Origin of the sequence: Streptomyces roseirectus (genome assembly GCF_014489635.1) — a bacterium.
GTDB lineage: Bacteria > Actinomycetota > Actinomycetes > Streptomycetales > Streptomycetaceae > Streptomyces > Streptomyces roseirectus.
In genome coordinates, this window is sequence record NZ_CP060828.1 from 9,171,124 (window position 1) to 9,628,601 (window position 457,478).

Consider the following 457,478-nt stretch of genomic DNA (forward strand, 5'->3'; position numbering starts at 1 on the left):
AATCGGGTACCTCGTCGCCGAACTCGGCGTCGGGCGCGGGTCCTTGTCCGGCCAGCCAGGATCGTACGGACTCGGTGTCGGGTGCCCCCGGCAGTCGGGCCGACCAGGCGAGCAGCACCAGATCGTCGGGGAGCGCGGACGAAGGCCACGTGACGGGAGCCGGCGCAGGGGCCGTGGGCGCGGGGTCGGCCACGAGGAGATGCCCGTTGGTCCCCCCGAACCCGAACGCGGACACGCCTGCGACACGAGGACGCGACGCGTTGCGGGGCCATGGCCGCGGCGTATCGGGCACCCGCAGCCGCCCGAGCGGCCGCGCGGGCTCGTCGAAGTGCTGCTGGGCCGGGATCGCACCCCTGTCCAGAGCGAGCAGCACATGAACGACCGAGGCCGCCCCGGCCGCCCAACCAGCGTGTCCCACAAGGGACTTGGTAGCGGTGCACGCCCAGCCCGCGGCGGGTGACTCCGCGCTCAGAGCGCTGATCTCGGCGCCGTCCCCGGCCCGCGTCCCGGTGGCGTGGGCGACGACCCAATCGACGGCGTCCGGCGTGAGGCCCCGCTCCTGGCGCGCGCGACGCACGGCACGGGCCTGGCCGTGCGGGTTGGGCGCGGCCATGGAGCGGCCCCGCCCGTCGCCGGCCCCGCCGAACCCCGCCAGGACACCGAGGACCCGATCCCCGTCGGCCCGCGCGCGGGCCAGTGTCTTGACCGCGAGCAGCACGGCCGCGTCGCTGAACAAGGTGCCGTCGGCCGCCGCGTCCAGCGCCCGCAGCCGCCCGGTGGCGGACAGGCCGCCGATCGCCGAGAACAGCACCGACATGGTGGGCTCCAGGACCGACACCCCGCCGCACAGGGCGAGTTCGGACTGCCCGGTGCGCAGTTGCTTGGCGGCGAGATCGATGGCGTAGAGGGAGGAGGAGCAGGCGGTGTCGACGGTCCAGACGGTCGGCTCGGCGGAAAGGACAGGCGCGAGTGCCGCCCGTACGGCGTCGGGCGCTTCCAGGCATCCGGTACGTGCGTACGGCAGCACCTCCGCCAGCAGGCGACGCACCTCGGCCTCCTGGCCGGGCAGACGTCGGGCGACGCTGTCGAGCAGCACACTCTGCATGAGTGCCTGGCTGCCGCCCGGCCAGGCGCCGACGACACAGGACACGCGGGTCGCTCCCTCCACCCGTACACCGGCGGTCGCCTGCCGGGCGCAGTCACGCAGCCAGACGACTTCCAGAGGCTCGTCGCGTGCGGGCGGCACGCTGTCGTGGATGAAGCCCGCGACCCGGCTGTAGGTGCGGTCGGCTGTCCGGCGATCGGGGGAGTGGAAGTCGGCGAGGCGGTAGCGCGCGCCGGGTTCGCTGAAGGCGTCATGGGGACGGTTGAGCAGTTCCCAGAACGCCGACGTGTCCCGCGCGCCGGGCAGCCGCACCCCCATGCCGACGACGGCGATCGACCGCGCTGTCACGAGACCGGGACCGGTGCCGACAGGCGGGGCAGCGCCATCAGATGGTCGGCGATGTCCGGAAGCGTCTGGCGTCGCAGAGGGTCGCCGCTCCCGGAGGCGTCGAGTCCGTAGCGCGCGTACAGCGAGGCAAGCACCTCGGCCTGCCGCAGGGAGTCGATCCCGAGGTCCACCTCCAGATCGACGTCGTCGGTGACGACGTCCGGCGGGTAGCCCAGGCGCTCCGCGTAGTGGGCGCACAGGGCGGTGATCAACTCCGCGCGTGGCGGCAACGCCTCGGCCTCGACGGACTCCTCGGGGACGGCGGCCGCGGAGGGCACTTCGTCCCCTTGAGGTCGGCGCGGCGCGGGCACCGTCGCGGCGGAGGGGACCGGCGGGACAGCGGCAGGCACGGCCGCCCCGGCCAGGACCGTCCGCGCGGCCTGCGGCCCGCCCCTGCGCGCCATCGGCGCGAGGGTCCGCACTCCAGGCAGCACCTCGGCGGCGAGCCGGGTCACGATGTCCTTGGCCCCGCACTCCACGAACACCGTCACCTGGTCGCGCCGCAGGACGTGCAGCGCCGCGAGGAAGTCCACGGGCACCACCATGTGGCCGGCGCCGATGTCACGTACTCCGTCGGCTGTCGACACGTACGATCCGGAGATCGGCGAGTACACCCGCTGGGTCGGCACGCGCGCCCCTGACCGCTCCATCACCTCGCGGAACGTTTCGCCCGCCGCCCGCATCCAGGGGCTGTGGTAGGGATACGCGGCTTTGACCCGTACGGCTCGCACGCCCAGGGCGCTCGCCACGGCCTGAGCCTGGTCCAAGCCGGCCTCCGGCCCCGCGAGGACCGACTGCCCGGGCCCGTTGCTCACGGCGACCCCGAGACTCCACTCGTCGACCACCCCGGCGAGGTGCCTCGCCGTGTCCGGTCCGACGGCGACCGCGAGCAGCCCACCCGGCTCGATCCCGGCCTGCCGGCACACACGGTCGCGCTCACAGATGAGCCGGGCGGCCTCGACGGGGGTCCACACTCCGGCCAGCGTGAGCGCGGCCCACTCACCGAAGCTGTGCCCGACAAGGACATCGGCACGAACGCCTTCGGCCGCACAGACAGCGGCGCAGGCGAGCGACGCGGTGAAGATGCACAGGTGCAGCGCCTCGGGGTGCTCGGCGAGCAGGGTGTCGATCGGCGGCGCGCCGGTATCGAGCAGCAGCTCGGACACCGGGCGATGCCCGTACTCGGCGCAGACGCCGTCCACGTCTCGCAGCACCGGGCCGATCTGGGGATAGGGGTCAAGGAATCCGGTCAACAGGCCAGGCAGATAGGCACCTTGCCCCGGGAAGAGGAAAGCGATCCTGTCACGCATGAGCAGACACCTCACTACAGGTACGGACGAGTAGCGATGAACCGGACCATCGGCCGCGCTTCGATCATGGCCCGGGAACGCGAGCCGACACAGGGCGTGTTCGGCGCGGCCGGGAGCAGCGTGTACGCCCCGGCCGTTCGGCTACGCCCCGTCTGCCCCTGTGAGCTGGTCCGCACCGCGGTTCGCACCTCGCACCCCGGGAGATCCCGGAGGGGATCGAAGCAACCGGGAAGGAAGCGCCGATGGCGAAGGACGACGACCGCTACAGGCGCGGCCTGCACCGGATGGAAGAGATCGGTGGCGCTCGCGTCACGGCAGACTTCCTTGCCGCGCTGTCGGGTACCGCCCCCGATCTGGGCCGCTACGTCGCGGAGTTCATCTACGGGGATCTGTACTGCCGTCCCGGCCTGGCACTGCCCGAGCGACAGCTGGTCACGGTGGCGACCCTCGCCGCACTGGGGGGCTGCGAACGCCAACTGGCTCTCCACATCGGCGTCGCGCTCGACGCGGGGGTGACACCCGCGACCCTGGTCGAGGCGCTGATCCACCAGTGCGCGTACGCGGGCTTTCCGCGTGCCCTCAACGCCGTCGCCGTGGCTCGCGAGGTGTTCACCGAACGCGGTGTCCCTCTCCCGCCGCAGGCGAGGGAGACGGTACGAGGAGGCGACCGCGAGTGGCACGAGTGACACCTGACTCCTCTCCCACCTCACGCCCCGACCGTTGACCGACGCTGCCCCGCAGGGGGTTCTCCGACGGTCTCTCAAGAAGTCGCGTACCACCCCGATTTCGCGATCGCGGAGTTCGCGGATGCGAGCTGGGCCGCGGCAGTCCCGGTCGTCCACAACCAGCTGTGCCCCGGCGGCATCCTGGCCCCCGGCCGACGCGTCGACAGCCTCACCCTCGCCACGATCTGCGCCGAGGGTCGCCAGAACCCGCCAGGTCTGGCAGGCCACCTCTGGCGCGGTCACCACTTTTGGAGCGCCAAACCAATTTAGTTCAGCGATCCAAATGTGTCATGGTTGAGGCATGGCAACGAGGAATCCCCGCTCGGAGCGGCGCAACCAGGTGCTCTCCCGGGAACGGATCATCGAGACGGCGATCGAGCTGCTCGACGCGGGCGGTGAGGCCGCCATGACGACGCGGGCGCTCACCGAGCGCCTGTCCACCGGCTCGGGAGCGATCTACTACCGGGTGGGCAGCCGCGACGATCTGTTGGACGCGGCGACCGAGACGCTTGTCACCGCTGCGCTGGCCACCGACTCCGTGGTGGTCCCGTCCTCGCCCGAGGAAGAGATCCGCACCGTGGCGCTGGCGCTGTTCGACGCGATCACCGAGCACCCGTGGCTGGCGACGCGACTGACCCGGCACGTGGTCCGCAAGCCGTTCGGGACGGTGACGGTCGGCATCTTCGAGCGGATCGGCCGGCAGGTCGGCGCGCTGGGTGTGCCGCGAGCTTCGTGGTTCGACGCGGCGTCGACGCTGGTGCACTACATCCTCGGCGCCGTCAGCCAGAACACCCGGACGGAGGGCGACACGCCGGACGGTTCGCACGACCGTGACGCGTTCCTCGACGCGACCGCGGAGGCATGGCAGGACCTCGACGCCGAGGACCACCCGTTCATGCGCGCCGTCGTCTCCCAGATACACGCTCACGACGACCGCGAGCAGTTCCTCACCGGCATCGCCGTGATCACCGACGGCCTCACCCGGCTCGGCTGACCCGACCCGGTCGGCCCACCCCCCTGCGTTCCGGAAAGGAATCCCTCATGCGCGACGCGATCGCGGCTCTGTACGCCGTGCGGTTCGCCTACTCATTCGGCTGGCCCGGTGCGGACGGTTGCGGGCGGGAGTTGTTCGCGGGGTGCGCGGCGTCGGTGCCGAAGCGCGCACGGATGAGGTCGACGACCGTTTCGATGTGCCGTGCTTTGGTGTCGGCGGGGTCGAGGAGGAGCTGGTGGGGGGCTTGGCCGGCGGGGAGGAGGTTGTCGGCGCGGAGGGTGAGGGTGCGTACGCGGGCGCGTTGGAGGGCGAGGCGGTCGTGGAGGGCGCGGGTGTGGGTGGTCAGGGTGCGGGTGTGGGCGGTGGGTTCGGTGAGGGTGAGGGTGCGGGTGGTGGAGGAGCGGTCGGCGTAGCGGACGGTGAGGGTCAGGGCGCGGGCTGCCTGCGCGCCGGCGCGCAGCCGCAGGCCGAGGCGGTCGGTGAGACCGAGGAGGGCGGTGTGCTGCCGGTCGTGGTCCAGTTCGTCGTGGGGGAAGTCGTGGCGGACGGTGAGGGAGCGGGGCGGTGCGGCCGGGGTGACGGTGGTGGGGTCGAGGCCGCGGGCGGCGCTGTGGAGGCGGCGGCCGGCGGTGGCGCCGAGGATGCGCTGGAGCGTGCCGAGCGGGGTGGCGGCGATCTTGTCGATGCTGTCGAGGCCGTACGTGGCGAGGGTGCGGGCGGTGGCGGGGCCGACGCCGTGCAGCAGGGCGGGGTGCTTGCCGGCGAGGAACGCGGTGACGGCGTCGGGGTCGTCGGGCAGGGTGCGGACGGCGGACGGGGGGCCGTCGGCGGCGACCATCCGGGCCAGGAGCGGGTTGCCGGCGACGCCGATCGTGGCGGTGAGGCCGTGGAGCGCGGCGATCCGGGCGCGCAGGCGTTCGGCGAGCGCGGTGGCGTCGGTGCCGAAGTAGGCGAGTGCGCCGCTGACGTCGGCGAGGGCGGCGTCGGGCGGCAGGGCCTGCACGGTCGGGGTGTACTCGGCGATCAGGTCGAGGATCCGGTGGTGGAGGGGTTCGTCGGTGAGGTCGTGGCAGTGGACGTAGAGGATGCTCATCCCGCGCTCCCGGGGCTCTGATGCCAGAGTTTCCGCTGCTTGACCGGCTCGCCGGGAGGCTGGAGATCGGCCCAGGGATGCAGGGCGGACCCGGTCTCGGTGGTGAGGGTCCGCGCCGGTACGGGGGTGTGCGGCACCGGTGCGGCGAGGTGGTCGGCGACGGCGTTCAGGCCGCTGGTGCGGCGCAGTTCGGCGAGGTGGGTGAGGTCCCAGGCGGCGCTGCCGGTGACGGAGACGGCGGTGCCGCCGCCGGTGGTCCGGCGCTGGACGACGCCGCGCACGAGCAGGAGCCAGCTGTGGAAGACGGTGTGCGCGGCGGCGTCGTGGCTGTCCTCGAAGAACGCGCAGTCGACGACGCCGCTCGGGTCGTCGAGGGTCGTGAAGATGACGCGTTTCCCGGAGCGGATCGGCGGGGTCTGGACGGCGCTCTTCGCGCCGGCGACGAGGACGATCTGACCGTGCGGCAGGTCCTTGAGGCGGGTCGCGGGGACGACGCCGAGTTCGTCCAGGAGTTCCTGGTGGTCGGCCATGAGGTGGCGGGAGGCGTCGAGGCCGAGGGTGCCGAGTTCGGCGGCGAGCCGTTCGGCGTCGTCCATGTCGGGCAGCCTCAGGGGCGCGGCCCGGCCGTCGTCGGTGAGCGTCAACTGCCCGGGGGCGGCGCCGCGCCCGTGCCGGTAGAGCTCCGTGAGGTGCAGGAGGAGGTCGCGGCGGTTGTCGCCGAACCGGTCGAGGGCGCCGACCTGGACGAGGCGTTCGGCGACGGGGCGGGAGGGGCGGGCGCGGGTGATGAAGTCGTCGAGCGCGGCGTAGGGCCGTCCGGCGGTGATCCGTTCGGCCTCGGCGTCGCTCATGCCGCGGACGTCGCCGAGCGCGAGCCGCACCCCGTACACGTCATCGGACACCAGTTCGATCCGATAGGCGGTGTCGGAGGCGTTGACGTCGAGGGGGAGGAGGGGCACCCCGTGGCGGCGGGCGTCGGAGAGCAGCAGGCGTTTGGGGTACATGCCGGGGTCATGGGTGAGGACTCCGGCGTAGAAGGCGGCCGGGTGGTGCGTCTTGAGCCAGGCCGACTGGTACGACGGCACCGCGAACGCCACCGCGTGGGCCTTGCAGAACCCGAACCCGGCGTACGACGCGAGGAGTTCCCACACCCGGTCGACGGTCTCGGTGTCGTGGCCGCGTCCGCGTGCGGCCTGTTCGAACCAGTCGCGGATCTTCCCGGTGAGGTCGGGGTTGTTGAGGGCGCGGCGGGTGTGGTCGCCGAAGGCGAGGGTGCAGCCGGTCATGGCCGCGAGGATGCGGATGATCTGCTCGTGGAAGATCAGGACGCCGTGGGTCTCGCGCAGGACGGGTTCCAGGTCCCGGTGCAGGCGCCGCGGGGTCTCCTTTCCGCTGCGGGCTCTCAGCAGGGGCGTGACCATGTCGGCGGAGACGGGTCCCGGGCGGAAGAGGGAGATGTCGATCACGAGGTCGTGCAGGGACTCGGGCTTCAGCCGGGCCACCAGGTCGCGCTGGCCGGGTGATTCGGTCTGGAAGCAGCCGAGGGTGCGGGACGACTGGATCAGCCGGAACGTTTCCGCATCGTCCTCCGGGATCGTGTCGAGGTCGATGTGCCGACCGGAGACCCGCTCGATCTCGGCGAGGGTGTGCGCCATGGACGACTGCATGCGCACCCCGAGGATGTCGAGCTTCAGCAGCCCGGCGTCCTCGACGTCCTCCTTGTCGAACTGGGACATGGGGAACGCCTCGCCGGGGGTCGGGACGACCGGCGTGCGGCGCAGGAGGCCGGCGTCGGAGATGATCACGCCGCAGGGGTGCATGGCCATGCCCCGGGGGAGGCCGTCGAGGGCTTCGACGAGGTCCCACATGCGCGGCCCGTACGCGTCCGGGTCGATCGAGCGCAGCTCGGGCAGTTCCCGCAGCGCCGCGCGGGCGTCCTTCGCGCGGATGTGGGGGAACGCCTTGGCCAGCCGGTCGACGACGGCCGGGTCCAGGCCGAGGGCGAGACCGACGGAGCGCACCGCGTGCCGGACCCGGTAGGTCTCGGGCATCGCGACGGCGGCGACCCGCTCGGGGCCGAAGCGGCCGAGGATCGCGCGGTAGACCTCCAGGCGGCGTGCGGACTCGACGTCCACGTCGATGTCGGGCAGCTCGGTGCGGTCCTCGGACAGGAACCGTTCCATGAGGAGCCCGTGCTCGACGGGGTCGGCGGCAGCGATGTCCAGCAGGTGCACGGCCAGCGACCCGGCCGCCGACCCCCGCGCGGCGACCCGGATGCCGAGGGCGCGGGTGTCGCGGACGACCTGGTGCACCGTCAGGAAGAAGGTGGCGTACCCGAGTCGGCCGACGAGGCGCAGCTCGTCCTCCAGCCGCACCCGGTAGCGCTCGTCGCGGTCGTACCCGCGGCGCACGAGACCGGCCTCGCACACCTCGCGCAGCACCTGCTCCGGCGCGCGCTGCCCGGCGCCGACCAGGTGCGGCTCGGGGAAGAAGACCCGGCCGAGTCCCAGCTCCTCCGGGTCGACCCGGCACGACGCGGCGGTCTCCTCGGTGACCTCCAGCAGCCGGTGCGCCGTCCGCGGCCCGTACCCGGCGGCCTCGGCGACCCGCTGCGCGATCCGGAACATCTCCTGCGGCGGCTTGAGCCACCGCTCTCCGTTGTCGAGGACCCCGTGCCGGTCCACCGGTACGAGTCTGCGCGCGGAGTCCAGCACGTCCGCGACCGGCCCGAGCCCGGCGTCCGCGTACCGCACGGCGTTGGTCAGCACCGGCAGGATCCCCTGGTCGGCGGCGAACGCCAGTGAACGCGCGGCGTGCCGCACCGACCCGGCGCCGGTCCCGGCGGCGCCGTGGCACACGACCTCGATCCGCAGCGCCTCCCGCCCGAACCGCTCCCGCCACCGCGCGAGCAGCACACCGGCACGGTCCGGCCGCCCCGCCTCCAACGCCCGCCCGACATCGGAGTCCGGCCCGAGCAGTACGACGACGTGCTCCCCGGCCGCCTCCTCCCACGGCAGCAGCGCCTTCCCCTCCCGGTGCGCGGCACTCACCAGCCGGCACACCTCCGCCCACCCCCGGCCCCCGTCCCGCGCCAGGACCAGCGCGCGGGGCGCGGACTCGTCGACGAATGCCCCGCCCTTCACGGGCGTACGGGGACGACGACGTCCGGCGCCCCCGTCCGGCATCGCGACGGCGAGGTCCACGCCGAACAGCGGGCGCACGCCCGCCCGCGCGGCCGCCTTCGCGAACCGCACCGCCCCGCCGACGCCGTCCCGGTCGGTCAGCGCGACCGCGTCCATCCCCCGCTCCGCCGCGCGCTCCGCGAGCCGTTCCGGATGCGAGGCGCCGTACCGCAGCGAGTAGCCGGAGACCGCGCGCAGATGGGTAAACGCGCGCATACCGCACACCCCACCGCACTCATCTCCCTCACCCGACTCGGACGCCACACCGGCCACTCCGGCGCGCTGACCTCACCATAAGCCATGTTCGAATATGTGTGCGATTTGCGGGGTTGCCGGAGAGATGGGATCCGGCGTGCGTCGACGCCGGCCTCGTCCGCGACGGCGTACCCCTCGGCCACGCGGTGGTGTCGAACATGGCCGAGCACGCGCGCTACGGCGGCATCGTCCCGGAGATCGCCTCCCGCGCCCACCTGCACGTCCTGCGCCCCGTCGTACGCCAGCCCCTCGACGCGGCAGGATCGAGCCTCGGGGACGTCGGCGCCATCGCCGGCCCAGGGCTCTCCGGGGCGGGGGTCGCGGCGAACTCGCGCGTGCGCTCCCGTGCCGAGGAACGGTGCCGGGCTGCCGGGATCACCCTGCGGGTCCCGCCGTTGCGGCTGCGCACGGACAACGGCGTGATGACCGCGGCCGTCGGTGACCTCCTCGTTCGCGCCGCACCCGCTCCACTGGACGTCGCCGCACCCCTGGAGAACGCCGCCCTGCACCCGGTGGCGGTGGCCGCGTGAGCATCCGCCTCTTCACCGGCCCGCAGCTCCTCGCCCACGCCGACGCGTTGCGCTCGGTCTACGTGGACGCCTTCTGCGCCCCGCCGTGGGACGAGGACGAGGAGAAGTCCGCCGAGTTCGTGGGGAGGCTGGCCGCCGACGTCGAACGGCCCGGCTTCACCGCTGCCGCGGCCTTCACGGGCTCCGGGGACGTCGTCGGGTTCAGCACCGCGTGGACGACCACCGCTCCCTTTCCCACCGACCGCTGCTATCCGCAGGCCGCCGCGGGACTCGGCCCCGAGCGCACGGTGGAGTGGCTGTGCGGTGCGCGGGAGATCGACGAACTGGCCGTACGCTCGTCCGCGCGCGGCACGGGTCTCGCGGGCGACCTGCTCGCGGCCGTCACACTCGACGCGCCGCGCTCCTGGCTCCTCACCTCGGTCCGCTCGCCCCGCGTGCTGTCCTTCTACCGCCGTGAGGGCTGGACCCAGGCCACCCACCCGTCCTGCGACGGCAAGGGCATCACCGTCTTCCTGGGGCCCCGCCATCCGGCACGGACTCTTGCCGCCCGGCCCTTGTGAGAACAGGCGCGGACCCGTCAACCCACGCGCGGCGCGCGCTCGTTGAGTAGCCGTCGATACGCCGGACACCGCGCGAGGAGTTCGTCGTGTGGCCCGGAGTCGACGACGCGGCCCTCTTCGAGGAGGACGACGGTGTGAGCGGTGCGGAGGGTGGAGGGGCGGTGGGCGACGACGAGGGTGGTGCGGCCGGCGCGCGCGGTGCGCAGGGCGCGGACGATGGCGATGCGCTGGCGCTGGCAGCCGGAGAGGCGGGCGCCGCGTTCGCCCGCCGGGGTGTCGTAGCCGTCGGGAAGGTCGCTCACGATGAAGTCGTGGGCGTGGGCCGCGCCGGTCGGCGTCCTCCACCTCGCCTCCCCGTCCCCACCGAACCCGCCCTTCACCGACGACGGCGAACCCGTCGCCCACCTCGCCGCCGTGCGCGAACGGCTGTGGACGCGGGCCGCGCTCGCACCGCATCTCGACAGGGCTGGGTTCAAAGTGGTCGACGGTATTCCGGCTGTGCCCCGCGACGACGCGGCGGGGCGGGTGGACGCCGAGATCCTGGTACTGGCCGCCGTCGAGTAGACCCCGAGCGGAGCCGATCGGGACGAGGGCCTTTGTGCGGGGCCGCCTTGCGCGGATCCGGCCGGGGACGTATGCGGGGGAGAAGGGCCGTCATGGGGTTTCGGTGGGGGAGGGGGAAACGGCGGTGAGAGCGGTGTCGGCACGCGGCGGCTGTGTGCTCGGCGTCATCCACGGGCCGGGAGGTCCGGGCTGCGCGCTCGGCTGACGGTTCGGCTTCCGCCGGGGCAGCCGCACCCCGCCCGCCGCGGTCACGGCGAGCGCGCCGAGGAGGGCGAGGACGGCGGCCGGGGCGAGGACGGCCCACGGGGCGCGTTCGACGTACGGCTGGTTCTCGGCCAGCAGCAGGCCCCACTCGGGGGACGGCGGCTGGGAGCCGAGGCCGAGGAAGCCGAGCGCGGCCAGGCTCAGGGCGATGCCGGGCAGCCGGAGGAGCGCGTGGCGGACGACGGGTGGCAGGACGGCGGGGAACAGTTCGTGCCGGAGCAGGTACCAGCGGCCGGCACCGAGTGCGCGGGTCGCGGTCAGGTGGAGGGTGGCGCGTTCCTGCCGCAGGAGGGCGGAGGTGTGGGTGGCCAGCGGTGACCAGGCGACGACGGAGACCGCGAGGGCGGGGGTCCAGGGACCGCTGCCCGCGACGCCGGTGACGAGGAGGGCGGCCAGCACGGGCGGTACCGCGTTGACGGTGTCGACCAGGGGGCCGGACAGGCGGGGCAGCAAGCCCAGCAGGACGCCGGCCAGCAGGGCGGCGGCGCTCACCGCGAGGGCGGTGCCGAGGGTGTCGAGCGCGCCGTGCGCGACGCGGGCGAGGACGTCACGCCCGAGCGCGTCGGTGCCGAAGGGGTGTGCGGCGGAGGGGGCCTGGAGCTTGGCGGCCGTGTCCAGGGCGAGGGGGTCGCGGGGCAGACCGAGGCCGACGACGCCGGCGAGCACCAGCCCGTAGACGAGAGGGACGACGCGCGGGGCGGGCGGGGCGGGCCGGTGCAGGGAGTGCAGGGCGCCGTCGCGCAACGCGGGCCCGATCAGCCACCGCACGCCCAGCCGGGCCAGCACAGCCGCCGCTGCCGCGAGCGCGACGAGCGCCAGCGTGCCGGTCTGCAGGACGGGCAGGTCCTGGGCGAGCGCGGCACGCAGGGTGAGCCGGCCCAGCCCCGGGATGTCGAAGATCTGCTCGACGGCGACCGCGCCGCCGGTCAGGCCGACCACGAACAGCCCCAGGTTGGGCAGGAGTCCGGGCACGCAGCGGCGCAGTGCCTGCAGCGCGATGGAGCCCGGCGGTACTCCGCGTGCGGCGGTGGCCAGCGCCCACGGTTCGGCGAACGCGGCGGGCAGCAGGTCGTCCAGCATCCGCCCGAGGAGGGCACCGGCGGGCAGGCCGAGGGCGAGCGAGGGCAGGATCATCCACTGGGGGCCGTACCAGCCGAGGGCGGGCAGCCAGCCCAGTTGCACGCCGACGGCCGAGGCCAGCACGGAGGCGATGAGGAATTCGGGGAGCGCGGCCAGCACCGCCGACCCGGTACCACCGGGGCCGAGCCCGCCGAGCCGGCGGCGGGAGCCGAGCCACAGGGTGCGGGCGCACACCACCGCGACCGTGCCCAGGGCGACGACGATGGCCCCCGCCATCAGCAGCAGGGACGCGCCGAGGGCCTGTGCCACGGCGGGCAGCACCTCGGTGTCCGACACCCAGGACCGGCCCGCGTCCCCGCGCAGCAGACCGCCCAGCCAGCGGCCGAGCAGTGCCACGGGGCCGTCGCCCAGGCCGAGTTGGTCCCGGATGGCCCGCAGTGCCTCAGGGGTGGGGTCGCGCTCCGCCGAGCGGGCCTTGAGCACGGTCAGCGCGGGATCGGTGCGCGACAGCCACGGCAGCAGGCCGATCGCGCACACCAGCCCGCCCGTCAGCAGGGCCCGCCACAGCAGCGTGAGGCCGCCGCCCCGCGCGAGCGTGCGCAGGGCGGCGGGGAGGGATCCGGTCACAGGGTTCAGCGCCGGGTCCCGGTGCCGACGAGCTGCCGCTCGTAGGGGTCGAGTACGGCACCCTCGACGGACGTCCCGATCCCCAGGACGGCCTTCAGGTGTGCCAGGGGGATCACCGCGCCGGTGCCGAGGATCGCGGCTTCCGCCTTCATCGCCGCGTCCTGACGCTTGCCCGGGTCGGAGTCGGCCTGGGCGTCGGCGACCAGCTTGTCGACCGTCTTGTCGCACAGGAACGACAGGTTGTAGGAGCCGCCGCAGGTGTAGTCGCTGGCCAGGACGGTGACCGGGTCGCCGGTGTCGAGCATCATGTTGCGGGTGGAGACGACGGCGTCGAACTTCTTGGCCAGCAGGTCGCTTTCGAGGCGCGAGTAGGTGCGCACCTCCAGCTTCACCGTGAACCCCGCCTTCTGGAGCTGCTGTTGGAGCACCTGGGCGGTCTCGGGCAGTTCGGGCCGGTCGTTGTAGGTGGCGATGGTGATGCTCCGGCCCTTGGGGTCGGTGGCCCTCGCCCGGCCGGTCGGCTCGGTCCGCTTGCCGGCCGCCCAGGTCAGCGCGGGGCCGTAGAGGCCCTGGGCGGGCTCGGCGAACCCGTCGTACACGCCCTTGGCGACGGCTGAGGTGTCGATCGCCTCGCGTGCGGCGGCCCGCAGCCCCGCGTCCTTGAAGGCGCCCGCCTGGGTGTTGAGGAACAGGCTGGTGTTCCGCGCGGTGTTGATCTCGTGGACGGTGTCCTTGCTCAGGGAGGCGACCTGCGCGACGGGCACCGCCTCGGCGATGTCCACGTCCCCGGTGCGCAGGGCGTTCGCGCGGGCGGTGCCGTCGGAGACGAACTTCACGTCGATGCCGGACGCCTGGGCGCGCCCGCCCCAGTAGCCGTCGTAGCGGTCCAGGGTGGCGGCCGTGTCGCCGGTGATCCTGGTGAGCTCGAAGGGGCCGGTGGCGGTGCCGACCGGGTTGACCTTGCCGTCCGTGCCGTACGCCTTCGCGGAGAACACCGACAGGCTGGGGTTGGACAGCCGCAGCGGCAGCACCGGGTCGGCGGTGGCGGTGGTGACCTTGACCCGGTCTTCGCCGACGGCCTCGGCGGTGAGCTTCACACCGGAGATCGCGGGCGGCGCCGGGTCGGCCGCGGCGGCGTGGGTGAGCGCGGCGGCGACGGCCTTCGCGGTGACCTCGCCGCCGTCCTGGAACGTGGCGTCCCGCAGCGTGAACACCCAGCTCTTGCCGCCCTGTTCGCTGCTCCACGACTCGGCGAGCGCGGGGACCGCGGTGCCGTTGGCGTCCAGCCGGGTCAGCCCCTCGCTCACCCCCAGCCGGGACAGGACGAAGGCGTCCTGGACGCCGTACGGCGAGTAGTTCTCCGTCGGCTGGAAGGCGAGCGCCACACGCAGACGCGCGCCCGCACCCGAGCCGGAGGAGTCCGAGGACGAGCCGTCGTCGTTGGCGGCGAAGCAGCCGGAGAGCAGGGGAGCGAGCAGCAGGCCGGCTATCAGCTGACGGCGGGGAGATCTCATGGTCCTCGTTCTGTCTGTCCAGGGCCGGACGTGCCCGTACGGGTGGTGCGGCCGGCAACGACCGGCATCATATGAAAATCATTTCCATCGAGGCAAGAGGGTCCCGCGTCGCGCGATTCCGCTGCCGCCGCCGGGCGGGCGTGGGCGCGTGCGCAGGTGCATGGAGTGGCGGTCGCCGTCCGCTCGCGCGAAGTCCTGGGATGTTTCCTGGATCCTGCGCCCTGCGTCACGCCGCGATGACTGACGTCGCTACGTCGGTCCGGTCGCGGTGTGTCTTGGGGAGAGCGCCCTCCGCGCGCACGGATTGACAGCACATTGATCGCTTTACTGATCCGTCAGAGTCTGCCGTGTCAGATAACGTCGTCGCCGGAGATCACCCTGTCCCCACGCAGAAAGCGAAATCCCGTGACCAGCTTGCCCAGTCGACGACGTCTTCTCACCACCGGAGCGGGGGCCGCGCTCGGCCTCGGCGCACTCGGCGCCGCCACGTCCCCCGCCTCGGCCGCCCCCGCCAGGTCCGCGGCCGGCAGTGGCTCCGAGGAGACCAGGACCCTCGACGAGCTGTACCAGGACGCCCTCGCCGAGGGCGGCAAGCTCGTGGTCTACGCGGGCGGCGACCTCGCCGACTCCGGCAGCGGTGCGGGCGCGCGCACGGCCTTCCGCGCACGGTTCCCGGAGATGGACCTCCAGCTGATCGTGGACTACAGCAAGTACCACGACGTCCGGATCGACAACCAGTTCGCGACCGGCACCCTCGTCCCCGACGTCGTCCAGCTGCAGACGCTGCAGGACTTCACCCGCTGGAAGCGCGAGGGCCGGCTGCTGCACTACAAGCCCGCCGGCTTCGGCAGGCTCCACAAGAAGTTCCGGGACGCCGACGGCGCCTGGATCTCCGCGGCGGTCATCGCCTTCAGCTACGTCTACGACATCGCGGCGGCCGGCGCGGACGCGCCCCGGTCTCCGCTGGACCTGATCGACCCGCGCTGGAAGGGCAAGGTCGCCTCCTCCTACCCGCACGACGACGACGCGGTCCTCTACCTCTACGCCCTCTACGCGCAGAAGTACGGCTGGGACTGGATGGCGGCCCTCGCCGCCCAGCAGCCGCAGTTCGCCCGTGGATCGTTCTCACCCGGCACCGCGATCAACAACAGGACGGCGGTCGTCGGTCTCGGTACCGGAGCCGGCGCGACGGCCACCAGCGGGATCCGTATGGGCATGCCCGACGGGCACCCGTTCGTGGCCTGGGGCCAACGGCTGGCGATCTTCAAGCAGGCCGCCAGCCCGACCGCGGCGAAGCTCTTCCTGAACTGGCAGATCTCCACCGAGCGCCAGACTTCCAACAACTGGTCGGTGCGTACGGACATCGCCGCACCCACCGGCCTGCGGCCCGTCTGGGAGTACCCCGACGCCAACGTGGACGGTTTCCCCCGCTTCATGGAAGACCGCGCCGAGGTCGAGCGGCTGAAGCAGACGTTCGCCCTGTACTTCGGCGAGGTCAAGGGTGACCCGACACCCGGTTGGCTCGGTCTGCACCCGGGAGCCTGACCGCCGGGCCATGCCTGGTGCCGCACCGGAAGGCTCAGCAGCCTCAGGGTGCGGCATCTCCGTCACCCCCGCGGAGACGACAGCCGAGGGCGGACCTGGAGATCGTGCGCCGGAGCGGTCGCGCGATCGGCATCGACGAGTCGGGCCGGTGAGGTCGAAAACGGCGAGCCCGCCGGTCCCCGACGCCCGCCGCGTGATGATCGAGCCCGTACGAGCGGTCGCCGAAGAACTCGAACATCACGCGCCTCTCGCAACCGTGCCGTCGGAGTGCCCCGGCTGCTCTGCCAGGGGCGGGACGCCGGGGGCGGGCGCCGCCGGCGGGCGCTTCGGCGGTGCCGGACTCCTACCGCTTGTCGCTGCCCGCCGCCCGCAGGTCCGGTTCGTGTTCGCGGATCGCCGCGGCCCGCTGGATGTGCGCCGCCGTCAGCGAACCCGCCTTCTCCGCGTCTCCCTGGAGGACGGCCTTGAGGATGAGGTCGTGGTCGTTCCGGAGGGCGGCGGAGTGCTCGGCGGTCCAGATCGTGGCCGCCGGGGTGAAACGCACCCAGAGGGCTTCGATGTACTCGGCGACGAGCGGGGAGGACTGCCGGTACAGGGCGAAGTGGAATTCCCGGTTGAGGACGGAGAGTTCGGCGGCCGTCGCCCGGCCGCCCTGCTGCGCCTCGGTGAGCTGGGCGTGCCGTTCCTTCAGCAGTTCCAGTCCGGCCGGGGTCATGCGCTCGACGGCCATGACGGCCGCGGCCTGTTCGGCTGCCGCGCGCAGGCGGTAGAGGTCCCGGGCCGCGTCGGGGGAGAGCTGGCGGACGGAGGCGCCCTTGTGCGGGGAATAGCTGATCACGCCGTCGGCCTCGAGCATGCGCAGGGCTTCGCGTACAGGGGTCGGGCTGACGCCGTAACGCTTGGCCAGCACGGTCTGCTTGATGAGTTCACCGGGGCGGATCACGCCGTTCGCGACGTCGTCACGGATCCGGTCCGCGACGTAGGCGGTCCTGCTCACGGGCGGGGCGAAACCGCTGCCCTCCTGGCTCATCGGGCTCCTCGGGGTCGGGGCCGATCGCTACGGCGCTCTGGAGTGTGGAACTCAATAATGTACAGCGTGCAGAGAAGAAGGTGTCTGCACATCCTCTAGACAACACTCTATAGACTATGTAATCTCCGTCGCCGTGGGAGCGCGGAAGTGGCCCAGGTCACGTCATCGGCACCAGCCGCGCCCCTACCTCTCAGCGTCGAGGGCTTCGGAAGTCTGGAGACTGGCATGGCCACACAGGAACGACTCACCCGGGACGTCGCGGAATGGGCCGCCGGGCAGCGGCACGCCACGCTGCCCGCGGAACTCGACCGGCACGTACGGCGGATGATCCTCGATCACCTCGCCGGAGTCGTCGCCAGCTCGGTCGGCCCGGTCTCGGCCGCGGTCGCCGAGCACGCGGGGCGCATGTATCCCGGAGAGGCGGCCACGGCGATCGGCCACGGCCGGATGTCCGCCCTGGGAGCGGCGCTGGTCAACGGGACCAACGGGCACGGCATCGAGGCCGACGAGGGATACACCCCGGGCAGCATGCACCCCACGTCGGTCGTCCTGCCGGCCGTCTTCGCCGTGGCGCAGGAGCGCGGCATCGGCGTGGAGCGCGTCACGGTCGCGGCGGCCGTGGGGATGGAACTGGCCTGCCGGATCGCGGCGGCCGGACACCCGGCCACCCGCGACAACCACTTCCACAACACCCCCCTCGCGGGCGTGCTGGGCGCCGCCGCGGCCGTGAGCGTCCTGCTGGAACTGGACGCGGAGACCACCGCCCACGCGCTCGGCGTCGCGGCCTCGCACGCCGGCGGCCTCTTCGAGTTCCTCAGCGGCTCCGCCGAGGTCAAGCGGCTCCATCCCGGCAAGGCCGCCCGGGACGGCATAGCCGCCGCCGACCTCGCGCGGGCCGGACTCACCGGACCGGTCACCGCGCTGGAGGGCAAGGACGGCTACTTCGCCGCGTACGCCGGCACGGAGGGCCGCGACTGGCACGCCGCGACGGTCCGGGAGGGGCTCGGCGAGCGGTGGGTGCTCCTCGGCACCTACGTCAAGCCGTACCCCTGCTGCCGCCACCTCCACGGCGCGATCGACGCGGTGCTCGCGCTCGGCACGGCGCACACCATCGACCCCGAGCAGGTCGAGGAGATCCGCGTCGGAACGTTCGACATAGCCACCCGGCACGCAGGGAAGACCCTGGACACCGTGCTCCAGGCACAGCTCAGCCTCCCCTACACGGTGGCGACGGCACTGGTGCGCAAGGCCGTCACCCTCACCGACTTCGGCGAGGAGGCACGGGCCGACGCCCGGGTGCGGGCACTGGCCGACAAGGTCGTCGTCGAACGGGACGAGGCCGCCGACGCCGCCTACCCGAAGACCGGCCGGCCGGCGGACGTGACCGTTGTGCTGCGGGACGGGACACGGCTCAACCACCGGGTCCAGCACCCCTACGGCGAGCCCGCCAACCCCCTCTCCGACGCCGCGCTGGAGGACAAGGTCCGCGGTCTCGCCGTCCCCGTCATCGGTGCGGAACGGACCGACGCGCTCATCGCCGCCGCCTGGAGCCTGCGGTCCCTGGACTTCCTCGACGAACTCGACCAGGCCGTCCGCCCCGTCCGTGCCGCGCACGAGCGCGGGAACCCCGTCTGCGTCTGACCGGACCGACCGCGAGGAAGGGAGGAGTCCCACCATGAAGGTTGACGTACGCGGCCTCGAACTCGCCTACGGCGACTTCGTCGCCATCAGGAATCTCGACCTCACCATCGAGGACGGGGAGTCGGTGGTCCTGCTGGGGCAGTCCGGCTGCGGAAAGTCCAGCACCATGCGGTGCATCGCGGGCCTGGAGACGCCCACCCGGGGGACGATCTCGATCGGCGACACCACCGTCTTCGACGCGCGACACGGTCGAGCGGTGCCCGCCTACCGGCGCAATGTCGGCATGGTCTTCCAGTCCTACGCGGTGTGGCCGCACAAGACGGTGCTGGAGAACGTGGAGTTCCCGCTGCGGATGCAGGGCGTCGCCAAGGGCGACCGGCGCCGCAGGAGCCTGGAGGTGCTGGACACCGTCGGCCTGGCCCACCTCGCCGACCGGGGCGCGAGCATGCTCAGCGGCGGTCAGATGCAGCGCGTCGCACTGGCCCGTTCGATGGCGATGTCGCCCAGCGTGCTGCTGCTGGACGAACCCTTGTCGAACCTGGACGCCCGGCTCCGCGAGGACCTGCGCGTCGAACTCCGCCGTATCCAGGTCGAACAGGGCCTGACCAGCATGTACGTGACACACGATCAGCAGGAGGCGCTCGCCCTCGCCGACCGGATCGCCGTCATGCAGGACGGCCGTATCACCCAGCTGGGCACCCCGGAGGAGATCTACAAGCGCCCCGCCAGCGCGTCCATCGCGGCCTTCCTCGGCGTGACGAACGTCTTCGAGGCCAAGCGGGGGACATCGGAGCGGCTTGCCGAACTCGTCGGACACGGTCTGTCGTTGCACACCGCGCACGACATACCGAGCCGGTCGGCCAGCGTGTGCATCCGCCCCGAGGACGTCCGGGTCGACCTCGTCGACACCGCCGGGCCCGCGCCGGCCGCCGACGGCAGCGAGAACTCCTTCGCGGGCACCGTCGACGTCGCCGTCTTCCAGGGGTCGTCCATCCGGTGCAAGGTCACCACCGACGGCGGGCTCGGTCTGGAGGCCGTCTGCGCGCCCCCGGTGACCGGCCGGCTCGACCACGGCGCCCGGGTCACCGTCAGCGTCGCCCCCGGGAACGTGATGGTGCTGCCCGAGACCGTGCCCGAGCCCGCCGTGACGGCGGTGGCCGCATGAGCACGACCCTCGTGAAGCCGGAGGCGTCCACCGCCGAGCCGCGGCGCGGGACGCGGCGTCCCTTCCGCCGTGGCCCGGGGCGGTGGACCAGGCTGGTCGGGCTGCCGCTGCTGGCGGCCGTCGGCTTCCTCGTCCTGGTCCCGGCCGGGTTCATCGTGCTCGCCGCGTTCAGCGAGAAGGTTCCCCGGCCCGGCTCCATCGGCCTCGACCTCACTGTGGACAACTTTCGGGTGCTCGCCGATGCCGGTGTCCTCGAAGCGGCCGGCAACTCGGTCCTCATCGCGGTCTGCGCGACCGTGTCCGCCCTGGTCATCGGCGGCTTCCTGGCGTTCGTGACGGCCCGGACCGACATCCGGTGCAAGAGCTTCGTCTTCCTCATCGGGCTCATGCCGATGTTCCTGCCGTCCTATGTCGGCGCCCTGGCCTGGGCGATCCTCGGCAGCCCCGGCGCCGGGCTGATCAACACCGGCTTCCGTGACCTCGGCATGACCGGGCCCGTCGACATCTACTCCGTGCCGGGCGTCGTCATGGTCATGGCCCTGTACTACGCCCCGTACGCGTTCTTGATGATGCACAGCGCGATGTCGATGATGAACCCCGACCTGGAGGACGCGGCCGGCACGCACGGCGGCTCGACCTGGCGGACCGTCCGCTCGGTCACGCTGCCCCTCGCCCTGCCCGCCATCCTCGGCTCCGGTCTGCTGATCTTCGTCCTGATCTTCGAGAACTTCGCCGTCTCCCAGGTCCTGGCCTCGCCCGGCGGCATCAACACCCTGCCCACGTTCGTCTACACGCTGATGAACGCCACCCCCTCGCGCGGCAACGAGGCGGCGGCCGTGGCCGTCGTGCTGGTCGCCGCCGTCGTGGCCGTCACCCTCGCGCAGCGCCGCGTCCTCGCCAAGCGGTCCTTCACGACCGTCTCGGGCAAGGGCGTCAAGCCGCGTACCCTGCGGCTGGGCCGGCTGCGGACCCCGGCGCTGCTGGCGGCCCTGCTCTACTTCGTCCTGTCCATCGTCGCCCCGCTGCTCGGGCTGCTCCTCTCGGCCGTCCGCACCTCGCCGTACATGAGTTCCTTCGGCAGCCTCACCGAGCCGGGAGCGTTGAACATCACCTCGTTCGTCACGGCGGTGACGTCCGACGCCTTCGTCAAGGCCGCGGGCAACAGCGTTCTCGTCTCGCTGCTCGCCGCCCTCGGCGGAACGGTCCTGGCCTTCCTCGCCGGCTACGTCGTGTACCGCACCAAGGCCGTCGCACGCGGAGCCCTGGAGACCGTCTCCATGATCCCGCTCGCCATCCCGGCGGTCGTGCTCGGCATCGGCCTGCTGTGGACGTGGCTGGTCATGCCGGTGCCGGTGTACGGGACGCTGTGGGTGCTGATCATCGGCTTCGTGGCCGTGCAGATGCCCCAGGGGTTCCGCGGGATCGCGTCCGCCATCCAGTCCACCGACCGCGACCTGGAGGACAGCGCCGTGCTGCTCGGCGCCCCTCGCCTGCGGGCGATCTCCTTCGTCACGCTGCCACTGCTGCGCGTCGCCGTCTCCTCGACCTTCCTGCTGCTGCTCATGCTCAGCATGCGCGAGCTGACCGTCCCGCTCTTCCTCTACACCACCGACACCGAGACCCTGTCCATCGCCATCTACGACCAGTTCGAGAACGGCGGAGCGCTGCGCGAGGCATCGGCGACCGCGCTCGTCTACTGCCTGATCATGTTCGTCCTCAGCTACCTGCCGCGCCGCCTCGGCGCGAAGAAGGGGGCCCACGGTGCCTGAGCCCGTACGCCACCTGAACCGACGCGGGCTCCTCGCCGTGCTCGGGGCCGGCCTGCTCGGCACGGTCACCGCCTGCGGCGACCTCGAGGACACGAAGGCGCGGACGGCCGCGGAACTGCTCGCGAAGCCGGCCATCGACACGTCCGACGGACTGCGCGTCGACGGGGAGCTGATCGCCGACCAGAAGCTGTACCAGGCCGCGCGGAAGGACACCGCCGTCCTCTACTCCGGCACCGGGCAGGAGGCGGAGGAACTCACCGTGGCCCGGTTCGAGGCGGACACCGGCATCAGGGTCCGGCTCACCCGGCTCCCCACCAACAAACTCGCCGAGCGCGCGCTGTCGGAACAGGGCGCGGGCCGGCTCAAGGCCGGCGTCATCCGCATCACCGACCCCCTCGTGGCCCGCGAGTTCGCCGAGGCGGGGGTGTACGTCCCCTACCGCACGCCCTTCCACGACCGCCTGCCCCGAGGGACCGCGCTCACCAGCGACCGCTACTGGGCGGGCTACTACATCGTCAACGCGATGGGCTACAACTCCGCCGTCATCACCGACGACCCGCCCACCGGCTGGCAGGACCTCACCGACCCCCGCCACAAGGGGAAGCTCGGCGTCGTCGCCATCACGACCGGCGGCAGCGTCAAGGCCCTCGCGCGCTTCCAGATCGAGGAGTTCGGCGCCGGCTACCTGCGGGCCCAGGCGCGCAACCGGGCACGCGTCTTCGACTCCACCTCGACCGAGGTCGACGCCCTCGCCCGCGGCGAGATCGCGATCGCCTCCCTGAGCTTCAACAACGCCTTCGCCGCCCAGGCCGCGGGCGCTCCCATCAAGCTCGTCGTCCCCGAGGAAGGCGTCGCCGGCGCCCCCACACCGCTCGGCGTCACCGAGCAGGGACTGAAGAGCCCCGCCGCGCGGGTCTTCGCGAACTGGTCGGTGTCGCGGGAAGGACAGCGTTTCGCCGCCTCGCAGGGCTTCATCGCCGCGCGGACCGACATCGGCCGGACCAGGGCGGGCGCGTACCAGCTTCCCACGGCCGATTCGCCCCGCGCGCACCTGCTCACCGAGGACCAGATGGAACGCCACAGCAAAGCCGACGAGCGGGTCTGGCGCAAGGCGTTCGACCACCTCGGCTGAGCGGCCCCGCCCCGCACACACGACTCCAGCCGACGCACCCCACCCAGCCGAGCCAAGAGGACAGCACTCCCATGCCCGACACCACCGAACGCCAGGACCTCATCGCCTCGGTCCGCTCCTTCGCCTCCCGCCACCTCGCCGAGGGCGCACTCGCCCGCGCCCACGACCCGAACTACCCCTGGGACATCGCCCGCCTCCTCGCCGGCCAGGGACTGCTGGGCCTGACGATCTCCGCCGAGGACGGCGGACAGGGCGCCGGACTCGGCGACGCCGTCGCCGTCATCCAGGAGATCGCCCAGCACTGCCCGAAGAGCGCGGACGTCTTCCAGGCCGGCAACTTCGGCGCCATCCGCACCTTCGCCGAATTCGGCACCGACCCGCAGAAGAAGAAGTACCTCCCGGACCTGCTCGCCGGCCGGGCCCTGCTCTCCCTCGCCATGAGCGAGCCCGAAGCGGGCTCGGCCGCCACCGAGCTGACGACCACGGCCACCGAGGACGGCGGCGACGTCGTCCTGAACGGCACCAAGATCTGGGGCACCCACAGCGTCGACGCCACCCTCTTCCTCGTCTACGTCCGCTTCGGCCCCGGCACCCGGGGCATCGGCTCCGTCCTCGTCGAGCGCGGCACCCCCGGCTTCACCCTCGGCACGCCCTCGGCGTTCATGAGCGGCGAGACCTGGGCGCCGCTGTACTTCGAGGACTGCCGGGTGCCCAGGGAGAACATCCTGCTCGGCCCCGGCGGCTTCAAGAAGCAGATGAGCGGCTTCAACGTCGAGCGGATCGGCAACGCCTCCCGCGCCCTCGCCCTGGGCCGCCTCGCCTTCGACATCGCCAGGAAGCACCTCGGTACGCGCACCCAGTTCGGCCGCACACTCAGCGAATTCCAGGGTCTGCAGTGGAAGTTCGCCGAGGTGGCGGTGGCCCTGGACGCCGCCGACGCCCTCCTGGAACGCGCCGTGCGGGGCGCCGCCGCCGGGCTGCCGTCCGCCTACGAGACCTCCGTCGCCAAGTACGCCGCCAACGACGCGGGCTTCCGCGCGGCGAACGAGGCCATGCAGGCCATGGGCGCGCTCGGCTACAGCACCGACACACTCGTCGAGTACTGCGTGCGCCGCACCCGTGGCTGGATGATCGCCGGCGGTTCGACGGAGATGCTGAAGAACCGCATCGCCGAGGAGATCTTCGGCCGCCGCTTCAGCCAGCGCGCCGCGTGAGGGAGGGGCACACCATGACGCAGCAGCAGTGGGGGCCCGTCGCCCGCACCGACGAGCAGGACGTGGCCGTCCTCGTCATCGACCACCCGCCGGTCAACGCGAGCACCGCCGCGCTGCGGGCCGGGCTGCTCGCCGGCGTCGCGGCGGCGGCCCGCGACGAGCGCGTGACGGCCGTCGTCCTCATCGGCGCGGGCCGGCACTTCGTCTCGGGCTCGGACCTGCGCGAGTTCGAAGCCGGCACCCTGCCCGAACCGCAGCTCCCCGACGTCATCGCGGCGATCGAACGGTGTCCCAAACCGGTCGTCGCCGCGCTGGCGGGTGCCACCCTGGGCGGCGGTTTCGAACTGGCTCTGGGCTGCGACGGCCGGATCGCGCGGGCCGGGGGAGTCGTCGGCTTCCCCGAGGTGACGCTCGGGATGATCCCCGGCGCGGGCGGAACCCAGCGCACCCTGCGCCTGGTGACACCCTCCCGCGCCCTCGAACTGGCCACCTCCGGCGAGCGCCTTCCGGTGGAGCGGGCCCGGGACGAGGGTCTTGTCGACGAGGTGGTGGTCTCCTCGCTGCGCACGGAGGCGATCCGCTTCGCCCGCGCGCTGGAGGGCAAGCGGGTGCTGCGGGACCTTCCGGTGCGTACGCAGGAGCCGGGCGCGGTGGAGGACAGCGCGCGCCGGGCCATCGCCGCGGGGCGCGCCCGCCCCGCCGTCGTCGCGGCCGTGGGCGCGGTGCTCACCGGGACGGCCGTACCGGCGGCCCGTGCCCTCGCCCACGAGCGGGCCGAGTTCAACCGGCTGCGCACCGGGCGCGAGGCGGCGGCGCTGCGGCACCTCTTCTTCGCCAGGACCGCGGTGCGCAAGGCGAACAGGGCGGAGGCGCCCTGCGAACTCACCCACGTCGGTGTGGTCGGTGCCGGGACCATGGGGGCCGGGATCGCCCGAGCCTGCGCCGAGGCCGGGATCCGGGTCACCGTCGTGGACCAGGACCCCGCGGCGGCCCGCCGTGCCGTCGAATCCCTCGGCGGCACGTATCTGCGCATGGTCTCCGCCGGACGGCTGGGCGCGGGGGAGGCGGGCCGGCGCCTGGAACTGCTGTCGGCGGGGACGGATCTGTCCGACTTCAAGGACGTCGACCTCGCGATCGAGGCGGTCTTCGAGGACACCGCGGCCAAGGTGGGGGTCCTCAGGGAACTGGAGAGCGTCACCCAGCGGGGCACCACCTTGGCCACCAACACCTCCTACCTCGATGTCGACGAGCTGGCGGCGGCGCTGGACGACCCCTCCCGCCTCGTCGGCACGCACTTCTTCAACCCCGCGCACCGGGCGGCGGTACTGGAGATCGTGCGCGGTGCCCGCACGTCGGACGCGGCGATGGACATGGCGTTCACGGTCGCCCACGCGATGCGGAAGCTGCCCGTCGTCGCCGGCGTGTGCGACGGGTTCATCGGCAACCGGGTCTACAGCGCCTACCGCCGGCAGTGCGAGCTGATGGTCGAGGAGGGCGCCGCACCCGAGGAGATCGACTCCGCCCTGGAGGAGTTCGGCTTCGCCATGGGGCCGTTCGCCGTCGCCGACATGGCGGGCCTGGACATCGCCTGGCGGATGAGGCAGCGCCGCGCGCCCGGCAGGGACCCGCGCGAGCGCTACCCCGATGTCGCGGACCGGCTGTGCGAACGCGGCCGCTTGGGCCAGAAGACCGGCGACGGCTGGTACCACTATGAACCCGGGTCACGCACACCGGTCCCCGACCGTCAGGTGGCCCGGCTGATCGACGAGTCCCGCCGGCGCAAGGGGATCACGCCACGGGCCTTCACGGCGGACGAGATCGTGCGCCGGGCCCTGATGGCGATGGCGAACGAGAGTGCCCTCCTGCTCGACGAGGGCATCGCCGACCGGGCGGGCGACATCGACCTGATGCTGACCCTGGCGTACGGGTTTCCCGAGCACGTCGGCGGAGTCGCCTTCTGGGCGCGGGGCCAGGATCCGTCCGTGCTCGAAGCCGAGCAGCGGCGTCTGGGAGAGGTGACCGGGCAGGGCTTCAGGAGCGGGCGACTGGAACTGCTCACCGCTACGGCGTGGCCCGTGGCGGGTTCCCCGGGATGATCCCCTGCTGGACCACCGTCGCGGCCGGCACGCCGTCGGCCCGGTGGACGAGCCCGCGTGCCAGTGCCGTCCCGGCGGTGCTGTAGGGGCTGTCCTGCACGTACAGCAGCCGCTCGCCGGCGTGCACGTCGCTGTGGAACCACATGGTGTGGTCCACGCTCGGCACCGCGCGGTGGCCGTGTCCGTCCAGTTCGCCGCGGGTGTGGTGGACGACCGGGAGCGGCGAGCGGTCCGAGGCGAACGACAGGATCGCCCGCTGCGTGTTCTGGTCGCCCCGCGGTGTGGGCGCGGCGCGGAACCAGAAACAGCTCGGCGCGGGGTCCGCCAGGCGCGTCCCGTCGTTGGTGACGCGGTCGGCGTCGACGGTGCGGGCCGTGGCCAGCAGGGGCTGCGCGAGGAGGTGGCCGCCGAACACGCGCTGGTCGAAGCCGCGCGCCGGGGGAGGGTTCCTTCCGGCGTATCGAGCGGGGCCTGATAGACAACACTCTATAGACTATGTAACTATCCGAACCTGAACCCAACTGGCCGAGTGGACATGAGGAGTTGACCGGTATGGACGTACTGAGCCAGGCCCTGCTGAACCCGCGTAGCGTCGCCGTGGTGGGGGCGTCGGACAACCCGGCCAAGGCGACGGGCCGCCCGCAGCGCTTCCTGGCCCAGGCCGGCTACGAGGGCCGCGCCTATTTCGTCAACCCGCGCCGGGAGACCGTCCAGGGGGAGAAGGCATGGCCGAGCCTGACGGCGCTGCCCGAGGCGCCCGAGCACGTCTACATCATGACCGGCGCGGAAGCGGCCATCGAGGCCGTACGGGAGTGCGCCCGCACCGGCGTACGCGTCGCCACCATCCTCTCGGCCGGGTTCGGCGAGGACGGCGAGGCCGGGCGCGAGCGCGAGGACAGGCTGCGCGCGGCGGCAGCCGAAGGACAGGTGCGGCTCGTCGGGCCGAGCAGCCTCGGCGTCGTCAACCCACGGACGGGAGTGATGCTCACCGGCAACGCCGCCTTCGGCGAGCCCGACATCCCGCGAGGCGGCGTCTTCGTCGCCTCCCAGTCGGGCAGCGTCATCGGATCCCTGGTCAGCCGGGCCCGTGGACGCGGCATCGGCTTCGCCGGGCTCGTCTCCACCGGCGGTGAGGCCGACCTCTCCCTGGGCACCATCTGCCGGGCCGTCCTCGACGACCCGGGCGTCACCTCCTACGCCCTCTTCCTCGAATCCCTGCGGCACGCGGACGACCTCGCCGACTTCGCGGCCGCCGCCGACCGCGCGGGCAAACCCGTCGCCGTCTACAAGCTCGGACGCTCGCAGGAGGCCGCCGCGCTGACCGTCTCGCACACCGGCGCGCTCGCCGGCGAGGACAGCGAGTCCGAGGCGTTCTTCACCGCCTGCGGCTTCAGCCGCGTCACGCACTTCGAGTCCCTTCTCGAAGCCCCCGCACTGCTGCGCCGCCTCCCCGTCCCTGCCTGCCGCCGTGAAGCCCGCGTCGGCGTGATCACCACCACGGGCGGCGGCGGCGCGATCGTCGTCGACCAGCTCGCCGTGCGCGGCCTCACCGTCACCGCGCCCAGCGAACGGCTGCGCGCCGCCATGGCGGCGGCCGGCGTACCGGTCCCGCACAGCCTGATCGCCGACATCGGCCTCGAAGGAGCCCGCCACGACAGCGTCACCAGCGCGCTGCGCCTGATGCAGGACAGCGGCGAGTTCGACCTGATCGTCTTCGTCATCGGCTCCTCCGCCCGCCTCAACCCCGAACTCGCCGTCCACGCCATCGCGGAACGCGGCGGCCACCCGGTCCCCGTGGCCGCGTTCGCGCTCCCGGAGGCCGCCCAGGCCGCCGAACTGCTGCACGCCGCGGGCGTCCCGGCCTTCCGCACCCCCGAGTCCTGCGCCGACGTCGTCGCCGCGGCCTTCGCCCGGCAGCCCGCCACCATCGGCGACCGCGCACGCCCCGCCGTCGTCGTCGCCCCGGACACGGCGAGCGTCCTGGACGAACTCGCCTCCGCGGAACTGCTGCGCGGGCAGGGCGTCACGGCGGCGCCCGCCGTCGGCCTGGACCTCGCCGCCCTGCTGGACTCCAGCGGCCCCCTCGACCTGCCCTTCGACTACCCCGTCGTGGTGAAGGCCCTCTCCGGCGAGCTCCCGCACAAGAGCGACGCCGGCGGAGTCGTCCTGAACGTCCAGGACGCGGACGGGATCAGGGACGCCGCCCGTACCATCGCCGCCGCCGTCGCCGCCCACGATCCCGACATCGTCATCGACCGCGTCCTCGTGCAGCAGATGGTCGGCTCCGGAGTCGCCGAAGCGCTCGTCGGCTACCGGGTCAGCCAGGACGTCGGCCCCGTCGTCGTGCTCTCCACCGGCGGCGTGCTCGCCGAGCTCTTCGCCGACTCCGCCGTCCGCCTCGCCCCCGTCACCCGGGAGACCGCCCTGGAGATGATCCGCGAGGTCAAGGGGCTCGCCCCGCTCAGCGGACACCGGGGCGCCCCGGCCGGCGACATCGACGCCCTCGCCGACACCGTCGTCGGCATCTCCCGGCTGGCCGTCGACCACCCCGGCGTCCTGGAGGCCGAGGCCAACCCCGTCTCGGTCGGCCTCGAAGGCAAGGGCGTGACCGCGCTCGACGCGCTCGTGCGCCGGACGCCGGCCCGGCTCTGAGATGGTGCGGCGGAAGGTCGTCACCGAAGGCGACGTACAGATCGAGACGTTCAGCCAGGGGGAGGGGCCGGCCGTCGTCATCCTCCCCTCCCTCGGCCGGGGCGCGCGGGACTACGACGAGGTCGCGGCCCGGCTGGCCGCCGCGGGCTTTTGCGTCCTGCGCCCCCAACCGCGCGGCATCGGCCGCAGCACGGGGCCGATGCGGGGCCTGGACCTGCACGACTTCGCCGCCGACGTCGCGGCCGTCCTCGACGCGGAACGGACCGGCCCCGCCGTGATCGTCGGCCACGCCTGGGGCAGCCAGCCCGCCCGAACCCTGGCAGCCGACCGCCCCGACCTGGTCAGCGGCCTCGTCATGGCCGCCGCCTCGGCCGGAAAGCCGCCACCCGGCTCGACGGAGCGGCCCTACCGCAGAATGCGCGAGGCGATCGACGGCGCCGGTGACCTCGCGCTCCCCGAGGAGCGGCGTCTGCGCTACCTGGAACAGGCGTTCTTCGCCCCCGGCAACGACCCCCGGCCCTGGCTGACGGGCTGGTACCCCGAGACACACCGCGCCCAGGGACACGCGCGCGACACGACACCCGTGGACGACTACTTCAGCGGCGGCGGCACGGTCCCGCTCCTCGACCTGCAGGCGGAGCACGACGCGGTCGTCGTCCCGGGCGTGTTCCGTCCGCTGCTCGGCGAGCGGGTCACCGTCCGTGTCATCCGCGGCGCCGGACACGCCCTCGCCCCCGAACAGCCCGCCGCTCTGAGCGAGGCCGTCGCCACGTTCGCCCGCGCGGTCGACAGCCGCGGACCGAGAAAGGAGCACCGTGCGCGTGACAAGACCCGATCCTCGGAGCCGCGACGGCGATGACGACCGCGAGGTCGCCGAGCGGATCCGTGCACGGCGGGGCGGGCACCTCACCCCGCTGGACGAGACGCTGCTGCACAGCCCGCCCGTCGCCGACGGCTGGAACACGCTGCTCGGCGCGATCCGCACCCAGACCCTCCTGGACGCGGACATCCGCGAACTCGCCATCCTGCGCGTCGCCGCCCTCAACGGGGCGGCCTACGAGTGGGACGCGCACCAGCCGGTGGCGCTCCGCGCCGGGCTGAGCCGGCATCAGACCGACGCGCTGCGCGGGGCCGCCGAGGACGCGGCCCCGCTGCTCACCCCCGCCCAGCGCTGCGCCCTCGCCTACACCGACGCCATGACCCGCGCCGTCGACGTACCGGACGAGGTCTTCGACCGCCTGCGCAGCCACTTCGACGACCGGCGGATCGTCGAACTCACCGCCGTGATCGCCACCTACAACCTGGTCTCCCGCTTCCTGGTCGCGCTGCACGTCGGCAGCCCCGGAGGCCCGGCCGACGAGAACGGAGCACAGGCATGAACGGACGGCTGGCCGGCAAGGCCGCGATCGTCACCGGTGCGGGCAGCGCCGGGCCGGGCTGGGGCAACGGCCGCGCGACAGCGGCTGTTTTCGCTCGGGAGGGCGCCAGCGTCCTGCTCGTGGACCGGGACGCCGAAGCGCTGGAGCCGACCGCCAAGCTGATCGAGGAGGCAGGCGGCACCGTGGTGACGCACCTGTGCGACGTCACCGACTCCGACGCCGTGGCCGGCATGGTCGAGGCCGCCCGCACCGCCTTCGGCCGGGTCGACATCCTCGTCAACAACGTCGGCGGCTCCCGCCACGGCGGCCCCGTCGAACTGGACGAACCCACCTGGCGGCAGCAGCTCGACACCAACCTCGCCAGCGTCTACCTGGGCTGCAAGCACGTCATCCCGGTCATGCGGGAGCAGGGTGGCGGCGCCATCGTGAACATCGCCTCCACCTCCGGCCTGCGGTGGACCGGCTCCGCCCAGGTCGGATACGCCGCCGCGAAGGCCGGCGTCATCCAGCTCTCCCGCGTGGTCGCCGTGCAGCACGCGCCCGACGGCATCCGCGTCAACACCGTCGTCCCCGGACAACTGCACACGCCGATGGTCGAGGCGCGGCTGGCCGGGCAGCGCTCCGGCGGCGACGTCGACACCCTGCTCGTCCGGCGTCAGGCCCGCATCCCGCTCGGTTTCATGGGCGACGGCCGCGACACCGCCCACGCCGTGCTCTTCCTCGCCTCGCCGGAAGCACGCTTCGTCACCGGAACCGAACTCGTCGTGGACGGCGGTATGACGGCCCGCTGCGACTGACCACCGAGCGATCCGCCGGGAGGCACCCGTGTCCACCGCTGCGACCCCCTCGAACCCGGGCCCGCACCCGGCCCCGCACGCGCCCGCACTCACACTGCCCGACAACGCCTGTGACGCGCACTGCCACGTCTTCGGCCCCACCAGCCGATACCCCTACGCCCCCGACCGGACCTTCACCCCGCCCGAGGCTCCCCTCGCCGACCTGCGGAAGCTGCACGCCCTCCTGGGCATCCGCCGCGCCGTGATCGTCCAGTCGGCCGCGCACGGCGCCGACCACGCGTCGCTGGTGGCGGCACTGGAGGAAGGCGAGGGCCGCTACCGGGGCGTCGCGCTGATCCGACCGGACACCCCCGCCCGGGAGGTCGCCCGGCTGCACGCGGCCGGCGTACGCGGCACGCGCCTCCACTTCCTCCCGCACCTGGGGCCGGCCCCGACACCCCAGGCGATCGCGGCGATCACCGACCTCGTCCGCCCCTACGGCTGGCACCTCGCGCTGCACGTCACCGGCGCCGGCCTCGCCGAGCACGAGGACTTCATCCGCTCGATCCCCCTGCCGCTGGTCATCGACCACATGGGCCGCGTCGACCTGCGCCAGGGCCTCGGCTCTCCCGCCGTGACGGCCCTGCGCCGCCTCCTGGACACCGGCAGGACCTGGGTCAAACTCAGCGGAGCCGACCGCCTCGCCACCGCCCCGCCCGCCATGACCGACTCCGCCGCACTCGCCCGGCTCCTCACCCGCACCGCCCCGGAACGTGTCGTCTGGGGCACCGACTTCCCCCACCCCAACACCCACGGCTTCGTCCCCGACGACGGCGACCTCACCGACCTCCTCGCCGACATCGCACCCAGCGAGACGGCGCGGCACCGCCTGTTGGTGGACAACCCGACGGAGTGCTTCGACTTTCCCGGGTAGGGCGGGAGGGACAGCGAGGCGGACGGTGCGGCCGCAGGGCACGGACAACTCCCGGACAGTGCGCAACGGCTGATGCCTCTACACCCCACCGGGTACCCGCAGGGGCCGGGCGATGCCCTGAGGGGGGTGCTCCCCATCCCCGGAATACCCCCCCGGGTATTGCTGTTAGAGTGGGTGACCAATACCCCCGGGGGTACGTCGTCCGAGAGGATTCGTGAGCCGTGTTCTTCGTCGACACCATGGAGTTCGAGGGCCTGGGCAACCGCAGCTACCTGGCCGGCGGCCCCAGTGCCGCGGTGGTCATCGACCCGCCGCGCGACATCGACCAGGTGATCGCCACCGCCGCCAGGCGCGGGGTGCGCATCGCGTACGTGGCGGAGACTCACGTGCACAACGACTACGTCACCGGCGGCCTGGAGCTGGCCCGCGTCACCGGCGCCGCCTACCTGGTGCCGGCCGGGGCGCACGTGTCGTTCGCCCGCACCGCCGTCGCCGACGGCGACACCGTGGACGTGGACGAGGGCCTGGTCCTGCGCGCGATCGCCACCCCGGGGCACACCCCGCACCACACCTCCTATGCCCTGGCCGAGGACGGGCGGGGTGTGGCGGTGTTCACCGGCGGATCGCTGCTGGTCGGTACGGTGGGCCGCCCCGACCTGGTGGAGCCGCGGCTGACCGAGCGGCTGGCCCGCGCCCAGCATGCCTCCGCCCACCGGCTGGCCGACGAGCTGGACGACGAGGTGCCGGTGCTGCCCACCCACGGCTTCGGCAGCTTCTGCTCCTCCTCCCAGGCCGAGGGGGACGCGACCACGATCGGCGAGGAGCGCGAGACCAACGACGCGCTGACCCTGGACGTGGACACCTTCGTCGCCCGGATGCTCGCCGGACTGGAGGACGTGCCCGCCTACTACGCGCACATGGGACCGGCCAACGCCGCCGGCCCCGCGCCGGTCGACCTCACCCCGCCCCGGCGTGCGGACGCCGAGGAGATCACCTCCCGGCTGGCCGCGGGGGAGTGGGTGGTGGACCTGCGCAGCCGCATGGCCTTCGCCGAGGGGCACGTGGCCGGGTCGTTCAACTTCGAGGGCGAGGGCAAGCTCGCCACCTACCTGGCCTGGCTGATCCCGTGGGGCAAGCCCGTCACCCTGCTCGCCGACACCCCCGCGCAGATCGCCGACGCGCAGCGGGAACTCGCGAGGGTGGGCATCGACCGGCCGGCCGCCGCCACCACCGGTGATCCGGCCGCCTGGGTCCGTGACGGCGAGCAGCTCGCTTCGTTCCCGCGGGCCCGCTTCGCCGACCTCGCCCAGGTGCGTGAGCGCGGCGAGGAGGCGGTCGTCCTGGACGTGCGCCGGGACTCGGAACGCGCGGGCGGCCACCTCGACGGGTCCGTCCACATCCCGATCCACGAACTGCACGGCCGCATCGGCGAGGTGCCGGAGGGGACGGTGTGGGTGCACTGCGCGGGCGGGATGCGCGCGGCGATCGCCGCTTCCCTGCTGGACGCCGCCGGCCGTGACGTGGTCGCCGTCGACGACGGCTTCGACGCCGCGGCGAAGGCCGGGCTGTCGCTGACCTCCGGCTGAATTCCGGCCGTCCCCTCTCACCAGGTAAGGAAGCGTGTGATGTTCCCCTTTCGCCGGAACGGGCCCCGTGTCACGGTCGACGAGGCCCGCAGCCGTACCGGCGGCGACCGGCCTGACGCCGTCCTGCTGGACGTGCGTGAGAAGCCCGAATGGACCGCGGGCCACGCCCCGGGCGCCGTCCACGTACCGCTGACGAGACTGGTCGCCGGCGGCACCCTGCCCGCTGAAGCCGAGGGGCGCCCGCTGGTGGTGATCTGCCGCAGCGGTCACCGCTCCCGGCAGGCGGCGAAGATCCTCGCCGAACGCGGAGCGCGGGCGGTGGACGTCGAGGGCGGCATGAACGCGTGGGCCGCCGCAGGACATCCGGTCGTCGACGAACGCGGGAACAACGGCCGGATAGCGTGACCGTACTCGTTCTCGCCCTCATCGCCGGGGCCGTCATCGGTCTCGCCCTCGGAGCCCTCGGCGGCGGAGGCAGCGTCCTCGCCGTACCGGCGCTGATCTACCTGCTCGGCTTCACACCGGCCGCCGCCACCACCGCCGGCCTGATCATCGTCACCGCCACCTCCGCCACCGCCCTGTACGCCCACACCCGCGACGGGAACGTGGCATGGAGAACGGGGGCGCTGTTCGCCGCGGCGGGCATCGTCCCCGCCTTCCTCGCCGGGGCCGTCGCCGGGCGCCTGCCCGGACCGTTGCTGACAGCGGCGTTCGCCGTCATCGCCGCGCTGGCGGCCCTGCGCATGCTGCGTCCGTCCACGTCCGAGCCGCCGGACCGGATCCGTCCCGGCAAGGCGGCCGGCGCCGGTGCCGGACTCGGCGCCGTGACGGGCTTCCTGGGGGTCGGCGGGGGATTCCTCGCCGTGCCCGCCCTGGTGAGCGTCCTGGGACTGGCCATGCGCCGGGCGGTGGGCACCAGCCTGCTCGTCATCACGGTGAACTCACTCGCCGCGCTCACCGCCCGCACCGGCACCAGTGGCGGGCTCCACTGGGAGATCATCGGCCCCTTCACCGGATCCGCGATCCTCGGCGCCTGGGACGGCAAACGCCTCGCGACGAAGATCTCCGGCACCACCCTTCAGAAGATCTTCGCCGGCGTCCTGCTGGCAGTGGCGGCCTTCATGGTCGTCGACGTGATCGTCTGAACACGAGGGCCGCCGCCGGCTCGGACCAGGGACCAGGAGAGCTTCCCCCGCCCCACCGCGCATCTCGGGACCGCCTTCGGTCCGGCTCCCGTCAGATCAAGCTCAGCACACTCCGACACACAAGGACGACGTCTGCCATGACCACACCCACGGCCCTCGCCACCGACGAGGCGCGCACCCGCCTGCACGAACTGACCATCATCGACGTGCGCACCCCGGGCGAATACGCCGGCGGCCATCTCCCCGGCGCGCTCAACATCCCCCTCGACCAGATCCGGCGCGCGCTGCCCGACATCCGTCACGCCACCGGCCGCGGCGACGTCCTGGTCGTCTGCGCCTCGGGCGCCCGCTCCGCGAACGCCTGCAAGATCCTCGCGGAGAACGGCGTCACCGCCGCCACCCTGTCGGGAGGCACCGGCGCCTGGGCGGCCGACGGCCACGAGCTCCACCGCCCCCGGGGCGCCTCCCGTGCCACCTGGGCGATGGAGCGGCAGGTGAGGCTCACCGCAGGAGCGATCGTGCTGCTCGGCCTGGGGCTCGGGTTCGTCGTCCACCCCGCCTTCCAGCTCATCTCCGCCGGGATCGCGGGCGGTCTGGTCCTCTCCGCCCTGACCGACACCTGCGGCATGGCCGCCATGCTCGCCAAGCTCCCCCACAACCGCCCCCGCGCCGCCGACCTCGACAGCACGCTGGCCGCACTGCGCAACCGCTGAATCACACCACGAAGGGGAGGGACCCGGCTCCGGATCACAGCTCAGGCCAGAGAAAGGAACAGCTTCTCCAGCCGAGCACGCATCTGCTCCCGGTCGCCGGAAGCGGCCATGTCCGTATCGGTCAGGCAGTGCTGCAGCCCCGTGGCGATGATCGCGAAGCCGGCCTTGTCCAGAGCCCTGGACGCCGCGGCGAGCTGGGTGACGACGTCCTCGCAGTCCCGTCCCTCCTCGATCATCTTGATCACACCGGCGATCTGGCCCTGCGCCCGGCGCAGCCGGTTGACCACCGTCTTCAGTTCCTCGGCCGCCATCGTCAGTTCCACAACCCACGCTCCTTCGAGATACCCCCTTGGGTATCCTACCGAAGAGGTAACCTCGACCGGGCAGAGGAAAATCCCCGTCGCTCCATCACGGCGCCCCGGCTGAAGAAGGCGCTGCGGGTGCCCACTCCGGCCGACCGCAGTCCGGGCCGGCCGTGGCGGCTGGGCACCCCGCCGCCGACGCCGATCGGCCCGGACCCGCCGAGCGCGGACATCCGCATCGGGTACGCACGGTGCTCGATCCTCGGGCAGGAACTCGACTGCGGGCTCGACGCGCTCGGCGAGCACGGCGTCCCCCGCGGCAAAGTCTTCAGCGAGAGATCAGCAACCGGGCGCGGGTCCGTCCGAAGTCCGAGGAGGCACTGCGGGCGGCACGGGAGGTCAAGGTGCGCGCCCCGCGCTTTCTTCGCCGCGATGGCGGAGAACGGGCGGGAGAACATCCGCGAGTCGACGCTGGAAGGGCTCGACACCGCGGCCCGCAAGGGCAAGCACGGAGGCCGGTCACCGGTCATCACCGAGGACATGCTCCACACCGTGCTGCGGCGCCGGGCGAACGGGGAGTCGGTCGAGCAGATCCAGCCCGACCTGATCATCCCCACCGGCAAACGCAAGGACCAGAACCCACCCTGCGCCGGCATCTACCGGGCGCTGGCCGAACTGGCCAAGTTCGCGGCACTGCTCATCTCACTGCTCGGCACAACGGTCTCCCGCAAGGAGAAACTGGTCGCGGCCTGGCTCGGCCCGAAGGGATTCGCCTCGGTCGTCTACGGCCTGCTCGCCGTCTGCATCCGGCGGGAGACCGGAAGCGTTGTGGGGCACCACTCCGATTCCCCTCCCGCGCGCACCGGATGATGGCATACTGCAAATATGCGCCGCCGTTTCTCACCGGGCGGGGCTGGGGAGCCGGGAAGTCTGGTCGGCACAGGTGATCCGCCGACAGGAAGAAGAACCGGCCGTGCCCACCATCCAGGTCGCACTCCACCAGGCCATGCGGCTCGATGGAGCCCTCGGCGTCGCCGTCGTCGACTACGTCAGCCGTATGCCGCTGGGCTCCTTGAGCCACCGCAGAGATGTCGACATGACACTGCTCGCGCACGGCGGCACCGATCTCGTGCGCGCCCATCTCACGGCGCTCGACGCGATGGGCCACCGACCGGAAGACCTCGAAGACATTCTGATCACCCTGGGCGGCGAGTACCACCTGCTGCGCCCACTGAACCGCCGGGCCCACGAAGGGCTCTTCATCCTGCTGGTCCTGGACCGCCAGCGGGCCGAACCGGACGCCGCTCGCCGAGAGTTGCGCTGGATCGAGCGACTTCTGTGAGAAACGGGGGCGGCGCGTCCTGGGCGAAGGCATCGGGTTACGGGCGGCGGCGCCGTCCGAGGCGGGCGGGGCGAGCAGCGGGGAGACTGGTTCGGACACGCCCGCGCGGGCACGTGCCTCAACGGCGGCCGACTCCTGTCCGCCGGAACGAGGCGGTTCCGCCGCACCTCGCCGCGTTCTGCCCGCGAGCGGGAAAAGACGGGGCCCGGCCGAAGTCCTGCGACACAGCTGCCAAGTGCCCTTTACCCGGCGAAGGGTTGACGGAAGAGTCTCGTGCCGGGGGAACCTTTGCGTAATCTAAAGCTCGGCAAGGGGTGCAGGGGGCAGGGCGGGTCGACGTCCCGATGCCGTGCCACCGGGGGAGGACGTCATGACCGCGCGGGAGAAGGATTCCGGCTCCCGGATCTGCACTGGATGCCCGTGGCGGTGATGGCAGCGGTCGCGGTCATCGACGTCTCGGCCGGACCCGGGGGTGGGCTTCCTGCCGTTGGTGTCACTCGGGCCGGCGTTCGCGGACTCGTCGGGGGCCGGCGGCGCACCGCGCTCATCGGCGGTGGCGGAGGCGCGGATCGGCCGTCCTGGCCGAGCTCGGCTCCCCCGGTGAGGTGGTCTTCCTGAACTACGGTCATCCCGCCCCGATGATCGTGTGCCGCGACGGCGGCGTCGAGTTTCCCGAGCCGCCTTCCTGCGCGCTGCCGTTGGGGCTCGTGCTGCACGCCATGGGGCCGCCGCACGATGACGCGGCCGTGCTTCTGCTGCGCCATCACGGTCATGACATGGGAAAGTCTGTTCCCCATGGGCGAGTGGGCAGGTACTTCGGCGCGGTAAAAAGGTGCCATGCCGCACTACGAGACCCCCGAGGGGGCCATGGACGATGTCGACGAGGTCACCCGCGCGGTGATCACCGCGTCCCGCCTGCTGGTGGCGGTCTCCGCGCGCTCGCTCGCGGCGGTCGAGGAACGTGTCACCCTGCCGCAGTTCCGCATGCTGGTCGTGCTCTCGACGAGAGGGACCACCAAGCTGGTCACCCTCGCGGAACTCCTGCAGGTGGCGCCTTCGACAGCGATGCGCATGGTGGACCGGCTCATCGCGGCCGGCCTCGCCGACCGGAAGCCCAACCCCGACAACCGTCGCGAGACCGTGCTGCGCCTCACCGAAGAAGGGCAGCGCACGGTCGACGAGGTCACCTCCCGGCGCCGCGCCGAGGTCGCCACGATCGTGGCCCGGCTCCGTCCGACCCAGCGGCTGGCACTCGTCGAAGCCCTCGACGCTTTCAACCAGGCCGGCGGGGAACCGCCCGCTCCCCACTCGGACGACGCGGGGCCGCACCCGCTGGGCTGGGCGGCGGACCCCTCGGCGAACGCCCACGTCTGAACCAGCCCCTTCGGACCGGCTCAGGTGTGCTGCCCGGACCGGTTCACCACCACCGAGCGGACGACGGCCTCGAAGTGGCTCCCCGCGAGCCGGGCGGAGGACTGAACGGCCGCTGCAGACAGGCTGATCGCCGATTCGGGAACATCAGGCGTTGGTAAGCCTTTCCGGCGTTCGGGCGACCTCGGCGGGGTGGGACGCCGCCGTTGTCGGAAAGGTGAGCAGCCGCGTGCCGTGCCGCCTCCACAGCACCACGCAGGTGGCGAACGAGGCAACGGCCGGCCCGTACATTCCGGCCCGGGCGAGCACCGCCAGCGCCCCTCCGTATCCGGACGCGGCCTGCCCCTCAACCTTTCGCCGTTCGGGTCTGTGTCAATGGCTGCCGGAGAGTTCGCCGGTGAGCTTGCCGTGGAGGTCGGCGCTGGGGTCGTTCAGGCCGATGATCTCGACGGTCTTGCCGCGCTGCCTGTACTTGGTCTCGATGGCGTCGAGGGCGGCGACGGAGGAGGCGTCCCAGATGTGGGCGGCGGACAGGTCGACGATGACCTTGTCGGCGTCGGCGGCGTAGTCGAACTGGCCGACGAGGTCGTTGGAGGAGGCGAAGAACAGCTCGCCGGTCACGGTGTACAGGACGCTCGTGCCGCCAGGGGCGACGAGCCGGGTGACCTCGGCGAGATGGGCGACGCGCTTGGCGAAGATGACCATGGCGGTGACGGAGCCGACGACGACGCCGATGGCGAGGTTGTGGGTGGCGACGACCGCGGCGACGGTGAGGACCATGACGCCGATCTCACCGGCGGGCATCCGCCGAAGCGTCTTGGGCGCGATGGAGTGCCAGTCGAAGGTCGCGAACGACACCATGACCATGACGGCGACGAGGGCGGCCATGGGGATGTCGGAGACGACCGGGCCGAAGGCGATGCAGAGGACCATCAAAAGCGCGCCGGCGAGGAAGGTGGAGAGGCGGGTGCGGGCGCCGGAGACCTTCACGTTGATCATGGTCTGGCCGATCATGGCGCAGCCGCCCATGCCGCCGAAGAAGCCGGTGACGATGTTGGCGATGCCCTGGCCGATGGACTCGCGGGTCTTGTTGGAGTGGGTGTCGGTGATGTCGTCGACGAGCTTGGCGGTCATCAGCGACTCCATGAGGCCGACCAGCGCCATCGCGAAGGCGTAGGGGGCGATCGTCGTCAGGGTGTCGAGGGTGAAGGGCACGTCCGGCAGGCCGGGCACCGGCAGGGAGGAGGGCAGTGCGCCCTTGTCGCCGACGGTGGGCACGGCGATCCCGGCGGCGACGGTGATGGTGGTCAGGATGACGATGGAGACGAGCGGGGCGGGGATCACGGTGGTGATCTTCGGGAAGAACACCATCAGCGCCAGGCCGCCGATGATCAGCGGGTACACCGGCCACGGGACGTCGCGCATCTCGGGGACCTGGGCCATGAAGATCAGGATCGCGAGCGCGTTGACGAAGCCGACCATCACGCTGCGCGGGATGAACCGCATCAGCTTCGCCACACCGGCCGCGCCCAGGATCACCTGGAAGACGCCGGCGAGGATGACGGCGGCGACCAGGTGGCCGAAGCCGTACTCCCGGTTGAGCGGCGCGATCACCAGGGCCACGGCGCCGGTCGCGGCGGAGATCATCGCCCGTCGGCCGCCGACGATCGAGATGACGACGGCCATGGTGAAGGAGGCGAACAGGCCGATCGCGGGGTCGACACCGGCGATGATCGAGAACGAGATCGCCTCGGGAATCAGCGCCAGGGCGACGACCAGGCCCGCGAGGATCTCGGTGCGCCAGACCTTCGGGTTGTTCAGCCAGTCCGGCTTCAGGCCGCGCAGCCGCGCGGAGGGAGTCACAGCAGCAGAAGACAAAGGAGACGCGTACCTGTCGTGCTCGGGCACCCCCCTACGGCGGGCCGGGGCGTGCGGGAAGGACATGCGGGGAACCGGGCCGGCACCCCACGGGCGGCGGGCGGCGGAGTGGGGCCGGAAGTCGTGGAAGACAGACGCGAGACGGTGGCGTCCGCAGGCGCCCTGCGGCTCACGCCGGAGGGCGAAGGATCACGGCGGGCAGGCGGCGGCGATCGGCGTCAAGGACTCGCGCACGCTCTCTCCTGCAAGGATCGGATCTTCGCCGGAGGCGCCATCGGCCCCGGAAACGGCAGCAGCGGGGCAGCCGGGCCACCCTCACCTTTAACCCTACCCTAACGTTAGGGTAGGGATCGGTGGGGTTCCCGGACGCACCCCGCCACGAGGAGAAAGGCCAGGAATCAGGCGTGGACGGCAAGCACATGCAGATCGGCGAGGTCGCCGCGCGGACCGAGCTGTCTCTGCGCACCATCCGGCACTACGAGGAGACCGGCCTGGTCATCCCCTCCGCCCGCTCCCAGGGCGGCTTCCGTCTCTACACCGAGACCGACGTCGCCCGCCTCATGGTCATCCGCCGCATGAAACCGCTCGGCTTCACCCTGGACCAGATGCGCGACCTCCTGGACGCCACCGACCGCCTCGACGTCGGCGTCGAACTCGACGCCGACGAGCGCGATGCCCTGCTGGAGCGCGTACGGACCTACCAGCAGGCCGCCGCCGAGCAGGTGGAGAAGCTGCGCGTCCAGCTGTCCAGGGCTGAGGACTTCGCCGGCACCCTGGACGCTCGTCTGGAGCAGAACGCCGCGTCCGCCCGCGCATGACCAGGGCAAGGAAGCGGGGAGGCAGGCCAAGCACACCATGGTGCACGTTCCTTCGCCTGAGCCGACGAAATCACAGCCGAGCCAGTAGGGCGCTCATCGGAGGGCCGACAGTTCGCTCTGTGCGTGTTCCCGGCGGTGCGGGATGTCTGGCCGGTGCCCCGGTAGCCGCCGTTTGCGATCACGGCGGTGTGCCGACCGATCGCTCGGCTCCGGACAGTTCCCACGCCTTGCCGTCGTTGCGGTTGCCGTACAACGGCCGGCCGATCACGACGACGCGCCGGGTGTCGGCGTCGATGACGACCTGGTGGCTGGTGGAGCAGCGGTAGTTCTCATAGCTCATCGGTGAGCCTGAGTGCGTGAGCGCAAGGGCTGCCGAGCGAGGTGGAAGCCTGCCCCCCTTCCGGGAAGGGGCCCGATGCCTCCGCGGGGCTCTGCCTCGGGGTGCCCAGTCAACACACCGCGTGCCCGCTCACGGACATGTTTCGAGTCCTTACGGAGGTGTGACGCGGCATCGAAGTCACTCCCGTCACGCCGATCCCGCCCATCACACTGGCCAGGGCCGGTCGTCGGCGCACCTGGGACCGGACGAGTCGTCACGGTTCAAGCCGGTCCCCTTCTTTCCCCTCGGAACCACGGAGAAGTCCCATGCGACACAACACGCACAAACAATCGCGAAGGACGCGGCAGGCCATCGCAGCCACGGCCGGTCTGGCGGTGGCGGCGGGCGGGCTGGTCGCGTTCAACGTGTACGCCTCCGCCCACGAGAGCGGCGCTGCCGCGACGAAGCCCGCCCAGGTCCTGGCCGCCGGAGCGGCCAGCACGATCAGCTGTCCGGACGTCGGGGCCAGGCTTACCTCGGTCCCCGACCAGGCCAGGGCGCAGGTGGACAGGGAACTCGCGCTGCTCGACCAGCAGGTGTCCGAGGCGTACCAGCGGCTGCGGAGTTCGGCCAGGGCGATCCAGCAGGACAGCGACTTCGCCGACAACGCGATCATGGGCCCGTTGAAGGACAAGCGGTTCGCGGCCATCGACCGGATCGCGATCGCCATCGGCAGGTCGGGCACCAGGCCCCAGGGGCTTGAGGCCCTGGCCGCCTGCACGCTGCGGGTGGTCGGCAGCGGGCCCGGTCAGGGGCAGGGCAACGGTGCCGGACAGGGGGGTGACGCCGGGCAACGGGGCAACGGCCCGGTGGCGTCCGACTTCGTGGACATCACCGCCGTCCGGCCGAACGTGCGGAATCCGCCTCGGCTGCGTGGTGCTTCCCGGGGTCTCTTCACGACCCGTTGCGGCGTCAACAAGAACAAGCTGTACAACTCCGACAACATCATCGTCGCTCCGGGTGTGGCCAACGGCGCGCACCACACACACGACTACGTCGGCAACCAGGACAACGACGCGTTCACCACCAATGAGGAGTTCGCCGCCGCCGCGACCAGCTGCCGCAACCAGGGCGACAAGTCCACGTACTACTGGCCGGTGCTGCGCCTGCAGGACGGCACGCGGGAGTTCGACGCACAGCGGCTCGGCGGCGGTGCCGAGGGCAACACCGGACGGATCCTGACCGCCTCGGAGGTCACGCTGAACTTCGTCGGCAACCCGCGCGGCAAGGTCGTGGCGATGCCGAAGTTCCTGCGGATCATCACCGGTGACGCCAAGGCGTTCACCAACGGCACGGCCAACGCCAACGCCTCCTGGAGCTGCACGGGCTTCGAGAACCGCCAGCTGACGGACAAGTACCCGGTGTGCCCGCGCGGCAGCAGCCTGGTCCGCACGTCCAGGTTCCAGAGCTGCTGGGACGGACGCAGCGTCGACAGCGCCAACCACCGCGCGCACGTCGCGTTCGCCGACCCCCGGACCGGTGCCTGCCCGGCCGGCTTCAAGGCCGTCCCGCAACTGGTCCAGCGCCTGGTCTACGACGTCGCCCCGCCGAGCCTCGGCGACAACGGGAAGTCCAGCCCCTTCTACGCGGTGGACGGATTCCCCGAGCAGATGCACAAGCCGATCACGGACCACGGTGACTTCATCAACGTCTTCGACGAGCGTCTGATGCGACGGATGGTGAAGTGCATCAACACCGGCCAGAAGTGCCAGTGACACGCTGAGCCGGGCAGACACTGTGCTCCCGGCTGGGGCGGGGGCCGTTGGCCAGCTCGGCGAGCTGGCGGACCGGGGTGTTCCTGAAGGCGGTACGGATCTCGGCGATCACCGGGAAGATCTGGCCCTGGGGGACGCGCATGATGTCGGCGGACGTGTTGTCGAACTGCCGTCCGGACTCGGAGGGCGGCGTCGTCACGAACTGCTGCTGTGGGGCGGGCTGGTTGGGCAGGGGGATGTTCATCTCGGGCGTCGAACCTTTCTTCGGGCGGGCCGCAAGGAGTGTTGGCGATGATCCGAAAAGTCGGGTCGGCCCAGCACTGCCGGATGGGTCGGCCCCGGTGAGCGAGACGGGAAGGTACACGCTCCTGGCCGCACGCCGCCGCGCCATCGTCACCCCGTGAAGGTCTCGCGCCTTGAGCCCGTTCCGGCAGGCCGCGCTGGTGCCGCGCCGGTTCCGCCACGGCACCTGCATCCACTGCCCGGCCCGCGACACGGGCATCGCGCAGGCCACGGCCCACCGCCTGCGCACCCGCACGCCCCACGTGATCCTGGACGGCACTCCGATCAACTGCGACCGGCTCCGCCGGCACCACTCCACGGGGCAACGACCGGTGGTACTCCGGCAAAGGCCACCGCTTCGCCACTACGTGATGGGGAAATCGAAGTAGGTGTCCGGATAAGGTTCGCCGTTCAGTGTGTAGTGCCACCACTCGCACTCGTACGAGCTGAAACCGCAGCCTTCCATGAGGGAGCGCAGGTGTTCCCGGTTTCGCGCTTCGACTTGCCCGATCCCCGTTGTTCCATGATGGGAGAGGGAATCCATCAGGTCGTGACCACCACCCATGGAGGCGAGTTCGCCGGTATCCAGGTGATACAGCGTCATGTCCACGGTGCTGCCCCGACTGTGGCCCGACGTGGTGGCCACGTATCCCCTCTCGAACATGTCGGATCTGTCGATGTTCGGATAGTGCCGTGGCTTCGTTCGGCCGTCCTCCGGCTGTCGCGACCAGCGCACGAAGCAGTTCACGGCGCGTTGCGGGCGGTAGCCGTCCCAGAGCAGCAGACCGAAGCCGATGGACCGGGCCTTTTCCCGCGCCTTCTCCAGAGCCGCGCACAACGCCTTCGTGCCGACGATGCGATTCGCCAGGTAGCCGTCCACCGGCTTGCCGGTGAAATTGTCCCAGGTGGCGTACTTGGCGTCCCAGCTTATTCCGGGGACGAGCTCGTCCACGAAGGCGAAGTCCTCGTTCATCGGAGCTTCCCCGTCAGTGCCAGCGACACCAGCCGGTCGATCACTTCGGCGAGCGGCAGATCCGCGGCCGCCATCATCCTCGGATAACGGCTGTACGAGGTCATACCGGGAAAAGTATTGACCTCGTTGAGGACCACTTCGCCGTCCTCCTTGAGGAACATGTCCACTCGCGCCAGTCCCCGGCATCCCAGCGCGCGGTAGACGGCCTTCGCCTTCTCCTGGACGAGCGCTCGCGACTCTTTTGGAATGTCGGCGGGAACGATGGCCACGGAGTTGTCGGATCCGGTCTCGGGCCGGTCCTCCTGGTGGATCCTGAAGAAGCCGTGGGAGAGTGCGATGCGGTCCACCTGTCCCGCGATCAGTTCCAGCTCGTTCCCGAGGATGGCGCATCCGATCTCACTGCCGGCGACGGCCTCTTCGATCAGCACCTTGGAGTCGTACTGCCGGGCGGTTTCCACCGCACCGAGCAGTTCTTCCTTCCGGGAAACCTTGCTGACGCCGAAGGACGACCCCGAACGGGCCGGCTTCACGAAGACGGGATAGGTGATCCGGTCGGGATCGATGTTCTTGTCCGCCGTGACGGTCCAGAAATTCGGCGTGGCGATTCCCGCGCTTTTGGCGACGAGGTAGGCGAGGGACTTGTCCATGCACAGCGCGGAACTCTGGATGTCGCAGCCGACGTAGGGGATGCCGGAGAGCTCAAGGAGACCCTGTATCGCGCCGTCCTCGCCGAGCTTGCCGTGCAGCACCGGCAGCACGACATCCAGGGCGATCGTCTCGTACCGCCCCTGGTCCAGGACGAGCAGTCCGCGGACGCTCCGGTCCGGTGACAGCACGGCCGGGCGGCAGTCGCCCTTCTTCCAGTCCGCGTCAGGCCCGTCGCAGAGCCTCCAGTCACCGCCCTGCGTGATCCCGATGTAGAACGGCTCGTACTTCTCGACGTCGAGATTCCGCGCTACCTCGCGCGCGGACTTGACGGAGACAGGGTGCTCCTCGGAGCAGCCGCCGAAGATGATCCCGACCTTCAGCCTAGCCATGCTGATTCCTTCTTTCGAATGTCAGGCAGTTGGTGATGGAGTTTTCGACCGTGTCGCTCAGGGCGTGGTCCGTGTAATACGCGGTGTGCGGAGTGATGAGCACGTTCGGCATCTCCTGCAGTCGCAGCAACGCTTTGCTTTCGATGCGCCTGTTGCGGCAGTCGGCGTAGAAGATGCCTTCTTCTCCTTCGATCACATCCAGCGCCGCACCGCCCAATCGGCCGTTTTCCAGCGCCGAGACGAGGGCCCCGGTGTCGATGAGGGAACCGCGTCCGGTGTTGATGATGAAAGCGCCGAGTTTCATCTGCTCGATCCGTCGACGGTCAAGGAGATGATGCGTATCCGTGGTGAGCGGCGCGTGGAGCGTCACGATGTCGCTCAGCCGCAGCAACTCATCGAGAGAAACGTAGTCGGCAGCCGTCTTGGGGCGACGGTCGCAGGCAAGTATGCGACCGCCGAAACCCCGCAGCCTTTCCACGACCGCCGTGCCGATGCGTCCTGTTCCGACGACCCCGATGGTCAGATCGCGCAGTTCTTTTCCGCGCACCTCGTTCAGCCGGTAGTCGTGGCGGTCCGAGCGGCGCACAGTGACTTTCACGTTCCGTACCGCCATCAGCATCAGCATCAGTGTGTAGTCGGCCACACTGTCGGGTGAGTAAGCGACATTTTCGACGGATATTCCGACGCCGGCCGCGTATTCCACATCGATGTGGTTGCGGCCGATGCTCCGTGTGGAGATGTACGTGACGCCGGCTCGGCTGAGGGCGAGAAGCGCGGGATTGGTGATCCGGGTCTTATGACCTACGCTGATGCACCGATTTCCGGAGGCCAGTCCGGTATTGGCTTCGGATACCGCCGAATCCGTGATGGTGACTTTTACGCCGAAGCGGGGTGCCATCTCCCGGAACAGAGTGGCCTCGTCCTGCCCGCATCCGTAGACAGTGATACCCGTTGCCGGGCCAGCCGCCTTTCGGGCTGGTTCGCTGTAGGTCATGCCGACAGTCAAGGTGACGGGATGTCGCAGGAGCGTATGCGGTTTTCGATACGCCGACGATATGCGACAGGCCGGTAGCGTCGAGCACATGGCTATGTCGATCGTCCATCAGATTCCGCTTTTCCCGCACCCGTTCTCCGAGACCCGCGAGGTCTCGGCATGATCCCGCTCAGCCTCGGTGAGATCGCCGCGGTCGTCGACGGGACGATCTCGGGCGACGGCTCCGTGACGGTGACCGCGCCGGCCGTGCTCGACGGACGGCAGGCCGGACAGGGCGGCCTCTTCGTCGCCTTCGCCGGCGAGCACGTCGACGGCCACGACTACGCCGAGCAGGCAGGCCGGGCCGGCGCCGTGGCCGTGCTCGGCTCCCGGCCCACGCCGCTGCCCACCGTCGTCGTCGAGGACGCCCAGGCCGCACTTCAGGCGCTCGCCGCCCACGTCGTGGGCCGGCTGCGCGACAGGCTGACCGTGGTCGGGCTGACCGGTTCGCAGGGCAAGACCAGTACCAAGGACCTGCTGGCGGCCGTGTTGTCGAGCACAGGGCCGACGATCGCCACGGCCGGCTCGTTCAACAACGAGCTCGGTGTGCCGCTCACCATGCTGCGCGCCGACGAGGCCACCCGGTTCCTCGTACTCGAGATGGGAGCCCGCCACGTCGGCGACATCGCCGAACTCACCGGCCTGGTCGCGCCCGACATCGCCGTCGTCCTCAACGTCGGCCAGGCTCACCTCGGCGAGTTCGGCTCACGAGCGGCCATCGCCGAGACCAAGGGCGAACTGGTGCGGGGGCTGGCGCCCGGCGGCACCGCCGTACTCAACGCCGACGATCCCCGGGTGGTCGCGATGCGCTCGCTCACCGACGGTCCGGTGGTGACCTTCGGCCGGGCGTTCCACGCCGACGTGCGGGTGCACGGCCTGACTCTGGACCGGCTCGGCCGGCCGTCCTTCACACTGCGGACCGCCGACGCCTCGGCTCCCGTCGCACTGCCGCACGTGGGCGCCCACCAGGCGCTCAACGCGTCGGCCGCCGCGGCCGCGGGGCTGGCGGCCGGCGTACCCCTCGACACGGCCGCGGCGACGCAGGCCACCGCCTCGCTGTCGAGGTGGCGCATGGAGCCGCGCCACCTCGCCGGCGGCGCGACGCTGCTCAACGACTCCTACAACGCCAACCCCGACTCGACCCGCGCCGCCCTGGACGCGCTGGCCGCGATCGAGGGCGGGCGCCGCATCGCCGTCCTCGGCGAGATGCTCGAGCTCGGCGACGACAGCGAGGCCGAGCACCGCGCCGTCGGGGAGTACGCCGCCTCCCGGGCCGACGTGGTGGTCACGGTCGGCGAGGCCGCCCGGTCGGTCGCCGACGGTGCGGGGGAGCAGGCGGTGGTGGTGACCGGCAACGACGCGGCCGTCGACTGGCTGCGCGATCACCTGGCGGCCGGCGATGTGGTGCTCGTCAAGGCATCCCGCGGGGCGCGCCTCGACGAAGTGGCCGCCGCGCTCGCGTAGTTCGGGTTCATCGCCCGTGTCGCTTCATGTAGAGGTCGAAGGCCCGGTAGACCATCGGCCGCAGCGGCAGGTCCCATTCGCCGACGTACCGCACCGCCTGACCGCCGGTGCCGGCCTTGAACTGGATCAGCCCGACGTGCGGGTCGTCGGAGTCGAGGGTGGGGGTGATGCCGCGCAGGTCATAGACGTCGCAGCCAGCCGCCAGCGAGTCTCGGATCATCGCCCACTGGCAGGCGTTGGAGCCGCGCACCTCGCGCTTCTCGGTGGAGGAGGCACCGTAGGCGTACACCGCGTGGGCGCCGACGCGGACCAGGACGGCGGCGGCGACCAGGTCGCCCCGGTGGCGGGCCAGGTAGAGCCTGATCCGCTCAGGGGCCTCGGCATTCAGTGCCGCGAACATCGTCTCGAAGTAGCGCAGCGGCCGGGGCGTGAAGCGGTCGCGTTCGGCGGTGTGGACGTACAGGTCGTGGAACGCCTTCAGGTCCTCACCGACCGTGACCTCGACGCCCTCCTTGGCCGCCTTCTTGATGTTGCGGCGCCATTGCTGGTTCATGCCCCTGAGCAGGTCGTCCTCGGTCTTGCCGACCAGCGGAATCTCGTACTTGAACTGCGGATGCCCCACCCCGAAGCCGTCCTCGGGGCTCTGCGGCAGCCAGCCGGCGTCCTTGAGCCGGCCGGCCACGCGGGCGCCGACCGGGTCGGCCCGCCCGCTCGGCAGATCGGTGAGCCGCCTGATGCCCGGGTCGGCGATGCCCTCCTTGACCTGGGCGGCGCTCCAGGCGTCCGTGCACACCGGCGGGCCGAGCCGGATCGCGAACGCGCCGTGCTCCTTGAGACGGGCCGCCAGCGGGTCGAGCCACGCGTCGGTCTCGCCGGTCCAGTCGATGACCGGGCCCTCGGGCAGATAGGCCAGCGTGAAGCGGTCGAGCCGCGGCACCGGGCGGTGCAGAACGAGTCCGGCACCGACCAGCTGCCCGCCGTCGAACCAGCCGAAAGACTCGCTGCGCCACTCGGTTTTGACGCGGCCCCAAGCGGGAGTCTGCAGGAAGCTGACCGACCGCTGTGCCCGCACGAACGCCAAGTGCTCGGCGGCGCTGATCGGCGCGACGGTCGGCCTCAAGCCGGTTCGTGCCGGTTCGCTGGAGAACATGCCCTCCAGTCAAGGCGGCGCGGTGTTGCCGGCATGTATGCGTTTTTCGATAAGCCGACGATATGGGTCGGCTCGTAGCCTTGACGACATGCGCGTGTTGGTTGTCGAGGACGAGCCGTATCCGGCAGAGGCCATCCGCGACGGCCTGCGCCTGGAAGCGATCGCGGCCGACATCGCCGGTGACGGCGACACCGCTCTGGAAAGGCTGAGCATCAACACCTACGACATCGCCGTCCTCGACCGCGACATCCCCGGCCCCTCCGGCGACGAGATCGCCAAACGCATCGTCGCCTCCGCCGGCGGCATGCGGCTCAGGGTGCTCGACCGCAGGCGTGCGCACGCCAGGCCCCCCGTGCGGGAGATCGCGGGCCTGCGGCTGGATCCGTTCCGCCGCGAGGTCCACCGCGACGGACGCTACGTCGCGCTCACGCGGAAACAGTTCGCCGTGCTCGACGTCCTCGTCGCCGCGGAAGGCGGTGTCGTCAGCGCCGAAGAGCTGCTGGAGCGGGCATGGGACGAGAACGCCGACCCGTTCACCCGTCGCCGGGCACGGGGGTGGTGACCGTGGATAGGCGGCCCGGCTTGAGCGTCCGTCTCAAGCTCACCCTCAGCTACGCCGGATTCCTCATGCTCGCGGGTGCCTTGCTGCTCACCGCCATCGGAGTATTTCTCCTGCGACAGGGGTGGCTGCTCACCACCCCGGAGGGGGCATGGAGACAGACTCCGGGCGTCGACTTCGTGCGCGGTTTCGCCCCCATGGCAGCCGCGGTAATGGTGTTCCTCCTGGTGTTCGGCCTGCTGGGAGGATGGATCCTCGCCGGACGCATGCTCGCCCCCCTGGACCGCATCACCCACGCCACCCGTACGGCCGCAGCCGGATCGCTGTCCCACCGGATCCAACTGCGGGGCCGCAAGGACGAGTTCCGCGAACTCGCCGACGCCTTCGACACGATGCTCGCGCAGCTCGAAGCACACGTCGCCGAACAGCGGAGATTCGCAGCCAACGCCTCTCACGAGCTGCGCACCCCGCTGTCGGTCTCGAAGTCACTGCTCGACGTGGCCCGCGCCGACCCGAACCGCGCCACCGACCCACTCATCGACCGCCTCCACGCCGTCAACACCCGAGCCATCGACCTCACGGAAGCACTGCTCCTGCTCAGCCGCGCCGACCAGCGGTCCTTCACCCGCGAACACGTCGACCTGTCCCTCGTGGCGGAAGAAGCCACCGAAACGCTCCTCCCCCTCGCGGAAAAGCGTGGCGTCACCCTCGAGACCTTCGGCGACATCGCCCTCACGAGCGGATCGCCGGCGCTCCTGCTGCAGCTGACCATGAACCTCGTGCAGAACGCGATCGTCCACAACCTGCCTGAACAGGGCACCGTGTGGGTGAATACCAGCGTCCACCCCAAGACGGTGGTGCTCACTGTCGAGAACACCGGCGATCGGCTCTCCCCGCAGCTGGTCTCGACGCTCACCGAGCCGTTCCAGCGCGGCACCGAGCGCGTACACACCGACCAGGCGGGCGTCGGCCTCGGGCTGGCCATCGTCAAGACCATCACCCACGCACACGACGGAACACTCACCATCACCCCGCGCTCCGCCGGCGGGCTCCGCATCACCGTGGAACTGCCCACAGCGTCGCCGCACCATGGCAGCGGTGCGCCGCGACGACCGTGGCCGGCGCCCGGACCTGAGCGACGCAGGACATCCCCTCACGATTAACACAACGCCGCGGCGAGAACGTCCTGGACGCCTCAGCCGGATCGAAAAGCGCATACGCCACCGCGGCATCCCTCCGTATTCAGGACGCCTGATGGATGGGGCCCTCACTGACGGACAACCGCTTCCCGCTTCCGCTCTACCGCTCCGCGATGATCTCCGCCGGGTCTTCGCAGTTGAGCCTGGTTGAGGGGTAGCTCGTCGGGCGGCGTGGCGGAGGGGTGGAAGGCGTCAGGGCCCCGGAGGATCAGCGGCGACCAAGCTGCTTTTCCTGAAGGACCCTGACGGTTGACGCACGCGTGCCGTCGCCGTCTGCTCGGTGGTGTCCGCGGGCCGGTGAACTGTTCGGTGTCGAGGGCGCCACGTCCTCGACGTGACCACCCGCGACGAAGGCACGATCGTGCTCGATGTTGAGTCCGACGCCAATCTTGTCGGCTGCCCCGACTGCGGGGTGGTCGCGGTCGGCCACGGTCGTCGGGTCCAGGTCCTGCACGACGCGCCGTGCTTCGGCCGCCGGTGCGGGTCGAGCACCTCACCGAGTGTCTCCTTGCTCTGTTGCACGGTGCAACCTTGACCGAAAGGAGGGCACGGCGGCCCCCCTTTTTTTTTCCGGCTGGTTCCGGTCAATGCGGAATGTTCTTACGAGGTGACGACTGCCAGCGTGAACGCCGCAATGAAGCCGATTTCCGGATTTCCCTCTGACACCGGCCGCACGTCCGGGACGAGGTCCTGGCCGTTGTCGCTCTGATAGAGGTGGTCTTCGTCGTTCGCAAGGCGTTCGAGGGTGATGTGCCCGTCGTAGGGCGGCAGCGTCCCGACGATGTCGTTGACATCGTCGGGCATATGCAGCTGTCCGACGTACACCTCCCGGTCATCGACGTAATTCCACGCCCCCGCTCTCGTCGGTGTACTGACTGCCGCGCAAGAACCGCGACTCATCGGACGGCTCGATGTGGCTCAGCGCCTCCGATCCGGGGAAGGTATCGGGGTCATGGCTCAGGTAGCCGGAGTAGTAGCCGAACGCAAGGTCAGCGGAACGCCCTTCCGGTCCTCGGTGATGTCGCTCCGGAGCAGGCTCTGGTCGAACGAGAGATGGTAAGGGCCTTCGGTCGTCTTGGGCGTGGCCCCGGCAGGCCAGTCATCCGGGAGGACCGGCGAGACGGTGCTGGTCAATTCCTGGAGCGCGGGGTCCTCGAGGAGTGCCAGGACTTTGGCATTCTGCATTTCGGCGGTTATTACCGACGGTTTCGCACGATCGTTCATTGATACCTCCTTTGCTTTATCCGCTGACGGTGAGCCAGATGTACGGCCAACAGGGAACGAGGCAGGGGGAATTTTTGCGGTTATAGCGCGCACGTCGGCTCCGGTCGCGGTGCCGTACGGGCCAGCGGGTTTTCACCGAGGTGGTTGGGTCAGCCCTTGGCGTTCCACACCAACGGCGCCTTGCGAATCCAGGTGGCCTGCTCGATGGCGTCGAGAAGGAAGCCGGCGAGGTCGGCGCGGTTGATCCAGGAGCCGGGCTTGTCGCTGCCGGCATCGCCGGCCCGCAGCGGACCGCGGGCCGGTTTGTCGGTGAGGGCGACAGCCCGAACGAGCGTCCAGTCGGTGTCGGAAGCCCGCACGACCTGGTCGACGCCATGGTGGTCGGTGAAGCTGGCCTTGATGTTGGACAGATTGACGACGGCCTTGGCCAGGGGACTCATCCGGGCCCAGTCGTCTCCCGCGCCCTGCGTGGAGACGAGGACGATCCGGCGGATGTCCTGCTCGCCCATCGCGGTGAGGGTGTTGCGGGTGGCGTTGGTCATGAACATCGGCGGGCTGACGGGCTTGGCCCAGGGATTGTCCGAGGCCCGGGAGTTGTTCAGCGCGCTGATCACGGCCTCCGCGCCCTGAGCGGCCTTGCGGAGGTCGTCGATGCTGGTTGGGGTGCCCTGGAGGAGTTCGACCTCAGCCGGGGCCTGAACAGTGTCGGGGTTGCGCACCAGTGCACGAACCCGGTGACCGCGTGCGGCCGCCTGCGCGAGCACATGCGTCCCGGTGCGCCCACTGCCGCCGAGGACAAGCAGATCAGTCATGAGATTTCACCTATGGAGAAGTCAGGCAGCGGACGGAGTGCTGATGGTCGTGGCAAGACGGCGGACCTGGTCGTGGGCGTCGGCCAGGGATGCCTCGTGCAGCGGGATGAGCGAGGCCAGCGCCGGGGAGTGGGGCGCCATGGTCAGGTCGGCTGTCACCGCGGTCACGTCCAGGCCGAGGAGGTTGGGGTTGCCCAGGACCGCTTCCAGCGCGGGCACCACGTAGTCCAGGCCGTGATTGGGTGTGCCGGGCCCGTAGCCGCCGCCTCGGGCGGAGATCAGCACGGCCGGCCGTCCCTCGGCGGGAGAGGGACCGGCGTGGTTCAGGGTGCGGCCGTCGACGATGATCTGGTCCAGCCACGCCTTGAACACCGAGGGCATCGAGAGGTTGTACATCGGCACCGTGAACAGGTAGGCGTCGGCGTCGAGGAACTCCGCGATCAGCTCGTCCTGGAGTGCAGCCGCCTTCGCCTGCTCAGGGGTGTGCTGGGCCGGGTCGGTGATGCGGGCCGTGATGCCCGCGTCGCTCAGGTGGGGCACCGGCGAGACGGCGAGGTCGCGGTGGACGACCGGGCCCTGCCACTGGTCGCGGAAGGACTGGGCGACCTGGCGGGAGACGGAGGCTTCACCGAGCGAGGACGAGTCGATGTGCAGCAGATACGACAAGGTGGTGGTGCCTTTCAATGAGACGGGGGAATGGTGAGGGGTCAGGGACGGACCGGGACGGCGCAGCCGTCGGGGCCGCAGCCCGGGGCGTCGCCCGCGGGCGTGAGGGTGATGGGGTGGGATTCGTCCCAGGCCGTTTGCAGCAGGTCGAGCAGGGTGTCGCTGTCCTGCGCGCCGGGGACGCCGTAGCGGCCGTCGACGACGATGAACGGGGCGCCGGTGGCGCCCAGGCGCTGAGCGCCGCGGGCGTCGTCCTTCACCTGGGTGCGGTAGCGGCGGTCGGTGAGGACCTGGCGCGTCAGGTCGCGGTCGAGGCCCAGCTCGTCGGAGAGGTGGAGCAGGTCCTCCAGGGCGAAGACGGGCTCGGCCTTGCCGAAGTAGGTCCGGAAGATCGTGTCCCAGGCTTCGCGGTTCTTGCCCTCGGCGGAGGCGTGGGCCAGGAACTCGTGGGCCAGCTCGGTGTTGCCGACGACGTTGTCCAGCACCCGGTAGGGGCTCAGGCCCTCGGCGCCGGCGAGCGTCTCGATGTGCCGGGTCGCCGCCTCGGCCTGCGTGCCGCTGATGCCGTGCTTGCTCAGCAGGGCCTCGCGGACGGTGACCGTGCGGTCGGGGGGCAAGCCGCCATCCAGCGGGAAGGAGTGGTGGACCACGTCCACCTGGTCGCTGTGCTCGAAGCGCTCCACGGCCCGGTCCACACGGTGGCTGCCAAGCCCGCACCAGGGGCAGGTGACTTCGGCCCAGATCTGTACCTGCATAGCCCCGACCTCCAATTCCTCTTATTTGTTCGTAACGCCATGATGCGCCAGTATGGAAGGCGGTACAAAAGGCACATCGGTGTGCGTGACAGAGAGGAATGGGCGCCATGCAGGACAGCGCGGAGATCGGGATGGCGGCGGCGGTCGGGCCGTGCGCGAGCATCCCCGCCGATCACATGGCCTTCATCCGCCAGGTCCTCGACAGCGTGGGGGACAAGTGGAGCATGTTGATCATCGCCGTCCTGGAGGTCGGTCCGATGCGTTACACCGACTTGCAGCGCCAGATCCCGGGCATCTCCCAGCGGATGCTGACCCACACCCTGCGCCAGCTCACCGAGGACGGCCTGATCAGCCGCACCGCCTACGCCGAGGTGCCGCCGCGCGTCGAGTACGCCCTCACCCCGCTAGGCGGCGGTCTGAACGAGATCGTCAAGCAGCTGATCGGCTGGGCGGCCGACCACCATGACGAGATCCGCGCCAGCCGCTCCCGCCCGGGCGCCGCAGCTTCCCCGTCACGGTCCTGAACCGCGGCGCCCACCGCCTGGGCCGACTCGGCGTCAGCAGGCCGTGGCCGACGGGGCCACGCTCCAGCCGTTGCCACCGACGGCATCCGCAGGAGGAGGCCTTCAGGTGTGCCAGGTCTGCTTGATGCCGGGCTCGTCCTCGACCTCCGTCTCCCACGCGGTCTCGTCGAACCGCTGGGCATCGGTCGGGCAATACCACTGCTCCGGGCCGCTGTTGGCGCTGCTCACGGGTCCTCTCCCTCGGTCAGGCCGCTTCGGTGAAGCCGGTGCTGGTCAGGTCCTGCTCGTGCAGGGGAGCGAAGTCGACGTCGAGTCTCGGGTCGTACGCCTCCGGCTCGATGCCGAGTTCGTGGGTGGAGTACTCGCCGAACCGTTTGATGCGTTCGGTCAGGTACGGGGAGATGTGGGCCAGGTCCTCGGGGTCGATCTCCCATCCCTCCTCCAGCGGTTGGCGGACGATCTCGGCGATGTCCAGGGCGTTGTGGAAGATGACGGCGTTGGTCAACAAGGCGTTGAACTTCATCGCCTTCTCCTGCTCGACGGGGTCGTTGTCGGCGATGACGCCCCGGTTGCCGAAGCCGACCCACTGGGAGAACCGGTTGAACGACTCGACCTTGTTCGTCGCCGCCGTCACCCGCCGACGCAGCGGCGCGTCCGTCAGATACCGCAGCAGCTGCACGGTGCGGATCACACGCCCGACCTCGCGGAACGCGGTGTAGGTGGCGTTCTTGTGGGAGCCGGAGCGCAGCCGCTTCAGCAGCGTCGCCGATGAGATGACGCCCTCGCGGACGGAGACGGCCACCCGCATCGGGTGCCGGAACTGGGACTCGATCAGGTCTAAGTCGATGACGTTCTTGCCCGGCTCGCCGAACAGGGCGTCGATGTGCACGTACTCGGTGGTCTTGGACGGCCGGTAGAAGACCAGGCCCTTCCAGTTCCTGATCCTGGGCATCAGGTCGAAGCCCAGCAGGTGGGCGAGGGTGAAGACAGGCAGGGACTGGCCCTGCGTATCCGCGTGCACGGTGGTGGGCTTGACCTCGGAGGCGTTCTTGAGCAGACCCTCGATGATGTAGACGGCCTCCCACACCCCGCACGGGATGAAGTGCGTGAACAGCGCGATGTAGGTGTCCGAGATGTGGTGGTAGGCGATGCCGCCCGGCTTGCCGTACCGCACGGACGTCTCGGCGAGCAGGTTGTCGAGGTAGGTGTCCATGTGCGTGCCGTCGGCGGCCACCGCGGTGCCGTCGCCCCACGCTTGCGAGATGTCCAGGCGGGCATGGGCGTTGACCAGGTCGGCGATGGCCTCGTTGAGCAGCACGAGGGAGAAGTGCCGGTTCGCCACGTACGCCAGTTCGTGCCCGCTCACGCCCGGGATGTGCCGGGCCGCCTCGTACGGGCCCATGTTGGTGCCCTTCACGAAGGTGGTGAGCACGTACCGGCCGAACGGGTCGGCGAGCTTCGGGTCGTGGCCCGAGGGCGGGCCGAAGCGGCGCCACCACTCCACCCAGTACGCGGTCCGCGCACAGATGCCGATCAGCGTGCGCTCCGGCATCCGCGCCTTGACCTGCTGCTCCAGCCGCTTCGCCGACGGGCGTTGCCCCTCCGAGCGGTGCGCCTTGAGCGACGGGATGCCGGTGGACGGGTCGATCACCAGGCTCTCGTTGTCCGGGTACCCGGCGTCGGCCGCCGCCGCGGCGGCCCGCAGCCGGTCCTCCAGTTGACGGCGGAAGACCCCGGCGTCGAAGCCGGCGGCCTCGCCCTCGTCCTCGGCGAGCCCGATCTCCACCAGGTACGCGGGCAGCTCCTCCTCGACGCCCTTCCAGGCGAGCAGCTGCTTGGACCAGTCGCCGTACTCATCCGACCCGGCCACCGCCACATCACCGGTGCGCAGTTCCTCGGCGAGGTAGGTGAACACCATCGCCTCGAAGTGCCGGCGCACGAACTGCCCCGGCCGCGTCCGGTCGACCACGGCCTTCTGCCAGTTCTGCGTGGCGAAGGAGATGCCGACCGCACGGCCGTCCTCACCGAGCGCGCTGATGTACTCGCCGCGGGCCGCCTGGTGGCGGCGGGCGTGCGCGAGCGCGGCCAGCACGGTGCGGTCCTCCGAGGTCGCGGCGAACTCCAGCTTCCCGGCCAGGTCGAACATCAGGGCCCGGTCCCGGCCGATCTGCCCGTACAGCAGCACCTCCCAGAAGTTGCCGTGGTGGGCGGAGACCTTCTCGATCTGCTCGTACTCCCTGGCGAACCCGCCGAACCCCTCCACCGCCCGGGTCACCGTGCCCAGCCCTCCGGCCTGCACCGTCATCGCCTTCAGGAAGGCGGGCACCACCGGCGAGACCTTCCCCTCCAACCGCCGCGCGACCTCGTCAGCCGACGCCTGCTCGTCCAGGCCCTGAAGGGCGGTGACTGCCTCGGCGGTCATCGCGGCGGCCTTCGCCAGCGCCTCCTGGGCCGGGCCTCCGTCGTCGAGGTGCTTGAGCACCGTGCGGTAGTTGCCGATCAGCGTCTCGGTCATCTCCCGCTCGGCGAGCCGCAGCGCCTCCAGCTCCTCCTTCGCCCTCTTCGTCTTCGACCCGACCCTCTTGCAGAACATCAGCGCCAGCTCGTCCCGCACCCGCATCCGTGCCTTGTGCACAAGACACGCCACCAGCGCGACCCGCTTGACCGGCGTGTACGCCTTCAGCTCGGACGCGTCCGTCGCATCAGCCTCCCCGGCGAAGTCCGTGACCTTCCGCGGCGCCACCCCGTCCGTCCACACCCCGGAATCGCCCAGGGCGTCCAGCCACTCCAGCTGCGCGATCAGCCGCTTGAAGTGCGACCACGTCGGACTCTGCGCGAACTTCTTCAGCCGGTTGTCCTGCGTGGTGCCGTCCGCGTCGCGCTCCTCCAGGAGCCGCAGCAGCCCCGCCCGCTCCACCGCGCTCATCCGGTCGTGGATGCCCGCGCAGATCGACGCGTTGACCTCCTTGCGGACGGTCGAGGCCATCGCGTCCAGAGTGGAGAACGCCGGCAGCTCCAGCCCAGCCCCCACGACCTTCTCCAACGCGATGTTGATCAGATCCGCCGGGCGGTTCTTCGCCGCGGCCTCGCTGCGGATCGACGCCTCCGCGATCCTCCGGGCCTCGGCCTGGTCGTAGACCACGCCCACCCGCTGCCGCACCAGGCCCCGGTGGTTCTTCGCGGTCTTCACCGCCTGGTACAGCGGCAGCGTGCCCTCCGGCAGCGCCACCGCCCGCCGTGCGAAGTCCACCACCATCTCCGGGACGTCCTTCAGTCTGGGGAAACACCCCATGCGCTGGTAGGACTTCAACATCAGCAGCAGCGGCAGCAGATGCTCGTCGCCGTCCGTGACCCTTGACGCCCACGCGACCTCATCGCGTGTTGGAGAGAAGAACAGATGCAGCTCATGCGCGGTGATCAGCTGCTTGAACCGCGGGTACGCGGTCCGCTCGATCGAGGTCACAAGTCCCGCCCCGGCCCCAGACGACAAGCCCAACATCACACCAACGGGGCAGAGCGGAACAGGTGACGGGGTACGGCCTCAAGGAACCGAGATCATCCCGTGGCCCCGTTTGGGCTTACCTCGGCGATCCCCCGGAGGGATCGTCAGCAGGCCGGTCGACGTGTTCGAGTACGGAGGTGGCGACGCTGTCAGTGACGTAGCACGGCGAACGCGTCTGCGTGCCGTCACCGGTGACGCGCAGGGGAAGGCCCGCCAGCGCGTGGCACAGGAACTCGGGGACCACGCGGCCGTCGTCGGGGCACATCTGCGGGCCGTAGGTGTTGAAGATGCGGACGATGACGGCGTCGACGCCCTGACTCGCCCGGTACGCCGTGGGCACCGCCTCCGCGTACCGTTTGGCCTCGTTGTACACACTGCGCGGCCCGATGAGGTTGACGAGGTCGGCCAGGGGGCCTCGCGCAGCCATGGTTCGGGGACGGTCAGGTGCAGGTCGGCGAAGCCGGCTCGGATGGCGTCGGTGTTGATGCTGCTGGTGTCGACCAGGGCGCCGTCGAAGATCGGACACCATGGCCGCCGGGCGAAGCGCCGCCAGGAGCTCGCGGTCGTGCGCCGACGGCTCGGCGCGGGCAACGGAACGATTCATCGACGAGCTCCGCCGGGCTGCCGTACAGGGGCGAGCGCCTGACGCAGCGCGCGGGCGACGAGGGCGTGGACCTGGGCGGTGGTGGCGGTGAGGAACGGGCGAGGGCCGTACATGACCGGCAGGTCCGTCCAGATGCCCTCGTCGGTCTGGGCGTCGATGAGGAAGCGCGGGGCGTGCTCGACGGCGCCGTGGGGTGGGCCGGCGTGGTGGGCGGTGGCGGTGGGGCTGGAGTACGGCTCGCCGGGGACGCGGGGCCGGCAGCCGTCGGGGCGTTGGACGGCGAGCGGCGTATCGATGGTGGCGCGGGTGTGCCGGGGCCGTGGTGATGCCGGTCTCCGCGCTCACGCCGCGCCTCGTGCACCGGTTCGGCATGAAGGAGACCATGAGCACCGGTCTGTTCCTGCTGGCCGCCGGGCTGTTCGTCATCTCCCTGCTCGACGTCGGGTCCGGCTACCCGCCGTTCCTCGGCGGCCTCGTGCCGGCGGGCTTCGGCATCGGCCTGAGCGGAGCCGTCGGCACCTCGGCCATCACCGGCTCCCTCACACCCGCCCCGGCGTCGCAGCCGGCCACCTCACCGCGGCCGGTCCGCGTCTCTTCTTCCGGCCCGCTCAGTGCACGGGCTGTTCCGGGGGAGGGTGAGGGCGGTTGTGGGTGATGGCGGCCACGGACTTGCCTCCGTCGACGGGAAGCGTCACCCCGGTGATCCAGGAGGCGCGGGGGGACAGCAGGTAGGCGGCGGCGTGGGCGACGTCCTCGGTGTCGCCGGTGCGGCCCAGGGGATAGCTGGCGGCGATGGTGTCCTCGGGCAGTGAGGTGATCGCGTCCATGAAGCCGGTCCGGACGAACGCCGGGGCGAGGGCGTTGACGCGGACGCGCGGGGCGAGTTGGTCGGCGAGGTCTTCCGTGAGCCGGTGGAGGGCGGCCTTGGTGGCGCTGTAGGCGGGCATGCGGAACACGCCGGTGGAGGCGGCGCTCCCCATCATCAGGACGGATCCGCCGTGGTCCCTCATCCAGGCCCGCCAGGCCAGTTGGACGTAGCCGAGGGCGGCCACGACGTTGGTGTCGAACATCCGGCGGCAGCAGTCGAGGTCGAGATCGATCGCCGGGGTGTCGAGCGCGGGGTTGATGCCGGTGGTGTAGACGAGCAGGTCCAGGCGTCCGAAGGTGTCCATCACGGCGTCGACGGCGGCGCGCCGGTCGCCCTTCTCACGGCTGTGGGCGGTGAGAGGCAGCACGCGTGCGCCGGTGTCCTCCCGGATCGTCTTGGCGGCGGTGCGCAGGGCGTCCTCGTCCCGCGCGGTCAGTGCCACCGATGCGCCCTGCCGGGCCAGTTCGGCGGCGATGGCGTAGCCCATGCCGCGGCTGGCCGAGACCACGAGCGCCGTCTGCCCCTGGAAGAGTCGGTCGGTCACCGGTCGTCCCCGTCCGGAGCGGCGCTGTCCGCGCAGGTGGACATGTCATCGACGGCCCGGCGCCACAGCCGGGGGATCTCCTCGGCGCCGGGCAGCGCGTGGTCGATCTGGAAGGAGACGGCGGAGGTGTCGCCGTGGAGGAAGAGGGCCGCGGTGAGCGGGAATCCGTCGGGACAGCAGATGATCGGCACGACCCGGTCGACGGGGTCGCCGAGGTAGGCCAGGCGCTGCCGGATCCGGAAGATCGACGCGACGCAGGTGAGCCGGTCGGGCGACGCGGCGCGCGCGATCAACTGCTCGTACGTCGTTCTCGGTTCGTGCCGGGTGATGCGGTACAGGGTCTGCTTGTAGACCGGGTCCTTGAGCCGGGCGGTGGCGGGCACGGTGCGCCGCAGCCTGCGCGCCGCCGTCATGGCGCCGCCGGGCAGGGCGAGGCGGGCGAGGTGGAAGCGGTTGCCGGGCAGGCCGGTCTCCTCCGGGGTGCGGAGGTTGACGGGGAGCATGACCGGCAGGGAGCCGTCTGCCGTCTCCGGACGGTGTACCGCGGCCCATGCGACGACCGCGTGGGTGAGGGCGGCCAGATGGACGTCGTTGCTGGTGGCGTCGTAAGCACGGGCGGTCTCGCGCAGGAGACGGGTCGGGACCTCCTGCCACAGCACGTGACGGCGGCCGGACAGCGGCTCCCGGCCGGGGCCGTTCCACCGGCCGTGGGGGCTGGTGGCCCGCCAGATGTAGGCGCTGGTGTCGAGGAAGGCGCGGGGATGCGGCGAGGGGACCGGGCCCGGCGGGAACGCGGCGGCCGACAACTCCGCGGGGCCGTTCTCGGGACCGAGGAGCGTCTCGACGACGGTGACGAGGTTCGCGGCGTCCTGGACCTCGTGGTGGCTGAACAGGGCGAGGCAGTACGTCCGGGGGGCGTGTCCGGCCAGCAGGACCAGCCGCCAGGCCGGGACGTCGTCGGGCAGGGGCCGGTGCAGCAGACGGCGTACGGCGTCGTCGAGGCGGCCGGGGCCGGCGGTCACCCGGTGCTCGAAGACGTGCCGGTCGAGGTCGGGAGCGGACGGGACCCAGCGCGGGACGCCGCCCTCGGTGGTCAGGAGGTGGGTGAGGCAGGGCAGGCGGTGCAGCCGGGCCCGGACACGCTCGCGCAGCCGCGCCACGTCCGGTGCGTCGCCGGTCAGGTGGAGGACGACGCCCACGTCGGGAACGGCCTCGGGATGGGAGGCCGCCCGGCCGGCGGTGTGGAAGAGCAGGTCGACCGGTCCGGGGGCGGGCGGTGTGAGCACGGATGTGAGGACGGACATGTCAGGCACCTCCTGACAGAGTGGGGGACGTGGGGTGTACGGGGCCGGTTCGCGCGGGGACGTGAGCACCGTCCTGCTGTGACCGTTCGAGCCGCGCGGATGCCTCCTGCCGGACGGCACGCCGGCTGACCTTTCCGGTTCCGGTGGTGGGCAGGGAGGTGAAGACGAGGATGTGGCGCGGGCGTTGGTACGCGGCCAGAGCGTCGTGGCAGAAGGCGATGAGCAGTTCGGGGTCGAGCGGCTGCGCGGAGGCGGGGACGACGCACGCCACGGGACGGTCCAGGCCATCCGTGTCCGGGAGCGCCACGACACAGGCCGCGGCGACGGCGGGATGCTGGAGCAGGCGGTTCTCGACCTCGCCCGGAGCGACCCAGATACCGCCGCTCTTGATCATGTCGCCGGCGCGGCCGTGGCAGACGTAGAAGCCGTCCGCGTCCTGGGTGAACAGGTCCCCGGTGTCGAGCCACGGCCCCTGGAACACCGTGGCGGTGGCCTCGGGCCGGCACCAGTAGCCGCTCGCCGCCGACGGCGCGCGCACCCTCAGCACGCCGGGTTCACCGGGCGGTGCCTCGGTGCCGTCGCCGGTGTGGATGCGCAGTTCGTAGCCGGGGACCGGCTTGCCGAGGGTCCCGGGGCGGCAGTGGCCGGGGCGGTTGGAGAGGAAGATGTGCAACGCCTCCGTCGATCCCATCCCGTTGACCGGGTCGATCCCGAAACGGGCCCGGATCCTGTGGTGCAGTTCCTCGGGCAGGGGCTCCCCGGCCGAGACGGCCAGGCGTACGCCGTCGAAGGCGGTGTCGGGTACGGCGGGAGTGCGCAGGAGGGCGGCGTAGGAGGTGGGGACGCCGAAGTAGACGGTCGGTTCGTCCTCGGCCAGGCGGCGGGCGATGCTCGGCGGGGTCGGCGGGGCCGGGTCGAGGATCGCCGCGGCTCCGGCGGCGAGGGGCAGGAGACAGGAGTTGCCCAGGCCGTAGGCGAAGAAGAGCTTCGCGACCGAGAAGCAGCGGTCGTGCTCGTGCAGCCCCAGCACCTGGCGTCCGTAGTGTTCCGCGACGGTACGGATGCTGCCGTGCCGGTGCATGGCGGCTTTCGGGCTGCCGGTCGTGCCGGAGGTGTACAGCCACAGGGCCGGGGAGTCCTCGGTGGTGCGGTCCGGGGAGCGGTCGCCGGGCGGGGATGCCTCGCCTGCCGCCATCAGGTGCTCCCATCTGATGCGGATGACGGGGGGTGAGGGCCGCACGGCGGCGTCGTCCACCACGACGACGCCCACGAGATCCGGGAGGGCGTGGTCGCCGCGCAGTGCGTCGGCCACCCGGTCGCAGAACTCGGATCCGGCGAGCAGGAACCGGCAACGGCAGTCGGTGACGAGCGCGGCCAGCTCAGCGGCCGTGTTCATGGTGGAGACGGGGACGGGCACAGCCCCCATGCGCAGGAGCGAGAGCAGGGCGACGACCGTCTCGGGCCGGTCGGCCGCGTGGATCACCACCCGTTCCTCCGGACGCACCCCCAGCGCCCGCCATCCGGCGCTCGCCACGGCGACGCGTGCGGCGAGATCGGCGTACGTCAGTGTCGAGCGGGGACCGATGAGGGCGGGACGGTCGCCGAGACCTCGGGCGGCCTGGCGGTCGACCAGGTAAGCGGCGGCGTTGAAGGACACGCTCACAGGGGATCTCCCGGAAAAGTGAGGACCGGCTTGACGACCTTTCCTGCCCGCATGTCTTCGACCGCCCGTTGGTCCACCCGAAGGGGTGGAGCGAGATGAGCCGGCCGAAGGGGAGGAGCCCCTTGCGATGCAGGTCGAGGAGGCGGGGATGAAGAAGAGGGGGGCGGGGGTGGTTCGCCCGGTGGGCGACAGCGGCCGTGATCTTCACCGAAGTTCTCTCCGGATTCGGCGGACGGGGCGTCGGACGTGGGCTGCCGCGCCGGCCGCGTCAGGTCTGGCCCTTGCACATGCGCAGGAGTTCCAGGGCCAGCCGGGTTCCGTCAGGCCCGAGGCGGTGGTGGAAACGCTCGATCACCTCCCGCTCCCGCGCCGGGTCGGTGCGGGACAGCGAGCCCTCCTGCCGGGAGAGGCGAATGCCGTGGCTGACGCCTTCCCGGGCCGTGACCAGGCCCATCAGATCGTCGTCCAGGGCGTCGATCAGCGCCCGTTGCCGCACGATCTGCGAGGTCGTCCGGCGCCTGCCGCTGGGCCGCGCAGGTGGTGGCGAGGCATGTTCCCCGGATCCGCGCCGCCAGTCCTCGGCCGCTTCCAGCAGGGCGTCCACGTCCCTCGGCGTGTTGTAGAGGTGGCAGCTGACCCGGACACCTCCCACGCCGGAGACGAACCGCACGCTCACGGCGACGCCTGCCGCGAGCAGCCACCGCATCAGCGACTCGTCGGCGCGCGGGTTTCCGGTGCTGAAGGTGACGATCGCGGACCGGTGCCGGACGCCACGCGGGCCGACGACGGTGAGCTTCAGCCGGTCCAGCCCTTGGAGCAGGTGCTCCGTGAGGGTCAGGACGTGGCTCTCGATACGCTGCGGCCGCAGTTCGAGGAACAGGGACAGCGCCGCCGAAAGTCCCACGGCGCCCGGATAGTTGCCGGTCCCGCCCGTCTCCCACGCGTACGCGTCCTCGGTGAACTCGTAGTCCCGCAACGGCGTGAGGTCCGTGCGCAGAAACGCCTCGCCCCAGGTCGGGGCCGGCGGTATCGCCGCGAAGAAGCCCGCGACGGGCCGGCGCAACCGTGGTCTCGCCCTCGGCGCGAGATAGAGGAAACCGGTACCGAAAGGCGAGCACAGCCACTTGTGCCCACCGCACACCAGGATGTCGACGGGGGTGTCCCGGACGCTGAACGGGAGCGCACCCAGGTGCTGTGCCGCGTCGACGACGAGCCAGACGCCCCGCTGCCGGCACAGCTCCGAGAGGGCCGCGAGATCGGCCCGGAAGCCGTTGGTCCACTGCACCGAGCTGAGTGCCAGCACCTTCACGGCCGGGGTCAGTCTGTCCCGGACCGCGTCCACGGAGAAGGCACCCGAGGCGTCGTGCGGCACGGTCCGCGCCGTGACACCGCGTTCCTTCAGCTGCCGCCACGCCACTCCCATCTGGATGAACTCCAGGTCGGGGAAGAGGACTTCGTCCCCCGCTTCGAGCGGCAACGACTCCACCGCGATCTTGAGCCCGTGGGTCGCGCTCTCCACCAGCGCGATGTCACTCGGACGTGCCCCGATGAGCCGGGCCGCCAAGGGGCGTGCCGCCGCTCTCAGGTCGTTCAGCCGGCCGTGTGCGGCGGTTCCCGACTCGGCCGCGAGGTACTGCATGCCCTGCACCAGCTCCGTCACCGCCCGCAGCGCGCGCACGGGGGCCACGCCGATGCAGGCGCTGTCCAGATACACCTTGCGGGCGAGGGCTGGGAACTCCCGTTCCACACAGGTACGGAAGTCACATGAAACATGTTCGTAAGACATGTGAATCACCTCTTTAAAGTGATTTCGTCTCCTCGCCCGGGCACTCAAGTGCACCGGATGAATCCGGACCACCTCAAGGGCGTACGACGCGACGATCGGTGCGCGGGCCGGGCATGAGTGGCGCACATGTAGTCATGCGATGAAATGAATGAAGGATGCCCATGCACCCTCATGGCGTCCGCCGGTCGGGAAACGTTTTTCCGGTGAACGCGTACCGCCGTACGGGTGAGGGTGGTCGCCTCTCGCGCCAGGGTGTACGCCGTCCGCGTGATTCTGGGGTCATTCGTCCTCGTGCTCGTTCCCCCGGTTCAGGAGTCAGGCGTTGACCTACGGCACCCAGTTGCGCGAGCGGATCGCGCGCCCCGGCACCACTCCCCTCATCGGCGTGTACGACATGTACTCGGCGTCGATCACCGCGGAACACTACGACGGCATGTTCGTCTCGGGGTTCGGCTTCGCCGCCTCCCACTACGGGCTGCCCGACATCGGCTTCATCGCCTGGCCCGACATGATCGCCTTCGTCCAGCGCCTGCGCGGCGCGTTCCCCCGGCACGACCTGCTCGTCGACATCGACGACGGATACGTCGACCCCGAGGTCGCCTGCCACGTCGTCGAAGCCCTCGAACGGACCGGCGCCTCGGGCGTCGTCCTGGAGGACCAGAAGCGTCCGCGCCGGTGCGGGCACGCGGACGGCAAACAGGTGTTGCCGCTGGAGGAGTACCTGGCCAAGCTGGAGATGGTCCTGGCGACCCGCCGCGACCTGGTCGTCGTGGCCCGCACCGACGCCACCGACGAGGACGACATCCTGCACCGGGCGCGCCGGCTCGCGGCCACGGACGCCGACGTCGTCCTCGTCGACGGCGTGCGCAGCGTCGAGTGGATCCACCGCATCCGCGAGGCCGTCGGCGACAAACCGCTTCTCTTCAACCAGATCGCGGGCGGCAAGTCGCCCCGCCTCTCCCTGAACGAACTGAGTGACCTCGGCGTGCAGGTGGCCATCTACAGCACCCCCTGCCTGTTCGCCGCGCACGAGGCGATGCACTCCGCGCTCACCGGTCTCAAACAGACGGACGGCCGACTGCCCGAGGTCGACACCCGAAACGGCGTCGGCGTCCGCTCGGCCACCCGGTTGCTGGAGAGGAACGTCGCCCGGCTGCGTCGGTCTCCGGGCACCGTCACGCCACAGACTCCGGCGGGCCCGTACGGGTGAAGCCGGAAGAGGGGGAAGGGGCGTGCTGCGCCGGCGGCGTGCACCCCGGCCGTCGTACCCGGCGCACGCCGCATGTCGATCGACGGCCTCAGAGACGTTGCTGACCTGGGGGCGGGCCCGAGCGTCTGCACCCCGGCGGTGCCCCTGACCGTCGTCTTGCCGACGGCGGAGTCCGGCGAACTCGTCGCTCGTCTTCGTCGCCGAACCCGGCCTCGCGCATGGGGGAGCATACTCATGGACGACGCCGTGCTGACCGTGCTCCAGGAGTCCGCCGCAGCGGAGCCCGGCCGCCACCGCCACCGCCCGCAGGCCGGGCCATCTGCCCGGTGGCGGACGAGGTACCGAGCAGGAGCGTCTGGGACAGGTCGATGGCATGGATGTCCTGGGCGGCGAAGAGGCTGGCCTCCAGGGGCATCTCCGGACCGAAGCTGACCGCGCTCCGTGCGTGCCCACGGCCAGCGTCTGGGGGCACTCCACCGCCGTGACCCGTCGACCAGCTCGGCGATACGCCCGATCAGCGCGGCCGCCTTCAGCGTAAGCCGCACGGTGACCTTCGGTGAACCGGGCGACGGCGAGGTACCGCGCCATACCGAGGACATCGTGCCGTCGGCCACCTGGCGAACTGGTAACCGGACGCGCGCCACATGCCGCTCACCGCCGCCAGGGAGGCGGTGAGCACCTGCTCGCTGCCGTCGGCCGACACCTGCGCTCGTCCCTTCCGCCGCCTACGGCGGCGTCTTCGCCGGGGCCTGTTGCCCGCCCTGCGGATGCCCGTACAGCGCCGGCCAGAACGCCAGCACTCCGCCGACCCTCCGGCCCGGCCGCCGCAATCACGCGGTCTGCTGGACGACGAATCGCGAGCGGTACGCGGAACCTTGGCGATGTCCCGGTTCGCCAGGAGATCCACGTGGGGAATCCTGCGCGCTCGTCGGTTCGCGCACCGTCGGACGTGTCCCGACCGCAACCTTGCGTCGAGCCGTTGGAGCACAACTTGCTCAGCTGGGCGGGGTGTTGAGCGGGTGCGTGCTACGTTCCGGAAACCGGGACACTCCATCACGGGACGAGGATCCTGATGACGTACACCCCGCCTCTTTGGCCCGTGTCGGTGAAGGGCGTCGCTCTCGACGGCTGTGGCCGTGTTCTGCTGCTGAAGAACGAACGCGAGGAGTGGGAACTGCCGGGAGGCCGTCTGGAGACCGGTGCCCCGGACGGGAACGGCTCTCCCGATGCCGGCCCGGAGGCGGCCTTGGAGCGGGAGTTCCGGGAGGAGACCGGCTGGGAGGTGAAGGCCGGGCCGCTGGTCGAGGGAGGGGTGTGGATCTACGAGCCCGTCCCCGGCCGCAGAGTCCTCATCGTCACCTACGGCTGCACCATCCTCACTCCCGACAGTCCCCCGGTCGTAAGTCACGAGCACAAGGAGATCGGCCTGTTCACCGGGCAGGAGGTCGCGGGGCTCACCATGCCCGAGGGCTACAAGCGGTCGATCACCGCCTGGTTGGGCCGGATCCCTGCGAATCTCGACGACTACGAGCGGCTGTAGGGGAGCCGGTGAGGTGGGGAGCCGACCGCGTTCTGCCGTGTGATCAGCAGCGGGGACGCTCCGAGTGCGCCGACGGCGGCCCTCGCTCGGAGGACCGCCGTGGTGACCGGCTGTGTCAGATGGTGAGGCCCTGAACGAACGCTGCGAACGCGGGGCTGTCCACCAGGATCGCGGGCCCGTGCTCGACCTTCGAGCCGCGCAGATCCGTGTGCCCTGAGAGGGCAGCGATCTCAAGGCAGTTGCCGCTGCTCTGGTCCGAGCAGGTCGACCTGAGCCAGGCCCACTCCGGTGCCGTGATCGCCTAGGTGAGGATCTTGCTGGTGTGGTTGCCTGGACCACCGGGTTCACGTGAACTGCCCGGGCATCCCCGCTTCAGAGCGCGCCGGTGATGCCACCCTGTCGGAACGCTGCCCACTCGTCTGCGGTGTAGCGCAGCGGTTCCTTGAGCGGGTTCTTGGAGTCGCGGATGGCGACGCCGCCACTGGGGAGGTCGGTGATCTCGACGCATTGTTCGCCGCCGCTGCTGGCGGGGGACTTGCGCCATGTGGCGTGAGTCAGGTCAACGGCGTACAGGTCGGCTTTGGAGTCGGTGGTGCTCACTGGAGCCCTCTCTTGCAGTCGTCGGTGGCCATCAGTCGTATGTCAGCGCGGGAATCTGCCGGAGCCGGCAGCCTTCACGAAGGCCATCCACGATGAGTGAGGGACGGCAAGCGTGGCGCGCTCGGGAGACTTGGAGTCGCGGATCCTGACGGCAGCAGGGGAGAGAGCGGCTTCGACGTAACTCGGTCGCCGTGTCTGTGCGTTGGTCGGTCATGGGTGACCTCGCGTTTGGGGTTCTCCAGGGATGGGTGTGTGCGGTTGGGGTGTCATGCTCTGCTCGGTCGTGAACAGGCTCTTGGAGGTGCTTCCCGCTGACGCGGGGTCGAGCCGCACGGAGGGCACCGGTGCGGAACGGCGCCGGTCGCGCAATCGGTGCCGTCTCCACGCTCGGGCCTGTCGTGGATCGGCAGTGCACGGCAGGCGTCATGGGCGAGGGCCCGTCTTGCGCGTTCCGTGTGGGGAACGGCAGACGGGCCCTCGGGGGTGCGGGTGGCGTCAGGCGGTGAGGTCGTTCTGGCGCAGGGCGGTGATGAAGGTGGTCCAGGGGGCGGCGGTGACCACGAAGGCGGAGCCGTGGGGGAGTTTGGAGTCGCGGACGGCCATGGCGCTGGTCATCCTGCCGCCCTGGACGCACTCGCCGCCCTGGTTGTTGCTGTAGCTCGACGAGAACCAGTCGAGGGCCATCGCGCCGGTTATCCTTCCGCCCTGGACGCAGTTGCCGCCCTGGTTGTTGCTGTAGCTGGACGAGAACCAGTCGACGTTCAGGTCATCGGCTCGGATGGGCATCAAAACTCCTTGCTTGCTGCGTAGATCATGCTCAGGGACTCCTTGTACCCCGGAGCAAGTGCTTGGAGGTCGCTGAACGCGTCCCTGTACCTCTTCACGTCGTCCTCCCGCCGCGAGACACCTGCGCTGGCGAGATTTTCGAGGTACACGATCGGCTTGAGGGCGACTGCCTTGAACTTCAGGACTGCGAAGGCGCCGTTCATTCCGGGATGGACCCCGAGGGTGAACGGCACGACCTGGATCTTGACATTCGGTTTGGAGGAGGCGAGGTCGGCCATGTGGAGGAGCTGTTCCTTCATGACCTGGGCGCTGCCGACCTTCCGGCGGAGCACCGCCTCGTTGACGATTGCGGTGTACTTTAGGGCACCCGTTTCCCGGTGCAGTACGTCCTGACGTGTTATGCGGACCGAGACTTGCTTTTCGATCTGCTCGGCGGCCAGTCCGGTGTGCGCCTGTTCGTAGATGGCGCGCACGTAGGCGTCGGTCTGGAGCAGGCCAGGGACGTACTCGCTCTCGTAGTTCTCCAGTTCCTCGGCCGTAGCTTCAAGCCCAAGGAACGCCTTGAAGGTCGGTGAGATGACGTCCCGGATGCCCTGGACCTGCCACCAGTCCTTCTTGGTCTTGGTGACCTTCGCGTACCCGATGAGCGTGTCCCGTTCCGTCGGCGTCGCGTCGTAGATCTGGCACAGAGCGATCACGTCCGCCGGTTCGACGGTCCCGTTCTCCCCGGTCTCCAGCCGAGTGAGCTTCGACGGCGGCCACGTGAGTGCACGGCAGACCTCAGAACCCTTCCTTCCCGCCCTCAGCCGAAGTCGGCGCAGCTCGTTGCTGAGCTGGAGTCGGCACAACGCGGGTGTCGCTGACTCCAGGGCCGGCATCGCGGAGTCGAACATCTCTGCATCCTCCTGCATGGTCGTCCACAGTCTGACGGCGAACGTTCGACCCGCGCAACGTGCATTTCACGAAACCGAGGAACGTTCGAGGTGTTGCTTCAACTCATTTCCCTGTGCACTGCTTTTGCTGGCAAAACGGTACATCAGAATTCTCTGTTTTGGCTTCCAGGGTGCCTCATCCACTGCCATCCTGATGTTCCGGCAGGCACTTCCCGCCTCCGAACTCGCCTTCATCCACGCTGTCTTGCCGCGGATGACGGCTGCCCTCCGCACCCTCCACGAAGCCGAGGCACCGCAATGCGTCACAGCACAACTCCCCACCGGGGACGGACCGGTGTGAACCGAGAACCTGTCCGGGCCGCGACGAACCGCAGACTTCTGCGGGTGTGCTTCTATGCCCCGCAAGGGTCGTTGGCGGGGGTGCGGTCCTTCGCGGTGGTGCAGGGTTGGCGGGCGGGGGAGTGGTACACGGACGAGTACCCCTGGAGTACCTGTGCGGCCCGGCCGGGGTGGGGGTTGGTGCGGCAGGCGGTGAAGTCGGGGTGGGTGGACGGTGTTGTGGTGCCGGCGCGTTGCGTGGTGAGTCCCAGTTGGAGCGAGTACGCGGAGCAACTGGCGTGGTTCGAGGAGCGGTTGGCGTTCATCGCTGTGGTGGCGGAGGGGTTGCGGTGAGGGCGCGGATGCAGCCGGGTGCGGCTACCGGGCATGTGCTGGGGAAGTCCTTGATGTTCGTCGGGATGGTGGGGCTGGTTGCGGTGCGGCGGCGGGGCTTGCGGCGTGCTTCCGGCGGGGTGTTCGAGGTCGAGGTCGCGGCGGAGCGTGGGTGTGTGCCGGGTGTGCGCCGTGGGGTGCGTGAGTGGCTGGAGCGTGGCGGGGGTGGTGTCGCGGTGGGTGAACTGGAGGTGGTGGTCTCGGAGTTGGTGACCAATGCGGTGCTCTACAGCGGTGCGGGTTCGGTGGTGGTGGCGGGGCGGAGGTCGTGTGGGGTGGTGCGGTTGGAGGTGCGTGATGGGGGGCGGTTCGTGCCGCCGTGCGGTGAGCCGGATCTGCTGGCCACCGGTGGGCGGGGGCTGGTGCTGGTCGGTGCGCTGGTGGAGGGTTTGGGTGGGCGGTGGGGTTTCGTCGACGGGGTCGGTGTGTGGGTCGAGGTCCCCCTGTCTGCGGCTGCGGACGGCGTCAACTCCCTGCGTGGGGAGGGGTGATGAGGCGGCTGGTGTATCACCCGGCGGGGCACGACGACGCGTTGCGGGTCGCGCTGGTGGAACTGGGTGCCGGGCACTGGCGGGCGATGCGGGACCTGCTGCGGGCCACGGGGGAGCGGTGGGGGTTGCGGACGTCGCGCACGCAGGTGCTGGCGGTCGCGGCGGCGCGCTCCGACGTCACCGCGGTGTGGGTGGGGGAGGAGTCGGGGTGTTACGACGCGTGGCTGATGAGCGCGCGGGTGGCGGTCGAGCGGGCGTTGCGGGCGCGGCGTACGGGGCACCGGCAGGCGCTGACGCTGGAGGTCAGGGCCCGCACCGCGGTGTGGGAGGCGATCAGCCGGGGGCCGGGGGATCCGGTGGCGTGGGTGTGCCTGCTGGCGCTCGCGCAGCTCGATACGCGGCAGGTGCGGGAGGAACACCGGTCCCCGTCCGGTGAGTTGGGGCTGCCCGGCGGGCCGTGGGGGCTGCTGCGCGAGGTCGACCGGCGCGACCCCTGCAACCGCGAGGCGTACCACCGGGTGGTCCAGTTCCTTCTCGCGCGGGAGTGCGCGACGGGTGGTGAGTCGCTGGCGGCCGTGCACGACTTCGGCCGGCTCGTGGCCTCCCGGCAGCCTTGGGGGTCACCGGTGTTGCTGCTTCCCGCCTACGGGTACGTGGAGCGCAGGCGGCTGGGGCTCGCGGATGGCGCGTGGCGGTTCTACTGGGCGGACAGCCCGATGACCGGCTACACCCTCGACGCCTTCCACCACTGGTTCCGCCGAGTGCCGCCGGTGCAGCGGTCGGTGGCCGACCTGAGCATGCTCGCGTACGCACTGTGGGCCGGCGAACGCCGCGCGGAGGCGGCCGAGGTGTTGAGGGCGCTGGAGCCGTACGCGGCGCACGAGCCCTGGGCGACCGTCCACACCGGTTCCTCGCAGGCCGACCCCGGCGAAGCCATGCTGCTGCGCGCCCGCGCCGAATGCCTTCCGTCGGGGGCCGGATTCTGCCCCTGAACCACCTTCCGTGACCGGCGGACGGCATCAACCTGCCCATTGGTTTCCGTTATGTGAATTTTGGAGGTTTTCTATGGCTCGGTCGAGTCGCGAGACGGTTCCCCGGAAGTCCGATAACGCCTACCTGAGAGAGCTGGGTTATAAGCCCGTCCTCGCGCGGCGGATGGGCCCCTTCGGGAACTTCGCGATCAGCTTTAGCGTGATCAGCGTCTTGTCCGGCTGCATGACCTTGTACGGGTTCGGCATGAACACCGGCGGCCCCTCCGTGATGTTGTGGGGCTGGGTGCTGGTGGGTGCGATGGTGTTGTTCGTCGGCGCGGGGCTGGCGGAGGTGACCTCGGCGTACCCGACGTCGGGTGCGTTGTACTACCAGGCGGAACAGCTCGGCGGCCGCAAGTGGGGCTGGTACACGGGCTGGCTCAACTTGCTGGGGCTGTTAGGGGCGATCGCCGGGATCGACTACGGGTGCGCGCTCTTCACGGGGGCGTTCCTCAATCTCCAGTGGGGGATCACACCGACGCCGGAGCGGATCATGGTGATCTTCCTGTGCATCCTCGCCCTGCACCTCGTGTTGAACCTGCGCGGGGTGCGGCTGGTGAGCGTCCTCAACAGCGTCAGTGTGTGGTGGCACGTCGGCGGCGTCCTCGTCATCGTCGGCGCCTTGATCATCGTCCCGTCCCGCCATCAGCCCGCGTCCTTCGTGTTCGGTGAGTTCGTCAACAACACGGGCTGGAGCAGCCCGCTCTACGTCGGGGCGCTGGGCCTGTTGCTCGCCCAGTACACGTTCAGCGGGTACGACGCCTCCGCGCATCTGAGTGAGGAGACCACCGACGCCCAGGTCTCCGCGCCGCGCGGGATCATCCACGCGATCGGCTGGTCCTGGCTGGCCGGGTTCGCCCTGCTCGCGGGGCTGACCTTCGCGATCCAGGACTACGCCGGCACCGTCAACACCGCGACCGGAGTCCCGCCCGCGCAGATCTTCCTCGACGCCCTCGGCCTCACCGGGGCCAAGCTGCTGCTCCTAGTAGTGATCGTCGCGCAGTTTTTCTGCGGCAACGCCGAGACCGCGGCGGCCAGCCGGATGGTGTTCGCGTTCTCCCGCGACGGTGCCCTGCCGGGCTCGGCGCTGTGGCGGGACATCGACTCCCGGACCGGGACTCCGCGCAAGGCCGTCCTCCTCGCCGTCGTCTGCGCCGCCCTCCTCGCCCTGCCCAGCCTCTACAGCCCTGTCGCGTACGCGGCGATCACCAGCATCAACGTCATCGGCATCACCCCGGCGTACGCGATCCCCATCTTCCTGCGCATCAGGAACCGGGCCAGGTTCAGGCCCGGCCCGTGGAACCTCGGCAGCTGGGGCGTGATCGTCGGCGTCGTCGCGGTGGTCTGGGTGACTGCGGTGACCGTCCTGTTCTGCCTTCCCCAGAGCGCCCCGGTCTCCGTCGGCACCTTCAACTACGCGCCGGTCGCGTTGTTCGTCGTCCTGCTCCTGGCCTCGGTCTGGTGGCGCAAGCAGGGCAGCTCGTACCAGGTTCCGGCCTACAGCTCCGACCGGTCGGCGTCGGCTTACGAGAGGGAGGTCATCTGATGACGACGAGCGCGGTCGCCGACGAGGCCGAAGTGAACCTGGCCCCCGTGCACGCCTCGGCGGAAGAACGGCAAGCCCAGCAGCATCTTCCGTATGCGGCTCTGCGGACCCTGATCGAGGCCGGGGAGATCCGCACGGTGATGCTCGCGGTTCCGGATCTGCAGGGCAGGCTGAAGGGCAAGCGGTTCGAGGCCGGTCATTTCCTCAAGCGGATCGCGCGGCGCAGCGCCGATATGTGTGCGTATGTGCTGGCCACCGATGTGGACATGAGTCCGGCGGACGGTTTTGCCCTGACCTCGTGGGAGCAGGGCTATCAGGATCTGTCGGTGTGGCCCGATCTGAAGTCGACGCGGCTGGTGCCCTGGAGGGAGCGTACGGCCGTCGTCTTCGGTGATGCGGTGACGCACGACGGTGTGCGGGTGGAGGTCGCGCCCCGGGAGATCCTTCGCCGCCAGCTGAACCGCCTGGCGGAGTTCGGTCTGTATCCGATGACTGGGATCGAGACCGAGTTCTCCCTCTACCGGGGCACCGATACCGCAGTCGGGGAAGACGTACTCCAGGGTCTGCGCCCCCTGGCGGCGGGGAATCTGGACTACTCCCTGGACCACGGTCCCCGCTCGGACCGCTTCTTCAGCCGTCTCCAGGAGGCTCTGATGGGTGCGGGGTTACCGGTGGAGGCGGTGAAGTCCGAGGCCGGGCCGGGCCAGGTCGAGGTCACCTTCCGCTACGGTAACGCCGAGATGGCATGCGAGCGGCATCTGCTGTTCAAACATGCGGTGAGGGCACTCGCGGCCCGCGCGGGGCTGACGCCGACCTTCATGGCGGCCCCGGAAACCGGCCTCGCCAACGGGATGCACGTACACATCTCCCTGTGGTCCGGGACGGTGAGTGCGCTGGGCGACCCCGACGGCCGCCTCACCGAGACCGGACGGCACGCCATCGCCGGCCTGCTGACCGGGCTGCCGCGGCTGGCGCCCCTCTTCGCCCCGAACACGAATTCCTACAAACGCTTCGTTCGTGGGTCGTTCGTGCCGACGGCGTTCACCTGGGGGTACGACAACCGTACGTGCGCGGTGCGGGTCGTCGGCGAGGGCCGGGCGGGACTGCGTCTGGAAGTGCGTGTCGCGGGCGCGGACGCCAACCCTTACCTCGTCGTCGCCGCGGTCCTTGCCTCGATCACGCACGGTATCGAGCACCAGCTCCAGCCCGGTCCCGCCCACCGGGGCAACGCCTACAACGCACGCGGCGGCGTCCACCTGATGCCCGCGACGCTCTACGACGCCCTCGTCGACTTCGAGGACAGCGTCCTCGCGCGCGAGGCGTTCGGCCCGGCGGTGGTCGGGCACGTCGTGCGTCTGGCCGAGCTGGAACTCGACCACGCGCAGCGGGAAGTCACGGACGTCGAACGCCGCCGGTGGCTGGCGCACGCCTGACGGCCTCTCCGTGCACGGCACCCCCGTGGACTGCGGTCCGCCGTGCACGGACTCCGGGCCCCGCCGCCGCACCGCCCCGTATCCGGAGGCGGCGGCGGGGCCACCCCCTCTTTCGGAGAACGCATCGAGATGACAGAGACGATCGCAGTGTCGGATTTTGACTGGCCCTCCCGGAAGGACCCCCTCTTCGACGAGAAGAGGCAGGCGTGCCGGGCGGAGCTGAAGCGGCGGCACGAGGACGAGGGCACGTCCATAGGCGAACTGGCGTTGGCGTGCGGGCGTTCCTACGGGTTCGTCCGCCGGGAGCTGGCGGCGGCGGATGCCCGGATCTGGCCGCGGGGTTCGCGCGCCGCGCGCACGTTCAGCCGCAGACAGGTGCAGGTGGCGCGGCTTCTGGCGGCCGGGGCGACCCCGGAGAAGATCGCGGCCGAACTGGGCCTCGCGGTGGGGCCGGTGTACGTCCATCTGCTGAAGGTGCGGCGCAAGACCGGTGCGGGCAGCGGCCGTTGGGCCTACCCGGCCGTCCTGGAGGTCGCCTACACCACCGGGATGCTGCCGCCGCCCGTTCCCGCCACGGAACACGTCGATCTCCCCGCGCGGCAGACCGCCCTGATCCCTCTGCTGGCGCGGGGACTGTCCCCCGAGCGGATGGCGGCCGTGCTCCAACGCGATGTGCGCTACATACGACTGGACCTGGCGATGCTCCAACGGGACCTCGGCGCGCTGTCCCTCGCGCACGTGATCACGCGCGCCCGCCAGCTCGGATTGGCGACCTCGCCCACGCCGGCCTGCGGGGAGGAACGGTGAGCGTTTCCCTCCTCCCGGCGGAGCGCAGGGCCATCGCGCCGGCGGCGACAGACCGCTCCCACACCGAGGTCCTGACCCACCTGGTCCGCGAGGGCCTGCCGGTGCCGCCCGGCGGACTGGGCTCCCTGTGGTCGGCCGCCGCCGAAAAACTGGGCACCCGGCGCGTGGAGGGGAAGGGCCGGCAGCCGGAACTGGTGTACCTCGCCCACGTCCACGGCTGCCCGGACGCCCCGCTGCCGCGCGACCCCGGCCCGCTCCCGCCCGACGTCCTCGGGCTCCTGCGGGCGCCGGCCGACGGCAAGACGCTGAGCGGGTACGCGAAGGAACTGGGCGTGCGCAGAACGCAGACGCAGGCCCTGGCCCGGTACGCCCGGACCCTGCTCGGCGCCCCGACCCTGGCCTGCCTGGTCCACCGGGCGCTGCCACGACTGAGGCACGCCGGGCACACGGCACCGGCCGCCGCAGCACCGGTGACGGCGAGCCTGCAGACCGAGCTGCCCGGCGACGCGAGCGCGGTGACGGCGGCCCGGGGATGGGTCCGGGCCACGCACGCCTGGCTCCGGTGGACCGGCCCCGCCGCCCACGCCGCCGAAGCGGCAGGCCACCTGGTCGCCAACGCCGTCCTGCACGGCCTGCCCGAGGACACCTTCCACGGTCACCTCCTGCTGAAGGCGTCCGCCACCGAGGCCAGTGAACTCCTCCTCGACGTCACCGACCACAACCCCCGGTTCCCGCAGTTCGACAGGTCGACGGGACGAGCCGGCGCCGACCGCGGGCTGCGCCAGATCGCCTGGCTCGGCGCTCAGGTCACCTGGAGAACCGCCCCGAACGCCCTCGGGAAAACCGTCCGGGCAGCCTTTCCCCCGGCCCGCCCGCTGGAGGAACCCGCGTGAAAACCCCTGCGGTCGTCCCCTACATCACCGCCCGCACGGGCGAGGAACCCGCCCCGCTGTCCCACCTCCTCGCCCGTCCCGGCCACGGGCTCGCCTACCCCGACGAGACCGACGGCGACCGCGACGCGCACGGAGTCCTGTGGGCGCGCACCTCCCAGCCCCGCGACGGCGACCGGCTCGTGGGACGGCCCCGCTGGCGCGACGTCCACCCGGCCCGGCAGCGCGAGTGCATGGAAGGACTGCTGTGCCAGGTCTGCGCGCTCCCGGCGAGCAGGACCGAGGCCGGCTACCTCTTCCTGGCCTCCCCGCCCAACGGCAACCCCCTTGCGCGCTGGCCCGAGGGCCACCTCACCTCCCAGCCGCCGCTGTGCCTGCGCCACGCGCAGACCTCCGTCGACCAGTGCGGATACCTCGCGCGGACCGGGGCCGTCGCCCTGCGAGCCAAGGAACCCCGCCCGTACGGCGTGCTCGGCACGGTGTACGGACCCGGGCCCGGGGGACGACCGCAGGCCATCCGCTCGGACGACCCGGCGGGCTACCTCGTCCACCCCTACCGGCACCGGCACGTGACCGCGTGGCTCCTGGCCTCCCAACTCGTCTGCCGACTGCGCGCGGTCACCGTGATCGACCTCCCCGAGGAGATCGCGGCTGACGCGGCCAGGACGTCCGCCGAGCCCGAGTGACGAACACCAACTGCCCCACGCACCGCGACCTTCCACCACCCCACAGCCCCCGAAAGAGCACCGGCATGATCACACTGCTTCCCCGCCTCCCCGTGCCCGAGACGTTCATCGACTTCCTCGGCGAGCACTCCCACTGCGTACCCGGCCCCTGGCTGCACGGCAGTCGCCTGCGGGACGAGGTGACCGACGCCTACGAGGCCCTGCGCGCGGCCTCGCCCGAGGCCCAGGAGGTGACACGGCGCCTGCGCGACCTCCTCGACGACCCGTACGGGGAGGGCTGCGCCGTCCTCGGCCTGGCGCCCGTCCTCGACCACTACGGGCTGGGCTACGGCCAGAAAGCCGCGACGATCGTCCTGTCATGGCTCGGCACACCCCTGCGCCTCCGCGATCAGCAGCCCCTGTGGCACACCCAGAGCGTGGACCTGCTCCTCAGCCCGGTCCGCACCACCGCCCCCAGGCCCCTGCACCTCGACGCCGTGAGCGCGGTGCGCCCGCCGGACTACACCGCGTTTTTGTGCGTGCGCCCGGACCCGCGTGGCGGCGGCCACGTCCTTGTCTCCCAGACCCGCCGCGCGGTGAACCGCCTCGGCGAGGACGAACGCGCGTTGCTGGCCGAGACGGTCTTCCACCACGACGAACACACGGCGGTGACCGGTGTCGGCGGGGCCCTCGACGTCTTCCCGGTCCTCGACGGACTTTCGCCCCTTGACGGCTTCGTCCGTTTCCACCCGGACATGGCCGCCGACAGGGCACCTACCGACCTCCACACCAGTGCCCTGCATGCCCTGCACCGCGAACTGACCGTCGGGCAACGCCGTTTCCCCCTTACCCCCGGTGACCTCCTCATCGTCAACCAGCATCTCAGCGCCCACGGCCGCGACGCCCTGGGACACGGCCAGACCACCCTCCCCGAGGAACGTCGCCGCACGACGTGGCAGACCTACCTCCACACCGCCAACTCCCCGGCCTGAACCGCCCGTTGCCACCTCGACGGGAGCGACCGCAACCCATGGCGCGCCGCTCCGTGAGGCAACCGCCGACACCGCTGCAGAAAGGCCCACAGCACATGCAGTACCTCGTCCGCCAGGAAGCCGGCCCCGAATACGACGCACTCGGAAAACGTCTGGAGAAGATCGCGGCGGTGACCGCGCCGCTGGTCACCGCTGTCACAGGACTCCCGATGCCGGAGTCCGTGGTCATCCGCACCATGACGGTCCACGAATGGAAGCAGGCGCACCGGCGCAGCTCGGAGCACCTGCTGAGGACGGAAGCCCTCCAGCTCGGCGCCACCTCCCGGACCAAGGCCAGGCTGAGGCGCCGCATCCAGCTCGCGGTGATGAACAGGATGTGGCCCGTGGTGCTCGGCCAGTCCGTCCCGCTCGAACCCGGACACCCCGAACTGGTCATCCTGCCCGAGGCACTGAAGCACGCCGGCCGGCTCGACGACGATCCTGTCCTGCACAAGATTCTCGGGCACGAGATGACCCACCTGGCGCAGGACGCGGCCGGCGACGGCACGGTGTGGACGGCACAGGACACTTACTTCCCCGACCTGCGCGGCATCGCGGACCGCGACTACCACTTCCTGCTCGAAGGACACGCCTACTGGGCCGACCAGCAGATCACCACCCGCCTCTACGGCACCCCGGTGTGCACCGACAAACCGAGCCCGTACGCCTCCGCCCGCTACCTCAAGCTCTTCAACAGCCGCCTGCGCACCCAGATCGTCGAGGTACAGCGCCGGGCCACCGACAGCGTCGCCCGGATCATCGCCACCGAAGGACTCGACGCGTTCAACCGGGTCTGGACCACCCCGACCCTCGTCCCCCTGAAGTCCGAGACCAGCACACCGGAACTCTGGCGACGCCGCTTCGGCCCCCACCCCGCCGGCTGACCTCCCACCCCGACCAGCCCCACCCACACAGCCCGCGACAGCGGCCCACAGCCGAACCAAGGAAGATCCCGTTGAACACCCCGACGACCCGCTTCACCGTCCTCGACGAGACCCACCGCCACCCCGAACTGAGCGCACACCTCACCGCCATCCTCCACACCGTGGCCCCGATCGTGCGGGAGACCACCGGCCTTCCCCTCCCCGCCGAGGTGCGCTTCCGCCTGCTGACTCCCAGGGCATGGCGCGCGGCCGTCCGGCAGAACAACGAGCGCATCGTGGCCCGCGACATCGCCGATCTGGAACTGACGCCCACGGAGATCACCACACTGCGCTACGCCCTCAAGATCGCCGGGTTCATCCCGGTCCTCACCTGGCCCCTGATCGGCGCACAGATCATGGAAGCCGCCGACGGCCGGACCGAGGCCGTCCTGGCACCCCGCTCGCTCCAGCACAGCGGCTACCTCACCAACGAGCAGTGCCTGACCCAGATGGCCGCGCACGAACTCGTCCACCACGCGCAGTTCGCAGCCCGCGGCCCCATCGTGTGGGAAACCCTCCTCCACGAGCGCCGGGGACTCAGCCGCCACGGCGGCATGACCGTCCTGGAAGGACACGCCACCTGGGCCGACCGGCAGGTCACCACCCGCCTCTACGGCGCCCCCGTGAACCACACCGAGCAGGCCAAACGCTCCTGGCGCTACCGCCTCCACGCCAACATCCCCGGCATGAGCAAGCTCGGCCCGCGCCGCGCCTTCTACGAGCAGGGGGCCCAGCTCATCGCGCAGGCCGTCGACACGTACGGCATCGACGTGCTCAACCGGGTCTGGACCGACACCTCCCTGCTGCCCACCACCGAGGAGATCACCGCCCCCGACACCTGGGCCCGACGCCTTGCCGCCGCCGATCCCGACCTCGCGATCGACCCGGCCGAGCAGAGCTGACCGGCCTGCTCTCTCAAGCAGAGGATTCCCAGTGGCGATGCCGAACCTGAACGGTGACCTGCTGTCAGGCGCTCTGAGCGGTCCCGTGCGTGTTGATGACGGGCCGCAGGGCGTGTACCCGCTCGTGGAGGTCCGTGACTCCATCGGCGGTCGAGGCAGCCAGGGCGGCGTCGAGTTGCTTGAGACGCGAGCGGGTTGTGGAGCGGAGGCGCGCGGCGGGGACGCGGTCCAGGACGTCGAGGGCTCGCGCCGCGGCATCGCCCGGCAGGATCGGGGCCTCGGCCTGGGCGAGGGCCAGGGAGGCTGCCGCCCAGCCCGGCGTTCTTGGGACGCAGGCGTTCAGGGAGCCCTCGGCGGCGGTGACCGCCTTGTCCGTGCGGCCCAGGACCCGGAACGCCTCGGCCTGGTGGAGCTGGTGTTCGGCGGCATCGACTTCCAGAGCGCGTGCCGCGTCGGCAAGGGCGCGGTCGGCGTCCTGGGCCTGCCCGAGGGCGGCCAAGGAGGGCAGTTCGGCCCAGGCGTGGAGCTGGGCCGACGGCAGCCCGCGCGGGGCCAGGGCGAGTCCGCGTTCGGCGTGGGTGAGCGCGGCGGTGTGGTGGTCGGTGGCGCGGGCGACCATGGACAGCGCTCCGCAGGCCCAGGCCGCGAGCCGGGCGTCCCCGGTGCGTTCACCGAAGGCCACCGCCGCCGTCAGGTGGACGCGTGCGCCGGTGTGGTCGTCGAGGTGGTGTGCGGCGTTGCCCAGCAGGGCGCTGAGCCAGCCGATGCCGCGCCGGAGGTCCACCGCCACCGGTTCGGCGGTCCGTCCCGGTGCGAGCGCTTGGGCGAGGAGGCGGCGGGTGCGGTGGATCTCGTCGAACAGGACGGCCGGTGGGTGCTTGCTGTAGCCGAGGGCGTAGAACTCGACGGCCGCTTCGGTGGCGTCCACCACGGTCCGGCTGCCGTCCGGGTCCATCCGCAGGGCGAGGCTGAGCGATTCGCGGACGGCCGGGAGACCGGCGGCTGTGGTCATGCTCGTACTCGTACCTTTGAGGGGTCACGAAGTTTCAGGAAAACACCCTTGACGCTCACCACCTTGCTGAAGGTCTCGATGCTGTCTCGTTACGGACTGCTGACGCACCGGAAGGAGGTGTCGTTGTCTTGCATCGTGGCGTTCGCCGCGTTCCGTAAGGATGGTGCAGCCCTCTCGAACGGGCTGGTGAACGCTGAGCCCTTCAGTTCGTAGCGGCCGGCGACCTCCTCGGTGGAGCACCACTCCCAGGCGTTCCCGCACAGGTCGAACACTCCGTACGGGCTGACGCCGGACTGGTAGCGGGCCACTGGGGTCGTTTTCCCTATCTCGGCTTCCGCGACGTTGCACTTGGCCGCCGTGGGCTGGTCCCCCCACGGGTACACGCGCCCTTTCGTGCCGCGAGCAGCCTTCTCCCACTGCTGGGCGGTGGGGAGCCGCTTTCCGCACCAGCGGGCGTACGCTGTCGCGTCGTGCCACGTCACCCACACCACGGGATGGTCGACCAGGTCGTCGGGGCAGCGGCCGTTCGGCCAGTGTCGCGGCGGCCGGTGGCCGGTGGTGCGTACGAAGCGCTCGTAGTCGAGGTTGGTCGTCGGGTAGACATCGATGTGGAAGCCGTCCAGCCATGCCGGGGCGTTCCCAGGGCCGGCCAGGTAGATGCCCTCCTCGACCGGGACCATGGCCTTGCCGTCCACAGAGTGCTGGACGGCGCGCGGATCGCGGCGCAGAAGTTCCTCGGCGCGCTCGTCATGCTGGACGGCGGCTCGCTCGGTGAGGAGCGCGGCGAATCGCTGTTGGGTGGGAGCGCCGGCACGGGCGAGCAGAGTGTCCAGGGCTTCCTGATTGCCGGGGCGCAGGTTGATGGTCTCGCCCCGGCCTTCCCAGGTCACCAACTGGCGCTGGCTCACGGGAACCAGGGCCGCGAAGTCGCGCCCGGTCATCCGCATGGCCGTGCGCAGGAGCAGCACCTCGCGCCCGGTCCACCTGTTGACTCCCGTCATTCCGGTCTCCCTCTACAACTCCTCGCCCGGGACGGACAGGTACGTCTCGCGCAGCGCACTCAGCACCGGATGCTCGATCGTCATGGGTGTGTCATCGATGGCCGAGAGGGCGCGGACGCCGATGGAGGTGTTGGTGGCGAAGGCGACCGGCATGGCCTTGGCCTCGTCGAGGGTCACAGGGGTGACCTTGTGCTCGGTGCGTTCCTGGAGCAGAGCCGCAGTCACGCCGGGCAGCACCGGGCCCTCCGGCCAGATGATGGTGCCGTTCTCGTCGATGAAGCCCACATTCCATGTTCCGCCCTCGGTCACGTGGTTGTCGGGGCCGAAGAACAGGGCGTCGTCGAAACCCTTGAGCCGTGCCGTGCGGCGGGCGTGCAGCGCGCCGAAGAGGCCGCAGTGCTTGACCTGGGGGAGATCACGCTCGTACTGCACGCTCCAGGCGGCCAGCGGCGGAGGGGGCAGCGCGCCGGCGGGGCGCACGCTCACCATGATCTGCGGTTCGGTGGCTTCCTCAGGGTGGCCCATGTCCACCGTCGGGTCGAAGTGCGTGACACGGACGACGCAGGGTCCGTCCTGGCCGTCCAGGGCCTGGGCGACCAGATCGCGGACGCGGCTGGTGTCCACCGGCGCACCGAACACTATCCGGCTGTCCCGTACGAGCCGCTCCAGGTGCAGGGACAGTCCGCGGACGCGGCGATCGGCGTCGACGCGCATGGATGTGAAGTGCCCGTAGGACGTCAGGGCAAGGGGGAGCAAGTCTTCGGCCGTTGCGAGCTGTCTGTTCAGATGCGCCATGCCGTCCAGCATGTCAGCAGGGACCCGGTGCTCGGCACTCGAGAACTGGTTACTGACGGGTCAACTTCATCAGAACTTCATTCCCTTACCCTCGGCTCCCACTGTTCGATAGTGAGCATCCGGACACGCGTAGTGATCGCAGGGATGGCTAGGAGCGTGTAATCGGCCTTGCCGAAGGCCGCTTCGGCACACCCTCCATGCCTGTCTTACGGGAGACCGCACGATGAACTCGACAGCCAGAGCCTCAGCATCGGCCGCTCCAGTCACGAAGCGAGTCGCCGCGTCGGGCTTCGAGGTGTCCTTTGTGCCGGCGGACTTCCGTGTCGGTCTGATGCGGCGAATCACTACCGCCTACCTGCGCTGTTACGGCATGGCAGACCTCGTCGACAGCGCCGTGCTCGCGGTTTCGGAGCTGGTCACCAACGCGATTCGGCACGGCGGGGACGAGCCGGTCGGACTCCGCGTTGTCCCCTCTGCCGGCGCACTGCGCATCGAGGTCACCGATGGTTGTCCCACCCCCGCCGAAGCTCGGATCGCCGCAGTGGACGACGAGAGCGGCCGTGGCTGCTGCTCGTGTCCGCAGTGTCGAAGGAGTGGGGCGTAAGCGACGACGGCCTGATGACGTGGTGCTCCCTCACGACAACCAAGAGGAGTCGCTGATGGCCGGAATGCCGGTCGGCGTCGCCATGCAGATGCTGAGCCGCCGGACCGCCAACGACGAGGAGGCACTGAGCACGCTCCTCTGTTGCCTGCGGCGCTCTCTCGTCGGCAGGGCGATCGACGACCAACTGCGGGACAGCCTGGATGTCGTGCTCGGTGAGTTGGCACCCCCCGCTCCACACGAGATGACGGCCCTCGCGGATCGGGTTCCGTACCTCGACGACCAAGTTCGTGGCGGTCGTGCCGTGTCTCGTACGTTCGTACTCGGTCCGGCAGATGCAGAGGCTAATCCTTCTGCACGTCGAGCATCCCTGTCCTGAGGGCGCCCTCGGTTCCCTCGACCGACTCGCTACGGGCATCCTCGCGGTCCTGGAGCCGATGGGAGATGACGCCCTGTGAGGATGCCACTTGGACGCGTCCGTGGGCCTCCTCTTCCGACGACGCTGGCTTCTCCTGCCGAGCTGGATCACCGAAGCACCACCCCGACAGACGTTAGGTATGTGGATGACTGCCATTGATGACTCGACTGCGCGCGATGCCGACGCGCTCCGCGCGGGCATGGTCCGTGCACTCCGTGACCAGGACTCGATCACGTCTGAACCTGTCGCCGCCGCCTTCGCCGCTGTGCCCCGGCACCGGTTCGCCCCCGGAGCGCCTCTGGAGCTCGCCTACGACCTCCACTGCACCGTGCCGGTCAAGAAGGACGAACACGGCTTGGACATCAGCGTCATGTCCGCCGCGCACCTCCAAGGCGTGATGCTGGAGCAGGCCGACATCAAGCCCGGTATGAAGGTTCTGGAGATCGGCTCCGGCGGCTACAACGCCGCGCTCATCCAGGAACTCGTGGGCGACCACGGAATGGTCACCACCGCCGACATCGACCATGACGTCATCGACCGCGCCCGTCGGTGCCTGGATGATGCCGGGTACCGCCAGGTGAAGACGGTCCTCGCCGACGGCGAAAGTGGCGTCCCCGACAGCGCGCCGTACGACCGGATCATCGTCACCGCGGCTGCGTGGGACATCCCCGCGTCGTGGATCAACGGGCTCACGAAGAACGGTCGGCTCGTTGTCCCTCTGACCGTGCACGGCACCACCCGCTCCATCGCGTTCGACCGCGAAGGCGACGGGCTGCTGAGTCGTTCCTACCGTCTGGCGCGCTTCGTTCCCATGCAGGGCGAGGGGGCCGCTAGGGAAGAGCGGAAGGTACTGCTGCGCGACGGTGTCGCTGTGCAGACCGACGACGCTCGGGTAAACCTCCTCCCGGAGGCGCTTAATCATGCCCTGGGCATGCCCAGGCTGGTGCGCTGGTCGGGGGCGGCCTACGACCTGCCCGACGAACTGGAGCTGTACCTCACGCTGAACCTGCCGACCGTGGCCCGACTGCATGCGTCCACGGACGTCGTCGAGAGCGGGCTCGTGGAGGCATCGGCCCTGCTCGGTGTGCCGGCGCTGGTCAGCGAGGACAGCATCGCGTACCGCACCCGTCGAGAGGACCGGGACACCGACGGCTTCGAGAGCGGCGTGGTCGCTCACGGCCCGCAGGCCGAAGCTCTCGCGGACCAGTACGTGGAACTGCTCCGGCGCTGGGCCCAGAACCACCGCCGCCGGGGAGCGGCTGAGATCCGCTACCTGCCGGGCCCCGCTCCGTCCCCGCTGCTCGAGGACGCAGTGCCGAAGCGGCACGGCGTCGTCACGGTGACCTGGCACTAAAACTCCGGGGCCCGCTCACGAGCCTCGGTACCTCGCACCATCGCTCACTGCCAAGGAGGCAGACATGACCGTTCATCTGGAGCGCCCGCTCGTGCAGCCGATCGCCGAGCAGGAGGAGCCCGGACAGGACGACTTCGACCTGGACATCACGATCGTCGAGGGCGGCCCCGCGGCGGACCAGCTCATCCGTCTGACGAACGACGGCTGCGGCTCGACGTGCGCGTCCGCGTGCACGAGTTGCCCGTAACCGCACTCGAACCGCGTCCATCGCGGTGCCTGGCCATGCCCGCTCCCCTGGGCGTGGCCAGGCACCGCGGCCTACAGGAGGGGTGTGTGTATCACTACATCGATGCAGCGGTGATACGGGCGGCTGCGCTGAACTTCGACCGTCCAGCGGTCTGGCCGGAACTGACCGGCCCGAACGCCAACTCGGCATCGTGGCAGGCATGGTTGCAACAGACGTGGCAGACCGCCGACTTCGCGACCGCCGTCACAGCCGCGAGCCCGGACCTCGCGAGTCGCGTGGACCAGGTCTGTGCAGGCCGGCCGATGCCGGAACCGGCGGTACGCCGCACGGTGCTCTCCGTGCTGCGCTACCTGTTGCGGGCTCGTACACGCGCCACCCCCTTCGGCCTGTTCGCCGGGGTCGCCGCAGCGCGCATCGGTGCTGACCCGGCACTGCGTATGGGAACCGGACACCAGGCAGCCGCCAGACCCGATGCAGCCTGGGCCGCAGCCGTCGTCAGCCGCTTCGAGGAGCACGCCGGGCTGCGGCCCCGTCTGCTGCTGCTCTCCTCCAGCCTCGTCGTCGAGCGCGACGGGTACGCGGTGATCGAGCACCGCCCCAGCGGGACACACGACGCGGCTCCCGAACACGTACGGATACGCGTGACCGGCCCGATCCGTGAAGCCCTGGACAGCGCGCGGACTCCGATCCTGTGGAGCGATCTCACCACAAGGCTCTCCACCGGTTTCCCGACCGCGCCGCTCGCCACGATCGACAAGCTGCTCGCCGGCCTTGTCAGTCAGCGATTCCTGATCAGCAGCCTTCGCCCGGCGATGACGGCCACCGACCCTCTCGCTGTTCTCCTTGACCACACTCGGCATCTCCCGCCGACCGAGACAGCGGAACTGCGGGAGGCCCCCAAGTCATCGCTCGACCTGCGGGTGGACTGGGATCTGGTCCTCCCGGAGTCGGTGGCCCTGGAGGCAGCGGCTGCGGCCAAGGCACTCACCCGTCTCGCGCCCCGTGCGGCACTGACCGGGTGGGCCGAATGGCACAGCCGGTTCCTTGAGCGGTACGGGCCCAGGGCGGCCGTCCCGGTCATGGACGCCGTCGAGGCGCTCGGATATCCACCCGGCTACCTCGGGTCCACCTCCGCGCTGACACCCTCGCCGCTGCCCGACCGCGACAGCCGACTCATCAAGCTCGCCCACACCGCCGGAATGCGGCACCGTCTTGAGGTTGAACTCGATGATGCCGCGATCGAGGAACTGACCACCACCGTTTCCGGTCATCCCGTCCAGCCGAGCACCGAGGTGACCGTCCGTATCGACGCGGCGAGCGTTCCGGCGCTGGAGCAGGGCGAGTTCACGCTCCACGTCGTCGGCGTGGCACGATCGGCCGGAACGACCACAGGCCGCTTCCTGGACGTCCTGGACGACGAGGACCGCCAGCGCATGACCGAGGCGTACGCCAACCTCCCAGGCGTACATCGGGGTGCGCTCGTCGCGCAGATCAGCTCAACGCCTTTGTCCGTACGCGCCGAGAACGTTGCGCGTGCCCCTCAGGCGACCGAGCTGGTGATCTCGCTCGGCGACCATCACGGTTCGGAGACCAGCCTCTTGCCCCTTGCGGACCTGGCGGTGACCGCCGACGCCGAACGTCTGCACCTGGTCTCGCTCTCCCGCCGGCGCCCGGTGCACACGCTGTTGCTGAACGCCGTGGACCTGGGCTACCACTCCCATCCGCTGGCCCGTTTCCTGGCCGAGGCACCCGTCGCGCTGGCTGTCCCCTGCACCGGGTTCATGTGGGGCGCCGCAGCCTCCAGCCTGCCGTTCCTCCCCGCGTTGCGATACGGACGCACGATCCTGTCCCCAGCACGCTGGCTCCTCACACGGGACGACCTTCCCGCTGAGCCGGCACCGTGGCCTCAGTGGGACGAGGCCCTGACCCGCTGGCGCCACGACATGCGTCTGCCCGACCGCATGTACCTGAGCGAAGCCGACCAGTGCATGGCACTGGACCTGACGGAGCCCTCGCACCGGGCCCTGCTGCGCACCCACTTGGACCGCCACGGCACGGTGACGCTACGCCCCGCACCCGCGCCACCGGATCTGGGCTGGACCGGCGGTCGCGCCCACGAAGTCGTCATCCCCTTGGCCATAGAGCAGAACGTGCCGCCTGTCCGGTCCGGGGCTCACGTCGTCGGCCGCGAGCACGGCCACCTGCCCGGCTGCGACAACCGCGTCTACCTCCAACTTCACGGACACCGCGACCGGCAGGACCCTCTCCTGACCCGGCACCTGCCCACTCTGCTGAAAGAACTGGGCAACCCACGATGGTGGTTCGTCCGATACCGAGACCCCGACGACCATATCCGCCTCCGCCTGACCTGCTCACTCGGCACGCTCGGCTCCGCCGTCGAGCAGATCGGCGAGTGGACACGGAAACTCCAGCAGAGCGGGTTGATCACCCATGCCGGCCTGGAGACCTATCACCCGGAGACTGCCCGATTCGGCGGGCCATCAGCGGTGGACTCGGCCGAGCGGTATTTCGCCGCCGACTCCGATGCGGTTTTGGCCCAACTCGCAGCCCAGACCGGGAAGAACGCACCGGACGCTCGCGCGGTGACCGCCGCGAGCATGGTGGATATCGCCACCGGCCTGCTCGGCGACGAGGACGCGGCGATGCGCTGGATCATCGAGCGCACACGCACCGGCCAGGAGGCTCCACCCCGCGCGGTCTACCGGCAAGCCGTAGACCTGGTGCACGCCGGCCCCTCTGGTCTGGACGAACGCGTCACCACTGCCTGGTCCGCACGGCGCGCGGCGCTGGCCGCCTACGGCCACGCGCTCAAGGGCACCGCCACGGACGCCCACGACCTGCTTCCGGATCTGCTGCACCTCCATCACGTCCGGATGCACGGGCCAGCACTGCCCGAGGAGTGCGCCCACCTGCACCTGGCCCGAGCCGCCGCCCTGAGCCGTAGGACACGGGCAAGGAGGACGTCGTGACCACCACAGTGCCCGTTCGAGCCGCGTTGACGACCGCCGACCAGTTGGCCCACGCGCTGGCCGACCCCAACACCGCATGGCCAGGCGGCCGACCCGAAGGCGTCCGCGCATGGCCGCAGTCACTCGCCGGAGGAGCCTCGGGTATCGCCCTGCTGCACATTGAGCGCGCCCGGACAGGCCGCGCCGACTGGGACACCGCGCACACCTGGCTGACCGCGGCCGTGCACGGCGAAGTGAGCGCGGCAGCCAACGCGAACCTGTACTTCGGCGCTCCGGCCCTCGCGTTCATCACCCACCGCGCAGCCACTGCGTCGAACCGATACGTGCGCGTCCTGGAGTGGCTGGACGCGGCCACGCTCACCGTCACCCGTAACCGCCTGAGCGAGGCCCATCAGCGCCTCAGTCGTGCCCAGCGGCCTCCCATGGAGGAATTCGACCTGATCCAGGGTCTGTCAGGGCTGGGCGCCTACCACTTGAGCTGTCATCCCCACCACGAGGTCACTCGGGAGGTCCTCGCCTACCTGGCGCGGCTGACCGAGCCCCTGCCTCACCGGTCCGGGCTGCCGGCGTGGTGGATGGACGTATCGCCCGCAGGCGGCCGGCACACCGACTACCGCGACGGGCACGGCAACTTCGGACTCGCCCACGGAATCGGCTCCGCGTTGTCCGTCCTGTCCCTCTCCCTGCTGCGCGGGGTGGACGTACCCGGCGCGTGCGACGCGGTCGAGCGGATCTGTGCCTGGACCGACGAATGGCGCCAAGGCGACCAGACTGCCCCTTGGTGGCCCGGCTACCTCTCGATGCAGCAGGCAACCGACAGTTACGTCCACCCCGCCCTCCGTCCCCGCCCCTCCTGGTGCTACGGAGTCAGTGGAACCGCCCGCGCCCAGCAGTTGGCCGGGCTCGCGCTCCGAGATCCGGTACGCGTACAGATTGCCGAGAACGCGCTCCTCGCGGCTCTGCGGGACCCGCTCCAACTGGACAAGCTCCCCGAAACCGGTCTGTGCCACGGCATGGCCGGACTCCTGCACGCGGCCTGGCGGATGGCCACCGAGACGGGCAACACCGAGATCGCAACCGAGCTTCCACGTCTGACCGACCGTCTGATCACCGCGCTCGAACGGGACGGACACGAGAACCCCGAACTCCTCGACGGAGCCGCCGGAACGGCCCTCGTTCTTCACACCCTCGGCACCGGCAGCGCACCCGCACCCCACTGGGACGCCTTCCTCGCCCTGGCATGAACATCCTGGAGACCCGCCTCATGACGTCACCCACCTGGCGCCAGGTCAATGCCACGTTCCCGAACTGGAAGCGCGCCGAGACCGATGCCCTGGCAGGACTCGCCCCACTCCTAAGCGCCGCAGAAGACAAAGGAACCCTCAACGCGTGGTTCTTCATTCGCAAGCGCCCCTGCTGGCGCGTGCGTTACCTCACCACGCCGGGGGCGCACGATCCCATCGGCAAGAGTCTCGACGCGCTGCTCGCCGAGGGAACCATCACAGCGTGGACGGAGATCATCTACGAGCCCGAGACCCACACCTTCGGGGGTACGGAAGCCATGGCGTCCGCGCACCGCTTCTTCCACCGCGACAGCCGCGGCATCATCAACTCGCTTTGGAACGGCGCCGGCGGACACCACCGCGAGACCTCCCTCATGCTGTGCAGCCTCATGATGCGCGCCCGCCGCGCTCGCCTGGATCTCCCGGAGGACCCGGTGACCCACTCTCCCGCTCTCAAGGCGACAAAGGCTGTCGCAGATCTCCTTGCGACCCCCGAAACGGCCCCTGTGAGTCCGGATATGACCACAACCCATCGGCAGCACCTCGCGTACGGGCCCACGGGAATCGCCCTCCTGCACATCGAACGAGCCGCATGCGGCCTGGGGCCGTGGCGGCGCGCCCACGACTGGCTCGTCGTCGCGACCCGGCTGCCGTTCATCAGCGGACCGGACAGCCACCCCTACTACGGGGCCCCCGCTCTCGCATACGTCGTGGCCTGCGCCGCCGCCCACCGGACCGGCCTTTACCAGGGCCCTCTTGTCTCCCTGGACGCGCAGATCACCGCCGACGCGGGCCGGCGCCTGGATGCCGCACACCGTCGTCTCGACGCCGGCCTCCTGCCGCAGCTCGCGGAGTTCGACACCATCCGGGGACTCAGCGGCTACGGCGCCTACCTCCTTCGCCGTGATCCCGACGGCCCTGCCCTGCGGGCAGTGCTCGACTACTGCGTCCGGCTCACTGAACCGATCACCGACCGCGACGATGTCCTGCCAGGCTGGTGGACGGCGAGCGGCTCGTCCGGGCACCCGGACGAAACATTCCCCGGCGGGCACGCCAACACCGGCCTCGCACACGGCATCGGGGGCGTTCTCGCTCTCCTGGCGCTCTCCGCCCGGCAGGGCATCCGCGTCAGCGGCCAGCACGACGCCGTACGCACCATCCTGGCGTGGCTGGACCGCTGGCAGGAGGAATCCGGACACGGCCCCGCGTGGCCGTACTGGATCACCCGCGCCGAACTGCGCGACGCCCAGCCCGCCCCGTACGTTCCCCGTCGGCCGTCGTGGTGCTACGGCACAGCCGGTGTCGCCCGCGCCCAGCAACTCGCCGCCCTCGCCCTGAACGACAGCCGGCGGCAGATCGAGGCGGAGAACGCGCTCGTGGGAGCACTCACCGATACCGCACAGCTCAAAGCCACCACCGACCACGGCCTGTGCTACGGCACCGCGGGCCTCGCCCACATCGCCTCCCGGATGTCCGACGGCGCCCACCCCTCGACCGCCGGACAACTCCGTGCCCTTGTTCCAGCGCTCCACGCGAACGTGTGTCCCGCAGGGACCGACCCCGCGAACTTCGCCTCGGCCCTGCTCCACGCCCCCGACGCCGGACCCGGTTTCCTCAACGGCGCCGCCGGCATCGCCCTGGCACTCCACTCCCCGGCCACCGCCCAGACGCCCCGCTCGGCGTGGGACGCCTGTCTCCTCATCGCCTGACCACCGCCGACCGAAGGATCCCCATGCCCCCGGACTGGCAGCAGCACAACATCACCTTCACCGACCGCGAGACCGCAAGAAGCGTTGTCGCCGAGCGTCTCGGACCCGTCCTGCGCGCGGCCCAGGAGGCCGGACAGCTCACCGGCTGGTGGTTCATGAACAAGCAGCCGTGGCCGCTGCGCTACCGTGCCGCCGTCCCGTCACCGCTGGTCGAGGCCCTGCTCCGCGACCTCGTCGACCAAGACGCCGCCCGCTCGTGGTTCCCCGGAATCTACGAGCCGGAGACCACCACGTTCGGCGGTTCTCAGGCCATGGACGCCGCACACGACCTCTTCCACGAGGACAGCCGTCATCTGGTCGCCTACCAGCCCGGCCCGGGACACCTGGGACGCAGGGAAACCGCCGTCCTCCTGCTGAGCGCGATGATGCGGGCGGCGGGCCTGGACTGGTTCGAGCAAGGCGACGTCTGGGCGCGGGTCGCCGCGTTCCGCCCGGCCGCCGACAAGCCGCTCACCCCGCAGAAGACGGCCGCACTTGGCCCGGCCATGCGCACGCTGATGACCGCCGACGCCCACAGCCTGTGCCGGACGGACGGTCCGCTGGACGGCCAGGACACCTGGGTGGCCGCTTTCGAACACGCCGGAGCCACGCTCGCCGGCCTCTCCGCGACCGGCGGCCTGACACGGGGCCTGCGAGCCGTCATCGCTCACCACACGATCTTCCACGCCAACCGCGCCGGTCTCCTCCACGACGACCAGCACGCCATTTCGCACATCGCACGAGAGGTCGTCATGGGAACGAGTGACCACGACGCGTCGGCCGACAGGACGACGAATGAGACCACTAGCGTCAGGGCGGTGAACACTGACACGCTCGCCGCCCCCGAGGCCGAAGCCGAACGGCTGCGCAACGCCCTGGTCGACAAGATCCGCGAATCCGGATACGCCCGCACCCTGCCTGTCGAGACCGCGCTGCGCACTGTGCCCCGGCACCTCTTCGTGCCCGAGGTCTCGCTCGAAGAGGCGTACGCCGACGCGCCGGTCAACATCAAGTACGACACCGACGGCGCGTCGATCTCCTGTGCCTCCCAGCCCACGGTCGTGGCCCTCATGCTGGACCAACTGGAGGCCCGGCCCGGCGACCGCATTCTGGAACTCGGCGCCGGAACCGGCTACAACGCCGCGCTGCTCGCGCACCTGGCCGGTGAGACCGGGCACGTGACGACCATCGACGTCGATGACGACCTCGTGGAAGGAGCCCGCGAACACCTCGACGCCGCCGGCTTCACCGGGGTCAAGGCCCTCACCCGTGACGGGGCCGTCGGCCACGCCGAAGGCGCCCCGTACGACAAGATCATCGCCACGGTCGGCGCGCACGGAGTTCCCCACGCCTGGATGCGGCAACTGGCCCCCGGCGGACGGCTCGTGGTCCCCCAGCGGCTCAGGGGCAGCGTGTCCCGCTCCATCGCGTACGAGCAGCAGCAGGACGGCCGCTGGGCCAGCGTCAACAGCAGGATGAACACCTTCATGCCGCTGCGAAGGGGCATCGCCGACGACGACCGCCACGTCATCCCTCTCAGCGCGGACGGCACCGTACGCCTCCAGGCGCCGGCCGGACAGCACATCGACGCCGAGGCGCTGGACGGAGTCCTGGAGCAGCCGCGCACGCAGGAGTGGACCGGCATGACGGTGCGCGCCGGGGAGTCCGCGGAGTGGATGGAGCTGTTCGTCTCCTGCTCGCTGGCCAGCGGGCTGATCCGGATGCTGTTCCCGAAAGACGCCAAGGGCACCCTCCTCACCGAGGACCCCTACCCCTCGTGCACCGCGGCCGTGGACAAGGGCGCCGTCACCTACCTCGCCCGCCGGAAGCTGGAGAGGACGACCCCCGAGGGCGGCGGGCTCTGGGAGTTCGGCGTCATCGGACACGGGCCCGGGAGCGACGAACTGACCGTGAAGGTCGCCGACCTCATCCGCATCTGGGACCGCGACTTCCGGGGCCGCGAAGCCACCTTCGAGCTCCAGCCCCTTGACGCCCCCACGATCGAGCAGCGGCCCGGCCTGTTCGCCTTCGACACCCCGCTGAACCGCATCGTCATCGACTGGCGGTAAACCCCAAGCCGCCCTGGGAGGTGGCCCTCGCCGACCGCGGACATCACCCGGCGGGGGCCACCCCCCTTCGATCCCGTCCCGCACCGCCATCCGGAGGGCACGTGGACCCGCACGACCCGACAGCGAAACGCTTCCCCCTCATCGCCCGTTTCCGGCCCGCCTGTCTGCCGCTGCCCGACCGTGTCCAGAGCCTGGCCGCCCTCGCGACCAAAGCCGCATGCCAGAACGACCAAGTGCTCGCCTCCGCCGTCCACAACCAGGCGGCACTGACCGCCTCCGACCTCGGGCTCCCCGAACTGGCCCGCGAGATGTGCCACCAGCACGCCGCCGCCTACCTGCCCTTCAGCCCGCTGCCCGCCATGAGCACCATCCACGCACTGGAACCCGTCGTCAACCTCGCCCGGCTCCACATACGGGCCGGCCGAACCGACGACGCGCGACAACACCTTCTGGATCTGCACGAAGCCGTCAGGTCAGGTGCCGCCGCCGTCCTCGACGGCATCACGGTACCGGCCGACCTGACTGCGACACTGGACGATCGTCAGGAAGTACACGCCTGGCTGTGGCGCGTGCTCCTTGCCGACGGCACCCGGACCCTCACCGCTACTGGCCGCTGGAATGAAGCGCTGGCCCACATCGAAAAGCACCGGGGCGTGGGCAGGAGAATGCTGGACGGTCGACAGGTCGCCGTCCTCGCAGCACTCACCACCGAAGACACGCACCACGCCTTCGAACTCCTCGCCGACACAGCCGCCGGCGATCCGTGGGAACAACTCGTCACCAAGTGCCTGACCGTGCTGTGCCGCCGCGAGGCCGACCAGCCGGTCGACGATCAGCTCACCGAACTCGTGGACACCTACTTCGGCCGCGCAGCAGAGGCAGGATTCACCGTCTTCGACATCCGCCTCGGCCTGACGATCCTCGACGCCCTCGGCTCAGCCGAGCACCCCGCATCCATCCCCCTGGCACACCACCTGACGTACCGCACCGCCGAAGCCCAGGACGGCTACGCGGCCCGCGAGATTCTCGGACATCCCCTGGCTGTGTCCCTCGCCACGGACCGGCAGGTAGAAGACTGCAGGGAGTTGGTCCGGCTGTGCGCCCTCGGAGCAGGAACAGTCTCCGACGAAGTACGCCACGGCCTTTCGGCCGCGCTCCACACCAGCAGCACCGTGATCATCCGTTCCCTCACGGAGGGCGGAGCGGGTGACGGTCGTGGCGGCAGCACTTCTGCCGCTGGGGTACACCACTGTCTCGACGTCACTTCGAAGTGAGCGGGTCTGCTGGTCGTCAGGGTTTGCGGGCGACACCGGCGTAGACGGCGGGTTCGTCGTGGACGGTCATGGCGTTGTCGGGGCGCCATGCGGTGGAGGGCACGATGCCGGGGGCGCAGACCTGAAGTCCCTGGAAGAAGGGGGTGATCTCGTCGAAGGTGCGTGCCCGGACGGAGGTGCCGCCGGTGCGGTAGATGGCATCGACCTGCTTGACGATCTCGGGGTTCTCGATGATGCCGTGGGAGAGCATCAGGTGGCTTTCTGGAACCAGGGGCTCCAGTAGTTTCTCGACGATCCGGTAGGGCTGCTGGTCGTCGGCGACGAAGTGCAGGAGCGCGATGAGGGACAGGCCGACAGGCTGGGTGAAGTCCAGGTGTTTCTGCGCGTGCGCGAGGATCCGTTCGGGTTCGCGGACGTCGGCGTGGAGGTAGGCGAGGTGGCCTTCGGGTGTTCCGCGCAGGAGGGCTTGGGCGTGGCGCAGGACGATGGGGTCGTTGTCGACGTAGACGACGCGGGCGTGGGGGGTGGTCTGCTGGACGATCTGGTGGAGGTTGGGCTCGGTGGGGATGCCGGTGCCGATGTCGAGGAACTGGGTGATCCCCAGGCTGCTGAGGTAGCGGGCGGCGCGGTGCATGAACTCGCGGTTGGAGCGCGCTGTTTGCTTCATGCGGGGGAAGAGTTCGAGGACCTTCTGGGCGGCTGCTATGTCGGCGGCGTAGTGGTCTTTTCCGCCGAGGTACCAGTCGTAGAGGCGGGCCGAGTGCGGGACGCTGGTGTCGATGTCCTGTGCGCTGAAGCCGTTGTCGGTCGCGCTTAATTCGTCGTGGGTCATGTTTTCCTCATCGGATCAGGAAGTCGGCCAGACCGGATTTCGCGGCCGTGATGAACTGGGTGATTTCGGCGGGGGTGCAGATGAGGGCGGGGCCGTGGGGGTCGGTGGACTGCCGCAGGGCGACGTTTCCGTCGTCGAGTTGTTTGGCTTCGAGGCAGTTGCCGTTGTTGCTGCCGCTCCAGGGTTTGTGCCATCCCCGGGAGCCCAGTTCTTGGTCGGCGTTCGTGGCGTGTGTCATCGTTCCAGTTCCTTGCGGGTGTCCAGGAGGAATTCCCTGGTGCGGTCCTGTGACATTGCTTGGGCGCTCATCCGGTCGAACACTTCCCGGTGCAGGGTCACTTCGTCCTCCTCCTCGGTGTAGACGGCGCTGCTGAGGCCGTCGGTGCCCACGATGTCCGGGAAGTCGGCCATCGGGAACCGGAAGAGTGTGAAGGGCCCGAACGCCCCGGAGTGCAGGCCGGCCGAAAAGGGCATCACCTGGAGGGTGACGTTCGGCAGGTCGAGGGTGTCGATCAGGCGGTCGATCTGGGTGCGCATCACGGCCGGTTCGCCGGCTGGGCGCCGCAGGACCGTCTCGTCGAGGATCGCCCACACCTGTGGCGCCTCCGGATCGGTCCGGGTGAGTAGTGCCTGGCGTTCCAGGCGGAGTTTTACGCGCCGGTCGAGTTCGTCCGGCGTGGGGTGGGGGCGGTTGAGGGAGAGGACCGCGCGGGCGTAGTCCTCGGTCTGGAAGAGGCCGGGGACGACGTGGGGTTCGTAGCCGCGGATGTGGACGGCGGCGTTCTCCAGGCTGACGTGGACGGCGAACCAGTCCGGCAGCGCGTCACGGTAACGTTGCCACCAGCCAGGCTCGTTGGCCTTCACCACGAGCGCGAGGAACTGCTCGGCCTCGGCCCGCTCGACGCCGTACAGCTCCAACAGGGCTTTGACGGTCGCCCACTTGAGAGTGACCTTCGCCTGCTCCATGCGGATCACCGTGGTGTGCGCGATGTGCAGGTGCGCGCCCGCCTCCTGCGCCGAGAGCCGCGCGGCCCTGCGCAGGTCGAGCAGGCGTCGGCCGAGGACCATCTGCAGGACGGTCGGAGCAGATCGCGGCGCACTCACTTGGGGTGCCTCCTGGAGCCCGGTGGCCTCGCAGTCTGCCACGGGTCACGTAAGACCGACAGAGTGCACGCACATTTTGTGCACTGTGCAGAGTCGTATACTGCCAAGTACGAGAAGAAGAGAGCGAGATGACGCCGCGAGAGGGGCCGCCGCGGCCGCGCGACATGCGGGGGAGTCGACGGCACTGGCGGCGGCCCTCTCGTTCGGGTTCCGGTTAGTCCGAGGCGTCTTCCTTCCGCCGTTGACGGGCGCGGTCGAGGAGGTCTGCGTGAGTCGCGGTCCACACAACCAGCGGTGCCGCGGCGGAGAGTAACTCCCTTGCGGCTCGGGTGAGTTCATAGGTGGTTCGGTAAGGGAAAACGCTGCTGCGGCTCTGGGTGATGAGTTCGCCTTGCTGGAGTCTGCGGAGGGTTCGGTTCAGGGGGTTGTCCTGGAGGTGGTGGTGCTTTCTGCTGGGCCATCCGGTGGTGTTGTCCTGGCTGCGGATGGTTTCCCGTAACTCCGTGAAGAGGAGCGGCTGGGCGTGGAGGGCGATGAGTACGTCCCAGGTCCACTCGCCGCTCAACAGGTGACGGATGTCGTGGAGTCCTTGAAGGAACTCATGGTCATCAGGCGTTGGAGAGTGCGGCTCGGTCTGGCTGTTGTCTGGTTTGCGTCGTCGCCATCGGCTCGTGCGGTCCGGCACTGTGTTCCTTCGGGTCGAGAGGGATCTGCGTGGTGCCTTGGACCGCTGGGGTACACCATGGTGTCGACGTCACGTCAAAGTCAGTGCGGCCGCCGGAGCTCAGACCTTTTGGGCTACTCCCACGTAGAGGCCGGGGGCCTCGCGGGCCGGCGTACGCCCGTCGGGGTGCCACTGGGCGGCGAGGACGACTCCCGGATCGCACAGCTGAAGTCCCTGGAAGAACGCGGTGACGCCCTCGATGGACCGGCCCTGGACCGAGGTCCCTCCCGCGCGGTAGATGTCCTGAAGCCGCTGCATCAGGTCGGGGTCTTCGAGGACGAAGTGGGAGAACATCAAATAGCTTCCCGGAACCAGGGGATCCAGTAGTTTCCGGACGATCTGGTGGGCACCTTCTTCGTCGGTCACGAAGTGCATGACGGCGATGAGAGACAGACCGACCGGCTGGGTGAAGTCGAGGTGCTTCTGTGCGTGGGCGAGGATGAGTTCGGGCTCGCGGACGTCGGCGTGGAGGTAGGCGACGTGGCCTTCCGGGGTTCCGCGCAGGAGGGCTTGGGCGTGGCGCAGGACGATGGGGTCGTTGTCGGTGTAGACCACGCGGGCGCCGGGGGTGATCTGCTGGACGACCTGGTGGAGGTTGGGCGGGGTGGGGATGCCGGTGCCGATATCGAGGAACTGCGCGACGCCCTTCTCGCTGAGATAGCGGGCGGCCCGGTGCATGAACTCGCGGTTCGCCCACGCCGATCCCTTGATGTGGGGGAAGAGCTCCATGACTTTCCGGGCGGCGGTCGCGTCGACGGGGTAGTGGTCCTTCCCGCCTAAGAACCAGTCGTACATACGGGCCGAGTGGGGTTTGCTGGTGTCGATCAGGTCCGCGCTGAATCCATCTTCGATCACGTCAACTCCCTTTGCTATCCGACCTGCTGGTGGCATTGCTGGGCGCGTCGAGCCCTCCCGGACTCCAGGTGGCTTCGCAGTCTGCCACGCTCCTCGTCACGCTGACAGAGGCGCACACCTTTTTCCTGCACGGTGCAGAGTGACCTGTTGCCAGGAGTGGGGCGGGCGAGCATAGTGACGGGCGTGACACGGCTTCCGGGGCCGTCTCGCAGGCTTCACGCCGGTGCCGCACCGTCCCATGCGCACCCCACTTTCTTCAGCGATCCCCCCACGGGCACCTCTTCACGGGCCGCTGCCTTCGACTCTTCAGCGTCTGTTAGGAATCAGTCGTGGCTCTCCCCGACGTCACCACTTCGGGAGGACCGCCTCCCGAACTCACCAGGTCCGCCAACCGAGTTGACTTCGTCCTCCCGGCCACCGCCGAATCGGTCGCCGAAGCTCGCCGTCGCACACGGCACCACATCGACGCCTGGCCCCTCGCCTCCGGCAGCCGTGACGAAGCGGCCCTGGTGATGAGCGAACTGGTCACCAACGCCGTCGTCCACACCGACAGCCGTACCGTCACCTGCACCCTCGCCGCCACCGTTGGCCAACTGCTGGTCCAGGTGCGCGACAGCGGCACCGGCGAGTCCACCCCGGAACCCAGCTGCCCTCCCTTACACCGACCGGGAGGGCGCGGCCTGATGATCGTCGAGACGGTGTCCCGCTGCTGGGGCGCGAGCCGACCGGCGGACGGCGGACACGTCGTCTGGGCCGTGATCGAGACGAGCAGCACGGCCGACCGATGAACGAGGACATCAGGAGACTCCGGGGCATCGGCATGACCCTGGAACTGCTGCGCAACCGCTGGACGTACCCGGTCCTCGTCGCCCTACTGGACGGCCCGCTCGGCACTGGCCGGCTGCTCGCCCTCATCAACGAGGGAACAGCGCGCAACGCGGACCTCGTGGGCAGTCGTGTCCTGCGGGAGAGAGTCCTCCTGACGACACTGCGGCAACTGGAGACGGAAGGGATCTTCCTCTCCGGGAGGACCGAACCGGAGCCCGCGATATGGGAGTTGACGGTCGCCGGCAGAGAACTGCTGCACTCCCTGAACCGGGTGGCCGTCTGGGTGTCCGCCCATCGCGACCAGCTCGCCGACGCCCTGCGAAGACACCGCGGGCACCCCCAACAACCGCCGGGTGTACCGGTGTTGAGGCCCGAGCAGGAGCACTGGCGCGGAGTGGGGATGACGCTGGCCGTGCTCTGCCTGCGCTGGAGCTTTCCGATCCTGTGCCGACTGGGTGACGGACTTCAGCATCCGACCGGCATCATCCAAGCCGTCAACGCAGGCATCGCCCGCACCTGCGACCTCGCCGAACGCCCCCTGTCCGAGAAGATGTTCTGGGACACCCTCCACCGCCTCGTCGACGCCGGCCTCGTCACCCACCAGCCCCGGCAAGGGCAGTTCGCCTCCGCCGCCCGCTGCACCCTCACCCCGGCCGGCCACGCCCTGCTCGCCGCGCTCGCGCCGGTGGGGGAGTGGGCGGTCTCGCACGAGAGGCAACTCCTTGCCGCCGTCCGGCGGAGGCAAGGGGCGGGCGGATGAAGAACCCTCGTTCGGTAAAGAATTCACCAAGTCGCCGTTCTTACTGTGAAGTGGGAGCGCGTTCACCCCTTGCAGTGAGAACGGGTAGGCGCGGTAGAGGTGGGGACGCGTCCCGATACCGGGCGCCCGGCCCTCGTCCTTGTGAGAGGTGATGCTGTGGTGGGCTTACGGGTTCTCACGTGTGGCTTTGCCGCTGCTGCGCTGTCGGTCGCCGGTTGCAGCGCGACCGGGACGACCGGCACGACGCCGTCGGGACGGCAGGCGACCACGTCCAACCCCGCGCCGGGTTCCCCGTCGACGGCTTCACCCGCAGACCTTGCGCGGAAGCAGGCGTCGGCGGCGTACGTGGGGATGTGGCGGGACGTGGCCGAGGCGGCGAAGACCTCGGACTGGAGGTCGCCGATCCTGTCCCGGCACGCGACGGGGGATGCGCTGTCGGTGATCTCGCGGAGCATGTACGCGGATCACCGCAACGGCCTGGTGGCGAAGGGAGCGCCGAAGACCTATCCCAAGGCGATCTCGGCGGACCCCTCGGCCGGCCCGACGACGGTGATGATCTCCGACTGCGGTGACTCGACGAACTGGCTGAAGTACCGCAAGGACACCGGCGAACTCGCGGACGACACCCCTGGTGGGCGACGTGCGATCACCGCCGAGGTGAAGAAGGCCGCAGGCGGCTGGAAAGTGGCGCGGTTCGCGGTTGAGGCGGTGGGGTCGTGCTGAGACGGACAGTTGCTGTCACGGGCATCTGTCTCGCCGTAGCGGCGATGGCAACGGTGCCCGCCGAGGGGGACGACTGGTGGGGTTCGACCCAGTGCGGCCAGCACCCGAATCCCGGCTGTGAACTTGGCGCAGGCAGAGGCGGCGGACAGGACGTGCCTCCTGAGGAGCGGCGAGGAACTGCCGATCCGCGCGGACCGGTCGGCCGCGGCGATGGCCAGACGGTCCCGAGGTCATCGAATCCCGATCTGAACCTGGCGTCGTGCTCCTACGAGCGAAGCGACTACGCGCCTCCGCCGGGTGTGGTGCGTACGTCGTACGACGTCGGGGTCGGAGGTGGTGGGGGAGTGGTGGCCGCTGCCTACGCGGTGAGCCTGCCGGTGGCGGAGCCGACGCCGGGGCAGTCGGGTGCGTGGTACGTGTACCGGTGTGAGGCGGATGGCGTGCGGGACGCGCTCTACCGGCCGCCCATCTGGATCCCGGACGGTCAGCAGGAGGACGGCGGGCCGCGGGTGCCCTCGCCCGCACAGCTTGCCCAAGTTGCCCGTGAGCAGTTGAGGTTGCCGTCGCCTCGGATCGAGGCGAGTCCGGCGGCCGAGCAGTTGGTGAACTTGCCGACGTGGCTGTGGGTGGGCCGGGGAGCGTGGAGGGTGGTGTCGGCGACGGCTTCGGTGCCGGGGGTGTCGGTGACGGCCGTGGCCCGGCCGACGTCCGTCGCGTGGTCCATGGGGGACGGCTCCAGGGTGACGTGTAATGGCCCTGGAACGCCCTATGGTTCGGGCACTACGGATCCCAAAAGCCCTTCCCCGGACTGCGGTCACACCTACCGCACGTCCTCCGCGGGCCAGCCCGGCGGCGCCTACGCGGTTTCCGCGACGGTGCACTGGACGGTGGCCTGGTCGGGCGCCGGGCAGAGCGGTGTCTTCCCCGGCCTGACGACTACGTCGACCGCTGACTTCCCGGTCGCGGAGAGCCAGGCGCTCAACCGAACTCCCCGCTGAACAGCGGCTGTTCCCTTATACCCGCACGCTCTCGCACGCCGCGTCGACGCCGCGGTGCCGGGAAGTGCTGTGCCTGGAGGTGCCAGTTGGTGAGTACGCGTACGTTCACGCCGTCCGGTCGTCCCGAGCCGGGCAGGTCGCCTGTGGCGGGGCGGAAGCAGCCGTTGCGGCTGGCCGGTGTGTCCAGACGCCGTCAGCTTCCCTATCTCCTGCTGGGTGTCCTGTTGGTGGTCGGTTGTTCGGCGGGCGGGGTCGTGGTGGCGGCTCAAGTGGGTGAGCAGGAGGGGGTGTTGGTGCTGGCCCGGCCGGTGTCGGTCGGGCAGGTGCTGTCCGACCGTGAGGTGCGGGAGGTCGGTCTGTCGGCCGGCCGAGGACTGGACCTTATTCCCGCAGGATCCCGGTCTGCTGCTGTAGGCCGCCCCGTGGCCTACACGCTGCCCGCCGGGACCCTGCTGACGCGCGATGTGCTGGGGCCCGCGCGGGTTCCGCCGACTGGTCAGGCGGTGGTGGCGGTGGGAGTGAAGGCGGGCCGGTTCCCGCCGGGCGTCCAGCCCGGCAACCGCGTCACCGTCGTCGCCACCCCCGACACGGAAAGCGGCACATCCCAGGCCGGGGTGTCGGCGTGGGAGGCCACGGTGACCGGCGTCCACGCGGACGCCGCCGACCAGAGCGCCGTGCTGTCCCTGCTGATGGCGGAAGCGGATGCCCGTCTGGTAGCTGCGTTGCCGGACGGGCGGATCAGTGTGGTGACGGTGCCGGGGGTCGGGAGGTGACGCTGGTGGCGCTGGTGAGTCTGAAGGGTGCGCCGGGGGTGACCACGGCGGCTGTCGGGTTGGCGGCGGGGTGGCCGTCGGGGGAGCAGCCGGTGGTGGTGGAGTGTGATCCGGCCGGGGGTGATCTGCTGGCGCGGTTCCGGTTGGAGGCGTCGCCGGGGCTGCTGAGTCTGGCGGCTGCGGTGCGGCATCGGGCGGGGGGGTGGTGGGTCCGGCGGGGACGGAGCAGGCGCGTGCGTCGCTCGCGCAGGTCACCCGGCGCGGGACGGAGGTGTTGCGGTGGGCGGCGGGCCGCGCGGGGACGGTCGTGGTCGCGGACTGCGGACGCCTCGACGCAGGCTCCCCGGCGCTGAAGGTGGTCCAGGACGCCGACGTCCTCCTGCTGCTCGCACGCGCCTACGACGACGCGCTCGCGCACGTGGCCACCCAGTGGCCCACGGTGGCGCGCTGGACGAGGCAGCCGTCCCTCGTCCTGGTCGGCGACGGTTACCCGACCGACGAGGTCACCCGCGCTCTGGACATCCCGGTCACCGCCCGCCTTCCCGAAGACCCGGCGGGCGCCGCCGTGCTCGGCGGCCGGCCCGGACGGCGCTCGGCGCCGGCCCGCTCCTCGCTCGGCCGCGCCCTGGCCCACCTCGCCGAGGCCACGGCCTCCCGCGCCACTGCCGTCCCGCCGGACGAGCCCACCACTTCGCTCAGCATCAGCCCCACCGCCCGGGGCAACGACCCGAGAACGGTATGGAGATGACCGACGAGAAGAAGATCACGGCGTTGCCGTACGGGGGAGTGTTCCCTCCCGTGGACGGACCCGAACAGACTCAACCCCATGTGCCGACGGCCGGTTTGTCGGCGCGCCGGATGCAGACTGCGGTGCCTGCTGAACGTCTCCGTCTGCACCTGCGTCGGCGGCTCGCGGAGCGGATGACTGACCAGCTCCGCGCGGACGAGGCCGCGGGCCGCCCTGCGTTGGCGGAGGCCGACCGGATGGCGTTGGCGGGACGGATCCTCAACGACGCGGCCGAGGAGTTCACCCACCAACTCCTCGCCGACGGGACACCGGTGGTGGCGCCGGAGGCTGAACAGGCGGTCATCGCTGCGGTGTTGCGTGAGGTGTTCGGGCTGGCCGGGCTGGAGCCGCTGCTGCGGGACGCGCGGGTGGAGAACATCAACGTCACCGGGGAGCGGACCTTCGTCCGCTACGCCGACGGCCGCCGCGACCGCCTTCCCCCGGTGGTCGGCTCGGATGCGGAACTGGTGGACCTGATCCGGGAGTTGGCGGCCCGCAGTGGGGTGGAGGAGCGCCGCTTCGACCGCGCCAGCCCCGGAGTGTCGTTTCAACTGCCGGGTGGTGAGCGGGTGTTCGCGGCGATGGCGGTCACCAGGCGGCCGTCCCTGTCGATCCGCCGGCACCGCTTCGAGCGCGTCACTCTGGCGCAGCTCCGCGGGAACGGGACTCTCGACGCGGCTTTGGAGTCGCTGCTGGCGGCGATGGTCCGCGCGCGGAAGAACATCCTCGTCACGGGCGGCACGGCGATCGGGAAGACGACCTTGTTGCGGGCGCTGGCTGCGGAGATCCCGCCGTGGGAGCGGCTGGTGACCGTGGAGGACACCTACGAACTCGGCCTGGAGGCCGATGAGCGGGCGCATCCGGATGTGGTGGCGATGCAGGCCCGCGAGGCCAACGTCGAGGGCCAGGGGGAGGTGTCCCAGGCGGAGTTGGTGCGGTGGGCGCTGCGGATGTCTCCGGACCGGGTGATCGTCGGCGAGGTCCGTGGGCCCGAGGTGATCCCGATGTGCAATGCCATGTCGCAGGGCAACGACGGTTCGATGGGCACCCTGCACGCCTCCTCCAGCCGCGGCGCCTTCACCCGCCTCGCCGCCTACGCCGTCCAGGGTCCTGAGCGCCTTCCGTTGGAGGCCACCAACCTCCTGGTCGCCGGGGCGCTGGACTTCGTCGTCCACCTCGACCGCCCCCGGGGACACGAGGGGCGCCGGGTGGTGTCCTCGATCCGGGAGGTCGTGGATGCCGACGACCGGCAGATCGTCTCCAACGAGGTCTTCCGCCCCGGCCCCGACCTGCGCGCGGTGCCCGGGGTGCCGTTGCGCAGCGAGACGCTGGAAGAACTGATCGCGGCCGGCTACCGGCACGAAGGCACCGGCCGGATCTGGGGACAGGCATGACCGCGACCGCGCCCGTGATGGGCCTGCTGGGACTCGGCGTCGGATGCGGCCTGCTCCTCCTCATCCGCGCATGGCGACTCCCCGCGAAGCCGGCGCGCCGCCGCGCCCCGCGCCGGCACGCCGGGCGGTGGCTCGCGGCGGCGGTCGGCGCAGGGCTGCTGGCCTGGGCGGTGACGGGGTGGGTCGCCGGCGGGCTCCTCGTCGGGATGGCTGTGTGGAACCTGCCCCACCTCCTCGGCACGGGTGCGGGGGAGCGTGGGCGGACGGTCCGGATCGAGGCGGTGGCCGGGTGGACGGAGATGCTGCGCGACACCCTCGCCGCGGCGGCCGGTCTGGAACAGACGATCACGGCGACCGCGTCTGCCGCGCCTGAGGCGATCCGCCCGCAGGTGACTGAACTCGCGGCCCGCCTGGAGCGCGGCGAGCACCTGGTGGACGCGCTGCACCGGCTCGCGGACGAGCTGGAGGACCCGACGGCGGATCTGGTGATCGCCGCGCTGGTCCTGTCCGCGCAACACCAGGCCCGCCAACTCGCCCCGCTGCTGGGGGAGTTGGCGGCCACCGCGCGGGCGCAGGTGGAGATGCGCCGGCGGGTCGAGGCGGGCCGTGCACGGGTGCGGACGACCCAGCGCACGGTTGTGGGCACCACGTTCACGTTCATCACGGGACTCGTCCTGTTCAACCCCGCCTTCCTCACCCCCTACGACACCGCGGCCGGCCAGGTGGTCCTGCTGATGATCGGTGCCCTGTTCACGCTCGCGTTCGTGTGGCTGCGTCGCATGGCCCGCATCGAGGAACCCGAACGCTTCTTCACCACCACGAAACCCTCAACAGCCGCTGGTGAGGGGGTGGTTGGATGATCGCGCTGGCCGTTCTGGGCGCCGGGATCGGGCTCGGGGTGTGGGCGCTGGTGCGGTGGCTGTTCCCGCCCCGCCCGCCGCTGGCGGAGCTGACCGCCCGCCTGAACACCGGACCCGCCCTCCCGAGCGTCCTGCCCGTCGATGCCGGCGGGTGGGCGGCCCGCCTCGGCGCCCCGTTCGTCGGCTTCCTGCGCGCGGCCGGTCTGCCGGGCCGCACGGCCGTCCAGGACCTCGCCGTCACCGAACGTTCCCACCAGGTCCACCTGGCGGAGAAGGCGGCGCTGACGCTGGTCGGACTGCTCCTCCCGGGCATCGTCGCAACCCTGCTGGCCCTGGCGGGGCGTCCGCTGTCATGGCCGCTCCCCCTGGCCACCTCCCTGATCGCGGCGGCCGGCGGATTCCTCCTGCCCGACGCGAGCGCCCACGCCGAGGCCGAACGCCGCCGTGCCGCGTTCCGGCACGCCCTGGGCGCCTACCTCGACCTCACCCACGTCCTGCTCGCCGGCGGCGCCGGCATCGAGGGCGCCCTCACCGACGCCGCCCGCACCGGACACGGCAGATCCTTCCGCCACCTCCAGCACGCCCTGACCACCGCCCGCCTCACCCGCACCACCCCCTGGGCAGCTCTCGCCCGCCTCGGCGAAGAACTCCACATCGGCGAACTCACCGAACTCGCAGCCTCCCTCTCCCTGGCCGGCACCGAGGGCGCCAAGGTCCGCGCCTCCCTCGCCGCGAAAGCCGCAGCGATGCGCCGGCGCGGGGGAGCGGAGGCGGAGGGAAAAGCGAACGCCGCGACCGAACGCATGGCCGTCCCCGCCGCACTGATGGCGTTCGGGTTCATCGCCTTCGTCTTCTACCCCGCCCTGATCCAGATCACCAACACCCTCTGAACGGAAGGAAGTCGAGCATGCCGTTACTGCACCGCATGCTGCACCGTGTGCGGGCCCTGCTGCGCCGCCTGGCGGGCGACGACCGGGGCGTGACGACCGAGTACGTCATCTGGATCGCCGGCCTCTCCGCCCTCGCCCTGGCCGTCCTGGAGATCTTCCGCCCGGAGATCGTCGCCGCGGCCAAGAGCGTCGTCCTCAAGTAGGCCCACCACCATGCCCGTTGACACGCGAAGACGCGCGCACGGCGACAGGGGAGCGGTCACCGTCGAGACGGTGACCGTCATGCCGCTCCTGCTCACCCTGGTGCTCCTGCTGGCCCAGGTCACCGTCTGGTGGCACGCCGTCCATATCGCCCAGGCCACCGCCGCCCACGCCCTGGCCGCCACTCGCACCGAAACCGCCACCCCCGCCGACGGCCACACCGAAGCCGACACCCTCCTCGGCCAGCTCGGCCACGGCCCCCTGCACGACGTCCGCATCACCGTCACCCGCACCGCCGACCGCGCCGACGTCCGCATCACCGCCACCGCAGCCCCAGTGATCCCCTTCCTCCACCTCCCCGTCCGCGTCCACGCCTCCGGGCCCGTGGAACGCTTCCGCCCCCGGGCGGCACCATGACCCCACCCCACCGCGAGCGTGGGTCGGCGACGGTCGAACTCGTCCTGCTGGCACCGGTGTTGCTGATGCTGCTGTGGTTCCTGGTCTGCTGCGGACGCTTGTCCGACACTCGTCTGCAGATCGAGGACGCCGCCCACCAGGCCGCCCGCGCCGCCACCCACCACCACACCCGGCCAGGTGCTGCCGAAGCCGCCCGCACCACGGCCGCCGCCGCCCTGGACGACGCCGGGATCACCTGCCAGGACCTGACCGTCACCACCCACGACACCCCGTCCAACGGCACCACCGCCACCGCCGAAGTCACCTGCACCGTCGGCCTCCAAGACCTCGCCCTCCTCCAGGTCCCCGGCACCACCACCCTCACCGCCCGAGCCACCGCTCCCGTCGACCGCTTCCGTTCCAGAACTCCGAGGTTCGAGGACTCCGAGGCGCACTGGGGCGCGAACCGGGGCGCAGGTGGTGAGCGGTGAGTGCGCGAAGGTCTTTGGGTTCACCCCTCATGCGCCGAGCGTGCACGCGCCCGTGCCCGGCAGGTCGCCCGTGCGGCGCGCCAGACCGTCTCGAACTCTGCGGCGGGGAGATCCTGTGGATCATGGGCGTCCCACTCGTGGACGGGACTCTCCGCCGTGGCGCCGAAAGCCGCCTCGTAGTCTGCGAGGGTCCCGGCCCGCCGGGCGGCCTCCCATTCGGCCGACGAGGCAGCGACGACGGGGCGTTGGAGCGGTCCTTGGAGTTCCACCTGGCGGGTGACCCAGCCATCGGCGTCCACCTCGAAGTAGAACCAGGTGTCTTCCTCGGCCCAGTAGCTGCGGAACCAGTGCCTCATGCCGTCATTGTCCGGCACAACGCCGCCGACGGACGGCCGCAGGACCACGGTGTGCAGGTCCCGCCACGGCCGCCGGCCCACAGGCCCTTCCCCGCCGGTCTGCCCGGGAAAGAGCCGGCCGTGGTGGGGCCCGACGACCTGAAGGACACCTGCGGCCGACTGGATCCGGGCACCCAGCTCGCCGGTGTACCGGCAGAGGCCGCGGTAGCGGACATGACCGGTCGGCACAGCCGCATCGGTGTGGGAGCGGTTCGGAGCCGAGTTCGACGGGATCGGCCAACCGGACAGGCCGGAGCCGGTGAAGCCGCAACAGAGAAGGCAGCCGAACCCGCGACCTTGCGGACAACGGGAGACAGCCGATGACGAGACCCCCGCACCGTCAGGACCGCGGTCAGATCACCGTGTTCGTCGTCATCCTGACCACCGCCGTGGTGATGTTCGCCGGTCTCCTCCTGGACGGCGGCCTCGCCCTGGCCGCGCAGGTCCGTGCTCTCGGCGAGGCCCAGGAAGCCGCCCGCGCCGGTGCCCAGGCCCTCGACCTGAACGCCTACCGCACCACCGGCACCGTCCGCCTCCTGCCCGACGAAGCCCGCACCCGCGCCCGCACCCACCTCGCCGGCACCGGCTCCGGCGACATCGGCACCGTCACGGTCACCGACGACACGGTCACCGTGACCGTCACCGCCCACCAGCGCACCCAACTCCTTCGCGTGCTGGGCCTGGACACCCTCACCGTGACCGCCACCGGCACCGCCCGCCCCGCCCACGGCATCACCACCCCCGACCCCTGACAAGGCCCACCCCATGCCCACACACGGTCTGCTCCACGCCCTGCGCGGCCTGCTCGCCGCCGCCCTGCTCGCCGTTCTGCTCGCGGGCATCCCCTGGGGGCTGATCCACTACATCGGCTGGCCCCTCCCGCACACCCTCCCCACCTGGGCCGAGACCGAAGCGGTCCTGCTCACCCCCATGAGCACCACCTTCCTCCTCAACACACTGGCCTGCGTGCTCTGGCCGGTGTGGGCAGCCTTCGCCTACGACGTCACCCGCACCGCCCTGCACGAAGCCCGCCCCCTCCCGCACCCGCCAACGCCCTCCACCGGAGCCGGCCCGCTGCACACCCTCGCCGCGATGCTGGTCGGCGCCCTCACCCTCACCCTGCTCACCCAACGACCACCGAACCCCGCCGACGTCGCACCCGCGGCCGTGGCCGCCACCTCAACCCCCTTCGAACACCCGCGAGTTGAAGCAGCCCGCCCGGCCGGCGCCCCGCTGGACGCCCCGGAGGGAACGGTCCGCGTCCGCCTGCCCCACGACGGGATCTACGACAGCCTGTGGCGCATCGCCGAACGCACCCTCGGCGACGGAAACCTCTGGCCCCGGATCTACACCCTCAACCACAACCGCCCCCAGCCCGACGGCCGCACCCTCACCAACCCCAACCTCATCCGCCCCGGCTGGATCCTCCACCTACCCCCGTCGAAGCCCCGGCAGCCGCCGCCCCGGACCAACACCCCTGCCACACCGAGCCCTTCACCCGACACCACCCCGCCCACCCCCTCCCCGCCACCGGCCCACGACACCCCGGCACCCGACCGGCCGGGCGGAATCAGCCTGCCCAGCGGAGCCTTCGTCGGCATCGGCCTCGCCACCCTCATCACCGCCACCCTCCTCACCGCCCGCCGACGCCACCGCATCCACTACCAGCCCGGCAGCGGCCGACGCGACGACCTCACCCCCGCCCCCGTCGTCCGCGCCCTACGCATCGCCCACGACACCGCCCCGCCCCCACCACCGGACGACGCCCGGCAGACACAGGGCCAGGTCATCGGCGTCAAAGCCGGCCAGACCCTCGCCTGGAACCTCGCCCGCTCCAAAGGACTCGGCCTCACCGGCCCCGGAGCCCCCGACGCCACCCGCGCCCTCCTCGTCACCCTGCTCGCCGAACACCAGACCACCCGCCACATCGAACTCCTCGTCCCCGCCCCCGACATCCTCACCCTCCTCGGCAACGAGACCAGACGCCCCCCAGCCCTGCACGTCGTCGACACCCTCGACACGGCGCTCGACATGATGGAAGCCGAACTCCTCCTCCGCACCCCTTCCGATCCCGACGCCCGCCCGGCCCCGGCCGGACCGCCGGCCGCCGACCTGATCCTCATCGCCACCCCCGCCCCGCACGCCGAGCGCCGCCTGCAATCCGTCCTCGACAACGGCTCCGCCCTCGGCCTCGCCGGCATTCTCCTCGGCCCCTGGCACCCCGGCGACACCGCCCACGTCCGCACCGACGGCACCGTCACCACCACCAACCCCGACGCCCAACACCTCACCGGCACCTGCCTGTTCACCCTCCCCACCCCCGACACCCGCGACCTCCTCACCCTCCTCCACCAAGCCCAGCCACCCCGCACCGCAGCAGCCGACCACCACGCCGACGTCGCCGAACATCCCGCATCGGACCAAGGACCCGCACGCCCCCGCCGCCCCCTCACCAATGGCGCAGGCCCCCGCGCGGACCAGCCCCCCGACCCCCACGACACCGAACAAGACGCACCACCCCGCCCCCCTTCGCCCCCCACTGAGCTACCCGAAACCGCCGACAGGCCCGCACCACCCCGACAGCCCCTGCACCTGACCGTCCTCGGCCCCACCCGACTCACCCACCGTCCCCCGGACAGCGACGAACACACCGACCTCATCACCGCCCTCGTCCCCAAGCAACGCGAGATCCTCACCTATCTCGCTCTCCACCGCGACGGCACCCGACGAGAAACCCTGGCCGCCGCTCTGTGGCCGGACGCTCCGCAGGACCACCCCTACAACGCGTTCCACGCCACACTCAGCCAACTACGGCGCGCCCTGCGCACCGCCACCCACGACGCGGTCACCGACATCACCACCCACGCCCACGGCCACTACAGCCTCGACCACCACCAGGTGACGGTCGACCTCTGGCACCTTCAGGACGCCCTCGACACCGCCCGCCACACCACCGGCGAGCAGCACCACCGCACCACCCTGGAGCACGTCGTCACGCTCTACACGGGCGACTTCGCCTCCGACCTCACCGCGGAATGGACCGAAGCACCCCGCGAAGCCCTCCGCCGCGACGTCCTGGACGCGATCAGCTCCCTCGTCCGCATCCTGCGCACCGCCGCCCCCGAGCAAGCCCTCGCCCTCCTGGAACACACCCGCACCCTCGACCCCTACAACGAAGCCGTCTACCGCGACATCGGCCGCCTCCAGGCCCACCTCGGCCACCACGACGCCGTCCCCCGCACCCTCACCCTCCTCACCACCACCCTCGCCGAGATCGACGCCCGCCCCAGCCCGGAAACCCTGAGCCTTTTCCAACCTCACGCTGACGCGTGATGAAGGACGAGGACAGCCTTGACGATCGCTGTGATGCGGTTGGTGCCGCCGCGGAGCTTCCGCAGGAGACGCCAGTCCTTCAGGGTGGCCACGGCCTGTTCACCGAGGCAGCGGATCTTGGCGTGGTGCTGTTGTGCCGCCGCGTCGGCCTAGCACTTGAGGTCAGCCTCGGCGAGCGCTTCGACGATGCCGTGGGCGCGGGCGGCGATCTCCCCCAGCCTTCGGCCGGGAGGTGCCCCCAGTCGACCGGCAGGAGGGTGCCGTCCAGGATCATGAACGCCTTTGTCCGCCCGATGTTCACAGCGTCTGCCAGGGCGGGTGCGAGAGCCACCAGGACCTCGACGGCTTCGCGTATGGAGCGATACACGGTCGCGATGCCGACATCGAACCCGGTGGCGAGCCGGGCGTACGTGTCGCCGCATCACAGATGGGCCAGGACTCAGGAGAGCCTGACGACCGGCGGTCAGTCGATCGATGACGGGGAGACAAGCACGCGAAACTCCCGGTGGCTGCGGGCGATCTTGGTCGAGAACCCGTCTACCAGGAGCTTGGTCGTTTCACAGATCCGTCCAGCACGCGGCCGGCACGGTCAGGTTATGCAGGGTCTCGCCGCTCGTGGGACTTTCTCGTGGAGTCTGCTCACCGGGTGTTCTCCCACCGTGGACTCACGGGCTCCAAGCGGGGCTCAGATCTGGTGGTCGTCGCTGTGGCGGCCGAGGCTGCGGCCGAAGCGTTCGGAGATGGCCGGCATCAGGCTCTGGCCTTCGCCGGGCCGGTCGAGGCCGAAGACGTAGCCGGGGAAGTCCAGCTCCTTCTGCACCGCCCAGATCCCGTTGTGGTCCTCCGGAGGGAGAATGCGCGCTGGGTCGCCGACAGCGACCCAGCCGATCGGCACCGTCGAGTCGGCCGGCAGGACCGTGCGCAGGTGCACGATGCCGTTGATCCGCACCTCGGAGCGGGTCCCGATCAGTGCTCCGTTGAAGACGCGGCTGCCGGTGGCGAGGAAGACCTCGTCCTCTACCTGGCAGCCGGTCAGGTAGGAGGTGGGGCCCACCAGAACCTGTCGCCCCAGGACCAGCGGATCCCGCCGGGTGCCCCGCAGGACCGCGTTCTCCATGACGATGCAGCCTTCGCCCAGCTCCACCGGCCCGCCCTCGGCGGTGAGCACCGCGCCGAACAGCACCCGGCACCCGGCCCCCACGCGCACGTCTCCGCACAGCGTGGCGTTCGGAGCGACATAGGCCGTGGGGTGGACGGAGGGCGAACGGCCCTCATGAGTGAGAAGCATGGCCGCGATCAGCCGTCCTTTCGTATACCTGCCGGTGTCTGCGACGTCCGGTCATGAGGTCTGGGTACTGGTCAACGCGTCGACCAGCTGGGTGAACTCGGCACGCTGCCGGGCGGTCAGCGTGGCGTAGAGCGGCACCTGCAGCTCGTCGGTGAGCCGCTCGGCGCGCTGCCATCGGGGGATCAGGGCCGCGGCGGCCGGGCGCGGCTCGCGCCAGCCGTAGTGGATCGCCTGCTCGACGCCGAGGTTGACGACCATCGCCTCCCGGGCGCTCAGCCCGGACAGCCGTACCGCCGCGAGATGACAGGCGCCGCGGTGTTCCCGCAGAACGTGGATGCGCTGCATGGCCGCGCCGACCGGGTCGTCGGCGGGTACGGGCTGCGCGCGCCAGCCGGCGAACAGGGGCAGTGAGTCGGCGTCGGCGGTGTCGATCAGCCGCTGTGCCAGGCTGTTGAAGTGCTCGACATCGACATCGGCGGGGATGTGGGCGCGCCCCCACGTCCGGACGGCCTGCGCGTAACAGGCGGCGGCCTCCTCCGCCGGCATCACGGGCCGGCCGGCCCGCCAGCCGGTGGCGACGAGATCGGGGCCGAGGAAGCCCTGTACCGCTTGGACCACAGCGGCTGGTGCCTCGCCGAGCACCCCGAACCGGCCGCGGCAGTAGAAGCCGCGCCCGGGGGCGAACCCGGCGCGCAGGCCGATGGCGGCGGTCGCGTCGTCGGACATGAACTCGTCGCCGAAGTCGTGGACCGGCCTGGCCACGGCGGCGATGCAGTCGAAGATCTCCATGCGCAGAAGGTCGCCCACTTCGACTCAGCAGGTTAAGGGGATGATTTCTGATGGAACCCTTTAGGTAATCTATCGAGTCATGCTGGATATCCGCCGTCTGCACATGCTGAAGACCGTCGCCGCCCGCGGCTCCATCACCGCCGCCGCCCAGTCCCTGGCGTTGTCCGCCGGTGCCGTGTCCCAGCAGCTGGCCGCACTGAGACACGACGTCGGGGTTGATCTTCTGCGTCCCGACGGGCGAACCGTCGCGCTCACGGAGGCCGGCCGTGTCCTCCTCGAACACGCCGACCGGATCCTCGCCGCCATGGAGGAGGCCGAGTGCGCCGTCGCGGCGGTCAAGGGCACGGTCGGCGCCACCGCCACGCTCGCCGCGCTGCCGTCGACCGTCGCCCGGATCGTGGCCCCCGCGCTGACCGCGCTGGGCACGGACCATCCGCAGCTCGCCGTGACCTGTCTCGTCACCGATCAGGCACAACTGCGCGAACTCACACTCGGCACCGTCGACGTGGTGCTGGGGCAGCGCTACCACCACGTGCCGGAGACCATGCCCAAGGGCATCGCGGTCTCGCCGCTGCTCGACGACCCGCTGCTCGTCGTCACCGCCGCCGACGGATCCGACGAACGGTCCTTCGGCCTGCGCGAACTGGCCACGCACCACCTCGTCGTGCCGCCGGCGACCACGGACTGCGGACAGGCCATCCTGCACGCCTGCCGGCAGGCCGGCTTCACCCCCACGACGCGCTACGTCACCGCCGACATCGCCGCCCAGCTCGCCCTCGCCCGGTCCGGCCTCGCCACCGCGCTCGTCCCCCGGACGGCCATCGACCCGGCCACACCCGGAATCAGCGCGGCTCCCATCGAGGACCACCCGATCCAACGCCTCCTGTTCGCCGCGACCCGCCGCACCGAAACGACCAACCCGACGACCGCGGCCGTCATCGCGGCGCTCGGCACAGCAGCACGGCAGGACCACACCACCTACCTCCCGCCAGCCTGAAAACAGGACCGAGAACAGCGGGCGATCAAGGCCACGACGCCCGCCCCACCGCGTCCTTGGCAAGCCGCCCTGATGACCACAGCGCCAGCGCGGCATCCGCGACGGTGCCGGCCTCGAGCAGAGTCACCCAACAGGCGAGGCGTTCGCCGTATGACGCCCTCCAGCGCTCCAGGCTCTCCCGGCGACGCGCAAACGGAAGAGCGGCCGGCTGGCAACCTATTTATTTCGGAGCTCGAATTACCGAAGGGGTCGAGGAATGGAGAAACGCCGGGGAGTGGGTTCTTCGGTACCTCTCAAGGTTATCCGCTCCAGGACGGTCCCGTTTTTGTCACCTGCTCGGTTTCCGGTCTCACTTCCCTTCAGGGTTCCGATCCCGCGACCTCCTAGAGAGGTAGTCGTCCGGTGCAGCCTTGTCGCAGGTGAGGGGTGTTTGGGTGGCCTCGTCGGGGACGCAACTAAATCCCCGGTGGGGGACTGAGTAGACGTGTGGTGGGGCGTGGGACCCTGAGGCCGGCTGGTGGCCGGGGCGACGCAGGGTATCTATTCAATTTCAATTTACCCTCTGAGGATTGAATTCAACGACCTCCCTATTCTTCGCTCTGGCCGGCCGGGTGGATTTGATTCGTTCGGGGCTGACCGATTCCGTGATTCCCGGACGGCAAAGTTTCGTCATTCGGGCGCGCTGAATTTCTCTGGTCAAAACGCTGGAAATGTCGAATCCCGCTTGCATTGCGCTGAAATGGCGAGACAATTGAATTACCGGCGCAATTCGAAATGGTGGGCGCCTCGAATGATCGGAGACGATCGTGAACAAGCAGCCGACGGAGAGTGGGAACCCTGGAATTCGGCGGACCGGACCGGTCACGGCTGAAGACCTGAAACACGTATCGGAAGACGACTTCGCCGACTTACAGAGGATGGCGCGCGGCTACTGCCGGACCGTCGACGCCACCCGCTCCCGCAAGCGGATGGACGGCAGCGCGACCGCCGCACGGGGCGGACGTGCCCTGTACGGCACCGACGACGTGAGCGACGACGTCACGCAGGAAGCGGTGCTGATCTTCGCGAAGCGACTGCGCGAGATCATCGAGACCTGCGAGGTCGCGGCGGTATGGGTCGCCACTCGCGAGCCGTGCGCATGGCAGTACGTCCGCCGGGACGGCGAAACGACCGTCGTCACCCGGAAGAAGATCCAGTACTGGGCGGTGCGGGACGCTGCCGCCCGCAACGGGTACCGGATCGATGGGAAACCCGACGCCGCACAGGGAAATCGGATCCCGCACGCCGAAAAACTCTCAACGCTCGCAGCGGCTCCGTACTTCTCCGGACTCAGCCAAGAGATCTTCGATTCCGTATGGGGCGACGGAAGTGAGTATCCGACCCTCAGCGTGCTGCTTGCCCACGCGAACGAGGCGGACAACATCGGACGGGCGAGGATCATGGGAGAGGCGGCGCAAGAACTCTACGGCGGCCCCCTCAACTCGTCGTCCAAAGTGCAGCGTCTTCGTGACGTGGCACGGAAGGAATGGCGTGCGCTGTCCGCTGACCTTGACGCCGCGAGGGATGAGTTGATCTACCGCAGCATGCAACAGAAAGGAGAATAGGAGCGGCGCTTTTTTCGGGCCCCGACCGGTCAAGGTCGGGGCCCCAAGCTGCCTCCTCGTCAGTCGGAAAGCGCTGGGAAATCTTCACTTAAAACGATGGAGATCGGTATTCCAGGGCCATCAGGATGCGTATTTATGTGAGAGCGCATAACGGTTCGAACGATCCGGTTGAACGCCACCTCAGCGCGCGTCTCGTACGCACGTTGATCGGGGTGCTCATGCCGGAGCACTCCATGCCCTGACCTTTTGGAGAGGGACCATGGAAGCCGAAAGCGCGATCAAGCTGGTCAATGATCTGGTCTACAAGCCCGGTTGGAGTTTTATCGCCAGGGATCACACGAACCGTTTCGAGGGTGCGATCACGATGCGGGTCGAGTACCCGGCGCGAAGCAGCAACCGGGACCGGGCAGTGTTCGGATACCCGGAAGAGATCGTCAACCGCGTCTCCTTCCCGTTGGTGGTCAAGGACTGCAACGACGAGGACCTGTACGCGGAGATCCTTCAGGTGATCATGTCGATCGAGGAGCACGAAGCACGTGAGTTCCTGCGGGTGGAGCCGACCCAGTGGGCGCCGTTCCACCCGCACCGGGTGAAGGGGATGCGCCGGTGGGCGGCGCGCACGGGCAGGAGCGACCTGCAAGCCGATCTTCAGTTCGGCCTGGCGTGATGTCCGGCCGCATGCGCTACCTGATCGGCTGGTGCGCCCTGTCCCTGTGCGTGTTGGGGCAGGTCGTTGTCTTTACCCGCTGGTGAGCGGGTCTGCGGCGTGGCATGGGTGCGGCACCCCCGTGCGTCGGGGGTGCCGTCGCCCGTCCGCAACAGGCACATGATCGAGGAGAAGATCATGCAGCTCATCCACGACGGCAACGCCGAACGGAGCCCCGTGCTCGCCATGCTCGGGGTGCACGCCGGGGCGTGACTGTCCGGCCACGAGGGGCGCGCGTCCATGCCGGGACGTGCGCCCTTCTGGCCGTGCAGCCCCTGTACGGCCCCCGCCATGCCGGGCGGGACACCCCCTTTGAGGAGAGGAACGGGCCATGTCCGTTCTGACGACGGCCGCAGTGGCCTTGCTGTACGACGCGCTGTTCCTGAACGGCGGGTTCACGATCATGTCCCGCCTGGACGGCAGCACGTACACCCCCACCGACGGCTACGCGGTGAGCGTCACGCCGAACCAGCACACGATGCCCGCCGACGCACCGTTCGATGTGTTCGCCGACCTCGTCCGCGAGGTCACGGACGCGTACGGGGACATGAACGCTCTGGGCGGCTGGATGTCCGACGGCGTGATCTACCTCGACCCCGTCGAGGTGATCAGCGATCAGCAGAGTGCCGTCGACGCCGGATTACAGCGCCAGCAGCGGGCGATCTTCGACCTGGGAACCGGTACGGAGATCACCCTGTAGAAGCGGCACGGGCGACAGCCCTTGAGGCTTGTCCGCCGTGGCCGCACGAGGGGCCATCGGCAACGACGTGTGCCCCTGCCTTGTGAATGAGGGCCCTGGAAAGGGAGCCTGCGGGGATGCCGCCCCGCCGCACCCCGGAACTGCGGGGTGCACGGCGCCTTGAGGGCCCTCACCGTCCCGTTCTTTGTGGAGAGGAACCGGACTGTGCCCAAGCTTGCCACGCAGTCATGGGCGGTGCGAAGGGCGTTGGCGTCCCGCCAGCCGTTCCGCACCCACGGCGCGCTCAGCGCGACCGCCGAACGTACCTACTGTGTCGGGTGGCTTCCCGAGACGTGGGCCGACCGGTACCGGTCGGACGCCGACGCCGGACGCATCATCTACCAGGTGTTCAGCTACAGCACCCCGATCGCGTGGGTGCTCGACGACGGCACGGTCGTCGTCCCGCACGTGCGGTACTCGATCACCACCAGCGGCCATCAAGGGCTGTTGTACGCGCTGGATTCGGAGCCCGGCAGTTTCCCGCAGGACGGTCCGGACGAAGGGCCGTTCGTGCCGACTCAGGCACCGGGAAGCTGGAATTGGCTCGTCGGCTCCGGAGCCCGCCCCCGGAATCGGCGGAGGCCGGTCCGGGAGGACTTCACACCGGTCCGGGATGACTTCGCGCCGGTGCGCATGGAGTACAGCGAGAGCTACAGCGTCCGTCAGGGCTGGGCGACATCGTACGACATCGGCCCCGCGTCCGGCGTGGAACAGGCGGCGTGAGCGATGGAGTTCACGATCGAGATCACCCGCCACGTGGTCGGCTACCGCACTCCTGAGGGGTTCACCCGCGAGGGGCGCCCGTGCGGAGGGGAGTGGCTGGACGGCGATTTCCGCACGATCGAGCCGCCGTCCACCACCCACGCCGTCTATGACGAGTACGACGCCGAGTGGTGGGACGGTGACGTGGCCGCCTGGGCCGTCGACACGATCAACCCGACCGGGGCCACACAGCCGAGCCTGTGCTCGGTCGGCGACGCCGTGCCCGAACGTGCCTGGCTCAGCGGCCGGTACGACGACCCCTACGAGGGCGACAACCGGGTCACCGAGATGACCGTCCGGCTGACCGGCGACTGGTCCCCGCAACAGCGCGCGGACGTCTTCCACGCGCTGGAAGACGGCTGAACCTCCTTCCGTAAAACAGGGCGAACGCGCTGAGGCGCGTCCGCCGTCCGATACGCCCGTACCCCCTCAACTCCCCCCACGGAGGGGGTACGGGCCGCCGGGGGCGCCGTCGTGAACCCGCAGCCATGCTCGGGTGGCGGCGTCCCCGGTCCGTTCCCGCAGTGGGGGAGAGGGGAGCACGATGCCGTGGACACAGACAGCACGGCCAGGGTCCGGGTCGAGATGACGGTGACCGAGGAAGTCACCTACGAGTTCCCGCTCACCGTGGATGTGCCCGCCGAGGTGGCCGACGACGTGGAAGCGCTGACCGAACACCTCGCCGGGGACGACAGCCTGTGGATCGACGATCTCCCGGTCACCGGTGGCGAGGACGTCAGCCTCAGCGTGAACGAACGAGTGCTGGAACGGGTGCAACTCCCTTCCCGCAGCGAGGCCGCGTAGCCGCGATGTCCGCGCGGACAGGCGCAGTTGACCTTCCGAAACCCCCGCACCTCCTCGGTTTTCCCCTGCCTTGGGGGTGTGGGCCCACCGGGGGCGCCGTCCTGGCTCATGGCGGCGCCCCCGGCCCATCCCCGCGATCCGACGAAACGAGGACGACGTCATGAACGACGAGAAGACGATCGAGATCACGGCCAGCCTGAAGATGGTCGAAGAGCTGGTCTACACGTTCGACGCCCGTGTGCGGGTGCCCGTGTCGGTGGCCGACGACCCTCAGGCGCTGACCGAATACCTGGCCGCGCACGAGGAGTTGTGGAGCGATCAGGTACAGGGCAGCGAGGGCAAAACGGTCGATCTCAGCGAGAGCCCGCTGTCCAAAGGCAAGTGGATCAAGGTGCTTCCGCGCGGCACGTCATGACCATGAGCGAGGAGCACGACATCAGGGCCGGTCGGCGCGTCCGCCACGTCGACGGCCCCGGGCGGCCCCCGGCGGTCATCAGTCGGTCTACGCCTATCCGTTGGTGAGGGTCGAGTGGGAGTCGACGGGGCGGGAGTCCACGGAGAACGCCGCCTACCTCACGCCGGTGTTCCGCCGGATCACCGTGCACGAGGTGAGCACCACCGCTGGGCGCGTACTGCGGCTCGTGGCGTATGTGACCGGCGATCTTCAGGGCGAACGCGTCGTGATCGAGAAATGGCGGACTCCGGACGGACGCTTCGGCCGTCGCGCCGGAACGATCACCTACCGCCGGATCACGGGCCCGGACACGGCTGTCGAGGACCTGGAGCCCGAACGCGTCGTGACCGACGACGAGTTGTCCCCGGACATCGCCGAACTCCTCTGACACACCGCCCCGCCAGAGCAAGCCGCTGGCAGGGCGCTTCCCTTTCCGCGCGGGGACGGCGGCCGACCGCCGAACGATCGGCGACAGCCACCGTCCCCGCGTAACTCCCCGACCCTGCGTAACTCCCCGATCCCGTCGATCCGGAAGGAGGCAGGCATGCCATGGTCCCCGCCACCGCATCCGAAGAGACCCGCGAACGCTACGTCCGGAACATCATCGACATGTGGCGCGCCGCCACCCCGGACCAGCTCCAGCGCGGGCGCACCTGGTACCGCACCGCCCACGACCTGGCGTCAATGATCAGCGAGGGTGATGCCCGCGCCGGCGCCGGGGTGATCGCTGCGTTGTCGGCGAACAAGTCCTGGCCGCAGAACGCGCGGCTGGCCCGCCGCGCGTACGCAACCGGCGTGCCCTCCGGCCACGTGCGGGACGCGCTGGCCAAGGTCACCCGGATCATGTCCGGCGAGGACCCCGCCGACGTCCTGCCGATGGAACGCAAGACCGGCATGTTCTTCCGCTGCATCGCCGACCCCTGCGACCCGGACGCGGTGGTCATCGACCGCCACGCCCACGACGTCGCGGTCGGCGAGATCTACGGCACCCGCGAACGCGGCCTGGGAAACGCCCGCCGGTACGCCCTGCTGGCCCACTGCTACCGCGAAGCAGCCCTGCGGCTGGGGGAGTTGCCCAGCACGGTGCAGTCCGTCACCTGGGTCGTCCACACCGAACGCATCGCGGGCACCGGCACACGCCCGCCCCGCCGGTGAAAACACCCCCCTTTTTTTTTCTGGTGGAGATCGGTAATCGGCGGTCTCCGTCCGCCGTATTTGAGTGAGCCCCCTTACAGCTTGTCAGGCTTTAAGGGCGTTTTAATCCCCCGGGCAGTTCCGTCCTTCTCCGTCCGGTGACGGGACTGCCCGGACCCTTTTCCTGGTTGCGTAGCTCAGCCAGTAGAGCGCCGGTCTTATAAGCCGCGAGGTCGCGGTTCCGAATCCCGCCGCAACCACCTCCTCTCCACCTCACGGAACGTGAAAATGGACCGCCATTTCCAGCAAGAGAGAAAGCCACGGAGGAAGCATGAACGATGAAAAGGACAAGGTGATGCAGTGGAGGGTCGTCCACCGCACGCGGGCGGAAGTGCAGCCCGGTGTCTTCGAGGGAGTTTTCCTCGGTGTCGACGGCGTCCGATGGATGGCCGGCCGGATGTTCACGGGCCGCTCCATGAACGACGGATTCGACGGGAACGGCGCGTGGTGGTACTCCCATTACTACATGTCGGCCGAGCGGTCCGCCGTCCGCAACATGCGTGGCGCTCTTGCCGCGTACACCGAGGTGGCGGGCTCGGCCCTGGTGTGGGACGCCGCCTTCGACCGGAGCGTGCAGGAGGCCGTCGGCCGGTACCTGGCCGCGCTGATCCCGCTGGACGGTGTGCCGGACATGGCGGCGAGCTGGGAACGGACCGGCGCCGCGTCCGTGAACGCGCTCGGCGGCGGCACGTATCTGCTGCCCGCCGCCGAGGCGAAACGCGAACTGCTGGGCTACCTGCACCGCACCGCGCCCGACACAGGCACGCACCCGGCCGGACAGGGACTCAGCCTCGACGAGGCGTACGAGCGGGTGATCGGCGCGCGCGGGCCGGTGCGCTTCGAGGTGGGCCGCAACACCTACTGGCTCACCCACGACGGCCACTACAGCAACCACACCACCTTCCACCGCCACCCCGTCGCGGACGAGAGGAGAAACGATCCATGACCGCAACCACCGACCTCTACGAATGCATCAGGCCCGGCTGCGCGGCACCGCCCACACACGTGCTGCGGACGGACCGGCTGACGACCGTCCTGGAGACGTGCGCGGAGCACGTCGGCTGGACGGCCGAGTTCTTCATGAACCTGCACGGCCGCAAGGTCGAGCCGTTCGCCATCGCCCTGATCGCCTTCCACCAGGAAGCCCGCACAGCGGTCCCCGTGCTCAAGGCCGGCCTCCTTCACGAGGCGGCCGACCGGATCGAGGCCGGCATCACCGTGACCCACCCCAACGAGAAACAGGTCAGAAGCCGCGCCGCCGCGCTGCTGCGGACGATGGCCGGGGAGGCGACGGCATGACAGATGACAACTTCTGGGTCGGCCACCTGCACGCATACCGGCACGACGCCACGACCGGCAACGTCATGCTCGATTCGATGATCGACGAACCCGGAGCCCACCACCGGTGGAGCGTGTGCGTCCTGCTGGACAGGGCCGAGCAGGTCGACCTCGCGGCGTTCCTCCTCACCTTGATCTTCAGCACACCGGACACGAAGGAGCCCAACGACCATGAATGACGTCAACACCGCCTTCGCCCAGGAGAAGACCGACCAACTCGACGCCGCGCGCACGCAGGCCCGCGCGTTCCAGGACCGGATCGACCGGGACGAGGTCGAACGGATCGGTGACGACCGTTACCGGGTCCTCACCGGCTGGGACAGGGGCGAGGTCTTCACCGTGCGCCGGAATGCCGCAGGCGAGGCCGAGGAGATCTTGGCCCAGCACGGCCTGGACACCACGACCGGTACCGCCGCCCTCTACACCACCACCCCGGCCTGGCACGGCCTGGGCACCGTGATCCCCGGCGGCACCGAGGACATCGACGAGGTCCTGAAACTCGCCCGGATCGACTGGCAGGTCGTCAAGAAGCCCGCACTGTTCGAATGGGACGACGGCGTCCGGACCGCGAAGGGCCGCCACATCACGGTCCGCTCCGACACCGGCGCGGCCCTCGGCACGGTGGGCGACCGCTACGAGGTCTTCCAGAACGCGCGCATCTTCCGTTTCCTCCAGGACCTGGTGGAACAGCGGGACGCGGTCTGGGAGTCGGCCGGCGCGCTGCGCGGGGGCCGCAAGGTGTTCGTGACGATGCGGATACCCAAGGCGATCGTGATCGACCGGGGCGGCCTCGACGACGAGATCGTCCTCTACCTCGCCGCGGTCAATTCCCACGACGGGACGACGTCGGCCGAGTCCATCGTCACCCCATGGCGGGTGGTGTGCGGCAACACCGAACGCTTCGCGGTGCGGGACGCCCCGCACCGCTGGGGCATCCGCCACACCAGGGGCGGCTTGGACAACCTGGAGGAGGCCCGCCGCAACCTCGGCCTGACCCTCGCCTACGCGAAAGCGTGGGAGGCCGAGGAGAACCAACTGGTTCGCACGGACCTGCTGATCGACGACTTCCACGAACTGATCGACAACCTGTGGACCCTTGACGACGACGCCACCGACGCCGCGAAGGCATCCGCCCGTTCCCGCCACGATCACCTGGACGGCATGTTCCGCGACCGGGCCCGCAAACTCGGCCGCACCGCCTACACGGCCGAACGGACCCTCACCGACTACCTCGACCACCACCTGCGCGTCATCCCCCGCCACCTCGGCGACGACCTCGCCCGCGCCCAACGCGCCCTGGAAGGCGGCACCGACGACCTCAAATCCCAGGCCCACCGCCAACTCCTGCTGCGCGCACGGTGACACAGCACATCCAGCCCTCACACCTGAGAGGGAGCCCCGGAAACTGGTCGCCGAACTGTGACGGCGCTGCCCCACCGTTGGGTGTCCCGATGGGGCGGTCGTCGGCAAGGTGCCGGTGGTTCGGAATCCGCATTCAATACTCAAGATCATGCCGCCATCCGCCGGATGTCGTCGGCGATGCTCTCCAGCGGAGCCGTGTTGCCGATGGAGGCGAACCAGTCCCACAGCTCCAGAGCGTGGTAGAGGCGGTAGAGGCCGACCCGCTCGCTCCAGTCGGCGGGCAGCGTGCCGTAGCCGTTGCAGAGTGCTTCGCGTTTGTCCTGGTTGTCGCGGACGGAGTAGTAGTCGGTCTTGGCCAGGTCCATCAGCGGATCCGCGGCGATCGCGTTCTCCACGTCGATGAAGCCGCTGATCTGCCATCCGCCGCCGTCCTCGACGACCAGGACGTTGCCCTCATGGAAGTCGTTGTGGCAGAGCACTGCGTGGTGGCACGCGCCGAACAGCTCCGCCCGCCGAGCGACCTTCGCTTCGACGGCCGTCGCGAGTGCCGCATCGCCCCCGTGACCGGCGTACTCCCCGAGCTTCTTGTGGAACTGCCGTGTCATGTAGGCGGTGTTCGTCGGCTCGGGATCCAGAACCCGCGTCGTGAGGTATCCGTACGCGTCCCGCGGGATCTGGTGGACCGCAGCCAGGCAGCCCCCGATCTGGCGGTAGATCTCCCGCAGCGACGCCCTGTCGAGGGCGTGGCTGACGTCGGACAACGGCCGGCCCCTGAGCATCGTCATCACCGTGTAGCAGCGCCCGAGTACATTGTCGGCGTCCCCATGGTGCAGCACAACAGGCACGGGCCCGACACCGTGCTGCTGAAGCAGCCGGTAGACGTAGATCTCCTTCTCCTGCTTCCAGCGCCATTGACCGTCATAGATCTTGATGACGACCGGCTCGGCCGCCCCGACGAACCGGATCTCGAAGATCGTGCTCAGCGCCCCGCCAGTACGCAGCACGCTCTCCTCGACGGACACGGTGGGAAGGACGGGACGCAGGAGTTCCTCGGCCATCGCCGGCGGCAGCGCTGTGATAGCGGACACACGGAAACCGTAGATGTGCCTGGGCGGACATCGCGAGTGAAATATGGCGGGGTGGAGAGCGTCTGGGGGGAACTCCTGGCATGGCCGGGCCGGAACTGCGTTCCCTACGTGTGGGTGCGGGTGAGGGCGTCGACGGTGCAGGGGCGAGCTTGCCCAGGGCGTTCTTGAGGCTCGCCCATATGCCTACCGTCGGAGTTGACGAACTACCGGTACCGATGGCTTCTGGACATCACGCACCCGACTCCGCTGAGACCGGCGTTCCCCGCACATACCCCGGCGGGGCCAGGATGAGGGAAACTTCCGATGAGCCCGGAGGCCGCCCCTTTGCAGACCGCCTTCGACGAAGCACGGCAACGCACCGAGCAGTCGGCAAGGAGGCGGGCCGTCGGATGAACAACGCCACCGAGCGCCTGGTGAGCGATGTCGTGCGCCGGCTGGAGCGAGCCGTCCACGAGCGCACCTGCCCGGCGGTGGTCGCACTCCAGGGCGAGGCCCGGACCCTGGTGCTCTCCGACTACGACTACCTGCGCGACGAGCCCACCGCCCAGGCGTTCGAACAACGCGCCGCGCAAAAGGCACGCGAGATCGACGCCGGGCGCTTCGCCATCGCCGTCCCCCAGGTGTGGCTCTTCACCGGCGAGGCCATCTACAGCCGCGCGGTCGCCAACCTCCCCCTGCGGGAGAACGAGGTGGAACTCATCGCCTGGATGAGCTTCGACCCCGACGACGGAGTCGACTACGGCTACCTCCCCTACTCGCGCCGCCCCAGTGGCGAGCCGGTCTTCGACGATGACGCACAGACAGTCATCACCGCACCGGTCCAGCCCTACCCCAAGTACCCGGGACAGCACCTGCTCCAGGCGCTGACAGAAGATCGCTGAAGTCGAGCGCGCACTCCGAGAAGGGGGTGCACGCTGTCGCCGGAGTGCGGTCAAGCAGGCAGTCCGAGCCTCCAGTTCGAAACCGGACTGTTTGAGCAGGCGGTAGGCCAGCCACGTCGGCCGAGTCATCGTCGCCCCGTGGCGGGCGGTGTGCGGCAACACCGAACGCTTCACGCTCTGCATCCGCCACACCCTCGGCGACGACCTCGTCTGTGCCCAACACGCTCTGGAGGGCGGCACCGACCACCCGCCCTGAAGGCCAAGGCCCACCGCTACCTGCTCCTGCGCACACGCTGACGCGGCCGACACTCGCGAGGGCGGCTCCCCGCGGGGGAATCACCCCACGCCTCACCCATGAATCCAACCTCCTGGAAAGGAAGGGGAGTTCACCATGCACACCTACACCTTTGTCCTCGACCAGCCCCACCGCGAAGACCTCGACGGCCCCCGGTACGTGGTCGCCGACGGCGACACCGTCGAGGACGCCGAGATGCGCGCCCGCGACCACCTGAGGAAGACCACCGGGGCCGTGCACGGTTTCCGCCGCACACTGATCCGCGACGGCGCCCCGCTCACGCCTCCCGGCCTCGACGGGGGCACCTGGACCGACGCCCGCCAACGGCCGGCACCCTGACCTCGCCCGCACCCACGGGATTGGCATGCGCATGAAATGCACTGCGGAGGGTTGCGGGAGCACCGATCTCGCCGTCTGCGCGACCCTGTACCTGCACACCGGCACCGGCGCCGACGGCACCCACACGGTCGGCATCGACAACATCCCGCTCGACGAGATCGACCTGGCCTGCCGCGCCTGCGGCAACCCGGTCCACGACGACGAGAGTGCGACGTACGCCGAAACAACCCGCCGCCTGATCACCGGCCTGCTCCACAACGGAGCGCATACGGCGGGGCGGGACCGGCACGGGCCGGGAACGGACGCGGGCGTCTGCGCCAGCTGCGGCAGACCGCTGATCTGGGACCGCACCGGCGCCCGCGCCCACGACACATGGGGCGAGTACCTGTGCCCCGTCACCCACAAGGCCCACCAAACCGCTCGCGGCGACGCGTAGCGGCGACCTGGACCCCTTCCCCTCAGACGCCGGTGGCGGCTTTTCTGCATTCCCCGCCACCGGCCCCGCCCCCTCCCGGAACCCACCCTCCGGGAGGGGGCCCTCGACCATTCACCCGTTCACCATTCCTGCGAGAGCTGCACGATGCTCGACGCCGACCTCTACCTCCGCCGTGTGCGGGAGACCATCGCCCAGCACGGCCACGCCGTGCAGTACGTCTACGGTGACCTGTACCTCGGCCTGCGCCCCCTCGCCTACACCGTCGGCCTGCACACCCGCTCCGGCTGCGACTACGAACTCGCCGTCACCGGCCTGGAACCCCACACCTCGGCCTTCCTGCTCACCACCCTCGCCGACGTCCTCACCTTCAACGACCTCGCCCCCGCCGACGGACTGGAGATCGACGGGATCCTCCCCGACGGCCTCACCCTCCACCTGCGCCCGGCCGACCACCCCGAACACCTCGGCATCATCCACGCCGTCTACGGCACCACCCCGCCGGTCTGGCAGGCCGTGGTGACCGGCAGCGCACACAACTCGCCATTCATCCCGCTGCTGTGACCGGCCGACGGCCCTCCAGCCTGCTGTTCCTTCGAGGGAGGAGACCGATGACACCGTTCACCCTGCACGAGAAGAAGGCGTACGACTGGCTGATCGACCTCGTCGTCTCCTGGGAGATCGCCCTGTCCTTCGACGAGGACTGGGACGAAACCCTGCCCGGCATCGACCCGGACTGGAACCCCCTGGAACTCGGCGAGACGGACACGGTCCACCTCCTGGTCCGCGCGGCACAGCAGAACGGAATGATCACCAGCCCGCCGGACACGCTCCTCACCTTCGAAGCCATCGGCAGCGGGCACGAGTGGGTCTTCCACTGGTTCCTGGACATCCACGAACCCACCCCGCTTCGGCTTGCCACCCCCGCCGAAGGCATGAGCCGGCTCGGGGATTTGGAGGTGCGCGGAGTCGAGGCGGCGATGGCGGTCCTGCGTGTTGCGGTGGAGGCCGCTAACCTCCTGGCACAGCAACTGTCCGACCACATCACGGCCAGGACGACGCCGGACGCCCGGTGCGCGGTGACGCCGACGAGGCTGGAGGCCAGCGATGCAGACCGACCTGAGCACGGCACGCGAAACGGTGCGCCAACCAGCTGAAGGCCCCACCGGCAGACGGGCTCCTCGGTGAACGAAGCCACCGCCGACCTCCTGCGGGACGCGACCCGTCGGCTGGAACGCGCGATCCTCGAACGCGACTGCCCGCCATCGCCGCACTCCAGGGCGAACACAAACTCCTCCTCTCCGACTACGACTACCTGCGGGACCCCGAGACAGCCCGCGCGTTCGAGGACCGCGCGGCGCACAAGGCCCGGGAGAACGACGCCGTCCGCGTCGCCCTCGTCGTCCCCGGGCCTGGCTCTGGGGTCCGGACATCGTCTACAGCCGGGCCGTCGCCAACTTTGTCCTGCGCGAGGGGGGAACAGGAACTCATCGCCTGGACCTGCTTCTGCGCCGACCACTCCGTGATCAACATCTCGACCCTGTCGTTGTCTCTGGGTGGGTGTTCATGGGCGTTGACTCCGATGAGTCTGTGGCCGAGTGAAACGGTGGTCCGGAATTCCGAGCACCGCGCGATGGAGCGGCGTAGGCTGCGGCGCCGTGGATCTGCGGACCTTTGCCTTCGGTGACCGGCCTGATCTGCATGGGCAGGCCGAAGACATCTTCAGCGCGGGCTGGCCCGAGTTCATCTTTCATGATCCGGTCGCTGAGCGGCAGATGGGCAGGGTCCGGCAGTGGTTCGGTGGTCTGAATCTGCTCCTGGTCGACGGCGAGGACCAGATCGTGGCCGGCGGGTGGGGTGTGCCGATGCGGTGGGACGGTTCGCTCGCTGACCTGCCCGGCGGCTATGACGAGTCGCTGGTGCGCGCGGTCGCCCTGCGCGAGGCGGATGGCCAGGCCGACACGCTGGTGATTGCCGCGGCACAGGTCCGTGGGGATCTACAGGGTCGCGGCTTGGCCGCTGAAATGCTGCGAATTCTCGCGTCGGCTGGAGAACGGGCCGGATTGGAACGGGTGATCGCGCCGGTGCGGCCGGCTTTGAAGGCGCGCTATCCGCTGACTCCGATGGGCCAGTTCATGAGCTGGACCCGTACGGACGGTGCCCCGTTGGATCCGTGGCTGCGGACTCACCAACGCATGGGCGCCCGCGTGCTGTGTGCGGCGGAGCGGTCCATGACGATGGAGGGGTCGGTCGGTGACTGGCAGAAGTGGGCCGGGTTCGCTCTTCCGGCTTCCGGTAGCTATGTGGTTCCTGGAGCCCTCGCTCCAGTCGTGATCGATTACGAGAGGGATGAGGGTGTGCTGGTGGAGCCGAACGTGTGGGTACGGCATCGGTGAATGCCTGCGGGAGAGAAGTTCTACAGATCTGCGCTGTGACATCAAGTGGTCCAGGACGGCCTGGTTGCTCCCGCGTAGTCGTCTCCGGGGTATCGGTACGGCGCGATGCGGATGACGGCTCCCGGCCGGGGGGAGTTGATCATTTGTCCGCTGCCGATGTAGATGCCGACGTGGTGGATGGCGCTGGGGGTGCCGTAGAAGACGAGGTCTCCGGGGCGGAGTTGTTCCCCGGAGGGGAGGCGGGGACCGTGGTCGTACTGGGTCTGGGCGGTGCGGGGGAGCGTGATTCCGGCGGCGGAGTACGCGGCCATGGTGAGTCCCGAGCAGTCGAAGCCGGCGTCACCTGCTCCTGGGCCGTCGCCGCCCCATTCGTAGGGGAGGCCGAGTTGGCCCTGCGCGTAGTTGATCGCTTCCAGCGCTGCGCTCGACGGGGCGGAGTCGGCGGCGAACGTTGTGCCTCCGTCGTAACTCTGGGCCTGGGCGAGGACCTGGGAGACGTAGGCATCGGAGTGGTTGTAGGCGTGGACGGCGCGCGGGATGTCCGTGCCGCCTCGGGCGCCGGAGTCGCACAGGTACGCGGCGGCAGCATGAACCGCGTCGCGGGGGTCGTAGGGGTTGTTGCCCAGCGCTGGATGGCGGGTGACGACGGAGCGGAACGTGGACGGCAGGAACTGCATGGGCCCTTGGGCCCCGGCGTGGTTGCTGCCGCTGGTGACACCGGGGAGCGCGGAGCGGCCGTGGTCGGACTCGACCTTGCCGACGGCCGCGAGGACCGTCCACGGCAGGCCGGGGCAGGTGCTGGCGGCGTCCATGTAGAGGGCGAGGTAGTCGGCGGGGATGTCGGTGAGCGCGGTGGCGCTGGGCTGGAGCCGGTTGCCGCCGAAGGAGGAGAGCATGCCCCCGGCGCCCGCCGAGGCCAGGACGGCGATCAGGAGCAGGCCGGTGAGGGCGGCGGCGACGGTTTTGCCCATGGTGGTGTCACCGGTGGGGGCGGCGGGGCGTCGGTTCGGGGACGAGGGGCGGGGGCGGGAGGAGGTCGGTGGGGGAGTCGTCGTCGGGGACAGCGGGTTGGGTAGGGTTGGGGGGTGTCAAGTGGGGCCAGACGGTGGGGAGGTCGTGGAGGGGGAGGCGGCGGTGGGAGAGTCGGTCGAGGGGCTGCCAGCGGGCGTCGGTGTGGTCGGCGCTGGTGGTGGCGACGGGGACGAGGGCGGAGTCGGTGAGGGTGGCGAGGGCGGAGACGAGGGCGTGGCGGACGCGGGCTTCGCGGCGGGTGGTGGGGAGGTGGACGAGGATCGGGGTGGTGATGCCGGTGGTGGCGGCGAGGCGGTGGTAGCGGGGGAGTTTCGCGGCGACCCGGTCGGGGCGTTCGGTGGCCAGGTCGTACTCCAGGAACCATTCGAGAACGGTGTCGCCTTCTTGCCAGCGGCCGTAGCCGTCGGGGATGACGATGTCGCCGAAGTGGCGTCGGCAGCGGGCCTCGGACCACCAGGCGGTGAGGCGGCCGGTGGCGTCAGGTCGGCGGGACGCGGCGATGAGGTGGGTGAAGAAGGCGTTGGTGCCGACGGTGTGGGCGAGGTGGAGGGAGTGGGCGATGCCCAGGGCTCGGTCGTGGCGGTAGTTCAGGTCGCGGGGGTCGAGGCCGTCCTCGTAGGCGAGGACGGCGGCGCCGGCGACGTCCAGGACGTAGTGCATGGGGGCGCTGCCGTAGGTGAGGAAGGGCTGGAAGCGGTCGACCAGACGCCACTTGTGGAGCTGGAGAAGGCGCTGGTTGGCGGCGCGGGCGGAGGTGAAGGCGATCTCGGCGAGCTGGGCAGTCGTCAGCACGCGGTGTTCGTGGAGCATGCGGGCGATCCAGCGGTCGCGTTCGGTCAGACGCTCGGACAGCCGGGCCACGTAGGCGCCGCTCACGGCGGCACGCTCGCTGAGCCGGGCCGGGCGGTGTCCGCGCAGGGCACGTTGCGGGGAGAGGGACATGCGTGGCGCCTCCAATCAGGCGGTGCGGCGGGGGTCGGTGGTGCGTCGAGTTCCAGCCCCCTGAGGAGTGGGTGCGGGCTGGGGGTGGGTGTTGTGACGGGCGGCGGCGCGGATCTGCTTGGCCCGCCCGGGGATCGGGGGTGGGAGGGGTTCGGTGAGGACGGTGAAGGCGGGGGCCTCGGCGCCATGCAGGACGGGGCGGACGGCGGCGTGGAAGGCGTCGAGGTGGGAGAGGTCGTGCGGGGCGAGGCGGGGATGGGTGTGCTGGGCGAGGCGTTGGGCGTCCTCGGGGGAGGCGTTGAAGTAGATCTTGGTGCGGGCGTTGGTGCTGATGCCCTCTTCGAGGTCCTTGGGGAGCTGGCGCAGGTACTGGTGGGCGAGGGTCATCGCGAGGCGGTAGCCGCGGGCCTCGGCGAGCATGTCCTCCAGCGGATAGGGCAGGTTGAGGAAGTTGTGGGCCTCGTCGACGTAGAGCCCGGCGTCGTGACGGCGGGACTGGGGGAGACGGGCGCGGCGGGTGGCGGCCTGCCAGGTCCGGGCGACCACGATCGACCCCATCAGCCGCGCGGTCTCGGTGCCCAGGGAGTCCTTCGCGATCCGCACCAGGCAGATCCCGCCGTCCAGGACCTGCTCCATGTCGACGGTCGACGTCCCGGCAGCCAGCGCCGAGCGCACGAACGGCCGCAGAAGCAGCCCGCGCAGCTTGTTCATCAGCGGGGCGATCACCTGCGCCCGTGAAGCGGGGGACAGGGAGCCGTACCAGGCCCAGAACCCCTTCAGGACCTCGTCGTGGATCTGGTCGGCCGCGCGCCGGCGGAACGCGTCGACGGACAGCAGACGGGGGAGATCCGTCAGCAGCGGGACGCCGGGGAGCTCGCGCAGTGTGAGCAGGCCGGCGCGCAGGATGTCCTCGGTACGCGGGCCCCACGAGGAGGCATAGATCCGCGAGAAGATCGACACCAGGTTGTCGACTGTCCGGGCCGCGTCCGCGCCTTCGAGCGGGTTGAGGACGGGCGGCCGGACGCGGCTGTCGGCATCGAACAGCACCACCTTCTCCCCGAGGGGTTCGGGCAGCCGCATGAGGATGTCGGTGACCAGGTCACCCTTCGGGTCGACGACGACCAGACCGCGCCCCGCCTCCGCGTCGGACAGGATCATCCTCCCCATCAGCTCCGACTTCCCGGAACCGGTCGCGCCCAGGATGTGCAGGTGCTGACGGGCATCGGGGACGTGAAGACCGACCGGTCGGGGACGGCCGGAGTCGGTCACCCCGACCGGGCGCACGGCGGGCCCGGCCGTCGCGATGCCCGGCGGGGGCGGAACGGCACGCGCCCCCGCGCGCGGGAGGGCGGGGATCGCCTCGTCCCACGGCAGGTGCGCCAGCGCCGCCAGCTCGGGCAGCGACAGCAAGTCCCCCCGCCTCAGCCGCCGTTCCACCATCCGGCGCACAGGGCGCCGGATACGGGTACGGCGGTAGTGGTTGTGCTCGGTGAACGCCGAGAACGCCGACGCGATCGCATGACACCGCCCCCGCAGCCGGTCCCGCACCACCGTCCGCTTCTTCGCGTCCAGGGCGTCCGCGACAGCGGCGGTGACGGTGTAGCGGACACGGGTCTCGTACGAGGCGCCGCGCTCCTTGGCCACGATCGCCCGGTCCTCCGCCGCCGCGCTCAGCGCCGTCTGACGATCCACCACGGGGGCTGCGGGCCGGGCGCGGTGGTGCGGGCCGGGAGTGAGCAGGTCGAGGAGACGGCCCGCCAGGCGGACGGACTGCTGCCCATTCAACCGCCGCGCGGCATGCCGGGCCTTCCTGACGCGGTGGCCGGTGACGGGGCGGGCGAGGATCTGGACGACGGCCTCCTCCCCGGCACCGAGACCGGCCGGAGCGCCGAGCAGCGCACGGACCGGGTCGGCCGGGAAAACCGAACGCAGAGGCAGCGCCTCGGGACGGGCGAGCCGCATCTCCCCGCCCGCCGCCTCGATGCGCTGTCCCGGAACGGCCTGCGGGGTGATGACGGAAGTGGTGCGGGTGTGGGCACCGGGCCAGGCGGCCTCGACGGCCCGCTCCACCGTCCCGGGCGGGACCGTGCCGGGGACCCACAGACGCAGCCGGATCGTCTCCCGGTCGAACACGTACTCCCACGCCACGTGCGGCTGCCCGGTGAGGCGCCGCCGCCACGCGGGCCGCAGCAGGCCCAGCAGATTCGCCCACAACGCCTCGGCGCCCGCCGGGTCGGCGGTCGGCGGCGGCAGGACGGTGACCAGACGGGCGCCGTGCGCGAGGGTTCTCCGGCAGCGGCGGTGCCACCACCAGCGCGCCCATAGCAGCAGCACGCCGACGGCTGCCGCGGCCGAGCCGCCGAACGGTGCCCAGGCGGTGGCGTGTTGAGTGATCTGCTGGAGGAGGGACTGGAGGGTGGCTGTGGGGTCGCGCAGGTAGTCGTGGACCAAAGAGGCACGGACGACGCGTTCAGCGGACATGGTGAAGGGCTCCCTGAACTGGCAGGTGACATGAAGGAGTTGAGAGGTGGGCGGACCTGCGCAGGTCGAGGGCACGGTCCTCTTACGGAGAGGGGAACTCATCCGGAGTCGAGGTCGACCTCGTCGCTGGAGTCGGCTTCGGCGGGCCCGGTCACGAGATCGTCGGCGTCGAGGAGCGGATCGTTCTCCCCGGTCTGCTGGGCGTAGGCGGCGAGTTCGGCCGGGTCGGTAGTGATGAGGTGGTGCTCGGTGGGGGAGGCGGCGGCTTCGAAGGCGACGCGGTGGGTGCCGGCGGCGAGGAGTCCTTGGCCTCGGTCGGCGGTGAGGAGGAAGTGCCGTTCGCCCTGGGAGAGGTCGAAGGTGCGGGTGATGTCCTCGATGGCCTGTGGGGCCTGGCGCAGGAGGATCTGGGTGGCGGCGTTGGCGACGATCGCTTTGCCGAGGTCGGAATTCAGGAGGTCGCCGGTGTCCTGGGTGGCCACCGTGAGCCCCGCCCACCTTTTGCGGAACGCTTTGGCCATCCGGAACAGGTACTCGGCTCCGGCCGGTGACTGCATCAGCAGCCACGCCTCGTCCACGGTCGCGAGGCGGGGGCGGCGGGTGGTGGGGTGGGAGATCTGGTTCCAGATGGTGTCCAGGGTGAGGAGGGTGCCGGCGGGTTTGAGTTCGTCGGCGAGGTCACGCAGGGAGAAGATGACGAGGTGGCCCTCGGGGCGGGTGGTGGTGGGCCCGGCGAAAAGCCCGGAGTACGCGCCGCTCGTGAACGGTCGCAGCCGGGCCGCCAGATCGACTGCCGTGCGGTTCTTCGAGCGGCGCAGGACGGTGGTGAGGTCGCCGAGGAGCGGGGCGGGCCGGGTCCAGGTGCGGGGGTCGGCGGTGATCCCGGCCCGCTGATACGTGGCGGTGATCGCCTGGTCCAGCACGGCCCGCTCGTCCGGCGTCAACGGTGTGTCGAGGAGGACGGAGAGGACGGTGTGCAGGAACAGGGAGCGCCGGACCAACGTGTCTTTGGGGGCGGTGCGGCGTCCGTCGGGGCGGGTGTGGAGGGGCAGGTCGAAGGGGTTCAGCCGGACCCCTTCCGCGCCGATCCCGACGTGCGTGCCGCCGACGGTGGCGGCGAGGCGGGCGTACTCGTCCTCGGGGTCGACGACGTACGCCTCGACGCCCCGGTACAGGGAGCGCAGCAACTCCAGCTTGACGAGGTAGGACTTGCCCGCGCCGGAGCGGCCGAGGATCACGGAGTTGTGGTTGTCGAGGGCGAAGCGGTCCCAGTGGACCAGCCCCTGGGAGCCGAGGTTGTGGCCGTAGAGGACCCCGGACGGGGCGGCGGTGGAGGCGGGGGAGGGTGGGGGCAGGTCGGGGCTGGTGAAAGGGAACGCCGTCGAGAGGGCGGAGGTGTCGAGAGTGCGGCGCGTGCGGATGAGGTCCAGGCCGAAGGGGAGGCAGGTGATCCAGCCTTGGAGGGTGCGGTAGGTGGTGGGCTGGGCGTCCATCAGGAGGCTTGCGGCCAGGGCGCGCAGGGCTGCTGTTTCGTCGGTGAGCTGGTCGCGGTCGGCGGCGTGGACGGTCAGGTACAGGCCGAGGCGGAACAGGCGGCCTTCTCCGCGCGCGACGCGGGCGGAGAGGTCGTAGGCGTCCTCGGTGGCCGCCTCCACCTGTGGGTCGGCGAGCCGTCCGTGGTCGCTGTCGTGCCGTCGGCCTGATTCGAGGCGGGCGAGCTGGCGCTTCAGCCGTTGGGCGGCGGTGACCGGGTCGACGGGTTCGATGTGCAGGCTGACGTCGACGCGGGCGGGGTGGGTGAGGAGGGGCTGGAGCCAGCCGGGCTGGACCTCGCGGGGGTATCCGGTGATCGCGAAGGACGCCACCCACTCCCCGCCGACCTCCAGATACCGAGGCGCGACGGCGAGGGAGTCCGGCGCGAACATCCCGGCTGTCGAGGCGTTTCGGCGTACGCGGGGCCGGTTCATGGTGTCCCCCGCTCGTCCAGGGTGATGACTTCGTCGGCGCCGGCGAGCGGGGAGGACGGCGAGACGAGGGTGTCGGGGTTGCAGGCGGAGGTGAGGACGGCGGTCGCCTGCCCGGCGTCCAGCAGGGTGACGGCAACACCGAGCGGACCGAGCAGCGCGCCGGCTTCCTGGGCACGGCGCACCAGACGGGCCTCCGCCGCACGCCGGGCAGCGGGATCCACCGCCTGCTCGCCCCGGCGCCGCACGAGGGCGGCCAGCGGGGAGACAGGGACCGGAGCGCTCACGGGTTCGCGCAGGACGAGCAGGACCTGGCGGCACAGCAGGTTGCGTCCGTGGGTGAGGTGGTCGAGGAAGTCGGCGTGTTCGCGGGCGGCGGCCTCCAGCGCGGGATGCGGGAGGGAGGTTGCCCGTTGCCGCAGCTCGGCGGTCTGAGTGGACAGGTCCAGGTACTGGGCGCGCACCAGGATCTGCACGGGGGCCGTGAGCGAGTGGAGGTAGCGGCCGAACGCGGTGATGAGCGCGTCCTGTTCGTCGGGGGTGCGCAGGGCGAAGTTGACGGTGCCACAGACCGTGACCACCGCGATGCCGTCCGCGCCGAGGTCGACCAGCCCGGCCTCGTCGACCCCTTCGGCTGGAAGCTTGAGTGGAGCGGGCGCGGAGTCCTGGTGCTGGGCGAGCCAGGCCGGGGGCGGGAGGACTCCTTCGGGCGCGGCGACCTGGACACGGTGCGTGGTGCGCTGGCGGAACGCGGCGAGCAGCAGCCGGTCCAGGGACAGCCCGTCACGCTTGAGGAGCGCTATGCAGACGGCCGTCGCCGCGACTGGGACCGCGAGGACCAGGAACACCGCCACGGGGACGAACGCGCGGACGGCGGACCAGAGTCCGTACAGGACGATCCCGGTGGCGGACAGGATCCCCAACTGCCGGGCGGTGAGGCCGGCGAGGACGGTGTCGTCGCGGTCGACGTCGGCGGGGATACGGACGGGCTGGGTCATGACGGGGCACCTCCTCGGTTGCGGTGGGTGCGGGGCGGGGGCGGGGCGACGAAGGTCGTCGGGGGCGGCGGGCTGGTGCGTGCCGGTCGGGGTGGTGGAGGCGGAGGTACGGGCGGCCGGAAGACAGCGGGCGCAGGGGCCTGGGAGGCGCGCCGGGGCGGAACATGGGGCTGTGGAGTGGGCGACTGGAAGAGGGGCCGGCTCGGCACCGGTGGCCTGCCGCCCGTCCGGCCCGCCGGGGTGGAGGCGGCGGGGCCGGGGGCCTGGAACACCGGCGGTCCGGGCGGGAAGAGGGGTCGGGAGGGCGGTGTGGTGGATGGCGGGGGAGTGCCGGGGGCCTGGAAGGCCGGCATCGGCGGCGGCCCGGCGGCTTGTCCGTGTGCCTGGCTCCGGCTGGGGGAGGGCGGGTTCGGGGAGAGGAACAACGGTGGCCCCGGGGGCGCGAGTTGGCGCTGGGAAGGCCCGCTGCCGGGGGAGGGGCGGGGAGCGCGTACCGCTGACGGAGGCGTCCGGCGCGAGCCCCCGGCCGACGCGGCACGGGCCGCCGTCCGCCCACCGTGCAGGAGTCCGAACGTCTTGTACATGACGTAGCTGCGGGCCACGCTCCCGGCGAGCGAGTGGCCGTTGCCGAGGCGGAGGGAGCCGAGGATCCAGAAGGGGATCTTGAAGACGATGTAGAGGAGGGCCAGGGTGGTCAGGACGTTGACGAGGCCGTCGTCATCGAGGCCGAACAGGCCGTGAGGGCCGAAGGCGCCGGGGGTGAGGAACACGTGCACTCCCGTGATCAGGGCGAGCGACTGGGCAATCTGGACGGCGAGGACGCCGCCGAAGGCCCGCCACCACCAGCGGGCGACGGCGTCGGTCTGTGGCAGGAGATGACAGATCAGAGCCAGGGGAGCGGCGACGACGAGGATGACCGTCAGGGCGACGCGGATCACGAACGTCAGCAGCAGCGCGACCAGCACGACGACGATCGCCAGCCACATCAGGATCAGGAAGACGCTTCCGGCGGCGGAGTTGTAGGTGCTCAGCACGAAGTCGCGCAGTGCGGAGCCGGCGCTGTCGGCGTCGGGTCCGCTGCCGAGGGCGGCCAGGGAGAGGGCGTTGGCCAGCTCCACCGCCTTGCCCGCGAGGAACAGGGACAGGGCGGCGGCCAGGAACGCGAGCGGGATACGCGGGGCGATCTCCTTGGCGGACGTCCGGGTCTGCACCGTCTGATGGCTCATCACCAGGATTCCGGCCACCGCGACCAGCAGGCCGTAGCAGGCGACGGCGATCTGCCACGAGTTGGTCCACAGCTCCCCCACCCTCGGCAGAGACGCGGGGTTCGGGGTGGTCAGCAGGGTGTTGGAGAGCAGGTCCAGGAGCGGGTCGAGGGCGTAGGAGATGACCGACTTGAAGAAGCCCGTGATGGCGGCGTTGACGCCCTTGGCGATCCACCCGGAGATCCCGCCCGGACCACCCCCGCCCTCCGGAGCCTCGGCTGGCGGCGTCGCGCTGGGCGAAGGGGCGGGGGAGGGCGTGGTGCTGGGCTGGGGGAGGCAGTCGGGGCCGGAACAGGACGGCGACGGCGTCGGCTCGGCCGTCGTGGTCGGGGCGGGGCTCGGGCCGGGGTCGGCGTAAGCGGTGACCACCGACGCACACACCACGAGGACGACCACGCCGAGCAGCAGCACACGACGCCACCGGCCCCGACGCCGCGCCACCGGCCGTTGCGGCAGCGCGGGGGCGACCATCATTCGCCCACGATCCCTTTGAGGATCTCCACGACCAGCGGCGCCAGCGCGGCCATCCCGTATCCCCAACCGGCGCTCTTGAACGCGGACTTGGCCTTCTCGACCTCCCCGGGATCACCTGCAGCCATGACGTACCGCAGACCGCCGACGGTCAGGAACACGGTCGCGAGCCCGGCGAGGATGCCCATGATCCAGTTGCGGATGTTGGTCAGGACCTCGTTCACCGAGGCGGCCAGCGCCAGAACCCGGGCCGGGGACGGGTCGGTGGCGGCCTGTGCGGACGACGCCCCCAGCAGACACACCACCAGCACGACGACGCTGGTGATCAGCAGCCACCAGCCCAGCGGGGACTGCGCGGCGACGGCCCGACGCGCGTGGAGCACGAGACGGCGGTGCAAGGGAACCCGGTTCATCACTCTGCCTCCCCAACTGGCGTGGACGGTGGGGCGGGTATGTCGCTCCCGCATGTCAAAAGGCCGGAATCCGGGCCCTTTTTGGCCACGCCGGAGGAAGAATTCACGGCGCCGGCGGAGAAACCCGCGCGGGCGGGCACCGCGTGACGGCGGGCCGGAACCCGCGATGCGGACGGCACCGCCCCCAGCGCGGCGACCGCGACCGGGTCGTCCAGCGCCGCGTCCCGGGCCTCGCTGAGGAGGAACGTGACCAGCCGGGTCTCCGCACGCCGCCGCGTCTTGTACACCGCGTTCGGCGTCACCCCGTGCACCTGCGCCCACTCGGCGACCGTGACGTCGTCGAGCCGGGTGGAGCCGATCAGATCGGCCTCGGCCCGGGTCACCACCCCTTCCCGAACCGCCCGCGCCAGGACCAGATCCGGATGCCCCCACGGCGGCTGCGGCGCGGTCGACCAGAACCCCGGAGCCACCGGCGTCGGCGCGTCCAGTGCCTGCGCCCGCGCGGCGAACCCCTGCCGGTAGGCCGCCCACCGCAGCCTCGGCAACACCCGGGGACGCACCACGTCCACCCGCGCCAGCCCGTCCAGGAACCCCGACACCACCTCGGCCTGGACATCGAACGCCTCCCCGGCGCACCCCTCACCCAGCCGCCGCACCACCCCCGCCAACGCCGGCAACGCCATCCCCGTACACGCCAGCGTCCACACCGCCCCCTCCCGCCGCGAACGCCGCACCAACTGCGCCCACACCGCGTCCCGGGTCAGCCGCGGACACCCCCGGCGCAGAAGCAGCCCCCGCAACTCGTCCAAGGGCACCGGACGCTGCGGCAGCCCGTGAAACGACCGCCCGTCCACAGACAGCGGCTGAGGTCCCGACACCAGCCGGGCGAAACACTCCCGGGCCGTGTCCAGCGGCAGAACACGATCCGCACCACGGCCAGCACGGTCCTGACAACGGCGATGAGCGGGCATCGGCGGACGCCTCCTCGACGAGAGGGATGAGGACGTCCCCACGAAGCCACGCCGACGACAAGAAACCGCCAAACAGAAAGATCTAAGCAGCCGTTAGCAGTTTTTTGGCACGAGGAGGAGCGGGCCGCTCACGAACTGCCGCCGGTACTGCGGATTTAGCCGCGTTTTAATAGTGGCCCAGGCCCGCCCGCGCTGAAAATCTTGTTCTGCCCGTGGCCAAAACGGCGTCGGATGCCGGTCTTTTCGGTGTTGACGAAGCTGTGCCCGCAGGGAGGGCGGAATGGCCCCACACCGCACCGACAGCCCGACCCGGACCCGAGACGAGCCAGGCCCGCTCTCGCTCTCGCCCGGCTCCCGTTCCGGGAGGAGAACACGCTCCGCCGAGACGACGACGCCGAGAGCGCAGACCACCGAGACCTTCTCGTCGGCACGAACGCCTCGGCGGTCTCGATGACCGGGCCCCGGACGAAGACGGAGGTCTCGCGAACCGAGACTCCGCGCATCCGAGCGGGCGGCGAGACGTGGATACGGCGTGGCTGCGCGGTGATCGTGGCCGCGGTGGCCGCCTACGCCTCCTACGTCCACCAGAGAGCCTTCGCCCTGCACGGCGGAGCCGACGAGACCAGCGCCGTCCTGTGGCCCCTGTCCGTCGACGGACTCCTCCTCCTGGCCACCGTCGGCCTCCTCAAACCCACACCTCACACCGGCCGAGAACGCACCGTCGTCTGGACGGCCTTCCTCCTCGGCATCGCCGTCTCCCTCGCCGCGAACATCGCCGCCGCCCCCACCCTCACCTGGCAGCCCGTCCTCGTCGCCGGCTGGCCCCCCGTCTCCCTCCTCCTCTCGGTCGAACTCCTCACCCACCGAGACCCACACCCACACCCCGCCGAGACGGAGAGCGGACAACGAGACCAGCACCCCACCCGGAACCGGCCGAGACACCGCACCCCACCCACCTCCCGCCGCCCGGCGAGCCGGCACAACGCCGAACAGATCATGTGGGACCACTACCAACACGAACACGCCGCCGGCCGCACCCCCACCGGAACCGACCTCGACCGCATCGCCGGCACCAACAACTACGGCCGCGCCGTCCTCAGGCGATGGCGCCACACCGGCCGCATCCCCACCCCACCGAAACCTCCGGAGAATCCCCCGAGCCGGGAGCTTCGCCATGAAGACTCCTGATCTCACGTTCCGTCATTGCTCGCGCGATCTGCCGGGCCGTCGCGCAACCGCGTCGCCCCCGGTCTCAGCCGGCCCGGAGGCCGACCGCCAGCGTCAGTTCGAGGACGCGGTGGGGCGATGCGAGATCCGGGAACAGCTCGCGCAGTTGCGACATCCGGTACCGGACCGTCTGGGGATGGACGAACAGCGCCGCCGCGACCTCGTCCCGTCGGCCCTGGTGCAGCAGCCATGCCCGCAGCGTCTCCTCCAGGCGGTGGGCGGTCGCGGCGGGGAGGGTCCGCAAGGGAGCCAGGGCTCGGGTGCGCAGGTCCGCGAGCGCGTCCGCGTCGGCGGTCAGCACCAGCTCGGGCAGGTGGTTCTCGGTGTCGCGGATGTCGGGGGAGAGCAGGCGCGCGCGGACGGCGCGTTCGTAGGAGGCGGACGCGCGGGTCCATGGCCGGGCCGGGCCGGCCACGGCGGTGCGGTCGGTGAGCTGCCGCAGGAGACGTGGCCGGTCGGCGTCGGGGACGAGCAGCACACCGGTGGCGTCCGGCAGATCGTCGAGGACGAGGGTGCTCGGGTCGAGCGTCCGGTAGGCCGGCCGGGCCTGGGCGGCGGGCAGCAGGACGGCGGTCAGGGAGACCGGGGGCTGCCACCCGGCCCGCCCGGCAGAGCCCAGCAGCACGTCCGGGCTCGCGCCGGCGAGGAGGTCGCGGGCCAGGTGCTCCAGGTGGCGTTCGCGGGCCCGGCCCCGGGCGGCCAGTTCGTCGGCGTGGCCCGCGGCACTCGCGGCGGAGAGTTCGTCGATGTAGGCGAAGGTCAGTTCGGCGAACTTGGCGACCTCGGCGGCGGGCAGCCCTGCGGCCACGGCACCGGCTGCCAGGCTTCGCCAGGCCACGCGGGCGCCGACGCGGTAGGCGCCGAGCAGGGCGTCCATCGAACGGCCGTCGCGCACCTCGCCGCGGCCCAGTTCGTAGGCCGCGTCACCGGCGTCGCCGCCCGTGGCGTTCCCGCTCGCGAGGTCCAGGTAGTGCCCCAGAGTGGTGCGGACGGCCCGGCGGATGGAAGCGCCCATGCGGCCCGCGAGGGCGTTGGCGTAGGGCGGCACCTCGTCGATGATCGCCTCGACGACCTCGTCGGCCGTGTCCCTCAGCGCGGCCCGCAGCGCGATGACGGTCGTCTCGTCCAGAGCCAGTTCGCTGGCCCGCCGGGTCACATGGCTCATTCTTTGTTCCCTGCGAACAATTTTGCCGATCGGGTTTACGTCCTGCGGTCAGGACTTTACCCCCTGAAGCGCAGCAAGCTGGAGGCATGACGAGTACAGCCCTCCGCGGCAGGGCGAGGAAACTGCTGGAGATGGTCACGACGCCGCTGCTCCCGTCGGACTACCTCGACCTGGTCAGCCCCCTGCGTGCCGGCGCCGACCTGCGGGGGCGCATCGAGGCCGTGCACCCCGAGACGGACGACGCCGCGACCGTCGTCATCAGACCGGGACGCGGCTGGCGCGGCCACACCGCCGGTCAGTACGTGCGGGTCGGCGTCGACGTCGACGGGGTGCGCCTGTGGCGGGCCTACTCCCTCACCTCGCCGGCCGGCCGCCGGGACGGGCGGATCACGATCACCGTGAAGGCGATCCCGGACGGCAAGGTCAGCAACCACCTGGTGCGCAGGGCGAGGCCGGGCACGCTGGTCCAGCTCGACCAGGCGGCCGGTGACTTCGTGCTGCCGCCGGTCACGCCCGCCAAGGTGCTGTATCTGACGGCCGGCAGCGGCATCACGCCCGTGATGGGCATGTTGCGCGCCACCGAGTTCGACGACGTCGTCATGGTCCACTGCGCGCCCCGCCCGCAGGACGTGATCTTCCGGGGCGAACTGCACGACCTGGTCGCGGCTGGGAAGCTGCGGCTCACCGAGGTGCACACCGCCACGGACGGCACGCTCGACATCGCCCGTCTCGGCGAACTCGTGCCCGACTGGGCCGAGCGCGAGACCTGGGCCTGCGGACCCGCGGGCCTGCTGGATGCCGCCGAGGAGCACTGGAGCGCGCACGGCGTCCCGGAGCGCCTGCACACCGAACGCTTCCGCCCCGGCGTCGTCGTCACCGGCGACGGCGGCGAGGTCACCTTCAGCGCCACCGGCAAGAAGGTCGACGCGGACGGCGCCACGCCGTTGCTGGACGTCGGCGAGGAGGCCGGCGTGCTCATGCCGTCCGGATGCCGTATGGGCATCTGCTTCGGCTGCGTCACCCCGCTCAAGGCGGGCGCCGTCCGCGACCTGCGCACCGGCGAGATCACCGAGGCCGAGCCCGGCGTCCTCATCCAGACCTGCGTGTCCGCCGCGGCGGGCCCCTGCGACATCGAACGGTAGGAACACCTTGACCGCCATCGACCCCACCGCGCACCTGACCGCCGAGCAGATCGAGGAGCTCGGCCGCGAGCTGGACGCGATCCGCGACGAGGTGATCGCCGACCGGGGCGAGAAGGACGCCGCCTACATCCGCAAGGTCATCAAGGCGCAGCGCACGCTCGAACTGGCCAGCCGGGGCGTCCTGTTGTTCTCGTTCTTCCCGCCCGCGTGGATCATCGGCACCGCCGGTCTCTCCGTGGCGAAGATCATGGACAACATGGAGATCGGCCACAACATCCTGCACGGCCAGTGGGACTGGATGCGGGACCCGAAGATCCACTCCACCACCTGGGAGTGGGACCACGTCTCCCCGGCCGACCAGTGGAAGCACTCGCACAACGAGCTGCACCACACGTACACCAACGTGATCGGCAAGGACAACGACCTCGGCTACGGCATCATGCGCGTCGACGAGGACCAGAAGTGGTACCCCTTCCACCTCGGCCAGCCGCTGTGGAACTTCATCAACGCCTGCTTCTTCGAGTACGGCATCGCGGCGTACGACCTGGAACTCGGCAAGAACCTGCGCAAGCGCCGCCGAAACGACCCGGAGTTCCGCGCGCGGGTGCGTGCCGTGGGCCGCAAGATCCGGAAGCAGGTGCTCAAGGACTACGTGATCCACCCGCTGCTGTCGGGCCCCTCGTTCCTCACCACGCTCGCCGCCACGTTCACCGCGAACCTCGTCCGCAACCTCTGGTCCCACTCGGTGATCATGTGCGGGCACTTCCCCGAGGGCGTGCAGGTCTTCGAGCGCCGGTCGATCAAGGGCGAGACGCGCGGCCAGTGGTACCTGCGCCAGATGATGGGGTCCGCGAACATCAGCGGCAGCAAGGCCATGCACTTCATGACCGGCAACCTCTCCCACCAGATCGAACACCACCTCTTCCCCGACCTGCCGAGCAACCGGTACGCCGAGGTCTCGGTGAAGGTGCGCGCGCTGTTCGAGAAGTACGAGCTGGAGTACGTCACCGGGCCGCTGCCCAAGCAGGTGTTCTCCGCCTGGCACAAGGTCGTCCGGCTCTCGCTGCCGAACAAGAAGCCCAAGTCCCAGGCCCCGGACCGCGAGCGGGAACTCGTCGCGGCCTGATTCCCGGTACCGGTACGGATTCCGGCCGACTCGACGGGGCGGAGCAGCCGCAGGTCATCCTGACGGCCGTCCCGCGTCCGCAGCCGGCCGGTCCGCCGGCATGACGCGGTGCCGGGCCCATCACCAGCCTCCGCGTTCCCCTCTTCACGCACGCGCTGCGCCGACCGCGCCCGCGCGGCACCGGTCACGCCCCCGGCCGGACCGCCGTGGACCCGGCGGCGATGCCGGCCGACGGGGGCGAGGCGATCGCCGGCCTGGCCCGGCTCCGCGATCAGGCCGAGGTGTTCGGCCCGGTCGCATTCGATCCCACCGCATGGCGAGCGCCGGCGGGCATCGATCCGGCCGCACTCGGCGCTTCGACGCCGTCCTGGCCACCTGCCGCTCCGAGAAGGAGCACGCGGCGCCGACCCGCCCACACGGCTTCGGCCACCCCCCGCTGCCGGGCTTCCTCGACAACACACACCGGCGAGGCCCTGGCCGGCCTGCCGCGGCCGCCCCCGCCGAGGATCACATCACCGTGCCCGACGCCGCACTCGCCCAGTTCACCGGCCCGGTCGACCTGCCGGGCCTGCCCGAGGACACTCGGATCATCGTCCGCCGCGAGCGCCCGTACCCCGGCGCCCGGCTGCCCGGACCGCCCTCGGCCATGCCCGCCCGGCAGCCAAGAACCAAAACCCCCGTTCCACTCGACTCTGTCGCGGGCCGGCTCAGTCCGCCGACAGCATGGTGTCCGGTACCCGCCAGGCGGCGATGACGAAGGCGGTGAGGGCGACGGCGGCGCCGGTGAGGAAGACGACCTGCATGGCGCTGACGTAGCCGTCGAGGAAGGGCTGCGCGACGCGCGGGTCCAGGGCGCGCAGGAAGGCGGAGTCCTCCAGGTTCACGCTGCCGTCGGCGCGGAGTACGCCGTCGAGGGCGTGGGCGTTGTGCGGTTGTGCGGCGAGGTGGCGGTAGGACGGGTCGGCCAGGGCCGTGCTGAGGCGTTCGGCGATCCGGGAGCCCGCCAGGGAGAAGAGGATGGAGAGGAACGCGGCGGCGCCGACCGTACCGCCGTTGGAGCGGAAGAAGTTGACCGACGCCGTCGCCGCGCCCATGTCGGCGCGGGGCACCTCCGACTGGGCGAGCGTGGTGATGGTCTGCATCGCGGCGCCGAGGCCGGCCCCCATGAACAGCATGCCGACGAACACGTACCACAGGGGGCTGTCCGCCCGTAGCGTCGCGAACACCACCATGGAGAGCGTCAGCGAACCGATGCCCGCCGCCAAGAACACCTTGAACTTCCCCGTACGGGACATCAGCCGCCCGACCAGCAGCGTCACCGTCACGTTAGCGACCACGGTGGGCAGCGTGGCCAGCCCCGCCTCCACCGGGGTCATGCCCCGCGCCAACTGGAGGTAGAGCGGAAGCGTCGTCAGGGCGCCGAACATGGCGATGCCGACGACGAAGTGCAGCACGCTCCCCAGCCGGAACGCCCGGATGGAGAACAGCCGCATCGGCAGCAGGGCGGCGTCGCCCGTCCGGCGCTCCACCACGACGAAGAGGACCAGGCCGGCCAGCCCGAGGGCGTATGCGGCCAGGGCGCGGCCGGAGCCCCAGCCCCACACCCGGCCCTGCTCGGCGACGACGAGCAGCGGGACGATGCCGATGACCAGCGCCACCGCACCCCCGTAGTCCAGCCGGTGCCGCACGGGCCGGTGCGGTACGTGCAGCACACGCAGGACCACCACGACGGCCAGCGCCGCCAGCGGCACGTTGAGCAGGAAGATCCAGCGCCAGCCGGCGGCCCCGAGCAGGGTCTCCTGCCCCGCGAGCACCCCGCCGACGAGCGGCCCGGCGATGCTCGCACCGGCGAAGACCGCTGTGATGTACCCCTGGTACCGGCCGCGTTCCCGGGGCGAGGTCAGGTCGGCGATGACCGTCATGGCGAGCGACATCAGCCCGCCGCCGCCGAGCCCCTGGACCACGCGGAAGGCCGCCAGTTCGTAGATCGACGTGGCGAACCCGCACAGCAGCGACCCCACGGCGAACAGCACGATCGCCCACAGGTACACCGGCCGGCGGCCGTAGATGTCGGAGAGCTTCCCGTACAGCGGGGTCGCGATGGTGCCGGTGACGAGGTACGCGGTCGTCACCCACGCCTGCGCGGTCAGCCCGTCCAGGTCGTCGGCGATGGTGCGCAACGCGGACGAGACCACGGTCTGGTCGAGGGCCGCGAGGAACATGCCGAGCATGAGTCCCCACAGGACGGTGACGATCTGCCGGTGCTCCAGCCGCGCGGGAGCGGTCTCGGCGGCGGTCATGTCGTTTCCCCCACTCACGCCGCGACCCCCGGCCCACCGGTGGCGACCGCGCGCCGGGTGTCCATGAACTCCGCCAGCCACTGGCGGAACCCGGGGCCCAGTTCCTCGTGCTCGTACGCCAGCCGGACGATCGTGCGCAGGTACTCGGCGCGGTCGCCGGTGTCGTAGCGCCGTCCGGTGAACAGCACGCCGTGGACCGGGGTGTCGCCGCTGTGCGCGAGCTCCCGCAGCGCGTCGGTGAGCTGGATCTCGCCGCCGCGTCCGGGCGGGGTGCGGCGCAGGACGCCGAAGACGGCCGGGTCGAGCAGATAGCGTCCGATGACCGCGTACGAGCTCGGGGCCTGCCCGGGGGCGGGCTTCTCCACCAGGTCGGTCACCCGGACGACGCCGTCCCGGCCGGTGGGCTCGACCCGCGCGCAGCCGTAGAGGTGGATCGAGGCGGGGTCGGTCTCCATCAGCGCGACCACGCTGCCGCCGAACCGCTCCCGGATCTCGATCATCCGGGTGAGCAGGGGATCGCGCGGGTCGATGAGGTCGTCGCCGAGCAGGACGGCGAACGGCTCCTGCCCCACGTGCTGCTCCGCGCACAGCACGGCGTGCCCCAGACCCGCGGGGGCGCCCTGGCGGACGTAGTGGATCGCGGCGAGCGCGGCGGACTCGCGCACGCTGCGCAGCCGGCGCTCGTCGCCCTTGCGGACCAGGGCCTCCTCCAGCTCCCAGGCGTGGTCGAAGTGGTCCTCCAGCGGGCGCTTGTTCCGCCCGGTGACCACCAGCAGATCGGACAGGCCGGCGCCGACGGCCTCCTCCACGACGTACTGGATGGCCGGCTGGTCGACGACGGGCAGCATCTCCTTGGGCATGGCCTTCGTCGCCGGGAGGAAACGGGTGCCCAGGCCGGCGGCCGGTATCACGGCCTTGGTGACGGTGGTGGAGGGCGGGCAAGAGGACATGGGGACCTTCTTCGGTGAGGAGCGTGGGGGGGAAAAGCCGGTACCCCCGGGTCCCGGGGGTACCGGCGGGGCGTCAGACGAGCTTTTCCAGATCGGTGACGGCGCTGTCGATCTCGGGCAGCGCCAGCATGGCCAGCCGGGCCGCGCGGGCCCTGGCGCCGACGTCCGGGTCGGCCAGTACCGCGCGTACGGCCGCGGTGATGCCGTCCGGCGTCGGGTCGGTGACCTCCCGGCCGAGTCCGAGTTCCTGGACGCGGCGCGCGTTGCCGAACTGGTCGCCGAACTGGGGGAGTACGGCCATGGGGGTGGCCGTGCGCAGCGACTCCCGGATGCTGTTGAAGCCGCCGTGGGTGAGGAACAGGTCGACGGACTCCAGCAGCAGGGGCTGCGGCACCCGGTCGGTGACGTGCACGTGCGGGGGCAGACCGTCGGTGTCCGCCGGGATGCCCGAGGTGGAGACGACGACGGTGCACTCCTCCAGCCGTGACACCGCCGCGATCATCGACCGCAGCGTTTGGACGGGGTCCGGCATCGGGAACGGCGGCTGCTCCTCCTCGCCGTCGGCCGTCATCTCCCGGACCATCGGGAGTGCGGTGCCGAGGGCGGCGAGCACCAGGGGGCGGTCGGTGGGCAGGTCCGCGATCCACTGGGGCAGGACCGGGCGGCGGTCCACGGTCACGGGCTGCCGGTAGGACCAGGAGGACGGCAGGTGCTGGGCGAACGAGAAGGCCGCCGGCACGTAGTCGATGCGTCCGTGCGGCACGACCGACAGCGGGTCCTCCTGGAGGGGCAGCCCCGCTTCCTCACGCAGGGCGTTGAGGCCGGGCAGCACCTCGGCCGGGTCGAGGATGTTGCTGCTGCCGGACGGGGTGGGCAGCTGCGGGACGCCGAGCTGTTCCGCGGTGAGGCAGGAGCCGAGGTCCATGCCGTCGCGCAGGATGAGGTCGGGGCGGAACTCCTGGGCCACCGGAAGGATCCACTCCCGGAGCTTCCTGGCCATCGGGCCGGACATGGCCAGGGGCATGACGCGCTCCAGGACGTCCTGCGGCACCTCGCCGTCCGGGCCGGGGCGGGCCGCCTGTTCGAGCAGTGCAGGGGGGATGAAGGTGTGCGGAGTGAACTCGTCCATGGCGGTGGTCACCCGGACGTCGTCCTTCTCGAAGACGGAGACGAGGCTCGGGGTGGTGGCCACGAGCACGTCGTGACCGGCCGCCGCGAGCGCTCGCGCCAGGGGTAACTGGGCGCGGCCGTGGGAGGGGCTGCCGAGGGTGGTGAACAGTACGCGCACGTCAAGTCTTTCTGTGGGGGATCGATGGATGGGCGGGCGTGGGTCAGCTCGCCATTGCCGGAGTACGGCCGACGCCCTCCCAGGACAGCGCGGCCTCGCCGAGCCGTCCGGGGTCGAGGATGTTGCGGAAGTCGAAGACGAGCGGCGTGCCGAGCCGTCCGGCGACGGCCGCCCAGTCCAGGTCGCGGAACTGGGGCCACTCGGTCAGGACGACGCAGGCGCGGGCCCCGTCGACGGCGTCGAGGGGCGTGTCGACGATCGTGAGGAGATCGCTGAGGTCGGGGCGCCGCTCGCTGACGGCCGGGTCGTAGGCGTACAGCTCGGCGCCCCGCTCCCGCAGCAGGCGGGCGATGGCCAGGGCGGGCGAGTCACGCAGGTCGGAGGTGCCGGCCTTGAAGGCGAGGCCGAGCAGAGCGAGCCGGACGCCGCGCAACGAGCCGTCCGGTCCCGCGCAGCCGGCGACCACGCGCTCGACGAGGCGGCGCTGGTGCTCGACGTTGGTTTCGATGGTGGCCCGCAGCAGCGGGAACTCGACGCCGGACTCCTCGCAGACGTTCAGCAGGGCGTGCGTGTCCTTGGGCAGGCAGGAACCGCCCCAGCCGGGGCCCGGGTCGAGGAAGGCCCGGCCGATGCGCGGGTCGTGGCCGATGCCGGCGATCACGTCGTCGACGTCGGCGTCGAGCCGTTCGCAGAGGGTGGCCAGGTTGTTGGCGAACGACAGTTTCATCGCCAGGAAGAAGTTCGCCGCGTACTTGGCGAGTTCGGCGCCGGCGGTGTCGGTGAGCACGCGCGGCGCGTCGATGCCGACGTACAGGTCGGCCACCTGCCGGGCGGCATCGGGGTCGGCGGCGCCCACCACGATGCGGTCGGGGTGGAGGAAGTCGTGGACCGCGCGGCCCTCGCGGAGGAACTCCGGGTTGCTGGCCACGGTCACGTCGGGGCGGTCGAGCAGGGCCGCGACGCGCTCGGCGGTACCGACCGGCACGGTCGACTTGTTGACCACCGTGCAGCCCCGCGGCAGCCGGTCGCGGATCTCGTCGGCGACCGCCTCGACGGCGGCCAGGTCGGCGGCGCCGCCGACACCCATCGGGGTGGGCAGGCACAGGAAGACCACCTCGGCCTTCTCGACGGCCGCCCGGGTGTCCTGCGTGAACTCCAGACGGCCGGAGGCCAGACCGGCGCGGACGACGTCCGGCAGGTCCGGTTCGAGGATGTCGACCTCCGCCCGCCGCAGCCGTTCGACCTTGCCCGGGTCGGCGTCCGCGCACACCACCCGGTGTCCGAGGGAGGCGAGGCAAGCGCCGGTGGTCAGGCCGACGTAGCCGGTTCCTATGACAGTGACGTTTCGAAGAGTCAAGGGATCACCAGTTCTGCTCGTTCGGGTGCCGGCGCGTGATCTCCCACGACCTGACGCTGTCGTCGGGACCGGGCACCGGCGCAGGCCCGACAACGCTGTCGGGCCCGAGCGTGGAAGGCGGGCAGCCGGAGATCAACTGCCCGCGGCCACAAGCTACGTCGACCGCCGCGACAGTTGTCAACGATCGATGACATTTGATCGACGGCTTTTGGACAGGCGAGCCGGGACCGGGGAGCATGGACCGGACACCCGAGTCGAGGAGCACCAGATGGACAGCCCGGACGCAGCGAAACGGAGCGGTAGCGACCGCATCACGCCCCGTAAATACGACTCGGCGGGCTCCCGAGCGGCTTTGATGAGCGCCGCCGCCCGGTGCTTCGGGAAGTACGGCTACGACGGCACGAGCATCCGCGACATCGCCAAGGCGGCCGATGTCGACGCCGCTCTCGTCTACCGGTACTTCGGCTCAAAACAGGGCCTCTTCGAAGCGGTCGCGCACCACGCGAGCGCCCTGTTCGAACCGCTGCGCCACCTGCCGCTGGAGGACGTGCCGGACTGGATTCTCCGCCTCGCCTTCGACGGCCCCGGGGAGGACGAGATCCCGCATCCGGTGCTGACGATGCTCCGCTCACCCAGCCGGGAGGAAGCCGTCGCCCGCCTCCGCTCCGACGTCACCGAGATCTTCTCCGAGCACTTCGCCCGACGCCTCGACGGCCCCGACGCCCAGGTACGCGCCGAACTGCTCGCGGCGTGGGCCCTGGGCATGACCCTGATGCGGCTCGCCGTCCAGACACCGGCCCTGAGCTCAGTACCGGACAGCGCCGTCCTTCCCTACGTCAGGAAGGCCGTCGACCCGCTGCTGAGACCGTGTGACGAGCGGGAGGAAACGAACCGCGCCTGCCGGTGCGGCCGGGGCGGAGAGTGACCGACGCCGGGGACGATTCCCGCTCACGGAGTTCCGCGGCCCCTTATGAGGCTGGGGGAGGTGGAACGGCTCCGGGGTGAGTGTCATCTGCGGGGCCTGATGGAGGACTGAACCTCACCTCACAGGGCAATACACCTAGGGCCTGCGCCCCGGAACGTGTGGCGCAGGTCGTCCAGGACGTCGTCGGGGACGTGGATCGGGGTGGGGGCAGGGGGACGGCGCTGGTCACGAGGCTCCCCACTGAGGGGGCGTGCCGAGAGGCGACCGCCGCGCGACGTCGCGCCGCGACCCGGCCGGACTGTCACACCGCCGGTGAACCGCCGGGACGGGAACCCGAGTCGAGCCCCCGCCCCGGCGAGCCCCTACGCCCGTCGGCTCACCCTTGCCCCGCCCGCCGCGCCTCCGCCCGCTGAGCCCGCCGGGACGTCCGCCCCGCCGCAGACGACGACGGCGCCGCCGCCTGCGTCAGCCCCATCTGCTCGGCCAGGTTGTCGACGAAGGACCGGATCGTCGGGAACTCCACGAACGCCGTAGCCGGCACCTCGAAGTCCAGTTCCTCGCCGAGCTTCGCCACGACCTCGATCAGGACCAGCGAGTCCAGGCCCAGGTCGAAGAGGTTGGTGTCGGGTGCGGCCAGGTGACGTCCGCCGAGGACCTTCCCGACCTCGTCCGTGACGAAGTCGGTGACGAGGCCGACGTTGTGGGCGGGGTCGTCCGCCTCGAAGCGGGCCAGCAGCCGGTCACGGGCGGGCGCGTCGGGCCGGCCGGTGCGAGCGGCGCCGGGTTCCACCCAGTGCCGGCGCCGCTCGAACCGGTGTGTGGGCAACGGCACTCGGCGGACGTCCCGCCCGGAATGCAGGGCGGCGAAGTCGAGTTGGGCACCGCGCACCCACAACTCCCCGGCGAGGGAGAGGAGATCGGTGAGCCCGGTGACGTCGACGCGCACCCAGTCGGGCTGGACACCGTCCGGTGAACCGCCCGTCCAGTCCTGCGGCTCCTGTGTGAGCCGCGCCCCCGTCCCCGCCGCCAGCACCGGCGTGCTCGGCACCCCGACCCGCGCCGGCACGCTCCCCGCCGCCAGCGCCAGCGCGTCCGGCAGAGTCAGCGCCCCGGTCACGGCGGCGGCCACCGCGAGCCCGGCCCCCGCACCCGCGAACGCGCCCGGGGCGACCCCCCAGGACAGCAACGCCCGCACGACCCCGTAGGTGTGACAGAACCCGGCGTGCGGCCCGGTCCCGCCGACGGCCTCGGCGCACGCGTCCACGGCCTCCCGGTAGGCGGGCACCGCCGCGTACAGCGCACCCGCGTCGGCGGACGCCGAACCGTCAAGGACCAGCACCGGCGCGACGTCCCCGGCGACACCCCGCAGGATCCCGTCGCCGTCCCCCAGCGCGAGCGCCATCGCCGCGCCCCGCGTCCGGTCGGCGACCAGCGCGAGACGGTGCCCGTGCGCCCGCCGCCCGAGCCCCAGCGTCTGCGCGACGGCCGACAGGTCGAGGTCGCGGCGCGCCCGCAGATGCCGGGCGAGCGCGGCCGCCGCCTGCTTCAGGGCCTGATCGGACCGCGCCGACAGCACCAGCAGTTCGGGCCGCTCCCCGGGCACAGGCGAGGGCCGCGCCGGACCCTCCTGGAGGATCACGTGCGCGTTCGTCCCGCCGATCCCGAACGAACTGACGCCCGCCCGCAGCGGACCCCGCGCGGACGACCACTCGGTCGTCGCCGTGTTGACGAAGAACGGGCTCGACGCGAAGTCGATCTCCGGGTTCGGCGCGGTGAAGTGCAGGCTCGGCACCAGCGTCCGGTGCTCCAGCATCAGCGCCGTCTTGATCAGCCCCGCCATCCCGGCGGCCGTGTCCAGATGGCCCACGTTCGTCTTCACCGACCCCAGCGCGCAGTACCCGGAACGGTCCGTGCCGTGCCGGAACGCCTCCGTCAGCGCGGCCACCTCGATCGGATCACCCAACGGCGTCCCCGTGCCGTGCGCCTCGACATAGCCGATCGTGTCCGGATCGACGTCCGCGACCTCGTGCGCGTCCGCGATCACCGCCGCCTGACCCGGCACGCTCGGCGCGGTGTACCCCGTCTTCGCCGACCCGTCGTTGTTGATCGCCGACCCCTTGATCACCGCGTGGATCCAGTCCCCGTCGGCCAGCGCCTCCTTGAGCCGCTTCAGGACGACGGCCCCGGCGCCGCTCCCGATGACCGTGCCCCGCGCCTCGGCGTCGAAGGCCCGGCAGTGCCCGTCGGGCGAGAAGATCATGCCCTCCTGGTACTGATATCCCTCACCCGGCGGATTCAGGTGCACCGCGCCCACCAGCGCCATGTCGCACTCCCCGCCCAGCAGCGCCAGACACGCCGTGTGCACCGCCACCAGCGACGTCGAGCACGCCGTCGAGAGGGTGACGCTCGGCCCGGTCAGCCCGAGCTTGTACGACACCCGCGTCGACAGGAAGTCCTTGTCGTTGGCGAGCATCAGCCGGTACCGGTCCACCGACGACGCGCCCCGGTAGCGCTCGCCCAGGTTGTGCAGCAGATACGTGTTCATACCGGCGCCCGCGTACACCCCGATCTGCGCGTCGGTGCGCTCGGGGTCGTACCCGGAGCTCTCCAGCGCCTCCAGCGCACACTCCAGGAACACCCGGTGCTGCGGGTCCAGGATCTCCGCCTCGTCGTGCGTGAACCGGAACAGCTCCGAGTCGAACAGATCCGTGCCCGCGATCGTCTGCGCGGCCTTCACATAGCGCGGGTCGGCCAGCCGCTCGGCGGGCACCCCGGCGGCGGTCAGCTCGTCGTCCGTGTAGCGGGTCAGGGTCTCTTGGCCCTCGCTCAGGACCTCCCAGAACCGGTCGACGGAGTCGGCCCCCGGGAAACGGCACGACATCCCGATGATGGCGACGTCGGAGTCGGAAACGGTCATGGTGATGCACTCCTGCGGGTCGGTCAGCTCAGACGGATGCCGAGGTCGGCGGCGACGGAACGCATGTCGAGGAAACCGCGCGCGACGAACCGGGCGGCGTCCTCGCCCGCGTCCATCCGCCGGAACAGGTCGATCAGGGTCCGCTCGTGCTCGGCGGAGTCCCCCTCACCGGCCGCGATCGCCTTCACCACCGAGCCGAGGCGCGCCTCCACATCGGCCAGGTCCAGCGAGCGCGGGAACTTGATGCTGAACGTGTTGCGGTCGTAGGACGCGTTCCGCTTCACCGACCGGACGTGACTCGCCGCGTTCAGCTTGTAGAACATGCAGTCGAAATTGCTGTACGAGTAGTAGTTCAGCAGCGGGAACAGCGTGCAGTGCGTCTCCATCGGCGACGACGCGTACAGCCCCTTCGCCCGCAGCTCCGCCACGATCCGGTCCGGGTCGTACTCGTGGCGCATCGCGATGAACGGGAACACGATCTTCGGCAGGTTCTCGTCGTCGTCGAACAGCAGCTCTTCGAGACGGCCCGCGAACAGCGTGTCCGTCAGCCGCTCCCCGAACGTCTTGTAGAAGCCGCGCACCACCTCACGGACGTTCGACTCCATCGTCAGGATCTGCTGCGGGTCCGCGCACAGCGCGATGTACGGGATCTTCCGCTCGTACGCCATCAGGATCGCCCGCAGCACGAAGAACGTCCGGCACGAGACGCACGGCAGTTTCTCGTCCAGGTACTTGCCCGGCGTCTTGGGCACCGGCCGGTTGAACACCTCGCGCATCATCAGCTTGATGTTGTCGTCGTCCGCGTCCAGCACGAACGTCGCCGGGATCCTCTCCCGCGCCAGCGCGATGTTCTGCGCCGCGTGCACGCTCTCGAACGGCACGTCGAAGGTGAACGCCAGCACCCGCTTGCCGTAGTCGTTGACGAACTTGTCCAGCATGTAGGTGCTGTCCTTGCCGCCGCTGTACATGAACAGGCAGTCGAACTCGCCGCGCGCGGCGGGCGCCCGCTGGAACTCGGCGAACACCTCACTGGTGTACCGGTAGTTGACGAGCAGGTCCCCGGCGAAATCCAGGTTGCACAGATTGCACACCCCCTGGTCGTCGACGGTGATCCCCGGGTGGTCGGCCTTCAGCGAACAGACCTGGCAACTGGACACGTAACTCCCTGTGGAACCAATGGACGTGAACGATCGGACGGAGCAGGTCACGGCCGGCGCCGCTTGCGGTCCCGGCGCCCGGCCAGCGCCGACACGTCCCGCGGACGCCGGGGCCGCACCGCATCGGACGCCTCCCCGGCGACGTGCGCGGCCATCGCCCGGACCGTCGGACGGCCGAACATGTCGAGCCGGGTCACCGCCAGCCCCAGCCGCTCCCGCAGCGCCGCCACCACGGACGTCAGCCGCAGCGAGTCCCCGCCCGCGTCGAAGAAGTTGTCCTCGGCCCCGACCCGCTCCAGCCCCAGCACCTCGCACCAGATCCCGGCGATCCGCCGCTCGAGATCCGTGCGGACGGCGGCTGTCGGGCCCTTCGCGGTGTCGGGGCGCGGCAGCGCACCCCGGTCGACCTTGCCGTTCGGCGTGAGCGGCAGCCCCGGCAGCGCGACGACGGCCGACGGCACCATGTACGCGGGCAGCCGCTCGGCGAGCGCGCCCCGCAGCACACCCCCGTCGGGCACGCCGGTCACATACCCGATGAGCCTGCGCTCACCGGGCCGGTCCTCGCGCACGACCGCCACCGCACCCCGCACGCCCGGGAGTCGACGCAGCGCCGACTCGACCTCGCCCAGCTCGATCCGGAACCCGTTCAGCTTCACCAGACCGTCGATCCGCTCCAGGTACACGAGCCGCCCGTCGGGCAGGTGCCGCACCAGGTCGCCGGTGCGGTACGCGCGCCCCCTGCCGCCTTCAGGGGCCGGGACGAAACGCTCGGTGGTCAGCTCCGGGCGGTGGAGGTAGCCGTCCGCCACCCCGTCGCCGGAGAGCAGGAGTTCACCGGGGACACCGGGCGGGACGGGGGTGCCGCGCTCGTCCAGGACGTGGGCGCGGGTGTTGCCGACCGGACGGCCGACGGTGACCTCGGCGCCGGGCTCGACGCGCTCCACGGTCGACCAGATCGTGGTCTCCGTGGGGCCGTACATGTTGAACAGGGCGCCCACCGACGGGGCGAGCCGGGCGGCGAGTTCGGCGGGGAGGGGTTCGCCGCCGCACAGGGCCTTCAGCGCCGGGTCACCCCGCCAGCCCGCCGCGAGCAGCATCTGCCAGGTGGTGGGGGTGGCCTGGAGGACGGTCGGGGCCGCGCGCTCGACGCGCTCACGCAGGGCCACCCCGTCGGCGGCCACCACAGCGGGCAGGATCTCCACGGTGCCGCCCCGCACCAGGGGGAGGTACAGCTCAAGGCCGGCGATGTCGAAGCAGACGGTGGTGAGGGCCAGCAGCGAGTCGGCGGCGGTGAAACCGGGCCTGCGGGCCATCGTCCACAGGAAGTTGACCAGGGCGCGGTGGCCGACCTGGACGCCCTTGGGGAGGCCGGTCGAGCCGGAGGTGTAGATGACGTAGGCGGGGGCGTCCGGGGAGGAAAGATCGACGGGAGGCGCCTCGGACCGGACGGGCGCCTCGCCGACCAGGACCGGGGTCACCGGGAACTCTGCGAGCGCGCCGCCCAACGCCGCGTCCGTCAGCACCAGTTCGGCCCCGGAGTCCTTCAGCATGTGACCGATACGGGCCGGCGGGTAGATCGGGTCGATCGGGACGTACGCGGCCCCCGACCGCAGCACCGCGAGCAGACTGATCAGCAGCTCCGGCGAACGCTCCAGGAAGACGCCCACCAACCGGCCCGGTCCGGCGCCGAGTTCGCACAGGTGCTGCGCCAACCTGCTGGTCGCGTCGTCGAGTTCGCCGTACGTCACCTCACGGCCCTCGAAACGGACGGCGACGGCGTCCGGGGAGGCGTCCGCGACGTTGCCGATGAGCGAGGTCACGGTGGCGCGGCGCGGATACTCCTCGTCGGTGTCGTTCCACTTGCCGTGCACCAGACGGCGTTCCTCGTCGTCCAGCAACGAGACGGTGGCCAGGGGGCGTTGGGGCTCGTCGGCGATCCCGTCGAGGAACAGGGCGTACCGCTCGGCGAGCCACGCGGCGTGGGCGCGGGTCACGAAGCGGACGGTGCCGGTGGCGTCGATACGGACGGTCAGCGGGCGGTCGGCGTCGGTGTCGTCGTCGAGGGCGATCGCGACGGGCAGCGTCGTCGCGGCGAGCCCCGGATGGCGCAGGGGGAGGTCTCTGCGGTGCGGGGTCGTCGAGTGGAGGCGGTCCAGTTCGGCGCCGACGCGCGCGGTGAGGTCGGAGAGGGTCCCGGAAAGGGGGTTCTCCGGGATGTTCAGGGGGAGTTCGGGGGCCAGGACGAGTGCCGCCGCCGGGTTCGGGGCGGGTGGGGCCGAGACCGCCACGGTGTGTTCGCCGCCCCGGGTGAGGCGGGTGAGGAACGCCAGGACGGCGGCGACGGCGGTCCGCCGGGGGTCGCCGGTGAGGCTCGCGGGCAGCGGGACCGGGCCCGCCGGACGGTTCGCCGGGCGCAACTCGCCCAGCCTGGGCGGGAGTACGGGCTGCCGCGACTCCCACGCCCGCAGCCAGCGCGCCTCACGCCGGTGCGCGGCCCGCGACGCCCGCACCAGGTCGGCCACCGCGTCCTCGGACAGGTGCGGGAAACGGCCGTCCAACGCGCTGGCCAGGACGGGGAGTTCGAGGGGTTCGCCGGTCAGGGCGGCCAGGCCGGTGAGGCGGACGTCGCGGTCGCCGGCCGCGACCGTGAGGGCGTCCGGGGTGACGTCGACGATCGTGCCGGGGGACGCCGTCGACTCCTGATCGGTGACCTCGACCGCCCGGACGGCCACCAGGCCCTCGCCGGTCGCCAGCAGGGCCGTGCCGAAGTCGTTGCGGCGCCTGCCGAACGCGGTCGCGCGGACCAACGCGTCGATTCGTGCGGCAGGTTGGCGCCAGTCGAGGACGCCGCCGCGCGGCGGGCCGTCGTAGCGGCCGTGGTAGGTGCGCAGGCTCATGTCCTGCGGGGTGCGGACGGCCGTGCCCGCCGCCAGCTCGTCGACCAGCTCGGCGAAGGACTCGACGCCGGCGTCGAAGCAGGCGACGTCCAGATCGTGGACGGTGGCCGCCGGGGGCACCGGGACGGGGCGCTGCTTGAGCAGGTCGCCCGTGTCGGCCTCGCGGTTCATCACGTGCCAGGTGACGCCGTGTTCCCGCGCCCCCTCCAGGACGGCCCAGCTCGTCGCGTAGAGACCGGCGTGCCTCGGGAGCGGGCCGTCGTGGAAGTTGACGGGGAGCCTGCCCGGCAGCGCCAGGATCTCCTCGGGGAGCATGCGGAGGTTGGCGATGCTGAACAGGTAGTCGAAGGTGAGGGGCCGGAGTCGGTCCGCGAGATCCCGGCCGAACTCCACAGCGGGCAGGCCCTCGTTCTCCGCCCACGCCAGCAGGTCGGGCGTGGGGGAGACGACGGCGGCGACAGTGTGGCCCCGGGCCAGCAGGACGCGCGTGCACTCGACGAGAAGGGCTTCCTCGCCGACGACCACACAGGTGAACGGCTTCATCGCGCGCCCCCTTCGGACTCGCCCTGCTGGGCGAGGAGTTCGGCCAGCAGTTCGTCAACGGCTTCGTCGGAGAGGCCCGCGACGAGGCGTTCGGCGTCGTCCAGGGGCGGTGCCTCGGGCCGGAAGTGGTCGGCGAGTTGGCGGATGGTGATGCGCTCGAACAGCAGCGTCGCCGGCTGGGGGCCGTACACCGCTTCCAGGGCGCGGGTGAGTTCCAGGACGACCAGGGAGTCCACGCCGTAGTGCTCGAAGGTGAGGTCGGGGTCGAGGTGTTCCGGCGCCATCTCCAGGACGGCGGCGAACACGGCGGTGACCTGGGGGAGTTGGTCGGTGGCGGTGGTCTCGGTGGTGGCGGTGGCGGTCTCGGGCGTGACGGCTGCTGCGGTGACGTCCTGCGCGGCGGGTGCCTTGTTCGCGGGCACCCCGCGCTCCACCACCCCGTCGCTCACCGCCGCGATGACGCTCTGGAACGCCGGCCCCGCCTCACTCACCGGCGCCCCCACGCTGATCCCCGTGAACCCGCACGCGGCGAGCACGTCCCGCCACTGCCGCTCGCTCGCCAGCGGCGAGCCCGGCATCCGCTGCTCGGCGTCCGAGAACAGCCACCACCCCGACGTCAGCCCGAAGATCAGCGCGAGCTGGCTGCGGGGCCGTGTCCCCTCGACCGCGAGCAGCGCCCCGCCCCGCCGCAGCAGCCCCTTGGCCCGCGTCAGCGTGTCGGACAGGCGCCGGGTCGCGTGGAGCACGTTGGTGCCGAGGACGACGTCGTACGCGCCGGACGGCTCCCCGGCCTCGATGTCCAGCACCTCGAACCGGACGAACGGATACCGCTCCCCGAACCGGCCGGCGGCCTTGCGGACGAACGCCGGGGACACGTCGGTGAACATGTACTCGACCGCGTCCCCGTACGGCGCGAGCGCGGCGAGCACGGCGGCCGTCGTCCCGCCCGTCCCCGCACCCACCTCCAGGACACGCACCGTGCCGTCACCCCGGCGGGCCTGCACCTGCTCCACGACGAGCCGGGCCACCTCGGCGTTGCACCGGTCGGTGACCGGGTCACCCCGGTAGACGGCGGCCACCCGCTCGGTCGAACCGTCGGGGAACAGGACCTCCATGGCCGACCGGCGCCCGGTGAGGATGTCCGGCAGCGCGGCGAGACAGTCGGCCAGCAGCGTCACGACCGGCCCGAGAGCCGGGTGACGGTCCGTCAAACGGGCCATCGCCGCGAGGAGTTCCACCTCCGACTCGACCGCACGGCCATCAAGCCCCGCCGCCTCGACGATCCCGAGCTGCACCGCGAACAACTCCCGGTGCTCCGCCACCACGTGGCCCGCGTCGGTCAGCCCCGCGCGCCGCAGCACCACCGCTAGCAGCCGCTCCGCCAGCGCCTCGGCCTCGGCCACCGCCCGCTGGTGCGCGGCGAGTTCGGGATCCGACCCGGCCGGGAACCGCACCTCGGGCAGCGCGCCCGCCCCCTCGCCGGGCAGTAGCCGCAGCGTACGGCCGGCGTCGATCCCGAGGTGGTCCAGGATCGCCCGGTCCGCGTCCAGCGCGAACACCTGCGCGAGCCCGGCCCCGAGCGTCCGTTCCACCACCGTCATGCCCCGCTCGGCGCTCAACGGCCGGATCCCGGCGGCCTCGAACCGGCGCAGGACCCGCTCCCGCCCGGCGTCCCCGCCCGCGTGCCAGTACCCGAGGTTGAGCACCCGCACCGGGAACGGCAGCTCCCGGCCCGCGTGCCGGACGTACGCGTCGGCGAACGCGCAGCCCGCCGCGTACCCCGCCTGCCCGTGATTGCCCTCGAAGGTCACGCCGGAGGAGAAGAACAGGGCGAAGTCCAGCGGCAGTTCACGCACCGCGCGCAGCAACGCCCAGGCCGTACCGGTCTTCACCTCCAGCGCGGCCCGCAACTCGCCCTCCGACAGCTCCCGCAGCACCCGTTCGACGAGGACCATCGCCGCGTTGAACACCCCGTGCAGCGCGCCGAACTCCCGCACGGCGAGATCGACGGCGCCCCCGAGCGCGACCGGATCGGTGGCGTCCACCGCGAGGTAGCGCACCTCGCCGCCCGCCTTCTCCCACTCCGCGACCGCCTGCCGCCGGGCCTCGTCGAGCGGGGAACGCCCGACGACGACCAGCTTCGCCCCGTACGACCGGGCCAGGTGCAGGCACAGGTCCCGGCCGACCGTGCCGAACCCGCCGACGACCAGATAGACACCGCCCTGCCTCAACACCGGCCCCGTCACGGGCAGTTCGACCCGCTCCAGAGTCCGCACCCGGCGCACCCCGCCCCGCAGGGACACCGGCACCGGCTTCGCCGGGAACGGCTCGGCGACGATCGCGTCCGCGACCTGCCCCGCCTCCCCGGCCCGCACGTCGACCAGCGCGACGCCGAGCCCCGGGAACTCCTTCGCCGCGACGGCCGCGATCCCGGCCAGCCCCGCGCCCCACGGCGACGACGCGTCGCCGTCCTCCAGCGGATACGTGTCGGTGGTGACGACCTTCAGGCGCACACCCCGCTCCAGCGCCCCCGACCGGTCGAGCGCCCGCACGAGCCGGTACAGGGCGACGGGCCCCTGGTCCGCCAACTCCCGCAGCCGCGCCCGGTCCTGGGGCTCGGTCGCCGGCGCCGCCCCGAAGAAGTACACGAGGTCGGGGGTGCCGATCTCGGCGTCCGCGAAGTCGACCGGGACACGGCGGACGTCCGCGCCGGGATGCAACTCGGCGACGGGGTCACCGACATACAGCACACTGCGCGGCGCCCGCGCGCGGCCCTCGGCGGGCCGGGGCGTCCACACCGGCCGGTGCACGATCACGCCGGACGGCTTCGCCTCCCGGTACGACAGGCCCGCGAAACGCACGCGCACCGCGCCCGAGTCGTCGCACAGCAGCACCTCGCAGCGGTCGGGACCGGTCTCCCGGACGTACGACCAGCCGCTGTCGGGCACCGGCCCGAACACGTCGACCCGGTCCGCCGCGAACGGCAGCATCGGGCGCTCCCGCCGGACCAGCAGGGCGGCGTAGGTGTGCAGGGCGGCGTCGAGAACGCCCGGGTGCAGGGCGTGAGTTGAGGTGTCGTCCATGGCGTCGATCCGGCCCAGGACCTCGCTGTCGCCGGTCCACACCTGCCGCACGCGGCGGAAGAACGGGCCGTAGGGGAGGCCCTGTCGGGCGAGTGCCCCGTAGAAGTCGTCGGCGCTGACGTCGAGTTGGGTACGCAGGGCGTTGGTGTCGAGTGGGGCGGGCCGCTCGGCGGCGTCGGTGAGGCGGCCGGTGGAGCGGACGGTGCCGTCGGCGCCCAGGACGTCGTAGCGGGCGCCGTCGAAGGCGACGGTCACGTTCTCGGCGGGGCCGGTGACCGTCAGGGGGGTGACCCAGCGGACGTCCGTGAAGGCGCGGCCGGTGAGTCCGCCATCGCCGACCGCTTCTGCGACGAGGTTCAGGTGGCCGACGCCGGGGAGGATGGGGCGGCCGTCCACGACGTGGTCGCGCAGGACGGGGGCGTCGGGGGAGAGGCGGTGGCGCCAAGGGGCGCTGGGGGTTGAGTGATGGGGTGTGCCGACGGAGAGGCGTCCAGGCGTGCCCGTGCTCGTGTCCGTCCCGACCTCCAGCCAGTGCCGCACCCGTGCGAACGGGTACGTCGGCAGCGGCACCCGGCGGCGCGCGGCGGGCCGCAGCCGCTCCAGGAGGTCCCAGTCGACGGTGACCCCGGAGACCCACATCCGCCCGAGCAGATCGTCCGCGCCCGCCTCGATCTGCGCCGCGAGGAACGCGTCCGCGCCGGCGCCCGACGTCAACAGGTCGGCCAGCGGCGGGTGTTGACCGACGCGCCCGCGGTGCAGCCACTGCCCGCCCTCGCCGCGCCCGGCCGCCGCCAGCTTCTCGGCGGCGTCGGCGAGGTCCACCGCGACGAACGCCAGCCGCTCCGCGAGCGGTTCACGCCCGACGCGCAGGGTGTGGGCGACGTCGGCGAGGCGAGGGGCGTCGGCGACCGCGCGGCTCAACTCGGCCGCGTAGACCCGCAGTCGCTCCTCGTCGCGGGCCGAGAGCACGATCAGCTCACGCCCGTCGACGGCACCGGCGGGTTCGGGGGCCACGTACTCCTCCAGGATCACGTGCGCGTTGGTGCCGCCCGCGCCGAAGGAACTCACGGCGGCCCGGCGCGGCCCGTCGCCCGAGTGCCAGGCGGACAGCTCGCGCTGGACCCGGAACGGAGAACTCGCGAAGTCGATGACCGGGTTCAACTCCTCGGCGTGCAGCGACGGCAGCAACGTGCCGTGCCGCAGCTGGAGCACGGCCTTCGTGAGCCCGGCGATGCCCGCCGCGCCCTCCAGATGGCCGATGTTCGACTTCACCGAACCAAGCGCGCAGAACCCGGTGTCGGCGGTGTGCCTGCCGAACGCCTGGGCCAGCGCGGTGTGTTCGACGGGGTCGCCCAGCGCGGTCCCGGTGCCGTGCGCCTCGACGCAGCCGACCGTGCGGGCGTCGATGCCGGCCGAGGCCAGCACCTGTTCCACCAACGCCTGTTGGGCCTGCGGGTTGGGCACGGTGTAACCGCTGGTGCGGCCACCGTGGTTGACGCCGGTCGCCCGGATCACCGCGTGCACCGTGTCCCCGTCGCGCACCGCGTCCGACAGCCGCTTCAGCAGCACCGCGCCGACGCCCTCGCCGGGCACGTACCCGGTACCGCCCGCGCCGAAGGCCCGGCAGCGGCCGTCGTCCGACAGCATCGACTTCGCCGCGAGGTGCACGTACCTGTCCGGGTGGACGGCGACGTTCACACCGCCCGCGAGCGCGTACGCGCACTCGCCGCGCCGGATGCTCTCGCACGCCTGGTGCACGGCCACGAGGGACGCGGAGCACGCGGTGTCGACCACCACGCTCGGGCCCCTGAAGTCCCCGAAGAACGACACCTGGTTGGCGATCGACGACCGGTTCGCCAGCACCGTCTGGGGGTTGCCGCGCGCGGTCTCGGCGGCGCCGAGGATCGCGTAGTCGTCCCACATCACCCCGACGAACACCCCGACGTCGTGCCCCTGCCCGCCGAAGCGCGGCGCCGGGATCCGGGACGGCGGATAGCCCGCGTTCTCCAGCGCCGCCCACGCGGTCTGGAGGAACAGCCGCTCCTGGGGGTCCATCGTGCGGGCCTGTTTGGGTGAGATCTGGAAGAAGAGGGAGTCGAAGCAGTCGACGTCCGAGAGGAAGCCGCCCCAACGGCTGTTGGTCAGGCCGGAGTCGGCCAGGGCCGAGGCGTCCCAGCGGTCGGCGGGGACCTCGGTCACACAGTCCCGGCCCTCGGCGAGGTTGCGCCAGAACTGGTCGAGGGTGTCGGCCTGGGGGTAACGGCCGCTGATGCCGATGACGGCGATCGGGTCGTCGTCGGGACGGTGAACGGGGGCCGGAACAGGGGAAGTTGTGGGCTTCGGTTGAGGTTGCTCGACGGTTGCGGGTTCCGCGACGGTCGCCGGGAACAGACGTTCCACCGCGTCCGGATGCTCCGTGAGGATGTGGTCCGCGAGTTCGTCGACCGTCCGGCACTCGAAGAACACCGTGCCGCGCAGGCCCGGAAAGTCCTTGCCCAGCAGGGAGTTGGACTCCATCACGAGCACCGAGTCGAGGCCGTAGTCGTCCAGGGGGACGCGGCTGTCGAGACGGCCCGTGGACAGCTTGAGCACGCCGGCCAGCACGCCGCGCAGGTGCTCGACCAGGCGCTCCCGGCGGGCGGGAGCGGTGGTCCGCGCGGGCGACCGGGGCGCCGCGCCTGCCGATGCCGGGGACGGGGCCGGTGCCGCCGAACCCGCCAACGCCGCGTCCAGCACCGCCGGTTCACCCCACGCCGGCACCAGCCACGGCGCCCCTGCGGCGAGCGCCCGCCGGAACAGTTCGACGCCCTGCGCCGCGTCCAGCGCCCGCATCCCGCTGCGCCGCGTGTACGCCGCCAGCTCCTGCGCGCCGACCATTTCGTCCACGCCGCCGACCGACCACAGGGGCCAGGCCAGCGAGATCCCGCCCCGGCGGGCGGTGTAGGCGTCCGCGAACCGGTTGGCGGTCGCGTAGCTCGCCGCGCCGAAGTCGCCGACCAGGGAGGAGACGGAGGAGAACACGACGAACAGTTCGAGGCCGTCCCCGCGTGTCAGCCGGTCGAGATGCACCAGCCCGTGCGTCTTGGCCGCCAGCACCCGCGCGAACCGCCCCCGGTCCCCGTCGGCCCGCCCGTCGTCGGCGACCCCGGCGAGATGGAACACCCCGTGCAGCACACCGAACCGCTCCCGCGCGGCCCCCAACGCGGCGTCCAGCGAGGCCGGTTCGGTCACGTCCGCCCGCAGCGCCAGCACCTCGGTGCCGAGCGCCCGATGCCAGGCCCGGGTCTCCTCGTCCGGCTCCGAACGGCCGACCAGCACCAGCCGGGCCCCATGCGCACACGCCAACTCCTCGACGAGCACCCGCCCGACGGCCCCGGCGCCACCCGTGACGACGTACACGCCCCCGTCCCGCACGGAAACCCCGGCGCCGCCCTCCCCGGCGAAAGCGCGCAGAGCCCGAACCTCCCGGCCCCCGGCGGCAGTTCGGCGCACATCGAGCCCGGCGGCCCGAGGCGCACCCCGCAGCTCCACCACCACGGCCCGCGCGACCTCGCCCGCCGACGCGCCCTCCGGCACCTCCAGCGTCAGCAGCTCCAGCCGGGGCGCGACCGGCGCCGTGGACCGCGCGAACCCCGCGAACGCCGCCCCCTCGGGACGCCCCTCCCGATACACGACCACACACCGAACCCGCCCCGACCGCACGCCGGTCCGCACGGCGTCCAGCACATCGAGGACCAACGCGCTCAGCCGGTCGAGGAGTTCGGCGGGGGAGAGGGCGTCGTCCGGCTCGCTCATGACGACGACGTCGAGCCCGTCACCGGAAGCGTCACCGAGCGCTTCGGCGCCGACGACGCTCGCCCACACGCCGGCGTCCGTCAACTCGCCGCGCAGCGCCGGGCGTTCACCCAGCACCGCCAGCACAGGGGCGACCTCGCCGGGCTCGGGGTCGGAAGAGGGACGCCAGTACGGCTCGTAGAGCCGGGGCTCCTCCGAAGGAGACATCGACGCCGTCCGTCCCGCGAAGTCCCTGACAGTCAGCAGCACTTCGCCCCGCTCGCCGTACACCGTCACATCGAACCGCCGCACTCCCGCCGACTCACCCACCAGCCGCGCATGAGCCGAACACCCTTCGGACAGTACGCCGAAGACGTCCAGGGACCCCATGCTGAACGGAACGGCCAACTCACCCGAGTCCGACGGCCAGGGCGCGGCCCAGTGGCACGCCCGCAACGCCCCGTCGAGCAACGCCCACGGCTGCCCCGCCCCCAACCGCACCAACGCCTCCCCGGCACCGGCCCGGATCTCCTCGACGACCTGGAACGACGGCCCATAGCCGAACCCGGCCTCGGCATAGTCACGGTAGGCGGCGCCCCGGTCCCGTACCACGGCCAACCGGTCGCGCACGGAGGCGAGTTCGTGGGCGGCGTCCGGCGACCCGGCACCCGCGACCGCGATCCCCCGCGCGTGCGTCCCGCCCTCGCTGTGCACCTCGAACGCGAGATGACCGCCCTCCGGCCGGAACGACACGAACAACTCGAGGGAACCCTCGGCGAGTTCGACGGCCCGCCCCCACACCACGTCCCGCAACGCGTGCCGCACACCCGGCTCGGCCAGCCCGGCGGCGGCCCGCACGAACTCCAGCGTCGCCGCCCCGGCGAACAGCGGCCGCCCCGCGATGACATGGTCGAGCAGCAGCGCGTCGGACGCCCGCAGCGTCTTGCGGAACCGCACCCCGGTGACGGTCGACTCGTTCGCGTCGACCAGCGGATGCGGCGCGGGCGAGCCGAACTCGGCGTCGAGCGGGATCCAGTACGTCTCGTCGGCGAACGGATACAGCGGCGCCCGCGTCCTCCGGAGCCGGCCGGAGTGCAGGGCCGCCCAGTCGACGTCCTCACCGGCCAGCCAGCGGCGGACCGAGTCGTCGACGGCGTCGGGAGCGGCCCCGCCGTCCGCGAACCTCCGTAGCGCGGCGACGAGTTCGGCGCCGTCGGTCACCGTCACCGCGAATCGCGCGTCGAACGCCTCACGGCCGACCTGGGTCGTGAAGCACAGGTCGGCGAGGGGGACCCGCTCGGTCGCGACGAAGTCGGCGGCCCGGTCGGCGTACACGCGCAGCCGCTCCTCGTCCCGCGCCGACAGCAGGAACGACACCGGCTCACCGACACGCTGTTCACCCGCCGGCAGCTCCGTCACCGCGTCGGGGCGCGGCGACTCCTCCAGCACCAGGTGCGCGTTCGCGCCGCCCGCCCCGAAGGAGCTGAGCCCCGCCCGGCGCGGCCCCTCGCCCCCGGGCCAGGCGGACAGTTCGCGCTGGACCCGGAACGGCGAGCGCCCGAAGTCGATGTTGGGGTTCAACTCCCCGGCGTGCAGGGACGGGACGAGCGTCCGGTGCCGGAACTGGAGCAGCACCTTTGTCAGCCCGGCGACCCCGGCCGCCGACTCCAGGTGCCCGATGTTCGACTTCGCCGACCCGATCGGCCAGGTACCGGGCGCCGCGCCGGCCGACGCGTACGCGTTCGTCAGCCCCGTCAGCTCGATCGGGTCGCCGAGACTCGTCCCGGTGCCGTGCGCCTCGACGTAGCCGATCTCCCGGGGCGTGACCCCGGCCGCGCGCAGCGCCGTCGAGACGACCCGCTGCTGGGCGCGCGGGTTCGGGACGCTGTAACCGTTCGTGCGGGCACCGTGGTTGATCGCGCTGCCCAGGATCACCCCGTGGATCCGGTCACCGTCCGCCAGCGCCCGGCGGTACGGCTTGAGCAGCACCGCGCCGACGCCCTCGCCGGGCACGTACCCGGTGCCGCCCGCGCCGAAGGCCCGGCAGCGGCCGTCGTCCGACAGGAAACGGCCCTGACTGAGGAACGCGAACTTGTACGGGTGCACCGACACGTTGACGCCCCCGGCGATCGCCAGCTCGCTCTCGCCCTTGCGCAGGCTCTCGCACGCCAGGTGGATCGCGGTCAGCGACGACGAGCACATCGTGTCCAAAGCCATGCTCGGGCCCGACAGGTCCAGGGCGTGGCTCACCCGGTTGGCGATCGTCGCGAACGACGAACCCGTGAGCGGACGTCCGCCGCGCAGCGCGTCCAGCGCGCCGTGGAACTGGTACTCGCCGTACATCACCCCGACGTACACACCCACCGGACGCCCGGCCAGCTCCGCCCGCCGGTAGCCCGCGTCCTCCAGCAGATGCCAGGCGTTCTGGAGGAACAGCCGCTCCTGAGGGTCCATCAACTCCGCCTGGCGGGGCGAGATCCCGAAGAACAGCGGGTCGAACCGGTCGACATCCCGCAGGAATCCGCCCCACCTGGTGTGCGCGAGGCCGGGGGCCGACGGGTCGGGGTCGTACCAACGGGCGCTGTCCCAGCGGTCCTTGGGGATCTCGGTGATGCTGTCGCGGCCCTCGGAGAGGTTCGCCCAGAACTCGTCGAGGTCGTCGGCGCCGGGGTAGCGGCCGGCGAGACCGACGACGGCGATGGCGTCGTCGGAGTCGGCCGGATCGGTGGTTTCAGCGGGGGTGGTCGGCCTGGTGCGGCGAACTATGCGTGTCGCAGCGGCAGGTGGGGGCTCAGGGGTGCTCTCCTCGCTCAGCTCGCCCGCATGCCGCTCGGCGAAGTAGTCCGCCAGCTCCCCGAGGTTCGTGTACTCGAAGAACAGCGTCTTCGACAGGTTCGCGAAGTGCCGCTCCAGCTCCCGGTTCAGCTTCGTGATCATCAGCGAGTCGATGCCGTACCGCTCGAACGGCGCGTCCTCGTCCAGCTCCGCCGCGTCCAACCCGGTCTCGGCGGCGATGAGTTCACGCAGCAGCTCGACGGCACGGCCCCTGGACGTGTCCCCCGAGACGGCCGGCCGGCGTTCAAGCGAAGGCGCGGGCTCGACGAGCGCGGCCGTGATCCGCCGCACGTCACCGTGCGCGGCGACCACAGCACCCCACACCCCCAACGCCCGCTCGAACAAGGCGAGTCCAGCCTCTGTCGCCAGCACCCCGAACCCGGTGCGCGCGGCGACGTCCGCCGTGTCCTCGGCGCTCTGCCGCATCCCGCCGTCGGCCCACAGCGGCCAGGCGATCGCGGTGATCCGGCCGTGACGCTCGGCGTACGCCTCCAAGGCGGCGTTGGCGTACGCGTAGTCGCTCTGGCCGGGGTTGCCGATGTGCGCGGCGATCGACGAGAAGGCGACGAAGAAGTCGAGCCCGTCGTCGGCGGTCACGGCGTCGAGGGCTTCGAGCCCGCCGAGCTTCGGCGTCACGACGGCCGCGAAGTCCTCGTCCGACTTGGTCAGCGCGAACCCGTCCCGCAGCACACCGGCCGCGTGGACGACACCGCTGAACGGCCCGAACTCGCTGTGCACGGCGATGAGTTGATCCAGGTCGGCGACGTCCGCGCTCCGGTACACCACCCGCTCGTCCAGCCCGGCGGGCCGCTCCCCGCGCCCGACCGCCACGACCCGGACGTCCGCCGCCCGGTCGAGCAGCCACGCGCCGACGATCCGCCCGAGCCCGCCCGCACCGCCCGTCACCAGATACGTGCCACCGTCGCGCACGGCGACCGGCTCCCCCTCGGACGCGGCCTCGACCACCGGCACCCGACGGGTTCCGGTGCGGTAGGAGACCTCCACGTCCCGCCCGTGCCCGGCGAGTTCGCCCGCGAGATCGGCGTCCTCGCCCAGCTCGATCGCCTGGACCTCCAGCAGCGGGTTCTCCGCGCGCACGGTCCGCGCGAACGCGCCGAGCGCGGGATCGTCCCGGTGCGCCAGCAGCACGCGGACGGGGCGAGCCGGCCGATCACTGAGGAGGTCCCGGACGACGCGCAGGGCCTGCTCGGGGCCGGAGCCGTCGGTCAAGTCGACGAGGACGACGTCCGGCACCGATCCGGGCGCGGCCGTCTCGAACCCGAGGCCGGTCAGGAGCGCGCTCAACTCCTCGGCACGTTCGACGGGGGCGACGACCCGTGCGGTGCCGCCGATCTCAACTCCCTTAGCGGGCAAGGGCGTCTCGGCCCACCGCCGCGCCAGCAACGCGGACTCCCGAGCCCCGCCCGGCACCGGTGCGAGGGCATCGCCCCGCCCCAGCACCCGCACCGCGAGATCGTCGAGCCGGGCCAGCACCCGCCCGTGCCCGTCCACCAACGTCACCCGCACCCGCGCGGCCCGCTCGCCCAACTCCCCGGCCACCACGTGAACCCGGCACCCCTCGGTGACCGGCGCGTGCACGACGAGCCCGTCCAGCGCCAACGGCAAGAACCCCGCCGCCGACTCCCCGTAGGCCCGCGCCAGCAGCACGACCACCGCGTGCAACGCCCCGTCCAGCAACGCCGGATTGAGCACCACCCCCTCCAGCGCGGCCCCCTCGTGCAGCTCCAGAACGCCCAGCGCCTCCCCGTCCCCGACCCGCACCTCAGCCAACGCCCGCATCCGGGCCCCGTATTCGAGACCGAGCCCGCGCAGCACGTCGTAGCACTCGGCGTGCCCGACCACGTCCGCGCACCGGTCCGCGACCGGCGTCAGATCGACCGGCGCGCCCGCGTCGACGGGCCCCGCGAGAACCTGACCAGACGTCACCACCGTGTCCCCGTCGGCGAGTTCGAAGCCGACAGCGTTGTTCTCGTCCCACATCCGCACGATCGCCGTCCGTGCCCCCTCCGCGTACGACAGCAGCCGCTCGAAGGAGACCCCGCGCAGCCGCACGGGCCCACCGAGCGCGAGCTGCCCCGCCGCCCGCACCAGCTCGACCTGCCCGGCGGCCGGCATGACCGGCTCCCCGCCCACCAGGTGATCGGCGAGATAGAACTCGGCACCGGTACGGGAGCTGCGGTAGGCGAGGGTGTCGAGCGTCGACACGTTCTCGTCGAGCATCGGATGCGGCCCGGCAGGAACGGCAGCCGAACCGGCGCCAGCCGAACCAGCCGCAGAAGACCCGGAGTTGACAGACCCCGCACCCTCGCCCCCCGGCGCCTCCAGCCAGCAGCGTCGCCCCTCGAACGGATACGTCGGCAGCGGAACCCGCCCGCGCTCCTCCCCCTCGAACCAGGCCGCCCAGTCGACTCCCGCGCCCGCCTGCCAGGCCCGCGCCACCCCCTCCCACGGCCCGTCGCCCACCCCGAGCGCGACCCCGCGCACCTCGTCGAGCGCACCCCGCACCGGAATCCGCGCACGCCGCGCCTCACCCGTCCCGCTCACCGCGTCCTCGAGGGACAGCGCGCCCGTGACACAGGCGGCCAGCCGCGCCGCGCCCCCGTCGCCGTGCACCGCGACCGGCGTGACACCCCAGTCCAGCCACAGCTTGCCCAGCGCGTACTGCACGGCGAACGCCTCGCCCGCCCCCGCATCGCGCGCGGCCTCGTGGTACCCGGTGAACGCGGGCTCCACGGCACCCCACTTCCGCGCCAGCTCCGCCGCGCCGGGCACCTCCTCGGCGAACACGAACGACACCTCACCGCCGCCGGGCCGCTCCGGAGCGGGCGCTGTCCGCAGCGCCTCGGCGAGCGCGGCCCGGTCGGAGCCGGTGACCGCGAGCCGGTACTCGTGCGCGCGCCGGCCCACCGCCAGCGTGTACGCGACGTCGGCGAGCGGGGCACCGTCGTCGCCGTCGAGATGGCCGGCGAGGTTCGCGGCGGCCGTGGCCAGCGCGGTCGGCGTCCGCGCCGACACCACGAGGACCTGCGACGGCCGTGAGGCGCCCGTCGCCGGGAGCGGCGGGGCCTCCTCCACAACGGCGTGCGCGTTGGTGCCGCCGATGCCGAACGAGCTGACGCCCGCGCGCAGCGGCCCGTCACCCGTCCACGGGACGGTGTCCGAGCTCACCTTGAACGGGCCCGCCGCGAAGTCGATCGCCGGGTTCGCGGACGTGTGGTGGAGCGTCGGCACCAGCGTGCGGTGCCTCAGCATCAGCGCCGTCTTGATCAGCCCCGCGACCCCGGCCGCCGCGTCCAGGTGACCGACGTTCGACTTCACCGAACCGATCGCGCAGAACCCGGTGTCGGCGGTCGTGTCCCTGAACGCCCTCGTCAGCGCCGACACTTCGACGGGGTCGCCGAGCCGGGTCGCGGTGCCGTGCGCCTCGACGTACCCGATCGTGCGCGGGTCGACGCCGGACACGGTGTGCGCCTCGCGGATCACCGCCGCCTGACCGGCCGCGCCGGGAGCCGCGAAACTCACCTTGCCCGAGCCGTCGTTGTTCGTCGCCGTGCCCTTGATGACCGCGTACACCGTGTCCCGGTCGGCGAGCGCGTCCCGCAGCGGCTTGAGGACGACGACTCCGACGCCGTTGCCGAGAACGGTGCCGCTCGCGTCCGCGTCGAACGTCCGCACGTGCCCGTCCCGGGAGAGGATCGCCCCCTCCTCGTACAAGTACCCCTTCTCCTGGGGCACTTTGACGGTGACGCCGCCCGCGAGCGCGATGTCGCACTCCCCGTTCACCAGTCCCTGGCAGGCCAGGTGGACGGCTACCAGCGACGTCGAACAGGCCGTCTGCACGGCGTAGCTGGGGCCCTTGAGGTCGAGCTTGTACGACAGCCGCGTCGCCAGGTAGTCCTTGTCGTTGCCGACCATGACCGCGAAGTGGTTCGACGTCGTCGTCTGGTCGACGTTGGGCAGCACGTGCCGCTGGAGGTAGGTGTTGACGGCCGCGCCCACGTACACGCTGATCAGGCCGTCGTAGCGGGCCGGGTCGTAGCCGGCGTGCTCCAGCGCGGCGTGGCCCGCCGTCAGCAGGACGCGGTGCTGCGGGTCGGTGATCGCCGCCTCGGCCGGGGTGAACTCGAAGTAGCCCGTGTCGAAGAGGTCGACGTCCGGGATGATCCCGTGGGCCGGGACGTAGGCGGGGTCGTCCAGCAGACGCGCCGGGACGCCGGCCGCCGCCAGTTCGTCGCGGCCGAAGCGGGTGATGCCCTCGCGACCCTCCTTCAGCAGACGCCAGAAGGAGTCGAGGTCGTCGGCGCCGGGGAACCGCCCGGCCATCCCGATGATCGCGACATCCGTCTCGGCCGCCTGGACCTCGTGGCTGCTCACTGGCGCGATCTCCCCTGTTCGTGTGCGGGTGTGCTCGGCTGCGGACGCGGGACGGCGGGGGAGCGGCCCTGGCGCGTGCCGGGCGCTTGCGCGGGCGGGCCGACCTCAGTCGTGGCCTTCAGCGTCGGTGCGGGCGGCGCGCGGCGTCACCACCCAACCGAGTAGAGCCGTCGACGGTCGCGGGCGCGGGGAACCTACTCGATCAGGTGGTTTGAAGAACGTCGACGCAGGTGAGGGCCGCACACCGGGCCCCCGGGGCAGGTCCCGCACCGGTGTGCCCCCGTGATCAGTCCCGCACGCCCCACGCGAGCCCGCGTACCGTCCCGCTGTCCGGGTGGTAACGCACCCCGTACTCCCGGCTGAACCGGTTGGCCTCCGCGCACGAGAACACCGTGGTGCGCAGCGACAGCGCGTACGCCGCCGAGTCGATCTGCTCGGGCGTCAGCGTCAGCAGCCAGCGTTTGTCGGCGAGGCTGAACTGGGCCGCCGCGACCCGCTCCGCGAGCCCCTTCACCGGCGGCCGGGACAGCTTGTGACCGATGCCGACGAAGACCCGCAGCGTCTCCATCTGGGCCGGCAGCAGCCTCACCAGCCGCTCCCCGGGCGCGGGTTCACGCTGCGCGGGCACCGGCGCCACGGGAGCGAGCGCGTAGACGAGGACGTCCCTGCCGTAGTCGGTGATCCGCAGCGCCCGGGAGACCGACCGGCCCAGCAGCGCGCCGAGTTCCGCACGGGCCCGCGCGTCCGCCGCCTCGACGATGCCCTCCCGCAGAGCGGTCCGCACGGCGTTCCACACGACGTCGGACAACTCGTCGTCCAGCACCCAGCCCTGCCGCTCCGACCGCCAGCCCTCGCGCAGCTCCTGGAGCAACGCGACCCGCTTCTCCGACTGCCTCATACACCACCTCGCCCACTGAGCGTAGTGCGCCGGACACCACAACGTGAGCGGTTACGGAATTCCCGGCGTCCGGTATTTCACGGATCCGCAGGCCCGGACCACCCCGGGGAAGGCGTCCGTCGACGTCTCTTGACTCCCGCGTTTCGCACGCACCACCATCGAGGACGACCGAACGCATGGTCGGGTTGTCCACCGACGTCCACGGAGAAGAAGGAGACGGCCAATCCCATGCGAACGAGACTCATCGCAAGCTGGCTGAGCGCGGGCGCCGCGCTCGCGGCGCTCCTCGCACCGACGACCGCCACCGCCGCCCCGGCCACCACTGTCCCGGCCACCCAGGCGGGGCCGTACTGCATTCCGGAGGCGCGCGTGTGCGCCGGCCTCGACGGCAACGCCACGCAGGGCTACCAGTACGTGTTCACGATCCACCAGCCGCCGTCGTCCCTGACGTTCCGCTTCACCGTCAACGGCCTCCCGGCGACCGGCGGTTACCGGGTCGTGACGCAGCCCACCTACGTCCAGGGCTGGTTCTTCCCCTCGCCCCCGCTGGTCAGGGGCGACGAGATCTGCATGACCCTCTCGGGCATCATCCCCAGCACCTACTGCTCCACCGTGCCCTGAGCCGTGCGTGAGACGGGCCCCGGAGACCCTGGGGCCCGTCCGGTCACGCCTCGGCGAGCAGGGGGTCGAACGGCGTCGTGCGCCGTCGTCCCGCCATGAACTCCAGGAAGTCCCGCACGAAGTCGGCGCGCGAGTACGCCCCGTCCGTGCCGAACGGGTCACGGTGGAACGCCCGGCGGAACAGCGCCCGGAACTCGTCCGCGTCGATCGTCCCGTCGCCGTTGGTGTCGGTGGCGTCGAAGAGGACTTCGGCGACCCTGATCAGCGCGGGCCCGGCGAGCGTGGGGGCGGCCGCCGCGTACTCGGCGCGGCTGACGCGGCCGTCGCCGTCGGTGTCGAGGGCCGACTGGAGTTCGCGCCACCAGTCGGCGTACGCCGCGTAGAGCCGCGTCTCCCGCGGCTCGTCCAGGTCGAGGCGGGTGGACAGCTCGCGGGCCATCGCGGCGAGGTCGGGCCAGGTGAGGCGGCCGTCGCCGGTCTGGTCGAGGACCTGGTCGAAGAACTCCCCGGCGCCGGGGGAGGGTTCGGGACTCTCGGCGGGCAGCGGAGTCACCAGCCGGACGAAGGCACCGGCCCGTTTCACCGTGTCGCGCACCGCCCTGAGGCGGGGGTCGTCGCTGTCCGGCGACATCGACAGCAGGCCGACCACCGCGTCCGCCTCGACCCACCCCGGCGGCAGGAACCGCGCGAGGCCCGCCGCGAAGTAGGCGCTCTGCAACAGGAGACCGGCGCCCGGGGTGTCGGGCAGGCCCGCCCGGTGCCGGAACGACTCCGGCAGGGACGCCACGGTGACCGCGCCGATCACCGGCCCCGCGAGGGTCCGCCCGGCCGCCCACAGGGTCGGCAGACCGTGCAGCAGCGGCGGCGCGGGCACGTGGTCGAACATCTGGTAGAGGATGATCCGGACGGCCTCGGTGTTCTCCAGCTCCTCCTCGACGATCCGGTCGAAGTACGGCCAGAACTCCCGTACCGTCTCCGGCAGTCGGCCCTCGTCGCCGTCCAACGCCCCCAGGAACGCCCGGTACTCGGCGTACACGCGCTCCATCTCGGCCGGGTCCAGGGGCTGTCCGCTCAGCCGGCACATCGTGACCGTGCTCTCGAACAGCGTCGCCACCACCCACGCCCGGACCTCGGGGTCCATCGCGTCGTACGGCCGCTCCCGCGTGTCCGTGCCGGCCAGCCGCGCGTGCATCCGGTTCAGGCGTGCCGCCTCCCGGGCGCGGACGGCCTCGTCGGCGCCGAACATGCGCCGCAGGCTCCGGTAGGTGTTCCACAGCCGACGCCACGGATGCGCCACGAACGTCGAGTTGTCCAGCAGCGCCGCGCCGACCTGCGGATGCGCGGCCTCCAGGACGAGCGCCCGGACCAGGGCCAGCGCCCACCGGGGATCGTTGACGAACGTGTCGAACTTCGAACCCGGCCCGAACAGCGGGGTCCCGGCAGCGGTGGTGTCGGTCACGGTCGGGACCCTCCGATCGGCTGGGCTTCGACACCGCCGAAGCGGCGGTCACGGCGCTGGTAGGCGTGCAGGCACTCCAGGAAGTGCGGCGCCCGGAAGTCGGGCCACAGCACCGGCGGGAACGTCCACTCCGCGTAGGCGACCTGCCAGAGCATGAAGTTCGAGATCCGCTGCTCACCCGACGTCCGGATCACCAGATCCACGTCCGGCGTGTCCGGGAACGGCAGATGCGCCGCGAAACTCTCCTCGTCCACGGCGTCGGCCGTCACCCCGCTGCGGATCAGCGACCGGGCCGCCTCCACGATGTCCCGCCGCCCGCCGTGATCGAACGCCACGGTCAACGTCATCCCCCGGTTCGCCTCGGTCAACGTCATCAGATCCTCGAAATCCCGCGCCAGCCCGGACGGGATCCGTGGATCCCGCACCCCCAGGAACCGGCACCGGATCCCCCGCGCGTGCAGCAGCGGCGCGTGCTTGCGCACCACCCGCCGCACCAGCCCCATCAGGAAATCCACCTCGCCCCCCGGCCTGCGCCAGTTCTCCGTGGAGAACGCGTACAGACTCAGCCACTGCACCCCCGCCTTGCGCGCCGCCTCGATCACATCGATCACCGTCACCTCGGCCGCCCGATGCCCCGACGTCCTCGGCAACGCCCGGCGCGCCGCCCACCTCCCGTTCCCGTCCATCACACACGCGACGTGCCGAGGCACCCCGGTCCCCGCTGTCACATCAACCCCTCCCGCCTCGAAGCCCGTTCACCAGCGTGCCTGCCCTGTCGGCCACATGGACGAAAAGAGGCCCCGGATTCACTCGAAAGAGATCACCGCCCGTACCGGCCGGCCAGCTCCGCCACTGTCCGCGCCATCCGCTCCCGCACCTCGGCCGGCCCCACGACCTCCGCCCCGGTACCGAACCGCAGCACCATCTCGACAGCCCGGCGCGCCGACTCCACGGGCACGACGACCCGCACCCACCCGTCGGCCTCCGGCTCCCCGGCACTCACGCGAGCCGCCCGGCACACCACGGGCTCCACCAGATCCGGCAACCGCGCGAACACCCCGGGCGACAGCCGCAACCCCGCCCGTGACCTGCCCCGGGCCGCCGGACTCCTCGCCCTCGGCACCGGCGGCGAGGCCCACGTCCTGGCCACCGTCGCCGCGCTGCTGCTCACCCTCGGCACGATGAACGCCTACTTCACGGGCGCGGCACGCCTCGGCGCCGCCCTCGCCCGCGACGGCGCGCTGCCCGCCCCGCTCGCCCGCGGCGACGGACCCGGCCGGGTCCCGCGCCGCAGCCTCGCGGTCGTCGTCGTGCTGTCCGCCCTCTCCCTGACCGCCACCACGGCCGCCGGAGTCGGCCCGCGGCCGCTCGTGCTGCTCACCACCGGCTCGTTCGTCACCGTGTACGCCCTCGGCACCGCCGCCGCCCTGCGCCTGCTGCCCCGGGGCACCACGGCCCACCGCTGCGCCCTCGTCTCCCTCGTCGCGGTCGCCCTGCTCCTCGCCCTGACCAGGCGGTACCTGATCTGGCCGCTGGCCGTCACGGTCGGCGCGCTCGGCTATCTGCGCCACCGGCGGCGTCTCAGCGCGCGAGCGGCACGTAGGTGTCCCGTTCTCTCAGCACCAGATGCGGCAGGAACGACTCCTCCAGCATCCGCCGGTACTTCCCGTCCGCTTGGCGACGGGTGAAGGCGGCGTGGTCGGTGTAGTGCTCGACGAGGACGAAGGAGCGGGGGTCGGAGGCGGAGCGGAGGGCTTCGAAGGAGAGGCAGCCGGGGTCGGTGAGGGCGGTGGCGGCGAAGGCGGGGAGAAGGGCGGCGATGTGGTCCTGGGACTCGGCGGTGGTACGCCAACGGGCCATGACGACAAGGGACATGGGGTCTCCGGGTAGGGTCGGTGCATGGTGAACACGTTCTTCGCCGCGGGCGAGGTGATCGTCCGGCGGGAGATCCTGGACGGGCGGGAGTGGCTGGTCTACCCGGTGCGGGTGGTGGCGCACGACGCGGACGGCCTCGCCGTCCACACGGCACACGGCACCCCCCTCACGTTCGGGCGGGGCGACTTCAGCCTCGGCCCGCACCCCTGGACGGCCATCGGCGACACCTGGCTCTCCGACGGCGTCCTGCAACTCGTGCGCCCCGGCGACGGCTACTCCGTGTGGAGCAGGCCCACGGGCGGCTGGTACGTCAACTTCCAGCGCCCCATGCGCCTCACCCCCCGTGGCTTCGACACCCTCGACCAGGAACTCGACCTCCTGATCCCGCCGACGCCCCAGGACCCGCCGTACACCTGGAAGGACGAGGACGAGTTCCAACACCGCGCCGCCACCGGCGGTTTCGCCCCCGGCGAGGCCGACGCGGTGCGCGCGGCAGCCGCCGAGGTCGTCGCCCTGGTCGAGAGCGGCGACCGCTGGTGGGACAAGTGGAGCGGCTGGCGGGCCCCGGACGACTGGACCGCGCCCGCCCGGGTCCCGCTCACCTGTTAGTACGACTCCTCGTACAGCAGCCGCAGATACCCGGCGTCCACCCCCGGCCGGGGGTCGTTGTCGAGGTTGCCGCTCACGCCGTCGAGGAGCGCGCCCAGGTCGGTGCGGGACACTCCGTGGTCGCGCAGCCGGGAGGCGAGGCCGGTGCGGTCGAGGAAGTCACCGGCCGCCTCGCCCACGCTCGACGCCCCCAGTGCGGCGGCGAGGCGGCCGAAGCCGTCCGGGGCGTGCCGTTCGGTGTGCCGCAGCCAGGCCGGGTAGACGACGGCGAGACCCCGGCCGTGGGAGATGTCGAGGTGCGGCAGCGCGCCCATGGCCTGCTGGAGCCGGTGCGGCAGACAGGTGCTGGCGCGGGCCACGTTGATCCCGCCGAGCAGCGCCGCGAGCGACAGCGCCTCCCGGCCCGCCGGGGACAGCGCGTCCTTGGCGAGGGCGTCCGTCTGCTCGGTGATCAGCCCCAGCGCCCGGACGGACAGGGCCTGCGCGAGCGGGTCGGAACGCCGGGCCACGCACCCCTCGACGGCGTGCGCGAACGCGTCGAACGCGGTCTCCGTGCGCACGTGCTGAGGCACCGTCGCGGTCAGCGCCGGGTCGATCACCGCGACCCGGGGCGTCAGCGCGTCCCCCCGGATGCCGGAGCGGAACCGGCGGACGGTGTCGGTGACGATGGCCCCCTTGGTCACCTCGCTGCCGCTCCCGGCGGTCGTCGGCACCGCCACGACCGGCACCACCGGGTCGGCCGGCGACAGGGTGGTGCCGATCAGCTCGCTCGCCCCCCGCCCGGTCCCCAGGACGGCGGCCACCGCCTTGGCGGCGTCCAGCGGACTGCCCCCGCCGAGCCCCACGACCACGTCGCACCCGTGCGCGCGGGCCACCTCGGCGGCCCGGTCCACCTCCACGCAGGCCGGGTTGGGCGACACCCCGTCGAAGTGGACCGCCCCGCCGAGCGAGGCCAGCGCCCGCTCCAGATACCCGTACCGCCGCCCGGCCGACCGCCCGGTCACCAGCAGCGGACGCTCACCCAGCTCCCGGGTGAGCGCACCCAGCCGGTCCAGCGAACCGGCCCCGAACACGATCCTGGTCGGGATGTCGAGATCGAAATGCATGAGATCGCCTTTCACCGTCACGTTCACAGAAGAACCGCGGCCTCACAGAAGAGACGCGGTCTGCGCGCGCAGCGCCCGCAGCACCGCGCAGTCCCCCGAGGCCAGCAGCGTCAGCGCGGACCCGCCCCCCGTGGACGTCCGCCCCCGCCAGGGCAGTTCGGCGACCGTGTCCCCGCCGAGCAGCAGCGTGTCCGTCCCGGCCAGCACCGGCAGCACCGCGTCCACCGCCCGCGTGTGCCCGAACCGGTACTGGCACGGCGTCCCCGCCACCAACGCCCGCTCGGTGTACGTCAGTTCGGCGGCGGCCCACGGCTGGAGGTCGAAGTCGACCACCGCGTGCCCCGCGGGCACGTCACCGGGCAGCGCGAGCGGCCGGGCGGGCCCGACGGGGTTGCCGGCGGCGTCCGCCGGGGCGACGTACACCGTCGCCGGGAGGTGGATGACGGCCCTGCGCGGCCCCTGAAGGACCTCGCGGGCAACCCGCACACACCGCTCGGGGTCGCTGCCCAGCCAGGACGCGCCCACCCGGTGACCGAGCGCCGCGAGAAGGGTGTTGAGGACGACGCCGCCCGGCACGATCAGGTCGTAGGAGCCGCTCAGCCCCGCGAGCCCGGCCAGCACCTTCTCCGGCTTGCGCCCGCCCAGCACCGCCACCGACCGACGGCCGTCGCGCGCCGCCCACGGCGCCAGCTCCGCGACGTCCCGCACCAGACTGCGCGCCGCCACCCCCGGCATCAGGCCCAGCAGCCCGGTGTTGGAGGCGTGCGCCCGGTGCGCCTTGGAGAACCCGCCCACCGCGACCCGGTCCCCGAGCCGCGCGAACGCCCGCGCGAGCCCCACGTCACCGCGCTCCTCACCCGCGTATTCCCGCGTGTTCCCGAACAGCACCACCGCACCCGGTGCCATCGCCTCCGCGACCCTCGGCGCCTCCTCGTCCGCGCTGTGCGGGTGATACGCCACCACCCGCCCGAGCCTGCGGCCCAGATACGCGGCGATGTGCGACAGGCCCCGCGCGCTGCCGTCGCGGTGACTGCCCTGATGGGACAGGACGGCGACCCGCGCGCCGGCGTCCGCGAGCGCCGCGAGGTCCGCCAGCTCACAGTCGATCCGCCCCGTGTCGGCCAGTTCGGGCCCGGTGTTGAACCCGGCCGACAGGATCCACCGCTCCCCGGGGGCCACGGGGTGGTCGGCGAGCCGGGGGACACCGGCCAGCGGCCCGTCAGAACCCCCAGCGTCACAACACCTGGCGTCAGAACCCATACGCCCGCAACCCCGCCGTCTCGTCGAGCCCCAGCATCAGGTTCATGTTCTGGACCGCCGAACCCGCCGCCCCCTTCACGAGGTTGTCCGTCACGGCCACCACCTTCACCGCACCCCGGTGCGCGTCGTAGTCCAGCCCGATGTGACAGAAGTTCGACCCCGTCACCCCCGCGAGCGTCGGATACCGCCGGTAGTCCTTGTCGGTGAGCCCGCCGTGCGCGGGCCGCGCGTTCACCCGGACGAAGAACTCGTCCGCGTACCGCGCCCGGTACAGGTCGAGCAGCGCCTCCCGGCTCAACTCCCCCCGCACGTCCGCCCGTACGGGCACCGTCGCCTGGAGGTGGATGCCCCGCGCGAAGTTGCCGTGCGCGGTCGACAGGTCCACCACCACACCCCGTCCGATCCGGTCCTCCAACTCGTGGGCGTGCCGGTGCCCCTGGAGGCTGTACGGCAGCAGAGCCGCGAACGCGTTCGGGTGCATGACCTCCGCGCGCGGCTTGTTCCCCGCGCCCGAAGTCCCGTTGATCCCCACCAGGTTGAGCGGCGACGAGGGGTCCGCGATGCCGTCCTCGTAGAGGGGGACGACCCCCAGCAGCGCGGTGATGACGTAGCAGCCGGGGTTGGCGATCAGCCGGGCCCCCGCGATCTCCTTGCGGTGGAACTCGCTGACCCCGTACACCGCTTCGGCCAGCGCCTCCCGCGCCGTGTGCTCCCTCCCGTACGCCCGCGCGTACCGCTCGGGGTCGGCGAACCGGAAGTCGGCGCTCAGGTCGACCACCCGCGTCCCGGCCGCCAGCAGACCGTCCGCGCGGCGCATGGCCTCGCCGCTCGGCGTGCACAGGAACACCACGTCGAAGTCGCCCGCGCGGGCCGTCACCTCGTCCGGCGTGGTGAACTCCAGGCCGCTGCCCAGGAGATGGGGGTGGACGGACTCCAGCGGCTCGCCGGCCGAGCGGGCCGCCGCCGCGACCTCGACGACGTCCGGATGGTTCAGCAGCAGCCGCAGCGTCTCGCCGCCGGTGAACCCGGAGGCGCCGATCACGGCGGCACGGACACGGGACGCGGTCACTTGACGACCTCCGAGGTCAGCGGGCGCTCCAGCACGCCCGCGGCGGCCAGTTCCTCCTGCAGCCGGGACACCAGCAGCGTCCCGATCCGGGCCTGCGCGTCGTGCGTGGTCGCGCCGATGTGCGGGGTCAGCACGACGTTGTCCAGCTCCGCCAGCGGCGAGAGGCCGCCCTCGACGGCGTGCACGTCCAGCGCCGCCCCCGCGATCACCCCCGCCGACAGGGCCTCGTACAGGGCCTGTTCGTCGACGACCCCGCCGCGCGCGACGTTCACGAGATACGCGCGCGGACCCATCAGCGCCAGCTCGGGACCCGAGATCAGGTGCCGGGTCGCGTCATTGAGGGGCAGCGCCAGACACACGACGTCCGACTCGCTCAGCAGCGTCTTGAGCGGGAGGAGCGTGATGTCCTCGGCGGCGAGGTCCCGGGCCCGCTCCGGCGTCGGCGAGGCCACCGTCGCCAGGACCCGCATCCGCAGCGGGCGGGCCAGCTCCGCGAGCCGCGACCCGATCGGCCCGAGACCGACCACGCCCAGCGTGTGCCCGCCGAGTTCGGGCCCCGCCAGCTCCGGCTTGCGCCACAGCCCGGCCCGGATCTGCCGGTCCGCGAGCGCCACGTTCCGGGTCACCGACAGGGCGAGCCCCAGGGCGAGTTCGGCGACCGCGTTCGCGGACACGCCGTGCAGCGTGAAGACCCGGACGCCGAGTTCACGGGCGACGCCGACATCGATGTTGTCGGTACCGCTGCCGGCCCGGCCGATCACCCTCAGCCGGGGCGCCGAGCGGATCACCTCACCGGTCAGCCGCACCCCGCTGCGGACCACGACGGCGTCCGGGTCCACCTCCTCGACCAGGGCGGCGAGCTCCGACTGCGGCGGCTTCAGCCGCACCACCACCTCCAGAACCAGGCCGAGTTCGGCCAGGGCCTCAGGGTGGACGGGATCCAGGACCAGCAGACGCGGTGTTCGGGCCACGGCGTGGCCTCCTTCGAGTGGGGGGAGTGGAAGAGGGGGCCCGGGACGGGGACCGTCCCGGGCGGGGGAGCGGTCAGGCGCCGGCCGGCACCGGGAGGTCCTGGACACGCGGCCAGAACTCCCGCACCCAGCGCAGCACGTCCTGCATCACGTGGTGGTTGCGGTTCGGGCGCAACGCCCCGAGCTGGAAGAACATCACGCCCTCGCTCGGCGGGCCGAGGAACGTCAGCCGCCGGTCCGCCGTGCCGTCCGCGCGCACCGGATGGAAGTCCGCCGTCAGCTCCAGACCACCGGGACCGAAGTCCGGCGCCCCGCCCTGGCCCGGGTTCACCCACTTGCTGACCAGCCCGTGCCGCAGCAGCGCCGGATACACCGGACGGACGTCGTTCTCCGCGTCGAACGGATGCACCCGCGAGTCCACCAGCACGTCCAGCTCCAGATCCGCGCCCGTCGTCGGCCCCTGCACCCGGAACCGCCCCGACGCCGCGTCCGTCGACAGCTCGGCGCCGGGACCCACCGACACGTCGACCAGGCCCGCGCGGATCGCCGCCCGCACCTTCTCCATGACCTCCAGCGCCGCCCCGTTGCACAGCCGGTTGTGGTGACGCATGTAGACGTCCAGGAAGTTCTGGTGCGAGGCCGCCGTCAGACCCCCGAAGTCCACCGCGTACGCGAGGGTGTCGCGCAGGTCGCGCCACACGCCGTCGGCCGCCGCCTTCGCCGGGTTCGTCAGGTTGTCCTGCGCCGCCCAGCGGTGGTCGACGTCCAGGAAGTCCAGCAACGCCGCCCGGTACTCCTCCGGGTCCCGGTGCCCCTCGCGCGGGATCGGCCACAGCGTGCGCTCCCACGAGAACCGGTTGGCCGCCGGAAACGTGCCGTGCCGGTACGGCGACGGCGTCAGCGCCACCGCCCGCGCGAACCGCGCCCGGTCCGACTCGGCGAGCGACGCGAGCCGCGCCCCCTCGTCCGGACCGAACACCACCTCCAGATAGCGCGGCAGCAGCCCCTTCGGCACCGGCGCGTCCGCACCCCGCAACACCGCGTCCAGCGCCTCCGCGACCGGATCGACGTACCGCTCGACGGCGTCCGACAGCCGCGCCACCGCCTCGGCCGACGACGCGCCCGCGCCCGCGTCGGCGAGGAACGCCTCGTACTCCGGGCGCACCGCCGCCTCCAGCGCGTCCCCGAACTCCGGGCCGAACAGCGTCCGGTAGTACAGCGCCGCCATCTCCAGCACCACGATCGGCAGGACGTGCCGCTCGAAGTCCAGCTGCACCCGCGCGAGCCCGCCGATCGAGACCGGCGCGGAGCCCTCGGCCTCCCGCAGCGCGTCCACCGCCGCCTCCGTCAGGAACACACCCCGGTGCTCCAGCGCGTCGAGATCGCGCTCCTTCGCGTTGTAGGGCCGCGCGAACGTGAACAGACCCGACCGGCTGAACACCGCGATCGACGCCGGCTCCTTGCCCGACGGCTCGTACACCAACTGCCCGTCACCGCGCTCGGCATACCGCCCGCCCCGCCCCTCGGTCAGGTGCAGAATGATGTCGATGCTGGTCAGCCCCATCCCCAGGCACCCCACCACCGCACCGGGCCCGGTCGACTCCTCCGGGATGTGCAGCTCCATCGGATACGCGGACGGCACGAACACCGCGCCGTGCTCCTTCGCGAACGCGTTCCACCGCGCCTGCTTCGGATACCGGTCAGGGTCGTTCCACGAGTGCCCGGTGACCATCAGGACACTGTCCACGTCGTACGAGGCACCCGCCGCGTCCGCCGTGTCCGTCACCACGGTCAGCCGCCCACCGCCGTCGTCGGCCTCGTGGATGTCGACGACCTCCGCGTGATACAGGTCGACCCGCACCCCCGCCGACCGCAGCAGCCGCAGGTACGTCTCGAACTGGTCCTGGAGCGCCTGCCCGTGGACGTACCGCTTCGGCCAGTCCTCGGCGCTCACGTCGTACAACGGATCGCCGGTCGCCGCGAACCGCTCCTGGCACCACTCCAGCAGCGTGGGCCGCAGCTTCGCCGGCAGCAGCGGACCGGCCTCCTCGACGGTCTCGTCCGCCGCGAACGACACCTGACCGACGATCCGGTTGAGGAAACTCGTGACGGGCTGGCGCGGGCTGTGCACCTGGCCGGCGCCGAACTGGCCCGACGCGTCGAAGATGTGGACGGCCAGCGGCACCCGCCCGTCGGCGGCCTGCGCGAGCGCGGCCAGCCGCTCCAGGGCGTACGTGCAGCTCGGGCCCGCGCCGACGATGGCGAGGGAGACGAAGGACATGGTGAACCTCCGGAAAGGGTGTGGGGGGATCAGAGCTGGTCGGACGTCAGCTTCGCGACCGCGCGGTCGAACGCCTCCAGGAAACCGGCGACGTCGGCCTCGCTGAGCTGGCCCATGTTCGCGACGCGGAACACACCGGGCAGCTGCTCCTGGGTGGCGTAGATGACGTAGCCCTCCGCCTTGATCAGGTCGTGCAGGTCCGCGTACGCGATGCCGTGCGGGATGTGGACGTTGGTGCAGGAGTTCGCGCGGTGCTCCGGCGGCAGCAGGAACGCGCAGCCGCGCTCGGCGAGCCCCGCGCGGATCAGCTCCGCCAGCCGCAGATACCGCGCGCCGCGCGCCTCGGCGCCCTCCGCGAGCGAGCGGTCCAGGGCCACCTCGAACGCGGTCAGCACCTGCACGGCCGGGGTGAACGCCGGCACGCCCTTGCCCTCCTGCGAGGACCAGTTGCCGTACAGGTCCAGGTAGAAGCCGCGCGCGGGGACGTCCTTCAGCTCCTCGAAACGGTCCCTGCGGCCCGCGACGAAGCTGACGCCGGGCAGGCCCTCCAGGCACTTGTTCGCCGTCGCCACGACCCAGTCGACGTGGTCGGCGACCAGGTCGAACCGCTCCGAGCCGAGGCTGCTGATCGCGTCCACCGCGAGCTGCCTGCCGTGCCGGGCCACGACCTCGCCGATCTCCCGCAGCGGGTTCAGCTGACCCGTGCTGGTCTCGTGCTGCACCAGGCCGACGTGCGTGAGGCCCGGGTCCTCGGCGAGCGTGCGGTCCAGGACGTCCAGGTCGATCGGGTTCGTCCAGCCGAACTCCAGACGCCGGTGCGGGACGCCGTTCGCGCTGACGATCCGCCACAGGCGCTCGCCGTAGTGGCCGTTGTCCAGGATCAGGATGCGGCCCGTGGGCGGGACGATCGAGGCGAACGCGGCTTCCAGGGCGGCTGTGCCGGAGCCGGTGAAGATCGCCGCCGTGTGGTCGTCCGGGTTGCCGCCCGCTATCTGCGCCGCCTTACGCCGGGTGCGGGCCAGCAGGGCGAGGGGTTCGGCCTCGCGGTGGCACTGGTCGGGGGAGGTCATACCGGCGCGGACGTCGGGGTGGACGTTGACGGGGCCGGGGTTGAGGAGGGTGAGCTGGGGGAGGGGGGTGGTGGTCATGGGGGGCCTTTCTGGGGACGGGGACGATGGGGGTGGGGACGGGGGTGGGGGGGTCTGGTAGTGGGGGCGGGGGGCTCAGGGGTGGGCCGGGGCGCGGCCGTGGGGCCGGCGAAACCGTGCCGGGCGGGCGGTGTGCGTCGTGTCCGGCGAGAGCGTGCCGGGCCGGCGGTGTGCGTCAGGGGTAGGTGGCCGCGCCGGCCGGGGTGCGGCGGGTGATGAGGGTGTGGGGGAGGGTCGGGGGCCAGTCGGTGAGCGGGGCGAGGAGGTGGGTGAGGTCGGTGCCGTCGGGGTCGCCGCGCAGGATCAGGCACTCGCCGCCCCGGCGGGCGTGACTGGTCAGCGCGCGGAGCTTGCCGTGCATCGCGTCGCTGGTGTCCCAGCTCGCGGACTCCCAGACCAGGTCGTGGGCGGCGTCCGGGGCGTCCGGGTCGACGAAGGGGACGACCTCGGTGCCGTCCGGACCGTCGGCGAGGACCCCGGCGACGTCCGTCAGCGTGACGATCCGCACCCGCCCGAACCCGGCGCCGAGCAGCAGCCCGGGGACGTGGTCGCTGCCGAGGATCCGCAGCCGTCCGTCCGCCGCGAGGACGCAGTCGCCGGACAGGACGGGGACGGCGCCGGCGGCCAGCACCTTGCGCAGCACCGTCCGGTCCGCCTGGACCTCCTCACCGGTCCCGGCGCCCACGGTCCGGGGGTCGGCGTCCCCGACCCGCCCCGCCGGCCGCCGGTCCCAGGCGAGCGCCGCCACCTGCAACGGCATCGCGGCCACCCCGGCACCCCGCAGCGCGTCCACCCACGCCCACTTCACGGTGAACGTCGCCCGCGTCAGCTCCAGCGCGGTGAACGGGTCGTCGGGCCGCAACTCCCGTACGGCGCCGTGCCCGAAGGCCCCGCCCCCGGCGACGAACACGACCCGCCCCGGCCGCGCCCGCACCAGCGCGGCGATCTGCCGCGCGTACCCGGCGAGCGCGGCGGCGTCGATCCCGTCGTCCGCGCGCTTGTCGGAGACGAGACTGCCACCGACTTTGAGGACGAGGAGGTCGGGGGCGCCGCCTTGTGCGGAGAGGGTGTCGCCCTGAACGGCCCGCGCCTCCGCGCTGCCGCCGCCCCTCACCGGGTCACCCCGGCGCAGACCCCGGCCTGTCCGGCCGCCGTCCGTACGATCCCGGCGATCTCCTCCACCGGCCGGTCCGCCTCCACCGTCCGCCATCCGAACCGCGCGGCCCAGTCGTCCAGCACCTCCCGCACCCGCCCCTGATGCCGGAGGAACGAGGCGCGGGAGCACAGCGGATCGCCCCCGCACTCGTACGGCAGGATCTCCTCGCCCTGCTTGCGCTCCCACGCGACCTCGGGCGCGATCCGGAGGTAGATCACCTGGTCGCAGGCGGGCAGCCCGGCGCCGACGGCTTCGACCCAGGCCCGGTCGAGCCCGTGGACGACCTCGACGGCGGCGTGCTTCATCCAGTACCCGTCGAGCAGGGTGACCGTGCCCGGCGCGGGTGCGGGCTCGCGCCCCTGGAGGGCCAGGCAGGACGACCACAGGAAGAACAGGAACCGGGCGGGGTTGGGCATCTCGGCGGCGACGGTCCGCCCCAACCGCACGTCGGGACGCAGGAGCCGGGCCGAGGGATAGCGCTGGGGCTCGGCGACGATGTCCCAGCGGTCGGAGCGCCGCACGGGCGGCCCCGAGGCCGCGCCGGACTCGGTGAGGAGCCGGGTGACGGTGGACTTGCCCGCACCGTCGGAACCGACGAGGGCGATGAGCATGGGGACTCCTAGGAGGTCAGGCGGGCGGTGAGACCGGGCGCCGCGTCCGCCGCGCCGGCGAACGCCGCCGGCGTGGAGCCGGGGAACACCAGCGCGGTCAGCCTCGGCACGGAGTCCAGCGCGGGCCACAGCCCCGGCCGGGCGAGCAGCGCCTCGGTGAGCGCCCAGTCCGCGTCGCCGAGGGACGCCGACAGCAGCGCGACGTCGAGCAGCTTGGCCAGCGGAAGGAACCCGCCGTCCGGCCTCCCCTCCAGCAGCGCGCGGGCGGGGCCCCTCAACTGGGCCCACAGGTCGATGAGTTGATCGGCGGGGTGCAGCTCCCGGGCGGGCGAGCCGCAGCGCACGGCGGCGCGGGAGCGCTCCAGGACGTCGGCCATCGGGATCTCGGACAGTCCGAGCGGCGGCTCGGGCAGGGCGGGGCACAGGTCGACGTAGAACTCGGGTACGCCGGGCCGCAGTCCGGCCTTGCGGTACGGCAGGAACTCCCCGTCGTCCCCGCGCGCGGGCCCGTCCGCCTTGAGCGCGGCGGCGTACGGCACGACATGGTCGCCGTCGGTGGCCAACTCGCCCTGGACGTAACCGAGTCGGGTGAGCGTGGTGTGCGCCCGCGCGGTGTCGTCGGGGTGCAGCGCGAGGTCGAGGTCGCCGATGCGCCGCACCCCGGGATCGCCGTACACGCCCTCGGCGAGCGCGAACCCCTTGCGCAGCGCCCACCGCACCTGATGTTCCGTCAACTCACGCTGTACGCCGGAGAATTCGTCGGCGAGCGCGGTGTTGCGGGCCCGGTTCGCGACGTACGCGGACGTCAGGACCCAGGGGTGGGGGAGGGCGCCGGGGCCCCGGTCGAGGTGGTGGCGGTGGACGTGGCGTCCGGCGAGCGGGAGCAGCTTGTGGCGGGCGGCGGCGTCGAGGAAGGCCGCCGCGTCGAGGGCGGGATCGGCGGCGAGGGCGCGGACATGGCCGGCGTCCGGGGCGAGGCAGGCGAGCGCGCGCAGGAGACGGTGGTGGGGCGCGGTGTTCACGCGGCACCGCCGATACGCAGCATCACCTTGCCGGTCGGCGCCGCGCCGGGCGGTGCGGGGCGGTCCAGCACGGCCATGGCCTCCTCGATCCGCTCCAGCGGGAAGTGGTGGGTGACCAGCGGCAGCGGGTCGAGGCTGCCGTCCGCGAGCCAGGAGATGATCCGGCGGAAGTCGTCGGGCACCGACAGCGAGGAGAAAAGCAGCCGCGCCTCGCGCCCGACGAGCGCGTTGAGATCCACGGGGACGGGTGCGTCGAAGTAGCTGACGACGACGATCGTCCCGCCGGGCCGGACGGCGGCCACGGCCTGGTCGAGCACGCCGGGGTAACCGGCCGCCACGAACACCACCTCCGGCCGCTCGCCCGCGAGTTGACGGACGATCAGGTCGGCGACCTCGCCGGGCGAGGGTGACCCGGTGCGCGCGTCGACGTACCCGTCCGCGCCCGCTGCTGCGGCCAGCGCCGCCTTCGCGGGTCCGGCGTCCACGCACACGGCGGGGCCGAAGCCGAGCCGGCGTGCGGAGAGCAGACAGCTCAGCCCGATTGTCCCCGACCCCAGCACGGCGAGCGCGCGCCCGGCGCCGGGTCCGGCGAGGCGGACCGCGTGCAGGCCGATGGACAGCGGTTCCACCAGCGCGCCCGCGACCGGGTCGGTGCCCGGCGGGAGGCGGTGCGTCATGTTGCGGCGCAGCAGGACGTACTCGGCGAAGGAGCCCTGCCACCCCTCGTGGCTGAGGTTGCGGCGGTCCGCGCACAGGTGGGGCGCGCCGCGCCGGCACTCGGCGCATCCGTCGCAGGGCGAGAAAGCTGCCGAGCAGACCAGGTCGCCCACCGCGAACTCGCCCTGGTCATAAGGGAGTTGGAGGCCGAGCCGGGTCACCGTGCCGCAGAACTCGTGGCCGAGCACGACCGGCGCGACCTTGTAGGGGTGGGTGCCGCGCCAGGCGGCGAGGTCGGAGCCGCAGACGCCCGACGCCAGCACCCGCACCAGCAGCTCGCCGGGGCCCGGCTCGGGCACGTCGAGCAGGGCGTGCGGGTCGAGGACGCGCGGCGCGGTCAGCAGTCCCGCGCGCATCTCCTTGGTGCAGGGGACGGCTGGACGGGTGGGGGTGTTCATGCGAGGTCAGCTCCCGGATCGGTGCGGGCGGCGGCGACACGGAGAGACGCACTCGATTCGCTAATGCGACGCATTAGGAGGGGATCGGGCCGGTGTCGCGATGCGTCCAATCGTCTTTACCGCCCGTCACTTCTGTCAACGTCACCCCTGCCGTCTTCAAGATTTCTGAAGACCCTCGCCAGCGGCTGCCCCTGGCGAGGAAGATACGAAAGGTGTCCGAGAGGAAGCCGGAAAGCCAACTTCTGGTGACCAGAGGCTGAACCTCGCACGCGGCGAACGACGCGACCGCACGCTGCCCGCCTAGCCGGGCCGGAGTGTGCATGTTGCTTTGGCGAATCACTGACAGAAGGTGTTCCCATGTCCCTGAAACCCCCCTCGTCCCCCTCTTTCCGGTCCCTCCTGCGCCCCGGCCGGGCTCTGCGGGTGGCCGGCGCGCACAGCGCCCTCGGTGCCGTCCTCGCGGAGCAGGCGGGGTTCGACGCGATCTGGTCGTCGAGCCTGGAGATCTCGGCGGCCCGCTGCCTGCCGGACGCCAGCATCCTGACGATGACCGAATACCTGGAGGCCGCCGCGCACATGCAGAAGGCGCTCGGCATCCCCGTCGTGGCGGACGCCGACACCGGCTACGGCAACAACCTCAACGTGGCCCACATGGTCCACGAGTTCGAGGACATGGGCATCACCGCCGTCGCCATCGAGGACAAGCTCTTCCCGAAGATCAACAGCTTCGCCGACGGCGACCAGAGCCTGCTGTCGACCGAGGCGTTCGTCGCCAAGATCGAGACCGCCAAGAACGCCCAGCGCGACGACGAGTTCTTCGTCATCGCCCGCACCGAGGCCCTGATCAACGGCCTCGGCGTCGACGTGGCCCTGGAACGCGCCCACGCCTACGCCGACGGGGGAGCCGACGCCGTCCTCATCCACTCCAAGAAGAGCACCAACGCCGAGGTCGTCGAGTTCGTCAAGCGCTGGCAGGGCCGGCTCCCGGTGGTCGTCGTCCCGACCACCTACCCGGACTGGAACATCGCCGAGGCCGAGGCCATGGGCGTCCAGGTGGTGATCTACGCGAACCAGGGCATGCGGGCCACGATCGCCTCCCTGCGGGAGACCTACCGCTCCATCCGGGACTCCGGCGACACCGTCGCCCTGGAGCCGAAGATCGCTTCCGTGGCCGACATCTTCCAGCTCCAGCGGCTCAAGGAATGGCAGCGGCTCGGCGCGTGATCCGCGCGGGCGTCTGACGCCGTGTCGGCCTTCCGGTCCGGAAGGCCGGCAAAGCCCGCACCGATGTCCGGAGAACTCGAAATCGATGTCCGTTCGGGCATTTTCGGACGCCGTTCGGCATACCCTTCGTCACACTGTTCGTCACGCCGCCCGGTCGCGTCGAATTCTCTTTGCGGAATTCCGCAATGTTGCTGGATCCGGAGATTTATTGCCTTCCGGTCGGAGCGGCTGATTCTTTGCGAGAGCCGCGGTCAGTGCCCGGAACGTCTGCACGCTCGGACTGTCGTCGTCCCCACGCCGGGCCAGCACACATTTTTCCCAGGGGGCGTCGAGTATCGGCACGAACGCCGTTCCCGGCCAGGAGTGATAATGCGTGAACGATTCCACCGAGGTGGCGATGCCCGCCCCGCCCGCGACCGAGCGCAGGGCGTCGTACGGGGTGCGCACCACCGCCGGGAAACCCCGGCGGACCGGGATGCCACCGCGCGCCGGCACGAAGTAGAAGTAGTCGGCGAACTCCCTCGGCACCTGCGCGACCGGCAGGAACGGCTCGTCGAGCAACTCGTCCACGGGCACGCCCTCGCCGCGCGCGTCGGCCAGCGGCGAGGCGGCGGGCACGATCGCCACCCGTGGCTCGCTGTCCAGCACGTCGTAGCGGATCCGGTCGTCCGTGGGCGCCGGCCGGATGAAGGCGACGTCCACGTCCCCCTCCAGCAGCGCCGACTGGTGCGCCTGGAAGTCCAGTTGGACGACGGACAGCGCCACGTCGGGCCGCAGGTGCTGAAAAGCCGACAGCGCGGAGGAGGTCACCTCCCCCGCGCCGTGACTCATCACCCCCACCCGCAGCCGGGCCGGCCGGGAGCCCTCCGGCTCCGTCAGCTCGGCGAGGTCCTGCCGGGCCGCGTCCAGCGCGCCGAGCAGCCGGCGTGCGTGCCGCAGCAGACGCTGTCCCGCCGGGGTGAGCGCGACAGGCGTGCGATGGAGTAACCGCACTCCGAAATCGGCCTCCAACTGCTTGATGTGCAAGGTGACCGAGGGCGGGGAGAGGTAGAGCCTCTTGGCAGCGTTGCCGAAATGGCCCTCCTCCGCGACTGCCACGAAAGAATTCAGGCGCCGAAGATCCATGTCCGGGATATTAAAGCTTCCCGTTGTATACAACAAGCGGCGCATTGGTGATGACGGGCTAAAAACTTGGAAAGGTCGAATAACCTTGCAGATGCCAAGGATCGGAAAGCGCGGGCGGGCGTGGTTTCGGCATGGGTGAGAAAGGCCGGGCCCTTGGCCGGCTGCCGAATACCGCACTCGCCCCGCCGCCGGAGAAGACGCCAGAGGCACCCCGGGGCAGGGGAGAATGGCGCAGGGCCGCACTCGCCCTCGTCGCGATCGGCTGGACCGCCAACGAGTTCACCGTACTCCTCGACGTCTACCGGCAACTCCTCGGCCTCTCCCAGGCCCTCGTCATCGGCGCGTTCGCCGTGTACGTCCTCGGCATCGTTCCCGGCATCCTGCTCGGCGGGCCCGTCACCGACCGCCTCGGCCGCAAGAAGGTCGTCGTCGGCGCGATCGTGACCTCTGGACTCTCCTCCCTCACCCTCATGGCCGGCTCCGAGGTCACCGCCCTGCTCTTCGCCGGCCGCATGCTCGCCGGGCTCGCCATCGGGGCGGCGATGACCTCCGCCGCCGTCTGGGCGCGCGAACTCCACGAACGCGCACCGGAGTCGGCGGGCGATCCCGACCGGCCCGCCCGCCTCGCCAGCGTCTGCCTCTCCGCCGGGTTCGCCCTCAGTGGGCTGTGCTCGGCGCTGATCGCCCAGTGGCTGCCGCATCCGCTGCTGCTCGCCTACGTCCCCCAACTCGCCCTGACCGCGCTGGCGTTGGCGGGCGTCGTCCGTCTCCCGGAGACGGCGGGGCCCGTCGGGCGCAGCCACAACGTCGGGCCCGTCGGGCGCAGCCGCACCGCCGGGACCGGCGGGAGCGTCCGGCCGTTCCTGCGGTACGTCCTGCCGGTCGCGCCCTGGGTGTTCGCGGCGCCCACCCTCGGCTACGTCGTCCTGCCCCACCTCGTCGCCGACGCCCTCGGCGAGCACGTCCTCCTCTACAGCGGCCTCGCGATCCTCGTCACGCCCGGCGCCGGCGCCCTCACGACCCCCCTCGCCCGCCGCCTCGCCGCCCGCAGCCCGCTGGCCCCCGGCGTCACCGGCATGGCGACCGTCGCCGCCGGACTGCTCCTCGGCGCCTGCGCCGTCCAGCGCGCCGACCCCCGCACCGCCCTCGCCGCCTCCGCCGTCCTCGGCTGCGGGTACGGCCTGTGCGCCGTGTACGGGCTGACCCGCACCGCTCAGCTCGCCGGCCCCGGCCGACTCGCCGCCCGCACCGCCGCCTACTGGGCGCTCGCCTACGCCGGCTTCACCGCGCCCTTCCTCTTCGACCTCCTCGACCGCACCCTCCCCGCCGCCGGGATCCTCCTGGCGCTGGCGCCGCTGTGCCTGGCGAGCCTGCTGCCGCTGGCCGGCGGGGCGGACCGCGCGATCGGGCAGGATGAGCCACGAGACACCATCGGCCCCACGCAAGGAGCACCCCCCACGTGACCTCCCGGACCCAGACCCTGAGCGGAGCCACCGACCTCGACCTCCCCGAGTTCGACACCCCGCCCGCCGACCCCGTCCCCCTGCTCCTCGACTGGCTCGCGAGCGCCGTCCAGCGCGAGGTGCGCGAGCCGTACGCCGCCGTCCTCGCCACCGCCGACGCCGACGGCCGCCCCTCGACGCGCGTCCTGCTCGTCAAGGACGTCGACGCCGACGGGCTCGTCTTCACCAGCTTCACCGGCAGCCGCAAGGGTCTCGAACTCGCCGCCCGCCCCTGGGGATCGCTCACCTTCTACTGGCGCGAGACCCTTCAGCAGCTCACCGTCTCCGGCCCCGTCGAGCAGGTGAGCGCCGCCGAGTCCGACTCCCTCTTCGCCCGCCGCCCCCTCGCCGCGCGCGCCACCACCGCCGTCTCCCGCCAAAGCCGCCCCCTCACCGACGAAACCGCCCTGCGCGACCAGGCGAAGTCCCTCGTCGCCGCCGCCTCCGATGTGCCCCGCCCCGCCGAGTGGACCGGCTACCGGCTGCGCCCCACCGCGGTCGAGTTCTGGTACGGCAGCCCGGACCGGCTGCACCGCCGGTTGCGGTACGAGCGGGACGGGGTGGACGCGGGGGCCTGGACGCACGAGCGACTGCAGCCCTGAGCCGGCGGCTGGGCCGCGAGGGGTCTCACCTCGCGGCCTGGCGGCGGGGGTTGGGCGGTGAAAGTACGTGAACTCGGGCCGTGTCCCGCGACGTGGTGGGGGAGCGTGGGGGCGGCGCTGTGATGAATGCCGCCGGGAGTTTCGCGACCGTCGTCGCGCAGTTCGGCAGAGTGTGCGAACCGTGACCTGCGATGCCCGTCTACACCCCCCACACGTGGCCGGAACTCGGGGTCTGGCGGTGGGTGTCGGGGACGTGTGAACCCGGGGCCCGCTGCCGGGGTGTTCGAGCGTCCGTCCCGGCGCCGCAAGCTGCCGGGCGGCTGAACTCCCGTCCCGGCGGCGTGCGGTGCGGGGCGACTGCGCGCACACCGTCGCCCTCGGCCCCGGCGGACCGGGAACCGCTGTTCCGGCGAGTCCCCGCAGCGTCGTTCCGACGCGCTGCTCGTCACCCGGGACCGGTGACCGTCTCCGTCGGACAGCGGCCGCCACACGGCCAGGCCCGAGCAGCGGCACCGCGCACGCGGCGACGAGGGACCGTACGGCGTCCGCGCGACGGCGAGAGAGAGGGTGGCGTCCCGCCGAGTGGTGTAGAGCCCTCCGGACCGGGCTCGCCGAGCGCCCCGCGATCGCCGGCTCGGCCGAAGCCCGCGCCGCCGCGTGAGCCGGTCGGCGCAGCGGGGGCCGCCCGACCCTGGACCGACGGGCGGAACTCGGCCGCGACCTGCGAAGCCGCGACAGTCGAGCGGCTGCACCACTGGGCGGGACGCCACCCGAGAGAAGGGGGGCAACTCCTCCTCCCTGGCGGGGGATTCACCCCCAACCAATGCCGCCCCGCACGCCCGCGCCAACGCGGCGAGCGCGTTCGGCCCGGACGGATTCCTCACGACGCCCGGAAACCACTCTCCCCACCCGACCCCAGAAACCGCACCAGCACCTCGGCCTCGCCCCGCAACCGCTCGGCGTGCGCCGTCCCCTCGACCTGCCGAGCCGCCCGCAACCGCTCGTCGACCTCCTCCCGCACGATCCGCTCGACGTCGCTCTCCCCGAGCACCCGCCGCTCCACCTCCGTGGCCCCGACCCCCACAGCGGCCTCCTCGATCGCCTGCCCCCGCAGCGCCCCGGCCTCCACGGGCACCGCCTCCGCGTTGTCGAGGGCGGCCAAGGTCGCCCGGAGGGCACTCACCGCCACCTTGTCGCGGGCACGCATCGCTTCGGGCAGGGCACGGCGCATTTGATCACGGAGAACCATGCGAGGACCCTACGAGCCCCTGCTCGGCCTGACCACTGGATTGCCGGCTCACGCCTGGAAGAAGTCGGACAGTCCCCGTGCCGAGTGCTCCGCGACGCTCACGTTGGCCACGCCCACCACGGCCATGGCGAGCGCCAGCACCACGCACAGCGCGCCGAACCCCGCCAGCACCGTCCGGGCCCGGCGATCCCCGGTCCCCGCGAACCGCCGCCACAACACGACGCTCACGACGACGAACGCGAGGGTGGCGACCCCGGCGACGACGGCCATCGTCACGTGGTAGCGGACGTTGTCGTCGATCATCACGCCGAGGGCGGGCGGAGCGCTCGCGGGGTCCCCGGCCAGCCCCTCCCGGACCTGGGCCAGCGTCCCGCCGAGCGCCCCGCCGCGCTGCCCGACCGGCAGCATCGTCAGGGCGGACGTGAACGGCGCCACCGCGCCTTGGACGTTGGCCAGCGCGACGACGAGGGAGAACAACCCGCCGACGGTGATCCCGGCCCCGGCGACCGCGAGCCACGCCCGCCGCACCCCGTCACCGCGGACGAAGCCCCGCCACACCACGACCCCCAGCGCCACCAGCACGACCAGCCACGCCGAGGAGATCACCGCCTTGGCCACATGGAACCGGAACCAGTAGTCGACGACACTCCCCATCGCCGGCGAGTAGTCGGCGCTCCCGGCCCCCCAGTACTCGACGAACCCCTTCTTGACGGCCCCGATGAGCACCCCCTGATCCCCGAACCCGCTCTGCGACGACCCGTCCGCCGCGAGCAGATGCGGCCCGAAGAACACCGCGGGCCCCAGCAGAAGCGCCAACCCGGCAAGCACCCGAGCCCGCACACGCCCGGCCGACAAGGAAACAACCGCACTACTGGACAAGACGATCCCCAAACTCCGCCCACACGAACGCCCTCACCCTCCCGCACCCCCACCCCACCCCACACTGAGGCCCACCACCGACCGGAACGGGGGGTTACCCCTACCCCCCAGCCCGGCGACGCCCTTCACCACCCGGGGCGCACCCCCACACCCCCGTCCACGGGCAGATCCACGCCCGTGATCCAGGACGCCGCGTCGGAGGCGAGGAAGACGCAGGCCGCGCCGACGTCCTCGGGGCGGCCGAGGCGGGCCAAGGGCGCGGAGTCGAGCCAGCGTCGGACGCCGGAGGGCCAGTCGTCGCTGAGGCCGGGTCGGTCGATGAGGCCGGGGGAGACGGTGTTGACGCGGATGCCGAGGGCCCCGTATTCGAGGGCCGCGGCGCGCGCGTGCATGATGAGGGCGGCCTTGGAGGCGCTGTAGTGGGCGTGCCCGGGGGAGGGCCGGGTGCCTTCGACGGAGGCGATGTGGACGACGCTCCCGGCGCCCTGCGCGGACATGACGTCCACCGCGGCCTGCGTACAGGCGAACGCGCTGACGACGTTGGCCTGTTGGACCGCCTGCCAGTCGGCGACGCCGAGCGCCGAGAGCTCCCGCACCGGCTGGATCCCGGCGTTGTTGACGAGCACGTCCAGCCGCCCCCGCCACGAAGCCGCCTCCTCGACGACCCGCCGGCACTCCTCCTCCCGCGTGAGATCCCCGCTCACCACCAGCGCGTCCCCGATCTCCCGCGCCAACTCCTCGGCCCGCTCGGCCCCGTTGTGGCAGTGCACGACCACCGAGGCTCCGGCGGCGGCGAGTTGACGGGCGATCCCCCGCCCGATACCCCCGCTCGCCCCGGTGACGAGAGCGACCCGCCCGGCCAGCGGCCCAGAAACGTCGGTCACAGCTTCCTTCTCCTCTCGACGACGGGCGCGAGCCCGTCCAGCAACGCTGTCAGCCCCGACTCGAACAACGCGTCGAGCCGCAGGTCGTACCCGCCCTCCAGGGCCTCGAACTCCCGCACCAGCCCCGCGAACGTCGGAAACCGCCCACTCTCCGCCAACGCCCGTACAGCGGACGCCCGTTGATCCATCCACTCCTGATCCGACTGCCCGGTGTCCCCCTGTGCGTGCGCCTCCCGTTCCAGATGCGCCGCCAGCCCCTGCACATGGCTGTAGACGAGGACGTGGATGTCGAACAGCGTCACGGGATCGAGCCCGTGCCCGTCGAGCGCGCCGAGCACCCACTCCGCGTGGACCATCAGCCCTGGCACGAGCAACGGCCGCGTCAGCGAGGCGAGTTGAGCCAGCCACGGATGCCGCCGGTGCAACACCCACAACGTCCGGGCCCCCAACTCCACCCGCGCCCGCCACCCCTCCGGCCCCTCGCCGGGCGCCGGATACCCCTCCTCGGCGAACGCCGCGTCCGCCATGAGCTGCACGAGATCGTCCTTGCTCGGCACATACCGGTACGTCGACATGGCCCCGACCCCCAGCCGAGCCGCGACCCCCCGCATCGACAACGCCGCCAGCCCCTCCGCATCGGCGATCTCGATCCCGGCCCGCACGATCCGCTCAAGGCTCAACTCCGGCGCGGACGAAGGCGTGGACGAAGACACGGGCGCAGGGCCCGACGAAGCCGCGAACGCCCCCGAAGCCCCAGCGTCCCGCCCCTCGACCCGACCACCCCCGGCGACCACCGTCCCCACCCGAGGCCGCGTCTCCACCACCCCCTCAAGCCGCAACACCGTCAACGCCTTGGTCGCGGTCGCCAACGCCACCCCCCACTCCCGGGCGATCCGCCGCGTGGACGGCACCGGATCCCCGATGCCCAGCTCCCCCTCCGCGATCCGCCGCCGTATCCCCGCGACGATCCGCAGATACGGCGGCACCTCAGTGGCCTTCGTCACACCCCACGACCTCTCTCACCTGTACTAGCACAGAGGCTAGCAGCGAACCCCCCGCCCAGCGCCCCAACTGCCCTAGCACAGCCCCGCTTGAACCCCTCCCGCGTACGCCGTACGTTCAGCCCGCGTACACCGTACAGAGGAGACCCCGATGAAGACCGTCCTGATCTCCGGCGCAGGCATCGCCGGCCCCGCGCTCGCCCTCCGCCTCCACCACCACGGCTTCACCCCCACGATCGTGGAGCGCGCCCGGACCCTCCGCCCCGGCGGCCAGGCCGTGGATATCCGGGGCGTGGCCCTGGACGTCATGGCCCGCCTGGGCCTGCTGGAGGAGGCCCGCGCCGTCCGCACCCGCATGCGCGGCATGTCCGTCCTCGCCTCCGACGGCACCGAGACCCACCGCACCGAGGAGGCCACCTACAGCAGCGGCCGGCTCGACAACGGCGACATCGAGCTCCTGCGCGAAGACCTCGTCCGCATGCTGTACGACCGCACCCGCACGGACGTCGAACACCTCTTCGGCGACACGATCACCCGCCTCACCGACCGAGGGGACGGCGTCCACGTCGAGTTCGCCCACGCCGCACCCCGCACCTTCGACCTCGTCGTCGGCGCGGACGGCCTCCACTCCACCGTCCGCCGCCTGGCCTTCGGCCCCGAGCACCGGTACGCCCACCACCTCGGCAGCCACCTCGCGGTCTTCGGGACCGGCAACTTCCTGGACCTAGACGACTGGCAGGTGTGGCTGCGCGACGGCGACAAGGGCTTCGGGATCATGCCGGTCAGGGACAACACCGAACTGCGCGTGGCCTTCGGCTTCGAGTCCGTGCCGGAGGGGCACACCGACCTGCGCGAGGAGGTCGTGAAGCACCTGACCACCCTGTCCTGGCACGGCCCCCGCCTCGCCCGACTCGCGGCGGAGGCCCCCGACTTCTACTGCGACGCGATGGCCCAGATCCGCATGCCGAGCTGGTCGCACGGCAGGGTCACCCTCCTCGGCGACGCTGCCCACTGCCCCTCCCCGCTCTCCGGCCAGGGCACCAGCCTCGCCCTCGCCGGCGCCTACGTCCTGGCCGAATCCCTCGCCGAACACCCCGGCCACACCGAGGCGTTCGCCCACTACGAGTCCCGGATGCGCCCCTTCGTCGCCCTCAACCAGGCCCTCGCCACGGAGAACCCCGGCGGCCCGGCCGCCGAGGAGTCCGTCGACCGCGCCAAGAACGCCCTGGCCCTGGACGGCTGAGCCGGCGCGCACCCTCAGGCCGGCGGATAGAACTGGGCGTACCAGCGCCGCAGTGCCCGGATCCCCTTCTCGTGGGGCAGCAGCACCGGCCGCGTCAGATGCACCTTGTGGTCCCAGATCCGCACCTCCTCGCGCACCTCGCCGAGCGCCTGGGACCGGAACACCAGCTTCAGCAGCGGCGTGAGGAGCGCCAGCCGGGGCGGCTTGCGCAGGTAGTACAGCATCCGCAGTTCACTGGTCCGCTCGTCGACCGGCGTGCTCAGCGCGACGGCCGTCAGCGACAGCAGGGGCCCCCGCGTCCGCACGACCATGACACCGGGCCCGTACATGAACGCGTCGAAGGTGTTGTCGATCCGCCGCCCCAGCACCTGCCGTCCGATCCGCCCCCGGGCCTCCGCGAACGGCCCGTCCTCCCGCCACTCCTGCGCCAGCGGCTCGGGCTGGCCGTGGATGAAGTGGAAGTGCGACTCGTCGACGATGTTCTCCCGCATCTCCTGCACGTGCACCCGCGCCCGGCAGGTGTCCTCGATCGGCGCCGCGTACGCCCGGTCGCCCGTCTCGGGGATCTCCGGCACCTCCCACTCGGGCTCACCCGGACCGACGTACACGAACACCAGCCCGCTGTGCTCGCGCACCGGGAACCCGCCCAGCGACACCTTCGGCACCCGCACCGCGAACGGCGCCTCGACGCACCGCCCGTCCGTCCCGAACCGCCAGCCGTGGAACGGGCACTCCACCGTCCCGCCGACGACCTTCCCGCCCGCCCCCAGATGCGCCCCGTAGTGCGGGCAGTGCGCGTCCAGCACGGCGGCCCGACCGTCCGCCCCGCGGAACGCGACCAGCGCTCGACCGAAGTAGTGCAGGCTCACCACCCGTCCCGCCCGGAGCCGCCCGCTGCGCAGCACCGCGTACCACCCGTACGGCACGCTCGGCATCGGATACGCGTCGGCTCGGGCGTCGCGCGGTAACCGCGCTAGTTCGTCATGCTCATGACGTGATCGCATGCGCCGATGCTACTGGCAGTACCCCGTTCAACTACCCAGCCATGCAACGGAGTTGACCAAAATCACCACCCCACGCCCCCGTCACCCAGGGTGGCCACCCCCACCCCCTGGGTAGGCTCCGCGCGACACACGCGACAACGCGCCGAAACGAAGGGCGGACCCACCGTGACCGAGCACCGCGAGCCGGAACTGGCCACCGTCAGGATCCCCAAGGAGGCCCTGGAACCCTTCGTCGCGGCCCTCCAGGTCGGCATGGCCGCCATGGTCGAGGACTCCGGCGGCATCGAGTGGTACTACCCCATGGGCCAATGGAACGAGGAACACGTCGAGTTCGCCCTCGTCCCCGGCAAGGACGAGGTGATGGTCCGCCTGTCCTCCGACCGCCGCCACATCATCGTCCTCCCGATGAGCACCTGGCACGACCTCCTGGGCCAGGTCGCCCTCCCCGACTGAACTCCCCGGCGCGCACCGCCCGGTGCCGGCCCCGCCACGGCGGAACCGGCACCGGGCGGCACCCGACGACATCACTCCTTCCGGGACCGCTCCACGATCGCCTTCACCAGCGACACGGCCCCCGCCGTGAACGCGAGCAGACTGCCGGCCGCCTGAACGACGCTGAACCATTCCATGACAACCTCCGACGACACAGGCGGGACCGGCCGGTTCCCTTACGGACAACCCCAGTTCAGCGCCCCCGCCGCCCGTCCGGCCACGCCCCCGGACACACCCGGACGAACCCGGCCGAGCGGCTTTCGCCCCACCCGCCCGCGGGCATGCTGGAGAGACGGCACGGCGAACGGGGAGGGCGCTGATGGCGGAACCGCCCACCGGCCCGGCCGCAGACCTGGACGACGTCGACACCCCGGAACAACTCGGCGCCCGCCTCGACGCGTTGCGCGTCCACCGCGGCCTCTCCTTCCGCGATCTCGACATGCCGAAGAGCACCGCCGCCGACCTCGTCAAGGGCCGGGCGTGGACGACCGCCAACCTGCGCGCCTTCCTCACCGGATGCCGCCTCCCCAAAGAGGCGTGGCCCCCCTGGCTCACCGCGTTCGAACGCACCAGGGCCGGCACCACCCCGGCCCACCGCGACGCCGTCCGCGTCCACGACGCCTCCCCGAGACGCCTCGGCGTGCACGCCGCCATCCACGTGACCGGAGCCCTGGGCGACCTCCCCGCCTACGTCCCACGCGACCTCGACGACCGCCTGCGCGCCACCCTCGACGCGGGCCGCTTCGTCCTGCTCGTCGGCGGCTCCTCCGTCGGCAAGACCCGCACCCTGTACGAGGCGCTGCTCGCGAGCCTCCCCGACTGGTGGCTCGTCCACCCCGAGAGCCCCGAGGCGATCGACCGGCTGGCCGCGAACCCCGGCCGCCGCACCGCCGTCTGGCTGGACGAACTCCAGCGCCACCTGGGCCCCTCCGGCACCGGCCTCGCCTCCCGCGCCGGCACGCTCTGGCCCGACGAGTACACCCGCCGCACGGCCCGCCCGGCCGACCCGCGCCGCGACCCCTACGCCGGCCACCGCCAACTCCTCGAACTCGCCGACGTCTTCGACGTCCCGGAAGAGTTGAGAGCCTGTGTCGCATCCCCGGCCGGGCGCCCGCCGCCTGGCACGCACTCCCCCGAGCTCTGCGAGCAGGGGGGTGCCCCCAGCGGCGTTGCCGAACCGCCCACGTGACTCCTCCCCCAAGCTCTCGACTTCGCTCGACCAGGGGGCACCCCCTGCTCGAAGCTGATCGGAAAATCGATGTGCGGGAGGGCAGGCGGCAGCATCCGGGCCGCTTGCGCCTCACCGCCGACCCGGACGGCCCCGGACACCGCGTCGCCGGCCTCCTCGCCCGCCGGGACGCGGCAGCGGAACTCGGCACCCGCGCGGACGCCGGTGACGCGTACGCCGCCGGACTCCAGGCCCAGCTCCTGGCCGGGCACGGCGACGTCGACGCGGCGATCGCCGCCCTGCGTCCCCGCCTCCACCTCGCGACCGACCTCGCCGGACTGCTCGCCGACCTCCTGGCCGGCCAGGGGCAAGTCGACGAAGCCGTACGGGTGTTGAGGGAGGCCGTCGACGCGGGGGAGAGCGGCGCGCCCTGGCTCCTGGCCGACTTCCTCGCCCGCCACGGCCGCGAGGCCACCGCCGAACGCCTCAGGGCCCGGGGCCTGGAACCCGGCGCCCCCCTGCCCTGACCGGTGCTCACCCCGAGCGCGTGCGTGACGATCCCGCCGTCGACTTCGGCGGCCTGCGGACCCGCAGGTGAGCGCGGCCGGCGAACGCGCCATTGACGGCCCCGATCATGTGCCCTACAAGTCTGAGAACACGCTTAACGGCTGCAACCGCCGCACCGGGAGGCCCACTTGTACCGTCAGGTCCTGGACCCGCTCGCCGGATCCCTCTACTGGTCCGCCCTCCTCGCCGCACTCCCCCTGCTGACCCTCTTCGTCCTGCTCGGCCTCTTCCGCGTCCGCGCCCAGGTCGCGGCGCTCGCCGCACTCGTGCTCGCCCTGCTGCTGGCGGTCGCCGTGTGGGGCATGCCGGCCGGGCAGGCCCTGTCCGGCGCGGTCGAGGGCGGCTTCTACGGGCTGTTCCCCGTGCTGTGGATCCTCGTCAACGCCCTGTGGATCTACCGCATGACGGAGATCACGGGCTGGTTCGCGGTCCTGCGGCGGTCCTTCCGCACGGTCTCCACGGACCAGCGCGTGCAGGGCATCCTCATCGCGTTCTGCTTCGGCGCGCTCATCGAGGCGCTGGCCGGGTTCGGGGCGCCCGTCGCCATCACCGCCGTGATGCTCGTCGCCGTCGGGATCGCCCCGCTGAAGGCGGCGACCGTCGCGCTGGTCGCCAACACCGCGCCGGTCGCCTTCGGGAGCATGGCCGTACCGCTGACCACGCTCGCCGGGGTGACGGGGCTGCCGCTGGACGACCTCGGCGCGATGGCCGGCCGCCAGACGCCGCTGATCGCGGCGTTCGTCCCGCTGGTGCTGGTGTTCCTGCTCGACGGGCGGCGCGGGGTGCGCGAGACGTGGCCGGTCGCGGTGGTCGCGGGGGTGAGCTTCGGGGTGGCCCAGTTCGCCGCCGCGAACTACATCAGCGTCGAGGTGACCGACATCGTGGCGGGGGTGGTGGCGTTGGCGGCGGTGCTGGGGTTCCTGCGGGTGTGGACGCCGGCGATGGTGACGGTGGGTGGGGGGATCGACGCGTATGGGGGTGGCGGGGTGGGGGAGAGTTCCGACTCCGGTGAATCCGGGAAGGGCGGAGCCCTGATGGCCTTCGCCCCGTACCTCGTCATCGTCGCGCTCTTCGCGCTTACCCAACTCGGGCCTGTCAAGGACTGGTTGGCCGCCCACGGGGTCATCGAGTTCGGCTGGCCGGGACTCGACGTCCAGACCGCCGCGGGTCAACAGGCCGGAGCCGTCACCTTCAAGCTCGAACACCTCAAGGCGGCCGGCACGATCCTGCTGCTCGCCGGGCTCCTGACGATGGCCCTGTACCGGCTCGCCCCCGGCCCCGCCGTGAGGGCGTACGGGGCGACGCTGCACCAACTGCGCTGGACCGTCGTCACCGTCACCTCGGTCCTCGCGCTGGCGTGGGTGATGAACCTGTCCGGCCAGACCGCGACCCTGGGCACCGCGCTCGCCCAGACCGGCGCGGCGTTCGCGTTCTTCTCACCGATCGTGGGCTGGCTCGGCGTCGCGGTCACCGGCTCGGACACCTCGTCGAACTCGCTCTTCGGCGTCCTCCAGGTGACCGCCGCGCACGAGACCGGCCTCGATCCCGTGCTGCTCGCCGCCGCGAACTCCACCGGCGGTGTCCTCGGCAAGATGCTCTCCCCGCAGAACCTCGCGGTCGCCGCCGCGTCCATCGGCATGGCCGGCAGCGAGAGCGTCATCTTCCGCAAGGTGCTCGGCTGGAGCCTCGGACTCCTCGCCGGGTTCGCGCTGATCGTCTACCTCCAGTCGACGCCGGTCCTGGACTGGATGACCGTCTGAAGAAAGCCGCCGGGGCAGCGTTCGTCCCGTTCGGCGCCGTCCCGCGCCTGACCCACGCCGTGGGAGGCCGCGCCGGACGCACGATCCGTGAGGCGAGCGGACTCGGCGGCCCCGAGTCCGAGGCGCTGCTGCGCCTCGCGCACCACCCCGAGCACCGGACGACCGCCGCCAGCCTCGCCGAGGAGCTTTCCTTCCATTCCGGCAGCCTGCCCCGGCTCACCGCCCGCATGGAGGAGGCCGGCCTCACCGCCCGCCACCCCCACCCCGACGACCGCAGGGCCGTGACCTGCTGGAGCGCGCCCTCGTCGCACACGTCCCGAAGATCACCGCCGACCTGGCCGACCCGCTCACCCCGGTCGAACACCTGATCCCGCGCGAACTGGTCACCAAGCCGCTGATCCGCTCCGCGCGGGGAACCGTCACTCGGTAACCCCCGCACTTCACGATTACTTGCACCTCACGAACGGACCCACCCCGATGAAGATCCTCCTGATCGGCGCCACCGGCATGATCGGCTCCCGCGTCGCGGCCGAGGCACGCTCCCGAGGCCACGAGGTCACCGCCGCGACCCGCTCCGCGACGGCTCCGACCCAGCCGGCCCCCTCCTCGCCGTCCACCGCTCCCTCGTCGAGGGCCTGCGGGCGTCCGACGTCCGCCGGCTCGTCGTCGGTGGCGCCGACAGCCTCAGGACCGCCTCCGGCCTCGACCGCGTCGCCCCCCGACTTCCAGATTGCGGGGCTGACCAGCGGTTCCCTGTCGGGAGGCTTGTGGTGGAGGGGCGGTTCCGTCCTGCGGCGTAGCGCCCTCACCCCCTTACACGCTCCACAGGGCCCGGATCCGGATGCCCAGAGCGAACTTTTTTCCCACGCGCCTCACCAGCGTGGGCAGTTCACTCTGTTCTCGCAGGTCACAAGTGGGGTTTGAGGGTGGGAAGTCCCGTCGGGAAAAGTTCCGTACGACGTCACGGAGCCGTGGTGGCCGGTGAACCAGTCGGCGACTCCCGGTCGGTCCCCGTGCAGTTGCCAGGTCAGCCGTGCGGTCCGTGAGACGCATCCGCCCCCGGTGGGCCGCTCGTATCGGTCTCCGGAACCACCGCGCACAAGGGGATTCATCGCGCATCTTCACCGGCACCGCGCTCGGTTCGGCTCTGGCCGCCGGCCTGCTTCTGGCGGCTCCGATCGCCGCACCCGCCTCGGCGCGCACAGACCCGTCGGACGGCCAGGGGCTGCGAGTGATGTCCGACGAGGAGTACACGCGGACCTTCGGCACACCCCGTGCCGCAGCGGAGAAGCTGCTCGTGGACCCGCCCCGGGAAGGCAACAGCAAGTTCGGCCGACGGTACTTCTCGGGGCCGCACAACATCCACGACCCCAAAGTGGTCAAGATCGTGACCAGCGAGCGCCCCGAGCAGAAGAAGGGGGCGCGCCGCGTCTACGGCGGTGTGCTCACCAACCGTCTCGGGGCGCTCCTGGCCCGGATCAAGGTGATCGTCCAGTACGACCACAAGACCGCGGACGGCGTCTACGAACTCGCCGACGACAGCCAGAAGATCGGCACCATCACGGCGTACTGCGAACGCGTCCCGCGCGACAAATGCCCCGACGCGGTCAACCAGACATGACGTCCCAACCTCGGACGAGACAAAGGAGCCGGTGCCGGTGCAGCACTGGGACGACGCGGGGTTGACACGGCTCCAGGCCGCGCTAGTCCAGGACATCAGACAACCTTCCCCCTTCGCGCTGGCGGCCGCGCTACGGCAGGCCGTACAGCAGGTGTCCGATGATCCGGGGGCAGCGCCGGTCGGGGGTCATGACGGGCACGGCATTCCCGTCATGGCCCCGGATGCAGTGGAGCGGTACCTGGACAGTGGCCCGGCATTCGATCTCACCGACGCCCTCCACGCGGCAGTGGTCGGCCTGGATGTGTCCCTGCGCGCGGTACAACCCCTCGGACGCCACCGACCCGTACTGCTCACAGGTCTTCGACCTGACCCACTGGTAGCCGCTCGGCGCCGCCTTGAACACTGGGCTGCTTCCCAAGCGTGGTGGTCAAACGAGAGCGGTGAACCTGAGCGGCACAGCGGCGAGTCGGCTCCCCGGTCCGACCGTCGCTGCCCCGCACTCGGGGCGGCGACGTAATAGTGCATCACCCATGGTGCGTCATTATTATTATCGGCCCCTCGCGGAGTCGGCTTGCGCCTGCCAGGAGTACTGGCGAACGCGGCTATGCGAACCTGCGGAATGGTTGAGCGTTCGGTGAGGTTGCCGAGCGGGCCCGACCGCGGTCAAGGCCAGTAGGGGTGTGACACCGGTAGGAGTCCGTGATCGATTGGTCGGAGTTTCTGTAACTGCCACGTGCCTCCAGGCGGCGGCCGAAGTACGGCCGTCTGCTGGCGGTGAGTCCTTCGGCGACTGACTGTGCAGTTCAAGCCCGCTGGCGCGTGAACCTGCGGGCCGTGTCTGCGTGGCGTCGAAGTGGCCGACAGCATCGGATGCCTGTGCGGCGAGGTCGGCCGTGCCCTGCTCAGTGGTGGCGGGGGCGGGGCAGCAAGGCGAACGCGCTCTCTGCGATCGAGGTCAGGCGGTCGGGGCTGTGGCCGTACGCGCCTACGACATCGGTCCCGCGGATGACGGTCAGCAGAAGGTAGGCGAGGTCGTCGGGATCCGCGTCGGGGTCGATGTCGCCGTTGCGCTGCGCCGCTCGCACACACTCGGCCACCGCCGCCCGGACCACGGAGAAACAGTCGTTGGCCAGGCGTTTCACCTCGGCGTCGGAGGCGCCTATCTCCAGGGCCATCTTGGCGGCGAAGCAGGCCGCCCCCGCCCGGTCGGAGGCGGGGGGTACGTCGGCGGCGAGTGGCACCCCGTGGACGGCGCGGAGCAGGTATGCGTGCAGTCGTTCCAGGGCGCCCTCGTCCGGTCCGGCGAGCATCTGGCGCGGACCCTGCGCCAGCCGGGCGAAGTAGCCGGTCATCGCCTCCAGCAGCACGCCGTGCTTGCCGTCGAACGCGCCGTAGAGGCTGCCGCGGCCCAGGCCGGTGGCGGCGCTGATGTCGTCGACACTCGTGCCGTTGTAGCCCGAGGCACGGAACTGCCGCTCGGCGGCATGCAGGACATGGTCGCGGTCGAAGCTTCGTGGTCTCGCCATACATCGAAGGTAAAGCCGACCCACCCTTCTTGACAACTCAGTACAGAACAGCCTAGGTTTCTTACTGTTCAGTCCATAACGGTCCTGAGCTCGCCGGACAGGCTGCGTGCACGCCTGGCGCGGTTGAGGGCAATCCATGCCTTTGCGCTCCTCCGCGCCGCCCGGCATTGCGACGCCTTCCAGGCCGTCCCGAGCAAACCGGGGCCGGACTCTCCACAACAGCCCACGACGGTCGCCGACCACTTTCTGGGCTGTCTGAACAGCTGCCCCCCTGCAACCACCCAGAACTCGAAGGGTTGACCGAACCATGACTGACAAGGAAAAGCAGGAGGCCATGGCTGTGACCACTCCTCCGTACGCGAGCGACGCACTGGCCGAGGGGACCGCCGACGCGGTGGTGATCGGCGGGGGCGCCGCAGGGCTGAACGGTGCACTGATCCTCGCCCGCTCCCGCCGTTCGGTCGTCGTGATCGACAGCGGCGCCCCGCGCAACGCGCCTGCGGAGGCCGTGCACGGCCTCATCGCCCTGGACGGCACCCCGCCGTCCGAGATCCTCCGGCGGGGCCGGGAGCAGGTGCGCCAGTACGGTGGACGCGTCGTCCACGGCGATGTGGTCTCGGCCGAGCCTGCCGCCCCGTCGGCAGACGGGGACCTGCGGTTCACCGTCACCCTGGCCGACGGCCGCCGCATCACCGCCCGCCGCGTCCTGGTGGCCACCGGCCTGAAGGATGTGCTCCCGGAGGTGCCCGGGCTGGCCGGGCACTGGGGGGACAGTGTGGTGCACTGCCCGTACTGCCACGGCTGGGAAGTGCGCGATGAGCCCATCGGCATCCTCGCCACCGGTCCGGCCTCCATCGGCCACGCGTATCTGTTCCGCCAGCTGACCGAGGACCTGATCTACTTCACCCACGGCACCGACCTCGATCAGGACAGCCGCGCCCGCTTCGCCGCCCGCGGCATCCGCGTCATCGACACCCCTGTCGCCGAGGTCGTCGACGACGAGGACGGTGCCCTCGCCGGAGTGCGCCTGGCCGACGGGCAGGTCGTGGCCCGCCGCGTTCTCGCGGTCGCCCCGCAGATGCAGGCCCGCACCCAGGGCCTGGAGGGTCTGGGCCTGCCGGTGCAGGACCTGCCGAACATGGCCCGCGGTTTCGCCTCCGGTATCGCCGGCGTCACCGAGGTGCCGGGTGTGTGGGTGGCCGGCAATGTCACCGATCCGGTCGCCCAGGTCGGGGCCTCCGCAGCGGCCGGCGCACTGGCCGGCGCCGACATCAACAGGATGCTGGCCATCGCGGACACCGACGCCGCCCTCCAAAAGATCGCCGAGGCAAGCCCCAAAGCGGCCACACGATGATCTCGAAGCCCTGATATCTCAGCCCGTCATCCTCGCCTCACGGGCAGTTGAGTGATTCCGCTCGTCCGCCCCGTCCCTCTCCGGAGCTATTGATGTCCTTCCTTGCGAACACCCCCGTGGAGAAAATGTCCGGGCCTTACGCGCGGCGCTGGTGGGCGCTGCTCGTGCTGTGTCTGAGCCTGCTGATCACGGTGATGGCGAACACGTCGCTGATCGTCGCCGCCCCCGACATGACCACCGACCTGGGCCTGAGCAGCAGTGATCTGCAGTGGGTCGTCGACAGCTACACCGTTCCGTACGCGGCGCTGATGCTGGTGCTGGGCGCGATCGGCGACAAGTACAGCCGGCGCGGCGCGCTGGTGCTGGGTCTGCTGGTCTTCGCCGGCGGTTCGGTGATGGGGAGCGTGGTCGACGAGACCTCGCTGGTCATCGTGGCCCGCGCGATCATGGGTGTCGGTGCCGCGGTCGTGATGCCGGCCACGCTGTCGCTGGTGGTCGCGACCTTCCCCCGGAGCGAGCGGGCCAAGGCCATCACCGCCTGGGCCGCGACGTCCGGGGTGGCGGTGGCCGTCGGCCCGCTGGTCTCCGGCTGGCTGCTGGAGGACCACGCCTGGGGCTCGACCTTCCTGATCAACGTGCCGATCGCCCTCCTCGCCGTGGTCGGCGCGCTCGCCCTGGTACCGCCGTCCAAGGCGGAGGGCATGGGCCGGATCGACTACGTCGGCGGTCTGCTGTCGATCGTCACCGTCGGCTCCCTGATCTACGCCGCTATCGAGGGCCCGCACTCCGGCTGGGGCGTCGGACCTGTCACCGCCGCCGTGGTCGCCGGGGTGGGTCTGGTCGCCTTCGTCACCTGGGAACTGCGGCACCCGCACCCGATGCTGGACGTCCGCAAGTTCGCGCTGCGGCCCTTCACCGGCTCGATGCTCGCGGTGATGTTCTTCTTCTTCGGTATGTTCGCCGTGATCTACTACGCGACGCAGTTCCTGCAGTTCGTCCTCGGCTACGGCGCCCTGGACACGGGTGTACGGCTGCTGCCGCTGGGCGGTGCGGTGTTCCTCGGGTCCGCGCTGACCGGGATGCTCACCCCGAAGCTGGGGGTGAAGGTGATGGTCGTGACCGGCCTGGCCATCGGCACGGCGGGCATGTTCCTGCTCACCCAGATCGACCAGGGGTCGACGTACGGGGACTTCCTGGTGCCGCTGATGATGCTGGGCCTCGCGCTCGGACTGGCTATCTCCCCGGCGACCGACACCATCATGGGCTCCTTCCCCGAATCCGAGCTGGGCGTCGGCGGCGGTGTCAACGACACCGCGCTCGAACTGGGTGGCGCGCTGGGCATCGCGGTGCTGGGCTCGCTGCTGGGCACCGCCTACCGGGACGAGCTGACCGACCTGGTGGGCAACCGGCTCCCGGCCGAGGCGATGGAGACCGCCAAGGACTCGGTCGGCGCCGGCCTGGCCGTCGCGCAGCGGGTCGCGCAGGATCCCTCCGCCGGGCCCCAGCAGGCCCAGGCCGCCGTGGACGCCGTCCACCAGGCATTCGCCCACGGCGTCGCCCAGACCAGCCTCATCGGCGGGATCATCATGGCCGCCGGAACACTGATCGTCCTCGCGGTCCTGCCGGGTCGGCGCGGGTTCGCGAAGCAGAACGCCGAGCCGAGGGTCGTGACGGCGGCGAACGAGGCGGCGACTGTGCGGGGGGTGTGACCCAGATACGCGTCAAAGGGGCAATGAGTTGATCTTGAAGCCCTGACGGGCAGCCGGAGTGCCCCGGGTTACACGGTCTCTTCGGCGGTGAGGGCGCGGGCCGGGCGGGGGCTGGGGAGCTCACCGGCCTTGAGGGCGGCGAAGTCGGCGTGCGCGGCCTTGACGGCTTCGGGGTACGCCTCGCGCTCGGCATGCTCGGCGAGCGCCCGGTAGATGCTGGCGACGGAGGGGTGCTGTCCCTTGCGCTTGCCGGTGGGGATGATCAGGTCGGGCTGTATCTGCTCGACGGACTCGCCGTTCGCCCGTCTGCGGAGCACAGTGTGCAGCATGTCCTCGGTGATGACCGGCGGTCGGCCGCCGTGCTTGCCCTTGCGGGCCGCGGTGTCGAGGTATTCGAGCGTGGATTCGCGGATGTTCTCCCGCTCGGTCTTCGCCATCGCCGCGAAGAACGAGAACAGCAGCTTGCCGGGACCGGTGGAGTCGTAGATCCCGGGCAGGGGCCCGGTGAGCATCTCCAGGACCAAGCCGTGGGCGGTGAGGTGGTCGGCGAGCGCCGTCAGCTCGGCGGCGTCGCGGCCGAGCCGCTTCAACTCGTGGACGGTGAAGATGACCCGGCAGTGCGGGGCGTGCGCTTTGACCTCCTGCGCCGTCCTCAGCGCCTCCTCGAACTTCGGGCGGCCCCGTACCCGGGTGCTGATCTTCTCGCTGAAGATCTTGTCGCGGGGGATGCCGTGCTTGCTGAGCGCGTCGAGCTGGGAGTCGAGTTCCTGCCCGGGCGTCGAGCAGCGGGCGTACCCGATGCGGATGTCCGCACTCGGCAGGTCCGGGTCGATCGGCGCCGGCGGCGAGGTGCCGGGCCGTCAGGATCGGCCCGGTCCGCGGTCGGCGGGCGTGGGCACCCGCAGCGCCTTCTTCAGCCGGGGCACCAGGGTGAAGCGGCCGGTGCGGTAGGCGGAGGCGACCGCGCCGCCGCGCGAGCGGCAGGGTGAGCCGGGCTGTGCACCACACTCTTTTGAGCGAGAACGGGTTCTGCGAATGAATCCGGATGCGGCGGCGGCCTGGCGGCCCGTTTCTGATCTTGCTCGCGCAAAGGACCGTTTGTGCGAGGCTCCTTGCGTGGCTCAGGCGGTACGGTGCAGCGACGGCTCAAGAACGGCGTAGCCTTCGCACCGCGTCACCGAGCGCTGCGGTTTCAGAAGATTCTCTCGGCCTGCTTGGTCTGCTCGCGGGTCTGCAACGTGGTGCGTGTGGGACAGGACGCGTGGGCCGGGGTCGGTTCCGGGCGACAGGATTGAGCAGCGGCCCGGCTGGCGCGGTCGCGGGCCGGGCCGCTGTGAGGGGAAGGAGCCGGGTCAGAAGGAGTAGGGCCCGAACCGGCCCCACATGATGACCGCGGCGACGACGAGCAGGATCGCGTTGAACCCGATTGCCTGTGGTTCCTTGCGGCGGGCGTGGAGTCCCATGGCCAGGACAATGATCACAGCCGGGCCGGTGGCGGCAAGCGGCGTGAGCACAGTGGCGATGGCGAAGGCACCCGGCAGGATCATCCCCAGGCCGCTGGCGAATTCGGCGACGCCGATCAGACGCACCGCGGGTGTGGGGACGTCACTGACCCAGGGCGGCTGGGATATGAGCTTGTCCCGGGGCTGGGTGGCCCTCAGGACGCCCGCAGCCACGAACATCGCGGAGAGGACGCCCTGCGGGATCCACAGGAACACGTTTATCGGAGCGGGAACCTTCTTCTTCGGTGGCGCCGGGGCGGAGAACGCCGCGGCGGTTCAGCATTGGGCGGAGGGAGCCCTGGGCGTCAGACGGGGAAGACGCGCTCGGCTTCGTCGCGTTGGGTGTGCAGGTCCCAGTAGAGCGGGGCGATGTCCTCGGCCTCGGCGGTCGGGACTCCGGGAGGGCCGCCCGCGCCGATCCACGCGCCGATGGCGACGTGCGCGGCCTGGATACCGCTGCCGGCCAGCTCCTTGTGCAGGTTGAGCACCCAGTTGCGCAGCCCCGCCTGGGCGGGGTTGACGTTGCCGAGCATCGGGACGGGATCGATCGAGCCGGCGCCGTTGGTGAAGAGCAGGGTGCCCGCGCCGGCCTCGCGCATCGCGGGCAGGACGGCCTGGGTGGCGGTGATGGCGCTGTAGAGCAGGAGGTCGAACCATCCCTGCACATCGGAGGGGCCGATCTGGGACGGGGAGGTGAGGTTCACGGAGTCGATGGCCGGAGCGGGGGAGTGCTCCAGGACGTCGATGCCGCCGAACCGGCTGGCGGCGTCCTTGAGGGCCTGGGTCAGCGCGTCGTGGTCGAGCACGTCTGCCGGGAACGCGGCGGTGCTGATGCCCTCGGCGGTGAGCTGGGCGACGAGGTCGTCGAGCTTGGCGCGGTTGCGGGCGATGAGGGCGACGTCGTAGCCGCGGGAGCCGAAGGTGCGGGCGATGGCGAGGCCCATTCCGGGGCCGGCTCCGACGATGGCGATGCTGGGCATGGTTGCTGTCCTTTGCGGGGGTGGGTCTTGGGGGTACGGCGGGGGTCAGGCGATGGTGATGGCGATCTTGCCGAGGGTGCCGCCGCCGAACGCGGCGAAGGTCTCGGGGGCGCGCTCCAGGTCGAACCCATTCACCGAGGCCGCAGCCACCTTCACCAGCAGCTCACCGGCCTCTGATCATCAACTCCTGACAGTCCGACCAATCAATCTGGGACGGCCTTTCCGGTTTCCGATTCGGAAAGGCCCATCCGGTTCTGCTTGCCCAGCGTAACACCAAAACTGGATGGGGCATTCCAGTTCGGTTAGAATGAGTGACATGAGCCCTGGGCAGAACACCGATGACACTGCTGTTCCGCCGCTGCGCAGCGATGCCGAGCGCAACCGCGCGCGAATCGTGTCCGCTGCGCGCACGGTGTTCAGGCGCGACGGCCTGGGTGCCTCCATGTCATCCGTGGCCCGCGAGGCGGGCGTGGGGATCGCCACCCTTTTCCGTCGCTTCCCCACGAAGGAGGATCTGGTCGCCGCCGTCTTCGCCGACCGCATGGATGCCTACGCCGACGCGGTCGCCGTCGCCCTCGACGACCCCGACCCCTGGACCGGGCTCGCCGGGTTCATCGAGACCGTCTGCGCGATGCAGGCCGCCGACTACGGCTTCGCCGACGTGCTGACCATGACCTTTCCCACCGCCAAAGCTCTGGAGAAAAGTCGAGACGAGGCGTACGAGGCGATGGTGCAGCTCATCAACCGAGCCAAGACCGCGGGCCGTCTGCGTGAAGACTTCACCCCCGAGGATCTGGTACTGATCTACATGGCCAACGCCGGCGTCGTCAACGCCACCGGCGACGCCGCCCCCGACGCCTGGCGCCGAGTCGTCGCCATGTTGCTCCAGTCCTTCCAGGCCCCCGCCCGCGGGCCTCTGCCCGACTCACCCGAACCTCGTGCCCTCTACAAGGCCATGCTCCGCGCCAGCCCACCATGCGCCACCTCACAGGACCCGAGGAAGAAGAGCTGATCTTGGGGCCGGCGTATGTCCGAAGGTACGGGCGATGGCGCCGGTCAGCCCCGTTTCCTCAGTCGATGCGGATGATTCCGTGGCCCAGGGCGGCGGTGACGGCGGAGGTGCGGTCGGCGATGTCGAGGTTGGTGCGGATGTGCAGCAGCTGGGCTTTCACCGTTGCCTCGGACAGGCGCAGGGCGCGGGCGATCTGCTTGTTGCTCTGCCCGCGGGACACGGCGGACAGAACTTCGAGTTCCCGGCCGGACAGGGCGGTACTGCGGTCGCCGCGCATATGGGCGAGGACCTTGGCGGCCACCGAGGGGGACAGTACGGCTCCTCCCCGGGCGGCAGTGCGCACGGCCTCGCACAGCTCGTGCCGTCCGGTGTCCTGGCGAGGACGGCCTGGCGAGAGCGGTGGGGGCCGAGGAGGTGCATGTGGACGGAGACCGTCCGTGACGGCATCCCGCTGGCCTTGAGCAGTTGGTGGCCAGAGTGTGACGGGCCTGGTGGGGGACGCCTCGGATGTCGAGTTCGTCGACCCAGGTGGAGAAACCGCTCTGGAAGAAGGTGTAGCTGACGCTCCGCCTTTGGTCTGGTCGTGCCAGAGCACGGGCAGGCCGTTGATCCGCCCGAGGCATTCGAGCCGGAGTTTGATCACCTCGTTCGCGCGGCGGCCGGTGAAGACCAGGGTCTCCCAGATGTCCCGCAGGCCGCGGTCTTCGACATCGTGCTGGTCGAGGAGTTTGAGGTTGTCGTCGTCGGCGAGTGCCCGGGCGACCTCGTCGGAGAACGGCTGGCGTCGGCCGCCGCGCGAGCCTCCGCCGTGTGGGACAGCAATGACGAAACGGCGGTCGAGGCCGACTGCGGTGGTCAGGCCCTCGGCCATGCCGAACCTGAGCGACCGCCTGGCGCCCTCGAAGGTCCGGGCGACCGCGTCCGGCGTCGATCGGGGCTGCTTGCGGCCCCGGCCCCCCGGGGTTGCTGTGCAGGCCGAGGGGCGGTAGCCCGTTGCGGGTCCGATGACGCTGGTCGGCGACGAAGTCCAGCATGTGTTGCTCGGTCAGCCGGTGGGGGTCGTGGCCGCCTGCCGGTGGCTGCGCGAGCGGGGCAGCTGCCACTGGATCGTCCGCGAAGGCATCGAGTGCTCGCAGCGGCTGGGCGGCCACCGCTGGGTGGTCGAGGGGACGGTGTCCTGGCTCGCCGGCTGCACCGCCGCTGTGAGCGCGAGGCCGAGCACTTCCTGGCCTTCGTCGGTGTCGCCGCAGCCCTGATCGGCTACCGCGGGCTCGCCGACTGGAACGGTGTCCTGTCGTCTCCGGGCGTGCCGACCGTATCCGTGTCGGCCGTGGTCCAGGCGCTGTCAGGGCGCGCTGGGCCCCGTCCGGGGTTCGAGGAGGGTGAGGGCGAACTCGAACGCCCGATCGGCCCGCGCGCGGTCTCCCGAGACGAGAAGGTCGAGCTGAAGCCCCCGGATCTGCGCCAGGAGGAGGGTGGCCAGGGTTGACGCGTCCTCGGGGGCCCATCCGTCCTGCCTGAGCCACCCGGAGATGAAATCGACGTAGTCGTCCATCGACCGCGCCAGCTCTCCGCCGTCGCCGGACCGCCACCCCTCGCCGGCGACCGTTTCGAACAGGAGCAGGAACTGCCGCTGCTCCTTCGGCTCGCACAGCCGTCGCCAGGTGATCCTCAGCAGCTCTGCCGTCGACCCGGCTTCCTTCAGTTCCCTGTCGGCGGTCACCTGGGCGAAGAGATCGGTGCGCATCTTCTCCACCACGCACTTGATCAGCTCGTCCTTCGACGAGAAGTGGCGCAGCAGCGTCGCATGGGTCACCCCCAGCGCCTGGGCCACCGGGCGCAGCGACAGGCCGGTGACGCCGTGGTCGAGGACGTACTCGGTCGCCGCGGCCAGCAGTTCCGGCCGCCGGTGCTGAAACCGGAGGGTCCGCCCGTCGACGCGCTCGGAACTCATCATCTGCCGTCCTCACTCCGGTTGCCTGGTCGGTTAAGTGTACCAACTGGTTGTGCTAACCGAGTGGTACTGCTACTTTTCGTGCACCGGAGCCGGAAGCCTCCGCATCGGCCGGGGCCCCTGGGGGGACGGCGGTGACTGTTCCGGCACGGGTACCGATAGCCGGACCTTCCATCACGACAAGGACACCGATGACTGACACGACGAGGACACTGATGACTGACGACGAGACGGCGGTCCGCGCCGTGTACGCGGCCTTCGGCCAGGCGATGCAGGTGGTGGATCCCGAGGCGATGAAGGATCTGTGGGACGACGGCTACGAACACCTGGTCTTCCAGCCGGAGGAGATCGAAGCCGCCCTCACGACGTGGGACGCGATCGTCGACCACTGGCGCCGGCTCCCGGGATTCGTCGACCGGGTCGAAGGGCGTGAGCACAGCAGCCACGTCGCCGTGCTCGGCGATGTCGCGCTCGTCTACTGGCGGGGCCACACCACGGTCGAGTTCAAGGACTCCAGCGAGCCGATCGCCGGCGACTCACGGCTCTCGGCCGCTCTGCGCCGGACTGACGACGGCTGGCGATTCATCCACTGGCACGAGTCGCGCCAGCTCGTCGCCGGGTGAGAGCACGACCACGAGTGCGGGAGTTTTGCAGCCGCCACGCGGGGAAGCGGGTGCCGCCGAGCACCTGCACCGGCTGGTGTCAACGAGCTGCGGTCCGACCGCGCACCCGACCTCGTCGTCTCGCCACGGCCCGACGACGAGGTCAACGCCGCGGTCCGCGGTGCGGCATGCGGGAAAAACTGTGTGAGCCCCACCGGGCGAAGCGCCGGTGGGCCGTCGGCCGGGCCGGGCCGAACACCGGGGGCGACTGCGGTCAGGCATTCGCGGTCTCCCGCCCGCCGTCTGCCTCCGCCCTGCGGACGCTTCCTCTCCGTCGGCGGGACCAGCACCCACAACTCGTGCGGTACCAACCGCTCGACGAGATCCGTCATGCGCGGCTCAACGGCTGCCGCGACAACACTGATCACGCAAGGAAACCCTACGAGGAGTTTGCCATGGTGCAATTTCCCCCTGTTCCCCCGGGCCGCGAATTCCACGCCCCCGGGATCCTCTTTCGGGCCGGCACCGACGAGCTCGTCCCCGCGGCTGCCGGAGGGACGCTGTGATGCCGTTCGATCATGCCGCCTACGAGGAGGCGTTCAACGCCGGGGACGACGATGCCCTGGTGGAGCGCTACTTCACCGAGGACGCCCGGTTCTGCGGGCCGAGCGTGGACCTGCGTGGCCGTGAGGAGATCCGGGCGTTCCTCCATCAGGCCCATGACGGCATCCGCGAGACGATGCGGCCGCAGGTGGTCACCCGCAGCGGTACACACGTCGCCGCCGAGATCGACACGGATTTCCAGGCGACCGAGGACCGGCCGGACTTCGTGTTCGGGCCGCTCGCCCGTGGCGAGCTGACCACGGTCAAGTTCTTCGTCACCTACGAGCTCGACGCCGCGGGGGAGAAGATCGCCGCGCTGCGGGCCGCGACCTGGAAGGCCGGACAGGGGGTGAGCCCCGCACCGACCCGGATCACGCCGACCGCCGCCGGACGGCGTGCCTTCCTGGACTACCTCATCTCGCTCAGCACCGCGAACACCGAACGGTTCCTCCTCTTCTTCACCGACGACATCGAGCTGACGGTGCCCTCCGTGGGCGTGCTGCGCGGACTGGACGCCGTGGCCGCGTTCTACGGGAAGATGTTCCAGACCGTCCGGGAGAACGTCACCGCGCACGCGGTGGTCATCGACGAGCACGGCATCGCGCTGGAGGCGACCACGCGCCTCACGGCCGTCGTGGACGCGCCGGACTTCCCCGGCGGGCCCCTGAGGCAGGGCGAGAGTGTCGAGAACGACTACTTCATCCACTACCGCCTGCATGACGGGCGCATCAACCGCATCGACCTGGCGCCCCGCGGCGAGTCGCAGGGACCTTTCGTCGCGGAGTCGGCATGACCGATCAAGCGTGACATCGCCGTCGAGGTCTCACCGGGTGACACGTCTACGTCGACGTGTACCGGCCGGACAACGAGGAACCCGCGGCCCCCCCCCGATCAGCTGATCGCCGTACGGCAAGCACAACCCGGCGCCGATCGGGGTCATCTGCCCGGCCGGCGGCGTCCGGCCCGAGGACACCTCACAGATCACCACCTTCGAGGCCCTCGACCCGCAGTACTGGGTGCCGCACAGCTACACGATCGTGTTGGCCGACATCCCCGGTACGCGGTACTCCGAGGGCCGCGCCACCTACTGCTCGCCACAGGAGGCCGAGCAGTACACGGCGCTGATCGAATGAGCCGGCACCCGGCCATGGCTGATGTGTCCTGAACCTTCGCGCCGTGAACCCCTGTGCGGTTCGTCAAGTGCTGCGAAAATAGCGGGTCGAATGACCCGAAATTCGCTTCCTCGGCCATGTACGAGCCTTGGATGCTGTCCGACAGGACCGCGGTGGCCGTCCGGCACCGGCTCGGAGCGACCGCGCCGACAGCGCCCCCTCACCGCACCACCCTCATCCCCCGCAGCCGGTTCAGCGCGGCGGCGATCTCGTGGCGGCGGGGGACGGCGAAGTCGTCGTCGTGGACGGTGCGCAGGGCGGCGACGGGGTCGGCGGTGGTGAAGTCGGTGTCGAGGAGGTCGAGGGCTTCGGCGAGGGTCCGGTCCCGGGTCAGGTGGCCGTGGCGGACGAGGAGTTCGAGGGCGAGGCCGATGCCGGTGACGTGGGACGCGTCGGCGAGGGGTGCGACGGCGCGCAGGTCGATGTCGTGCTCCCCGAAGACGAGGTAGTCGGTACCCCGGGCGCGCACGCGGGTCCGCCCCTTGGCGGTGGAGTCGACCGACGCGGGGTCGACGCGCCGTGCGACGAGCGAGGGGAACGAGTCGGCCTCGGCCCGCCGCCCCGTCGGCACCGCCGCGATCTCCCGGGCCCGCCCGGTCACGTCGTACGGCCGGTACGCGTCCATCATCACCACCCGGTCGGCGACTTCGAGATAGTCCCCGCTGCCGCCCATCACCAGCACGGTCGACACCCCGTGATCCCGGTGCAGCGAGCGCACCGAGTCCACCAGCGGCGTCAGCGGCTCCCGCTCCTTCGCCACCAGCGCCTGCATCCGCGCGTCCCGGATCATCAGGTTCGTCGCCGCCGTGTCCTCGTCGATCAGCAGCACCCGCGCCCCGCTCTCCACCGCCTCGCACAGCGACGCCGCCTGCGAGGTCGACCCGGACGCGTTGGCCGTGGAGAAGTCCGTGGTGTCCGCCCCGCCCGGCAGGTGATCGACGAACGCGTGCACGTCCACCCGCTCCACCGGACGCCCGTCCTCCGCCCGGATCTTCACCGTGTCCGCGAGTGACACGGCCAGCTCCCGCCCGTCCCCGGGAACGTGGTCCCACACCCCCGTCTCCAGCGCCCGCAGCAACGTCGACTTCCCGTGGAACCCACCGCCCACGATCAACGTCACCCCCTCGGGAATCCCCATCCCGCTCACCACCCCCGCGTGCGGCAGCTCCACACTCACCCGCAACTCCTCCGGCGACCGGAACGCCACCACCCCCTCACCCCGCGCCGGCCGGTCGTCCGCCCCGCTGCGCCGGGGCAGCGACGCCCCGTCGGCCACGAACCCGACCAGCCCCAGCCCCGGCAACGCCGCCCGCAACGCCGCCGAGTCCTCCACCGCCGCCACGAACTCCCGCACCCGCCCGCCGTCCAGCGCCGCCAGGCACAGCGCCCGCTCCGCGACCTCCGGCAGCACCTCGCACAGCAGCCGCCGCGCCGCCCGCCCGTCGATCCTCCGGTGCGGCCCCGGCAACGCCACCCCGAGCCGCAACGTCACCGCCCCGTCCCCGGCGTCCACCGTGCACGAGTTGCGGTCCAGCACCTCCTGCCCGCCCGCGTCCACCTGCAACGCCCGCTCCGCCGACACCTCCCGGGCCGCCTCCCGCACCAGATACCCGGCGAGCGCCCGCCGCCGCACCGGCGAGTCCCACAACTCCCGCGGAAACCCCGCCCGTTCACCCGGCACCCGCACGGCGACCCGGGCCGGCGGCGCGTACGGATCCGCCTGCCCCCGCACGACCTCCAGCACCACACCCCCGCCCAGCTCCCACTGCCCGGTCAGCCCCCGGTACCGCCCGTACGGCGCCCCGTCGAGCTGCTGCAACTCCCGCTCCAGCCCCTGCCGGACACGTGCCGTACGCTCCGACGCTCCACCGGGTCGCCCATGACGGCGCATCTGCCACTCACTTCCGTTCGCTCATCGACTGTCCACCGCCCGAGGACCCCACCGGCACCCGGCCCGGCGCGAGGACTCCCCAAGGGCGACCGTCGGATCGTAGTGGGAGTGAAGGGCATGTCTCCGTTCGAGGGCCGGTGAACCACCGTGACCCCGCCGGACAGCGAGGCCACTTCCGTCGCTACCAGTCTCGACCACACCCCTCACCCCGCACATCGGCCGAACAGCCACCCCGCAGGCCCCGGACCACCCCCAGAACCGGCCGTTCGGCCGAGGCACGACGCCCCGACCCGTGCTGAGCACCACCCCCGCCGGGCAGCACGCCGACCCACCCACCCCCTGCTCACACCCCTTTGCTCACACCCCCACCGTCCGCCCCTCGATCGCCCGCACCACCGCCACCATGTCCTCCCCGCCATACCCCGAAGCCGCCGCCTCCCCGAACAACGCGTGACACACGTCGAGCAACGGCGACGCCACCCCCGCCTTCCGCGCCGCCTCGGCGATCAGCCGCGTGTTCTTCAGCACGTCCACGAGCCCCGCCTGCACCCCGAAATCCCCCTCCACCAGCTTCGCCGCCTTCGCCCGCGACACCGCGCTCGCCATCGGCCCCGCGTCCAGCACGTCCCGCAGCAACCCCGCGTCGACCCCGTTGCGCTCGGCGAAGTGGAACGCCTCCCCGAGCCCCGTCACCAGCGTGATCAGGAACAGGTTCACCGACAGCTTCATGAGCAGCGCCCCCGGCACGGCCCCGCACCCGAACACCTCGCGGCACATCGGCGCGAGCAGCGGCCGCACGTCCGCCACGGCCTCGTCGTCCCCCGCCAGCATCGCCACCAACTGCCCCTGCTCGGCGGGCCCGCGCGACCCGGAGACCGGCGCCTCGACGTACCGCCCGCCCGCCGCACGGACGTCGTCCTGGAGGCTCCCGGAGTACTCGGGCGCGGTGGTGCCCATGTGGACGAGCGTGCGCCCCGCGACACGCGCGGCGAACTCCGGCGTCCCCCGCCCGAGCACGGCGTCCACGGCCGCCTCGTCGGCCAGCATGAGGACGACCGTGCCGGCCCGTTCGAACACCTCACCGGGGCTGTCCGCGACCTCGGCCCCGGCCGCGCGCAGCGCCTCGCACGGCGCGGGCGAACGGTTCCACACCACCAGCGGCGCGCCCGCGCGCGCGAGGTTGAGCGCCATGGGACGCCCCATGACCCCGAGACCGATAAAGCCGACGGACGCCATGCCGCACCACCCCTCGCCGAGGACTATGACCGCTGTCATAGTAGCCCTCGCTATGACAGCGGTCATAAACTCGTCGGGCAACAGCCCGGGACGCACCACGAGGAGACGCCGGAGTGACGGAACGCGGACCACGCGAGCGGATGGTCTTCAGCGCGGCCCAGCTCATCCGGCGCGACGGCGTCGCAGCCACCGGCATGCGCGAGGTCGCCGCCCACGCCGGAGCACCCCGCGGCTCCCTCCAGCACTACTTCCCCGGCGGCAAGGAACAACTGGTCAACGAGGCCGTGCACTGGGCCGGCCGCTACGCCGGCAACCGCGTCGCCCGCTTCCTGGCCGCCCTCCCCGAACCCACCCCCAGCGGCCTGTTCACCGAGATGGTCCGCCAATGGACCGACGAGTACGAGACGTCCGGCTACGCGGGCGGCTGCCCCGTCGCCGCCGCCACCGTCGACCGCGCGACGACCGCCCCCGCCACCCGCCAGGCCGCCTCCGACGCCTTCGCCACCTGGACCGGCGCGGTCGCCACCGCCCTCACCGGCATGGGCGTCCCGACCAACCGCGCCACACCCCTCGCCACCCTCATGATCAGCACCCTCGAAGGCGCCCTCCTCATCGCCCGCGCCGAACACAGCACCCGGGCCCTCACCAACGCGGCCCGCGAACTCGGCCCCCTGCTCGACGCCGCGCTCCCACCCACCCCCGTCAGCGAGACCCCCTGACCGGCGCACTGCTGCGCCCCCGGTCCCGCCCGCTCAACTCGGCGTCCAACGTCTCCTGCGCCACCCGCATCCCCTCCACATGGACGGGCTCCCGCAGCCGCGCCCACATCTCGTCCTCGGCGACGTCCTCGACGTGCGCCACCACCCACCACACGTTCCCGAACGGATCCCGCACCCGTCCGCCCCGCTGCCCGAACGCGCTGTCCCGCACCGGCGTCACGACCCGCCCACCGGCCTCCACAGCCCGCTCGACGGCGACGTCCGCGTCCGCCACGAACACGCGCAGCAGGCTCGGCATCACCGGCCAGTCGTCCCGCCGGTCGAACGCCAGGACGACGGTGTCGCCGACCCGCACCTCGGCGTGCCCGATCGCCCCGTCCTCGGTGACCACCCGCGCAAGCTCCTCACCGCCGAACGCGCGGACGACGAAGTCGAGCAGGCCACCGGTGTCGTCGGTGACGACCCAAGGGGCGACGGTGGTGTAGCCCTGGGGCTGACTGGGCATGGAAGTTCCTTCCGTCGGATGCGATACGCACGACGGTAGGAGCGCAGTAGGTCAGATCCAGTCCTACTGGACGGAGAGCCGGACCGACGACTCACACCCCGAACAACGCGCCCACCCGCAGTACGAGTTCGTCCTCGGACAGCGGAAGGTCCACACGGACGGCCGCCAGCCCCAGCCGCTCGACCTCCGGCCCGATCCGGTCGACGAACATCCGCTCCCGCTCGGCGAGATTCCGCCCGGCCCGCTCCGGATCGCTCGTCCGCCACACGAACCCCTCACCGGGCGCCGCCCGCCCCGTCACCGCCGCGTGCCGGAACTCCGGCGTGGGCAGCAGCCACACCGCGTGTCGAGGATCCGCGAGCAACGGCCGCACGAGATGGGGGAGCAGCCGGAATCCCTCGACCACGACCGGCCGGTCCCGGGGCAGCCGCAACAGATCCTCGACGATCAGCCCGAACCCCTCACCCCGGAACCAGTGGAACGTCTCGAACATGACCCGCGGCGACCGCTCCACCCACCGCTCGTCCATGCTCATGCCCATGAACGCGTGCAGAAACGGCGCCTCGTCGGCACCGACCCGCCCCGCGTGCTCGTGCATCACGTCATCGGTGACGTAGAGCCGCCATCCCTCCCGCTTGGCCAACCGCCGTGCCACGGTCGACTTCCCCGCCCCGCTCCCGCCCCCGATCCAGTACACGTGCCTCAGCTGCTCTGCCGGCTCCACGCGTCATTCCCCCTGGGCCCAAGCGGCCACCGGCAGCGACAGGTACACCCCGAACTCCTCCAACCCCGTGGCCTCCGCGATCCCCTCGTGCAGCCCGTCCACCCGCTCCTGCCGATTCCCCGCCCGGCTCTCGAACCACTTCGACCGCACCTCGATCACCACATCCAGCCCACTCCGGTCGAACGGCCCAAGCTCCCGGAACCTCAACTCCACGTCCCCCGGCCCCAGATCCCCGTCATACGGCTCCTCGGGACACTCCACCGCGACGGAGACGAGGTGCGGCAACACCACCCCGAGCCGACGCAGCACATCCTCCGAAACCCCCGGCGCATAAGTGATCTCCACAAGCGGCATCACCCCACCCTAATCCCCACCCACCTCAACTCCCGTCCTTGTAGAGGCAGAAGGGATGCCCCGCCGGATCGAGCAGCACACGCACATGATCCTGCGGCTGGAACCCGCTTTCCCGCGCCCCGAGTTCCACCGCATGCGCGACGGCGGCCCGCAGGTCGGAGACCTCGAAGTCGAGATACACGGCCCCCTCGGGCGGCACGACCGCCGCCCCGTCATCGTCCTCGTGCGCGACCTCCCAGCCGAGCAACGCCCAGTAGAACCGGGCGAGTTCCCGGGTATCGGGCGCCTCAAGGCCGACACCCCACCAGTCATGCCGCGCCATACGCGCGACCCCTGCCCCCTCCTCGAACCTGCCCCGCACGACGACCAACTCCCTCCCCGGCGCCCCGAGTCGTACCCTCCCGAGCCCACTCCACCCCCTCTCCTCCTGGCAACCCCCCGACGCCCAAAGTCACTTGAGATCCCACCCCACCCCCGCGATGATCACCTTTAATGGAATTCTTCTGTCTTCACCGTGACCGCTCCGGCTCCCTCCCCCTCCGCAGCCGGCTGACCGAGGCCCACTGGTCCTACATGGACGGTTACGCGGATGAACTGATCGCCCGGGGCCCTACCTTCGCCCCCGACGGCGAAACGCCCACCGGCAGTGTGCACATCGTCGACCTCCCCACCCCCGCCGCGGCGAGGGAGTTCGCCTTCGAGGAACCCAATCAGCAGGCGGGCGTCTACAGGGACGTGTTGCTCCGGCGCTGGCGCAACCTCCTGGGCCGCACGATGTGGGACTTCCCGGGAGGCAGGACCGGCGGCGACCGGTACCTGGTCCTGGCCCTGGGCCCCGTCGAGGACAAGGACCTCACTCTGCCCGGCGACACGGACGAACTGATCGCGTTCGGCCCTCTGTTGTCGGACGACGCGACGATATGGCTCGGCACAGCCGCCCTCCTGCGCGCCCCCGACCCGGCCACCGCGCGCGGCGTGCTTGCCCCGCACACCTATGCCGAAACGGAGGTCCACGCCTGGGAGTTCGGCGGCAGGCGCTGACCCCCGAGCCCCCTCACCGCTTCCGCTTCCCCCGCAGCCAGACCCCGCAGGCTGCCACCCCCAGCAACACGGTCACACCGCCCGAACCCGCCAGCACGCCCCGAGCCCCCACGGCGGCGGTCAACGGCCCTCCGAGGGCCGTGCCCACCGGCGCCGCGGTCAGCAACGCGGCGCCCCGGGCGGCCAGGACGGTCGTCAACCAGGCAGCCGGTGTCCGTTCCTGGAACAACGTGAACGACAGGGCGGTGAACGGACCGTAGATGACCCCGCCGAGCGCGAAGCACAACAGGGTCACCCCCACGGGCACCCCCAGCCCGAACGGCAGCAGCATCGCGCCCCACCCGACGACGATCCCCAGCGTCACCGGCCACAGCGGCAGCCGCCGAAGCGCACCCACGGCGAGCGCCCCCAGCACGGCCCCCACCCCGAACAGCATCCAGTACAACCCGAGCAAACCGCCCCCGGCACTGAGGTCGTCGGTGACGTGCAGGGGCAACGCCACCTCCACGGGCCCGTACAGGAAGTTGAACAGCCAGGTCAGCGCCAGCACCCCCATCAACTCGGGCTGCCCGCGCAGCAACCGCAGCCCGTCCCGGGCCCGCCCGGCGTCGACCGGCGCATCGGCCACCCCGCCCCCGGCCCCCGACCGCCCCACCTGGACCGCGAGCACCGCGAACGACACCGCGTCCACCCCGATCAGCCAGGCGGGCGCGACGAAGGTCACCAGCAGCCCGGCCAGCGCGGGCCCCGCGATGATCGAGGCGGAGGTGCTGGAACTGACCAGCGCGTTGGCGGCCAACCGCCGCTCGGGCGGCAGCAGTTGGGATATCAACGAGTACCGCCCGGCACCGCCCCACGCGTGCAGCACGGACGACCCGGCGAGCAGCGCCACGTACAGCACCGGATGCAGCACCCCCGCCACCCAGGCCACCGGCACACACCCCAGCATCACCGCCCGCAGCCAACTGTCCACCACCAGCAGCCGACGCGGTGCCAACCGCCGCAGCCACCGCCCGAACACCAGCGCCCCGACGGCCCCGGGCAGCGTGTACGCGGCCACCGCCGCCCCCACCACGAACCCCGCCTGCCCCTCCGGCGCGATCACCACCGCCAGCCACGCGACGGCGACCATACTCATCCCGTCCCCGAGATCCGACACCGCGAGCGCGGGCAGCAACCGCCTGAACTCGACGTGGGCGAACAGGGGTTGATAGGAACGGGGGAGCAGCCGCGCAGGCGAGAGCAGAGTCACCGCCACAACCTACGACCACACCCGCCCCGTTCGACCACGTGCACCCCTCACCCCGCCCGGGAGACCGTGCCCCCGTGGATCACGACGAGGGCTGGGCCGACCACCAGTAGCTCACCGCGTGCTGTACCCGGTCTCCACGAGCTGGCGCAGGGTGGGCAGGGCTGCGTCCTCGACGGGCACGCTGCCGGTCCAGGCGAGGAAGAGGGCGGCGAGGAAGAGGTCCCGGCCCTGGACCGTGGCCCGCGCGGTCCCGTCCCGTTGCGCGGCGGCGAGGAATTCGTCGGTGACGGCGACGAGTTCCTGACAGGACACCGCGAGCGGTGAGTCGTCGCAGCTCAGCGCCGCGAGCACGGGCGCGGGCAGACCGGTGAAGGTGCTGAGGTACTTCTCCAGGGCCAGCAGCCACTGCCGCAGCCCCTCGTCGGGATCCTCGACGGCCCGCAACTCCTCAAGGCCGGACAGCAGTTCCCCGGCCGGTGTCTCCAGCGCCGCCGCGAGCAGCGCCTCCCGGTTCGGGAAGTGACGGTAGAGCGTCGCCGGCCCGACGCCGGCGTCCTTGGCGATCGCCTCCAGCGAGGTCCCGGCACCGCGCTCAGCGAAGTGACGCAGCGCCGTGTCGAGGATCCGGGCCCGGTTGCGCGCGGCATCGGTACGCGGTTTGCGGTACGTCGTCGGCGTGGTGTCCATGCTGTTCCCGTTCGTGTCGGCCTGCTCGGACCAGTCAACCAGAGCGCCGCCCGCCCCCTCGCAAAAGCCGTGGTCCAGGGCCGACGCCTGTGCTTCGATGCCCCGGTGACCACCGAGAACGCCCCCACGATCCGCCCCCGCACCCCCGCCGACACCGCCGCCTGTGTCCAGGCCCTCGCCGAGGTCCACCACCGCGACGGCTACCCCGTCAACTGGCCCGCCGACCCCGGCGACTGGCTGTGCGCGGCGTCCGGACTCGGTGCCTGGACCGCCGAGCTCGACGGTCACCTCGTCGGCCACGTCGCCCTGACTCCGAGCGGCGAGGGCGACGCGGCCCCGGCCCTGTGGGGCGACCCGCGCGCCACAGCCGTCGTCAGCCGTCTCTTCGTCACCCCGCGGGCCCGGGGCCACGGCATCGGCGCGCTCCTCCTCGACCGCGCCGCCGCCGAGGCCCACCACCGCGGCCTGCACCCCGTCCTCGACGTCGTCACCTCCGACACCGCCGCGGCGGCCCTCTACGAACGCCTGGGCTGGCAGCACCTGGCCACCGTCGAACAGCACTGGAGCCGGGCCCAGACGGTCACCGTGCACTGCTATGCGGGGCCCGGGGCGCGCTAGCCTCGGGCTTTCACAACGGCGCCCGCATCGGCCGGGCCGCGCAGGCAGCCGAACGGGGCCGAGGCGTCACGGCGTCTCGATTCGGACGCGCTCGGTGACGTCCTGGCGCACGCGGGCCCGGTAGCGCAGCGGCGACTCGCCGACGACCCGTTTGAACGCCGTGCTGAATGCGCTCTCCGAGCTGTAGCCCAACTCCTCGGCGAGCGCCGCGACGCGGGCGTCACCGTCCCGGAGCGCGCGCTGGGCGAGCAGCATGCGCCACTGTCCCAGGTAGGTCAGCGGTGGCACACCGGCCGCCTCCCGGAACCGCTCGGCGAAGGTCGTCCGGGACATCGCGGCGGCTCGCGCCAACTCCTCCAGCCCCCAGGGGCACCCGGGGCGGCCGTGCAGCAGGTCGAGGGCGGGGCGCAGACGTTCGTCGACGAGCAGCCGCAGCCAGCCGGAGGGCAGCGGGGTCTGGTCGACATAGGACCGCAACAGCTCCAGCAGGAAGAGCTGACTGTACTGCCGGGCCGCGAAGGCAGAGCCGGGCCGCTGCGTGGTCGCCTCGTCGAACAGGCGCAACAGGGCGGCGAACAGCCGGTCGTCGTCACCGGCCGACCTGACGTGTGCCAGCGGCGGCAGCGATTCCAGGAGGAGCGTGCTTCCGGCCGAGTTCAGACCGACGCTGCCGCCGATCACGATGTCGTCGGCGTCGCGGTCCGCGGACGCGAAGTGGTCGGTGGAGAAGTCGGTTTCCGGCCGTACCTCCCGGCGGGGTTCCGCGCCGGCCTCGAACGCGAGCCAGGAGCGCCCGGTGAGGATCGCCACGTCACCCGCCACGAGGTCGACCGGTTCGTCGATCCCGTCGGTGGTCAGGCGGGCCCGACCGCTGACGACTGCGAAGAACTTGACCGGGGCGGAGAGCGATGCGCGCAGCCGCCATCCGCCGCGAGCCGCGATGCCGCCCGTGAGGACGCCGCGGATCTCGACCAGATCGAGTGCTTCGGAGAGTCGGTCGGTGGTCATACCCGTACTCTCGCTCAAAAAATCGGGACTCTCAACTATTCATCGTCCGGCTCCCTCCCGGCAGGCTGGTGGCAGCAGCTCGCAGACGTACCTCAGGAGAGAACATGCGTTACCGCGTCCTCGGCAGGACCGGGATCAGGGTGAGCCCCTACGCTCTCGGCGCCATGATGTTCGGTGCCCTCGGCAACCCCGACCACGACGACTGCGTCCGCATCGTCCACCGGGCTCTGGACGCCGGCATCAACCTCATCGACACCTCCGACGTGTACGGGCACGGCGAGTCGGAGGAGATCGTCGGCCGGGCGCTGAAGGGCCGACGCGACGACGTCGTGCTCGCGACCAAGGCCCGCAGGCCGATGAGCGACGAGCCGAACCACCAGGGCGCGTCCCGGCGCTGGCTGGTTCGCGCGCTGGAGGACTCGCTGCGCCGCCTGGACACCGACCATGTGGACATCTACCAGATCCACCGCCCGGACCCCGACACGGACATCGAGGAGACGCTCGGGGCGCTCACCGACCTGCAGCGAGCCGGGAAGATCCGCACCTTCGGCACCTCGTGCATGCCGGCCTCCGACCTCGTCCGCGCCCACTGGGTCGCCGAGCGGCGCGGGCTCGCCCGGCCGCGGACCGAGCAGCCGGTGTACTCGATCCTCGACCGGGGCATCGAGCGCGAAGTGCTCCCGGTCGCGCGGGAGTTCGGCATGGGAACCCTGGTCTGGTCGCCGCTCGGCGGCGGGCTGCTGACCGGGCGCTACCGCAAGGGCCGGCAGGCCGCGACGCACCGCACCTCGACATACGACTTCGCGCACCTCAAGGACGAACGGCGGCTCGACGCCGTCGAACAGCTCATCCCGCTCGCCGAAGAGGCGGGCCTGCCGCTGACCCATCTGGCCCTGGGCTTCGTGCTCGCTCACCCCGGCGTCACCTCCGCGCTCCTCGGACCGCGGTCCATGGCCCAACTGGACGACCTGCTCGCGGGCGCCGAGGTCACGCTCCCGGACGACGTCCTGGACCGGATCGACGCCATCGTGCCGCCCGGCACGGACACGGGCACCCTCGACGTGGCCCACCAGCCGCCGGCCGTCCTCCAGCGGGAACTGCGCCGCCGGCCGCCGCTCGAACGCGCGGCGGCGTGACAACACAGTGTGGACCCGTGTCCTGGAAGGAAGAATCTGATGTCTGACACTCCGCTGCCGGAGGCCGCCCTGGCCTTTCTCCGGAAGCCGAACCCGGCCGTCATGGCGACGGTCACGTCGAAAGGCCGCCCTGTATCGGTAGGGACCTGGTACCTCATCGAGGACGACGGACTCCTCATGCTGTGCATGAACGCCGACCGCGCCCGCCTGAAACACCTGCGGAACAACGGCCACGTGTCGCTGACCGTGCTCGGAGCGGACGACTTCGGCACGCATGTGTCCGTCCAGGGACACGTCGTGTCGATCAAGCCGGATGAGGGATTCGCCGACATCGACCGGCTCTCCAGGCACTTCCTCGGCAAGGACTACCCCGCCAGGGAGGACCCGCTCGTGACGGTCCACGTGGCGATCGATCGATGGTTCGGTTGGTCCGGAGGCCGTCTCCTTCACCTCTGAAAGGGCCTCCTCGGGCGGCTCCAGCGGGGTGGTCTCCCCATACCGGCGGGGTGCCGGTCCGGGAGGCGGCAGTCCGGCAAGGGGTGACGCCGCCGCAGGTCGCACGCCGGTCACGGGTCTCACGCAGGTCTGCCTGTGCCTGGCATGCCCACTGACCCCTGGTAGGGCCGGTGATCGGCGCGGTGGCTGATGCCCCGTTTCCAGTCCCGGCCCTACTGGAGTTCGTCACGGGACAACGAGGTGGCACGTCGGTGGGCGAACTGTCGCCATTCGCGGGGCGTGGCGCCGTAGGTCTGACGGAATCGGCGGGAGAAGAAGGCGGGGTTGGTGAAGCCCCAGGAGCGGGCGACGGCCTCGATCGTGCGGTGGGCGTGTTCGGGCGCGATCAGGTCGCGGCGGGTGCCTTCCAGACGTCGACGGATGATCCATTTTTCCAGGCTGAGGCCGCCTTCCTCACACAGCCGGTAGAGGGTCCGCAGGGAGATGTTGTGGGCCCAGGCGATGCGCTGGGGGGTGAGGCCGGGGTCGGTCAGATGCGCGCGGACGTAGGCGAGGACACGGGTGAGGAGGGTGGCTTCCGCGACTGACCGGCGGGTGCGGTCGTCGGCGGCCACCGACACGATGAGGGCACGGGTGAGTTCCAAAGTGGCAGAGGCGAGCGCTTCGGCGCCGGCGTCCGCGCTCAGCCGGTCGGCGTCTCGGTGCAGGCCGCGGATGTGGTGCAGCAGCAAGGGGCCGATCCCGCTCTGGTGCAGGAGGGGAACCGCGGCGCGAACCAGGTGCTCAGGCAGGCCGAGACGGTCGGCGTCGACCATGAACGCCACGGACACTCCTGTCCCCGACCATCCGTACCCGTAGCCCGCGGTCTTGTGCGCGAGGGCCAGGCCGTCGGACCCTACGTGCTGCTGGTGGCCGTTCCAGGTGAAGGCACCCGTTCCCCGGCTCTGGGTGATGACGGAGACGGAGTTCATCGAGTCGAACCGGGCGTGCTGCCGAGTGCGCCAGATACGCATGCCCGTGCCGTGCGTGGCGAACAGGGTCAGCGGGCCGAAACGCCAGACCTCCAGCCTTTTCCAGATACCGGCCTCGGGATGTTCCTGCTCGATCGAGCAACTGCCGCTCTCCCCGGCAGCCACCGCGTGAAACGCTTCGATCCGGTCAGCGGCCGGAATGTCCTTCGTGTCCAGGACCAGCACAGTGCCCCCCAGAGCCGGCGCGCCGGTACCCCTCCGCCGCGAAACCAGCCCCCGAATTCTCCACCGAACCTTCACCTGATCGGTAGAGGGTCCTCGTGCGGCAGGCAGGGAACAGTTTCCGGCGCGCACGGTAAAAGCCCCCGCCCGATGCGCTGCCACCATCGCCGTCATCCGAGTCGCACATCGCCTCATGACGGGAGCGCTCCCATGCGGAACACCATCACCACGAGCGACGGCACCGAGATCTTCTACAAGGACTGGGGCAGCGGACAACCGGTGGTGTTCAGCCACGGCTGGCCGCTGAACGCCGACGCCTGGGACGACCAGCTGCACCTGGTCGCCTCGCACGGCTACCGCGCCATCGCGCACGACCGGCGCGGTCACGGCCGCTCCGGCCAGCCGTGGAACGGCAACGACATGGACACCTACGCCGACGACCTCGCCCAGCTGATCGAGACCCTCGACCTGCGCGACGCCGTACTGGTCGGGCACTCGACGGGCGGCGGCGAGGTGACCCGCTACATCGGCCGGCACGGCACCGGGCGCACCGCCAAGGCCGTACTGCTGGGCGCCGTACCGCCGTTGATGCTGAGGACCGACGACAACCCCGACGGTCTGCCGATCGAGGCGTTCGACGCCATCCGCGCGGGTGTCGCAGCCGACCGTGCACAGTTCTACAAGGAACTCAGCCTGCCCTTCTACGGCTTCAACCGGCCCGGTGCGCAGGTCTCGCAGGGTGTGTCGGACGCGTTTTGGCTGCAGAGCATGCAGGTCGGGCTCAAGGGCGCGCTGGACTGCGTCCGCGCGTTCTCCGAGACCGACTTCACCGAGGACCTGGGGCGCTTCGACATCCCCACCTTCATCGCCCACAGCGACGACGACCAGATCGTCCCGATCGTCGCGGCCGGCCCGGAGTCGGCCAAGCTCGTCAAAGACGCGACGCTGAAAGTCTATCCGGGTGCCCCGCACGGTCTCGTGGGCGCGTTCAAGGACGAGTTCAACGCCGACCTGCTGGCGTTCCTCGCCTCCTGAACCCCACCGGCCCGCGTCCGCACCGCTCGCCGGCACCTCCGCACCGTCCAACCCTCCTGACCGAAAGGGTTCGTCATGCGTGTTCCCGTTGCGCGTCGTCTGCCGGCGGTACTGGCCGCCGCCGTTCTCCTCGTCGTCGGCGCGGTGTCCGCCCAGGCGACTTCTCACCGTCCCGGGCAGGCCGAGAAGGGGCCGAAACCGACCGTGGTGCTCGTGCACGGCGCGTTCGCCGACGCCTCCGGCTTCGACGACACCATCGCGCTGCTGCAGAAGGCCGGCTTCCCGGTCATCGCGCCGGCCAACCCGCTGCGGGACACGGCGGGCGATGCCGCCTACATCTCCAGCGTGGTGGACACCATCCCCGGCCCGGTCATCCTGGCGGCCCACTCCTACGGCGGCATCGTCATCACCAACGCCGCCCGTGGCCACGCCAACGTCAAGGCCCTGGTGTACATGGGGGCGTTCGCGCCCGACGAGGGCGAGAGCGCGCTCCAACTGGCGGGCCGGTTCCCCGGCAGTGAACTGGCCACCGCCCTGATCCCCCGCGACTACCCGGTGCCCGGCAGCACCCCGGGCACCGACGGCTACATCGACGCCGCGAAGTTCCGGGCCGTGTTCGCCGCCGATCTACCCGCCTCCCGGACTCGTCTCATGGCAGTCACCCAGCGCCCCGGCAGCGTCCAGGGCCTCGGCGGCCCCAGCGGTGCGCCCGCTTGGAAGACCGTCCCGTCCTGGTACCTGATCCCGACCGAGGACAAAGTCATCCCGCCCGCCGCCCAGCGGTTCATGGCCCGGCGCGCAGGCAGCAAGGTGACCGAGATCCGGTCGTCGCACGTGGTCATGATCTCCCACCCGGAAGCCGCCGCCAAGACCATCAAGGCGGCCTACGCCGCCACCCGTTGAAGGAGCGAACGCTCATGAAACCGGACACCATCGTCCTCATCCACGGCTTCTGGGTGACCCCCCGCAGCTGGGAGCACTGGATCACCCACTACCAGTCCCAGGGATTCCGGGTCCTGGCCCCGGCCTACCCCGGCTTCGAGGTGGAGGTCGAAGCACTCAACGCCGACCCCACCCCGATCGAAGAACTCACGGTCCCCGCGGTCGTCGCATCGCTGGAGAAGCTGATCGACGGCCTCGACACCCGGCCGATCATCATGGGCCACTCCGCCGGCGGAGTGTTCACCCAGATCCTGCTCGACCACGGATACGGCAGCGCCGGAGTAGCCATCAACTCCGCTCCCACCGAGGGCGTGGCAACGGTCCCGCTGTCGCAGCTGAAGGCGACCTTCCCGGTGCTGAAGAACCCCGCCAACCGGCACCGGGCCGTCGGCTTCACCTACGACCAGTGGCGCTACGCCTTCACCAACACCTTCCCCGAGGACGAGGCCCGCGCCTCGTACGACCGCTACCACATCCCGGCCTCCGGCCATGTGTTCTGGGGCAGCGCGCTGGCCAACATCCACCCCGGCCATGCCGATACGTACGTGAACTACCGCAACGACGACCGCGCGCCGCTGCTGTTCGTCGCGGGCGAGAACGACCACCTGATGCCACCGAGGATCCAGCGCTCCAACGCCAAGCACTACACGTCGCACACCGTCACCGAGGTCGTCGAGTATCCCGGACGATCCCACCTGATGCCCGCCCAGCAGGGCTGGGAAGAGATCGCCGACCACGCCCTGGCCTGGGCCCTCGACCACACCTGACAGACACCCGCTCACCACCTCGGTGCCCGCAACGCCGGGCACCGAGGGACAGGAAGAGCCCATGACGGAAGTCCGGTTCACGCACATCGGCGGCCCCACGGTCCTCATCGAGTTCGCCGGCTGGCGGCTGCTGACCGACCCGACCTTCGATCCACCCGGCCGCGCCTACGCCTTCGGCTGGGGCACGTCCTCCCGCAAACTCACCGGCCCCGCCCTGCCACCCGAGGACATCGGCCCGGTCGACGCGGTACTGCTCACCCACGATCATCACAGCGACAACCTCGACGACGCCGGCCGCGCCCTGCTCACCGACATCGCCACCGTGGTCACCACGCGTACGGGAGCACGCCGACTGGGCGGCACGACCGTACGGGGCCTGAAGGCCGGACAGAGCAGCCGGTTGGAGGCGCCCGGCCGGCCGTCCATCGACATCACCGCCACCCCCTGCCGACACGGCCCGCCGCTCAGCCGCCCCATCACCGGCGAGGTCGTCGGGTTCGCCCTCACCTGGCCCGGACAACACCACGGACCACTGTGGATCACCGGCGACACCGTCCTGTACCGCGCCCTCCGCAAGACCGCCGCCGCCCTGCGCCCGGGAACCGTCCTGCTCCACCTGGGCGGCGTCCAGTTCCCCCTCACCGGTCCCGCTCGCTACACCATGACAGCCGCCGACGCCCTCGACCTGTGCGAAACCATCCACCCCAGGACGGTGTGCCCCGTCCACTACGAAGGCTGGCAGCACTTCCGCGAAGGCCGCGAAACCCTCGCCGCGGAACTGGAGACCGTCCCCTCCGAGCGCGGCAAGGCATTCACCTGGCTGCCCTGCGGCACCGCACACCCGATCACCGTCTGACCACCCTCCCCTGGCACGCACGCCGGCGCGCACGGCGTCGATCTGGTGCCGGTGTCGCCCTCGACAAGGGTGGCCGCGCGAGCCCGAGCCGTTCCGGGGCCCGGCCGAAATGCGGTTCCTCAAGCGAATGCACCGCTTCGGGGAACCGCGCCGCGAACTCCCCGACAAGGCCCGGTCGCCGCGGCCGGTGGCTTCTAGGTGGCGGGGGAGTCCTGGAGGGAGAGTTCCAGGGCCAGTTCCATGCAGCGCAGGCGGGCGGGGGAGAAGTCGTAGGGCATCTTGCCGACGGCTTCGAGCACGCTCATGGAGCGGGCCTTGTGGCTGCCGGAGCCGGGGTCGGCCTCGCCCTCGTCGTCGGGGTGCAAGGCGTCCCAGGTGTCGAAGAGGGCGTCGTCGTCCTCGTCCAGGCCGGACTCCTCGATGGTGGCGTTGAGGGCGTTCTCGAAGGCGTGCCGCTCGGCGGCGACCTGGGCGACGCGTGGATCGTCGACGGCGATGCTGTCGTCGAGTGCTTCCTCGGCGTCGTCGACGCGGTCGGACTCCTCGCGCAGGGCGGGATGCGTGGCGAGGGCGATGAAGCGGGTGGCCTGGACGGCCGCGCCGAGCGGGCCGAAGATGCGCTCGGTGACCAGGAGGGTGTCCAGGTCGGACTGGCGCAGGGAGCCCTCGGGGAGGTCCTTGAGGCGTTCGGTGACGAAGTCGGAGAGCAGGCCCATCCGGCTGCCTTCGGCGCGCATCCGCCGCACGGCGGCCCGCTGCCGGCGCAGTTCGGCCTCCTGCTCGGCGAGGGTTTCCTCCAGCCGCTCCAGGGTGCCCGCGATGCCTTCGTCGCTGTCCGCGCCGGTGGTGAAGGCGGCACGGATGTCGTCCAGGGCGATCCCGGCGTCGGCCATCTTGCGGATCCACAGCAGGCGGATCATGTCCTCGTACCCGTAGCGGCGGCGGCCGTCGCCGCCCCGCTCGGGCTCGGGGAGCAGGCCGATCTCGTGGTAGTGGCGGATCGCCCGTGGCGTGCTGCCGACGAAGGCCGCCGCGTCACCGATCTTGACCCGGCGGGGCGGCGTGAAGGACGAAAGCATGAGCGGGGGACCTCTCCTCGAAGCATCGGGACGCGCGTCCAGCGGACCACATGCCGCTACGGAAGGTGCAACCCGCATCGGCACCCGCCCTCACTTGCGCACGGAAACCGAACGGTTTACGGTGGTGGAAACTGATCGGTTTTCAAGCTCTGTGGAGGCAGTCATGACCGCTCTGAAGGGCGCCAACGTCCTCGTCACCGGCGGCAGCCGAGGCATCGGCAAGGCACTGGTGGAGGAGCTGTACGCACGCGGCGCCGGCACGGTCTACGCCACGGCCCGCGACCCGCGCACGGTGACACACCCGGACGCGGTCCCGGTGGCCCTGGAGGTGACGGACCCGGCGTCCGTGGCGGCGGCCGCCGAACGGGCGCAGGACATCACCGTGCTGATCAACAACGCCGGCGCATCGGTCGCCGCGTCCTTCCTCGGCTCACCGGTCGACGACGTGCGCCGGGAGTTCGAGACCAACTTCTACGGACCGCTCCTGGTCACCCGGGCCTTCGTGCCGGTCATCGAGCGCAACGGCGGCGGCCACCTCCTGAACGTGCACTCCGTGCTGTCCTGGCTGGCCCTGGGCGGCTCCTACAGCGCCTCCAAGGCGGCCCTGTGGTCCCAGACCAACTCCCTGCGCCTGGAACTCAAGCCGCGCGGCATCACGGTCACCGGACTGCACGTCGGCTACGTCGACACGGACCTCGCGGCCGGCGTCGACGCCCCCAAGTCCGACCCCCGCCACATCGCCGCCCTCGCCCTCGACGGCATCGAGACCGACGCCCACGAGGTCCTGGCCGACGACATCTCCCGGCAGGTCAAGGTGGGCCTCGCCGGAGACCTGGCCGGCCTCTACCCCGACCTGGCGAAGTAACTCCTCGCGGACCCGCCGGACGCGACAGCGCGACGGCACGGTGCTGCGCGCCGATGTCCAGCGGCCCGCGGGACGGACGCCTGACCCTCGACCCGCCGTCCGCAGGCGAACCCGAGGACACCGCCACGGTGTCCCGGGTGGCCCGGCAGCAGGTCGAACCACCCCCGACCGGCCCTTCCCGATCGTCCTGCCCGTGGTCCCGGCCTGACGGGGACCGGACCAGAACCGGACCACAAGAGTTACGGCCGCGACCCGCCCGCCGTACGGGGGTGAAACAGCACCGGCCGAGCGTGGGACCTCCCACCAGCCGCAGGAGCGAGGAGGCCGGGCCGTGCCCCCTGAGCAGTTGTCCATGTACGGATACGCGTCGAAGGACGAGGTCATAGCCGACGCGAAGCGGTACTGGAACCCCGGCAAGACGGCCTTCTGGCAGGAGGAGGGCGTGCCGCTCGTCATCGGCGAGCGCGCGGGATACCGGTTGACGGATGTCGACGGGCACGAGGTCATCGACGTCCATCTCAATGGGGGCACCTACAACCTGGGGCACCGCAACCCCGAGCTGGTGGACGCCCTCGTCGGCGCGGTCCAGCACGTCGACATCGGCAACCACCACTTCCCGACGCCCGGCCGCGCGGCCCTCGCCCGCGCGCTCGTCGAGGCGACACCCGGCGCGGACAAGGCCGTCTTCGGCTCCAGCGGGGGAGAAGTGGTCGACGTGGCGCTGAAGAGCGCGCGCCACGCCACCGGACGGCGGAAGGTCGTGTCGGTCGCCAAGGCGTACCACGGGCACACGGGACTGGCCGTGGCCACCGGCGACACCCGCTTCTCGCGGCTGTTCCACGCCGACAACCCCGCCGAGTTCACGCAGGTGCCGTTCAACGACGCCGACGCGATGACCGCCGCGCTCGCCGGGGAGGACGTCGCCGCCGTCATCATGGAGACGGTCCCCGCCACCTACGGCTTCCCGATGCCGGCGCCAGGCTACCTCGCCGCCGTGCAGCGGGCCTGCCGCGAGACGGGAACCCTCTACATCGCCGACGAGGTCCAGACCGGCCTCGGCCGCACCGGCGAGCTGTGGGGGGTGTACGCGGAGGGCGTCGTCCCGGACATCCTCGTCACCGGCAAGGGCCTCGGCGGCGGCCTCTACCCGATCAGCGCCGCGCTTCTGGGGCCCGCGGCGAGCGGCTGGCTGGACGAGGACGGCTTCGCGCACATGGCGACGTTCGGCGGCGCCGAACTCGGCTGCGCGGTGGCCGCGAAGGTCCTGGAGATCACCCGGCGCGAGGCCACCCGGGACACCGTCCGGCGCCGGATCGGCCAGTTCACCGCCGGCCTCGCGGACCTGCGCGCCGAACTGCCGCGCGCCCTCACCGGAGTACGGCAGAAAGGGCTGGTCATCGGGCTGGAGTTCGCCACCACGGGGGCTAAGCCGGTCATGGCCGAGCTGTACCGGCAGGGCGTCTGGGCGATCTTCTCCACCCTCGACCCGGCAGTCCTGCAGTTCAAGCCGGGACTGCTGCTCGCCGAGGACGAGGCCGACGAGATCCTGACCCGTCTGCGCCACGCCGTGCGGAAGGCGGCCGGCGGTGTCTGACCCGGCCTGGGAGCGGCAGGTCGCCGCCGCGCTCGCCGTCTACGGACTCGCGGACCGCCTGTCCGGCACCCGGCTGCTGAGCCTGTCGGAGAACGCCACCCACCTGTGCGCCTTCACGCACACCGCCGATCCACTCGTCCTGCGCCTGCACCGGCCGGGATTCCGCACGCTGCCGCAGATCCGCAGCGAGCTGACCTGGATCGAACGGCTGCGCACGGACGGCGCCGTCGCCACGCCCGCGGTGATCCGCACCCCCTCGGGCGACCTCGCGGCGACGTTCCCCGGCGCCGGGGGCGAGCAGCACGCGGCCCTCTTCGCGTTCGCCCCCGGCACCGAACCGGACGAGACCGACTTCGCCGCCGTCATGGAGACCGTCGGCCGGGAGACCGCGGCCCTGCACACGCACGCCCTGCGCTGGACCCCGCCGGACTCCTTCACCCGCCCCGTCTGGGACCTCGGCAACCTGATCGGCGCGGCCTCCCTGTGGGGCGTGTGGCGCGACAACCCCGACGTGCGCGCCGTCCCCGACGGCGAAGCGGTCCTCGCCCGCGCCGAGCACAAGCTCACCGCCGAACTGGCCGCCTACGGCACCGGCGCGGACGTCTTCGGCCTCATCCACGGCGACCTGCGCGCCGCCAACCTGCTCGTCGCCCCCGGCCGGGTCAGCCTGATCGACTTCGACGACTGCGGCACCGGCTGGTTCCTCTACGACCTGGCCTGCACGCTGTCGTTCGTCGAGGACGACCCCCGCGCCGAGGAGTGGGTCGCGGCCTGGCTGCGCGGCTACGAGCGGTCGCGGCCCCTGGGGACGGCGGACCTCAGGGCCGTCCCGGCGCTGGTCATGCTGCGGCGGCTGATGCTCGTCGCCTGGCTGCACAAGCGCGGGGACACCGAGTTCGCCGCCGCGACCCGTCCGGGATTCGCCGCCGCCTCCGTGGCACTCGCCCGGCGCTTCCTCGCCGACGCCTACCTCACCGGCGTACGGCGGGAGACGGCGTGACCGGCACCGACCTGGGGCGCACCGCCTCCGGCGTTGTCGAGGGCCTGCGGCTGATGATCGAGCGCGGCCAGGTCCGCATGGGCGGCCGGCTGCCGTCCGAGCGCCGCCTGAGCGAGGTGTTCGGCGTCAGCCGCGAGACCGTGCGCCGTGCGCTGGCCCGGCTGGAGGAGGCGGGCGAGGTACGCCGGGCGCGGGGCAGGGCGGGCGGTGCCTTCGCCCTGCGCCCCAACCCCAACTGGCCCGCCTACAGCTGGAGCCGGCTCAGCGGGGAGCGTGACCGCGTGGTCGAGCGGCCGGTCGGCGTCAGCGTCCCGGCGTTCCTGCGCCACCAGCGCTTCGAGGTCTCCACCCGGGTCGTCGCCACCAGGACCGGACCCGGCGAGGCCGACGTCCGCACGGCCCTGGGACTCGCCCCCGGCGACGACGTGACCGCCGTCGAACGGGTCCGCATGGCGGACGGCTTCCCGCTGTCCTGGGAACGGCTGTACGTCGCGGCCCGGCGTTTTCCCGGGCTCCTCGGGCACGACCTCACCGGCTCCCTTTCCCAGGTGTTCGCCGAGGAGTACGGCGCCGTCGCCCACGAGGTCCGCGAACGCGTCCGCCTGCGCCTCGCCGAACCCCACCACCACACCCACCTCGACGTCTCGGCCGGCCAGCCCCTGCTGGCCATCACCCGCACCGCCTACGACCAGGACGGCGCGCCGCTGGAGTTCTCCTACGACCTGTTCCGCGCCGACCGCACCGAACTGCGCATCTCCTCGGTGAACCGCCCCGGGGACGCCGGCCCGGCCCCGCAAGAACCGGCATGACCGCCACGCGCGGGGGAGTACCGCCACCGTGGCGCCGTCGTTCACCGTGGGAGTGCCGCGCGCGGTGCGGCCACATCCCAGAGACCGACACACACCACAGGAGAGAGCACACCATGAGCAACCAGAGCCCCCGGAAGGTCGCGGTCGTCGGCGGCACACGCGGCATCGGCGCCGCCATCACCGCCACGTTCGTCGGCGCGGGCGACGACGTCCTGCTGACCGGGCGCGGCAACCCGGAGGCCGCCCTCACGTCCTTCCGGGCGGGCGCCCTTCGTCCCGGGCAGGTCGTGGAGGCGGTCGCGCTCGACTGCGCCGGCCCCGACTCGGGCGTCCAACTCGCCTCGTCCGCCTCGTCGTTGCTCGGCGGCCTCGACGTGCTGTGCCTGAACGCGGGGGTCTTCCCGAACAAGGCGCTGGCGGAGCTGACGCACGCCGACATCCGCGAGGTCTTCGCCACCAACGTCGAGAGCCAGATGCTCGCCGTCGCGGCCTGTCTGCCGCTGCTGAGGCGATCCGGGCGCGGCCGGATCGTGCTGACGTCCTCGATCACGGGGCCGGTCACCGGCTTCCCCGGGTGGAGCCACTACGGGGCGAGCAAGGCCGCGCAGCTCGGTTTCATGCGCACCGCCGCGCTCGAGGTCGCGCCGTACGGGATCACCGTGAACGCGGTGGCCCCCGGCAACGTAGCGACCGACGGCCTCGACGGCCTGGGGGACGCCTACCTCGCCCAGATGGCCGCGACGATCCCACTGGGCCGCCTCGGCCGGCCCCAGGAGATCGCCGACGCCGTCGCATTCCTCGCGAGCGACCGCGCCTCCTTCATCACCGGGCAGGTCATCACCGTCGACGGCGGCCAGACCCTGCCCGAATCGCCGGAGGCGGTACTGCCGGCGGAATAACCGTCGCGTGGCCCCGAGTTGGGCCAACCATGACCCATGTCGCTCAGAAACCAGAGTTACTGACTTCCTCGGGGTGTTGTCGGGGGTGGTGACGGGTGGTGATCCCTGCGGTAGGCCGGTGGTATGCGGTACGCGCAGGGTGGCGGGCTGACCGCCGAGAGGCGGCGGCTTCGTGAGCGGATCCGGTACGAGGCAGGTGAGCGGTTCGGCCGTAGTGAGAGCACTGCGGTGATCGCGAAAGACCTGCGGGTGAGTGAGCGGTCGGTGGAGCGCTGGCGTCGTGCCTGGCGAGAGGGCGGAATGGACGCGCTCGCCTCTGCTGGGCCGCCGAAACTGCCCAAGCTGTCCGATGAGCAGTTCACCGAGTTGGAGAAGGAACTGGCGCTGGGGCCAGCTGTGCATGGCTGGGAGGACCAGCGCTGGACCCTGGCCCGAATCAGAGCGTTGATCGCCTGGAAGTTCTCACTGGATTGCTCGTCGGCGGGGGTGTGGCGGCTGCTGCACCGGCACGGCTGGTCCTGGCAGTCGCCGGCCCGCCGGGCACTTGAGCGTGACGAGCAGGCGGTGGGCCTGTGGAAGAAGGATGTGTGGCCGCAGGCGGAATGACTGCGGCGGCGCTGGGGGCATACATCGTCTTCGAGGACGAGGCCGGGTTCTCGATGACGCCGCCGCGCGCTCGCACCTGGGGCCGGCGTGGACACACGCCGGTGGTGCGGGTGCGGGGCCGCTCCTGGCGCCGCTGGTCGATCGCCGCGATGTGCTGTTACAAGCCGGGCGAGAACTCCCGGCTGATCTACCGGCCGCGGCGCCACCGCAAGCACAAGGGCAAGGGACGCGACACCTTTGCCTGGAGCGACTACCGTGATCTGGTTGTCCGTGCTCACATCCAACTCCAGGCGCCTATCGTGCTGATCTGGGACAATCTCAACACCCACCGGGCAGCCGGGATGCGTGAGTACGCGGCCGCACACGACTGGCTCACCATCATCCAACTGCCCTCCTATGCACCGGATTTGAATCCGGTCGAGGGTGTTTGGTCGCTGTTACAGCGCGGGCCGCTGGCCAACACCGCCTTCACCGACGACGAGCACCTCGAACGCACCCTCCGCCGAGGCTTACGTCATATCCAGCTCCAGCCCGACCTCATCGACGGCTGCCTGGCCGGCACCAGACTGACCCTCACCCAGCAGCCGACAACAACCCGAGGAAGTCAGTAACCCTGCTCAGCGCAGTTGTTGGCGCAGGCATCGCTACCTCGTCCGCAGCCCTGCTTGATCGAGTCCGGTGGCGACGAGATCGACACGACCATCTCATCGGTGTCCGCCGTGCACTGTACGGCGGCTACCTCGAATGCCTCTCGCAGGCCCGCAACACCTTCCGCAGCCTCGCACGCGACCTGGAAGCACCGGCCTCCGAACGGCAGCGAATCGCCCGGGACAGCTTCAGCCCCTGCTACGGCATGCGATACCAAATATCGATCACCGCCTCAGAAGCGGCCTTCGAAGCATCAGAGGTCGCCTTCAGACGCCTTCGCGATCTCCGCGACCTGGTGGCAGCTCCTGTACATAAGCAACGCTACCCGGAGGGTGCGTCAATGCCGCTTCACTCGGTCTCGGTCGCTGGGTGGTTGTGCGCGATGACGGCCGCGTGTCGCGATCCGCCGCGCGGACAACGGCACGTGGGAGCCCTCTGGGGGCCTCGAACTGGACGAACGCCCCCGAGGACGGCGCCGTGCGGGAAGTGCTGGAAGAGACGGGCATCCGTGTCTCAGTCGAGCGCCTGACCGGCGTCTACAAAAACATGAGCCAGGGCATCGTGGCTCTCGTCTTTCGATGCCGCCCGGTCGACGGTGTGGAGCGCACGTCGAGCGAGTCGACGGCCGTGGAGTGGCTGACTCCCGATGAAGTCGAGAAGTCGATGGGTGAGGTCTACGCCGTACGCGTGCTGGATGCCCTGGGCTCCACGGTCACGCCCCACGTGCGCGCCCATGATGGGCGCCACCTCCTGGAATCCGCCTGAGCCGTTTGCAGGGCGTACGCCAACAGCACCGCAGACCTGCAGCCGGGCGCGGACGGTCCGCTCACAACTTGGTTAAGCGCCCATAGGCCAGACACGGCCTATGCGGTGGCGGAACACACGGCTGTTCGGAACGCACTGAGCCGCGCGCACAGCTCCCCGGCAGAGAAGCGGTCGCAGCCCTCCTCCGCCGGCGCACAGCAGGTCAATCACCCGCTCGGCCAACGGTCGCCGTCCCAAGTGCCCTGCTACTCCGCCCCGAGCGCCATCCAGCGTCAATCATCCTGGCTATCGTCCCGGCGCACGATCCTCACCGTACCGAGAGGCCAGGCAATACCAGGTTCCCTGCGCCGACTTCGAGTACGGGGCCATCCTCGCTTTAGCGTGAGAGTCAACAAGCAAACCAACACAGCACCCAAGAAGACCAGGTAGCCAATCCATGTCCCCTGCTCGCCGCGAGAAGCGAGAGCACTGAACGGCTTCAAGGGAATTCCTAGGAGGCCATCAACCTTGACACCCTTGGCGATTTCGAGCGTGTCGTCAATAGCCGGGAGGCCGAGAAAGATGGCCACGATAAGAGCAATTCCCGCCAGGACGTTAGCCCGCCTAGCAGATCGCTTCGATTCGGCCGCCACAACTAGTTGCTGAAGCTGGTCAATACTCTCAAGCACATGCCCATAAAGCCTATCCGCACGCCACTCCCCAAGTAGCCTCTCTACCAAATCCATGGCCGTACCGAAGGACATGGATGAATCGCGATATTCACGCAACCCGAAGATCGCTTCACGCTGAAGTTCACGGACCTGGCGAATTCTGCCATCCGTAACCCCCACTCGCCGATCCAGCAAGCGAATCTGCCAATACTGAAGCAGTGCGCTTTCAAGGATGACTAGTCGCTGCAAGTGCTGGGCAAACTCCCCTTCCTGCGACCCCGGCCATCGCATTTCCAGCGATGAAGACATGTTGCAGTACAGTGAGGTTCCCCTGGTAAGGGAGCAGTCTTCAGGGAGCATGCTCGGCAGGGCTTCTGAACGAACTTCAGACACATCTATGGACCGAGAAATAGCGTTCTTCAGTTCGTTTTCATGAGTATCCTTAAATGAATCCTCAGAGGCACAACAGCCCACCCTGTCAATGAAGGCGGCTGGATAGCAGAACCAATCACCCACAGGTTCACTCCTGATGACTCTTGTAACGGCCTCTAGATACAAGAGGAATAGATCAGATACTGCCGCGGGAGATTCGTGTTGGGCCAGCCTCCATCTCACCCCCTCCTCTAGCTCTGACTCCCATTCACCTTCCAGGTAAGGTTCGGCACGCCTTCCGTATGCAGCTCTGAGAACTGGCTCCGAAACTCGCGAAGCGCATACAACTTCGGACGACCCAAAGGCCATTTCGCGATACTGGTCAACCGTAATGTTGTCAGGTAGCTTCAACGCTATGGTCAATTGCATTACACCAGAACGGTGAATCAACAGCAGGATATCCGCCCGAGTGCCCTCATCCAGGTTCCCGGGCGCGCGGACACCGCCACCATTCAAACGCGTAAGCCACTGTCCAGCACTTCGAAGACGTAGACGCAAGTACGGCTCGCTAGCGAGGTAAGGAGCACGCAGCAAGTCCGCCTCGATATGATGCTGAATTGCATTGATAACCTGATATTCAGCGACAGCCCGCTCAATGAAAGAAAGAGTCTCCGTAAGAGACTCAGACAATGATGATTCAGGCGAACTAGCTGCCGCCTGCACCCCTCCAGAGAGAGGGCTTGCAAGGATTCGCATAGCCCAAATTGGGTGGCGGCGCATCCATCTAAACAACCGGCGCTCTTGGAGTGCATTTGACATCTCGCGAAGGAGATTGGCGCGACGCATTAGCCGCACTAGACCTTGATATCTATGCGCAACGCGAACCTGGCCGTCGCGGGGGGATACGACTGTTTCAGCAATTCCTGTTTTAAGAAGTCGATCTGCAGCCTTACGAACATCCAGGGGGCGCCCCGCATCAAACGAGAAAATGAAATAGATTACTCCCTCACTCAGGATTGCGTCATGGGTCGACTGCGCAGTCACGAGAAGGCCCCCTGCTCTAATGTGCATGTCTCATGCCGTGCTGCCTGCGTCCCACCCCAGCCAAGCACCGATGCCAGTCTAGTTCTACAATACCAGAAGGCATACATGTCTTCTTCAAATTGGGCGACCAGCCATGAGTCGTCGGAGGGAAGACCTCCCCGCCTTCCTCCAAACCGCCCGCTGAGGCCCACTGCGGCAACGTGCGCGTTGACCTCACATGCAGTGATGGACACGGCTTCGCCTTTGTCGTATGCGGAACCCCGAAGCGCGGGTCACCGTGGGGCCACCGCCGCGAGACAGGGCAACCTCGCACAAGCTCTCATCCACGGCGAGCGCGCGCTACAGGGCGAGCGTCAATCTGTCCCGTCCCTGATCATGACCAGTCGAGAGCTGGCCGGCCGTCATGAGGCAGCGCTAGAGCACTGAACCGGCTGCGCAGGACTACCTGAACACCTGCAAGATCTAGGCAGGGAGAAGCCAAGATTCCTTCCCTCCTGATCCCTGACATGGCTGTGGCCCACCTCGAACGAGGTGGGCCAGTGTCAGGCCTGGCGCTCACTACCCACTCGCCCATGCTCGGCGGAAAGACTTCCAAGCCTTTACGGTGCGTGCCGCTTCGTTGATCAACGCTCGAACGCTCGCTAGAACAACCGTGATCAACTCGAACACTGCAACGATCATCGTCGCGGCAGAGGAACTCCGCCCATCACTCTGATCTGTCCTGCCATCAAAAGCTGCGGATGTCATTGCCTCAATTTATCGAAGTGAGGCCACCCCTGTCTTCTGTTTCCGGCAGGCTGATCACGGAAACCTTACTCCACCCGAGTGGGCGCAACGTCTGTGCGAAAGCAGACGCCGTTGAACGTGCCGAGATCACATGCTGAGGTTGGGAAACGTCCAGTCGATAAAGTTGATTGCTCCCATGGATTCGTGATCACGCTCCTGACCCTCTTCCAAGGTGACACTTGGATATATGGCCTTCATGTACGTGGGCAGCTTTTCACTGCTCTCCCTAAAATCCTCTGGTAGCACCTCAAGCGATCTATATGGCTGCACGAAGGACCTACTAGATCCGGCGCCAGAACGAAGCTCGTCCGGATGCTCCATGATCCTCTTGGAAATATTGATGATCGCCGCAGCAAGAGCGCCCATATAGGTGTCGAGGTAAGATTCATGAACCACGTCATAATATCGAACCAAGGTGCCCGCACTTTTCCCGTCGGCAGCATTTCGAACGGGTTCAAGCCTACTCACTCTGACCCATGGCAGAGAAATCAACCTCTGCTCCCCTTCTGGCGAAAAAATACTGCCTACCATTGGCGCTCTTACCACAGCAATAGGAACAATGAATCGCTCCTGCGAGGGCTGGGGGCCCGATTGCACTGTAGCTTTGAGGTGATCTACGGCCTTCAAGAGCGGGTAGGTTAGGGCTCTGTACGTCTCCTCTCCCGTGACCTCCACCTTCGATTTACTCCGCAATGCTTTCGCTAGGGACACCGCGTAAGGCAAGGGAGGCAGCACAAAGTCAAACTCGTAGAACCCGAGCAGATCTCGAACACTGAGTATCGCCGCACGATCCGAGATCTCACCCTCTTCGGTTCTTTCAAATACCTTGACTGCCCCCTTTACGGGCCCGATCATTTCCGGGAAGGATGGCGCCCCCTCCGGCGGTGCATCCCGAAGGAAGAATATATACGGGTTCTCGCTCTGCTTACACTCGATGACCAAATTCAATCGGCAGAAGAGCGGCATGGCGGGGGATTTATAAACTCGCTGGTCGAAATCCAGAGTCCCCATATCTGCAAGAATATCCACGGATCTCGCCTGTTGCGTCTCGGAATCAATGTATTCCCATTCTTCTTGAATACTGACATCGTTAAAGTACTTTGCGAGTAGACTGCGCAAGGATGCGGCCGTTATGGCCTGAAATGGGTACCCCGAGCGACTGATAGCGTCCTTCAAATCTTCTGGCTTCATGCCATTATTCAGTTGTGCGAATTCCGGTACGTTTTCTGTGTTCGACATGACAGCGTCTTTCAGAATGTTTGAACATGCTGGCCGGTCACTTGTTCGGGGCGTGCGTCGAATAGAGGATGATGTATGAGATGGTCGCATTGCTGGCTGCCCCCTGTCCCCCCGTTTTGAACTCAGGTGCCTCGCTGACGAAGCGACAGTGCGTGCGTCTCTACCGCAGGGGAGGCCGCACCCATCTCGTTCGTCGCTCTACGCGGACGTGGCCTGGACCAGCACCTACCGCCGACGTGATGAACGGCCCCGAGCCCTCGACTCCGACCGCTTGTTGTCCTGGTCTTTGTCCAGCACGCCGACGGCCGACACCGTTCACCGCCGTACGCGCACCCCGTCTGACCTGCCCGGCGTACCCTACGAACGCCCCCGGACGGCCGCGCGGACAGTTGGAAAGCGTGTCACCTGGCCCTACGTAGTGGGGTAGTCAGTAGCGGCCAGCAGCTGCGGCTTCTCTGGTCGACGACACCCCCAGCGTGCCTGAGGCCGGTGAGGTGCGGCGAGGCACAGTCGTGCGTCGTCTTTGGCCGGCGAAGCCTCACCGGATTACGGTGGATCTCGGCGTGAATCCGCTCCAGGAAGCATCGCACCTCCGGATCCGCGAACCTGAGGGCCTGCTGTTCAAGGGAGCGGTTCAGCTCCGCGAGGCGGGAAGCCCAGGCCCAATACCTGCTATTGAAGGGGTCCACGTCTACGTCCTCGGCGAAGTGGTCCTGAAGCTCGTAGCTCAGCCGGATCACCTCGTTGGCAGCCGCCTCCGACAGGCCGAGCAGGTGTGTCCGCTCCGCCTCGTGGGCCGTCTTCCGCTGCTGCCAGATCACGGCTCCCGTGGAGACCACCGCACCCACGAGGGCACCGCCGAGAACGAATAGCCCCGCCGCCATCTCCGGTCCCACGAATCGACCTCCTTAGCTTGTCTACTGACTTCCTCGGGTTGTTGTCGGCTGCTGGGTGAGGGTCAGTCTGGTGCCGGCCAGGCAGCCGTCGATGAGGTCGGGCTGGAGCTGGATATGACGTAAGCCTCGGCGGAGGGTGCGTTCGAGGTGCTCGTCGTCGGTGAAGGCGGTGTTGGCCAGCGGCCCGCGCTGTAACAGCGACCAAACACCCTCGACCGGATTCAAATCCGGTGCATAGGAGGGCAGTTGGATGATGGTGAGCCAGTCGTGTGCGGCCGCGTACTCACGCATCCCGGCTGCCCGGTGGGTGTTGAGATTGTCCCAGATCAGCACGATAGGCGCCTGGAGTTGGATGTGAGCACGGACAACCAGATCACGGTAGTCGCTCCAGGCAAAGGTGTCGCGTCCCTTGCCCTTGTGCTTGCGGTGGCGCCGCGGCCGGTAGATCAGCCGGGAGTTCTCGCCCGGCTTGTAACAGCACATCGCGGCGATCGACCAGCGGCGCCAGGAGCGGCCCCGCACCCGCACCACCGGCGTGTGTCCACGCCGGCCCCAGGTGCGAGCGCGCGGCGGCGTCATCGAGAACCCGGCCTCGTCCTCGAAGACGATGTATGCCCCCAGCGCCGCCGCAGTCATTCCGCCTGCGGCCACACATCCTTCTTCCACAGGCCCACCGCCTGCTCGTCACGCTCAAGTGCCCGGCGGGCCGGCGACTGCCAGGACCAGCCGTGCCGGTGCAGCAGCCGCCACACCCCCGCCGACGAGCAATCCAGTGAGAACTTCCAGGCGATCAACGCTCTGATTCGGGCCAGGGTCCAGCGCTGGTCCTCCCAGCCATGCACAGCTGGCCCCAGCGCCAGTTCCTTCTCCAACTCGGTGAACTGCTCATCGGACAGCTTGGGCAGTTTCGGCGGCCCAGCAGAGGCGAGCGCGTCCATTCCGCCCTCTCGCCAGGCACGACGCCAGCGCTCCACCGACCGCTCACTCACCCGCAGGTCTTTCGCGATCACCGCAGTGCTCTCACTACGGCCGAACCGCTCACCTGCCTCGTACCGGATCCGCTCACGAAGCCGCCGCCTCTCGGCGGTCAGCCCGCCACCCTGCGCGTACCGCATACCACCGGCCTACCGCAGGGATCACCACCCGTCACCACCCCCGACAACACCCCGAGGAAGTCAGTAGCGGTAGTTCGTTAAATCCGGTAGTAGAGGTCAAGGCCGTGTCCGGCCGTGACTGCGTCGATCAGGGCCTGGAGCTCGGAGGGTGGGTCCTTGTCCGTCCAGGCTTGCCACCACCGGTGGAGGGTGACGGCGGGGGTGAGCCAGGAACGGACGGCCCGTAAGGCCCTGGGCCAGCAAGGCTGTTGGTGCTGGTGGGGTGCGGCTGGGCCCCCTCTCTGGCCCGTCATCAGGGCACGGATCCGGCGCGGTGGCATCAAGTGGTCCGGGCGGTGCGAACCACTGGTCCCAGCAGAAGGAGAAGGCGCAGTTGACCAGGGTCTGGTGGCGGCGGATGGCGCGGTCGGAGCGGACTTGGAAGTCGGCCCAGCCGAGTTCGTCCTTGATCTGCTTGTAGCTCTGCTCGATCCACGGCCGCAGCCCGTAGAGCCGCACGATTTCGGCGAGGTCGGCCGACGGGTGTGGGCTGGTGTCGGCGTGCGGGGCGTCGGGGTGGGGCAGGTTGGTGGCCAGGAACCAGGTGGCCTTCTCCGGCAGCACACCCGGATCGGTGGTGGCCACCACCAGGCGGCACGGGGAGTCGGGTCCGTAGCCGCCCAGGCGGGTATCCGCGGCCCACCAGGTCTCGGTGTGCCCGTCGCGGAAGTGGCGCTCAACTCGTGTCCAGTCACCCGGATGTTCCGGGTCGGTACCGGCCAGGGCGCGGGCGGCATCGATGGGGGTGTGCGGCTGGTCGGAGCGGGCCCAGGTGCCGCGGTGCGGCCTGAGTGCCACGACGTAGGGAAGGCCCGCGTCGCGCAGCGCGAGGTACCAGTCGTCGCTCACGGAGTAGGCGCAGTCGGCGACCACCGCCCGGCAGGCGAAGCCCGCCTCTTTGGCTCGGGCCGCGAGGGCGGCGGACAGCTGCGGTTTCGTGCGGAAAGCCGGGTCGGACCGGCCGCGGGCGAAGCGATGGGCGGGCGTGTAGGGCCGGGCGTGCAGCGGGTAGTACACGCGGCCGTCGGTCCACACCGTGGTCACCGTGACGATGCCGTTGTCCGTCTTGCCCAGCCGACCCAGCCACTGCCGGCCCACGTTGGCGGTAGCCGTGCCGTCCTTGCGGTCCCCTGAGTCGTCGATCACGATGACCCCGCCGTCATGCGGAGCGGTCGCCGGCTGCTCGCGCAGCAGCTCAAGCCGCCGGTCGTTGACCTCCTCGGCCTCCCAGGGCGACTCCGAGAGGAAGAACTGCAGCCGCTGCACCCCCGGCGTGCCCGCACCTGCCACCGGCTCCGCCCCGGCCAGGCAGGTGATCGTCTTGTTCCGCTCCCGCGGCGCCAGCAACCCGGTCAGATACTCACGAAAACCTCGCCGCTGAGCCAAGCTGAAGAAGAGGTCGTCGAACCGGGCCGCGTACTCCTCCAACGGCCCCGGCGCAGGCGGACACGGACGGCGAGCAGTCATCTCCAGCCCCCAACAGAGCAGTTGACTCCTACCACCGGCCTACGGGCGACCCGCCCCGTCGTCAACCCACATCACCGCCGGATTTAACGAACTACCGGTAGGACGCTTCGGGACCTTCGGGCACGCGGTGACTCCCGAACAGGCGAAGGAGATCGAGGCGCTGGGGTACGGCGCCGTATGGGTGGGGAATTCACCGTCCGCCGATCTGAAGTGGGCCGAACCGATGCTGGAGAGGACCAGCACGCTGAAGGTGGCCAGCGGCATCGTGAACATCTGGAAAGGGGACGCCGGGCTCGCCGCGGAGTCCTTCCACCGTATCGAGAGCGCCTACCCCGGCCGCTTCCTCCTGGGCATCGGCGTCGGCAACCCCGAAACCAATCAGCAGTACCGCAAGCCGGTCGACGCGCTGAACGACTACCTCGACAAGCTGGACGAGTACGGCGTGCCGGACAGCCGCCGGATCGTCGCCGCGATCGGGCCGCAACTGCTGAGGCTCGCCGCACGCCGCAGTACGGGCGCGCACCCGTACTCGACGATCCCGCAGCACACCGCTCAGGCCCGCGAGGCGATCGGGCCCGACGCGTTCCTCGCACCGGAGCACAAGGTCGTGCTGACCGGCGACACCGGCGAGGCGCGCGCCGTCGGCCGCGACCTGCTCGCGATGTACTTCAACCGCGCGAACGCCCTCAAGAGCTGGAAACGGATGGGCTTCACCGACGAGGACATCACCGCGCCCGGCAGCGACCGCCTCCTGGACGCCATCATCGTCCACGGCACCCCCGAGGCCATCGCGGCGAGACTGCGGCAGCACCTCGACGCAGGCGCGGACCACGTGCCGGTCCAGGTCCTGACGCCCCCCGACCGACTCGTCCCCGCGCTCGCCGAACTGGCCGGGGCGCTCGGCCTGCGATGAGTGGAGAGAGCGAACGTCCTGTGCGGCTCTTCGTCACCGGCAGACCGTCGACCGCGTGATGGCGGAGGCGGTCGGGAGCGGCGACGCCCCGGCCGTCGTCGACTGGGCGACCCTCGCGGCGGCGACCGACGCGAAGCCGAAGCCGCGCTGCGCCGCAGGCCCGTGGGCCGGCCGCGCCCGCGGGCTGCGGTGCCTCGCTCCCGCCGGGGGCTTCGGCAGGCGGATCCGCAGGATGAACCGACTGGCCGGCTGACCTTGGGCCGCTGGGCGGCCCGGTGGAGAAGTGGGTGACGTGATTCCGCACAAAACCCCTTTCGGGAGTGATCTTGTGAATGGCACCATCAGGGCGGCATACACAGCTTGTTCACATCTCCTGACCGAAAGCGTGACCGTCAGCACATGCGTATATCCCTCGGCGTCACACGCCGGACCGCCGGCGCTGCCGTGCTCTCCCTGGCCACCGCCCTGACCGGACTCGCCTTCCCCGCCACCGCGCAGGCGGCCGTGACCTGCGCGGCCGGCGTGTGGAAGGCCCAGTACTACGCCAACACCGCACTCACCGGCACCCCGAAGGGCACTGTCTGCGACGCCGCCATCGCCGAGAACTACGGCCTCGGCGACCCCGCCGGCGTCACCTTGCCGAGGGACAGGTTCGGTGTCCGCTGGACCACCACGCGGAACTTCGGCTCCGGCGGCCCCTTCGACCTGACCGTGGCCGCCCAGGACGGCGTCCGTGTCTACCTCGACAACTCCCGCAAGATCGACCTGTGGCATGACGTCAGCCGGACGCAGAAGAAGACCGTCCGGCTCACCGTCCCGCGCGGAACCCACACCCTGCGCGTGGACTTCGCGGCGTTCACCGGCGCCGCCGACATCGCCTTCGGCTACCGGCCCGTCACCGGCGCTGCCCTCGACAAGACCGCGCCCCTGGCCCCGTCCGGCGTGAAGGCCGGCTACGCGGCGGGCACCCTGAGGGCGAGCCTGGCGTGGGCCCGCAACCAGGAGCTGGACCTGGCCGGTTACCGCGTCTACCGCCGCACCGGGAGCACTGGCGCCTGGAGCACCCTGGGCAGCGCCCCGACCACGGCCGCCGCGTTCACCGACACGCCCCCGGCCACCGGCGCGGGCTACGAGTACGCCCTGCGCGCCGTCGACCGCGCCGGCAACCTCTCCCCGCTGTCCGCCCCGGCACGCGTCGTCAGCGCCGACCGGACGGCCCCCGCCGCCCCGACCGGACTCACGGCCACCTACGACGATTTCGGCGCCCGCTTGTCCTGGTCCGAGGTGAGCGGCGCGAGCGCCTACGAGGTGCAGCGCTCCCTCGCGCCGGAGGGACCGTTCGCCTCCATCGCCGTCCCCACCCAGAGCACGGCGCTGACCGACCCCGGTGCCACCGTGAGCACGACCTATCACTACCGCGTGCGGGCCCTGGACGACGCGGGCAACACCTCCCCGTACTCCGCGCCCGTCCGCCTCGACACACCCGACCCCAAGCCCCTGGCGCCGGCCGGCGTCTCCGCGAACGGGTGGGTCGACCGCAACACCGTCGGCTGGCGGTACGACGGCGACGACGCCCACCGGTTCCACGTCTACGCCGCCGAGTCGGCCACCGGCCCCTGGACCCGGCTGACCGAGACCCCGGTCACCGGCCGCGTCTACGACGACTTCACGGCCCCCGTCCGCCAGGTGCGCCACTACCAGGTCCGGGCGGTCACGGCGCGCGGCACGGAGTCGGACCCGTCGGCGACGGCCTCGGCGACCCGCACCGGCGACGTCACCCCGCCGCACATGCCCTACGGCCTGGACGCGTGGGACGGCACCGACGGCGTACACCTCTCCTGGACGGCCAACACCGACGACACGGACCACTACCTCGTCCTGCGTAAGCCGATGTTCGGCGCGTGGGAGCAGATCGCCGTGGTGCGCGGCGCCGCCTACCTGGACGCCGCCGTCCCCGCCGACGTGCGGTTCGGCTACACCGTCCGCGCCGTCGACGCGGCCGGCAACGTCTCCCCGATGCCCGAGCCCGGCTACGGCACCGTCTACGGCAAGCGCCTGCCGGTCCGTGAGAAGCCGGCCGCGCCCGCCTCGGTGACCGCGACGGCCGCGAACGGCAACGTCACCGTGGAGTGGACCGCCAGCACCTCGGCCGACATCGCCGGCTACTACGTCTACCGCACGACCTCCCCGGACCCCACGTCCGCCTACTCCGTCTCCCCGCTCCTCACCGGGACGACGTTCACGAACGAGAACGTCCCCGCCGGCAAGACGTGGTTCTACGTCGTACGCGTCGTCAGCAAGCACAGCACGTGGTCCGACTTCTCGCCGGTGGCCGAGGTCACCGTGCCCTGCCCGGCACTGACCGGGCCGCCCACACCCCGGATCACCGGAGGCGGCCGGGGAGCGGACTTCGTCCAGCTCAACTGGGAGGCCGGAGCGTGCGACCAGGGGGCCACCGTCTCCTACAACGTCTACCGGTCCACCTCCGCCTCCGACGTCTTCACCCCTGAGCGCCGCATCGCCTCCGGCGTGACGCGGCCGACCTACACGGATCCCGGTCTGGCTCGCGCGTATTACTACTACGTCGTCACCGCCGTGGCCGCCGACGGCACCGAATCCGCCCCGCAGGCCAGGCCGTTCGAGGTCTCGATGATGGCGCCCTGACACCCTGCTCGCCCCTTCGGGCCCCCGCCGTCCACACGCCTTCAGGCTGTTGGACGGCGGGGGCCCGCGCGTGAACTCTCAACAAACATCGGCCACGTGTGCAAGGCTGACGATCATCCGGGGACATGCCCCCGGACCGTCACGCTGATGATCGTGACCGCTCCGGGACAGACCGAGCGGGTCGCCAGGGAACTGGACGCGGTCGAGGGCGGCACGGTCGGCCGCTTCTACGACAAGCTCGGGTACCTCCGCGCGACCGTCCCGACCGGCTAGGCGCGGGCGGCCGTCGCCGCCGCCGAGACTGAGCCTGGTCACCGTGAAACTCCGGGCTGCCCCGAAGAGCACGGGCATCAAGAGCGTGCTCCTGGTGGTCGACGACCTCCGCACGCCGGGCGTCGACAAGCGGATCCTCGACACCGTCGTCGTCTCCACGCCGCTCCGCCATACCTTCAGCGCCTCGGGTCCGGTGCGGCGCACCACGTTCACCTCGTACGTCGTGACCGTCCCACCGGGCACGACGTGGCTGGAGATCGCGCTCGACGGGCTGCGGGAGGGCAGCAAGACCTTCTTCACAGTTCGCCGTCATGCCGTAGGCCGGACGACGCGGTCGGGGCGGGCGAGTCGTGGCCACGTCTCTTCAAGGCCCGCGCGCGTTCAGTTCCTCATGCCGTCGCCTTCGTGTAGGGGTTCTGCCACAGGCCCTGTGCGGCCAGCCGGGGCAGGACCCCCTCGCCGAAGGTGTAGACCTCCTCCAGGAGCGGGAAGCCGGAGAAGATGAACTCGTCGATGCCGAGGGCGGCGTACTCCTTGATGCGGTCCACGACTTCGTCGTGGCTGCCGACCAGCGCTGTTCCCGCGCCACCGCGGACGAGGCCGATGCCGGCCCAGAGGTTGGGGTAGATCTCCAGCCCTTCGCGGTTGCCGTTGTGCAGGGCGAACATGCGCTGCTGGCCCAGGGATTCGGTCTGGCGGAGTCCTTCCCGCATCTCGCGCAGGGTCTCCTCGTCGAAGCCGCTGAGCAGGCGGTCCGCCTCGGCCCACGCCTGGGCGGAGGTGTCGCGGGTGATGCAGTGCAGCCGGATGCCGAAGCGCAGTGTGCGGCCCTCCTTCTCCGCGAGCCCCTTCACCCAGTTGATTTTTTCGGCGACCTGGTGGGGCGGTTCGCCCCAGGTCAGGTACACGTCGGCGTGGCGGGCGGCGATCTCGCCCGCGACCGGCGAGGAGCCGCCGAAGTAGACGTCCGGGACGGGGTCGGGCAGCCGGGCGAGTTCGGCGTTCTCGACCTGGATGTGCTCGCCCTGGAAGGTGACGGCCTCGCCCTGCCACAGGCGCTTGGCGATCTCCAGGAACTCCCCGCTGCGCCGGTAGCGGTCGTCCTTGCCGAGGAAGTCGCCGTAGGCGCGCTGCTCGTGGCTCTCGCCGCCGGTCACCACGTTCAGCAGCAGCCGGCCCTGGGTGTGCCGCTGGTAGGTGGACGCCATCTGCGCGGCGAGCATCGGCGAGATGATGCCGGGCCGGAACGCCACCAGGAACTTCAGCCGCTCGCTGTGCTGGGCGACCATCGCGGTGGTCAGCCAGGCGTCCTCGCACCAGGGGCCCGTGGGGCTGAGCGCGCCGGTGAAGCCCATGTCCTCCGCCGCGCGGGCGATCATGCCGAGGTAGGGGATCGACGCCGGCCGGTCCCGGGCGAAGGCACCGGCCGCGGGCCCGCCGACGAGATGCCGGCTGTCGCCGTTGGTGGGGATGAACCAGTGGAAGGTGAGGGACATGGCGGGGCTCCGTTCTGGAAAGTCGTGCGCGGCCGTGCTGTGGCGTGCGGACCCGGGGTGGTCAACTCGCCAGGGCGGGCCGGGGGATCCGGTGCAGACCGGCGGAGAAGACGTCCACGACGTGACGCAGGCTCTCGGCCGCGGCCGGGGCGAGGACGAGGGAGCCGTCCTCGTGCGCGGTGATGTCCTGGTCGAGCGTGAACCAGCCCTGCGCGATGTGGGCCGCGCCCATGGAGGCCAGCACCGGGCGCAACGCGTAGTCGATGACCAGCACATGGGCGAGCGTGCCGCCCGTGGCCAGCGGCAGGACGCTCTTGCCGCTGAGCGCGTGCTGCGGAAGCAGGTCGAGCAGGGCCTTGAGGACACCGGCGTAGGCGGCCTTGTAGACGGGGGTGCCGATGACGACGCCGTCGGCGCGCTCGAAGAGTTCGCTCACCGCGACGACGGCGGGGTGCCGCGCGTCGGCGCCGCACAGGGCCTCGGCCGGCACGGCGCGCACGTCGAGGGGGATCACCTCGTGCCCCTGCGCGGTGAGGCGGGCGTCGAGGTGGCGCAGCAGCCTGCCCGTGCGGGAGGAAGCGGAGGGACTGCCGGAGACCGACAGAACGGTGGCCATGGACTCCTCTTTCGGAAGGTGCAGGCTGCCCGCGCGCATGCCGGGCACCCACAGCTTTCCGCACCCGCGAGGGGCTTCCCATCGTCAACCTTGACGTTTTCGCCGGACGCCACATACATCCCACCTATTACTCCGAGTAACGACGTCTGGCCCGCGCGGTTCATTTGAGAGAAAGGCAAGATTCACTTCCGGAGGCCGCAGGGCTTGTGGCAGCATGACTTCCCTCCGGAGGGGTATCGCCCCAGCTCGGAGACGTTTTGAGACTCCGGATCACCATGTCCCACGCCCGGCCGCCCCGGCCGCCTCATGTCACCCATGAATCCCCCACCAGGCCGACCCGCAGACGCCGGAGCCGTGCCCAGCACAACGGAGTGATCCCATGAGTATTGGTGCAGTTCGACATCTCATCTCGACGTCCGACCTGACGGACACCGAACTGGCCGCCCTCGCCGAACGCGGCGCCGAGTTCTCGGCGGGATCGGTACGCGGCGGCCGTCAACTCGACGGTCTGGTCGCGGGCATCTACTTCCTCAAGACCTCCACCCGCACCCGGACGTCGTTCTCGACGGCGGCCCTGCGGCTCGGCGCGCAGATCGTCACCTTCGGCCCGGGAGACCTGCAGACCAACACCGGCGAGACCCTGGCCGACACGGCCGACGTGCTCTCCCGCATGCTGGACCTCCTCGTCGCCCGCACCGCGGGCGACCCCGCCGACCTGCGCACGCTGGCCGGCCAGCGGAGGATGGCCGTCGTCAACGCCATGACGGCCGACGAGCACCCCACCCAGGCGGTGGCCGACCTCGCCACGCTGCTCAGGCACTTCGGGCGGATCGAAGGACTGCGGATCTGCTACCTCGGCGAGGGCAACAACACCGCCGCCGCCCTGGCCCTCACCCTGACCAGGTTCAAGGGCGTCCACCTCGAACTGCGCACCCCGCCCGGCTACGGCCTCAGCCCCGCGACACTGCGCCGCGCGACGGAGAACGCCGCGCGCAGCGGCGCGACCCTGGTGGAACGCCACTCCATGGACGAACGGCCGGCCGGCTTCGACGTCCTCTACACCACCCGGTGGCAGACCACGGGGACGAGCAAGGCGGACCCCGACTGGCGGCGCGCCTTCGCGCCCTTCCAGGTCACCTCCGCCCTGTGGGAGGACAGCCCGCAGGCCGTCTTCCTGCACGACCTGCCGGCGCACCGCGGGGAGGACGTCACCGCCGAGGTGCTGGACGGCCCCCGCAGCCTCGCCTTCGACCAGGCGGAGAACAAGCTGTACGCGGCGATGGCCGTACTGGAATGGTGCGCCGGACGGCGCTGATCCGTAGCAGGTCCACAAGAAGGCAACCATTCACACGGCACGCAGAACAAGGTTGGTGGCCTGTGGCACACTCCTGGTCAGAAATTCAGTGCACGCTCACCCGATGCGCACCCGGATCCTGTGATTCCGCCAGGTTCTTCGAGCAGGCGTACCGGCTCTGGTACGAAGGACAGATCAGCCTCAGCATGGAAGCCGTCGCCAAGGCCACGCACGTCGGCCGCGGCCGGTGCCCCGAGGACTGCCGTCAACTGGCCCATGTCTGGCTGGCCTCGCGCCTCGCGACACTCCAGATGCCCTGCTCCGGCCAGCGCGTCCTCGACGCCGCCGGGCCCCTCGACGCGGCCCCCGCCGCCCGGCTGCGCGCCCTGGCGTACGCGACCCAGGCACGTCTGGACCTCACACGTGGGCGGCTCGACGAAGCCGTGGCCGCCGCCACGGACTGCCTGCGCGCCAATCGGCCGAACGGCAGGGGATGCCTGCGCGCGACCGCGCACATCGTCCTTTCCACCTGCGCGCTGCGGAAAGGAGACACGAAGACCGCCTTCCGGATCGATAAAGACATGCGGGACGACGCTCTCCTGGGCAACACGGGGGTCGCCCGGCTCTCGACCGCGTGCATGGTCGCCCAGATCACGGAGATCGCCATCGGTCCCACAGCGGCGGAATACCTCCTTGAAGGGCTGGCCTCGGACACCGCGCAGCTCCACAGCCTGATCACGAGGCAGCCGGACGTCACGTCCTGGCTGGTGCGCACCGCGAACCGGCTGGGGAACGAGCAGATCTCCCGCAGGACGGTGTCGTCGGCCGGGGAACTCGCCGCCGGGCACCCCCAGTTCCGGGTCTTCCGCGCGTCGGCCCTGCACGCGGCGGGACTGACCGACAAGGACCCCGCCCAGCTGTGCGGCGCCGCGGAGCTGTACGCCGATCCGTGGCTGAAGGCGTCCGCCCTGGAGGACGTCGCCGTGCTCCTCTCGGCCCGGCGTTCGGACCACGCGTCGGCCGTCGGCTTCTTCAAGGAGGCGTCCCAGGGCTACGCCGCGACGGGAGCCGTGCGCGACGTCTCCCGGGTGGCGAACCGGCTGCGCGCCTTCGGTGTGCGCTGCCGGGCCGCCTGCGCGGAGTCCGGACCGGACACGGCGTTGCCGCTGACCAGCGCGGAGTCGGCGGTCGCCGACCTCACCAGCCAGGGGCTGACGAACACCGAGGTCGGCAAGCGGCTCTTCATCTCGCCGCACACCGTCGCGCATCACCTGCGGAGCATCTTCCGCAAGCTGAACATCTCCTCCCGTGTCCAACTGGCGCTCATCTGGAACAGCCACGCCCCGGTCCCGGAGGGCGTCAGGGCCCGGACCTGACACCCCGTCACATCACCAGCGGGCCGTCTCCCCGAAGAACTCGGCGATCTCCACCGTGGCCCCTCGCCGGCGCGCCTCGCGCAGGACGTGATGGCCCACCGCCAGGTCCAGGATGCCGAGCCCGAACGGGGAGAACACGGTCGGCCTCGCCGGATCCGGGACCACCTCGCCCGCCAGCACACCGCCCAGCGTCCCGGTGACGAACTCCCGCCCGCCGGTGAGCTGTTCGGCCAGATGGGGCGAGGTCTGGGCCTTCAGGCAGTGGTCGACGTCGTCGACGACGTTGTCGCAGCCCAGCAGGACCTCCGGAGCGAGGTCGCGCAGCGAGATGTTCAGCAGGAGCTGCCCAGGACGCAACAAGGTCCCGGCGGGCACGTAGGGCGTGGCCGCCGTGGTCGCGAACACCACCAGGTCCCGGGCGAGCGCCTGCTCCAGCGACCCCACCGCGCCGGGCACCCCGAGCCGCTGCCCGGCGTGCCGGACGAGATGCCCGGCGCTCGCCGCGTCCAGGTCGTGGACGAGGACGTCGGACAGGGCCACGCCATGGGCCGTGAGGTAGTCCAGTACGGTGCGGGCGATCACCCCGGCGCCGACGAAGGCCGCGCTCACCGGCCCGGCGCCGGGCGCCAGGGCGCGGGCCGCGATCGCCGCCGACGCCGCGGTGCGCGCGGCGCTGATCCCCGCCGCCTCCAGACAGGCCAGCGGATACCCCGTCGCGTAGTCGTTCAGCAGGAGGACGGCCGACGCACGCGGCAGCCCCCGCGCGATATTGCCGGGGAAGCTGGCGATCCACTTGATGCCGATCGCGTCCACGTCACCGCCGAGATAGGAGGGCAGCGCGATGACACGGGCGTCGGGCTTGTCGGGGAAACGCAGGAAGTAACTGTCGGGATTGACCGACTGCCCCTGCTCGTGGGCCAGATAGGTACGGGCGACGATGTCCAGGATCGCGGCGTGGGAGGCGCCGAGGATGCCGGAGACGACCGGTCCGGGAACGACCGAGAAGGGGGCCACGGGAATCTCTCCTGCTCTCATGGTGCGCTGACCGGCTGCGCGGCGGTCAGATCGGATGTCTCGGGGTAGTGGTCGCGCACCCAGGCGTCGCAGTACACGGTGTCCACGTACTTGTCGCCCAGGTCCGGGGAGACGGCGACGACCGTGCCGCCGGGCGCCAGCACCGGGGCGAGCCGGCGCACGGCGGACAGCACCGTCCCCGTGGAGCCGCCGACCAGCAGGCCGTACCGGGCGGCCACCATGCGGCACACGGCGATCGTGTCGGCTTCACTGACCTGCACCTTCTCCAGACCGTCCCGGTCGGCCCAGATCTCCGGCCGGCGGCTCGCGCCGATCCCCGGGATCCGGCGCGGCCCGGGAAGCCCGCCGAAGGTCACCGACCCCACCGCGTCCACCCCGACGACCCGCGTGCGCGGGCTGTGCCGGGCGAAGTACTCCACGCAGCCCATCAGGGTGCCGGTGGTGCCCGCGCCGACGAACAGCGCGTCGACGTCCCCCAGTTCGTGGTGCACGGCACGGGCGGTCCGCTCGCGGTGCACACGGACGTTGGCCGGGCTGGCGTACTGGTTGAGCCACACCAGGCCCGCATCCTCGGCGAGCCTGCGCCGGATGTAGTCCAGCCGGGTGTGCAGATAACCGCCGTGCGGATCCCGGACGTTCACCTCGACGACCTCCGCGCCCAGACACTCCATCAACCGGATGGCCTGCCGGGCCGCGTTGGGGTCGGTGACCACGGACAGCGGATAGCCGCGCGCCGCGCACACCGTGGCCAGGGCCACGCCGAGGTTCCCCGAGGACGACTCGATCACCCGCCGGCCCGGCCGCAGCAGGCCCGTCGACTCCGCCGACTCGATCAGCGCGAGCGCCGTCTTGAGCTTGATCGACCCGGCAGGGTTCAGCCCCTCCAGCTTGAGGAGCACGTCCACCCGCGGGACGAAACCGGGAAGGCGCACGAAGACGTTGTCCAGGACGATGTCGGAAGCGCTGTCGTAGATCATGCGGTCCGCACTTCCCTCAGGAAACCAGCCAGCCTCCGCGCGCCCTCCTCGATCTCGGGCGGATCGAGGTAACTGCACGCGAGACGCAGCTCGTTGTCACCCGTGGCACCGAGGTAGAAGGGGGCCATGGGCGTCCACAGCACCCGGTGCTCCCGCGCACAGCGCTCCAGAAGCCCCATGTCCGCCCTGACGGGAATCCGCATCCGCACGAAGAAGCCGCCCGTCGGCCGGTTCCACGACACCCCCGGCCCGGCGTCGTCCAGGTGACGGTCGAGGGCGCCGAGCAGCAGAGCGAGGTTGCGGCGGTACACCTCGGCCTTCAGCCTGCCGAGTTCGGCCAGCGAACCGCCGTGCTGGAGCAGCAGCCCCCCGATCACCGCCTGGGCGATCGCCGACGTGCTCACGGTCACCATCGTCTTGAGCGCCGCCATCGTCCCGGCCAGCGACGTCACACGCCCCGTCCGGGCGTCACGCACCCGCTGGTCGGCGACGACGAACCCGACCCGCGCCCCGGGCAGACAGACCTTCGCGAAGGTACCGAGCACCACCACACGCCCGTCCCGGTCGAGGGCCTTCAGCGACGGCGGCGCCGCGCCGGGCACCCCGGTGAACCCGTAGGCGATGTCCTCCAGCAGCACCAGATCCTCCCGCGCCGCCAGCTCCAGCAGCGCGAGCCGGGTCGCGTGGTCCAGGACGGTCCCGGAAGGGTTGGCGTGGTCCGGAGCGACATACAGCGCCCGCACACGCCGCCCGGCATCCCGCGCCGTCCGGCACAGCCGCCGCAGCTCGTCGAGGTCGAGCCCGCCCGCCGTCTCCGGCACCGGCACCACCGGCACGCCCAGCAGCCGGGCGGCACCCAGGATGCCCACGAACGACGGATCGACGACCGCCAGCAGATCCCCGGGCCCCGCGCACAGGGCGCGCACCGCGAGCAGCATGCCCTCCTGACAGCCCGCGGTGATCAGCACCGCCGACTCGTCCACCGGAAAACCGTGGTCACGGGTCAGCGCCTCGGCGACCAGATGGCCGATGATCCCCCGGCTCGGCCCGTACTCGCGCACCCGGCGCCGCGCCCGCACCGCGTCCAGCCCCCGGTCACGCTCCAGATGCGCGACGAAACGCCGGACGCACGCGTCCAGGTCGACCGCGTCGACGAAGGAGGCGTGCGGCGCGCCCGGGGCGAAGGAGATCGCGTCGGGATAACGCGCCAGCGCCTCGTTGAGGAACCCGACGGACTCGACCGCCGGATCGGTGATCGCCGGGTGCAGCCCGCCGGCGTCGAGGACGAGGGGAGTCATCGGACCTCCTGGCCGGGACGGGCGGCGCTGAACGCCGAGACCTTGTCCAGGACGTCCGGCGCGTACAGCCGCGCCCCCTGGTGCAGCGCGAACTCGGCCATGTACGCGCGGAAGACGTCCGGCGGCTCCTCGGCGGCGGTCAGCATCGCCCGGTTCGCGGCCACGGCGGGCGCGGCCAGCTCCTCCACGGCCGTCTCCACGGCGGCGTCCACGGCGCCGGGCTCGACGACGTCGTCGCAGATCAGCCGCGCCGCCGGTTCGTCCGCCCGGATCGCGCGGCCGGTGAGGACGACCTGCCGCGCGATCCGGTTGCCGACGAACCGCGGCAGCCGCAGATTCCCGGCGCCGGGCACGATGCCCTCGCGGGCGGCCGGGAGGGAGAAGGAGGCGTCGTGCGCGGCGATCACCCGGTCCATGACGAACAGCAGTTGCATGCCGCCCCCGATGGCGAAGGTGTCCACCGCGCCGATCCACGGCTTCTGCGCCACGTCCCGCGCCGGACTCACGGCCCCGGGAACGTACAGGCCCCGCAACAGCTTGTTCACCAGGCCCAGTTCACGCCCGATCAGGAAGTCCAGGTACGAGATGCGGCCCTGGTGCAGATGGACGAGGTTGATGCCCGAGCTGAAGACCCTGCGGCCCGCATACCGCCGGTGCGACACCGCGCCGCCCCGCAGCACGCCCACCCGGACCTCAGGGTCCAGGAGCGCCAGGTCGACGGCGGTCTCCATCGCGGCGACCAGCTCATTCGTCTCCGCGTTCAGGGTCGCCGGGTCCGTCATGGTCAGATGGCAGGCGGGCGGCCTGCGCTCCAGCACGACCGGCCCCAGGTCGGCCCGCCCCGTGCGCCGGAACTCCTCCAGCAGCGCGAGCGCGGCCGGCGTCGGCAGACGCATGGTGTCCAGGAGATGGCCGCCGCACCGGGGCGCGGCGAGCACGCCGTGGACGAAGATCGCCTGGTCGATCTCCAGCCCGTCCTTGTCGCGCTGCGCGCGCCGCTCCTCGGCGGCCATCCGGTCCCTGCCCGGCACGAGCCCGGGAAACCGCTCGGCCGCCCGGTGCACCAGGGGCGTCAGCCGGTGGCGGACCGTGCCTCCCTCGGTCAGCTCGTCGTAGACCTGCTCGGCGTGCCCGGCCATCAGGGCGGTGCGCAGCCGGCGTGCCTCGGCCGTGGCGTCGTCGAGGTCCCGCTGCTGGGCCGCGCCGCGATCGGGGCGGGGCGGAAGGGCGGCCAGCAGCGCTTCCTCGCGCCGGGCCGCGGTGGCCAGTGCGGTGAGCGTGTGGGTCGTGGTCACGGCCGTGCCCCTCCGTTCCTCAACAGGCGGTCGCACGCGGCCAGATGGACGCCGAGGGCTTCCTCGAACGAGGTGTGCGCGGCGTCGTCGACGAGCTGGCGCAGCAGAGCGGGTTCCAGCCCGGCGGGCAGGTCGCGGGCCAGCTCGTCGAGGCGGCGCTGGATCCCGCCGCTGTCCACCACCTCGTCCACGAGACCGAGCAGGCACGCCTCGCCGGCGTCGAGCGGGGTGCGCGGGTGGGCGAACAGGCACAGCCGGCGGGTCGCTGACGCGCCGATGCGCCGCGTCAGCCGGTGCAGGACCGTGCCGGGCCAGAACCCGGTGGCCGCCGTGCCGGGCAGCCCGAGCCGCAGGTTCCGCCCGGCCACCCGGAGGTCGGAGGCGCTGAGCACTTCCAGGGCCGGCCCGGAGCAGGCGCCGTCGGCCACCGTCACCGTGACGGCGGGCAGGCGCTCCCAGCGGCGCAACGCCCGCTCCCAGGTGTTCACCTCGTGCACCTCGGACGCGCCCGGCCAGTCGCGGCCGCCGCCGAGGGACAGCGCCGCGACGCGGGCGCCGGCGTCCTCCGCGCGCTCACAGGCGTCGACGACGGCCTTGGCCAGGTCGCTGTAGGGAAGATCGAGGGACAGGTCGGCTCGGAACAGGGCCGGGGAACGCTGCATGGTTGTCTCCGTCGTCTCATGGAATCGTCGGCCCAGGACCGCGTGTCTCACCAGCGCACCAGCGCGGTCTCGATGGTCGATCCGGGGCCCATCGTCATCAGCACCCCCACGTCGCCCGGACGCGCCACGGCCTCCTCGGCCAGGCGCCGGTAGGAGAAGAGGAACGAGCCGCTGGAGAGATTCCCGAAGTCCCTCAGCACGCTGACGGTGTGGCGCACGTCGTGGCGGGTCAGACCGAGGTTCACCCGCACCGAGTCGATGACCTTCCTGCCGCCCGAGTGGATCAGCCAGTGGGCCACGTCGGAACGCCGGACGCCCGTCCCGGCGAGCAGCCGGTCCGTCACCTCCTCGACACAGCTCCCCACCACATAGGGGATGTCGCGGTCGAGGTGGAAGCTGAACTTCCCGTGCCGGTCGTCCCAGTCGTAGCGCATCGCGTCGACCGCCTCCGGGATGACCCGGCTCGCGAACCGCACGATGCGCGGACCGGCCGCCGTACCCGTGCCAGGAGTGTCCGCGACGACCGCCACCGCCGCCGCGCCGTCCCCGAAGAGGCTGTTCACGACGGCGCTGCGCATGCTGCTGTCGAACACGTACGCCGCCGAGCACGCCTCGATGCAGATCATCACCGCGAGCTGCCCGGGATGCGTACTCGCCCAGCCGGCGACCGCGGTCAGCCCGTTCAGCCCCGCGTTGCACCCCATGCCGACCACGTCGACCCGGGAGCAACTGCGGGACAGACCGGCCTCCTTGATCAGCAGGGCCGAGAAGCCGGGCGTGAGGAACCCGGTCGTGGTGACACAGCACAGGTAGCCGACGTCGTCCGTGCTCAGACCAGCGCTCTCCAGGCACTCGCGCAGGGCCCGCACCCCCATCCGCAGCCCGGTCGCGCGGTGTTTGGCCAGCAGTTCCCCCTGGCTCTCGGCGCCGGGTCCGCCGCCGGGCGCGGGCGGCGGCAGGGTGAGGTGCCGCCGCTCGATCGCGCTGTTGAGGAACAGCGAGGTGATACGCGGGTCGTCGACGCCGTAGCGGTCGAGGATGTCCCGCTGCGTGTAGGAGTCGGGCGGGACCGCGGTGCCGACTCCGGCGATTCTCGGGCTCCTGGCCGCGAGAGCCGAGCCGTCGTGCGTGAACAACTGTCCTCCAAGGGGGGCGGCTTCAGGTGGTCGGCTTCCGCGCGCCGAGGTGGCGTGCCAGCCCCGCGACGGTGGGGTTCTCGAACAGCTCACGGACGCTGACCTCCGCTCCGGTGCCGGCGCGGACACGTCCCGCGAGGCGGAGGGCGAGCAGGGAGTCCAGGCCCCGCGCGAACAGGTCGTCCGTCAGCGCCGTTCCCGGGCCGAGGAGTTCGTCGACGTACGCGCTCAGCAGGCTCTCCAGCCGGGCCACGGTGTCGTCGTCCGGCGCGGCGGGCGTCGGATCCGGCGCGGGCCGCGCACGGCCGGCCGGCCGCAAGGGGAGGGCCCCAGAAGGGGCGAACCCTCCCAGCGGGGCGTCCGGGTCGGCCGCGAAGGCGGTGAGCAGCGACGTCAGCCGCTCGCCCAGCGCCTCGGCCGTCCGCCGCTCCAACAGGTCGGCGCGGTAGGCCAGTTCGAAGCGCAGCGCGTCACCCGGCAAGGCCCGCAACGTGACCGAGTGGTGGTACACGTCGTGCGTACGGACCGAGGAGATCCGCAGCCCAGTCCGCTCCTCGTCGAGGGCGTCCGAGGCACCCGGGTAGTTCTGGAAGACGGTCATGGTGTCGAACAGCTCCCGGGCGCCGAGGGCGCGCTGGACGCCGGGCAGCCCGAGGAACTGGTTCGCCTGCAAGGCGGCCTGCTCCTCCTGCACCCGGGCCGCGAGGTCCACGAGCGACCCCGCCGGATCCACCCGCACCCGGACCGGGACGGCGGTGATGCACAGCCCGACGATCGACTCCACCCCCGCCAGCTCCGGCGGACGCCCCGACACCGTCGCGCCGAACACCACGTCCCGGCGCCCCAGCACCGCCCCCAGCACCACGCCCCAGGCACCCTGCACCACCGAGTTCAGGGTCAGACCACGACCACGCGCCACGTCGGCCAGCCGACCCGACACCTCGACCGGCAAGCTCATCCTCACGCACCCCGGAATCACCGCGATGTCCGCACCGGCCCCACCGGGCACCAGCAGACAAGGTTCGAGCCCGCTCAGGGCCTGCCGCCACGCCTGTGCGGCGCCCGCGCGGTCCGCGCCCCGCAGCCACTCCAGGAACCCACGGAACGGCACCACCGGCGCGAGCCCGGAGCCGTCCCCGCCGCGCGCGTACAGCTCGAACAACTCGCCCAGCACCAACGGCATCGACCACCCGTCCCACAGGATGTGATGGGCGCTCAGCACCAGCACACTGCGCTCCTCGTCCAGCCGGATCGCCATCAGCCGGATCAGTGGCGCGTCCGCCATGTCGAACCGGCGCGACCGGTCCCGCTCCAGCAGCCGCTCCACCTCGCCCCACCGCTCGGCCCCTGGCCGGCCGCGCAGATCCCACTCCGTCAACGGCACCTCGGCCGACTCCACCACCACCTGCACGGCCCGCCCCGACCGCAGCCGGCCGAAGCCCACCCGCAGACTCGCGTGCCGGGCGAGCAGCGCCGCGCACGCGGCCCGCAGCGCCCCCGTGTCGACACCGCCCTCCACCACGAACGTCGTCTGCACCGCGTACACGTCCACGCCCGCCCGCTCGTCGTACAGCGCGTGGAACAACAGCCCCTCCTGCAACGGGGTCAGCGGCCACACGTCCGCCACCCCCGCCCACCGCGCCTCCAACTCCTCCAGCTCGTCCAGGCCGACCTCCACCAGCGGGACGTCGGACGGGGTCAGCCCGCCGGCACCGGGCTCGGCCGCGCAGGCGGCCAGGGCGCCCAGGGCCTCGAACCAGGCCGTGGCCAGCTCATCGATCCCGGCCTCCCGCAGCCCCGCCGACCACGTCCAGATCGCCGTCAGGCACGGGCCCTCGGGGGTCTCCTGGGCGAGCGCGGTGACGGTGACCGGATGCGAGAGCGGCCGTCCGGGCTCGGTACCGCCCACCACCGCGGCCGACTCGGCGGCCTCCCGCCAGCTCCCGTCGTCGCCCTGCTCGCCCGTGGTGAACCGGCCCAGGTAGTTGAAGGCGAGCTGGGGAGCCGCCAGGCCGGTGAAGGCGCCCGCCGTCTCCGGGTTGAGGTGGCGCAGCAGGCCGTAGCCGATGCCGTGATCGGGGATCGCCCGCAACTGCTCCTTGACGGTCTTGACCGCCCGGCCCAGCGCCCGAGGGCCGGCCGCGTCCCCGTCCGGCAGCCCCGCGTCGATCAGCACCGGGTACTGACTGGTGAACCAGCCCACCGTGCGCGACAGATCGACGCCCTCCACGAACTGCTGCTCACGGCCGTGCCCCTCCAGATCGATCAGGAGACCGGTACCCGGCGTACCGCCGGGACGAGTGCGCCGCCACCGGGTCGCCGCGAGGCACAGCGCGGCGAGCAGGACGTCGTTCACCTCGGCGTGGAAGGCCGCCGGGACGGTGGTGAGGACGTCCGCCGTCACCTCCGGCGGCAGGGTCAGCGTCAAGGTCGTCGAGGTGGCGACGGTGTCCACGGCCGGGTCGAGCGCCAGGGCGGGCAGCAGCTCGCCGCCCTTGTCGAGGACGCCGGTCCACAGCGGCAGTTCGCCGGTGCGCCCGGGATCCGTCGCGGCGCGTGCGAGGGCCCGGTTCCACGTGCGGAGCGAGGTGGGGACGGGGTCGAGGACCACGGGCTCGCCCCGCGTCGCGGCCTGCCAGGCGCTCCGCAGGTCCGGGAGCAGGATCCGCCAGGACACCCCGTCGACGACGAGATGGTGCGCCATCACCAGCAGGAGTCCGGGCCGGGCAGGGCCGGCGTCGAACCACACCACCTGGAGCATCACCCCGTCGAGCGGCGCAAGGCGATCCCGCGCGGCAAGGGACTCGCTCGCCACGAGCCGTTCCACGTCCGCGCCGGACAGCCCGGCCGTGGGGATCCGGCGCACCAGTTCCCCGGCGGACCCGGCGCCCCTGGGCGGCACGCGCAGCGTCCACGCCCCGTCGGCGTCCGTCTCCAGCCGGGCCCGCAGGGCGTCGTGCCGGTCCAGCACGGCCCGCACGGCGGTGACGAGCGGTGCCGGTCCCGGCGCGGGCGGCACCTCCACCAGCTTCGACTGGTTGAACCCGTCCAGCGGGCCGCCCTGCTCCCGCAGCCAGTGCATGATCGGTGAGGCCGGCACGGTGCCGACAGCGGCCTCGGCGTCCTCGGCGACGAGCGCGGACGACGAGCGCGCGGTGTCGGCGAGTGCGGCGACGGTGCGGCAGTGGAAGACGTCCCTCGGGGTGAAGACCAGCCCGGCCCGGCGTGCGCGTGCGACGAGTTGGATGGAGACGATGGAGTCTCCGCCGAGGTCGAAGAAGCTGTCGTCGATGCCGACGCGGGGCAGGGCCAGTACGTCGGCGAACAGGGCGCACAGGGTGCGTTCGCGTTCCGAGCGGGGTTCGCCGCCCGAGACCGCCGCACCGAAGTCCGGAACCGGCAGCGCACTCCGGTCGACCTTGCCGTTCACCGTCAACGGCAACGACTCCACGACCACGACCGCCGCCGGGACCATGTACTCGGGCAACACCCCCGCCACGAACGTCCGCAGCTCACCCGGCTCCACCACCGCCCCCGGAACCACATAACCCACCAGCCGCTTCACCCCAGGGGTGTCCTCGCGGACCACGACCAGCGCGCGGGCCACCGACGGATGCCGGGCCAGGGCCGCCTCGACCTCGCCCGGCTCGATCCGGTAGCCCCGGATCTTGACCTGGTCGTCGGTCCGGCCCACGAACTCCAGGGCGCCGTCGGCGCGTTGGCGCACCACGTCGCCCGTGCGGTACATGCGCTCACCGTCGCCGAAAGGGCAGGCCACGAACCGCTGGGCGGTGAGCGCGGGACGGCGCCAGAACCCGCGTGCGAGGCCGCGTCCCGCGATGTACAGCTCGCCGGTCGTGCCGGGCGGCACCGGCCGCAGGAACCCGTCCAGCACGTACACCCGGGTGTCGGCGATCGGAGTGCCGATCGGGGGGCGCAGGCCCCGGGAGGGCGGCAGGCAGCGCATGACCGTGGAGGTGACCGTCGTCTCGGCCGGGCCGTAGCTGTTCCAGAACTCCCGGTGTGGGCCCGCCCATTGGTCCACGAGGTCGCCCGAGAACGCCTCGCTGCCCGTGGACACCAGCCGCAGGGCGGGCAGCCGGCCGGTGTCGAAGTACGGCAGCAGCGCGGGGGAGAGGTAGGCGACCGTCACGGCGTGACGACGCAGCAGACCCTGGAGGCGTTCGGGGTCCTGCCGGTCCTCCTCGTCGGCCAGCACCACCGTCGCCCCCCGCACCAGCGGGCTGAACAGCTCGAAGACCGACACGTCGAACCCGACCGACAGGGCCGCCAGACAGCGGTCACCCAGGCCGATGCGGTAGCGCGCGGCGACATCGAGGTTGATCCGGCAGGCCGAGTCGTGGGTGACGACCACGCCCTTGGGACGGCCGGTGGAGCCGGAGGTGTAGATGACGTACGCGGGGTGCGCGGACCCGAAGGGCCGGACGCGTTCGGCGTCCCGCAGGTCTTCCGCCGGCCGGCCGCGCAGATCCGCCATGTCGTCCAGCGACAGCACCGGCAGGTCACCGAAACGGCCGGCCGCCCGTGTGGTGGTGACGATCACGGTGGGCGCGGAGTCCGCCAGCGTGTACGCGATGCGCTCGTCGGGGTGCTCCAGGTCCAACGGCACGTACGCGGCCCCGGACTTCAGCACGCCGAGGATCGCGACCAGCAGGTCCACCGTGCGCGGCACGGCCACCGCCACACGGTCCTCGCACCCCACACCGCCGTCCGCCAGATGGCGGGCCAGCCGGTTCGCCCGCGCGTTCAACTCGGCGTAGGTCACCCGCCGCGCTCCCGACAGGACCGCCTCCGCGTCCGGGGTCCGCGCCACCTGGGCCTCGAACAGCGCGGTGAGCGTGGTCGAGGGCAGATCCGTCGCGGTGTCGTTCCACTCCGTGAGGACCTGGGCGCGCTCGCCCGCCAGCAGGACGTCGAGCCGGCTCACCAGGGTGTCCGGGGCCGCCGCGAACGCCTCCAGCAGCAGGAGCAGCCGCGCGCCGAGCCGGCCGGCCGTCTCCTCGTCCAGCACGTCGGGCCGGTGGATCAGCTCGATGCCTAGCCGCTCGCCCGGTGTCACCACCAGGGTCAGCGGATAGTGGGATCCGGCGGCCGTGTACCCGTCGCCGTCGAGGGGCGTCACCCGTACGTCGCCGAAGACCCCGCTGACGCCGCGCGCGAACCCCGGCAGGTTCTGGAAGACGACGGTGGTGTCGAACAGGTCCCCCACGCCGGTCTCGCGCTGGATGTCGGTGAGGCCCAGGAACTGGTGAGGCTGCAGCCGGGACTGCTCCTCCTGGACCCGCGCGGCCAGCGCCGTCAGCGACTCGGCGGGATCCAGCCGCACCCGCACCGGCACCGTGTTGACGCACAGCCCGATCACGGACTCCACGCCCGCCACCTCCGGCGGGCGCCCGGACACGGTGGCGCCGAAGACCACGTCCGAGCGCCCCAGCACCGCGCCCAGCAGCACGCCCCACACGCCGCGCACGACAGAGTTGAGCGTCAGGTCCCGCTCGCGTGCCGCCGCGACCAGCCGGCCCGTCGCCTCGGCGGACAAGCTCACGTGCACGCGCGCGGGGACGGCCGCGATGTCCGCGCCGGCTCCTTCCGGGGCCAGCAGACACGGCTCCTCCAGCCCGGCCAGAGCCTCCCGCCACGCCTGCGTGGCGCCCGCGTGATCCGCGTCCCGCAGCCACTCCAGGAACCCGCGGAACGGCACCACCGGCGCGAGCCCGCCCGCGTCCCCGCCGCGCGCGTACAGCTCGAACAACTCGCCCAGCACCAAGGGCATCGACCAGCCGTCCCACAGGATGTGATGCGCGCTCAACACCAGCACGCTCCGCTCCGGGGTCAGGTGGATCACCGTCAGTCGCAGCAGGGGAGCGGACGCCATGTCGAACCGGCGCGAGCGGTCCTCCTCCAGCAGCCGCCGCACCTCCGCCTCCCGCCGGCTCTCCGGCAGCCCCGTGAGGTCGTGTTCCGTCAGCGGTACCTCGACCGCCGAGGCGATCACCTGTACCGCCCGCCCCGACGCCAGACGGCCGAACCCCGCCCGCACGTTCGCGTGCCGCGCCAGCAGGCTCGCGCAGGCCGCCCTCAGCCGGCCGGTGTCGACGACCCCCTCCACAGCGAAGGCCGTCTGGATCACATACACGTCCACGCCCGCCCGCTCGTCGTACAGCGCGTGGAACAGCAGCCCCTCCTGCAAGGGCGTCAACGGCCACACCTCCTCGACGCCCTCCCAGCCCGCCTCCAACTCCACATCGGCCAGCAGGCCAGGGGCGGCGGGCTCCCCGTCGCTCGTCGGGTCCTCCAAGTCCCGCGCGGTGTCGGCGAGCGCGGCGACGGTGCGGCAGTGGAAGACGTCCCTCGGGGTGAAGACCAGCCCGGCCCGGCGTGCGCGTGCGACGAGTTGGATGGAGACGATGGAGTCTCCGCCGAGGTCGAAGAAGCTGTCGTCGATGCCGACGCGGGGCAGGGCCAGTACGTCGGCGAACAGGGCGCACAGGGTGCGTTCGCGTTCCGAGCGGGGTTCGCCGCCCGAGACCGCCGCACCGAAGTCGGGGACCGGCAGCGCACTCCGGTCGACCTTGCCGTTCACCGTCAGCGGCAGCGACTCCAGGACCACGACCGCCGCCGGGACCATGTACTCGGGCAACACCCCCGCCACGAACTTCTGTACCTCACCCGGCTCCACCACCCCACCCGGTTCGGCCGTGACGTAGGCGGTGAGGTGCTTGACGCCCGATGTGTCCGTGTGCACGGTGACGACCGCTTCCCGGACGCCGGGACAGCCGGTGAGCGCGCTCTCGATCTCGCCGGGCTCGATCCGGAACCCACGGATCTTGACCTGCTGGTCGGCGCGGCCGGCGAAGGCGAGGGTGCCGTCCGGGTTCCACCGCACGAGGTCACCGGTGCGGTACATGCGCCCGCCCGCCGGGGAGTACGGGCAGGCCACGAAGCGCTCGGCGGTCAGTCCGGGCCGGTTCAGGTAGCCGCGGGCCAGGCCCGCCCCGGCGATGTACAGCTCGCCGGTCACCCCGGGCGGCACCGGCCGCAGGAACGCGTCCAGGACGTAGAGCCGGGTGTTGTCCATCGGCGCGCCGACGGGCAGGGCGCCGCCCCGGCCGAGGACGTCCCGGTCGATGATCTGGGCCGTGGCCAGCACCGTCGCCTCGGTGGGCCCGTACGTGGTGAGCACCCGGGCGTCCGGGTGGTGGTCCAGGACGCGGGCCACGGCCGCCGGTGAGACGACGTCACCGCCGGTCAGGATCTGCCGGGTGCCGGTGAAGCACTGCGGACGCTCCTGGGCGAGCATCCGGAACAGCCCGGAGGGAAGGACGGTGGCCGTCACCGCGTGGCGGCGGTGCAGCGCCTCGATGTCGTGGGCGGAGGGCACGCCGTCGGGAGCGACGATCACCTGGCCGCCGGTCAGCAGCGGCACCCACAGCTCGACGGTGGAGGCGTCGAAGGAGTGCGGCGACTGGAAGAGGACGCGGGCGTAGGTCTCGGCGTCGAAGCGGCGGTCCCTGACCAGCGCGACCACGTTGCGGTGGGTGACGGCCACGCCCTTGGGGCGGCCGGTGGAGCCGGAGGTGAACATGACGTAGGCGAGCCGGTCCGGGTGGTGACGCACCTCAGGTGCCGTGCCTGTCCCGTCGGCCGCGCGGTCCACGACCAGGACGGGCACGGGCGAGCCGTCCGTGACGTCGGCGGCCCGCGCGGCGTGACCCGAGTCGGTCAGCAGGACCCGGCTCGCGGTGTCCTCGACGACCATCCGGTGCCGGGCGAGGGGCGCGCGCGAGTCCAGGGGCACGTAGTGGCCGCCGGCCTTCACCACGCCGAGCAGCGCCACCACCAGGTCGGGGGAGCGCCGCATGAGGACGGCGACGGCGGTGTCCGGGGTGACGCCCAGCGCGATCAGGTGCCCGGCGAGCCGGTTCGCCCGTGCGTCGACCTGGGCGTAGGTCAGCCGCTCGTCCCCGGAGACCAGCGCGACCGCGTCGGGGGTCCGCCGGGCCTGCGCCTCGAACAGCTCCGGCAGCGTGCTCGTCACGACGTCCACCGCCGTGTCGTTCCAGGTGCGCAGGACGCGTTGCCGCTCCCGGGCCGACAGCACGTCCAGCCGTCCCGTCGGCAGGTCGGGGTCGTGCGCGAACGCGTCGAGCACCTGCCGCAGCCGGTCGCCGAGCGCTTCGACGGCGTGGCCTTCGAGGGGGCCGGGCCGGTAGGTCAGCTCGAACTGCGGTGAGGCATCGCCCGCCTCGACGCACGTGGCGAAGAGGTACCCCGCTTCCGGCTCCAGGTCAGCTCCTGAGGTGCGGTGTGCCCGCTCCCGATCCTCCTCGACCCGCCGCACCAGCGCGGCCAGCGGCTCCGCCGGGTCCAGCCGCACCCGGACCGGCACCGTCCCCTCGGGCGACACGTCGCCGAACACCACGTCCCGGCGTCCCAGCAGGGCCCCCAGCAGCAGCGCCCACATCCCGCGCGCCACCGACTCCACGCCCAGGCCACGCCGGCGCGCCACCTCCGTCAGCCGGGCCGACGGCACCACCCGGACGCGCTCGGACACCGAGGACACCTCGGTCCCGGAGCCCTCAGGCGCCGGAGGACACGGCTCGTGCGGCCCGGTGGCCCGAGCGGGCGGGTGCGTCAGGTGGTCGTGCACGGCGCGTCACTCCGTTTCGCGTACGAGACTCGCGGGCCGCATGTCGCTCCAGCGGGCCTCTATGTGGTCGAGGCAGTTGTCCCGGCCGGCCGGTCCGAGCACGACGTCCCAGCCCGGCGGCACGGCGGCGAAGAACGGCCACAGGGAGTACTGGGCCTCGTGGTTGACGAGCACCAGGAAGGCGGAGGTCTCGTCGTCGAAGGGGTTCACGGGCCCACTTCGAGGACGACCAGGCCGTTCGGCCCGACCTCGTTGACGAGCACCTTCAGGCCCGCCTTCTCGACGAGTTCGGTGTACGCCTCGGGTTCGCGGTCCCGGGAGCCGAGGAGCACGAGCATGGTGAGGTCCCGGATCGCCGAGCGCAGCATGTCCGAGGTGTCGAAGGTGCGCTCCAGGACCAACGCCTTGGCCCGGCCGGTCAGTTCGGCGCCGCAGACGCGCAGCGCGTTGACGACCTCGTCGTCCGTGAAGTGGTGGAGCACCGACTTCATGAGGTAGAGGTCCGCGCCGGCCGGCACCCCGGCGCCGATGTCACCGCCGACGAACTCGCAGCGGTCCGCGAAACCCCGCTCGGTCAGGGACTCCCGGGTGTGGTCGATGACGGCCGGCTGCTCCATCACGATCGCGCGCAGCCCGGGATGGCGTTCAAGCAGGGCGGCGGTCAGGGAGCCGTCGCCCGCGCCGAGATCCGCGATGACGCCGGTCTCCGGGAACGCGTAGTGGGCCAGGATCTCGTCCATCTCGCGCTGGGTGTTCCAGCGCGTGGTGCGGGCGTACGCCGCGCCCACCTCCTCGTCGGAGGCGAACCGGTCCCACAGCGACTCCCCGAGCCGGTGCTCGAACGCCGACTTCCCGGTGCGCAGCGAGTAGTCGAGACCCGCCCACGCCTCGTAGTAGACACCCCCGGCCATGAGCCCATGGCCGTAGGCGGACCCGGTGTCCCGGCGCAACAGGGCCCCGAGCGCGGTGTTCCGGTAGCGGTGCGGCTCCGCCTCCTCCACCAGATCGAGCCCCACCAGCGCCGGCAGGAACCGGCGCAACAACGGCAGCTCGATGCCGGTCAGCTCACTGAGCCGCCGGTCGGCGACCAGGTCGTCCCCGAGCCGGTCGTGGATCCCGAGCCGCACCGCCGCCGCGATGAGCTGGGTGGTGATGTGGCCGTTCTGCAGGACACCGAGGTGCCGGGGATCGGCGTGCTGTGCGTGGGTCATCGGGTCTCCGTAAGTTGTCAGGCGGTCCGGGCGGACCGGTGTTCGCCGGCTGCCGGCCGACTGCCATGGCTTACACGGGAGTTGGTAACGTGTGAGATGTGATGCGGCAGGTCAAGCGGGCTTTCAAGTACCGCTTCCATCCCACGGACGAGCAGGCAGCCGAGCTGTCGCGCACGTTCGGCTGCGTCCGTCTCGTCTACAACAAGGCGCTGGAGGAGCGGACGCGGGCCTGGTACGGCGAGCAGCGCCGTGTCTCCTATGTGCAGTCGTCGGCCGCGCTGACGGAGTGGAAGAAGACTGAGGAGCTGGCCTTCCTGACGAAGGTGTCCTCCGTCCCGCTCCAGCAGGCGCTGCGCCATCTTCAGACGGCGTTCGGGAACTTCTTCGCCAAGCGTGCGAAGTACCCGCGCCACAAGAGCCGGAAGAAGTCCCGGGCGTCGGCCGAGTACACCCGCAGCGCCTTCAAGTGGCGCGACGGGCAACTGACTCTGGCCAAAATGGCGGAGCCGCTGGACATCCGCTGGTCGCGTCCGCTGCCCGAGGGGGCGGAGCCGACGACGGTGACCGTGTCCCGTGACAGTGCCGGGCGCTGGTTCGTCTCGATGCTCGTCGAGGACACCGTCGCTCCGGGCCCCGCCACCGACGCAGCGGTCGGTCTGGACGCCGGGATCACCTCCCTGGTGACCCTGTCCACCGGGGAGAAGATCGCCAACCCGAAGCATGAGCGCCGGGACCGCACCCGTCTCGCCCGCGCTCAGCGGGAGCTGTCCCGCAAGGCCGAGGGCTCCGACAACCGGGCCAAGGCTCGTGTGAAGGTCGCCCGCGTCCATGCCCGGATCGCCGACCGGCGCCGGGACTTCCTGCACAAGCTGTCGACTCGTCTCGTCCGCGAGAACCAAACGGTCGTGATCGAGGACCTCACCGTCCGCAACCTGCTGAAGAACAGCAAGCTCGCACGCGCCATCTCCGACGCGTCGTGGACGGAACTCCGCTCCATGCTGGAGTACAAGTGCACCTGGTACGGGCGCGAACTCGTCGTGATCGACCGCTGGTTCCCGTCCAGCAAGCTGTGCGGGGTCTGCGGCACGGTCGCGGCGAAAATGCCGCTGAACGTCCGCGAATGGACGTGCGACTGCGGCGCTGTGCATGACCGTGACGTGAACGCGGCACGCAACATTCTCGCCGCCGGGCTGGCGGTGTCTGCCTGTGGAGACGGTGTAAGACCTCAACGGGAGTCCTCCCGGACGGGGCGGTCGTCGGTGAAGCAGGAACCCCAGCGGGCGACCGCTGGAATCCCTTGCCTTTAAGCGGGGGAGGAAGCCAACGCGGTCCTTTGTCGCGGGAGGGGTGCGGCGTCCCGGCCGGCTCAAGCGGGCAGGGGTTCGGCGGGGAGTTCGAGGGTGCGGGTCTCGGCGCCGCGGTGGGTGCGCAGGACGACGCGCGGGGTGCCGTCCGCCGTGGTGACGATCTGGAGTGTGCGCTCCTGGACCCAGCCGGCGAAACGGAACTCGTGCTCGCCCATGTGGACCAGGCCGAACGAGGGTTCGCCGTCCAGGAAGAGGGTCAGCCGGCCCTCGTGCCAGTCGACGGCCGCGTCCACCGAGGGCTGACGGTTGGTGAACTCGCCCTCGCGCTCCTGGAAGTCCGCGTACGAGCGCGGCATCGGGAACCGGCAGCGCAGCGCCTCGGCCTCGGTGTCCTTCAGGTCCTCGCCCGCCCGGTGGTAGGGCACGCTGCGCAGTACCTCGGGCGTGTGGAACTCCGGCGGGAACAGCGCCATCAGCTCACGCGTCACATGGGTGTCGACGACGAGGTGGACGCGCGTGCCGGTGCCCGTGTTCACCACCTGGTGGGGCCGGCTGAAGTCGGCGTACCACAGGCCGCCCACGGACCAGCAGTGCTCCCCGCCGTCGATGCGGAGCACGGCTTCGGGCAGCGTCACGATCGGGATGTGCAACCGCAGCCAGCCCCAGGGGAACGACGCCTTGGTGTCGTGGTGCTCCGGGCTGACGGCACCCGGCCCGAGCGCGAACAGGCGCGCGCTGCGGATGGGGGCGGGGATCGACTCCAGGACCTCGCGCAGGTAGGGGACCTCCGCGAGGCGCGGCGCGGGGGCGAAGTCGTCCAGCTGCGGGCCGCCCGCGTCGTGCCGGTCGTCGTGGCCGCCGATGCTGTGCAGCGGCAGGTTGCGCCAGTCGGTTCCGGTGATGTCGCCGGACGCGCCGGAGCCGTCGGTGTACTGGGGGCGGCCCCAGGCGCCGCCGCCCAGCCGTTCCAGGTCCGCCAGCAGGAGCTCGGGGGAGAAGTCGAGGGCGAGCCGGGCGGTGGCGGGCAGCCCCGCCAGGATCTCGGCGCGCGGCCAGGCGTCCTCGTCGACGTTGTCCTCGTCGCGGACGGGTATGTCGTAGGCGGTGGTGTGCGTGGTCATTCTTTCCTCCTGTGCGGTGGTCGGCCGGTTCACCGGCGCTGCGCCCTGACCATCAGTTCGTCGAAACCGCGCATCGTCGCGGTGGGGCGCTGGACGGGGGGCCGTACGGCGTGGACGCGGTACTGGCGGACGAAGTCGCCGACGACGTCGGTCGCGAGCCGCAGCGCCAGGTGGGTGCCCAGGCAGGAGTGCACGCCGCGGCCGAACCCGAGGTGGGGATTGGGGTCGCGGTCGAGCCGCAGCTCCTCGGGGGCGTCGAAGACGTCGGGGTCGCGGTTGGCGGCGGCGAGGAACACCACGACCACCTCGCCCCGGCGCAGCCGCCGGTCACCGAGGACGGTGTCCTGGACGACGGCCCGGCTGGTGGCCTGCACGGCGCCGTTGAAGCGGACCAGCTCGTTGAAGGCCGTGCCGTCCAGGGCGGGCGGCGTGTCACCGGCCAGCAGCCCGTGCTCCAGCAGCGGCTGCAGGGCGTTGCCGAACATCGCGCTGCTGGACGAGTAGCCGGCCACGAAGATCGCCCGCAGCGAGTTGACGAGTTCGGCGCGGTGCTCGCCGACCGAGCCGGTGTCGATGCCGCTGAGCAGCCCGGCGTCCGGATGGGTCGTGGTCCAGGGCTCGATCAGCGTGCTCAGGTACTCCCGCGCCCGGATCCCCGGTTCGACGCGGCTCGCGTCGAGGCCCGCGTCCATGCTGAGGACGAGGTCCCGCTGGGCGTCGCGGAAACGCGGCACGTCGTCGATGAACGGCAGGCCGAACAGCTCGCACATGCTCTCCACCGCGAGGGGTTCGGCGAACTCGGTGACGAAGTCGAAGTCCCGCCCCTCCACCTCGGCCAGCAGCTTGGCCGCCGCCGACCGGGTGTCCGCCACCCAGCGCTTGAGGTCGAGGTCGCGCAGCGCGGGCAGGATCGCCCGGCGCAGCACGGTGTGCTCGGGAGCGTCGAGGGTCTGCACGCTGAGCAGTTCCGGGGTCACCGGGTCGCCGATCTTCCGGAAGTCCGACGCGTACGTCTCCGGTTCGCGCAGCACGCGCGCGCAGTCGGAGTGCCGGGTGACGATCCAGGCGTCCAGCTTCTCGTGGCGGCTGATGGGCTCCTCTTCGCGCAGCCGTCGGTAGGTCGGATAGGGATCCGCCAGCATCTCCGCGGACAGTGGATCCATCACGTTCGTCTCACCTGTTCCCATGCACTCGCCCGGGGCCCGTTCGCACGAAGACCCGGGGCCCGTTCACACGAAGAAGAGCGGGCTGATCGTGGACTGCTTGATCTTTCTGGTCCTTCTGCCGATCGGCGCGCTCCGCCGGATCGCCGCCGCGGGCGCCGCCCCGGCCACCGCGTAGTAGCCGTACTCGACGAACGTCTCCTCGGTGAACAGGCCGCCCGCCCTGCTGACGGAGACGTCGGTGGCCGCGCTGCGCGCCAGCGACTGGACCATCCACGCCTCGTCGGCGCCGAGGGCTTCCCCGATCAGGGCCTGCCACTGCTCGGGAGCGGTCTCGCAGCCGAGAGTGACGCCCCGGCCCTGGTAGCCCGCACCGGGTTTGAGGACGAGGTCCTGCTGGTGCGCGAGGGTCCAGGGCACCAGGTCGACGCGCTCGCCCCGGAAGGTGGCCGGCCCGTCCTCGAAGATCCGGGTCCAGGGGACGAAACCGTCCAGGACGGCGGCCTGTTCGGCGGCGACCCGGCCCGCGTCCAGCTCCTCGGACACCACCGCGAGGATCGTCTTGTGGCCGGCGATCTGGTCGTCCAGCGCGTCGACCACGGCGACCCGCCCGGCGCGCGCCGACGCGAACAGGGCCCGCAGGAACGGGAGATGGCCCACCGGGTCCGGTTCCTCGCCGCACAGCCGGTAGATCGCGCCGCACGGGACGCCGGCCAGCCGGACCCCGGCCGGACCGCACTCCAGGTCCTCGACCGCGGCGACCTCGGCGCGCAGTCCGTGCCCGCGCAACTCGGCGGCAAGCGCCTCGTAGTGGGGGCCCGCGTCAGCCAGGTCCGCCGCGAACTCCGTGACCGCCACCAGCGCGTCCGGCGCCTGGCCGTGCTCCCGCAGCGCGGCGCCGACCGCTTCGGCGACCGCGCCCAGGACGTCACGCCGCCGCGCGCCCATGCCGCGCAGCAGGTCACCCACGAGCGGGGCGTCCTCGAACAGCCGGCCCAGGATGTCGGCGTCCGCCAGCGCGCCGCACGAGGTGCCGACGTTCGGCTCGACCATGGTGACGTGGTCGCCGTGCACCACGATGTCGGGCCGGCCGAACCGGGCCCACAGCGGCGGACGGCGGACATCGACATAGCGCCGGGTGGTCTCGCCCAGGCGCAGATCCTCGGCCAGCTTCTGCCAGCTGCCGCCCATCCGGTGGGCGAAGATTTCCGCGAGCGCGGCACGGAACGCCGCGTGGGCGGCGCCGATCCGGTGGGCCAGCTCGACGGGGGCCACCGGCGGGGGAACGGGCAGCCGCTCCGGTTCCGCCGCGAACAGTCCACGCTGTCGCACGGTTTCCATGGCCTTGCCGTCCGGGTCGAAATAGGTGCCCAGCGCTGCCGCGTGCCGGCGCCCGAATTCCGCCACCACGGAATTAAGGTCGTGTATTTTTCCTTCGAGCGTACGCATTTCCTGACCCCGGCCTCATTCCGTGCTGGCCGGGTTCGGGTTCAGCATGTGCGGAACCCGAACCCGCCTTGTGTTTCTCGCTCGCATCAGTGGAAGTAACGCATGAGAATCCCTCCTTCCGACTGTCCGGATTTCTTTTGGACAACTGAACCGTATCAGTCGCTCCGGCCGGAAAACTGGACTCGATCTGCAGTGGGAACCGGCAAATCCCTACAGGAATTCGTCTTCGCGCAGAACGGCCGACTGAGCCGCTTTCAGTTCGGCGCCCGGTTCCAGACCGAGGTCGTTGCGCAGCCGCTTTCTCATGTCCTGGAAAACATCCAGTGAGGCCGTTCGCTGGCCGGATGCCGCCAACGCCAGCATCAGCCGGGCGTGCAGCGCCTCGTGCCACGGTTCGTCCCGCGCCACTTTCCGCAGGGCCACGGCCGCACGCTGCTGTCCGCCCGAGGACATGGCCAGGTCGGCATAGGCGAGCGCGGCCTCGATCCGGCGGGCCGGCAGCTCCGTCCACTCCGTGAACACGGTCGGCCCGGCGTCGAGATCCGCGGCCACGGGGCCACGCCAGCAGCCCAGCGCAGCGGCCAGCGTGTCCGCCCGCAGCCCGGGGTCGTCGAGCGCGTCGGCCCGGTCGAGCAGCATGGTGAAGCGCAGCACGTCCAGCTCGTCCGCGTCGGCCCGGAGCGCGTAGCCGCCACCGCAGCGGTCGATCCAGTTCCGGGCGGCGCCCGCGCCCCGCTCGGACCGCAGGGCCCTGCGCAGCCGGGCCACATAGGTGTGGACGAGATTCACACAGCTCGCGGGGGCCTCGTCCGGCCACAGGACGTCGACGATCTCGTCCCGGCCGACCGCCTCGTTGGGCCGCAGCGCCAGCAGCGCGAGCAGCAGCCGCTGCTTCATGGCGTCCAGCCGCACCGACTCCCCGCCCCGCCACACGACGAGCGGGCCCAGCACACCGATCAGCGGAGTACCGTCCTCGCACGGCGCCTCGACGTCGCACACCGGGCCGCCGTCGCTGAGCGCCGAGTCGAGGCGGCGCCGTATCTCGGCGCTGGGCCGCAGCACCTGACTGCGTTCCAGGTAACGGATCTCCCGGACGCTGACCCCCGACTGCTCGGCGAGCCTCTGCTGGGTGAGGCCGGCCTCCAGCCGGTGTCTGCGCAACGTCGCGCCGAAGTACTCCTGCCGCGGGGCGTCCGCGGTCGTCGAAATGCTCATGCGTGATCCCGGGGGTGTCGTGCCGTACAGGGCGGGGCCGAGTGGGGGAAGACGGGTCAGCGGGCCGGAACGGCCTCGATGAGGCTGAGCGCGTACGGGAGGTCGACGACACGCTCGGCCACCAGCCCCGCCTCCCGCAGCAGGGCCAGGTACTCGGCGCGCCCGCGCTCCCGGCCACCGGGGTGCAGCGCGAGCATCCGCATGTCGAGGTCCTTGCCGAGGTGCGGCCGGTCGTCCTCCGGCAGTAGCATGTCGAGGAACAGGCACCGGCCGGCGCCGGACATGGCCGACACGACGGTCCGCCCGATGGCGATCGCGTCCGTGTCGGACCAGTTGTGCAGGACGTTGGAGAGCAGATACGCGTCCGCGCGGGGCACGGACCGGAAGAAGTCACCGGCCACCAGCTCGCACCGGTCCAGCACGCCCTCGGACGCCAGGAACTCCCGCGCGCCGGGCAGCACATGCTCCAGCTCGAACAGCACCCCGCGCACACGGGGGTTGGCCTTCAGCACGGCCGCGAGGATGGTCCCCACACCCCCGCCCACGTCGACGAGGCAGGAGACGCCGGAGAAGTCGTAGCGGGCCACCGCCGCGTCCGCGATCGTCCGCGAACGCGTCGCCATGTGGGCGTCGAAGTGCCCCCTGGCCTCGGGATCGCCTTCGAGATAGGCGTACAGGGACCCGAACCGCGTGACGAACGGAGAACGCCCCGCCCGCACGGCCTCGGCCAGCGACCCCATCGCCTCCCTGAAGTCGGGCGCCCCCTGCGGAATGACGACCGACCGCATCGAATGCTCCGCCCCACCGTGCAGGGTCAGCCCCGCCGGGGTCAGCGCATAACAGCGCCGGCCCTCCCGGACGGACACCGTGCGGACGACGCCGAGCGCCGCGTTCGTGCGCAGCAGCCGCGCGAGCGCCCCGGCGTCCGCCCCGCAGCGCCGGGCGAGTTCGGCCACGTCGAGCGGGCCGTCGCGCAACCAGCGCGCCAGGTCCAGGGCGACGAAGGCGTACAGCGCGGAGAACCGCCACTCGCCCCGGATGATGTCCCACACGAGCGCCCGGGGGTCGTCGCCGTCGACGACGCTGTCCGGGGCCGGCGGATCAGACGCCGACGGATCCGACGCCGACGGCACGGAACCGGCAACAGGCTTCATGGCGTTCCCTTCCGAAGCTTCTCGAGCCGGAGCGCGAAAGTCGCCGGGGCGCAGGGCGGCGAGAGCGCACGCCCATCGGGACACCCCGGGCTTCCGCACGGCGCCTTCCGGAGACGTCCCGCGAACAGCCCGCGGAAACCGAGAACAGGCGGTTTCCGGACGCCCCATGCTGAACCCTCGCCGACGACTTGGCGGTACTCCATCGCCGAAAATCATTCTGGAACGCCGAGTTCAGGGCATCGTCAGACCTGACAGTGTTGCCCCCACCAGCACGGACACCGCGCGACCGGCGCACAGAACCGGGGCCGGACCCCTGGCCCGACCCCGGTTCCCCGACCCACCTCGGGCCGCACGGTGCTGCAGCGCGGATCAGTACCAGCGCTGGCCGTTCGAGCCGGTGTAGTCCCACTGGATGGCGTGTGCGCCGTTGTCGGTGCTGCTGGAGCCGATCGCGAGGCACTTGTCGCTGTTCCAGTTGCGGATACGGACGTACGCGCCTTCTCGAATGGCGGATGTGCCAGCCGTGCGAGAGCGAGTCGCGGCGGCGGCCTCGTGCACCAGCTTCGCCTTGTCCGGATACGTGCTCTCGAACTTCGACACCTCGGCCGGGCTCAGCGGGTCCAGCGCTCCAGCGAGCGAGGGCCGGGCGCCCCGCTCGGCGTTCTCCCGGGAGGCGGCGAAGGCGGGAGCGGCCGTTCCCGCGACTGCGAGGGTGACGAGACCGGCGATGAACTGGGTGACCTGACGCATTCTCTTCCGTCCAATCTGGGGTTCCAACAGCACTGTTGACCTGCGGTCCGGGTCGGGGGAGCGTGCCGCGTCGTCGCGGACGCCGGGACAGGTGACGGCGCCCGCCGGTTCCCCGCGTACCCGGCGGACGCCGTCGTCATAAGGCCCTCAGCAGTGGCTGTCGGCGCCATAGCGGGGGAGCAGTGAGTCCGCCACCCAGCCGTACCTGGCGTCGGTGACGTTGTAGAGGTACGTCCACGAGGACGAACCGACGTACACGTAGCAGCGGTAGTCGAGCAGATCCTGCCGGTCGGCCCAGCCGACGACGTCGCAGCCGGTGCCGGGGCCGCCGCGCATGTTCGCGGAGACGCCCGCGGTCATCCGCACCCGCGGTGTCGTGTCCCGGTCGGGGCCGGACTGGCTGCACGGCACCGCCGACGCCGTGCCCGCCGTCCCCACCACCACCGCCGTCGGCACCGCGAGCGCCGCCACGGCCGCGAACGCGAGTCCGCCCCGCGTGAGCCGGGACCTGGAGTCTTCGATCACTGTCTCCTCCTGTGCCGGAAGTCTTCGGAACACCCCGAACGCTCCCAGCGTGCCACCACCCCGACCAGGCAAGCCGCACGCAACTTCCCCGCAACTGACGCGTTAGCCCCTCACGGTCGGCCCGCACCCCGGTGCCACAGTTGAGGCGGGCGGGGGAGGCCGGGGGGTGCCGATGCTCGGTGAGTTGCTGCGGGGCCACCGGCGCCGGCGGGGACTCTCGCAGGAGGAACTGGCGGACCGCTCCGGCGTCAGCGTCCGCACGATCAGCCACGTCGAGACGGGCCGCATCGACAGGCCACGCCCCACCACGGTACGGCAGTTGGCGGACGCCCTCGGCCTCACGGGCGCGCGCCGTGAGGAGTTCCAGGACGCGACCACCGGCGACGACCCGCTCCCCGCGCCGAACCAACGCCCGTGCGCCCACCCCGCGTTCACCTGCCGATCCGGCGAACTCGACCAGCTCGACGCCCTGTTGGCGAACACCCCGCAGCACGCGGCGATCTCGGCCATCGTCGGCACCGCGGGCGTCGGCAAGACCGCGCTCGCCGTGCACTGGGCCTGGCGGCACGCCGACCGCTTCCCCGACGTACTGCTCTATGTCGACCTCGGAGGCTTCCACCCCACCGCCCCCGCCGAACACGCCGACCGCGCCCCCGAGGCCCGGATCGGCCTCTACCGCGGCCTCCTCGCCGGGAAACACGTCCTCGTGCTGATCGACGCTCTGCCCCCGCACCCGGCGAACGCCCTCGAAGACTTGGACATCGACGCGGCGTTCGTGGCGTCCCTTCGGGCCGAAGGGTGCCGAATCCCCTTCAGGATCCAGCGACTTGACGGCGGAGTGCGCCAAGTCGACGACGGCGACCGCCGCTTCCACGGCTCGAAGGACGCGGGCCTTACGCACCCGCCGTACGAGTGGGACGACGACCGCGACGCCGCCGGACAGTTCCTCGACATGATCACGACCGCGCAGGTCGGCCGTATCGCCCGAGCCGCGGGGGTGCGGCAGAAGGACGTCAAGGCGGTCGTCAAGGTCCGCTCCGACGAGAAGTCGAGGGCCGCCGTCGCGGGCGCCAGCAGCTACGCGTGGATGTTCGAGCACATGGCCGCGCTCGCTGCTGTGAAGAGGGGGAACCTCGACTGGGACGCCGCCGAGGCCCTGCGCCGGAAGTGGATCACTGACCTGATCAAGCGCCGCGACCTGCCGAAGAACATCACCAACGACCTGATCGGACACGTCAACAACGCGCTCCTCAACGGGAGTTGGGGTCTCTCCGAGGACCTGGACAAGGAGCCGACCACCGAGATCCTGGCCGCCTTCCTGGGGCTGAACAGCGAGCAGGCCAAAAACCGAGGGGGTTTCGCCGGACACGTCGCGAAGGACCCCAGCAGGGCACCGCAACTCCAGTTCGCGGCGCTCGCCGCCGTCCGCGAGAAGTGCGCGACCCGGAGGGCATGGCGGACGGACAGCCAGCGGTCGGACCGGATCCGGAAGCCCACGGGCCGCTGGTTCATGGTGCTGGAAGCCCTGGGGTACCCGCTGACGCCCATCGAGCAGTCCGTGGTGGATGACGAGCCGTACGACCCGGCGAAGAAGAAGCCCCGCGCCGCGATCGCGTCCGGCGACGAGCGGGGAACGGAACAGGGGTCCGGCACCGCCGAGGAGACCGACGGGCAGGAAGCCGAGGAACCGGCGAACGACGACGAAGTCACCGCCTGACCCCCAGCATCCCGCCCCCGGCACTGCCGCCGGCCTCATGCAGGCCCGCGCCATCGCGGCCGGCCTCGCGGAGTTCGGCGTCGGTCCCGCCCGCTGGTCCGCCGCCTACGACCACCAGGCCGCCGCCGTCGTGCTGCGCGTGGACACCTCACGCGGGCTCCGCGCGACCACGGGCGGACACATCTGCGCCGAGGCGAGGAACACCGTGGCGTTCGTCAGGCCGGCCGATCCATCAGGGACCCGCCGCCGGGGACCGACCCCCAAGTCGCCGGACAGGCGGGCATCTCGGCGCCCGCCTCGATGTCCGTCAGGCCCGCGGACCGGCCGTGCTCATGCTCCGTTCGGGTGCCCTTACTCGTCGGCGTCGGTTTCCCGGGGCCGCCGTGCGCCCGCCTGGCCCCGCGTGTTGCGCTGCAGCAAGGCGGCGCCGAGCGGGGTGAGCGTGTGCAGGACCGTGTTGGCGTGCCGGTGGCTGGTGATCAACCCGGCGTCGCGCAGCAGCATGGTGTGGTGGCTGGCCGTGGTGGGGGTGACACCGGCGCGGCGGGCGGCCTCGGTCGTGGTGGAGCCGGACGCGGCTGCCCGCAGAACGGCCGCGCGTGTGGGGCCGAGCAGGCTGTTCAGAGGTGCGCCGGCGGTGGGGGACACCGTCGTCGGGATGTGCTGGACGGGATACATCAGGACGGGCGGGAGGCCGGGGTCCGCCAGGGTGATGGGAGTGTTCCAGCAGAAGTAGGAGGGGATCAATAGGAGCCCGCGCCCGTCGAGGCGGACGTCGCGCCGGCACGGGTAGGCGGGGACCTCGAGCACGGGGTGCCGCCAGCGGATCGCCGGGGTCAGGTCGGCGAGGACCGCCTCGATGCCGGCGCGGAACAGCGTGCGGGTGTGTCTGGCCCGCTCAGCGTGCAGACGCTCGTGGATGTGTTCCTCGCACGGGGCGATCACGGCGCGGTGATAGGCGCGCAGGGCTTGCACGAGCTGTCTTCGCGGCTCGCCCTCGGCGATCCGGTGTGCCCAGGCCGGCGCGCCCACAGTCTCCTGGAGCCGTGCGACCTCGTCGGCCACGCGGTGGCGTGGGGTCGCCAGAATGCGGTCGAGGCCGGCGTCCAGCCCCTCGACGCCTTCGGCCGGGGTGAGGAAATCCGGGAAGTATCTGGCTCGCGGGAAAAGTGGCAGGAGCAACCGCATCGTGGTGCGGTCCAGGCCGGTTTCGCGGAGCGTGGAGCAGGCGGTGCGGTACCAGGCGGCGTGGGCCCAGCGACCCTCGCGGGTCTGGAAGCGGTGCAGACTTACCGCGATCTCCCACAGCGGATGAGGCCCGGACGCCACTCTGAGGCGGGACAGGTCCTCAGGCGTGAAATGGAAGCGAAGCATCCCATTCCCTCGTCTCTTCCCGTCTGTCATCTGCGATGTTTCAGCGGGCTCGCACGAGCATGACAGCGGTGGAGGGCGCGCGGAAATATGAGTTCACGCCAGCCGGTTCCGCCGACCGAAACGGGGATACGGAGCGCCGGCACCGACGTTGACCGACAGCGGTCGCGCCCGGCGCCCTCAGCGGATCTCGGCACCGACCACGAGAAGGGGATCGGTATGTCCTCGAACAAGCACGAGAGCACGCCCAGGCGGCGTCGCTTCCGCAGGGCCCTGGCGGTCGCCGGCCTCACCGGCGCTCTGGCCTCCCTGAGCTTGGTCGTGCCCAGCAGCGCCAACGCCGCCGTGCGGGCGTGGGAGTGCAGCAGCGGGTACGTGTGCGTCTGGAACAGCACCAACGGCACCGGCAGCCGCTGTACCTGGTCCAGCGCCGACCCGGACTGGTGGGGTGGTTCCGTCCAGTGTTCGTGGTCCGACACGCAGAACGCCCGGTCGGCCTACAACCGCGGTACCTCGTCCTCCTACGAGGGCGTCGCCTTCTACTCGGGCGCCAACTACAGCGGCTACCTCGGCTGTCTGCCGCAGAACGGCGGCTACGACAACGACTTCAACGTCAGGATCCGGTCCCACCGCTGGGTGGCGTCCTGCTGATTCCGGCGTGACGGCGGGGGCCGGCCCACCCAGGGCCGGCCCCCCTTTTTTTCCGCGCGCTCAGGAACCGGGCACTGGCTCAAGACCTCATGCCTCCGGCAGGTCCTCACTCCGGGTTGCCCGGCCCCGGCGGTTCAGGACGACACCGCGGGTCCGTGAACCCGTGCGGTTTCTGCCGCCTCTCACGGGGCATCGCTGCCGGCACGGCGACGATCGAGCAGGTTTCGCTGGGCGTGATCGATGACAGGAGGGCGGGCGAGTTCCGGCGTCAAGTCCTGGGATACGTACAGCGGCCTCCGCGCTACGAGGGTGACGACTGCATCGTCCTGGAACCTCCCGCCGGGGAGCCCGGTGTCCCGATCGCGATGGACGTGAGCAAGAGCCCTGCGGAGGACTTTCCCCGTATCCACTTCGATCTCGACGCGGAAGCCGACCGGCTGGTGGTCCTGAGCGCCCAGCATGTCGACTGGCGGCACTGTCCGCGGAACCCGCTGCTCGGAGAACGGCCGTACGTCGTACTGGCCGACCCGGAAGACAACCGGTTCTGCGTCGAGGGACAGCGAGTCGGCTGATCCGGGGTTCGTCGCGTGACCGTCAGGCGTGATCGGTGTGAGTCCTGATGCCTGCCCTGCCTGCGCGATCGGATACGACGACGGCCTCGACAGCACAAAAGGGTCAAGTCGGCTCGCGGGAATCCGGAGTGAGTGGGGAGCGTTGTCCACGCTGCGGGATACGAACGGCAAGTCGCATGTGCCGTTCGGGGGACGGCTTGTCGCGTCCTGATCACGGAGAAGCCCGCCAACGTCGGTCGGCGGGCTTCGTTGTCCCGTGCCACTGGCGCTTATGCGCAGTGCCTCGTGAACATTCAGGTCAGAGCGTTGCGATCGTCATGCGGGCTGCTCGATCTGTGGGGACGGCGGGGTCAGGAGGGCTTGACCGCCGAGACCGGGGTGACGGTCACCTTGTTGTCGCACTCGGCCCACCACCCGTCGTTCAGGGCGACCTGGTGCTTCCCGGAGTTCGGCAGTCCGATGACCATCGTCGGGAATATCGCCGGGGTGGCGCCCGACACGCAGTAGCCGTCGCCCTCCCCCTGGACCTGGACGAAGGTCAGCTTCGTCCACGCCTTGCCGCGCGGCCGGAGCGTCACGGAGGACGCCTTGCCGGTGGGGGTGACCTTGAGCGGGATGTTGGGGGTGGGGGAGCCTTGGCCGATGCCCGCGGCCGTCGTCGGGTGGCCCTTCAGGACGCACGTCCTGCCGGAGACGTTGGTGAACTCCACGACCGCCGCCCCGGTCCCGGTCCCGACGGGCCGGTTGGCGGCCTGCCAGGCGCTGACCCGGAGAGCGGAGGCCGGGCAGGTGCTCGGCGGGGTGGAGGCGGTGGTGCTCGCCGCCATGGCGGTGCCGGGCAGGACGCCGGTCACCGCCGCCGCGACGGCCGTGACCGCCGTCGTCGCCAGAGCCGCCCTGCGAATGCCGTTGCTGTGCCGCATGCTGTGGTCCCCCTGAGTCGTCTCGTCCGCGGGTTTCGGTCGTCTGGTGGTGCCCCGCGGTACGTGTGTGGTTGTAGTACATGAGTGCAGACAGGGCGGGAGAGCGGCAGGGTTCCGTGCGGCGACTACTTGTGACGAAACGGTGACGACAGAAGGCTCGCTCATGATCGCGTCGCCATCCGCGATTCAAAGACGAAGATCCATTCCGCAGACGACTTCCAGTCCGGTTCATCTGTCACCAGACGGCAACGAAACAAATCATCAGGAGTGATCATGTGAAGCTCTGGTGAATATGAGCGCAACCGTCATCCCGCCGACGGGGCGGGCCGTGATTCCGGGGGGAACCGTGAGTGGTGAAGCGAAAGCGGCTTGGGTGAGTGCCGGGTTCTCTGGAGTTGCCGTAGCCGTCTCTGTCGTCAGTCTGTTTACGTCGTGTCAGGCAAAGGACGACACTGATGCACTGCGAGCCAAGGAAACTCGTGAGGATCAGATCAAGAAGATCACCTATTCGATTGAGAACAGCGAAAAGGGTATTTACGTAACCAACCCGAGTTCCGCGCCTATCCGAGACATCGTCGTCCGTCTCTCATACGCGCAAAACCAGTATCGCTACGTCACCCTCAAGACGCTCGAAGCGTGTACGCGCTGGGAACTCACAGACGCCAACCTCAAGGCTGCCGATCCTCAGCTTCCACCGCTACCGGGTGGTTCCTCTGGATTTATCAGCGCCAGCAATGATGCCGCCTTGGAAATTTCACTCACGGATGCCAGGGGGGTGGTATGGACTCTGTGGAAGCGATCGTACCGTCCCGGTGGCTATTGGGAGACTAACTACAATACGGATCACCAGACTGGTTCGTTCGTGCAGAACAAGACGACGTTGTCTTCCAAGAGCTGGAAAACCCTTGAAGGTTGCACTGTCTGAGAGGTCGTTTTCAGCTATTTTGCGTCGCTTCATGCGCCACAGATGGTTACTCACGCCTCTCGTGTATCGGGTTCCTGTACAGGGCGGCGGGGGTAATCGGGGATATCAACTCCCCTTGGAACGAGACGGACTTCCTAGGGTGATACGGGTAATGCGGGCCTCCCTCACGCCCCGTCGATCGCGCCAACTCCTCAAGGCTCTCAAGGGTCGCTCCGCCGCGAGCACTTGTTGGGATGAAACAGGCTTTACTGACGAAAGCGACCTCTGAGGGAGTGGCGCACCCTCCGGATTTCGTCATGTGTGTCAGGCGCGGTAGGGGGCAGGGTTTGGTTGTTGCCTGTTCTTGTAGTGGGTCAGGAGGTCGTCGGGGTAGCTGCCGAGTTCGTCGGGGCTGGCGTTCAGAAGGTCGTCCAGCGCATACCGCTGTGTTGCCACTGTGGCGTGCCACGCGTGCTGGCCCCGGATGGACACCGTGATCTGCTGCAGGTGTTGCAGCACGGCTTCGCGGGTGTGGCCAGGCGGGCCGTTGCGGGTCAGGTCGTCCTCGAACAGGGCGTGTTCGCGCAGGAACACGGCCATCTGGTCGTCGGCCATGGCACCGACCGCATCGAACGCCTCCTGGTAGGAAAGGCCGTCACGGGCCCGCAGCAGGCCGACCGCGTTGTGCTGGTAGCCGGTGAAGTCGTCGCGTACCGCTCCGAAGACGTCGTTGACGAACGCGATCTGCAGCGCGGCGGCCCGGCGGAGGCGGAACAGGGCGTCGTTGTTGCGGATGGTGTCGGGGAGGAACCGCGTGAGGGTGGCCTCGCCCAGGTCCCACATCCACAGCATCCCGACTGAGTACACGCGCCGGTCCACGTGCTGACGCAGGTTCGGGGTGCGGCCCAGCCTGTCCAGGCGGGCCTCTTGGACGTAGGTGTGGAAGAACTGCTCGATGTGGTGGACGAACATCGCATGCCACGGCTTGGGCCCCAGCCGGGAGGTCCGTGCGCACAGGTCCTTGAGTGCGTCCGTCAAGGCTGAGGGCACCGCGGGCTGTCCGCCATGCAGGATGGCGCAGAAGTCGGCGATGGCGGCCTCCCTGGCCTGAAGCCGCTGGAAACGGTCGTCCTCGTCCAACTGGTCGTCCACCCGGAACGCCCACCCGAGCCAGCAGGCGTACAGGCTCAGCAGGTCCGTGCCGGCCCGCGTCCACGTGATCGCCGCCGACAGGTCCGGCAGGGACTGGCGGGTCCGTTGCCGCGCCCGCTCGGTGGCCATCAGGTCATAGTGGTCCAGCCATTCCCACATGGCGCAACTCGCCTGCTCCAGCAGCGGATTGCATTCATAGGGGACAGGGATGTGGAATTCGGGAATCCTGGCTTCGCCATCAGGCGTCTTCACCGCGGACCACCTTTCTGGGACCTGTCCTCTGAAGGTTCCCCGGCCGCCGGCCGGACAATGCGCCTTATGACGAAAGCGGCGCCATCAGTCACGCATCGGATCCCGTCACGGTAGGGGGAACTCGCTGGTCAGGCTGGGAGTTCGTAGGTGTGCCGGCCGGGCCGGGGGGGAGAGTCGTTCGCGTTCTCGGTGGGTGTGGAAGGTCCAGTACTGCGGGAAGTCGCCGTTGCTGATGAGGGCGCGGCGGGTGAGTACGGCTTCGGCGCCGGGGACGCTCCATCTGCTGCCGGTGATGTCGAGGCGGTCGGCCACCAGATGGCGTTCGGCCCCTTCGACGATGCCGCTGGCGATGGGTCGGCCGGCCGCGAGGGCCTGGTCGTAGTGCACGAAGGCGGCGTTGTTCTCCAGGTAACGGCAGGTCTTGTCGATCGTGGCGTGCTGTTCGTCGGTGAGGTGGCCGCGTGCGGCTTCGCCGCGCAGGTCACGGACGGTGCCCGGGGTGTCGCCGGCCAGGATCCGGGCGGCTTGGAAGCCGACCCAGATCTCGGCGGGACCGGCGGCGGTGTGGAAGCACCGTGCGCTCGCCCACAGCTTCTCGATGACGTGCACGATGTCGAGGATGATGTGGATCGTGACCGCCCGGCGGGCGGCCTCCTTCTGGACCAACTCCAGCTGGTGGGCGGCGCCTTCGACCAGCACCACCCAGCACCGGCGGTGCTGCCGGTCACGGGCTTCTGCCTCGTCGAACGCGGCGGCAATCACCTGGTCCGCATCGTGGTCGAGATGGCGGGACACAGCGGTAATCAGCGCGGATGGCATCCGGAAGCGGTTCGTTGTGATGAGACGTCAGACACCTCCATCATCACGAACCGCTTCCTTCGGTTGATCACCTGCCCCCACCCCGACAACCCGCCCTCACCCGGCAGTTCAGGGCATCTCGCCGCCCGAGAACGCACGAGCCCTGGGGGCCTGGCCATGAGGCTGGGGTCGGTTTCCCGATCCCGGAGACGGAAGCCGAGTCCACCGTCGTGGAAGCGTCGTTCGCGGGGCGGGGCGGCCGGCTCGACGAGATCACCACACTGCGGCGGACCGCCTGGGACGAGGAGAGGACGCCGTCGTTCGACGGACGGTACCGGCAGGCCGACGGACTCGATTGGCTCCCGCGTCGGCCCGCCCCCGTCGCACGCGGCTGAGCTGGACGATTACCTGACGGGTAATCGACACCCCACTCCACCGCCCGGCACAGTGATCATGCGGCCGCGCCGACACAGCGGCCTTCGCCGAGAACCGAGGAGAACGTCATGACGACGTACGCCACCGCCGCCGAACGCTACTTCGCAGCATGGAACGCCGACGGAGCCGAGGCGATCGCGAAGGCCGTGTCCGAGACCTTCACGGAGGACGCCACCTACACCGACCCGCTGGCGGACGTGTCCGGTCACGACGGCATCGCCGCCGCCATCGCCGGCGCGCACGCGCAGTTCCCGGGCTTCGAGTTCCGGATGAAGGGTGCGGTGGACGGCAACCACCACATCGCCCGCTTCTCGTGGGACCTGGTGTCGAGGGCCGACGGTTCCTCGCCGGCCGGCGGCTCCGACGTCATCACCCTCGCCGAGGACGGCCGCATCAGCTCCGTGAGCGGCTTCCTGGACCGGGTCCCCGGGGCCTGACCCCGCCGAACGTGTCCCGCAGGGCATGTCCGCCGGGATTCCCCAGGGTGCGTCTGACAGAGGCTCAGGGGGACCCTGCCTACGGTCCGCCGTACGCGGTAAGTTCGGCGCGTGCACGGCCCTCGACCGTGGCCGTGCGCGTTCCGGACTCGACCGAGGGGAAAGAACCGTGCGTTCCGGGGACGAGTTCGCCGACCGCTATGTCCTCGAAGAGGTCGTCGGCGAGGGGCGGGGCGGCGCCGTGTGGCGGGCCCACGACACGGTGGTGGGTCAGGACGTCGCGCTGAAACCGGAGCGGGCCGAGGGCGACCACGAGATCGCGGTGCCGAGGCTGCTGGGCGAGCCGCGTGCCTTGGCCAAGTTCCGCGGCCATCCTCATGTGGTGACGCTGTTCGACGTCCTGACCGTCCCATCGGGCGACGGCGGGCCGGACACGTACTGGTTCGTCATGGAGTACGTGCCGGGCGGCGGCCTGGACCGGCAGCCGACGGTCTCGCCCGCGCGAGCGGCCCGCATCGGCGCCCAGATCGCCGACGCGCTGGCCGCCCTGCACGCGGCGGGCATCGTCCACTGCGACGTCAAGCCCGCCAACATCGGCCTCACCCGGCACGGGTCCGCGAAGTTGCTGGACTTCGGTGCCGCCTACCGGGTCGGCGGCACCGAGACCGTCACGGTCAACGGCCCGTTCAGCTTCACCCCCGACTACGCCGCCCCCGAACTCGCCCGGGGCAACGTCCCCCGCCCGGCCTCGGACGTCTTCTGCCTGGCCGCCACCCTCCACGCACTGGTCACGGGAGCGCCGCCGCGCGGGGGCGACGTCCCCGCCGAGACGGAGGAGGGCGAGCGGCTGAGGTACTGGAAGGCGGAGCAGGGCGTCGTCGAGGTGGACGCCGCCGTCGGCCCACTGCATCCCGCGCTCACCGCCATGCTCCGCCGCGACCCCCGCCAACGCCCCGACGCCGCCGAGGCCAAACGGCTCCTGGAGGAAGCCGCCGCAGCTGCACCGGAAGGCCCCCGGGCAACCCCTAAGACCCGCCCCCGGACACTGATCGCCGCCGCGCTCGGTGTCGCCGCCATCACCCTGGGAGCCACGCTCGTCGCCCACCACGTCGGCGCGGACGAGCCCGGCCGGAGCGCCCCGGAGCGAAGCACCGCGCCGCGAGCCCTGATCGGCGACCCGCACACCGCCGACATGTGCGCCCTCGCCGACCCAGCCGCCCTCGACCGGTTCGGCGAGCCCGAACTCGACGCGGACGCGGGCAACTTCGACCGCTGCGCCGTCCTCGTCCACTCCGCCGACGCCCCCCGCATCGACGTGTCCCTGCGCCTGCGCACCGGCTCACCGCCCGAGACGGCCGAGACGTCCGAGACGTCCGAGACATCTGAGACGTCACCACCCGCCTCGGCCACGGGAAAGATCCGCGTCGTGGAGGAGCCGTCCGAGGACGACGCGTGCGTGCGCCTGCTGGTACCGCCCGGCACCGGCGTCGACGGCACCCTCGTCGAGGTCCGCGCCAAGACCGACGGCTCCCTGGCCGACGGCGCGACGACCCTGTGCGAAGCCTCCGACGCGGCCGCCCGCAGCGCCGCCAGAATCCTCAACCAGGGCCCGATCCCACGCCGTTCGCCCGCCTACCCCGCCGTCTCCCTCGCCTGGAAGAACGCCTGCGCACTGCTCGACCCGAAGGCCCTGTCCGCCGTCCCCGGTCTCAAGACCGACGCGCCGCAGCCCGGCGTCGCGCACTGGGACTGCGAGTGGTCCAGCGACGTCGACGACCTGGAGACGACGATCGCCTTCCACCGCGACCAGCCCAAGACCGCCGCGGACGGCGACCCGCTGCGGCTCAGCGGCTACGACGCCGTCGTCACCCCGTACGGCAACGGCGACGACACCTGCACGGTCTTCGTCGAGTACCGCCGCTACGGCGGCCGGGACGCCGAGACCTACGCGGAGATGGTGCGCCTGTACGTCCGAGGGCACCGGCCTGTGGCCGAACTCTGCGAGATGGCCAAGAAGCTCAGCGCCTCGGCCGCCGCCCGGCTCCGCGCCCGGTGACGCCGGCCCCTCAGCCCCCGTCGTCCTCCATCAGGTCCAGATCCGGCGGAACCAGCGTCGTCGACTCCACCAGCCCCTTGATCAGGTTGTGCAGCAGGCTGTTGTCGCGCGGACGGCCCTGCGAGGCGTCGTGCAGCAGGGGGTACCGGAAACCGGCACGGTCCAGACGCCTGCGGACGGCCTCGACGCGGTGCTCGATCCGGCGCTCGGTCCAGCGCGCCTCCGGGCGCAGGTACGCGAGCTGCTGGGCGGCCACGGCGTAGGTCAGGGGGCGCGGCTCCTCCTCGTACAGCAGATACCGCTGGCCGAGGACGACGAGCAGCAGCCGTTCGTCGTCGTCGAGCGCCCAGGTCCGCGGGCGGACGGTCTCGGCGCGCCGACGTGACACGGGCCCTTGGTCGTCGTGGCCGGTCACGTACAGCTCGACCAGGTGCTCGCGGTAGCCGGAGCCCTTCACGAACAGCGGGGTGTAGCCGGTGGCGAGCGGGACCGGCTCGGTGGCGAGGTGCAGCATCCGGCCGCGCGGCAGACGGACCAGCTGCTGCCCGGTGTTGCGCAGCCACCACAGGCCCTGACGGTACGTCAGCTCACCGTGCCGGCGGCTCACCCGCAGGTCGTCCACGCCGACCCCCAGGTCCACGTCCGGCTCCTCACCGCGCCCGAAACGGACCGTCAGCCCCTGGCGGGGCGGGGCGCTGAGTTCACCGGTGACCGTCCGGGCACGCAGGGTGCCGGGCGGGGCGGGTGCCACGCCCCGCGCGAGGCTGGTGGAGAGGGTCATCGCAGGCGTCCTCGTCTCGTGGGGCCGCTCGGCGTGCGGACGGCGCTGCGACCAGTGTCCGCATCCGCCGCGGGAGGGGTCCCGGCACACCTCTGACAGCCTCGCCCCCACCAGCCACCCCGGTCCATCCGGTGTGCCGACCGAAGTGAGGACCTGTGAAACGAAAATACCGTGCGCTGCTGATCGGCTTATCGGCCGTCGCAGCCGCAGGAGGCGTGTACCCCCCGGTCGCGTCGGCCGAAGCGGCGGATCCTCCGCTGAAGGTGACGGCGGTCTCGGCCAGCGCCGACGACGGCAACGTGGCCGCCAACACCCTGGACGACGATCTGAGCACCCGCTGGTCCGCCGAGGGCGACGGCGTCTCGATCCGCTACGACCTCGGCTCGGCGCAGACCGTCGGGTCGGTGTCGCTCGCCTGGCACCAGGGGAACAGCAGGAAGAGCACCTTCGACGTCCAGCTCTCCGCCGACGGATCGTCGTGGACCACCGTCGTGAACCGCAAGGCCAGCAGCGGCACCACGCTGGAGCAGCAGAACCACGACTTCGCCGACGCCACGGCCCGTTACGTGCGGATCGTCGGTCACGGCAACACGTCCAACGACTGGACCAGCATCACCGAGACCGACATCTACGGAGCCGACGGCAGCGGAGGCGGCGGGGGCGGCTCCTGTACGTACCCGGCCGACGTGCTGAACCTGACGAACTGGTACATCGGGCTGCCGGTGGGGGAGGAGGAGTCCCCCACCAACGTCTACCAGCCGGAACTCGCCACCTACGCGAACGACCCCTGGTTCACCACGGCCGACGACTGCACGGCCGTCCGCTTCCGCGCCCCGGTCAACGGGGTCACCACCAGCGGCTCGAACAACCCCCGCTCAGAGCTGCGGGAGATGACGAACTCGGGCAAGGACAAGGCGAGTTGGTCGTCCTCGTCCAGCACCCACACGATGGTGATCGACCAGGCCATCACCGACGTCCCCAAGGGCAGGCCGTACGTCGTCGCCGGGCAGATCCACGACGCCTCCGACGACGTCAGCGTCTTCCGGCTGGAAGGCAGCAAGCTCTACGTCACCGACGGCGACGAGCCTCACCACAAGCTGGTGACGGACAGCTACAAGCTGGGCACCAGGTTCGAGGCGAAGTTCGTCGTCAGCGACGACAAGATCAAGGCGTACTACAACGGCACGTTGCAGACCACGCTGTCGAAGAAGTTCTCCGGCGCCTACTTCAAGGCGGGCGCGTACACCCAGGCCAACTGCGGCAACTCCTCGCCGTGCAGCAGCGACAACTACGGCCAGGTGAAGATCTACGGCCTGAACGTCACCCACGGCAACGACGGCGGGGGCGGCACCGACTCCACCGAGGCCGCCAAGCGGTACGGCTGGGGCGCGCCGCTGCCGATATCCGACGAATTCGGCTACACCGGCCCCGTCGACCCCGCCAAGTGGGACGTGCCGTCGGGTACCGAGGGCGGCACCGCCCAGTGCTGGAAGGGCCACAGCGAGAACGGGCGCCGGTGTGGGAAGAACAGCACCGTCGCGGACGGCATCATGACCATGCGCGGCGAAGCCAACGGCGACACCGGGTGGATCAGGCAGAAGGAGCCCACCCGGTACGGCCGTTGGGAGATCCGCTCCCGCTCCCGCAACACCGGCACCAGCGGCGGGCTCTACCACCCCCTGCACCTGATCTGGCCCACCGACGGCGAACGGCTGAAGAACGGGGAGTACGACTGGGTCGAGTACTCGGACCCCGACGCGAAGTGCCTCGGCGCGTTCCTGCACTACCCGAACAGCCCGTCGGACGAGAAGGAACACCCTGAGCGCTGCCCCGTGGACATGACCCAGTGGCACAACTTCGCCTTCGAGTGGACGTCCAAGGCGCTCGTCGGCTACGTCGACGGGGTCGAATGGTTCCGGCTGGCGGACGGCGCGAACTCCGACCGGGGGAACATCCAGGACATGCCCCTGGGCAACCTCGTCATCCAACTGGACAACTTCACCGGGAACAGCGGTCTGCGCCCGGCCGTGTTCGAGGTCGACTGGGTACGGACGTACGACGTCGAGCCGGGCGGCGAAGACCCCGGCGAGGAAACCCCGGTCCCGGTCACGGGCGTCACGGCGAGCCCCGACGACGGCAACGTCCCCGCCAACACGCTGGACGACAACCTCGGCACCCGCTGGTCCTCCAAGGGCGACGGGGCGTGGATCCGCTACGACCTCGGCTCGCAGCGGAACATCGGGGCGGTCGCGCTCGCCTGGCACCAGGGGGACACCCGGAAGAACACCTTCGACGTCCAGGTGTCCGACGACGGCTCGTCATGGAAGACCGTCCTGGACCGAAAGACCAGCAGCGGCAGCACACTTCAGCAGCAGACGTACGACTTCGCCGACACCTCCGCCCGCTACGTGCGGGTCGTCGGGCACGGGAACACCACCAACGACTGGACCAGCATCGCCGAGACGGACATCTACCAGGGCGACGGTGACGGGGACCCCACAGATCCCACCGACCCGACCGATCCCACGGACCCGACCGACCCGGCCCCTGTCCGCACCGTCCCCGTCGCGAACTCCAGCGCCTTGCAGAGCGCCTTCGGTGACGCCCGCGCCGGCGACCGGATCGTCCTCGCCGACGGCACGTACTCGATCGGCAAGCTGACCGGCAAGAACGGAACGGCCGACGCGCCCGTCACCGTCGTCGCGCAGAACCGGGGCAAGGCGGTGATCACCGGCGGGCAGCTGGAGGTGGCGAACTCCTCGTACATCACCTTCGAGGGGCTGAAGTTCACGAACGGCAGCACGCTGAAGCTCACCGGCTCGAACAACGTCCGGCTGACCCGCAACCACTTCCGGCTGACCGAGGAGTCCTCGCTGAAGTGGGTTCTCATTCAGGGTGAGAACAGCCACCACAACCGGATCGACCACAACCTGTTCGAGGAGAAGCACCAGCAGGGCAACTTCAGCACCATCGACGGCTCCGAGACCCAGCAGTCGCAGCACGACCGCATCGACCACAACCACTTCCGTGACATCGGCCCGCGCGCGGAGAACGAGATGGAGGCGATCCGGGTCGGTGAGAGCAGCATCTCCCGGTCGAGCGGATTCACGGTCATCGAGTCGAACCTCTTCGAGAACTGCGACGGCGATCCGGAGATCGTCTCCGTGAAGAGCAACGACAACACCGTCCGCCACAACACGTTCCGCGCCTCGCAGGGCACCCTGTCCCAACGGCACGGCAACCGCGGCGCCTTCTACGGCAACTTCTTCTTCGGCCAGGGCAAGGCGGGAACCGGCGGAATCCGCGTCTACGGCCAGGACCACAAGATCTACAACAACTACTTCGAGGGCCTGACCGGCAGCGGCTACGACGCCGCGCTCCAACTCGACGGCGGCGACGTCGACACCTCGGGCGCGCTCAACGCGCACTGGCGCGTCTATCGGGCGACCGTCGTGAACAACACCTTCGTCAACAACGCCTCCAACATCGAGATCGGCGCCAACTACAGCCTCGCCCCGGTCGATTCGGTCATCGCCGACAACATCGTGACGGGCGGCAAAGGCAAACTGATCAACGAGGTCAAGAAGCCCGTGTCCATGACCTACGCCGGAAACATCGCCTGGCCGACCGGCCCGGCGACCGTCGGCATCCCTGTCTCCCCCACCACGGTGAGGTCGGTCGACCCCCTCCTCACCCCCGACGGAACCCTCCACCGCATCGGCCCTGGCTCCCCCGCCGTCGACACCGGCACCGGCGGGCACCCCTTCGTGACCGACGACATGGACGGCCAGCCCCGCACCGGCACCCCCGACGCCGGCGCCGACGAACGGTCGTCGTCCACGGCCACGCGGGTTCCGCTCAGCGCGTCGGACGTCGGGCCGGGCGCCGCGTAGCACGCGCTCGGGGACCGGTAGGGCTGGATGACCAGGTCGGGTTCGGCCCGGTCAGTACGGCGCGCGGGCTCCGATGCCACTGGCCCCGCCGGGCTGCGGTGAGATGCCGCGGCCCGGCGGACAGGACCCGGCGGGCGCCGTAGCCGTTCAAGGGGTTTGAGCCGAGCCCGGTTTCGTGGAGTCCCTGGAGCGAGGCTCGTGATCCTGGCTCGAAGGGGAACCACGAGCAGTGCCGGCACCACGCGAACACCCGGACGGGCTCCGCGAGCGGGCCGTCCGCGAGGTCCGCGCCACGGGCCGGCCGATCGCGCACGTCGCCAAGGACCTGGGCACCCACAAGGAAGCCCTGCGCGGCCGGGTCCGCCGGGCCGGGGCGGACGCCGGCGAACACGACGACCGGCTGACCACCGCCGAACGTGACGAGCTGAAGCGACTCCGCGAAGAGAGCGCGGAGTTGAAGCGGGCGAACGAGATCCTGAAAGCCGCCCGTGTGTTTTTGCCCAGGAGACCGACCGTCCCCGGACGAGGCCGGGCAAGTGATCGACCACCTGCGCGAACGCGGCCTCGGGATCGATCTCCCCCCAGAGGGGGCACCCCCAGCCTGCCGGGTGCCGGAGTCGTCGCCGCCTCCCGGCGTCCGGCACGGAGCCGGGCGGTCTGCTCGGCGGGCGCCTGCTCGGGATCGAGCAGGGTGGTGATCAACCGGTAGGACTCGGTACGGGGCTCGCCGTGTTCGGGGATGACGGTGACCTCGGCCTCGATGACGCGGATCCGGATGCCCTAAGGGCCTGTCGTCACATTCCCGTCTGCCGGGAGGGGTCTGGCACGCGCTCCCCCAAGCTCTTCGAGCAGGGGGTGCCCCCAGGCGTTGTCGTCGGTTGCCGACGTCCCCCAGCCTTCGGCCGGGAGGTGCCCCCACCGCGTCGACGCCCTCCTCCGCCTTGCAGTTGCACGCTCCCCCGAGTTCTCGGCTTCGCTCGAACAGGGAGGTGCCCCCATGACCCCTCCCGGCCCGCCCTCCGGGCGGACGACGGGAATGTGACGACAGGCCCTGGCACGCCCCGGCGCACGGCCCCGGTCTGCACGAGCTTGTCCAGCAGCGGCAGTTCGCCGGCCGGCCACGGTCCCGTAGCGCCTCGGGCACGGCCCGCGTCCCGCTGGCGATCAGCATGAGCACTCGTACCCGCGGACAGCGGCCGGAGCCGAAGTGGCCGCGCGCCGAACGCCTTCCGGTTGGCCGGGGTGCAGGCCAGGTCCAGGCGGGTGTTTCTTCGGCCGTGTCGCCGACCCGGCCGCCACCGACCCCGACACCTGTGCTGTGCGTGACCTGAACAAGCTGCTGCGCGACGACGACCGTGTGGGCCTCAGCCTGCTGGTCATGACTGACGGCATCACGCTGGTCCGCAAGAAGAGCGCCTGAGACGAACATGTGCCGCGAGGCCGGGCAGCACCGTCTCGAACTTCCTGATCCGGTGCCGTTTCCGGGTCCGGGCGGTACCCAGGTGCGGCAGGCGGTCTCGCGCGCAGGCCGCCGAACCGGTCGACTGCCGACGGGGCCTGTGCGGCAGTGTTCGGTGGGGGAATCCGGCGCCCTGGAGGTTACCCGGTCCACCGAACGGCGGCCTGCCCGGGGCACACACCTTCGCGCGCCCCGCGTCCGGAAGGACGGTCCGAGGCGAGGGCCCTGCTCCGGCTTCGGTGTCCGGCCGAGTCAGCGATCCCCGTCCCGGGACGCGATGCGATAGCCGAAGGCCGCGGTGCCCGGGTCGAGCGCCGTCAGCCCGCCGTCCACGGTGAGCGCCGCACCGTTGACGAACGACGCCGCGGGCGAGAGCAGCCAGGCGATGGCCTCGGCGACCTCGCCCGGCTCAGCCGGACGGCCGACGGGATTCAGGCGCGTCGCCTCGTCGTACGCCGTGTCGATCCCGGCCCCCGGCCCGCCGGACTCCTCAGCGAACCGGGCCATGCGGCCGTCGGCCATCTCGGTGCGCACCCAGCTGGGGCACACGGAGTTGGCCCGCAGTCCCTGGCGTCCGTAGTCGACCGCCAGTGACCGGCACAGCTGGAGCAGGGCCGCCTTGGACGTCGCGTACGCGGCATTGCCCAGTCCGTTGCGCAGGGCGGCGACCGAGGCCACCCCGACGACCGCGCCGCCGGCCTTGAGCAGGTGCGGAAGTGCCGCACGCAGCAACCGGAAAGGACCCGTCAGGTTGGTCTGGAGCACCAACTCCCATGTCTCGTCCGACAGGTCACCCACCGCACCGCTGCGCCCGACGCCCGCGTTGAGCACGAGTCCGTCGATGCGCCCGTAGGTGTCCACCACGGTCTCGACGAGCCGGTTCACCGCGTCGGAGTCCGTGAGATCGGCAGGATGGGCCAAGGCTCCGGTCTCGGCGGCGACTTGGTGCAGCGGCTGCGGTCTCCTGCCGGCGATCACCACATGGTGTCCGTCGGCCCGCAACAACCGGGCGGTCGCAGCGCCGATGCCCGTCCCTCCGCCAGTGACGACGACAACCCGCTCGCCCGCCATGAGTATGGAGCTCCTCACCTCTCGAAAACATGCTCGGTGATCATATGCGGCAAGGGTGATCGCCCCCCGGCCGCCGCGCGATCTCCTTGACGGGCACACATCCTCCGCGCATCGATGAGGACCTGGGCCGTGGGCGGCGGCCGACCCTCCGAACACGCCGGGAAGCGGATCAGCGGAACCCGACCCGGGACCAAACGCGAACCTCCGGACCAAACGCCTGGTAAGGAACTATCGGCAACAATTCGTGAAACGAAGAGAATTTCTGCATGGTTCTCGTCCGCAAAGGGCTATGGTTCCGCAAAGAAACCCCTCGGCCTGAGGCTCGCAGGGCTCGCTGTGTGGCGATACCGATACTATCCGGGTCTGCCGCCGACGGTATCCAATACCGGCCGTTCCGTGAACCGGAATGACCGCTGTGGAGATTTTGAAAAATTCGCCACCCGGAATCTTCTCTTCTGTAAATAAGTATTCCGTGGTCTTTCGCATTCTTAACGCTGTTTCATGAATAGAATCGCGCCTGGGAGGGCTCCGTGTACCGGCAAGACTTTGACCCGACAGGCTCTCTCGCGTTGTCCGCGCTTCTCGCGTCACTGCCGCTGCTGACGCTGCTCGTGTTGCTCGGTGGCCTGAAGTGGAAGGCGCAGTGGGCGGGGCTTGCCGCGCTCGCCGTGTCGCTGCTCGTGGCTGTGGCGGTGTTCGGCATGCCAGTGGGCCAGGCGCTGGACGCCGGGGCGTTCGGCGCCGCGTTCAGCGTCCTGATCATTCTCTGGCTCACCTTCAACGCGATCTGGATCTACAACCTCACGGTGGACACCGGGCACTTCGCGGTGCTGCGCCGGTCCTTCGCCGCGATCAGCGACGACCGCCGCATCCAGGCCGTCGTCATCGCGTTCTCCTTCGGCGCCCTGCTGGAGGCGCTCGCCGGCGGCGGCTCGCCCATCGCCATCTGCTCCGTCATGCTCATCGCCCTCGGCTTCGAGCCCCTCAAAGCCGCAACCATCGCGCTGGTGGCCAACACCGCCCCTGTCGCCTTCGGCGGCCTCGGCAACCCCATCACGGTGCTCGGCGCGGTGACCGGCCTGCCGGCCGAGGACTTCGGCGCGATGGCCGGACGCCAGACCTCGCTGCTGTCGCTGCTCGTTCCGTTCATCCTCGTCTTCCTCGCGGACGGCCGCCGCGGGCTGCGTCAGGTCTGGCCGGCGGCGCTCCTCAGCGGTGTCACCTTCGGGGCCTCGCAGTTCGCCTTCTCCAACTACTTCAGCTACAAACTGTGCGACATCTTCGCCGCGCTGGTCTCGGCCTTCGCGCTGATCGTCCTGAACCGCGTCTGGCAGCCCACGACGGCCGACGAGCCGCAGGGGCCGCCGCACACCCCGGCCGTCATCGCCGGCGGCGCCGCGGCGGATCCGGCGGCCGAACGAAGGGTGGGCAAGCCGGACGGCGGCGCGGACAGCACCCGCGACCAGGTGCTCGCCTTCACGCCGTACGCCATCGTTGTCGCGCTGTTCTCGCTCGCCCAGATACCGGTGATCAAGACCGCGCTGGACCGGCCGACGATCCTCTTCGACTGGCCGGGGCTCGACATCGCCAACCCGAGCGGCCACCCCGTCGCCACCACGTACACGCTCAACTGGGCCTCCGCCACCGGCACGCTGCTGTTCCTCGCCGGCCTGCTCACCACCGCGGCACTCAAGGTCGAACCCAGTCGGGCGGCGGTGGTCTACGGCCGCACCATCCGGCAGTTCGGCTGGGCGATCTTCACCATCCTGTGTGTCTTCGCGCTGTCCTACGTGATGAACCTGTCCGGACAGATCAACGCGCTCGGCCTCTGGCTGGCGGGCGCCGGCGGGTTCTTTGCCTTCCTCTCACCCGTCGTCGGCTGGTTCGGCGTGGTCGTCACCGGCTCCGACGCGGGCGCCAACGCCCTCTTCGGCGGTCTGCAGGTCGCCACGGCCGACCAGGTCGGGGCTTCCCCGATCCTGTTCGGCGCGGCCGGCAGCGCGGGCGGTGTCATGGCCAAGATGATCTCGATACAGAGCCTCGCCGTCGGCACGGCAGCCGTCGGCCTCGTCGGCAGCGAAGGCACCCTGTTCCGGCGCGTCTTCGGCTGGAGCATCGGCCTGCTGCTCCTGCTGTGCGTCCTCGTCTACCTGCAGTCGACCCCGCTCCTCGGCTGGATGGTCACCCACTGACCCTGACTTCCGGCCGCCCCCTGCCCGAGGTCTCCCCGGCGGTGTGGACACTCCGACAACGGGATCTCGCGGATCCGAGGAAGGGTGTCCGGGTGGGACGTGAGTCTGGCGCGCGGCGGGCGGGAAGCCTGCGTAGCAGAAGTCCGTTAAACCCGGCGGTAGTCGGGCTTGACGTCCGCTCGGGGCTTCCGTAGGGCGGAAGGGAGGACTGTTGCGCCCGTGGGGGAGCGATGACGGAGCGACGTGCCTGCCCGCCGGCACCGGGCCCGCTGGAGAAGCACGTGACCTGCTTCGACGGCCTGCTGGTGTCGTCGGCCAGCGGCGCGGTCTGCGGGATACCGCACGGCCCTGCCGACGCCGCGTGACCACAACAAGACACTGACCTGCCTGACCGGCGTGGAGCCGGTGACCGGCTCGAAGGACGCGGCCGGGCCGACCCGGACGTCCGCACCGAGCCGCAGATCTCCGCCGGCCTCGCCGTACGCGGCAAGGCGGCGGGCTTCGCCTGCTGGGCCGTGGTGGCCGACTGCGCCTACTCGGTCAGCGACGACTGGTACCCCGCCCTGCGCGATGCCGATCTTCCTTACGTCGTCGCGCTCAAACCGCACTGCGCGGCACCTGGACACCTGCCGACCAGCCGCACACCCCCCTCGACGCCGCCCAGGCCCTGGCCTGGCAGGACGCCGAGTACCCCGGCGACTGGGCGCCGGTCGAGCGACGGTTCCGCGTGACTCGGGCAAGATCAGCGGCAATCTGCGCCGGCCCAGACGTTACAGTCGGCGACTCCAGCGCGTCTTCTGTACTTCCGCGCTGATCAGCATCCGTCGCTGTGACGAGTCACGCCGCTTGACAAAGGCATCAGGAATCGTGGGGTTCCTCTCGCAAAGCTGCTCGGGCCGCGTACAACCAAGTGTCCTTGGCGAGGGCGAGAGCGCGGAACTGGTCGGGCCGTTCTCGAATGAACTGCTGCTGCCAGCCCCTCTCCACACCACTCCATTCCTCGACGAGTCGTGTTTCTTCCTTGCAGTACACGTCTGTGACGGCGACCGACGTCTCCTCTCGGCTCGGCCGGTCGGTCTTCTGCCATTCCGAATCGGCAGCGGCGTCCAGTGGGGAGGCGTAGGAGTATCCGGACTTCTTCATGCATGTGCTCCACCGGGACAGAGCGTGATGCACCCGTGAATCCTTGAGCGAACTGTTGAAGGAGGAAAGGGTGAGTTCGTCGAGGATGTCGTGCGGTGACTCCGGAACGTCCTTGCGCAGCGTGTCGTGAGCTGTCTTCCAGCATCCGCCCACGGCCTGCGAAGTCCTCGCTTTGCCGAACGCGGCGTCAGCGTCGGCCTGGGTGAGGCGGGCGGTGCGGGCGGCTTCGGCGGCACCGCGGGCGGCGACGCCAGGTGGAGCGGGCGGCTGGTGGTAGCCGTACCGGGTCGCTACAGCTGTCTCGATCACCCCGTACCGGGTCCGGTTCGGAGGATCGGCATCGGTGGCGGCGGGCAAAGGCGTCCAGGACCGGCCCTGTGCGCGCATGCAAGCCGCCATGAGCATGTCCTCAGCGGCCTGTACGGTCGCGAGGTCGCCAGGGGTCAATTCGTACCGGTCATAGGGCAGGAGCAGGGCGCGGGCCCGGTCGCTGGCGGCAGGGCCGCTGAGGGAAGGCGTGGTGTTCGGGCGGGTGGGTGATGCGGGATGTGCCGGTACCACGTCGGCGGAGCACCCGATGAGACCAGCGGGCATGACTACTGCCGCGAGGTACAGGCCAACGCGGATGTAACGGGACTTGAGCATCGTGTTCACCTCGGACGGCAGCGTGACGGGTTCCGGGTGCGCGGCCCTCGTGCCGCGCACCCGGAACCGAGCGTCAGCGGAACTTGACGCAGCTCAGCCGGTTGTCCTTGATCGCGTCGTTGCTGAGCTTCCCGTCCTGGGTCCCGGGATAGGACGTGGTGTGGGCTCCGGTGCAGCTGACGTTCTGCCACAGGTCGACGTACTTGTTCGTGTAGTTCTTCACCGAACTGGTCTGGTTGTCGACCTTCTTGCCGTTGTCGAAGTAGTTGCTCCTCAGGTCCTTGTCCGTCTTGGTCAGCCCGATCCAGCCGCCCTTGAAGCTGTTCTTCTCGTACAGGTGGAGCGTGCCGGACTGGATGTGAACCTGTCCCGCCGCGCTGCCGGCGGGCGAGCCCTCGGCAGCGGCCGACGGTGCGAGCGTCAGCCCGAGGCCGCCGGCACTCAGGACGGCTGCCAGGCTGACCATGGTGAGTCGCGTGCGTATGTTCATGATCGGGGTGGTCCCTTCCGTATGCGTCGATGGGCTGACGCGGGGGTGACCGCGCCGCCCGACTTGCACCACCCACGTTGCTGGCCCTTCCGGAGCCGGACCAGCGAAGTCCCTCCTTTTGGCACATCGTGGGTGTCCAAGACGTTGACCTGCGGGGATGTCCGGCAGGATGCGGCATGGCGGGGACGCCCTTCCTGGCAGAGGCTGCCTGCGGGACAGTCGTGGTACAGGTCGGTGGAGGCACGAGCGCAGCCGCCGGTGAGCGGGGCGATCGAGGTGTCTGACTCTCAACCACGCCGCTCGGGCACCTCGCTGATCACCTACTCCCTCGCACTCGATTCACCACACGCGCTCGCGGCGTCAGTCGCCAAGGCTGTCCTCGCCCTGGAGCGGCACATCCGACGTTCCGTGATCTTCCGTCAGCGCCTGGAGCGGGTGCTTTCCTGGGTGGCCGGGGCAGGGCTGGACTGGGACGGTGATGGCGGTCTGGTCGTCATCGGGGTAATGCCTCATCCCCACAGGGACTCCGTTCTCCTGGACCATCAAGATCCAAGTCTCTCCGGTGTCCGGACTCCAGAGTCAGGGCCCGCCGGCCTCCTCGGCGCGGGATCGGCCGGAGGGACCGCGGACCTCCGCGAGCGGGAACCGTCCCCGGCGCCCGTCACTCACCGCCCCAGCGGCACCGGCAGTCGCCCTCCGTCTCCTCCCGCTCGTCACACGGCCTCAGCAGCAGGTCGACGGCCTTCCTGACGTAGGGGAGGACGGCGTTGTCCGGTACTGAGCTCAGGGCCGGTGTCTGGACGGCGAGCCGCATCAGGGTCATGCCCAGGGCCCACGCCGCGAGGAGTTCGGCGCGTACCTGGGCGTCGGGGCCGTCGAGGCGGCGGGCGAAGTGCTCGGAGAAGATCTCGGTGACGTCGGAGCGGAGGCGGGCGACGGCTTCCTCCCGGCTGGGTGAGCGGAGCATCGTCAGCACCGGATGCGGGATCTCGTCCTCCCCGGGGCCGTCGAAGGCGAGGCGGAGGATCCAGTCCGGCACGTCTTCCAGCGGCAGGTGGCGCAGCGGTTCGAACAGGGCGCTCGCGTGGTGCGCGACCGCTTCGAAGAGGCCCTGTTTTGAGCCGAAGTACCGGTAGACGAGAGCGGCGTCGACATCGGCCGCCTTGGCGATGTCGCGGATGCTCGTGCCGTCGTAGCCGTACTTCCCGAAGCACCGGGCGGCGGCGCTCATCAAAGCCGCTCGGGAGCCCGCCGAGTCGTATTTACGGGGCGTGATGCGATCGCTACCGGTAGTTCGTTAAACCCGGCGGTAGAGGGTTGACGCTTGCTCAGGGCAGTCGTAAGGCGGAGGGAGGGAAGTCGACTGTCTCGCCGAGTGGGGGGCGTGATGACTGAGCGACGGACGTGTCCGCCCGCGCCAGGGGCCTTGGAGGAGTACGCGGCCCGTTTCGATGGTCTGTTCCTCAACCTTGCCCAGCGGCGTGGGTTTCGTGAGTACCTGACCGGGCTGCTGGCGCCGAGGGACCGCAACAAGACGCTGACCTGCCTGGCCGGGGCCGAGCCGGTTCTCGGCGCGGGTCTGCCGAGCGTGCAGCGGCTGCAGTACTTCCTCTCCGAGTCGCGCTGGGACAGCGAGCAGGTGAACACGCGGCGGCTGGAACTGGTACAGACCGATCCCGCCCTGGCGCCCCACGAAGCAGGGGTGCTGGTCATCGACGATTCCGGGGACCGCAAGGACGGCACGGCCACCACGCACGTGGGCCGGCAGTGGCTGGGGCGACTGGGCAAGACCGACAACGGCGTGGTGACGGTGACCACGGTGTGGACCGACGGCCGGGTGTACTACCCGCTGCACGCGCAGCCCTACACCCCCGCCCATCACTTCACGCGGGGCCGGGCCGACCCCGGCTTCCGGACCAAACCGCAGATCGCCGCGGCTCTTGCGGCCCGGGGCAAGGAACTGGGCTTCGCCTGCCGGGCGGTGGTGGCCGACTGCGCCTACAGCGTCAGCGACGACTGGTATCTCGCACTGCGCGAGGCCCAGCTGCCCTACGTGGTCCACCTCAAGCCGCACCGCGGCACCTGGGCACCGGCCGACCAGCCGCACACCCCCATCGACGCCGCCCATGCCCTGGCCTGGCAGGACGCCGATCACCCAGGCGACTGGGCGCCCGTCGAGCGGCACTTCCGCGGCGGGCACACCGAGACCTGGTGGGCCGCCGACGCGCGCCTCGGCGGTTGGCAGCCCCACGGCCCGTGCCGCCTGGTCGTCGCCACCACCGACCCGGCCACCCTGCCGGAGAAAGCCACCTGGTACCTGGCCACCAACCACCACCCCAACGCACCCCACGCCACCGCATCCGGGCATCCGCCCGCCGACCTCGCCGAGATCGTCCGCCTCTACGGGCTGCGGCCGTGGATCGAGCAGAGCTACAAGCAGATCAAGGACGAACTCGGCTGGGCCGATTTCCAGGTCCGCTCCGACACCGCCATCCGCCACCACCAGACCCTGGTCAACTGCGCCTTCACCTTCTGCTGGGACCAGTGGTTCGCCCCACCCGGACCACTGGACACCACCGCACCGGACCCCTGCCCCGACAACCGGCCAGAGAGGGGGCACCACCACACCCCACCCGCCCTGCTGGCCCAGGGCCTTACGGGCCGTCCGCTCCTGGCTCACCCCGGCCATCACCCTGCGCAGATGGTGGCGAGCCTGGACCGACCAGGACCCGCCACCCGAACTCCAGGCCCTCCTCGACACGGTCACCGCCGGCAGACCCCTTGATCTCTACCGCCGGGTTTAACGAACTACCGGTACCAACACGAACACGCCGTCGGCCGCACCCCCACCGGAACCGACCTCGACCGCGTGGCCGGCACCAACAACTACGGCCGCGCCGTCCTGAGGCGATGGCGCCACACCGGCCGCATCCCCACCCCATCCAACCCCCCTCGGAAGCCAGGGAGCCAGAACAAATCCAGGCGCGGAACGGGACGAGTCAACCCGTCCCCGTGAGTTCGTAGCCGGGTTTTGTCGAGCCGCTGTCGACGTTCTCATCCGGCACTGTGAGGACAGCGCTGTCCGTGCATACCTTCAGTCGGCCCCCAGCCGGACGGTCGCCTTCAACAGTTGCAGCTCTCAAGGTCCCCGGCCAGCCGCAGATCCGCGGTCTTCTCGACAAGATCCGCCGCTATCGGGGCATGGCCGGCTATCCGGCCCTGCGCCTGCCGGCCCTGTGGAGACGGGCACCCGTGGTCGGCACCTCGCGATCCCCGTACCGGCGCCGATCGCCGCCCTGCTGCCGCGGCGGAGCAGGCGGGACCACACGCTCGAACGGTTCCCCTAATTGATCCGGCACCACACGATGCAGACTGCCCAACACCCCGAACGAGACGACGTGTTACGGCTGCCGCGCCGCCCCAGAGGTCCGCTGACCGGTATCTGGAACGCCGCGGTGTGCGTCGGCCCAAGGCGCGAGGGGATCAGTTCCGCGTGCTCGCCATAGCCGCACGGCAGCGATGCCGGACCTGACCAATCGCTATCAGAGGTTCAGCAGGCGGGTCGCGTTGCGGTGGGCGATGGCGTGGAGGTCGGCAGGGGGGAACGGGGCCGAGTGGAGGAAGTCGACTGCCTCGGCTGTCGATTCGAAGGGGTAGTCGATGGAGAACAGGAGGCGGTCGGCGCCGATGGAGTGGACGGCTCCGAGGAGGGCGGCGTGGGAGAAGACGCCGCTGGTGGTCGCGTAGAAGTTGTGCCGTAGGTAGTGGGAGGGCAGTTGTCGTGGACTGCGACCGGGGGCGCCCTTGCGGTAGATGCTGTCGAGGCGGGCCAGTTGGAAAGGGAGCAGTTCTCCCATGTGGCCCAGTGTCACCGAGGCGTTGGGGAACTCGTCGAACACTCCGCCGTAGATCAGGCGAAGCGCGTGCGCGCCGGTCTGTGCGGTCCACCCCCAGGACGGCCCGCTCAGCTCGGGGTGTCCCTGGAACACCTGCCACTGGTCGGGGGCGAGGGGAGTGGGGTGGAGGTAGAGCGTCACGCCGAGCCGTTCGAGTTCGGCCCACACCGGCCGGAACTGCGGCTCGTCGAGGTAGTGGCCCTGGACGTGGTCGTTGTGCAGCACCCCCTTGAGGCCCAGTCGCTCCACCGCCCGGCGCAGTTCGACCACGGCGGCCCGCGGGTCCTGGAACGGGAGGGCGGCGAAGCCGGCGAACCGTGTCGGGTGGGCGGCGACGACGCCGGCGAGATGGTCGTTGACCCGGCGGGCCATGGCCACGGCCTCGGCGGGGTCCGCGATGGCTTCCACGCCGGGCGGGGTGAGCGACAGGACCTGGACGTCGACGCCGTGCTCGTCCATGTCCGCCAGCCGTAACTCCGTGAAGTCGGCGAGCCGGCGCCCCCACTCCTCTTCGAGACCGGGCGGCACACGGACCGGGCCCGGCCACGGGATCAGCTCCGGAACGGAGTACGCCTCCTCGATCGCGATCACCTTCATGCCGCGCCCCGGGCGGCCGACGGCGGTCCCGGTCGACGTGGCGGCGGCCGTCGCGCCGGGGGACTGGGCCACGAGGGCTGCCGTGCCCACGGTCCCACCGGCCGCGGCGAGCAGCAGACGCCGCCGCGAGGTGTCCGCGCCGGGGGAGGGAACAGACGGTCCCACCGTCATCACCCTGCCTTTCTGTTGATGATCGATCGGGGAGGACGTCTCATGCGGTGATGCGGTGAGCGGGCGGTGTGCGCAGCGGTCGTGTACGTGCCGTCCAGCGGGTGCGCCCGGCGGCTCTTCCGGTTCTCAACGCTGTGCGACGAGCCAAGCGGGACGCTGACTCCGCGACCGGCGTGGCGATGGGGACGGTGACCAGGCTCCGGGATTCCCATGACACCAGAGGTTCCTGGGCCGCCCGATGCTCAGCAGCGTAGGAGGGCTGTTCAGGACGGTCAAGGCCAGCTCGAAGCGCCGCCGAAGGCGCCCTCAGGGCAGTTGAGGCGGCTGTGGTTCGCCCTGTGCGACGATCGTCTTCGTGACGGGCGTGAGCGGTGACTTCGAACTGTCCATGGACGACCTGCGAGTTCGTCAACGGCGCGCCCAGGACCAAGCTTCAGCGCGTCACGTCGATGGACGCCCACCGGGCGGCGAAGGAGGCGGCCACGGAAACCGCACGTCTCGCCGCGCAAGCCGCCGGCGATGCCGCGTCTGCCGCCTACCTGCACCCGATCGCGAAAGCCCACCAGGTGGGCCACATCCTGCGCGCCGCCGCGAATGCGGCACGCATAGCCGAGATCGACGCGGGCGAGGATCCCGAGGCTGGGAACCAGGCGATCGAAAGGGCGCGAGCCACACCGGCTCTGATCGATGTTCTCCGGCGCTACCCTCCCGCCCCCGGCGGGAGGAGCAGGGCTGCGCAGCTGATGGCCGCTCTGGACACCTCCCTCCGTGCAAAGCTGTCGGTTGCTTCAAGCAACGTGCTAGATTCGCGGCATGTTGGGCCGAACGTACGACAGTCAACTGTGCTCCATCGCCCGGACACTGGAGATCGTGGGTGAGCGCTGGACCCTGCTGATCATCAGGGACGCGCTGCTCGGCCTGCGGCGGTTCGAGGAGTTTCAGGACAGTCTCGGCGTCGCCCGCAATGTGCTGACCAACCGCCTGGCCAAGCTGGTGGAGGACGGGCTGCTGGAGCGGGTCTGTTACCAGGAGCGGCCCGCGCGCTACGAGTACCGGCCGACGGGCAAGGCCAAGGACCTGCTCACGGCGTTGCTGTCCCTGATGCACTGGGGTGACGAGCACGCCGCGGGCCCGGCCGGCCCGCCGAGGATCACGGACCACGTGGGATGCGGGGGCAACGTCCGGGAACAGCTCGTGTGCACCCAGTGCGGACAAGTGGTGGGCCCGGACGCCGTCCGCCTGCTCCCCGGCCCGGCGCTCACCGACTCGCAGGGCTGACCCCCATGGCGCGTGGACGACCCGCGCCGTCCGCCTGCTGAACCCCCCTCTCGCACCGGCCAGTTGCGCCCGCACTCGGCACGCCACCGGCCTGGACCCGCACACCTGAGCAGAGAGTTGCTTCACGCAACTCACCTCGCTAGGGTTCGAGTTGCTTCATGAAACTCATGAGCATCCCGCCCCCCATGAGGTGACGCTCGATGGCCAGGAACAAACTCGAAGACCATCCCACCGTCGTCCAGGCCCGCCGCGCCCCCACCGCGGCCCGCCCCGCCGGACCGCTGGACGCGGAGTGGCTGCGCCAGGTGTGCCTGGACGCGGGCGCGGATGACGTCGGGTTCGTCGAGATCGACCGGCCGGACATCGCCGACCAGCGAGAGGATCTGGACGCCGCGCTGCCGGGGGTCCGGACGCTGATCAGCATCGTGACCCGGATGAACCGGCAGAACATCCGCACGCCGGCGCGCTCGGTCGCGAACCTGGAGTTCCACCACACCGGCGACCACACCAACGAGGTCGGCCGGCACGTGGTGGGCGCGCTGGAAGCCGTCGGCGTGCGCGCCATCAACCCCGCGATGGGGTTCCCGATGGAGATGGACAAGTTCCCGAGGAAAGCGTGGGTCGTCTCGCACAAACCGGTCGCCGTGGCGGCGGGGCTCGGGAAGATGGGGATCCACCGCAACGTCATCCACCCGAAGTTCGGGAACTTCGTGCTGCTGGGCACGATCCTCGTCGACGCCGAGGTCAGTGAATACACGCGGCCCATCGAGTACAACCCGTGCCTGGAATGCAAGTTGTGCGTGACGGCCTGCCCCACCGGGGCGATCGCCTCCGACGGGCACTTCAACTTCTCCGCCTGCTACACGCACAACTACCGCGAGTTCATGGGGGGTTTCGGCGACTGGGCCGAACAGGTCGCCGAGAGCCGCGACGCCCACGACTACCGCGCGCGCGTCAGCGACAGCGAAAGCGCCTCGATGTGGCAGAGCCTGTCCTTCGGCGCCAACTACAAAGCGGCCTACTGCATGTCGGTCTGCCCGGCCGGCGAGGACGTCATCGGACCCTGGCTGGACGACCGCAAGGCGCATCTGACCCAGGTCGTGCGCCCGCTCATGGACAAGGAGGAGACCGTCTACGTCGTCGAGGGTTCCGACGCCGAGCGGCACGTCGCCGACCGGTTCCCCAACAAGCGCACGAAGCACGTGACGATGAGCCTGCGGGCGAACAGCGTCGACGGCCTGGTGGAGGGCCTGCCGCTGATCTTCCAGCGCGAACAGGCCAAGGACATGTCCGCCACCTACCACTTCACCTTCACCGGCGACGAGTCCCGGCAGATCACCGTGACCATCCGCGACCGCGCACTCGACGTCGCCGACGGACACCACGGCGAGCCCGACCTCAGGGTCACCGCCGACACCCGCACCTGGCTGCGCTTCCTCGCCAAGCCCTCGCTGCTGGCGTGGGCGCTGGTGCGCCGTCAGATCAGACTCCAGGGCTCCCCCCGACTGCTGCGCGACTTCGGCCGCTGCTTCCCCTCCTGACCGGCGGAGAAGAACGCGCCCCTCGATCATCACTGTGAGAAACGAAAGGCCGGTCATGAGCACTCTCGGCACGGAAGCCGAACTCGACCTCGTGGTGGAACGCAAGGAAACGGTGGCCGAAGGCGTCGTGCTGCTGACGCTGCGCCACCCGGCAGGCCATACGCTGCCGGAATGGCAGCCGGGCGCCCATATCGATCTCGTCCTGCGCACTGATCTGGTCCGGCAGTATTCCCTGTGCGGGGACCCGGGGGACCGGACCCGCCTTCAGGTCGCGGTGCTGCGTGAACCGGAAAGCCGTGGCGGGTCGAGCCATGTGCACGATGTCCTCGCGGACGGCGAAACGGTACGCGTGCGCGGCCCGCGCAATCACTTCCCGCTCGTGAAGGCCAAGAAATACCTGTTCATCGCGGGTGGAATCGGAATCACCCCCCTTCTGCCCATGATGGCCGCCGTCAACGCGACCCGCGCCGACTGGAGCCTCCTCTACGGAGGCCGCACCCGGGCCTCGATGGCATTCGGCGACACCTTGAAACGGGCCTATGGGGACCGGGTGAGCCTGCGACCGCAGGACGAATACGGGCTCCTCGACCTGCCGGCGCTGCTCGGCAGACCGCAACGGAAGACGGCCGTCTACAGTTGCGGCCCCGAACCGCTGCTCGCGGCGGTCGAGGCCGGCTGCGAGACATGGCCGACCGGGTCCCTGCACCTGGAGCGGTTCGCCCCGAAGCAGGACGCCGCCGCCGGACCGCTCACGACCTTCGAGGTCGAACTGGCCCGCTCCGGCACCCGGCTGACGGTCCCCGAGGACATGTCCATCCTCGAAGCCGTCGAAAACGCGGGCGTGTCGGTGATGACCTCGTGCGAAGAAGGAATCTGTGGAACCTGCGAGACGAAGGTGCTCTCCGGGGAGATCGACCACCGCGACTCGGTACTGGACGACGCGGAACGCGCCGCGGGGGACACCATGATGATCTGCGTTTCCCGGGCCAGGGGAAACCGCCTGGTCCTCGACCTCTGATCGAATTACCGGAAAGGGATACCGGAAATGACGGAACAAACGCAGCAGCAGAAGCAGAGCAAGTTCTACGCCCTGAACATGTTCGACGTGTCCGACCTGGAGAAATACCTCGCCTATTTCACCCGGCTCCCCGAGTTCGCTCCGAAATACGGCGGCCGTATCGTGGGATTCGGCCGCTTCCGGGACAACGTGGCCGGTGACCTCGCCCCCCGGCAGGTCCTGTTCCTCGTCGAATGGGAGTCCGAAGAGGCATTCGACACCTTCCGTAACGACCCGGAACTCGCCGACTTCCACCCCCTGCGGGAGAACGGAACGGCCTCCTACATCTGGCAGACATTCGACGGCATCGACATGAGCGACCCCACCACCGTCGCCCTCGACGACGTACTGGCGGTACTCAAACCCTGACCCCTCACCCGGCCGCCGGCCACGGGACGTCCGTCTCCACCGCCTGGCCGTAGTCGACGCCGGGGACGGCGAACCCGTACAGGCGCTGGACCTCCGCGCGGAACCAGTCCAGGTCGGCGAGGTCGGCGATCGTGTCGGTCGTCGCGGCCTCCCAGCGCTCGGCGACCGCTGACTGGACCTCGTCGGCGAGTTCCCAGTCGTCCAGGCGGATACGGTTCTCGGGGTCCAGCCCCATCCGGGCGCTGCCCCTCAACCGGTCCCACAGGGTGACGAGTTGGCCGAGCGGCGACACCATGGCCTCGCCGAGGACGCCGCGCAGCAGGCCGGTGTAGAGGGCGATGCCGGGGATCGCGGTCGACGACTGCGTGACGGCGGCCCCGTTGACCGACGTGACGGCGCCACCGTCGAGCAAGTCGCCGAGCCGGACGTCGAGTTCGCGGGCCGTGGCCTCCAGGTGGGCCTTGGCGGCGCCGATCGTGCCCTGGCGGTAGATCCCCGCCGTCAGGGGCGAACCGAGGTACGACAGGGCCACCGTCGAGAACCCCGGCGACAGGAGGTTCTTGCCGGCCAGGTGGTCGATCCAGCGCGACCAGTCCGCGCCGCCCATCACCGCGACCGTCTGCTCGACGTCGTCACCCTCCGCCGGGGCCGTCTCGACCTCACGGACCTCCGGGGCGCCGTCCTCGTCGAAGACCAGCGTCTTCGTGCGGTGCGGCGCGCCGATCGGCTTGAGGACGGACGCGTACGTCGTCCCCGACACGGGGTCGGTGCGCCGAGGCGCGGCCACCGAGTAGAGCAGGTACTGCACCTCGCCGCCGAAACGCCGCTCGATCAGGTCCGCGACCTGCTCCTTCACGTCGTCCGAGAACGCGTCGCCGTTGAGGAAGACCATGTCGCGGCCGATCGAGCGGGCGAGCCGGGCCGTGGCCGCCGTGCGGTACCAGCCCGCCGTCGCCGTCCGGCGTTCCGTCGGCGGCTTCTCGAACGAGACGGCGATGCCCCTGATGCGGGCCCGCTTGAGGGCCGCGACCGTGGCCGCGAGGCCGTAGCCGGAGGAGGAGCCGATGATCAGCGCGACGGGGCTGTCGTCGAGCCACGGATCGGGATCGGGGCACGCGTCCCACATGTCCCGCACCTGGCGCGCGCAGCCCGCCGGGTGCGAGTCGAGGAAGAGGAAGCCCCTGCTGCGCGGGGTGAGGATGCGGCTCGGCATGATGACGCTCCTTCGGACGGCCGGTGCTGCGGACCCCCAGTCTGTCGGGCGGCCGGGGCGGGACGGGGGCGGCGCCCGCCACAAGGATCGGGAACGGATCTTGGAGCGTTCCGACGTCAGCCGGACGCACCGGCCCGGTCCGACGCGCTGCGCAGCACGCAGAACTCGTTGCCCTCGATGTCGGCCAGCACCGCCCACCCGGTCCCGTCCGGATTCCGGTGATCCCCCACGAACACGGCGCCGAGCGCCAGCAGCCGCTCGACCTCCGCGTCCCGCGAGGTCTGCGGACGCAGGCACAGGTGCAGCCGGTTCTTCACGACCTTGCTCTCGGGGACCTGGTTGAAATACAGCACCGGCCCCTCCGCCAGCAGCACCTCGACCTCCCGGTCACCCGGCCGCGCCTCCGCACCCAACGGCCGCCCGGTCACCGCACTCCAGAACCGCGCCAGTTCGTAGGGGTTCGCGCAGTCGACGGCGATGTTCTGGAGGACGGAGACCATGGACGTGACCCTTCGTGAAAGGTGATGTGGCAGTCACGCGGTGACAGCGGGCGCACCCTAATTCTCCGTGCCCCGCTCCCACTCACCGGCCAGCAGACCGAGAATGACCTCGTCCAGGAACTCGCCCATCACCCACGCCGAGGAACGCAGGACGCCCTCGCGGACGAAGCCGTTGCGCTCGGCGGCGCGGAGCATCGGGTGGTTGTCGGCGAGGGTGTCGATCTGCAGGCGCTGGAACCCGCGGACGGTGAAGCCGTAGTGGCACAGGACGGCGACGACGTCCGTGCTGTAGCCCTTGCCCCGGGCAGAGGGCCGCAGGCCCAGGCCGAGGTGGGCGGAGCGGTGGTGGGTGTCGATGCCCCAGAGGTTCGCCAGGCCGATCAGGCCGCCGGTCGCCAGGTCCACGACGGAGAAGGGGACATGGCTGGGGTCGGTGTCGTCCAGCGCCAGACGGGGGTCCTTCGCGTCGGGGGAGACCGGACGCCACGGGGCGGCCTGAGCACGGGAGGTGCCGGCGACGTCCTCATACAACTCGGTCCTGAAGACCGGGACGTCGTCCGCACGCCGGGCCCTGAGCGCGACTTTGGTGCCTTTGAGCATGTGAGCTTCTTATCGGGCGGGATCGTCCACGGGCAAACCGATTACCGGCCCGCGCCGCTTAGGGTCGAGACATGACGACCTCTCTGACCGGCAGCGCCTTTGACGACCTCCTCCTCGACGCCGTTCCCGACCACGAGACCCTGCGCCTGACCTACGAATCCCCCGGCGACCTGGCCGACCGCAAGGTGATGACCGAACTCACCGACCAGACACGGAAGTTGATCGGCTGCTCCTCACTGGTCATGGTCGCCAGCGCCGACGCGGACGGCAACTGCGACGTCTCCCCGCGCGGCGGCCCCGCCGGATTCGTCGCCGTCCTGGACGAACGGACCCTCGCGATCCCGGACGCGACCGGCAACAAGCGCCTCGACACCCTCCAGAACGTCATCGCCACCGGCCGCGCCGGACTCCTGTTCCTCATACCGGGCCGCACGACGACCCTCCGGGTCAACGGCCGGGCCTGCGTCTCCACGCGCCCGGACCTGCTGTCCCAGCTGACGGCCGTCGGGAAGCCCCCGGCCAGCGCACTGGTCGTCGGCATCGAGGAGGTCTACCCCCACTGCCCCAAGTCCCTCCTGCGCGGCAACGCCTGGAAACCCGACCAGTGGCTCGCCGCCGACGCCCAACCGACCTCGGCGGAGGTCACCCTCGCGCAACTGCGGATGCCGGAACTGACGATCGCCGACATCGAGCGGGCACAGGAGGAGTCGCTGAAGTACCGGTACGAGTGAGGCGACGCGGCTTCTGGTTCGCGGCGGGACGGGCGTCCGGAGTCAAGGGTCCCGTCCGCCGCACGGTCCGTGCGACGACCCGTCGCAGAGGTCTGTCCCCACGCCTCACCCTCACCGTCCCCGTGCACGTCCCGCGCGGCTGCACCGGCCGCCGTGACGTCCCCCTCGTCCTCAACCTGCACGGCAGCGGCTCCAACGGCCGCAAGCAGCTCACCGCCGGCGGGCTGGACGAGACCGCCGACCGGCACGGCTTCCTCGCCGCCGCCCCCGACGGCGGTGTCCGGCGACCCGGTACGCCGGACGGCTGCACGCGGGTCATCCCCGGCGCCCCCGACACCTCCGGCCAGTACCCCTCGCCCGACGTCGGCTTCCTCGCCGACACGATCGAGGCGATGTCCGCCCGCCTGCGCGCCGCCGACGACCGCGTCCACGCCACCGGCTTCTCCGGCGGCGCCCGCTGACCTTCCTGCCGGCCCGCGAATTCTCCGACCGCATCGCGGCGACCGCCCCGGTCGCGGGCCTGCGCGCGGGCACCCTCGACCCCACCACCTGCGCCCCCGCCCGCCCCGTCCCCGTGCTCTCCTTCCACGGCCGCGCCGACACGGTCAACCCCTACGACGGCGGCGGCGCCGGCTACGGGGGCTACTCCGTGCGGACGGCCTGCGACCGCTGCTCCGGATGACGTGGGGGAGGGGGGAGCCGCCTTCCCGGGCCGCGCCGGACTGGCGCAAGCTGTTCCCGTCGCCACTCCTCGGCGACGTACCCGCGGACGCGGAGCTCGGGGTGTCGGTAAGAACCGTGTCAACGCGCGTGTCGGCAATGACTGAGGGGCTCTTCCCGCGGAGTCTCTGCGCACGGACGGCGAGAGCTTGGGTGCTCAGACGCTGTTGGCGATGCGCTCGTGGTCCCGTTCGCCCTCGCGGGTCTGGAGACCGGCGGCGAGCAACTTGTGGGCGAGCTCGGTGACGTCGTCGCCGATTGCCGCGTTCAGGCCCTCGTTCTCAACGACGTACGCCTCATGGGGAATCGGCTGTGCGACCGCGTTGACCGCAGCCTTCGTGATGGAGATGACCTCTGGCCGGAGGCCGGCGATCCGTCGGGCCAGGGTGCTGACGAACGTATCGAGTTCTCCGGCGGGCACCGCACGGTTGATCAGGCCGTACCGCTCCGCGAGCTCCGCGCCGACGAGCTCGGCGCCGAGGATGAGCTCCAGCGCGCGAGCCCTTCCTGCCAGGCGCGTCATGTTCACCGTGCCGCCGCCTCCGGGGAGGATCCCCAGCAAGGACTCCGTCTGCCCCTGCCCGGACTTGCCGATCGCCGCGAATCGCATGTCCAGGTACATGAAGAACTCATTGCCCGCGCCACGCGCGAAGCCCGCGAGCTTGCCGATGGTGACCTGCGGCAGCGAGCGGACCTCCTCGCTCATCGCCTGGAGGATGTTCATGCCTTCCGGGACGACCGAGCCCGGCGCGGCCGCGATCGCGGCGCGAATGGCTGCGGGCAGCGCGGCAGGGTCGGTGAAGTAGGCCATGTCGGCGTGCGCGACGAAGAACTCCGGGTCGGCGCTCTCGAAGACGATGACGCGGACGTCGGCGTCGTCCCGCACGCGCGCGACGAAGGCCCAGAGTGATGACAGAAGGACCGCGTCCATCAGTTGGAGCGGCGGGTGATCGATTGTCACCGTCGCGACCCCGTCCGAGACGTCGATCGTCAGGGCGGGAAGGTCGTCGTAGCTCATGAGGTGGCTCCATATCGCGGTAAGGGACGGCCCGTGACCAGACCGTCGGCTGGGGACGACATCGCGAATCTAAGCATCATGTCTGACACTGAGTATCAGAAGGGAAGCCTATACCCGAAGAAGTGGATGAGTGTCTCGCAGTACACTCGTGCCCATGAGCGCAGCACCAGTCGGTACCCGTGAGATCAGCCGCCACGCGGTGCGAGCAGAGCTGGCCCGCGTCGCGGTCAACCGGTTCCGCCTCACCGGCTTCGACCAGGCCACCTTCGCCGACCTCGCCGAAGCCGCCGGAGTGTCGCGGAGCACCTTCCTGCGCTACTTCGACACCAAGGAAGACGTGGTCCTGTTCGTCTTCGACCCTGTCGGTGACGTCATCGCTGACGCGCTCGCCGCCGACCGGGCCGACCTGGACGACTGGGGCAGGCTGCGCAACGCCCTGGAGTCGGCCATGACGTTCCTCGTACGCGACGTCCAGGAACTCGTGACGATCCTCGGCCTCGTCAACGAGACCCCGGCACTGTGCGCTCGGCTCCGGGAGAAGCAGGCTGAATGGCGACCGGGGATCGTGGCCCGCCTGCAGGAGACAACCTCGTCGGCCGAGGAGTCCTCGGTCGTCGCCGACGTTCGCGCCGCCGCGGCGCTCGAATGCTTGCGGATCGTCCTCGGGCGGTGGAGTGCGAGCGGCGGCCAGGAGGACTTCGGCGAACTGCTGGACACCGCGTTCGCCGCTTTCTCGACCTCGGCACGCCGGCAGTCGGACGCTCCACGGTAAAGGGCCGAGGCGGCGGCTTTCTCCGCGGTGCCGAAGCGGACGGTGTCCGCACCGCCGGGAGTCCGCGCGGCCATGCCGGGGCATCAGGGGCATGCACCGCCTCCAGCAGCGCGAACCCGTCCGGCCGTAGACCAGCGCCCGCTCCTCGCGCTTGCTCGTGGAAGCCGGCGGATGGCAGGAGCGAATCCGGGGGCCGTAGCGGTCGGCACATTCCCGAACGGGCACCGCCTCGACCTCCCGCCACCATCACCTTGAAGCGCCGAAGCCAGTAGCAACACGGTCACGAAGTCCACCTGTTCCCACACGATGCTCTTGGGGATCCGGCTCAGGAGCGGGGCGTCGGGATGTGCGTGACCGGCAGGGCGGCTTCCAGGCCGACATCACCCTGTGCGACACGGGAACCGCGGCTCTGACCGACTGGACGCTGGACTTCGGCTTCCCGAGCGGCCAGACCACCGGCAACCTGTGGGGCGGTACGCCCACTCAGCGCGGCGCCGACGTCGTTCACGCTCGACGGGACCGTCCGCACGGCCACTTGACGCGTGCCCGCACCAGAAACCGGAGGGTGGCGTCCCGTGGTCGGAACGCCGCCCTCCGGCCTGTCGGCACCGGGCCGGTCAGCCCTGGTGGGGTTTGCCGTGGACGACGAGCTCGGTCATGTCGATGAACTGGCAGCCCGAGGGAGTGGAGTCCTTCGCGCAGTCCACGCCGTTGTCGACGGCCTGGTTGCCCAGCATGGTCATACGGACGTACCGGACGTTCCGTGTGGTGCCCGCGTCGAGGGCCACGGTGTTCTCCCGGCCGTTGTCGGCGGGAGTGAAGTGGCCCGTGGCGGCGGTCGCCCAGGTGGTGCCGTCGGTGGACGTCTCGACGCGGTAGTCCCCGAGGGACGCTGTCAGGTCGTCCCCGCAGCCCGCCGTCGGGTTGAGGCGCACCTCGCTGACGTCCACACCCTGGGGCAGCCGCACGGTGGTGTGGACCGGATTGGTTCCGGTGCCGTTGGTGCCGCCCTTGCCCTCCGAACCCCAGACGCTGCCCGCCATGTCGATCAGAGCGGCGGGTCCGCAACCGCCGTCGCTGAGGTCAGGGCCGGTGAACTCCGCGATCTCCGCGCCGCCGGAGGCGGCCGACCAGTCCCGGCGCAGCGTCCAGTCGACGGGAGCGGCGGAGACGGTGACCGTGCGGAGCTGGGGCTCGTAACCGCCGACGGCGGCGGCGTACACCTTCCGGTAGGTGCCCTCGGGGACGTTGCGGATCGTGTAGGTGCCGTCCGCCGCGCTCACGGCGGAGAAGTCCGCGCCGGGGGAGCCGGAGGCGTGGCCGTTGATGCTGATGGTGATCCCGCCGACCGGCGAGCCGGTGGCGTCGTCGGTCACCTTGCCGGTGAGCGTGACCACCGGGGTGTCCGGGCCGGGCGGCAGGGAGAAGTCCTCGTCGGGCTGTACGTCGTCGCCTGTGAACGAGGCGGCGAACCAGCCCATGCCCCGGTGGGCGAAGACCTTCCAGATCCGGGCGTGGGCACGGCCGCCGTTGACCACGGTGTCGGCCTGCAGAATGGCGTTGCGCTGGTCGAGGAAGCTGGGGTTCGCGGGCGACAGCTCCATCGCCCGGGTGACGAGCGACTCGGTGAGCCTGCTGCCGAGGGCGTAGCGCAGGTCCCAGAGCGTCTCGCCCCAGATCTCGCCGTCGGAGTGCACCTGCGGACCAGTGGGCCAGATCTTCCCGTAGTCGCCGTAGGTGTAACCGCCCGCGCCCGCCTTGGCCGTTCCGGGGCAGGCGGCCGACGTGGAGCCGACCGGGCAGTCGATCGACTGGGTGCGCGCCGGCAGGTCGTCGAACCAGCCCGGCGCGTCGAGGTTCACGTCGCCGTCGACGCGCCGGTCGTCCTTCCGCAGGCCCTTGTCGGCGAGGAGGTCGAGGGCGTACCAGTCGCTCCACGCCTCACCCATGGCCCTCGACTGCGGGCTGGTGAGGGTGGAAACACCGTCGGCGTCCGTGACGAGCCGGTTGGACAGACCGTGCCCGTACTCGTGGTAGACGGTGGCGGCGTCGTCGCCGGAGTTGCCCTGCAGCACGTTGTGGTCCGGTAGGGAACCGGTCAGGTACATCTGCATCGTGGGCGCCTGGCCGTCCGGCGGCGTACCCATCTTGGCGTTGTTCAGGTGGCGTTCGTCGGGCAGCCCGTCCTTGAGGGCCGCGCCGTTGTCCGTCTGCGCCTGTACGGCGTCGCCGTCCCGGCCGTCGAAGTTGCCGGCGGCCCGCGTGAAGCCGATCGGAGCGGCTTCCAGGTGGTCGTGGAAGGTACCGAGGAAGTAGAAGACCTGCGCGGCGTTCTGCTCGCGGTTGGTCTGCCAGGAGTTCGGCGTCTTCTGGTCCCACGAGCAGGGCAGCGGGGTGCCGCAGCCGGCACCGGTGAAGGGCTTGAACGGGAAGGAGAACGTCCCGTCGGCCGCCGGGGTCACTTCCTCGCCCGGGTCCACCTTGTTGTTGCCGTCGACGTCGCTGAAGACGTGCGCCACCGATCCGTCGAGGGTCCGGGCGTCCTTGGGGAGCCAGCCCCGGGCGGTCAGATCCCGGGTGTGCTGCTTGCCGCCGGACCGGGCACCCGGGTACTGGTCCCAGACCAGCGCCTTGCCGGTGCGCCGGAGCGGGCCGGTGGCGGAGGACAGGCCGGCGGACCGCTCCGCGCGCGTGCCTACGCCCTCGGGCCCCTCGGCTGTCAGACCGGAGGACAGGTTCTGCCGGTAGAGGACCCGTTGGGTGACCGCGTCGACGACGTGCAGCCACATGCCCTGGCCGTCCGGTGAGGTGACCGTCCGCCACGCACGCCGGGCCGCGCCGCCCGGCGCCGTGAACACGACCTGCTTGGCGGTGTCCGAGCCGCCGCCGCTGACGTTCGTGCCGTCCGCGACGTCCCGAACGGCGATGCGCCGGGCCTGAGTTCCGGTGATCCGCGCGGGAGCCAGTGCGGACGGCAGCCCCCGCACCGGGGAGCCCAGCACGCTGATCAGCCGTCCGTCACGGGCGACGTGCGCCTTGACGCCGTTGCCGAACACCGGGACACCGTCGACCGACTGGACGAAGGACAGGTGCCGTATCCCGGCGACGTCGGTGTACCGCTTGCGCAGGGTGAGTCCGCGAACCTGGTCCGCGGAGAGCCCGAACACGTCGGGATGCGCCCGCAGATACTGCCGGGCGATGTCCTCCGGGTCGGCTCCACTGGCCGACGTCAGGTACCCGTCGAGCCGGGCGACCTGGCGTGCGGTCCCGGTGGCCGGGTCCAGTTCGAGCACGCCCTGCGTCCCGAGCTGCCTCCGCAACTGCCGTACACCTGGCCGCTTTTCGGCCTGCGTCAGCCGGGCGTCGCTCCGCGCCAGCGACTGCTGCGAGGGTATGAGTGGCAGGCTGTCGCCCGCCTGGGAGCCCGAGTCGGCCGCGGGGCGGCCTGCCGGATCGCCCGGAGCCGCGTTCGCGCCGCCGGGCAGCAGAGCGACGGCCAGCGAAAGGCCGGCCGTCGCGGTGAATATGGTCGCGCGCGCTCTGCGCCCGAAGGAGGCTCTCGCCATGGTGCGCCCTCGTGGGGGAGAGGTCCAACGACCGCGATGGAGCGGCCGAGTTGTACGCCCCAACTTCGCAGGACGCTCTGCGCGCCTGGAAGACTGAAAGTTCAATATTCACAGGAGTTACACAGGCCCCGGGAGTAACAGGACGTCATCCCTGGTCAACATGTCGCCTTGCGGCGCGCCGAGTGTGGGTCTCGTGAACGCGGACGCCCTGTACGTCTGCGTGGACGACGGCTTCCCCGGCGGGGTCCCGATCGCTCGCAAGGGTGCAGCCCGTAGCGACCACTCTGCGGCCTGACGCACGTTGCCGGTCATGACGGAAAATGACGGACTCACTGGAGTGCGGCCCGGATCGCGTACCCGACTGTGCCACCGGCTGAACACCCATGTCTCCCGCCGCATGAGGGAGTTGACCGACCAGCGCGAATGACTGACAGCGTTCCTGCTGCCCGCCCACTCGCCCGCAACCGGCCCAAACGCCTCCAATGCCGGCCCGGACTCCTCGACGGCTGCATCGCCGGAACCGGCCTGGCCCTCGACACCCAGAAGTCACCCCGACGAGCCGAAGCCAGTGAGCAGCGCCTCGTGGCGCACGTCGAACGTCCACCCTGCGAGCCGGGACAGCTCGGCGGTGACGGAGTTCGCCTTCCAGTTCCCGCCGCCGTACTTCGAGTCCCACCGCCGTGCGTCGCCCGCGGCCTCGCGCAGTTCGTCGAGGTCGACGCGCCCGACCCGCCGGCCGCCTCGACGGCACATCGACCCCCACCACCTCGCACCCCGCACCGCGACACCCAGCATCATCGACGCCCGCAACGCCCTCGCCCCCCACCACTGGCGCCAGACCGGCTGGACTTTCCGCGCCCTGGACCGTCCCTGAACGCATCCCGCCGACGCTTCAGCCCGCCTCGAAGCCGCCGTGACGCTACAGGTCCTTGCACGCCCTGGCTTCGAACTCCGCCAGGGAGACGGTGAGCGCGGTTTCGCCGTCGCCCTCCGAGACGTCGTGGTAGCGAACCGTTCCCGGGGCGAGCCGGTCCCGGTCGGCCGTCGTGAAGGAAACACCGCTCGCCGACCACGAGTTGTCCTTGGTCCAGCCGTAGAGCCTGTAGGTGGTCCCGGCCGTGAGCGGTGCGAGGGGTTCGGTCGCGGTCCAGCCGGCGGTTGGGGGATCGAGGGTCCAGGTGGTGAGGCCCCGGGTGAGGGGGCGGTCGGCGGTCCATGAGCCGACTGTCGCCCGCCGGCCGGCGTCGTCGCCGTCCACGTGCAGGGTCGCGCCGTCGGTGTGATGCCCGCAGACCATCACGACGCCGACCAACCGCCCGTCGGCCGTCACGGAGAGACCGGCGACGGTGCCGGTGAGACGCCGGGCCGTCGGACGCGACGTGATCGACCGCATGCTCATCCCCCTGCCCGGTCGGGGGTCAGGGGAGGTGGGCGGAGAGGAGCCAGCCCGGTAGGGATTTGCGGTCGGGGCTTTCGTCGCGGAGGTCGGCGAAGGTCTGGAAGATGTCGAGGTTGTCGTTGACGCGGGTGTGGATGCGGGCGGGGCGGATCTCGTCGATGGACCAGTAGGGGGCGACCGCGTCGCGCAGTTCGTCGGCGGTGACCGGGTTGAGGGGGCCCCGGTGGGGGATGCTCGCGGCGTCGAAGGCGAGCACGAAGTAGGACGCGCCGGGTGCGGCGGCGCGGACGATGGACTGCTGGTAGGCGGGGCGGGACTCGACGGGCATCGAGTGGAACAGGGTGCTGTCGACGACGGTGCCGAAGCGGTCGTCGTAGCCGGTGAACGAGGTGATGTCGGCGACGTCGAAACGGGTGCCGGACAGACCGCGTTGCTCGGCCGCCCGCCGGGCGAGGTCGATCGCGGCCGGCGACTGGTCGAGGCCGACGACGGTGAAACCGCGCTCGGCGAGATACAGCGACGTCGCGGCCTCGCCGCAGCCGGCGTCGAGGACGTCCCCGTGGAAGGCGCCGGCGTCGATGAGCGCGGCGATCTCGGGCTGGGGTGCGCCGATGCTCCATGGCGGCGGCTTTCCCTGGAGTTCGGGGGCGTCGCGGTACGCGGACTCGAACAGTGTCTCAAGGGGGAGATCCGCCATGTCCCTTGGATATCAACCAGGTTGATATGAAGCAAGATTGCCGATAGGGAACAAGCCACCCGGCCACCTGTCGCACCGGGCCACGGCCGCCCTCTGTTGCCGGACCCCTGGTTCGTGTGAACCTCCTTGTAGATCAAGACTGTTGAGGAGTCGCATGTCGAACCGTGCCATATCTCTCCAGCTCTACACGCTCCGCGCCCTTCTCGAAGACGACCTGGAAGGCACACTCGCCCGCGTCGCCGAGATCGGCTACACCACGGTCGAGCCCTACGGCTTCGTCCACCGGGCGGAGCGAATGGCGGACGCGCTGACCGCGCACGGGCTGTCCGCCCCGACCGCGCACGCGCCCCTGCTGTCGGACGACCGGCCCGCCGTCTACGCCGCCGCACGGCGCCTCGGCGTCAGCACGCTCGTCGTGCCGATGACCGCGCCCGAGCGCTGGCAGACCCGGGACGGCGTCGAAAGCCTCGCCGAGGAGCTGAACCAGGCCGCCGTCGAGGCCGCCGACCACGGGTTCACCGTCGGCTACCACAACCACCACTTCGAACTCGAACTGAAGCAGGACGGCGTACACGCCCTGGAGATCCTTGCCGACCGCCTGACGGACGACGTGGTCCTCGAAGTCGACACGTACTGGGCGGCCGTCGGCGGCGCGGACGTACCGGCGCTGCTGGGCCGGCTCGGGGACCGGGTCGTCGCCGTGCACGTCAAGGACGGGGACCGCACGCTGAACACCAAGGCGCAGGTGGCCGTCGGCGACGGCGTGCTCCCGGTCGAGGAGATCCTGGCCGCGGCCCCGGAGGCGGCGCTGCGCATCGTCGAACTCGACGACTTCGACGGGGACATCCTCGACCCGGTCGCGCGGAGCCTCGGCTTCCTCAGCGGCCTGAAGGACGGCTGACGTGTCCGCCACCAAGCACGCCCTCGTCGTCCGTGGCGGCTGGGCGGGACACGTCCCGGTACCGGCCACCGACCTGCGCGCCGCCGATCTCAAGGAGGCCGGGTACCAGGTCACCGTCTCCGACTCCCTCGACAGCTACCTCGACGAGGACCTGCTCGCCGGCACTGATCTGATCGTGCAGTGCTGGACGATGGGCGAGATCAGCGGCGATCAGATGACCGGCCTGTCCCGGGCGGTCCGCGCCGGGACGGGGTTCGCGGGCTGGCATGGCGGGATCGTCGACGCGTTCCGCTCCGAGCCGCGCTACCACCTGATGACGGGCGGCCAGTTCGTCCACCACCCCCGCGAGTTCCGCACCTACCAGGTCAGGCCGCTGCCCGGGGCGGCCGGCCATCCCGTCGTCGAGGGGATCACCCCGTTCCTCGTCACCACCGAGCAGTACTACCTGCACCTGGACCCGGCCGTGGACGTCCTCGCGGTGACCGACTACCTCGACGACCCCGAGTACCCCGAACTCGCCGGCACCGTCGTCCCCGTCACCTGGACCCGGTCCTGGGGCGCGGGCCGGGTGTTCGTCACCGCGATCGGCCACACCCTGGACGACCTGGCCGTACCCCAGGTCCACTCGATGATCACGAAGGGCATGACATGGGCGACCCGCTGACCCCCGACCCGCCGGCCCCCTACCCCGCGCTCCGCGTCGGCCTCGTCGGCGCCGGCAAGATCAGCGACGCCTACCTCACGACCCTCGCGGAGCTGAAGAACCTGCGCCTGACGGCCGTCGCCGACCTCGACACCGAACGCGCCCGCGCCGCCGCCGCGAAGGTGCCCGGCACCCGTACGGCGACCCTCGACGAGCTGTACGACGCCGAGGACGTCGACCTCGTCCTCAACCTCACGATCCCCGCCGCCCACGCGACGGTCGCCCACGCGGCCATAGCCGCCGGCAAGCACGTCTACGGCGAGAAACCCCTCGCCACCACGACCGCCGCCGCCCGTGCGCTGCTGGACGCCGCCGCCGAGGCCGGCGTCCGGGTCGGATGCGCGCCGGACACGGTCCTCGGCACCGGCGTGCAGACCGCTCGGGCGGCGCTGGACGCGGGGGACCTCGGGGTGCCGGTCGCGGCGAGCGCGTTCATGGTCAGCTCGGGGCCCGAACGCTGGCATCCGGACCCGGAGTTCTACTACCAGCCCGGCGGCGGGCCGCTCCTCGACATGGGCCCCTACTACCTGACCTCGCTGGTGACCCTGCTGGGGCCGGTGCGCCGGGTCGTCGGCATGTCCTCCACGCCCCAGGCCGAACGCTTCATCGGCCAGGGGTACCGGGCCGGGACGAGATTCCCGGTCGAGGTCGCCACCCATGTCACCGGCGTCCTCGAACACCGCTCCGGCGCCCTGTCCACGCTGGTGATGAGCTTCGACGTGTGGCGCAGCACCCTCCCCCGGATCGAGATCCACGGCACCGACGGCTCCCTGTCCCTGCCCGACCCGAACTACTTCGACGGCCCGGTCAACCTCTTCCGGCCCGGCGCCCAGGACTGGGACGAACTCCCGATCCTCGGCGGCTACCGCGACGCCTCCCGGGGCTACGGGGTCGCCGACCTCGCCCGAGCCGTCTCCCGGGGCGAACCGCACCGCGCCGACGGTGAACTCGCCTACCACGTCCTCGACATCATGGAGTCCCTGCTCACGGCGGCCGAGACCGGCACCTCGGTGGAGATCTCCAGCGACTGCGCCCGCCCGTCAGCGGTCCCGGCGGACACCCGCCCCGAGGAACACTGACGACTCCCCCAGGCATCCGCTCCGCCGGCCGCACCCAGCGGTCGGCGGAGCGGATGAGGCGGGCGGACAAAGAGGGCCGCCGCCTGATGGCGCAGGAAGCGGGCGGCACACGTCCATGGGCCTCCTTCGACGTGGGGCCGGCGGCGAACACCCTGCGCGAAGCGGCAGCCGCGATCACCGCGCCGCGCGGCGATGTGCCCAGCGCGCGGGAGCCGGGCGATACGGGAACCGCTCGGCGTGGTCGCCGTCCGACGAGCGGGTACGGGTGGTGAACTTCACCGGCTCCACCGCTGTCGGACGAATCGTGGGAGAGCCGGCGGCCCGTCACCTCAAGCCCGCGGTGCTGGAGCCGGGCGGCAAGAACGCGGTGCTCGTCCTCGCCGACGCGGGTGTGGGCTACGCCGTGGGCGCCGTGACGTTCAGCGTGTTCATGAACGCCGGGCAGATCCGCATGTCGGGCGACCGGATCCTCGTCCGGGACGGACACGGCGGCCGGCGGTGAGTCGCCTGCCGGGCTCTGGGCGTGAGCGCGTCGTGGTTTAGCGAGCACCGCAACCGCCGGCCCACCGGCCGTGAGGTCCGCCGTCGGCGTGGGCTGACCAGGCCGGGCAGGCTGGAGAGCACGCCGCACCGTGCGACGCTGCTTCTCATGTGCGCGGCGCGGACCAGGAGTTGAGGGGGAGCGGTCCGCGGTCGACGACGGTGCGGATGCAGAACGTGCTGCGGGCGTCACGGACGGGCCCGATCGCGAGGATCTGCTCGGTGAGGACCTTCTCGAAGGTGCGCAGGTCGGGCACGGCGAGTTCGACGAGGAAGTCGGCGTCGCCGGAGACCACGTGGCAGGCGACGACGTGCTCGATCGTCGTCAGCGCCTCCTCGACGACCTGCGACGTGGTGCGGGAGTGCTCGACCTTGAGGGAGAGGAAGACGGTCAGCCCGAGACCGAGGCGTTCGCGGTCGAGGTCCGCGCGGTAGCCGGCGAGGACGCCGTCCTCCTCCAGCGCCTTGGTGCGGCGCAGGCAGGACGAGGGGGACAGGTGGACGGCCTCGGCGAGGTCGACGTTGGGGGTGCGGCCGTGGCGCTGGAGGTGGTCCAGGATCGCCCGGTCGATGCGGTCGTACAGGGGCTGCGGCATGAAATGCAGCGTAATGGCCGTTTCGGCGAACGATCGTGCACCACAGGGGCGTCTGGGCACCGCTCACGCCATCGTGTGCCGGACCCGGCGGCGCATCCTGGTCACGTGCTCCGGCCCTCGCACCGGACCCGCACCCGTACCCCTCCCATCCCTCCCACCCGCACCGGACCGCCTCATGCACCCCATGCCCCTGGAACCCGACCGCGCCACGATGACCGAGATGGGCCGGCTTGTCCTGGACCGGATCGTCGACCGCACCGCACGACTCGCCGACCGCCCCGCGACCAGCCCCCTGCCCCCGCGGGCCGAGGCCGACCTCGTGGAGTCCTTCCTCGCGCCGCCGCCCGACCGGGGCGGTGACCTGAGAACGCTGCTCGCGCGCCTGGACGAGGCCGCCGACTGCGCCCTGGAGACCGCCGGCCCCGGCCACCTCGCGTACATCCCGTGCAGCGGCCTGTACTCGGCCGCGCTCGCCGAGTTCTACAACCGCGCCGTCAACCGCTACGGCGGCCTCGCCTCGGTCGCCCCGGCGCTCGCCGCGCTGGAGGAGAGCGTGATCCGCTGGATGGCCCGCGAGGTGTGCGGCCTGGGGGAGGGCAGCGGCGGACTGCTGACCAGCGGCGGCTCGATGGCGACGTTCTCCGCGACCGTCGCCGCCCGCCACCACCGGCTCGGCGAGGACCTGACCGGCGGCACCGTCTACACCACCGCCTTCGCCCACCACTCCGTCGCCAAGGCGGCCCGCCTCGCCGGGATCCGCGCCGCGCACATCCGGACCGTGCCGCACACCCCGGACCTGCGGATGGACCCGGACGCCGCGGCCGCGGCCATCCGCGCCGACCGCGCCGCCGGGCTCCGGCCGTTCCTGCTGGTGGCTACCGCCGGCACCACCGACACCGGCACCGTCGACCCCCTGCCCGAACTGGCCGCCCTCGCCCGCCGCGAGGACGTCTGGTTCCACGTCGACGCGGCCTACGGAGGCTTCTTCCGGCTCACCGCGCGCGGCCGGGACCGCCTCGCCGGCATCGAGGAGGCCGACTCGGTCACCCTCGATCCGCACAAGACCCTGTTCCTGCCGTTCGGCACCGGCGCCCTGGTCGTCCGCGACCCCGCCGCCCTGCACGCGGCGCACGACGGCACCGGCAGCTACCTCCAGGACATGCGGACGGCCGCGGACGTCCCGGACTCCGCCCGGCTCGGCCCCGAACTGACCCACGAGATACGCGGCCTGCGCGCCTGGCTCCCCCTGCACCTGCACGGCGTGGCCGCCTTTCGAGAGGCCCTGGACGAGAAACTCGACCTCGCCGCACACGTCCACGACACCCTGTCCGGCGTCACCGCCCTGGAGGTCCCGCACCGCCCGGACCTCTCCACCGTCATCTTCCGCGTCCGCCCCGCCGACACCGGCCCGGCCGCCGCCGCCCGCGCCGACGACGCGAGCCGCCGCCTCCTTGAACGGATCAACGCCCACCGCCGCGTCGTGCTCTCCAGCACCGCCGTCGACGGCCGCTACACCCTGCGCCTCTGCGTGGTCTCCCACCGCACCCACCACGACCGCGTCACCGAGGCGCTGGAGATCATCGCCGCCGAGGTCAAGGGGCTCGCTGCCACGTGAAGTGTGCCGGGGAGTTCTTGAAGCGGTGCCGGCGTAAACACCGTCCGAGCCGGCCAGCCACGCGTCGACGCCGGTGAGGGCGAGGGCCGTGCGGGCCGTTTCGTACTCCTGGAGCAGGCCCGCGCCGAACAGGAAGGGGTCGTCCGCGTTGAGGGTGCACCGGACGCCCGCTGCCAGGAGCCGGGGCAGGGGGTGCGCGGAGAGGGAGGCGACGACGCCGAGGGCGACGTTGGAGGTGGGGCACACGTCGAGGACCGTGCCCTGTGCCGCCAGGCGGGCCAGGAGCGCCGGCTCCTCGGCCGCCCGTACGCCGTGGGCGATCCGCCGGGCGCCCAGGACGTCGAGCGCGGCGCGCACACCGTCCGAGCCCGCGAACTCGCCCGCGTGCGGGGCGGGCCTCGTCCCCGGCCAGGCCGAAGCCGACCACCCCGGCGTCCGACCGGCCGGCCGCGAGACGGGCGGCCGGGACCGCTTCCGACGGATCCGCGTCGCGCCGGGCGAACACCAGGACGCCGAAGCCGACGCCCAGCCGGGCGCCCGCGCGCCGTCCCTCGTCGACCACCTCGCGCACCAGCCGGGCGGCGGCCCCGTACAGGGCGGCGAAGTCCTCGAAGGAGGTGAACTCACGGGCGTCCGGCGGCCGTTCGCCCGTCAGCTCCGTGAATGTGCCGGGACGCATCGCCCCTTCGAGACGCAGATGGAGATGGGCCTTCGGCAGACGAACCAGGCTCCGCACGGGTCCACCCTATGAGCGCGAGGGGTCCTGCCTGCCGGAACCCAGCAGGCAGCGGGCGCCGTCACTGCCGACGACCCGCCTCACGCACCCCCTCCGACCGGTGCGAAGCTGCCGAGGTGACGAGAACGGTGAGCGGCGAGAAGACCAGGGGCACGGCGGGCACGCGGACGTGGGGTGCGGTGCTGGTGCTGCTGGCCGCGCTGCCCGCCGTCGCCACGTACGTCGTCTTCGCCCTGTGGATCCCCTCCGACATCGACCGCTACGACGACTACAAGGCGGCCCGCGCCTGCGGGACGGCCCCGCCCGTGGAGTGGTCGGAGGACTGCGTGCGCACGGTCCGGATGACGGTCGACAGACGGGAGCTGACGCGCAGACAGAGCGGGGAGTTGACGGCGACGACCGTCGACGCGCCGTCGCGGACCTACGAAACGTCCTTCGGGAGCCGGACCCCCGTCCTGAAGTACCTGGACAAGGGCGACGAGTTCACCGGCACCGTCTGGCGGGGCGACCTGATGACGATCGCCAAGGGCGACGACCGGCAGGTCACGACGGACGAACCCCGCAACGAGTACCAGATGCCGGCCGGACTGGGCACGTTCACCGCGCTGCTGTCCGCCCTGCTGCTGGCCCACGGCGTCCTGCGACTGGCCCGCCCGCGCACCCACACCCGCTCGTTCCTCGGCCCGCCGAACACCAAACGGCTGGTGATCTCCGTGGGCATCGTCTGCTTCGTCGTGGGCCTGATCTGCGTCTGGACCGGCGTGCCCTGGTGGCTGGTCCCGCTCCTGATCACCGCGCTGTCGGTCGCGGTCGGCCACCTCAACGTCAACTGGGACAGGGAACCGGCCCCGGGGCTCCCGGCGGAGTGATCCCCGAAGATCGGGGAACCCGCCGCGGGGACGACGTGGAGGGAGCCATGAGCGCACACGCGGCGGACGGGACCATCACCACGGACATCCCCGCACGGCTGGACCGCCTGCCGTGGTCCCGCTGGCACTGGACGATCGTGATCGGCCTCGGCACCGTATGGATCCTGGACGGCCTGGAGGTCACGGTCGTCGGCAACATCGCCGGACGCCTCTCCGAACCCGGCAGCGGCCTTGCGATCACCTCCGGCCAGATCACCGGGATCGCCGCCGCGCTGTACGTCGCCGGGGCCTGCGTCGGCGCGCTGTTCTGGGGGCGGCTCACCGACACCTTCGGCCGGCGCAAACTCTTCATGATCACGCTGGCCGTGTACCTCGGGGCGACCGCGCTGACCTCGATCTCCTGGGACGCCTGGTGGTTCTTCCTCTTCCGCTTCCTCACCGGGTTCGGCATCGGCGGCGAGTACGCGGCCATCAACTCCGCGATCGACGAACTGATCCCGGCGGAGTACCGGGGCAGGGTCGACCTCATGATCAACGGCAGTTTCTGGCTGGGCGCGGTCGGGGGCTCGCTGCTGTCGATCGTCGCGCTCGACACCGGGCTGCTGCCCAAGGACGTCGGCTGGCGGCTCACCTTCGCCCTCGGCGCCGTCCTCGCCCTCGTCATCCTCCTCGTGCGCAGGCACGTGCCCGAAAGCCCACGCTGGCTGCTCATCCACGGGCGGGACCGGGAGGCGGAGGAGATCGTCGCCGGGATCGAACGGCGCGTCGAGGCCGAGAAGGGCGAACCGCTGCCCGCGCCGCAAGGCTCGCTGGAGATCCACCAGCGCGGCTCCGTGACCTTCCTGGAGATCGCCCGCACCGTCTTCGGACGCTACCGCCGGCGCGCCGTCCTCGGCTTCTCCCTCTTCATCGGCCAGGCGTTCCTCTACAACGCGATCACCTTCGGGTTCGGGGCGATCCTCACGGCGTTCTACGACGTCCCCGCCGACCGCACCGGCTACTACTTCGCCGTCATCGCCGTCGGCAACTTCTGCGGGCCGCTGCTGCTGGGCAAGCTCTTCGACACCGCCGGACGCCGCGTCATGATCTCCGGCACCTACCTCACCTCCGGGCTCCTCCTCTTCGCCACGGCCTGGCTCTTCGACCGGGGCGCCCTCGACGCCTGGACGCTGACCGCCTGCTGGTGCGCGGTTCTCTTCTTCGCCTCCGCCGGGGCCTCCAGCGCCTACCTCACGGTCTCCGAGATCTTCCCCATGGAGACCCGCGCCATGTCCATCGCCTTCTTCTACGCCCTCGGCACCGCCGCCGGCGGCATCAGCGGACCCCTCCTCTTCGCGGACCTCACGGAGACCGGACGGGTCGCCGACACCGTGCTCGCCTTCTCCATCGGCGCCGCCCTCATGTGCGCGGCCGGCCTGACCGCCGCCGCCCTGGCCGTCCGCGCCGAGCGGCGGTCCCTCGAAGACATCGCCCGCCCGCTGAACGCGGTGGCTGCCCGAGCGAAGGGAAGGCTGCCGGGGGCGACGGCTGGAGGGGTGTGAGGGGGATTCCGCGGCACATGGAAACCCGCCGGGCGCCTTCGCGCCCGGCGGGTTCCGGTGTCGGTCAGCTCACGACGAAGAGCTTGTCCGGATAGCGCTTCGAGATGCCTTTCGACACGCACTCGAACACGTCCCTCTTCCGGTCCGGCCCCACGGCCCGCACCAGCTCGGGAAGGCTCTCCTCGTCCCCCGTGGTCGCGATACCGCCGGCCGACAGGCACGGGCGTGTGCTCGCCAGGAGCGCGGCGGACATCCGCGGCGGATGCTGCTCGACGTACCGCAGTTCGACGTCGGCCACATGAGCCGCGTGGCACTGATCGCCGTAGGCGGCCGCCTCGTCGTCCGACAGGGACGAACCCTTGTACCACAGGCTCATTCTCTGATGATTCACCGGATTCCAGCCGTGATTCACGAGTGCGACGCCGCCTCGGGCCAGGCACGTCCGCAGCCTGGACACGGCGGCTTCGTAGTCACCCCTGCTGGCGGAGCCGTCGGCCAGCAGTGCCCGCTGCCCGGCCCGGCCCTCTTCGCGCTCCCGCTCGCCGATGTGGTCGTGGAACTGAGCGGTCGGGGTCGACATGACCGGCCCCCGCTGTTCCTGACCGCATCCGCTCAACGGGAGCACGAGCAGCGACGCGGCGACGCCGAGATGCCAGTACCTCATGTCAGGAGCGCTCTAGTGCCTGATGTTCTTGTACGAACAGTCGGCGCAGCTCTTGTGATCGCTGACCTGGACGCTCGTTCCCGAAGCCGCGATGAACAGCACCCAGTTCGGGTCGTGGTACCAGCTGCTGATCACGTTGTTGGCGCGCACCCGGAGCCACGCGTGCCCTGCGCAACTGCCCGACTCCTTCTCGGTGTAGGCGTAGCTGTGGTTGCTGTAGCCCGTGTACGTGCAGCCGTTGCGCGAGATGTCGACGTATGCCCCGTGAGCCTGCGCCGGTGCCGTGGCGACGGCCACGCCTGCCAGCGCCGCCGTCACCACGGCAGCCGCTTTGATCCTTTTCATCACGATGCCTCTCGTCTGGGCGGACATTCTGGTGAATGTCCGGAGTTCCCTGACTGTGGCAGTGGTTGAAGGCTCCTCACCACGCAAGCACCACGCAATTCGCACGCAACTGCCCTGCGGGCACCGATCACCCAGCGCGGCGCACGACGAGTACGTGGTCGACGACCTCGGCCGTCTGCCCCTCCGGGCCCGTGGCGAGTCGGCGTAGTACCTCGGCGCGTTCGATCGTCCACGTTTCCGGTGTGAGGGCGATGGCGTCGGCGACCTCGTGGGGGCTGGGGTAGTGGATGGTGGGGTCCTGGTTCCAGGACCAGGGGGCGGTCGAGCCGTGGTCGACGATGAGGAGGCGGCCGCCGGGGCGCAGGGCGTGGGCGGCGGAGCGGAGGACGGCGGGGCGGTCGAGGGGGCGGGGGGTGTGGAGGAACTGGGCGCTGATGAGGTCGTAGGTGCCGGAGGGGAAGGCGGCGGCGAGGTCGTGCTGCACGGCGTCGACGCGGTCGCCGAGACCGCGCGCCCGCGCGAGCGAGGCGAGGCGTTCGACCGCGACGGCCGAGATGTCGACGGAGGTGACCTGCCAGCCTTCTGCGGCGAGCCAGAGCGCGTCGCCGCCCTCGCCGCATCCGAGGTCCAGGACGTCACCGGGTTCGAGGCCGGCCACGGCCTCGACGAGGCGGACGTTCGGGCGTGGATCCTCGTTCACGGGCCGGGCGGCGTACACGTCGTTCCAGAAGGCGACGGCGTCTTGGGTACTCATGGGACTCCTCAGGTCGAAGGGCCCTCAGTCTTGCCAGGCGCCCCGCGCCGGGGCACGGAAACTTGCGGAAACGGCAAGAATCGCGCCCCCCTGCCTCAGACCGGCTCGGGCAACTTCCCCAACAGGCCCTCCACCCGCTCCCGGAGCACCAGGTACTCGTCCCACCGCCGGGGCAACGGCCCCGGCGGCCGCTCCACGACCCGCGCGGCCGTGATGCTCTGCCCCCGCAGGAACTGCTCCCGGGTCAGATCGAGTTCGACCCCGCTGGCGAGCCGGTTCCACCAGTGGAACCCGTGCTGGACCCCGTCGAGATACACCTCGCCGACGACGAGGTCCCCGCCGAACACGTCGTTGACGATCAGAGCCGTGACGTCGCAGTGCCCCCACGCGGGGTTGGCGGGCACCCAGTCGTCCTGGTTGTCCGGCGAACATGTGTCGGCGGCCCAGGAGGCGCGAAGCGCCCTGTCGAGGTCGAGAAGGTTCCAGGTGGTCATGCCGGCCAGCATCGCACCCGCCACTGACAACGCCCTCGCCTCAACGCCCCCGTCCCACCCCTCTCACCGCTGCCCCTCCCGGAACACCCCCGGCGTCACCCCCGTCGTCCGCGTGAAGAACTTGCCGAAGTTCGTCGGCTCACTGAACGACAGACGATGACTGATCGCCGCCACCGGCAGATCCGTATGCGCGAGCAACCGCTTGGCCTCCAGCACCACCCGAGCGTCGACAAGCTGCTTCGCCGTCTGCCCGGTGGCCCGCCGGCACGCACGGTTGAGCGTCTTGACCGAATACCCCAGCCGCGCCGCGTAGTCGTGGGCCTGGCGCAGCGTCGTGAACGACCGCTCCAGCTCCCGCCGGAATCGCGCGTACGGCTCGTCGGGAGAGGTTCGGGGCCGCCCGTCGGGCGAGGGGAGACGCGCGACCCGCAGCAGCAGCGCGGCGAGCAGATGCCCGAGGAGTTCCCTGGAGAGGTCGGGCGCCGCCCCCGGATACGCCGCGTACTCCGCCGCGAGCCCGGCGAAGGCGTCCCGGAGGGGCCCGTGGTCCGGGGGCGCGGGCCGCCACAGCTCGGGGCCGACGACGTCGAGGCGGGCGGCCGCGGGGAGGCGGGGCGGGAAGTCGGGGGTGAACAGGACGGACGTGGCGTCGAGGTGCGCGGGGGAGCCGTCGGCGCCGGTGGGCAGCCGCTGGACCTGACCGGGCCGGATGTGCAGCAGCGTGCCCGGCCCCAGCGATGTGGGGAGGAAGTCGACCATCCCGGTGCCCGTGCCGCCGTGGACGAGGGTGAGGTGGTGGAAGTCGAGCCGGTGCACGCGCCGGAACTCGGCCCCGGACAGCCGTCCGGCGATCTCCGCGAAGGTGAGGACTTCCATCCGCAACCCCGGACGCGTCGGGTTGCGGTACCCGCGCTCGACCACCGGAGGTTGTCCCGTTTCGACCATGGCCATGCCTGACTCTACCGTGCGCGCGGGAGGAAACGCGGCGAGAGTGGAGGGGCAAGGAAAACCCAGACAGGAGAGGTGCCATGGGCAACAAGGAGATCGTTCTGAACGCGGCGGGGGAGCTGTTCGGGGACCGGGACCCGAGCGCGGTGGACCGCTGGGTGGCCGCTGACTACCGTCAGCACAGCAGCCTCGCGGCGGACGGCCCCGAGCCGCTGCGCAAGCTCGTCGCCGGGCTGTCGCAGGAGTTCCGCTACGAGGGCGCGCGCGTGATCGCCGACGGCGACCTCGTCGCCCTGCACGGCACCTACCACGGCTTCGGCCCCGAACCGCTGGTCGCCTTCGACCTGTTCCGGGTGGACGCGGACGGCAGGCTCGCCGAGCACTGGGACGCCCTCACGCCCCTCGTCCGCGACACCGCCTCCGGGCGCACCCAGACCGACGGCCCGGCGGCCCCGGCCGACCTCGACCGCACCGAGGCCAACCGCGCGCTGGTCGTCGAGTTCGCCGAGAAGGTCCTCAAGGGCGCCGACTACTCCGTCCTGACCGACTACATCTCCACCGAGACCTACCACCAGCACAACCCCGAGGCCGCCGACGGCCTCGACGGCTTCGGCGCCGCCGCCGCGCGGTGGGCAGGGCAGGGCAAGAACCTGGTCTACCGGCAGGTCCACAAGGTCGTCGCCGAGGGCGATCTCGTACTGCTCCAGTCCGAGGGCGAGTTCGGCGTCCCGGTGGCCTACTGGGACCTCTTCCGGGTCGCCGACGGAAAGATCGTCGAACACTGGGACGTCATCGCCCCCGTCCCGTCCGAACTGCCCCACGGCAACGGGCTGTTCTGACGTGGACGACGGGGCCGGCACACCGACTCGCGCCGTGTTGACGTCCGGCAGCGGATTGCCGCCGGACGGTGTGCGGCGCCCCCGCCCGCTGACCAGGCGTCGAGCCTTCGCCGCTCGGGGACGCGCGGTGTGACGTGGCGTCGCGGGCCGGAACCTCGGCCGAGAAGCGTGGCGTGCTTCCGCGAATTCCCGCGAAGAATTCCGGGGAACCCTGAACGCGCCCGCAGGCGCGACAGCGGACGCGGCCGCCGGCGCCCGCCGGGAAGCCGCGCAGGCGGAGCGCCACCGCGGGACTCACCGCACTGGCCACGCACGCGGCCTCGGCGGCCCTGGCGGTCCTGCCGGCGGGCACCGCACAGGCCGGACCGCTGCGGAGCACTCCGAACCGGTGATCGGATTCCGCCTCGGCGCGGATCACGCGGTATGTGAGAACTCAAGCAGTTCCCCTACGATCCCCGCATGACCCCCACCACCCCGCCGCCGCTGCCCACCGCGCGCCCCCTCCTCGACCCCGCCGCCGAGTACCGCAGCTGGATCACGGAACGGCCGTTAGGCCGGATCACCCTCTGGGGCGACCTGCACCCCTGGCTGGTCACCCGGCACGACGACGCCCGCGCCGTCCTCAGCGACCCCCGGTTCAGCTCCGAGAACGTCCGGCCCGGCTTCCCCGGCCTCCAGCCGACGACCCCGCCGCGCACCCCCGGCCAGCTGTTCGCGATGGACCCGCCCGACCACACGCGCCTGCGCCGCATGCTGATCCCCGAGTTCACCTTCCGCCGCGTCGAACAACTGCGCCCGGCCATCGGGAAGATCACCGCAGACCTCCTCGACGGCCTGGAAGCGCGGGGGAGTTCCGCCGACCTCGTCGAGCACTTCACCCTGCCGCTCCCGCTCCTGGTCATCTGCGAACTCCTCGGAGTGCCCTACTCCGACCGGAAGTTCATCCACCGGCAGGCGGCGGCCTTCGCGACCGTCTCCGCCGGACCCGAGGCGATGCGCGCCGGCTGGGGCGCCCTCTTCGGCTACCTCCAGGAACTGCTGGCGGCCAAGTCCCGCGACCCCGCCGACGACCTGCTGAGCCGCCTCGCCACCGAGCGCGTCGCCACCGGCGAGGCCACCGCCGCCGAGGCCGCCGGCCTCCTCGTCCAGGTCCTGATCGCCGGACACGAGACGACGGCCAGCATGCTGTCGCTCGGCACGATCGCCCTCCTGCGCCACCCCGGGCAACTGGCCGCGCTGCGCGCAGACGACACCCTCGTCCCGGGCGCCGTCGAGGAACTGCTGCGCTACCTCACCATCGTCCACATCGGCATGCGCCGCGTCGCCACCGAGGACGTCGAGGTCGGCGGGGTCACCATCCGCGCGGGGGACGGCGTCGTCGTCGCGCTCCAGGCGGCCAACCGCGACCCGGCCGTCTTCGCCTACCCCGACACCCTCGACGTCACCCGCGCCGCCGACCGCCACCTCGCGTTCGGGCACGGCCCGCACCACTGCCTCGGCCAGTCGCTGGCCCGCGCGGAACTCCAGACCGCCCTGCCGATGCTCTTCGCGCGCTTCCCGGCGCTGCGCCTGGCGAAGGAACCGGAGGAGTTCGCCTTCACCGGACGCGCGGTCCACGGGGTGGAGAAGCTGCCCGTCACCTGGTGACGTCGTCAACACCCCTGCGGCGAGGATGAATTGACGGTGCGAGAGTGTTGTCCTCGCAGCACACCCGACAAGAGAGGACTCCCCACCATGGCAGCCGAACTCTCCGACGAACTGAAGGCGTACCTCGACGACTCCAAGGTCTTCGCGACCGTGGCGACCCTCGCGGCCGACGGACGCCCCCACCTCACCGTCGTCTGGATCAAGCGTGACGGGAACGACCTGGTGTTCTCGACGACCGTCGACCGCGCCCAGGGCCGCAACATCGCCCGCGACCCGCGCGTGACCGTCATGGTCAACCCGCCCGAGAACCCCTACACCTACGCCGAGATCCGCGGCACCGCCACCCTCACCCCCGACCCCGACAAGGACCTGGTCGCCGAACTCTCCCTCAAGTACACCGGCCAAGACTACGCCACCTTCAACCCGGCGTCGAAGAACGACGGCGACCGCGTCATCGTCCGGGTGACCCCGGACAAGGTCACCGGCCGCCTCTAGGCCCTGCTCACCCGGCCAGTGACCGGGCCGACGCCTGCGCCTGGGCCGCCTCGTCGAGGGCACCGGCCCGGGTGAAGGCGTCGCCGGCCTGGAATTGACTTCCGCTCCCTGGTCTAAAGGCCGGGGATTCCGTGCCCTCGCCCAGTTCCGCGAGCGCGACCTCCCAGGGCGAGTCCGAGAGCCCGCCGCGCTCGACCCGGGTGCCGTCCGCGAGGACCAGTTCCTCCGTGACCGTCAGGTAGGCGCGTACGGCCTCGTACTCCGCCGGGAGCGCCGTCAGGACGAGAGCGGTGGGTGAGGGCACGGTCACAAGGTACCGCCAAGTCCACGGTGGGGAAGCGGTGTTGGGGGAGGTCAGGGCAGCTTGTGGACGATGGTGTCCTCGGGGGCGAGACGGCGGCCGTCGGCGGCACGCACCTCCAGCGGGCGCGGGGGTCGGCCGTCCTGGCGGTCCAGGAGCCGCGAGTGGGGTTCGTCCGGCGCGAAGAAGTGCTCCTCGCCCCACTGGCGCAGGGCGACGACGACCGGGAAGAGGGCCTTGCCCCGGGGGGTGAGGACGTACTCGTGGTAGGCGCTGCCGTCCGAGGCGGGGACGGTGTCGAGGATGCCGGCGGCGACGAGCGCGCGCAGGCGGGCGCTGAGGATGTTCTTCGCGACGCCGAGCCCGCGCTGGAACTCGCCGAAGCGCCGACTGCCGTCGAAGGCGTCGCGGACGATCAGCAGGGACCACCAGTCGCCGATGGCGTCCACGGACCGGGCGACGGGGCAGTCGCTGTCGTCGAAGCGGGTTCTGGTGACCATGGCGGGCCTCTCGCGTCCGAGGGTGGTTGCAACATGCTACCGGATCGGGCTACGGTCGCCGTCCGGTATCAAGATGCAACCACTTGGAGGGCTGATGTCCGACAGCGGGGGAGCCCTGCCCCGTCGCGTCGTCCCGCTGTTCGCCGTCGCCTGCGGGGCGGCCGTCGCCAACGTCTACTTCTCCCAGCCCCTGCTCGTGACCATCGGCGACGACCTCGCGATGAGCCCGGCGTTGGTCGGCGCCGTCGTCACCCTCACCCAGGCCGGCTACGGGCTCGGGCTGTTCTTCCTGGTCCCGCTCGGTGACGTCGTCGAGCGCAGGCTGCTCGTCGTGGCTCAACTCGCCCTGCTCGTCGTCGCGTTGGCGCTGGTCGCCACGGCGCGTACGGCGGCGGTGCTGCTCGCCGGGATGGCCGCGACGGGGCTGCTCGCGGTCGTCACGCAGACGCTGGTCGCCTTCGCGGCGTCACTGGCCCCGGCGGAGCGGCGCGGGCGGGTCGTCGGGCTGGTCACCAGCGGGGTCGTCGTCGGGATCCTGCTCGCCCGCACGGTGTCCGGCGTGCTGGCCGACCTCGCGGGGTGGCGCTCGGTGTACGCCGTGTCCGCCGCGCTGACGGCCGTCCTCGCGGTCGTCCTGCACCGGGTCCTGCCGCGCGGCCGGGCCGGTTCGTCGCTGCGGTACGGGCGGCTCCTGCGCTCCACGGTCAGCCTCTTCGCGCGTGATCAACTCCTGCGTGTGCGGGGGCTGTTCGGGCTGCTGGTGTTCGCCGCGTTCTCCACGCTCTGGAGCAGCGTCGCCCTCCCGCTCAGCTCGCTGCCGCACAGCGCGGTCGGGGCGCTCGGGCTGGTGGGTGTCGTGGGGGCGTTGGCCGCGGGCGTCGCGGGGCGGCTGAACGACCGTGGCCTGTCGCGGCGGACCACCGGTGTCTCCCTCGCCCTCCTCGCCGTCTCCTGGCTGCCGCTGGCGTGGACGCCCCGTTCGCTGTGGGCGCTGATCGCCGGTGTCCTGCTCCTCGACCTCGCCGTCCAAGCGGTCCACGTCACCAACCAGACCCTCATCCACGCCCGGCACCCGGACGCCGGGAGCCGGGTGATCGGGGGGTACATGATGTTCTACGCGGTCGGCAGCGGGGCCGGGGCTCTCGCGGCCACCTCGTTGTACGCGGCGGCGGGGTGGGGCGCGGTGTGTGTGCTGGGTGCGGGGTTCAGTTGTCTGGGGCTGGGGTTGTGGGTGCTCGAACCCCGGTGGGCGGCCGACAGGGCCGAGGCCGTGCGTCAGTGATCAGTACGGCACCAGCCGGGGAACCACCCGCACGTACACCACCATCCCCACCACCTCCACCAGCGTCTGCGTCACCACCGCCACCGACGCGGCGGCCAGGGAGTCGGGCAGCGCCAGGGCCAGCGGCAGAACGACCAGGGAGTTACGGGTCGCCCCCGAGAAGACGATCGCCCGCCCGTCCCGCGCACCGAGCCGGAACACCCGGACGATCCCCAGAGCGGCGAACGGCATGACGACCAGGAAGCCGACGTACACCGGCACCACCCGCACGATGCCCCCGAAACCCCCCTCCAACGCGGGCACCTGGGAGGCGACGACGGTGAGGAGGACGGCGGTCATGAGCGGCACCATCGCCGTACTCGCGGCATGCGAGACGCGCCGCCCCGCCGCGCGCCGCGCCGCCCACGCCTGCGTCAGCCAGGCCAGCGTCAGCGGGACGGCGATCAGGACGACGAACGCCTCGACGAACGGGCCCGCCTCGACGACGTCCGCGAGGTCCGCTCCCATGAACAGGTACAAGTACCCCGGCAGCAGCGCCAGTTGCGCGAGGAGCAGCAACGGCGTGGCCGCCAGGAGCCGTTCGCTGCTGCCGCCCGCGAGCCCGCTGAAGACGATGACGTAGTCGACGCAGGGCGCCAGCAGCACCAGCAGGACACCGAGCCGGACGGCGCGCTCGCCGGGCAGGAACACGGAGAGCGCGGCGACGACCAGGGGGACGGCGACGAAGTTGACGACCAGCGCGGCCCCCAGGAACCGCCCCGCCCGCGCCGAGCGGACCAGTTCGGCGGCGGGCACCTGGAGGAAGGTCACGTACAGCAGCGCGGCCAGCGCGGGGCTGATCGCGTGCTCCAGCACGGGCCCCGCGCCGGGCGCGACGAGGCCCAGCAGCCCGCCGGAGGCCAGCGCGGCGACGTAGAGGGCGACTTGGTGCCGTTCCATGCCCGCGACCAGGCCGGAGGGTGGGGGCGAGGGCAACGGGCGTACTCCTGTGAGGGGCGAGCGGAGGGCGGTGCTGCCACCGTACCCGCCCCCCGCCCGTCGGCCGTGCTCGAATCAGCCGTGCTCGATCGCCACCCGAGGCAGCCGCTTCGCCAGCCCCTCGGGCAGCCACCAGGCCCGGCGCCCGAGCAGATGCATGACCGCCGGAAGGATCAGGCACCGGATGATCACCGCGTCGACGAAGACCGCGACGGCGAGCCCGAAACCGAACTGCGTCAGCATCCGGTTCCCGCTGAACATGAACGCGCCGAAGACGACGATCATGATGGCGGCGGCAGCGGTGACGACCTGCCCGGTGGTCGCGAGGCCGTGCCGGATCGCCTGGGCGGCGTCCTTGCCGCGCTCCCACTCCTCGTGCATCCGCGACAGCAGGAACACCTCGTAGTCCATGGAGAGCCCGAAGACGATCGCGAAGATCATGACCGGCACGTACGCCTCGATCGGCCCCTTCTGAGCGCCCAGGGCGCCGTTCTGGAAGACGAGCGTCATCACACCCATGGCGACACCGACGCTGAGCAGGTTCAGTGCGGCGGCCTTCAGCGGGATGAGCAGCGAACGGAACACCAGGAGCAGCAGGAGCATCGACAGGCCCACCACCAGCGCGACGAACGCGGGCAGCCGGTCGGCGACGGCGGTGGAGAAGTCCTCGGTCGCGGCGGTGGACCCGCCCACGAGGAACCGCGCGTCGGTGTCGCGCGCGACGGACGGCAGCACGTCGTCCCGCAGCCGCTCCACGAGGCCGCTCGTGGCGGCGGCCTGCGGCGCGGAGTCGGGGAAGACGATGATCGTGGACAGCCCGTCGCCCGCGGACTGCGGCGGCAGCGCGGCGGCCACCCCGTCGGTCTGCGCCAGCGTCGTCCGGGCCCGCCCGGCGGCCGTCGCGTCACCCTCGGCGACCACGATCAGCGGCCCGTTGAAGCCCGGCCCGAACCCCTTGCCCAGCAGGTCGTACGCCTGACGGCTGGTCGTGGCGGTGCCGTCGGTGCCCGCGTCCGCGAAGCCGAGCCGCATGTCGAGCGCGGGCAGCGAGAGGGCGGCGAGCAGCGCGGTCGGCACCAGCGCCGCAACCCAGGCCCGCCGCTGCACGACCCCGCTCCAGCGGCCCCACCGGTCGCCCCCGGCCCCCTTGGCCGCGGCACGCTTGCGCACCTGCTTCTCGATCCGGGCCCCGAACAAACCCAGCAGCGCCGGCAGCAGCGTCAGCGACGCGACCATCGTCAGCAGCACCGTCAGCGCGACGGCCACGGCGACACCCTGGAGCGAGCCGAGACCCAGGACGACGAGCCCGAGGAGCGCGACGATGACCGTGCAGCAGGCGAAGAACACCGTGCGCCCGGCGGTGTCGATCGCCTTGACCGTCGCCGACTTCCGGTCGGCGCCCGCCGCCAGCTCGCCCCGGAACCGCGAGAACACCAGCAGCGCGTAGTCGATCCCGACCCCGAGGCCCACCAGCATCATCAGCGGCGCGGTGAAGTCGGCGATCGTCGCGGCGTGCGAGGCGAGGATGATCAGCCCGAGCGTCGTCCCCACCGCGAACAGGGCGATGGCCACCGGCAGGACGGCCGCGAAGAACGAGCCGAAGAGCAGGACGAGGATCACCAGCGCGGCCATGATGCCGATGCCCTCGGCCGCGCCGCCCTCCTCTTCCTGGGCGGCCCGCACCGGATCGCCGGTCAGCTCCACCCGCAGCCCGTCGCCGTCCGCCTTCCGCGCGGTGTCGATCAGCTCGCGGGTGTCGTCGGCCGGGATCTCCTCGGCCTGCTTGTCCAGCGCGACCGACGCGTACCCGATCGTGCCGTCCTCGGAGACCGCCCCGCCGTTGTCGTAGGGGCTGATGACACTCACGACATGCGGCTGCCTGCCGACCTCCGCGAGCATCGACTCGACCCGCGCGCGGGCGCCGGACAGCCCGTCCTTCGCCTCCAGGACGATCGTGACGGACGCGCCCGCCTGCGCCGGCGCCCGCTCCTCCAGCAGGTCGAGCACCTTCTGCGACTCCGTGCCCGGCAGGCTGAAGTCGTTGCGGTAGTCGTCCCCGACCGCCTGGGACCCCAGGCTCACCGCCACCAGGACGACGACCCACCCCACCAGCGCCCACCACCTGCGGCGGTACGACACCTGCGCCAGGCGCTCGAAGACACTCCGCCCCCGCGCCACCTCGGTACGACTCTGCTCGGGCGCTGACATCAGCCCGACCTCCCCTGCTCACCTGACTCGACACGCGAATAGATAGAACGCCTACATGTAGACACTCAACGCTAACACGTCATGTAGATTGTCTACGTGATGTCAGAAGCGCTACGGGGGCATCTGGACGCGCTGATCCTCGCGGTCCTCGAAAAAGAGCCCCTGCACGGATACGCCGTCATGGAAGCCCTCCAGGTGCGCAGCGGTGGCGCCCTGGACCTGCCGACCGGCTCGCTCTACCCCGCCCTGCGCAGACTGGAGCGCGCGGGCCTCGTGGAGAGCGAGTGGAGCACGGTCGGCGGCCGACGGCGCCGCACCTACCAGCTCACGGGCACCGGCAGCCGCATGCTCGCCAAGGAACGCACCGAGTGGCGGGACTTCTCGACCATGGTCGGAGGCATCCTCGGCACGGCCTGAGAGCGAACCTCGGTCTTAATCGAGTGCAGGAGCGCCGGTACGGGTGATACAAGGTCCGCGTGACTGATCATTTCGACTTCCCCACCCTGCTGCGGATGCTCGACGAGCGTTCCGCCGCGTTCCGCGCCGCCGTCGCCGAGGCCCCCAGCCTCGACGCCGACGTCCCCTCCTGTCCGGGCTGGACGCTGTACGACCTGGCGAACCACCTCAGCGAGGGGGACCGCTTCTGGGCCCACATCGTGCTGAACACCGCGCCGGGCGACGAGCGGCCGAGCAAGGACGGCCTGGCGGCGCCCAGGGAGCGCGAAGCCCTCATAGCCTGGCTGGCCGACTCGACGGAGCAACTGCTCACCGCTCTGCGCGAGGCCGGACCGGACCGGAGCTGCTGGGCCTGGTGGGAGCCGCTGGCCTCGCCGCACACGGTGGCCGCCGTGGCCCGCCGCCGCGTCCCGGAATCGCTGATCCACACCTACGACGCCCAACTGGCCTCCGGCACCCCGCAGGAACTGCCGACGACCGAGGCGGTCGACGCCGTCGAGGAGTTCCTCGCCACCGTCTGCACCGGCACGGTCCCGTGGCCGGGCGAGCCCGCCACCATGGACTACCACGTGGCCGAGGCCGGCACCTGGCGCCAGACCGTGGACGCCACCGGTTCCCGCTTCACCCGCCTCACCGCGGCGGAGGCCGCCGCGAGCAAGCCCACCGCCGCCCTCCACGGCACGGCGAGCGAGATGGCCCTGCTCATGTACATGCGCGTCCCGGCCGACGCGGTGCGGATCGAGGGCGACGCCGACCTGCTCAAGCAGTTGCAGGACTGGGGCTGAGGCCGACCGGCGGACGGATCACGTGACGCGCCGGGCGCTGGGGCGGCCGTCCCGGCGGTAGCGGCTCGTCACGTCAGGCGGCGCTCAGGCAGCGCCGTCCCGCGACGGCGACCGCCGCCAGCGGCACCCCCAGCAGCAGGGCCGTCGTCGGCAGCCCCGTGACCCCCAGCAGCGAGTGCGCCGCCGGGTTGTAGACCGTCAGCACCGCCCCCAGCACCGCGAAGACACCGCACACCGCGAACGCGAAGAAACCCGCAGCGCGCACCAGGCGCCGGTACGCGCTCAGCCCCCGCAGCCCCGTCGCCATCACGATCGTCACCGCCAGCACGACCGCACCGCCACCGGCCCACCCCACCACGGCGTCCGCCAGACCGTAGACGCCACCGGCATCGCTCCTGGAGTTCTGCCCGGCCAGACTCAGCAGCCACCACACCACCGGCTGCGCGAGCAGCACCCCGCAGATCAGCAGCGCCGTACGCCGCCCCTGCGCGAGCGCCAGCTCCCCCTGGAACTCCGGCGCCACCCGCTCCACGGACCCGAAGTCCGCCACCGCGCGCCGCTCCGCGCTCACGCGGTCGAGGCCGCTCTCCTCGTACGCCTGCGCCGCGTCGGCCAAGCCGTCACGCGCCTCCGCGAGCATGTCCGCCTTGACCGCCCGCGGGCCGCGCAACGCCCTGTCCAACTCGGCGACGTAGTGCTCGATCACCCGGATGCTCCCTGCCACGTGCGGTTCCCCACCAGCATAGGGACGCCCGGCCCCCGGAAGATCGGGGAAGACCCTGACGCAACCCTGATCCCACGCCCCCCAACCCTGACACGAACCCCCAGAATGTCGGAGCGCCGTTCCACCCGCGCGAGCACGGGGTACATGATCGCCATGAACGCCAGCCCCGACCCCACGCGCACGCCGCCTCCTCGGACCGGGCCCCGCAACACCCTCGCCTTGCACCGGAGCTGACCCGTGCTCTTCTCCACCGTCCATGGTCCCGCCGGCGCCCCCGTCGTGCTGCTCGTGCACGGCTGGGGCGGCGACGGGCGTGAATGGTCGTACCACGCCGAGGAGCTGGCCCACCGGTACCGGATCATCGTCCCCGACCTGCGCGGACACGGCCGCTCCCCGGTGCCGGAGACGGGGAACACGCCAGCGGCGATGGCGGACGACCTCGCGGCGCTTCTGCGGGCGCAGGGGCCCGTCGTGGCCGTCGGCCACTCCATGGGCGTCCAGGTCGTGAGCCTCCTCGCCGTCCAGCACCCCCGGCTCGTCCGCTCGGTGATCGCCCTCGATCCGGCGCACGGCGCGCACGGGGCCGAAGTCGACGGCATCCCGGCCCGGTTGGCGACCTACCGGGCCCAAGGCGCCCGCGCGGCGGCCGAGTTCGTCGCCGGGGCGTTCTCCGAACAGGCCCCGCCCGGACTGCGGACCGCGCACGTGCGCACGATGCTCGGGACACCGGACCACGTCATCGCGCAGGCGTACGCCGGGATGTACACCGACCCCGGCGCGATCGGGATACGGCAGCACACGGAGGCCCACCTGCGCCGCCGCACCCAACCCACGCTCACCGTCTGGACGTCGGCCGAGGCAGCGGCCTGGGAACAGGCGCACCTACACGTGCCCGGCTCCCGGGTCGAGTACTGGCCCGGCGTCGGACACTACGCCCACGAGGAACAGCCCGAACGGACCGTCCGTCTCATCGAGGAGTGGGTCCGATGAGTCCCGGGCACGATGCCGTCCTCACCGAGGGACCCGGGCCGGAGGCCGCCCCCTACGATCCGTCACCGTGTCGATACGCCGGGGATCGTGGGAAGGGCGTGGGATTGTCCGATCTGGGGCGGATCGCGGCTCGCCGGAGCGGACTGGATGCGCTCGCTCAGCGGGTCCTGTTCCGCCTGGCCGAACAGGACCGCGCCGATACGGAGGCCGCCGAGGCGGGTATCCGGCCGACGTATTCCATGGGTTCAGTGGCTGTCGGGGTTCTTCACCGCATCCCGGAAGGGCGGTACGGCCCGTTCGGTGCCGTACCGCCCTTCCGGGATGGGTCAGACGGCGGGTTCGGCGGTCGGCGCGGCCGCGGTTGCCTCCGCCTGTGCCGCGGCGGCCCGGCCGGGCAGGGTGAGCACGGCCAGGAATCCGGCGACCGCCACGGCGGCGAAGAAGTAGAACCCCCAGGGGTGGCCGATGCCTGACGCCACGAGGGCACCGGTGATCGACGGGCCGACGATGGAGCCGATACGGCCGATGCCCGAGGCCGAGCCGAGAGCGGTGCCGCGGACCGAGGCCGGATAGAAGTTCGTCACGTACGCGTAGATCAGCACCTGGGCGGAGAAGACGAACACGCCGGTGAGGAAGACAACGGTGTTGAGGAGCAGGTCGCTGTCCATCCTGATGCTGAGGCAGGCCAGCATGGCCACCGATATCGCGAACCAGCCGAGCGTGGTGGGCTTGATACCCCGCCGGTCGGCCACGAAGCCGCCCAGCACCAGGCCGGCGACCCCGCCGACGTTGAGGATGAGCAGTTGGGTGACCACTGTGGGGATGGGGTAGCCGGCGTCGTTCATGAGCTTGGGCAGCCAGGTGTTGAGGCCGTAGACCAGGAGCAGGCCCATGAAGGACGCGACCCAGATGCCGATGCAGGCGCGGAGGTAGGCCGGCTTGAGGAGTTCACCGAATGCGACGCGCTGTGAGGCGGGCGCTTCCTTGGCATGGACGAACGCCTCCGACTCCGGCAGGCGGAACCACTGGATGACCGCGACGACGAGTCCGGCGACGCCGAGGACGTAGAAGAGGACCTGCCAGTTGTCGGTGACCTGCAGGGCCAGCAGGGACGTGATCACGGCACCGGTGTGGTAGCCGGTCATGGTCAGAGTGCTGGCGCGCGCCCGGCGTGTGGCGGGCATGACCTCGGCCATCATGGTCAGCGACACCGGCATGCAGGCGCCGAGACCGATACCGGCGAGGAGCCTGAGTGCGGCGAACATCTCGAAGGAGGTGGCCAGGGGCAGCAGGAGGGTGAGGACGGAGAACTCCACCACCGAGGCGATGAGCAGCAGACGCCGTCCGAAGCGGTCGGCGAGCGGGCCGACCAGGAGGGCGCCGATGGCGACGCCTACGAGGGAAAGCGTGGCGACCGTGGTGGCGTCCGCGGCCGTCATGCCCAGGTGCTGGGTCTTGAGCAGGGTGGGGATGATGGCGCCGAGGACGACGAGGTCGTATCCCTCGAGCATGACGGTGATCCAGCACAGGACCACGGTCCAGACCTTGCGGGGCGATGTGCCTGTTCTCGAGGCGGCGCCGGTGGTGTCCGGTGAGGTGGTGGGTGTCATGGCTGCGTTCCCTCTTGAGCGGCTACGGGGGACGAGATGGCGGGGCGGACGGGGAGCGGGGATCAGAACGGGTAGTCGGCGATGTCCGGGCGGACGGTGACCCACTGGGCCTCGGTGAAGGCCTCGATGTTGGCGGCGGCTCCACCGAAGCGGGACCCGGTGCCGGATGCCTTGACTCCGCCGAACGGGGCGTTGGGCTCGTCGTCGACGGTCTGCTCGTTGATGTGGATCTTGCCGGAGTCGATCCGGTCGGCGAGCTTCATCGCCGTACCGACGTCGCCGAGGATGCCGACGGACAGGCCGTACTCGCAGTCGTTGACGATCCGCGCGGCCTCTTCGAGCGTGGAGAAGCCGATGACGGGTGCGACGGGGCCGAAGATCTCCTCGCGCCACGCCCGCATGTCCGTGGTGAGGCCGGTCAGGACGGTGGCCGGGTAGCCGGCGCCGTCGATCTCGCCGCCCGCGGCCAGCGTCGCGCCCGCCGCGACGCTGTCGGTGACGATGCCGTGCACCCGCTCCAGCTGCCGCCGGTCGATGATCGGGCCGAGCGCCACGTCCTCGCGGGCGGGGTCCCCGACGGGCAGAGCCCGGGCCTTCGAGGCCAGCGCGGTGCTGTACTCGTCGAGCAGCGACTCGTGCACGATGTGGCGACCGGTGGTCATGCAGATCTGCCCCTGATGCAGATACGAGCCGAACGCACCGGCGGAGGCCGCCTTCTGCACGTCCGCGCCCGGCAGCACCACCAGAGCGTTGTTCCCGCCGAGTTCGAGGTGGGCGCGCTTGAGCAGACGGCCCGCCTGCTCACCGATCGCGCGGCCGACCGGAGTGGAGCCGGTGAAGGAGATGACCCGTACCTCGGGTGCCTCGACGACCGCCTGGCCGACCGCGCTGTCGCCCGGCAGCAGGTGCAGCAGTCCGGAGGGCAGCCCGGCCTCCTCGAAGATCCGGGCGATGACCACACCACCGCTCACCGCCGTCCGCGGGTCGGGCTTCAGCAGGACCGCGTTGCCGAGCGCCAGCGCGGGTGCCACCGAACGCAGTCCGAGGGCGAGCGGGAAGTTGAACGGCGCGATCACGCTCACGACGCCGGCGGGGCGGCGCCGGGCGAACGACCAGCGAACCTCCTCGGACGTCAGTACATCTCCCTGGGGATGCGTGGGCAGGGCCGCGCACTCGAACGACTCGCCGATCGCCAGCCGCACCTCGAACGCCGCCTTGGCCCGTACCGAGCCCGCCTCGCGTATCAGCCAGTCCTCGATCTCCGCGGCGCACTCGGTGAACAGCTCGCCCGCGCGGCGCAGTACAGCCGCTCGCTGCTGCGGGGGCGTGGCCGCCCAGGTCCGCTGCGCCTCGGCGGCCCGGGTGGCGGCGCGGCGCACGTCCTCGGGCGTGGCCAGGCCGACGGTACCGAGCTGCGCGCCGGTCGCCGGCTCGGTGACCTGGTGCTCGCGGGTGGCGTCCTGCCAGCCGTCGCTCAGGAGTTTCTTGCTCCAGACGTCGTTGTCCAGGAGTGTCATCGGTCTTCCTTCCGTCATCCGAGGGGGACGACTTCTGTGAGGTGTGTTCGTGGGGTGGGCGTCGTGGTCAGGACGGTGTCGTGAGCGCTGTGTCGACCTGGACGAGCCGGGGTCCGTCCGGGCGCCGGGACAGCACCGCCCGTAGTTCGTCCACGCTCTCGACGTGCTGGGCGGACACGCCGTAGCCCTCCGCGATACGGGTGAAGTCCAGGCCCGGGATGTCCATGCCCGGTGCGTCCGGGACACCCAGCAGGCCGCTGAACCAGCGCAGCGCGCCGTAGGTTCCGTTGCGCAGCAGCACCACGGTCACGGGCAGTCGGTGCTGGGCGGCCGACCACAGGGCGGTGATGCCGTAGTTGGCCGAGCCGTCCCCGATCACGCCGACGACCGGCCGGTCGGGCTGGGCCATGGCGACCCCGACGGCGCCGGGCAGCCCGAAGCCGAGTCCGCCCGCTGCCGGGAAGTAGTAGGAGCCGGCCCGCCGCAGGTCCATCTGGCGCCACCATGAGGAGTTCGTCGAGGTCGACTCCACCACGTACGCCGTGTCGTCGGGCAGTTCGTCCCGGAGGGAGGCGAAGACCTCCTCGGGATGCAGCCGCGTCCCTTGCCCGGTGGCCGGCTCGGGGGCGGGCCGGTAGTCGGCCGTCGGCTCCGTCGCCGCGTCGAGCTCTTTGAGCAGCAGGTCGATGACGGCGGCCGGGTCGGCGACCAGAGCCTCGCCCATCGGCGCGCGGGCGGCGGCGGAGGAGTCCTCCGTGACCTGGATCAACCGGGTGCCCTCGGGCAGATACCGGCCGGGCAGGTACTCGTGATAGCGGAAGACCGGTGCCCCGAGCACCAGTACGAGGTCATGACCCTCGAAAGCTCGGGAGGCGGGTTCGATCCCCGCCGGCAGCACCCCGCGGAACTGCGGGTGGCGGTTGGGGAAGGGCAGCCGGAACAGCGACGGTGCCGCCCACACCGCAGCGCCGAGTCGCTCCGCCAGCCGCACCGCGTCGTCGAAGAGACCGGCGGAGTCGATGTCACCGCCCAGCACCAGCGCGGGCCTGCGCGCGGCGGTCACCGCATCGGCCAGTCGGCGCCCCTGCTCCGCGCCGGGCACCGCGGCGCGGTGCACCTGCCGTTCCAGCACGGCTGACGCGTTCTCACCCGCGTCCACCGCCCAGTCGTCGTAGGGGACGGAGAGGTAGGTGGGCCGACGCTGCAACCGCGCCTCGAAGACGGCCTGGGCGAGGGCCCGGGGCACGTCCTGGGCACATGCCGGTTCGGCGGCCCATCCGACGAGCGGCTTCATCAGCGACGGGGCGTCGACGTTGGCGAGGTTGGCCTCCGGTCCGATGGCCGGCCGCACCTGCTGGCCGGCCACAACGACCAGCGGAGTGCGCGAGGCCACGGCGTTGGTGAGCGCGCCCATCGCGTTGCCGGAGCCGGCCGCGGCGTGCAGGTTGACGAGCACCGGACGTCCCGTGGCCTGCGCGTAGCCGTCGGCCATGCCCACCACGGCACCCTCGTGCAGCCCCAGGACGTACCGGAAGCCCTCCGGCAGGCCGGTGAGGAAGGGCAGCTCGTTGGAGCCGGGATTCCCGAAGACGGTGGTGAGCTCCTGCCGTTGGAGGAACTCATGGCAGACACTGCGCACGGATGGCACAGACGTTCCTTTCGCAGCGACGTCGAAGTGACGCAGGCCACGCTAGGCATCGCACGACATTCGGGCTAATAAATGTTGGCCGGCCGCGATATAGGCTCGCTCGATATGAGCAGCTTCGATCTCAACCTCGCCCGCGTCTTCGTGCTGCTCTACGAGACCGGCAGTGTCACGGCGACGGCGGAGACGCTGCACGTCACCCAGCCCACGGTGAGCTACAGCCTGGCCAAGTTGCGCCGGCACTTCGACGACGAGCTCTTCCGGCGCACCGGCCGCGGCCTGACCCCGACCGCCGGCGCCCAGCGCCTCTACGAGCCCTTGCAGCGCGCGCTGGCCGGCATGGACGCGGTGATCCGCCAGGACGACGACTTCGACCTGACCGCCATGTCCGGGCGTTTCACCATCGCCCTCTCCGACCTGGGCCAGGCCACCCTGCTGCCCCGGCTGGCCGCGGCGGCCCGCGAGCGGGCTCCCGGTGTGTCCTTCACCGTCCGCCCGCTGGACGTGGAGGCCGCGGAGAGCCAGCTGCGCCGCGGTGAACTCGACGCCTTCGTCGCCACCCCGGTCCTCACGTCCCACCGCACCGTGCGCATCCCGCTCTTCCACGAGCGCTACGTAGGTATGGTCGCCTCCGACCATCCGCGCATTCGCGGCGCCTCCGTCACGCTGGCAGATCTTGCGGCCGAGCACCATGCGACGGTGTACGGCCCGCACGGCCACGTCGTGCCCCGCTTGCTCCTCGCCACGCACGGCCTCCTGGATCGCGTCGCCGTGGACGCGACCCGCTTCACGGTGCTGCCCTACCTGCTGGAACACACCGACCTCTTCGCGATCGTCCCCGAATACGTCGGCGAGGTGTTCACCGCCTCCCACCGCCTGCGCCTCGTGAGGCTCCCGTTCGACACGGAACCGATCGAAGTGGCGCTGTACGCCCGGCACGAGGCATCACGCAGTCCGTCCCAGCGGTGGCTGGTGCAGTTCATGGCTGATGTCCTGGGGGAGCTGGTCAGCCCTGCACAGCTGCCGCCAAGCGCGGGCTGAGCGGTCGGCCGCGCTCTCGCCATGCGCGAAACGCGCCGGTCGTGTCTTGCCGGGCGGCCTGGTCGGCGGCGCGGACCTGATGGCGGCCACGCACCTCGAACCTGATTTCAATCCCCGGGCCAGGGGCTGACGGTGTCTGACCATGAAGGCGTTCGTTGGGACGGGTATGCCGATTCGTTCCCTGGGTGAGAAGCTGTGTCAGAACCGGCGATCTGTGACGCTCCGTGGTGTGCGCCGATAGTGACGGGGTTCCTTGAAATCAGCCCCCCGTGATCGGCTCCGCCTCAGAGTGGCTCTGCTTCATTCTTCGGCGAAATCGCGAGTGCCCAGGAGCGGAGCTCCACAGGTGAGAGGGACCGCCCGCCAGCCGGCCCCCGCCTGGGGCATTGCGGCCGAGTTGTCATGCGACCATGCGCAGCCAGGCCTCCGCGAGTGCGGCGTGACCGGCCGGCGTCGGGTGCACGCCGTCCGCAGCCCAGTACTCCGGCCCGGTCGTCGTGGCGAGCTCGGCGAACATGTCGTCGGCGGCGAGCAGATGCGCGCCGTACTTGTGGGCGAGCTTGCGCACGACCCGGATCTTCGGGTCCAGGTCGGTGCGCCATTCCTTTCGCTCGTCGTCTCCGATGAGGGCGTAACCGGCGCCGGCCTCGACGACGCCGTGGATCGGCAGAAGGAACGGCTCGATGAGGATCAGCTTCGTGCCCGCCTCGGTGAGAGGTGCGAGCAGGCGGTCATAGCCTGCTTCGAACTCCTCCGCGGGGATCACGTACCCCTTCGGGTCCAGCGTGTGCCAGCCCATGTCGTTGACACCGACGAGGATCGAGACCACGTCCGGCCGTGCGTCGAGTACGTCTGTCTGCCAGCGGGCTTCGAGGTCCATCACCTTGTGGCCCCCGATCCCGGTGTTCAGCCAGGTCACGGGTCGGTCCGGGTGCTTAAGCCCCCATTCGCCCGCGATGCGCAGCGGGTAGCCGAACCCGAGGCCGTCTTCGCTCTCCAGTCGTTGGCAGTCGGTGATCGAATCGCCGGTGAACATCACGGTGCTTCCCGGTCGGACAGTGATAGTCATGTGCGCTCCTTGAGTTCGGCTGAGGAAGAGGACCTCTCGAAAGGTGCCAGACTCCACCGACATCGGACCGACAGTCCCCCGATATGCCGCCGACACCACGGCCTCCTGTGGTGCGACCTGCGGCACCCGCGCGGACGCGGGCGGAGGTTCGTCGCGCGGCCCTCGAAGGCTTCGGGTAGATGACGTTCGAGGTGTAGCTCACGCGGCCAGGACGACGGCTTCGGCCGGCCGGGGAGCGGCGGCTGCCGGATCTCGGGTGCGGCCACCGCGCCGGGAGCGGTGGGCGCCCGGCCGGGCGCCCGTTCACGAGATGTCCGCAGCCCGGTACGGTCAGCCCGCACCGGGCCGCGACAGCCGCTCGGTGATCCGGTCGAACAGCTCCGTCAGCGGCTCGCCGACGTCCTGGCCGAACTCGGTCAGCCCGTAGGTGACCTGGGGCGGCGTCGTCGGCTCGACCTTCCGCCAGACCAGGCCGTCCTGGACCAGCGCGCGCAGGGTCTGGGCGAGCATCTTCTCGCTGATCCCCTGGATGCTCTCGCGCAGCTCGTAGAACCGCAGGCTGTTGCTCCGCAAGGAGATCAGCACCCAGATGCCCCACCTGCTGGTCACGTGGTCGACTACATCGCGGGCGAGGCAGTCGGTGTGAAACACGTCATACCGCTTCCCTGCCTCGGCCTGTCTGTGCTGCGAGCCTCCCGTCATGTCGTGAGCTTACCTTCAGGTACGTCCTTACGAAGAGTTAGCCCGTGCTCTTAGCGTGCGGACCGCAGAGGACATCCGACAAGGAGCTGATCATGATCGTGGTGACTGGGGCCACCGGGAACATCGGCCGGCCGTTGACGCGGGCGCTGGCGGAGACGGGCCATCAGGCGACGGCGGTGTCACGGCACACGGCGCAGGTGCCGGACGGCGTCCGCCACGTGGTGGCCGACCTGGCCGAGCCGGCCGGTCTCAAGCCCGTGCTGGCCGGGGCGAAGGCGTTGTTCCTGCTGCTGTCCGGTGACCTGCACGCCATTGGAGCCAGCCCTGCCGACATCATCGGTGAAGCCGCGGCCGGCGGGGTCCGCCGGGTCGTCCTGCTCTCCACGCTGGGCGTGGCGACCAGGCCCTTCGGCCGAACGCGGATCGCGATGCGCGCGCTGGAGGACACGCTGCGGGAGTCCGGCCTGGAGTGGGCCGTCCTGCGGCCGGGCGGCTTCGCCTCCAACGCCCTGTGGTGGGCCGAGTCCGTCCGCACGCGACGGGTCGTCGCCGCGCCCTTCGGCGACATCGGAGTGCCGGTCATCGACCCGGCGGACATCGCCGCGGTCGCGGCGGCCTGCCTGCTGGAGGACCGGCACACCGGCGGCGTGTACGAGCTGACCGGCCCGGAGGTGATCACTCCGCGCCGGCAGACGGAGGCCATCGCCACCGCGCTGGGCTCGCCGGTGAGGTTTCACGAGCTCACCCGCGACGAGGCCAAGGCCGCCATGACCCAGAGCATGCCGGCGGAACTCGCCGACGACACCCTGGACATCCTCGGTTCCCCGAGCCCGGCCGAGCTGCGCGTCAGCCCGGACGTCCAGCAGGTCCTCGGCCGCGCCCCGCGCCCCTTCGCCGACTGGGCCGCCCGCAACGTCGACGCCTTCCGCTGAGGGTCACTGCCACCGGTGGCCGGCCGTCGCGCCGGGCGGACCACCCGGCCTCCGGGTACGGGTGCTCCGCCCGGCGCGACACCCGTGAAGGGTGCCGCCCATGTGGCGGATCCGCAGGACCGGATGCGATCAGCCGTCGGACTCCTACACGGGTACCGACAACTCCGTCCAGGGGCGGGTCACCTCCACCACTGGCACGTACGTCGTGATCATGAAGCCCGCCGGCGGCACCCACTGGATCACCGAGGACCCGGAGCGGACCGAGGAGGGCAACGGCTACGTCCGCCACTGGCACCACGAGTACACCGCCGACTGGAAGGTGTTCGAGGGCGAGCCGTACCCCTCCTGAGCCCACGGTCCCTTCCCGGACCGGTCAGTCGTCCGTCTCCGGAGTGCGGCGGTCGGGACTCGGTGTCGTGACCGGGGTGAGCCGGGTGGGCCGACAGCGGCGCGAACAGCGAGGGTCGGCCGGGCGGTGGACGCTGAGCGTGCCGTAGGGCGACAGCGTGTCGGCCAGGTCGCCGGGTGTGTGCCGCAGGGTGGCGTCCAGGAAGGCGAGGGTGGGCGCGGCGACGGCGCGGACGCTCCCGGTGCGGCCCAGGGAGCCGACGATCGAGGGGACCGGGGGCAGGTAGAGGGGGCCGTCCATGAAGGTGAGGTGGGCGGCGCCGGGGAGGGTGAGCCGGTAGCTCGTCGTGGTGTTGGAGGCGAGGGCCCGGGTGAGGCGGGGCAGGTAGCGCGGGTCGGTGTTCGGGGTGATGGCCTGGGTGAGGGCGAGCACCGGCTGGCGGAGGGCAGGGGAGACGGCGCCGTGGGGGTAGCCGTCCAGGTCGATGACGGCGGTGAACCGGGGGTCCTTGCGGGCGGCCTGGAGGGCGGCGGCGCCGCCCATGGAGTGGCCGGTCACCGCTGCCCGGCCGGTGTCCAGACGTCCGGCCAGCGAGTCGTTTCCGATGGAGGCACCGCGGTTCAGGTCCTCCAGCCGGGTGAGGACGAAGCCGAGGTCGGCGGCTCGGACGGCCGTCCAGTCGGCCGCGAGTGCGTCGTCCGCGTCCCGGTCTCCCGTGGAGGCGGTGACGGCGTGGACGGTGCGGCCGTCGTCCAGGACGACCGCCGCGGAGTCGTAGGGGTGGTCGAGGGCGGCCACCACGTAGCCGTGGCCGGCCAGTTCCTCCGCCCAGGCGGTGTTCTGGGTGCGCACTCCGCCCGCTCCGGGGGAGAACAGCACGACGGGGAACCGTTCGTCCCCGCCGGCCACCGGGGCGTCGACGACCGCGTGGGTGCGGGCCTGCGGCAGTCCGTCGGTCAGGAAGCCGGGCAGGCCGACGGCGTCGGCCAGGGCGGCGGAGACGGTGCGTGCCTCTTGCCGGGTGCGTCCGAGGTACTGGGCCCGGCGTACGCCCGGGGGGCTCTTGCGCGCGGGATACCAGAGCTGGACCACGACCGTGCGCCGGTCGTCCGGGTCGGCGGTGAAGGTCTCGGGGCGGTTCGGGTCGGTCCACTGCACCACTCGGGTGCCGACGGCGAAGGGGCCCGACGGCTCGGGGAACACGGGCACGGGAAACGCCCAGGCGGCCACCGGCCCGGCGGCGATCAGACCGAGGCAGGCCACCGACCCCGGCAACGCCAGCCACCACCGCGCCCGCCACGCCCGTCGGCCGGGACGGCGCCGGAGCGCGCGCAGCAGCGGGGAGACGGCGAACGGCAGCGCGACGCCACCACCCACCAGCACCGGCGCCACCTGCCAGCGGATCCCCACCACACCCAGCACGATCACGGACAGCACGAACGCCGTCCCCGCCGCGATCGTGACGTGCCGACGGGCGGCAGGGGGAAGCCAGCGCGCCACCACCAGCGCGACGGCGCCCAGCACGGCGAAGAACTCGGGAGGGGACATGAGGAGTCCCGCGATCGTCTCGGTCACGCCGACATCCTCGAAGCGGCGCACCCGGTGACGCATCGGCCCCCGGTCTCCGGCACCCGCTACCCCGGTCGCGAACGCGCACGTCACAAGCGAGGCCGCGGTGCGACCACAGTCGGTGTCCGTGCTCCTCCTGCGGTCGTACTCCGGCACGGTGCCCTCCGACGCCGGACGCATGTGCGCCGCCGCCCTCGCCCCCTACCGTGGCAGGAGCCCCGCTCCGGGACGGGGACGCATCAGCAGAAACAGGGACGCGATGATGACGGAGGCTGACGCAGGGCACGACCACGCCCACCCGGTACGCCCCGCGCGTCGCGCGCTGCCACCCGCCCCGCTCCTGCTGACCCCCCTGTTCCTCCTCCACGTCGCGGCCACACACGCACCGCACGAACTCCCACCGGCCGCAGCCCTCACCATCGCCCTCACGCTGCCCCTCCTGTGGCGGCACCGCGCCCCACGCGCGGTGTTCGGCGCCGTCGCGGCCGCAGCCCTCGTCCAGTGGCTGGCGAACCTCCAACTGCCCGCGGACGTGGCCCTGTTGGTGGCCCTCTACACGGTGGCCGCGCACGCGGGCAGACGCGCGACGCTGGTCGCCGCCGCAGTCGTCGAGGGCGGGGCTCTGCTGGCGTGCCTGCGGTGGGCGACGGACGGCGCGTTCCTGGCGCCCTTCGTCGCGCTGAGCGCGACCGTCGTCGCCACGGTCGCCCTGGGCACGAACGCGCGGACCACGCGCGCCCATCTCGCCGCCCTGGAGGAACGGGCCGCGCGCCTGGAACAGCACCAGGACCAGCAGGCACGACTGGCCGTCGCCGAGGAACGGACCCGCATCGCCCGGGAGATGCACGACATCGTCACCCACAACCTGTCCGTCATGGTCGCCCTCACCGACTCCGCCGTCCAGACGCGGCACCGGTCACCCGACAAGACCACCGCCACGCTGCTCCAGGTCTCTGAGACCGGACGGCAGGCCCTGACCGACATGCGGCGCACGCTCGGCATCCTGCGGACCGACGAACCCGACGCGCACCGCCACCCCCTGCCCGGCATCGCCCAGCTCGACGCCCTCGCCGACCGGATGCGCGCCGCCGGTCTGCCCACCCGCCTCGACGTCTCCGGCGGCCACGCCCGCGTGCCCGCCACCGCCCAACTGACCGTCTACCGCCTGGTCCAGGAAGCCTTGACCAACACCCTCAAACACACCCCCGCCGCCACCCGGGCCGACGTCCGGATCCGGTGCACCGCCACGACCGTCACCGTGGACGTCACCGACAACGGCCCCCGCCGCCTCCCCACCGACGCCCCCTCCGGCCAAGGCATCCCCGGCATGTGCGAGCGCTCGGCCGCCTACGGCGGGACGCTGCGCGCCGGACCGCTCCCGGGCGGCGGCTGGCACGTCCACACCCGCCTCCACCTCGACAGCGACGGAGCGACGCCCGCATGACGATCCGCATCCTGATCGCCGACGACGAAGCGCTGCTGCGGATGGCCTTCACCACGATCCTCGACGCCCAGCCCGACATGGCACCCGTCGGCGAGGCCGCGGACGGCGCCGAGGCCGTGCGCCTCGCCCGGGAACTGCGCCCCGACGTCGTCCTGATGGACGTCCGGATGCCCGGTACCGACGGCATCGAGGCGACCCGCCGGCTCACCGAACACTCGCCCCGGAGCAAGGTCCTGATCCTCACCACCTTCGACCTCGACGAGTACGCCTTCGCCGGGCTCGCCGCCGGAGCCTCCGGATTCCTGCTGAAGAACACCAGGCCCGAGGAACTGCTCACCGCGATCCGCGACGTGGCCGCGGGCGACGCCGTTCTCGCCCCGAGGATCACCCGCCGCCTGCTCGACGACCTCCGCCCGCACCTCCGCCACGGGAGCCGCACCGTCCACGACGAACGGCTCGGCCGGCTCAGCACGCGCGAACGCGACGTCCTCGTCAAGGTCGGCAGCGGCCTGTCCAACGCCGAGATCGCGGCCGCCCTGCACCTCGCCGAGGCGACCGTCAAGGCCCATCTCGGGCAGATCCTGCGGAAACTCGGACTCCGCGACCGGATCCAGGCGGTGATCTTCGCCTACGACAACCGCCTCGTCCACCCGACCTGACACCATCGCCCCGGACGACGAAGCGAGCCCGACCGCTGCCGGTACCTTCGTGCGGCTCACGACGCCCGACTCCCTCGCGGCGATTCGGACGCTGCCCTCTCGTACGGTCCCTGCCCACCGCGGGGCTGACCTCCGCTACCCCGGGTTCGAGCCGCGCCTCGACTACGGCCGGGGCACCGACACCCCCGTCGACCGCATCAGATTCGCCGAGTGCCCAGGGCCTGGTTCAACACCGGCGGCATCGTCGTCCTCCCCGAAGCCGACGGAGACGGCCGAGCCGACTGGGTCAGAACCGCCCGCAACGGCGCGGTGGGAAGCCGCGATCGCCGCCTCCACCGTCGGCGGGGACGAAACCGGCAGCCAGGTACCCGGCCCCGTAGCGGTCATCGGGACGCGCGCTGCGAGCGCCACGCCGCCGGGAACGCGATGCCGAGAACCCCGCCCGCGCCGCTGCCGAGCACCAGTCCGATCGCCAAGTTGCCGAAGACGGCCGGCCCGAGCACGAGCCCGGCTGTGATGCCGATCAGCATGCCTGCCACAAGCCCTGTGCTGAGGGAGGGTACGCGGGTCTCCTCGTAGTTCGTCACACGGTCATTGTGCCGAACGAGCCTTCGGAGACGAGAGCCGATACGGCCAACCTTCGACGTGGGCCAGACCGTGAAGAACAAGCTCGGCCGGGTGGGGCGCCGACCGGAGCCCGCCCCGGCCTCGCCGCTCTTGGACGGGCGGTCTGTTCACCGGCCCGGTGGGTACCCGGCGGGGACACCCACACCCGGAGGTGACCGACGATGCGTGCCCTGACCTGGCACGGGAAGCGTGATGTGCGTGTGGAGGAGGTGCCGGACCCGAAGGTGGAGCGGCCGGACGACGTGATCGTGGAGGTGACGTCGAGCGGGATCTGCGGCTCCGACCTGCATCTGTACGAGGTCTTCGGGCCGTACCTGGAACCCGGCGACATCCTCGGGCACGAGGCCGTCGGTGTCGTCGCCGAGACGGGGCCCGAGGTCACCGGCGTCGCGGTCGGGGACCGTGTCGTCGTGCCGTTCAACGTCTCCTGCAACCACTGCTGGATGTGCCGCCAGGGCCTCCAGTCGCAGTGCGAGACGACCCAGGTGACCGAGACGGGCAGCGGCGCCGCGCTGTTCGGCTACACCAAGCTCTACGGACAAGTCCCCGGCGGACAGGCCGAGTTGCTGCGCGTGCCGTTCGGGAACACCCTGCCGATCAAGGTGGAGCACGGCCCGCCGGACGACCGGTACGTCTACCTCTCCGACGTCCTGCCGACGGCCTGGCAGGCGGTCGAGTACGCGGACATCCCGCCCGGCGGCTCCGTCACCGTCCTGGGCCTCGGCCCGATCGGCGACATGGCCACCCGCGTCGCCCGCCTGCGCGGCGCGGACCTCGTCGTCGGCGTCGACCGCGTGGACGCCCGCCTGGAACGCGCCCGGCGGCTCGGCACCACGGTCGTCGACCTGCGCGAGACCGGCACGGACGCCGGCGACGCGGTCCGCGACCTCACCGGGGGCCGGGGCACGGACGCCGTGATCGACGCCGTGGGTCTTGAGGCGCACGGCGCGCCCGTCGCGCAGGCCGCGCAGTGGGCCGTCGGCCTGCTCCCCGGCAAGCTCGCGCGCCCCCTGATGGAACGCGCGGGCGTGGACCGCACGGCCGCCCTGTACGGCGCGGTCGACGCGGTGCGCCGGGGCGGCACCCTCTCCCTCAGCGGCGTCTACGGCGGCGCCGCCACCCCCATGCCGATGCTGACGATGTTCGACAAGCAGCTCACGATCCGCATGGACCAGGCCAACGTCTGGCGCTGGGTGGACGCCATTCGCCCCCACCTCACCGACGACGATCCCCTCGGCGTCGACACCTTCGCCACCCACCACCTCCCCCTCACGGAGGCGCCGTCCGCCTACGCCGCGTTCCAGACGAAGACGGACGGCATGATTAAGACCCTCCTCAGGCCCTGACCCTCCGCAAGGCCCTGACCGGCGCTCACTCCCCGCCGGCCTGCTCCTGTGCCCGCTTGTTCGGCGAGGTCGCGTCGCCCGCCTCGCCGCTGCGGCGCACCCGCCCCGCCCGCCTGAACGCGTCGGCGATCCGCTCCGCCAGAGTCCTGTGGCCGTCCTTGTCACGCATGACGTTCCTCCCTACGTGTGTCTTGTCACTCCCGGGTTCCCCGTCCGGCGCAGGTGCATCATCCGGCCGGTTCCAGGTACTCCGGTGACAGGCCACCGTTCACGAACAGGAGGTAGAGAAGTGAACGACCCCGGCAGCGCGGACGACGTCCACCAGCCCGGCGGCGACAACGAGGAGCAGGAGGACGCGGCGCCGCTGGACCTCCAGGACGCCGTCGACGAACGCGCCTACGACGACCTCCTCGACGAGGGGTACTCGCCGCCGGAGAAACCCCTCGGCGTCAACCGCAGGGGCACCACCGCGCGGGAACAGCGCGAGGGCGAGCCCTTGGAGGAACGACTGCGGCAGGAGACGCCGGACCCGGGGCCCGAGCCCGGTGACGGCGTCGGGGATCTGCCCGGCGGGGAGGGCGAGCCGCGCGACGACGAGACGGGTGACCGCCGTGCCGGTCGGCTGGTCGCCCCCGACGAGGGCGTACGGACGGACACGACGCCCGAACTCCTCGCCGACGACAAGGGTGTTGACGGCGGCGCGGCGGGCGCGGAGGAGGCGGCGGTGCACATCGTGCCGGGCGAGGACGAGGGCGAGCGGTGAAGGGGTCCGGCCCGGTCGCCGGGGGAGGCGGCCGGGCCGGAGTCGGTCAGCTTCTGGCTCAGCGCACCTCCCGTGCGTACGGCGCCACGACGATCCGGTCGATCAGCGGCGCGAACCGGGAGCGCAGCAGCACCCCGGGGAACGTGTCCGACGCGTAGGACGTCCCGTCGAAGTTGGGCAGCTCCTCCGAGCGGAACGACACCGTGTTCGCGCCCTTCTTCAGCTGCACCGGCACGGTCAGCTCCCAGAAGTTGTCCTGGTGGAAGCTGTGGGGGAAGTTCACCCGCCGGGGAGCGGCGCCGTTGACGGAGAGGTCGGCGTGGCGGGCCAGGGGGTCGGGGTTGTAGTGGGTGGCCGGTGACTGCTCGGGGTTGGAGTAGCGGATGCGCAGCGCGTACAGCCCGGCCCGGTCGGCGTCGACGGTGAACGTCGCCGTGTTGGTGTTGCCGGGGTCGCCGCCGACCCCGGTGATCGCCGTCCCGCCGGTCGCGAGCGGCAGCGTCGTGAGGCTCGCCGACCCCGCGAGGACGGCGTCGCCCGCCTCGTAGGTGCGCGCCGGGAGCCGGCCCGCGGTCGGTGTGACCGCGAGGCGGTCGACCAGCGCCGGGTTCGAACTCCCCGTCAGGGTCACCTTGTTGACGCCGCCGGAGAGGGAGACGGCGACCTGGCGCTTGCCGGGGCCGAGCGTGAGGACGTCGTTGCCGTTGACGGACAGCCGCGCGCCCGCGCCGCCGACGGCGTCGACCGTGAGAGTGGCCTCGCGGTCGGCGGGGGAGTACACCCAGAACGTAGCCGTCTGCCCCCGCCCGACCCGCGCGCCGCCGGCCCCGGTGAGCGCGGGCCCGTACACGGGACGCGCCCCGCCGCCGAGCCACGCCAGCTCACCCTCGTACACCCGGGTGCCGGCCGACGGGGACGGCAGGGACAGCGTGACGCGGTCCACGAGCGCGTCGCCCTTGGTCGCGCGCGTGCCGTCGAGGCTCTTCGCGGCGAGCGTGAGGGTGTGCCGGCCCTTGGTGAGGCGGACCTTGGCGTCGGTGTGGTCCCAGACGACCCACTTGTAGCCGAGCGGCAGGTACAGCTCCTGCTCGGCGGCTCCGTCCACGCGCAGGAACACGTTGGTGGGGCCCTGTTCGCTCACCTTGTCGTACGTGTTGAGGGAGTTGGCGAAGACGCTGAGGTCGTAGGTGCCGTCCTCGGGCACGTCGACGGTGAAGTCGAGCGTGACGTCGGAGCCGGTGCGCAGGCCGCCGACGTCGTAACTGCCGGAGGTGTAGAACCTCGACACGTCGCGCGGGGAGCCCTCGGGCCCGTTCTTGGAGTACCCGGACCCGGTGTGCGCGGCGTCCTCGGCCTCGTAGGAACCCTGCCACCGCACGGGCGCCGCCTGCGCGTTGAGGGCCTTGCCGGCCGGGCTGAGGACGATCTCGTACGCCGAGGACTCCTTCAGCGCGGGCAGCGTGCCGTCACCGAAGTCGACGGTGACCGTGCCGTCGGCCGCGACCTTCAGGTTCTTCTCGGTGATCAGCTTGGGACCGGAGTTGTCGCCGATCTGCCCGCTCCACTCGATCTCCCGCACCCAGGCGTGGACTTGAGAGCCGAACACCTTCTTCGGGACGCCGGAGAACGTGATGTTCCCCTTGCCGGCGGACCCGCCGAAGATCAGCCGCGCCTGCTTCTTCGCCTCGTCGAGCGTGGCCACGCCCTGCATCGTGTAGTTCTGGCCCGGGAACGGCGGCGTCACGGAGACGGTGTGCCCGCTCATCGAGGCGTACGAATTGAGCAGCCACCACTGCCCGTTGCCCCGGTTGGACTGCACGGCCGAGTCGGAGAGGTTGCCGTCGATGTTCCAGTACGCGATGTCGGCGTCCACCTTGGACTCCTCGATCGCGGACACCCACTGGATCATCTGGCCCGGCACCGAGGTGTGGTAGTTGAACGCGTACTCGTTGATGTTGACCGGCAGCGGCCCGATACCCAGTTCCTTCTCCCAGGCGCGGTACTTGGCGACGCTCTGCCGCACCGCCTCCGGGTGGCTCAGCTCGTGCCAGGTGATGACGTCGGGCATCGTCTTGGCGGCCTTCGCGTGCGTGAGGAAGCCCTTCACCTGCTCGTACAGGATGCTGGTGTTGGGGCCCGCGATCCGCGCGTCCGGAATCCGGCTCTTGATGAGCTTGTACGCGGAGTCCCACGCGGCGAAGTAGGCGGCCGGGTCGTCCAGCCAGCTGACCTTGTCGTAGCTCCACTCGCCGGTTCCGTACATGTTGCCCTCGGGCTCGTTGAACGGCACGAAGACGATGTTGTCCCGGTACTCCTCGGGCAGCCGCAGGACCTGGTCGACCTGCTTGGCCATCTTCTCCTCGTACAGCTTCACCTTCTCGGCGGGCGTGCTGCCGGGCCACTGGTAGGGGAAGCCGCGGTGGATGTCGGTCATGTAGATGTAGACGTCGCCGTCGGTGGAGTCCGCGAGCGGCTTGACGACCTCCAGTGCGTCGGCGCCCGGGTGCTGCGGCCCGTCCTGCGCCTTGGTCGAGACCGTCCGCAGCCCCATGCCCTCGATCAGGTTGTTCGTCGGGACGTCGGGCCCGTACACCCCGTACAGCGTGCCCGACGCGCCGCCGTGGAACGCGCCCGTGTTTGTGGCGAGGTCGACGGTGAGCTGCCCCTCGCGCACGACGGTGACGCTCGCCGACACCGCCTGCCCGGCGGACCGTCCGGCGACGGTGAACGTGCCGGGCTTCGCGTACTTGTCGGCCGGGACGGCGTCCCAGGTGACCGGCACGTCGCGGTCGTAGCCGTCGGAGAAGGAGGCGCGGATGACGGCGGGCAACGGCGGGGGCGTGCCGGTCGCCGTGCGGAGGTCGAAGGCGGTCTGCGAGAGGCGCTGGAGCGTGGGCGGCGCGGTGATCCGGCCGGCCACCTGCTCGGCGGTGAGGGCGGTGTGCCAGACGGCGAAGTCGTCGATCGCGCCCTTGAACAGGGGGTCCTGGAACCAGGACTTGCCGATGTGGCCCGAGGTCGTCGCCGAGGCGCCCACCAGGTCCTTCGCCTTGATGCCCGTCTCGGCGGAGGAGACGGCGACGCCGTCGAGGTAGGTGGTGATGCGGCGCGCTCCGGTGTCGAGGGTGACGGTGACGGTCCGCCACTGCTCGGCGGGCAGCGGCGCGTACCCGGACACCTGCGCCTCCGCGCCCCCGCCGCCCAGGCTGACGGCCGTGCGCAGGACGCTGCCGTTGGAGGGGGTCGTGAACAGGTACGTCGTGGTGTCGGTGCCCAGGTCGAAGATGCGCTGCCAGCTCGACGCGTCGGTGCCCCACCTCACGCGGGCCGAGACGGTCAGGTCGGCGGCGTCGCCCACGACCTCGCGGGGCAGCCGGACGTAGGCGCCCGTCGAGGTGGGCGCGCCGCCGGGCAGGGCGAGGGCCTTGCCGCCGGTGGCGCCCGCGACCGACTGGGCGGTCTGCGGGTTCACCAGGGTCGCGGTCAGGTTGTTGCCCGAGGTGTCGGTGATGCGGCCGGAGGCGGGGTCGTCCTGGTCGAAGGTGTAGTGCGCGACGGGCGCGGGCGCGTCGGCCGCCTGCGCGGGGACGGCGGGAGTGGCCAGCAGGCCCGCGCCGAGGGCGAGCGCCACGGCGGCCGGGGCGCGGCGCCGGGCTGATCTCTCATCGGGGGATGGCATGGATCGCGTCCTCAATCCTTGGGTCGGCATGCGTCGAACCGGTTCGATCGAGCGGGGGAGAAGCGGTGCCCGGGAGCGGGGGAGGGATCAGTTCATCGAACCGGTTCGGGAAGCTAGCACCGGCCGGAGCGCCCGGCAATCCCCCCGACACAGGCCGTTTTCGGCGGGAAGGAAGTCCCGCCAGGGGTGTTGACACACGTTCAGGTGCTTCCTACCTTCACTTCACGCGAACCGGTTCGACGATCGGCCCGCTGAGAGAACCGGTTCGACGAAGGAGTCCCGTGAACATCGGTGAGATCGCCCGGCGGGCCGGTGTCTCCCGGAGCACCGTCTCCTACGCCCTCAGCGGCAAGCGCCCCGTCTCCGACGACACCCGGCGCAAGATCCAGCACGTCATCGACGAACTCGGCTACCGCCCCAACGCCAGCGCCCGCGCCCTCGCCAACGGCCGCACCTCCACCATCGGCCTGGTCTTCCCGCCCGCCGGCCCCCACTACACCGGCATGCAACTCGACTTCATCGGCAGCGTCGTCGAAGCGGCCGCCGCCCACGACTACGACGTCCTGCTCTCCCCGAGCGGCGTCGACAGCGACCGCTCCTTCCAGCGCCTGCTCGGGGAACGCCGCGTCGACGGCGCGATCCTCATGGAGATCCGCCTCCAGGACGACCGGGTCGAGCACCTGGCCGCCCTCGACTTCCCCGCCGTCACCATCGGCCGCGTCGCCCGCCCCGAGACCACCTGGTGGGTCGGGCTCGACCACACCGCGCTCGCCGCCGCCTGCGTCCACCACCTCGCCGACCTCGGCCACCGCCGCATCGCCCTCCTCAACCGCCCCGCACCACTCCTGCGCGCCGGCTACGAGTCCGCGCACCGGGGCCTCGACGGCTTCACCAAGGCCGCCGCCGAACGCGGGCTGACCGTCCGCGCCCACTGCTGCGGCGACGACGCGGCCTCGGGCCAGGCGTGCGTGGAGCGGATCCTGTACGACGACCCCGCGACGACCGCCCTCGTCACCCTCAACGAGGCCGCGCTCGGCGGCGTGTACCGGGCACTCGCCCAGGCCGGCCGGCACGTCCCCCGCGACTTCTCCGTCACCGGCGTCGTCGCCGCCCGCTGGGCCGAGACGGTCACACCACAGCTCACCGCCGCCGACGTACCCGCCGAGGAGATGGGACGGCGCGCCGTCGACCTGCTGGTGGAACGCCTCGACAAGCCGGACGCCCCGCCCCGCCACCACCTCCTGACGCCGCCGATCTCCCTGCGGGCCAGCACCGGGCCCGGCACACCGGCGAAGCCCTAGCCGCACGGGCCAGCACTCAGGCACACCAACGGATATTCACCAAAGGACCCCTCGCGATGAACAGTTCCGCCAGACAACGCCGTCTGACCGCCGCCACCTTGACCGCCCTCGCCGTCGCCGTGAGCGCGACCGCCTGCTCCTCCGGCTCGGACAGCGCCGGCGGCAAGGACTCCGACGGCGGCACCTACACCGTCTGGGACCCCTACCCCCAGTTCGCGAAGGACTCGGCGTGGGTGAAGCTCCTCGACCGGTGCGGCACCGAGGCCGGGGTGAAGGTCAAGCGGACCGGCTTCGACACCAGCGACCTCGCCAACAAGACGCTCCTCGCCGCCCAGCAGGGCAACTCCCCGGACGTCCTCGTCGTCGACAACCCCGTCGTCTCCACCCTCGCCGAGGCCGGCGTCCTCACCACGACCGCCGAGAACAAGCTCGACACCTCGCAGGCCGACCCCAACCTCCTCGCGGCCGGCCAGTCCGGCGGCAAGACGTACGGCACCCCGATCGGCGCCAACACCCTCGCCCTCTACTACAACAAGACGGTCCTGAAGGCGGCCGGCGTCGACGTCGCCACGATCAAGGACTGGGCTTCCCTGACCGCCGCCCTCGACAAGGTCAAGAAGGCCGGCAAGAAGGGCATCACCTTCTCCGCGATCGGCACCGAGGAGGGCAGCTTCCAATTCCTGCCCTGGTTCTGGGGATCGGGCGCCCAGCTCACCCAACTCGACTCCGCGCAGGCAGAGTCGGCGCTCACCCTCTGGAAGGGCTGGCTGAAGAACGGCTACGCCCCCAACTCCGTCCTCAACAACACCCAGACGACCAGCTGGCAGGAGTTCGCCACCGGCGACTACGCCTTCGCCGAGAACGGCACCTGGCAGCTCGCGAACGCGGAGAAGGCCGGCTTCGAGTACGGCGTCCTGCCCATCCCCGGCGCAAGCAGCGCCTCCGCGCCCGCCCCGACCGGCGGCGAGTTCGTCACCCTCCCCGTCCAGGACGACACCGGCCGCTACGCCACCTCCCAGAAGCTCGCGGCCTGCCTCACCAGCGAACAGGGCCTGTACGACACGGACTCCGCGCTCTCCTACGTCGCCCCCACCGCCGCCGTCCAGGCCAAGCAGGTCGCCGCGAACGCCGCGCTGAAACCCTGGGTGGAGGCCGTCAAGTCGGCGAAGGGGCGCACCAGTGACGACCTCGGCACCACGTACCCGAAGATCTCCGAGCAGTTGTGGAAGGCGGTGCAGTCCGCGCTGAGCGGATCCAAGTCGCCCAAGGACGCGCTGAAGTCGGCGCAGGGCGCGGTCAAGTGACGCAGCAAGCCGTCGCGTTGACGAAACCGAGGGAGCTTCCGGCGAGCCGCCGTCCGCGCTCCACCCAGTGGGCGGCCTGGGCGTTCCTCACCCCGGTCACCCTCTACCTCGCCCTCTTCTACGCCTACCCCCTGTACCGCAACCTCGATCTGAGCCTGCGCCACTACACCGTCCGCTCCTTCGTGCGGGGCGACGCGCCCTTCACCGGCCTCGACAACTACCGCACCGTCCTCGACGACCCGACGTTCGCCCCCGCGCTCGTCCACACCGCCCTGTTCACCGGGGTCTGCCTGGTCTTCCAGTACGCCATCGGGCTCGCCCTCGCGGTCTTCTTCAACCAGCACTTCCGGCTCTCCGCGACGCTGCGCGCCCTGTTCCTCGTCCCCTGGCTGCTGCCGCTGATCGTGTCCGCGTCCACCTGGTCGTGGATGCTCAACAGCGACTCCGGGATCGTGAACGCCGCGCTGAAGGCCGTCGGGCTCGGCTCGGTGAACTGGCTGACCTCGCCGTCCTGGTCGCTGGTCTCGGTGATCATCGCGAACATCTGGATCGGCGTGCCGTTCAACCTCGTCGTCCTCCACAGCGGGCTCCAGTCCATCCCGGCGAGCCTGTACGAGGCGGCCTCGCTGGACGGGGCGAACGCCTGGCAGCGGTTCTGGTCGGTCACCTTCCCGCTGCTGCGGCCGGTGTCCGCGATCACCCTGCTCCTCGGGCTCGTCTACACGCTGAAGGTGTTCGACATCATCTGGATCATGACGAAGGGGGGCCCGGCCGACTCGTCGACGACGTTCGCGACCTGGTCCTACCAGCTCGGGTTCGGCAACCTCCTGCCCGCGTTCGGGCCCGGCGCGGCCGTCGGGAACCTCCTGGTCGCCGCCGCGCTCGTGTTCGGGTTCGTGTATCTGCGGGTGCAGCGGAAGCAGGCGACGGCATGAGGAACGGCTGGAAGACCGGCATCGGAGTGCTGCTGACCGGGATCATGCTCTTCCCGGTCTACTGGATGGTCAACGTCTCGTTCACCCGCGACCAGGACATGCGCAAGAGCCCACCGGACCTCTTCCCGACGCACGGCACGCTCGCCGGGTACCGGACCGTCCTCGACGACCAGCTGCCCTACCTCGGCACCAGCCTCGTCATCGGGCTCGGGACCGTCGTCCTCACCGTCGCGCTGTCCGCGCCCGCCGGATACGCGCTGGCGAAACTCCGCCCGCGCGGCGGAGGCGTGCTGAGCTTCGTACTGCTCGCCGCGCAGATGATCCCCGGAATCATCATGGCGATGGGGTTCTACGCGATCTACCTCCAGCTCGGGGTGCTCCAGTCCGTGCCGGGGCTGATCGTCGCGGACTCGACGCTCGCCGTGCCGTTCGGCGTGCTCATCTTCACCGCGTTCATGTCCGGGATCCCCGGCGAACTGCTCCAGGCCGCGCGGACCGACGGCGCGGGCACACTGCGGACGTTCTGGTCGATCGTCCTGCCGATGAGCCGCAACGCCGTCGTCACCGTGTCGCTGTTCGCCTTCCTGTGGTCCTGGTCCGACTTCGTGTTCGCCAGCACCCTCGTCAACGGCGGGGCCCACGAGCCGATCACGCTCGGGATCTACCACTACATCGGCAACAACAACCAGGAGTGGAACGCCGTGATGGCCACCGCGGTCGTCGCCTCCCTGCCCGCCACGGTGATCCTCGTCCTCGCCCAGCGCTACGTCGCCGCGGGCGTCACCGCAGGCGCGGTCAAGGACTGAACTCCCCTCCGCCCGACCCCAGTTCCAGAAACGAGTCGCCCCCCATGACCGCTCTCCCCTCCGGTCCCGCGTTCTCCGTCCACGACATCCCCTTCAGCCACTCCGGGTCCTGGTTCGACATCTCGCCCGTCGTCGCGGAGAAGACCTACGCCGACGACCTCCACCTCGTCTCGCACCAGAACGGCATGCACGGCGTCCTGCGCCTCGTCCCCCTCGACCCGGTGACCGGCGCCCGCGCCGAGACTCGCGTCGAGGCCGTCCCCGGCCTGCTGACCTGGACCGCGGGCACCGGACGCGCCGACCTCGCCTACGAGACCCCGGACACCCTGCGGCTGCGCGGCAGCGGTCTGGACGTCGCCGTCCTCGCCGCCGCGCCGACCCTGACGCCGTTCAGCGGCACCTACTTCTTCCACGACCCGGCCTCGAACGCCCACGTCTTCACCTCCTACGAGACCGGACGCCGCTACCGCGTCACCGTCCTGACCGGCACCGTCACCGACGTCACCGGCGACCAGGCACTCGGCGGCGCCGAACGGGGCGTCGCGGTCACCGGGGACTGGGAGATCGCCGTCGAGGAGATCGACACCGCGCGCGAACCGTACGCGCCGGGACCGGAGTTCGACGCGGTCGTGGAGCACGCGCGGGCGCAGTTCGCGGAGTTCGCCGACGCCGTCGCACCGTGGCGGTCGGCCGCGACACCGGCCGCCGAACTCGCCGCGTACGTCCTGTGGTCGGCGACCGTGCGGCCGACCGGGCTGGTCAAGCGGCCCGGCGTCCTCATGTCCAAGCACTGGATGGACAAGGTGTGGAGCTGGGACCACTGCTTCAACGCCCTCGCCCTCGCGCCCGGTCGCCCCTCGCTCGCCTACGACCAGTTCGCGCTGCCCTTCGACCACCAGGACGCCGCCGGCGCGCTGCCCGACTCCGTCACCCACTCCGAGGTCCTGCGCAACTTCGTCAAACCCCCCATCCACGGCTGGGCCTTCGGCCACCTGCGCCGCCGCCTGCCCGACCCGCTCCCGCGCGCCGAACTCACCGAAGCCTACGAGCGGTTGACCCGCTGGACCGACTTCTGGCTCACCGCCCGCCGCGCCCCCGGCGCCGACCTCCCGCACTACGAGCACGGCAACGACAGCGGCTGGGACAACGCGACGACCTTCGACCCCGAACGCGTCGTCGTCACCGCCGACCTGTCGGCCTTCCTGGTCCTGCAACTCCACGAACTCGCCCGCCTCGCCGAGGAGTTGGACAGACCGGACGAGACGGCCCACTGGACCGCGCTGGCCTCCCGGACCCAGGCCGCCCTTCTGGACCAGCTCTGGCACGGCGACCGCTTCGTCACCAAGTCCGCCTCCACGCACGCCACATGGACCAGCGACAGCCTCCTCGACCTCATGCCCATAGTCCTCGGCGAACACCTCCCCACCGACATCGCCGCCACCCTCGCCGACCGCGTCAAGTCCCACCTCACCCCCCACGGCCTCGCCACCGAACTCACCGCCTCCCCCCACTACCTCCCCGACGGCTACTGGCGCGGCCCCATCTGGGCCCCCGCCACCATCCTCGTCGAGGACGGCCTGCGCCGCGCCGGCCACCACCGCCTCGCCGACGACATCTCCACCCGCTTCCGCACCCTGTGCGAAACCCACGGCTTCGCCGAGAACTTCGACGCCCTCACCGGAACGGGCCTGCGCGACCGCGCCTACACCTGGACGGCGTCGGCCTACCTGCTGCTGGCGGAGGCACACACCCGGCGCGGCGCGAGCTGACCGGCGACCCGCTTGTGACCGGTCCCCCTCTCTGATACCTGATGCATGCCCGGCACGCGCGCAGAGAGGGAACCCCGGTGCCCTTACGGATCCACCTCACCCAGGACGACCTCCTGCGCGTGTCCCTCGCCCCGGGCCCCGCGCTGCTCACCGAGACCGTCACCAGCCTGCGCGTCCTCCAGCAGCGCAGACCGGGACCGGCACTCGGCCCGTGGCAGCGCTGGGCCCGCCACCGCATCCCGCGCTCGGCGCACGCCCTGCGCGCACTCGTCCCCGCCGGCAGGGCGATCCCCGACTTCCTCACCCCGCACGGCCACGCCGACCTCGACGAGGGCCTGGACGCGCTCCTCCACACGCCGCGCACCGTCCTGCGGGCCGACCTGGAGGACTTCGTCCAGCTCTCCGGCGCCCGGCTGCCCGCCTGGGCCGACGACCTCGCCTCCGGCTCCCCGCGCACCCTGGACGCGGTGGCCCGCGCCCTACGGGACTGGCACGAGGCGGTGATCGCCCCCATGAGCGGCCACCTGCACGGCCGGATCGAGGGCACCCGCTCGACGGCGGCCCGCACCCTGCTCGCCGAAGGGCTCGACGCGCTGCTCTCCGGGCTCCATCCCACGATCACCTGGAAACCACCGGTGCTGGAACTCGCCAGCGCCCACCACGACTTCGACATCCCTCTGAAGGGACGCGGACTGCACCTGGTGCCGTCCGTGTTCTGCGGACGCGGGGCCGCCCTCAACCTCGTCGACGACCAGCCGGCCGTCGTCTTCTACCCCGCCGCCCCCGACCCCCTGTGGACCCCGGACCACCGGCCCGGACCGGACGCCCTGGGTGCCCTCCTCGGTCCCACCCGCGCCGCCGTGTTGCGGGCCGTCGTCGCCGGACACGGCCTCACCACCGGTGAACTCGCCCGCCGCGCGGGCATCTCGGCGGCCACGGTCTCCCACCACACGACCCTGCTGCGCGACGCGGGCCTCATCACCACCCACCGCGTCGGCCCGCACGCCCACCACGTCCCCACCCCGCTCGGCACGCGCCTCGTGGACGGCTGACCAGCACTCTTCGAGCACCGTCGACACGCGTGGGCCGAGGCGGGCGTGCCCTCCAGGATGGGGGAGTCCGCCGGGCCCGGAGACGCGCGGGGGACGTCAACTCCCTCCGGGCCCGGCGAACCCCGAGGGGCCTCGCGTCAGCGCCGGCGCAGCACCCACTGACCGAACGACCTGCGGGCCGGGCGGATCAGCACCCGGCCGAAGCTCTTGTCGCCGGTGAGTTCGATGCGCAGGACGGCCGGGCCGGGGTGGTCGGGGGCGCGGCGGTGGCGGATCCTGGCGTGCTGGACGCGCAGGGAGTCGACGTCGACGTCGATGCCCGGCCTGGTGACGAGGGTGAGGGTCTTGCCGACCATCGCCAGGTCGATGCGCAGAGTGTCCTGGGTGATGACGGCCTGGGTGAAGTCGAGGGTGACGTCGCACCACTGGGTGGCGAGGTCGAGGCGCCGGGGGACGATCCAGCGGCCGACGCGCTCGACCCTGCTGAAGGACTGCTCGACGCGCAGGACGTCCTTGACCTCGGCGACGGACGTGCCGGTGACGGTGGAGACCGGCGGGAGGTCGGCGGTGAGGACGGCCAGCTCGCCCAGAGTCCGGGCGGACAGGGCCAGTTCGATGCGCTCGTCGAGTTCGGACGCCGTGAGCCGGCCGTCCCCGGCGGAGATCCGCAGCACGTCCACGACACGGTCCCGGTCCGCGTGCGAGGCGCGGAGGTTCGCGGTGGTCGGCAGCTTTTCCGGCATCGTCACGTCCCTGTTCCGGTCTGGTGTGGCGCGAGGCTCACAGAGTAGCGCTATATCGCGATGGAGCGTCAGGGGAGTCCTTCGGCGGAGTGCCGGGGGAGCCCTTACGGAGTCCCGGGGGTGCTCTTCGACTCCCGCCACCACGCCGCCCCGACCGCGAGCAGCGCCCCGCCGACGGCGTACGCGGCCAGCACCCACAGCGCCCCGGACGTCGCGTGTCCCGAGAAGTACACGGTGTTGCGGACGACCGTCGTCCCCGCCCCCGGCGGCAGCGCCTGCCCGATCGCGCTCCAGAACGACGGCAGCAGCGGCGCCGGGTACACGCCGCCCGAACTCGGGTTGCCCAGCACGACGAACAGGAGGATCACCAGGCCCGTGCCGAGGAGCCCGAACAGGGTCTGGAGGCCGAGCGCGGTCGCCGCGGCGGCGAGGACGACGAGCGTGCCGATCCCGGTGAGCGCCCAGAAGTGCCCGCCGAGCGCGTCGAACCCGGGCCCGACGATCGCCGCCCCGGCCAGCCCCGACACCAGCGCGTACAGGACGAGCACGCCCAGCCGGATCAGCGTCCGGGAGCGGTTCGCGGGCCGCGAGCCCGCCGCCATGCCCATGATGGTCGCGGTCAGATAACCGCCGATCACCCAGCCGAGGACGAGGTAGAACGACGTCATCCCGCGCCCGTCACCGGCGTTGGGGGAGCGGATGTCGGTGACGGTGATCTGCCGGTGCTGCGCCGCCTCGATCCGCTGCGCGATCTGCGTCGCCGTCTGCGAGACGGACGGCCCGCCGGCGGAGGCGACGAGCAGCGTGTCCCGCGTGCCGGTCGCGTCGAAGAGGAACGCGGCGTCGGACGCGCGCGTGAGGACCCGGCGGCGCGCGGCGTCGGCGTCCGCCACGGCCTCGGCCCGCACCGGGTCGCCGTCGAGGCCGTTGAGCTGGGCGACGATCTTCGCGGAGACCTGCTGCGGGGCGGCGACCGCGACGGGGATGCGGTGGGGGGTGGGGGAGTGGAAGGCGCCGATGTACGACGCGATGAAGGCGAGTTGCACCAGGAGTCCGCCGATGACGAGGCCGAACGCGCGCAGGGTCACGGCGTCCTTGAACTCGGCGGCGAAACCGGTCGGCGCGGGGGTGGACGGAGTGGGGGGAATGCCCTGGGAGGGGCCGTTGTCCGTGTTCACGCGCGCATGATCGCACAGTCGGCTGAACCCGGAGAGCCGTGTCAGGCGGCGGGGCGCAGGTGGTTCCGTGCCCATTCCTCGAAGGACGTGACCGGGATGCCCAGATCCCTCGCGTACCGGGGGCGGCCCGGTTGCTCCGCCACGTTCAGCCACGCGTGGCTCGCGCCCATCGCCGGCATACCGGCGGCAAACGCCTCCTCCTCGGTCATGTCCGGCGCGGACAGCGGTGTGCCCAGCACGCGGGAGAGGACGTCGGCGATCCGCGTCATGGACAAGTGGTCGCCGGCCAGCTCCAGTTCGACCCCGTCGAACCGCTCCGGGTCGGTGAAGGCAGCGGCGGCGGCCCGGCCGATGTCGTCCGCCGCGATCAGGGACAGCCGGGTCTCGGGGCGCAGGACGCTCACCAGGCCGGCCTCGACGCCGCGCGGGAACAGGAACGCCATGGACGGGAGGAAGTTCTCCATGAAGAAACCCGGCTTCAGCAGCGTCCAGTGGGCGAAGCCGGCCGCGCGGACCCGGTCCTGGAGCGCGCTCTTGGCGCCCAACGGGGCCTCCAGCAGGGGCCAGCGGCCTTCGGCCCAGCCGGGCGTCCCGGTGTGCGGGCCGACACCGGTGGCGGACGTGTGCACGAACTGCGCCACTCCGGCGGCCTTCGCGCCCTCGATGAGGTTGACGCCCTGGACCACCTCGCCGTCGTGGTCGAAGCCCTCGGGGGTGACGGCGGGCATCTGCACGGAGAAGACGGCGCGGGCGCCCTCGGCGGCCCGGACCACGGAATCGCGGTCCAGGAGGTCGCCGGTGACCAGTTCGGCACCGAGTGCCTTGACGGCTCGGGCCCGTTCGGTGGCCGGGTCGCGCACCAGGGCGCGGACGGGCACGCCCGCCGCGAGCAGCGCGCGGGCGGTGGCACCGCCCTGCCTGCCGGTGGCGCCGGTGACCAGAACGGGTGCGGAAGGTGCGGACATGACGCTCCCTCGAGCTGCTCGTCGATAAAACGGCGGGGCCCGCCGTTTATGCTCCGGTACGATACGGCGGGCCCCGCCACTTATCAATCCCGGAGGTGACGCCATGCCCGAGCACCAGCGTGCGGACGCCCGGCGCAACTACGCGCGCATCCTCGCCGTGGCCGGGGAAGAGGTCGCCGCCCACGGCGCCGACGCCTCCCTGGAACAGATCGCCCGCACCGCCGGCGTCGGCTCGGCGACCGTGCGCCGCCACTTCCCCACCCGCCGCGCCCTGCTGGAGGCGGTCTCCCGGGAACGCATCGAGGCCCTGTGCGCCCGCGCCCACGCCCTGACCGGCCAGGACGACGGTCGTACTGCTCTCCTGGCATGGCTCGACGACGTCCTCGCCTACTCCGTCTCCGCCCGGGGACTCGCGGCCGCACTCGCCTACGACGGCCCGGTGCACGAGAACAGTTGCTCGGCCGCGCTCGAAGAGGCCGCCGAACCACTGCTGCGCCGCGCCGCACGGGACGGCGCACTGGCGGCGGACATCACCGTCTCCGACCTCATCACCCTGATCGTCGGCATCGTCCTGGCCACGGAGCACCACCCCGACCCCGCCACCCGGGCGAGCCGCCTGTTCCGGCTGGCCGTCACAGGACTGAGCCCGCAGAGCTGAACCAGCTCCCGTCACAGCTCCGGATCCGGCGTGCCAGCGAACGACGACACGCAGTCCGGCGGAGTCCACGGCGAGGCGACGACATGCCCGTCCACGCTCAGCGCCGGATCGAGCGGCACCACGCGGACCCGGCGTGCCGCGAACCCGCTCAACTGCTCGGCGGTCAGCGGCGTCCAGGCCCCGTGCCCGCCGCCGATCTCGATGAGGACGGTGAGGACCGACCCGCCCGACCGCCCGGCGGGCCCCCGGCCGGCCCCGTGCGGGGCCGACGTGACCGCGTCCTGCCATGCCGGATCCTCCTCGCGCGTCGGCAGCCGCAGCGCGACCCGGGCCAGCTCGGCCGGCCGCACCACCGCGAGGCCGGCCGCCGGATGCTCGAACTCGCCTAGGACCTGGCCGACGGGGTGGCCGCCGCCTGGGGCACCCCCGAGATGGCCGCCCGGCACATCGCACCGCGCACCGCGCCCGGCGCGCGCGTCGTGGCCCAGGCCGTCACCCTGCTGAGCCCCGACCCCGACTGCGCCCGCGCCGACCTGGCCCGGCAGCTCACCGCGGTCGGCCGGATGCCCGCCTACCGTGCCTGCCTGCGCCGCGCGGGACTCACCAACCCCGCCGACACCCTCGTCGTCGGGGACGGCACGACCGTCACCGACGCGGTCAAGCGCTACCAGGACGCCGGGGTGACCGACCTGATCGTCGTCCCCCTCAACGAGAGGCGCCGCACGCTGGACCTGCTGACCGGGTAAGACGCCGACCCCCTTACGTCCGCCGACCCTCCTTACGTTTCAAGGGAGTTGAGGGAACCCCGGGTAGCATCCGGCTCGTGGTGTTCGATTCGGCGCGCTTCGATCTGCGGCCCTACACCGGGTTCGACATGGACCGGTACGTGCGGCGGACGTTCTGCAGTTGGCAGGACGTGGGCTGGCAGTCCCTGCTGGTCCAGCGGTTCGAGCACGTCCCGGTCGCCGAGGACATGGCCCTGCCCGGGACGGCGGACCTGCATCTGGTGCTGCCGGTGTCCGGGCGCGCGGAGATGGAGACCAGCGACGGCGGCGGCCGGGCCGTGCGCCATCGCTGGGTGCCGGGCCGGCTCCTGCTGGGGATCCCGCACCGGCCCGTCGTCCGGCGCTACCGGGGCGACGCGTCGATGCGCAGCGTGCAGGTGCACATCCCGGGCGACACCGTCGACTCGGTCGCCGCGCGGCTGGGCGGCGAGGTCGACTACGAGGCCATGGCCGCCTCCCTCGCCGAGCCGGATCCCCTGCTGGCGGAGACCGTCCGGGCGGTCGGCGCCCCGGGCGGGGCGGGCGAGCTGTACGCCGAGTCCGCCGCCGCCTTCCTGACGACGCACCTCCTCACCCGGCACGGCCGGCTGCCCGCCGACCGGGACCCGGCGCGGGAGGACGCCCGGGTGCGCGCGACGGTGGCGATCATGCGGGACCGGCTCGCCGAACCGGTCACCCTCGCCGACCTCGCCGCCGAGGTGCACCTCTCGGTCTACCACCTGGTCCGGGTCTTCAAGGCCACGACCGGACAGACCCCGCACCGCTACCTCACCGGCCTGCGCATCGAGGAGGCGAAACGCCTCCTGCGCACCACCGCCCTCCCCCTGGACCGCATCGCCCACCGCTGCGGCTTCACCACCGCCGGCGCCCTGTCCACCGCCTTCCTCCGCCACACCGGGGCCCGCCCCTCGACCTACCGCAATTCCTGACCGGCACACCGCAATTCCGGGCATGGGACGGTCAACGGCCCGCGCGTTAGCGTTCATTGGCGGTGCGGGACTCCCGGAACGCCTCACGGGGCACGGCGCGAGCGTGCACCTCAGCCCGCCCGCCCGACCACGTGAGGAAGAACCGGACATGCAGTCGTACGACGTCACCGCCGAGACCACCGCCGCGCCCTCGGCCGTCTGGTCCCTGCTGCTCGACCCGCGCAGTTGGCCGGACTGGACACCGATCGACGCCCTGGACACCGAACAATCGGTCGGCCTGGACGCCGACGGCCGCGACGGCGTCGGCGCGGTCCGCGCGTTCCGCACCGGAAGGGTCCTCAGCAAGGAGCGGATCACCGCCCTGGAGCCCGAACGCCGGTTCGCCTACGAGGGCGTGGAGAACCCGTACCTGCGCGACTACCGGGCCGCGATCGAACTGCGAACCCTGCCCGGCGGCGGCACCGGGATCCGCTGGCACGGCACGTTCACCGCGCGCCGGGGGACCCGCCGGTTCCAGCAGTGGTACCTGCGCCGCTTCATGCGCACCATGGCGACCGGACTCGCCGAACACGCGGTCACACAGACCGGACGCCGCACCCCGTGACGCTCGGGCAGATCACGCCCTGTCGGCGGCCAGGACCTCGCGCAGGTCCTGGACGGCGGCGTCGACGCCTTCGGTGATCAGGACACCGGCGGGGTTGAGGACGACCTCGTCGACGCCGCAATCGCGGTACTCCTGGAGGGCCGACGCGATGTCCGAGGGGGTGCCGACCACGATCCCTCCCGAGCGGAGAAGACGTCGCGCTCCCTCGGCGGGGTCGTTCGGGTCGACGTCGATTCCGGCGCGCCGGAACATGTCGGCGTAGTGAGGGAGGGTCAGATTCGGCCAGGCTCCGGCGTGGGTGAGGCGTTCGAGGTTCCGGCCGGGTCGGCTGACGGCGAAGTGGATCATCGTCGCGATGCGGGGCCGTGCACGGCGGGCCTCCTCCGCGCCGGCCCGCAAGGCGGGGACAAGGGCCTCGTGGACGTACCGCTGGGGTGTCATCAGGGTGATGGCGACGTCGGCGGCGCGTCCGGCGGTGTGGGCCATCGCGGGGCGCAGTACCCCGAGGCCGAATTCCACCGGAGGCGCCCGCAGCGGTTCCAGGGAGCCGTGCAGGGTGAAGGCGTCGCTGTCGTGGTGCACTGTCCTGCCTTCCAGGAGCGCACGGGCCGCGTGGAGGTACGCCTCCATCGCCGAACGGGGACTGCGGTAGGCACTGGGGAGCACCGCCCGCTGGAAAGAGGGGTACGAGGGCCCGTAGCCGGCCACGAAGGGCGCCCCGGACAGAGCCGCGAGGGAACGGGCGTGCAGCGCCGCCTCGTAGGGGTGCCTGAGCGGTGTCACCGTCACACCCGTCCCCAGGGAGATTCCCGGGAAGCGCACGGTGAGGGCCGCGAGGACCTGGTGGGTCTCCAGGGCTCCCATGGACTGTCCGACCCAGAGCCGGCGGGCATGGCCCTCGTGCACGAGGGCGGCGAAGGCGGCGATGCGCCCGAGCCCCTTGGGCTGGACCGGGAAGAGGACGGAGGCGGTCGGCCGGTCGGCCATGACGTCTTCCTTCACGCTGAGGGGGCCGGACGGGGCCGAGCCGGAGGCCGTCGTCGCGGCAGGGTGCCGTGACGACGGCCCCGTTGTCCGGGTTCGCGTCTCACGCCGTCCAGGAGCAGGTCCAGGCGCAGCTGATCAGAGCGTCTTCGGACTCTTCGCCCGCTTCCAGGCTCTGCAGGGCGGTCACGTCGAGCGTGGTCTCCTCGTCCATGGGGTCTCACCTCCTCTCGGGACGTGCTGTGGCTGCCCGCACCGCCGGGTCCTGCTGCGCGGTGCGGAGATTGTGGTCCGGCAGCCACAGGCGTGGACCGCCGTGGATCAGCCGGTGGAGGAAGGCCGCGACGCCGGCGAGGCCGGTGCCGAAGTCGGCCGCTGTGCCGGTTCCCGTCTCGTCCACGGGGAGCACCCGGCCGTCGCGCAGTACATGGCGGACCGCGATGCCCGTGGCGAGGTCCCGCGCCCAGGTCCGGTAACGGTCCTCGCCCGTGGCGTCGGCGAGATCGAGCAGGAACTCGCCGTCGCCCGACAAGCCGTGGCACTGGGACGGGCCGGTGTGCCAGCGCGATCGGTGGACCGCGACGGCGGCCCGGTGGACCAGGCCGCGGAGCCGGTCGTCGCCGTCCTCCCGCCACATGCGCAGCAGGAACGTCCCCACGCCGGAGGAGCCGCTGCACCAGTGGGTACGGAGCGCTCCGGGGCCTTCGCCCGCCGGCCAGCAGGCCGCGCCGTCCAGGTCGCGTGCCACGGACAGCAGCGTGTCGGCCGCTTTCCGCGCGGCCTCGGTGAAGGCGGCTTCGGCGGTCGCCCGCCCGGCGGCGAGGAGGAAGGTCCCGGCCCCGGCGACGCCGTGGGCGAAGCCGTAGTGGACCAGGCCCGCCAGACGGGACTCGAAGTCCGCGGGGATGGGCCACAGGAGCCGGCCGCCTCGGTGCTCGGCCGCCTCCACCACGGCTTCCGCGGCCTGCCGCGCCCGGTCGAGGAAGTCCTTGTCGCCGGTGACCTCCCAGAAGCGGAGCTGGGTCAGTCCGGCACCCGCGACGCCGTGGCAGACGTCCGGGTTGGGCCAGCGCAGGGGGACGGACCGGGCGAGGTCTTCGGCAAGGACGACGGTGTCGCTCTCGCCGAGTGCCCGGCCGGCGTCGAACAAGGCCCAGGCCGTTCCGGACCGGCCGAAGTACAGACCGGGCAGGATCCGTGGTTCGCGTGCCACGACGCCGCTGATCCAGTGGACGGTGTCCTGGACGGCATCGAGCAACGCCGGGTCCCGACTTTCCTCGTAGGCCCGTACGAGTGTGCCGAGGACGCCGGCGGCACCGTGCTGGAGGTTGCACGGATCGCTCGTCCGCCCGGAAGCGGTCGGTTTCCAGAGCCACGTCGCGCTGCCGGGGTCCCTCGTCGCGACCAGGTGGCCGAGGGTGTCGTCGAGCAGGCGCGCCAGCAGGCGACCGCTGGATTCGGCCGGGTGCGAGGCGCCCGGATCGGGAGGGGCGGACGCCAGGAGGACGTCGGGGGCCCGGGAGGGCGCGGGGACGGCCGCGACGGTCGCGGTGATCCGCCGTCGCACGTCGTCGATGCCGGGGCGCCGGCCGGGGTCTTCGTGCATCAGCGCCAGGGCGAGAGGGCCGAAGCGGCGCACAGCGGCGTTGTCCGGGGCGAGCCGGTCGAGCCAGTGGGCCAGGCGCTCCTGCCACGGCCGAGCCGTCGTCGTGTCGTCGGCGGCGAGTACGGGGTCCGCGCCGCTGATGACGTGGAAGAGGGTGGCGCCCAGGCCGTAGAGATCGGCGGCGGGCTGCGGCGCGGTCCCGATCGGGGGCGCGGCGACCTGTTCCGGCGCTCCGTAGCCGGGCGTGAATCCCCTGCTCACGGAACGCTCGCCGGGACGGACGAGCAGTTCGAGGTCGATCAGGCGGAGTGCGCCGTCCTCGGTGACCATGACGTTGGCGGGATGGAGGTCACGCAGGACGAGGCCCCGGTCGTGGACGAGGGCCACGATGCCGGCGAGTTCCGCCGCGATCCGTGCGACGTCCTCGGGCGTGACTCCCCAGGTCCCGTCCTCGGCCCAGCGCAGGGAGTCCGCCACCCATTGGCGCAGGGTGACGCCACGGATCTCCTCCTGGACGAGGAAGAGGTCGCCCTGCTGCTCGAAGAGGTCGACGAACCGCGGGGTGACCCCCGACGGGTCGAACTGCCGGAGCATCTCGGCCTCGTGGCGGCGGGCGTCGCGGATGTCCCGCCCGAGGGCGGTGGCCTGGGTGTGCGGGCGCCCCTGCTTGACGATCACAAAGGCGCCGGTGGTCAGGTCCCGGGCGCGGTAGACGCCGCCGACGGAGCTCTGGCGCAGCGACTGCCGTACCTGGTACCGCCCGTTCAGAAGGACCACCGCGCTCGCCGGACCGCTCGCCCGGGATCCCGTGCCTCCTCCCGGCCGGAACGGGTCGCGTGGTGCCCAGCTCGGCGGGCTGAACCAGGCCCTGCGCTGGTCGAGGACCGGTGTCCCGTCCGGCGCGACGAGCATGGCCTCGTAACTGCCCTCGTTGCCGAGCACCGGCATGCCGTGGAAGACGCCGTACCGGTAGTGCACCAGGCTTCCCGGCCGGTACGCGCGGTCCGACAGGATGCCGGGACCGGGCAGGCCCTCGGTCGCCAGGTCGAGTTCCTCGGCCAGCACGCGCAGGGCGGCGTCACCGGCCTCGGGATAGACGGTGATGAACTTGCCGGCGCTCCCGCGATCGCAGGCGCGGGAGACGAGTTCCGTGACGCGGTCGAGGTCCCTGGCGAACTTGAAGTGACACCGGTGGCGTACGAGAACGTCGGCGGCGCGGGCGAGAACGAGTGGGGCGGAGAGGGGCGTCGCAGACAGGTGCAGCTTCCATCCCTGCACCCGGAACCGGTGCGCGGGAGGACGGACGTAGCACCAGAAGTCCCGCGTCTCCCACTGCCAGTCATGTGCCGCGCGGCGCTCCAGCACGGACCGCACGCAGTCCGGCAACAGCCTCTCGTCCGGGTGGCCCCGGTCCCTCCCCCGCTCACCGCTCCCGTCCATCCCCGCCCCCTCCGCAGTCCCTCCGAAGTACGCCCCCGAAGACCCTTCGAAACTACTCTGCGTAATCGTTTCGTCACAATCACACGAAAGGGGGAACCTCGTCGGCGCTTCGGGGCCCCGCGCCCGGCCGGGCGGGACTTCCCGGACCGGCCCTAACCCAGGACGGCCGGCCTGAGCACGTCCTCGCACCACTCGGCGAAACCGGTGGGCGCCGCCTTGGGGGTGCTCGGCTCGCCGGCGCCGTAGAAGCCCTGGGCGTCGATGGCGTCCATCATGTCGGCGAGCCCGCGCGCCCATGCCTCGCTCGCCCCGAAACGCAGTGCCGTCGCCTTGTAGTCCGCGCTGCTGGTGCCCTGGACGCGCACCGGGCGGCCCAGTGCCTCGGAGACGACCTGGGCCATGCCTTCGGGGGAGAGGGCGTCGGGTCCGACGAGCGGGACGTCGTCCTGGCCGGTCCAGGTGCCGTCGAGGAGCAGCCGGGCCGCCGTGGTGGCGATGTCGCGGGTGGCGCAGGTGCGCAGGACGCGGTCGGTCGCCGCCGCCAGGTGGAACACGCCCGCGTCGCGGATCGAGGGGGCTTGGCCCAGCAGGTTCTCCATCAGGAACGGCGGGCACAGCGCCCGGTAGTGGACGCCGGTGGCCGCGATCGTGTCGTCCATGGCGAGCGACGCCGACACCTGCCCGGCGTTCTTCGCCACGTCGCGCCCCAGGGTCGAGACAGCGACGACCCGCTCGACGCCCTGACGCGTGATCGCCTCGCACAGCGTCTCGGTGAACCTGCCGAAATGGCCCTCCACGCTGTCGGCCCGGGGGTGCGGGGGCACCAGCCAGAACAGGGTGCCGGCGTCCGCGCACGCCTCCTCCACGACGGCGGACTCGGCGTGCGACCCCTGCACGACCTCGACGCGCTCACGCACCTGGGGGGAGAGCCGGGCGGGGTCGCGGACGATCACCCGGATGCCCGCCGTGCGGTCCGGGGCGGCGAGGAGACGGTCGAGGACCTGCCGGCCGATCTGGCCGGTCGGGGTGGTGACGACGATCATGAACAACTCCAAGCAGAGATGCGGAAGGGGATGCCGTCGAGCCTGCTGCCCGGCCCGCCCGAACTGAAGGACCGATCCGCTCCCGCTTGTTACCCTCAGGGCAATACCGACCGGAGGGGGGAGCGTGGATTCCCGCCTGCTGCGCTACTTCGTCGCCGTCGCCGAAGAACTCAACTTCGCCCGCGCCGCCGCACGGCTGAACATCTCCCCGCCACCCCTGTCCCGCGCGATCCGCCAGTTGGAGACGGAACTGGGCGTCACCCTCTTCGAGCGGACCACCCACACCGTGTCGCTCACCGGGGCCGGGACGGTACTCCTGGCCGAGGCCCGGATCGCGCTCGACGCCCTGCAGGCCGCCGGACGACGGGCCCAGCGCGCCGCCGCCCCGCAGCCCAAGCTGGTGCTGGCCGTCAAGGCCGACGGCGACGCCGGACTCCTGGAGGCGATCCTGGCGCGCTACGCGTCCGAGCCGGCCTCCGTACCCGTCGCCGTCCGGCTGTGCGGCTGGGACGAGCAGCCGCGCCTCCTGCGCCAGGGGGAAGCCGACGCCGCCCTGGTCCACGAGCCCTTCGACCGCACCGGCCTGGACACCGAGACGCTGGCCGCCGAACCCCGCGTGGTCGCCCTCGCCGCCACCCACCCCCTCGCCGCCCGGGACCGCCTCACCCTCGCCGACCTCGGCCTGCGCCCGGGGGAGCTGTACCGGTTCATCGACGAGGTCCGCCGCCAGAGCGGCGACCTCGCCCAACTCCTCGCCCTCGTCGGCCTCGGCCGCCTCACCCCGGTGCTGCCCGCCTCCGTCGCCGCCCGCTACCCGCGCCCGGGAGTCGTCTACCGGCCGGTCACGGACGCCCCGCCCGCCGTCCTCGTCATCGCCTGGCCCCAGCAGTCCCGTTCGACGGCCACGGCCGCGCTCGTCCGCGCCGCCGGCTCCGTGGCCGAGGCGGCGCGGGAGCGGGACGGCACCTGAGGCCCGCCCGGACACGTCCGGGTGAACGGGCCCGCCCTGCGGTGTGTCCCCCGCCCGCACCCCCGCCCGCTTCCTAGGTTGCGGCAGGTGACCGACGTGTACCGCATCCTCGAAGAAGCCGCGGCGGCAGCCGAGTTGGACGACAGGGCGGCACTCGCCGCGCTCCTGGACCGCGCCGACGGCCTCACCGCCGACGACCCGCAGCTCCTCGACCACTTCCGGACCGCGCTGCGCGCCCGCCTGCGCCCGCCCGCCGACGAGGGCAACCTCTACCTGCGTGCCGACGGCGACGCCCAGATCGACCTGTTCGCCGTCCTCGCACGGCACCTCCCGCTGCTGAGGGCCGCGCACTACGCGAACGACAGCCTGCTGCCGTTCCTCCACGGGCACGAGCGGGCGACGGTCCTCGCGCTCGGCATCGGCGAGGGCCGCCAGGAACGCGACCTGCTGGCGCGCGCGAGGCACCTGCGCGAGCTGACCGTCGTCGGCGTGGACATCGCCGCAGGCAGCCTCGCCGCCGCCGAGTCGGCGCTGAAGGCGGGCGCCGCGGACACCACCGTCGACTTCCACCCCGTCACCGCGGCGACCGAGGACCTGGACGACAACTTCTGGCAGACCCTGGCCCGGCTGCCCCGCCCCCTCCTGGTCACCGCCTCCTTCGCCCTGCACCACCTGCGGGACACCCCCGACGGCCACGACACCCGCGCCGCCCTCTTCCACCGCCTGCGCGCCCAGGACCCCGCCGCCGTCGCCCTGTGCGAACCCGACGCCGACCACCACCGCTCCCCGCTGCCCGCACGCCTGGCGAGCGCCCGCCACCACTACGGCACCCTGTTCGCCGCGATCGACACCACCGCCGCCACCCACGCCGAGAAAACCGCGATGAAACGCTTCTTCGGCCGGGAGATCCACAACGTGATCGGCGCCGGCGACGCGGACCGCTACGAACGCCACGAACCGCCCCACGCCTGGACCGCCCGCCTGACCGCGGCCGGCTTCCGCCCCCTCACCCCCGCCCGCCCCGACCCCCTCCCCGAACCCGGCTTCACCGCCACCGCCCACCCCACCCACCTCACCCTGGCCTTCAAGGACGTCCCCCTCGCCGCGGTGATCGTCGCCGTCCCCGACCGACCGCCCCACCCGAACCGACGGAGCGTCAGAACCCCGCCGCCTGGGTAAGACCCAGGACGGGCCTCCCGCGCCGGGGACACGTCGCGCGGGCGAACCGGAGGGGGACCGGATGGGGCGGGATGAACAACGGCTGACGCTGACCGAGGCGATCGAGTCGCTGCGCACGGACCTGGAGGCGGCGCAGCGCCAAGGGGCGGGCCGGACACTGGGCTTCAGCGTCCAGGGCATCAGCGTCGAACTCGACGTCGAAGCCGAACGCACCAGCGACGCGGGGGGCGGCGTCTCCTGGTTCGTCGCCGCCAAGGCGGGCCGCTCCCGCACCCGGCGCACCGCCACCCGCCTCGTCCTCACCCTGAAACCGCGCGGCACCCTGACCGTCACCGACCCCGGCGGCCTCTCGCGCGGCACCCCGCCACCGCACACCGGCGACACGGCACGGTGACGGCATGACCGGCACCCTCCCGCCCCCGTCACCGGACGGCGGCACCGCAGACGAGGACCACCCGGCCCCCACCACCCCGGACCGGCTCGTCGAGATCAGCGTCCGCGACGCCCACGGCCGGCAACTCGGCCACGGCTCCGGCTGGCTCCTCGACGACGACCTGGTCCTCACCGCAGCCCACGTCCCGGTTCCCGCCGAAGGGGACCCGCACGCCGTCGTCGAGGTCCGCCGCGGCAGCGCCCCGCCGTACGGGATCTGGCACCGCTGCGCCCTCGTGTGGAGCGGCCTCGCCGACGGCGCCGGCCTGGACGCCGCCCTCCTCGTGGTGACCGGCGCCGGCTGGCAGCCCCCCGACCCCCGCCACCGGCCCCGGCTCGACGGCGGCGGCACCAGCATCGTCGACTTCGAGGTCTTCGGCTTCCCCGCCTTCCACCACACCGACCGCACCGCCTACGACGTCCACCAGTGCGGCGGCCGGCTGCGCCCCGCCAACCTGGGCCGCTCCGAGATCCGTGTGATCGAGGTCGCCGCCGAGGACGCCCCCGCGACCCCGGAGGACTGGCACGGCGTCTCCGGCGCCGCCGTCCTGACCGACGACCAGCACACCCTCGTCGCCGTCGTGATCGGCGCCGACCTGGGCAGCCCCCGCCGCCTCAGGGTGCTGCCCGTCACCCGCCTCCTGCACGACGCCGGATTCCGCCGCGAGCGGCGCGAGCACCGCTACGGCGAACCCCACAACCGGCGCACCGTCCTCGCCGCCGTCCTGGCCCGGCTGACCCGCGCCGAACCCCTCGCCTCCACCGCCGCCTGCCGCGCCCTCGCGGACCGGCTGCTCCCCGGGGCCGCCGCCGACCCCGAGATGGCCGGCCTCGGCGGCCACGACCTCCTCACCGCGCTCGTCGACCGCCTCGCCACCCGCGCCGGCGGCCTCACGGACCTCGCCGCCGACTACGCCCGCACCTGCGAGGACCAGCCCACCGCCGGTGAACTCGCCTTCCTCGCCGAGGAGTTCCACGCCCTCGACCTCCTCGGCGTCCCCCTCTGGTGCGGCCTGCGCGAAGCCCTGCGCCGCCTGGTCCACGCCGACCTGGGCGGCGTCCCCGTCCCCGCGCTGCACGCCCGCGCCGTCGAAGGCACCGACCACATCCCGCTGCCCGCGCACTGCGACGACCCCTGGAAAGCCTTCGTCCACCTGGTGTGCGCCCGCGAGGACAGCCCCCGGCTCCCCGCCGCCCTGCGCTTCCTGGAACTCCTCGCCAGCGCCGTCGGCGGCACCACCTCCGCCACCGTACGGGCCTGCAACCGCAGCTGGGCCCGCCGCCTCGACCTCGCCCGCGACACCCCGCGCGACGACGACGGCCCCGGCTACGCCCGCCAGGTCGACGAACTGCGCTCCCGGCTCGTCAGCACCCCCGTGCAGCGCACCACCTCCGCCCGCCTGCTGGTCGAACTGATCCCCGACCCGAACAGCGACCCCGACGGCTGGACGGTCTCGTTCTGCTTCCAGTGCCGCCCCCACACCGGCACCTGGCAGCGGCTGCCGATGCCGCTCGCCGAACGCGTCATCCACCTGAGCCGGCTGTTCGACCGCGTCGAGACGGCCTGCCGCACCCTCCACGACGTCCACGGCGTCCCCCACGACCGCATCGAGGTCGAGTACATCCTGCCCCTCGACCTCATCGACCACCCCGACAAACTGATCGGCCACGGCGCCCTGCCCCCGACCGCCGCCACCTTCCCGCTCGTCGTGCACAGCCTCGACCGCCTCCACAACAGCACCTGGCGCGCGGTGTGGCAGGACCAGTGGCGGCGCACCCGGCCCCACACCACGGGCCGCCTGCTCTTCCAGATCACCGCCCTCGACCACGCCGACCGCACCACCGCCGAACCCGTCGCCGGAGTCCTCCTCACCGAGAAACCCGGCTCCGCCACCGGCCGCCACGAGGTCAGCACCGCCCTGCGGCACGGCGTCCCGCTCGTCATGTGGCGCCACGACCCGCGCGCCCAGCCCGACTTCTCCGCCCTGTCCAGACGCATCATGACCGAGGGCCGCCTCGACCCGCGCCACCTGCGCCAGGACGACGGCGCCGGACAGGACGTGTGGAACCGCTACTTCGTCGTCATCTTCGACACCCCCGACAACCTGCCCGGCCTCGTCTACGGCGAGGCGTCGTGAACGCGCGCCGATGGAGGAGGACCCATGGCGGCGAGTGACCGGTCGCAGCGCGCCCCGCACGGCTCCTCCCCGGCGGTCTGGGAGAACGTGCCCCCGCGCAACCCCAACTTCATCGGCCGCGAGGCACTGCTCGCCGACCTCGCCGCCCGCCTCACCGACAGCCGCAGCCCCACCGCCGTCCTCCCCGAGGCGATGTACGGACTCGGCGGCATCGGCAAGTCCCAGCTCGCCATCGAGTACGTGTACCGGCACCAGGCCGACTACGACCTCGTCTGCTGGATCCCCAGCGAACGCACCCCCGGCATCGTCAACACCCTCTCCCACTTAGCCGGCCGCCTCGGCGTCGGCGAGAGCGGCGACGCCGCCGCCACCGTCTCCCAGGCCCTCGACGCGCTGCGCCGCGGCATCCCCTACACGCGCTGGCTGCTCGTCTTCGACAACGCGGAGAACGCCCAGACCCTCGCCCCGTTCCTGCCCAATGCCCGCCACGGCGCCGTCCTCATCACTTCCCGCAACCCCCAGTGGGAGGACATCGCAGGCTGCGTCGAGGTCGACGTGTTCTCCCGCGCCGAGAGCGTCGCCCTCCTCAACAAACGCGGCCCCGCCCTCACCCCCGAGGACGCCGACCTCCTCGCCGAGGCCCTGGGCGACCTGCCGCTCGCCATCGAACAGGCCGCCGCCTGGCGCGCCCAGACCGGCATGACCGCACGGGAATACCTGCGCCTCTTCGACGAGAAACGCAGCGACCTCCTCTTCGAAGGCGCCCCCAACCTCTACCAGGAGTCCGTCGCCACCGCCTGGAACGTCTCCCTCGACCGCATCGAGGAGACCAACCCCGAGGCCCTGCACCTCCTCCAGGTCTGCGCCTACCTCGCGCCCGAACCCATCCCGCGCTCCCTGTTCTCCGGCGCCCACCGCGGCGCCATCACCCGCGAACTCGACGTCGCCCTCGCCGACCCCATGCGCCTGGGCCGCGCCGTCCGCGAGATCAAACGCTTCTCCCTGGCCCGTATCGACCCCCGCAACAACTCCCTCCAGATGCACCGCCTCGTCCAGCTCGTCCTCCTCCAGCGGATGACCCCGCACGAGCAGGAACGGATGCGCCTGGGCGCCCAGTCCCTGCTGGCCTCCGCCGACCCCCGCGACCCCGAGTCCAACGCCCAGTGGTACCGCTACTCCGAGCTGTACCCGCACGTCGTCGCCTCCGACGCCATCCACTCCGCCGACCCCTGGGTGCGTGACCTCGTCCACAACACCGCCCGCTACCTCCAGCGGTTCGGCGACCACGACAGCGCCCTCGACTTCACCCGCGAGGCCCACCACGCCGCCACCGAACTCTTCGGCGCCGAGGACGAGAAGACCCTCCAACTCGCCTTCTGGCTCGGCTGGATCCTCTTCAGCATGGGCCGCTACCAGGAGGCCGCCGACATCAACCGGGCCACCCTCGACGTCCACGAACGCGCCCTGCCGCCCGGCCCCACCCGCGCCGCCCAGACCAACGAGAGCCACCTCGACGCCATCGGCGCCGTCGCCGCCGACCTCCGTGTCAAGGGCGACTTCACGCAGGCCCTGGAACTGAGCCGGCGTGTCTTCGAGACGGCCACCGAGGCGTTCGGCGAGGACGACGCCTGCACCCTCAACGCCGCCCACAACCTCGGCGTCGCCCTGCGCCTCGTCGGTCGCTTCCAGGAGGCGTACGAACTCGACCGCACCACCTGGGAACTGAAACAGACCCTGCTCGGCGCCGAACACGAACAGACCCTCCTCACCCGCGTCGGCCTCACCATCGACGAGCGTGAACTCGGCCTCTACCGGCACGCCCGCAACCGCCAGGAGGAGGTCGTCAGCCAGTACCTGCGCCACCTGCGCGAGGACAACGCGGCCGTCCTGCACGCCCGCCGCGTCCTGGCCGTCGCCCGCCGCAAGGCCGGCGACCACGAGGCCGCCCTCGAACTGTCCGAACAGGTCCTCGGCGTCATGGAGGAACGCTTCGGCCCCACCCACCCCGACACCATCGCCGCCACCCTCGGCCTCTCCGTCGACCTGCGCTACACCGGCCGCCTGGAACGCGCCCGCGAACTCGCCGAGGCGTCCCTCGCCCACTACCGGCGCATCTTCGGCGACCACCACCCCCACACCGTCTCCGCCCAGGCCAACCTCGCGATCACCTCCCGCCTGGACGACCTGTGCGAGACCGCCCACACCCTCGACCGCGCCGCCTACACGACCCTCCTGGCCGCCCTCGGCGAACGCCACCCCCTCACCCTGGTCGTCGCCACCAACCTCGCCAGCGACCTCGCCGCCCTCGGCCGCCACGAGGAAGCCCTCGCCCTCGGCGCCCGCACCCACGCCCTGTCCGCTGGCCTCCTCGGCGAGGCCCACCCCTCCACCCTCAGCCTCGCCGCCAACCAGGCCCTCGACCTCACCGCCCTCGGCCGCCACGACGAGGCCGCCGCCCTCCACGACCAGGTCGTGCACGAGATGCGCGACCGCCTCGGCCCCGACCACCCCGCGACCACGGCCCTCACCGACCGGGACCGCGCCAACTGCTTCATCGACCCGCTGCCCCTGTGACGGCGCCGGCGAAAAACCCCTGGAGGCCCGCCGCCGCCCCTTGTTACAGTCCCCGTATGGCTTTCCTCTTCTTCGTCTGAGTCCGGGCACGGCGCACGCCGCCGTCATCGCCGCCCGTCGACCCTTCGTACCCTCAGGGAAAGTCACATGCGCGACCGCGCGCTCACTGCCGTGGCCCAGTTGTCCGTCAAGGACGCCACCAAGTCCTACGGCACCCGCACCGTCCTCGATCAGGTCACCTTCACCGTCCGCCCCGGCGAGAAGGCCGCCGTCGTCGGGGAGAACGGGGCCGGGAAGTCCACCCTCCTGCGGCTGCTCGCCGGGGTGGAGACACCGGACGCCGGGGAGGTCACCGTCAGCTTCCCCGGCGGCACCGGACACCTCACCCAGACCCTCGACCTCGACCCGGCCGGCACCGTCCAGCACGCCGTCGACCGGGCCCTCGCCGAACTCCGTGACCTGGAACGCCGGCTGCGCCACGCCGAACAGACCCTCGGCGACGCGACGGACCAGCAACTCGCCGAGTACGGCGAGCTGTTGACCGCGTACGAGGAACGCGGCGGCTACGACGCCGACGTCAGGGTCGACGCCGCGCTGCACGGACTCGGCCTTGCCCACCTCACCCGCGACCGCCCCCTCGCCACCCTGTCCGGCGGCGAACAGTCACGCCTCGCCCTCGCCTGCGTCCTGGCCGCCGCCCCCGAACTCCTCCTCCTCGACGAACCCACCAACCACCTCGACGCGGCGGCCGTGCACTGGCTGGCGGAGCACCTGCGCGCCCACCGGGGCACCGTCGTCGCCGTCACCCACGACCGCGCCTTCCTCGAACGCGTCGCCACCACCCTCCTCGAAGTCGACCGCGACACCCGCACCGTCCACCGCTACGGCGACGGCTGGAGCGGCTACCGCACCGCGAAGGCCGCCGCCCGCCGCGCCGCCGCCCAGCGGTACGCGGACTGGACCGCCGAGGTCGCCCACGCGCAGGAACTCCTCGACGCCGCGGGCCGACGCCTCGCCGGCACCGGCCGCGACCCGAAACAGGGCTTCGGCAAACACCGCCGCTCCCACGAGGCGAAACTCGGCGGCCAGGTGCGCGCCGTCCGCGAACGCCTGGCCCGCCTCCACCGCACCCCCGTGACACCACCCCCACAGCCCCTGCGCTTCACCGCGACCCCGACGACGCCGGACGACGGCCCCGGCGCCGGCCCCCTCGCCACACTCGACGGCGTCCGGGTCGGCCGGCGGCTGCACCTGGACGGCGTCCTCACGATCGCGCCCGGACAGCGGCTCCTCGTCACGGGCGGCAACGGCGCGGGCAAGACGACCCTCCTGCGCGTCCTGGCCGGCGACCTGGAACCGGACGCGGGCACCGCGCACCGCCCCGCCCGCATCGGCTACCTCCCGCAGGAACTGCCCGCCCGCCCCGCACGGCACACCCTGCTCGCCGCGTTCGCCGAAGGCCGGCCCGGACCCGCCGACGAGCACACCGCCGCACTGCTGTCCCTGGGGCTGTTCCGCGAGGAGGACCTGGAGGTCCACGTCACGGACCTGTCCGCCGGGCAGCACCGACGGCTCCAGCTCGCCCGCCTGCTGACCCGGCCCGCCGACCTCCTCGTCCTCGACGAACCCACCAACCACATCGCGCTCGACCTGGTCGAGGAGTTGCGGACCGCCCTCGCGGCGTACCCCGGAGCGGTGGTCATGGTCACGCACGACCAGCGCTTCCACGAAGGGCTCGACGGGGAACGGCTGGAGCTGCGCGCCGGCCGCCGGAGCCCGTGACCCACCGACCAGCACCAGAAAAGAGGAACCCGATGACCGCCCACCTGACCCCGAAGCAGCTCACCGACCGCACCTCCGCCGCCGTCCAGGCCGCCGTCGCCGCCGGACGCGCGCTCGGCCTGACCGTCACCGACCCCAGAGTGCTGCACGACCTGTTCTCCGTCGTCGTCCACCTGGCGCCCGCCCCGGTCGTGGCCCGCATCCCGACCGTCCTGCCCGAACCGCGCGACCCGGCCGCCCTGGAACGCCGCCAGCGCGACGAACTGGACGTCGCCCAGTGGCTCGCCGACCAGGGCACCCCGGTGATCGCGCCCAGCCCGCTCGTCCCCCGCGAGCCCGTCACGCGCGACGGCTTCTCCATGACCCTGTGGACGTACGTCGACGAGGACCGCGCCAGGCAGCCCGACTACGTGGCGAACGCCGAGAGCACCGCCGCCCTCCACGCGGCCCTGCGCGCCTACCCGGGCCGCCTGGAGTTCCTGTCCGCCGCCGAACCCGACCACATCACCGACAGCCTCGCCCGCCTGGAGAAACACCCCGACCTGATCAGCGCCGCCGACCTGGACCGGGCCCGCGCCGAATGGCAGGACCTCGAACCCCTCGTCCGCTCCCGCACGGCCTTCGAGGCCCGCTTCCCGGGCGCCGGCCTCCAGCCGCTCCACGGGGACTGCCCGCCCGCGAACATCTTCCCCGGCACCCGGGGAGACCTCTACGCCGACTTCGAACTGGTCACCCTGGGCCCCGTCGAATGGGACCTCGCCGGACTCGGCCCCGAGCACGCGGACGCCTACGACCGGGGCGCACGCCGGGCCGGCACCCGACCGCTCGACCGGGAGGCCCTGGCCTTCGTCAACGCCGTCGGCACGCTGCGGATCATCGCCACCCTCACCCTGGTCCCGCAACTGCCCCGGTTGAGCGACTACCTCACCCCGGTGATCGACCAGTGGCGGGCGGGATGACACAGGCGGCGGCCAGCTCCACGGGGTCCGTGCCGCCGCCGAGTTCCCGGTGCACCGCCAGCACGAACTCCGGGCGCTCCAGCAGGACCTGAGCCGCCGGATGCCCCTGTGCGTCCAGGGCGAGCCCCAGCCCCGACCACGCGTCGGGGTCGGGGCCGCGCAGGATCCGCGCCGTGAACGCGGCACGGGCCACGGCAGGGTCGCCGGTGACCAGGGCGACGTCCTCGGCACGGGCCCCCTCGACCGCCCCGGCGACCGTCCCCGGGTCCTCGCCCGCGAGCATCCGGCGCACCAGCACCGCACGCGTGTCCAGCCCGCGCGGCACAGGCGCCGGGACGACGGTGTCGCCGTCCGGCGCGGGCAGGGGCACCCCGGCCGTCGTCGCGTGGGCGCGGGCGGCGCGGGCGACCGAGTCGGCGGGCGGACGGACGTGCAACGCGCGCCAGGTGGCCCGGTGATCGGCGGCGGCCAGGGCGGCGCACCGCTCGATCCGCGCCGGGACCGGATCGGCGCGCCAGGCAGTCAGGCGCTCGGTCAGCGCGGCGACCAGATCACGGCCGAGCGGGGTGAGACGGGCCGCGTCCCGGACACCGGCGAGAGCGGACAGGGTCTGCTCGCGCCACAGGACGTACTCGAACCGCGCCAGGTCACCAGGGCGCCGCCGCCAGAACGCGGCGACCCCGGTGAACGCGTAGACGCCCTGGAGGAGACCCCCGAGCGGGCGGGGGTCGTCGCGCCAGGGGGCGTGGAAACGCTCGGCGCCGCCGTCCTCGTACAGGGTGAACAGGTGCATGAACGCGCTGAGCCGGTGGTGCTGGGACTCGTGGACCAGCGTGCACGCGAACTGCTCGGCGTCGTCGGGCTCGGAGGCGACCACCGCGCCGAACGCGTCGCCGGAGGACGCGCTGTGCGGCCGGTACGGCTCCGAGCGGGGCCGGGGGACCACGGAACGTAGGCCGGACGCGACGGCGCGCGCGGTCTCGGGATCGTCGGCCAGGATCCGCCACGCCTCGGCGAAGAGGCCGCTCCAACGGCCGGCGGACCGGACCGGCCTGGGCGTGAGCCGGCCGCGCAGGCCCCGGTACGGGTCGAGGTCGTCGAACGCCACGACGCAGCCGTCCGCCCGCAGTTCCCGCAGCGCGTGCCAGCCCTCCGCGCCCACCCGCACGGACCCGACGCGCACCACGCCCGCCTCCGCGACGACCTCGACGACGGGCTCCCCGGCCCGCGCGCCGCCGATCCCCGGCAGCACCGCCCACCCGTCGCGCACCGCGACCCGGCAGCGGAAGTCGAGCCCGGCGAGCACGGCGGCGGACGCGGCGACGGCGTGCAGATGACCGGCGTCCACCCACAGCGGGGTGTCACTCGCGACCGTCCCGCGCACCCGGCGCAGCGTGTGCGCTGCCCACGTCCCGACCGCCGGATACAGCAGCAGCCGCTCCACCTCGACGGGAGCGGCCCGCCACGCGCGCCGCAGCAGCTCCCAGCCGTCGGCGGGTGGGGGAAGCGGCGTGCCCGGCAGGGTGTCCGGCAGCGGGGCCATCGCGTCCGCGAGGGCCCGCACCAGCAGCAGCCGCCAGCTCCGCTCGCCCGCGAGGAGCGGCGCCACGGCGTCGGCGCCGCCCTCGCCCCGGAGCAGGGCGTCCAGGTCGGTCCGGGCCAGCCGGTGGGGAGGGGTGTCCAGAGAGGTCACGTGGGATTCCGGGTACGGGGGCGCGTCAGGCGGGGGCGCCGTCTTCGTCGCGCTGCGGGTTGTAGCCGCCCATGCTGCTCGCGGGGTCGTCGATCCGCCGCAGCAGGCGCCGCAGCGAGGCCGTCGCGACCGGCGTGTCCAGATTGAGGATGTCGTCCGGGCCGACGCCCCGGAGATCGGCCAGCTCCGCCTCGACGCTGTTCTGCTCGCTCACACCGCACCCATCCAGGGGGCCGGGCGGTGGTGCCGCCGCAGTCCGCGGGGGCCGGCCCGTGGCGGGCCGGGCAGTCCGGGCGGACCGCCGGGCAAGAATAGCGCGCAGGGGGTGGCGGCGGATGTGGATCGCCGGGGACGTCCGCGCGGCGGGGCGTCAGGGACGTCCGTGCGGCGGGGCGTTGAAAATTTCGGTGGTCCTTCGCCGCTGGTGGCCAGGTCACGGTGGCGCTACGGTCGTCGCAGACCGTCGAACCAGGGAGTCTGACCGCACATGCGCCACCGCGAACTCGGCCGTACCGGGCTGACCGTGTCCGAACTCGGCTACGGAGCCTGGGGGTTGGGCCAGGGCGCCTGGGTCGGCGCCGACGACGACTCCGGTGTCCGGGCCCTGCACCGGGCCCTCGACCTCGGTGTCACGTTCATCGACACCGCGCGCGCCTACGAACGCAGCGAGCGCGTCGTCGGACGGGCGCTGCGGGAGCTGCCCGGCGGCGGTGACGGGGTGGTCGTGGCGACGAAGGTCGGCCCCCGGGTGCCGGTGTCGCTGGCCACGAGCGGGCTCGACCCGATGGAGACGTTCCCCGGCTCGCACCTGCGCGAGAGCCTGGAGACCAGCCTGCGCGAACTCGGCCGCGACCACGTCGACATCCTCCAACTGCACACCTGGGAGGACGAGTGGACCGGACGCGGTGACCTCCTGGAGACGGTGGCCGCCCTCAAGGAGGAGGGCAAGATCCGGTTCTTCGGCATCTCCGTGAAGGACCACCAGCCCGACAACGTCCTCGCCGTCCTGCGCACCGGCGTCCTCGACACCGTCCAGGTCATCTACAACGTCTTCGAACAGGCCCCCGCCGACGCCCTGTTGCCCGCCTGCGAGGAGCACGGCGTCGGCGTGATCGTCCGAGTCGCCCTCGACGAGGGCGCGTTGACCGGGGCGATCCGCGCGGGCGTCACGTTCCCCGAGGGCGACTGGCGCAACTGGTACTTCCGCGACGACCGTCCCGCCGAGGTCGAACGCCATGTCGACGCGCTGACAGCCGACTTGGGCATCGGCACCGACGAACTGCCGTCCGCCGCCCTGCGGTTCGCGCTCGCCGGGCAGGCGGTGTCGACGGTCATCGTCGGGATGCGCTCCCTGGCGAACGTGGAGCGCAACGCCGCGATCGTGGGCCAACCGCCGCTCACGGCCGAGGAGTTGGCGGTGCTGGCGAAGCACCGGTGGGTGAAGAACTACTACAGCTGACGGCTACCAGGTGAGGCGGCCGTCCTCGGTCCTGCCGTGGGCGCGCAGATCGTCCGCGAGGGCGTGGAAGTAGCCGGCCAGGGAGTCGTGGACGCCGAACCGGTTGAGGTCGCCGTCGCTCCAACTCCCCACCCTGCCGGTCGCGGTGTCGATGAAGTCGCCGTAGAGCCAGTCCGTCTCGACGGCGAACGGGATCCAGTCGGGGTGCCAGGTCAGGCAGAGGGGGTCCGGGTCGGGGGAGGGGGCCATCGCCTCGTGCCCGGCGCGCGTGCGGGCGACCTGCACGATCTGCTCGACCGACAGGAGGTGCCGGCCGGACGGGAGGAAGGCGCCGCCCGGCGCGGTACCGGCGGTGTCCGGTGCGGTGCGGGCGGCGTCCGCCATCTGGACGCCGTCGTTGGTCAGCAGCCACGTCCACAGCTCCTGCGGGAAGCGCACGCCGAGCGCCGACTCGGCGTCGCTGATCTCCTTCGGGTGGGCGGGGCCGCGCAGGGCCGCCGCGTTGTGCGGGGCGTGTTGGTCGAGCCAGCGGGTGACCCTGGCCCAGGCCCGGCGGACGTTCTCGGCCTCGGGGTTCATCGCGGGGCTCCGGCGGGTTCGGGGCGGTGGACGCCGCGCGGGCGGTAGCCGAGGGAGTCGGCGCGGCCCAGGAGATCGGCGAGGTACCAGACGATCGCGAGCCACATCTCGGTGCCCTGGAGGCCCGGTTCGGGGTTCGTCGGACCGAAGGCGAAGCCCTCGCCGTCACGCCAGCGCGGCAGGATCAGCGCGAGCTGCCGCTCCGCCCAGACATGGACCTCCGGCAACCGGTGGGCGGACGTGCCGAGTTGACGGGTCGTCAGCCACAGGGGGTGGGCGACGTCCAGGACGTTGCACGCGTTGTCGCGGGCCGCGCCGAAGTGGCGGGGGTCCCGGGAGTGGTCCAGGACCGCGTCCACGACCCGCTCGGCGTGCGGGACCGGGAGGCCGAACTGGGCGAAGGAGCCCCGGGTGAGCCGGTAGTAGCCGTTCACGACCTGGAGGCGGCCGTCCGTGGGGGAGGGGGCGCCCCACATGCCGGTCCACGGGTCGGCGCGGGTCAGGAGCCAGCCGCACAGGGCCTCCAGCGTGCCCGGTCGCAGGCCGGTGTGGTCACGCCGGTTCCAGTGCGCGGCCGTCGCCCACGCGTCGATCCACGCGCCGGCCCCCCACGCCTCGTCCTTCCAGGTGAGCCCGTCGAGGCGCGCCGTGAGCTGACTCGCCGTCATCTCCTGGACGCCGCGCACGGGTTGGGGGAAGGAAGCGCCGAGGAGGTCGAGGGCGTAGCCGACGGACAGGATGTGGTACAGCTCGGCGCCGCCGCCGACGAAGCCGTCCGCCTCGGGAGCGGTGACCGGGCCGCCGAGTTCGGGGACGAGGCCGGTGGCCGGGTCCTGGGCGCCGGCGAGACGCTTCACGTGCTCCTCGGGCGTCAACTGGTCCGGAACGCGCGCCAGGAGGAGGTCCGCGATTTCCACGGCGTCGCAGTGCGCGCGCAGGGTGGGTGCGGTGCCGGGGCGGTCGGTGTAGTGGTCGCCGTTCCAGCAGCGGGCGATGAGGTCGGGGGCCTGGGCGCGGACGGTGTCGGCGAAACGGGCGAGGGGGTCCGGGGGGATCGGCGTGGGGGTGGCCGGCGAGGAGGCGGGGGTGTACGCCGGGAGCTGTGTGCCGTCTCGCTGAACCCCGTCGACGGGCCCCTGCGACCGCGGCTCCCGGCGGTCCCTCAGCGGTCGTGCCGGGTTCCCCGCGGCCACCGTCCACGCGGGCAGGTCCTTCGTCACCACCGCGCCCGCCCCGATGACGCAGTGGTCGCCGACCGTGACCCCGTCCACCACGACCACGTGGGACCCGATCCACACGTCGTCGCCGATCGTGATGCCCCGGCTGGTCTGCGGCTGCCGGAACACCGGCCGGTCGGGGGCCATGGAGTGGTTGAAGCCCAGCAGCGAGGTGTGCGCGCCGATCCGCACGGCGTTCCCGAGCGTGACCTTGCCCCGCACCGTGGTGTACGGGTTGAGGGTGCAGTCGGAACCGGCGGTCACCTCTCCGGTGACGTAGGCGTGCGCGGCGATGTACGAGTCGTCCCCGAGCCGCAGCCAGTCGGGGAACACGGCCGCCGACTCGGCGACGTAACACCGCTCGCCGATCCCGACGTCCCCGTCGATCCGGGCCTGCCGCTCGTGCTGCGCGGCCCGCTCCGCCTCGCCCGCCTCACCGGCGAACAGCCATGGACAGTGATCGAACCGCCGTACCGTTTCGTGCTGTTGATCCACTCGGGGAACGCTAGCCGGGCGGACGCACGCTGGAAAGGGCCCGGGGCGGCGCCCTGGCCGGGTACCTCTCCCCGCCCGCCGTAGGGAATGCCGCCTTTTGACCATGAATTTAGTCTTTGTTAAACCCTGCTCTTCACTTGTCCTACACAGTGAGGAGCCGTGCTCCGGTCCCGGGAAGGTGGCGATGACGACTGTGCGCGAAGGGGGCCTTCCCTCGCAGGTCACGGGCTTCGTGGGCCGGCGGCAGGCCCTGGCCGACGTCCGGCGCGGCCTGCGCACCGCGCGGCTGCTGACGCTCACCGGAGCGGGCGGCATCGGCAAGACCCGCCTCGCGCTGGCCGTCGCCGAGACGAGCGCGCGCGAGTTCCCGGACGGCGTGTGGGTCGCGCCGCTCGCCCCCACCCGGACGGACGCGGCGGTGCCCGGCGCGACCGCCACCGCCCTCGGCCTGCCCGACCTCGGCGTGCGCCCGGCGCTGGAACAGCTCACCGAACACCTCGCTCACCGCCGCGCCCTGCTGGTCCTCGACAACTGCGAGCACGTCGTCGACGCCTGCGCCGAGCTGTCCCGCGCCCTCCTGCTCGCCTGCCCCGGCCTGCGGATCCTCGCGACGAGCCGCCGCACGCTCGACACCCCCGGCGAGACCGTCCACGCCGTGCCCGCGCTGCCGCCCGAGGAAGCGGCCGAACTGCTGCGCGTCCGCGCCGCCGAGAGCGGCGTCGGCCACCGCGTCCGCGAGGCCGCCGACGCCGAGGTCACACGGCTCTGCGCCGGCCTGGACGGGCTGCCGCTCGCCATCGAGCTGGCCGCGTCCCGACTGGACACGGTCAGCGTCGAGGAGATGACGGTCCGCCTGGCGGACCGCTCCGCCGGGCCTACCGCGCTGCCCGCTCTGCGCGCGGCCATCGACTGGAGCCACGGACTGTGCACCCCGGCCGAGCGGGCCCTGTGGAACCGCCTGTCGGTCTTCGCGGGCGGCTTCACCCTGGAGGCGGCCGAGGAGGTCTGCGGCGGCGACAGCGTCTCCCGCTGCGAGGTCGTCGACCTCCTCGACCGGCTCGTCTCCCAGTCCATCGTCCTCGTCGACGACGTCGACGGCACCTCCCGCTACCGCATGCTCGAAGCCCTCCGCGCCTACGGCCGCGAACACCTGAACAACCTCGGCGAACGCGACGAACTCCTCCGCCGCCACCGCGCCTTCTACCTCACCCTCGCCCGCCGCACCACCAGCGACTGGTTCGGCCCCGGCCAGGAGGAGGCCCTGTCCCACCTGCGCGCGGAACACGCGAACATCCTGGCGGCCCTGGAGCGGCCGACGGGCCCCGAGACGCGGGGGGAACGCCCGGCGGACAGCGGAACGGCCGCGCGGCGACCGGCGGGCCCTGAGGCGGACGGGGTGTGGTCGGCGGATTGCGAGTCGGCCGGGCGGCGGCTGCGCTCCGGGGTGGCTGTGGCACGGGCGGCGGGCTCTGGAGCGGCTGTTCGGGGGTCGGCGGGCCCTGAGGCGGACGGGGTGTGGTCGGCGGATTGCGAGTCGGCCGGGCGGCGGCTGGGCTCCGGGGTGGCCGTGGCACCGGCGGCGGACTCCGGGGCAGTCCAGGCGCGGACAGCGGGCGTCGAGGCGGCGACGCAGCTTCATCCGGCGGGCCCAGAGGTCGCCCAAGCGCACCCGGCGGACCCCGGGGCGGCCCAGGTGCGGCCGGTAGACCCCGAGGCGCCCCAGCCGCTACCGGTGGCCCCGGGAATGGACCCGCAGCACCACTCGGTGGACCCCGAGGTCACCCCAGCAGGCCCGGCGGATCCCGAAGCCGTCCCAACGGACCCGGCGGGCTCCTCTGGCGCCCAACCGCACCTGGCGGACACCCCGGCCGCGCCGACGGACCAGGCCGACCCCGAAGCCGCCCAGCCGCGCCCGGCCGACCCCTCCGCCCAAGCACGCCTCGCCCTCGCCGCGGCCCTCGGCTTCCACTGGTGCTGCAACGGCTTCGTGGGGGAAGGGCGTCGACGGCTCGACGAAGCCCTCGCCGACGCGCCCGAGCCCACCGAGGCGCGTGCAGCCGCTCTGTGGACCGCCGCCTGGGTGGCCCAGATGCAGGGTGACCTCGATACCGCGGACCGGCGTCTGGACGAGGCGGATGCGTTGGCCGTGCGGCTGGGGGGTCCGCTGCTGCGGGCGTACGTGCGGGGTGAGCGCGGCACGCTGGCGTTGTACCGGGGGCGCCCGCACGACGCCGTTCCGCTGTTCGAGAGCGCGGTGGCGGAGCAGTCGGCGTCGGAGGGGGAGCAGTCGGCGTTGCGGTGGCTGTTCCAGTTGTCCCTGGCGCACCTCTATCTCGGGGATCCCCGTTCGGCGGAGACGGCCCGGCGTGCGATCGCCACGGCCGAGGCGCACGGTGAACGTCTGACGCGCGCGTACGCGTTGTGGGTTCTCGGGTACGACGCCTGGCTGCGCGGCAGCCCGGAGGAGAGCACGGCCCTCACGCGCGCGTGCCTGGAGATCCACCAGGGCTTCCACGACCACGCGGGCGTCGCCATGGCCCTGGAGGTGCTGGCGTGGGGCACCGCGGCCCTCGGCGACCACCCGCGCGCGGCCCGCCTCCTCGGCGCACTGCGCCCGCTGGCCTGGGAACTCGGCCCCACCGCCGCAGGCCAGTTCGCCGAGCCCCACGCCCGCTGCGAGACCGCCATCCTCGACGCCCTCGGCCCCGACGCCTACGCCGAAGCCCTCGCCGAGGGCGGCCGGTACGACACCCCCCGCCGCGCCGTCGCCCTCGCCCTCGGCGCCCCGGACACCGGCCGCGCGCCGGTCACCCTGACCCGCAAGGAACGCGAGGTCGCCGCCTGTGTCGCCCGGGGCCTGACCACCCACCAGATCTGCACCGCCCTGGGCCGCTCGCCCCGCACCGTCGACGGCCACCTCAACAGCGTCCTCACCAAGCTCGGCTTCATCCGCCCGAGCCAGATCGCGGCCTGGTGGACGGCGACGGACCAGGCACACGTGCCGGAGCCCGACGCGTGAGCGCGCCCGTGGGCAACCTGCCCGCGACGCTGACCTCGTTCGTCGGCCGGCGCCGTGAGGTCGCCGAGATCCGCCGCCTGCTCACCGTCGGCCGGCTCGTGACGCTCACCGGCACGGGCGGCGTCGGCAAGACCCGCCTCGCCCTGGCCGCAGGCGAGGCGTGCGCGAAGGCGTTCCCGGACGGCGTGTGGCTCGTGGACCTGGCCCCGGTCCGCGACCCGGCGACCGTGGCGGCCACGGCCGCGAGCGTCCTGCGCGCCCCCGACCGCCGCTCAGCCCCGGACCTCGACCGCCTCGCCGAACACCTGGCCCGGCAGCGGGCCCTGCTCGTGCTGGACAACTGCGAACACGTCGTCGACGAGTCCGCCGAACTGGCCAAGGCCCTCCTGACGGCCTGCCCGGACCTGCGCGTCCTCGTGACCAGCCGCGAAACCCTCGCCGTCACCGGGGAGCACGTCTTCACCGTCCCACCGATGCCGGTCGCGGACGAGGCCGTGGACCTCCTGTGCGACCGCGCGACGGCGCTGAGGCCGGACTTCCGCCTCACGGACGCGAACCGGGCCGAGGCCGCCCGGCTGTGCGCCCTCCTCGACGGACTGCCGCTGGCCATCGAACTGGCCGCGTCCCGGCTGCGCACCCTGTCCGTGACCCAGCTCGCGCACCGCCTGGCGGACCGCTTCGCCCTCCTCACCGGCGGCTGCCGCACCACGCACCCACGCCAGCGCACCCTGCTCGGCATGATCGAGTGGAGCTACGAGCTGTGCGCCCCCGAGGAACGCACCCTGTGGAACCGCCTGTCGGTGTTCACCGGCGGCTTCACCCTGGACGCCGCCGAGGAGGTCTGCTCCGGCGACGGCCTCCCCGCACACCACGTGGTGGACCTCCTGGACCGCCTGGTGTCCCGGTCCGTCGTCCTCACCACCCAGGCCGAAGGCCCGCCCCGCTACCGGCTCCTGGAGACCATCCGCGAGTACGGCCGCCTGCGGCTGACCGAGACCGGCGAACACCCCCGAACCCTGCGCCGCCACCGCGACTTCTACCTGGACCGCGCCGAACACCTCGCCGCCCGCTGGTTCGGCCCCGGCCAGCAGGACGCCCTCGCCTGGCTGCGCGCCGAACACGCGGACCTCGTGACCGCCCTGGAGTGCCCCGCCGCCGACGACGACGGCGAGGGCGCGCTGCGCCTCGCCGTGGCCCTGCGCCACCACTGGTGCGCGGACGGCTTCCTGACCGAGGGCCACCGCCAGCTCGACCGCCTCCTCGCCCAGCACCCCCGCCCCACCCCCGTGCGCGTCGGAGCCCTGTGGTGCGCCGCCTGGGTGGCCCTCCTGCGCGGCGACCTCAACCGGGCCCAGGAACTCCTCGACACCGCGGAACAGGCCGGCGCCGACGACCCGTTCGTGACGGGGCTGCGCGGCTCCCTCGCCGCCTTCCGGGGCGACATGCGCGAGGCCGCCGTCCACTACGACGAGGCCCTGGCCGCGCACCGCCGCGACGGCGACGGCCCGCAGGCCCTGTTCTGGCTGTTCCAGAAGAGCGTCGTCCAGGTCCACCTCGGCGACCCCGCCGCCCTCGCCACCAGCACCCGGGCCGTGGAACTCGCGGAGGAGCACGGCGAGCACCTCTACCGCTCCTACGCCCTGTGGGCGCTGGGTTTCGCGCGGTGGGCCCACGGCGACGAGGAGGGCGGCCTCGTCCACACCCGGGCCGCGCTGGAGATCCTGCGGGGCTTCAACGACTACGCCGGGACCGTGATGTCGCTGGAGATCTTCGCCTGGATCACGGCGGCACGCGGCGAGCACGAACGCGCCGCCGTCCTGCTGGGCGCGGTCCGCGCGCTGTCGCGGGCGACGGGCGTCTGCGCGGCCTACGCCTTCGGCGGACTGCACGCCCGCTGCGAGGCGAGCATCGTGGCGGCCCTGGGCGACGCGGGCTACGAGAAGGCCCTCGCGCAGGGCCTCGACCACGACACCCCCGCCCGCGCGATCGCCCTCGCCCTCGACGACGTCCCCGCCGCCGTCACGGGACCGGCCGCCGTCGACCCGCTGACCCGCCGCGAGCGGGAGGTCGCCGCGCTGGTCGCCGAGGGGCTGACCAACCGCCAGGTCGCCGGCGCCCTCGGCCTGTCGCCGCGCACCGCCGACACGCACGTCGCGAAGATCCTCGCCAAGCTCGGGTTCGTCTGCCGGGCCCAGGTCGCGGCCTGGTGGACGGAGAACCGGACGTCCGCGTAGCGGGCGGGCCTGCCGTCGCGGCCGGTCAGCCGGGGAGGCGGGCGTCGAGCCGGCGGGCCACGCGCACGAGCCGTTCCGCGTCGTCCCGTCCGTCGGCGGGCCGGGCGAGGGTGAGGACCCAGACGCGGGAGCTGGCCCGCCACACCACGAGGGCGACCCGCTGCGGCGGCTGGAACACCTCGGCGGTCTCGCTGAACGCGGCCTGCCCCAGACCGGTGACCTCGGCGGACCGCACCACGCGCATCCCCGCCGACGCCGGATCCCCGGCCAGGCCGCGCGCGGCCGTGACCTCGGCGTCGTAGGAGCGGCTGGAGGAGCTGAGCGTCAGCAGCGACGTCCGGTCCGCCGAGGCGTAGCTGCACGAGTCGAGGGCGGCGCGCGGGGCGGGCACGGGGGCGGTCAGCACCTGGCGCGCGGTGGCCGCGTCGAGCACGTCGCACAAACGGGAGGCCGAGGGGGCCGTCACCCGGTCGGCGGCGCTCGGAGCCGCGCCGGCGCACGAGGCGAGCAGGCCGCACAGCACGGCGACGGCGGCGGGCAGCGCGGCATGGGAGAGAGGCGGGTACGCCGGTTCGCGAGGCCCCTGTGCGTGTGTCATGTGTCCTCTCACTCTTGCTGTTCCGAGAGAGGAGCATCGCGCCGGGGGCCTCGCGTCGGCCATCGGTAGTTCTACCTTTGTACGACGGTCAGGGGCTCCCCGCCGCAGCTTCCGGCGAAGTAGGAGCTGGACCAGAAGTGGCCGCCCCACAGGTACCGGCGTACGTGGGTGTCGTACTCCTTGCGCGGAAGGCGGGCGGAGACGCCCTTGAGGGAGTTGACCAGTTGGGAGAGCTGGGCCTTCGGCGGGTGGTGCACGAGCAGGTGGACGTGGTCCTCCTCGCCGTTGAACTGCTTCAGCTCGGCCTCGAAGTCCGTGCAGACCTCGCGCATGATCTCTTCGCATCTGGTGGGCATGGTGTGGTGACATGAACTCAATGGCAAAGTGTCCGCATGGCTTCGGAACTCGGTTTGGTGAAGCGGCAGTTCGGGCATCGTGCCCGGCTGGCGCTGTCCCCTGTCGAGGTCCGGATCATCGATGAGCAGGCGCATGCGGCCCGCACTCTGTGGAACTGCCTGCACTCCTGGTGGCGGATGATGCCGAAGAGTGACACGAAGCTGTATCTCGCCGATGTGGCGATCCGGCAGGCCCGCAAGGACCTCGATCACCTCGCTGTCCTCCCGGCTCAGGCCGCGCAGGCCGTCTTGAAGACATACCACCGGGCGTGGGTGAACTGCTGGGAGGGCCGGGCTGAAGAGCCGAACTACAAGGGTCGCTTCCGCTCTGTGATGTCTGTGGACATCCCGCAGGGCCGTGACCTGAACATCGTCCGCGTGCACCGTCGGTGGGGCATGGTCAGCATTCCCAAGGTCGGCCGGGTCCGCTTCCGCTGGACCAAAGACCTCCCGGTCGGGAAGCGGGCGGACAAGGAGAACCGGATCACCGGCGCCCGCCTCGTGAAGGACGCTTTGGGCTGGCACATCGCCTTCCGCGTCCAGGTTTTGGAGGCCAAGCCCGATCCCCACCAGGGGCCGGAAGTCGGCATCGACGCCGGAGTGAACATCCCCCTCGCCCTCTCGGACGGGAATCACCAGGACCACGGGCGCCCGCCCCGCCTGCAGGACGGCACCGCCGACCGCGACAAGTGGCTGACGCCCAAGGAGAAGGCCAAGCTCCTCGAACTGGAGCGGCAGGCCGCGCATCAGAAGTCTTTCCGCAAGAAGGGGGAGAAGCCCTCCCGCCGCTTGCAGCACACCTACGACCAGATCAAGCAGCTCCGAGCAACAGCCACGCGACGAGCCCTCGACTGGCAGCATCAGACCACCACCCACCTCGCCCGCACCTACAGCACGGTCGTGGTGGAACAGCTCGACATCCTCGGCATGACCAAAGCCCCCGTGCCCAAGCCCAACCCCGCAGGCGCGGGCGCGTTCCTGCGCAACGGTGCCGCAGCGAAGGCCGGGCTCAACCGCTCCATCGCCCAGGAGGCATGGGGCCGGACCGTGACGATGCTGACGTACAAGACCGCCCGATACGGCGGCCGGCTCGTCAAGGTCCCCGCCCCGCACACCTCCCGGCGATGCTCCGCCTGCGGCGTCATCACTCCCGGCAGCCGGGAGAGCCAGGAGAAATTCGTGTGCAAGAACTCCGACTGCGGCTTCGTCGGCAATGCCGACTGGAACGCGGCCCGGAACGTCTTGCACCTGTACCGGACCGGCCACGTCATCGTGGAGGTCCCGGCCGCCGGAAGGCGCGGTCGCAGGGCGGGTAAAACCGTCAAACCCGTCGCCGCAAGGTAGACAGGAATCCCCTTCCTGAGCCTGCGAAGGGAGGGGAGAACTTCAATCAGGCGGAGCCGAACTGCGTGAAGAACTTCCACACTTCGGCCGGCAGCCAGGTCCGTGAGCCGCTGTCGCCGGGGGCGCCGTCCTGCGGGGCGGCGATGTGGCCCTCGTCGAACGCGGCCCAGGTGACCGGGTGTCCGGCGGAGCACCCGGCGTAGGTGGTCACGCGGTGGGAGAGGCTGCCCTGCGCGGGCTCGGGCGGGTTCTGCGCGGTGCAGCCGTTGGCGCGGACGAACCGGTCACGCAGCGACCGTCCGCCGGAGATGCCGAGGACGTTGTCCCGCAGCCCGTGCACCCCGAGGTAGGCGATCGGCTGGGTGCCGCCGACGCACCCGCTGAGCAGGCCCCCGCTCTGGACGGCGACCGCGCGGAAGACCGTCGCGCGGGAACAGGCCAGCGCGTACGACATGGCGGCGCCGTAGCTGAAGCCGAGGGCGAAGCGCTGCGTCGTGTCGACGCACAGCCCGTCCTCGATGCGCCGCAGCATCGCGTCGACGAAGGCGACGTCCTCCCCGCCGGAGTTCGCCCACCCGTTGTTCAGGCCCTGGGGCGCGACGAAGACGGCGCTGTTGTTCGCGAGCCGCTGGAGCCCGTAGTAGGCCCAGGTGCCCGTCTCGACCGTGCGGCCCGTGGAGACGTCGGTGGCGGTGCCGCCCAGCCAGTGGAACCCGAAGATCAGCCGGTAGGGCCGGTTGCGGTCGTAGCCGTCCGGGACCCGCACGATGAAGCTCCGGTTCTTGCCGCCGCTCTGGATCGTGTACGTCCCGCTGCTCAGGGCGGGCGCCTTGCCGCACCCGGAGGTCGGGGCCGCCGGAGCCGGGGCACCCTCTTCGGCCAGCGCCGGGGCGCCGGTGCCGAACACGAGCAGCGCCGCCACGACGGCGGACCACAAGGACTTCTTCTTGACCATCAGGAACTCCCCGGTCTCGGTCGGAACGTGGTCAGACGCGGGTCCATTTCTGTGAGGTGCGGCCGTCGCAGGTCCACAGGACCAGCGGCGTGCCCTCGGCGGTGCCGCTGCGGTCGGTGTCGAGGCACAGTCCGGAGTGGACGTTGCGCAGGGTGCCGTCGGAGGCGGCCGTCCACTTCTGGTTGTTCTGGCCGTTGCAGGACCAGGTGATGACGCGCGTGCCGTTGGCGGTGCCCTGCTCGTAGGCGTCCAGGCACTTGTCGCCGAAGACACGGACCTCCCCGCCGGCCCAGCTGGTCCACAGCCGGTCGGCGGCCGTCTCGCAGGTCCGTATCTGGGCGTTCGCCCCGGCGGCGGTGGAGGAGCCGGCGACGCCCAGGCAGCGCGCGGACGCCGTGCCGCGCAGCCGCGCGGTGGTCGCCGCGAGCGGGGTGCCGCCGGTGACCTTGAAGACGGCGACGCCGCGTGCGGGAACGCTCGCCGAGATCGTCCCGGTCGTGCTGGAGGCGCCGCCGGTCCACAGGTCGGTGAGGGTGAACGACCCGCCGCTCAGGCCGACCTGGGCGGGCGTCGTGCTGATCGTCGCGGTCGCGGTGCCCCGGTTGAACAGGCCCACGGCCACCGAGCCGTCGGCCAGCGGCTTGGCGAACACCTCGGTGGCGCCGTCGTCGCGCACCCGGCGTCCGGCCGCGCCGAGGGAGTCCTGGTTCACCGCGAGCAGACGGGGGTTGCGCAGGACCGCGCTGATGTCGGCGGACATCGTCCGGATGTCGTTGCCCGCCATGAGCGGGGCCGCCATCAGGGACCACAGGGCGAAGTGGGAGCGGGACTCGGTGAGGGAGAGTCCGGGGCGGCCGACGACCAGCATGTCGGGGTCGTTCCAGTGGCCGGGGCCCGACTGGGCGGCGAGCGGCGCGTTGATGTCGAGGACGTTCCCGACGCCCATCGGGTAGCTGTTGACGTTGCCGTTCTGCCAGATGTCGAGCAGGTCCTCGGTGGTGCGCCACAGGTCGGCGACCTGGCCCCAGTCGTACGTGGAGCCCGTGATGGCGTGGTAGCTGTTCGGGTTGATGCTGTAGACGATCGGGCGGCCGGTGGCGCGCAGGGCGTCCCGCATCAGCGAGAACCGGGCGACCTGCTCGTCCCGGGTGCCGCTGGAGGAACACCAGTCGTACTTCAGGTAGTCGACGCCCCAGGAGGCGAACGTCGCGGCGTCCTGGGCCTCGTGGCCCCTGCTGCCCGTCGAACCGGGGTAGGCGCCGCTGGTCTGCGCGCAGGTCCGGTCGCCGGGGACCTGGTAGATGCCGAACTTGAGGCCCCTGGCGTGGATGTAGTCGCCGAGGGCCTTCATCCCGCCGGGGAACTTGCCGGGGTCGCCGCGCAGGGCGCCGGACGCGTCGCGCTGGGGCGCGAACCAGCAGTCGTCGACCACGACGTACTGGTAACCGGCGTCGCGCATGCCGGAGTTGACCATCGCGTCGGCGGCCTCCTTGACGCGGGCCTCGGTGACGCCGCAGCCGAAGCTGTTCCAACTGTTCCAGCCCAGCGGCGGAGTCAGGGCTGGGCTGCCGGGGGCGGCCGACGCGGGGGGTTGGGCGACGGCCGTGACGCTCGCTGCCGTCAGTGCTGCTGCCGCGAGGAGGCGGAGTACTCGTCCGAGCACCAAGGGCTCCTTTCATGGCACGGAAGGGAAAAGCGGCTCGAAATTTCGGACGCCATTCGGAAACCGATGGCTTCACGGATATTAGGGAGGCGATCAAACATGTCAACACCTCCCACAGAAGCATCGGAAGATCCGGCCGTAGTGGAGCGATGAAAGCCCTTTAATCTCACCTTTCCGGCAAATAGTCGGCGATGACATGGGATCCATCTCTCCGAATGTTTCGAAGAGATGGACGACTCGTGCGGGCCCGGTCAGCGGAGCGCGGACGCCGGCTTGGTGGCCAGGTTCAACAGGTGCTCCAGCGGCCCGCGCCGGAAGAAACGCGACCACACCCCGGCGAACAGAACGGCACCAGCGATGAAGCAGAACAGCAGCCCGGCGCCCGCCGACTCGGGCGGGGTCGCCGCCTCGCCCGGCAGCGCGAGGATGACCAGGATGTGGCCCACATAGAGAGTCAGCGACATCGTGCCGACGGCGATGACCGGCCCCGCCACCCGGCGCAGCCACGCCAGCCGCTCCAGCGCCACCGTCGCGCACAGCAGCACGGTGATCGCGATCCCCAGACTGCCGACGAGGTCGAACGTCGACCCGGTGTGCGGCTCGGCCGCCAGCAGCCCCCACGCGTCCGGCCCCCACAACTGAGAGCCGACCGGCGAGTCGAAGGCCCCCTTCGCCGCCGCGAAATCGTCCTTCGCCGGCATCCTGCTCACGATCTCGCCCGCGCCCCCGGTCACCCGCAGCACCAGCCACGAGACGCCGTACCCGAACGCGATCAGCGCCGCGCCGGTCACCGCGAGGCCGCGCCGCACCGCGCCCGACGCCAGATCGAGCCGGCCCACCGCCATACCGGTGACGACGAACGTCATCCAGGTGAGCGCCGGGTACAGCCCGGTGAGCGTCAGGTCCAGCACGCCCACGCCGGACAGGCGCGCGAGCGGGTCGTAGGAGTCGATGGCGCGCACAGTCGACTCGTCGAGCAACGCCCGCAGGGCGAACGCCAGTTGCGGGGTGACGACCGCGAGCGTGACGGCGATCGTCGCGAGGGCGCGGGCGGGCAGGCGCAGCAGCGGCAGGGCGAGCAGGAAGTACACGGCGTAGAAGTTGAGGATCCCCGCCCCGCCGAAGTTGGTCATGGCCAGCAGGCTGCCCACCACCAGCAGGACCCCGGCCCGGATCAGGATCCGCGCCCGCGCCTGCCTCCCGGCCAGCCCGGTCTTCGGCTGGAGACGCCCGGCGATCAGCGTCAGCGAGAACCCGGCGAGCATCGCGAACAACGCCGACGCCCGCCCGCTCGCCAGCTCAAGCACCCAGTCCCCGACGCCCCCGCCGGGCGTCGGCATCGGCCCCACGTGCACGGCGAACATCCCGAACACGGCCAGCGCCCGCGCCAGGTCCACCCCGACCAACCGCCCCACCGGCACCCGGGGTTCGGAGCCGGGCGGTGCTGGTAACGGCGTCTTCTCGGTCTTCTCGATCTCGTTCACCGCCCCAACCTCGCCCGCCACCGCCCCCGCCGCCCATCCGCCGACCGGCGGAACCCACCCCGCCGGTCGGCGGAACACCCGCGGAAAACTCCGCCACCGATGTCGAGAAACAGTCAGCGGCTCCGTCCCCGAAGCGAAGGCAGAGGCGAAGGCGCCCACAATGGGGCCCGCCCGATGACGGAGGAGAACGACGATGGCCAAGTACCTGCTGCTGAAGCACTACCGGGGCGCCCCCGCCTCGGTCAACGACGTCCCCATGAGCGAGTGGACGCCCGAGGAGGTCACCGCCCACATCCAGTACATGCGGGATTTCGCCGCCAAGCTGGAGAAGACCGGCGAGTTCGTCGGCGAGCAGGCCCTCGCCCCCGAAGGCACCTGGGTCCGCTACGACGGCGAAGGCCGCCCACCCGTCACCGACGGCCCCTTCGCCGAGACCAAGGACCTCATCGCCGGCTGGATGATCATCGACGTCGCCAGTTACGACCGCGCCGTCGAACTGGCCGGCGAACTCTCGGCGGCCCCCGGCGCGGGCGGCCGGACCATCCACGAGTGGCTGGAACTACGCCCCTTCCTGACCGAGCCGCCCACCGCCACGCACTGACACCCACGCACCCGCTCCCTTGCCGACGACGGGAGGGGGCCGACCGCGCATGCGCCACGCCGGCCGCCCGCGTCGCGCGCTGCCCCCTGCCGGGTACCGCCGTCGGCACGGCGGCGAACACGTCGGCAAGGCCGGGGCCGTCCCGTTCTCCGGGGCCGCCGGGCTCGTCACCCGGTCCCCGGCCCGCCGCAACCGTGCCCGAGGCGCCCCGGCCTAAGCCCCGGCGCCGGTCCAGCCGTCCCGCTCGTCGTCGGCCCCGTAGCCCTCCTCGCCGTCGTCCTCGTCGTCGGCAGAACCGAGCCGGTCGAGACGGTGGCGGACGCGTTCGGCGGGGGCGGTGCGGTGCTGGGCCTCGTACATCGCGGCGGACTCCGTCCAGGCGGCGCGGGCCTGGGTGGGACGGCCGAGGGCGGCGTAGGCGAGGCCCAGGCGGTCGAGGGTGTCGGCGACCCAGGGGTCGGAGCCGGAGCGGCGGTAGCGGGTGACGGCGAGCCGGTAGTGGGCCACGGCCTCGGTGTGGCGGCCGGTGTGGTGGGCGATGTAGCCGAGGCTGTCGAGGATGTCGGCCTCGATGCTCTCGTGCCCCGAGGCGCGGGCGAGCGGCAGCGCGGCCTCGCAGTGGACGCGGGCCGGCCCGTACCGGCCGAGCCGGGCCTCGTACCAGCCGACCGCGTTGAGCGCGGCGGCCTTCGTCGCCGGCAGGTCCAGCTCGCGCAGCAGCCGCAGGGCGCGCCCGGAGTGCTCCAGTGCCTCGCGCAGCCGGTCCTGCTGTCCGTACGTCTGCGCGAGCGCGATGTGGACGCGGGCCTGGTTCGGGTGGTCGTCGGCCTGTTCGGCGAGGTCGAGGGCGCGGGCGAGGTGCGTGCGGGCCTCGTCGTGGAAACCGGCGTGGTTGGCGGCGTGCCCGAGGCGCCGGTGGACCCGCATGCGGACGTCCGGCGGATCGTCGTCGCCGAGGGCGGCGAGGGCGGCCCGCCACATCGCGACCCGGTCGTGGACGTGCCCCAGCAGGCCGTAGAACTGGTCCAGGCTCCAGGCGAACTGCCACACGAACCGCCGCCAGCCCCGCTCGGTCGCCAGGCGCTGCGCGGCCAGCAGGTTGGGCAGCTCACGGGTCAGCCAGCGCACCGCCTCCGCCTGGGTGGCCAGCGGCTGCGGCAGACAGCCAGGGGCGGGGTCGCCGAGGACGGGCGGCATGTCGTCCAGCGGCATCAGCCGCAGGGCCGCGCACACGGTGTGCAGGTAGGACCCGGTCAGCCGGCGCAGCGCCGCCTCCCGGTCGCCGGGCGCGAGGTCCTGGCGGCCCCGGTCGGCGGCGTACAGGCGCACGAGGTCGTGCATCCGCCACCGTCCGGGCTCCTGCTCCTCCACGAGGTGCAGGTTCTCCAGCGCCCGCACCGCCGCCCGGGTCGCGGGTCGCGGCAGCCCGGCCAGCGAGGCGAGCGCGAACAGAGCGATGTCGGGGCCGGGAGCCAGCCCCAGCAGCGCGAACAGCCGCGCCTGCACGGGCGTGAGGGCGTCGTGCGACCACGAGAACACGGCCCGCACGTCCGTGGTGAGATCACCGCCGGTGAACGCGTCGAGACTGCCGTGGCTCTCGCGCAGCTCCGCCGCGACGGCCGCCAGGGGAAAACCGGGGTGGGCCGCCGCGCGGGCCGTGGCGACGGCCAGCGCCAGCGGGAGCCGTGCGCACCGGGCGACGATCTCCTCGACGGCGTCCGGCTCGGCCGCGACCCGGTCCGCGCCGAGCCGCCGGCCCAGCAGGGCGCGCGCCTCGGCCGGCGAGAGCAGGTCCAGGGCCAGCGGGTGGGCGCCCTCGGCGACGACGAGGCCCGCGAGCCGGTCCCGGCTGGTGACCACGGCCAGACAGCCGGGGGAGCCGGGCAGCAGCGGGCGGACCTGGTCGGCGTCCCGGGCGTTGTCCAGCACCACCAGCACCCGCCGCCCGGCGAGCAGACTCCGGTACAGGCTCGCCCGCGCCTGGAGGTCCGCCGGGACCCGCTGCGCCGGACAGCCCAGCGCGTCCAGGAAGTCCCGCACCGCCTGATCGGGCGTCACGGCCGCCCCGGACGGGTCGAAGCCGCGCAGGTTCACATACAACTGCCCGTCCGGGAAACGGTCCGCGACCCGGTGCGCCCAGTGCACCACCAGCGCCGTCTTGCCCACCCCCGCCGTCCCCGACACCGCCGAGACCACCACCGGCTGCCGCCCCGCCGTCGCCAGGATCCCGTCCAGCCGCGCCAGCTCCCGCGTCCGGCCGGTGAACCCCCGTACCTCCAACGGCAGTTGCGCCGGGACGGCCGCCTCGGCGGACAGCACCGGCTCACCCCGCAGGATCGCCTGGTGCACGCGCCGCACCTCGGCGCCCGGATCCGTGCCCAGCTCCTCGGCCAGCCGCTTCTGCAGGACGGCGAAACAGGCCAGCGCCTCCGGAGCCCGCCCCGCCGCCTGCAACGCCCGCATCAGCGCCGCCGTCAGCGGCTCGACGAACGGATGCTCGGCGGCCAGCGCCGTCAGCTCCCCGATCACCCCGGCGTGCCGGCCCGTGCGGTACTCGGCCTCGGCCCACTCCAGCGCCGCCTCGACGCGCTCCTGACCCCAGCTCTCCCGGGTGCGCCGCACCCACGCCCCGGACAGCCCCGCCAGCGGCTCACCGCGCCACCACCCGAGCGCCTGACGCAGCAGCACCGCCCGCTCGGCGGGCCCGCACTCCTGCTTGCGGGCCCGCTCCACCACCTGCCGGAACCGCAGGACGTCGACCCGGTCGGGCGGCACGTCGAGCAGGTACCCGCCCGGACCGCGCCGCAGCCTCGGCGCCGGGCCCGCCTCCGCCAGCGACCGGCGGATCCGCGCGACGTGCGCGTACAGCGACGGACGCGCCTGCGCGGGCACGTCCTCGCCCCACACCCGGTCGATCAGCGTCTCCACCGTCACCCAGCGACCGGCGTCCACCAGCAGCGCCGCCAGCACCGTGCGCCGCTTGGCCGGACCCAGCTCCACCAGCACACCGTCCGGGCCCCGTAACTCGACCGTGCCCAGCAGCAGGAATTCCGTCACGCGCACCCCGAACTCACCGTGCGGCGGCCCGCGCTTCTCGCCCGCCGACCCACGCCGACCAGTGAAGCAAGGTTTCGACAAGGTTCCTGCCCACATTCACGCCACACCCTGGAAACGCGGGCCGGTGACCACGTGGGGAGCCACCGGTCCCGCCCGGACCGGACACCCGCCAACCCGATCAGGCTCCAGGCACAGCCCCCGCCTCCCCGCGGGCACCGCTTCCGGAGCCGGGTACGCAGGTCCGCATCCTGCCGCCGGCGTGCGGGGCCTTCCCGCACGCCGCCGGCACTCCGGTCGACAGAACCCCGGCAGCGCGGGGATCGGGCCGTTCGTCACTCCTCGTCGAGTGCGGCTGGGAGCCGAGCGAGAGGGTGCTCACGACGACGACCGTCCCCGCCGCCACCCACAACTTCGCCCGGCGCTTCCACACGGACTCTGCGGCGGCGCAGCCCGCGCCGCCCTTGCGGCGGCCTCCACCCCTGCGCAGACTCGGGCTGACCGTCACCGAGGGGGGGAACCTTGGAGATGTCCAACGCGCACCTGCCCGCACAGGACCGGTTCGCCTTCTGGGCCGACCTCGTGTCGACGCAGCTCGCACGGATGCGGCTCACCAGCCCGATCGCCTCACGCGACTTCGTCGCCCGCGCGTCACTGACCCAGGCGGGCCCGGTACGGGTGGCCTGGTTCCGCAGCCCGCCGGCCCACCTCTCCCGCACCTGGGCGGACGTCCGGGCCGACGACCCCGGCGTCTACCAACTGATGCTGGTCACCGGGGGAGCCCCGCTCTGGATCCAGCAGCGCCGACAGGACTCGGGGCTCCTGCACGGCGCGCTCACCCTGTTCGACCTGTCCGAGCCGTTTTGCGGCAGCGTCCCCGACCGGGGCCACGACACCGAGGTGATCATCGCCCAGATCCCCCACACCGCCCTCCCCCTCCCCGTGGACCGCGCCCGCCGCGCCCTCGCCCTCCCGTTCGCCGCGTCCGGCATCGGCGGCATCCTCGCCGACCACATGACCTCGATCCGCACCCACGGCCCCGACTGCGACCCCCGGGACCTGGAACGCATGGGCCTCCTGACGGCCGACCTGGCGGGCGCGCTCATCGCCCGCCGCCTCGACGCCTACCCCCAACTCCCGCCCCAGACCCGCCAGGACGTCATGCGCGCCCGCATCCTCGCCTTCATCGACCTCAACCTCGCCGACCCCGACCTCGACCCCGCCGCGATCGCCGCGTTCCACCACCTCTCCCTGCGCACCCTGCACACCCTCTTCCACCGCCACGACGAAGGAACGGTCGCCGCCCTCATCCGGCGCCGACGCCTGGAACGCTGCCGCACCGACCTCACCGACCCCCGCCTCGACACCCTCCCGGCCGCCGCGATCGGCGCCCGCTGGGGCCTCCACCACCCCCAGGGCTTCAACAGAGCCTTCCGCGCGATGTTCGGCCTGCCCCCGGCCGAATACCGCCGCACCGCACGGAACGCCAACCAACCACGCACCGACCGGTAACCCCCGACCGGACCCCCACACCTACGGTGCGAAACACGAGCGCGCACCAGCCCGCACGCGCCCGTCGTTCCGTAACCACCTGGAGGGGACATGCAGAAAGCCGCCGCACGCCGATGGGCCATCGCCGCCGCGACCGCCGCGCTCAGCGCACTGCCGCTCGCCACGCCCGCGCAGGCCCGCGCGGACGTCTTCCACTTCGACGGTCAGAACAACGCGACCCGCCGCTGCATGGACGACAGCTTCGCGTACGGCCTGCGGGCGTTCGGCTGCAACCGGCTGGACTTCCAGCAGTTCCGGCACTCCGACGGGATCTGGGGCGGCGACCGCTACTACCACGAGCTGCGCAACAAGGTCACCGGCCGGTGCGTCGACGACAGCTTCGCCTACGGGCTGCGGGCCTTCGACTGCAACGGCCAGGCGTTCCAGCAGTGGGCGGTGAGCAGCGGCTCCGGCGGATCGACCTTCAAGAACCGGGCCACCGGCCGGTGCGTCGACGACAGTTTCGCGTACGGCCTGCGCGCGTTCGACTGCAACGGCACCACCTTCCAGAAGTGGTGGGGAGTCCACGCGAACTGACCACGCCCGCAAGGACGTTGAGCCACCCGGTGCGGGCGTGGTCGTCGGCGGCGACGGCACGAGGGGAGTCGTCGCCGCCGAGCGCCGTCAGCCGGACGTGGAGCGCACCGCCGTCCCCGTACGGCCGGCGGCGATGGTCTCGGCCCGTGGCCGCAGTCCCAGCACCAGTCCGCTCACCACCACCCCGATCCCCACCCACACGAACGCCCCCGGCACCCCGCCCCCCGACACGGCGCCCACGCCCGCCGCGGCCACCGGCGCGATGCCGGTGAGGAGTCCCGCCCGCCCCGAGCCGACGGCACGTACCGTCGAGTACCACAGGACGAAGGCGACGGCGGTCACCAGGACCGCCAGATACCCCGCGGCGGCCCAGTCGTCACCGGTCAACTCCCGCACGGCGAACGGGCCTTCGGTGACCATGCCGAGTACGGTCAGCATCGCCCCGCCCAGCCACGTCGCGTGGACGGACACCCCCCACGCGGAGTGCCGCCGCAGCACCGGCACGGCCAGCAGGGTGAACCCGGCCTCGCAGGCGAGGGTGACGAGGGCCCACCCGACCCCCACCGCGTCCGTACGCCCGGTCCCCTCGACGAGCACCGCGCCCGCCATGACGACCGGCGCGGCCACGAGCACCTGACGGCTGGGCCGGCGCCCTTCGAGGAGCGGCCCCACGACGCCGAGGACCAGCGGCACACAGGCCACCGCGACGGCGATCGCGGCGGGCTCGGCGTGTTTGACGCCCTGGACGACGGCGACGTTGAACAGGACGAGCCCGACGAGCGCGAGCCCGCTCAGCCAGAGCCATTCCCACCCCCGGGGCCGGACCAGCCGGACGCCGGCGAGGCGGGCCATGGCGAGGAGGATCGCCGTCGCCGCGAGATAGCGGACGGCCTGCGCGGTGAACAGCGGGGCATCGACGAGCGCCCGCGAGACAGTGACGCTGCTGCCCACCAGCGTCATGCCCACCACACCCGGAAGAAGCCGGGTGAACGAGGGGGAAGGGGTGTCCATGGGGTCCACCGTGCCGCACTATGGATGCCATGGGTAGGTCCAGGAAATCGCCGTCCGAGGGGTCCAAAAACGGCTCGGACTTCCTCCAGCTCGACATCAGCCGGGTCCCGCCCGGCAGCCGCACCGCCTGGCTCGCCGACACCCTCCGCGAGGCCATCGCCGACGGCCGCCTCCCCGTCGGCACCCGCCTGCCCGCGAGCCGCGTCCTGGCCGCGGACCTGCGGATCACCCGGGGCGTGGTCACCGAGGCGTACCGCAGGCTCGGCGAATCGGGCCAGATCGCGGGACGGGGCCGGCTCGGCACACTCGTGGTCGCCGCCCCCGCCCCGCCCGCCGACGCGAGCCCGGCCTCCCACCCCGCCCACGCTCCCTTCCCCGCCCAGGACCACAACGGCAGCGTCGACACCCTCCGCGCCCTCCCCTGCCGCATCGACCTCTCCCCGGGCGTCCCCGACCTCGCCGCCTTCCCCCGCACCGCCTGGCTCCGGGCCGAACGCGCCGTCCTCGCGAGCGCCGGCCCCGCCGACTTCGGCTACGGCGACCCGCGCGGCACTCCCGCCCTGCGCAGGGCCGTCGTCGGCTGGCTCGCCCGCAACCGCGGCATCCGCGCCCACCCGGACGAGGTGGTGATCGTCGCCGGCGTCGCCCAGGCCCTCAACCTGCTGGGCCAGCTCCTCAGGGCGGACGGCGTCCACCGCGTCGCCGTCGAGGACCCCGGCTCACTGGGCGCCCGCCAGCAGTGGGAGTACGCCGGCCACACCACCGTCCCCGTCCCCGTGGACGACGGCGGCCTGGACGTCGGTGTGCTGCGGGCCTGCGGCGCGCGGGCCGTGCTGCTGACGCCGGCCCACCAGTTCCCCACGGGCGTCGTCCTGGACGGGGAACGCCGGCGCGAACTGCTGGAGTGGGCGGCGGACGGCGGCCTGGTCATCGAGGACGACTACGACGCCGAGCACCGCTACGACCGCCCGCCGGTCCCGGCCCTGCGCTCCCTGATGCCCGAGGGCGTCTGCCACACGGGCAGCGTCTCCAAACTCCTCGCACCGGCCCTGCGCGTCGGCTGGCTCCTCGTCCCCCCGGCCCGCCACGCCGCCCTCGTCGACGCCAAGCGGTACGCCGACCTCGGCAACGGCGTCCTCACCCAGCTCGTGCTGGCCCGCCTGATGGACTCCGGCGACCTGGAACGCCACCTGCGCCACGTCCGCACCCGCCACCGCAGACGCCGCGACATGATGCTGCGCGCCATCGCCGCCCACCTGCCCGGCGCCCGCGTCCACGGCGCCGCCGCCGGCCTCCACCTGATGATCACCTTCGACGGCCCGGCCTCCGACGGTCCCGCTTTCGACGACACCGCCCTCGCCGCCGCCTCCCTGGCCCGGGGCGTCAAAACCCACCCCCTGTCCTGGCACCGCATGACCCCGGGTCCCCCCGGCCTCGTCCTCGGCTACGCGGCGGGCCCCGCTCACGAGATCGACGAGGGCATCGCCGTCATCGGCGCCTGCCTGCGGGACCTGGGCAAGAGGCGGGCCGGCACGAAGCCGGGCCCGCCCCCATGAGCACCCGGGCCGGGACGGCGTCCGGATGTCCGGCGGCCGCCGGTGGCCGGCTCAGGCGCAGTCCGCGTCCGTGACGGGACGGTCCTTCGCGCGGCTCGTGCCGGCGGGGAGCCCGTTCTTGTCCAGCGCGTCGCCGGTCGCGGAGATCGTGTAGCCGGACGAGGTGATGCGGTTGCTGCCGTTGCCCCGCCAGCCGTTCTCGTCCTTGACCTCGTCCGGGGTGACGGTCGTGAACCTCTCGATGACGGCGATCGGGGTGGTGGTGACGGTACGCAGTCTCGGCACCCGCTCCAGGAAGGCCGCGGTGCGCGGCGGGACGTCGATCTTCTCCGTCTTGCTCCTGCTGACCTCCTGGCCGAAGGACCATTCGGTGGTCACCTCGGCGCCGCCGCCGAGTGAGAACACGTCCTTGATGACGCTGAGGTTGAAGTCGGCACTGACCGAGACGCTGTGGGTGACGCTGCTGGTGCTCGTCAGGCTGTGGGTGATCTCCTGACCGGTCTGGACCGCGTTGCCGCAGTTGACGATCAGATCGGAGGTGTCGGTGGGGGTGCCGAACGAGTCCTTCACATCGGTCGCGGGGTATTCGCAGTGCGCGGCGAGAAGGACGATCGGCGGTGAGCCCGGGGCGGTCTTCTCGGGGGTGCCGACGCCGTTCGACGGGTCAGGGCTGAGGGTGCCGGTGGCCGGGTCCATGAAGAAGTTGCCGACGTCCTGGAACGGCTTGTCCGAGGTCGGTCCCGGGCACAGGGTCGACATCAGCTTGTCGGTGTCGAAGCTCTCGGCACCCTTGAGCTGGAACGGCGTGGACGCCGGCGGGGGCACCAGGGCCGCCATCGCCGCGGGAACGGCGATCACACCACCCGCGACCGCGAGCACCGAGCCAAGACCGATGGCGAGAGTCCTGGAACGCTTCTTGTTACGAGCATGTCCTTTAGACATGGGTGTGCCCTCCATAGGTGCGGAGCCGATTACCGGCCGCTTGTTCTTCCCCATTCTCACCAGGGGTTCCGACGTACCGACAGGGTCAAATATCCCTGTTCAAAAATTACGGAAAATACAGTCCGAGAATCCCTGGGTAAACGCCGATAAAGCCCTTCGCATGTGTACGTGCCTCAGCACGGATCCGTTCAAAGATCCGAGAGGGTCCAGGCAGAACCGGCCGCACATGAACGAAAACACGCCTCTTCCTACGTCATGTGACGCATTGACCCCAAAGCTCCGTCACGATTGCATGCTCATGGCCATCCGGTGGGGAGCCGGAGGCGAGACCTCTGTGGGGGGAACGATGAGCAGACGTGTGCGGGCGGTTCTGAGCGCGACGGCCGTGGCCTGCGCGATCACGGCGGCGTTACCGGGAGCCGCCTCGGCGGACCCCGCGAGCACCCTCGCCGCCGGCGTCGAACGGATCAGCGTCGCGGCCGACGGCACCCAGGGCGACGGCGACTCCACCGGCGCCTCGATCACCCCGGACGGCCGGAGCGTCGTCTTCGCGTCGTCGGCGACGAACCTCACGCCCGAGGGCACGACGGACGGCGACCGCGTGTACGTCCGCGACCGGCGGACCGCGCTGACGAAGCAGATGGGCGCCTACGTCCCCGTCCAGGCCCCGGTGATCAGCGGTAACGGGGGATACGTCGCCTATCCGCTGCAGTGGTTCAACGACATACGCATCCGCCAGTACCAGGTGGCCACGGGAGCCACCGCGTCCGTCGACTGCTCGGCCCACAGCTGTGGCCAGCCCTCGCTGAACGGCGACGGCCGCTACGTCGCCCACGTCATCCGCTTCAAGCCCCCGCTGACCGGCCAGCGCGTCGAACTCCAGGGCTGGAGCGACAGGTTCACCGTCGCCGACCTCCCGCACACGGCCCCGTCCCGCCCGTCCGTCAGCGGCGACGCCCGCACCGTCGCCTACCAGGACGGCCAGAACCAGGACGTCTACGTCTGGAACCGCACCACCGGCACCACCACCGGCCCGCTCGAAGGCGCCGCCGTGGCGGCGACCCTCGTCCAGCTGAGCGACGACGGCACGAAGGTCGTCTACCTCTCGGGCCCCGACACCTACGTCCACGACATCCCCACCGCCACCTCCCGCCAGGTCCCGAACGTCCGTGGCCTCGCCATCGACCCCACCGGCCGCTACCTCCTCCACACCCCCGACGGCACCTCCCTCGTCCTGCGCGACCTCCAGTCCGCCACCGAGGAGACCGTCACCACCCACCCCGCCACCGCCGGCCCCGACTCCGTCACCACCGGCGGCCGCGACGTCGTCTTCCACTCCCTCTCCGACGCCCTCGTCCCGGGCGACACCAACGGCAGGTCGGACGTCTTCATCCACCACTTCTACTGACCGGGCACCCCCTGGGCGATGAACGCGTAGCTCCCGGAGCCCACGCCGTACACCGACCGGCCGCGCTCCAGCCGGTCGAACCGGGCTCCGGCGGGCAAGCCCCGCACGGAGCCGGGCACCCACACCTCCGCGGTCGTGTTCGGCGGCACGGACACCCGCAGCCGGAACTCCCCCTCCCGCAGCGTCCATCGGGAGGACACCACCCCGTAGGGCGTGCGGTAGCTGCCCTCGGCGGAGGTGAGGTCGCCGACCGGGCGGGGGTCGATGACGAGGCGGCGGTAGGCGATGTCGTCGGGGGCCCGGCGGATGCCCGCGAGGCCGGTGTGGAACCACTCCTCGATCTGGAGCAGGATCATGTGATTGTCGGAGTAGCGGAGGTCCCAGGTCTCGGGGAGGGTGGTGAGCCCGCCGGGGTGGGCGGTGGTCGGCTGGAGGAAGTAGCCGTAGGACGGCCGGGTGTCCTCCTGGAGGACGTCCCACAGGACGTCGTCGCGCCCGGCCGCGTGCAGGGAGCGGACGATGGGCGCGAGCCCGATGGTGCCGCCCCCGAGGTGCGGACCGCCGCCCGCCGGCCGGTGGGCGCGGACGAGTTCGACGAGCGCGTCGAGCACGGAGGCGCGCTCGCTCTCGGGGACGAGCCCTTCGTCGAGGGCGAGCGCCTGCGCGGCCTGCGTCGCCCCGGCGGGCCCGGCGGAGCCCTGCGCGGTGTAGCGGCCCAGCGCGGGGTTGTAGAAGGCGTCGTGGAACGCGGCCCTGATCCGGTCGGCGAGGCTGCGGTACTCGGCCGCGTCCGCCGTCCGCCCGAGGAGTTCCGCCATGCGGGACATCCGGTCGGCGACCTGGTGGTAGCCCCAGGTCCCGGTGATCCGCCCCGACGTCGCCTCGCTGGAGAACCAGTCCGCGAGCGCGGCGTCCACGAGGTACGCGTCCGCGCCGGTGCCCGCCTTGCGCGTGCGGATGTAGGTGAGGAACGCCTGCATCTGGGGGTAGGTGCGGGCCATGGTCCGGGTGTCGCCGTACGTCTCGTACAGGTACCAGGGGACGAGGACGATGCCGTCGCCCCAGTTGATCTCGTCGCCGTAGCGGCCCGTGTAACCCCAGTCGTACACCGGCGTCTTGAGGGCCACGTTGCCGATGTTGTCGCCGGAGCGCGACTGGCCCTCCACCAGGTGCCGCTGCATGGTGCGCAGGTAGGCGCCGTAGCCGAAGATCCGGTGCAGGGCGCCGAAGGGCTGGAGGTAGTCGGCGGGGTAGGCGAGCTTCTCGCGCCCGGGACAGTCCGTGAACGTCGACATGAGGTTGCTCATGACCGAGTACCGCGCCATGCGGTGGACACGGTTGATGCGCGCGTTCGACGTCCGCACGTCGCCCGCGACGGGGACGTCCGCGTGGATCTGGAGACCGGTGACGGTGTCCGGACCGGGGGAGTAGCCCTCGGGCAGGCCGGTGACCTGGAGCCACTGCATGCCGAAGTAGTGGAACTGCGGCTGCCAGGTCTCGCCGCGCGCCGCGCCGTGGGCGGTGTAGGCGGCGAAGACGTCCGTGCCGCGCGCGGGCCCGCCGCCCATGACGGACGTCTGGTCGACGGTACCGTCCGCGTTCAGCGCCTCGGCGGGCCGCATCCGCACCGTCGTGCCGGCCGGCACCCGGTCGAGGGCGAGACGGGGCCAGCCGGCGAAGTTCTGCCCGAAGTCGAAGACCCAGACGCCCGGCTGAGGCTGCGTCACACCGACGGGTCTGAGCCGGTCGACGACCCGCAGCGGCTCGGCGTTGCGCCACACCAGCTCGGTCGTCAGGTTCGGCGCCGGGGCGAACCCGGCGTCCGTCCAGCCCATCGCCGTCCCGTCCCGGCGCAGTGCCGTCGCGCCCAGGTCCGCGCCCGGCGCCGTCCAGCCGGGCTGCTCGCGCCGGGCGTCGTAGTCGGAGCCGGAGAACCAGTTGGCGGTGGTCGTCGGCCCGAGAGCCGTACGCCAGGAGCGGTCGCTGACGACCGTCTGCACCACCCCGTCGCCCCGCGTCACCTCCAGGCGGGCGATGAGCCGGGGAGAGACGGCGGCGCCCGCGCTGGGGTCGACACCGGCGAGGGAGTTCCCGGAGGCGGTGACGGCGGCCCCGTCGGCGTGGTCGGCGGACAGCGCCGGCGTGAACGCGATCGAACCGGTGTCCAGCGCGGTGATCGTCCGCGACTCCAGCCGCACGCCCCCGTCCCCGGTGTCGATGTTGACAGTTCCCCCGACGTGGAAGTTCGCCGTGCTGCTCACCCGCACGGACACCGCCCCCCGCGCGGCGGCGCCCACCAGCGTGCCTGTTCCCTTGAACTGGCTCTGCCACCAGGAGTACGGCGCGGTGCGGCCGGTCGCGGCGTTGGTCACGGACCGCGTCACCAGCGCCGTCCCGTGGCCCAGTTCGACGCCGAGCGTGTTGGGCCCCGGCCGCACGAGACGGGTGACGTCGTACACCCGGTACTCCGTGGACAGCTGGTAGTTGGAGTTGCCGGGCGCCAGGACCTCGTCGGTGACCGGCGCGCCGTTGAGACGGGCCACGTGCAGGCCGACGCCGGACAAGTACAGCCGCGCCCGCACGACACGCCCGGCGATGCGGAAGGCGCGGGCGAACACCGGCAGCGGCTGCTCCAGCGCGCGCCCCGCGTACTCGATCCAGCGCGCGTCCCCCCAGTCGGCCCGCTGGAGCAGGCCCATCTCCCACGACGCCGGACGGCTCCACGGCGTCACGTCCCCCGCGCCGCCCCAGACCCGCACCTGCCACACCACCACGTCGCGCGAGCCCAGCACGGGACCCCGCCAGGCGACGTCGGTCTGCGCGGCCGAGGCGACCTGGCCGCTGTCCCACAGCAGTCGGCCCGCCGCGAGGTCGCGCTCGGAGCGCGCCGCCCGGATCCGGTACGCGCGCTGCGTCCACGCCCGTGGGGCGTTCACGACCCGCCAGCTCAGCCGGGGCGCGGGGTCGTCGACGCCGATCGGGTCGTCCGTGCGGCCGTTGATCCCCAGGTCGGTGGCCTGGGCCGGGCCGCCGTCCTCCGCCGCGTGGGCGCTGGGCGAGTGGACCACGGGCAGCGCCATTCCCGCCGCCGAGGCGGCCATCGTGCCGACCACGCGTCTGCGGGTCGGCGAACCGTTCAGCTCTTCTGGCATGCGAAATCTCCTGACCCAGCGAGGGGGTGAAACGTTTCAAACCGAAAGGTGAACGACATTGCGGTACAGGGTGCGTTGGTGCGGCTCTCCGGTGGGGCACAGGCGGACGGGCGGCTCCGCGCCTGCGACGGGCATCGTTCTGAGCGACGTGCGGCAGACCCTAGGGTCGCCGTGGTGCCCCGTCAAGAACGCGCCGTCGGCCGCGAGTCGGGCCCGACCGCGATGTCCGCCCAGGTCGGTGCGGGTGTCCCAGTCCTCGGTGCCGAACTACTTCCACAAGCCCCACAAGCTCCCGGCGGCCCGCATGCCGCGCACCGGCGCGAGCCCGGTCGTCGGCTGCCTGGCGTTCGAACTCGCCGGCGCCACCACACCCCGAGACCGCGACCGCCATCGAGCGGCGGGTCTCCGCCGAGGGCCTGTACCTGCTGACGGCCGACGACACCGGATCGCGCCGGCGCGAGCGCGAATACCTCCAGCTCTTCGCACAGCAGCGGGTCGCCGGGATCATCGTCTCGCCCGTCGGCGACGTCGAGGACGAGCTGCGCGGCCGCGCGGCCGGGGCATCGCCGGCGTGCTGAGCGCCCGTCACGCCCGCTCGCCCGCCCAGGCGTCGGTCTCCGTCGACCTCGCCGCCCGCGTCGCCGTCGCCTTCCGCGCCGCGTACGTCACCCCGCGCGGGAGCATGATGTCCGACGCGCCCACCGCCTACTGCGCGACCTCGTCCGCGCGGCCGGCTACCGCATCACCACCGGGTTCGTCGGCACCCCGGTCATCTGCGAGGCGCCGGCCCCACCGGCCACACCGACGCCGCCGCCCGCCTGCTCCTGCGGACCGCGTGCCCGTCCTGGCTCTGTCCGGTTGGGAGCGCTGGGATTCCATGCTCGACGACGGCTCCATGACCCCGGCCAGATGACGTCCTTCAACCACTACGCCCTCGGCGCCGTCGCCGACTGGCTGCACCGGCGCGTCGCCGGACTCGGCCCGCTGGAGCCCGGCTACCGCGTCCTGCACATCGCGCCGACCGTCCTCGACGGCCTCGATGACGCCTCGGCCTGGCACGAGACGCCGTACGGGCCGGCCCGCGCGGGCCGGCGGCGCGAGGGGAGCCGGGTCCGCTTCCACGCCGAGGTGCCGCCCAGCACCCGCGCCGTCGTGGACCTCCCATCCGGCGACCGCCACGAGGTCGGCGGCGGCACCTGGACCTGGACCGAACCGCGTCCCCGGCCCGCGCCTACCGGGCCGTCCTCGACGCCATCCACGGCATCGACCCCTCCCGCGCCGACCCCTTCCGCCGCACCACCCGCTGGCGCCCGGGAAGGTCCCTGCGCGAGCTCCTGGACAAGGCTCCGCTGGAGGTGCTGGACGCGGTGGAGAGCGCGCTCGCGGGGCTGGGGGCGCGGGCCGGGCGGTGAGGGGCGGTCACCAGGTGACGGGGAGGCTCCTGACACCGAACACCAGGGACTCGGTGCGGTACTCGATGTCCTCGACCGGGACCGCGAGCCGCAGCCCCGGGAAGCGACGCAGCAGCGCGGGCAGCGCGAGACGGAGTTCGAGGCGGGCGAGCTGCTGTCCCACGCACTGGTGCCGGCCGTACCCGAACGCCAGATGCGGTACGGGCTTGCGCCACAGGTCGAGTTCGCCCGCCGGAGAGGGGAGGGCGGCGCCGTGACCGGCCATGAGGGTGGAGACGACGACGTACTCCCCGGCGCGGATCTCCTGCCCGCCGACCGACACGTCGGCGCTCGCCCGCCGGATCAGCGGGGGAGCCACGGCCAGCAGCCGCAGCAACTCCTCGACGGCGCCGCCGGACAGCGCGTCGTCGTCGCGCAGCGCCGCCAGCTGCCGCGGGTGCGTCAGCAGGGTGAGCACGCTGAGCCCGATCATGCCGGAGAGGGTTCCGTGTCCGGCGACGAGGATGTCCAGGCCCATGCCGACCAACTCGTCGTCGCTCAGCGTCGCGCCGTGCTTGCGGACGATGTCCCCGAGGATGTTGTCGCCGGGGTCCCGCCGGTGTGCCGCGACCAGCTCGGCCATGTAGTCGATCATCGCCGCGAAGTTGTCCTGCTGAACCTCCAGCGTGGTGTCGACACTGCTCGCGACCGAACTGCGCGCCAGGATGGCGGCCCGGTCCGCCAGCGGCGCGCCCAGCAACTCGCAGATCACCATCAGGGGCAGCGGTTCGGCGAACGTCGTGATCAGGTCGGAGCCGGGGCCGGCCTTCTCCAGGGCGTCCAGGTGTTCCTCGACGGTCTGCTCGATCACGCCGCTGAGCGTCCGGATCCGCTTCATGCTGAAGACCCCGGCGTGCATCCGGCGGAAGCGGGTGTGCTCCTCGCCGTCGTAGTTGAGCAGGACTCCGGGCTGATTCATCACCGAGCGCGGACCGGTCCCGTCCGGTTCGAAGGCGAACCCGACCTCGAACCGGACGTCGGACAGCACCGCGCGGGCGTCCTCCTCACGCGTGACGAGCACCGCCTCGACCTCGCCGAGCTGCGAGTTCGGCACCGGGACCCGGGGCAGCGCCGGGTCTTGGTGGAGCGCGGCGAGTTCGGCTCCGGGCCGGAAAGGGCACGTGCTCCGGCGCTGGTTGTGGGGCATCGACACCGGTTCGGTCATGGCGTTCGGAACCTTCCTGACGGTGTGTGGGGGCAGTCAGCGGGTCTCGGTCACGGGGCGCCTGCCGTGTCGCGCAGCAGTTCCCGGGTGACGCGCTCCAGCCGGGCGGCGTCGCGCTTGTCGAAGGCCGGGCGCAGCAGGCTGAGGGGCATTCCCTCCACGAAGGCGCTCAAGGGCGCGTGGGGCGGGGACTCGATGAGTTCGACGAGGGGAGGGACCGTGGTCCCGACCGGCTGGGCGGCCCTTTTCATCTGCTCGATGTGGAGCGCGGTGGCGGGGTCGAAGTCCCCCGCGAAACCGGTGCGGGTGCCGCCCGGGAACAGCAGGACGTACCGGGCGCGATGTCCGTTGCCCGGCTCGGCGTACGCGACTCCGAGGAGGTCGTTGAGCCGCCCGCCCTGGAACATGGCCGACCAGCCGTCGTAGCCGTGCTCCAGCCCGAGGTCGGCCCATTTGACGCCCGCCGGTCCCACCCCGGGACCGGCGATGTTCAGGACGACCGGGGCGTCGGCCTTGTTCATCGGGCCGGCCAGTCCGCGTCCGAGCAGGTACCGGCTGAGGTAGTAGAGGGCGAAGTTGTGCTCGAACCCCTCCGGCGTCACGGTCCGGTAGCTGCGGAAGTAGCGGGCGCACAGCACGAGGGCGTCCACCGCCTCGAAGGTCTCCGTGATGTCGGCGATCACGCGCCGGTTCTCGCTGACGAGGCTGAGGTCGGCCTCGATGAAGAACGCCCGGCCCTCCGCGCCGGTCCGCTGCGCCGTGTCGAGGAACTTCTTCCCCTTCACCGGGTCCGGGGCGACCACGACCACCCGCTCGCCCCGCTCGAGGCAGGTGTGCGCGAGCGCTTGTCCGATGCCGGAGGTGCCGCCTGTCACGACGATGGTCTTCACGGTGATGCTCCTCGAAACACTGAAGGGTGAACTGTGGTGCTGCGGCGACTCCCCGTCCGGCGGGCAGACTTCACCCCGGGACGGGGGCAGAGGGGAGGTCGGGGAAGGGTGTCAGACGGCCTGGGCGGCGATCTCCGCCCGGACCACGTCCTGGGCGAGCCCTACGGCTGTCGCCCCGGCGCCGGTGGGGCCCAGGGTCGACCCGCTCACATAGAGCCCGTCGATGATCAGCATGATCCGGTCGCCGAGCCGGTCGGGGTGTGCGGCCGGAGTCCGGCGTGCGAGTTCACGCAACTGCTCGCGGACGTCCTGGAAGTGCTTCAGGGAAACCTGGTGGGCCGGATGGCCGGGATCGGGAAACTCCGCGTGCGTGTTGCGCAGCGGGCACCCTCTGGTGTTCGGCGCCATGCCCTGGACCGCCCGGACCAGCTCGACCAGCTGGTCCTCCGGCGCGTCGACGGTGGCGCACACCCGGGCCAGGGTCGACGCCCAGGCTTGCGCGGACCGTTCGAGATAGGCCACCACCAGGTGGTCCTTGCTGGGGAACTCCCGGTAGAGCAACTGCTTGCCGCACCCGACTCCGTCGATGATCTGCTGCATGCCGACCGCGTGCACGCCCCGCCGGTCGAACAGGTCGGCGGCGACGTCCAGAATGCGCTCGCGGGTGCCTGGAGCGGGTTTCCGGGGCATGGGCCGAGGCTAGCAGACCAATCGGTCCAGTACCGGGGGAATGCCACGGATCCACCGCCGTGAGGACGTTCACTTGCGCAGCGCGCGTACGTAGGACATCGGCGTCAGTACGCGCCCTTGTGCGTCCACCTGGACCTCTCCCGGCTCCCGGGCCGGACCGGTGTCCAGCGCGCCCGCCTCTCCCATCCTGGCCAGCAGTTCGTGGGTGAAGCTCGTGGCGAAGACGGCCTCGGTGATGTCCAGGATCCGCCAGTGCCGGCCGAGACGGGTCCGCAGGTCGTCCTTGCTGACCAGAGCCTCTTGCGTGATCGGTGTTCCCGACGGCATGGACTCGGCGAAGCAGAACAGATGGAGCGTGGCGCCCGGCCGGCACACCCGGTGGAGCGCGGCGGCATAGGCCGACCGCTGCCCGGCGTCGAGGCAGTGGTACAGCCCGCTGTCGAGCACGGTGTCGAAACCGGTTCCGACACCGTGCAGTTCGGTGGCGTCGGCGACCAGGAACCGCACCGGGACCCCATGGGCCGACGCGCGCTGTCCCGCCTGCTCGATCGCGCTGGGGGAGCCGTCCACGCCGGTGACCTCGTACCCCTGGTCCGCCAGCATGATGGCGTTCTCCCCCAGCCCGCAGCCCGCGTCGAGCACCTTGCCCGTGAAGCCGCCCGCACGCGCCAGCTCCACGACGGCCCGCTGGGGCTCACCGATGTCCCAGGGGATCATCTTCTCGCCCGGCGCGACGCCGCCGAACGCCGCCCGGCCCGCGTACAGCGCGTCGAATTCCATGTTCTGCCGGGAGAACGTCTGCTCTTCCGTGGCCATGCCGGATCTCCTTGCCGGTGGGGATCAGTTCCGTGCCGCGCTGTGCGTGAGGGGGACAGGCTTTGTCGGGCGGTGCGCCCGCTCCTACCCGACGGTGTCGGCCGCCTCGGCCGGGACGGCCGCGGGAGCCGCCGCCGTCTTCGTCGGCCGCATCCGCGACGCGACGGCCAGCGTGAGGACGACGACCGCCGTCATCGCCAGGAAGACGTCGGAGTAGGCGGCGCCCTCGTCGCCGGAGTAGAGGGGGTTGACGGCGCCGCTGCCGCTCTGCTGCCGCGCGGACACCAGGACGCCGAAGACGGCGGGGCCGGTGCCGGCGCCGAGGAACTGGGCGCCCTGGAGGATGCCGAGGCCGACACCGGCCTGCTCGGCGGGCAGTTCGCCGGCCGCCGCGCCGATGATCGTGGTCATCACGAGGATGAACCCGATGCTGATCCCGAGGATCCCGGCGCCCGCGGGGAGCACCGAGGAGCCGTCGGTGAAGGTGGACAGTGCCAGGGCGGACAGCCCGATGAGGGTGAGCCCGGAGAGCACCGTGGCCTGGGTGCCGACACGGTCGACGAGACGGCCGATCAGCGGCGACAGCAGCGCGGTCGCGACACCGGCCGGGATCATGACGAGCGCGCCCTCGCCCGGTGTGAGCCCGTTGACCTCGACCAGCAGCAGGGGGACGAACACCAGGCCGCCGAGGTTGACGACCATCGCCAGGAACGCGACGAAGAGGCTGGTGCGGTAGACGCGGTTGGCGAACAGCGACGGCGGGACGAACGGCTGCTCGACCCGGACGGTCCGCCACCCGAACAGCACGAGCGACGCGACCGCGATCACGAGACTGCCCCAGGACAGGGCGGCCGTGAAGCCGGAGACCTGAGCCTGCGTCATGCCGAACAGGACCAGTCCGGCGCCGAGTCCGAGCAGGACGCCGCCGGGGAGGTCGATCTTCCCGCCGCCGTCCGGAGCCTCGTCCGGCAGTACCCGCCAGGCCGCAGGAAGCAGCAGCAGCGAGACGACGAGCATGATCCAGAACAGGGCCGGCCACCCCAGCAGCTGGCCGATGCCGCCGCCCACCGTCGGCCCGGCCGCCGTCCCCACACCCGCGCCCGCCGAGACGACGCCGATGCCCATGCCGCGCTTCTCCGGCGGCAGCAGCCGCGTGACGGCGATGATCGCGAGCACGGGGATCGCGGCCGCGCCGATGCCCGTGACGATCCGGCCGGTCACCAGTACCGCGAGGTTGGGGGAGACCGCGCAGATCAGGCTGCCCGCGGCGTAGGTCAGCAGCGCGAAGGCGAACAGGCGCCGCAGTCCGACCCGGTCGGAGATGCGGCCGTAGAGGGGGATGCCGACCGAGAACATCAGCAGGAAACCGGTGACGATCCAGGCGAGCTCCGCCTCGGAGGCCCCGAACTCCTCCTTGATCGTCGGCAGCATCAGATTGACCATGTCGCTGGCGGTGACCGTGACGAGGATCGCCGGCATCAGCACTGCCAGTAAGGCCAGTTCTGAGCGGGTTCGCCCGGTCGTCGATGTGGAAGTCATTCGGAAACGTCCTTCGGGCGACTTACTGCCACCATGGTAGTTACATTTAGGGTAAAGATGTGGCGGAGGGTGTCCCCTCCGCCGTCGGCCGGTCAGCCGGCCAGGTGCGCGCGCTCCTGCTCGCCGGCCAGGACCTGCTGCACCAGATGCTGGATCGTGGTCCGTCCGAGCCGTTCCTCCATGGCCCGTTCCGCCTCCCGGAACTCCACTTCGAGCAGGCGCTCCATGTTCCGCCCCACCTCGCACTCCGCGCTCGGCGGATGCGGGTGCCGCGACAGGACCGGGCCCGCCTCGACGGCGGCGTACGCCTCGTACAGCGTGATCTCGCGCGGTGGACGGGCCAGCGTCCAGCCGCCGCCGCGCCCCTCGGTCGACCGGACCAGACCGGCGTCCCGCAGGCTGCCGAGGATCCGTCGCACCAGCACGGGGTTGCTCGCCAGGCTCTCCGCGATCTCCGCCGACGTCAGCGAGTGATCGCCCCAGCGCGCCAGCATCGTGAGCGAGTGGATCGCGACCGCGCTCCTGCTGCTGACACCCACCGTGACCCCTTCCCGGCCGGCACCCGCCGATCGAACTGTAATGAGCGTAGTGGCAGTTTGGCGGGTGGTCAACGCGGCAGCCCCCCTCGGGCGCGGAGAACCTGAGGGTGATCCGTAATGACAGCGCGCACACGCGCAGTAGCGTGATCCACAGACACCGAGTGCCCGGCCGACGGGCCCCGAGGAAGGAACGCCCGTGGAGCAGCCGACCGGCACGGTCCTCACGTCGCTGCCCGGTCCACCCGCCCGCCCGCCCGCTCCCGACCTCACCCGGCTGCTCGGCGGCCCCAGCGGCCCACACGCACAGAAGACCTGCGCCTGCCGGCGCACCCACCACCGTCACCGCCTCACGCTCCTCGGCCTCGGCGTCGACCGGGCCACGGTCGTGACGCACGCCGAGGCCCAGCTGGACGACGCGGACCGCTGCCCCGACCCCGGGTGCGCGTGGCACTCCCTCCTCGCGCTCGTGTTCGCCGGCGAACTGGTGCTGGCGGACCTGCACTGCTCGCGCCTGTCCGGACGTCCCCGCTGGTCCGGCACCGGCCCCGCGGCGCAGGCGGTACGGATCGTGCGCAGCCGGATCACTCTCCTGGCCGGGGACCCGGGCGGCGCCCGGCGCATCCTCGACGAACTGATACGGGAACCGCTCGCCGGGACACTGGACACGGTGGCCGTGGCCTGGCTCACCGAGGCGCTGCTCCACCTGGGAGAGCCGTACCGGGCCGAGACCCTGCTGACCGGGCGAGGCCGCGCGGGCGCCCTCCCCGCGCACCTGCCGGGCAAGGCGCCGCTGCTCCAGGCGAGAGGACAGCTGGGCCTCACCCTGAGACGGTCGCGGCACGCGCTCAAGGACTTCCTGGCCTGCGGCGCCGAGACGGCCGCCTGCGACGTCACCAACCCCGCCGTGCTGCCCTGGCGCACCGGCGCCGCCCTGTGCCTGCGCGAGCTCGGGCAGGACGGGCAGGCACACACGCTCGCCCACGCCGAACTCGCCGGGGCGAGGCAGTGGGGCTCGCCCCGGGAGATCGGCCGGACACTGCTCACCACCGCCCTGCTGGAGGACGGGCCGGCCGCGCGAGACCTCGTGACCGAGGCCATCGACCTGTTCACCGTCTCGGACGCCCCCGGAGACATCACCTACGCCGCTCACGTGGTCGGCTCCGCCCCGGGGCTCCGACGCGACGTCGTGTGGACGCGCCGGACGCTGCGGCGGATCGCGGAGCTCGCGCACCGCAGCGGGAACCGGCACGCCGCCGACCGCGCCGCCGACACGCTGTCCGGATTCCTGTCCGTCCACGGCGACCCGGCCCTGACCAGACACGAGACAGAGGTGGTCCACCTGGTCTGGGCCGGGTACGACAACACCGAGATCGCCGACCGCCTGTCACTGACGCGCCGCACCGTGGAACACCACCTCTCCTCGGTCTACCAGAAGTTCGGGCTCACCGACCGGCGGCACCTGTTCCGCGCGATGACCGAACTCTCCTGAACAAGGCCCGTCACCACGGCCAGCGCCACTCCTTGTTCTCGGGAACCACCCAGTAGTGCTCCAGCTCGACCCTCTCGAACAGCCACCGTCCGTCCGTGAACACGTAGCTGTCGGCGAACCGGCCGACGCTCTGGTGCACGACGTCCTCCTTGTCGAACCTGACGTACTCCTCGAAGAAACAGGCACCGGTCGCGCGGTCGCCGTCGACCACCACCTGGTGCACCTGGTTGAAGTTCTTCAACAGCACCTCGGAGGCCCGCTGGAGCTCGACCATCTTCGGCAGCAGCGCGCTGTAGTACTCCTGGATCGCCACGCGGCCACGGGCGCCGCCGAAACTTCCGTAGTCCAGGTGCGCGTCCTGCGCGAACAGGGCGCCGAGGCCCGCCCAGTCCCGGTCGTTGAGACAGTGATGGAAGGAGTTGCGCAGCCTCGTGAGTTCACGGATCGCCTCCAGCTCCCGCACCCTGGCCGACAACGCGTCGATCCGTGCCGCCAGGTCCGCCCCGTCCGCCATTTCTCTTCCTCTCCAGCACCGTCGAATTCTGTTCTGTCTCCTGCCGAAACCGTGCCCAGAGTCGCAGCAGCGGGACAGCCGCGACAAGGCCCGCTCACCATTCCTGTGGTCATTCCGAAACCAGTGAATTCGTTCGCCCGATTAAGGTCGAGAAAGCAGGGAACGCCGGCGACACCCAACGGGAGACACCGTGAACCAGTCGAAGCGCATCGCCTTGATCAGTGGCGCGGGCCGCAACATCGGCGCGGCGACGGCCAGGGAACTGGCCGGCCGGGACTACCACGTCATCGTGAACTACCGCAGCGACGCCCACGCGGCGGCAGAGGTGGTCAAGGCGATCGAGGCGAGCGGCGGCACGGCAGAGGCGGCCCGGGCGGACGTCTGCGACGCCGACGAGGTCAGCGCGCTGGTGCGGCGGACCGTGGCCGACCACGGACGGATCGACCTGCTGGTCTGCAACGCGAACACCGTGACACCGCCCTTCGCTCCGTTCGCCGAACTGGACTGGGAGGCGTTCGCCGCGAAGATCAACGGGGAACTCGCAGGCTCCTTCTTCCTCACCCAGCGCACGCTCGCCGTCATGCGTGAGCAGCGGTCGGGCAGGATCATCTACATCTCCAGCACGGCGTCGGACACCATCGGCATGGCCCTGCCCCACTCCGTCGCCAAGGCGGCGCTCAACACCTTCGGCCGCCACATCGCCGGCATCGCCGCCCAGTACGGGGTCACGGTCAACACCGTCTCCCTGGGTGCCGTGCACACCGACGCCACATCGGCGTTCGGCGAGGTCTTCTGGACGTACACGACCGACCGCTCGGTCGTGGCACGCCGGGTGGAACCGCAGGACGTGGCGCGAACCGTGGCCCTCGTCGCGGACGACGCGTTCGGGTTCACCACGGGCCAGGTGATCCGGGTCGACGGCGGGTTCGAGGTGATGGACCGTCAGTTGCACCCGCTGGCAGAGAATTTCCGCTGAACCTGTGGGACACCCACAGAATTCAGACCCCTCCCTTGCCGCCCCCGGCGAGGACATGCCAGCGTGTGGGCGGTCTCCGAAAAACTTTTCCGCCTCGTGAGACCGGAAGGAAAGCATTCCGGAATACTCCGCTGACCGACGGGAGCACATTTCCCGATGACCACATCCGAAGTGAGCCGGCAGCGGACGGCGGACGACATGTGTCCCCCGCTCGCGGAAGCCGGGAGGAAACGGCGGGAACTCGTGCGCCGGGGACGCTGGCAGGAAGCGGACGACCTGACCGAACGGGCCCTGCGCGAAGCCCTGGGCGGGCCGGGCGGGCCGGAACTCGCCCAGCTGACCTACCTGCCGGGCGCCCAGACACTCGGCCACGAGGACGACGGGCGGCCCGGACCCGGCACGGCGGCACGCGCGGGCGCGCTGCGTGCCCTGCACCTGGCCAATCGCGGACTGAACCGAGCCGAGGCCGTCCGCCGGGCCGGTCTCGTCCTGGGCTCCCGCGGACGGGACGACGTCGGCGGCTTCTGGGCGGCGGCGCTCACGCTGCTCCACGCGAACGAACTGCCGTCCGTGATCGGTGCCTGCGCGCGGGCGGCGGCCGAACCGGTGTGGTCCCGGTCGGCACCGCACCGGGACGCGCTGGCGCTGCTGCGCGCGCGGACCTGGGCGGTCTCGGGCCGGCTGCCGAAAGCGGTCTCGGCGTTCGGCAGGATCCGGGAACGCGGCATGGGAACACCACTCGCCGCAGTGGCCGCCGCGTGGCACGCCGAGGCGCTGAGCGCGACGGGCCGACACCGGCAGGCGTACGTCACGCTGCACGAGTGCGGGTTCGACGGCGCGGGCGGGCAGCACCCCGAGCGGGCGCAACTGCTCGCCGCCCGCAGCGCCGCACATCTCGCCGCGGGGAACTTCCAGTTGGGACTCGAGGACGCCCTCGCCTGCGGTGAGCATGCCGGCGTGTGGGGGGTGCGCAATCCGGCCGTCCTCCCCTGGCGTTCACTCGCCGCGCTCTGCGCGTCGGCGCTGGGGCGGTCCCCGTTCGCCGTCCTGCTCGCGCGCCAGGAGTACGAACTGGCCTCGCGGTGGGGGACGGGCCACGCGCGGGGCGTCGCCCTGCACGCGCTCGGTGTCGCTCTGCGGGACGCCGGGGGAGTCGCGGCGCTCCTCGAAGCGCAGACGGCGCTGTCCGGTTCGTACGACACCCTGTACCTGGCCAGGGTGCGCTACTCCCTCGGGTGTCTGCTGCTGTCACTCGGACGCGGTGACGAGGCGGGGGTGTTCCTCGAAGGAGCGGCCGACGCGGGTTTCCCGCCGTGGTCCGCCTATGCCGCCGCCACTGTCCGGCGGCTGGCCGGCGGCGGCCGGGCCCCGTCACTCACCGAGCAGGAGAAGCGGGTCGCCAGGCGCGCGCTCACCGGCCGGACCAACAAGGAGATAGCACTCGATCTGCACCTGACGGCGCGCACGGTCGAGTTCCACCTCTCGAACACCTACCACAAGCTCGGCATCCGCGGGCGGGAAGAGCTGGTGACCGCGGCACTGCTGATCGGCTGAGGCCGCCGGCACGCCTCGACGGGCTGTTTCGGTGGCCCGCGCCGGAGGGGAGAGGACGGCCGGACGGACCCGCTGCGCCCGGCCGACGTGGACTCCTCAGGTCTGTTCGAAGTGCTGGATCATCGGGTGGAGCCGCTGGTCCAGGACCTCGAAGCCGCCGTCCACCCGCAATACCTGGCCCACCGAGGCGCCGAAGCCGTCGCCGGCGACCATCGCGATGGTGCGCGCCGCCTCGTCGGCCTCAAGGAGACGACCGGACACCGAACGGCTCTCCATGATCTTGCGGAGATCCTCGATCATGACCCCCGCGGTGGCGTCGGTCCGGACCGTGCCGAACGCGACCGTGTTGACGATCACCCCGTACTGCGCGGCGACGGCGGCGACGTGCCGGCTGAACGTGTTGAGCGCGGCCTTGGCGGTGGAGTGGGCCGCGACGGTGCCGATCGAATCCGCCGCGGTGCTGGAGACATAGACGATCCGGCCCTTGCGTTCCTCCGTCATGACGCGCAGCACACTCTGGGTGAGGAAGTACGCCCCCTCGAGTTCCCCGCTCACCTTCTCGATGAAGTCCTCCCAGGGCAGCGTGAGCAGCGGTCCGAACGGCGGGTTCACCGTGTTGGCGTTGCACACGAGGGCGTCGATCCGGCCGTGGTCCTCCCGGATCCGGCCGATCATGTCGGCGACCTGCCCGGGAGCACGGACATCTGCCTGCACGGCCTGCGCGGAGCCACCCTCGGACTCGATCGTGTCCACCACCCGCGCCGCCGCGTCGGCGTTGCGGAGATAGTTCACGATCACGTGGTAACCGCGCCGTCCCATCTCCCGCGCGGTCGCCGCGCCGATTCCGCGGCTCGCACCACTGATCAGCACCACCTGTTGTGACTGGTCCACATTTCCTCCCAGAACCGAGGCGTCCGGAGATTTCCCGTGACGTGATCTTGGACCCGATCCGGCAGTGTCGTCTCTACGGGGGTCCACCAGATCTCCCGTTCCTTTTCGCAGGTGTCCCGCAACGCTGCCGGGGCCCTCTTGCGGGCGCGCCGGAAGGGCTGCGAGTGTTGGTTGTGCTGTGCACTGACTTTGAAACACGCGGCGGCGGCCCTACCCGAGTTACACGCTGATTAAATGTGCGTGAAACCTTTCAAGTGCGGGTTTGCGAGTGCTCTCGCGCGATATTGCGCCACTGGTTTTCTGTTTGACAAAAGAGTGCTGCTGTGACACCGTCCTTGTGGGCGGACCGATCGGTCCCGAATCTGGTGTCCCTTCTGACGGCAAATGACCTGGGCGGAGCTCTCCGCGTCTTTGTCCGTGTGTGAATGATTCGCTGAGTGGCGTAGTCAGTCAACTAATGGGGGTAGCGAGAGTGGTCGGAAACCGAATAGAGAGCCAGTTCGTCAGGTCGGGCCGAGTGGACAAGAGATCCGTCACCGGACTGCGGGCGACCACGCGGGAGTGCGGGACGGACACCTATGTACCGGGGATGTTCCTGTCCGGCGACGGCGACGCGGCCCTGCCGCCCGACGAGTTATGCCTCGCCCTGGACAACCTCGACTTCGCGAACCGCGGAGTGGAACGCGTGATGGTCACGGAGCAGGCCGAACGACTGCTCGACTCGGCCGAGCCGCACGTGAACCCGCACCGTACCTGGCTCGCGATCCTCTCCCTGCTCTACGCCGGAGACCTCGCCTCCGCCGATGCCCAGTGCGAGCGCCTGGCGCGCGACCCCGCCTGGGCCGGCTCGGTGCGCTGCCAGGAACTGCTGATGCTGCTGCGCGCCCGCAGCAGCCTGCTCGCCGGCCGGGCGCGGCGAGCCAGGAACGTACTCAAGGCGGTGCTCAACCGCCGTCCGTCCGCGTCACCCGCCTGCCTCGCGGTCGCCTGGCTGGTCGAAGCGCTGGTGCACCTCGGCGAACTCAAGTGCGCACACCAGGTGCTGCTCGAACGCGAACTGGCCGGCCCTCTGGCCCCCGACCTGCCCGACCGCGCACAGATCCTGGCCGCACGCGGCGCCCTCCACATGGCCGGCGGACACTTCCAGCACGCCGTGGACGACTACCTGGCCTGCGGCTCGGTACTGGACACCTCGTCCGTGGCCAACCCGGCGGTGATCCCCTGGCGCTCGAAGGCGGTGTTCGGGGCGCTGGGCGCCCGACGGTACGACCTCGCGCTCGCGCTCGCCGAGGAAGAACTCATCGCGGCCCGCAGGTGGGGAGCGCCGCGCGGCATCGGCCTCGCCCTGCACGCCGTGGGTGTGGCCCGCCGGGACGACACCTCGGTCGCCCTGCTGGAGGAGGCCGTCGAGCTGCTGGCGCTGGCACGCGCACGCACCGAGCTCATGCAGGCTCTCCACGATCTCGGCATGATGCAGGCCCGCCGTCAGGACGTCACGGCGGCGCGCAGACGGCTCGACGAGGCCGCCGTGGTGGCGTCAGAGTGCGGCAACACCTTCTGGCAGGAGCGTATCGGCCTCGCCCTGGAGCGTCTGGGGGCGCCCGACAACGCCTCGACGCTCACCCGGCAGGAGGAGAAGATCGCCTACCTGGCCCGCGCCGGGTACAGCAACCGGTGCATCGCGGAGATGAACTTCCTGACGGTCCGGACAGTCGAGTTCCATCTCTCCAGCGTGTACCGGAAACTCTCCATTTCTGGAAGAAGGGAGCTGGTCGCGGTACTGAGCCCTGCCGCGTCCTGATTCCGTCCGTATTTCGCTGCGCCGAGTATTTCTTCCTACGCCGCCCACCGTCAACGGTGGGCGGCGTTTTTTCGGGTCGCCGGACGGTATTACGGGTGGGCCGTAGGTTTTCCGCCTCTCCCTTGTGGGGCTCTCCTTCGGGTGTCAGGCTGATATCGCGGTCATCGACCTTCGATCTGTTTCCTCCGAGGCTCGTCAGGACAGGTGGATCCCCCATGCTTCAGCAGAACACGACGAAGCGCATAGGATACTGGCTTCTGCACCTGCACCAGCTTTTCGACGAATCCACCGGGCAAACACTCGCCGGCGAGAACCTGAATCGACGGCAATGGCAGGTGCTGCACGCCATCAGTATCGGTGTGGACTCCGTCGCCGCCGTCGACGTCGCGTTCGCACCTTTTCTGGCGATCGACGGCGCCGATTCCTACCGGTCGATCGTCGATGACTTCGACCGGCGCGGCTGGATCGCCGAAGCAGGTGATTCCGTCCGGCTCACCGACGCCGGCGCCGCCGCGCACGAACGGGCTGAAGCGCTGGTGAACGCGCACGCCGTCGTCTCTCTCGCCGGCATCTCCGAAGCCGAATTCCTCGCCGCCAACGACGTACTCGCACGGATCGCCGAGAACCTGGAAAAGGCGTGACGCGAACAGTGGCCCACGCTTTCCCGGCGTGACCTGAGAAAAGCGCGGCCGCCGATGTCTTTTCCGGGTGTTCGTCCTCGTTCCAGGAGGGAGCCTCAATCGTGCGCAAGGTGCTCATCGCCAACCGTGGCGAAATCGCAGTCCGCGTGGCCCGCGCGTGCCGGGATGCCGGTATCGCCAGCGTGGCCGTCTACGCCGACCCTGACCGGGACGCGCTGCATGTCCGCGCCGCGGATGAGGCGTTCGCCCTGGGCGGTGACACCCCGGCGGGCAGCTATCTCGACATCGACAAGGTCCTGAACGCGGCGCGGGAGTCCGGCGCGGACGCCGTCCACCCCGGGTACGGGTTCCTGTCGGAGAACGCCGACTTCGCGCAGGCGGTCCTGGACGCGGGTCTGGTGTGGATCGGACCGCCGCCGCAGGCCATCCGTGACCTCGGTGACAAGGTCGCCGCCCGGCACATCGCCCAGCGCGCGGGCGCCCCGCTCGTGGCGGGCACGCCCGATCCGGTCTCCGGCGCGGACGAGGTCGTCGCGTTCGCCGAGGAGCACGGGCTGCCGATCGCGATCAAGGCGGCGTTCGGCGGTGGCGGGCGCGGGCTGAAGGTCGCCCGCACCCTCGAAGAGGTGCCCGAGCTGTACGAGTCGGCGGTGCGTGAGGCCGTGGCCGCGTTCGGGCGCGGGGAGTGCTTCGTCGAGCGCTACCTCGACAAGCCGCGGCACGTGGAGACGCAGTGCCTGGCCGACACCCACGGCAATGTCGTGGTCGTCTCCACGCGTGACTGCTCGCTCCAGCGCCGGCACCAGAAGCTCGTCGAGGAGGCCCCGGCACCGTTTCTGACGGATGCTCAGGTCGCGGAGCTGTACGCGTCGTCGAAGGCGATCCTGCGCGAGGCCGGCTATGTCGGCGCGGGCACGGTCGAGTTCCTGGTCGGGCTGGACGGGACGATCTCCTTCCTGGAGGTCAACACCCGTCTGCAGGTGGAGCATCCGGTCACCGAGGAGGTCGCCGGCATCGACCTGGTGCGGGAGATGTTCCGTATCGCCGACGGGGAGGAGCTGGGCTACGGCGATCCCGAACTGCGCGGCCATTCCTTCGAGTTCCGCATCAACGGCGAGGACCCGGGCCGTAACTTCCTTCCGGCGCCGGGGACGGTGACGCTGTTCGCGCCGCCGTCCGGTCCCGGGGTCCGTCTCGACGCGGGCGTCGAGTCCGGGTCCGTGATCGGGCCGGCGTGGGACTCGCTGCTGGCCAAGCTGATCGTGACCGGCGCGACGCGTGAGCAGGCGCTGCGGCGGGCCGCCCGTGCGCTGGAGGAGTTCCAGGTCGAGGGCATGGCCACGGCCATCCCCTTCCACCGCGCGGTCGTGCGCGATCCGGCGTTCGCTCCCGAACTCGCCGGTTCCGACGGGCCGTTCACCGTCCACACGCGGTGGATCGAGACCGAGTTCGTCAACGAGATCCCCGCGTTCGCGGCGTCCGCCGACACGGATGCCGAGGACGACGAGAAGGACCGCGAGACGATCGTCGTCGAGGTCGGCGGCAAGCGGCTGGAGGTCTCCCTGCCGGTCTCCCTGGGCATGTCGCTGGCCCGCACGGGTCTCGCGGCCGGGGCGAAGCCGAAGCGCCGGGCGGCGAAGAAGTCGGGCCCGGTCGCGTCCGGCGACACCCTCGCCTCCCCGATGCAGGGCACGATCGTCAAGGTCGCCGTCGAGGAAGGGCAGGAGGTCCAGGAAGGTGACCTCGTCGTCGTCCTCGAAGCGATGAAGATGGAACAGCCGTTGAACGCCCACAAGGCGGGCGTGATCAAAGGGCTTTCCGTCGAGGCAGGTGTCTCTGTCGCCTCCGGCTCCGCTGTCTGCGAGATCAAGGACTGACAACCATGGAGAGGAACATGGACACTTCGGTGCTCATCGTCGGCGCGGGACCCGCGGGGCTCATGCTGGCGGGCGAGTTACGCCTGGCGGGGATCGACGTCACCGTCCTGGAGACCCTGGTGCGGCGCAGCGGTGAGTCCCGGGGGATCGGCATGACGATCCGCACGGTGGAGGTCTTCGACCAGCGGGGCCTGCTGCCCCGGCTCAGCCGCCACCAGCCGGACGGGATCCAGTACGGGAACCAGGGCCACTTCGGCGGCATCGGCCTGGACCTCGGTGTCCTCGGCGCTTTCCACCAGGCCGCGAAGACCGTGCCCCAGTCCGTGACGGAGACGGCCCTGGAGGAGTGGGCCCGGTCCCTGGGGGCCGACATCCGCCGGGGCAGCGAGTTCCTGTCCCTGGAGGACGACGGGGCCGGCGTCACCGTACGGACCCGGGAGGCATCGGGCGAGCGGACCCTGCGCGCCCGCTACGTCGTGGGCTGCGACGGAGGACGCAGCCGGGTGCGCAAGGCCGGCGGATTCGACTTCCCGGGCACCCCCGCCACGACCGAACTCCTGCTGGCCGACCTGCGCGGCGTGGAGATCGAACCGCGCATGGTGGGGGAGCAGCTGTCCGGGGGCATGGTGATGGCGGCCAGGCTGCCCGACGGCGCGCACCGCGTCATCGTCGCCGAACGCGACGCGCGGCCCCAGCGACGGACCGGGCCGCCGGCCTTCGCGGAGGTGGCCGACGCCTGGAAGCGGCTCACCGGCATCGACATCTCGCACGCCGAACCGGTCTGGGTCAGCGCCTTCGGCGACGCCGCCCGCCTGGCCACGGAGTACCGGCGCGGCCGGGTGCTGCTGGCCGGTGACGCCGCCCACGTCCATCTGCCCGCCGGCGGCCAGGGCATGAACACCGGCATTCAGGACGCCGTCAACCTGGGCTGGAAACTCGCCGCGGTGCTCCACGGCACGGCCCCCGCCGAACTGCTCGACACCTACCACGGCGAACGCCACGAGGTCGGCCGCTCCCTGCTGGCGAACACCAAGGCGCAGAGCCTGCTCATCCTGGGCGGAGCCGACGTCGGACCGCTGCGGGACGTGCTGGCGGAACTGATCCGCGACGACGACGTCAGCCGGCATCTGGCAGCCAGGGTGAGCGGACTGGACATCCGCTACGACGTCGGCACGGGCAGCCATCCGCTGCTGGGGATGCGCATGCCCCACCTGCGGCTGGACCGTGACGGACGCACGACGAGCAGCACCGAACTGCTGCGCGCCGGACGCGGTGTCCTGCTCGACCTGGAAGCGAACCCCCGACTGCGCGCACGGGCGCAGCCATGGGCGGACCGGATCGACATCGTCACCGCGCACCCCATACCGACGGACGACGTGCCGCACGGCACGGCGGCACTCCTCCTGCGCCCCGACGGACACGTCGCCTGGGCGGCACCCGGCAGCCACCACGACCTGCCCATGGCCCTCGGCCGCTGGTTCGGCACACCCCGCTGACCACCGCGCATTCCCCACCCCCCTTGAGCAGGCACCAGGAATCGGAGAGGGAAACATGCACAGCACTCTGATAGTCGCCCGGATGGACCCCGTGTCCGCCGACGGCGTCGCCCGGCTCTTCGCGGACTTCGACCGCACCGACATGCCGCACCTCATGGGCACCCGGCGCCGGCAGCTCTTCTCGTACAAGGGCCTCTACTTCCACCTGCAGGACTTCGACACGCAGGACGGCGGCGAGCGCATCGAGAGGGCGAAGACCGACCCCCGGTTCGTCGGCATCAGCGAGGACCTGAAGCCCTTCATCGAGGCGTACGACCCCGCCACCTGGCGCTCGCCCTCCGACGCCATGGCACGGCGCTTCTACGAGTGGAGCGCGCGATGAGCGGCGTCCCGCCCCGCCGCCGGGTGGTCATCACCGGCATCGGTGTGACCGCCCCGGGCGGAGTGGGCACCAAGGACTTCTGGCACCTGCTGACCGACGGCCGTACCGCCACCCGCCGCATCTCCCTGTTCGACGCGTCGTCCTTCCGTTCCCAGGTGGCGGCCGAGATCGACTTCGATCCCGGGCTGCACGGACTGGGCCCGCAGGAGATCAGGCGGATGGACCGCGCGGCGCAACTGGCGGTGGTCACGGCCCGCGAGGCCGTCGCCGACAGCGGACTGGAGTTCACCGCCCTCGACCCGCACCGCACCGGCGTGACCATCGGCAGCGCCGTCGGGGCCACGACGGGGCTCGACGAGGAGTACCGGACCGTCAGCGACGGCGGACGGCTCGACCTCGTCGACCACCGCTACGCGGTACCGCACCTCTACAACTACCTCGTCCCCAGCTCCTTCGCGGTCGAGGTGGCCTGGGCCGTGGGCGCCGAAGGACCGAGCACGGTCGTGTCGACCGGCTGCACCTCGGGCCTGGACGCGGTGGGATACGCCACCGAACTGATCCGGGAGGGAACGGCCGACGTCATGGTCGCGGGCGCCACGGACGCACCGATCTCCCCGATCACCGTGGCCTGCTTCGACGCGATCAAGGCGACCACCCCGCGCAACGACGACGCCGAACACGCCTCCCGGCCCTTCGACGCCAGCCGCAACGGGTTCGTCCTCGGCGAGGGCGCCGCCGTGTTCGTCCTGGAGGAACTGACGAACGCGCGCCGGCGCGGCGCGCACATCTACGCGGAGATCGCCGGGTACGCGACCCGCAGCAACGCGTTCCACATGACCGGTCTGCGTCCGGACGGCCGGGAGATGGCCGAGGCGATCCGGGTCGCCCTGGACGAGGCCCGCCTCGCACCGCAGGACATCGACTACATCAACGCGCACGGCTCGGGCACCAAGCAGAACGACCGGCACGAGACCGCCGCCTTCAAACGGAGCCTGGGCAGCCACGCCTACGACGTCCCGGTCAGCTCGATCAAGTCGATGGTCGGGCACTCCCTGGGCGCCATCGGGTCGATCGAGATCGCCGCGTCCGCGCTGGCCATCGAGCACGACGTCGTACCGCCCACGGCCAACCTGCACAACCGGGACCCCGAGTGCGACCTGGACTACGTTCCGCTCACCGCGCGCGAGCACACCACCGACGCCGTGCTCTCGGTGGGCAGCGGATTCGGCGGCTTCCAGAGCGCGATCGTGCTGACCGGCCCCGGAAGGAGTGACCGATGACGACCGGGACGCCGGCGGGGGAGCGGACCACGGTGGTGGTGACCGGCCTCGGTGTCGCCGCCCCCAACGGCCTGGGCCTGGACCGGTACTGGTCGGCGACGCTGAGTGGGGACAGCGGGATCGGCCCGCTGGAGAGGTTCGCCGCCGCGAGCTACCCCGCCCGGCTGGCCGGTGAGATCAAAGGCTTCAAGGCCGAGGAACAACTGCCCGGCAGACTGCTCGCGCAGACCGACCGGATGACGCGGCTCGCGCTCGTGAGCGCGGACTGGGCCCTCGCCGACGCCGGTGTGACACCCGAGGAGACGGCCGACTACGCGATGGGGGTCATCACCGCCAGCCACTCGGGCGGATTCGAGTTCGGCCAGCGAGAACTCCAGGCGCTGTGGAGCAAGGGCGGCAAATACGTGAGCGCGTATCAGTCGTTCGCCTGGTTCTACGCCGTCAACAGCGGCCAGATCTCGATCCGGCACGGTATGCGCGGCCCCAGCGGAGTCGTGGTCAGCGACCAGGCGGGCGGCCTGGACGCGGTGGCCCAGGCCCGCCGGCAGATCCGCAAAGGGACCCCGCTGGTCATGTCCGGCGCCGTCGACGCCTCGCTCTGCTCCTGGGGCTGGGTGGCCCAGCTCGCCGGCGGGGGACTGAGCACCAGCGACGAACCCGAGCGCGCCTACCTGCCGTTCGACGCGGACGCACGCGGTTACGTGCCCGGCGAAGGAGGCGCCCTGCTCGTGCTGGAGAGCGCCGGACACGCCCGTGAGCGCGGTGCCGGACAGATCTACGGCGAGATCGCGGGCTACGCCGCCACCTTCGACCCGGCACCGCACAGCGGACGCGAACCAGGACTGCGCCGGGCCGTCGAACTGGCTCTCGCCGACGCGGACACCGAACCGGACGCCATCGACGTCGTCTTCGCCGACGCCGCCGGGCTGCCGGAGCCGGACCGGCTGGAGGCCGAGGCGATCAGCAAGGTCTTCGGACCACGCCGGGTGCCGGTCACCGCGCCCAAGACGATGACCGGCCGGCTCTACTCCGGCGCCGCCCCACTGGACCTGGCGACCGCCTGCCTCGCGATCCGCGACGGGGTGATCCCGCCGACGGTGAACATCTCCCCCGCGGACGAGTACGAACTCGACGTCGTCACCCGGGCCCGCCGCCGGCCGGTGCGCTCCGCCCTCGTGCTGGCCCGCGGCCACGGCGGATTCAACTCCGCGATGGTCGTACGGGCCGTACCCGCCTGACCCCGGGCCACCGCGCGAACCGGCCCGGCGACCACCGCCGACGCCCCAGAACACCCCCTGACCGGCATCCGGTCCGACCCGGAAAGGAACACCGCCATGCCCGCCGACTTCACCCCCGACGACCTCAAACGCATCCTGCGCGAGGGCGCCGGCACGGACGACGCCGTCGACCTCGACACCGACATCCTCGACACCGCGTTCACCGCCCTGGGCTACGAGTCCCTGGCGATGCTGGAGACCTTCGGCCGCATCGAACGGGAATACGGCATCGACCTCGCCGAGGACACCCTGACCGACGACCTGACCCCGCGCCGGCTGATCGCGGTCATCACCGGACAGCTGTCGGGCACCCCGGCTGCCTGAGCCCGCGCGCCGAGGCCGCCCCCGATCCGACCTCCCCCAGGAGACACACATGACACACCAGGATGCCAAGGTCGCCCTCGTCACCGGCGCGACCAGCGGTATCGGCCTCGCCTCGGCCCGGACACTGGCCGGCGCGGGGCACCGGGTCTACCTCTGCGCCCGCACCGAGGACAGCGTGCACAGCACCGTCAAGGAACTGCGCGACGAGGGTTTCGACGTGGACGGCACCACCTGCGACGTGCGGTCCGTGGACGACGTCCAGCGGTTCGTGCAGGCGGCCGTCGAGCGCTACGGGACGGTCGACGTCCTGGTCAACAACGCCGGCCGCAGCGGCGGCGGGACCACCGCCGACATCGGCGACGAGCTGTGGCTCGACGTGATCGACACCAACCTCAACAGCGTCTTCAGGATGACCCGCGAGGTACTGACCACCGGCGGCATGCGGTCCAAGAACCGGGGCCGGATCATCAACATCGCCTCCACCGCCGGCAAACAGGGAGTGGTGCTCGGCGCCCCCTACTCGGCCTCGAAGCACGGCGTCGTCGGCTTCACGAAAGCCCTCGGCAACGAACTGGCCCCCACGGGCATCACGGTGAACGCCGTGTGCCCCGGCTACGTCGAGACCCCCATGGCCCAGCGCGTCCGCCAGGGCTACGCGGCCGCCTACGACACCAGCGAGCAGGCCATCCTCGACAGGTTCCAGGCCAAGATCCCGCTGGGCCGCTACTCCACGCCCGAGGAGGTCGCCGGCCTCGTCGGCTACCTCGCCTCCGACACCGCAGCGTCCATCACCTCGCAGGCGCTGAACGTCTGCGGCGGCCTCGGCAACTTCTGACCCCGAAGGAGGACCGTCATGGATCAGCAGACCACACGCAGGGTCGAACACGAGATCGTCGTCGAAGCCCCGGCCCAGGACGTCTACCGGCTGCTCGCGGAGGTCGAGAACTGGCCCCGCATCTTCCCGCCGTCGGTGTACGTCGACTATCTGGAGCGCAACGGGAACGAGGAACGCATCCGCATCTGGGCCACCGCCAACGGCGAGGCCAAGAACTGGTCGTCGCGCCGCACACTCGACCCCGAGGCCCGGCGGATCGAGTTCCGCCAGGAGGTCTCCGCGCCGCCCGTCGCCGACATGGGCGGCACCTGGATCATGGAACCCGCCGGGCCGGCCACCACCCGGCTGCGCCTGCTGCACGACTACCGGGCCATCGGGGACGACCCCGCCGAGCTCGCCTGGATCGACGAGGCCGTCGACCGCAACAGCCGCTCCGAACTCGCGTCGCTCAAGGCCAGCATGGAACAGGCGACCGGGGCGGCCGAGCTGACCGTGTCCTTCGAGGACAGCGTCCGTATCGACGGCGCCGCCAAGGACGTCTACGACTTCCTCAACGAGGCCGACCTGTGGGTCGAACGGCTCCCGCACGTCGCCGCCGTCCGGTTCTCCGAGGACACCCCCGGACTGCAGGTGCTGCGCATGGACACGCTCACCAAGGACGGCACCACCCACACCACCGAGTCGGTGCGGGTCTGCTTCCCCCACCGCAGGATCGCCTACAAGCAGACCACCCTGCCCCCGCTGATGACCCTGCACACCGGCTACTGGCAACTGGAGGAGGACACCGCCGGGGTCACCACCGCGACCTCGCAGCACACCGTCGTCCTCAACGGCGCGAACATCCAGAAAGTGCTCGGCCCCGAGGCCGACGTCGCGGCGGCGCGCACCTTCGTCCGGGACGCGCTGGGACACAACAGCAGAGCGACGCTCGGACACGCCAAGAAGTACGCGGAAGCGCGGAGCGCCTGAGCCATGGCGGACGCGCCGCAGACCGGGACCCCGGACACCGACGTCGTGGTCGTCGGCGCCGGGCCGGCGGGCCTGATGCTGGCGGGCGAACTGCGCCGCGGCGGCGCCCGGGTGATCGTGCTGGAACAACTGGCCGAGCCGACCACGGAGTCCCGGGCCTCCACCCTGCACGCCAGAACCATGGAGATCCTCGCCGAGCGCGGGCTGCTCGAACGACTGGGACCGCTGCCCGGCGGCCCCGGTCACTTCGGCGGCCTGCCGCTCGACCTCACCGCCGCCGACCCCGGACACCCCTACGCCGGCCAGTGGAAGTGCCCGCAGACCCGCATCGAGGCCGTGCTCCAGGAATGGGCCGGCGCACTGGGCGCCGACGTCCGACGCGGCCGCGCGGTCACCGGCCTGCTCCAGCACCCGGACCGGGTGGACGTGGTGGCCGCCGGACCCGGCGGCCGTCCCGAGCGGCTGTCGGCGGCGTACCTGGTCGGCTGCGACGGGGAACGGAGCACGGTACGCCAACTGGCCGGCTTCGACTTCCCCGGCCGGCCGGCCACCCGGGAGATGCTGCGCGCCGACATCACCGGTGTCCGCATCCCCGACCGGCGCTTCGAACGGCACCCGGCCGGCCTGGCCACCGCCTTCCGCTGGCCCGACGGGACCACCCGGGTGATGGTGCACCGCTACGGACGGACACCGCGCTCACGCACCCGCCGCCCCGAGTTCGCCGAGATCGCCGCGGCGTGGGCCGAGGTGACCGGCGAGGACATCAGCGGCGCCACCGCGCTGTGGCGCGGCGTGTTCGACGACACCCTGCGCCAGGCCGCCCGCTATCGCCTGCACCGGGTGTTCCTCGCGGGCGACGCGGCACACGTCCAGATGCCGGTCGGCGGACAGGCCCTCAACCTCGGGCTGCAGGACTCCGCCTCCCTCGGCCCACGCCTGGCCGCCCGGATCACCGGGGCGGCCGGGGAACCGGTGCTGGACGGCTACCACGAGGAACGCCACCCCGCCGGCCGACGAGCCCTGACCGGCATCCAGGCCCAGGCGCGGCTGCTGCTGGGCGGGCCCGAGGTCGAGGGCCTGCGCTCGCTCTTCGGCGAACTCCTGCGCCTCGACACCGTACGCACCCACCTGGCCCGCGGAATCAGCGGCCTCGGCGCGCCACCCCCCGCCACCACCCCTTCCCCGCCCGCGGCAGCCCTGACGACACGAGACACGACACGAGAGAGGTCCGACATGACACGGCTCACCGGCAAGACGGCACTGGTCACCGGATCCAGCCGGGGCATCGGCAAGGCCACCGCGCTGCGCCTGGCACGCGAAGGCGCGCTGGTCGCCGTGCACTACGCGGCGAACCAGGACGCGGCCGACGAGACGGTCGCCCTGATCCAGAAGGAGGGCGGACGGGCCTTCCCCGTCCGCGCACCGCTCGGAGTCCCCGGCGACGTGCACGAACTGTTCCTCGGCCTGGAGGCCGGGCTGAAGGAGCACACCGACGGCACGGTGCTGGACATCCTCGTGAACAACGCGGGGGCGACGTCCGCGACCGGCAACGCCCCGGAGGACGTCACCCCCGAAGACTTCGACCACTACGTCGCCGTCAACGCCAAGGCGCCCTTCTTCATCGTGCAGCGGGCCCTCACCCTGCTGCCGGACGGCGGCCGGATCATCAACATCTCCTCCGGACTCACCCGGTTCGCCAACCCCGAGCAGATGGCCTACGCGATGACCAAGGGAGCCCTGGAACAGCTGACCCTGCACCTCGCACGCCACCTGGCCCCGCGCCGGATCACCGTCAACACCGTGGCACCCGGCATCACGGACAACGGCGGCCCCGTCTTCGACATCCCGGAGGCCGTGGAGCAGATGGCACAGCTGTCCGCCTTCAAACGGGTCGGCGAGGCCGGCGACGTCGCCGACGTCATCACCTTCCTGGCCACCGACGAAGCACGGTGGATCACCGGCGCCTTCATCGACGCGACCGGCGGGACGCTGCTCGGATGAGCGCCGCGGACACCCTGAACGAACTCGAGAAGCTGAAGGAACAGGCCCGCGGCGGACCGGATCCGCAGGCCACCGAACGGCAGCACGCGAAGGGAAAACTCACCGCCCGGGAACGGATCGAACTCCTCCTGGACAAGGACAGTTTCACCGAGCTGGAACCGCTGCGCCGCCACCGCGCCACCGGCTTCGGCCTGGAGGACCGACGGCCCTACACCGACGGCGTGGTCGCGGGCTGGGGCGAGGTCGAGGGACGGACCGTCTTCGTCTACGCCCACGACTTCCGGATCTTCGGAGGCGCGCTCGGCGAGGCACACGCACAGAAGATCCACAAGGTCATGGACCTGGCCGTCGCCGCCGGCGCCCCGCTCGTCTCGCTCAACGACGGCGCGGGCGCACGGATCCAGGAAGGCGTGTCCGCACTCGCCGGCTACGGCGGGATCTTCGCCCGCAACACCCGGGCATCCGGCGTGATCCCGCAGATCAGCGTCATGCTGGGGCCGTGCGCCGGCGGCGCCGCCTACTCACCGGCGCTCACCGACTTCGTCTTCGCGGTACGCGGCATCTCCCAGATGTTCATCACCGGCCCCGACGTGGTCCGGTCGGTCACCGGCGAACAGGTCTCCCACGACGGGCTGGGCGGAGCCGACGTCCACGGCCGGCACTCGGGTGTGGCCCACTTCGTCCACGACGACGAGGAGACCTGCCTGGCCGAGGTCCGCTACCTCCTCTCCCTGCTGCCCTCCAACAACCGTGAACTGCCGCCCCGCACCCAGAGCGACGACCCGCCGGACCGGGAGAGCGAGACCCTGCTCGCACTGGTGCCGCACGAGGGCAACCGCGCGTACGACATCCGCACGGTGATCGAGGAACTCGTCGACGACGGCGACTACATGGAGGTCCACGCCGCCTGGGCCGCCAACCTCGTCTGCGCCCTGGCCCGGCTCGGCGGCCAGGTGGTCGGGATCGTCGCCAACCAGCCCGCGGTCATGGCCGGCGTGCTGGACATCGACGCGAGTGAAAAGGGCGCACGGTTCGTCCAGTTCTGCGACGCCTTCAACATCCCCCTGCTCACCCTCGTCGACGTCCCCGGTTTCCTGCCGGGGGTCGGGCAGGAGCACGACGGGATCATCCGGCGTGGCGCGAAACTCCTGTACGCCTACTGCAACGCCACCGTCCCGCGCGTCTCCCTGATCCTGCGCAAGGCGTACGGCGGCGCCTACATCGTGATGGACTCCCGCTCGATCGGCGCGGACGTCGCGCTGGCCTGGCCCACGAACGAGATCGCGGTCATGGGAGCGGAGGCCGCCGCGGGCGTCGTCTTCCGCCGCGAGATCGCCGCCGCGCCGGATCCCGAGCACACGCGTCGGCAGAAGATCGCGCAGTACCGGGAGGCGCTGATGCACCCCTACCACGCGGCGGAACGCGGCCTCGTCGACGACGTCATCGACCCCCGCCGAACGCGCCCCGTACTCGTGCGCGTGCTGTCGATGCTGCACACCAAGGACGCGGACCTGCCGCGCCGCAAGCACGGCAACCCGCCCCAGTGAGGGGAACCGCCGCCGGTACACGGCCGCGCACCGGCCCCGCCACGACACGATGAATGGGGAACGCCCGATGAAAGTCGGCCTGCTCTTCGACCTGCGCAATCCCGCACAGTGGCACCGCCCCTGGCCCGATCACTACGCACACGCCCTGGAACTCTGCGAGGAGGCCGACCGGCGCGGCGCCGACGGCGTGTGGTTCACCGAACACCATCTCTTCGAGGACGGCTACCTCCCGCAGCCGCTGACGTTCGCGGCCGCCGCCGCGGCACGCACCCGCCGGGTCCGCATCGGCACCTCCGTCATGCTGCCCGCCCTGCGCGACCCCGCCCACATCGCGGAGGAGGCGGCCGTCGTCGACCTGATCAGCGGCGGACGGCTCGAACTCGGCATGGGCGCGGGATACCGGGTGCCCGAGTACGAGCTCTTCGGCGCCGACATCTCCCGGCGGTTCACCACGACGGAACGCCACATCGCCGAGATCCGCCGGCTGTGGCAGGAGAAAGCCGTCACCCCCGGCCCGGTGCAGGACCCCGTACCGCTGTGGGGAGGGTTCTACGGCCCCCGCGGAGGCCGGCTGGCCGGCCGGCTGGGCATCGGCCTGCTGCACATCTCGCACGACGTCTACGAGCACTACCGGGCCGGACTCGCCGAGGGCGGCCACGACCCGCGGCGCGCACGCGTGTCCGACCTGCTGCCCATCTTCCTGTCCGACGACCCGGAGGCCGCCTGGGCCCGCATCGCCCCCCACCTCGCACACCAGCTGAACTCCTACCAGCAGGCGTCGGTGGAGGGCACCGGCAGGCCCGCGCCCCCGCTGATCGACCCGGACGCGCTGCGCGACCGGACCTCCGACGCCCCGTGGGGAGCGCTCCAGGTCCTCACCCCCGAGGACGCCGCCGCCCGGATCCGGGAGATGACCGACGGCCTGCCCGTGGAACACCTCATCTTCTGGGCCGACATCGCGGGACTCCCCGACGACCTCGTGCTGCGCAACATGGAGCTCGTCTGCGAGAAGCTCCCCGCGCTGCTGCCCTCATGACCGCCCTGCCCGCCCCCGGCACCGGACCGACCCGCGAAGGGGCCCGCGGCCAGGACCCGAGGCTGTGGGGCCTGCTGTTCGTCCTCTCGGGCAACATGGTCCTGGACGCCCTGGAGGTCTCCGTCGTACTCGTGGCACTGCCCACGATCAGCGCGGACCTCGGACTGTCCCTGTGGCGGGTGCAGTGGCTGATGAGCGGTTTCGCCCTCGGCTTCGCCGCGCTGCTCGTGCTCGGACCGTGGGTGAACGCCCGGTTCGGGCGCCGGCGCGCCTACCTCGCGGCCATGTTCGTCTTCGCCCTCGCCTCGGTCGCCGGCGGCCTGACCGACAGCACGGCGCTGCTCATCGCCACCCGGGTGGTCAAGGGCCTCTGCGCCGCTGTCACCGCCCCCAGCGGACTGGCCATCATCAGCACGGCCTTCCGGGAACCGGCACAGCAGCGCCGGGCCGTCTCCGTCTACTCCCTGTTCGGCGCGGCCGGGTTCACCACGGGGCTGCTGCTGTCCGGCGTCCTGGTCGAGGCGGACTGGCGGTGGACGTTCCTGTTTCCCGCGCCCATCGCGCTGCTGCTGCTGTGGTACGGGCGCCGCCTGATCCCCGCCGTCCCCCGGACGCAGGCCCGGGCCTCGATCGACCTCACGGTGCTGCGGGACGGCCGGCTGGTGCGCGCGGCCCTGTGCGCGGCGGCGCTCAACGGCTCCTACATCGGGCTGCTGCTGCTCGTCACCTTCCAGACGGCGGGGCCCGACATCGCCTGGGCTCCCTGGCAGACGGCGCTCTGCCTGCTGCCCGCCTGCCTGCCGCTGGCCCTCACGGTGCCGTTCGCCGGCCGTCTCGTCGGCCGCTTCGGCACCCAGCGCCTCATCGCCGTGGGCGCCCTGACCCCGGTGGCCGGCCAGGCGCTCTACCTGTGGCAACCACAGGCCGAGCCGTACCCGGCCCGGCTGCTGCCCGCACTGCTCCTGGTGGGGTCGGGCTTCGTGCTCTCCTTCGCCGCCCTGAACATGCAGGCGACAGCCACGATCCCGGCCGCCGACCGGGGTTCGGCGGTGCCGCTCTACCAGACGGCGGTCCAGCTCAGCTCGGTCGCCGTGCTGCCGCTGGTCGCCCTTCTGCTCGCCTCGGCCGACAGCCGCCGGCCCGCGCTGGCCCTCATCACGGCGGTGGGCGCGG

General features: G+C 71.4%; 407 protein-coding genes, 1 tRNA gene and 15 pseudogenes (2 of these 423 only partly in view). 226 read left to right on the forward strand and 197 right to left on the reverse strand.

Annotation, left to right across the window (positions count from 1 at the left end; all coding sequences use genetic code 11):
* Both IAG44_RS39385 and IAG44_RS39390 read right to left on the reverse strand, forming a co-directional pair.
* On the reverse strand, nt 1–1,453 hold the start of the coding sequence (locus tag IAG44_RS39385; RefSeq protein ID WP_187751820.1) for an SDR family oxidoreductase. It extends 3,218 nt beyond the left edge of the window; only the first 1,453 of its 4,671 coding nucleotides appear in the window; the start codon lies at nt 1,451–1,453; the stop codon falls past the left edge of the window.
* A complete protein-coding gene (locus IAG44_RS39390) occupies nt 1,450–2,802 on the reverse strand; it encodes an acyltransferase domain-containing protein (RefSeq protein ID WP_187751821.1) in 1,353 nt (450 codons plus the stop codon). The genes IAG44_RS39385 and IAG44_RS39390 overlap by 4 nt, the downstream gene beginning before the upstream one ends.
* 242 nt (nt 2,803–3,044) lie before the next feature.
* Between IAG44_RS39390 and IAG44_RS39395 the strand changes: the two genes are divergently transcribed.
* A complete protein-coding gene (locus IAG44_RS39395; protein ID WP_187751822.1) occupies nt 3,045–3,488 on the forward strand; it encodes a carboxymuconolactone decarboxylase family protein in 444 nt (147 codons plus the stop codon).
* 340 nt (nt 3,489–3,828) lie between these two features.
* Nucleotides 3,829–4,521 carry a TetR/AcrR family transcriptional regulator gene (locus tag IAG44_RS39400; protein WP_187751823.1) on the forward strand — a complete coding sequence of 231 codons (693 nt, stop codon included), beginning with the start codon at nt 3,829–3,831 and terminating at the stop codon, nt 4,519–4,521.
* Between the two features lie 88 nt (nt 4,522–4,609).
* Here the strand turns inward: IAG44_RS39400 and IAG44_RS39405 are convergent, their stop codons facing one another.
* Both IAG44_RS39405 and IAG44_RS39410 read right to left on the reverse strand, forming a co-directional pair.
* Nucleotides 4,610–5,614, reverse strand: coding sequence for a DNA polymerase Y family protein (locus IAG44_RS39405; RefSeq protein ID WP_187751824.1), 1,005 nt, complete (start codon nt 5,612–5,614; stop codon nt 4,610–4,612).
* Nucleotides 5,611–9,012 carry a DNA polymerase III subunit alpha gene (locus IAG44_RS39410; protein ID WP_187751825.1) on the reverse strand — a complete coding sequence of 1,134 codons (3,402 nt, stop codon included), beginning with the start codon at nt 9,010–9,012 and terminating at the stop codon, nt 5,611–5,613. The genes IAG44_RS39405 and IAG44_RS39410 overlap by 4 nt, the downstream gene beginning before the upstream one ends.
* A gap of 188 nt (nt 9,013–9,200) precedes the next feature.
* Here IAG44_RS39410 and IAG44_RS44855 point away from each other — a divergent pair.
* The 3 genes and pseudogenes from IAG44_RS44855 to IAG44_RS39420 form a co-directional block, all read left to right on the forward strand.
* A pseudogene (locus tag IAG44_RS44855) lies at nt 9,201–9,350 on the forward strand (tRNA (adenosine(37)-N6)-threonylcarbamoyltransferase complex transferase subunit TsaD); the annotation flags it as partial.
* A gap of 15 nt (nt 9,351–9,365) precedes the next feature.
* Nucleotides 9,366–9,581, forward strand: a pseudogene (locus tag IAG44_RS44860) (tRNA (adenosine(37)-N6)-threonylcarbamoyltransferase complex transferase subunit TsaD); the annotation flags it as partial.
* Nucleotides 9,578–10,141 (forward strand): GNAT family N-acetyltransferase, encoded by a 564-nt coding sequence (locus tag IAG44_RS39420; RefSeq protein WP_187751826.1) that lies wholly within the window; start codon nt 9,578–9,580, stop codon nt 10,139–10,141. The pseudogene IAG44_RS44860 and the gene IAG44_RS39420, both read left to right, overlap by 4 nt.
* Nucleotides 10,142–10,158: 17 nt before the next feature.
* On the opposite strand, the gene IAG44_RS39425 is transcribed toward IAG44_RS39420, so the two are convergent.
* Entirely contained in the window at nt 10,159–10,443 is a 285-nt protein-coding gene (locus IAG44_RS39425) for a hypothetical protein (protein ID WP_187751827.1), read from the reverse strand.
* A 1-nt stretch (nt 10,444) separates the two neighbouring features.
* On the opposite strand from IAG44_RS39425, the gene IAG44_RS39430 reads away from it, so the two are divergent.
* Entirely contained in the window at nt 10,445–10,705 is a 261-nt protein-coding gene (locus IAG44_RS39430) for a hypothetical protein (RefSeq protein WP_187751828.1), read from the forward strand.
* A gap of 90 nt (nt 10,706–10,795) precedes the next feature.
* Here IAG44_RS39430 and IAG44_RS39435 read toward each other — a convergent pair whose 3' ends face one another.
* Both IAG44_RS39435 and IAG44_RS39440 read right to left on the reverse strand, forming a co-directional pair.
* On the reverse strand, nt 10,796–12,676 hold the full coding sequence (locus tag IAG44_RS39435) for an ABC transporter permease subunit (protein WP_425508499.1): 1,881 nt from the start codon (nt 12,674–12,676) through the stop codon (nt 10,796–10,798).
* Nucleotides 12,677–12,681: 5 nt separating this feature from the next.
* On the reverse strand, nt 12,682–14,190 hold the full coding sequence (locus IAG44_RS39440) for an ABC transporter substrate-binding protein (RefSeq protein WP_187751829.1): 1,509 nt from the start codon (nt 14,188–14,190) through the stop codon (nt 12,682–12,684).
* Nucleotides 14,191–14,595: 405 nt separating this feature from the next.
* On the opposite strand from IAG44_RS39440, the gene IAG44_RS39445 reads away from it, so the two are divergent.
* Nucleotides 14,596–15,735, forward strand: coding sequence for an ABC transporter substrate-binding protein (locus IAG44_RS39445; RefSeq protein ID WP_187751830.1), 1,140 nt, complete (start codon nt 14,596–14,598; stop codon nt 15,733–15,735).
* 343 nt (nt 15,736–16,078) lie between these two features.
* Here IAG44_RS39445 and IAG44_RS39450 read toward each other — a convergent pair whose 3' ends face one another.
* Nucleotides 16,079–16,765: a GntR family transcriptional regulator gene (locus tag IAG44_RS39450; protein WP_187751831.1), complete on the reverse strand. Its 687-nt coding sequence runs from the start codon at nt 16,763–16,765 to the stop codon at nt 16,079–16,081.
* Nucleotides 16,766–16,990: 225 nt separating this feature from the next.
* Here IAG44_RS39450 and IAG44_RS39455 point away from each other — a divergent pair, with 225 nt between their 5' ends.
* The 6 genes from IAG44_RS39455 (at nt 16,991) to IAG44_RS39480 (ending at nt 25,782) form a co-directional block, all read left to right on the forward strand.
* Nucleotides 16,991–18,406, forward strand: a complete 1,416-nt coding sequence (locus IAG44_RS39455) for an MmgE/PrpD family protein (protein ID WP_187751832.1) — start codon at nt 16,991–16,993, stop codon at nt 18,404–18,406.
* Between the two features lie 34 nt (nt 18,407–18,440).
* Nucleotides 18,441–19,571: an ABC transporter ATP-binding protein gene (locus IAG44_RS39460; RefSeq protein WP_187751833.1), complete on the forward strand. Its 1,131-nt coding sequence runs from the start codon at nt 18,441–18,443 to the stop codon at nt 19,569–19,571.
* A complete protein-coding gene (locus tag IAG44_RS39465) occupies nt 19,568–21,340 on the forward strand; it encodes an ABC transporter permease (protein ID WP_223006827.1) in 1,773 nt (590 codons plus the stop codon). The genes IAG44_RS39460 and IAG44_RS39465 overlap by 4 nt, the downstream gene beginning before the upstream one ends.
* The gene (locus IAG44_RS39470; RefSeq protein WP_223006828.1) at nt 21,333–22,472 is read left to right on the forward strand and encodes an ABC transporter substrate-binding protein; all 1,140 of its coding nucleotides are present in this window, start codon (nt 21,333–21,335) and stop codon (nt 22,470–22,472) included. Before IAG44_RS39465 ends, IAG44_RS39470 begins: the two co-directional genes overlap by 8 nt.
* A 71-nt stretch (nt 22,473–22,543) precedes the next feature.
* Complete coding sequence (locus IAG44_RS39475) at nt 22,544–23,686, forward strand: acyl-CoA dehydrogenase family protein (RefSeq protein ID WP_187751834.1); 1,143 nt, start codon at nt 22,544–22,546, stop codon at nt 23,684–23,686.
* Between the two features lie 14 nt (nt 23,687–23,700).
* On the forward strand, nt 23,701–25,782 hold the full coding sequence (locus IAG44_RS39480) for a 3-hydroxyacyl-CoA dehydrogenase NAD-binding domain-containing protein (RefSeq protein WP_187751835.1): 2,082 nt from the start codon (nt 23,701–23,703) through the stop codon (nt 25,780–25,782).
* Here the strand turns inward: IAG44_RS39480 and IAG44_RS39485 are convergent.
* On the reverse strand, nt 25,748–26,197 hold the full coding sequence (locus IAG44_RS39485; protein WP_223006829.1) for an acyl-CoA thioesterase: 450 nt from the start codon (nt 26,195–26,197) through the stop codon (nt 25,748–25,750). The genes IAG44_RS39480 and IAG44_RS39485 overlap by 35 nt on opposite strands.
* Before the next feature lie 137 nt (nt 26,198–26,334).
* Here IAG44_RS39485 and IAG44_RS44400 point away from each other — a divergent pair, with 137 nt between their 5' ends.
* The 9 genes from IAG44_RS44400 to IAG44_RS39530 all read left to right on the forward strand — a co-directional run bounded on the left by IAG44_RS44400 (nt 26,335) and on the right by IAG44_RS39530 (nt 34,967).
* On the forward strand, nt 26,335–28,434 hold the full coding sequence (locus IAG44_RS44400; RefSeq protein ID WP_187751836.1) for an acetate--CoA ligase family protein: 2,100 nt from the start codon (nt 26,335–26,337) through the stop codon (nt 28,432–28,434).
* A gap of 1 nt (nt 28,435) precedes the next feature.
* Nucleotides 28,436–29,293, forward strand: a complete 858-nt coding sequence (locus IAG44_RS39495; protein ID WP_187751837.1) for an alpha/beta fold hydrolase — start codon at nt 28,436–28,438, stop codon at nt 29,291–29,293.
* A complete protein-coding gene (locus IAG44_RS39500) occupies nt 29,256–29,813 on the forward strand; it encodes a carboxymuconolactone decarboxylase family protein (RefSeq protein WP_223006830.1) in 558 nt (185 codons plus the stop codon). Before IAG44_RS39495 ends, IAG44_RS39500 begins: the two co-directional genes overlap by 38 nt.
* On the forward strand, nt 29,810–30,610 hold the full coding sequence (locus IAG44_RS39505; protein WP_187751838.1) for an SDR family NAD(P)-dependent oxidoreductase: 801 nt from the start codon (nt 29,810–29,812) through the stop codon (nt 30,608–30,610). The genes IAG44_RS39500 and IAG44_RS39505 overlap by 4 nt, the downstream gene beginning before the upstream one ends.
* A gap of 28 nt (nt 30,611–30,638) precedes the next feature.
* Nucleotides 30,639–31,523, forward strand: coding sequence for an amidohydrolase family protein (locus IAG44_RS39510; protein ID WP_187751839.1), 885 nt, complete (start codon nt 30,639–30,641; stop codon nt 31,521–31,523).
* 221 nt (nt 31,524–31,744) lie between these two features.
* Nucleotides 31,745–33,109 (forward strand): MBL fold metallo-hydrolase, encoded by a 1,365-nt coding sequence (locus IAG44_RS39515; protein WP_187751840.1) that lies wholly within the window; start codon nt 31,745–31,747, stop codon nt 33,107–33,109.
* Nucleotides 33,110–33,148: 39 nt separating this feature from the next.
* Nucleotides 33,149–33,514 carry a rhodanese-like domain-containing protein gene (locus tag IAG44_RS39520; protein ID WP_187751841.1) on the forward strand — a complete coding sequence of 122 codons (366 nt, stop codon included), beginning with the start codon at nt 33,149–33,151 and terminating at the stop codon, nt 33,512–33,514.
* Complete coding sequence (locus IAG44_RS39525; protein WP_187751842.1) at nt 33,511–34,254, forward strand: sulfite exporter TauE/SafE family protein; 744 nt, start codon at nt 33,511–33,513, stop codon at nt 34,252–34,254. The genes IAG44_RS39520 and IAG44_RS39525 overlap by 4 nt, the downstream gene beginning before the upstream one ends.
* Nucleotides 34,255–34,391: 137 nt before the next feature.
* Nucleotides 34,392–34,967, forward strand: coding sequence for a rhodanese-like domain-containing protein (locus tag IAG44_RS39530; RefSeq protein WP_187751843.1), 576 nt, complete (start codon nt 34,392–34,394; stop codon nt 34,965–34,967).
* Between the two features lie 41 nt (nt 34,968–35,008).
* Here the strand turns inward: IAG44_RS39530 and IAG44_RS39535 are convergent, their stop codons facing one another.
* Entirely contained in the window at nt 35,009–35,290 is a 282-nt protein-coding gene (locus IAG44_RS39535; protein ID WP_187751844.1) for a metal-sensitive transcriptional regulator, read from the reverse strand.
* 654 nt (nt 35,291–35,944) lie between these two features.
* On the opposite strand from IAG44_RS39535, the pseudogene IAG44_RS44865 reads away from it, so the two are divergent.
* From IAG44_RS44865 to IAG44_RS39550, 4 genes and pseudogenes are all read left to right on the forward strand, one after another.
* A pseudogene (locus IAG44_RS44865) lies at nt 35,945–36,130 on the forward strand (cation:proton antiporter); the annotation flags it as partial.
* A gap of 112 nt (nt 36,131–36,242) precedes the next feature.
* Nucleotides 36,243–36,611 carry a hypothetical protein gene (locus IAG44_RS39545; protein WP_187751845.1) on the forward strand — a complete coding sequence of 123 codons (369 nt, stop codon included), beginning with the start codon at nt 36,243–36,245 and terminating at the stop codon, nt 36,609–36,611.
* A 370-nt stretch (nt 36,612–36,981) separates the two neighbouring features.
* Nucleotides 36,982–37,163 (forward strand): annotated as a pseudogene (locus IAG44_RS44870) (hypothetical protein); the annotation flags it as partial.
* A gap of 285 nt (nt 37,164–37,448) precedes the next feature.
* Entirely contained in the window at nt 37,449–37,985 is a 537-nt protein-coding gene (locus IAG44_RS39550) for a MarR family winged helix-turn-helix transcriptional regulator (RefSeq protein ID WP_187751846.1), read from the forward strand.
* Nucleotides 37,986–38,354: 369 nt separating this feature from the next.
* On the opposite strand, the gene IAG44_RS39555 is transcribed toward IAG44_RS39550, so the two are convergent.
* Nucleotides 38,355–39,860 carry a SulP family inorganic anion transporter gene (locus IAG44_RS39555; RefSeq protein ID WP_187751847.1) on the reverse strand — a complete coding sequence of 502 codons (1,506 nt, stop codon included), beginning with the start codon at nt 39,858–39,860 and terminating at the stop codon, nt 38,355–38,357.
* Between the two features lie 404 nt (nt 39,861–40,264).
* Between IAG44_RS39555 and IAG44_RS39560 the strand changes: the two genes are divergently transcribed.
* Complete coding sequence (locus IAG44_RS39560) at nt 40,265–40,678, forward strand: MerR family transcriptional regulator (RefSeq protein WP_187751848.1); 414 nt, start codon at nt 40,265–40,267, stop codon at nt 40,676–40,678.
* A gap of 108 nt (nt 40,679–40,786) precedes the next feature.
* Here IAG44_RS39560 and IAG44_RS39565 read toward each other — a convergent pair.
* Nucleotides 40,787–41,009 (reverse strand): annotated as a pseudogene (locus IAG44_RS39565) (IS5/IS1182 family transposase); the annotation flags it as partial.
* A 314-nt stretch (nt 41,010–41,323) separates the two neighbouring features.
* Between IAG44_RS39565 and IAG44_RS39570 the strand changes: the two are divergent.
* Nucleotides 41,324–42,772: a DUF1996 domain-containing protein gene (locus IAG44_RS39570; protein WP_187751849.1), complete on the forward strand. Its 1,449-nt coding sequence runs from the start codon at nt 41,324–41,326 to the stop codon at nt 42,770–42,772.
* On the opposite strand, the gene IAG44_RS39575 is transcribed toward IAG44_RS39570, so the two are convergent.
* From IAG44_RS39575 to vanH, 4 genes are all read right to left on the reverse strand, one after another.
* The gene (locus IAG44_RS39575; protein WP_187751850.1) at nt 42,747–43,016 is read right to left on the reverse strand and encodes a hypothetical protein; all 270 of its coding nucleotides are present in this window, start codon (nt 43,014–43,016) and stop codon (nt 42,747–42,749) included. The genes IAG44_RS39570 and IAG44_RS39575 overlap by 26 nt on opposite strands.
* A 402-nt stretch (nt 43,017–43,418) precedes the next feature.
* Nucleotides 43,419–44,027, reverse strand: coding sequence for a D-Ala-D-Ala dipeptidase VanX (vanX, locus tag IAG44_RS39580; protein WP_187751851.1), 609 nt, complete (start codon nt 44,025–44,027; stop codon nt 43,419–43,421).
* Entirely contained in the window at nt 44,024–45,064 is a 1,041-nt protein-coding gene (gene vanA-Sc / locus IAG44_RS39585) for a D-alanine--(R)-lactate ligase VanA-Sc (RefSeq protein WP_187751852.1), read from the reverse strand. Before vanA-Sc ends, vanX begins: the two co-directional genes overlap by 4 nt.
* On the reverse strand, nt 45,057–46,058 hold the full coding sequence (vanH, locus tag IAG44_RS39590; RefSeq protein WP_187751853.1) for a D-lactate dehydrogenase VanH: 1,002 nt from the start codon (nt 46,056–46,058) through the stop codon (nt 45,057–45,059). Before vanH ends, vanA-Sc begins: the two co-directional genes overlap by 8 nt.
* Before the next feature lie 159 nt (nt 46,059–46,217).
* Between vanH and IAG44_RS39595 the strand changes: the two genes are divergently transcribed.
* Nucleotides 46,218–47,561, forward strand: coding sequence for a UDP-N-acetylmuramoyl-tripeptide--D-alanyl-D-alanine ligase (locus tag IAG44_RS39595; protein ID WP_187751854.1), 1,344 nt, complete (start codon nt 46,218–46,220; stop codon nt 47,559–47,561).
* Between the two features lie 7 nt (nt 47,562–47,568).
* On the opposite strand, the gene IAG44_RS39600 is transcribed toward IAG44_RS39595, so the two are convergent.
* Nucleotides 47,569–48,711 (reverse strand): lipid II:glycine glycyltransferase FemX, encoded by a 1,143-nt coding sequence (locus IAG44_RS39600; RefSeq protein WP_281404325.1) that lies wholly within the window; start codon nt 48,709–48,711, stop codon nt 47,569–47,571.
* Nucleotides 48,712–48,799: 88 nt separating this feature from the next.
* Here IAG44_RS39600 and IAG44_RS39605 point away from each other — a divergent pair.
* A pseudogene (locus IAG44_RS39605) lies at nt 48,800–49,249 on the forward strand (response regulator transcription factor); the annotation flags it as partial.
* Between the two features lie 26 nt (nt 49,250–49,275).
* Nucleotides 49,276–50,433: a sensor histidine kinase gene (locus IAG44_RS39610; protein WP_223006831.1), complete on the forward strand. Its 1,158-nt coding sequence runs from the start codon at nt 49,276–49,278 to the stop codon at nt 50,431–50,433.
* A 244-nt stretch (nt 50,434–50,677) separates the two neighbouring features.
* On the opposite strand, the gene IAG44_RS39615 is transcribed toward IAG44_RS39610, so the two are convergent.
* From IAG44_RS39615 to IAG44_RS39640, 6 genes are all read right to left on the reverse strand, one after another.
* Entirely contained in the window at nt 50,678–50,923 is a 246-nt protein-coding gene (locus IAG44_RS39615; protein WP_187751855.1) for a hypothetical protein, read from the reverse strand.
* A 146-nt stretch (nt 50,924–51,069) separates the two neighbouring features.
* Entirely contained in the window at nt 51,070–51,273 is a 204-nt protein-coding gene (locus IAG44_RS39620; RefSeq protein ID WP_187751856.1) for a peptidase associated/transthyretin-like domain-containing protein, read from the reverse strand.
* 153 nt (nt 51,274–51,426) lie between these two features.
* Complete coding sequence (locus IAG44_RS44610; RefSeq protein ID WP_343075761.1) at nt 51,427–51,693, reverse strand: hypothetical protein; 267 nt, start codon at nt 51,691–51,693, stop codon at nt 51,427–51,429.
* Nucleotides 51,694–51,842: 149 nt separating this feature from the next.
* The gene (locus IAG44_RS39630; protein ID WP_187751857.1) at nt 51,843–52,505 is read right to left on the reverse strand and encodes an NAD(P)-dependent oxidoreductase; all 663 of its coding nucleotides are present in this window, start codon (nt 52,503–52,505) and stop codon (nt 51,843–51,845) included.
* Nucleotides 52,506–52,526: 21 nt separating this feature from the next.
* Complete coding sequence (locus tag IAG44_RS39635) at nt 52,527–53,171, reverse strand: FMN-dependent NADH-azoreductase (RefSeq protein WP_187753074.1); 645 nt, start codon at nt 53,169–53,171, stop codon at nt 52,527–52,529.
* 41 nt (nt 53,172–53,212) lie between these two features.
* On the reverse strand, nt 53,213–53,926 hold the full coding sequence (locus IAG44_RS39640) for a DsbA family oxidoreductase (RefSeq protein WP_187751858.1): 714 nt from the start codon (nt 53,924–53,926) through the stop codon (nt 53,213–53,215).
* Nucleotides 53,927–54,024: 98 nt separating this feature from the next.
* Here IAG44_RS39640 and IAG44_RS39645 point away from each other — a divergent pair, with 98 nt between their 5' ends.
* Nucleotides 54,025–54,450 carry a winged helix-turn-helix transcriptional regulator gene (locus IAG44_RS39645; protein ID WP_187751859.1) on the forward strand — a complete coding sequence of 142 codons (426 nt, stop codon included), beginning with the start codon at nt 54,025–54,027 and terminating at the stop codon, nt 54,448–54,450.
* Between the two features lie 102 nt (nt 54,451–54,552).
* Here IAG44_RS39645 and IAG44_RS44405 read toward each other — a convergent pair whose 3' ends face one another.
* The 3 genes and pseudogenes from IAG44_RS44405 to IAG44_RS43975 all read right to left on the reverse strand — a co-directional run.
* Nucleotides 54,553–54,678, reverse strand: coding sequence for a hypothetical protein (locus tag IAG44_RS44405; protein ID WP_281404326.1), 126 nt, complete (start codon nt 54,676–54,678; stop codon nt 54,553–54,555).
* A gap of 16 nt (nt 54,679–54,694) precedes the next feature.
* Nucleotides 54,695–57,913, reverse strand: a complete 3,219-nt coding sequence (locus IAG44_RS39650; protein ID WP_187751860.1) for a Tn3 family transposase — start codon at nt 57,911–57,913, stop codon at nt 54,695–54,697.
* 181 nt (nt 57,914–58,094) lie between these two features.
* A pseudogene (locus tag IAG44_RS43975) lies at nt 58,095–58,349 on the reverse strand (NAD-dependent epimerase/dehydratase family protein); the annotation flags it as partial.
* 380 nt (nt 58,350–58,729) lie between these two features.
* Here IAG44_RS43975 and IAG44_RS39660 point away from each other — a divergent pair.
* Together IAG44_RS39660 and IAG44_RS43980 are read left to right on the forward strand one after the other, a co-directional pair.
* The gene (locus IAG44_RS39660; RefSeq protein ID WP_187751862.1) at nt 58,730–58,882 is read left to right on the forward strand and encodes a hypothetical protein; all 153 of its coding nucleotides are present in this window, start codon (nt 58,730–58,732) and stop codon (nt 58,880–58,882) included.
* A 56-nt stretch (nt 58,883–58,938) separates the two neighbouring features.
* Nucleotides 58,939–59,211, forward strand: a complete 273-nt coding sequence (locus IAG44_RS43980) for a hypothetical protein (RefSeq protein WP_246562577.1) — start codon at nt 58,939–58,941, stop codon at nt 59,209–59,211.
* Here IAG44_RS43980 and IAG44_RS39670 read toward each other — a convergent pair.
* The 4 genes from IAG44_RS39670 to IAG44_RS39685 form a co-directional block, all read right to left on the reverse strand.
* Nucleotides 59,165–59,968: an SDR family oxidoreductase gene (locus IAG44_RS39670; RefSeq protein WP_187751863.1), complete on the reverse strand. Its 804-nt coding sequence runs from the start codon at nt 59,966–59,968 to the stop codon at nt 59,165–59,167. The genes IAG44_RS43980 and IAG44_RS39670 overlap by 47 nt on opposite strands.
* On the reverse strand, nt 59,965–61,272 hold the full coding sequence (locus IAG44_RS39675; RefSeq protein WP_187751864.1) for a wax ester/triacylglycerol synthase domain-containing protein: 1,308 nt from the start codon (nt 61,270–61,272) through the stop codon (nt 59,965–59,967). The genes IAG44_RS39670 and IAG44_RS39675 overlap by 4 nt, the downstream gene beginning before the upstream one ends.
* Nucleotide 61,273: 1 nt before the next feature.
* Nucleotides 61,274–62,935 (reverse strand): benzoate-CoA ligase family protein, encoded by a 1,662-nt coding sequence (locus tag IAG44_RS39680; RefSeq protein WP_187751865.1) that lies wholly within the window; start codon nt 62,933–62,935, stop codon nt 61,274–61,276.
* A 268-nt stretch (nt 62,936–63,203) separates the two neighbouring features.
* Entirely contained in the window at nt 63,204–64,721 is a 1,518-nt protein-coding gene (locus IAG44_RS39685; RefSeq protein WP_187751866.1) for an aminotransferase class V-fold PLP-dependent enzyme, read from the reverse strand.
* Between the two features lie 322 nt (nt 64,722–65,043).
* On the opposite strand from IAG44_RS39685, the gene IAG44_RS39690 reads away from it, so the two are divergent.
* Both IAG44_RS39690 and IAG44_RS39695 read left to right on the forward strand, forming a co-directional pair.
* Entirely contained in the window at nt 65,044–65,931 is an 888-nt protein-coding gene (locus tag IAG44_RS39690; protein WP_187751867.1) for an isocitrate lyase/PEP mutase family protein, read from the forward strand.
* A gap of 1,072 nt (nt 65,932–67,003) precedes the next feature.
* Nucleotides 67,004–67,471: an NUDIX hydrolase gene (locus IAG44_RS39695; RefSeq protein WP_187751868.1), complete on the forward strand. Its 468-nt coding sequence runs from the start codon at nt 67,004–67,006 to the stop codon at nt 67,469–67,471.
* Between the two features lie 115 nt (nt 67,472–67,586).
* On the opposite strand, the gene IAG44_RS44410 is transcribed toward IAG44_RS39695, so the two are convergent.
* The 6 genes and pseudogenes from IAG44_RS44410 to IAG44_RS39725 all read right to left on the reverse strand — a co-directional run bounded on the left by IAG44_RS44410 (nt 67,587) and on the right by IAG44_RS39725 (nt 70,457).
* Nucleotides 67,587–67,769: a DUF397 domain-containing protein gene (locus tag IAG44_RS44410; RefSeq protein WP_187753075.1), complete on the reverse strand. Its 183-nt coding sequence runs from the start codon at nt 67,767–67,769 to the stop codon at nt 67,587–67,589.
* Nucleotides 67,770–67,843: 74 nt separating this feature from the next.
* On the reverse strand, nt 67,844–68,071 hold the full coding sequence (locus tag IAG44_RS39705; protein WP_187751869.1) for a DUF397 domain-containing protein: 228 nt from the start codon (nt 68,069–68,071) through the stop codon (nt 67,844–67,846).
* A gap of 42 nt (nt 68,072–68,113) precedes the next feature.
* Nucleotides 68,114–68,239 (reverse strand): annotated as a pseudogene (locus IAG44_RS39710) (DUF397 domain-containing protein); the annotation flags it as partial.
* A 327-nt stretch (nt 68,240–68,566) separates the two neighbouring features.
* Nucleotides 68,567–68,857, reverse strand: coding sequence for a DUF397 domain-containing protein (locus IAG44_RS39715; RefSeq protein WP_246562605.1), 291 nt, complete (start codon nt 68,855–68,857; stop codon nt 68,567–68,569).
* Nucleotides 68,857–69,768, reverse strand: coding sequence for a helix-turn-helix domain-containing protein (locus tag IAG44_RS39720; protein WP_246562618.1), 912 nt, complete (start codon nt 69,766–69,768; stop codon nt 68,857–68,859). Before IAG44_RS39720 ends, IAG44_RS39715 begins: the two co-directional genes overlap by 1 nt.
* A 374-nt stretch (nt 69,769–70,142) precedes the next feature.
* On the reverse strand, nt 70,143–70,457 hold the full coding sequence (locus IAG44_RS39725) for a hypothetical protein (protein ID WP_187751870.1): 315 nt from the start codon (nt 70,455–70,457) through the stop codon (nt 70,143–70,145).
* A gap of 30 nt (nt 70,458–70,487) precedes the next feature.
* Between IAG44_RS39725 and IAG44_RS39730 the strand changes: the two genes are divergently transcribed.
* The 10 genes from IAG44_RS39730 (at nt 70,488) to IAG44_RS39775 (ending at nt 80,180) form a co-directional block, all read left to right on the forward strand.
* Nucleotides 70,488–70,952, forward strand: coding sequence for an ATP-binding protein (locus tag IAG44_RS39730; RefSeq protein ID WP_187751871.1), 465 nt, complete (start codon nt 70,488–70,490; stop codon nt 70,950–70,952).
* Nucleotides 70,952–71,944 carry a hypothetical protein gene (locus IAG44_RS39735; RefSeq protein ID WP_187751872.1) on the forward strand — a complete coding sequence of 331 codons (993 nt, stop codon included), beginning with the start codon at nt 70,952–70,954 and terminating at the stop codon, nt 71,942–71,944. Before IAG44_RS39730 ends, IAG44_RS39735 begins: the two co-directional genes overlap by 1 nt.
* 73 nt (nt 71,945–72,017) lie before the next feature.
* Nucleotides 72,018–73,529 (forward strand): amino acid permease, encoded by a 1,512-nt coding sequence (locus IAG44_RS39740; protein ID WP_187751873.1) that lies wholly within the window; start codon nt 72,018–72,020, stop codon nt 73,527–73,529.
* The gene (locus tag IAG44_RS39745; RefSeq protein ID WP_187751874.1) at nt 73,529–74,962 is read left to right on the forward strand and encodes a glutamine synthetase family protein; all 1,434 of its coding nucleotides are present in this window, start codon (nt 73,529–73,531) and stop codon (nt 74,960–74,962) included. Before IAG44_RS39740 ends, IAG44_RS39745 begins: the two co-directional genes overlap by 1 nt.
* Before the next feature lie 129 nt (nt 74,963–75,091).
* The gene (locus IAG44_RS39750; protein ID WP_187751875.1) at nt 75,092–75,769 is read left to right on the forward strand and encodes a helix-turn-helix domain-containing protein; all 678 of its coding nucleotides are present in this window, start codon (nt 75,092–75,094) and stop codon (nt 75,767–75,769) included.
* Nucleotides 75,766–76,662 carry an ATP-binding protein gene (locus tag IAG44_RS39755; protein WP_187751876.1) on the forward strand — a complete coding sequence of 299 codons (897 nt, stop codon included), beginning with the start codon at nt 75,766–75,768 and terminating at the stop codon, nt 76,660–76,662. The genes IAG44_RS39750 and IAG44_RS39755 overlap by 4 nt, the downstream gene beginning before the upstream one ends.
* Entirely contained in the window at nt 76,659–77,345 is a 687-nt protein-coding gene (locus IAG44_RS39760) for a hypothetical protein (RefSeq protein WP_187751877.1), read from the forward strand. Before IAG44_RS39755 ends, IAG44_RS39760 begins: the two co-directional genes overlap by 4 nt.
* 65 nt (nt 77,346–77,410) lie before the next feature.
* The gene (locus IAG44_RS39765; RefSeq protein WP_187751878.1) at nt 77,411–78,316 is read left to right on the forward strand and encodes a TauD/TfdA family dioxygenase; all 906 of its coding nucleotides are present in this window, start codon (nt 77,411–77,413) and stop codon (nt 78,314–78,316) included.
* Nucleotides 78,317–78,411: 95 nt separating this feature from the next.
* Nucleotides 78,412–79,239, forward strand: coding sequence for a hypothetical protein (locus IAG44_RS39770; protein WP_187751879.1), 828 nt, complete (start codon nt 78,412–78,414; stop codon nt 79,237–79,239).
* 71 nt (nt 79,240–79,310) lie between these two features.
* Complete coding sequence (locus IAG44_RS39775; RefSeq protein WP_187751880.1) at nt 79,311–80,180, forward strand: zinc-dependent metalloprotease; 870 nt, start codon at nt 79,311–79,313, stop codon at nt 80,178–80,180.
* A 64-nt stretch (nt 80,181–80,244) separates the two neighbouring features.
* Here the strand turns inward: IAG44_RS39775 and IAG44_RS39780 are convergent, their stop codons facing one another.
* The 3 genes from IAG44_RS39780 to IAG44_RS39790 form a co-directional block, all read right to left on the reverse strand.
* A complete protein-coding gene (locus IAG44_RS39780; RefSeq protein ID WP_187751881.1) occupies nt 80,245–81,192 on the reverse strand; it encodes a Twin-arginine translocation pathway signal in 948 nt (315 codons plus the stop codon).
* A gap of 89 nt (nt 81,193–81,281) precedes the next feature.
* On the reverse strand, nt 81,282–82,193 hold the full coding sequence (locus tag IAG44_RS39785; protein WP_223006832.1) for a formylglycine-generating enzyme family protein: 912 nt from the start codon (nt 82,191–82,193) through the stop codon (nt 81,282–81,284).
* A 12-nt stretch (nt 82,194–82,205) separates the two neighbouring features.
* The gene (locus IAG44_RS39790) at nt 82,206–82,988 is read right to left on the reverse strand and encodes an aminotransferase class IV (RefSeq protein ID WP_187751882.1); all 783 of its coding nucleotides are present in this window, start codon (nt 82,986–82,988) and stop codon (nt 82,206–82,208) included.
* 370 nt (nt 82,989–83,358) lie between these two features.
* On the opposite strand from IAG44_RS39790, the gene IAG44_RS43990 reads away from it, so the two are divergent.
* The 9 genes from IAG44_RS43990 (at nt 83,359) to IAG44_RS39835 (ending at nt 94,972) form a co-directional block, all read left to right on the forward strand.
* Nucleotides 83,359–83,592: an ATP-binding protein gene (locus tag IAG44_RS43990; RefSeq protein ID WP_246564917.1), complete on the forward strand. Its 234-nt coding sequence runs from the start codon at nt 83,359–83,361 to the stop codon at nt 83,590–83,592.
* A gap of 55 nt (nt 83,593–83,647) precedes the next feature.
* Nucleotides 83,648–83,968, forward strand: a complete 321-nt coding sequence (locus tag IAG44_RS39800) for a hypothetical protein (RefSeq protein ID WP_187751883.1) — start codon at nt 83,648–83,650, stop codon at nt 83,966–83,968.
* 184 nt (nt 83,969–84,152) lie between these two features.
* Nucleotides 84,153–85,361 carry a methyltransferase, FxLD system gene (gene fxlM / locus IAG44_RS39805; protein WP_187751884.1) on the forward strand — a complete coding sequence of 403 codons (1,209 nt, stop codon included), beginning with the start codon at nt 84,153–84,155 and terminating at the stop codon, nt 85,359–85,361.
* Nucleotides 85,362–85,425: 64 nt separating this feature from the next.
* Nucleotides 85,426–85,608 (forward strand): FxLD family lanthipeptide, encoded by a 183-nt coding sequence (locus IAG44_RS39810; protein WP_187751885.1) that lies wholly within the window; start codon nt 85,426–85,428, stop codon nt 85,606–85,608.
* Nucleotides 85,609–85,694: 86 nt separating this feature from the next.
* Nucleotides 85,695–88,598: a lantibiotic dehydratase gene (locus IAG44_RS39815; protein WP_187751886.1), complete on the forward strand. Its 2,904-nt coding sequence runs from the start codon at nt 85,695–85,697 to the stop codon at nt 88,596–88,598.
* Nucleotides 88,595–89,842, forward strand: coding sequence for a lanthionine synthetase C family protein (locus IAG44_RS39820; protein WP_187751887.1), 1,248 nt, complete (start codon nt 88,595–88,597; stop codon nt 89,840–89,842). The genes IAG44_RS39815 and IAG44_RS39820 overlap by 4 nt, the downstream gene beginning before the upstream one ends.
* A gap of 20 nt (nt 89,843–89,862) precedes the next feature.
* Nucleotides 89,863–91,590 carry a thiopeptide-type bacteriocin biosynthesis protein gene (locus IAG44_RS39825; protein WP_187751888.1) on the forward strand — a complete coding sequence of 576 codons (1,728 nt, stop codon included), beginning with the start codon at nt 89,863–89,865 and terminating at the stop codon, nt 91,588–91,590.
* A gap of 23 nt (nt 91,591–91,613) precedes the next feature.
* Complete coding sequence (fxlM, locus tag IAG44_RS39830) at nt 91,614–93,698, forward strand: methyltransferase, FxLD system (protein ID WP_187751889.1); 2,085 nt, start codon at nt 91,614–91,616, stop codon at nt 93,696–93,698.
* Nucleotides 93,699–93,799: 101 nt separating this feature from the next.
* On the forward strand, nt 93,800–94,972 hold the full coding sequence (locus IAG44_RS39835) for a hypothetical protein (protein WP_246562620.1): 1,173 nt from the start codon (nt 93,800–93,802) through the stop codon (nt 94,970–94,972).
* A gap of 16 nt (nt 94,973–94,988) precedes the next feature.
* On the opposite strand, the gene IAG44_RS39840 is transcribed toward IAG44_RS39835, so the two are convergent.
* From IAG44_RS39840 to IAG44_RS39860, 5 genes are all read right to left on the reverse strand, one after another.
* Nucleotides 94,989–95,804: an SAM-dependent methyltransferase gene (locus IAG44_RS39840; RefSeq protein WP_187751890.1), complete on the reverse strand. Its 816-nt coding sequence runs from the start codon at nt 95,802–95,804 to the stop codon at nt 94,989–94,991.
* Nucleotides 95,805–95,811: 7 nt separating this feature from the next.
* The gene (locus IAG44_RS39845) at nt 95,812–96,042 is read right to left on the reverse strand and encodes a DUF397 domain-containing protein (protein WP_187751891.1); all 231 of its coding nucleotides are present in this window, start codon (nt 96,040–96,042) and stop codon (nt 95,812–95,814) included.
* Nucleotides 96,039–96,908 (reverse strand): DUF5753 domain-containing protein, encoded by an 870-nt coding sequence (locus IAG44_RS39850; RefSeq protein ID WP_246562630.1) that lies wholly within the window; start codon nt 96,906–96,908, stop codon nt 96,039–96,041. Before IAG44_RS39850 ends, IAG44_RS39845 begins: the two co-directional genes overlap by 4 nt.
* Before the next feature lie 214 nt (nt 96,909–97,122).
* A complete protein-coding gene (locus IAG44_RS44875) occupies nt 97,123–97,593 on the reverse strand; it encodes a winged helix-turn-helix transcriptional regulator (RefSeq protein WP_187751892.1) in 471 nt (156 codons plus the stop codon).
* A 99-nt stretch (nt 97,594–97,692) separates the two neighbouring features.
* On the reverse strand, nt 97,693–98,487 hold the full coding sequence (locus IAG44_RS39860) for an SAM-dependent methyltransferase (protein ID WP_246562633.1): 795 nt from the start codon (nt 98,485–98,487) through the stop codon (nt 97,693–97,695).
* A gap of 329 nt (nt 98,488–98,816) precedes the next feature.
* Here IAG44_RS39860 and IAG44_RS39865 point away from each other — a divergent pair, with 329 nt between their 5' ends.
* The 3 genes from IAG44_RS39865 (at nt 98,817) to IAG44_RS39875 (ending at nt 100,798) form a co-directional block, all read left to right on the forward strand.
* A complete protein-coding gene (locus IAG44_RS39865; protein WP_187751894.1) occupies nt 98,817–99,275 on the forward strand; it encodes an ATP-binding protein in 459 nt (152 codons plus the stop codon).
* Nucleotides 99,272–100,075, forward strand: a complete 804-nt coding sequence (locus IAG44_RS39870) for a winged helix-turn-helix transcriptional regulator (RefSeq protein ID WP_187751895.1) — start codon at nt 99,272–99,274, stop codon at nt 100,073–100,075. Before IAG44_RS39865 ends, IAG44_RS39870 begins: the two co-directional genes overlap by 4 nt.
* A gap of 159 nt (nt 100,076–100,234) precedes the next feature.
* On the forward strand, nt 100,235–100,798 hold the full coding sequence (locus IAG44_RS39875) for a hypothetical protein (RefSeq protein WP_223006833.1): 564 nt from the start codon (nt 100,235–100,237) through the stop codon (nt 100,796–100,798).
* A gap of 484 nt (nt 100,799–101,282) precedes the next feature.
* Here the strand turns inward: IAG44_RS39875 and IAG44_RS39880 are convergent, their stop codons facing one another.
* Nucleotides 101,283–101,522, reverse strand: coding sequence for a hypothetical protein (locus tag IAG44_RS39880; protein WP_187751897.1), 240 nt, complete (start codon nt 101,520–101,522; stop codon nt 101,283–101,285).
* A 363-nt stretch (nt 101,523–101,885) separates the two neighbouring features.
* Between IAG44_RS39880 and IAG44_RS39885 the strand changes: the two genes are divergently transcribed.
* The 8 genes from IAG44_RS39885 to IAG44_RS39920 all read left to right on the forward strand — a co-directional run bounded on the left by IAG44_RS39885 (nt 101,886) and on the right by IAG44_RS39920 (nt 107,588).
* Nucleotides 101,886–102,569 carry a CpaB family protein gene (locus tag IAG44_RS39885; protein WP_187751898.1) on the forward strand — a complete coding sequence of 228 codons (684 nt, stop codon included), beginning with the start codon at nt 101,886–101,888 and terminating at the stop codon, nt 102,567–102,569.
* 202 nt (nt 102,570–102,771) lie between these two features.
* On the forward strand, nt 102,772–103,317 hold the full coding sequence (locus tag IAG44_RS39890; RefSeq protein ID WP_187751899.1) for a hypothetical protein: 546 nt from the start codon (nt 102,772–102,774) through the stop codon (nt 103,315–103,317).
* Nucleotides 103,314–104,750, forward strand: coding sequence for a TadA family conjugal transfer-associated ATPase (locus IAG44_RS39895; protein ID WP_246562641.1), 1,437 nt, complete (start codon nt 103,314–103,316; stop codon nt 104,748–104,750). Before IAG44_RS39890 ends, IAG44_RS39895 begins: the two co-directional genes overlap by 4 nt.
* Nucleotides 104,747–105,610, forward strand: coding sequence for a type II secretion system F family protein (locus IAG44_RS39900; protein WP_187751900.1), 864 nt, complete (start codon nt 104,747–104,749; stop codon nt 105,608–105,610). Before IAG44_RS39895 ends, IAG44_RS39900 begins: the two co-directional genes overlap by 4 nt.
* Entirely contained in the window at nt 105,607–106,500 is an 894-nt protein-coding gene (locus IAG44_RS39905; RefSeq protein ID WP_187751901.1) for a type II secretion system F family protein, read from the forward strand. Before IAG44_RS39900 ends, IAG44_RS39905 begins: the two co-directional genes overlap by 4 nt.
* 17 nt (nt 106,501–106,517) lie before the next feature.
* Nucleotides 106,518–106,703, forward strand: coding sequence for a hypothetical protein (locus IAG44_RS39910; RefSeq protein WP_187751902.1), 186 nt, complete (start codon nt 106,518–106,520; stop codon nt 106,701–106,703).
* Nucleotides 106,704–106,713: 10 nt separating this feature from the next.
* The gene (locus IAG44_RS39915; protein WP_187751903.1) at nt 106,714–107,118 is read left to right on the forward strand and encodes a TadE/TadG family type IV pilus assembly protein; all 405 of its coding nucleotides are present in this window, start codon (nt 106,714–106,716) and stop codon (nt 107,116–107,118) included.
* A complete protein-coding gene (locus tag IAG44_RS39920; protein WP_187751904.1) occupies nt 107,115–107,588 on the forward strand; it encodes a TadE/TadG family type IV pilus assembly protein in 474 nt (157 codons plus the stop codon). The genes IAG44_RS39915 and IAG44_RS39920 overlap by 4 nt, the downstream gene beginning before the upstream one ends.
* A 20-nt stretch (nt 107,589–107,608) precedes the next feature.
* On the opposite strand, the gene IAG44_RS44615 is transcribed toward IAG44_RS39920, so the two are convergent.
* On the reverse strand, nt 107,609–108,172 hold the full coding sequence (locus IAG44_RS44615; protein WP_343075762.1) for a hypothetical protein: 564 nt from the start codon (nt 108,170–108,172) through the stop codon (nt 107,609–107,611).
* 131 nt (nt 108,173–108,303) lie between these two features.
* Here IAG44_RS44615 and IAG44_RS39930 point away from each other — a divergent pair, with 131 nt between their 5' ends.
* Together IAG44_RS39930 and IAG44_RS39935 are read left to right on the forward strand one after the other, a co-directional pair.
* Nucleotides 108,304–108,735: a pilus assembly protein TadG-related protein gene (locus IAG44_RS39930; protein WP_187751905.1), complete on the forward strand. Its 432-nt coding sequence runs from the start codon at nt 108,304–108,306 to the stop codon at nt 108,733–108,735.
* Between the two features lie 13 nt (nt 108,736–108,748).
* Complete coding sequence (locus IAG44_RS39935) at nt 108,749–111,316, forward strand: AfsR/SARP family transcriptional regulator (protein ID WP_187751906.1); 2,568 nt, start codon at nt 108,749–108,751, stop codon at nt 111,314–111,316.
* Here the strand turns inward: IAG44_RS39935 and IAG44_RS43995 are convergent.
* The 3 genes and pseudogenes from IAG44_RS43995 to IAG44_RS39945 all read right to left on the reverse strand — a co-directional run.
* A pseudogene (locus IAG44_RS43995) lies at nt 111,301–111,786 on the reverse strand (helix-turn-helix domain-containing protein); the annotation flags it as partial. The gene IAG44_RS39935 and the pseudogene IAG44_RS43995 overlap by 16 nt on opposite strands.
* Before the next feature lie 215 nt (nt 111,787–112,001).
* Nucleotides 112,002–112,604 carry a gamma carbonic anhydrase family protein gene (locus tag IAG44_RS39940; RefSeq protein WP_187751907.1) on the reverse strand — a complete coding sequence of 201 codons (603 nt, stop codon included), beginning with the start codon at nt 112,602–112,604 and terminating at the stop codon, nt 112,002–112,004.
* Between the two features lie 51 nt (nt 112,605–112,655).
* Nucleotides 112,656–113,393 (reverse strand): SCO6745 family protein, encoded by a 738-nt coding sequence (locus tag IAG44_RS39945; RefSeq protein ID WP_187751908.1) that lies wholly within the window; start codon nt 113,391–113,393, stop codon nt 112,656–112,658.
* Nucleotides 113,394–113,472: 79 nt separating this feature from the next.
* On the opposite strand from IAG44_RS39945, the gene IAG44_RS39950 reads away from it, so the two are divergent.
* The 15 genes from IAG44_RS39950 to IAG44_RS40020 all read left to right on the forward strand — a co-directional run bounded on the left by IAG44_RS39950 (nt 113,473) and on the right by IAG44_RS40020 (nt 123,353).
* Entirely contained in the window at nt 113,473–114,390 is a 918-nt protein-coding gene (locus tag IAG44_RS39950) for a LysR substrate-binding domain-containing protein (protein WP_187751909.1), read from the forward strand.
* Nucleotides 114,391–115,196: 806 nt separating this feature from the next.
* The gene (locus tag IAG44_RS39955; RefSeq protein WP_187751910.1) at nt 115,197–115,994 is read left to right on the forward strand and encodes a hypothetical protein; all 798 of its coding nucleotides are present in this window, start codon (nt 115,197–115,199) and stop codon (nt 115,992–115,994) included.
* Between the two features lie 259 nt (nt 115,995–116,253).
* Nucleotides 116,254–116,661: a hypothetical protein gene (locus IAG44_RS39960; RefSeq protein WP_187751911.1), complete on the forward strand. Its 408-nt coding sequence runs from the start codon at nt 116,254–116,256 to the stop codon at nt 116,659–116,661.
* A gap of 370 nt (nt 116,662–117,031) precedes the next feature.
* Nucleotides 117,032–117,400 (forward strand): hypothetical protein, encoded by a 369-nt coding sequence (locus IAG44_RS39965; RefSeq protein WP_187751912.1) that lies wholly within the window; start codon nt 117,032–117,034, stop codon nt 117,398–117,400.
* 204 nt (nt 117,401–117,604) lie between these two features.
* A complete protein-coding gene (locus IAG44_RS39970; protein WP_187751913.1) occupies nt 117,605–118,162 on the forward strand; it encodes a DUF8033 domain-containing protein in 558 nt (185 codons plus the stop codon).
* 3 nt (nt 118,163–118,165) lie between these two features.
* Complete coding sequence (locus IAG44_RS39975; RefSeq protein ID WP_187751914.1) at nt 118,166–118,564, forward strand: hypothetical protein; 399 nt, start codon at nt 118,166–118,168, stop codon at nt 118,562–118,564.
* A 186-nt stretch (nt 118,565–118,750) separates the two neighbouring features.
* Nucleotides 118,751–119,005 (forward strand): hypothetical protein, encoded by a 255-nt coding sequence (locus IAG44_RS39980; protein ID WP_187751915.1) that lies wholly within the window; start codon nt 118,751–118,753, stop codon nt 119,003–119,005.
* A 160-nt stretch (nt 119,006–119,165) separates the two neighbouring features.
* Nucleotides 119,166–119,420, forward strand: a complete 255-nt coding sequence (locus tag IAG44_RS39985; RefSeq protein WP_187751916.1) for a hypothetical protein — start codon at nt 119,166–119,168, stop codon at nt 119,418–119,420.
* Between the two features lie 100 nt (nt 119,421–119,520).
* A complete protein-coding gene (locus tag IAG44_RS39990) occupies nt 119,521–119,847 on the forward strand; it encodes a hypothetical protein (RefSeq protein WP_187751917.1) in 327 nt (108 codons plus the stop codon).
* A gap of 161 nt (nt 119,848–120,008) precedes the next feature.
* Nucleotides 120,009–120,614 (forward strand): DUF7178 family protein, encoded by a 606-nt coding sequence (locus IAG44_RS44000; protein WP_246562643.1) that lies wholly within the window; start codon nt 120,009–120,011, stop codon nt 120,612–120,614.
* 165 nt (nt 120,615–120,779) lie between these two features.
* Nucleotides 120,780–120,853, forward strand: a tRNA-Ile gene (locus IAG44_RS40000).
* A gap of 71 nt (nt 120,854–120,924) precedes the next feature.
* Nucleotides 120,925–121,599: a hypothetical protein gene (locus tag IAG44_RS40005; RefSeq protein ID WP_187751918.1), complete on the forward strand. Its 675-nt coding sequence runs from the start codon at nt 120,925–120,927 to the stop codon at nt 121,597–121,599.
* Nucleotides 121,596–121,952, forward strand: a complete 357-nt coding sequence (locus IAG44_RS40010; protein WP_187751919.1) for a hypothetical protein — start codon at nt 121,596–121,598, stop codon at nt 121,950–121,952. The genes IAG44_RS40005 and IAG44_RS40010 overlap by 4 nt, the downstream gene beginning before the upstream one ends.
* Nucleotides 121,949–122,170 (forward strand): hypothetical protein, encoded by a 222-nt coding sequence (locus IAG44_RS40015; RefSeq protein WP_187751920.1) that lies wholly within the window; start codon nt 121,949–121,951, stop codon nt 122,168–122,170. The genes IAG44_RS40010 and IAG44_RS40015 overlap by 4 nt, the downstream gene beginning before the upstream one ends.
* Complete coding sequence (locus IAG44_RS40020; protein ID WP_187751921.1) at nt 122,163–123,353, forward strand: DUF932 domain-containing protein; 1,191 nt, start codon at nt 122,163–122,165, stop codon at nt 123,351–123,353. Before IAG44_RS40015 ends, IAG44_RS40020 begins: the two co-directional genes overlap by 8 nt.
* A 146-nt stretch (nt 123,354–123,499) precedes the next feature.
* Here the strand turns inward: IAG44_RS40020 and IAG44_RS40025 are convergent, their stop codons facing one another.
* On the reverse strand, nt 123,500–124,441 hold the full coding sequence (locus IAG44_RS40025) for a phosphotransferase family protein (protein WP_223006834.1): 942 nt from the start codon (nt 124,439–124,441) through the stop codon (nt 123,500–123,502).
* Nucleotides 124,442–124,830: 389 nt separating this feature from the next.
* Between IAG44_RS40025 and IAG44_RS40030 the strand changes: the two genes are divergently transcribed.
* From IAG44_RS40030 to IAG44_RS40055, 6 genes are all read left to right on the forward strand, one after another.
* Nucleotides 124,831–125,322 carry a hypothetical protein gene (locus IAG44_RS40030; RefSeq protein ID WP_187751922.1) on the forward strand — a complete coding sequence of 164 codons (492 nt, stop codon included), beginning with the start codon at nt 124,831–124,833 and terminating at the stop codon, nt 125,320–125,322.
* Between the two features lie 391 nt (nt 125,323–125,713).
* Nucleotides 125,714–125,956: a hypothetical protein gene (locus tag IAG44_RS40035; protein WP_187751923.1), complete on the forward strand. Its 243-nt coding sequence runs from the start codon at nt 125,714–125,716 to the stop codon at nt 125,954–125,956.
* Nucleotides 125,957–125,987: 31 nt separating this feature from the next.
* Entirely contained in the window at nt 125,988–126,392 is a 405-nt protein-coding gene (locus IAG44_RS40040) for a hypothetical protein (RefSeq protein ID WP_187751924.1), read from the forward strand.
* A 144-nt stretch (nt 126,393–126,536) separates the two neighbouring features.
* The gene (locus IAG44_RS40045; RefSeq protein WP_187751925.1) at nt 126,537–126,953 is read left to right on the forward strand and encodes a DUF4262 domain-containing protein; all 417 of its coding nucleotides are present in this window, start codon (nt 126,537–126,539) and stop codon (nt 126,951–126,953) included.
* Between the two features lie 47 nt (nt 126,954–127,000).
* Nucleotides 127,001–127,546 (forward strand): hypothetical protein, encoded by a 546-nt coding sequence (locus IAG44_RS40050; protein WP_187751926.1) that lies wholly within the window; start codon nt 127,001–127,003, stop codon nt 127,544–127,546.
* 501 nt (nt 127,547–128,047) lie between these two features.
* The gene (locus tag IAG44_RS40055) at nt 128,048–128,785 is read left to right on the forward strand and encodes a hypothetical protein (protein WP_223006835.1); all 738 of its coding nucleotides are present in this window, start codon (nt 128,048–128,050) and stop codon (nt 128,783–128,785) included.
* 41 nt (nt 128,786–128,826) lie between these two features.
* Here IAG44_RS40055 and IAG44_RS40060 read toward each other — a convergent pair whose 3' ends face one another.
* From IAG44_RS40060 to IAG44_RS40095, 8 genes are all read right to left on the reverse strand, one after another.
* Entirely contained in the window at nt 128,827–129,756 is a 930-nt protein-coding gene (locus tag IAG44_RS40060; RefSeq protein ID WP_187751927.1) for a C40 family peptidase, read from the reverse strand.
* A gap of 7 nt (nt 129,757–129,763) precedes the next feature.
* A complete protein-coding gene (locus IAG44_RS40065; RefSeq protein ID WP_187751928.1) occupies nt 129,764–130,759 on the reverse strand; it encodes a replication-relaxation family protein in 996 nt (331 codons plus the stop codon).
* Nucleotides 130,760–130,774: 15 nt separating this feature from the next.
* Nucleotides 130,775–133,240, reverse strand: a complete 2,466-nt coding sequence (locus tag IAG44_RS40070; protein ID WP_187751929.1) for a DUF8128 domain-containing protein — start codon at nt 133,238–133,240, stop codon at nt 130,775–130,777.
* Nucleotides 133,241–133,338: 98 nt separating this feature from the next.
* A complete protein-coding gene (locus IAG44_RS40075; RefSeq protein ID WP_223006836.1) occupies nt 133,339–135,207 on the reverse strand; it encodes a VirB4 family type IV secretion system protein in 1,869 nt (622 codons plus the stop codon).
* On the reverse strand, nt 135,204–136,202 hold the full coding sequence (locus tag IAG44_RS40080; protein ID WP_187751930.1) for a PrgI family protein: 999 nt from the start codon (nt 136,200–136,202) through the stop codon (nt 135,204–135,206). The genes IAG44_RS40075 and IAG44_RS40080 overlap by 4 nt, the downstream gene beginning before the upstream one ends.
* Nucleotides 136,199–137,941 (reverse strand): TrbL/VirB6 family protein, encoded by a 1,743-nt coding sequence (locus IAG44_RS40085; RefSeq protein ID WP_187751931.1) that lies wholly within the window; start codon nt 137,939–137,941, stop codon nt 136,199–136,201. The genes IAG44_RS40080 and IAG44_RS40085 overlap by 4 nt, the downstream gene beginning before the upstream one ends.
* The gene (locus tag IAG44_RS40090; protein WP_246562645.1) at nt 137,938–138,351 is read right to left on the reverse strand and encodes a pilin; all 414 of its coding nucleotides are present in this window, start codon (nt 138,349–138,351) and stop codon (nt 137,938–137,940) included. Before IAG44_RS40090 ends, IAG44_RS40085 begins: the two co-directional genes overlap by 4 nt.
* Nucleotides 138,351–139,166 carry a hypothetical protein gene (locus tag IAG44_RS40095; protein ID WP_246562653.1) on the reverse strand — a complete coding sequence of 272 codons (816 nt, stop codon included), beginning with the start codon at nt 139,164–139,166 and terminating at the stop codon, nt 138,351–138,353. Before IAG44_RS40095 ends, IAG44_RS40090 begins: the two co-directional genes overlap by 1 nt.
* 714 nt (nt 139,167–139,880) lie before the next feature.
* Between IAG44_RS40095 and IAG44_RS40100 the strand changes: the two genes are divergently transcribed.
* Nucleotides 139,881–140,510: a DUF2637 domain-containing protein gene (locus IAG44_RS40100; RefSeq protein ID WP_246562666.1), complete on the forward strand. Its 630-nt coding sequence runs from the start codon at nt 139,881–139,883 to the stop codon at nt 140,508–140,510.
* 64 nt (nt 140,511–140,574) lie between these two features.
* On the opposite strand, the gene IAG44_RS40105 is transcribed toward IAG44_RS40100, so the two are convergent.
* Complete coding sequence (locus IAG44_RS40105) at nt 140,575–141,714, reverse strand: PucR family transcriptional regulator (protein WP_187751934.1); 1,140 nt, start codon at nt 141,712–141,714, stop codon at nt 140,575–140,577.
* A 131-nt stretch (nt 141,715–141,845) separates the two neighbouring features.
* Between IAG44_RS40105 and IAG44_RS40110 the strand changes: the two genes are divergently transcribed.
* Nucleotides 141,846–142,856 carry a ferredoxin reductase gene (locus IAG44_RS40110; protein WP_187753088.1) on the forward strand — a complete coding sequence of 337 codons (1,011 nt, stop codon included), beginning with the start codon at nt 141,846–141,848 and terminating at the stop codon, nt 142,854–142,856.
* 7 nt (nt 142,857–142,863) lie between these two features.
* Complete coding sequence (locus IAG44_RS40115; protein WP_187751935.1) at nt 142,864–143,982, forward strand: fatty acid desaturase family protein; 1,119 nt, start codon at nt 142,864–142,866, stop codon at nt 143,980–143,982.
* Between the two features lie 707 nt (nt 143,983–144,689).
* On the opposite strand, the gene IAG44_RS40120 is transcribed toward IAG44_RS40115, so the two are convergent.
* The 4 genes from IAG44_RS40120 to IAG44_RS40135 form a co-directional block, all read right to left on the reverse strand.
* Nucleotides 144,690–146,282, reverse strand: coding sequence for an MDR family MFS transporter (locus IAG44_RS40120; RefSeq protein ID WP_187751936.1), 1,593 nt, complete (start codon nt 146,280–146,282; stop codon nt 144,690–144,692).
* 14 nt (nt 146,283–146,296) lie between these two features.
* A complete protein-coding gene (locus tag IAG44_RS40125; protein ID WP_187751937.1) occupies nt 146,297–147,232 on the reverse strand; it encodes a UTP--glucose-1-phosphate uridylyltransferase in 936 nt (311 codons plus the stop codon).
* Between the two features lie 73 nt (nt 147,233–147,305).
* Nucleotides 147,306–148,520, reverse strand: coding sequence for a glycosyltransferase (locus IAG44_RS40130; RefSeq protein ID WP_187751938.1), 1,215 nt, complete (start codon nt 148,518–148,520; stop codon nt 147,306–147,308).
* A 43-nt stretch (nt 148,521–148,563) separates the two neighbouring features.
* A complete protein-coding gene (locus IAG44_RS40135; protein ID WP_187751939.1) occupies nt 148,564–149,877 on the reverse strand; it encodes a UDP-glucose dehydrogenase family protein in 1,314 nt (437 codons plus the stop codon).
* 355 nt (nt 149,878–150,232) lie between these two features.
* On the opposite strand from IAG44_RS40135, the gene IAG44_RS40140 reads away from it, so the two are divergent.
* Entirely contained in the window at nt 150,233–150,802 is a 570-nt protein-coding gene (locus IAG44_RS40140) for a TetR family transcriptional regulator (RefSeq protein ID WP_246562678.1), read from the forward strand.
* 376 nt (nt 150,803–151,178) lie between these two features.
* Here the strand turns inward: IAG44_RS40140 and IAG44_RS40145 are convergent, their stop codons facing one another.
* The 5 genes from IAG44_RS40145 to IAG44_RS40165 form a co-directional block, all read right to left on the reverse strand.
* Entirely contained in the window at nt 151,179–153,719 is a 2,541-nt protein-coding gene (locus IAG44_RS40145) for a type I polyketide synthase (RefSeq protein WP_187751941.1), read from the reverse strand.
* 23 nt (nt 153,720–153,742) lie between these two features.
* Nucleotides 153,743–154,876 (reverse strand): adenine nucleotide alpha hydrolase family protein, encoded by a 1,134-nt coding sequence (locus IAG44_RS40150; protein ID WP_187751942.1) that lies wholly within the window; start codon nt 154,874–154,876, stop codon nt 153,743–153,745.
* 47 nt (nt 154,877–154,923) lie between these two features.
* The gene (locus IAG44_RS40155) at nt 154,924–158,316 is read right to left on the reverse strand and encodes an amino acid adenylation domain-containing protein (RefSeq protein ID WP_187751943.1); all 3,393 of its coding nucleotides are present in this window, start codon (nt 158,314–158,316) and stop codon (nt 154,924–154,926) included.
* Nucleotides 158,313–172,403, reverse strand: a complete 14,091-nt coding sequence (locus IAG44_RS40160; protein ID WP_187751944.1) for an SDR family NAD(P)-dependent oxidoreductase — start codon at nt 172,401–172,403, stop codon at nt 158,313–158,315. The genes IAG44_RS40155 and IAG44_RS40160 overlap by 4 nt, the downstream gene beginning before the upstream one ends.
* Before the next feature lie 286 nt (nt 172,404–172,689).
* Nucleotides 172,690–173,301, reverse strand: a complete 612-nt coding sequence (locus tag IAG44_RS40165; RefSeq protein ID WP_187751945.1) for a DUF6417 family protein — start codon at nt 173,299–173,301, stop codon at nt 172,690–172,692.
* A 228-nt stretch (nt 173,302–173,529) separates the two neighbouring features.
* Here IAG44_RS40165 and IAG44_RS40170 point away from each other — a divergent pair, with 228 nt between their 5' ends.
* Nucleotides 173,530–173,922 (forward strand): hypothetical protein, encoded by a 393-nt coding sequence (locus IAG44_RS40170; protein WP_187751946.1) that lies wholly within the window; start codon nt 173,530–173,532, stop codon nt 173,920–173,922.
* Nucleotides 173,923–173,965: 43 nt separating this feature from the next.
* On the opposite strand, the gene IAG44_RS40175 is transcribed toward IAG44_RS40170, so the two are convergent.
* From IAG44_RS40175 to IAG44_RS40185, 3 genes are all read right to left on the reverse strand, one after another.
* A complete protein-coding gene (locus IAG44_RS40175; RefSeq protein ID WP_187751947.1) occupies nt 173,966–175,381 on the reverse strand; it encodes an oxygenase MpaB family protein in 1,416 nt (471 codons plus the stop codon).
* The gene (gene uppS, locus IAG44_RS40180) at nt 175,378–176,109 is read right to left on the reverse strand and encodes a polyprenyl diphosphate synthase (protein WP_187751948.1); all 732 of its coding nucleotides are present in this window, start codon (nt 176,107–176,109) and stop codon (nt 175,378–175,380) included. The genes IAG44_RS40175 and uppS overlap by 4 nt, the downstream gene beginning before the upstream one ends.
* A gap of 92 nt (nt 176,110–176,201) precedes the next feature.
* Nucleotides 176,202–176,552, reverse strand: a complete 351-nt coding sequence (locus tag IAG44_RS40185) for a WYL domain-containing protein (RefSeq protein ID WP_187751949.1) — start codon at nt 176,550–176,552, stop codon at nt 176,202–176,204.
* A 10-nt stretch (nt 176,553–176,562) separates the two neighbouring features.
* Between IAG44_RS40185 and IAG44_RS40190 the strand changes: the two genes are divergently transcribed.
* A complete protein-coding gene (locus IAG44_RS40190) occupies nt 176,563–177,069 on the forward strand; it encodes a hypothetical protein (protein WP_187751950.1) in 507 nt (168 codons plus the stop codon).
* Here the strand turns inward: IAG44_RS40190 and IAG44_RS40195 are convergent.
* Nucleotides 176,963–177,256, reverse strand: a complete 294-nt coding sequence (locus IAG44_RS40195) for a putative quinol monooxygenase (protein WP_187751951.1) — start codon at nt 177,254–177,256, stop codon at nt 176,963–176,965. The two genes, IAG44_RS40190 and IAG44_RS40195, sit on opposite strands and share 107 nt — an antisense overlap.
* 24 nt (nt 177,257–177,280) lie before the next feature.
* On the opposite strand from IAG44_RS40195, the gene IAG44_RS40200 reads away from it, so the two are divergent.
* Nucleotides 177,281–177,865: a ribonuclease FAU-1 family protein gene (locus tag IAG44_RS40200; RefSeq protein ID WP_187751952.1), complete on the forward strand. Its 585-nt coding sequence runs from the start codon at nt 177,281–177,283 to the stop codon at nt 177,863–177,865.
* Here IAG44_RS40200 and IAG44_RS40205 read toward each other — a convergent pair.
* The 10 genes from IAG44_RS40205 to IAG44_RS40250 form a co-directional block, all read right to left on the reverse strand.
* Nucleotides 177,862–178,971 carry an iron-containing alcohol dehydrogenase gene (locus IAG44_RS40205; RefSeq protein ID WP_187751953.1) on the reverse strand — a complete coding sequence of 370 codons (1,110 nt, stop codon included), beginning with the start codon at nt 178,969–178,971 and terminating at the stop codon, nt 177,862–177,864. The two genes, IAG44_RS40200 and IAG44_RS40205, sit on opposite strands and share 4 nt — an antisense overlap.
* A 42-nt stretch (nt 178,972–179,013) precedes the next feature.
* Nucleotides 179,014–180,231: a phosphoglycerate kinase gene (gene pgk, locus IAG44_RS40210; RefSeq protein WP_187751954.1), complete on the reverse strand. Its 1,218-nt coding sequence runs from the start codon at nt 180,229–180,231 to the stop codon at nt 179,014–179,016.
* Nucleotides 180,221–181,300 carry an N-acetyl-gamma-glutamyl-phosphate reductase gene (argC, locus tag IAG44_RS40215; RefSeq protein WP_187751955.1) on the reverse strand — a complete coding sequence of 360 codons (1,080 nt, stop codon included), beginning with the start codon at nt 181,298–181,300 and terminating at the stop codon, nt 180,221–180,223. Before argC ends, pgk begins: the two co-directional genes overlap by 11 nt.
* Complete coding sequence (locus tag IAG44_RS40220; RefSeq protein ID WP_187751956.1) at nt 181,297–182,271, reverse strand: NAD(P)-dependent oxidoreductase; 975 nt, start codon at nt 182,269–182,271, stop codon at nt 181,297–181,299. The genes argC and IAG44_RS40220 overlap by 4 nt, the downstream gene beginning before the upstream one ends.
* 73 nt (nt 182,272–182,344) lie before the next feature.
* On the reverse strand, nt 182,345–184,552 hold the full coding sequence (locus IAG44_RS40225) for an FAD/NAD(P)-binding protein (RefSeq protein WP_187751957.1): 2,208 nt from the start codon (nt 184,550–184,552) through the stop codon (nt 182,345–182,347).
* Between the two features lie 29 nt (nt 184,553–184,581).
* Entirely contained in the window at nt 184,582–185,700 is a 1,119-nt protein-coding gene (locus IAG44_RS40230; RefSeq protein ID WP_187751958.1) for a pyridoxal-phosphate-dependent aminotransferase family protein, read from the reverse strand.
* Nucleotides 185,701–185,875: 175 nt separating this feature from the next.
* The gene (locus tag IAG44_RS40235) at nt 185,876–186,814 is read right to left on the reverse strand and encodes an amino acid kinase family protein (protein WP_187751959.1); all 939 of its coding nucleotides are present in this window, start codon (nt 186,812–186,814) and stop codon (nt 185,876–185,878) included.
* A complete protein-coding gene (locus tag IAG44_RS40240; protein WP_187751960.1) occupies nt 186,811–187,467 on the reverse strand; it encodes a nucleoside/nucleotide kinase family protein in 657 nt (218 codons plus the stop codon). Before IAG44_RS40240 ends, IAG44_RS40235 begins: the two co-directional genes overlap by 4 nt.
* An 8-nt stretch (nt 187,468–187,475) precedes the next feature.
* Complete coding sequence (locus IAG44_RS40245) at nt 187,476–188,489, reverse strand: nucleotidyltransferase family protein (protein ID WP_187751961.1); 1,014 nt, start codon at nt 188,487–188,489, stop codon at nt 187,476–187,478.
* Nucleotides 188,486–189,604, reverse strand: coding sequence for a zinc-dependent alcohol dehydrogenase (locus IAG44_RS40250; RefSeq protein WP_246562694.1), 1,119 nt, complete (start codon nt 189,602–189,604; stop codon nt 188,486–188,488). Before IAG44_RS40250 ends, IAG44_RS40245 begins: the two co-directional genes overlap by 4 nt.
* A 357-nt stretch (nt 189,605–189,961) precedes the next feature.
* Between IAG44_RS40250 and IAG44_RS40255 the strand changes: the two genes are divergently transcribed.
* Nucleotides 189,962–190,828, forward strand: a complete 867-nt coding sequence (locus IAG44_RS40255; RefSeq protein WP_187751962.1) for an isocitrate lyase/phosphoenolpyruvate mutase family protein — start codon at nt 189,962–189,964, stop codon at nt 190,826–190,828.
* A 141-nt stretch (nt 190,829–190,969) separates the two neighbouring features.
* Here IAG44_RS40255 and IAG44_RS40260 read toward each other — a convergent pair whose 3' ends face one another.
* Nucleotides 190,970–191,953: a LysR family transcriptional regulator gene (locus IAG44_RS40260; protein ID WP_187751963.1), complete on the reverse strand. Its 984-nt coding sequence runs from the start codon at nt 191,951–191,953 to the stop codon at nt 190,970–190,972.
* 131 nt (nt 191,954–192,084) lie between these two features.
* On the opposite strand from IAG44_RS40260, the gene IAG44_RS40265 reads away from it, so the two are divergent.
* Both IAG44_RS40265 and phzG read left to right on the forward strand, forming a co-directional pair.
* Entirely contained in the window at nt 192,085–193,416 is a 1,332-nt protein-coding gene (locus tag IAG44_RS40265; RefSeq protein ID WP_187751964.1) for an MFS transporter, read from the forward strand.
* Nucleotides 193,413–194,057, forward strand: coding sequence for a phenazine biosynthesis FMN-dependent oxidase PhzG (phzG, locus tag IAG44_RS40270; RefSeq protein ID WP_187751965.1), 645 nt, complete (start codon nt 193,413–193,415; stop codon nt 194,055–194,057). The genes IAG44_RS40265 and phzG overlap by 4 nt, the downstream gene beginning before the upstream one ends.
* An 880-nt stretch (nt 194,058–194,937) precedes the next feature.
* On the opposite strand, the gene IAG44_RS40275 is transcribed toward phzG, so the two are convergent.
* The 4 genes from IAG44_RS40275 to IAG44_RS40290 form a co-directional block, all read right to left on the reverse strand.
* Nucleotides 194,938–195,306, reverse strand: a complete 369-nt coding sequence (locus tag IAG44_RS40275) for a GatB/YqeY domain-containing protein (RefSeq protein ID WP_187751966.1) — start codon at nt 195,304–195,306, stop codon at nt 194,938–194,940.
* Between the two features lie 48 nt (nt 195,307–195,354).
* Nucleotides 195,355–196,122, reverse strand: a complete 768-nt coding sequence (locus IAG44_RS40280) for a hypothetical protein (RefSeq protein ID WP_246562701.1) — start codon at nt 196,120–196,122, stop codon at nt 195,355–195,357.
* Between the two features lie 188 nt (nt 196,123–196,310).
* The gene (locus IAG44_RS40285) at nt 196,311–197,069 is read right to left on the reverse strand and encodes an SDR family NAD(P)-dependent oxidoreductase (protein WP_187751967.1); all 759 of its coding nucleotides are present in this window, start codon (nt 197,067–197,069) and stop codon (nt 196,311–196,313) included.
* Nucleotides 197,066–198,073, reverse strand: coding sequence for a TetR/AcrR family transcriptional regulator C-terminal domain-containing protein (locus IAG44_RS40290; protein ID WP_187751968.1), 1,008 nt, complete (start codon nt 198,071–198,073; stop codon nt 197,066–197,068). Before IAG44_RS40290 ends, IAG44_RS40285 begins: the two co-directional genes overlap by 4 nt.
* Before the next feature lie 148 nt (nt 198,074–198,221).
* Here IAG44_RS40290 and IAG44_RS40295 point away from each other — a divergent pair, with 148 nt between their 5' ends.
* Nucleotides 198,222–199,313: an FAD-dependent monooxygenase gene (locus tag IAG44_RS40295; protein WP_187751969.1), complete on the forward strand. Its 1,092-nt coding sequence runs from the start codon at nt 198,222–198,224 to the stop codon at nt 199,311–199,313.
* 14 nt (nt 199,314–199,327) lie between these two features.
* Here IAG44_RS40295 and IAG44_RS40300 read toward each other — a convergent pair whose 3' ends face one another.
* Nucleotides 199,328–200,317 (reverse strand): Rieske 2Fe-2S domain-containing protein, encoded by a 990-nt coding sequence (locus tag IAG44_RS40300; protein ID WP_246562713.1) that lies wholly within the window; start codon nt 200,315–200,317, stop codon nt 199,328–199,330.
* Nucleotides 200,318–200,482: 165 nt separating this feature from the next.
* On the opposite strand from IAG44_RS40300, the gene IAG44_RS40305 reads away from it, so the two are divergent.
* The 7 genes from IAG44_RS40305 to IAG44_RS40335 all read left to right on the forward strand — a co-directional run bounded on the left by IAG44_RS40305 (nt 200,483) and on the right by IAG44_RS40335 (nt 205,925).
* Nucleotides 200,483–200,770 (forward strand): hypothetical protein, encoded by a 288-nt coding sequence (locus tag IAG44_RS40305; RefSeq protein WP_187751970.1) that lies wholly within the window; start codon nt 200,483–200,485, stop codon nt 200,768–200,770.
* Between the two features lie 358 nt (nt 200,771–201,128).
* Nucleotides 201,129–201,998 carry a hypothetical protein gene (locus IAG44_RS40310; RefSeq protein ID WP_187751971.1) on the forward strand — a complete coding sequence of 290 codons (870 nt, stop codon included), beginning with the start codon at nt 201,129–201,131 and terminating at the stop codon, nt 201,996–201,998.
* 104 nt (nt 201,999–202,102) lie between these two features.
* On the forward strand, nt 202,103–202,504 hold the full coding sequence (locus IAG44_RS40315) for a hypothetical protein (protein ID WP_187751972.1): 402 nt from the start codon (nt 202,103–202,105) through the stop codon (nt 202,502–202,504).
* A gap of 168 nt (nt 202,505–202,672) precedes the next feature.
* The gene (locus IAG44_RS40320; RefSeq protein ID WP_187751973.1) at nt 202,673–204,304 is read left to right on the forward strand and encodes an L-lactate permease; all 1,632 of its coding nucleotides are present in this window, start codon (nt 202,673–202,675) and stop codon (nt 204,302–204,304) included.
* A 59-nt stretch (nt 204,305–204,363) separates the two neighbouring features.
* Nucleotides 204,364–204,672 carry a MarR family winged helix-turn-helix transcriptional regulator gene (locus tag IAG44_RS40325; RefSeq protein ID WP_246562737.1) on the forward strand — a complete coding sequence of 103 codons (309 nt, stop codon included), beginning with the start codon at nt 204,364–204,366 and terminating at the stop codon, nt 204,670–204,672.
* 139 nt (nt 204,673–204,811) lie between these two features.
* On the forward strand, nt 204,812–205,228 hold the full coding sequence (locus tag IAG44_RS43030; protein ID WP_246564946.1) for a hypothetical protein: 417 nt from the start codon (nt 204,812–204,814) through the stop codon (nt 205,226–205,228).
* A 310-nt stretch (nt 205,229–205,538) separates the two neighbouring features.
* Nucleotides 205,539–205,925 (forward strand): hypothetical protein, encoded by a 387-nt coding sequence (locus IAG44_RS40335; protein WP_187751974.1) that lies wholly within the window; start codon nt 205,539–205,541, stop codon nt 205,923–205,925.
* A gap of 130 nt (nt 205,926–206,055) precedes the next feature.
* On the opposite strand, the gene IAG44_RS40340 is transcribed toward IAG44_RS40335, so the two are convergent.
* Both IAG44_RS40340 and IAG44_RS40345 read right to left on the reverse strand, forming a co-directional pair.
* The gene (locus IAG44_RS40340) at nt 206,056–206,343 is read right to left on the reverse strand and encodes a hypothetical protein (protein WP_187751975.1); all 288 of its coding nucleotides are present in this window, start codon (nt 206,341–206,343) and stop codon (nt 206,056–206,058) included.
* Between the two features lie 484 nt (nt 206,344–206,827).
* A complete protein-coding gene (locus IAG44_RS40345; protein WP_187751976.1) occupies nt 206,828–207,451 on the reverse strand; it encodes a TetR/AcrR family transcriptional regulator in 624 nt (207 codons plus the stop codon).
* Between the two features lie 334 nt (nt 207,452–207,785).
* On the opposite strand from IAG44_RS40345, the gene IAG44_RS40350 reads away from it, so the two are divergent.
* Nucleotides 207,786–208,805 (forward strand): NAD(P)/FAD-dependent oxidoreductase, encoded by a 1,020-nt coding sequence (locus IAG44_RS40350; RefSeq protein WP_187753092.1) that lies wholly within the window; start codon nt 207,786–207,788, stop codon nt 208,803–208,805.
* A 92-nt stretch (nt 208,806–208,897) separates the two neighbouring features.
* Nucleotides 208,898–210,514: an MFS transporter gene (locus IAG44_RS40355; protein WP_187751977.1), complete on the forward strand. Its 1,617-nt coding sequence runs from the start codon at nt 208,898–208,900 to the stop codon at nt 210,512–210,514.
* Between the two features lie 68 nt (nt 210,515–210,582).
* Here the strand turns inward: IAG44_RS40355 and IAG44_RS44415 are convergent, their stop codons facing one another.
* The 4 genes from IAG44_RS44415 to IAG44_RS40370 all read right to left on the reverse strand — a co-directional run bounded on the left by IAG44_RS44415 (nt 210,583) and on the right by IAG44_RS40370 (nt 212,996).
* Nucleotides 210,583–211,347, reverse strand: coding sequence for a recombinase family protein (locus IAG44_RS44415; RefSeq protein WP_343075773.1), 765 nt, complete (start codon nt 211,345–211,347; stop codon nt 210,583–210,585).
* A 27-nt stretch (nt 211,348–211,374) separates the two neighbouring features.
* Nucleotides 211,375–211,551: a zinc finger domain-containing protein gene (locus IAG44_RS44880; RefSeq protein ID WP_425508552.1), complete on the reverse strand. Its 177-nt coding sequence runs from the start codon at nt 211,549–211,551 to the stop codon at nt 211,375–211,377.
* Nucleotides 211,552–211,866: 315 nt separating this feature from the next.
* Entirely contained in the window at nt 211,867–212,232 is a 366-nt protein-coding gene (locus IAG44_RS40365; protein WP_246562740.1) for a DoxX family protein, read from the reverse strand.
* An 89-nt stretch (nt 212,233–212,321) separates the two neighbouring features.
* On the reverse strand, nt 212,322–212,996 hold the full coding sequence (locus tag IAG44_RS40370; RefSeq protein WP_187751978.1) for an SDR family NAD(P)-dependent oxidoreductase: 675 nt from the start codon (nt 212,994–212,996) through the stop codon (nt 212,322–212,324).
* 316 nt (nt 212,997–213,312) lie between these two features.
* Between IAG44_RS40370 and IAG44_RS40375 the strand changes: the two genes are divergently transcribed.
* Complete coding sequence (locus IAG44_RS40375) at nt 213,313–214,008, forward strand: TetR/AcrR family transcriptional regulator (protein WP_187751979.1); 696 nt, start codon at nt 213,313–213,315, stop codon at nt 214,006–214,008.
* A gap of 58 nt (nt 214,009–214,066) precedes the next feature.
* Here the strand turns inward: IAG44_RS40375 and IAG44_RS40380 are convergent, their stop codons facing one another.
* Nucleotides 214,067–214,879, reverse strand: coding sequence for a helix-turn-helix transcriptional regulator (locus tag IAG44_RS40380; protein ID WP_187751980.1), 813 nt, complete (start codon nt 214,877–214,879; stop codon nt 214,067–214,069).
* 133 nt (nt 214,880–215,012) lie between these two features.
* Here IAG44_RS40380 and IAG44_RS44885 point away from each other — a divergent pair, with 133 nt between their 5' ends.
* Nucleotides 215,013–215,264, forward strand: a complete 252-nt coding sequence (locus IAG44_RS44885; protein ID WP_187751981.1) for a hypothetical protein — start codon at nt 215,013–215,015, stop codon at nt 215,262–215,264.
* An 89-nt stretch (nt 215,265–215,353) separates the two neighbouring features.
* Here IAG44_RS44885 and IAG44_RS40390 read toward each other — a convergent pair whose 3' ends face one another.
* Nucleotides 215,354–215,962 carry a TetR/AcrR family transcriptional regulator gene (locus IAG44_RS40390; RefSeq protein WP_223006839.1) on the reverse strand — a complete coding sequence of 203 codons (609 nt, stop codon included), beginning with the start codon at nt 215,960–215,962 and terminating at the stop codon, nt 215,354–215,356.
* A 215-nt stretch (nt 215,963–216,177) separates the two neighbouring features.
* Here IAG44_RS40390 and IAG44_RS40395 point away from each other — a divergent pair, with 215 nt between their 5' ends.
* Together IAG44_RS40395 and IAG44_RS40400 are read left to right on the forward strand one after the other, a co-directional pair.
* On the forward strand, nt 216,178–216,585 hold the full coding sequence (locus IAG44_RS40395) for a YybH family protein (protein WP_187751983.1): 408 nt from the start codon (nt 216,178–216,180) through the stop codon (nt 216,583–216,585).
* A gap of 544 nt (nt 216,586–217,129) precedes the next feature.
* The gene (locus IAG44_RS40400; RefSeq protein ID WP_187751984.1) at nt 217,130–217,960 is read left to right on the forward strand and encodes a nuclear transport factor 2 family protein; all 831 of its coding nucleotides are present in this window, start codon (nt 217,130–217,132) and stop codon (nt 217,958–217,960) included.
* Nucleotides 217,961–218,499: 539 nt separating this feature from the next.
* On the opposite strand, the gene IAG44_RS40405 is transcribed toward IAG44_RS40400, so the two are convergent.
* On the reverse strand, nt 218,500–220,158 hold the full coding sequence (locus IAG44_RS40405) for a P-loop domain-containing protein (protein ID WP_425508500.1): 1,659 nt from the start codon (nt 220,156–220,158) through the stop codon (nt 218,500–218,502).
* A 429-nt stretch (nt 220,159–220,587) separates the two neighbouring features.
* Nucleotides 220,588–221,466 (reverse strand): NAD(P)-dependent oxidoreductase, encoded by an 879-nt coding sequence (locus tag IAG44_RS40410; protein WP_187753094.1) that lies wholly within the window; start codon nt 221,464–221,466, stop codon nt 220,588–220,590.
* Between the two features lie 140 nt (nt 221,467–221,606).
* Between IAG44_RS40410 and IAG44_RS40415 the strand changes: the two genes are divergently transcribed.
* Nucleotides 221,607–222,185: a TetR/AcrR family transcriptional regulator gene (locus IAG44_RS40415; protein WP_187753095.1), complete on the forward strand. Its 579-nt coding sequence runs from the start codon at nt 221,607–221,609 to the stop codon at nt 222,183–222,185.
* Here the strand turns inward: IAG44_RS40415 and IAG44_RS40420 are convergent.
* The 4 genes from IAG44_RS40420 to IAG44_RS40435 all read right to left on the reverse strand — a co-directional run bounded on the left by IAG44_RS40420 (nt 222,169) and on the right by IAG44_RS40435 (nt 224,090).
* The gene (locus tag IAG44_RS40420) at nt 222,169–222,690 is read right to left on the reverse strand and encodes a VOC family protein (protein ID WP_187751986.1); all 522 of its coding nucleotides are present in this window, start codon (nt 222,688–222,690) and stop codon (nt 222,169–222,171) included. The two genes, IAG44_RS40415 and IAG44_RS40420, sit on opposite strands and share 17 nt — an antisense overlap.
* A gap of 91 nt (nt 222,691–222,781) precedes the next feature.
* On the reverse strand, nt 222,782–223,414 hold the full coding sequence (locus IAG44_RS40425) for an AAA family ATPase (RefSeq protein ID WP_187751987.1): 633 nt from the start codon (nt 223,412–223,414) through the stop codon (nt 222,782–222,784).
* 3 nt (nt 223,415–223,417) lie between these two features.
* Nucleotides 223,418–223,768 carry a hypothetical protein gene (locus IAG44_RS40430; protein WP_187751988.1) on the reverse strand — a complete coding sequence of 117 codons (351 nt, stop codon included), beginning with the start codon at nt 223,766–223,768 and terminating at the stop codon, nt 223,418–223,420.
* Between the two features lie 25 nt (nt 223,769–223,793).
* On the reverse strand, nt 223,794–224,090 hold the full coding sequence (locus tag IAG44_RS40435; RefSeq protein ID WP_187751989.1) for a VOC family protein: 297 nt from the start codon (nt 224,088–224,090) through the stop codon (nt 223,794–223,796).
* A gap of 170 nt (nt 224,091–224,260) precedes the next feature.
* Here IAG44_RS40435 and IAG44_RS40440 point away from each other — a divergent pair, with 170 nt between their 5' ends.
* The gene (locus IAG44_RS40440; RefSeq protein WP_187751990.1) at nt 224,261–224,809 is read left to right on the forward strand and encodes a YciI family protein; all 549 of its coding nucleotides are present in this window, start codon (nt 224,261–224,263) and stop codon (nt 224,807–224,809) included.
* A 13-nt stretch (nt 224,810–224,822) separates the two neighbouring features.
* Here the strand turns inward: IAG44_RS40440 and IAG44_RS40445 are convergent, their stop codons facing one another.
* Both IAG44_RS40445 and IAG44_RS40450 read right to left on the reverse strand, forming a co-directional pair.
* Nucleotides 224,823–226,061 (reverse strand): MFS transporter, encoded by a 1,239-nt coding sequence (locus tag IAG44_RS40445; protein WP_246562766.1) that lies wholly within the window; start codon nt 226,059–226,061, stop codon nt 224,823–224,825.
* A gap of 111 nt (nt 226,062–226,172) precedes the next feature.
* Nucleotides 226,173–226,748 (reverse strand): TetR/AcrR family transcriptional regulator, encoded by a 576-nt coding sequence (locus IAG44_RS40450; protein WP_187751991.1) that lies wholly within the window; start codon nt 226,746–226,748, stop codon nt 226,173–226,175.
* Nucleotides 226,749–226,853: 105 nt separating this feature from the next.
* Between IAG44_RS40450 and IAG44_RS40455 the strand changes: the two genes are divergently transcribed.
* Nucleotides 226,854–227,366: a GNAT family N-acetyltransferase gene (locus tag IAG44_RS40455; protein ID WP_187751992.1), complete on the forward strand. Its 513-nt coding sequence runs from the start codon at nt 226,854–226,856 to the stop codon at nt 227,364–227,366.
* 66 nt (nt 227,367–227,432) lie between these two features.
* Here IAG44_RS40455 and IAG44_RS40460 read toward each other — a convergent pair whose 3' ends face one another.
* Nucleotides 227,433–228,374, reverse strand: a complete 942-nt coding sequence (locus tag IAG44_RS40460) for an AraC family transcriptional regulator (protein WP_187751993.1) — start codon at nt 228,372–228,374, stop codon at nt 227,433–227,435.
* 104 nt (nt 228,375–228,478) lie between these two features.
* On the opposite strand from IAG44_RS40460, the gene IAG44_RS40465 reads away from it, so the two are divergent.
* Together IAG44_RS40465 and IAG44_RS40470 are read left to right on the forward strand one after the other, a co-directional pair.
* On the forward strand, nt 228,479–229,510 hold the full coding sequence (locus IAG44_RS40465) for an aldo/keto reductase (RefSeq protein ID WP_187751994.1): 1,032 nt from the start codon (nt 228,479–228,481) through the stop codon (nt 229,508–229,510).
* A 39-nt stretch (nt 229,511–229,549) separates the two neighbouring features.
* A complete protein-coding gene (locus IAG44_RS40470; RefSeq protein ID WP_187751995.1) occupies nt 229,550–229,966 on the forward strand; it encodes a pyridoxamine 5'-phosphate oxidase family protein in 417 nt (138 codons plus the stop codon).
* Between the two features lie 212 nt (nt 229,967–230,178).
* Here the strand turns inward: IAG44_RS40470 and IAG44_RS40475 are convergent, their stop codons facing one another.
* Nucleotides 230,179–231,102, reverse strand: coding sequence for a helix-turn-helix domain-containing protein (locus IAG44_RS40475; RefSeq protein WP_246562781.1), 924 nt, complete (start codon nt 231,100–231,102; stop codon nt 230,179–230,181).
* Nucleotides 231,103–231,369: 267 nt separating this feature from the next.
* On the opposite strand from IAG44_RS40475, the gene IAG44_RS40480 reads away from it, so the two are divergent.
* The 4 genes from IAG44_RS40480 to IAG44_RS40495 all read left to right on the forward strand — a co-directional run bounded on the left by IAG44_RS40480 (nt 231,370) and on the right by IAG44_RS40495 (nt 234,759).
* Nucleotides 231,370–232,194 carry an alpha/beta fold hydrolase gene (locus tag IAG44_RS40480; RefSeq protein WP_187751997.1) on the forward strand — a complete coding sequence of 275 codons (825 nt, stop codon included), beginning with the start codon at nt 231,370–231,372 and terminating at the stop codon, nt 232,192–232,194.
* A 75-nt stretch (nt 232,195–232,269) separates the two neighbouring features.
* Complete coding sequence (locus IAG44_RS40485) at nt 232,270–233,097, forward strand: alpha/beta fold hydrolase (protein ID WP_187751998.1); 828 nt, start codon at nt 232,270–232,272, stop codon at nt 233,095–233,097.
* Between the two features lie 14 nt (nt 233,098–233,111).
* The gene (locus IAG44_RS40490) at nt 233,112–233,903 is read left to right on the forward strand and encodes an alpha/beta hydrolase (protein ID WP_187751999.1); all 792 of its coding nucleotides are present in this window, start codon (nt 233,112–233,114) and stop codon (nt 233,901–233,903) included.
* 61 nt (nt 233,904–233,964) lie between these two features.
* Nucleotides 233,965–234,759, forward strand: a complete 795-nt coding sequence (locus IAG44_RS40495) for an MBL fold metallo-hydrolase (RefSeq protein ID WP_187752000.1) — start codon at nt 233,965–233,967, stop codon at nt 234,757–234,759.
* A gap of 194 nt (nt 234,760–234,953) precedes the next feature.
* Here the strand turns inward: IAG44_RS40495 and IAG44_RS40500 are convergent, their stop codons facing one another.
* Entirely contained in the window at nt 234,954–235,838 is an 885-nt protein-coding gene (locus IAG44_RS40500; protein WP_187752001.1) for a MerR family transcriptional regulator, read from the reverse strand.
* Nucleotides 235,839–236,001: 163 nt separating this feature from the next.
* Here IAG44_RS40500 and IAG44_RS40505 point away from each other — a divergent pair, with 163 nt between their 5' ends.
* From IAG44_RS40505 to IAG44_RS40540, 7 genes are all read left to right on the forward strand, one after another.
* Nucleotides 236,002–236,703, forward strand: a complete 702-nt coding sequence (locus IAG44_RS40505) for an SDR family oxidoreductase (protein WP_187752002.1) — start codon at nt 236,002–236,004, stop codon at nt 236,701–236,703.
* Between the two features lie 331 nt (nt 236,704–237,034).
* The gene (locus tag IAG44_RS40510; RefSeq protein ID WP_246562807.1) at nt 237,035–238,297 is read left to right on the forward strand and encodes a class-III pyridoxal-phosphate-dependent aminotransferase; all 1,263 of its coding nucleotides are present in this window, start codon (nt 237,035–237,037) and stop codon (nt 238,295–238,297) included.
* Complete coding sequence (locus IAG44_RS40515; RefSeq protein WP_187752003.1) at nt 238,290–239,297, forward strand: phosphotransferase enzyme family protein; 1,008 nt, start codon at nt 238,290–238,292, stop codon at nt 239,295–239,297. Before IAG44_RS40510 ends, IAG44_RS40515 begins: the two co-directional genes overlap by 8 nt.
* Nucleotides 239,294–240,106: a GntR family transcriptional regulator gene (locus IAG44_RS40520; protein ID WP_187752004.1), complete on the forward strand. Its 813-nt coding sequence runs from the start codon at nt 239,294–239,296 to the stop codon at nt 240,104–240,106. Before IAG44_RS40515 ends, IAG44_RS40520 begins: the two co-directional genes overlap by 4 nt.
* 113 nt (nt 240,107–240,219) lie before the next feature.
* Nucleotides 240,220–241,005, forward strand: a complete 786-nt coding sequence (locus IAG44_RS40525; RefSeq protein ID WP_187752005.1) for an SDR family oxidoreductase — start codon at nt 240,220–240,222, stop codon at nt 241,003–241,005.
* Nucleotides 241,006–241,128: 123 nt separating this feature from the next.
* Nucleotides 241,129–242,222, forward strand: a protein-coding gene (locus tag IAG44_RS44890; protein ID WP_425508501.1) for an IS630 family transposase whose coding sequence is annotated in 2 segments (ribosomal slippage) — nt 241,129–241,590 and nt 241,593–242,222 — 1,092 coding nt in all. Because the reading frame shifts where the segments join, the coding sequence is not laid out codon by codon here.
* Between the two features lie 430 nt (nt 242,223–242,652).
* Entirely contained in the window at nt 242,653–243,024 is a 372-nt protein-coding gene (locus IAG44_RS40540) for an NUDIX hydrolase (RefSeq protein ID WP_187753099.1), read from the forward strand.
* 272 nt (nt 243,025–243,296) lie between these two features.
* On the opposite strand, the gene IAG44_RS40545 is transcribed toward IAG44_RS40540, so the two are convergent.
* The 5 genes from IAG44_RS40545 to IAG44_RS40570 form a co-directional block, all read right to left on the reverse strand.
* Nucleotides 243,297–244,190 carry a hypothetical protein gene (locus tag IAG44_RS40545; protein WP_187752007.1) on the reverse strand — a complete coding sequence of 298 codons (894 nt, stop codon included), beginning with the start codon at nt 244,188–244,190 and terminating at the stop codon, nt 243,297–243,299.
* Between the two features lie 1,773 nt (nt 244,191–245,963).
* Nucleotides 245,964–247,115, reverse strand: a complete 1,152-nt coding sequence (locus tag IAG44_RS40550) for a hypothetical protein (protein WP_187752008.1) — start codon at nt 247,113–247,115, stop codon at nt 245,964–245,966.
* A 401-nt stretch (nt 247,116–247,516) separates the two neighbouring features.
* Entirely contained in the window at nt 247,517–248,011 is a 495-nt protein-coding gene (locus tag IAG44_RS40555) for a hypothetical protein (RefSeq protein ID WP_187752009.1), read from the reverse strand.
* A gap of 21 nt (nt 248,012–248,032) precedes the next feature.
* Nucleotides 248,033–249,126 (reverse strand): IS630 family transposase gene (locus tag IAG44_RS44895; RefSeq protein WP_425508501.1). Its coding sequence is split into 2 segments (ribosomal slippage): nt 248,033–248,662 and nt 248,665–249,126, totalling 1,092 coding nucleotides; the frame shifts between segments, so codons are not numbered across the junction.
* 96 nt (nt 249,127–249,222) lie between these two features.
* Entirely contained in the window at nt 249,223–250,632 is a 1,410-nt protein-coding gene (locus IAG44_RS40570) for an IS701 family transposase (RefSeq protein WP_187748242.1), read from the reverse strand.
* Between the two features lie 127 nt (nt 250,633–250,759).
* Between IAG44_RS40570 and IAG44_RS40575 the strand changes: the two genes are divergently transcribed.
* The 4 genes from IAG44_RS40575 to IAG44_RS44420 all read left to right on the forward strand — a co-directional run bounded on the left by IAG44_RS40575 (nt 250,760) and on the right by IAG44_RS44420 (nt 254,482).
* On the forward strand, nt 250,760–251,545 hold the full coding sequence (locus tag IAG44_RS40575; protein WP_223006840.1) for an LLM class F420-dependent oxidoreductase: 786 nt from the start codon (nt 250,760–250,762) through the stop codon (nt 251,543–251,545).
* Nucleotides 251,546–251,600: 55 nt separating this feature from the next.
* A complete protein-coding gene (locus IAG44_RS40580; RefSeq protein WP_187752010.1) occupies nt 251,601–251,798 on the forward strand; it encodes a Rossmann-fold NAD(P)-binding domain-containing protein in 198 nt (65 codons plus the stop codon).
* A gap of 146 nt (nt 251,799–251,944) precedes the next feature.
* The gene (locus IAG44_RS40585; protein ID WP_187752011.1) at nt 251,945–254,209 is read left to right on the forward strand and encodes a fibronectin type III domain-containing protein; all 2,265 of its coding nucleotides are present in this window, start codon (nt 251,945–251,947) and stop codon (nt 254,207–254,209) included.
* A gap of 147 nt (nt 254,210–254,356) precedes the next feature.
* The gene (locus IAG44_RS44420) at nt 254,357–254,482 is read left to right on the forward strand and encodes a hypothetical protein (RefSeq protein ID WP_281404327.1); all 126 of its coding nucleotides are present in this window, start codon (nt 254,357–254,359) and stop codon (nt 254,480–254,482) included.
* Nucleotides 254,483–254,871: 389 nt separating this feature from the next.
* Here the strand turns inward: IAG44_RS44420 and IAG44_RS40590 are convergent, their stop codons facing one another.
* Nucleotides 254,872–255,978 (reverse strand): LLM class flavin-dependent oxidoreductase, encoded by a 1,107-nt coding sequence (locus IAG44_RS40590; RefSeq protein WP_187752012.1) that lies wholly within the window; start codon nt 255,976–255,978, stop codon nt 254,872–254,874.
* A gap of 61 nt (nt 255,979–256,039) precedes the next feature.
* On the reverse strand, nt 256,040–256,594 hold the full coding sequence (gene ssuE / locus IAG44_RS40595) for an NADPH-dependent FMN reductase (protein WP_187752013.1): 555 nt from the start codon (nt 256,592–256,594) through the stop codon (nt 256,040–256,042).
* Nucleotides 256,595–256,973: 379 nt separating this feature from the next.
* Here ssuE and IAG44_RS40600 point away from each other — a divergent pair, with 379 nt between their 5' ends.
* Together IAG44_RS40600 and IAG44_RS40605 are read left to right on the forward strand one after the other, a co-directional pair.
* Nucleotides 256,974–257,909, forward strand: a complete 936-nt coding sequence (locus tag IAG44_RS40600; RefSeq protein ID WP_187752014.1) for an ornithine carbamoyltransferase — start codon at nt 256,974–256,976, stop codon at nt 257,907–257,909.
* Nucleotides 257,910–258,094: 185 nt separating this feature from the next.
* Nucleotides 258,095–259,264, forward strand: coding sequence for a helix-turn-helix transcriptional regulator (locus tag IAG44_RS40605; RefSeq protein WP_187752015.1), 1,170 nt, complete (start codon nt 258,095–258,097; stop codon nt 259,262–259,264).
* 12 nt (nt 259,265–259,276) lie between these two features.
* Here IAG44_RS40605 and sbnB read toward each other — a convergent pair whose 3' ends face one another.
* The 9 genes from sbnB to IAG44_RS40650 form a co-directional block, all read right to left on the reverse strand.
* Entirely contained in the window at nt 259,277–260,278 is a 1,002-nt protein-coding gene (gene sbnB / locus IAG44_RS40610) for a 2,3-diaminopropionate biosynthesis protein SbnB (protein ID WP_281404328.1), read from the reverse strand.
* A gap of 17 nt (nt 260,279–260,295) precedes the next feature.
* Nucleotides 260,296–261,276, reverse strand: a complete 981-nt coding sequence (gene sbnA, locus IAG44_RS40615; protein ID WP_187752017.1) for a 2,3-diaminopropionate biosynthesis protein SbnA — start codon at nt 261,274–261,276, stop codon at nt 260,296–260,298.
* Entirely contained in the window at nt 261,273–262,574 is a 1,302-nt protein-coding gene (locus IAG44_RS40620) for an aminotransferase-like domain-containing protein (protein ID WP_187752018.1), read from the reverse strand. Before IAG44_RS40620 ends, sbnA begins: the two co-directional genes overlap by 4 nt.
* On the reverse strand, nt 262,571–263,869 hold the full coding sequence (gene dpgC / locus IAG44_RS40625) for a (3,5-dihydroxyphenyl)acetyl-CoA 1,2-dioxygenase DpgC (RefSeq protein WP_187752019.1): 1,299 nt from the start codon (nt 263,867–263,869) through the stop codon (nt 262,571–262,573). The genes IAG44_RS40620 and dpgC overlap by 4 nt, the downstream gene beginning before the upstream one ends.
* Nucleotides 263,866–264,531, reverse strand: a complete 666-nt coding sequence (gene dpgB, locus IAG44_RS40630) for an enoyl-CoA-hydratase DpgB (protein ID WP_187752020.1) — start codon at nt 264,529–264,531, stop codon at nt 263,866–263,868. The genes dpgC and dpgB overlap by 4 nt, the downstream gene beginning before the upstream one ends.
* Before the next feature lie 47 nt (nt 264,532–264,578).
* On the reverse strand, nt 264,579–265,667 hold the full coding sequence (dpgA, locus tag IAG44_RS40635; protein WP_187752021.1) for a 3,5-dihydroxyphenylacetyl-CoA synthase DpgA: 1,089 nt from the start codon (nt 265,665–265,667) through the stop codon (nt 264,579–264,581).
* A 22-nt stretch (nt 265,668–265,689) separates the two neighbouring features.
* Nucleotides 265,690–274,242: a non-ribosomal peptide synthetase gene (locus IAG44_RS40640; protein ID WP_187752022.1), complete on the reverse strand. Its 8,553-nt coding sequence runs from the start codon at nt 274,240–274,242 to the stop codon at nt 265,690–265,692.
* A gap of 102 nt (nt 274,243–274,344) precedes the next feature.
* The gene (locus tag IAG44_RS40645; RefSeq protein ID WP_187752023.1) at nt 274,345–274,548 is read right to left on the reverse strand and encodes an MbtH family protein; all 204 of its coding nucleotides are present in this window, start codon (nt 274,546–274,548) and stop codon (nt 274,345–274,347) included.
* Complete coding sequence (locus IAG44_RS40650; protein ID WP_187752024.1) at nt 274,545–275,549, reverse strand: methyltransferase; 1,005 nt, start codon at nt 275,547–275,549, stop codon at nt 274,545–274,547. Before IAG44_RS40650 ends, IAG44_RS40645 begins: the two co-directional genes overlap by 4 nt.
* 101 nt (nt 275,550–275,650) lie before the next feature.
* Between IAG44_RS40650 and IAG44_RS40655 the strand changes: the two genes are divergently transcribed.
* Nucleotides 275,651–276,856, forward strand: a complete 1,206-nt coding sequence (locus IAG44_RS40655) for an RNA-guided endonuclease InsQ/TnpB family protein (RefSeq protein WP_187753101.1) — start codon at nt 275,651–275,653, stop codon at nt 276,854–276,856.
* Nucleotides 276,857–276,915: 59 nt separating this feature from the next.
* Here the strand turns inward: IAG44_RS40655 and IAG44_RS40660 are convergent, their stop codons facing one another.
* From IAG44_RS40660 to IAG44_RS40690, 7 genes are all read right to left on the reverse strand, one after another.
* A complete protein-coding gene (locus IAG44_RS40660) occupies nt 276,916–277,977 on the reverse strand; it encodes an aspartyl/asparaginyl beta-hydroxylase domain-containing protein (protein ID WP_187752025.1) in 1,062 nt (353 codons plus the stop codon).
* 29 nt (nt 277,978–278,006) lie between these two features.
* Complete coding sequence (locus IAG44_RS40665; protein ID WP_187752026.1) at nt 278,007–279,140, reverse strand: cytochrome P450; 1,134 nt, start codon at nt 279,138–279,140, stop codon at nt 278,007–278,009.
* Between the two features lie 66 nt (nt 279,141–279,206).
* Complete coding sequence (locus IAG44_RS40670) at nt 279,207–280,550, reverse strand: hypothetical protein (protein ID WP_187752027.1); 1,344 nt, start codon at nt 280,548–280,550, stop codon at nt 279,207–279,209.
* A 249-nt stretch (nt 280,551–280,799) separates the two neighbouring features.
* Nucleotides 280,800–281,804 (reverse strand): BTAD domain-containing putative transcriptional regulator, encoded by a 1,005-nt coding sequence (locus IAG44_RS40675; RefSeq protein WP_187752028.1) that lies wholly within the window; start codon nt 281,802–281,804, stop codon nt 280,800–280,802.
* Between the two features lie 56 nt (nt 281,805–281,860).
* Entirely contained in the window at nt 281,861–282,958 is a 1,098-nt protein-coding gene (locus tag IAG44_RS40680) for a methyltransferase (RefSeq protein WP_187752029.1), read from the reverse strand.
* Nucleotides 282,959–283,327: 369 nt separating this feature from the next.
* Nucleotides 283,328–283,708 (reverse strand): RICIN domain-containing protein, encoded by a 381-nt coding sequence (locus IAG44_RS40685; protein WP_187752030.1) that lies wholly within the window; start codon nt 283,706–283,708, stop codon nt 283,328–283,330.
* A gap of 147 nt (nt 283,709–283,855) precedes the next feature.
* Nucleotides 283,856–284,233 carry a hypothetical protein gene (locus IAG44_RS40690; RefSeq protein ID WP_187752031.1) on the reverse strand — a complete coding sequence of 126 codons (378 nt, stop codon included), beginning with the start codon at nt 284,231–284,233 and terminating at the stop codon, nt 283,856–283,858.
* Between the two features lie 172 nt (nt 284,234–284,405).
* Here IAG44_RS40690 and IAG44_RS40695 point away from each other — a divergent pair, with 172 nt between their 5' ends.
* Nucleotides 284,406–285,950 (forward strand): helix-turn-helix domain-containing protein, encoded by a 1,545-nt coding sequence (locus tag IAG44_RS40695; protein ID WP_246564977.1) that lies wholly within the window; start codon nt 284,406–284,408, stop codon nt 285,948–285,950.
* 351 nt (nt 285,951–286,301) lie between these two features.
* Here IAG44_RS40695 and IAG44_RS40700 read toward each other — a convergent pair whose 3' ends face one another.
* Nucleotides 286,302–287,324: an ArsR/SmtB family transcription factor gene (locus IAG44_RS40700; protein WP_187752033.1), complete on the reverse strand. Its 1,023-nt coding sequence runs from the start codon at nt 287,322–287,324 to the stop codon at nt 286,302–286,304.
* Nucleotides 287,325–287,540: 216 nt separating this feature from the next.
* Here IAG44_RS40700 and IAG44_RS40705 point away from each other — a divergent pair, with 216 nt between their 5' ends.
* Both IAG44_RS40705 and IAG44_RS40710 read left to right on the forward strand, forming a co-directional pair.
* Nucleotides 287,541–287,972, forward strand: coding sequence for a peptidase inhibitor family I36 protein (locus IAG44_RS40705; protein WP_187752034.1), 432 nt, complete (start codon nt 287,541–287,543; stop codon nt 287,970–287,972).
* Between the two features lie 233 nt (nt 287,973–288,205).
* On the forward strand, nt 288,206–288,544 hold the full coding sequence (locus tag IAG44_RS40710; protein WP_246562832.1) for a VOC family protein: 339 nt from the start codon (nt 288,206–288,208) through the stop codon (nt 288,542–288,544).
* 350 nt (nt 288,545–288,894) lie between these two features.
* Here IAG44_RS40710 and IAG44_RS40715 read toward each other — a convergent pair whose 3' ends face one another.
* Nucleotides 288,895–289,467, reverse strand: a complete 573-nt coding sequence (locus tag IAG44_RS40715) for a DUF4232 domain-containing protein (RefSeq protein ID WP_187752036.1) — start codon at nt 289,465–289,467, stop codon at nt 288,895–288,897.
* A 292-nt stretch (nt 289,468–289,759) separates the two neighbouring features.
* Between IAG44_RS40715 and IAG44_RS40720 the strand changes: the two genes are divergently transcribed.
* A complete protein-coding gene (locus IAG44_RS40720; protein WP_187752037.1) occupies nt 289,760–290,392 on the forward strand; it encodes a hypothetical protein in 633 nt (210 codons plus the stop codon).
* 303 nt (nt 290,393–290,695) lie between these two features.
* Here the strand turns inward: IAG44_RS40720 and IAG44_RS40725 are convergent, their stop codons facing one another.
* Nucleotides 290,696–291,775, reverse strand: a complete 1,080-nt coding sequence (locus IAG44_RS40725; protein WP_187752038.1) for a terpene synthase family protein — start codon at nt 291,773–291,775, stop codon at nt 290,696–290,698.
* Nucleotides 291,776–291,880: 105 nt separating this feature from the next.
* A complete protein-coding gene (locus tag IAG44_RS40730) occupies nt 291,881–292,570 on the reverse strand; it encodes a hypothetical protein (RefSeq protein WP_187752039.1) in 690 nt (229 codons plus the stop codon).
* Between the two features lie 233 nt (nt 292,571–292,803).
* On the opposite strand from IAG44_RS40730, the gene IAG44_RS43035 reads away from it, so the two are divergent.
* The 3 genes from IAG44_RS43035 to IAG44_RS40745 all read left to right on the forward strand — a co-directional run bounded on the left by IAG44_RS43035 (nt 292,804) and on the right by IAG44_RS40745 (nt 295,501).
* Nucleotides 292,804–292,968, forward strand: a complete 165-nt coding sequence (locus IAG44_RS43035; RefSeq protein WP_223006841.1) for a hypothetical protein — start codon at nt 292,804–292,806, stop codon at nt 292,966–292,968.
* Nucleotides 292,969–293,076: 108 nt separating this feature from the next.
* Nucleotides 293,077–293,445: a nuclear transport factor 2 family protein gene (locus tag IAG44_RS40740; RefSeq protein WP_187752040.1), complete on the forward strand. Its 369-nt coding sequence runs from the start codon at nt 293,077–293,079 to the stop codon at nt 293,443–293,445.
* A gap of 169 nt (nt 293,446–293,614) precedes the next feature.
* Nucleotides 293,615–295,501 (forward strand): serine/threonine-protein kinase, encoded by a 1,887-nt coding sequence (locus IAG44_RS40745; RefSeq protein ID WP_187752041.1) that lies wholly within the window; start codon nt 293,615–293,617, stop codon nt 295,499–295,501.
* Between the two features lie 10 nt (nt 295,502–295,511).
* Here IAG44_RS40745 and IAG44_RS40750 read toward each other — a convergent pair whose 3' ends face one another.
* On the reverse strand, nt 295,512–296,282 hold the full coding sequence (locus IAG44_RS40750) for an FHA domain-containing protein (RefSeq protein WP_187752042.1): 771 nt from the start codon (nt 296,280–296,282) through the stop codon (nt 295,512–295,514).
* Between the two features lie 215 nt (nt 296,283–296,497).
* Between IAG44_RS40750 and IAG44_RS40755 the strand changes: the two genes are divergently transcribed.
* From IAG44_RS40755 to IAG44_RS40765, 3 genes are all read left to right on the forward strand, one after another.
* Entirely contained in the window at nt 296,498–300,175 is a 3,678-nt protein-coding gene (locus IAG44_RS40755; RefSeq protein ID WP_187752043.1) for a chondroitinase-B domain-containing protein, read from the forward strand.
* Between the two features lie 229 nt (nt 300,176–300,404).
* On the forward strand, nt 300,405–300,884 hold the full coding sequence (locus tag IAG44_RS40760) for a transposase (protein WP_187752044.1): 480 nt from the start codon (nt 300,405–300,407) through the stop codon (nt 300,882–300,884).
* A gap of 498 nt (nt 300,885–301,382) precedes the next feature.
* Nucleotides 301,383–301,595, forward strand: coding sequence for an O-methyltransferase (locus tag IAG44_RS40765; RefSeq protein ID WP_187752045.1), 213 nt, complete (start codon nt 301,383–301,385; stop codon nt 301,593–301,595).
* Between the two features lie 291 nt (nt 301,596–301,886).
* Here the strand turns inward: IAG44_RS40765 and IAG44_RS40770 are convergent, their stop codons facing one another.
* On the reverse strand, nt 301,887–302,705 hold the full coding sequence (locus tag IAG44_RS40770; protein ID WP_187752046.1) for an SDR family NAD(P)-dependent oxidoreductase: 819 nt from the start codon (nt 302,703–302,705) through the stop codon (nt 301,887–301,889).
* A gap of 530 nt (nt 302,706–303,235) precedes the next feature.
* Between IAG44_RS40770 and IAG44_RS40775 the strand changes: the two genes are divergently transcribed.
* From IAG44_RS40775 to IAG44_RS44905, 3 genes and pseudogenes are all read left to right on the forward strand, one after another.
* Nucleotides 303,236–304,897 (forward strand): L-lactate permease, encoded by a 1,662-nt coding sequence (locus IAG44_RS40775; protein WP_187752047.1) that lies wholly within the window; start codon nt 303,236–303,238, stop codon nt 304,895–304,897.
* Nucleotides 304,898–305,127: 230 nt separating this feature from the next.
* Nucleotides 305,128–305,624: pseudogene (locus tag IAG44_RS44900) on the forward strand (hypothetical protein); the annotation flags it as partial.
* Nucleotides 305,588–305,722 (forward strand): annotated as a pseudogene (locus tag IAG44_RS44905) (IS110 family transposase); the annotation flags it as partial. The pseudogenes IAG44_RS44900 and IAG44_RS44905, both read left to right, overlap by 37 nt.
* A gap of 33 nt (nt 305,723–305,755) precedes the next feature.
* On the opposite strand, the gene IAG44_RS40790 reads toward IAG44_RS44905, so the two are convergent.
* From IAG44_RS40790 to IAG44_RS40800, 3 genes are all read right to left on the reverse strand, one after another.
* The gene (locus tag IAG44_RS40790; RefSeq protein ID WP_223006900.1) at nt 305,756–306,745 is read right to left on the reverse strand and encodes a hypothetical protein; all 990 of its coding nucleotides are present in this window, start codon (nt 306,743–306,745) and stop codon (nt 305,756–305,758) included.
* A gap of 13 nt (nt 306,746–306,758) precedes the next feature.
* Nucleotides 306,759–307,175 carry a peptidase inhibitor family I36 protein gene (locus IAG44_RS40795; protein WP_187752048.1) on the reverse strand — a complete coding sequence of 139 codons (417 nt, stop codon included), beginning with the start codon at nt 307,173–307,175 and terminating at the stop codon, nt 306,759–306,761.
* A gap of 661 nt (nt 307,176–307,836) precedes the next feature.
* A complete protein-coding gene (locus IAG44_RS40800) occupies nt 307,837–308,406 on the reverse strand; it encodes a TetR family transcriptional regulator (protein WP_187752049.1) in 570 nt (189 codons plus the stop codon).
* A 156-nt stretch (nt 308,407–308,562) separates the two neighbouring features.
* On the opposite strand from IAG44_RS40800, the gene IAG44_RS40805 reads away from it, so the two are divergent.
* Nucleotides 308,563–309,960 carry an IS701 family transposase gene (locus tag IAG44_RS40805; protein WP_425508502.1) on the forward strand — a complete coding sequence of 466 codons (1,398 nt, stop codon included), beginning with the start codon at nt 308,563–308,565 and terminating at the stop codon, nt 309,958–309,960.
* Between the two features lie 757 nt (nt 309,961–310,717).
* Here IAG44_RS40805 and IAG44_RS40810 read toward each other — a convergent pair.
* A complete protein-coding gene (locus IAG44_RS40810; RefSeq protein ID WP_246562873.1) occupies nt 310,718–311,833 on the reverse strand; it encodes an amidohydrolase family protein in 1,116 nt (371 codons plus the stop codon).
* Nucleotides 311,834–312,652: 819 nt separating this feature from the next.
* On the opposite strand from IAG44_RS40810, the gene IAG44_RS40815 reads away from it, so the two are divergent.
* The 4 genes from IAG44_RS40815 (at nt 312,653) to IAG44_RS40830 (ending at nt 316,084) form a co-directional block, all read left to right on the forward strand.
* Complete coding sequence (locus IAG44_RS40815; protein ID WP_187752050.1) at nt 312,653–313,117, forward strand: winged helix-turn-helix transcriptional regulator; 465 nt, start codon at nt 312,653–312,655, stop codon at nt 313,115–313,117.
* A gap of 200 nt (nt 313,118–313,317) precedes the next feature.
* Nucleotides 313,318–314,658: an SCP2 sterol-binding domain-containing protein gene (locus IAG44_RS40820; protein WP_187752051.1), complete on the forward strand. Its 1,341-nt coding sequence runs from the start codon at nt 313,318–313,320 to the stop codon at nt 314,656–314,658.
* Between the two features lie 55 nt (nt 314,659–314,713).
* Nucleotides 314,714–315,676 carry a PDR/VanB family oxidoreductase gene (locus tag IAG44_RS40825; protein ID WP_187752052.1) on the forward strand — a complete coding sequence of 321 codons (963 nt, stop codon included), beginning with the start codon at nt 314,714–314,716 and terminating at the stop codon, nt 315,674–315,676.
* A 27-nt stretch (nt 315,677–315,703) separates the two neighbouring features.
* On the forward strand, nt 315,704–316,084 hold the full coding sequence (locus tag IAG44_RS40830) for a DUF1330 domain-containing protein (RefSeq protein ID WP_187752053.1): 381 nt from the start codon (nt 315,704–315,706) through the stop codon (nt 316,082–316,084).
* A gap of 4 nt (nt 316,085–316,088) precedes the next feature.
* Here IAG44_RS40830 and fabV read toward each other — a convergent pair whose 3' ends face one another.
* The 3 genes from fabV to IAG44_RS40845 all read right to left on the reverse strand — a co-directional run bounded on the left by fabV (nt 316,089) and on the right by IAG44_RS40845 (nt 318,397).
* Nucleotides 316,089–317,297, reverse strand: a complete 1,209-nt coding sequence (gene fabV / locus IAG44_RS40835) for an enoyl-[acyl-carrier-protein] reductase FabV (protein WP_187752054.1) — start codon at nt 317,295–317,297, stop codon at nt 316,089–316,091.
* Nucleotides 317,298–317,413: 116 nt separating this feature from the next.
* Nucleotides 317,414–317,797 (reverse strand): VOC family protein, encoded by a 384-nt coding sequence (locus IAG44_RS40840; RefSeq protein ID WP_187752055.1) that lies wholly within the window; start codon nt 317,795–317,797, stop codon nt 317,414–317,416.
* Between the two features lie 57 nt (nt 317,798–317,854).
* Nucleotides 317,855–318,397 carry a GNAT family N-acetyltransferase gene (locus tag IAG44_RS40845; protein WP_187752056.1) on the reverse strand — a complete coding sequence of 181 codons (543 nt, stop codon included), beginning with the start codon at nt 318,395–318,397 and terminating at the stop codon, nt 317,855–317,857.
* Nucleotides 318,398–318,468: 71 nt separating this feature from the next.
* On the opposite strand from IAG44_RS40845, the gene IAG44_RS40850 reads away from it, so the two are divergent.
* Both IAG44_RS40850 and IAG44_RS40855 read left to right on the forward strand, forming a co-directional pair.
* Entirely contained in the window at nt 318,469–319,128 is a 660-nt protein-coding gene (locus IAG44_RS40850) for an MSMEG_1061 family FMN-dependent PPOX-type flavoprotein (RefSeq protein ID WP_187752057.1), read from the forward strand.
* Nucleotides 319,125–319,589 (forward strand): alpha/beta hydrolase family protein, encoded by a 465-nt coding sequence (locus tag IAG44_RS40855; protein ID WP_187752058.1) that lies wholly within the window; start codon nt 319,125–319,127, stop codon nt 319,587–319,589. The genes IAG44_RS40850 and IAG44_RS40855 overlap by 4 nt, the downstream gene beginning before the upstream one ends.
* A gap of 416 nt (nt 319,590–320,005) precedes the next feature.
* Here the strand turns inward: IAG44_RS40855 and IAG44_RS40860 are convergent, their stop codons facing one another.
* Nucleotides 320,006–320,866 (reverse strand): enoyl-CoA hydratase/isomerase family protein, encoded by an 861-nt coding sequence (locus IAG44_RS40860; protein ID WP_187752059.1) that lies wholly within the window; start codon nt 320,864–320,866, stop codon nt 320,006–320,008.
* A gap of 154 nt (nt 320,867–321,020) precedes the next feature.
* On the opposite strand from IAG44_RS40860, the gene IAG44_RS40865 reads away from it, so the two are divergent.
* Nucleotides 321,021–321,638 carry a TetR family transcriptional regulator gene (locus IAG44_RS40865; protein ID WP_187752060.1) on the forward strand — a complete coding sequence of 206 codons (618 nt, stop codon included), beginning with the start codon at nt 321,021–321,023 and terminating at the stop codon, nt 321,636–321,638.
* Nucleotides 321,639–321,984: 346 nt separating this feature from the next.
* On the forward strand, nt 321,985–322,305 hold the full coding sequence (locus IAG44_RS40870) for a cellulose binding domain-containing protein (RefSeq protein WP_187752061.1): 321 nt from the start codon (nt 321,985–321,987) through the stop codon (nt 322,303–322,305).
* On the opposite strand, the gene IAG44_RS40875 is transcribed toward IAG44_RS40870, so the two are convergent.
* Nucleotides 322,256–325,204: a M36 family metallopeptidase gene (locus tag IAG44_RS40875; protein WP_187752062.1), complete on the reverse strand. Its 2,949-nt coding sequence runs from the start codon at nt 325,202–325,204 to the stop codon at nt 322,256–322,258. The two genes, IAG44_RS40870 and IAG44_RS40875, sit on opposite strands and share 50 nt — an antisense overlap.
* Before the next feature lie 325 nt (nt 325,205–325,529).
* Between IAG44_RS40875 and IAG44_RS44910 the strand changes: the two are divergent.
* Nucleotides 325,530–325,756 (forward strand): annotated as a pseudogene (locus IAG44_RS44910) (hypothetical protein); the annotation flags it as partial.
* 36 nt (nt 325,757–325,792) lie between these two features.
* Here IAG44_RS44910 and IAG44_RS40880 read toward each other — a convergent pair.
* The 3 genes and pseudogenes from IAG44_RS40880 to IAG44_RS40890 all read right to left on the reverse strand — a co-directional run.
* A pseudogene (locus IAG44_RS40880) lies at nt 325,793–325,945 on the reverse strand (sporulation protein); the annotation flags it as partial.
* Between the two features lie 178 nt (nt 325,946–326,123).
* Nucleotides 326,124–326,597 carry a hypothetical protein gene (locus tag IAG44_RS40885; protein WP_246562875.1) on the reverse strand — a complete coding sequence of 158 codons (474 nt, stop codon included), beginning with the start codon at nt 326,595–326,597 and terminating at the stop codon, nt 326,124–326,126.
* A 25-nt stretch (nt 326,598–326,622) separates the two neighbouring features.
* The gene (locus tag IAG44_RS40890; RefSeq protein ID WP_187752063.1) at nt 326,623–327,300 is read right to left on the reverse strand and encodes a class I SAM-dependent methyltransferase; all 678 of its coding nucleotides are present in this window, start codon (nt 327,298–327,300) and stop codon (nt 326,623–326,625) included.
* A 154-nt stretch (nt 327,301–327,454) separates the two neighbouring features.
* Between IAG44_RS40890 and IAG44_RS40895 the strand changes: the two genes are divergently transcribed.
* The 4 genes from IAG44_RS40895 to IAG44_RS44915 all read left to right on the forward strand — a co-directional run bounded on the left by IAG44_RS40895 (nt 327,455) and on the right by IAG44_RS44915 (nt 330,485).
* Nucleotides 327,455–328,201 carry a sugar phosphate isomerase/epimerase family protein gene (locus IAG44_RS40895; RefSeq protein ID WP_187752064.1) on the forward strand — a complete coding sequence of 249 codons (747 nt, stop codon included), beginning with the start codon at nt 327,455–327,457 and terminating at the stop codon, nt 328,199–328,201.
* Nucleotide 328,202: 1 nt separating this feature from the next.
* Nucleotides 328,203–328,865 carry a ThuA domain-containing protein gene (locus IAG44_RS40900; protein WP_187752065.1) on the forward strand — a complete coding sequence of 221 codons (663 nt, stop codon included), beginning with the start codon at nt 328,203–328,205 and terminating at the stop codon, nt 328,863–328,865.
* Complete coding sequence (locus IAG44_RS40905; RefSeq protein WP_187752066.1) at nt 328,850–329,983, forward strand: Gfo/Idh/MocA family protein; 1,134 nt, start codon at nt 328,850–328,852, stop codon at nt 329,981–329,983. Before IAG44_RS40900 ends, IAG44_RS40905 begins: the two co-directional genes overlap by 16 nt.
* A 304-nt stretch (nt 329,984–330,287) precedes the next feature.
* Nucleotides 330,288–330,485, forward strand: coding sequence for an aldehyde dehydrogenase family protein (locus tag IAG44_RS44915; protein ID WP_425508503.1), 198 nt, complete (start codon nt 330,288–330,290; stop codon nt 330,483–330,485).
* Nucleotides 330,486–330,630: 145 nt separating this feature from the next.
* Here the strand turns inward: IAG44_RS44915 and IAG44_RS40915 are convergent, their stop codons facing one another.
* On the reverse strand, nt 330,631–331,119 hold the full coding sequence (locus IAG44_RS40915; protein WP_187752067.1) for an Lrp/AsnC family transcriptional regulator: 489 nt from the start codon (nt 331,117–331,119) through the stop codon (nt 330,631–330,633).
* Between the two features lie 184 nt (nt 331,120–331,303).
* On the opposite strand from IAG44_RS40915, the gene IAG44_RS40920 reads away from it, so the two are divergent.
* Complete coding sequence (locus IAG44_RS40920; RefSeq protein ID WP_246562885.1) at nt 331,304–332,734, forward strand: pyridoxal phosphate-dependent decarboxylase family protein; 1,431 nt, start codon at nt 331,304–331,306, stop codon at nt 332,732–332,734.
* A gap of 132 nt (nt 332,735–332,866) precedes the next feature.
* Here the strand turns inward: IAG44_RS40920 and IAG44_RS44620 are convergent.
* A pseudogene (locus IAG44_RS44620) lies at nt 332,867–333,091 on the reverse strand (adenosine deaminase); the annotation flags it as partial.
* On the opposite strand from IAG44_RS44620, the gene IAG44_RS44025 reads away from it, so the two are divergent.
* From IAG44_RS44025 to IAG44_RS40935, 3 genes are all read left to right on the forward strand, one after another.
* Nucleotides 332,991–333,485, forward strand: coding sequence for a hypothetical protein (locus tag IAG44_RS44025; protein ID WP_246562889.1), 495 nt, complete (start codon nt 332,991–332,993; stop codon nt 333,483–333,485). The pseudogene IAG44_RS44620 and the gene IAG44_RS44025 overlap by 101 nt on opposite strands.
* Nucleotides 333,486–333,586: 101 nt before the next feature.
* A complete protein-coding gene (locus IAG44_RS40930; RefSeq protein ID WP_187752069.1) occupies nt 333,587–334,339 on the forward strand; it encodes a hypothetical protein in 753 nt (250 codons plus the stop codon).
* A gap of 47 nt (nt 334,340–334,386) precedes the next feature.
* Entirely contained in the window at nt 334,387–335,880 is a 1,494-nt protein-coding gene (locus IAG44_RS40935; RefSeq protein WP_187752070.1) for an MFS transporter, read from the forward strand.
* 64 nt (nt 335,881–335,944) lie between these two features.
* Here the strand turns inward: IAG44_RS40935 and IAG44_RS40940 are convergent, their stop codons facing one another.
* The 5 genes from IAG44_RS40940 to IAG44_RS40960 all read right to left on the reverse strand — a co-directional run bounded on the left by IAG44_RS40940 (nt 335,945) and on the right by IAG44_RS40960 (nt 339,088).
* The gene (locus tag IAG44_RS40940; RefSeq protein ID WP_187752071.1) at nt 335,945–336,544 is read right to left on the reverse strand and encodes a hypothetical protein; all 600 of its coding nucleotides are present in this window, start codon (nt 336,542–336,544) and stop codon (nt 335,945–335,947) included.
* A 12-nt stretch (nt 336,545–336,556) separates the two neighbouring features.
* Nucleotides 336,557–336,889 carry a hypothetical protein gene (locus IAG44_RS40945; RefSeq protein ID WP_187752072.1) on the reverse strand — a complete coding sequence of 111 codons (333 nt, stop codon included), beginning with the start codon at nt 336,887–336,889 and terminating at the stop codon, nt 336,557–336,559.
* Nucleotides 336,890–337,016: 127 nt separating this feature from the next.
* Complete coding sequence (locus IAG44_RS40950; protein WP_187752073.1) at nt 337,017–337,643, reverse strand: SAM-dependent methyltransferase; 627 nt, start codon at nt 337,641–337,643, stop codon at nt 337,017–337,019.
* 95 nt (nt 337,644–337,738) lie between these two features.
* Nucleotides 337,739–338,137: a YunG family protein gene (locus IAG44_RS40955; protein WP_187752074.1), complete on the reverse strand. Its 399-nt coding sequence runs from the start codon at nt 338,135–338,137 to the stop codon at nt 337,739–337,741.
* A 63-nt stretch (nt 338,138–338,200) separates the two neighbouring features.
* Nucleotides 338,201–339,088 (reverse strand): AraC family transcriptional regulator, encoded by an 888-nt coding sequence (locus tag IAG44_RS40960; RefSeq protein WP_187752075.1) that lies wholly within the window; start codon nt 339,086–339,088, stop codon nt 338,201–338,203.
* 77 nt (nt 339,089–339,165) lie between these two features.
* Here IAG44_RS40960 and IAG44_RS40965 point away from each other — a divergent pair, with 77 nt between their 5' ends.
* From IAG44_RS40965 to IAG44_RS40975, 3 genes are all read left to right on the forward strand, one after another.
* Nucleotides 339,166–339,924, forward strand: coding sequence for a nuclear transport factor 2 family protein (locus IAG44_RS40965; protein ID WP_187752076.1), 759 nt, complete (start codon nt 339,166–339,168; stop codon nt 339,922–339,924).
* A 459-nt stretch (nt 339,925–340,383) separates the two neighbouring features.
* The gene (locus tag IAG44_RS40970) at nt 340,384–341,571 is read left to right on the forward strand and encodes a cytochrome P450 (RefSeq protein WP_187752077.1); all 1,188 of its coding nucleotides are present in this window, start codon (nt 340,384–340,386) and stop codon (nt 341,569–341,571) included.
* An 87-nt stretch (nt 341,572–341,658) separates the two neighbouring features.
* Nucleotides 341,659–342,066 (forward strand): PPOX class F420-dependent oxidoreductase, encoded by a 408-nt coding sequence (locus IAG44_RS40975; RefSeq protein WP_187752078.1) that lies wholly within the window; start codon nt 341,659–341,661, stop codon nt 342,064–342,066.
* A gap of 7 nt (nt 342,067–342,073) precedes the next feature.
* On the opposite strand, the gene IAG44_RS40980 is transcribed toward IAG44_RS40975, so the two are convergent.
* Nucleotides 342,074–342,370 carry a hypothetical protein gene (locus IAG44_RS40980; protein ID WP_187752079.1) on the reverse strand — a complete coding sequence of 99 codons (297 nt, stop codon included), beginning with the start codon at nt 342,368–342,370 and terminating at the stop codon, nt 342,074–342,076.
* A 50-nt stretch (nt 342,371–342,420) separates the two neighbouring features.
* On the reverse strand, nt 342,421–342,867 hold the full coding sequence (locus tag IAG44_RS40985; RefSeq protein ID WP_187752080.1) for a winged helix-turn-helix transcriptional regulator: 447 nt from the start codon (nt 342,865–342,867) through the stop codon (nt 342,421–342,423).
* Nucleotides 342,868–342,961: 94 nt separating this feature from the next.
* On the opposite strand from IAG44_RS40985, the gene IAG44_RS40990 reads away from it, so the two are divergent.
* Nucleotides 342,962–344,149: an MFS transporter gene (locus IAG44_RS40990; RefSeq protein WP_187752081.1), complete on the forward strand. Its 1,188-nt coding sequence runs from the start codon at nt 342,962–342,964 to the stop codon at nt 344,147–344,149.
* Here the strand turns inward: IAG44_RS40990 and IAG44_RS40995 are convergent, their stop codons facing one another.
* Nucleotides 344,150–345,088: an arsenic resistance protein gene (locus IAG44_RS40995; protein ID WP_187753106.1), complete on the reverse strand. Its 939-nt coding sequence runs from the start codon at nt 345,086–345,088 to the stop codon at nt 344,150–344,152.
* A 114-nt stretch (nt 345,089–345,202) separates the two neighbouring features.
* On the reverse strand, nt 345,203–347,335 hold the full coding sequence (locus IAG44_RS41000; protein ID WP_187752082.1) for an MMPL family transporter: 2,133 nt from the start codon (nt 347,333–347,335) through the stop codon (nt 345,203–345,205).
* A gap of 96 nt (nt 347,336–347,431) precedes the next feature.
* On the opposite strand from IAG44_RS41000, the gene IAG44_RS41005 reads away from it, so the two are divergent.
* A complete protein-coding gene (locus IAG44_RS41005) occupies nt 347,432–347,752 on the forward strand; it encodes a PadR family transcriptional regulator (protein WP_187752083.1) in 321 nt (106 codons plus the stop codon).
* A gap of 59 nt (nt 347,753–347,811) precedes the next feature.
* Nucleotides 347,812–348,576 (forward strand): maleylpyruvate isomerase family mycothiol-dependent enzyme, encoded by a 765-nt coding sequence (locus IAG44_RS41010; protein ID WP_187752084.1) that lies wholly within the window; start codon nt 347,812–347,814, stop codon nt 348,574–348,576.
* Between the two features lie 73 nt (nt 348,577–348,649).
* Here the strand turns inward: IAG44_RS41010 and IAG44_RS41015 are convergent, their stop codons facing one another.
* Nucleotides 348,650–349,300, reverse strand: coding sequence for a permease prefix domain 1-containing protein (locus IAG44_RS41015; protein ID WP_246562910.1), 651 nt, complete (start codon nt 349,298–349,300; stop codon nt 348,650–348,652).
* Between the two features lie 237 nt (nt 349,301–349,537).
* Here IAG44_RS41015 and IAG44_RS41020 point away from each other — a divergent pair, with 237 nt between their 5' ends.
* Nucleotides 349,538–350,290 (forward strand): alpha/beta fold hydrolase, encoded by a 753-nt coding sequence (locus IAG44_RS41020; RefSeq protein ID WP_187752085.1) that lies wholly within the window; start codon nt 349,538–349,540, stop codon nt 350,288–350,290.
* 326 nt (nt 350,291–350,616) lie between these two features.
* On the opposite strand, the gene IAG44_RS41025 is transcribed toward IAG44_RS41020, so the two are convergent.
* The 3 genes from IAG44_RS41025 to mdlC all read right to left on the reverse strand — a co-directional run bounded on the left by IAG44_RS41025 (nt 350,617) and on the right by mdlC (nt 355,065).
* Nucleotides 350,617–351,900 carry an MFS transporter gene (locus IAG44_RS41025; RefSeq protein ID WP_187752086.1) on the reverse strand — a complete coding sequence of 428 codons (1,284 nt, stop codon included), beginning with the start codon at nt 351,898–351,900 and terminating at the stop codon, nt 350,617–350,619.
* Nucleotides 351,901–351,962: 62 nt separating this feature from the next.
* Complete coding sequence (locus tag IAG44_RS41030; protein WP_187752087.1) at nt 351,963–353,417, reverse strand: benzaldehyde dehydrogenase; 1,455 nt, start codon at nt 353,415–353,417, stop codon at nt 351,963–351,965.
* 67 nt (nt 353,418–353,484) lie between these two features.
* The gene (gene mdlC / locus IAG44_RS41035) at nt 353,485–355,065 is read right to left on the reverse strand and encodes a benzoylformate decarboxylase (protein ID WP_187752088.1); all 1,581 of its coding nucleotides are present in this window, start codon (nt 355,063–355,065) and stop codon (nt 353,485–353,487) included.
* A gap of 105 nt (nt 355,066–355,170) precedes the next feature.
* On the opposite strand from mdlC, the gene IAG44_RS41040 reads away from it, so the two are divergent.
* The gene (locus IAG44_RS41040) at nt 355,171–356,103 is read left to right on the forward strand and encodes a LysR family transcriptional regulator (RefSeq protein ID WP_187752089.1); all 933 of its coding nucleotides are present in this window, start codon (nt 355,171–355,173) and stop codon (nt 356,101–356,103) included.
* A 400-nt stretch (nt 356,104–356,503) separates the two neighbouring features.
* Here the strand turns inward: IAG44_RS41040 and IAG44_RS41045 are convergent, their stop codons facing one another.
* Nucleotides 356,504–357,139: an SGNH/GDSL hydrolase family protein gene (locus IAG44_RS41045; RefSeq protein ID WP_246562922.1), complete on the reverse strand. Its 636-nt coding sequence runs from the start codon at nt 357,137–357,139 to the stop codon at nt 356,504–356,506.
* Nucleotides 357,140–357,502: 363 nt separating this feature from the next.
* Nucleotides 357,503–357,874, reverse strand: a complete 372-nt coding sequence (locus tag IAG44_RS41050) for a winged helix-turn-helix transcriptional regulator (protein ID WP_187752091.1) — start codon at nt 357,872–357,874, stop codon at nt 357,503–357,505.
* A 92-nt stretch (nt 357,875–357,966) separates the two neighbouring features.
* On the opposite strand from IAG44_RS41050, the gene IAG44_RS41055 reads away from it, so the two are divergent.
* Nucleotides 357,967–358,806, forward strand: a complete 840-nt coding sequence (locus IAG44_RS41055) for an SDR family oxidoreductase (protein ID WP_187752092.1) — start codon at nt 357,967–357,969, stop codon at nt 358,804–358,806.
* A 100-nt stretch (nt 358,807–358,906) separates the two neighbouring features.
* Complete coding sequence (locus tag IAG44_RS41060) at nt 358,907–359,155, forward strand: hypothetical protein (RefSeq protein WP_187752093.1); 249 nt, start codon at nt 358,907–358,909, stop codon at nt 359,153–359,155.
* 24 nt (nt 359,156–359,179) lie between these two features.
* Here the strand turns inward: IAG44_RS41060 and IAG44_RS41065 are convergent, their stop codons facing one another.
* Nucleotides 359,180–360,766 (reverse strand): alpha/beta hydrolase family protein, encoded by a 1,587-nt coding sequence (locus IAG44_RS41065; protein ID WP_187752094.1) that lies wholly within the window; start codon nt 360,764–360,766, stop codon nt 359,180–359,182.
* Between the two features lie 220 nt (nt 360,767–360,986).
* Here IAG44_RS41065 and IAG44_RS41070 point away from each other — a divergent pair, with 220 nt between their 5' ends.
* Nucleotides 360,987–362,168 (forward strand): sensor histidine kinase, encoded by a 1,182-nt coding sequence (locus IAG44_RS41070; protein ID WP_187752095.1) that lies wholly within the window; start codon nt 360,987–360,989, stop codon nt 362,166–362,168.
* Complete coding sequence (locus IAG44_RS41075) at nt 362,165–362,827, forward strand: response regulator (RefSeq protein ID WP_187752096.1); 663 nt, start codon at nt 362,165–362,167, stop codon at nt 362,825–362,827. The genes IAG44_RS41070 and IAG44_RS41075 overlap by 4 nt, the downstream gene beginning before the upstream one ends.
* 383 nt (nt 362,828–363,210) lie before the next feature.
* Here the strand turns inward: IAG44_RS41075 and IAG44_RS41080 are convergent, their stop codons facing one another.
* The gene (locus IAG44_RS41080; RefSeq protein ID WP_187752097.1) at nt 363,211–363,414 is read right to left on the reverse strand and encodes a hypothetical protein; all 204 of its coding nucleotides are present in this window, start codon (nt 363,412–363,414) and stop codon (nt 363,211–363,213) included.
* 201 nt (nt 363,415–363,615) lie between these two features.
* Between IAG44_RS41080 and IAG44_RS41085 the strand changes: the two genes are divergently transcribed.
* Nucleotides 363,616–364,800: an alcohol dehydrogenase catalytic domain-containing protein gene (locus IAG44_RS41085; protein ID WP_187752098.1), complete on the forward strand. Its 1,185-nt coding sequence runs from the start codon at nt 363,616–363,618 to the stop codon at nt 364,798–364,800.
* 25 nt (nt 364,801–364,825) lie between these two features.
* Here IAG44_RS41085 and IAG44_RS41090 read toward each other — a convergent pair whose 3' ends face one another.
* A complete protein-coding gene (locus IAG44_RS41090) occupies nt 364,826–364,969 on the reverse strand; it encodes a hypothetical protein (RefSeq protein ID WP_187752099.1) in 144 nt (47 codons plus the stop codon).
* Nucleotides 364,970–365,089: 120 nt separating this feature from the next.
* Here IAG44_RS41090 and IAG44_RS41095 point away from each other — a divergent pair, with 120 nt between their 5' ends.
* Complete coding sequence (locus IAG44_RS41095; RefSeq protein ID WP_187752100.1) at nt 365,090–365,563, forward strand: DUF5709 domain-containing protein; 474 nt, start codon at nt 365,090–365,092, stop codon at nt 365,561–365,563.
* Nucleotides 365,564–365,621: 58 nt separating this feature from the next.
* Here the strand turns inward: IAG44_RS41095 and IAG44_RS41100 are convergent, their stop codons facing one another.
* Nucleotides 365,622–369,242 carry a LamG-like jellyroll fold domain-containing protein gene (locus IAG44_RS41100; protein WP_187752101.1) on the reverse strand — a complete coding sequence of 1,207 codons (3,621 nt, stop codon included), beginning with the start codon at nt 369,240–369,242 and terminating at the stop codon, nt 365,622–365,624.
* A gap of 281 nt (nt 369,243–369,523) precedes the next feature.
* On the opposite strand from IAG44_RS41100, the gene IAG44_RS41105 reads away from it, so the two are divergent.
* The 6 genes from IAG44_RS41105 (at nt 369,524) to IAG44_RS41130 (ending at nt 376,409) form a co-directional block, all read left to right on the forward strand.
* Nucleotides 369,524–370,543, forward strand: a complete 1,020-nt coding sequence (locus IAG44_RS41105) for a LacI family DNA-binding transcriptional regulator (RefSeq protein WP_187752102.1) — start codon at nt 369,524–369,526, stop codon at nt 370,541–370,543.
* Between the two features lie 56 nt (nt 370,544–370,599).
* Nucleotides 370,600–371,847 carry a sugar ABC transporter substrate-binding protein gene (locus IAG44_RS41110; protein ID WP_187752103.1) on the forward strand — a complete coding sequence of 416 codons (1,248 nt, stop codon included), beginning with the start codon at nt 370,600–370,602 and terminating at the stop codon, nt 371,845–371,847.
* A complete protein-coding gene (locus IAG44_RS41115) occupies nt 371,844–372,782 on the forward strand; it encodes a carbohydrate ABC transporter permease (RefSeq protein ID WP_425508504.1) in 939 nt (312 codons plus the stop codon). Before IAG44_RS41110 ends, IAG44_RS41115 begins: the two co-directional genes overlap by 4 nt.
* The gene (locus IAG44_RS41120; RefSeq protein WP_187752104.1) at nt 372,779–373,588 is read left to right on the forward strand and encodes a carbohydrate ABC transporter permease; all 810 of its coding nucleotides are present in this window, start codon (nt 372,779–372,781) and stop codon (nt 373,586–373,588) included. Before IAG44_RS41115 ends, IAG44_RS41120 begins: the two co-directional genes overlap by 4 nt.
* A gap of 44 nt (nt 373,589–373,632) precedes the next feature.
* The gene (locus tag IAG44_RS41125) at nt 373,633–375,357 is read left to right on the forward strand and encodes an MGH1-like glycoside hydrolase domain-containing protein (protein WP_187752105.1); all 1,725 of its coding nucleotides are present in this window, start codon (nt 373,633–373,635) and stop codon (nt 375,355–375,357) included.
* A gap of 77 nt (nt 375,358–375,434) precedes the next feature.
* Nucleotides 375,435–376,409 carry an ArsR/SmtB family transcription factor gene (locus tag IAG44_RS41130; protein WP_187752106.1) on the forward strand — a complete coding sequence of 325 codons (975 nt, stop codon included), beginning with the start codon at nt 375,435–375,437 and terminating at the stop codon, nt 376,407–376,409.
* 137 nt (nt 376,410–376,546) lie between these two features.
* On the opposite strand, the gene IAG44_RS41135 is transcribed toward IAG44_RS41130, so the two are convergent.
* The 3 genes from IAG44_RS41135 to IAG44_RS41145 all read right to left on the reverse strand — a co-directional run bounded on the left by IAG44_RS41135 (nt 376,547) and on the right by IAG44_RS41145 (nt 379,295).
* Nucleotides 376,547–377,152 carry a DUF1707 SHOCT-like domain-containing protein gene (locus IAG44_RS41135; protein WP_187753109.1) on the reverse strand — a complete coding sequence of 202 codons (606 nt, stop codon included), beginning with the start codon at nt 377,150–377,152 and terminating at the stop codon, nt 376,547–376,549.
* Between the two features lie 104 nt (nt 377,153–377,256).
* Nucleotides 377,257–378,330 carry an ABC-2 transporter permease gene (locus tag IAG44_RS41140; protein WP_223006842.1) on the reverse strand — a complete coding sequence of 358 codons (1,074 nt, stop codon included), beginning with the start codon at nt 378,328–378,330 and terminating at the stop codon, nt 377,257–377,259.
* 41 nt (nt 378,331–378,371) lie between these two features.
* The gene (locus IAG44_RS41145) at nt 378,372–379,295 is read right to left on the reverse strand and encodes an NmrA/HSCARG family protein (protein ID WP_187752108.1); all 924 of its coding nucleotides are present in this window, start codon (nt 379,293–379,295) and stop codon (nt 378,372–378,374) included.
* A gap of 103 nt (nt 379,296–379,398) precedes the next feature.
* Between IAG44_RS41145 and IAG44_RS41150 the strand changes: the two genes are divergently transcribed.
* The gene (locus IAG44_RS41150) at nt 379,399–379,953 is read left to right on the forward strand and encodes a TetR/AcrR family transcriptional regulator (protein ID WP_187752109.1); all 555 of its coding nucleotides are present in this window, start codon (nt 379,399–379,401) and stop codon (nt 379,951–379,953) included.
* An 11-nt stretch (nt 379,954–379,964) separates the two neighbouring features.
* On the opposite strand, the gene IAG44_RS41155 is transcribed toward IAG44_RS41150, so the two are convergent.
* Nucleotides 379,965–380,303 carry a hypothetical protein gene (locus IAG44_RS41155; protein WP_223006843.1) on the reverse strand — a complete coding sequence of 113 codons (339 nt, stop codon included), beginning with the start codon at nt 380,301–380,303 and terminating at the stop codon, nt 379,965–379,967.
* 54 nt (nt 380,304–380,357) lie between these two features.
* Here IAG44_RS41155 and IAG44_RS41160 point away from each other — a divergent pair, with 54 nt between their 5' ends.
* The 3 genes from IAG44_RS41160 (at nt 380,358) to IAG44_RS41170 (ending at nt 382,271) form a co-directional block, all read left to right on the forward strand.
* Nucleotides 380,358–380,699 carry a hypothetical protein gene (locus IAG44_RS41160; protein WP_223006844.1) on the forward strand — a complete coding sequence of 114 codons (342 nt, stop codon included), beginning with the start codon at nt 380,358–380,360 and terminating at the stop codon, nt 380,697–380,699.
* Between the two features lie 77 nt (nt 380,700–380,776).
* A complete protein-coding gene (locus IAG44_RS41165) occupies nt 380,777–381,667 on the forward strand; it encodes a helix-turn-helix domain-containing protein (RefSeq protein ID WP_187752112.1) in 891 nt (296 codons plus the stop codon).
* A gap of 148 nt (nt 381,668–381,815) precedes the next feature.
* On the forward strand, nt 381,816–382,271 hold the full coding sequence (locus IAG44_RS41170; RefSeq protein ID WP_187752113.1) for an SRPBCC family protein: 456 nt from the start codon (nt 381,816–381,818) through the stop codon (nt 382,269–382,271).
* Between the two features lie 12 nt (nt 382,272–382,283).
* Here IAG44_RS41170 and IAG44_RS41175 read toward each other — a convergent pair whose 3' ends face one another.
* The 3 genes from IAG44_RS41175 to IAG44_RS41185 form a co-directional block, all read right to left on the reverse strand.
* The gene (locus IAG44_RS41175; RefSeq protein ID WP_187752114.1) at nt 382,284–383,258 is read right to left on the reverse strand and encodes an LLM class flavin-dependent oxidoreductase; all 975 of its coding nucleotides are present in this window, start codon (nt 383,256–383,258) and stop codon (nt 382,284–382,286) included.
* A gap of 217 nt (nt 383,259–383,475) precedes the next feature.
* A complete protein-coding gene (lanL, locus tag IAG44_RS41180; protein ID WP_187752115.1) occupies nt 383,476–386,301 on the reverse strand; it encodes a class IV lanthionine synthetase LanL in 2,826 nt (941 codons plus the stop codon).
* 152 nt (nt 386,302–386,453) lie between these two features.
* Nucleotides 386,454–387,344, reverse strand: coding sequence for an NAD(P)H-binding protein (locus tag IAG44_RS41185; protein WP_187752116.1), 891 nt, complete (start codon nt 387,342–387,344; stop codon nt 386,454–386,456).
* 124 nt (nt 387,345–387,468) lie between these two features.
* On the opposite strand from IAG44_RS41185, the gene IAG44_RS41190 reads away from it, so the two are divergent.
* The 7 genes from IAG44_RS41190 (at nt 387,469) to IAG44_RS41220 (ending at nt 397,378) form a co-directional block, all read left to right on the forward strand.
* On the forward strand, nt 387,469–388,314 hold the full coding sequence (locus IAG44_RS41190) for a LysR family transcriptional regulator (RefSeq protein WP_187752117.1): 846 nt from the start codon (nt 387,469–387,471) through the stop codon (nt 388,312–388,314).
* 87 nt (nt 388,315–388,401) lie between these two features.
* Nucleotides 388,402–389,493 carry a GRAS family protein gene (locus IAG44_RS41195; RefSeq protein ID WP_187752118.1) on the forward strand — a complete coding sequence of 364 codons (1,092 nt, stop codon included), beginning with the start codon at nt 388,402–388,404 and terminating at the stop codon, nt 389,491–389,493.
* A gap of 61 nt (nt 389,494–389,554) precedes the next feature.
* Complete coding sequence (locus IAG44_RS41200; RefSeq protein WP_187752119.1) at nt 389,555–389,887, forward strand: trypco2 family protein; 333 nt, start codon at nt 389,555–389,557, stop codon at nt 389,885–389,887.
* A gap of 4 nt (nt 389,888–389,891) precedes the next feature.
* Nucleotides 389,892–392,063, forward strand: coding sequence for a trypsin-like peptidase domain-containing protein (locus IAG44_RS41205; protein ID WP_187752120.1), 2,172 nt, complete (start codon nt 389,892–389,894; stop codon nt 392,061–392,063).
* Between the two features lie 24 nt (nt 392,064–392,087).
* Nucleotides 392,088–394,637, forward strand: coding sequence for an FxSxx-COOH system tetratricopeptide repeat protein (gene fxsT / locus IAG44_RS41210; protein WP_187752121.1), 2,550 nt, complete (start codon nt 392,088–392,090; stop codon nt 394,635–394,637).
* Between the two features lie 147 nt (nt 394,638–394,784).
* Nucleotides 394,785–396,419 (forward strand): ribosomal protection-like ABC-F family protein, encoded by a 1,635-nt coding sequence (abc-f, locus tag IAG44_RS41215; protein WP_187752122.1) that lies wholly within the window; start codon nt 394,785–394,787, stop codon nt 396,417–396,419.
* A 32-nt stretch (nt 396,420–396,451) separates the two neighbouring features.
* Complete coding sequence (locus IAG44_RS41220) at nt 396,452–397,378, forward strand: aminoglycoside phosphotransferase family protein (protein WP_187752123.1); 927 nt, start codon at nt 396,452–396,454, stop codon at nt 397,376–397,378.
* Here the strand turns inward: IAG44_RS41220 and IAG44_RS41225 are convergent.
* Both IAG44_RS41225 and IAG44_RS41230 read right to left on the reverse strand, forming a co-directional pair.
* Entirely contained in the window at nt 397,344–399,071 is a 1,728-nt protein-coding gene (locus IAG44_RS41225) for an HEXXH motif domain-containing protein (RefSeq protein ID WP_187752124.1), read from the reverse strand. The genes IAG44_RS41220 and IAG44_RS41225 overlap by 35 nt on opposite strands.
* A 25-nt stretch (nt 399,072–399,096) precedes the next feature.
* The gene (locus tag IAG44_RS41230) at nt 399,097–399,285 is read right to left on the reverse strand and encodes a hypothetical protein (protein WP_187752125.1); all 189 of its coding nucleotides are present in this window, start codon (nt 399,283–399,285) and stop codon (nt 399,097–399,099) included.
* Nucleotides 399,286–399,558: 273 nt separating this feature from the next.
* Between IAG44_RS41230 and IAG44_RS41235 the strand changes: the two genes are divergently transcribed.
* Nucleotides 399,559–400,530: an aldo/keto reductase gene (locus IAG44_RS41235; RefSeq protein WP_187752126.1), complete on the forward strand. Its 972-nt coding sequence runs from the start codon at nt 399,559–399,561 to the stop codon at nt 400,528–400,530.
* Between the two features lie 3 nt (nt 400,531–400,533).
* Here the strand turns inward: IAG44_RS41235 and IAG44_RS41240 are convergent, their stop codons facing one another.
* Together IAG44_RS41240 and IAG44_RS41245 are read right to left on the reverse strand one after the other, a co-directional pair.
* Complete coding sequence (locus IAG44_RS41240) at nt 400,534–401,109, reverse strand: SMI1/KNR4 family protein (RefSeq protein ID WP_187752127.1); 576 nt, start codon at nt 401,107–401,109, stop codon at nt 400,534–400,536.
* Nucleotides 401,106–402,821 (reverse strand): acyltransferase, encoded by a 1,716-nt coding sequence (locus IAG44_RS41245; protein WP_246562931.1) that lies wholly within the window; start codon nt 402,819–402,821, stop codon nt 401,106–401,108. The genes IAG44_RS41240 and IAG44_RS41245 overlap by 4 nt, the downstream gene beginning before the upstream one ends.
* A 184-nt stretch (nt 402,822–403,005) precedes the next feature.
* On the opposite strand from IAG44_RS41245, the gene IAG44_RS44030 reads away from it, so the two are divergent.
* Both IAG44_RS44030 and IAG44_RS41260 read left to right on the forward strand, forming a co-directional pair.
* A complete protein-coding gene (locus tag IAG44_RS44030; RefSeq protein ID WP_246562939.1) occupies nt 403,006–405,840 on the forward strand; it encodes a winged helix-turn-helix domain-containing protein in 2,835 nt (944 codons plus the stop codon).
* Nucleotides 405,837–408,074, forward strand: coding sequence for an ATP-binding protein (locus IAG44_RS41260; RefSeq protein ID WP_187752129.1), 2,238 nt, complete (start codon nt 405,837–405,839; stop codon nt 408,072–408,074). Before IAG44_RS44030 ends, IAG44_RS41260 begins: the two co-directional genes overlap by 4 nt.
* A 25-nt stretch (nt 408,075–408,099) precedes the next feature.
* Here IAG44_RS41260 and IAG44_RS41265 read toward each other — a convergent pair whose 3' ends face one another.
* Together IAG44_RS41265 and tnpA are read right to left on the reverse strand one after the other, a co-directional pair.
* Nucleotides 408,100–408,672: a hypothetical protein gene (locus IAG44_RS41265; RefSeq protein ID WP_187752130.1), complete on the reverse strand. Its 573-nt coding sequence runs from the start codon at nt 408,670–408,672 to the stop codon at nt 408,100–408,102.
* A gap of 71 nt (nt 408,673–408,743) precedes the next feature.
* Nucleotides 408,744–409,163 carry an IS200/IS605 family transposase gene (tnpA, locus tag IAG44_RS41270; RefSeq protein WP_425508505.1) on the reverse strand — a complete coding sequence of 140 codons (420 nt, stop codon included), beginning with the start codon at nt 409,161–409,163 and terminating at the stop codon, nt 408,744–408,746.
* On the opposite strand from tnpA, the gene IAG44_RS41275 reads away from it, so the two are divergent.
* A complete protein-coding gene (locus tag IAG44_RS41275; RefSeq protein WP_187752131.1) occupies nt 409,065–410,411 on the forward strand; it encodes an RNA-guided endonuclease InsQ/TnpB family protein in 1,347 nt (448 codons plus the stop codon). The two genes, tnpA and IAG44_RS41275, sit on opposite strands and share 99 nt — an antisense overlap.
* A 46-nt stretch (nt 410,412–410,457) precedes the next feature.
* On the opposite strand, the gene IAG44_RS41280 is transcribed toward IAG44_RS41275, so the two are convergent.
* From IAG44_RS41280 to IAG44_RS41290, 3 genes are all read right to left on the reverse strand, one after another.
* Complete coding sequence (locus IAG44_RS41280; RefSeq protein ID WP_187752132.1) at nt 410,458–411,366, reverse strand: CE1 family esterase; 909 nt, start codon at nt 411,364–411,366, stop codon at nt 410,458–410,460.
* 31 nt (nt 411,367–411,397) lie between these two features.
* Nucleotides 411,398–413,029 carry a glycoside hydrolase family 27 protein gene (locus IAG44_RS41285; RefSeq protein WP_187752133.1) on the reverse strand — a complete coding sequence of 544 codons (1,632 nt, stop codon included), beginning with the start codon at nt 413,027–413,029 and terminating at the stop codon, nt 411,398–411,400.
* Nucleotides 413,030–413,280: 251 nt separating this feature from the next.
* Nucleotides 413,281–414,513, reverse strand: a complete 1,233-nt coding sequence (locus tag IAG44_RS41290; RefSeq protein WP_187752134.1) for a DUF418 domain-containing protein — start codon at nt 414,511–414,513, stop codon at nt 413,281–413,283.
* 193 nt (nt 414,514–414,706) lie between these two features.
* Here IAG44_RS41290 and IAG44_RS41295 point away from each other — a divergent pair, with 193 nt between their 5' ends.
* Together IAG44_RS41295 and IAG44_RS41300 are read left to right on the forward strand one after the other, a co-directional pair.
* Nucleotides 414,707–415,114 (forward strand): YciI family protein, encoded by a 408-nt coding sequence (locus tag IAG44_RS41295; RefSeq protein WP_187752135.1) that lies wholly within the window; start codon nt 414,707–414,709, stop codon nt 415,112–415,114.
* A 49-nt stretch (nt 415,115–415,163) separates the two neighbouring features.
* Nucleotides 415,164–415,331 (forward strand): hypothetical protein, encoded by a 168-nt coding sequence (locus IAG44_RS41300; protein WP_187752136.1) that lies wholly within the window; start codon nt 415,164–415,166, stop codon nt 415,329–415,331.
* Here the strand turns inward: IAG44_RS41300 and IAG44_RS41305 are convergent.
* On the reverse strand, nt 415,328–418,177 hold the full coding sequence (locus tag IAG44_RS41305; RefSeq protein ID WP_246562947.1) for an AfsR/SARP family transcriptional regulator: 2,850 nt from the start codon (nt 418,175–418,177) through the stop codon (nt 415,328–415,330). The genes IAG44_RS41300 and IAG44_RS41305 overlap by 4 nt on opposite strands.
* A gap of 519 nt (nt 418,178–418,696) precedes the next feature.
* Here IAG44_RS41305 and IAG44_RS41310 point away from each other — a divergent pair.
* Complete coding sequence (locus tag IAG44_RS41310) at nt 418,697–419,680, forward strand: helix-turn-helix domain-containing protein (protein WP_187752137.1); 984 nt, start codon at nt 418,697–418,699, stop codon at nt 419,678–419,680.
* A 90-nt stretch (nt 419,681–419,770) separates the two neighbouring features.
* Entirely contained in the window at nt 419,771–420,256 is a 486-nt protein-coding gene (locus tag IAG44_RS41315) for an RICIN domain-containing protein (protein ID WP_187752138.1), read from the forward strand.
* An 87-nt stretch (nt 420,257–420,343) separates the two neighbouring features.
* Here the strand turns inward: IAG44_RS41315 and IAG44_RS41320 are convergent, their stop codons facing one another.
* Nucleotides 420,344–421,267, reverse strand: a complete 924-nt coding sequence (locus IAG44_RS41320; RefSeq protein ID WP_187752139.1) for a DMT family transporter — start codon at nt 421,265–421,267, stop codon at nt 420,344–420,346.
* Between the two features lie 20 nt (nt 421,268–421,287).
* Here IAG44_RS41320 and pdxR point away from each other — a divergent pair, with 20 nt between their 5' ends.
* The gene (pdxR, locus tag IAG44_RS41325; RefSeq protein WP_223006845.1) at nt 421,288–422,823 is read left to right on the forward strand and encodes a MocR-like pyridoxine biosynthesis transcription factor PdxR; all 1,536 of its coding nucleotides are present in this window, start codon (nt 421,288–421,290) and stop codon (nt 422,821–422,823) included.
* 51 nt (nt 422,824–422,874) lie between these two features.
* Here pdxR and IAG44_RS41330 read toward each other — a convergent pair whose 3' ends face one another.
* Entirely contained in the window at nt 422,875–423,765 is an 891-nt protein-coding gene (locus IAG44_RS41330) for a hypothetical protein (RefSeq protein ID WP_187752141.1), read from the reverse strand.
* Nucleotides 423,766–424,111: 346 nt separating this feature from the next.
* Here IAG44_RS41330 and IAG44_RS41335 point away from each other — a divergent pair, with 346 nt between their 5' ends.
* Nucleotides 424,112–425,173, forward strand: a complete 1,062-nt coding sequence (locus IAG44_RS41335; protein WP_223006846.1) for a TolB-like translocation protein — start codon at nt 424,112–424,114, stop codon at nt 425,171–425,173.
* On the opposite strand, the gene IAG44_RS44430 is transcribed toward IAG44_RS41335, so the two are convergent.
* The gene (locus IAG44_RS44430) at nt 425,167–428,325 is read right to left on the reverse strand and encodes a family 78 glycoside hydrolase catalytic domain (RefSeq protein WP_187752143.1); all 3,159 of its coding nucleotides are present in this window, start codon (nt 428,323–428,325) and stop codon (nt 425,167–425,169) included. The genes IAG44_RS41335 and IAG44_RS44430 overlap by 7 nt on opposite strands.
* A gap of 909 nt (nt 428,326–429,234) precedes the next feature.
* Between IAG44_RS44430 and IAG44_RS44625 the strand changes: the two are divergent.
* Nucleotides 429,235–429,453, forward strand: a pseudogene (locus IAG44_RS44625) (alpha-L-rhamnosidase C-terminal domain-containing protein); the annotation flags it as partial.
* Nucleotides 429,454–429,744: 291 nt separating this feature from the next.
* Here IAG44_RS44625 and IAG44_RS41350 read toward each other — a convergent pair.
* From IAG44_RS41350 to IAG44_RS41375, 6 genes are all read right to left on the reverse strand, one after another.
* Nucleotides 429,745–430,941, reverse strand: coding sequence for a cytochrome P450 (locus tag IAG44_RS41350; RefSeq protein ID WP_187752144.1), 1,197 nt, complete (start codon nt 430,939–430,941; stop codon nt 429,745–429,747).
* Between the two features lie 50 nt (nt 430,942–430,991).
* Nucleotides 430,992–431,831 (reverse strand): SDR family NAD(P)-dependent oxidoreductase, encoded by an 840-nt coding sequence (locus IAG44_RS41355; protein WP_187752145.1) that lies wholly within the window; start codon nt 431,829–431,831, stop codon nt 430,992–430,994.
* A gap of 111 nt (nt 431,832–431,942) precedes the next feature.
* Nucleotides 431,943–432,521 (reverse strand): TetR/AcrR family transcriptional regulator, encoded by a 579-nt coding sequence (locus tag IAG44_RS41360; RefSeq protein WP_187752146.1) that lies wholly within the window; start codon nt 432,519–432,521, stop codon nt 431,943–431,945.
* A 69-nt stretch (nt 432,522–432,590) separates the two neighbouring features.
* Nucleotides 432,591–433,337: a class I SAM-dependent methyltransferase gene (locus IAG44_RS41365; protein ID WP_223006847.1), complete on the reverse strand. Its 747-nt coding sequence runs from the start codon at nt 433,335–433,337 to the stop codon at nt 432,591–432,593.
* An 84-nt stretch (nt 433,338–433,421) separates the two neighbouring features.
* Complete coding sequence (locus IAG44_RS41370; protein ID WP_187752147.1) at nt 433,422–434,876, reverse strand: MFS transporter; 1,455 nt, start codon at nt 434,874–434,876, stop codon at nt 433,422–433,424.
* 92 nt (nt 434,877–434,968) lie between these two features.
* Complete coding sequence (locus tag IAG44_RS41375) at nt 434,969–435,415, reverse strand: Rrf2 family transcriptional regulator (protein WP_246562949.1); 447 nt, start codon at nt 435,413–435,415, stop codon at nt 434,969–434,971.
* 196 nt (nt 435,416–435,611) lie between these two features.
* Here IAG44_RS41375 and IAG44_RS41380 point away from each other — a divergent pair, with 196 nt between their 5' ends.
* Nucleotides 435,612–436,904, forward strand: coding sequence for a helix-turn-helix transcriptional regulator (locus IAG44_RS41380; protein WP_187752148.1), 1,293 nt, complete (start codon nt 435,612–435,614; stop codon nt 436,902–436,904).
* Between the two features lie 10 nt (nt 436,905–436,914).
* Here the strand turns inward: IAG44_RS41380 and IAG44_RS41385 are convergent, their stop codons facing one another.
* Nucleotides 436,915–437,418, reverse strand: a complete 504-nt coding sequence (locus tag IAG44_RS41385; protein ID WP_187752149.1) for a nuclear transport factor 2 family protein — start codon at nt 437,416–437,418, stop codon at nt 436,915–436,917.
* A 190-nt stretch (nt 437,419–437,608) separates the two neighbouring features.
* Between IAG44_RS41385 and IAG44_RS41390 the strand changes: the two genes are divergently transcribed.
* On the forward strand, nt 437,609–438,394 hold the full coding sequence (locus IAG44_RS41390) for an SDR family oxidoreductase (protein WP_187752150.1): 786 nt from the start codon (nt 437,609–437,611) through the stop codon (nt 438,392–438,394).
* Nucleotides 438,395–438,550: 156 nt separating this feature from the next.
* Nucleotides 438,551–439,948: a helix-turn-helix transcriptional regulator gene (locus IAG44_RS41395; protein ID WP_187752151.1), complete on the forward strand. Its 1,398-nt coding sequence runs from the start codon at nt 438,551–438,553 to the stop codon at nt 439,946–439,948.
* A gap of 96 nt (nt 439,949–440,044) precedes the next feature.
* On the opposite strand, the gene IAG44_RS41400 is transcribed toward IAG44_RS41395, so the two are convergent.
* On the reverse strand, nt 440,045–440,839 hold the full coding sequence (locus tag IAG44_RS41400; RefSeq protein WP_246562967.1) for an SDR family oxidoreductase: 795 nt from the start codon (nt 440,837–440,839) through the stop codon (nt 440,045–440,047).
* 517 nt (nt 440,840–441,356) lie between these two features.
* Here IAG44_RS41400 and IAG44_RS41405 point away from each other — a divergent pair.
* The 14 genes from IAG44_RS41405 to IAG44_RS41470 all read left to right on the forward strand — a co-directional run.
* A complete protein-coding gene (locus tag IAG44_RS41405) occupies nt 441,357–442,640 on the forward strand; it encodes a helix-turn-helix transcriptional regulator (RefSeq protein WP_187752152.1) in 1,284 nt (427 codons plus the stop codon).
* 215 nt (nt 442,641–442,855) lie between these two features.
* The gene (locus IAG44_RS41410; protein ID WP_187752153.1) at nt 442,856–443,281 is read left to right on the forward strand and encodes a MarR family winged helix-turn-helix transcriptional regulator; all 426 of its coding nucleotides are present in this window, start codon (nt 442,856–442,858) and stop codon (nt 443,279–443,281) included.
* Nucleotides 443,282–443,382: 101 nt separating this feature from the next.
* Nucleotides 443,383–445,158, forward strand: a complete 1,776-nt coding sequence (locus IAG44_RS41415) for an acetyl/propionyl/methylcrotonyl-CoA carboxylase subunit alpha (protein ID WP_187752154.1) — start codon at nt 443,383–443,385, stop codon at nt 445,156–445,158.
* A 17-nt stretch (nt 445,159–445,175) separates the two neighbouring features.
* Nucleotides 445,176–446,654 carry an FAD-dependent monooxygenase gene (locus IAG44_RS41420; protein ID WP_187752155.1) on the forward strand — a complete coding sequence of 493 codons (1,479 nt, stop codon included), beginning with the start codon at nt 445,176–445,178 and terminating at the stop codon, nt 446,652–446,654.
* 55 nt (nt 446,655–446,709) lie between these two features.
* Nucleotides 446,710–447,036 carry a TcmI family type II polyketide cyclase gene (locus IAG44_RS41425; RefSeq protein WP_187752156.1) on the forward strand — a complete coding sequence of 109 codons (327 nt, stop codon included), beginning with the start codon at nt 446,710–446,712 and terminating at the stop codon, nt 447,034–447,036.
* On the forward strand, nt 447,033–448,316 hold the full coding sequence (locus IAG44_RS41430) for a beta-ketoacyl-[acyl-carrier-protein] synthase family protein (RefSeq protein WP_187752157.1): 1,284 nt from the start codon (nt 447,033–447,035) through the stop codon (nt 448,314–448,316). Before IAG44_RS41425 ends, IAG44_RS41430 begins: the two co-directional genes overlap by 4 nt.
* Complete coding sequence (locus tag IAG44_RS41435; protein ID WP_187752158.1) at nt 448,313–449,554, forward strand: ketosynthase chain-length factor; 1,242 nt, start codon at nt 448,313–448,315, stop codon at nt 449,552–449,554. The genes IAG44_RS41430 and IAG44_RS41435 overlap by 4 nt, the downstream gene beginning before the upstream one ends.
* Before the next feature lie 96 nt (nt 449,555–449,650).
* Nucleotides 449,651–449,917, forward strand: coding sequence for an acyl carrier protein (locus tag IAG44_RS41440; RefSeq protein ID WP_187752159.1), 267 nt, complete (start codon nt 449,651–449,653; stop codon nt 449,915–449,917).
* Between the two features lie 49 nt (nt 449,918–449,966).
* The gene (gene fabG, locus IAG44_RS41445; RefSeq protein WP_187752160.1) at nt 449,967–450,752 is read left to right on the forward strand and encodes a 3-oxoacyl-ACP reductase FabG; all 786 of its coding nucleotides are present in this window, start codon (nt 449,967–449,969) and stop codon (nt 450,750–450,752) included.
* An 18-nt stretch (nt 450,753–450,770) separates the two neighbouring features.
* Complete coding sequence (locus IAG44_RS41450) at nt 450,771–451,721, forward strand: aromatase/cyclase (protein ID WP_187752161.1); 951 nt, start codon at nt 450,771–450,773, stop codon at nt 451,719–451,721.
* A 3-nt stretch (nt 451,722–451,724) separates the two neighbouring features.
* A complete protein-coding gene (locus IAG44_RS41455; protein ID WP_187752162.1) occupies nt 451,725–453,722 on the forward strand; it encodes an SDR family oxidoreductase in 1,998 nt (665 codons plus the stop codon).
* A complete protein-coding gene (locus IAG44_RS41460; RefSeq protein WP_187752163.1) occupies nt 453,719–455,269 on the forward strand; it encodes an acyl-CoA carboxylase subunit beta in 1,551 nt (516 codons plus the stop codon). Before IAG44_RS41455 ends, IAG44_RS41460 begins: the two co-directional genes overlap by 4 nt.
* A gap of 67 nt (nt 455,270–455,336) precedes the next feature.
* Nucleotides 455,337–456,305 (forward strand): LLM class flavin-dependent oxidoreductase, encoded by a 969-nt coding sequence (locus IAG44_RS41465; protein ID WP_187752164.1) that lies wholly within the window; start codon nt 455,337–455,339, stop codon nt 456,303–456,305.
* Nucleotides 456,302–457,478: the 5' portion of an MFS transporter gene (locus tag IAG44_RS41470; protein WP_187752165.1), read on the forward strand. 62 nt of this gene lie beyond the right edge of the window; only the first 1,177 of its 1,239 coding nucleotides appear in the window; the start codon lies at nt 456,302–456,304; its stop codon lies off the right edge, out of view. The genes IAG44_RS41465 and IAG44_RS41470 overlap by 4 nt, the downstream gene beginning before the upstream one ends.

What these genes read in the sequence shown, in the direction of transcription:
- IAG44_RS41150 (WP_187752109.1), top strand. Translation starts at nt 379,399, where the DNA reads ATGCCCGAGCACCAGCGTGCGGACGCCCGGCGCAACTACGCGCGCATC.
- IAG44_RS40090 (WP_246562645.1), bottom strand. Translation starts at nt 138,351, where the DNA reads ATGAACCGGGTTCCCTTGCACCGCCGTCTCGTGCTCCACGCGCGTCGG.
- IAG44_RS40440 (WP_187751990.1), top strand. Translation starts at nt 224,261, where the DNA reads ATGGAATTCTTCTGTCTTCACCGTGACCGCTCCGGCTCCCTCCCCCTC.
- IAG44_RS39530 (WP_187751843.1), top strand. Translation starts at nt 34,392, where the DNA reads ATGACCACACCCACGGCCCTCGCCACCGACGAGGCGCGCACCCGCCTG.
- IAG44_RS40080 (WP_187751930.1), bottom strand. Translation starts at nt 136,202, where the DNA reads ATGACCCAGCCCGTCCGTATCCCCGCCGACGTCGACCGCGACGACACC.
- IAG44_RS40075 (WP_223006836.1), bottom strand. Translation starts at nt 135,207, where the DNA reads ATGAACCGGCCCCGCGTACGCCGAAACGCCTCGACAGCCGGGATGTTC.
- IAG44_RS39640 (WP_187751858.1), bottom strand. Translation starts at nt 53,926, where the DNA reads ATGCAGGTACAGATCTGGGCCGAAGTCACCTGCCCCTGGTGCGGGCTT.
- IAG44_RS39745 (WP_187751874.1), top strand. Translation starts at nt 73,529, where the DNA reads ATGACGACGAGCGCGGTCGCCGACGAGGCCGAAGTGAACCTGGCCCCC.
- IAG44_RS39770 (WP_187751879.1), top strand. Translation starts at nt 78,412, where the DNA reads ATGCAGTACCTCGTCCGCCAGGAAGCCGGCCCCGAATACGACGCACTC.
- IAG44_RS39725 (WP_187751870.1), bottom strand. Translation starts at nt 70,457, where the DNA reads ATGCCCGGTAGCCGCACCCGGCTGCATCCGCGCCCTCACCGCAACCCC.
- IAG44_RS40680 (WP_187752029.1), bottom strand. Translation starts at nt 282,958, where the DNA reads ATGAAGCCTGTTGCCGGTTCCGTGCCGTCGGCGTCGGATCCGTCGGCG.
- pdxR (WP_223006845.1), top strand. Translation starts at nt 421,288, where the DNA reads ATGGATGCCATGGGTAGGTCCAGGAAATCGCCGTCCGAGGGGTCCAAA.
- IAG44_RS41070 (WP_187752095.1), top strand. Translation starts at nt 360,987, where the DNA reads ATGACGGAGGCTGACGCAGGGCACGACCACGCCCACCCGGTACGCCCC.
- IAG44_RS41000 (WP_187752082.1), bottom strand. Translation starts at nt 347,335, where the DNA reads ATGTCAGCGCCCGAGCAGAGTCGTACCGAGGTGGCGCGGGGGCGGAGT.
- IAG44_RS44420 (WP_281404327.1), top strand. Translation starts at nt 254,357, where the DNA reads ATGATCGTGACCGCTCCGGGACAGACCGAGCGGGTCGCCAGGGAACTG.
- IAG44_RS40840 (WP_187752055.1), bottom strand. Translation starts at nt 317,797, where the DNA reads ATGGTCTCCGTCCTCCAGAACATCGCCGTCGACTGCGCGAACCCCTAC.
- IAG44_RS40230 (WP_187751958.1), bottom strand. Translation starts at nt 185,700, where the DNA reads ATGACCACCACCCCCCTCCCCCAGCTCACCCTCCTCAACCCCGGCCCC.
- IAG44_RS39720 (WP_246562618.1), bottom strand. Translation starts at nt 69,768, where the DNA reads ATGCAGGAGGATGCAGAGATGTTCGACTCCGCGATGCCGGCCCTGGAG.
- IAG44_RS39570 (WP_187751849.1), top strand. Translation starts at nt 41,324, where the DNA reads ATGCGACACAACACGCACAAACAATCGCGAAGGACGCGGCAGGCCATC.
- IAG44_RS40350 (WP_187753092.1), top strand. Translation starts at nt 207,786, where the DNA reads ATGGCTGTGACCACTCCTCCGTACGCGAGCGACGCACTGGCCGAGGGG.
- IAG44_RS40700 (WP_187752033.1), bottom strand. Translation starts at nt 287,324, where the DNA reads ATGCTTCGCTTCCATTTCACGCCTGAGGACCTGTCCCGCCTCAGAGTG.
- abc-f (WP_187752122.1), top strand. Translation starts at nt 394,785, where the DNA reads ATGCGCGACCGCGCGCTCACTGCCGTGGCCCAGTTGTCCGTCAAGGAC.
- IAG44_RS40885 (WP_246562875.1), bottom strand. Translation starts at nt 326,597, where the DNA reads ATGCGGTCGATCACGTCGCGTCCGACGGCCCGGCGTCTCACCGGCACC.
- IAG44_RS39495 (WP_187751837.1), top strand. Translation starts at nt 28,436, where the DNA reads ATGGTGCGGCGGAAGGTCGTCACCGAAGGCGACGTACAGATCGAGACG.
- IAG44_RS39880 (WP_187751897.1), bottom strand. Translation starts at nt 101,522, where the DNA reads ATGGACCACGCGACGGACGTCGGCCGGGCCACGGCCGTCACCGACACC.
- IAG44_RS40865 (WP_187752060.1), top strand. Translation starts at nt 321,021, where the DNA reads ATGAGCGCAGCACCAGTCGGTACCCGTGAGATCAGCCGCCACGCGGTG.
- IAG44_RS40500 (WP_187752001.1), bottom strand. Translation starts at nt 235,838, where the DNA reads ATGCTTTCGTCCTTCACGCCGCCCCGCCGGGTCAAGATCGGTGACGCG.
- IAG44_RS40345 (WP_187751976.1), bottom strand. Translation starts at nt 207,451, where the DNA reads ATGGCGAGACCACGAAGCTTCGACCGCGACCATGTCCTGCATGCCGCC.
- IAG44_RS40470 (WP_187751995.1), top strand. Translation starts at nt 229,550, where the DNA reads ATGTCTGACACTCCGCTGCCGGAGGCCGCCCTGGCCTTTCTCCGGAAG.
- IAG44_RS40335 (WP_187751974.1), top strand. Translation starts at nt 205,539, where the DNA reads ATGTCCGACGAGGAGTACACGCGGACCTTCGGCACACCCCGTGCCGCA.
- IAG44_RS41040 (WP_187752089.1), top strand. Translation starts at nt 355,171, where the DNA reads ATGAGCAGCTTCGATCTCAACCTCGCCCGCGTCTTCGTGCTGCTCTAC.
- IAG44_RS41110 (WP_187752103.1), top strand. Translation starts at nt 370,600, where the DNA reads ATGAACAGTTCCGCCAGACAACGCCGTCTGACCGCCGCCACCTTGACC.
- IAG44_RS40675 (WP_187752028.1), bottom strand. Translation starts at nt 281,804, where the DNA reads ATGAGCATTTCGACGACCGCGGACGCCCCGCGGCAGGAGTACTTCGGC.
- IAG44_RS40550 (WP_187752008.1), bottom strand. Translation starts at nt 247,115, where the DNA reads ATGTCGAACACAGAAAACGTACCGGAATTCGCACAACTGAATAATGGC.
- IAG44_RS40800 (WP_187752049.1), bottom strand. Translation starts at nt 308,406, where the DNA reads ATGAGCGCCGCCGCCCGGTGCTTCGGGAAGTACGGCTACGACGGCACG.
- IAG44_RS40065 (WP_187751928.1), bottom strand. Translation starts at nt 130,759, where the DNA reads ATGTCCCTCTCCCCGCAACGTGCCCTGCGCGGACACCGCCCGGCCCGG.
- IAG44_RS40570 (WP_187748242.1), bottom strand. Translation starts at nt 250,632, where the DNA reads ATGACTGCTCGCCGTCCGTGTCCGCCTGCGCCGGGGCCGTTGGAGGAG.
- fabG (WP_187752160.1), top strand. Translation starts at nt 449,967, where the DNA reads ATGACACACCAGGATGCCAAGGTCGCCCTCGTCACCGGCGCGACCAGC.
- IAG44_RS40960 (WP_187752075.1), bottom strand. Translation starts at nt 339,088, where the DNA reads ATGGCCATGGTCGAAACGGGACAACCTCCGGTGGTCGAGCGCGGGTAC.
- IAG44_RS39975 (WP_187751914.1), top strand. Translation starts at nt 118,166, where the DNA reads ATGGAGTTCACGATCGAGATCACCCGCCACGTGGTCGGCTACCGCACT.
- IAG44_RS41265 (WP_187752130.1), bottom strand. Translation starts at nt 408,672, where the DNA reads ATGACACACGCACAGGGGCCTCGCGAACCGGCGTACCCGCCTCTCTCC.
- IAG44_RS40845 (WP_187752056.1), bottom strand. Translation starts at nt 318,397, where the DNA reads ATGCTCAAAGGCACCAAAGTCGCGCTCAGGGCCCGGCGTGCGGACGAC.
- IAG44_RS41185 (WP_187752116.1), bottom strand. Translation starts at nt 387,344, where the DNA reads ATGATCGTCGTCACCACCCCGACCGGCCAGATCGGCCGGCAGGTCCTC.
- IAG44_RS40400 (WP_187751984.1), top strand. Translation starts at nt 217,130, where the DNA reads ATGCCGTTCGATCATGCCGCCTACGAGGAGGCGTTCAACGCCGGGGAC.
- IAG44_RS39785 (WP_223006832.1), bottom strand. Translation starts at nt 82,193, where the DNA reads ATGACGGGAGTCAACAGGTGGACCGGGCGCGAGGTGCTGCTCCTGCGC.
- fabV (WP_187752054.1), bottom strand. Translation starts at nt 317,297, where the DNA reads ATGCCGAGCCGCATCCTCACCCCGCGCAGCAGGGGCTTCCTCTTCCTC.
- IAG44_RS39620 (WP_187751856.1), bottom strand. Translation starts at nt 51,273, where the DNA reads ATGCCCGACGATGTCAACGACATCGTCGGGACGCTGCCGCCCTACGAC.
- IAG44_RS40195 (WP_187751951.1), bottom strand. Translation starts at nt 177,256, where the DNA reads ATGTCCCTTGTCGTCATGGCCCGTTGGCGTACCACCGCCGAGTCCCAG.
- IAG44_RS39440 (WP_187751829.1), bottom strand. Translation starts at nt 14,190, where the DNA reads ATGAGATCTCCCCGCCGTCAGCTGATAGCCGGCCTGCTGCTCGCTCCC.
- IAG44_RS40430 (WP_187751988.1), bottom strand. Translation starts at nt 223,768, where the DNA reads ATGCCGCTTGTGGAGATCACTTATGCGCCGGGGGTTTCGGAGGATGTG.
- IAG44_RS40995 (WP_187753106.1), bottom strand. Translation starts at nt 345,088, where the DNA reads ATGGAACGGCACCAAGTCGCCCTCTACGTCGCCGCGCTGGCCTCCGGC.
- IAG44_RS41060 (WP_187752093.1), top strand. Translation starts at nt 358,907, where the DNA reads ATGTGGCGGATCCGCAGGACCGGATGCGATCAGCCGTCGGACTCCTAC.
- IAG44_RS39910 (WP_187751902.1), top strand. Translation starts at nt 106,518, where the DNA reads ATGCCGTTACTGCACCGCATGCTGCACCGTGTGCGGGCCCTGCTGCGC.
- IAG44_RS40390 (WP_223006839.1), bottom strand. Translation starts at nt 215,962, where the DNA reads ATGAGTTCCGAGCGCGTCGACGGGCGGACCCTCCGGTTTCAGCACCGG.
- IAG44_RS39940 (WP_187751907.1), bottom strand. Translation starts at nt 112,604, where the DNA reads ATGCTTCTCACTCATGAGGGCCGTTCGCCCTCCGTCCACCCCACGGCC.
- IAG44_RS40465 (WP_187751994.1), top strand. Translation starts at nt 228,479, where the DNA reads ATGCGTTACCGCGTCCTCGGCAGGACCGGGATCAGGGTGAGCCCCTAC.
- IAG44_RS41410 (WP_187752153.1), top strand. Translation starts at nt 442,856, where the DNA reads ATGCTTCAGCAGAACACGACGAAGCGCATAGGATACTGGCTTCTGCAC.
- IAG44_RS44430 (WP_187752143.1), bottom strand. Translation starts at nt 428,325, where the DNA reads ATGCCAGAAGAGCTGAACGGTTCGCCGACCCGCAGACGCGTGGTCGGC.
- IAG44_RS41170 (WP_187752113.1), top strand. Translation starts at nt 381,816, where the DNA reads ATGCAGTCGTACGACGTCACCGCCGAGACCACCGCCGCGCCCTCGGCC.
- IAG44_RS40935 (WP_187752070.1), top strand. Translation starts at nt 334,387, where the DNA reads ATGAGCGCACACGCGGCGGACGGGACCATCACCACGGACATCCCCGCA.
- IAG44_RS40660 (WP_187752025.1), bottom strand. Translation starts at nt 277,977, where the DNA reads ATGACCACGCACACCACCGCCTACGACATACCCGTCCGCGACGAGGAC.
- IAG44_RS41280 (WP_187752132.1), bottom strand. Translation starts at nt 411,366, where the DNA reads ATGGTCAAGAAGAAGTCCTTGTGGTCCGCCGTCGTGGCGGCGCTGCTC.
- IAG44_RS40525 (WP_187752005.1), top strand. Translation starts at nt 240,220, where the DNA reads ATGAGCAACCAGAGCCCCCGGAAGGTCGCGGTCGTCGGCGGCACACGC.
- IAG44_RS40655 (WP_187753101.1), top strand. Translation starts at nt 275,651, where the DNA reads ATGCGGCAGGTCAAGCGGGCTTTCAAGTACCGCTTCCATCCCACGGAC.
- IAG44_RS41090 (WP_187752099.1), bottom strand. Translation starts at nt 364,969, where the DNA reads ATGCGTGACAAGGACGGCCACAGGACTCTGGCGGAGCGGATCGCCGAC.
- IAG44_RS39475 (WP_187751834.1), top strand. Translation starts at nt 22,544, where the DNA reads ATGCCCGACACCACCGAACGCCAGGACCTCATCGCCTCGGTCCGCTCC.
- IAG44_RS41085 (WP_187752098.1), top strand. Translation starts at nt 363,616, where the DNA reads ATGCGTGCCCTGACCTGGCACGGGAAGCGTGATGTGCGTGTGGAGGAG.
- IAG44_RS40310 (WP_187751971.1), top strand. Translation starts at nt 201,129, where the DNA reads ATGGCGGAACCGCCCACCGGCCCGGCCGCAGACCTGGACGACGTCGAC.
- IAG44_RS40830 (WP_187752053.1), top strand. Translation starts at nt 315,704, where the DNA reads ATGACGGAACAAACGCAGCAGCAGAAGCAGAGCAAGTTCTACGCCCTG.
- IAG44_RS40120 (WP_187751936.1), bottom strand. Translation starts at nt 146,282, where the DNA reads ATGACCGCCGCCGAGACCGCTCCCGCGCGGCTGGAGCACCGGCAGATC.
- IAG44_RS39450 (WP_187751831.1), bottom strand. Translation starts at nt 16,765, where the DNA reads ATGAGCCAGGAGGGCAGCGGTTTCGCCCCGCCCGTGAGCAGGACCGCC.
- IAG44_RS40030 (WP_187751922.1), top strand. Translation starts at nt 124,831, where the DNA reads ATGAACAACGCCACCGAGCGCCTGGTGAGCGATGTCGTGCGCCGGCTG.
- IAG44_RS40805 (WP_425508502.1), top strand. Translation starts at nt 308,563, where the DNA reads ATGACTGAGCGACGGACGTGTCCGCCCGCGCCAGGGGCCTTGGAGGAG.
- IAG44_RS39430 (WP_187751828.1), top strand. Translation starts at nt 10,445, where the DNA reads ATGAAGTCGTGGGCGTGGGCCGCGCCGGTCGGCGTCCTCCACCTCGCC.
- IAG44_RS40905 (WP_187752066.1), top strand. Translation starts at nt 328,850, where the DNA reads ATGGGCGACCCGCTGACCCCCGACCCGCCGGCCCCCTACCCCGCGCTC.
- IAG44_RS40060 (WP_187751927.1), bottom strand. Translation starts at nt 129,756, where the DNA reads ATGGGCAAAACCGTCGCCGCCGCCCTCACCGGCCTGCTCCTGATCGCC.
- IAG44_RS40020 (WP_187751921.1), top strand. Translation starts at nt 122,163, where the DNA reads ATGAATGACGTCAACACCGCCTTCGCCCAGGAGAAGACCGACCAACTC.
- IAG44_RS40205 (WP_187751953.1), bottom strand. Translation starts at nt 178,971, where the DNA reads ATGCATTTCGATCTCGACATCCCGACCAGGATCGTGTTCGGGGCCGGT.
- IAG44_RS39920 (WP_187751904.1), top strand. Translation starts at nt 107,115, where the DNA reads ATGACCCCACCCCACCGCGAGCGTGGGTCGGCGACGGTCGAACTCGTC.
- vanA-Sc (WP_187751852.1), bottom strand. Translation starts at nt 45,064, where the DNA reads ATGGCTAGGCTGAAGGTCGGGATCATCTTCGGCGGCTGCTCCGAGGAG.
- IAG44_RS39695 (WP_187751868.1), top strand. Translation starts at nt 67,004, where the DNA reads ATGACGTACACCCCGCCTCTTTGGCCCGTGTCGGTGAAGGGCGTCGCT.
- IAG44_RS41135 (WP_187753109.1), bottom strand. Translation starts at nt 377,152, where the DNA reads ATGCCGGAAAAGCTGCCGACCACCGCGAACCTCCGCGCCTCGCACGCG.
- IAG44_RS44610 (WP_343075761.1), bottom strand. Translation starts at nt 51,693, where the DNA reads ATGAACGATCGTGCGAAACCGTCGGTAATAACCGCCGAAATGCAGAAT.
- IAG44_RS40190 (WP_187751950.1), top strand. Translation starts at nt 176,563, where the DNA reads ATGAACGCCTACTTCACGGGCGCGGCACGCCTCGGCGCCGCCCTCGCC.
- IAG44_RS44030 (WP_246562939.1), top strand. Translation starts at nt 403,006, where the DNA reads ATGACGACTGTGCGCGAAGGGGGCCTTCCCTCGCAGGTCACGGGCTTC.
- IAG44_RS41330 (WP_187752141.1), bottom strand. Translation starts at nt 423,765, where the DNA reads ATGTCTAAAGGACATGCTCGTAACAAGAAGCGTTCCAGGACTCTCGCC.
- IAG44_RS40950 (WP_187752073.1), bottom strand. Translation starts at nt 337,643, where the DNA reads ATGAGTACCCAAGACGCCGTCGCCTTCTGGAACGACGTGTACGCCGCC.
- IAG44_RS40085 (WP_187751931.1), bottom strand. Translation starts at nt 137,941, where the DNA reads ATGATGGTCGCCCCCGCGCTGCCGCAACGGCCGGTGGCGCGGCGTCGG.
- IAG44_RS39390 (WP_187751821.1), bottom strand. Translation starts at nt 2,802, where the DNA reads ATGCGTGACAGGATCGCTTTCCTCTTCCCGGGGCAAGGTGCCTATCTG.
- IAG44_RS39800 (WP_187751883.1), top strand. Translation starts at nt 83,648, where the DNA reads ATGGCCGGAATGCCGGTCGGCGTCGCCATGCAGATGCTGAGCCGCCGG.
- IAG44_RS39945 (WP_187751908.1), bottom strand. Translation starts at nt 113,393, where the DNA reads ATGGAGATCTTCGACTGCATCGCCGCCGTGGCCAGGCCGGTCCACGAC.
- IAG44_RS41385 (WP_187752149.1), bottom strand. Translation starts at nt 437,418, where the DNA reads ATGGCGGACGGGGCGGACCTGGCGGCACGGATCGACGCGTTGTCGGCC.
- IAG44_RS39715 (WP_246562605.1), bottom strand. Translation starts at nt 68,857, where the DNA reads ATGCCCATCCGAGCCGATGACCTGAACGTCGACTGGTTCTCGTCCAGC.
- IAG44_RS41075 (WP_187752096.1), top strand. Translation starts at nt 362,165, where the DNA reads ATGACGATCCGCATCCTGATCGCCGACGACGAAGCGCTGCTGCGGATG.
- IAG44_RS40940 (WP_187752071.1), bottom strand. Translation starts at nt 336,544, where the DNA reads ATGAGGTACTGGCATCTCGGCGTCGCCGCGTCGCTGCTCGTGCTCCCG.
- IAG44_RS41100 (WP_187752101.1), bottom strand. Translation starts at nt 369,242, where the DNA reads ATGCCATCCCCCGATGAGAGATCAGCCCGGCGCCGCGCCCCGGCCGCC.
- IAG44_RS41025 (WP_187752086.1), bottom strand. Translation starts at nt 351,900, where the DNA reads ATGACACCCACCACCTCACCGGACACCACCGGCGCCGCCTCGAGAACA.
- IAG44_RS39825 (WP_187751888.1), top strand. Translation starts at nt 89,863, where the DNA reads ATGACGTCACCCACCTGGCGCCAGGTCAATGCCACGTTCCCGAACTGG.
- IAG44_RS40260 (WP_187751963.1), bottom strand. Translation starts at nt 191,953, where the DNA reads ATGGATCTTCGGCGCCTGAATTCTTTCGTGGCAGTCGCGGAGGAGGGC.
- IAG44_RS41335 (WP_223006846.1), top strand. Translation starts at nt 424,112, where the DNA reads ATGAGCAGACGTGTGCGGGCGGTTCTGAGCGCGACGGCCGTGGCCTGC.
- IAG44_RS40750 (WP_187752042.1), bottom strand. Translation starts at nt 296,282, where the DNA reads ATGACCCTCTCCACCAGCCTCGCGCGGGGCGTGGCACCCGCCCCGCCC.
- IAG44_RS40715 (WP_187752036.1), bottom strand. Translation starts at nt 289,467, where the DNA reads ATGCGGCACAGCAACGGCATTCGCAGGGCGGCTCTGGCGACGACGGCG.
- IAG44_RS43990 (WP_246564917.1), top strand. Translation starts at nt 83,359, where the DNA reads ATGGCAGACCTCGTCGACAGCGCCGTGCTCGCGGTTTCGGAGCTGGTC.
- IAG44_RS40140 (WP_246562678.1), top strand. Translation starts at nt 150,233, where the DNA reads ATGAGCGCCGCCGCCCGGTGCTTCGGGAAGTACGGCTACGACGGCACG.
- IAG44_RS39520 (WP_187751841.1), top strand. Translation starts at nt 33,149, where the DNA reads ATGTTCCCCTTTCGCCGGAACGGGCCCCGTGTCACGGTCGACGAGGCC.
- IAG44_RS40915 (WP_187752067.1), bottom strand. Translation starts at nt 331,119, where the DNA reads ATGCCGCAGCCCCTGTACGACCGCATCGACCGGGCGATCCTGGACCAC.
- IAG44_RS40295 (WP_187751969.1), top strand. Translation starts at nt 198,222, where the DNA reads ATGAAGACCGTCCTGATCTCCGGCGCAGGCATCGCCGGCCCCGCGCTC.
- IAG44_RS41235 (WP_187752126.1), top strand. Translation starts at nt 399,559, where the DNA reads ATGCGCCACCGCGAACTCGGCCGTACCGGGCTGACCGTGTCCGAACTC.
- fxlM (WP_187751884.1), top strand. Translation starts at nt 84,153, where the DNA reads ATGACTGCCATTGATGACTCGACTGCGCGCGATGCCGACGCGCTCCGC.
- IAG44_RS41450 (WP_187752161.1), top strand. Translation starts at nt 450,771, where the DNA reads ATGGATCAGCAGACCACACGCAGGGTCGAACACGAGATCGTCGTCGAA.
- IAG44_RS39765 (WP_187751878.1), top strand. Translation starts at nt 77,411, where the DNA reads ATGATCACACTGCTTCCCCGCCTCCCCGTGCCCGAGACGTTCATCGAC.
- IAG44_RS40875 (WP_187752062.1), bottom strand. Translation starts at nt 325,204, where the DNA reads ATGGCGAGAGCCTCCTTCGGGCGCAGAGCGCGCGCGACCATATTCACC.
- IAG44_RS41460 (WP_187752163.1), top strand. Translation starts at nt 453,719, where the DNA reads ATGAGCGCCGCGGACACCCTGAACGAACTCGAGAAGCTGAAGGAACAG.
- IAG44_RS41295 (WP_187752135.1), top strand. Translation starts at nt 414,707, where the DNA reads ATGGCCAAGTACCTGCTGCTGAAGCACTACCGGGGCGCCCCCGCCTCG.
- IAG44_RS40485 (WP_187751998.1), top strand. Translation starts at nt 232,270, where the DNA reads ATGCGTGTTCCCGTTGCGCGTCGTCTGCCGGCGGTACTGGCCGCCGCC.
- IAG44_RS39750 (WP_187751875.1), top strand. Translation starts at nt 75,092, where the DNA reads ATGACAGAGACGATCGCAGTGTCGGATTTTGACTGGCCCTCCCGGAAG.
- IAG44_RS40355 (WP_187751977.1), top strand. Translation starts at nt 208,898, where the DNA reads ATGTCCTTCCTTGCGAACACCCCCGTGGAGAAAATGTCCGGGCCTTAC.
- vanH (WP_187751853.1), bottom strand. Translation starts at nt 46,058, where the DNA reads ATGACCTACAGCGAACCAGCCCGAAAGGCGGCTGGCCCGGCAACGGGT.
- IAG44_RS40045 (WP_187751925.1), top strand. Translation starts at nt 126,537, where the DNA reads ATGCTCGACGCCGACCTCTACCTCCGCCGTGTGCGGGAGACCATCGCC.
- IAG44_RS43980 (WP_246562577.1), top strand. Translation starts at nt 58,939, where the DNA reads ATGAGCACCGGTCTGTTCCTGCTGGCCGCCGGGCTGTTCGTCATCTCC.
- IAG44_RS41430 (WP_187752157.1), top strand. Translation starts at nt 447,033, where the DNA reads ATGAGCGGCGTCCCGCCCCGCCGCCGGGTGGTCATCACCGGCATCGGT.
- IAG44_RS40945 (WP_187752072.1), bottom strand. Translation starts at nt 336,889, where the DNA reads ATGAAAAGGATCAAAGCGGCTGCCGTGGTGACGGCGGCGCTGGCAGGC.
- IAG44_RS40375 (WP_187751979.1), top strand. Translation starts at nt 213,313, where the DNA reads ATGAGCCCTGGGCAGAACACCGATGACACTGCTGTTCCGCCGCTGCGC.
- IAG44_RS40035 (WP_187751923.1), top strand. Translation starts at nt 125,714, where the DNA reads ATGCACACCTACACCTTTGTCCTCGACCAGCCCCACCGCGAAGACCTC.
- pgk (WP_187751954.1), bottom strand. Translation starts at nt 180,231, where the DNA reads ATGGGTTCTGACGCCAGGTGTTGTGACGCTGGGGGTTCTGACGGGCCG.
- tnpA (WP_425508505.1), bottom strand. Translation starts at nt 409,163, where the DNA reads ATGCGCCTGCTCATCGATGATCCGGACCTCGACAGGGGACAGCGCCAG.
- IAG44_RS40650 (WP_187752024.1), bottom strand. Translation starts at nt 275,549, where the DNA reads ATGACCCACGCACAGCACGCCGATCCCCGGCACCTCGGTGTCCTGCAG.
- IAG44_RS40010 (WP_187751919.1), top strand. Translation starts at nt 121,596, where the DNA reads ATGACCGCAACCACCGACCTCTACGAATGCATCAGGCCCGGCTGCGCG.
- IAG44_RS39900 (WP_187751900.1), top strand. Translation starts at nt 104,747, where the DNA reads ATGACCGCGACCGCGCCCGTGATGGGCCTGCTGGGACTCGGCGTCGGA.
- IAG44_RS41030 (WP_187752087.1), bottom strand. Translation starts at nt 353,417, where the DNA reads ATGACACTCCTGGACAACGACGTCTGGAGCAAGAAACTCCTGAGCGAC.
- IAG44_RS41465 (WP_187752164.1), top strand. Translation starts at nt 455,337, where the DNA reads ATGAAAGTCGGCCTGCTCTTCGACCTGCGCAATCCCGCACAGTGGCAC.
- IAG44_RS39675 (WP_187751864.1), bottom strand. Translation starts at nt 61,272, where the DNA reads ATGTCCGTCCTCACATCCGTGCTCACACCGCCCGCCCCCGGACCGGTC.
- IAG44_RS40970 (WP_187752077.1), top strand. Translation starts at nt 340,384, where the DNA reads ATGACCCCCACCACCCCGCCGCCGCTGCCCACCGCGCGCCCCCTCCTC.
- IAG44_RS41275 (WP_187752131.1), top strand. Translation starts at nt 409,065, where the DNA reads ATGGCTTCGGAACTCGGTTTGGTGAAGCGGCAGTTCGGGCATCGTGCC.
- IAG44_RS39780 (WP_187751881.1), bottom strand. Translation starts at nt 81,192, where the DNA reads ATGACCACAGCCGCCGGTCTCCCGGCCGTCCGCGAATCGCTCAGCCTC.
- IAG44_RS40985 (WP_187752080.1), bottom strand. Translation starts at nt 342,867, where the DNA reads ATGGTCACCAGAACCCGCTTCGACGACAGCGACTGCCCCGTCGCCCGG.
- dpgB (WP_187752020.1), bottom strand. Translation starts at nt 264,531, where the DNA reads ATGCAGCGTTCCCCGGCCCTGTTCCGAGCCGACCTGTCCCTCGATCTT.
- IAG44_RS41315 (WP_187752138.1), top strand. Translation starts at nt 419,771, where the DNA reads ATGCAGAAAGCCGCCGCACGCCGATGGGCCATCGCCGCCGCGACCGCC.
- IAG44_RS40895 (WP_187752064.1), top strand. Translation starts at nt 327,455, where the DNA reads ATGTCGAACCGTGCCATATCTCTCCAGCTCTACACGCTCCGCGCCCTT.
- IAG44_RS39730 (WP_187751871.1), top strand. Translation starts at nt 70,488, where the DNA reads ATGGTGGGGCTGGTTGCGGTGCGGCGGCGGGGCTTGCGGCGTGCTTCC.
- IAG44_RS40070 (WP_187751929.1), bottom strand. Translation starts at nt 133,240, where the DNA reads ATGTCCGCTGAACGCGTCGTCCGTGCCTCTTTGGTCCACGACTACCTG.
- IAG44_RS39845 (WP_187751891.1), bottom strand. Translation starts at nt 96,042, where the DNA reads ATGACACACGCCACGAACGCCGACCAAGAACTGGGCTCCCGGGGATGG.
- IAG44_RS39810 (WP_187751885.1), top strand. Translation starts at nt 85,426, where the DNA reads ATGACCGTTCATCTGGAGCGCCCGCTCGTGCAGCCGATCGCCGAGCAG.
- IAG44_RS39600 (WP_281404325.1), bottom strand. Translation starts at nt 48,711, where the DNA reads ATGTTCTCCAGCGAACCGGCACGAACCGGCTTGAGGCCGACCGTCGCG.
- IAG44_RS39595 (WP_187751854.1), top strand. Translation starts at nt 46,218, where the DNA reads ATGATCCCGCTCAGCCTCGGTGAGATCGCCGCGGTCGTCGACGGGACG.
- IAG44_RS40965 (WP_187752076.1), top strand. Translation starts at nt 339,166, where the DNA reads ATGGGCAACAAGGAGATCGTTCTGAACGCGGCGGGGGAGCTGTTCGGG.
- IAG44_RS40105 (WP_187751934.1), bottom strand. Translation starts at nt 141,714, where the DNA reads ATGAGCCATGTGACCCGGCGGGCCAGCGAACTGGCTCTGGACGAGACG.
- IAG44_RS39685 (WP_187751866.1), bottom strand. Translation starts at nt 64,721, where the DNA reads ATGTCTTACGAACATGTTTCATGTGACTTCCGTACCTGTGTGGAACGG.
- fxlM (WP_187751889.1), top strand. Translation starts at nt 91,614, where the DNA reads ATGCCCCCGGACTGGCAGCAGCACAACATCACCTTCACCGACCGCGAG.
- IAG44_RS39985 (WP_187751916.1), top strand. Translation starts at nt 119,166, where the DNA reads ATGAACGACGAGAAGACGATCGAGATCACGGCCAGCCTGAAGATGGTC.
- IAG44_RS39915 (WP_187751903.1), top strand. Translation starts at nt 106,714, where the DNA reads ATGCCCGTTGACACGCGAAGACGCGCGCACGGCGACAGGGGAGCGGTC.
- IAG44_RS40170 (WP_187751946.1), top strand. Translation starts at nt 173,530, where the DNA reads ATGCGAACGAGACTCATCGCAAGCTGGCTGAGCGCGGGCGCCGCGCTC.
- IAG44_RS41050 (WP_187752091.1), bottom strand. Translation starts at nt 357,874, where the DNA reads ATGACGGGAGGCTCGCAGCACAGACAGGCCGAGGCAGGGAAGCGGTAT.
- IAG44_RS41420 (WP_187752155.1), top strand. Translation starts at nt 445,176, where the DNA reads ATGGACACTTCGGTGCTCATCGTCGGCGCGGGACCCGCGGGGCTCATG.
- IAG44_RS40990 (WP_187752081.1), top strand. Translation starts at nt 342,962, where the DNA reads ATGTCCGACAGCGGGGGAGCCCTGCCCCGTCGCGTCGTCCCGCTGTTC.
- IAG44_RS39870 (WP_187751895.1), top strand. Translation starts at nt 99,272, where the DNA reads ATGAACGAGGACATCAGGAGACTCCGGGGCATCGGCATGACCCTGGAA.
- IAG44_RS41055 (WP_187752092.1), top strand. Translation starts at nt 357,967, where the DNA reads ATGATCGTGGTGACTGGGGCCACCGGGAACATCGGCCGGCCGTTGACG.
- IAG44_RS41175 (WP_187752114.1), bottom strand. Translation starts at nt 383,258, where the DNA reads ATGGCCGACCGGCCGACCGCCTCCGTCCTCTTCCCGGTCCAGCCCAAG.
- IAG44_RS40585 (WP_187752011.1), top strand. Translation starts at nt 251,945, where the DNA reads ATGCGTATATCCCTCGGCGTCACACGCCGGACCGCCGGCGCTGCCGTG.
- IAG44_RS40955 (WP_187752074.1), bottom strand. Translation starts at nt 338,137, where the DNA reads ATGACCACCTGGAACCTTCTCGACCTCGACAGGGCGCTTCGCGCCTCC.
- IAG44_RS44885 (WP_187751981.1), top strand. Translation starts at nt 215,013, where the DNA reads ATGACGCTGGTCGGCGACGAAGTCCAGCATGTGTTGCTCGGTCAGCCG.
- IAG44_RS40890 (WP_187752063.1), bottom strand. Translation starts at nt 327,300, where the DNA reads ATGGCGGATCTCCCCCTTGAGACACTGTTCGAGTCCGCGTACCGCGAC.
- IAG44_RS40410 (WP_187753094.1), bottom strand. Translation starts at nt 221,466, where the DNA reads ATGGCGTCCGTCGGCTTTATCGGTCTCGGGGTCATGGGGCGTCCCATG.
- IAG44_RS41360 (WP_187752146.1), bottom strand. Translation starts at nt 432,521, where the DNA reads ATGCCCCGGAAACCCGCTCCAGGCACCCGCGAGCGCATTCTGGACGTC.
- IAG44_RS40490 (WP_187751999.1), top strand. Translation starts at nt 233,112, where the DNA reads ATGAAACCGGACACCATCGTCCTCATCCACGGCTTCTGGGTGACCCCC.
- IAG44_RS40050 (WP_187751926.1), top strand. Translation starts at nt 127,001, where the DNA reads ATGACACCGTTCACCCTGCACGAGAAGAAGGCGTACGACTGGCTGATC.
- IAG44_RS44400 (WP_187751836.1), top strand. Translation starts at nt 26,335, where the DNA reads ATGGACGTACTGAGCCAGGCCCTGCTGAACCCGCGTAGCGTCGCCGTG.
- IAG44_RS41435 (WP_187752158.1), top strand. Translation starts at nt 448,313, where the DNA reads ATGACGACCGGGACGCCGGCGGGGGAGCGGACCACGGTGGTGGTGACC.
- IAG44_RS39405 (WP_187751824.1), bottom strand. Translation starts at nt 5,614, where the DNA reads ATGAGCATCCTCTACGTCCACTGCCACGACCTCACCGACGAACCCCTC.
- IAG44_RS39465 (WP_223006827.1), top strand. Translation starts at nt 19,568, where the DNA reads ATGAGCACGACCCTCGTGAAGCCGGAGGCGTCCACCGCCGAGCCGCGG.
- IAG44_RS40240 (WP_187751960.1), bottom strand. Translation starts at nt 187,467, where the DNA reads ATGCTCATCGCCCTCGTCGGTTCCGACGGTGCGGGCAAGTCCACCGTC.
- IAG44_RS39645 (WP_187751859.1), top strand. Translation starts at nt 54,025, where the DNA reads ATGGGCGCCATGCAGGACAGCGCGGAGATCGGGATGGCGGCGGCGGTC.
- IAG44_RS39460 (WP_187751833.1), top strand. Translation starts at nt 18,441, where the DNA reads ATGAAGGTTGACGTACGCGGCCTCGAACTCGCCTACGGCGACTTCGTC.
- IAG44_RS40505 (WP_187752002.1), top strand. Translation starts at nt 236,002, where the DNA reads ATGACCGCTCTGAAGGGCGCCAACGTCCTCGTCACCGGCGGCAGCCGA.
- IAG44_RS40225 (WP_187751957.1), bottom strand. Translation starts at nt 184,552, where the DNA reads ATGTCCTTCGTCTCCCTCGCCATCGTCGGCGCGGGCCCGAGCTGCACG.
- IAG44_RS39410 (WP_187751825.1), bottom strand. Translation starts at nt 9,012, where the DNA reads ATGCGCGCGTTTACCCATCTGCGCGCGGTCTCCGGCTACTCGCTGCGG.
- IAG44_RS40685 (WP_187752030.1), bottom strand. Translation starts at nt 283,708, where the DNA reads ATGCGTCAGGTCACCCAGTTCATCGCCGGTCTCGTCACCCTCGCAGTC.
- IAG44_RS40200 (WP_187751952.1), top strand. Translation starts at nt 177,281, where the DNA reads ATGGTGAACACGTTCTTCGCCGCGGGCGAGGTGATCGTCCGGCGGGAG.
- IAG44_RS40600 (WP_187752014.1), top strand. Translation starts at nt 256,974, where the DNA reads ATGAGTATTGGTGCAGTTCGACATCTCATCTCGACGTCCGACCTGACG.
- IAG44_RS40275 (WP_187751966.1), bottom strand. Translation starts at nt 195,306, where the DNA reads ATGGTTCTCCGTGATCAAATGCGCCGTGCCCTGCCCGAAGCGATGCGT.
- IAG44_RS39895 (WP_246562641.1), top strand. Translation starts at nt 103,314, where the DNA reads ATGACCGACGAGAAGAAGATCACGGCGTTGCCGTACGGGGGAGTGTTC.
- vanX (WP_187751851.1), bottom strand. Translation starts at nt 44,027, where the DNA reads ATGAACGAGGACTTCGCCTTCGTGGACGAGCTCGTCCCCGGAATAAGC.
- fxsT (WP_187752121.1), top strand. Translation starts at nt 392,088, where the DNA reads ATGGCGGCGAGTGACCGGTCGCAGCGCGCCCCGCACGGCTCCTCCCCG.
- IAG44_RS40460 (WP_187751993.1), bottom strand. Translation starts at nt 228,374, where the DNA reads ATGACCACCGACCGACTCTCCGAAGCACTCGATCTGGTCGAGATCCGC.
- IAG44_RS40740 (WP_187752040.1), top strand. Translation starts at nt 293,077, where the DNA reads ATGACGACGTACGCCACCGCCGCCGAACGCTACTTCGCAGCATGGAAC.
- IAG44_RS41310 (WP_187752137.1), top strand. Translation starts at nt 418,697, where the DNA reads ATGTCCAACGCGCACCTGCCCGCACAGGACCGGTTCGCCTTCTGGGCC.
- lanL (WP_187752115.1), bottom strand. Translation starts at nt 386,301, where the DNA reads ATGGACGGGAGCGGTGAGCGGGGGAGGGACCGGGGCCACCCGGACGAG.
- IAG44_RS40015 (WP_187751920.1), top strand. Translation starts at nt 121,949, where the DNA reads ATGACAGATGACAACTTCTGGGTCGGCCACCTGCACGCATACCGGCAC.
- IAG44_RS40860 (WP_187752059.1), bottom strand. Translation starts at nt 320,866, where the DNA reads ATGAGCTACGACGACCTTCCCGCCCTGACGATCGACGTCTCGGACGGG.
- IAG44_RS41240 (WP_187752127.1), bottom strand. Translation starts at nt 401,109, where the DNA reads ATGAACCCCGAGGCCGAGAACGTCCGCCGGGCCTGGGCCAGGGTCACC.
- IAG44_RS40720 (WP_187752037.1), top strand. Translation starts at nt 289,760, where the DNA reads ATGAGCGCAACCGTCATCCCGCCGACGGGGCGGGCCGTGATTCCGGGG.
- IAG44_RS40795 (WP_187752048.1), bottom strand. Translation starts at nt 307,175, where the DNA reads ATGAACATACGCACGCGACTCACCATGGTCAGCCTGGCAGCCGTCCTG.
- IAG44_RS40495 (WP_187752000.1), top strand. Translation starts at nt 233,965, where the DNA reads ATGACGGAAGTCCGGTTCACGCACATCGGCGGCCCCACGGTCCTCATC.
- sbnA (WP_187752017.1), bottom strand. Translation starts at nt 261,276, where the DNA reads ATGATCTACGACAGCGCTTCCGACATCGTCCTGGACAACGTCTTCGTG.
- IAG44_RS40435 (WP_187751989.1), bottom strand. Translation starts at nt 224,090, where the DNA reads ATGGCGCGGCATGACTGGTGGGGTGTCGGCCTTGAGGCGCCCGATACC.
- IAG44_RS40480 (WP_187751997.1), top strand. Translation starts at nt 231,370, where the DNA reads ATGCGGAACACCATCACCACGAGCGACGGCACCGAGATCTTCTACAAG.
- IAG44_RS40255 (WP_187751962.1), top strand. Translation starts at nt 189,962, where the DNA reads ATGTCCCTGAAACCCCCCTCGTCCCCCTCTTTCCGGTCCCTCCTGCGC.
- IAG44_RS40420 (WP_187751986.1), bottom strand. Translation starts at nt 222,690, where the DNA reads ATGCCCAGTCAGCCCCAGGGCTACACCACCGTCGCCCCTTGGGTCGTC.
- IAG44_RS40005 (WP_187751918.1), top strand. Translation starts at nt 120,925, where the DNA reads ATGAACGATGAAAAGGACAAGGTGATGCAGTGGAGGGTCGTCCACCGC.
- IAG44_RS41220 (WP_187752123.1), top strand. Translation starts at nt 396,452, where the DNA reads ATGACCGCCCACCTGACCCCGAAGCAGCTCACCGACCGCACCTCCGCC.
- IAG44_RS41065 (WP_187752094.1), bottom strand. Translation starts at nt 360,766, where the DNA reads ATGCGTCACCGGGTGCGCCGCTTCGAGGATGTCGGCGTGACCGAGACG.
- IAG44_RS40705 (WP_187752034.1), top strand. Translation starts at nt 287,541, where the DNA reads ATGTCCTCGAACAAGCACGAGAGCACGCCCAGGCGGCGTCGCTTCCGC.
- IAG44_RS39630 (WP_187751857.1), bottom strand. Translation starts at nt 52,505, where the DNA reads ATGACTGATCTGCTTGTCCTCGGCGGCAGTGGGCGCACCGGGACGCAT.
- IAG44_RS39400 (WP_187751823.1), top strand. Translation starts at nt 3,829, where the DNA reads ATGGCAACGAGGAATCCCCGCTCGGAGCGGCGCAACCAGGTGCTCTCC.
- IAG44_RS40265 (WP_187751964.1), top strand. Translation starts at nt 192,085, where the DNA reads ATGGGTGAGAAAGGCCGGGCCCTTGGCCGGCTGCCGAATACCGCACTC.
- IAG44_RS39735 (WP_187751872.1), top strand. Translation starts at nt 70,952, where the DNA reads ATGAGGCGGCTGGTGTATCACCCGGCGGGGCACGACGACGCGTTGCGG.
- IAG44_RS40605 (WP_187752015.1), top strand. Translation starts at nt 258,095, where the DNA reads ATGGAAGCCGTCGCCAAGGCCACGCACGTCGGCCGCGGCCGGTGCCCC.
- IAG44_RS39455 (WP_187751832.1), top strand. Translation starts at nt 16,991, where the DNA reads ATGGCCACACAGGAACGACTCACCCGGGACGTCGCGGAATGGGCCGCC.
- IAG44_RS39950 (WP_187751909.1), top strand. Translation starts at nt 113,473, where the DNA reads ATGCTGGATATCCGCCGTCTGCACATGCTGAAGACCGTCGCCGCCCGC.
- IAG44_RS39740 (WP_187751873.1), top strand. Translation starts at nt 72,018, where the DNA reads ATGGCTCGGTCGAGTCGCGAGACGGTTCCCCGGAAGTCCGATAACGCC.
- IAG44_RS40815 (WP_187752050.1), top strand. Translation starts at nt 312,653, where the DNA reads ATGTTGGGCCGAACGTACGACAGTCAACTGTGCTCCATCGCCCGGACA.
- IAG44_RS40250 (WP_246562694.1), bottom strand. Translation starts at nt 189,604, where the DNA reads ATGAACACCCCCACCCGTCCAGCCGTCCCCTGCACCAAGGAGATGCGC.
- IAG44_RS40825 (WP_187752052.1), top strand. Translation starts at nt 314,714, where the DNA reads ATGAGCACTCTCGGCACGGAAGCCGAACTCGACCTCGTGGTGGAACGC.
- IAG44_RS41440 (WP_187752159.1), top strand. Translation starts at nt 449,651, where the DNA reads ATGCCCGCCGACTTCACCCCCGACGACCTCAAACGCATCCTGCGCGAG.
- IAG44_RS41120 (WP_187752104.1), top strand. Translation starts at nt 372,779, where the DNA reads ATGAGGAACGGCTGGAAGACCGGCATCGGAGTGCTGCTGACCGGGATC.
- IAG44_RS39840 (WP_187751890.1), bottom strand. Translation starts at nt 95,804, where the DNA reads ATGACCCACGACGAATTAAGCGCGACCGACAACGGCTTCAGCGCACAG.
- IAG44_RS41425 (WP_187752156.1), top strand. Translation starts at nt 446,710, where the DNA reads ATGCACAGCACTCTGATAGTCGCCCGGATGGACCCCGTGTCCGCCGAC.
- IAG44_RS40920 (WP_246562885.1), top strand. Translation starts at nt 331,304, where the DNA reads ATGCCCCTGGAACCCGACCGCGCCACGATGACCGAGATGGGCCGGCTT.
- IAG44_RS39790 (WP_187751882.1), bottom strand. Translation starts at nt 82,988, where the DNA reads ATGGCGCATCTGAACAGACAGCTCGCAACGGCCGAAGACTTGCTCCCC.
- IAG44_RS39575 (WP_187751850.1), bottom strand. Translation starts at nt 43,016, where the DNA reads ATGAACATCCCCCTGCCCAACCAGCCCGCCCCACAGCAGCAGTTCGTG.
- IAG44_RS41125 (WP_187752105.1), top strand. Translation starts at nt 373,633, where the DNA reads ATGACCGCTCTCCCCTCCGGTCCCGCGTTCTCCGTCCACGACATCCCC.
- IAG44_RS40620 (WP_187752018.1), bottom strand. Translation starts at nt 262,574, where the DNA reads ATGACTCCCCTCGTCCTCGACGCCGGCGGGCTGCACCCGGCGATCACC.
- IAG44_RS41320 (WP_187752139.1), bottom strand. Translation starts at nt 421,267, where the DNA reads ATGGACACCCCTTCCCCCTCGTTCACCCGGCTTCTTCCGGGTGTGGTG.
- IAG44_RS40665 (WP_187752026.1), bottom strand. Translation starts at nt 279,140, where the DNA reads ATGGATCCACTGTCCGCGGAGATGCTGGCGGATCCCTATCCGACCTAC.
- IAG44_RS40975 (WP_187752078.1), top strand. Translation starts at nt 341,659, where the DNA reads ATGGCAGCCGAACTCTCCGACGAACTGAAGGCGTACCTCGACGACTCC.
- IAG44_RS41200 (WP_187752119.1), top strand. Translation starts at nt 389,555, where the DNA reads ATGGGGCGGGATGAACAACGGCTGACGCTGACCGAGGCGATCGAGTCG.
- IAG44_RS41300 (WP_187752136.1), top strand. Translation starts at nt 415,164, where the DNA reads ATGCGCCACGCCGGCCGCCCGCGTCGCGCGCTGCCCCCTGCCGGGTAC.
- IAG44_RS40155 (WP_187751943.1), bottom strand. Translation starts at nt 158,316, where the DNA reads ATGAAGCCGTTCACCTGTGTGGTCGTCGGCGAGGAAGCCCTTCTCGTC.
- IAG44_RS40380 (WP_187751980.1), bottom strand. Translation starts at nt 214,879, where the DNA reads ATGGCCGAGGGCCTGACCACCGCAGTCGGCCTCGACCGCCGTTTCGTC.
- IAG44_RS40165 (WP_187751945.1), bottom strand. Translation starts at nt 173,301, where the DNA reads ATGAGGCAGTCGGAGAAGCGGGTCGCGTTGCTCCAGGAGCTGCGCGAG.
- IAG44_RS44000 (WP_246562643.1), top strand. Translation starts at nt 120,009, where the DNA reads ATGGTCCCCGCCACCGCATCCGAAGAGACCCGCGAACGCTACGTCCGG.
- IAG44_RS43030 (WP_246564946.1), top strand. Translation starts at nt 204,812, where the DNA reads ATGATCGGCTCCCGCGTCGCGGCCGAGGCACGCTCCCGAGGCCACGAG.
- IAG44_RS40370 (WP_187751978.1), bottom strand. Translation starts at nt 212,996, where the DNA reads ATGCCCAGCATCGCCATCGTCGGAGCCGGCCCCGGAATGGGCCTCGCC.
- IAG44_RS41045 (WP_246562922.1), bottom strand. Translation starts at nt 357,139, where the DNA reads ATGTTCACCGGCGATTCGATCACCGACTGCCAACGACTGGAGAGCGAA.
- IAG44_RS39935 (WP_187751906.1), top strand. Translation starts at nt 108,749, where the DNA reads ATGCCCACACACGGTCTGCTCCACGCCCTGCGCGGCCTGCTCGCCGCC.
- IAG44_RS39395 (WP_187751822.1), top strand. Translation starts at nt 3,045, where the DNA reads ATGGCGAAGGACGACGACCGCTACAGGCGCGGCCTGCACCGGATGGAA.
- ssuE (WP_187752013.1), bottom strand. Translation starts at nt 256,594, where the DNA reads ATGGCCACCGTTCTGTCGGTCTCCGGCAGTCCCTCCGCTTCCTCCCGC.
- IAG44_RS41370 (WP_187752147.1), bottom strand. Translation starts at nt 434,876, where the DNA reads ATGACTTCCACATCGACGACCGGGCGAACCCGCTCAGAACTGGCCTTA.
- IAG44_RS39505 (WP_187751838.1), top strand. Translation starts at nt 29,810, where the DNA reads ATGAACGGACGGCTGGCCGGCAAGGCCGCGATCGTCACCGGTGCGGGC.
- IAG44_RS40850 (WP_187752057.1), top strand. Translation starts at nt 318,469, where the DNA reads ATGACGACCTCTCTGACCGGCAGCGCCTTTGACGACCTCCTCCTCGAC.
- IAG44_RS40450 (WP_187751991.1), bottom strand. Translation starts at nt 226,748, where the DNA reads ATGGACACCACGCCGACGACGTACCGCAAACCGCGTACCGATGCCGCG.
- IAG44_RS41350 (WP_187752144.1), bottom strand. Translation starts at nt 430,941, where the DNA reads ATGACCGAACCGGTGTCGATGCCCCACAACCAGCGCCGGAGCACGTGC.
- IAG44_RS41395 (WP_187752151.1), top strand. Translation starts at nt 438,551, where the DNA reads ATGACCACATCCGAAGTGAGCCGGCAGCGGACGGCGGACGACATGTGT.
- IAG44_RS40300 (WP_246562713.1), bottom strand. Translation starts at nt 200,317, where the DNA reads ATGCGATCACGTCATGAGCATGACGAACTAGCGCGGTTACCGCGCGAC.
- IAG44_RS40145 (WP_187751941.1), bottom strand. Translation starts at nt 153,719, where the DNA reads ATGACCGTTTCCGACTCCGACGTCGCCATCATCGGGATGTCGTGCCGT.
- IAG44_RS39905 (WP_187751901.1), top strand. Translation starts at nt 105,607, where the DNA reads ATGATCGCGCTGGCCGTTCTGGGCGCCGGGATCGGGCTCGGGGTGTGG.
- IAG44_RS39930 (WP_187751905.1), top strand. Translation starts at nt 108,304, where the DNA reads ATGACGAGACCCCCGCACCGTCAGGACCGCGGTCAGATCACCGTGTTC.
- IAG44_RS41205 (WP_187752120.1), top strand. Translation starts at nt 389,892, where the DNA reads ATGACCGGCACCCTCCCGCCCCCGTCACCGGACGGCGGCACCGCAGAC.
- IAG44_RS40395 (WP_187751983.1), top strand. Translation starts at nt 216,178, where the DNA reads ATGACTGACGACGAGACGGCGGTCCGCGCCGTGTACGCGGCCTTCGGC.
- IAG44_RS39965 (WP_187751912.1), top strand. Translation starts at nt 117,032, where the DNA reads ATGTCCGTTCTGACGACGGCCGCAGTGGCCTTGCTGTACGACGCGCTG.
- IAG44_RS39480 (WP_187751835.1), top strand. Translation starts at nt 23,701, where the DNA reads ATGACGCAGCAGCAGTGGGGGCCCGTCGCCCGCACCGACGAGCAGGAC.
- IAG44_RS40770 (WP_187752046.1), bottom strand. Translation starts at nt 302,705, where the DNA reads ATGGCGGGCGAGCGGGTTGTCGTCGTCACTGGCGGAGGGACGGGCATC.
- IAG44_RS40125 (WP_187751937.1), bottom strand. Translation starts at nt 147,232, where the DNA reads ATGTCCTCTTGCCCGCCCTCCACCACCGTCACCAAGGCCGTGATACCG.
- IAG44_RS40820 (WP_187752051.1), top strand. Translation starts at nt 313,318, where the DNA reads ATGGCCAGGAACAAACTCGAAGACCATCCCACCGTCGTCCAGGCCCGC.
- IAG44_RS39960 (WP_187751911.1), top strand. Translation starts at nt 116,254, where the DNA reads ATGGAAGCCGAAAGCGCGATCAAGCTGGTCAATGATCTGGTCTACAAG.
- IAG44_RS40040 (WP_187751924.1), top strand. Translation starts at nt 125,988, where the DNA reads ATGAAATGCACTGCGGAGGGTTGCGGGAGCACCGATCTCGCCGTCTGC.
- IAG44_RS40415 (WP_187753095.1), top strand. Translation starts at nt 221,607, where the DNA reads ATGGTCTTCAGCGCGGCCCAGCTCATCCGGCGCGACGGCGTCGCAGCC.
- IAG44_RS39550 (WP_187751846.1), top strand. Translation starts at nt 37,449, where the DNA reads ATGCCGCACTACGAGACCCCCGAGGGGGCCATGGACGATGTCGACGAG.
- IAG44_RS41455 (WP_187752162.1), top strand. Translation starts at nt 451,725, where the DNA reads ATGGCGGACGCGCCGCAGACCGGGACCCCGGACACCGACGTCGTGGTC.
- IAG44_RS40590 (WP_187752012.1), bottom strand. Translation starts at nt 255,978, where the DNA reads ATGTCCCTCACCTTCCACTGGTTCATCCCCACCAACGGCGACAGCCGG.
- IAG44_RS40695 (WP_246564977.1), top strand. Translation starts at nt 284,406, where the DNA reads ATGCTCGGTGAGTTGCTGCGGGGCCACCGGCGCCGGCGGGGACTCTCG.
- IAG44_RS40110 (WP_187753088.1), top strand. Translation starts at nt 141,846, where the DNA reads ATGGTCACGACGCCGCTGCTCCCGTCGGACTACCTCGACCTGGTCAGC.
- IAG44_RS41145 (WP_187752108.1), bottom strand. Translation starts at nt 379,295, where the DNA reads ATGTCCGCACCTTCCGCACCCGTTCTGGTCACCGGCGCCACCGGCAGG.
- IAG44_RS41365 (WP_223006847.1), bottom strand. Translation starts at nt 433,337, where the DNA reads ATGGCCACGGAAGAGCAGACGTTCTCCCGGCAGAACATGGAATTCGAC.